Here is a 461,373-nt window from a genome sequence, read left to right as displayed (position 1 = left end):
AAGCATCACTTTTTCATGAGCCATGACAGCAGCACGCTTTTTCGACCAATGTGGCTCGCTGTAACTGCGTTTAATCAGGTGCTTTGCCAGCGGTTCAATCCACTCCGGTTGGATCTTGGCGATAATACGCCCCCACAACTTTGATGTTTCCACTAGCTCGGCAGACACAATCCACTTTGGCTGTTTCTTAAACAACCCAGACGCAGGGAAGATATGGAAGCGCGCATTCCGTGCCCCTTGGTACTCATTCTTCTCCTGATCTTTCATACCAATGTGAGAAAGTAAACCGACCAGTATCGCACTGTGAGTTGCTTGGTAGCTCGCTGGTTCATCATTGAGTTTGAAGTCCATCTCACGCATAGACTGGTGTATCTGGAAATAGACGTCCTGCCACTCTCGGACTCGGAGATAGTTTAGATAGTCCTGCTTGCACTGCTTGCGGAATTGGTTTCCAGACAGCGTTTTTTGCTGCTTCTGAATGTAATCCCACAAATTAACCAACGTCAGGAAATCAGACTCTTCGTGAAAGAAACGTCTGTGCTTATCGTCTGACGATTGCTGTTTATCGCTTGGTCTCTCTCTCGGATCCTGAATCGAAAGTGCAGAAGCGATAACCATGACTTCTTTCAGTGCCCCATACTTTGGCGCTTCCAAAACCATACGGGCCAAACGTGGATCGATTGGCAAACGAGCTAACTGGCGACCAATTGAAGTCAGACGCTTTTTAGGGTCTTTTGCGTTTTCATTGATGGCACCGAGCTCTTCTAATAATCGCACACCGTCTTGAACATTGCGTTTATCAGGCGCTTCAACAAACGGGAAAGCTTGAATGTCACCCAACCCCAGCGCCGTCATCTGAAGGATAACCGATGCTAGGTTAGTACGAAGAATTTCAGGATCGGTAAACTCTGGACGAGACTCAAAATCTTCCTCAGAGTACAAACGGATACAAATGCCCTCCTCAACACGACCACAACGACCTTTACGTTGGTTGGCACTCGCTTGAGATACAGGCTCAATCGGCAGGCGCTGTACTTTAGTACGATAACTGTAGCGGCTGATACGCGCCGTACCCGGATCGATAACATACTTGATCCCTGGTACTGTCAGAGAGGTTTCAGCGACGTTCGTTGCTAAGACGATGCGACGTCCAGCATGTGGCTGAAAAATCTTGTTCTGTTCACCGGCTGAAAGACGCGCGTACAATGGGACAATCTCTGTGCTCTTCAGGTTACGCTTTGCCAATGCATCAGCAGTGTCACGAATTTCTCGTTCACCGTTCATGAAGATAAGAATATCCCCTAACCCTTCATCGCAAAGCTCATCGACCGCATCAAAAATACCTTCTAGCTGGTCACGCTCGACATCATCATCACCACGTAATGGTCGGTAACGCGTTTCGACTGGGTAAGTACGGCCAGACACCTCAATAATGGGTGCATCATTAAAATGCTTAGAAAATCGCTCAGGGTCAATCGTTGCCGAAGTGATGATCACTTTAAGATCAGGACGGCGTGGCAGCAGTTCTTTCAGGTAACCAAGGATAAAATCGATATTAAGACTGCGCTCGTGCGCTTCATCGATAATAATGGTGTCGTACTGGTTCAAGAAACGGTCATGCTGGATTTCAGCCAGCAAAATCCCGTCAGTCATCAGTTTAATTTGGGTATTGTCTGAAATTTGATCGTTGAATCTGACTTTATAACCGACAAACTCACCCAATTTAGTTTCCATCTCTTCCGCGATACGATTCGCTACCGAACGCGCAGCAAGGCGTCTTGGCTGAGTATGGCCAATCAAACCATATTGGCCACGCCCAAGCTCAGCACAAATTTTGGGGAGCTGAGTGGTTTTCCCTGAACCCGTTTCACCGGCGACAATAACCACTTGGTTTTCTTCAATCGCCTTTGCAATATCATCTTTTTTCTGACTTACTGGCAGAATTTCCGGGTATTCGATGGTGGGTTTGTAACTGGCTCTTTGCTCGACATCCATCATGGATTTAGCAATATCTAAGGCTATTTCATCGAAAACGGCATGACGAGACGCTTCTTTCTTTATTTTACTGGCGCCTGAAATGCGCTTACTCAGACGAAACCTATCTTTGAGCATGCACTGATTCAATGCCTTACGCAGAGAAGTAGCCGTGTTGGCCTGCACTTTCTCTTCAGAGGCGGTATTTTTTTCTGGCTGTGACGAAGTCAAAGCGTTACCTATTCTTTTCACTACATAAAACTGCGACAAATTGTACCACAGTCACCGTGACAAATGTCTCAGTCCATACAACAAAAAAGCCGTTAGTGACGTTCTCACTAACGGCTTTTCATCATCGGCTCAATCAAAAGTCGAACTGCACATAGATGGTATTGTAGTTACTGCCACCTTTAATCCGACCATATTGGGACGCTTGTTCAAATATCGCGCTGCGATGATGCAGTGAATAACCCACCCACATGTTGTCTAAGTCACGCTTGTTGAATAAATCGCCAATGTTGACGTCAAACGAAAAATCGAGATAGTTAAGGAAATTACTCGCGTTGTAACCCTTAGAGTCCATCTCCGTTTGTTCGATATACGTGATGCTGTCAATGAATGACATCCCTTCAGCCACACCAAATCGCCACTGAGTCGGCCAATTAAACGTGTAGTAGGCTTTAATCGCAGCAACGTATTCGGTGCTGGCAGATTGCACATCTGAAGACCAGTGATGAACAATGCCCGGTGTAAAGTAAATATCCAGCGGCACACCAAACAATTCGTCCGTTAAAGGATGACCATAGAAAAGCGACGTCATTTGGTTATTGTATGGGTCTTTTTCTGTATTGAGCTTCATGATGTCGCCGATATTGGATGGCGTTGCCCAACCATGCGCAATCCGAACGTAACGTTTATTCTTGAGTTCAGGCTTAGGCGCTTTCGATTTATCATTAAAAAAACCAAAGCCAACAAAAAACTCGCCTTGATACCTATCTTCAACGGTATTGGAATGATAGGCGTTATTATCCAGTCGGGTCACGCTGGTAGAACCCAACAGATACAAGTTGGAATAAACGTGATAACGCGCGTCTATTCCTATGTTGAGATCAAGGCCACCACCAATATTTTCTTTGGTGATATCGGAAAAAGAGTAATACTGACTATTGAAATCCGCATCCTTATAACGAAGACGGGCATGTGGCCTAAGTTCCCAGTCCCCATAATCAAACTCACCACTCACGCTTAGGTTACTATGGAAACGAAACTCGTCATCTGTCATCAATTCAGCATCTAGGTACCAATCATCATCAAGGAAATAGCGTAGTTGACCACCAAAGTCGACCGCATCTCCACCATTAGCATTTTGTTCAGAAGAGGGGATGTCTACAAACCTAAGCCGCATTAATGCACTCAACTGGAAGGCCTCATCCTCTGGCTTAAAAAGATAAGCCCCGCCCTGCAAACCTTCGACAAACACGTGCTCGTTCTCAAAATACATCATCGGTACAAACGTACCAACCGTCTGGTCATTGTTACCCGTGTAAAAAGGGATGGAAGCCATACGATAGACAGCAGCAATACCCCAATCTTGTTCACTGATGCCTTTCTCTTCCTCGGCGACAGCAGAAAAACTGACGGCGTTTACTACTAGCATCGTCAGTGTCGATAGTTTCTTTACGCTAATCATTTTTTATCCAAAACTGACCGAACGACTCAAATTCTCATCAATCGATAAAGTTAATACTTATCTTTAAGCACGATTCGCCGTTAATATAAGAGTACATGTTCGCCTAAATTCTAAAATTGTGAAAGCATCAGATTTAAAGAAAGTTCTCGACTCATTACCTGAAAACCAAGATCCGCACATAGTGACTGGAGAAGAATGGCTTCCTGAAAGGTTGGTTAATACTCACCTCGACAATGACATGCTATTTTTAGAATTTGATAACGCACCCGAAGAAACCCAAGGAGAGGAAGAAGGTCGTGGATTTGTCGAGCACGAAGTTGACATGATTCGTCAGCGATTTACACAAATTCTTGACGAAAGCTCCGATACAAAAACCAAAGCAGATGCTATGCTGGCGCTCTTTCTCATGGGTCACGAAATGTCGAGTTCTGAGATCATCGAAATATTGGAAGACCCTGAAGTACCTAAAGATCCGACAGAGAACCAATGAAACCAACACCTGAATTGCCCTTTCTCTTAGCTGGCCCCAATTTAAGAAAATCTACCGCTGATGAGCTTGTCTTCTGGTTAGCAACCAGCCGTCCCTTAGAGGGAAAGTTCATACTTTCTCAAGCGTCCGATCACAACGTAGTCTTTCAAGACAATCTTTCTGATTGCCAGCAAATTCAGGTGGGCGCACACTGCTTCGTGACCTTAGCGCATTTTAAAAGTGACTTTCCGACTGATGTGGCGCTTAGTTATGAATTCGAGACTCATCTCGGTCCACTAAGCACGCTTTACCCGCATTTACTGCATACTGACAAAGAACAGTTGACGTTTAAAATCTCGACTAAAGCGAATTATGTCCTGCATGGTTCCTGCCGCAATCCGCATTATCCTAGTAAAGATGCGCTCGCCACTATGGATAATAAGGTCGCCACTCAATCTCTGAATGAGAGACCAGACATGCTGATCTTGAGCGGCGATCAAATCTATGCTGATCATGTTGCGGGGCCAATGCTTGATGCGATCTTACAAACCATCGACATACTTGGTTTGCCATCAGAGTCGTTTCCTGATGCTCCCATTGATTGTGCCGAGTCGCTATATGCGCATCCCGACTGCTTTTATGGGCGAGATAAAATTCTACCCCACTACGTTGATGACGGGACATTCCTGAGCAAATTATTTCCCAAGCGCCGTGTCCCTATTTTCAGCTCACGCGAGAACGAAAATCATCTGGTCACTTTTGCTGAGTTCCTAGCCATGTACATTTTGGTCTGGTCTCCCACTCTTTGGCCATGCCTCAATTTGACACGTCTACTCGATAAAGAATTTACCCATGGCGGTCAAACGCTTTCGCCTCGCTGGCAACAGCAATGGCGTGAAGAAAAACAAGTACTCGAAGCATTCATCGGCACTTTACCTCAAGTACAGCGCTTACTTGCTCATATACCGACTTATATGATTTTCGATGATCATGATATTACTGATGACTGGAATCTGACCGTTGGTTGGGAGAAAGCCGCATACGAAAACCCATTCTCTAAGCGTATTATTGGCAATGGCTTGATTGCTTATTGGTTGTGCCAAGGGTGGGGAAATGAACCGGATAACTTCAATGACGAGTTTCTGTCTGAGGCATTGAATTACCTAAACCAACCCACAGCGCAAAACCAAGATGAGTTCATCAGTTACCTTTACAGTTTCGAGCGATGGCATTTTACCATCCACACTTCACCTAAAGTTGTCGTTCTGGACACCCGCACACGAAGGTGGCGTTCAGAATCAAGAATGAACAAACCCTCTGGTTTAATGGATTGGGAAGCACTAATAGAGTTTCAGCAAGAGCTAATGCATCAAGATAAAGTTATTGTCGTATCCGCAGCCCCCATGTTTGGCGTCAAGTTTATCGAAGCTCTGCAAAAAGGCATGACCATGCTTGGTCAACCATTGGTGATTGATGCTGAAAACTGGATGGCACACCCTGGCAGTGCAAATACGCTATTGAGCATTTTTACTCACACGAAAACACCTGCAAACTTTGTTATTTTGTCAGGTGATGTCCATTACTCATTTGCGTACGATATAAAACTCCGTTTTCGACGCTCTAGCCCCAATATTTATCAGATCACCTGTAGCGGCTTTAAAAGTCAGTTCCCTGAGCCTTTATTAGCAGTGTGTGACCATCTGGATAGGCTACTCTATTCCCCACGCTCACCACTCAACTTTCTGACTAAACGTAAACGTCTGAAAATCAAAAAGCGGGATCCCAATACCGAAGGAGCCCGTCGTTTGGTCAATGCCAGCGCCATCGGCGAAGTAAAGCTGGATGACAACGGTAAACCTAAACGGATCTCGATATTAACGGGAGATGGCAAAGAAATTGATTTTCCACCGATAGGAGAAAAGTAATCTTTTTGTAAAGAGACTTGTGCTTGCTTCGCATCATCACTATCTATAGAACTAGGAAACAAATTTGAGGCGCGTCACATGCTGAATTCCATCACAACTCTATTTAAACAACTTATCGACGGTCAAGATCTCGGAAAACACGTAGAGACAGACCCAAATCTTGCCATCGCCTGTTTGCTCTGCGAAGTCTCAGGTGCTGATCACCAAATCATTGGCGCCGAGACTGAGGCCAAATGTCAATTGCTCACTCGTCTTCTAAATATCAGTCAACTTGAAGCGTCTTCTCTCCTCGAACGTGCTGCGATAAAAAGTAAAGAGTCTGCCTCTTTGTATGACTTTACTTCACAGTTAAGAGAACTCAGTCAGAATACTCGCTTTGACCTTATTAAAGCGATGTGGGAAGTTGCGCACGCTGACGGAAACATTGATCCACTTGAAGATGCTGTTATTCGCAAAGCCGCAGAATTGCTCTATGTCGATCACAGCGAGTTTATTCGCGCCAAATTGCAGGTGATTGAGAATAATAACGGCTAACCTAAGCCACCATGACGACAGCCTAAGGCCAACTTTCCGCCACTAAAGCATGGTTAACGCTAATTTAGCGAGATTATAGGCGTCAACGTATCCAGAGTGCTGTCGTCCTTCCCAGTCAATATTTTGTGCTTCCTGAGCGGCCTTGTGGCCAATGCGTTTATCTTTAAGGCGATGCTGGATGCGATACAGAGTAGCTAAGTTAATGAACTCTTTAAACGGCATTTCAATGCCTTTATCCTGACATTCTTGCGCTAAGATCAGATCGTCTCTACCCCATGAGGCGTAAATTTTATTCGCGCCGCCGAAGTTTTTGATCATCGACTTGAGCACTTCTTCGAGCGGGCGACCCTGTTTCTCAATTTTACGCGGCGAAATACCCGTTAGTTGAGAACAAAACAGAGACACTTCATCTTGTTCTGGTTTCACATAGTACTGAGCACGTTTGACGATCTCGCCTTTGACAAGATCAATTTCCGCCAGTCCGACTTCGATGATTTCACCAGTAGTACCGACACCGTTTTCATTCCAACAGCACATTTCCAAATCGAAACAAACTATACGGTTATGGTTCATTGCTCGCCTATGTTTTGTTTTCTGATAAAGCGCCGAATTCTACCTCAGTTGAAGCTAAAACTCGAATCACACCGAGTTGGTTGCGCAGTTCTTCCGCAATCTTGTGTCGAACTCACCACCTAATTTTGGTCAACTTACCTATAGTGTGACTCAAAATGCCTAAAAACAAATCAATCAGGCCTGTTACTGCCTCTTTTCTGAAGGCCTGTAGACTTGAATGTGATAATATTTGCCCCAATTTAACCCAATAATTACGACAATAGCACTCAGGTGTGACTGCTATTTCTTCCATCAATTAAGAGAAATGTCATGACGTTCGATTTACAAATGATCCCTCAAACGTTCGATATGCTGCACGCTGGCCTAACGGCATCAAGCGTCCTTTTACTTCTGATTGCGGTATCACGCAAATCTAAAGTCGTCGAGAAAGTGGTTGAAAAGCCCGTTGAGAAAGTCGTCGAAGTTGAAAAGCCTGTCGAGAAGATCGTTGAAGTAGAAAAAGTGGTCGAAGTTGAGAAAGTCATCGAGAAAGTGGTGGAAGTCGAATCTAAACTGGCAACCGCTTCAACAGATTCAGCGATGCAACTTTTATCTATCATGCAGCAGGAAGCCCGTCTGATTGACTTCCTAAAAGAAGACCTAACCTCATTCTCAGATGAAGAAGTCGGCGCGGCCGCTCGAGTTATCCACACGGGGGGGCAGAAAGTGCTGAACGATTACGTTTCGCTTGAGCATATCCGTAATGAAGATGAAGACACTCGTATTACGATTGAAGACGGCTTTAACTCGCAGGAGATTCGCCTAACCGGTAATGTGACAGGAAGTGCACCTTTTAATGGCACCTTGATTCATAAAGGCTGGAAAGCAAGTGAAATGAATCTACCGAAACTTGCTGAAAACTACGACGCTTCTATTATCGCACCTGCCGAGGTAGAGCTGTAATGGAACACCACAACACAGCGACTGACACGCCTAAATTCAGTGTTGGTATCGACTTAGGCACAACACACTGTGTGATGTCTTTTATCGATACGCACAATGAAGATGCACAAGTTGAAGTGATGCCGATTCCACAGCTCACTGCACCTGGTACAGTAGAGACTCGCAGCCAATTAGGCTCCTTCCTATACCAACCGCACGAACACGAAATGAACCCGCAATCACGCGTTCTTCCGTGGTCGAGCGAGCCAAAAGCGCTGGTTGGTGCTATTGCACGTAACCTAGGTTCTAAAACACCAATTCGTCTTGTTGCCAGTGCCAAATCTTGGCTTTGTCACTCAGGTGTGAACCGTCGTGATGCATTCCTACCAGCAGGTAGCCCAGAAGAAGTGGAAAAAATATCCCCTCTTCGCGCGACAGAACTTTACCTAGAACACCTAAAAGACGCTTGGAATCACGCGAATCCAAATCACAACCTTGCCGATCAAGACGTGACTATTACGGTCCCTGCTTCTTTTGATCCTGCTGCTCGAGACCTAACTGCAGAAGCAGCACGCAACGTTGGTTTTGTGCACCTAACGCTTCTAGAAGAGCCACAAGCTGCGCTTTACAACTGGATCGATAACAGCAACGACAAATGGCGCGACCAAGTTGAAGTTGGCGACATCGTACTTGTGGTCGATATCGGTGGTGGTACCACTGACCTTTCTTTGGTGGAAGTCACTGAAGACGGCGGTAACCTAACTCTGAACCGTATCGCGGTAGGTGAACACATCCTACTTGGCGGTGACAACATGGACCTTGCACTTGCGTACCGCTTGAAGATGAAGCTAGCGCAAGAAGGCAAAGAGCTACAGCCATGGCAAGTTCAGGCAATGACGCACGCATGTCGTGACGCGAAAGAAGCACTATTAAACGACCGCGAGCTTCAGTCAGTGCCAATCGTAGTACCAAGCCGTGGTTCTAAACTGCTTGGCGCAACGTTGAAAACAGAACTGACTCAAGAAGAAGTACAGCAAACACTGGTTGACGGTTTCTTCCCTCAAGTTGCGATTACGGACCACCCTGTTCAACGTAACCGTGGTGCACTAACGCAAATGGGTCTTCCTTACGCACAAGATGCGGGCATTACTCGTCACATTGCCGCGTTCCTGTCTAAACAAGCTAATGCCCTTTCCACTTCAGGAAATGGCACAGAAGTAGCAGCTCAAGATTTCAACCCATTCGCTAACATGCCTGGTATGCCAGGTACGGATACAGCGCAATCAGCTGACTTCATCAAACCAACGGCAATCCTATTCAACGGTGGTGTTCTGAAATCGAAACTTCTAGCAACTCGTCTAGAAGACACGATCAACGAATGGCTAATTGAAGCAGATGCTGAAATAGCAAAACGCCTAACAGGTGTGGATCTAGACCTTGCAGTTGCTAGCGGTGCAGCTTACTACGGCTCTGTGCGTCGTGGACAAGGCGTTCGTATCCGTGGTGGTATTGCTTCGGCTTACTACGTGGGTATCGAAAGTGCGATGCCAGCGATTCCGGGCATGGCGCCTCCAATGGAAGCACTTTGTGTCGCACCATTTGGTATGGAGGAAGGTTCAAGTGTTGACGTACCAAGCCAAGAGTTTGGTTTGATCATCGGTCAGCCAGTTAACTTCCAATTCTTCGGCTCAACCGTTCGTCGTGATGACCTAGCAGGTACTCACCTAGACTACTGGGCACCAGAAGAGCTTGAAGAGCTTCCAGAAATTCAAGTAACGCTACCTGTATCTGAAGGTCGTCGTGAAGGTGAAGTGGTTCCAGTAACTCTAGCTTCTCGCGTCACAGAGCTGGGTACGCTTTACTTAGAAGCCATTGCCGCTGATAACGGTCAAAAGTGGCATGTTGAGTTCGATGTGCGCGAAGACGCGAAAAGCGACTCAAACGAAGAAGAATAAATAGAAATCAAACGGCATCCAATCGGGTGCCGTTTTTAAATACACGAAGGTTTGTATGGCATCTCCTCGTTTTCTTGTTGGTATTGACCTTGGCACCACAAACACTGTGGTGGCGTATTGTAAAATCACCGACAACCTTGAACAATCCGAAGTATCCCTATTCGACATCGACCAATTGATTGGTCCGGGTGAAGTGGTTCGTAAACCATTACTGCCCTCTTTCCGTTACCATCCTGCGGTTGGTCAAATCTCCCCTGCTGACCTAACACTCCCATGGGAAAACGAACCCGTTTCTGGCGACATTAGTAATGTGATCGTGGGTGAATGGGCACGTGAATTAGGAGCGAAGGTAGAAGGGCGTCAGGTCTCCAGTGCAAAAAGCTGGCTATCGCACCAAGCAGTGGATCGTAGTTCAGACATTCTTCCTTGGGCTGGTGCGCAAGACGTGGATAAAGTCTCCCCCGTGATTGCCAGCGCAAGCTACCTCAACCACATTCGCCAAGCATGGAACTACCGTAACCCTAGCAACAAGCTAGAAGACCAAGATGTGGTTGTGACGGTTCCTGCCTCGTTCGATGAAACCGCTCGTAAGCTCACGCTTGAAGCCGCTGAGCTGGCAGGTTTAAACAAAATCGTCTTGCTCGAAGAGCCACAAGCGGTCTGTTACGACTGGTACGCACGCCACCAGCAAACCGCGGCTGACGAATTAAAAGATCTGCCACTAATCCTTGTTTGCGATGTGGGTGGTGGTACCACCGATTTGAGTTTAATCGAAGCAAAGTACCACAATGATGAACTGGCACTGGATCGTATTGGTGTTGGCGAACACCTGATGCTTGGTGGAGATAACCTCGACTTAGCATTAGCGCACCTTGCTGAAAGTCGCTTCAATCAAAACAAAAAACTCACTGCTGCAAGCCTGACTAAGTTGATTCAGCAAACTCGTAAAGCAAAAGAAAACCTGCTTTCAGCGAGTGCGCCAGAAGAAGTAAAAATCACCATGCTGGGCAGCGGGTCTAAACTTCTGGGCGGAACAAAGAGCATTGCACTAAGCAAACAAGAAGTGCACCAAATTGCTTTGGATGGCTTCTTCCCGCGTTCTGATTTCAGTGAAGTGCCAGATAAACGCCGCAGCGCAGTGGTCGAGTTTGGTCTTCCCTACGTTGCTGACCCGGCAGTGAGTAAGCACGTTGCAGAATTTTTAACTCAGCATCAACAGGTCTCTCGCGCCGCGCTTGGCATTGAAGATGACAAACAAAATGCTATTCCCGTTGGAATACTGCTTAATGGTGGTGTATTCAACAGTGAATTGGTCACAGAGCGTGTCACCACGTTGCTTTCTGATTGGCGAGGAGCTCCTGTCACTGTGCTGGATAACCCACACCCAGATTGGTCTGTGGCTCTCGGTGCTGTTGCATTTGGTAAAGCGCGTCGCGGGGCACAACTCAAGATCGGTGGTGGTGCCGCACGTTCTTACTTTTTGCACCTGCAAGAAAAGAACAAGATGGGTAAAGCGCTTTGCTTGCTGGCGAAAGGGACAGAAGAAGGCAACGAAATTCGCCTCAGTGGACGTCGCTTTTCGTTAACGCTTGGTGAGCCAGTACGCTTTAACCTTTTGACATCGACTCACGATACATTAAGCCAAAACACCGCCATTCAAAACGGCGTAATGGTTGATGTTGACCCAGATTTGTTTGCTCCTCTGCCACCTTACATCACCACCCTTGAAGGCGAAGGGGCCGAGCTGCACGCCAACCAAAAAGAGCGTGTTGAAGTGCAACTGGCGTGTCAGTTGACTGAAGTCGGCACACTGAAAATGGAATGTGTCAGTGCAGAAGACGACAACAAGCGCTGGCAGTTAGAGTTTGAAGTTCGCAACAAGCAGGCCGAAGAAGAGGATCAGGTTGAACTTCACCCTCGTCTGAATGAGTGTAAAGAACTGATCGGTCGACTTTACAGTGGCAATAAGAAAAGCGCTGATGGTAAAGAGATAAAAACCCTAGCTAAAGATCTAGAAAAGAAACTTGGCAAGCGCGACGAATGGGACTTCACCACTCTACGCCAACTGTTTGATGCGTTTGCTCAAGGTCGAAAGCGTCGTCGCCGCTCTGAACCACACGAGAAAAACTGGCTGCGTTTAGCTGGCTTCTCTTTAAGACCAGGGTTCGGTGACGTTACGGATTCATGGCGTATCGAGCAGGTATGGGGGCTTTATCAGCAAGGTATCCAGTTTAAAAACCACCAAGGTTGGACGGATTGGTGGGTCTTTTGGCGTCGTGTTGCAGGTGGTCTTAGCCAAGAGCAGCAAGAAACCATCTTGGCGGACATTGCTAAATACCTTCATCCGGGCGCAATGAAAAACCCACAATCAGCCAAAGCGGCACAAGAAATGGGTTACGAGTCCATGGTACGCCTTGCGGCCTCCTTGGAGCAGTTAGAAGTCGAAGACAAAGTGCTACTCGCAAGCTGGTTTATGAGTAAAGCGATTAATCACAATCAGTTCGAGCAAGCACATTGGTGGGCTCTAGGGCGACTCGCTTCACGAACGCCTCTGTATGGTAGCCAACACAGTGTCATCCCGCGCGAGCAAGCTGAACAGTGGTTGCCAAAGCTATTGGAACAAAACTGGCTCAAAGAGCCGATGATTGCGTTTGCCGCGGTGATGATTTGTCGTAAGACAGGCGATCGCCTATTCGATATTTCTGACGACTACCGTGAACAAGTTCTCACTAAGCTGAAGCAAAGCAAAGTGCCTGAGTCTTGGTTATCACTGGTTGAAGAAGTCAAAGAGCTGTCTGAGAGCGAATCGAAGCGAGTCTTTGGTGATGCACTGCCGAGTGGCCTAACACTGGTCAATAGCTAAATGTCAGTGGCCTATCTGCTAGAAACATCGAGAGCAGATAGGCCATTGAAACTGTCGTATTGTATATTGGACAGATAAAGCCACACTATTTACGAAGTAAAGCCACACACTCGTCATATGACGGATTATCACTGACTCCAATGTCCCACAGTTGTTTAGCCGCGTAGTGAGCAAAATTTGGATCAGCTGGGAATAAAGCCTGCCTAGAACGCTTCTTTTTCAGATAGATAATTTTTATTTCTTTTAATTCAGAACCAATAATATGCCTAGAGTTGGCACAGATTTCTGCAAGTCCTTCATAAGCATAAGCGTTAACTTCGGCCATATTAATCGCGGCAAACGCATGAACAGGGGCCAATACAGTCAACAGAATTATCTTGTTATGCTTTCTCATATGTTACGCCCCTGCCACATTACAGGTCGTGAGCGAATGGAACATTCCGAACCTCCAGCGCAAGCCTACATCCACTTGGTGAACTAATCGTCGTTCTGTATGTTTTGTAAAAAAGCGGCTTCCGATTGCATGATTTCACTGTACTCGCCGGTTTCCATCAAATGCTGTAAACCTGCGTTAAATTCTTTGACCAATACTTGACTGCGTTCACTATCAAATCGGCTGAAAATCACAAACATATCATCTTCAAGTAAAGGTTTAGAATCCAATCTAATGTGTTGCCTTAGCTCTTTAGGCACATAGTGTTTTATGAGGTACAAACCGCGTTCAACACCCGTTGGATAAGCATCAAGTCGTCCCTTAGCCATTTTCTGAAAATTAGTTTCTTCAGAGTTATTTATCTCTACTTTAACACCAAGTTTCTGCATCACATGGGTTGCTTGATACCCTTGAGTCGCACCTATTTGATACTTATGAAGATCGGCCACTTCCTGCCAAGAAAATAGCGTATCAGAGTGGTAAAAGAACTGAACCCGTTGACTAAAGAAGGGCTCTGAAAAGATAAACTCTTTGACCCTATCCTCATTTTTCATCCAAGGGAAAGTACCATCAAATTTACCTCTTATCGCATACTGATAAGATCTCACCCATGGGTAGTATTCGAGTTCTACGGTATAGCCTCGAGCTTCAAATGCCCTTCGTACCAATGTTTCCGATATTTTTAGCTCAGGATCAGACAGAGAGCTGGTATATGGCTCCCAATCTCCCACCGCAAACTTAACCACCTTATCGTCAGAAAAAGACGGGAATGAATAGAGTAAAAGAAGTAAAAAACTCACCCAAAAGCACTTCATAACAACACAACTATCAGTAACACCAATTGTAAGTGTAGCTCTAATACTCATATTCGATAAGCAGTATAGATTTTAGAAAATTCGCAGTGTTCTTAGAGCGCTAGGTGCTTTGCCTGACCAGCGTTTAAAACTTCGTCTAAAATTCGCGCTATCGCTATAACCAAGACGAAAAGCGATGTCATCAACCGTCAAGTTAGTGCGCAACAAAAACTCTTTGGACAATTCAAAACGGACTTCATCAAGCAGAGACTGATAGCTGGTTCCTTCTTGGTTTAGCTGCCTTCGTAACGTCCGGGTTGAACAAGCGTGTAGCTGGGCGACGTCATCAAACGAAGGGAATACTCCAGCACTTTGGTAAAGATGTGCTTTAATCTGATTACTCAGCCGCATCGGAGACTGCAATAATGCGATGACAGACTCACAAGAATGGAGGTAACTTCCGAGCAGATCAGCATTATGGGAAGTCAATCGCCAATCCAATACATGAGCGTCAAAGGTCAATGCGAACCGTGACTGCTCAAAGTTAACTTCACATTGAAAGCGCTGCATATACTCTTCTGCGTACACTGGTGGTGCGAACGGGAGCTCAAGCTTTCTGATCTTGAGTTGTTGCCCCGTCAGTTCAGCAAATAACGATAAAAGTGAGCTAAAAAAGTACTCTGTACAAAAAGGCAATAACTCACCAATATTTAAGTCATTTTCGATCTCAATCGAAGCTGTGTTATCGCCCCGTAATACTCTGACCGAGAAGATAGGGCCATTAAGATTCAAATACTTAAATCCAGCTTTTATTGCTTCAGAGACGGTTTGACTGCTCATAATGGCATAACCCAATATACCAAAATGACTGAGTGTGGCTTTTCCACCCAGTAATAAACCTAAGCCGATAGAGGGGTAGCACTGCTGAGCAGAGCGAAATAGCAGAAGCTTGTCCGAGTAACTGATATGGCTCTGGGGCTGCTGCCAATCTAAATCATCAAGGCCCGTTTGTCGTAATAAACTCTGCGAGTCTAAGCCGTATTTCTCTAAAATGGTAAGCAACAAAGAGACATCAAGTACCCCTAACTGATAACGATGTTCAGTGGGTAAATACTCCGCGATCACTTCCATATCAGCTCCCATTTCCAGTTACTGTTTAGAGTAACCAAGTCTAGCTCTCTTAATCGTGATGTTTATTCGTTTTCTGACCGAAAATGACCTGTCAAAATAAACCAAAGCACGTAAAACTAACGGAAATGTTATCAACTTGTGAATACATTATGTTACTGAGTCAAGCGGCTCCAGAGTGCCTAATTCAATCTAATGGGAAGCCTTATTTGGGCCACTTTGATGGCGTACCCAAGCAACTGGGGATCACCCATTTTGATTATCGAAACAATATGGACCGTAAAGTCGGTAAGATGAAAAAGTACTTTCATTACAAGCAGTTTCAATTCGCAAGTATATCAACGTCTCGCTATGTCATCGGTATCGCTATTGCCGATATCCGCTATGTGGGTTCCGCATTTTGCTACGTCTACGATATGGAAGCCGACACACTGATAGAAAAGAGCTGGCTAAGACCGTTATTTATCGATAAACAAATGGCTGCATCTCCGTACCGCGGTAAGACGACCATTGCTGCAAAGCGCCTGATATTTAATATCGAACATCCTAGATGGCACATGAAAGCCGATACTGATTTTCTACACCTTGATGTGTCACTGGAGCCATTACGCCATAGCTTACCGCTCTCGCTCTGCACACCGACAGGCTATAACGGCTGGACTTACACCCAAAAGCACAACGCGCTGACCGTGACAGGAAACATTGAAATTGGTGGTGACACTATCGACCTTTCGGGCGCGTTAGGCGGCTACGATTTTTCCGCTGGTTTCATGAGGCGAGAAACCAGTTGGCGATGGGCAAGTATTAATGGCAAGACTAAGGATGGCACACTAGGCCTCAATTTGGCCGCCGGTGTAAACGAGACCGGTTGCCATGAGAATACCCTATGGCTCAACGGTTCACGACATTTGCTAGGAGCCGTCCACTTTCGTTTTGATCGTCAATCCTCTCAGAGAAAGTGGCATATTTTCTCGGATGATGGTCGAGTTGATCTCAACTTCACACCAATCAACAGAAGAAGCGAAAAGCTTAATCTTTGGCTGCTACAAAGTAATTTTCGTCAGTTTATTGGCCGCTTTTCTGGTTTTATTGAGGATGGAAATGGTATCCGTCACACGCTAGATCAACAACTTGGGTTAACCGAAGATCATTTCGCTCGTTGGTAACTCTCTCGGAGCTTCACTCATGGACTTCAGAACTCTTATCGATCACCCAGAATGGCTGCTGATACTGTTAGCCCCCTTATTTATTGGTTTAATGTTAGCTGAATACTTCATCGGACAAAAACGCGGTAAGCTACCTAGAAGCTCCTCCTATATACTCCCTGAAGTTCTGTGTAACTTTACCCTTGCAGGCATGCACCAACTCGCAGATCTATTAACTGGGCTTTTGATCATTCAACTATATCAGTGGTTATTTGGCTGGCGTCTATTAGAGATTGAAATGGGAGTGACCAGCTTTGTGATACTGCTCGTTCTGCAAGATTTCTTTTACTACTGGTTCCATCGAGCCAGTCATCGTACTCGCTGGATGTGGGCAGCGCATGTCGCTCATCACAGTTCTGAGCGTATGAACTTCAGTACCGCCTTTCGCCAGAGCTTGATGTACCCTTTCGCTGGGATGTGGTTATTTTGGGTGCCTCTGGTGATCATCGGATTCGAGCCTAAATGGGTTATTTTCGCCGTACTACTGAACTTAGGTTTGCAGTTCTTCGTCCATACGCAATGGATACGCTCGCTTGGCCCCTTAGAGTCTATTTTTAACACTCCTTCCCATCACAGAGTTCATCACGGAAGAAACCCTCAGTACATAGATAAAAACTATGCGGGCGTATTGATTATCTGGGACAAATTGTTTGGCACCTTCGAACCCGAAGTAGAGACCGTCCGCTACGGTGTCACAAAGCCAGTAAACAGCTTCAATCCTTTGATCGTGACCTTTCAAGAGTGGGGAAACCTATACCAAGATATCTTCAAGAGTAAGACATCGATAGCCCACAAACTAAAGGCTTTATTTTCCCCACCCAAAGATCAATGAGCCCCCTAAGCCTTACAGGTAGGCTTCCCAAACACTACCGGCAAAATTTATTTCTTGTCTTGCCTAACAACCAAGAAATCCAACGTTTTCTGGAATTGAGGACAAACTCTTCCTCTGGGCCGATACCATCAACAATCCAACCATCAACATCCTTGCTTTGGCCAAGTGCTGAAAATTGCCAGTCTTGACTGCTGACTCGCTCACCCTGAATCAAAGCCTTATTCAACGCTTGGCTTCTCACCACGATTTTTATTCCCTCGGCCGAACCAATTCCTAAGCCTGATTCTCCTTTTTGCCCTACTGCAACTGGTATTTTCATCGTGCAATGATGACCATGTCGATTCACCCAAGTGTAATTGCCTTCTCCCACACGGCCTCGAAGCCAAAGCAATTCACCAGATGTCATATCATCGATCTCAAGAATACCCAGTACCTTTTCAGGATAAATATGAGGGTCAAACCCCGCCATGGATTCAGAAACAAAAACAAGTAGTAGCCATACTATCCACTTCATGAGCATTGTCCTCCATGGCATTCAGGCACAATGCCCTGCTGAACAAGTAGATACGTCAACCAGAATGGGCCTAGGGCGGGGATAAAAAACACTAGCCCCCAATAGCCCGACTTGCCAATATCATGCATCCGCCTTGATACCAAAGCGATGATAGGAATAAAACTGGCGATGCTATACAACACGTCAAACGAAGATAAAGACAAGCTAACGTCCACAGCAATAAATACCAAACTCACCACTACATGAACCAATATAAACACCCAAAACTCTTGCCTTGATGAGTGACCCGAGAAGTCCAATCCTCGTTTCCAAGCTAACCAATAGAAGTGCATCTTTGTTCTCTCTAGATTGTAAAATGAGAGTGTATTTTGCTCATGAAAAGAGAAACGATGCGTCCTAAAACGGGTTTTAGGACGTTCTGATACCCGTTTTAGTCTAGTCTGAGCTTCTAATTCAGTTTCATATCGTTATGCTATGACGAGTTTATCTATCACTTTTTCAATCCAGGACAAACTATGCTCGCGATTCCTGTCCCTTTTGTTGTCTCATTGCTTTTAGGGCTACTGGCTGTCAGCCTCTATTCAAATAATCGTGATCAATCAAAGTTTGCCTGCGGTTTCTTATTTCTCTGTGCCTTGACGACTGCTGTTGTAGGGCTTAGATGGACATATCAGGCACCTCTTCTTTTGTTCGCTCAACCTATTTTAGCGTCTATCATTCCAATCGCAGCATGGTATGCATTCACACGTACTCGTAACACAGCTCTAAGCTCGATATACAAGCATGCTGTGCTCCCATTGATTGTCGTACTATTTCTCCTTACCCAAACGTTTTGGCAGCCTCCGCTCGATGAATTACTGACGGTTATTTACTTGTTTTATGGCATCGCTTTGATGAGAACCTCTTCTGATAAAGAACTGCTAGTGAATGTCTCGCTGGGCAGTTGGGAAAGAGTGAAGCACGCAAGAGTGATAGCGGGTTGGATGCTCATGTTTTCCGCTTCCATCGACGCTTTTATATCGCTCGATTTTGCCTATAACCATGGCAACCTGACACTGTATATATTAACTATCGGACACCTTGTCCTCTTACCCATTTTATCTTTGGCGGTTGTGATTACAGGTATTCACACATCACCCAGCAGAGCAGAACCGGCATTTGAACACAAAGAACCGACAGCTCAACCTGCTATGTCAACATCTAAAGCCAAGGAAATCGCATCACAGCTGGATGAAACCATCAAAGAAAAGTGCTTATACCTAGATCCAGAACTGACGCTTTCTCGTTTATCGCGCAAGCTTGGTATTCCCGCTAAGCAAATATCGATGGCCGTCAATTTGGTTCACGGCAAAAATATATCAAAGCTCGTCAACGAGTATCGAATACGTCATGCACAGAACGCTCTAATTCAAACCGATGAGCCTGTTACGCAAATTATGATGAACTCAGGTTTTCAGACTAAATCTAACTTCAATCGAGAATTTAATCGCATTGCAGGAATGAGCCCCAGCGAGTACAGGAAGCAATCAAAGTGAAGGATGAATAATTTAGGCGTTGTTTTGCTTGATACGGCGACTGAGTTTGCCCGGCGTGATCCGCGCAAAGCTCTTAAACTCTCTGGTCATATGCGCTTGGTCAGAAAAACCTTGATAAGCGGCTAAGTCGGCAAGCGATAACTCGGGGTTATTTCGCAGCGCTTGAATTGAAGTATGCACACGACGCAGGCGTTGAAAGTGCTTAGGGGACATACCAATCCAGTGCTGGAATTTGCGTTCCACCTGTCTTTGACTCTCACCGAAGCACTCTCCTATCTTGCCATCCTGAGCTCGTTGAATCAGTTTCGCTCTCTCATCAGTGGTATTGCTTTGAGCCACAAAGCCCAAACACCAACGCATCAAAAGCACGATACGAACACTGTGGCTTGGCGCCTCTTTGAGTTGGGTAAGCAACTCACTTGATCCCTTAAAGGGAAACGTGTCTTGAAAGCACACTTGATTTGTCTCAACCAAACGATCCAAAAACGAAAAGCTCATCCCAGGGTGAAAACGAATACCACAAAGCTGGCTTTTTGGTGCAAGAGTAATAGTTTTGGTAATTTTGCTGTATGGCTGATACATCGCACTCCCAGTGTAGGTTTTACCTTCAAGGCCTACCATCCCTTGTAAAACAAACATCACACCGGAGCCACCATCACAGTAGAGAGGTTTACAGACCTCACCTTCGTGAGGCACGTTGACCGACCATATTGCTTGAATATGGTCGGCGAGTGGCCCAATTGGGTTAACTATTTGAAAATCCATATTCTGAGAAATAGCTGTACTCACTCTTTTGAAAAGCTGCCCACTTCTGGCTTGAATGCTTTAACAATACGATTCCAGCTGTTTATCGCATTGATTGCCAATGTCAGGACAACAAGCCCTTTTTCACCAAACGTATCGAGTGTCACTTGATAGTCAGCATCCGCTACCTGACCACCCTTCGTTAGACTCTCTGCCCAATGTAGCGCAACTTTTTCTTGTTCGCTATACAAAGGCATATCTCGCCATGCACTCAACCCGATCAAACGATGTTGAGACTCACCTTGCTTCAGAGCATCTTTACTGTGCATATCGATACAAAAGGCACATTGATTGATCTGGGATATGCGAAGTTTAACCAGCTCCCACAGCGTGATCGACAATGTACTTTGCTGCTCAAATTGAGCTTTAAGATACTCTTCTTGCCCCATTAATATTTGGATACCTTCTGGCGCTGCATTAAAGTAATTTAATCTCGGTGTCATAAGTCTATCTCCTTGTTTGATATTGGTAGCCTACCCCCAGCAAAAAACAAAAGATTGAATATTTTCGACATCCCTACCCACCAATCTTGTCTATGCTGTTAAAACACTCTCCACAACAAGGAATTAGCTAATGCGCAACCTGACATTGATGTTTTTTAGCCTGATCTTGCTAACATCGCCAGTACGTGGCGATGTTCTTACTCTTACATCTCTTGAGTGGCCTCCCTATGCAGGGCGAAACTTAGACGCTCAAGGAGCCTCCGTTGCTGTTGTAAAAGCCGCGGTAGAAGCGATGGGGCACGAGCTAAACGTCGAATTCTACCCTTGGGAAAGAGCGGTCCATCTCGCGAAGAATCAAGCAAAATATGCTGGCTACTTCCCAGAATACTACTTCGACGCCTCTGACCTAATATTTTCTAACCCCATAGGAACCGGTCCCTTAGGTTTTGTTGAGAATAAAGCCAATCCCATCTCATGGAGCAGTTTACAAGACTTAAAATCCGTTAAGATCGGGGTGGTGCGTGGGTACGTGAACACCGAGGAACTCGACAGCATGATTGCGAGCGGTGCTCTTCAATCTGAAGCGGTCACCAGTGATAACCAAAACCTGAAAAAAGTCTCAGGGCAGCGTATCCCTCTCGCCGTTATAGATAGCAATGTTCTTAACTACTTACTGACGAGTGACAAGAGCCTCCAAGCAGCACAAGACAAGTTGCAAATGAACTCAAAGTTACTTGAAGAGAAGGAACTGTTCATTGCATTTGGCAATGATGAAACAGGTAAAAAGTGGAAAGCAATCGTTGATGAGGGGCTGAAAAAAATCGACAGCAAGCAAATTATGTCGGACTACTTTAAAAAATAGTCCTTGTGTTACGGATGCAAATGGGAGAAAAACTCCCATTTGCAGTTATATACTGACCAGATTCATAGATAACGATAACTGATCTCACCCCATCGCTTATCGCCTATTTTTTCAGTCACGGCCTTAACAAGTTCTGCAGATAGACTTCCATCAGTTTCAAATGTCAATTGAGTCATCAAGTTATCTAGACTTGAGCCTGCCCCATTCAAAGCTGAATCCAATTCATACCAAAACGCAGAGCCTTTAAAGTAAAACAACGGATAATATTGCCCTGCTCCTTGTTCATTGTAGAGGCGGTTTGCTTTAATCAGCCCTGTTGTCGAAAAAGGAAGTTTTTTAGCAAAACTACCCCAGAAACGAGTCGGTTCTTCAGCAGCATAATCCGTAGCTTGCAGCGATTTTATCGCGTAGTACTCAGCCAAACTTTCCGCTGCCCAAGTTGGTCTGCTAGCTGAGTCTAAAACATGCACTGACTCATGCGCTGCAATCTTGAGTAACATCTTTAGTGAAGCTGGGGTGAGTTTTCCTTTCTCTAGCCAGGCATTAATCAAGATCATATTTTTACCAGCAGCTCCACTTATACTCCCTGACGAGCTGTCCTTTTTGAAAAACGCCATTTGCCAATCATGTCGCTGTGAGTTCGAGAATACGCTATTCAAGTAATTGAGTGACGTTTTTAATACTGGCTTCCATTGTTCCACCTGTTGCATTACTTGAGGAGCGTCGCTGAAAACGGTGACTTGTTTGTCGTTGATGTTTAATTCTGTACTTTCCATTCCCCAAACAACAAACAAGGGTGGCTCAGATAAGTCAGGCATCGACTGACAGCTATGAGCAGGAGTACAAACGCGAATGTCGTTACTCCCTTTGAAACGCGGCAGGGAATTCCACTCACTAACGAAATACCAACCATCATTGATGCTCCTGCTATCAATTTGTTGCGAGGTATCCATACCTTGCTCAGGTGTGTGCTCCATTCGCAACGACCATTGAACCTGTTGGCATTCCTTAGGGTTCAACTGCTCTAAAGCTGTGACCCGCCCCAAACCAGATTGGCATGATACCGACGGCTGAGCCATGGTAGTTAAAGTGCGAGCAGGTATCATCTCTACTTGCTCTAAATTACTCGTGTCTACAGTGACGATGACAATATCAGCGTCATCAGGATCGACAGATAACTGATAAGTCAAAGACGGGTTAGCAAACACCTCAGCTGACACAAACACAGTTATAACGAGCAAAGCATGTTTCAAATTGAACATAAACGTATGGAGTTGAAAAGTTTGCTAGATAGGACATCGACTACATAAATAAAGTTCGACCAAGAAAGTGAAAACTAAATATTCACATAGCAGATTTTCAGTAAATTCGACGCAGAAGAACTTCGGCAAGCTGGTTAACTAACTATGACAAGAGGCCAGAGCTTATTGATAAGCTGCCTTTTCCCAATCAGTGAGCAACTTCATGATCTGGTATGAATCATCAAGGGTAGCACTTGGTCTGCTCAAGCTCTTCTTACCATTTTCAATGGCTTTGCGTATGTTCGCCACTTGGTAGAAGAACCCGTCCCCATCTGCCTCTATTTCGACTTGTCGTTGTGACACTTCATAAACTTCCACAGTAAATTGGTTGCTCTGTTTCGCAAGCCAAGGGTTTGAATCGAGCGAGATCGCCCCTTTGCTCCCCAAAATGGTGAAGCTGTGCTTCAAACCATGATCTTCAGCAGTATGAATTTGAGCGGTTAAGCTGTCACTAAAATGAATCAGCACTGAAGATTCACAAATATTGCCATCTTGCCCAAAACGACCCAAAGCCTGCATCGAGTAACTATCGAAGATCTGATCGCCAAATTGCGATTGAAGGAGTAGGTGCAGCAGAGACATTGGATAGCAGCCTAAGTTATACAGAGCACCTTTACTGCCCGGATTAGTAAACTGTGAGATAGCAGCAATATACGATGCCTGAATTGAACGAATTTCACCTATGGTGCCCTGATTTAGCTCTTCAAGAATCGCGCTCACTAAAGGATGATTGAGATACATCAGACCTTCCGCAAAAAAGACTCCACTCTGCTTCACTACTTCCAGTGCTTGCTGAGTTTTCTCCATATCCACCGATAACGACTTCTCACAAAGTATCGCTTTACTTTTTTGAGCCGCTTTAATGACATACTCATGATGAACATGATTTGGAAGTGCAATATAAACGATATCGACGTTTTCATCACTTAGCACTTCATCGTAGCTTGAATAGGTTTTAACTGGCTTGTAGTTTGAAACAAAATCCTCCAATGGTGCTTGGCTACGCCCTGCTACTGCATATAACTCGCTGCCTTCATCATTATTGATCGCTTCCGCCATCACGCCCGATATAAAACTGGTTCCGAGGATGCCCCATTTCATCGTTCCACCTCTCCACTTCGTGACTCAAACACCTGCACTAAATCCGTCATACCCATCTCGATAAACGCCTTTGTATGGCACATAGTAAAATGCGCTTCAATCGCTGTGCGATCCTGATACCTTTCCCAAAGAATCACTCGGCTCGGATCCTCTAGATCATACGTGGCTTTAGCTTCCAAGCAGCCAAGCTCATTCTCCATATCCCTACAAAACTGTTCGATCGCCATACGAGCTTCATGGCGCTGCACTTCAGGTTTAATTTTTAATTCGGCCGTGACGTAAATCATTTCTTTACTCTCAGAATTCGACTCATATTCAGACTCCATAATGTAATTATCTCCATTCAATTGATAAACTCAGCTTTAGTTAATTATTTACAAACCCTGAGTGTTCAATGGATAAATTCACAAGTATGAGAGTCTTTGCCTACGTCGTAGAACATGGCAGTTTTCGCAGGGCAGCGCATCACTTTGGCCTATCACCGACCATGATCAGCAAACACATTAGTCACCTAGAGAGGAATCTGGCGACGCAATTGATCCATCGAACTACTCGAAAACAAACATTGACCGAGTCAGGTCAACTCTACTACAAGGAATGTCTGCGCATTCTTGAGGACATCGCGAATGCCGAGAATCTAATCCAAACGTTGGAAAACCGTCCGAAAGGAACGGTAAAAATCAATTGCCCGATCACTTATGGTAACAAGGTCATCGCGCCACTCATTGCTGATTTTCTCTCATTGAACCCCAACATTAACGTCGAAATGGAGCTCAGTAACGAGCTCGTTGACCCACACCTTACTGACGCAGACATGATGGTACGGATCGGCAATCTTGAAAGCTCTACTCTGGTCGCACGTTACCTCGGAGATTATCAACTCATCTTCTGTGCTGCACCTAGCTACCTTAGTGCTCACGACCCCATCCATTCAATCTCTCAACTTAACCAGCATCAATGCCTTGGCTTCAGTTACAGTGAAGGCAGCGCTAACCTAACCACGCAACTGGCTAGGAGCGCGTTCTTACGCGGACAGACTCGACTAGCCTCGAACAATGGCGAAGTATTGCGCAGTGCTGCGCTATCCGGTGTAGGTGTGATGCTGCAACCTGCTATATTAGTCGCTGATGATCTAGCGAGTGGCAGACTGGTAGAAATACTCAAGCAGGATGCACCAGAGCCAAAACCCATACACTTGCTTTACAAGAATAAACACCTGTCGCTAAAGAACCGAACATTTGCTGATTTCATCCTCAAAAACTGCCAGCATAGTCAATTGAGATAAAGCCTAACAGGCTGTTATGATGTGGAAAATTTAAAAAGGGCAACGTGTATGACTGTTGAGAAATTTGAACATATCTATCAGAGAGCGGCACAACGAAAAGGTGGTGAAGAGCAACTGGAAGCCCTACTCTCTACTCCGCTGAGTAAAGAAGAGATCGCTGCTATACCCAACGATCGTTGGCTATCAGCATTCAGTATGAAGGTATTCCAAAGCGGGATCTCATGGAGTGTGGTTCGTAAAAAATGGCCTAACTTTGAAGAAGTTTTCTTCGGTTTTAAAATTGAACCGCTACTGATGTTGTCTGAAGAGCAATGGGATAACAAAGCAGCAGATAAACGTATCATACGCCACCATGCCAAAGTGAAATCCATTTATGCTAACGCGCAAATGATTCATGAAGCGTCACTTGAGCATGGTTCTTTCGGGCAAATGGTCGCAGAGTGGCCCACCGAGACCATCACGGAATTATGGCTTTTTTTGAAGAACAAAGGTCATCGACTTGGAGGAAATACTGGTCCATATAGTCTTCGCCAAATGGGCGTCGATACCTTTATTTTGTCCGGTGACGTTGAAGCTTATCTAAGAAACTGCAAAATCATCGAAGGTGGTAAAGACACTAAACGTTCTTTAGAGGCAGCAAATAAAGCCTTCGCTGAATGGCAACAACAAAGTGGACGCAGCCTGACTCAGATTAGCCAGACGATTGCGTTTAGCACCGGAGACAATCGTGTTTAGCCTAAACTAGGTTCTTCAGCACTTTTTCACATAACTGTTTCAACGTAATCAGTTCATCGAGTTCAAGGTCGATTTTACAGCGCATAGCGTTAGGGACTGACTTGGCGGTTTCTTTCAGTGCTTGACCTGATTTGGTTAGGTTAAGCACTCTCACTCTCTCATCGTCCTGACTTCTTCCCCTTATAACAAACCCTTTTGCTTCTAACCTTTTCAGTAATGGTGTCAACGTGCCTGAATCAAGGTACAGCCTTGTACCTAAGTCCTTTACGCTAGCACCGTCTTTCTCCCATAGCAGCATCATCACTAAATACTGTGAGTAGGTGAGATCCAACTTATCAAGCATGGGACGATACGCGCGGATGACGGCATTAGCAGCACTGTAAAGTGGGAAGCAAAGCTGATTATCGAGAAGCAACTTCTCTTCATCTGTTATGTTGTCTACGTTTTGGCATTCTCTCATTCGACGCTCACAGAAACATTTAAGTTGCGCACAATATAGTTGCATTCCAGACAACTTTCGATCTAACATTGCAAGCAATTAAATTGCACACAATACAAATAGAAGGAAAGATAACATGACAACTCTATACAAAACTTCCGCTAAAGCACTGGCAGGTCGTAACGGCCAAGTTAAAACAGACGATGGTTTACTTGATCTAGAACTGACTTATCCTAAAGAAATGGGCGGTAGTGGTGCAGCGACTAACCCAGAACAACTTTTTGCCGCAGGTTATTCTGCCTGTTTCTCTAATGCCATTTTGCATGTTGCTCGTGAAGCGAAAGTGGCCCTTAGCCAAGCACCTGTCACGGCAGAGGTAGGAATTGGTCCAAATGACAATGGTGGATTTGCACTTACTGTAAGCCTAGCTGCAGAAGTGGACTTACCACAAGAACAAGCTTTGGAGCTCACACGCGTTGCCCATCAGGTATGTCCCTACTCAAACGCGGTCCGTGGTAATGTGGATGTTCAGGTCAGTGTAAATGGTGAGTCGATCTAACCTCAAGATCAAAGATGAAATGCCGACATAAAAGCCGGCATCTCATCTTTGGTGTATTAAGCAAATGCCACTCGTAGCTTTTTCGCCGCCGAAACCATGTTAGCCAGTGACGCTTCGGTTTCTGCCCAGTTTCGTGTCTTCAAACCGCAATCTGGATTCACCCACAAACGGTTTGCCGGTATCTTGTCAGCGGCCTTGTACAACAGGCCTTCAATCCACTCTTCAGTTGGGATATTTGGAGAGTGAATGTCGTAAACGCCAGGGCCAATTTCATTAGGATAGTCAAACTCCTCAAACGCTTTTAGTAACTCCATATTTGAGCGAGAAGTTTCTATCGTAATCACATCCGCATCTAATTCAGCCACGGAATCAATAATCTCATTAAACTCTGAATAGCACATATGTGTATGGATTTGTGTCTCGGGCTTGGCACTGGCTGCAGCGATCTTGAATGCCGCTACCGCCCACTCTAAATATTCTGCATGATCACGTTTTTTAAGTGGCAAGCCTTCTCGAATAGCCGGCTCATCAATCTGGATAATATTGATACCTGCCTCTTGCAGATCAGACACTTCATCACGCAATGCTAGCGCCAATTGATTGGTTATTTCTTTGCGACTGATATCCTCACGAGGGAACGTCCAACAAAGAATTGTCACTGGTCCTGTCAACATCCCTTTCATTTGCTTAGAAGTGAGTGACTGGGCATATGTCGACCATTCAACAGTAATGGGTTTTTCGCGCTCGATATCCGCAACGACTATCGCTGGTTTAACGCATCGTGAGCCGTAGCTCTGTACCCAGCCAAATTTGGTGGTTTGAAACCCTGCTAAGTTCTCGGCAAAATATTCCACCATGTCGTTACGTTCGGCCTCACCATGCACCAGTACATCAAGGTCCAGTGCTTCCTGGCGTTTTACCGCATCTTCGATGTGACCTTTCAAGGCTGTCAAATAGTCTGATTCCGATAGCTGGCCACTACGGTAAGCACTACGCTGAACTCGTATTTCATTCGTTTGTGGAAAAGAACCAATCGTCGTTGTGGGGAACAATGGCAGACCTAATACCGCATTTTGATACTGAGCGCGCTCCTCATAAGGTACACTGCGATCAGACCAAGCTTTTGTTATCTGATTAAGACGCTGCTGAACTTGAGGCTTGTTGACGTGAACGGCATTCTTACGAGCCTGAATTGAAGCACTGTATGTATCGCACGCTAAAATAGCCTGGTGATCACCATCCAAGGCTCTGCCTAATAAGGCCACTTCGGCCACTTTTTGCTTTGCAAAAGCAAACCAACTGCGTACTTCTTCGGTCAACTCAGGTTCAAGATCCAGATCCACAGGGCTATGAAGCAATGAACACGAGCTCGCAACCCATAACCTATCGCCCAGACGCTTTTTCACAGGCTGAAGTCGTGCAAGCTGCGCGCTTAGATCCGCCCGCCAAACATTGCGCCCATTAATAACGCCTGCCGAAAACACCCACTCTTTCGGTAATCGAGAAATGACTTCACTTAACTGTTCTGGGGCTTCTGACAGGTCAACATGCAAACCATCGATCTCTAATTCGACAATCTTGTCCAATGTGTCTTCCACTGAATCAAAGTAGGTCGTTAGCAGTATTTTCACCTCGCCACGAATGACCTGATAAGCAAGCTTGAATGCATCAAGCCAAGGTGCCTCCAACTCTAGTGATAGAATAGGTTCGTCGATCTGCACCCACTCAACCCCTTGGCCTGCTAATTTGGCTAGAATGTTTTGATAAGCGGTAAGAAGACGTGGTAACAGCGTCAAGCGATCAAACCCTTGTTCCACTTCTTTACCAAGGTAGAGATAGCTCAACGGACCTAACAGAACGGGTTTCACATTTTGTCCCGCTTTGATAGCCTCATTAACTTCCTCGAACAGTTGAAGCCAGCTAACTTCAAAGCTATCATCCCGACTAAACTCAGGTACGATGTAATGATAATTGGTGTTAAACCATTTGGTCATATCCGACGCCGCAGATCCGCTACAGCTACAATTTGCCTGAGACTGACCACGTCCAACTTTGAACAAGGTATCCAAATCAGACTCCCCTTCTCGGTGACGTTTAGGCACATGTCCTAGTAATAAGGTCGTGGTCAGAACATGGTCATACCATGCAAAATCACCTGCGGTAACAAAGCTCAGTTCGGCCTCAGATTGTACTTGCCAATTTTTCTTTCGAAGCTGGGCCCCCACTGCTTTGAGCTCAGCTTGGTTAATTTCTCCTCGCCAATATTTCTCCAGTGCAAATTTCAATTCACGCTTTTCGCCGATTCTTGGGTAGCCTAGGATATGAGTCGTCGTCGCCATATTTCTAATCCTTCTTGATTATTAAAGCAATTAGGCCTGTACTGCCTAAACAACAGTAAGGCGTCTAAATGGCTAAACTATCTCGATTAAGACATGAATGAACAACCTCCAATTATTCAAGCTGTTTATTAGAAAACTTCATGTCCGAGACAGCGAATTAGCTCAACTAACGAATTCAATCATTAATATCTTTTTAGACGTCTAGATGTTTACATGCCTATAAAACACAGGTAAGTTAGTTATATTCATCATCAGCGAGCAAGATTGAAGGGATTTCATGATTGAGATTAAGCATCTGAAAACATTAGCCACATTGCGGGACACTGGCTCTTTGACTGCCACTGCAACAACGCTACACCTGACTCAGTCAGCCCTGTCTCATCAAATAAAAGATCTAGAAGCTCGTATTGGTGGTCAGCTTTTTCTGCGTAAGACTCGTCCTGTGAGATTTACCTCTGAAGGCGAAATCCTTCTTAGCTTGGCAGATGAAGTGCTACCACGCATTGCCAGAGCGGAAAATGAATTAGCCAGTTTGAAAGAGGACGTTAACGGACGTTTGCATATGGCTATCGAATGCCACTCCTGTTTTCAGTGGCTAATGCCTGCGCTAAGAGAATATCAAGTGGCTTGGCCAAGTGTGACTCTAGATTTCTCATCTGGATTTGGTTTTGAGCCTCTACCGGCGCTGATGAATGGCGAGTTGGACTTGGTGATCACCTCTGATATTCAACCAAGATCAGAAGTCCATTATGAGCCTCTCTTTGATTTTGAAATGCGCTTAGTTACCGCAACCACCCACCCACTGGCATCAAAAACCTCTATTGAACCGGAAGATTTAGCCAATGAGACCATGTTGTCCTACCCAGTTCAAAAGAACCGACTTGACGTGGTGAAACACTTTCTACAGCCCGCAGGCATTGAGCCCGCCAAATGGAAACAAGCAGACAACACACTGATGCTAGTACAAATGGTGTCTGCCGGTTTAGGAGTAGCCGCTTTACCTAACTGGGCAATAAGCGAGTTCTCCCGTCAAGGCTTGATTACCAGTCTCTCTTTTGGCGATGGGTTGTGGCGACGTCTGTTCGCTGCAACACGAAATTCGGACAAAGACAAACGCTACCTTCAAGCCTTTTTTAATACTGCCAGACAACAATCAAAAAGCCATTTAGAAGGGATAAAAACGGTATAAAAAAGGAGGCATCAGCCTCCTGTTTCATTCTATCTATCGTAAGATTTAAACTGATTGGTGAGCGGATCATATTGATAACCCAATATATCCAATTTACCCACCACTGTTTCGACATCCATTTCATACATGGTCACGAGTTCTTCAAAGCTATCGCACTCGAGTCTCAGCTTTTCATTAACAATGCCAAGTAAAATCGCACTGTCTAACCGACCTACATGAGTCATATCCATAACCACGCTCCTGTGTTGACCATCTATATCAAGCGTAGCGTCAAATCTTCAAATTAACAGTGAGAGATTTCTCTTCTAAAGAACAAACAAGCCTTGATTGAACGTCATTGCCGAGATAAGAGTTAATAATGCAATCGCCAACTGAGCCTTATGTACCGTCTTTGACATAATGATATGCCAGCACCAGATAAGAACTGAAGTAATGAGCAGTGCAAACCCAATCAATAGTGGCTGAGTAGCTTGAGCAAGAATGGCTTCATCTAGGCCAAAGGCTTTAAGCAAAATCGCTAAACTCATCAGCATTGCTGAGAGCACACCAGTCACCGGCAGAATACGGTGAAAAGCTTGTAAACGCGTTCTCGCTACGGTGAGGAGCAAGTGAGCAAACAGCGCACCTAAAAGTATGATTTGAATAAACACACTCAGGCTAGCCGCAAGATCGGATTGCTCTCCAATACCAATAGCAACATAGGCAAGTGCCAAACCATTAGCAAGGTACATAACCCACATTGGCCCTTGTACTCGCGTTTTTTTGGTTTGAACTTGAGAGTAGAAGTATGCAATGGCAAACACAATCATCATGGCTTCAATTTTCAATGAAGCAACAGCCAGCCACATAATTGCGAGCACAGGAAGGACCTTATGAATACGGCCTCTCTGACCTGGGCAGATATCACCCTTGACCAAAATGAGCGTCAAAATGAATTGAGCACCTAAAAGCATAGGAGCAAACACTGCTAACAATTGCTGAACCATGATGTCTGATATCGCTGTAATTTCTGATGGGTGCGGATAATAACAGACTTGCTAAGGCCAATTCCACCAGCGATTCATATTTAAAAATTTGCAAAGCTCATCCCTAAATAAACTCGTCTAAGGCTTAGATTTACAACTCAATAAATACTGCATAACTCTTTCATGTTCGACGATACCTTTGAATCGTGATTCATCATCAACCAGCACCCAGGGCAGCGGCACTCTTGCCATTAAGTCTTCCAATTCCATTAATGGTGTATGCCAAGACAGTAGTGATTCCGGTGTAGACATTATACGGTGAGCAGACTTATGCCACATCGTGTGCTCTTTACTGGTCTCATGATCTGTTCCCATATTCGGCGTCAAATGCAAATTCATTGCAGCTCTGCTAATAATGCCCACGCAATGATGTGATTCAATAACAGGCAAAACATTGATCGTTTCCGTTTTAAAATAAGTGTAAATAAGGGACAGAGGTTCGCCCGGGTCAAGATGTGGTAACTGAGGTGTTATCAACTCTAATAACGTACCGGTTTTAGCATTTGACATACTTTGAGTTGACGGTAAAACACAGTAATGACTCACCGATCGTAGATCTTTTATTGGCAATGGCTTCGAGAAGAAGTAACCCTGAATGCAATCAACGCCTAAATTACGTAATGTTGTATACTCACTTTCGGTTTCAACACCTTCAGCCACCACTTTTAGCCTGAGTTTTTGGGCTAACTGAATGATGGTATTCACGACATGATATTGCCGACTGCCAAAGCAAATATCTTGAACAAAGCTTCGATCAATTTTCAGTACATCAAAATAGTTTCGATTAAGATAATCGAAAGACGCGCACCCAGTACCAAAATCGTCAACCGCAATGGAGACGCCTGCTTTTCGAATCGCTGCCAGTAACTGCTCTTGATAACTGCCGCCACCAAAATACGCACTTTCGGTGAACTCAATCGTCAGCATGTTTGGTTTAATTCCGCTTTCATCGATGAGCTGGGCACAGTGACGAAGGATTTCGACAATGTCTTGTTTAGAATTGAATGAACGATTAACAGACAGCCCAATGTCCTCGCCAAACAATTGCTGCAGTTCCGGCAATGCCGACATAGCTTTTCGATTGACAACATCATCCAATCGGACAATTAGATCAAGATCTTCAACGACATTGATCAACTCCTGCGTTGAGGCGCTGGCAGTGTCACTTTCAGGAAAGCGACACAAGGCCTCAAATTTATCAATTCTTCCTTTTTTGATATTAACAATCGGTTGGTAAAAAACATCTATTGTCTCTTCCAATATGGCTTGTTCAACCCAGCTTTCCAGCCGTTTCTTACGCTCCACTTGTTCATGAAGTTCACGGTCATAAAACCTCACTCTTTTATTTTCGCCTGAGTGCAACTCCAGCAAAGCTTGCAATGCGTGCGAGAGTAATCCCTTGGGCGATTTCGCATCAGAATGCAACACAGAGACGCCGGTGAGGCCAAATCTAAGTGCTTGTGCAACAGGCGCTTGAGCATGCTTAAAACTGTGAAAAAAAGCTTTTATTAACTTTCGGATAGAGCGGATACTCTCACTCCCCTGCTTCATACTCGCTTTTAGCGTAACGGCAAACCGGCTATCACCAACATAACTAGCAGACGAGACTAGCGAATTTTCAGCAATATAACTGGCAAATTGACGTTTGACTTCCTGCTCATTCTCCAAAGAAAATTGTGGTTGCAATGCCAACATGATCAACAAATCTTCACATTGGCTGTCAGCGTAGTCTTGCTCGAGCTGCTCTAAAAAGCGTTCACGCGATGGCAGTTGCGTCAGTAAATCTACACCGCCAGTTTCTCTGCCATCAATCCGCTGAAGCTGATTCGATAAGTCTGCACAAAACCCCAGTAAATACGACTCGCCGTTCCCGGGTTCAATCTTGTGAATTGTCAGTTCTTGAGGCAGTACAGAATCATCAGCCTTTCTTGTCAGCATAGGACCACTCCAATGCCCATGTTGTTCTATGCTTTGCCAAAGCTCACGGTAATAATCATCACTGAGTTTCCCTACATTCAAAATATTCGTTTTTAGACCAAGGATATCCTCAAGCCTATGGCCCGTTATACGCTCGAAATGACGATTGCAAGCTAGAATTCGAGTCTCTGAGTCCGTTACGACCACACCATGATGCCTATTCTCAAACACAGAATAGAAAATATCGGCTGCCACCATCCGTGATGAAATGACCAAACAAGGTGCAACAACCCCTTTCAGTAAAAACTCACTTTCAGCTTTGATAATGAACTCTACATAAGTAAAGAGGCTATTGGGCGTCAGTAAACAACAGGGAAAGGAATGGGCTTTGTTGGTGGTTAATGCGGTTTTAAACATGGTGCGAGCCATACGGCGTTGAGCGGTAGGCAATAGCTTAAGTAGTTCCTTAGCCGAAATGGTGAGCTTGTCACAACCGAATAATTGCTTCATCGCTTCTGGCTCACAGCTAAATTCCTGAGTCACAAGGTCCAACTGCCAAGCGTACGTTTTGTACTTTCGCTGGCGAGTAGGCGCGACCAGCTCCTTCACAGCGGTACCAGAATCAACCTCATACATAAGCGCCCACCTCAAGTTTAGTGCTCATCACTACTCTATAATACTAGTCCCATATGGCACCGTAATCTGTTATATAGCCAACACATCTAATAACAACGTGATGCATAACTAACCGAGAGACACTTAAACATGCAAAACCTAGGGATATGTTGAGGTAGATACTCCGCTCGCAAGCCGCTATAATTCGCGCTCCCTGGAACAGAGAACAAAATATGTACAGCAATATCACCCCTATTCATGAGCACAAAAAATACTGGGCAGAATGCTTCGGTAATGCCCCTTTCCTACCGACAAGTCGCAAGGAAATGGATGCCCTAGGATGGGACAGCTGTGACATTATTATCGTAACTGGCGATGCTTACGTTGATCACCCCAGCTTTGGCATGGCGATCATTGGCCGCTTGCTAGAAGCACAGGGATTTCGAGTCGGCATTATTGCGCAGCCTGAATGGCAAAACAAAGATGCCTTTACTCAACTGGGTAGGCCAAACCTGTTCTTTGGTATTACTGCAGGCAACATGGACTCAATGATCAACCGATACACCGCTGATCGTAAACTACGCCATGACGATGCTTATACCCCTAATAATGAAGGGGGAAAACGTCCAGACCGTGCAACGCTGGTTTATTCTCAGCGTTGTAGAGAAGCCTACAAAGGGGTGCCGATTGTTCTCGGAGGAATCGAAGCCAGTTTGCGCCGTTTGGCCCACTACGATTATTGGTCAGACAAAGTTCGCCGCTCTATTCTGTTTGATGCCAAAGCGGATATATTGCTGTTTGGTAATGCTGAACGTGCTTTGGTTGAGGTCGCACATCGACTGGCTGACGGCGAAGATATTGGTAATATGACCAACATTCGCGGCACGGTAGTGAGCCTCCCAGCAGCGCCAGAAGGCTACAAGATCATTGACTCTTCACGCATTGAGAAACCACGTAAAGAGGCCTTCATACCGCCCAATCCATATGCCGTCGAAGAACAATGTGACACTAAAGCAAAAGCAGAAGAACAAACAGCGAAGCCAATCACTATTCGTCCATCACGTCATGATGCAGCAACCACGGCAGTGCGCATTCCACACTTTGAAAAGCTGAATAATGACCGAATTCTCTATGCTCACGCCAGCCGTATTATGCACCTTGAAACCAACCCTTACTCGGGGCGTGCATTGATTCAGCGTCATGGTGATCGTGAACTTTGGGTTAACCAAGCTCCGATTCCTCTTTCAACGGAAGAAATGGATTACGTTTTCGGCCTGCCTTACGCCCGTGTACCGCACCCGAAATATGGTAAAGCAAAGATTCCGGCCTACGACATGATCAAAACCTCCGTGAACATCATGCGTGGCTGTTTTGGTGGCTGTTCTTTCTGTTCTATTACTGAGCACGAAGGTCGTATCATCCAAAACCGTTCTCAAGAGTCGATCATAAACGAGCTTGAAGAGATCCGAGACAAAGTACCAGGCTTCACTGGTACTATTTCCGATCTTGGTGGTCCAACTGCAAACATGTATCGACTCGGCTGTAGCGATCCGAAAGCTGAAGCAAACTGTCGCCGTCCATCGTGTGTTTTCCCTGGGATCTGTAACAAGCTGAATACCGACCACAAGCACACTATCGATCTGTATCGCGCAGCACGTAAAGTGGATGGTGTAAAAAAAGTAATGATAGCTTCTGGCGTTCGTTACGATTTGGCCATCGAGTCACCAGAATACGTTAAAGAGTTAGTTACTCACCATGTTGGCGGTTACTTGAAGATAGCGCCTGAGCACACAGAAAAAGGTCCGCTTGATCTGATGATGAAGCCGGGCATGGGCACTTACGATCGTTTCAAAGAAATGTTCGAAAAGTACAGTGCTGAAGCAGGTAAGAAGCAGTACCTGATCCCTTACTTTATCTCTGCACATCCGGGTACCGAAGATGAAGATATGCTGAACTTGGCTCTGTGGCTGAAGAAAAACGACTTCGAGTGCGATCAAGTACAAAACTTCTACCCATCACCTATGTGTAATGCCACCTCTATGTATTATTCAGAAACGAACCCGCTTAAGCGAGTGAAATACAAACAGCGTGAGGAAGTGCCAGTAGCGAAAGGAGAGCGCCAACGCCGATTACATAAAGCCCTACTTCGCTACCATGATCCCGCTAACTGGCCTTTGATCCGCGAGGCATTGATCAGCATGGGCAAAAAACACCTGATAGGCGACAAACCAAGCTGTCTAGTCCCAGCAGAAGACAATGAAGCCCTGACTCCCGCACAGCGAAGAAAATCTGGTCGTCATGGCTCGAATCGATTCGCAACCAAACACACCAAGAGCCAGCCAGGTTTTGAAAAGATGAACGGCTCTGGTAACAAAAAGCCAAACAATAGCCGCAACTCAGGCAATGGTGGAAAACCAACAGGTGGTCGAAATGGTAAGCCGGGCAGTCAAGTTAACAGTAAGCCACCAGCGGGCGGGAAACCTTCGGCAGGTCGCAAACCTAAACGTCGATAAGCAAACCACTTTAACACATTTTAAAATCGCAGCTTAGGCTGCGATTTTTTATGACACCCAATCAACATCATGCCGATAATTATCACCGAATTTGTCAATTATTTTTGCACCTTAAGTCATAAGCTCCATACTTAGTTCATTGGAATCCAACTCCCGATGGAGAGATATAGATGAATGTTCGTCTGTCCCATGCCCTCTACATGGGCTTTTCAATTATCATCATTACGACCCTAATATTAGCTTTCGTCGTCTGGTCTCTAGTTAATAAATCCGCCACTATTTCAGAAGATATAGAATCAGATGATGTTCCCGGTGTACTTGCGTATTTCAACGTCTTGGATGAGATAGGTGATCTTCAAACCAACGCTCTGGAATATCTTAATGGAGATGCTGGTCAGCGTAACGCATTTGAAGTGAATGCCAGCGAGTTTCAGCAGCACTACTCTCGACTCCGCTCTCTAGAATCAGCGAAAGCGTCTGACGTCAAAAAAATGGACCGTATCATAGGACTGGCTAACCAATACATAGATCAAGTGAAGCAAGGTGTTTTCACCAAATACAACCCCGCCGATGAGCAACAAGCCATTCAAAAAATAAACCAATTAACCAAAAATGTAGGGGCTCCACTGGAGGATTTACTCAATCAATTGGCTGAAAAACGCTTTACCGAAGCCTACAGTAGTACCGATCTTAACCGCTCTCTCAATCAAGATTTGCCGAGTATTCGCTATTACCTTGAGCTCGTTGACGAAGCAGGCGATATGATTGCAACTCTCAATGCTTATATCATGGGTGATCCGACTGCTCGTGAGACATTTAATGATGATGCTGGCTCCTTTGCTGGCTATCTTGATAGGCTTCGCCCTCTGGAACCAGACCAACAAGCTTCAAGCCAAATCGACGATGTCGAACAATATTACTACGACATTATTCGTACCGCTCAGGAAGTATTTGAAGGCTATAATCCATCTGGAAAAATGTCTGCAAATCAATTGGTAAGGGAACTAAAACAATCTATTATCCTACCACTCGAAAAAGTACTTAACACCTCAGCCACTGAAGAAACCAGTGACTCTATACAAGCTCTCGCAGAACTGAATGGCAACATGTCGACAATTATCTTCTGGCTAACCGTCAATGTCATTGTGGTATTAGTCGTCGGCATTGTTGTCGCTTGGGGGCTTTCGAATATCATACGTCAGAGACTGGATGTGATTGCCGCCAAAGCGAAATCTATTGCCGATGGCGATTTGTCAGAGCCACCCATCAACGAAACCAACAAGGATGAACTGGGCGAACTCGCTCGTGCTATTGATGCTATGCAACAATCTCTCAGACGTGTGCTTTCCAACATCACCAATGTCGCCTCCGAAGTGGCCAGCAACACTCAGATGGTAGATGACACAAGCAAACAGGTTGCTTCAGGTATTAAAGAGCAAGCAGACAAAGCGACATTAATCGCCAGTGCCGTTGAAGAAATGACGGTGACAGTTAATCAAGTTGCCGATCAAAGTAGCGATGCGGCTGAAAGTTCTAAGCAAGCGGGAGAAGAAGCCACCAGTGGCGGAAAACTAATGCAAGAAACCGTTCACGGTATGAACCGTATTTCGGAAGTCGTGAATGAAACTGCGGAGACGATCGATAGTCTAGGCAAGCGAGGAGAAGAGATTGGCAATGTGATCCAAGTGATCAACGATATTGCTGAACAAACCAATTTGCTGGCACTAAACGCTGCGATAGAGGCAGCTCGTGCAGGTGAGTTAGGCCGGGGGTTCGCCGTCGTCGCTGATGAGGTCCGAGGGCTCGCGGAAAGAACCTCGAAAGCAACCGAAGAAGTAGGTGGTTTGATTTCTTCCATTCAGAATGAGACCCGCCAGGCAGTCTCTAGAATGAGTGAAGGCACTCAACTGGTCGCTGAGGGAGTTACTTTATCGAACTCTGCGGGTGATGCTCTGACACAAATTGTTTCGAGAGCCCAAGATGTCAATCAAATGATCGATATGATTGCCACAGCAGGTAATGAACAAGCCACCGCTGCGCAAGAAATATCACGTGATATCAACGCCATTAGCCAAATTGCAGGTAATTCCGTTCGGACGACTCAAGATGGTGAGCAGGCCGTTAGTCAGCTGTATAGAAAAGTCGAAGAACTAGAGCAAGTCGTGGCGAGATTCCGACTTTAAGCCATAAAAAAGGCTTAGCCATTGTGGCTAAGCCTTTGTCTATTTATGAGTTAAGCGTTCTCTGCTTCAAACTCTTTCATAAACTCAACCAACGCTTTAACCCCTTCAACGGGCATCGCGTTATAAATCGAAGCACGCATACCTCCCACAGCACGGTGGCCTTTCAACGAAACAAGGCCTTTTTCCGCGGCCAGCTCTAAGAACATGCTGTCTAATTCTGGTTTTGCTAACTGAAAAGGTACATTCATTCGGGAGCGGTTCTGAGCATGGACATCATTTTTATAAAAATCCGAACTATCAATGTAATTGTACAAGATCGCGGCTTTCTCACGGTTAACCTGCTCCATCGCTGCAACACCACCCTGTTCTTTCAGCCATTTGAACACCAAGCCTGACAGATACCATGCGAAAGTTGGGGGCGTATTAAACATTGAATCTTTTTCAGCTAAAATTTTATAACTGATAAAACTCGGTAAAAGATCGTGGGCAAGATCGAGTAAGTCATCGCGAACTATGGCAATACAAATCCCTGCCGGACCAATGTTCTTTTGCGCACCGGCATAAATAACACCATATTGAGAAACATCTATTTCTCGTGACAATATGTTAGATGACATATCCGCAACGATAGGTTTGTCGGTCTTTGGCAAATCTGAGATTTCAATACCATCGATCGTCTCGTTTGGACAAAAGTGCACATAAGCTGATTGAGGGTCAATTTGCCATTCAATAGGGTCTGTAACCGTTAGTTTGCCATCTTTTGTCGTTTTGGCATTAAAAACATCAACTTCGCAGTATTTTTCTGCTTCTTTGATCGCACTTTCCGCCCAGTAACCTGCATTGATATATGTCGCTTTCTTAGCACTCCCTAAAAGGTTCAGAGGAACCGCTGCAAACTGAGCACGAGCCCCACCTTGACAGAATAAGACTTTATAGTTGTCAGGGACATTCAGTAGGTCGCGTAGATCTTGCTCTGCTTCTTCTGCTACCTTAATGAATTCTTTACTTCTATGACTAATTTCCATCACAGAGGTGCCAAGTCCATTCCATTCAACGAATTCAGCTTGTGCTTTTTCCATTACAGCTCTAGGTAGACCAGCAGGCCCAGCACTAAAGTTATAAACATTGTCCATTTCGAGGTTCCTTGCTCATACTTCAATAAGAAATTAACAGGATTAATAGCATGTTTTTCCAAGTATAAAAAGCAAGAAAAGGAGCCTTTCAGGCCTTTGTTTAAGTAGAAGTGCAGAAAATTGAGTATCCCACCATGATGAAAGTCGATGTTATCACTCTTGAGGAGGGTGATCGCAGCCCACTTAGGCTTTGATGTAGTCCAATAATTCATCTTTCAATTCACGCAGTACACCTGGCTTGGGCTGTGTATGAGACAGAGTACGGATCCCATATATACCCATAACTAAAAATTGAGCCAATTGGGTCGCTGACTTATGCAGGCTAGCTTCTCCTGCTTGCTGTGCTAAAGCAATTTTATCTTCAATCGACTGATGCCAATCTTGTAGCATCATACTGATTAAACGCTCTACTTCATCATCTTGCTGTGCCATTTCGCTGAGTGATTTCTGCAGTAAACAGTCTTTGATCTCCTCTGTTTCACACTCTTCAAGCACCCAATTTAAGTACATCTCAAAACCAGCCATAACACTGGTCTGAGATTCAAAAAGAGTTTGAAAGTCTCGTTTTTTATCATCACGGTATTGCTCTAGAGCTGCGATTAGCAAGCCTCGTTTATTTTCAAAAGCACAATAGATCGACCCTGGGTGCAACCCGGTTACGGCTTTTAGATCTTGCATACTGGTTTTAGCGTAACCCTTGGTCACAAATGCATCCATAGCAGAACGTAGGACGTCTTTTCGATCAAATTCAGCGCTGCGCATCGGCTCTCTTATCTCAATCATCAATATGTGATGATTCTACTTTATTTTGAACAATCATTCAAAAAGTAGTTGAACGAAGGTTCAAATTAGAATAACTTGAATGGGCATTCAAGAAATCATACAAGGGAACATCATGAACAACCTATTTGAGCCAATAGCACTGAACGACACTATTACGCTAAACAATCGAATTGTGATGGCTCCACTGACCCGCTGCATGGCAGACAATCACTTAGTACCAACTCAACAAATGGTAGATTATTATGCCCGTCGTGCAGACACTGGACTTATTATCAGCGAAGCAACCATCATTCGCCCAGATGGGCAAGGCTACCCTAACACCCCGGGTATCTACAGTCAGAAACAAATAGCAGGATGGCGAAAAGTGACAGATGCTGTTCATGCCAAAGGAGGAAAAATATTTGTTCAGCTGTGGCACACCGGTCGCGTTGCTCACCCACACTTTTTCAACGGTGAATTCGTTTTAGCGCCCTCTGCCATAGGCGTTGAAGGAAGTGTACCGCGCATGCGTGAGCTGACATACACCATTCCTAAACCAGCCTCTCGCGAAGAAATTGAAGAGTTGGTTGAAGATTACCGCCAAGCGGCCATCAATGCATTAGAGGCGGGCTTTGATGGCGTTGAAATCCATGGTGCAAATGGCTATCTAATCGATCAATTTCTTCATTATTCAAGCAACACTCGTGACGATGAGTTTGGCGGTTCGGCAGAAAATATGGCACGTTTCCCCCTACAAGTCGTAGACGCTGTCGTTGATGCCATTGGTAAAAATAGAACCGCACTGCGGCTCTCTCCTGGCGCTTACTTCAACATGGAAGCCGACAATCGTGATCGATTGGTGTTTGATTACTTACTTCAAGCACTAGAAAGTCGAGACTTGAGCTACCTTCACGTTGGCATTTTTGATGACAGTATGACATTTGATTATTTAGGCGGCACAGTATCTGAGTATATGCGCTCTCATTATAGTAAGACGTTAATGGGGGTTGGTGGCTTTACACCAGAGACAGGTAGTGCTGCCCTTGAAGCTGGGAAATTCGATTTACTGGCAATCGGTCGACCATTGATCGCAAACCCAGATTATATAGAGAAAGTAAAATCGGGCTCTGCTCTAACTGACTACTCTGAAGAAATGTTGGCGCAGCTAGTTTGAGCCCATAACTAGAAATCGGCAGCTTTCGCTGCTGATTTTTATGATGTACCCCATAATCAAAAAAGCCCTGACCTTACGGTCAGGGCTTTCATAACTTGGAGCGACACACGAGGTTCGAACTCGTGACCTCAACCTTGGCAAGGTTGCGCTCTACCAACTGAGCTAGTGTCGCATAAATGCGTTAGATGGTGCCCCGGGCCGGACTTGAACCGGCACAGCGCGAACGCCGAGGGATTTTAAATCCCTTGTGTCTACCAATTCCACCACCAGGGCACACAAATCTAATTTGTGATGGAGACACCATCTTGGATATCGCTACATTCTCAGCGCTATCCTGAAATTTGGAGCGACACACGAGGTTCGAACTCGTGACCTCAACCTTGGCAAGGTTGCGCTCTACCAACTGAGCTAGTGTCGCAAATGGAGGCGCGTCCCGGAGTCGAACCGAGGTCCACGGATTTGCAATCCGCTGCATAGCCACTCTGCCAACGCGCCTTCGTAATTCCAATTGGATGCTTTTCTGCGTTCCTCTTGGGTACGGGATGCATTCTACGGATTCGAACTAATGAGTCAACACTATTTTTAATTTTTTGAATCGTTTGTCTAATTAACAGTCAAAAGCAGCCAATTTGATTAATTTACTGCCAAAATTCTTTTGATTTTGACTAAGTTAGCTTAAACAAAGTAAATTTCAGGCATAAAAAAACGGGCAACCGCCCGCTTCTTTAGTGATGTTCTTCATTAAGTAGATCGTCTTTCGCAGCCATAAGATACTGCGCCATCGACCAATAGGTAAGCACTGTTGCTATATACAAAGCCACATACCCCAGCCAAACCATCCAATCATCATAACGCCAGATAAGTACCCACAAAGCAAACATCTGGCTAAGCGTCTTCACTTTACCGACCCAAGATACAGCCACACTCGCGCGTTTACCGATCTCTGCCATCCATTCTCGTAACGCGGAAATAATGATCTCGCGAGCGATCATAGTTACAGCAGGGATCGTCACCCAAATAGAGTGATAATGTTCAGTGATAAGAATAAGAGCCGTCGCCACGAGAACTTTATCCGCAACAGGGTCGATAAAAGCGCCGAAACGGGAAGTTTGACCCAACTTTCGAGCTAACATTCCGTCTAGCCAGTCTGTAAAGCCTGCCACCCAGAACACCATCGCAGCAGCAAACGGAGCCCAGCCATAAGGTAAATAGAAAACTACGACAAATACAGGGATAAGGAAAAGTCGTAGTAAAGATAAAATGTTAGGGATATTTAAACGCATATTTATTGAGGCTCTTATCGTTTGCGTATTGCTCTGTTTACTGCTGAAAAACAGGGCTCTTATGGTGCGGGATTTTTCCTATTGTTTCAATGCTTGATAAATGTTTTCTGCCAAAGAAACACTAATCCCAGGAACTTTGGCGATTTCTTCAACGCTCGCACGCTGCAGTTCCTGTAAACCTCCCATGTATTTGAGCAAGGCTTGACGACGCTTAGGCCCTATCCCTTCAATACCTTCGAGTGCACTGGTTCGCCGAGTTTTACCGCGCTTAGCCCTGTGCCCAGCAATCGCATGGTTGTGGCTTTCATCACGGATATGTTGCATTAAGTGCAAGGCAGGCGCATCACTGGGTAGATTGAATTCTTCACCATCTGAGCTAATTAAAGTTTCCAGCCCCGGCTTACGGGTCACACCTTTTGCAATGCCAATCAAGCGTGGTCGCTTAGGCCAATCTCCCCAATATTGAGAGATAATTTCAAGCGCTCGGTTAAGCTGCCCTTTACCACCATCAATAAACACAATGTCAGGGATTTTCTCGACATCCAATTGCTTCGAGTAGCGCCGCTCTAAAGCTTGCCCCATCGCAGCATAGTCGTCACCACCTGTGATTCCAGTGATATTGTAGCGGCGGTATTCTTGTTTGACAGGGCCTTCATGATTAAACACTACACATGAAGCGATAGTGCTTTCCCCCATCGTATGCGAAATATCAAAACATTCCATCCGTGAGATGTTGTCCATCCCCAACACTTCTCGTAGCTCTTTAAAGCGTTGCGAGATGGTCATTTTGTGATTGATCTTAGTCGTAATTGCTGTCAGCGCGTTGGTATTCGACAATTTAAGATAGCGACCTCGAGTGCCCGTCGGGTTTACGTGGAAGTGAACTTTTCTCCCTGCAATGTCCCCTAATGCATCTTGCAGTGATTGTAACTCCGTCATCAATCCAGAGTTAAGGATGATTCGTGTAGGAATGGTTCGAGCTTCGTTGTGACTCAGGTAATACTGACTCAAAAAACTATAGAAAACCTCTTCCTGAGTAGTGTCATTAGGAATTTTAGGAAAGTGACTTCGACTGCCTAAGATCTTACCTTGACGGATCATAAGGATATGAATACAGGCGATACCATTTTCTTGAGCAAAACCCAGTACATCCATATCGTCTTGAGAGTCTTCAGATACAAATTGCTGTTCCTGAATGCGACGTATGGCTTGGATTTGATCTCTAAATTTCGCCGCCTCTTCAAACTTAAGGCTACGACTGGCAAGCTCCATTTTCTCAACCAGGGTCGTCAATACTTGCTGATCTTTTCCTTGCAGGAATAAACGCACAAACCCAACTAACTCAGCGTAGTCTTGATCAGAAATAATGCTGCTAACACAAGGGCCTGCACATCGGCCAATCTGGTACATCAAACATGGGCGTGTCCGATTACTGTACACCGTATCTTCACACTGTCTAACAGGAAAGATTTTCTGAATAAGATGTAGCGTTTCTCTTACTGCTCCAGAATCAGGGTAAGGCCCAAAATACTCACCTTTCCGCTTTTTAGCCCCACGGTGCATGGATAATCTAGGGTGCTTATGCCCGCTGACAAAGATGTAAGGATATGATTTATCATCACGCAGTAACACGTTGTACTTGGGCAAGTACTGCTTAATGTAATTATGTTCTAGGATCAGCGCTTCTGTTTCACTGTGCGTGACCGTGACATCAATCTTGTTAATATTACTGACTAATGCACGTGTTTTTTCACTATCTACCTTCTTGCGAAAGTAGCTAGAAAGACGCTTTTTGAGATCTTTGGCTTTACCAACATAGATCACTACAGCCTCAGCGTTATACATTCTGTAAACGCCGGGCTGATTAGTCACTGTTTTAAGAAAGGAAGCCGAGTCAAATGTGGCATTCACTACAATGTCTCGGTATCTAACATTCCATGACGGATAGCAAGGTGGGTCAGCTCGACATCACCGCTTATGTCCAGCTTGTTGAACAGGCGATAACGGTAGCTGTTGACGGTTTTCGGACTCAGGTTTAGCTGCTCTGAAATATCCGTCACTTTCTGCCCTTTGGTGATCATCATCATGATCTGTAACTCACGCTCAGACAGATCGGCAAAAGGGTTTTCCGATGCTGGAGAGAATTGGCTAAGCGCCATCTGTTGAGCAATTTCAGGTGAGATATAACGTTGGCCGCTATTAACGACACGAATGGCGTTGACCATTTCATCTGGTCCCGCCCCTTTAGTCAGGTAGCCAGCGGCACCTGCTTGCATCACTTTAGTTGGAAACGGATTTTCCGTATGAACAGTTAAAACAATGATTTTCACATCAGGATTGAAACGCAGTATTTTTTTGGTTGCCTCTAAGCCACCAATACCCGGCATATTCATATCCATCAAAATGACATCGGCATGGTTGCCTCGACACCATTTTGCTGCATCTTCACCGCTTTCAGCTTCCCCTGCTACGTTCATTCCACGGACGTCTTCAATAATACGTCGTATCCCTGTGCGAACCAGCTCGTGATCATCTACAAGGAAAACACTTATCAAACTTGTATCTCCACACTTCTTGATTGGCTCTGTATCTACTCTGAAGCAGATGACAGCATAGCAACCTATTTTAACTCAAATTTCGTTTTTTGCTTACTCTGAATATGTGCCCAAACGCAAACTTTAGCAAGTACTTATTTTCACATCTGCCGCTTAGTACACTAATGACATTACAATCAATAATTTAAGCCATACACTGCGGTTATGATTCAGAAATCTGCATATAGCCTCACAACACAAGGCTTACCATTGAAAATGAATCTAATTTCACTTATTAATACATAGTGCATACATACAATTGCACAAAATAAATACACTTTAAATGATATCTTATAAGGATATATTATGAAAAAGCTTCTAGCAGTGGCAGCCCTAGCAACAACTCTTCCAATGTCTAACTTTGCACTGGCTGATAACGATGTAGGTTGTGGTTTGGGTACTATGGTATTTGACGGTCAATCAGGTAAGGTTTCTAAAATTCTAGCGGCGACAACGAACGGCACTTCTGGTAACCAAACTTTTGGTATCACTTTCGGTACTTTAGGTTGTGACGGTACTGGCACTATTTCTTCATCTGAAAAACTAGCCATGTTTATTGATGGAAATATGGATAACCTAGCACGTGACATCGCTAAAGGCGAAGGCGAAACTCTTGCAACTCTTTCTGAAGTTTGGGGTATCAATGAAGCGGACAAAGCAACATTCAATACTCTAGCTCAAGAAAACTTTGCCCAAGTTTTCAAATCTGAAAATGTCACTTCTCAAGAAGTATTTGTAAACCTAAACAATGTTGTTGCCGATAACGCACAACTAGCAGGTTACGCTATTTAAGTTATACCCCCTAAAAGGTGCCTTCCTAGGCACCTTTTTAACATCACTCTCAAGCCTTCCTATTATTCGTTGTGTCTTGACGCAGAAAGTAAGAAACTCAACCAAACCGTAAGACTGTGTATTAGATGAAGTCACCTGTGCTGAAAACCTCTTTGTTGTGCGGCTTAAGCTTAAGCCTTTTATTACCTTCGACGTTAATGGCTAGTGAGTTCGATGTCGATCAGCTTTCAAAGCACTCCTATTGGCTCAAACTCGGCCACTATTTGCCGACGTTTCTATCTGGCTACGAAAGTACTGTTGATAAAAGTGAGTTTTTTCTTGCGAAAGAGGGAAAATACTCCCCTAAAGCAGAACTGGAAGCAACTATCAGTCGGCTGTACTCCGAAGACAAACAACTCGCTGTAGAGACTCAATGCCAATACCCTGCGCGTTATCACTGGTTGGAGCAACAACAAGGCCGCCAGGCAAAACTCAATTGTCCAGAGCTAGAAACTTGGAGCCAAGTGATTGACCCTGCAGGCCTTACGCTGGTTTTTCCCACAGCATTTATGAATAACCCTTCTTCTATGTTTGGACACACTCTGCTGCGTGTCGATTCCAAAGACCAAACGAGACACAAAGAATTAGTCGCGTTTGCCATTAATTTTGCTGCGGAGCCAGAAACCGACGACAACCCCGCCTTATTTGCGCTCAAAGGGTTGTTCGGTAGCTACCCCGGTCGTTATACCGTGATGCCATACTATCGAAAAGTTCGAGAATATAATGACATCGAATCTAGAGATATCTGGGAATACAAACTCAACCTCACTGAAGAGGAAGTCAATCGCGTTTTGCTCCACTTATGGGAAATGCAGCGGGCAGAGTTTGATTACTATTTCCTAGATGAAAACTGCTCTTACCAGCTTCTTTCACTATTGGATGTCGCCCGAGACGACTTACGATTAATTGAAGGCTTCCCAATCCAAGCAATCCCATCAGACACTGTGTATGCCTTGGCTGAAAATGGATTGTTAGCAGAACCTCATTACCGAGAAGCGTTTGGAACCCGATTATTACACCAAGCTAATGAAGCCAACGAGGAGACCTTCGAGGCGGCGCAAAGAGCCATACAAGGTGAATACCCAAGTGAAAGCGAGTTCTCAGATCAAGAGCGAGCAGCAATCCTAGAACTCGCTTACGAATGGCTTAACTTCCAACTATACGATTCTGGTTTAGAGCGCGATCCGACAGCCAAAAGGCTAACCAAGCTACTTTATCTGCGTAGTAGAATAAAAGTAGAGTCTCCATTTACTCCTGTTCCGCAACCTGAAGTCCCACCGGAAAAAGGACATGCATCCGCTCGGATCGGATTGAGCTACCAATACTGGGATGAACACAATAATCAAGCCACTATTGAATGGAGAGCAGCGTATCACGATTTGCTTGATTCTCAGGACGGCTTTATACCGGGAGCCCAAATCAACTTCCTAGATACGCAAGTGAGTGTCGACCAGCAAGGCTCTTCTCGACTCGATAGATTTTATTTTATCGACACAATGGCGCTCGCACCCAGCAATAGGGTGTTCGATAGTTGGGCTTGGAACATTCGTACAGGCTTTGATAGGCAGCCTATGTCCGATGAATTGGCTGGAAGATGGTTTGGTCAAGGTGGATTTGGTAAAGCTTGGGGCTCTTCGGATAAACTCCACGTATACTCGCTCTTATCAGGTGCGGTAAGTGGCGGCACTCTGACTCAATATGATGCGATCCCGGGGCTAGGTTTAGAGATGGGCGCCATTTACCAAGCAGGCCGTCACCACAGAATCGGATTACAAACTCAATACATGGCGCTAATCGACTCTCAGGATGACAGTCATGTTGAGATTGATGCCAGCTGGAACTGGAGCTTTAACCGTAATTTTGCCGTGCGGACACAATTGAGTTACCAAAGTTGGCAGTCTGAGAATATTGGTGCCAAGGTGACAGGCTTTATCTATTATTAAGAGCACGCCTGCTTATGCTAAGCTAGTGAAACCAAGCTTCATCCGTTGCTTGGTTTTCTTTTAGAGCAGTTTCATGGCAGTCCAACACGGTTTTCTCCTTACTCGACAAGCCAGAGATATTTCTGGTAAAACGCAAATTGATTTGTGGCTCTCGACTGATAGCGGCCCGACTAGGCTTGTGATCATAGGTGAAAAACCTGTTTTCTTTATTCCTCAAGCGGATATAGCTACAAGTCTCTCCTTGATGAAGCAATTATCCGTTGATGCCGAAGTAAAGCCTCTCTCTCTTGAAAGCTTCGATGGCACCAAGCTGGCTGCTTGTTACTGTTCAACGATTAAAGACTCACAACTACTGAGTCAAAAGCTCAAGCACCAAGAAATCCTCGTCCTAGAGGATGATATACGCCTGGCGGATCGCTATCTCATGGAACGCTTTGTTCAAGGCAGCGTTGAGTTTACTGGTCAGCCACAAAAGAAAAACGGTTATACTCAAGTTTCCAATGTGAAATGCCGCCAAGGTAGTTATACCCCTCAGTTAAAGGTCGTTTCACTTGACATCGAATGCTCAGAAAAGGGGCTTCTCTACTCTATCGGTTTAGATAGTCCAATGGACAGCCGTGTCATCATGATTGGAGAACCACAAGAGGCAGAAACGGAGATCGAGTGGGTCAAAGATGAAAAGCAATTACTCCTCTCATTGATCTCGTGGTTTAGGCAATTTGACCCCGATGTCATCGTAGGTTGGAATGTCATCGATTTTGACTTTCGACTCCTACATAAAAGAGCTGAATGGAACAAAGTTCGATTAACCATTGGGCGAGCCAACCAAGCGAGCTTTTTTCGTACCTCGAATAGCACACAGCAAGCCTTTATTTCTATCCCTGGTCGTGTGGTGATGGACGGCATTGATACTCTGAAAACGGCAACCTACCATTTTCGAAGTTGGTCATTGGAGTCAGTGTCACAGGAGGTGCTCGGCGAAGGGAAGCAAATTCACAACGTCCATGACCGAATGGCAGAAATCAACCATATGTTCAAAAAGGACAAACCGTCACTGGCCAAGTACAACCTGCAGGATTGTGTTTTAGTTAACAAGATTTTTGCCCACACTCACCTACTCGAATTTGCCATTGAACGTTCCAAGCTCACTGGTGTTGAATTAGATCGCGTCGGTGGCTCAGTCGCTGCATTCACCAATCTCTATTTGCCACAAATTCACCGTGCCGGCTACGTAGCCCCTAATCTCCAACCTGAGAACTGGTTGGCAAGCCCTGGGGGATACGTAATGGATTCGATCCCCAATCTTTATGACTCGGTACTTGTGCTGGATTTTAAGAGCCTTTATCCATCGATTATCCGTTCATTTCTCATCGATCCCATGGGCTTAATAGAAGGCCTTAAATTGGAAGTAGGTAAAGGTGAAAATCAGGCTGTAGCAGGATTTCGCGGGGGTCAGTTTCATCGTCACAAACATTTTCTGCCTGAGATGATCGAACACTTATGGGCTGCCCGTGATGTTGCTAAGAAAAACAATGAAAAAGCCTTCTCACAAGCGATTAAAATCATCATGAACTCCTTTTATGGCGTATTGGGCTCTTCCGGTTGCCGCTTCTTTGATACTCGCCTAGCATCCAGCATCACCATGCGTGGGCATGACATCATGAAGCAAACCAAGAAACTGATTGAGGAGAAAGGCTATCAGGTGATCTATGGGGATACTGACTCAACCTTTGTATCACTAAACGGGAAATTCTCGCAAAGCGAAGCCGATGAGGTTGGGCACCAGCTTGTTGAACACATTAATGCTTGGTGGACTGCTCACCTAAAAAACGAATACAACCTCACTTCTATCTTAGAGCTAGAATATGAGACTCATTATAAAAAATTTTTGATGCCAACCATTCGCGGCCAAGAGACTGGATCTAAAAAGCGTTATGCAGGCCTAATAGGCGAAGGTAGAGAAGAGAAAATTGTCTTTAAGGGTCTGGAAAGTGCACGTACCGATTGGACACCGCTCGCTCAACGCTTTCAACAAGACTTGTACAGTCTAGTTTTTCACGGTGAAGACCCTTCCAGTTACATTCGAGGTTTTGTTGAGAAGACCATGGCAGGTCAGTTTGATGAAGAATTGGTTTATCAAAAGCGCTTACGTCGAAAACTATACGAATACCAGAAAAATGTGCCTCCACAAGTACGTGCCGCTCGATTAGCCGACGAAATTAATGCTCAGTTAGGCCGCCCTTTGCAATACCAAAATAAAGGGCGAATAGAATACTTGATCACGATCTCTGGTCCAGAACCCAAAGAGTACCTTAAGAGTACTATCGATTATCAACATTACATTGATAAACAACTCAAACCCGTAGCCGAAGCTATCCTACCTTTTATTGGCATCGACTTTGCGACACTCAGCGAACCGCAGCTAGGTTTATTCTGATCCAGCCGAGCTCTTACCCTATCTTAAATTCTGTTTTTTTGTACTGCTTCGCCAACCACTCACCGAAGCCATCAAGAATACCTATGACAGAGCGCTTTGCGATCACGCGGCCAGTGAGCAAAATCCCCAAGCGCTCTATCTCGACCTTTTTTTCTGGATAATAGCGCAGAAAGTTCTGACCACACTCGACAGGATCGTCAAACCAATTCTTGTCTTTGTACATAACCAATGAATAACTCGCACGTAGCAGCTTCTTAGCAATAATTTTCTGAGCTTTGGACTGCTCTTCTGGCGTTGCAGAGCGCGCAATACGATTGCGATAAACGGCAACCCAATCTTCCACATCCATGTTCCAATGTTTAGCAATTTCCCAGCTCGGCTCATAGTCGCCAAAACATTCAGATAAGTCTTCACCATAAATACAAACAGAACAGTGCCGTAGCTGGAAACCCCAAGAAAAAATACTCTCTAAACTTGCTACTTCTTTCGCGAGTGTATTTTTTAAAGAGACCTCAGTGATGAAAGGGTAAGACTTCTGAAATCGCCACTTTATCGAGTTGAAGAGCGTTGTTCTGATATCACTAAAGCTCTCATGCGTAACGACTAGGACATCAAGATTCGAACGATGTGGCTTCGCTCGTTTGCGAGCCACGCTTCCATAGATATATACGCTGTGTAAATTATCGCCTAATCCTCCTCTTAGAAAAGCAATAAGATCATTGATGGCAGGTTGGTACCTTTCTTGAAAAGGTTGCTTAGGATCGATAACGGAAAGAAGCATTAAATTGATAGCAATAATTGTTAGACTTTCGATATCTTAATGTTCGCCTACACGCTGACACGAATCAAGATATTCCTTACCCTAAACTCTATGTATATAATACGACAATTCCATTCCACACTAAGGAAACACTTTTATGCCAAGGGCAAGTGAGCTTAAAAAAGGTTTTGCGATTGAATCTAATGGTAAAACTCTCCTGATCAAAGATATCGAAGTTACCACACCAGGTGGACGTGGCGGCGCAAAAATCTACAAACTGCGTTGTACTGACCTTTCCACTGGCGCACGAGTTGACGAACGTTTTAAATCGGACGACGTGGTTGAGACCGTGGACATGTTTAAACGTGCTGTGGCTTTCTCGTACGTCGATGGCGACGAATACATCTTCATGGATAACGAAGACTACACGCAGTACACTTTCAAGAAAGAAGAGATCGAAGAAGAGCTCATGTTCGTTACTGAAGAAATTCAGGGGCTACACGTTATTGTGGTCGATGGCAACGCTGTTGGTCTAGAGCTTCCTGCTTCCGTAGAGCTTGTTATTGAGGAAACCGATCCATCAATCAAAGGCGCATCAGCCTCTGCCCGCACAAAACCTGCACGTTTTGCAACAGGCCTTACGGTTCAAGTACCGGAGTACATAGCAACAGGTGATCGCATTGTGATCAACACAACTGAACGCAAATACATGAGCCGAGCCTAATTATGTCTGAACTTATCTCTTATGACGACGCCATTGAGACGGCTTACGACATCTTCCTAGAGATGGCTGCGGATAATCTAGAAGCGGCAGATGTGATCATATTCACCGCTCAGTTTGATGACCGTGGTGCAGCTGAACTGGTTGAAACTGGCGACGATTGGGCGGGCCACGTAGGTTTTGAAGTCAACAAAGAAACCTACGCTGAAGTACGTATAGGCCTAGTCAATGAAGAGAATGATGTGTTAGATGAAGTGTTTGCTCGTTTGTTAGTGAGCCGAGATCCAGAACACAAATTCTGCCACATTCTATGGAAAAGAGATTAAGAACAAAAATACCCAAGCTGTGATAGCTTGGGTATTTTTAGAAATAGCTAGAGGACGAATTATCGATTAATCCGTCTTCTAGAATTCTGTAGGTTTCAACTGACAAGCATCATGCGTGTTAGTCTTCTACCTTGGCATTTTCTACACGGGCTTTTAGTTTTTGCCCCGGGCGGAAGGTGACAACGCGACGAGCACTGATTGGAATGTCTTCACCCGTCTTTGGGTTTCGACCTGGACGTTCATTTTTTTCTCGGAGATCAAAGTTACCAAATCCAGACAGTTTTACCTGTTCGCCACTCTCTAGTGCCTTACGAATTTCTTCGAAAAACGCCTCAACCGTTTCCTTGGCATCCCGTTTACTGTATCCGAGCTTCTCAAACAGGTTTTCTGCCAAATCGGCCTTTGTGAGCGCCATAAAACTTTCCTCAAAGCTGTGTTAAACATTGCTACCGAATGGGTAGCGCCAAAGCATTTTGCCCAGCCAATCAACAACATATCGGCTTTACTTGGGAAAGTGTATGCCAACCTTCTGATTTTCGCCAACTTTTTTGTTAAGAGAACGCAAATTAACCAAAAAAATCAGCAGTATATAGTATTCTTAATCTAGATTTATGTATCACTCAGGATGTAATCTGGCTCTATAAATCCAGAGATTAGCCTCCATATTTCTAGCCTCAAGGAATTTCATTCTGATTATATTTACATAAAACTCAAAAACGAATACTAACCAAGTTAAATCATCATTTTATCGCTACTGCCAATGATGCCTAAACCAGGCTCACAGTAATCGCTAAAACCTAAACACCCCAACAACTAAATACTACTTTCCATCGACTTTTGTAACAGCCCCGATTATAAAACCCAAAATTACATTAACAATCTGTCATATTTTTATAAAATGATGAGATGAAGCTCAGATAGTCATACAAATCAAGTTGCATTGACACTGTCATCATGTAAATAGACAAGTATAAAAATATAAATGCAACTTACAACGTCTATGGTTAATACAAATCAATTACTACCGACAGGTAAACTGGAAGATAAGAGAGCATCGTGGTTCAAGAAATTAAAAGGCTTATTTGAAAACGAAACTCACCTATTTTTTAATCAAGTTCTGAATGCTCGCTTTAAACAAATAGATGAACTTATTCCTGACCTTAAATATCAAAGTTCATCAAAGAAGGTAAACTCAACCTACTACCAGAAAATCATTAGCAAGGAGTGCCCTTATCTACCGCAGGGTTGGCACACGATAGAACGTCAAGCCTATCAGTTATTCGATAACTGGGCGGAAGCTTGGTGCGAATATCTAATATGGCAAATTAAAGAAAAATATTGTGGTACTTCTTCCATGAGTGGAAGCTATCCAAAACAGATCTCAATCAATGAAGATAATTTCACTGATAGTGTTATTGAAGACATATCTAACCATGAACAGCAATATTATACTCTGCATTCTGATACCCCGATGAAATTGTCAGATGCAGTCACATTAATAAACCTTTCGACCTTTGTTAAAGAGCAACAATGGTACGAGATGCTTGGTTCTATTGAACTGTCAAACGCAGGGAGGCACTTTATACTGACGTATAATTCGGAAGAAACAACTGTCCCCACGATAGTCTCAACGGTGAGAATAAACTTATATGAAGACGCTAAGAATTGGCTTTATTTCTCATCTTTCTTTATGTCTCCAAACTGGCAGTTAGTTCCTAAGCGTAATATTCTGGCACAACTTGGAGTAACACATCACCTTCTCTCTAGCCCTCTGTCACTTTCAGCAGCCGACTTTGACACACAAATTTGGCCGGAACTATCCACTAAACATCATTGTTGTGAGATCATTCGCATGACAGTCAGTGGAACTCAGAACCAGAAAATGTTCTTTTTGTACCTATCACAAAAGCGATTAATGAAGCAGCTTCACGAGAAAAGCTTCGAGATCGCTTTTGTTGTGATCGAACAACCGTTCATGATCAAGTATTATGAGAGTCTACCCACTGACGCATACTGTCATATCAGCAGGAATGCTCTCTCCGATAGCGGGTTTTCGACTTACAAGGGGCTGTGGTTGATAAAAAACCTTAACTATGAATTACAAAACTCTGACTTTAGAAAGTACAAAAGACAAACTTTAAGTCAGCTTAAACAACATCACAAGCCGGTGCTAGAAGAACATCATGTCCAGTTATCTATTTAGTCAAATTTTGTATACAAAAGCTGTGTTCTTAGCCCTTACTGCAACTCTAGTTCTAGTATGGACAGGCTATTTCTGCATGGCTTTAGCTAAAAGACACGGTTCTTTGAGCTTGAAGCAATATTCATACTACATCTCATACACTGCGGGTTTGTTCATTTGGATATTGAGTAATAGCTACTTTCATACTGGGCTACTGAAAGAATTTGGAAATGCTATTGCAATTAATATGGCAGTAGTAGCAAATATTTCAGCCTTAGTGGCGTTTACTTCTGCTTATCTCTTTTCTGTAAAATTACAAACCTACTACGCTCATAAGTCCGTTGCTGCATGGCAAAGCCTTTCGGTGACGGTCATTGTCATCTTTGGAGTCATCTGTAACCTAGTTCCTGAACTAACGGTTAAAGGAGTTACAATTACGGGCCCAAGTCAATTTGAGCTAGACTTTGGCCCCTATACACAACCATTTTTCTTAGGGCTCACAGCACTAGTTATACTAACCTTCATCAACCTGCTATCACTTAAAAAATGTAGTAATAGGATCCGTCGTACAAGAATTAATTATATGATTCTTGGTATGACCATATTCATGTGCTCCACAGCAATAATCCAACTTGGTTTCACATTCTTTTTCAATGACTTCTCTTTGACCTGGCTACCACCAGCACTTTCAGTAAGTGAGATGTTGTTTATGGGCTACGCATTGCTTACATCGAGATTTTATAGCCCCAAATACGTTTTCTTTATCATGACCAGCGTAGTAGCTACCGCTTTGATCTATACGGGGCTGTTATCTGTTCTCAATGTATTTGACGATGTTAAGCGGACAGAAGTTATACTGATAGTGCTATTTGTAGGACTGACATGGCGAAAAGCTTATCAAACAACGCAAATGGTCATAAGTCGAGCCCTTTATGGTGACCCACTTTCTCCGGTAGAAAAAATTTCACGTCTAGAAGAGGAATTTCAAAATTCACCGACTTTGGCAATAGATATGCTTGCTAACTACTTAGGTGTACCAAAAGAAAATCTTCGTTTACTTGATGACTACCAAGGTGCAAGCTTTTACAGGCCTTATTTCGAAAGCAGCACTACTCCGCTTGTGATTGATGAGGTTGAAGAGGAGCTATCTAAGACCAGAGACCAAACGTTGAGCAACATCCATCACAACATGAGCGAGACACAGTCAGCAATAGTGCTTCCTATCTATGAAGGAAGAAATAGGCTCTCCCATGTACTAGTTTCTAGTTATAAAAACGATGGCTTGCACTTCTCCAATGAAGAGCTGTCTGCTCTCGAGCGAGTTTTGCAGAAAGTTCAGGTCCACATCAATTACGAGAGAAAAGTGCGACAGTCCCAAGCTCTTGCGAACTCCATCGCCCATGAGATGAGAAACCCACTTACACAAGTTCAGTTTGAATTTGAAAACTTAGAGCAAAAGATTGAAAGTCGACAATCATATAGTGATCTAGCTATACATGTAGACAAGGGGAGGCAAGCTATCAATAGAGGTCGGCAATTGATCGATATTATTCTTCGTGAAGTCAATAGTTCGTCTCTAGATCAAGAACCTGCTGTACCGACATCTATATCTTCAGCAATTCACTCAGCGGTCAATCAATATGGATTTGATGATGAACTGATGAGACAGCGTGTTCAGCTAGATATCCAACAAGACTTTGTTGTTAAGCTCAATGAAACGCTATTTAACTTTGTACTATTTAACTTGCTCCGTAATGCTATCTATTATTTTGATTCATACCCTAATAGCACTATATGCATTCGAACAGAAGCAGGAGAATATGAAAATAGAGTCATCTTTTCCGATACTGGCCCTGGTATACCTCAAGATTACTTAACAAGAATCTTCGATGACTTTTTCAGCCATAACAAAAGTGGAGGAAGTGGTCTTGGTTTGGGATACTGCCAAAGAGTGATGAAAGCATTCGGAGGTTCAATTCGCTGCGAGTCCCAAGAAGGAGAATTCACAGAGTTTCATCTATCATTCCCAACTGTCGCTGGAGTAAAACCAGTTAAAGTAGATAACGATGCGCCTCAAAATGTGAAAACTAGTATGCTAGAGCAAACGACTACCTTTGTCGCTAATTTGACACACTCTATTGAGAGGTCCGATAAGCACCTCATTTTAGTTGTCGATGATAAAGAAGTTCAACGCTCCCTTGTCAAATTATATCTTGAGCAACTAGGCTACGATGTCGTCCTAGCCAACAATGGCAAAGTCGCTATTGAGATTATACACAACAACCCAATTAATCTAGTTTTCATGGATATACAAATGCCCGTCATGAATGGCTTTGAAGCGGCAAGCATCATAAAACGCTCTTACCCGACAATTCCCATTATTGCGTTATCTGGAGAGTCAGGAGAAAGAGAATTAAGTATGATTAGTGAACTCATGGATGGACGCCTTTCGAAACCGACAACCAAACAAGCGCTCGAACAAATGTTAACATCAGCTCTATCGATGAATGCTCATTAACAACTCCTCTATGCGGGAAGCAGAATAACACTCAAAGAAAGGTGGAATAAAAAAGCGGTAAAAGGGAGACTCACTTTCACCGCTTTTTCGTTTATCATCATACTGTTCATCGAGTAAGCCATTCAGCCGGACCAGACTAAATTTAGTCATTATCCACTCTAAAACTTTACATAGAACAAGCTTTTCATATCAAAAAGTGGGACAGCGCTCAGACACAAATAAAAAACCAGTTGCATAATTGCTTTTGTCAGGTAAATAAGTCTATCAACGTTGAATCTACTAACTCACATTAGTCATTGGTTGTCTTACATTTTTCACTCAAAAGTCAGTTAATTGCCTAGATACAAATGAATACCGACAAAGACACCAACCCAACTCGGACCCACGATAGCAATGTCAAAAGCTGGTGAAAACAGAACATCATGTTCAATTATTTATTGAATCAATTAATGTATACCAAGGCGGTTGTTTTAGTTTTAACCGCCCTACTCGTACTATTGTGGGCTGTCTACTTTTGTACAGCGCTTGCAAAACGTCATGGTACGTTCAGTTTGCAGCAATATAGCTACTATATTGGCTACACAATTGGTGTTTTCATATGGATGCTGAGTAATAGCTATTTTCATACAGACCTGATTAAGCAATTTAGTCATGAAGTGGCTATCAATATGGCTATCTTAGCCAACTTAGCCAACTTGATTGCATTTGCTTGTGCTTATTGCTTTATTGCAAAGCTACACAAACATTACACAGGACAATCAGTCCCTTATTGGCAACAGAAATTGGTTTTTGCCATTTTTATCTCTAGTGTTGCTTGTAATCTACTTCCAGGCTGGACAATAAAAGGCATAGAAATTACCGCACCGAGTAACTTTCGACTGGAGTTCGGTCCATACACTAAATACTTCTTTCTTGGCATCGTAACACTGATTTTACTTACATTTACTAACCTGCTTTCACTTAAAAATAGTAATAGCCCAATCCGCAGAACTCGTATCAACTACATGATATTGGGTATAACCATATTCATGTGCTCAACAGCAATTATTCAAGTAGGCCTAACCTATTTTTTCAATGAATTTTCACTCACTTGGTTACCACCAACGCTTTCACTCAGTGAAATGCTTTTCATGGGTTATGGACTACTTACTTCTAGATTCTATAGTCCAAAATACATTTGCTTTGTAGCTCTAAACGTTGGAACAACCGCTCTTATTTATGCAACCTTGATTTCAATTCTTTATCCCTTTATTGAAATGAGATTGACCGATGTACTGCTATCAGTATTGCTCGTTGGCGTGACTTGGCAAACACTCTACAAAGCGATAAGAAGAGGAGCCAGCCTGCTTCTATACGGTGATTCAATATGCCCTGTAGAGCGTATTTCTCGGCTGGAGGAAGAATTTCAGCACTCACCAGCTCAAGCCATAGAAAGCCTTGCCAATTATTTGCAAGTCCCCAAAGATAAGCTTCGTTTACTTGATGACTATCAAGGCGCACATTTATATCGTGCATATTTTAAAGATCACAGTACCGCACTCGTCATTGAAGAGGTTGAAGAGGTATTGTCACAACTTGGGAATCAGACATTAAGTCTCGTTCACCAGAATATGAACAAGACGCAATCGGCACTTGTTCTCCCTATATATAAGAGTAAAAACAATCTTTCACATGTCTTAGTGTCAAGTTCTAAGAATGATGGTGTGTATTTTTCCTATGAAGAGTTATCCGCGTTAGAGAGGGTGTTTAAAAAAGTACAAGTACATATTAACTACGAACGAGAAGTTCGTCAGTCACAAGCCTTAGCAAGTTCTATTGCCCATGAGATGCGTAACCCCTTCGCTCAAGTCCAATTTCAGTTTGAGCACCTAGGCTCAGGAATCGATAGCAACCGACCACTTGAAGAACTTGCTACCCACGTAAACAAAGGAAAACAGGCCATAAAACGTGGTCACCAATTAATTGATATCATAGTGCGCGAAGTGGATAATGCATCGCTCGATCAGGAGCCTGTACTCCCTTCATCTATGTCATCGGTGATACTTGCAGCAGTGAACCAATATGGGTTTGATGACGATTCTATGCGTCAAAGAATCCACTTAGATATTGAGCAAGATTTTGTCGTAAAAATAAACGAAACCCTGTTTAACTTCGTTCTCTTCAATTTGCTACGTAATGCGATATATTACTTTGACTCCTACCCTGATAGCACAATAACAATCCGAACATTAAAAGGTAATGACCAAAACCAAGTTATATTCTCAGATACTGGTCCCGGTATTCCTGAAGCATATTTGTCTAAAATATTTGACGACTTCTTTAGCCACAACAAAAGCGGTGGCAGTGGATTAGGACTAGGATACTGTCAACGTGTAATGAAGGCTTTTGGTGGCACGATTTGCTGTGAGTCAAAAGAAGGAGATTTCACAACATTTTATTTGTCTTTTCCACCGATGCCTAACACCACTAATGTTAAACTTAATAACGGCGCTAACGAATCCTTGGAGCTCATTTCCAGCACGCCAACGATTGCTATTTCAAATCAGATAAAGTCCTCAGCCAAACGAATGGAAAAGCCGTTAATCCTCGTAGTAGACGATAAGCGGGTTCAGCTTTTACTTGCTAAGCTTTATCTTGAGCAACTAGGCTATAACGTCCTGCTAGCCAATAACGGGAAGGTCGCAGTTCAGACGATTCAGAACAACCCTATTGATCTCGTCTTTATGGACATTCAAATGCCGATAATGGATGGGTTTGAAGCGGCTAGCATCATCAAACGCTCACACCCATCTTTGCCCATCATTGCTCTGTCCGGAGAGTCGGGTGATAAAGAGCTAAAAAAAATCAATGAACTGATGGATGGTCATTTATCCAAGCCGACATCAAAGCAAGCATTAGATGAGGTGTTGACCACTGCATTAGCACCTGCTCCTGTCTAATACATCGCTGTTTCAAAACGACTCGCAATTTGCATGTCACCTATCATGCGATAACCCAGGGACTCATTTTCATTATCAACGCCTCATATGTGTTTGGATGTTGACGTGACTTTAACCTACATTAACTGGTTAATATCGTTAATAAAAAATCTATGACATGGCATTTTCAGTAGTTGTGGCACTTATTATGCTTTTAGACAGCTATGAATGAAAAAGTGGCAATATTTTGTCTTTGCCACTTTCTCAGTCTGAGAGAGACATCAGACTGACATAGCTAAGAGAGGCAGCTTATGGAAATTCATCGTCATACATACTATCGCCTTATTCATCATGGCATTAAAAGCTTGTTGGTTGATCGTCTTGGTCACTTTACTGAGCATGAATATCACGACTACCTCAACTATATGACAGGCAAATCGAGCTGTTTCGCAATGTCCAATGAAGAGCTTCAAGTTGCCGTTTCTAACTTGAAAGACGAGGGCTACCTCGAAGATATTAAGCCCCTAATTAGGCGATTAGAAATACACTCATAAGTCATCAGTACTAGGCTGGTCAAATATGGCCAGCCACTTGAACACTTGAAACAGCAAAATAAGGTTTTAAATCCGCTGCTTTTAATACCTTTGTGATTTCATCAGACTTGGTTAGACTGAATCCCCCCAAACTCTATAGAACCGGCAATAATGAAACAACAGATCGATTTTATTCCGCTCATTATCTTTTTCGTTTTATACAAAATGCACGATATCTATGTGGCGACAGGTGCTCTAATCATAGCAACGGCTATCCAATTGGTTATCACCTATGCCTTATATAAGAAAATCGAGAAAATGCAGTTGATCACCTTTGTTATGGTTGCGCTGTTTGGCGGAATGACCATCTTCCTGCACGACGATGATTTCATCAAATGGAAAGTCACTATTGTTTATATCGTTTTCGCTATCGGCCTTGCAGTAAGCCATGTAATAGGCAAATCCGCGATAAAGGGTATGTTAGGTAAAGAAATCAACCTACCAGACCACGTGTGGTCAAAAGTGACTTGGGCATGGGTTGCCTTCTTTTCTTTCTGTGCTGGGGTGAACGTCTATATTGCCTTTAAACTTCCGCTCGATGTTTGGGTTAATTTCAAAGTCTTCGGCTTACTCGCAGCAACATTTGGCTTCACATTAATCACAGGTATCTACATCTATAAACATCTGCCAAAAGATAAATCCGAAGCCAATTCTGGTGACTAACCACACGCTTTTGATATAATTAATACTAATTTTTCCCCTTTGAGATATTGCAGCGGCCACTCCGGCCGCTGTTTAGTTTTACGGATGTCAAAATGAGTAAAGAAATCACTTCCCCTCGTGGACAAATGCTTTTGCGCACCCTTGCAATGCCTGCAGATACTAATGCGAATGGTGATATATTCGGAGGCTGGATCATGTCTCAGCTCGACTTAGCTGGTGGGATTCTGGCTAAAGAAATATCGGGGGGACGTATTGTGACGGTTTCCGTCTCAAGTATTACCTTTAAAAAGCCAGTAAAGGTGGGTGATGTGGTTTGCTGCTACGGTGAGTGTACCAAGATTGGTCGCACATCAATGAGTATTGATCTCGAAGTATGGGTTAAGCCAGTCAAAGAACATGGTGTAGAAGATCGCTTTATGGTGTGTGACGCGACATTCAACTACGTCGCTATTGATACTGAGGGTAAACCTCGTCCAATCAAACAAAACTAATCTCACACTTTGCTGTCAGAAAGCCTTTAAAAAGCTGTTACATTCTGTAGAGTTAGGTAAATCACACAATAACCGGCTGCTTAGTCGCTTATTCATTATAAGGACATCAATACATGTGGTATGTTATTTTCTCTCAAGACGTTGAAAACTCATTGGAAAAACGTCTAAGTGCACGCCCAGCACACTTAGAACGACTTCAAAAACTTCAAGATGAAGGACGTTTACTGACAGCGGGGCCTATGCCTGCCATCGATTCAGATAACCCAGGTGAAGCTGGCTTTACAGGTTCAACCGTTATCGCAGAGTTCGATTCACTTGCACAAGCGCAAAGCTGGGCAGATGCTGATCCGTATATTGAGGCGGGTGTGTACGAGAAAGTCATCGTTAAACCATTCAAGAAAGTATTTTAAGATGAAACTGAAGATTACCTTAGCCGTGCTTTTTGCTGCCATATTGGCAGGCTGTGCCTCACCAGAGGGCGATAAACAGCGCGAGCTCGAATTGCTTGCCGCCAATCGAGCGAATTTGTTGGCTTCGGAGTTACCTATGGAAGCTGGCCCACTTTCTATCATGAGAGCAAACTCCAAAGGCACAATGATCGAGATCATGATGGTGTATAACCAAGATGCTCAGGGCGCTAAGCCATTGAAGCAAGTGCTTCGTCACAGCGTTAATAGTTACTGCACGAACCCTGACACAAAAAATAATTTGGAGGTTGGCTTAAGCTATCGACTTAAGATGCGTAACAGCCGCGGGCAACTGATGGTCGACGAAATCGTCACAAAACAAACCTGCCAAGCCGCGACCCCTTAAAATTCTCTAAAGACTCTGGAATGTAAAAAGACTTCCACAAGCGAAGTCTTTTTCTTTAAGCCTTCCAATAAATAGGTATCATTTCACATCAATCCACACCGCACATCGAGCTAACATAAATTAATGAAATTTTTATGACATTACTTATATAGGCAAAATGAGACAATCTCACCTAAGGTCATATTGTTTAACAAAATAATCCTCCTCCCACTGAATACATAAGAATCAAAGCAAAGACAATTATTCTTTAAAAGTGTGATCTCATATTGACGATAGCTCAATCGACTCCTAACTTTTCATATTAGTGTCATAACCAAGGAGGATCACCTAAATGAAACGCGCAAGCAATTCCTATCGTCTGCAATTAATAAAAGAAGTCGCGACTCGGCAAGAACGGCTAAATTGCGGTGATCCTATGGCAAATTACATTCAGCAACTGCTTGATTCAAAACCTGAATCTGAGCAACACCCTGAACAAAACTATCGCTTTAGCGGCAATCACTTTGACGACCATGTCGGTGGTTGGATAAGTGATAAGTGGGGAATTAAATAGACCCTCCTCGCTTTCAAAAAAGAAGGCGAATCAAGATTGGTATTAAAATAGATCTTGCTGTGGGCTTTGAAGCTCTAAGCCCACTTCTGGCTCGGTCTTAGCACCTTGCATTTTTCGGCGATAGCGTAAGCGGCACAGTTTGATAATGTGGCGCTGTTCGTCTGGGGTAAAATTCAACCAATTAAAACGCTCGTCACGCTTGCGCATACAACCTTTACAGTAGCCTTTTTCATCTACTGTGCAAACGCCTACACATGGGCTTGGGACGGCAAAAAATTCTAGTTGTTCCATATGTGCCTCATCATAGTTTTCTTAGCTACGCTTTAAGCACTTACTCCTACTGTATTAAATTTATAATTAAATGAAATTCAATAACTTTCATTATGTGACTGTAAACAAACTATGACCTTAACCTGACAAAAATAGAGCTTTCTGACCTATACTTTGTGCCATTAAAGTCGACAAAATGTCGAATAACGTTTCTATATTTCGGAGTTCATTACTATGAAGTTTAGTCCAAAAACATTACTTGCTGCTGCCTCACTCCCTTTTGTCATGACAGCTTGTGCAAGCAATGGAGGCGATGTGAAACAAATTACGGCTCAAGATCTTCAACATCACAACTGGGAACTGGTTAGTATTGATGGCGAAGCAGTTAAGGTAGAAAACCATCAGAAAAAACCTCGCCTTGAAGTGGGAGAAAATTTGATGGCTAATGGTAATGCAGGCTGTAACAATTTTTTCGGTCAAGCTGAGCTCAAGGATAACCAGCTCCGCATTGAAAAAATGGGCATGACGATGAAAATGTGTATTGGAGACGTGATGGACTTAGAACGCGCATTTTCTCAATCCTTGGCGGAATGGAGTGACGTAACATTGACCGATGAAGGTATGGTATTAAAGAACGACATTCATACTTTGACTTTCAAGCTTAGCGACTGGAAAGGCTAGTTATTAACCTACATATTACAAAGCAGCCATCAATGGCTGCTTTTTTGTTATTAAGCTAAGAACATGTTCAATTCTCATACAGTCCGCTTACAATTCCTTCAAATACATAAGAAAATTAAATTTTTTCAGTCATAATGAATGAAAACCATAGATAGCACGGTCTATCACCACATCAATGAACTCATTCAAAGGGTAAGGACAACCATGAAAAGGCTGATCACTTTCATCTCTACCTTGTTGCTGTCTTTTGGGGCAACGGCGCAAGATAATTGGCAACAGATTACAGAGAAAGCCAAAGGACAAACCGTATACTTCCATGCTTGGGGTGGCAGTCAAGAAATCAACAACTATCTGCGCTGGGCAGATAAACAGTTGCAATCACAATATGGCGTGACACTAAAACATGTCAAAGTTACTGATATCGCCGAAACCACAACACGCTTGATTGCGGAGAAAGCGGCTGGAAAGAACACTGGCGGCAGCGTTGATATGGTTTGGATTAATGGCGAAAACTTCAAATCTATGAAGAACAATCAATTACTTTTTGGCCCTTTTGTTCAGCACTTACCAAGCTGGCAGAAAGTAGATAAATCCTTACCGGTTGATCGTGATTTTTCAGAGCCAACAGAAGGTTTAGAAGCCCCATGGGGTGTCGGGCAGTTAGTTTTTATTCACGATAAACTAACTCTCAACAACCCTCCTGCCTCCTATACGGAGATGTTAAGTTACGCCAAGGCATTTCCAAACAAGCTGAGCTACCCTCGCCCGCCAGAGTTTCATGGTACCAGCTTTCTTAAAGCCGTATTGATTGAACTGACTGCCAATGATCCTGCTTTGGCTAAGCCGGTTGAACAGGTCAACTTTGATGCTGTCACTGCGCCTTTATGGAAATACTTAGATGAATTCCATAAAGTCGCTTGGCGACAAGGTAAGCAATTTCCGGCAAGCTCTGCAGAAACAGTACAGCTCTTAGATGACGGACAGCTTGATCTTGCCATCACATTTAACCCAAATTCCGTTTACTCTGCTCAGGCAAACGGTAACCTAGTCGAGAGTACAACGGTTTATGCAATGGATGGAGGCGCTCTCTCTAATATTCACTTCCTTGCTATCCCATGGAATGCCAACGCCAAAGAGGGTGCATTAGTGGCAGTTAACTTCCTGTTGAGCCCTGAAGCTCAATCTCGCAAAGGTGACTTGTCTATTTGGGGCGACCCATCCGTGCTTGAGAATCAATACTTAACAGGCAGCGCAAAGAAAACAAGGCTATTCAAATCTGTTGCTGAACCACACCCTAGCTGGCAGGCTGCTCTGGAAACAGAGTGGCAGAAGCGCTACGGTAATTAAGAGCAACCATAACCATTAAGTGACGAAAGCCAGATGTTAAGAGCTGCGTACACAGTATTCATTTTGATTTGCATTACCCCAACAATCCCCGGATTAGTTGGTGTATTGCTCTCATCATTTGGTTATGTTCCTCCTGTCGGCCTGTTCGATTTCTCACTCAGCAGCTATCAGCAGTTTTTCGAATGGCCGGGGATTGAGCACTCAATTGGGCTCACTTTATTCAGCTCCATAGCCAGTACTTATCTTTCTTGTTTAATCTGCTTTGCGATTCTTCAAAGCCTTTGGTTAGACCGCCATTGGCGAAAAGTTGAAGCACTGCTTTCCCCCTTGCTAGCGATGCCTCACGTCGCTTTCGCGATTGGATTTGCTTTTCTTTTCGCTCCTACAGGCATGATTGCACGTTTGTTGGCTCAAACCTTAGGTATTGACGTAGACACACATGAAGCAACTTGGTTAGTGCATGACCCTTATGCGCTGGGGTTAGCCATGGCACTTTCATTTAAAGAAGTGCCATTTTTACTGCTCATGAGCATTCCCGTTTTGCAGCAGATTAAAATCAATAAGCTGTATCAAGTCAGCACCTCTTTGGGGTATTCACCTGCACAAATGTGGTGGAAGGCGGTCTTCCCTCTTTGGTTAGTAAGAATGCGCTTCGCTTTGTTTGCCGTGATGGCTTATGGCGTTTCCGTGGTCGATTTGAGTTTGATCTTGGGCCCAACTAATCCACCTACATTGGCCGTCTTAGTATGGCAGTGGTTTAATGACCCCGACTTATCACTGATACCTCGTGCGGCATCAGGCGCAGTTATGTTATTTGTGTTAGCCAGTTTGCTTTTAGTCTTAATCGTGCTGGTCGAAAAACTTTTCGTTGGCCAGTTTGGTCAATGGCAATACTCTGGCCGAAGAGGATTTAGCCTTCCCGGGAAAACGTTATTTACCTTTTCGGCCATTTTAGCCGGCATTATGTTTCCACTGATGTTGATCTGGAGCTTCGCTCATCGATGGCGCTTTCCGGACCTTCTCCCTACCCGATATAGTGACCGCTTTTGGAGCAATGAGTGGCTCAATATATTACCGACGATTAACCAAAGTTTGATCATTGCTGCCGTTACCGCTTGTTTTGCTTTGATATTGGGCGTAGTGGCTCAGGAAAGTCGTATCCGTTTTCGCTTACACTTGCCAGGTTATGTCATTGCTTTACCTATGCTTATCCCACAGCTTTCTATCTTATTTGGTATCCAGATAACCACTCTCTACTTGTCTGGTGATGCCTATTACATCTGGGTCATCTGGTCACACGTATTCTTTGCTTTCCCATTTGTGTACTTAGCACTCGATGGCCCATGGCGAAGCTATGACAACAACTATACTCGAGCGGCATTAAGCCTTGGCAAAACGCCTCTCTTTGTCTTTTTTCATATTAAGGTTAAGTTGCTGCTGCCTGCCATCTTGTACGCTTGGGCTGTCGGAGCCAGTGTAAGCTTGGCGCAATATCTACCAACTCTGATGCTCGGTGGGGGCAGAATTGCAACCGTGACTACCGAAGCCGTCGCTCTTTCGAGTGGCTTCGATCGACGCGTTACTGCCATCTACGCGATTTGGCAAGCCATCTTGCCATTTGTTTTCTTTGTCTCTGCCATCCTTATTGGCAGATTCGCATTGCGACAACCTGATTATCAAAAACAAACGAACAAGGATGCCCTTACGCATGACGCTGTCTCTAGAAAGCCTCGCCATCCATAAAACCAGCGGCGAAGCCCTATTTTCTGATTTGAATATATCCGTTTCAGCGCAGGAAGTCGTTTGCCTAATGGGCCCCAGTGGATGCGGAAAATCAACCTTATTGAGTTTGATCGCCGGGCATATGAGCAGCGAGTTTGTCCATTCCGGGCGCGTGCTACTGAATGGCATTAACTTAGCTGAACTTGAACCCCATCAGCGACAAGTTGGAATTCTGTTTCAGGATGATTTGCTATTTCCACACCTAAACGTGTGGCAGAACCTCGCTTTTGCCCTTCCTAACTCAATCAAAGGCGATGAAAGACGCCACCAAGCTATGGTTGCATTGAACAAGGTTGAGCTCTCACAACTCGCAGATTCATTTCCTGATCAGATTTCCGGCGGCCAACGTGCTCGTGTCAGCTTGCTAAGAATGCTACTGGCCAAGCCTAAACTAGCGCTGTTAGATGAACCGTTTAGCAAACTGGATAAAGAACTTAGAACACAGTTTCGTGACTGGGTCATCGCTCAACTGGCAGAAGCAAATATTCCTACTCTGATGGTGACACATGACAAGGATGATGTTCCTGAGAACGGACGAGTATTAAGTTGGCCATGGGAGACTCATCATGCTTGATCGGTTCAGTATCAAAGTCATTCGCTCCCCTTTGGCTATTACAGCCGCCGGATTAGATAAACTCGGTGTGACCGCAAGCCAAACCACGCTAAGTGGTTTTCTTCTTGGGTGTCTGGCGTTTCCTGCTCTGTACTTTGAGCAATACGAACTGGCACTTGTGTTCATCGTTATTAACCGAGTATTTGATGGTTTGGATGGCGCGTTAGCTCGGCGTCAGGGCCTCACAGATGCAGGTGGATTTCTCGATATCAGCCTCGACTTCCTGTTTTATTCTCTGATCCCATTTGGCTTTGTGGTTGCTAATCCAGAGCAAAATGCGGTTGCGGGCGCCTTTCTCATTTTCTCATTCATTGGTACTGGCTGCAGCTTTCTTGCTTTTGCCGTCATGGCAGGGAAACGGGGAATTGAGAATCCTGTTTATAAAAACAAATCCCTTTACTATATGAGTGGGCTGACTGAGGGCACTGAAACCATAGCGTGTTTCATTGCGTTTTGTCTTTTCCCGCAGCACTTTGCCATCATTGCATATCTGTTTGGCACAGCCTGCTGGTTCACGACCTTTACTCGCATCTATTCAGGTTTCCACACTCTGAAATAGACATAAAATAGGTCGCTCAATGCAACCTTTGTTAAAAGACAAAATTGATTATCACTGCGACCAACAATCCGGAGAAGAAACTCGGAACATGAAACTGACGTTTCGGCATAGATTGATATTCTAGTACTGGCCCTTCTTGAAATGTTTTCTTTGATAATTCCTTGATGTAATCATTCTGCATATCCGTTCTCCCAACTGAAGTGATTCTGACTTCAGCATAGAAGCTCAAGTTAAGTTGAGGTCAATATGGAATTACAAAGATCTCAATAAATTTAGCGGAACAACATTACTTTAAGCGCCGCTTCACTATCGACATCAGCAAATTCTGGCGGATTATCTAACCGTTGTACAAAGCTCAGCTCCGGTGCTTCTTCCTTCATACTTTCAATTAAGAAATCGCTACTGACCTGAGGAGAGTTCACACACGCAAGCACTTCGCCCTTATCGGTGAGCAATTCAGGCAAACGACGTAGAATTCTCTTGTAGTCTTTGGTTAGCGCAAAGCTGCCTTTTTGAAATGAAGGTGGATCGATGATGACTAGATCATACGGCCCTGATCTTTTGATTTTTCCCCAAGATCTAAAAATGTCATAAGCCAGAAACTTCACTTGATTAAGGTTGTGCTCATTCAATCTATGGTTATCTCGCCCTTTCGACAGAGACGCTCTTGCCATATCGACATTCACAACCTGATCAGCCCCACCATCGATAGCCGCAACTGAAAATCCACAGGTATAAGCAAATAAATTGAGAACATTTTTATGCTTAGCATGCTGCTGAACCCACTCTCGGCCTAGGCGCATATCGAGAAACAAACCAAAGTTCTGGTTGCGACCAATATCGAGTTGGTACTTCAGCCCTGACTCAACCACAACAGGTTTAGTGTTCAGTTCACCGATAAGCACTTCCGATGGTGCACCTTCGCTGTATCTATGTTGGATAACCACACACTTGACACCTTTCTCCTGCCATAGCACAGTCTTAGACAACTGATGCAGTCCCTGTTTGAGCTGTTCAAGAAACTCATCGTCAACACTCTTGAATATATTGATCAGCAACTGGCAATCGACCCAGTCACAAGTGATCTGCTCTAAACCTTGGTATACGCGGCCTCGACCGTGAAATACACGCCTGACTTCGTGGGAAGTACTAGATAACTGCTCCGAAATGTGAGCGAAGAATGTAGGGAGTTGTTCAACCTGCATACTGGTTCCTGTTATTTTTTGATTTTCGGCCATGAGAGCTCCCAAGGTTTTAGCCAAGCATTAATGCCTTGGCTGACATTTTCCTGCCGCCATTTCTCACCAAGCCGAGCATTTTCTCTCGGGTCACAGACAAACTGGAATGCTTTTCCATGAAACTCAAATTCAAGCGCAAATGCATGGAGGTAACCTCGGTCTGATTTACTGGCGGGGGTATAAATCGCATCACCGACGATAGGTGAACCGACCGACTTTAGTGCTACCCTGATTTGATGCGTTTTACCTGTATGGGGCATGCACAAGAACAAACGCTCTCCCGGTTCCGCGCTAGCTGAAAGAAACTGCGTGATCGCAGGATTTGAATGAGAGTTGGTTAATTTCCATGCAGAGCGACGCGAGCGCTCCATATCACCGCTGACAAGCCCTTGTTTCTTTTTCGGCTTCTTACTACCAATCGCCAAATAGAATTTTACCACACGACGTTGAGCAAATTGTGTCGATAACTCACTCGCAGCCGCAGCGTTGCGCGCAAGCAAGAGAAGCCCAGAAGTCATCTTATCCAATCGATGCACAAGATAGAGTTGCTCATCACCAGTAACTAATGCCACTTCATGTAGCAACATGGTTTCGCCATCATCTTTATGAACGGAAACATTGGGATATTTATTAATGACGACAAAGTCTGAATGAGAAAAAACGATATCAAACATAGAGGGCTCCACTTTGGACGCATGAGTATACCTGTTATGCGTTCTAATTCCACAAGTAGATAAGCAAATAAAAACGGGGAGCCATGTAGGCTCCCCGTTTACGTTGTTAACTGGATTCAGCGTTACAGTTTCTTAGAAAGAACACCTGCAAACGCAATGATTCCGATACCCAGTAGCATGATCTCACCTTTGCCACTATCGAAGCCGGACTTAATGCCCATGAAAGCAACGATTGCGATAGCAACAGGGATAACGTATTTCACTAGGTTGTACCAAAGGCCAAACAGTGGGAAAGAAACTTCACCGTCGTTAGTGATTTCTTTCTCAAGGTCAGTACGGCTTAGACGCCAGCCCGCAAAGATACATACCAACATACCGCCAACTGCTAGGAAAATCTTATCAGTCAGTAGGTCGAAGATATCAAATGCACCAGTACCAAACAGAGTTGGACCAACGCCGCCCAGAGATAGAGAAGCAAACACACACAGTGCTGCCATTACTGAGCTTGCTGCGATTACCGCTGTTGGGCGCTTCATACCTTTTTCATCGATTAAGTAAGAAACCACAACTTCAAGCAATGATACCGAAGATGTCAGTGCCGCAACTGTTAGACCAATGAAGAACAGTAATGCGAACAGAAGACCAATAACGCCACCCATTTCAGCGAATAGCTGAGGCACAACAACAAAGACCAGACCAGGACCTGCTGCTGGTTCCATACCAAATGCGAACATAGCTGGGAACATGGCAACACCTGCTAGGATAGCAACACCCGTATCCATCGCCGTTACCATACCGGTAGTCTGAACTAGGTTCTCTTTCTTCTTCAGGTAAGAACCGTACGTCATCATACAACCCATACCAAGACTTAGAGAGAAGAACGCCTGACCCAGCGCTGCAAGCACTACGTTGCTATCTACTTTGGAGAAGTCCGGCATGAACAGGAACTCTAGACCTGCCATCGCCCCTGGAAGCATCAGACCTTTCACTGATACAACGATCAGGATAAGGAATAATAGTGGCATCAGAATCTTACCTGCTTTTTCGATACCGCCAGAAATACCTTTCATTACAATAACGATGTTAAACATCAGGTAAATACCCATCCACATCAGTGGCTGTACTGGGTCAGAGATAAAGCCACCAAAACTATCACCAATAGCTTCTGGCGTGCTAAGCAGACCACCACCTACTTTAAAGATGTATGCCAGTGCCCAACCTCCTACTACCGGGTAGAAGCCCATGATAAGCAAGCCACTGACAACACCGATAACGCCGGTAAATGTCCAACGACGATCAGTAGACTTAAATGCGCCTACTGCAGATAGACCTGTCTTACGGCCAATAGCGAATTCTGTCAGCATAACGCTAAAGCCAATGAAAATTACAAAAATCAGGTAGATAGCAACGAACGCACCGCCACCACTCTCACCTGCCGTGTAAGGAAACTTCCATATGTTACCCAAACCAACAGCAGAACCTGCTGCGGCCATAACGAAGCCTAATTTAGACCCCCATGTATCACGGGGCTGTGCACTTATACTGTTAGCCACGATTACTCCATTAAAAATTTATAAGTTGTGTTTGCTTACGTTAGGCGTCGAAAAGTTGAGTGTATAAAAAAATTTACACTTATTAGAATTCTAGGTGACCCTAACAATGTGGCAAGTAAAACAGTTTGAGATTAAAATTGGAACCCCAAAAAGTGTAAATTCCCACCACCGCACGGTATATCGCGCTTAAACGCTGCTTTTTTGAACTAATACCTCCCCTTTTATCTACATTTTACACTTTTGTAACATAATAATTCTATTTAGGATATTTATCTAACCCACTACGTCACATTACTCATAACAACATTTGAAAACGAAATGTTTGTTGTCGCCGCACCTAACTGGATTTAATATTTAAGTTAATCCTTTATCATACTCAAGCGATTGATTTATTCAGGAAATTGAATGGAAAAGTTCTATCACTTCCTCACATTGGCTGGCATTGTCTTCTACTGGATTCTGGTTGCTGGGGTAACATTACGAGTTGTTCTCAAACGAAGAGCGGTGAGCGTGTCTCTCTCTTGGCTGATGATCATCTACATCATTCCTATCGTCGGCGTGGCTTGTTACTTCCTCTTTGGGGAACTAAACCTCGGCCGAAGAAGAGCAGAAAGAGCAAAAGAAATGTTCGTTCCGTTCGCCAAATGGTTTTCCAGCCTTAATGAATGCCATGCACACGATACTGAGAGCTTCGGTCGTCACATCTATCGCATTGATGAACTGTGTAACAATCGACTTGGATTACCTGCCTTGAGTGGCAACACCTTATCATTACAAAGTTCTCCGAATGACATTCTACATTCGATCATTGAAGATATTGAGAATGCGCAAACCAGTGTACGAATGGTTTTTTATATCTGGCATCCAGGTGGATTGGCTGATGCCGTGGCTTCTGCTCTGATCAGAGCTGCGAAGCGCGGTGTAGAAGTCAAACTGCTTCTTGACTCTGCTGGCAGCCTACGTTTCTTCCGCAGTCAGTGGCTCAAGATGATGCAAACAGCTGGGGTTGAAGTCGTACAAGCTTTAGAGGTCAGCCCTTGGCGTATTTTTCTCCGCCGCCTCGACCTACGTCAGCATCGTAAAATCATCGTTATAGATGACAAGATTGGCTATACAGGTTCAATGAACTTAGTTGATCCTGCCTTCTTCAAACAGGAATCAGGGGTTGGTCAATGGATAGACATCATGGTGCGAGTGACAGGGCCAACCGTTAACGTACTCTCTGCCATCCACTGCTGGGACTGGGAAGTTGAAACTGGGTCGCGCGCTCTTCCCCAATTACCAGAATGCCAATTAGACCCTAACGAGCCTCAGCACCCAGTTCAAGTCGTCCCCTCAGGACCAGGGATGCCAGAGCACCTAATTTCTCAGGTATTGACCCTTGCCATCAATCAGGCAAACCAATCAGTGAGAATCACAACACCATATTTTGTACCCAGCGCGGATCTGCTCGAAACGCTTAAAATGACAGCGCAGCGTGGCATTACTGTTGAGCTGATCATTCCGCAAAAAAATAATTCACTCATGGTGCAATGGGCCTCACGTGCTTTTTACGCAGAACTTATGGAGGCAGGTGTGAAAATTTATGAGTTTTATGGCGGCCTACTGCATACCAAATCCGTGGTCATAGATCAGCAATTCTGTTTAGTTGGTACCGTAAATATCGATATGCGCAGCTTATGGCTCAACTTTGAATTGACGCTAGCCATTGATGACGAAGCTTTCACCAAAGAAATGTACTGGCTGCAACAAAGTTATATAGAAACCTCTCATGAAGTAAAACTAGAGGAGTGGAAAAAGCGCTCTCTATATTCACGTTTCTTAGAGCGAACCTACTACTTATTCAATCCTCTTCTATGATAAGTAATTTCTGACTTCTGACTCTCTTGCTATTAATGCGTTGCCATGTTTTAAATAAGGCAACGCATTTTCAGATAAGGATTTTCAATGTCAGAAGATAAGCAAACCAAGCTGGTCACCGCAGGTCGAGACAAAAAATGGACCAATGGGGTCGTGAATCCACCAGTTCAACGCGCTTCTACTGTCGTATTTGATACCGTTGCAGAAAAACATCACGCAACGGTTAACCGAGCAAATCAAACCCTCTTTTATGGCCGTCGTGGCACCCATACTCACTTTGCTTTCCAAGATGCAATGGTTGAAGTTGAGGGTGGTGCTGGCTGCGCTTTGTATCCTTGTGGTACAGCAGCTATTTCCAACGCGATTCTTTCTTTTATTGAATCAGGCGATCATATTCTGATGGTGGATACCTGCTATGAACCAACTCGAGACTTCTGTGACAAGATCATGAAGAAGATGGGAGTGGAAACAACCTATTACGACCCAGTGATCGGCGAAGGTATCCGTGATTTAATTCAGCCAAACACCAAAGTGCTGTTCCTAGAGTCGCCCGGCTCTATTACCATGGAAGTACAAGACGTTCCAACCTTAGCCAAAATTGCCCATGAACATGACATCATTGTCATGCTCGACAACACTTGGGCCGCTGGTGTGAATTTCTCACCTTTTGAGCATGGTGTTGATATTTCCATTCAAGCCGCGACTAAGTACATTGTTGGCCACTCTGATGTCATGCTGGGTACCGCTGTCGCAAATGAAAAACACTGGGATCAGTTGCGAGAACAAAGCTATTTAATGGGCCAATGTGTGTCACCTGATGATGCCTATCTTGGACTACGTGGCATTCGTACTCTCGACGTACGTCTTCGCCAACATGCAGAGAACAGCCTGAAAATTGCTAAGTGGTTACAAAATCGTCCGGAAGTCGATCATGTTCGCCACCCTGCACTAGAAACTTGCCCTGGCCATGAGTTTTTCCAACGTGATTTCACCGGTGGTAATGGCTTATTCTCATTTGTGTTAAAAACTAGTTATCCTCGCGCCACCACGGCACTGCTTGATGGTATGAAGCATTTCAGTATGGGGTACTCTTGGGGCGGGTTTGAAAGTCTGATTTTAGCCAACGAGCCAAAAAGCTTTAATAGCCTACGAACCGTTGCGAACCCCAACTTCGAAGGCACACTCATTCGGCTACATATAGGGCTGGAAAATATCGACGATCTGATCACTGATCTTGAACGTGGCTTGGAGCGCTATAATTCGCTCATTCTAGAACAACATACCAACGCTTGATCTAACAAACTCCTATAAGCCCCACCTCTGGGGCTTGATTTTAAAATATTGATATTATTGAATATTTTATCAATACCTAATAACACGTTAAACAATTGTGTTGTTTTCCTTTCTCAATTCACAGTTCTATCGCTTAGCTTATATTCATATTTCTTATAGCTCATTTTCTAATCTACTGTTTATTTACTCATCAGAGGTCAAACCAGAAGGAGCTAAACTTTGAAACACAAACTGATACTTGCTGCGCTCTGTATCTTCAGCTTAGGGCTATCAGCAACCACTAGTGCGTCCAGTGCTAGCGGTTACACACAAACTCAACACCCTATTGTTCTTGTCCATGGGTTATTCGGTTTTGATACATTAGCTGGCGTGGACTATTTCTACGGCATTCCTCACGCTTTAACCAAAGACGGAGCAAGTGTTTACGTTGCTCAGGTCTCTGCGACGAATAGCTCAGAAGTTCGAGGCGAGCAGTTGCTAGAACAAGTTGAAACTTTACTTGCGGCAACAGGCGCATCAAAAGTCAACTTAATCGGTCATAGTCATGGCGGTCCAACAGCGCGCTATGTGGCTTCTGTCAGGCCAGATCTTATCGCCTCTGTGACCAGCATCGGTGGTGTCAATAAAGGTTCTAAAGTAGCTGACCTCGTTCGCGGTACGGTGCCTGAAGGATCTGGGTTAGAAGCTTTAGCGGTAAAACTGGCTGAAGGGCTAACGACACTGATTAATCTATTGTCTGGTGGCAATGACCTTGATCAAGATCCTCTTGCCTCTTTGGATGCCTTAACGACCGAAGGCTCACTTGCGTTCAATCAACACTACCCGGAGGGTATTCCCGACACTGAATGTGGCAATGGCGATTTATTAGCTGATAACGGTGTGTACTACTATTCTTGGACGGGTTCATCCACTTTTTCTAACATCTTTGACCCGACTGACGCTGCAATGATGATTCTTGGTCTAGCATTTGATGAACCAAATGATGGTCTTGTTGGGGCGTGTAGCACTCACTTAGGGCAAGTTATTCGCGACGATTACAAGATGAACCATCTGGATGAAATAAATGGATTGCTCGGTATTCACCATTTATTTGAAACCGACCCAGTCACCCTTTATCGTCAACATGCTAATCGCCTGAAACTGCAAGGCTTATAGGAAATAAAAGATGAAAAAGACCGCTCTAATAACGACAATGATGATCGCCTCGATGAGCCTCGGAGCGGTCTATTTCATCAACCGTAGCGAAACAGTAAATACAGCCGCTCAATCCGTATCTCAGCTCGACACTCAGATAGATACTTCATCAAGCCGTGATTTATTTGATTACACCTTGAGTAGTCTGGGTGAACAGGAGATGGATCAGATCAAAACGCGTATACAAAATGTTTCTCAGCGTGAGAAAGAATTGAGCCTTGATGAGACACTTTTCGAAACTTTTTTGCAATATAAATCCGAATTGGGAACTCTGGAGTCAGTCACTTTTCGAACCATTACATTGTCTGATTTAGAACAGCTCCACCTACAAATTCTAGCTCTGCAAAACCAGTACTTTACTGATGCACAAATTGAACTCTTATTTAGCGAAGAAAACCGACTGCGCCAATTGGCTATTGATAAGCTCGCCATCGCAAAACAAGGCTTAGATCCCGAATCACAAGCACAATGGCTAGAAGAGATATTGTCTGGTCAGCCCGACTATATCCTACGAGCAGAGCGTAATAACCAGCTCATTATAGTGCTCAACCACAGTGAGCAGATGGAAGCACAAGATAAACACCTCACCCGTGTCGAGTTGGTTGGGGAAGAGGCTGCGGGCAGGCTAAGTAAACTCGACGAGAAACGTGAGCAGTTTAATTCTCGACTGGATAGCTATTTGGCGCAGCGAAATGACATACTGGCTGACAACACTTTATCGGATGCCGCAAAGCAAACCCAGATAGCTTACCTAAGAGAGCAAAGCTTTGACACCTTACAGTGGCGCAGAGTCGAAGCACTGGAACGCATCCATGATCAAAACTTATCGCCATAGCATGCCCCTACGTCACTAGTATCCGGGTTTCTTGGGGCAATTCACCATATGATCGTCAACCATGCCTACCGCCTGCATAAACGCATAGCAAATGGTCTCACCTACAAACTTAAAGCCTTTCTTTTTCAGGAATTTGCTCATGGCTTTTGACTGCTCTGTCGAGGCTGGCACTTCGCTCATATCCTGCCACTGGTTGACCTTAGGCTTACCATCTACAAACTGCCATAACGCCTTCGATAAGCTGCCATATTCTTCGATAAGGGCTTTAGCCGCTCGTGCGTTGCTGAACACTGATTTGATTTTTCCTCTGTGCTTGACCACATCATAACTCTCTACGATATGTTCTGCATGTTCATCATCGTATGCCGCCAACTTATCTAAGTCATAATCATCAAAAGCCTGTCGGTAACCTTCTCGCTTCTTTAATATGGTTATCCAACTCAGTCCTGCTTGAGCACCCTCTAACGTAATAAACTCGAACAATACCTTATCGTCATAAACCGGAACGCCCCACTCTTTATCGTGGTATTCACGCTCAAGTTCATGATTCATTGCCCATGCGCAGGTGGTATCCATTGCTTTCTCCTTTAAATAAAACACCCCTGACAAAGCCAGGGGTGTTTGCACTCTTATGTCAATCAGTTTGGCACTGTCACTTTGTGGAAGATACGATACAACACTGGCACGACAATAAGTGTCAGTACGGTCGCAAATCCCAAACCAAACATGATGGTAACCGCCATGGGTTTGAAGAAGATATCCGGTAACAGTGGGATCATGCCCAAAATAGTCGTGATTGCTGCCATGCAAACAGGTCGCACACGGCTTAGAGATGCCTCGACAACGGCTAAATATGGGTCTTTACCTGACTTCATTTCAATTTCAATCTGATCGAGCAATACGATGCCATTTTTCAGCAGCATGCCTGACAAGCTAAGAAAACCGAGTAATGCCATGAAACCAAATGGGGTATCCAAAACCAACAGCCCTGTTGTGACACCGATAATTGCCAGTGGCACTGTCAACCAGACGATGAGCGGCTCTTTAACAGTGTTGAACAAGAACACTGTGACTAAGAACATAAATAAATAGCCCATTGGCATGGTAGTGAACAGTGAGGCCTGCGCATCGCCAGAGGATTCATACTCCCCCCCCCACTCCAACGCATAACCAGATGGCAGTTCGATGGCTTCAATCAAAGGCTGTAAACGCTTTTGCAATGTCGAAGCCGTTTCCTCTCCCAACAAGTCAGGATCAGCCATAACCGTCAATATACGCTTACGATTCTTACGTACTATAATCGGGTCTTCCCAGTGCATGTCGTAGCCTAATGTCACTTGCTGCAAAGGGATATATTCACTTAACGCTGGGCTCCAAATTTTCATGCCCTCAATATTGCGAATATCGACACGCTCTTCTTCTGGCAATCGAGCAACAATTGGCATTAACGTTGTACCGTCACGATATACCCCGACTGATTTACCTGAGAAAGACATTGCAAGGAACTCGTCAACATCTGATTTAGTGATGCCGTAACGGCGAGCTTGTCCTTCGTTAAACTGCGGCTCTAACACTTTAGTACGTTCACGCCAATCATGGCGGATGTTCGTCGCTCCAGGGTCCGCATGCATGATATCTTCAATTTGTCTGGCAATCCCTCTAAGGATAGTTGGGTCAGACCCAATGATACGTGCCTCAATTTTAGCTCCGCCGCCAGGGCCGAGTTCAATTTGCTTGAGCTTGTAATTGATCTCTGGGAAATTGGCTTCAACATGCGCTCGAAAATTAGACATCAAATCCGCAAGTTGCTCATAATTCTCGACTCGAGTGGTGATTTCACCATAGGCAGCGTAGCTTTTCTCTGGCGCATAAGTCAGCATGAAACGTTGCAAACCTTTACCTGCTGTCGTAGTAATATGCTCAACTCCGTCTTGATCTGACAGCCAAGATTCCAAAGCTTTAAGTTTGGTGTTGGTTGCACGAATATCGGTCCCTTCTGGTAACCAGATATCGGCTTGGAACATGGGCGTTGTTGACGATGGGAAAAACGACTGCTTAACGAAAGTAAAGCCATAGATACTTGCCGCAAGACCAACAATCATAACCACAACCGTTAGCCAAGCCCGTTTCATACAAAACTCTAGAAACCCCTTGTATAGCACAAAGATCATGCCGTTGTAGGGGTCACTGCCTTCGCTACCCCCTTTGATTTTTTGCCCTTTAAAGAAGATATCAGCAAAAAAAGGCGTCAACGAAATCGCAGTAAACCAACTGAGCATGAGTGAGATTAATAGTACCGTGAACAAAGTGCCACAATACTCACCTGTCGCATCTTCTGACAATCCAATAGGGGCAAAGGCAGTCACGGCGATAACGGTAGCACCAAGCAATGGCCATTTAGTCTGAGTCACGATATCAGTCGCCGCCTGCATTCTTGTTCGGCCTTTCTGGGTCCCGATGAGTATTCCTTCAACCACTACAATCGCATTGTCCACCAGCATGCCGAGCGCAATCACCAATGCTCCCAACGAGATGCGTTGCAGGTCGATTGCAAAGTACTTCATAAAGATAAATGTGCCCAACACGGTAAGGAGCAGAATCAAGCCAATAAGTAAGCCGGAGCGTAGCCCCATAAAGAACAGTAAAACGATAATAACGATCGCTACCGCTTGCCCCAAACTAACGACAAAGCCACTCACTGATTTGTCGACTTCTTTTGGCTGACTGTAGATTTCAGAGATCCCAACTCCCACAGGTTGTTGGTACTTTAGTTCGGCAAGGCGACGGGCAAAGCGCTTACCTACCTCAACCACGTTAACGCCTTGCGCAAAAGAAACACCGAGATTGAGCGCTAACTTGCCATTAAAAGTAATAATATTGTCCGGTACGTCGATGTAACCGCGTTTGATTTCCGCAACGTCACGCAGATAAATTAATCCTTGGGCACCACTTTCAGTAATGATCAAGTCTCCTAGCTGGTCAACATTCTGGAACTCACCCGTTGGTTGGATACGGATGTACTCATCACCGATCCGAATTGCACCGGCATCCGAGACCACATTTTGAGTTGAGAGCAAATTAAACACGGTATTAGGAGCCAAACCTAAACTACTCAAACGCTTCATCGAAATCTCAATGAAGACTTGCTCTTGTTGCTGGCCAGAAACAGAGACTTTACTGACCCCCTCTACCAACTCTAATTCACGCCTCAAATAGTCAACATAATCGAGTAACTCCTTGTAACTGTAACCTTCTCCTGTGACGGCAAGTAAAATACCGTAAACATCACCAAAATCGTCAATGACCTTTGGCTCATTCACTCCGGGAGGAAACTGACCTTTAAGGTCATTGACCTTACGGCGTAATTCATCCCAAATCTGCGGTAAATCATCAGGACCATAGTTATTTTTCATGGTCACGGTAATTTGAGATAAACCTCGGCTGGAGATCGAATTAACTTCATCAACATAAGTCAGTTGCTGAATGGCCTTTTCGATTGGGTAAGTCACTTCTTCCTCGACTTGCTGAGGTGTCGCCCCTGGATAGGATGTCACCACCATGGCATCTTTGATCGTGAAAGCAGGGTCTTCGAGGCGGCCTAAACCAAAGAAAGCGGCCACACCACCAATCAAGAAAATTAATGAAATCATCCAACTGATGACACGGTTGCGAATGAAATATGCAGCGATACCAGTCACATCTTGGTCTTTCTGAGACAGTGGGTTATTTTGATCACTCATTGCCTGCCTCCTGCTTTACGATTTCCACTTTCATCCCTTCTCTTAATCGGGAAATTCCCGCCACGACAACTTTTTGTTTGCTCTCAAGCCCCTCTAGGATTTGCAACGCTTCTTTCGTCATTTTGCCAATCGTCACAGCTTGTTTGGCAACAGTATTATCATCGTTTAGCACCCAAACAAACCTGTTAAGTCGGTCAATCTCATCACCATCTGCATTGAATACCGCTTCTATAGGAACCAAAACACCAGTATTCAAATTCAGACCAATATCATTACTTTTGGACGTAACTTCAACGGCCATACCGTCAAGGATGAACTCTTCTTCAGGCATAGGAAGTGACAAAGTTACGGTAAACGTCCTTGTGGCTGGGTCAGGTTCAGTCGTAAATTCTTTAATTGAGGCCGAGTATTCGTTACCACTTGGTACTTTAACCAGAGCCTCAATACGCGATAGGGTTTCTTGATCCGGCTGGTTGACGTATAGACGATCTGGCAACTGTATGAGCACTTCAACACTATCGAGACTATGAATATTCACGATTTGCTGACCGACTTGAATGTTTTCAAATTGCTCGACATTCACTCGGGAAATGATGCCATCGACAGGCGCCAGCAACTTAGTGAAAGATAGCCTCAACTGCGCTAACTTCAGCTCTGAGTAGGCTATCTGACGATTGGCGGCAATCTCATCAAATTGCGACTTGGCCAGCAGGCCTTTATCGACAAGAGGCTTAGAACGTCTATATTGGCTATCGATAACACTAAACTTTGCCGATGCGTTATCAACATCAAGCTCGTAATCTGTCGGATCCAGCTTCGCAAGCACATCGCCTTTTTTTACCTGATCGCCTTCTTTAACGTTGAGCTCACTGATTTCACCCGCTACCCGAAAACTTAAATGAGAGCGCTCAGCGGCATTGGCGACTGCAGGGAAATATAAGTGCTCCTTTGGGATACCACTGTCTATTTCTATGATTTTGACTTTAGGGGGACCAAAGTCAACGTATTCACTATCACCACCGCAGCCTACAAGAATGGCAGCTGTTGAGAGCACGATGAGGCTAATCCATTGCTTCATATTACAATCCTCGCTCCTTGATCCACTCCCTCACTTTGGTCCCGGGTTCAATGCCACTGACACCAGAAATGATGATCTGATCACCATCATTTAAACCACTTTTAACTTCACGCTTGTTGTTCAACACAATGGAAGCTTTTTCCACTACGCCATTGTGTGCTACACGCCAAACACAAGTTTTTCCATTTTCGTTAAATATTGCTGCATTAGGAATCCGTGTCGCTCCTTCTGAATCAATTTTGACATGCACCTCCCCCGCCATACCCGGCAAAATTCCGGTATCTGTTGGGCGTGCCATGACCATGGTGACCTTGTAAGAGCCCGTTTTAGGATCGGCCTCCGTATCTACTTCCTGAAAAGTCAGCTCATAGCGGCTATCAGGAAAAGCATCAAATCTCATAGTTGCAGTCAGGTTGATGCCGCTTGCAAAGCGATTCAACAGGTGGTCAGGGAGCTGGAATTGTACTTTCATTAACTGATTCGTCTGAATATTCATTACACCTTGCTTAGCAGCAATGTATTCGTAGTTATCAGCCGTAATCAGTGAAATCGTGCCATCATAAGGTGCGACCAACTTGGTATAACGAAGATTGGCACGGGCTTGTTCTAATGTGGCTTTGGCAGAGTTAAGGTTCGCCTTAGCTTGATCAAAATCTTGCTCTGAAACTACCTTATCAACACGCAGTTTTTTATAACGTTCAAACTGAACATCCGCGAGGCGGTACTGCGCTTCTGCCTGCTTAGCCAATAAGGAATATTCATCTGGGTTTAGGGAGGCAAGGACTTCACCTTTGCTCACAGGTTGGCCCGAAAGGACATCGATAGACTGAAGTTGTCCGGGTACTCGGAAAGCTAAAATCGCTTTATCACCAGCTTCGGATGTGGCGGGAAAATGTCTTTCAAACTGTGCGTTGCCAACCGAAACGGTAAAGAGTTTTGCTGGTCTGGATTCGGGTTCAGGAACAGGAGGGAGCTCCTTACCACAGCCACCTAATGTTGCAGCTATGGCGAGAAGCACAAAATTCTTGTGCATAGTCAAACATCCATTTGTCACTTTTAGTTACAAAGATAGATGAATGATTACGCGACTGCCAGACACATACCAGTAAATTATTATTAAAATTAATAATTTGCTAACAAAACATAGTGGCAGTTCTCATTATCGAACTATAAACTTTTAAACTCTCGATCAACTTTAAACGTATCGGAGGTGACATACGCCTCTAGGCCACGAATTTGATTTTCAAGGCCATCAAAATCTTTCTCAAGCGTTTCTAGCAATGCCCCAGGAGCCTGACCTTGTTGCCATGGTTTACTTTTCAACTTGTGTTCCTGCTCCATTTTAAGAGATTCAACATAATTAGCAGGTTGTTTTTCAAGCATGAAAGTCATCGCGATATAGGCCAACAACACCAAGAAGCTGCCACCAAGAAGTGCAGCAGAGATCACTAAGATTCGAATCAACCAAACTTCAGTACCAAAGTAATTAGCTAAGCCTGCACAAACACCTGAAATCTTACCATTAACGGTATCGCGGTACAGCTCTCGCTTATTCATATCGGCGTCTCCAGTTAGGGGTTTCAGCATCAAGAATACGCTCTAACGTGTCCACACGCTTTTGCATCTGTTCTGCTTTTTCTGATAAGGTTTGTAATCTCTGGAAATCATCTTCTGATAGACCACTTGCCGTTTTCTTCTTGCTACGATAATGAAGTATTAACCATAGTGGAGCGACGAAAATCAGAAAGACAATCAGTGGTCCTGCAATAAGAAATGACGACATAAATGACTCCTAATAAATAGACAACAGTTTCACACGAGTACACCTCTACTCTGCCGCAAGCTGTTATAAAATCAATTAAATAAAACTAAGAACTTCGAAAATATTGGAAAAACCATAAATTGGTTTTAATGAGGTCAGGTGCGACCCACCTGACCTGTGCACCTTCAGATCTCGACTTTTATGACTTTTTTTCGTTCATCTGTTTTTTCAAATTTTCAAGCTCTTGTTCAATCTCGTCTTGCGCTTGCAGCTCAGCAAATTCCTGATCTAAGGATTTCGAATTACCGGACTTAGCATATACATCTGCTTCTGCTTCCAGTTCATCTATCTTACGAGTGTATTGCTCGAACTTTGCCATTGCTTCAGATGTACGCGCCGTATGTAAATGCTTTTGCACATCACGTCGGTTCGAAGCCGCTTGAGAACGAATAGCAAGTGCTTGCTGCTTAGCACGTGTTTCGGTGATTTTACTTTCAAGCTTACTGATTTCGCCGGTGAGCTTTTCAATCGTTTCTTCCACTAATGTTTGCTCAGTATGCAAACCTTTCAACATATCTTGCAGTTTTTGCTTTTCAATTAAAGCTGCACGAGCCAAATCCTCACGCTGCTTGGTCAGAGCTAGTGTAGCTTTCTCTTGCCAATCGCTAATTTGGCCTTCAAGAGATTCAACTTTACGTGCCAACTCTTTTTTATCAGCAATCGCCTTGGCCGAATTCGTACGAACTTCGACTAATGTATCTTCCATTTCCTGAATAATAAGACGAATCATTTTTTCAGGATCTTCCGCTTTATCTAATAAGGCACTAATGTTTGAGTTTACGATGTCGGCAAAACGAGAAAAAATACCCATATTTAACTCCTTATCCTGTAATCAATCACATTATCGCGACTTGGTTACATCTGATGTTCATTGTAGGTTTCACTTACTTATTCAATAACCAAGATACGTGCCAACTTATAAATAAATACAAAACAAACACTTACGAAAACTACCATTGTAATTCGAACTTATCTATGATGAATTTAGCTAACAATAGGTAAATTTCACCATTGGAGTGTTTTCATGCAACAAAATCTCATTGGCGAGTCACCAGCTTTCCTGACGATACTAGACAAGGTCTCCAAACTCGCATCCATAGAACGTCCTATTCTGATCATTGGTGAACGAGGGACAGGTAAAGAACTGATTGCTCAACGCCTCCATTACCTATCAAAACGTTGGGATCAGCCACTAATTTCCCTCAATTGCTCTACCTTGAGCGAAGGCCTGATCGACTCAGAGTTATTCGGCCATGAGCAAGGCGCTTTTACTGGTTCAAAAGGACGTCACAAGGGGCGCTTTGAACGAGCTGAAAATGGCACCCTCTTTCTCGATGAGCTCGCCACCGCTCCATTGCTGGTGCAGGAAAAGCTATTACGAGTGATTGAATACGGCCAATATGAACGCGTTGGTGGGCACCAATTGCTTAACGCCAATGTGCGGCTGATCTGCGCGACTAACGCCGATCTGCCGACAATGGCTGAGGACGGTGAGTTTCGAGCAGATCTGCTTGACAGGCTTGCTTTCGATGTCATTCATTTACCTCCACTTCGAGAACGCCAAGAAGACATTCTGCTGTTAGCGGAATATTACGCCATCAAGATGTGTCGAGAGTTGAACTTTGACTACTTCGTTGGTTTCTCTCCTGATGCTCAGCAAGCACTGCTTGACTATCAATGGCCCGGAAACGTCCGTGAACTTAAAAATGTGATAGAAAGGGCGGTTTATCAGCACGGGCAGCAAGATGAGCCAATCAACCAATTGATATTCGACCCGTTTGCAACGCAATGGCAAACAGAACCTGAGCCAGTTTCTCTTCAATCACAACCATTACCAGACCAACCAACCTTTCATTTTCCAATGGACTACAAAGCGTGGCAGGAAAGCCAAGATATTCGCCTGCTGAAAGCGGCCCTTGAAGAGAGCAAATTTAACCAACGGAAGGCAGCCGATATGCTTGGCCTGAGCTATCATCAGCTAAGAGGGATGATCAGAAAGTACGACCTCTCGAATCTTTCCTGAGTGCGTATAGGTTATTTTAAAAACCATAAACTAATAATGGTAAATTACTGAGATATTAAGGCATAATGGGGAGTTCTATTATGCTTTGTCTCTGGCAATTGTTCTTTCTATGAAAGCATTCATTCAACTGACATTAAGTATCTTCAGCATTACCTTGCTTACAGGCTGTGGTGAAGAGCTTGATCACAATAAAATTCGCCAAAGTGGTTTCGTCTACTGTGGCCAAGGCGGTCCAACCAGCTTTAACCCTCAATTGGTTGATAGCGGCATTACGTCTGAAACTCTTAGCCCTCAGCTATTTGATACTTTGCTGACGCTAGACTCGAACAATTTCAAACCTATTGCCAACCTTGCGACCAGCTGGTCCGTTAACAAAGCTGGCACAGAATATACGTTTAACCTGCGCAAAGACGCCCAATTCCAAAATACCGCTTGGTTTACGCCTAGCCGAGCCATGAATGCTGAAGATGTAGTGTTCAGCTTCCGTCGAATCATCGACAATTCCCATCCTTATCATTATGTTGGAAGTGGCCTCTACCCTTGGTTTAGCGGGATCGATTTTCAAAACCTACTCGTTGATGTTCGGGCTATCTCACCATATCAAGTCCGTTTCACCCTAAGCCGACCAGACAATACGTTTCTGTCCAATATCGCCACTAGCCATGCAGTTATCCACTCTGCAGAGTACGCTAGCCAACTTACGCTGAGCGATAACAAAGCCATGCTCGACAGCCACCCTGTTGGAACCGGTCCATTTTATCTTGATGATTATCAGGTCAATGACCTCGTCAGGCTCAAACGTCACAATGGGTACTGGAAAGGCAAACCTAAGATGGCTCAAGTGGTATTTGATATTTCTCACCGAGGTACAGGCACTTTAGCCAAGCTACTTCGTAATGAGTGTGATGTACTCAACTCGCCATTATCGAGTCAGATCCCCATTATTAAACAACAAAGCGATATTAAACTAATGGCTAAACCCGCGATGAATATTTCATTCATTGCCGTCAATACCACTCACCCAGCACTTAATGACCCTAGAGTTCGTAAAGCTCTTAACTACGCCATTAATCGCCAAAACATTCTCGAATCCGTTTACTACGGCACCGGTAGTCAGGCCTACTCGGTGCTCCCTCCCAGCTCTTGGGCATATCTCAAAGACAGTGTGCAAATTCGTTACGACCGTAATTACGCGATTGCGTTAATTAAAGAAGCAGGATTCGATAAAGGGCTGGAGTTAACCATGTCAGTCCCTCTTGAGCCACGTGCTTACAACCCAAGCCCTCGTAAAACGGCTGAGCTCATCCAAGCAAACTTAGCAGATATCGGCATTACACTTAACCTACTGACAGATGATCGCTATGATCGCACTGACGTCGCCAGCAACACCAACATCGATCTGTACCTTACAGGCTGGATTGCCAATACAGGTGACCCAGATAATTTCCTCCGACCATTACTATCGTGTGATTCAAAACGAGTGGGCTTGAATGTCTCCAGCTGGTGTAATGCTGATTTCGATTTCCTACTCGACCTTGCACTGGAAGTCGATAAGCCACGTTACCGTCTTAACTTGTATAAACAGGCACAAAACATTCTCAACGAAGAATTTCCGGTGATTCCACTTAGCCATGGTATGCAGTTCCAAGCTTATGATGCTTCATTACAAGGGTTCAAAGTGAGTCCATTTAACGCACAACCTTTTGATGCGGTAGAGAGGGTCAAATAATGTTTCTCTATACTGTTCGACGTATCAACCTTTTTATCATCACATTACTTATCCTAACCATGGTAGGCTTTAGCCTGCTTAGGCTTGACCCAAATTCTCCTTGGACCGTTCAAGATTTCTGGCCGGGTTGGATGACTTATATTGGCGAGCTGATGCACCTCAACTTTGGGATGACAAAAAGTGGAGTTCCAATCGCAGATGAACTCGCTGTTGTTTTCCCTGCAACGTTGGAATTATGTTTGATTGCTTTTGCCCTTTCTCTCCTGATCGGGATCCCAGTTGGCACGCTCGCCGGTATGAAGCAAGGCAAGTGGATTGACACAGCCATTTCCTTTACCTCAATGTCCGGTTATTCCGCACCGATTTTTTGGGTCGCACTTCTCATGATCATGGCATTCTCACTGCATTTCGAGCTATTCCCAGTCGCTGGCCGTTATGACCTACTCTATGAAATTGATCATGTCACGGGTTTTGCCATCGTGGATGCATTCTTTGCGCGTGGCGAGTATCGCGCTCATGCACTACAAAGTGTTTTAGAGCACTTGATACTACCTTGTTTAGTGTTGGCGCTTGCTCCAACCACTCAAGTTATTGGTTTAATGCGTACTTCGGTTGCCGAAGTCATGGGGCAAAACTATATTCGAGCCGCTCGCATCAAAGGTCTATCGACGCACAAAATCGTCACTCAACACGTGCTGAGAAATGCGATACCGCCGATTATCCCTAAGATAGGCGTTCAGCTATCCAGTATGTTGACTCTAGCTATCATTACAGAATCGATCTTTAACTGGCCGGGTATTGGTCGCTGGTTACTCGACGCACTTTCCAATCAGGATTATGTTTCTATTCAGGCTGGTGTTATTGTTGTCGCCACCTTAGTGTTGACGGCGAATATTCTTTCAGATTTGGTTGGCGCTATGGTCAATCCGTTAGTAAGGAAAGAGTGGTATGCTAACCGATAACATCTATCAGGAAGAACAAATCCCGACGCAATTCGAGCGTTTCTGGCGCAGCTATCGTGCAAACGGCTTAGCCATGTTCGGTTTATGGTGCCTTGTTTTTATTGTTGTCGTCACTTTAGCTTCTCCTTGGCTGACTCCTCATGACCCTCAAGCCCAGACGGGGGAACTGCTTGTCCCTCCCTCTTGGAACCCGGCAGGCACAGTCGAATATTTTCTCGGTACTGATGACCTAGGTCGAGATATCCTATCTCGGATTATTGAGGGATCACAGTTAACGTTCGGCGCTGCTGTTATCATCACACTCATTGCAACAATTGTGGGTTGTTTGATTGGTATTTTAGCTGGCATGACCAAAGGATTGTTATCAAGTACACTCAACCATTTACTTGACACCGTCATGTCGATTCCATCGCTTCTCCTCGCGATTATTTTTGTCGCTTTCTTGGGGTTTGGCGAGTTTAATATTCTACTTGCGATATGCCTCGCTTTGATCCCAAGATTCGTCCGCTCAGTCTATATCGCTGTGCATACTGAAGTTGAAAAAGACTACATTATGGCTGCTCGCCTTGATGGTGCGAACGACTTTTATCTGCTCTGGAACTCCATTCTTCCCAATATTTTGGTTGTGATTGCTTCTGAGGTAACCCTCGCTCTGTCAATCGCGATTTTGGATATTACTGCACTGGGCTTCCTTGGTTTAGGCGCACAAGCCCCAAGCACTGAGTGGGGTGCGATTCTTGGTGACTCTGTTGAATTAATCTATTTAGCACCTTGGACAGTGACGCTTCCTGGCCTTGCCATCATGTTCATCGTGATTGTCATTAATTTGGTGGGTGAAGGCGTTCGTCAGGCACTTAACGCGGGGATCGAATAATGCCGTTACTAGATATTCGCCACCTAACGATTGAGATTGAAACTCCGCAAGGCCTGATGAAGGCAGTGGATCGCATGAGTCTAACCATGAACGAAGGAGAAATTCGTGGATTGGTAGGAGAATCTGGCTCAGGTAAGAGTTTGGTAGCCAAAGCCATCGTTGGAGTCTGTAAGGAAAACTGGAAGATAACAGCAGACCGAATGCGCCTTGGCAATGTGGATTTACTGCAGTTAACCCCTAAAGAGCGTCGCAGAGTCATCGCTCGTGATATTGCGATGATCTTTCAAGAGCCTTCAACGTGTCTGGATCCTTCGGAAGAAGTCGGACGCCAATTGATAGAGTCCATCCCCGCTCATTCTTTTACCGGAAAGTGGTGGGAGCGCTTTAAATGGCGTAAGAAACAAGCGGTTGCTCTACTTCATAAAGTAGGGATCAGAAACCACGAACAAATCATGTCAAGCTATCCGTATGAGCTGACGGATGGCGAATGTCAAAAGATCATGATTGCGATGGCCATCGCCGCTAAGCCTAAGCTTCTGATTGCCGATGAACCGACCAACGATCTCGACCCAATCACTCAATCCCAAATCCTACGACTTCTTAGTCGTATGAATCAGATCAACAACACGTCGATCATGCTCATCGGCCATGACTTGACAACCATTACCCAGTGGGCAACGCGGATTACCGTCATGTACTGTGGCCAGTCTGTAGAGTCAGCGGACACTAAAAAGATTCTTGCCAAGCCAAAGCACCCTTATACCGTTGCTTTACTTAAAGCTATGCCCGATTTCGGTGAATGGATTCCTCATAAAGAGAAACTCCAGTCTCTCCCAGGTAGTATTCCGCCACTGCAGCATCTACCCATTGGTTGTAGACTTGGCCCCCGTTGTCCTTATGCTCAAAGGCAGTGCGTAGAAATGCCAATCACCAGACGAGTCAAAAATCACAAATTTGCCTGCCACTTCCCTCTGAATATGGAGAAGAAGAAAGCATGAGTGCGCTACTAGAAGTTAATGGCCTAAGTAAAGAGTTTGTCACTCGCTCAGGCTTGTTTCGCAAAAAAATCCACCATGCCGTTAAACCTGTCAGCTTTACATTAGAAGCCGGGCAAACCATTGGTTTTATTGGTCAAAACGGTTCAGGAAAGTCGACATTAGCTCGCATGCTTGCGGGAATGATCGAGCCAACCAGTGGTGAAATACGGGTCAATGGCGAACTTTTGGAACACAAAGATTACTCGACTCGTTGCAAATTGATCAGGATGATATTTCAAGACCCGAATACGTCACTCAATCCACGTATTCAGATTGGCCGCATTCTTGAAAGTCCTTTGAAACGAAATACCAGTATGACACCTGAAGCACGTATGAAGCGCGTTAAAGATGTTTTGCTTAGGGTCGGACTGCTTCCAGAGCACGCTTATTTTTACCCTCAGATGCTAGCTGCAGGCCAAAAGCAGCGCATATGCTTGGCTCGTGCGTTGATTCTACAACCTTCGATTATTATCGCTGATGAAGCACTAAATGGTTTAGACATGGCCATGCGTTCTCAGATTATTAATTTATTCTTAGAATTGCAGGAAGAGATGGGCGTATCGTTTATCTATGTTTCCCAACACTTAGGGGTTGTCAAACACATTACTGACAAGGTGATGGTTATGCATGATGGAGAGGTAGTGGAAGCAGGTGAAACACAGCAAGTGTTAACCTGCCCAGACAACATCATTACTCAACGCATGGTGGAAAGTCACTTCAACAAAGCAACCTGTTTCAAATAATAATCCCATCTGCCAAGGCTGCAATGGGATCATACACTGTTTTTGACTTAGCCATACGATAGTGACATCTCTTGGGAAAAGATGCCCTTAGGTTTAGCGTTTCTTTTGGTGCTTTTTCAGTTCAAATTCGAACTCATCAGGGTACAGAACTAGCCCTTCTTCGCTTTGATTAGGAAACACGACAATAGACAACTCATCGTCTTCAAGTCCGTAGGTCCAACGACTAAACCATTTTGCGGTCGATATAGCCTCCGCTTTGCAGTGCTCCCAATCACCTGTAGCCCATTGATTGGCAAATTCTTCATGGGGCCAAACCGGTATACAATCTTCATCTTCTGTATTAAGCATCACGCAGCCATGCTCATCGGTCAGAATCCAGACTTGTCTGTTTTTGGCAATTTCTTTCACCGTGTAACTGAATCGCTCGTCTTCACGCATTTTTAGCACAGAGTCTATCTGTTGTTGTGAAAGTGGTTCTGGCATTTTCTTACTCCTCAAATAAAACGCCCACGGAAGTCCGTGGGCGTCGAATTTTGTTAATGAACCGGCGAAATTAAGCCAATTCAGTCTGAAGCCAAGGCCAACCTTGCTTCTTACGGCTTAGCGTGTTTTCCATCATCAGCATGCCGTCTTGCTCGTGCTGAGTCAGTTTCTCTGCCCACTCACCTTTGTATAGTAGACGAGTTTGAGCTGTAGTGATGTCAGTTAGCATTACTGCAGCAAAGGCTAGGTTTTCTTCAGCGCAGCGGCGTTCTAGATCAGACTCCAGCGCTTCAATCATACCGTCAACTTGCTCTAGAGTAGCCAGTTCAACCTGACCGACAACAACATCGCGACCGTTAAATGGGTAGCCTTTCAGATCTTTTTCTACAAGCTCAGCCGCAGAAAGACCTTCGATGTTTGTTTTTGCGATAAGAAGATCCTTGATGAAAGCGTCAACATCACATACGTCTGCAATTTTCGCTAGCTCTTCAACGGCATCTTTATCTTTCTGTGTGCAAGTTGGAGAAGCAAAGCCGACGGTGTCAGACAGGATAGCCGACATCATTAGCTTAGCAATTTGCGGTGAGATTTCATGACCTTCAATTTTGAACATGTTGAATAGAACAGTGTTGGTACAACCAACAGGCCAGATCCATGCTTCCATAGGGTTTACGGTCATGACATCACCAAGACGGTGATGGTCAACAATACCTAAAATTTCAGCTTCAGCCACGTCATCCGGTGCTTGCGCTAGATCTGAGTAGTCAACCAACCAAATTTTTTCACCCGCAACAGAAGTACGAAGTTCAGGTACTTCTGCGCCCGCGACTTCAAGAATGTGCTGTGTTTCACGGTTAATTTCACCTTGGCGAATTGGCATTGCTTCAAAGCCACGAGCCTTGAGCAGCTCAGTTGCTACCAATGCACTACAGATGCTATCACTATCAGGGTTCTTGTGACCTACAACTAGAATCATCTTTTTTCCTATTACGACTTACATAGGCCCATATTGGGCAATTACTCACAAAGGCCGATACTTTACCTGAATTTTGAAATTTGTCATGAGTTAGCAAAAAGAAAAGTGTAAATCACAACTTTTAGTTGCAAATAATTCTCATTAAAATATATTGATAATTATTCTCATTTGTATTTTGGTATTATGAATTCGATTAGGCTTTTAGCGGCTTTACCCCATTGGCTGTCTTTCTCTCAGTTCCAACCAGCTTACAAACGCCTTTTATTACCCGTCGTTTTGCTGGCTTTAGTGCTTAACGAAGCAACCCGAGAGGTCACAGTTTCAACGTTGTCTGATGCCTTTTGGGCAGTGTCAGCCTACGTTGCTTTTACTTTGATCATCTACCACTATATGTCCCTATGGATGAACAAAGAGAGCAAGCTGGTTAACTTATACCAGAGCTCACGTAGCTATCAGGTTTTCTTTGCTTCTTTACTGGGTGCACTTCCCGGATGCGGTGGTGCCATCATAGTCACGACACAATTCGTTAGTGGACGAGTCGGGTTTGGTGCTATTGTCGCGGTGTTAACCTCTACGATGGGGGATGCTGCGTTTCTTCTGTTAGCCAGTAAACCTGACATAGGTTTGGCCGTTGTTGCACTGGGCATTGTGGTAGGCTCGGTCTCTGGATGGGTTGTCAACGCTATCCATCAAGACGACTTCTTAAGACCAACCGTTACATCAGCATTAGCTGAAAAATTCTGCTGCCGTTCTGATCATAGTCAGCAGTCCCACTTTGAAAAGAAGGCCATCAATCTCCAAGGTGCCTTTTGGCAATGGCTAATCGTACCAGCAACATTTGTTGCCGTACTAGGCTCGTTTCAAGTGGATATCAACGCGCTTCTTTCTCTTCCTACAGCGAGTATTGAATGGCTAGGGACAGGGCTTATCATTCTTAGCATGTTACTTTGGTCCTTAACCAAAGAAATCAAAGATTATGAGTCAACAGTATCGGAAGATAAAAAAACCGTTTCTTCACATCCCCTGCAGAAAGCGGCGCAAGATACTAACTTCGTAACTGCATGGGTTGTTCTCGCTTTTATGACCTTTGAACTCATAGCCTACTTTGGTCACATTAACTTAGCGGAGACTTTTTCCGGTTGGGGTGCGTGGATGCCTTTGCTCGGGGTCGCTGTCGGTATGCTACCAGGATGTGGGCCTCAAATCTTAGTCACCAGTCTCTACATTTCAGGCGCGGTGCCTTTATCTGCACAATTAGCGAATGCGATATCCAATGATGGCGATGCGCTATTTCCTGCTATCGCATTGGCCCCTAAAGCGGCACTAGTTGCGACTGTTTACTCTGCGATTCCAGCCCTAGTTGTGGGTTACAGTTACTACCTAGTATTCGAGTGACAACGTTAAGTCTGCGCACAAATGAGTTTGCATAAAATTGATGGCTTCTATCGTTTAATAACTGGTTCAGGTGGCCTATTTTAACGCATTCGCGATTTTCGCAAGAAGGATATCAGCTTTCGTCGGTTTCACAACATAATCGACAGCACCCAGGCTGATACTGGATTTAATGATGTCTTTATCAGAGTGACTGGTTAGCATGATAATTGGTATGTGCTTAATAGTCTCAACCTTTTTCACTGCGTCTAACGTTGCTAAACCATCCATGATCGGCATATCTATATCGAGAAGTATGAGCTCTGGTTTCATGACTTTTGCTTTCATGAGAGCTTCGACACCATTACTTGCGCTTTCGACTTTATAGCCCTTTGGCTCTAAAATTGAGGATATGATTTTTAGCATCACAGGCTGATCATCAGCAACAACGATCAACGGCCCTTTAGATAAAGTCTGAGGCTTTGAGGCGTCCAGAGAGCTGGAAATCTTATTCAGCATTTCTGCACTGTTATTGCGATATTTTTCTAGATCATCACGAAATTCCTTAATAGAGAATTGGCTGAGTGTCGTTCTTTGTACAGATTCCGGCATTGAGCGCACAATATTAGTAAATGCTTTTTCCCACTCAATGGCTGGCACTCGAGCCAATAGCTCATTAAGCGACTTAGTCACCTGTTCAAACTCACTATCTTGCTGAGTTGATGTCTCCTGTACCTGCGTTTGCAAAGCGTCTATCGACTCAATACTGCTATTAATGCTCTCTTCCATCTTAAGATTATCTTGTTCAACTTGTTGGAGCTCTACTTTGGTCGCCAAGTGCTGCGCTAGTCGACGCAATGTCAGGATAACCTTGTTGGTGTCATAAATTGGCTTGATCGTTTCATAGCTATAGAACAGTTCCTTAACGCATAGGTCATATGCTTCCTGACGATAAGATTTATTGCACATTAATAGATCGTATTTAGGAATGTGTGCTTGATGTTGAAGAGCACCATGCTCATTGAGTAACTTGGAAAGGGTTGCCGCTTCTTTAGGGCTTTCAAAAGCATAGATAGAAATAATGCTTAAGTGTGGCTGCTTAAGCGACTGCACAAACTTGGCTTGTTCTTTCTCAATATTAATGGGTGACACATTATCGAACAATATTGACGCAACAGGCTTTACCATATCTAGTATTTCTTTCGAATTATAGAATATGTAAATACTGGTTTGCGAAACATCCATGTCACCCCCTAACTCTTTCTTTTAACTCGATCGTGCACTTTTTATTGCACTCATTACCGTCGCATCTAGCTTATCTGTATAGTTGTGTTTCTCAGAGCCAATTTGAGCGACAACACTCGCCTCGGTTAATTCCCTTTCCAGTGTATCCAGACAAAGTTGAAACTGCTTATTTGAGCTATTCGCTAACAAAATCGTAAATATGTTATCACTAAGCCGGGCGATAACCCCCTCATCAGTGACTGATGAATTAATGATAGATGTAACAATAGTCAGTAACTGTTGATATTCATCTCCCTTTTCTTTACCAGGCAAGGTCACATCCAGAGCCACAATATACAGAGGAGTCCCCACTGCACGAACATTACTCTCTTCCTTCTCCAAGTATATTGACCACCCTAATCGGTTTAAAAAACCCGTTTGGTTATCTTTTAATGGTTCAGGTAAAAAACTAATTTGCTTACGAGATAAAGCTATATTTTGCAGTTCTAACTGCAACAGGCTTGAGAGTAGTTTAGAGACTAATTCAACGGTTTCTTTACCATCCGCAGGGGCTCTTCCCGATGGTACTGTATCAATCGCACATAAGGTGCCAAACAGATCGCCATTGGCAAAACAGACAGGGATTCCAACATATGACTTAATTTTTTCCGCTCTATAAATAGGCGCTTCAACATAGGATGGAATGTCATCGACATCAGGAGCCCACCTAGGCCCTTCACCTTTTACCATACGACTGCACATAGAGTCATTCCAATTAATGACCGTCAATTCGTCGATTTGATACCCATCTCCTTCAACCTGTAATATAACCCACTCATCTCCATTTTTACGCGTCATCATCCAAGCCCCATACCCATACTTATTTCTAAGATATTTCAGCGTACTACGACTCGCCTCAGAAAATGTCGCAAAAGGTGTTTGATCCATCACGTGTAGGTTTAACAAAGTACCTCCTTGCCATCGGCTAGATGATTTTATCGCGCTCTAACTGCTGCTGTATTTTCTCCATCATATCGACCACTTCTTTTATCGCTTGCTCGACGTGTTCAATATCATGGCTGTTTTTTTCTATAGAACGAAAGATCTCACTCAGTAATAAAGCCCCACTGGAAGCTGCGGCCCCCTTCGCACCATGAGACAAACTCTTAACTTGTGATAAGTCGTTCTCTTGGCAGGCTACTTGCATTTTCTCGATATCCTGCGACACACTTTCCCAAAACATCGATAAAACAGCTCGAGTCATTTCTTCATCTCGGCTACCGATCACTTCACTGAGGTGATTTAAGTCGATCAATGGCTTCGAGTCATTTTCAGGTAAATCAAGAGTTTTGACTGGTTCAGCAAGTTGGTTCTCACTGTCACCTTTCGGCTTGCGTAGTGATTTGCCACGTAAACGAAGTGCTAATACTTTCCTTAGGGTAGAAAGCTCTACAGGCTTGGGAATATAGTCATCCATTCCCGCTTCTAAACAATGTTCCGCTTCACCGACCAAAGCATTGGCAGTAATGGCAATGATCAGAGTCCTTTCACTGACCATTTCCGACTCAATACGGCGAATTTCTGAAGTCAGTTCAAAGCCATCCATTTCCGGCATATGGCAATCTGTTAACACTAGCGCATAGTCATTTGATTGCCATTTTTCAAGCGCCTCACGCCCGTTGTCCACCATATCAAAGCGATAACCTAACTTAGTAAGCTGCTGCGCCAATACCATCTGATTGGTTGGTTGATCCTCTGCGCATAGGATTGTGATATCTTGATTATTCACCCAATCAATTTCGCTGTTATCGGTGCTCTCAGCTGTAATCGCTTCGCTCCAATCAAAATCTGGGCTTTCTTGACCGGTCAAGATGGCTAGACCGATCACTAGCTCACTGGGCTTGAGTGGGTGTGTACCAACACCATACTTATCCGGCGCTATGTATCCCCCTTTTGCTGCCGGATTATCACTGAGTATCAGCGAACGCCCTTGAGCCACATTGGCGATATCATCGTCGGTTAAATAGACCGCTTTATGCTCTTCCCAAGTAAACGATGACTGAACATCAACAATAATATCTCGTGTCTCGAAGCTGCTTAGAATTTCAGCACATATGTGCTTGAGGTTGGCATTTTCAATGTCTAAAACCAACGTTATCGTAGAGAAATCAAAACGACCAAATACTGAGTGGGTACGGCATGGCGCAGCAGGAATCGTAAACGAAAATTTGCTTCCTTCACCAATACGGCTTTCGACATCAATATTACCCCCCATTAGATCAATGAAGGATTTAGTAATGCTAAGACCAAGCCCTGTACCACCAAACTTTCTTGTGGTTGAGCTGTCAGCTTGTGTAAATGGCTTAAACAGCTTCAATTGCTGCTCTTCTGTCATACCCACGCCATTATCTTCTACCGAGATCGAGAGAAGCTGCTGTGCATTATCATAGCTCGTCGCCACTTTGACTAAGCCCGATTTATCTTTGCACTGACTAAACTTGACGGCATTGCCAAGCAGATTAAGGATAATTTGGCGAGTTCTAACTGGATCTATAAGTATAAATTCTGGAATTTGGCTCTCGTATGTCATAAACACATCAACGCCTTTCTGATTAGCGCTTAACCACAGCGCCTCCAGTGTTTTTTCTATCAGATAAAGAGGATTAGTTTCCGTCGGATCTAACTCCATCTGCCCCGATTCGATTTTCGAGAAATCGAGAATGTCGTTAATGATTTCCAGTAAGGAGAAGGACGAATCACGAATGGTGCTCACCATTCTCCCTTGATCGTAGTCGAGAGCAGTTTCTTTTAGAAGGTCTACCATGCCTATAACACCATTCATCGGCGTACGTATTTCATGGCTCATCGTGGCGAGGAAGCGAGATTTGGCTTCATTCGCTTGTTTTGCGGCAATACTCTCTTTCTCGAGAGCGGCCTGAACTTCTCTCTCTTCTGTGATATCGAGGTTAATACCAAAGACATGACGTAAATTAGAGTCTTTATCGACAACTACATCCCCAGCGGCCTTAACCCAATGCATTGTGCCTGTAGCCTGATTAATGATTCGAAACTCTGCGTTATATACATCACCGTCTTCAACCGCACGATTAAAGCTTGTTACTGCACTTTCACGGTCATCAGGGTGTATGCTTTGTTCCCAATCGGGATAGGACACTGGCTTATTGGGTTCAATACCATATAGGCGATACATGCCTTCATCCCAGCGCAGTGCCTGTGACTGAATGTCTAACGACCAGTTACAGATACCGCCAGCGTCAGAGGCTAAACGCATTCCTCGTAATAACTCGTCTCGTACAGCTTTTGCAGAGCGAAGCTCTTTTTCTATCCGTTTTCGGTTAGAGATATCTTCAACAACAGCCACAAAATATTTGGGTACTGTGTCATCCTCGCAAACGATGGACACTGAAATAGTCGCCCAGAACTCTGACCCCGATTTACTTAAGTAGAGCTTATCGATAGTGAACGATCGCTTGTCGTTTCCGATTAGTTGCCCTACCAAATGTTGGCTCTTTTCGCGGTATTCAGGATGAGTCACATCGAGATAGCTCATCTCTAATAGTTCAGGTTCACTGTAACCGAAGATCTCACACATCTTATCGTTGACTTCGATAAAGTTGCCATCAAGATCCACTCGGCAAATACCAACCGCCGCTTGGTTGAATGCTGCGCGGTAGACCAGTTCACGCTCACGTAATTCCGACTGTAGTCTCTTCTCTCGCTGTTTGGTTTCTTCTTGTAATGTAATGTCTTTGACTACGCCAACAAAAACCTGAGCATCTCCCAACCAAGTTTCCCCAACAGAAACCTCGATAGGAAATACACGTCCAGATTTATGTAACCCTTCTACTTGGCGTGGTGTCCCGATGAGTTTTTTATTTCCAGTTAACAAGTACTTAGAAATGAACCCGTCATGGACATCAGCATAGTGTGGAGGCATAAGAATGCTGACATTTTCACCAACCAACTCCTCTCTGATTCGACCAAAAATCATTTCAAGCGAGCGGTTAACATCAACGATAATGCCTTTATTATCAATCACCACCGTACCATCGAGCGCAGTATCAAAAACCGTACGTAGGCGACTTTCAGAATCACGAGCTTGCTGGGTTCTTCGGGCAACTTCATCCTCAAGCTTAATTTTCGCTTGATCCTCAATCCTCTTAATTTCAGTAATATCCGTCTGAACACCAATGTAATGAGTGAGTTCGCCATCATCATTAAATACAGGGTCGATACGTAAATTGTTATAGAACAAGGTACCGTCTTTTTTGTAGTTCTTTAGCACTACCGAACAAGATACTTTATTGGCTATTGCATACCTGAGTTTCTCAATATCTGGTTGCTCGGTATCATTACCTTGCAGGAATCGGCAATTGCGACCGATGACTTCATCTCGTGTATACCCAGTAAGATCTTCAAACGCTTTATTAGTAAATATGATTGGTGAGTCAGGCAACCGTACATCTGCAACCGTAATACCCGTTGCTGTCGAATCGATTGCGCGGCTTTGGATTTCTAATTGAAAACGCTGTTCATCCGTTTCTTTGGTTAGCTTAGCTCGCTCCACAACGATTTCTTTGAGGTTTTTCAACTCAGAAACCATTTTAGCAATTTCATCTTTTCCGGATATTTCCGGTAAAGTCACATCCTTCTCTCCATGTGCTAAGCTGTTGATTGCTTTAGATAATTCATTCAGCGGTCTGGCGATTCTTTTCCCAAGATAAAACGCGACTAAGATGATGAGCGTCAATAATAAACCCGCCAGCGCAAAAGAGCTTTTGTATAGACTTTCCGAATCCGCGAATGCCTCGCTGACTTCAACACGTATTAACGCGGACCAACCTAAACCTGGGTAGTCATAAGCGCCATTGGTGTAGGCGTATCCTGTCACCTGATCGACTTGTTTCCGAAAATGGGTAGACACATTTGAGCCACTCAGCCCTGACACCGCCAGTCTTGCCCCCTCAACACCATTGGTTGCTAAGTTTAACTGGCTCAGAACGTCGAAATCCCTTTCATAGACAGCTTCACTTTGTCCTACCGGATCGTAGTCAACAATTATCCGGCCCTTGTTATCAAGTATCGTTAACTCAGAACTTAAGAAACCACGTTTCGATAACAGGTCGTATGTATCAGAGACAATGGCCTCTACAGCTTTAAAATCAACCACATTTACCCAAAGGCCCGCCGGCTCTCCAGCTCGGTCTAAAATTAGCGTGGCAAAAACCATATCGTAAGAATTAGGGTTGTCATCGATCAAATATCGTTCAGGCCCAAAAACATAACTACTTCTTGGGCTGTCTGGGGCTAATGTGATTCCAGAAATGGCTTCCGAAAACCACTGGGTCTCTCTTACCTCTCGTGCGGTACGTGTGAGATTAGGTAACGTTTTTCCAAATTCATTCTCTGTATTACTAGCAAGAATATTACCTTCGTAATCGAAAATAAGTATCCGCCTATAAACTTTATAATTTTGTACAAAATTATTAAGGTTTTCAGCCATCAAAGAACTGGTTGCCACGTAGTCTAACTGCTCTTTATCTACCACACCTAACGACATAGGAAACGCTTGAGCATCGTGGTAGCGCTCAAATAAGTTACGCTCAATAAGGCGGATAAGCAGCGCCGCTTCCCTTTCAATATTCGTGAACGTCGTCTCTTGTAGAATGTCTTTACCTTTCCAAGATGTCAGAGTCACCGCTCCCAACATCAACACTCCAAAAACAAAAAACAGTAACGGTAGTTTGGTAGAAAACTTCATGAGCGATCCTCATAAATGCTATTTGAGCGCTTCATATAAGCAAGGATGTAGCTCAGTTCGTCCGGCTTAGAATACAAGTAGCCTTGGGCAATATTGCAACCGATAGACACTAAGAATTCTTCAACTTCACGATTTTCGACCCCTTCGGCTACAACACTCATACCCATTGCTTTACCCATCCGAACACTTTGCTCCAAGATTGCTTGAGACTTGGTGTTTGTTAAGCAGTCGAGCACAAAGCGCTTGTCTACTTTAAGTTCATTGAAAGGTATAGAGTGAAGCTGAGCAATAGAAGAATAGCCTGTACCAAAGTCATCGATTGAAAGATTAAACTTAAGTAGCCTTAGCCGAAGCAATTGCGTGTTAATAGCCGCCTGATCATGAGTCAGCGCTGTTTCGGTTAACTCACATAAAATGCTTTCTTGCGGAATTTGATATTCATTTGCAACCTGGTCCAGCCAGCTAGTAAAACCTTGGTCTTCCAAAACTTTTGCCGATATATTGAGGGAAAATGTAATGTCTTGAAGAGATTGGAAATGTTTGGCTATATCAGAAAAGGCTGCTCGAATAATGGTTTTGGTGAGTGATAAAATGAGGTCTAAATTCTTTTCTGCTACGGGAATAAAACTGTCAGGAGGGATAATATTATCATCTTCATCCACAACACGAGCCAAAACTTCTAAGCCACAGACCCGACCCGTTTCCAACTCTATCTGGGGTTGAAAGAATGCCCTCACGCAACCCATATCAATAAAGTGTTGAACCGATGCCGCACTCAAAACCGGGGGAGGACGATTGTTGATTCTTGATATTGTTGACTTTTCGACCTGTGACATCAAATCTTTCACCGTAGTAAAAGAGATGGGTTTCTTCAAACTACCTAAAATGTCGAGCTTGTAAAGACGGGCTAGGTTCGAAGATGAAGATAACACTTCTTCTTCCTCGCCACTGATTAAAATCACACTGCCACTGAAATGGATTTCGCCTAAGTATCGCAACACCTCAAAGCCATCTTCAACTGGCATATTTAAGTCACAAAAGATGATATCAATATCGTGCTCGACTGCGAGTTGTTTGGCTTCTTTTCCATCACATGCTTCTAGCACATCCTGATAATCGAGATTTTGTAAGCAGAGCTTCAGGGTGTGCCTCACTACTTTTTGATCATCTGCAATAAGCGTTATTTTTTTGCCGTGAGCCACCTTCACTCCGACCTCCTCATAACTCAACAACCTCATTTCGTCTTACGCTACAACTTCTTACCAACAAAAGTAGCAACATAAAAGCCCTTTTAAGAAGAGTAGTTTATATACGCGATAACGAAAGAAACGATCGATAAAGATGATATTTACAACAAAAAAACCGTAAGGCGTACTTACGGTTTAGTCAGGGGAGATGTTGAGATGAGTATACTTATAAGATTAGGTTTTGCTCGAAAGCCAAAAAGCTATTTATGACGCTCTTTAAGTTTGTTCACTACGTCATTCATCGATAGGCCTTGGTCTTGCAGCAATACCAGCAAGTGATAAATCAAGTCTGCTGATTCACACACTAACTCCGCCTTGTCACCCGACGTCGCCGCAAGCGCGACTTCAACGCCTTCTTCGCCCACTTTCTGCGAAATACGCTTGGTGCCACGGGCATAAAGACTGGCAGTATAAGAGGAATCAGGGTCGGCACTCTTGCGGGCAGCCAATAACTGCTCAAGTTGATGAAGCCACACCATTTGTGACTCCTCTTGTGGATCGACATCCCAGCAAGTGGGATTACCCAAGTGACACGTAGGACCAATGGGATTCACTTTCACCAGCAGCGTATCGTTGTCGCAATCTAACTGCATGTTTACTAACTGCAATACATTGCCTGAGGTCTCACCTTTGGTCCAAAGACGCTGTTTGGTACGAGAGAAAAACGTCACTTGACCCGTTTCACCCGTTTTTGCCAACGCATCTTGGTTCATGTAACCCATCATCAGCACTTGGCTTGATTGGAAATCTTGTACGATGGCAGGTACCAGACCATCCACCTTTTCCCAGTTGATTCGCTCAGCTAGCGAACTGACTTCGGCGGCTTTCACACTCATAGTCGTACCTCAATGCCTTGTTGTTTCAAATACTGCTTTAGTTCACCAATGTTGATGACTTGCTTGTGGAATACCGATGCGGCAAGCGCACCATCGACATTCGCTTTTTGGTAAGCTTCTGCGAAGTGCTCCATGGCCCCCGCCCCGCCTGATGCAATCAGCGGAACGTTACACACTTCACGTACCATGTTTAGCTGATCGATATCGTAACCGTTACGCACGCCGTCTTGGTTCATCATGTTCAATACGATTTCACCAGCGCCACGCTTTTGCACTTCTTGCACCCAATCACGCGTTTCCCACTGGGTCGCTTTGGTGCGTTCTTCATCGCCAGTAAACTGGTAAACCTGATACTTGCCTGTCTCTTTGTCGTAGTAAGAGTCGATGCCAACCACGATACATTGAACACCAAACTTATCCGCAAGGTCAGTAATCAACTGCGGGTTCGCCAATGCAGGTGAGTTGATAGACACCTTGTCCGCGCCAAACTCAAGAATACGCGCTGCGTCTTCGGCTGATTTAATGCCACCAGCGACACAGAAAGGGATATCAATTACTTCTGCAACGCGAGCCACCCAACTTTTATCGACAACACGACCATCACTGGAAGCGGTAATATCGTAAAACACCAGCTCGTCAGCGCCTTCTTCCGCATAACGCTGTGCGAGAGGGACGATGTCACCAATGATTTCGTGGTTGCGGAACTGAACGCCCTTCACCACTTGTCCATCACGAACATCAAGACATGGAATTATTCGCTTTGCCAGCATGCAAACGCCTCCTCTGCTGTGAACTTACCATCTAACAATGCACGACCAACAATCACGCCAGCAACACCGCTGCCTTTTAGTGCTTCGATATCTGCTAACGAGCCGATGCCACCTGAAGATTGGAACTGCACTTGTGGGTACTGTTTACACAGGTCGACGTAAAGCTCTACGTTTGACCCCGCTAACGTACCGTCGCGAGAAATATCAGTACATAGCACGTGTTGTAGGCCAACGGTTAGGTAGTCTTTGATCAATGCTTCGATAGTCACACCGGAGTCTTCCTGCCAACCAGAAATTGCTACTTTGCGCGTACCGTCTTGATCGATGTTGATGTCTAGCGCGAGAACGATTTTCTCTGCGCCGTATTTTTCCATCCAACCTTTTACAAGCTCTGGTTGTTTTACTGCTGTCGAACCAACCACAACACGCTGAGCACCTGCTTCTAATAGATCAATCACGTCTTGCTCTGTACGCACACCACCACCGATTTGGATATTCGCTGGCGTACTTGCTAATAGCTTTGCAATCAAATCAAGCTGGCGTGCTGTGGTGTCTTTCGCGCCAGTTAAATCCACCAAGTGCAGCCAGTTAGCACCGGCTTGGTGGTACAAGTTGAACTGCTCTGCTGGGTCGACTTTGTACTCGGTTACTTGGTCGTAATCACCTTGATAAAGGCGAACCACCTGTCCTTCAATTAAATCAAGAGCTGGAATAATCACACTAAATCCCTTTTATAATTCTAAGAAGTTTTGAATAAGCTTCGCGCCCGCTTTTGAAGAACGCTCAGGGTGGAATTGCACACCGTAGTAGTTACCGCTTTGTACTGCTGCTGTGAACGGATTTCCATACTCACATTCCGCAATTGTGTAGTCCCCAACTGGCATTGCAAAGCTGTGCACGAAGTAGAAGTACTCACCTTCTTCAATACCTTTGAACAGTGGATTACCTGCTTTTGCAGACACCGTGTTCCAGCCCATATGCGGCAGCGGCAAGTCACCAGTTTGTAATAACTTAACTTCACCATCACAAAGTCCAAGACACTCAACTAGCTCGTCGGCTTTCTGGCCTTTCTCTTGAGACACTTTGCCCAACAATTGCATGCCTAAACAGATACCTAGTAGCGGCTTCTGTACCTGTTTTACCAAGCTGATAAGATCGCGCTCTTCTAGGTTCTTCATCGCTTCACTGGCGGTTCCCACGCCAGGTAGAAATAGCTTGTCAGCCGCCAATACAACTTGTGGATCTTTTGAAATTGTTACGTCATAGCCTAGGCGTTCAATGGCAAACTTCACCGAAGAAACGTTGGCACAGCCAGTATCAATAATGACAACTTTCTGTTCTGTCACTGTTTTTCTCCTTACTAACGTGAGCCTTAAAGCACGCCTTTACTACTTGGTAGCTCAGTGCCTTCTACTTTGATTGCTTGGCGTAAAGTACGACCAAACGCTTTAAATAGACTCTCAATGATGTGGTGATCATTGTCGCCATCAGAAGAAAGGTGCAGCGTACACGCTAGGGTGTCAGTTAGAGAGCGGAAGAAGTGAACCACCATCTCTGTTGAGAGGTCACCGACTTGCTCACGGCTAAACTGCGCGTCGAACTTAAGGTAAGGACGACCAGATAGGTCCAGTGCACATTGTGCCAAGCACTCATCCATTGGCAGGCTGAAGCCAAAGCGACCAATACCACGTTTGTCACCCAGTGCTTCTTTCAACGCCTGACCCAAAGCAAGAGCGGTATCTTCTACCGTGTGGTGATCATCAATGTGCAGGTCACCTTCCACTTTGCACACCATCTGGAATCCGCCGTGCGTCGCGATTTGATCCAGCATGTGGTCGAAGAAACCAAGACCTGTAGAGATGTCATTGCCGCCTTGCTCATCAAGATTTACCACGACTTTAATATCAGTTTCTTTCGTAGTACGAACCACTTCAGCGACCCGAGCTTTGACCGTCAGATCTTTCAGGATCTGTTTCCAGCCCATGGTTTCTGGGTTGTATTGAATGCCACGAATTGCCATGTTCTCTGCAAGTTGAAGATCGGTTTGACGATCGCCAATCACAACAGAGTTTTGGAAGTCCACTTTGCCACCTTGAAGGTACTCTTTCACCATGCCTAATTTAGGCTTACGGCATGAGCAGTTATCTTCTTCAAAGTGAGGGCAGATCAGCACATCATCAAACTTCACACCTTGAGATTCGAAGATTTCCATCATCATATCGTGCGGTGCATCAAAATCTGCTTGTGGGTAGCTGTCTGTACCCAAACCGTCTTGGTTAGTGACCATCACTAGACGGTATCCTGCATCCTGCAACGACAGCAGGCTCGGGATAACAAATGGCTCTAGTTTTAGCTTATCTAAACGGTCTACTTGAAAATCAACCGGCGGCTCAACAATTAAGGTACCATCACGGTCAATAAAAAGGATTTTTTGTTGTTTGCTCACTCGAACTTCCTTATTGCTAATCTTTGGCGCCCCCGCTAGTCAGCGAAAGCAATTAATTTTTATCTCTACTTATGAGTAGTAGTTTCTAATGAATCCGAGTGTTTTTTCGCACTCGTCGCGGTTACCTACACTGATACGTACGCAGTTCTCAATTGGCGAGTTACGCAAGATAATGCCTGTTTCCCAAGCAGCCTTGAAAAGATCATCACCATCTGGGAATTTAACCAATAGGTAGTTACCCCATCCTTCAAAGACTTCCAAGCCCGGAATCATCGACAAGCCCACCTGCAAATAAGCACGGTTCGCGTTCAAATCGAGAACTTGGAATTTTGCTCGAGCTAATCCTGCTTCAGAAAGCGCTTGAGTGGCAATTTCCGCAACAGGAACTGGCACTGGGTATGGTGCGATAACTTTAAGAAGTACATTAATCAGCTCTTCGCTTGCTAGCGTAAATCCACAACGCAAACCCGCAAGGGCAAAAGCTTTCGACAGAGTACGCAGAATTGCAAGATTCGGGTATTGCGCCAGTAAATCTACCATTGACGCTTCTGGGCAAAAATCAATGTACGCTTCATCCATCACCACGATTGCGCGGTCTTTTGTCATTTCAAGCAGAGAGACAATGTCTTCACGCTTAACCAAGTTGCCCGTAGGGTTGTTTGGTGAACAAACGAAAACCAGTTTAACGTTATCCAGACTAGCTTCGATGCCAGCAAGGTCTAGTTGCCAATCTGATGTTAGCGACACGGTTTTTCGTTCTACACCAATAGTTTCAGCGCTAATGGAGTACATACCGTAAGTTGGTGGGCAGTAAAGAATCGCATCTTCGCCTGGTTCACAGAATGCACGAATCAGTAACTCGATGCCTTCATCTGCACCGCGAGAAGTCAGCGTTTGTTCTGGTTTCACCCCTGCATACGCAGCGTATGCAGAAATCAATTCCTTCGGTTGGCATTCGCTGTAACGATTAAGACGAGCAAAATCTGTTTTGTATTCATTGTTGAATGGCGATTCGTTGGCGTTCAGCCATACATCACCCGTACCACCGATACGACGAGCTGATAAATAAGGGGTCAGTTGTTGGACCTGTTTACGCGCTAGCTTTTCCATCTCATTACCCTCTTACTTAGCTGCCAGTTTTTCTACACGAATAGTCACGGCACGTTTGTGTGCATCCAAACCTTCTGCTTCAGCCATGGTGACCACTGTTGGAGCAAGGTTTTTTAGACCATCAGCAGACAGTTCTTGAACCGTCATACGCTTAGAGAAATCCGCTAAACCTAAGCTCGAATACGTACGCGTGTAACCGTAAGTAGGGAGAACGTGGTTAGTGCCCGATGCGTAATCACCCGCCGATTCTGGTGACCAATCCCCTAGGAAGATGGAACCTGCATTATCGAGTAAAGGCAAAAGCTCGCGAGGGTTCTTGGTCTGAACAATCAAGTGCTCAGGGCCGTAGTAATTCGAGATGGAGACCGATTGAGTCAACGACTCTGCGATGATAACCAAACTTGAAGCGAGTGCCTTCTCAGCAATATCCGCGCGAGATAGCTCTTTGAGTTGGCGCTGAACTGCGTCAGTGACTTGGTCCGCAATCACAGGTGAAGGCGTCACTAGTACTACTTGAGAGTCAGGGCCGTGCTCTGCTTGGCTTAGAAGGTCTGCTGCGATGAAATCTGGGTCTGCAGTTTCATCGGCAATCACTAGCACTTCCGAAGGACCCGCTGGCATATCGATCGCTGCACCGCGAAAATCATTGCTCACCTGACGTTTTGCTTCTGTCACGTAAGCGTTACCCGGGCCAAAGATCTTATTAACTTTGGATACCGTCTCGGTGCCATAAGCCATCGCAGCAACGGCTTGGCCACCACCGACGTTGTACACTTCATCAATGCCGCACAGCTGAGCGACATACAAAATTTCGTCTGCGATTGGTGGTGGAGAACACAACACCACTTTGCGACAGCCCGCAATTCTCGCAGGGACGCCAAGCATCAAAACCGTCGATGGTAATGGCGCGCTGCCACCTGGAATGTACAAACCCACTTTTTGGATTGGACGCGTTACCTGCTCACAAAGCACACCAGGTTGAGTTTCTACTTTGATAGGTTGTGGCTTCTGCGCTTTGTGAAACTTAGAGATGTTGGCATAAGCTTGCTCCAGTGCGTTCTTCATTTTTTCAGAAAGACGCGCTGACGCTTCCTCAATCTCTTGAGCCGATACACGAATGGATTCCGGCTTCACGCGATCAAACTTCTCAGTTAATTCAAGCAGGGCTGAATCGCCCTCACTACGAACTTTCGCGATAACGTCAGAAACCGCAGCAGTGATGTTTGCACCCTCTGCAATTGCAGGACGTTCTAGAATCGAGTCTTGCTGAGATTCACTCAGCGATTGCCATACGACGATTCTCATTGCGGTTACTCCATCATTTTGTCAATTGGTAGCACTAGGATTGAGCTTGCACCCAGCTCTTTCAGCTGTTCCATGGTTTCCCAGAACAGGTTTTCAGTACTGACCAAATGAACCGCCACTTTTTGCTTGTCGGCAGACAGAGGTAATACAGTAGGGTCTTCAGCGCCCGGAAGTAGTGCCTTGATTTGGCCTAGCTTCTCAGCTGGTGCATGTAGCATGATGTATTTAGATTCTTTAGCTTGCTGTACGCCTTGCATACGAGTCAGGAGTTTCTCGATTAACGCCACCTTGTCCGCATCGAATTCACCGGTGCGTTGAATCAGTGTCGCTTTTGACTTGAAGATGATTTCTGCTTCTTTGAGGCCGTTCGCTTCCAGTGTTGCCCCCGTAGACACTAAGTCAGCGATCGCATCTGCAAGACCAGCGCGAGGGGCAACTTCTACTGAGCCTGTCAGCATACATGTTGAGAATGGGACACCCGCTTCATCCATGTAAGCTTTTAGCAGCTGTGGGTATGTAGTTGCGATGCGCTTACCAGCAAGGTCTTGAGGGCCGTTGTACTCTTCGTCTTTGTCAATTGCGATAGACAAACGGCAGCCACCGAAATCAAGTCGACGAAGTTGGATAAATTCCGATGGTTCGCCCAATGCTTTACGGTCGAGGCGAACTTCTTCTAATTCATTTTCACCAATAAAGCCTAGGTCAACGACACCATCCATAATCAAACCCGGAATATCGTCGTCACGAACCAAAAGCAAATCAATTGGCATATTTTCAGAGTGAACGACAAGGCGTTCACCCATAACGTTGAATTTAACGCCACACTTTTTAAGTAGAGCTTGGCTCTCTTTACTAAGGCGACCTTTCTTTTGGATTGCGATTCTTAGGCGTTGTGTTTGCATTGCTTTTATCCCTGTGCAAATTAATTCTTAAATCGTTAAAACTAAAAAACCCTCGGAAGAGTAGTCTCCCGAGGGTTCTAAATCTTGTAGTTTGCGATTTCTGCCTCCGGGAGTTTCCTGTCCCCCGGGTATGCGTACATCTCCCGAAAGACTAGACTGGGTGATGATGGTGATGAATGTTCATTACAAAATTACGCATACTTATAAGCTCTTCAGTTCGCTTGCTTGATAACCACACTAACCAAGGAAAAACTATTTTTCAACTAAAAATTAAAGATTTTTAAAATTTGTATTAGACAAATAAAAAAGGAGCTTTCGCTCCCTTTTAAGTTCTTTATTGAGTTCAATTCATTAAGCGTTATGACAGCTTGCTATCTTGGCTCTTGAAAGAATTGACAACAATACACAAACGCCAAAGAAGGCAACGGCTGAAGCGGCAAATGAAATTCCTACGGAAGCCGTCATTCCCAATGTGATAAAACCAATACAAGATACAGCAGCCACTGAAAGCGCATAAGGTAACTGGGTCGCCACATGATCAATATGGTTACAACGAGCCCCTGTTGAAGACAGAATCGTCGTATCAGAAATTGGCGAGCAGTGGTCACCAAATACTGAACCAGCTAATACAGCACTTAGCATAGGCAACATCAAAGCAAGATCCGTTGCGCCAGCCATATCACCGGCAATTGGAAGCATGATGCCAAATGTCCCCCATGACGTACCGGTAGAAAATGCCATAAGGCCAGAGAGTAGGAATAGAATAACTGGCAGCCAATGTGGATTTATATTACCTTGCGCCAATGTCGACAGGTATTTACCCGTATTCATATCACCAATCACTGAGCCAATAGTCCAAGCAAAAACTAAGATCAAAATGGCACCAAACATTGATTTTGCACCAATCCATAGTGTGCGTGTGATCTCGCTTACCGCAATACCTTGCTTAAATACCGTAAACAGTGCGATAGCTAAACCAACAAGGCCACCATAAATTAACGAGGTGCCTACATCGGTGTTTTCAAAGGCACCTAGAATATTAAATGCCTTGCCATCAGCAGCCAAAGCTTGACCGCCGGTGTATAACATAGAAGCAATGGTCGCAACAATCAGGAATACGATCGGCAAAACCAAGTCTGAAACTTTACCGCCTTCGCTCTCTTGAATATCTAACTCTTCATTGATTTCATGAGCTTCCTGTGAATCATTCGCTTGCTCTTTCTCAAAACCATGGCCTTGTGAGGCCGCAATTTCGTGATTACGCATTTTACCAATATCAAGGCCAAACCAAGCAACGGCAAACACCATCAGCAATGCAAATACCGCATAGAAGTTCATTGGAATAAGACGCACATACGCGCCAAGAGCGGAATACTCAGTAATGCCATGTGAAACGAGAATGCCACCAATAATAGTCATGATATACGCGCCCCAACTTGATGCAGGCATAATCACACACATTGGTGCTGCGGTTGAATCTAAGATGTAAGCCAATTTAGCTCGAGAAACATAGAAGCGGTCTGTGACAGGACGAGAAATCGCACCAACGGCTAGGCTGTTAAAATAGTCATCAACAAAAATAAATACGCCTAGAAAAGCCGCAAGTAATTTGGAACCACGTTTACTTTTAACGCGAGATTGCGCCCATTCGGCGAAAGCACGGGTACCACCCGATAACGTCAGTAGCGCCGTCATCATACCAAGTAAAAGTAGGAAACCAACGATACTCATATTCCATGTATTAATACCGCCGTCTTCAATGAAGACACTCGATACCGTTGAGCCTACATAGCTGAGTGTATTACCCAGAGAGTAATCGTTAAGAAGGACAGCGCCCAAAGTGATACCCACACCTAAAGACACCAGTACACGACGAGTAATAATCGCCAAACTCAGTGCGACCAATGGAGGTAGCAAAGAAATCGGAGATGTTGCAAAATCAATTAAATTCATGATCTTCAAAAACCAGTAATAAATGGTTAGAGATCTACTGCAGATAAATTGAAAGAAATGAGTATCAAACAATTTATGTTGAACTAAGCGAAAGGGAAGCGAAAACTCCACCCTGCCCTACAGTAGCGCTCCATAGTTTTACAAAATTATAGACTATGGCAGTGTTACCCCTTTCGAGTGTAACCCCAGCAAGCACCGTTGATATGAATACTCACTTCGGCAAAACAACCTTTCATATCTGTTCATTGGCATCACCCCAACAAATACTACTGATTTATTTCGCACCTCTACCGCGACAGTTGATATTTTAAACTACTGAAAAACAATTTTAACAACAATTTAACCAACACATCGCATTAGGTGGCGCCCATTGTACTGATCGAAAGCCCCATTGCAATACATCTTACCCAATTAAGCATTAATGATTTTTCTTCTTCTGTGCATAAAGTTTCTGCTCATACCATTTAAGCTCAACTAATATCATAATGGGCGAGCGATGACCCTTCCTATTTATTCATCAACTCGGTCTTTTCGATGTACATCTTCGATTACGCTCGTAAAGTGAAGAAAAAAATCAGCATTTAGTGAGAAAAAATATGAATTAAAGAAGATTTGTTACTATCTTGATAATGTCATGACAAAAGGATAATCCAACTTATTTTTATGATATAAAATAAATATCATTAGTGTATGAAACTTATCCTCTATCAGTATTGTCAAAATCACAAAACCAACGATATTCTATGCAACAAGAATTCATCAGTTAATAAGAAAGGTCTCATTACTCTAATCCTTCGGCGATTAATTAATAGTTTTTATAACAATTTAACTGGAAAATATTGTATTGCGAATAATACGGGTTTAATATTTATTTCATCGGCTCCTTAATTAAGTGGGAAATTACATGTCGGAACTAACAAAAACTCTATTAAACATTCGTAGCCTACGAGCATTTGCGCGTGAGCTTACCTTGGAACAACTAGAGGAAGCTCTAGACAAATTATCAACTGTTGTAGCTGAACGAAAAGAAGCGGAAGAAGCAGAGCGTGAAGCCAAAGCAGCACAAGAAGCAAAATTGGCAGATATTGCTGAGCAAATTAAGCAACTAGGTCTAGATAAAGACATGGTTATTTCAGCTCTAGCAGGTGAAGCTACTGGTAAACAGAAATCAAAACGCGCCCCACGCCCAGCAAAATACAAATATGTAGATGCTAACGGCGAAGAAAAAACATGGACAGGTCAAGGTCGTACACCTTCAGCAATCCAAGAACAGCTAGATGCAGGTAAATCACTTGATGACTTCCTGATCTAATTGAAATTTATAGAAGAGTTTTTAATAAACACTTTTGTATTGTAAAAAACCTCGCTATGCGAGGTTTTTTTGTAATTAATTATTACTGAATTAACGTTCCCAATATGCTTCTTCTAAACTATCTTCACGCTCTGGCAAGCCTCGTGATAGGCGTGGTGAATGCTGAACTAAAACCTCATAACTAGCACGATTTGAATATTTGCAAACCTGAGAGAATGACGAATATGTCAAGAACGTATGTGCATGCTTACTTGAATTAGGCACATTTTCTTTATGGTATTTATTCGCAGCCATATCATGCAATAACGCGGACAATGCTGCATCACCTGCCCCATTAGTATTTTTAATTTTTTCTGGCCCCCCCATGTAAGGTGAAATATGCGAATACACCTTAATTGGGTTCTCACAGGCCGCTTTCGCTGCTGGACGACTAAATTCAAAACGATTAAATTCAGCAATACTACCTGGAAGTAATGGTAGAGAAGTCTGACGCTTGGCCGCTTCCTCAGTATAACCTGCCATAAATAGACCCACAGGACCGGCGGTACAGAGAACCAAATCTACCCACTCCAATGTCTTATCTGACGCCGCTAACGGATCGGACTCACCCGTTAACGCCTCAGCTTCATCCTCATTCATTGCTACGACGCTAACGTGGTCACGCAAAAAGTCTTGCCAGAATACAGGATCATCTTGAATCACGAATTTCGTTCCGAGAGTAAGAACGACTGGCACATTGTATTTCTTCGCATATTCAATGGCTTTCATCGTCGCTTCCGGCATTGGATCACCTTCTTTGCAACGCACTAAATAGGCGGTTAATACTAAAGCAGAGGCATTCTCGAAAATCGTTTCAGGAATACTACTTGGATGTAATTGATTCATCTGACCTTCGCTAATAGCAAACGTCCGTTCACCATCATCAGAAATGAGAGCAAAACACCGACCAATTGCACCATCAACACCTTGAAGGTAATTCAAATCCATCCGGCTTGAAGTGTTGCACAAATAGCGAAAGCCGTAACTTCCGATCTTAATATCTTGGCTCATGACACCCAAAAGTGTTGAACGATCATCGGCCAGAACAGAATAGTTATGAAGTGTATTACCGATCGTCCCACCAGCATATTCATTGGTGATGAGGGCATTATCTTTCAACTCATTATAAAGCGCTTCTGCAGTAGCATCATCTATGACTAATGAGTGACCTTTACTCAGCTTGTATTTCTCAATAAGCTCCGAGCTTACTTTCGCTTCAATATCGACCAAAGTTTGGTCAATACCAATAATGTGCGTGCTGGACATTTTCTTGCTTTCTTGAGATTGACTCACTAAAGGGTCACGCGCATGCACAGGAAAATAGTGCTTAGATTTTCGTTGGCCAGGAAACTTCATAACAAATATTCTGAGTAAGGGATGAAAGGATGCCGGATTCTACCTCGCACTACCTAACGCGGCAATAACTGGAATTATAGCAAACGTTTGCCACTAAAATTTAATCTTGATGTAATAAATAAGAGGGATTCATAGAACCCTTCAAGGGTCTGTATGAAAAATATGCCAGCTCTATTTGAGTGGCACATTGGGTACCTAAATGGAGGCTTATTCGCCTTCCATAAACCCTATATCGGGGAGCCTGTCTAAGTGCTCAGAGTAGCGCTTTAAGTTGAATTTACCCTCGTTTTTCATGACATCAAATATTTCAATCGAAACAGCACAAGCCATCATCGCTATGGCTTCGTCTTTTGGTGTTCCCGTCATCATCAATCGCATTAGCGTTTCTTTAACCTTCAGCGGCTCACCATCTTCAAGCTGATTTTCAACAATCTCAATCAGCTCTGCTTCCGACATGAATTGGTTATCATCACTCATGTTTACACCTTGTTTAACTTGAATTTCGTCAACTATGCCATATATAGGCTGTCTATAGTCATAAAATCGTAGATTTCAGTTACGTGCGAGTAAAATTGCAGCAAAATCGAAGTGTGAGTTCGATCTCGGAACTGTCACCTCGAAACGCTTTCTGTTAAGATCTGCCTCCAGTTAAATTGTGTGGTGTTTAGTAATGTCTGAGAACTGTACTGACAACAGTAAAAAGAAAGTTATCGTCGGCATGTCTGGCGGTGTCGACTCATCCGTTTCCGCGTATCTTCTGAAACAACAGGGCTATCAGGTCGAAGGACTGTTCATGAAGAACTGGGAGGAAGACGATAACGAAGAATACTGTACTGCTGCAGAAGATTTGGCTGACGCTCAAGCCGTTTGTGACAAGCTAGGTATTCATCTGCACACCATCAACTTTGCTGCAGAGTACTGGGACAACGTTTTTGAATACTTTTTGGCAGAATACAAAGCAGGCCGCACCCCTAACCCAGATATCCTTTGTAACAAAGAAATCAAGTTCAAAGCTTTTCTTGAATTCGCCGATGAAGTGCTCGATGCCGACTACATCGCAATGGGTCACTACGTACGCCGTACTTTCCCTGAAAACGGCGAAAAACCTCAAATGCTTCGTGGCCTTGATGGTAATAAAGATCAAAGCTATTTCTTGTACACACTCAGCAGTGAGCAAATCGCTCGCAGTCTTTTCCCTGTCGGTGAACTAGAAAAGCCTGAAGTACGTCGTATTGCAGAAGAGCAAGATTTGATTACCGCTAAGAAAAAAGACTCAACCGGAATCTGCTTCATCGGTGAGCGTAAATTCACCGACTTCTTGTCACGCTATTTACCGGCACAACCAGGTAAGATCGAAACACCTGAAGGTAAAGTGATCGGTGAGCACCAAGGTCTGATGTATCACACTTTGGGACAACGTAAAGGCCTGCATATTGGTGGCCAGAAAGGTGGTGGCGGCAATGAAGATCCTTGGTACGTTGCTGATAAAGATTTAAAGCGTAACGTACTTATCGCAGTTCAAGGCGCTGATCATCCATTACTAAAGTCTCAAGGGCTAATTGCCTCTCAACTACACTGGGTAGACCGTGAAGTCATCGAAGCACCTGTTCAGTGCAGCGTGAAAACGCGTTACCGTCAGACAGATATTCCATGTACTCTCATCCCTATTGATGATGAAACGATCAAAGTAATCTTCGACGATCCCCAGGTCGCCGTGACTCCTGGTCAGTCAGCGGTATTTTATAAAGACGATGTCTGCTTAGGTGGCGGCATCATTGAAGAACGAATTTAATTCAACGCATTTAGGAGTATTACTACGTGGCTAACGCACTTTACGATCGCACCATCGCATTTGCAGGAATTTGCCAAGCTGTCGCTCTGGTTCAACAGGTCGCGAAAAATGGTCACTGTGACTCTGATGCGTTTGAAACGTCACTAAAAGCGATCCTCAACATTAACCCAAGCAACACCGTTAGTGTTTATGGTCGTGAGTCGGATTTAAAGCTAGGACTTGAGTGCCTAGTGAAAGGCATTGATAGTACCCCTACTGGTAGTGAAATTACTCGCTACATTATTAGCCTGATGGCGTTAGAACGTAAGCTGAGTGGCCGTAACGATGCAATGTCTCAACTTGGTGATCGTATCCAGATGATCGAAAGACAGCTTGATCACTTTGAGTTGCTTGACGACCAAATGATCAGCAACTTGGCCAGTATCTATCTCGATGTCATTAGCCCAATTGGTCCTAGAATCCAAGTCACGGGTACCCCTTCTGTCCTACAGCAGACAGGTAACCAGAACAAGGTTAGAGCATTGCTGCTATCGGGTATTCGAAGCGCAGTGCTTTGGCGTCAAGTCGGAGGCAAGCGCCGTCACCTTATCTTCGGGCGTAAGAAGATGGTTGAACAAGCTCAAATCCTACTCGCCAGAATGTAAGGCTTAATCATACCGCTCGCGTCACGACGCGAGCGTATTTTTTCTACCAGAACAAACCCAAAGCAAACGTTTGCGCAATGTGCGTGACAATTGCGTAAGTTATTGGTATAAAGCTCACGAAATTTAGACACTCAATTCAGGAGAACATCATGGAACTGTCAGCATTGACTGCTGTTTCGCCAGTAGACGGCCGTTACGGAAGTAAGACCATTGCACTTCGCAGCATTTTTAGCGAGTTCGGCCTTCTAAAGTACCGCTCTATCGTTGAAATTCGTTGGTTGCAAAAGCTAGCAGCCACTGATGCAATCAAAGAAGTACCAGCTTTCAGTGCAGAAGCAAACCAGTTCCTTGATGAGTTAGCAGCAAACTTCTCGGAAGAGGACGCAGCGCGCATCAAAGAAATCGAACGTACCACTAACCACGACGTTAAAGCGGTTGAGTATTTTCTAAAAGAGAAAGTAGCTGGTGTTCCTGAGCTTCACGCGGTAAACGAGTTCATTCACTTTGCTTGTACTTCAGAAGACATTAACAACACGTCTCACGCGCTAATGCTGAAAGAAGCTCGTGACGAAGTGATTCTTCCTGAAATCAAAAACATCATCGACGCTATCAAAGCACTTGCCGTTGAATACCGCGATATCCCACTTCTGTCTCGTACACACGGTCAGCCAGCTTCTCCATCTACTATGGGTAAAGAAATGGCGAACGTTGCGTACCGTATGGAGCGTCAATACAAGCAAATTGCAAACGTTGAAATTCTAGCAAAAATCAACGGCGCAGTGGGCAACTACAACGCTCACCTATCTGCATACCCTGAAGTTGATTGGCACCAATTTAGCGAAGAGTTCATCACTGAATCTCTTGACGTAACTTGGAACCCTTACACAACTCAAATCGAACCACACGATTACATCGCTGAATTGTTCGACGCGGTTGCACGTTTCAACACTATCCTTCTAGACTTCGACCGTGACGTTTGGGGCTACATCGCTCTTGGTCACTTCAAGCAGAAGACAATTGCTGGTGAGATCGGTTCATCAACAATGCCACACAAAGTTAACCCAATTGACTTCGAAAACTCCGAAGGTAACCTTGGTCTAGCAAATGCGGTATTTAGCCACTTAGCTCAGAAGCTGCCTGTTTCTCGCTGGCAACGTGACCTAACTGACTCAACGGTTCTTCGTAACCTGGGTGTTGGTGTTGGCTACGCAATCATTGCATACACTTCGACTCTGAAGGGTATTAGCAAACTAGAAGTAAACCGCGAAGCGCTACTTGCTGAACTAGACCAAAACTGGGAAGTTCTAGCTGAACCAGTACAAACAGTTATGCGCCGTTACGGCATCGAAAAGCCATACGAGAAACTTAAAGAGCTAACTCGTGGCAAGCGTGTAGATGGCGAAGCTATGCGTCACTTTATCGATGGCCTTGAGCTTCCTGAGCACGAGAAAGCACGTCTGAAAGAGATGACGCCAGCTAACTACATCGGTCAAGCGATTGAATTGACAGATAAGCTGTAATAGAACACGGTATAAAAACAACAGGGTTGACGTAACAACGTCAACCCTTTCTTTTTGACTCCAATTACCTGAAAGCTATCGAGTTAATTCGGTGTCCGTTTTTGAAAGAACAAAGTGATTTGACCGACTTCAACACCCAACTTACGAATACTGGTGATATTAAATACATGTCGATCGTCCTGTCTGAATAACCAATCATCAAAAGTGACCTTCACCTTTGAATCATCAAGGGTCAGCTCAAAGTCGTATACCCAGTGGAGCGCATTACCTACTTCTTTACCTTGCGCAATACCCAATATATCCCCCGCTTCCCCCTCATAAGTGCTGTCACTTAATCGCTTAATTTTCCAAATTCTCTGGTCAAGCTCGCCATCATCAAACACAAAGTCTTCAACGAGAGTTATGGTATCTCCATTAATAGTGCCAACGATGTCAACCTTAAAACGACGCTGCTGTTTATTGGTATAATCTTGAACCATTCCCCAAGCGGTCACTTCACCATCGAAGTACTCAAATAGATTAAAAGCTGGCGTACTTCCTTTATATTCAGAAACTTCTGTCGAACAACCGATAAGTATCGTTAAAAGTACACCGATGATGGCCGTTTTCATTTTTCGCATGCTACTTAGCTCCAATTAAGTCTTGTCTAAGCTTTGGGTATTGCGTTTGAGGAGATAGCCAGATCGCAAGAAACGCGTCATTGAGCTTCGGATCCGTAATCGATCCAATCCACTGATTTTTTTCTTGATGAGAAGAAAAGTAGAAACGTCCTTTATCACCATCGGATACGTAGGTCAGTTGCTGTCCATCTTTGATATCTGGGAAGATTTTTTCTAACTGAGTAACCCATGGGCCAGTGTCAGAATAGCCAAGTTTCTCCCACTGCTCTCTGGTGGCATTAACCAACTGCTTTTGGCTAATATCTCTTTGATACTCAATAGATAAAGCGAGAGGATGTGGGGAAAGATCTCCGCTTTGGGTATAATTACCAGTAGGTGTGAGAAGCTGAGAATGGTAGATTTCGAAAAAGAAATAAGTAAGTTGAGCACTCCCAACTTGGCGCCACTCCTGCCAATTTTTATCACTCACAGCATCAGCTTTTATGCTTGTACTGATGGTTAAAGAGCTAGCGATTAACCCTGCCAGCGTAACCGATTTTATTTGACGTATTTCCATAAACCTTTATCACAGCAGCAATTATGAGTAACCACTCGACCATTAATATAAGAATCGTTGTGGTTGTCGGTAAAGGAAAATAGACTGCGCCCAGTTTTTCTCCTGCTAAATAACTGAGTGCTCCTCCAATTCCTCCTAATATAGATACGAGAAAAATTGGAAATCGGCTCACTAGTGGGGCAAGAAAATACGCATACCAAGCAAAAATAAACCAGAGTGCCATCAACCAAATCGGGAATTCACTGAATTGGAAACGAAAGATCCCCAGCGTCATATTGGCGTAATCAACAACGACGCCCATTACCGCCATTAAAAACACTCGTTCAAGCTTTATCGGTGCGACTAACTGGCTGTATACGTAACTAACAACAACAAGGCCAACTGCCACCCACTGAAAGTCCTCCCGGCCTAATACCGCGATAAGCCAGACAACTTGGAACCAGAGAGAGTATACGATCAGCCTTTTGTTTGTCATATCAAGCCTTTTGAAAAGTCATATGTACCGTGCTGATACTTCTTGCACGGAATCCACCCTCGCAATAGCAAAAATAATATTTCCACATACGAATAAACGTCTCATCAAACCCTAGTTGTCTTACGTCTCTCTCCGATGCCACAAACCTTGCATGCCACTCTTTCAAAGTGTTCGCATAATCTAAGCCAATATCGAACAGGTTTCTCAAGACTAGATCGCTATGAGTCGTCGTCGCGTGAGTTAAGGCTGTTATCGAGGGTAAGAAACCGCCAGGAAAAATATACTTCTGGATAAAATCTACATTGTTGCTGTAGTAATCGTACCTTTGATCGGCAATGGTTATCGCTTGAATCGCCATTAACCCTTGTGGTCTTAAAAGGGACTGACATTTGTCGATATATGACCCCAAGTATTCTTTGCCCACCGCTTCGATCATCTCAATAGACACTAACTTATCGTAATGGCCTTTTAACTGTCTGTAATCCTGTTTTAGTAGAGTTATCTTATGCTCAAGTCCCTTTTCGATTATCTTCTGTTGAGCGTACTGGTACTGTTGCTCCGATATCGTGGTAGTCGTTACATGGCAGCCATACTTTTCCGCCATGTATATCGCCATCCCTCCCCAACCGGTACCAATCTCAATCACCCTATCACTGGATGTCAGCTCAAGCTGCTGACATAGCCTTTCCATTTTATTGAGCTGAGCTTGCTCTAAGCTATCTGACGCTGAGTTGAAGAGGGCTGCCGAATACAACATCTCTTTATCAAGAAAGGTTTCATAAAGCTCGTTACTCAAATCATAATGAGCACTAATATTCTTCGCGGCATTTTTCTCTGTATTGCGATTGAACCAATGCCCGAGTTGGTAAGATATGCGGGAAATAAAACTACTCTGTCCTTCGATAGAATCTAAGGTTTTTAAATTTAAGGCCATCAATTCCATCAGCTTGGTTAAATCCGGGCTATCCCACCAACCATCCATATAAGCTTCACCAGCAGCAATACTGCCACCTTTAAGCAACCTTGCGTAAAAACTCGGGTGTTTGATCTCAATGACCGCATGTAACCGTGATGTCTGCGCTGCGCCAAAAGTTGCTCTAACTTCTGACTGTGAGAAAGATTCTATGACAGTGAGTGAACCTGATGTGATTTTTTTTAGGAATGACATTGCCAAACTGCGCGCTGTTTTTTGCCCTGCGCTCAGTGATGATGAGTAACCTAAAGTTTGGGAGTTGATCATGTCCTATGCTCCTTAACCTGATCTCTCGATTTATATTTTCCGGAAGAGGCTTCCGGCTTTATTTTATATTTAGGATGTGAGTAGAACGGTGCACCTTTACACCACAACTTAAACGCATGCCAGTATATGCCTGACAACATTTTTGCTGCCATTAACGGCGTTCTAATCAAATGTTTAAGGAGTATCCTTGATGTAAGTGGTTGCTTACTCATACTGAGCGTGGCATCAAATTCCTTTTGATCCCGATGACACTCAAGATGAATAGAAAGCTTCTTCCCTAAGGGTTTCAACCGCCAAACATATTCTTGTTCTATGGGGTTAAAAGGGGACACATGAAATGCTTTGCTGTGTCGCCACAATGTTTCATCGAAAGCAGGAACTGCATAGTAGTGCCTTTGATTCCAGGGAGTATTACTTACCTCAGCCAACAGATAACGCCAATCTCCACCCTTGTTATAAACATAGTAGAAGTTTACCGGACTGAAATAGATCCCGAGATAGCGAAGGTGAATAACTGCCTCAACGCGACCATCCACTTTCTCTCCAGTCAATTCTTCTATCTTATCGAATACCGCGCGTTTTAGATCTCCTTCCCCAAGGTAATCCGTTCGTTTGAATCTCGCCCAGTGCCACCACTTCTGCCCAAACCCCCATACAGATTTTTCCACTGCTCTGATCTGGTCCAAATCAATACAAGGCATAAAAATGGGGTATTTTAACTGATGCTCTACTGGGCTAAAGCGTCGATGTCTTACGTCACCAACAAGCAGAGAGCAGCCATGCTCAGGCTTCATTATGCGGCACCTCTCTGTCGTTCTTCTTCATCACGAAGGCGAAGCTCTCTCACGACATCCAAAGCACTTTTTACCCCGTCTTCATGGAACCCGTTATACCAATAGGCGCCACAAAACCAAACTTTATCCTGTCCATTTATGTCAGGGCGGCGCTTTTGAGCGCGCATCGATTGTTCACTAAAAACAGGGTGATGATAGGTAAATGTTTTAAGCACTTTGCTCGGCTCTATCAGGTGTGAACTGTTTAAAGAAACACAGAATGTCACGGGAGCTTGTATGTGCTGCAGTATGTTCATGTTGTAGGTCAGCGTTGGCGGACGCTCACTTTCACCTTGCTCTCCATTTAACCAATAATTCCAAGAAGCCCACGCTGATTTTCGCTTGGGAAGTAAACTTTCGTCCGTATGAAGTGTGACCTCATTGGCTTGGTACTCCAACTGACTAAGCACTTCATTCTCTAGGTCATTAGCATCCTGTAGCAAAGCTAGCGCCTGATCGCTGTGACATGCAAAAATCACTTGGTCAAAGCGTTCAGTTCGCTGACCTAGGTCGATTCGTACACCAAGTTGCTCTCTGCGGACAGATTTAACCGGCGTTGACAGCCGTATACGATGTGCGAACTCACGGGTTAGCGGCTCAACATAAGCATTTGAGCCTCCTTTCACAACGTACCACTGAGGTCTGTTCAGTACATCGAGTAACCCATGATTCAGAAAGAAACGAGCAAAAAACTGAAGAGGAAAAGCACGCATATCAGCCAACGTGGAAGACCAGATAGCAGCCCCCATGGGTAAGATATAGTTGTCGCAAAAATAGTCACTAAACTTCTCTTCTGATAAAAATTCGCCAAGCGTTTTTTCAGGTTCATTAGCTTGCTTGACTAACTGTTTTACCTGTTTGTTGAAGCGTAAGATCTCGAATATGAAAGCGTAGAATTTAGGATTGAACCAATTTCTTTTCTGCGCGAAAAGTGTCGATAATGTATGGCCGTTATACTCTAGGCCACAACCGTCATTGCGCACGCTAAAGCTCATCTGCGTTGGAATACCTTCGACACCAACTTGCTTCATCATGGCAATGAAATTGGGATAAGTCCTATCATTGTAAACAATAAAGCCAGTGTCGACTGCATAGTTCTCACCTTGCACCTCAACATTGACCGTAGCAGTGTGGCCACCAATATAGTCGTTGGCTTCAAAAAGAGTGACATCATGTTGCTTGTTGAGATGATAAGCGCATGTCAACCCAGAGATACCTGTCCCGATTATGGCTATTTTCATTGTGAATCCTCTTACTCTGAGATCAATTTGGCGGTAAGCCACTTCTGCCAGCGGTATGGCATCGTGCCGATGAGACGCAATAGCGTTGTAAATCTTCGCGGAAAGTAAATGTAAGGTTTACGTGCCGACAGCCCTTTCCGTATTGCTTCAGAAGCCTGTTGTACCGATACCAGCATTGGCATTGGAAATGTGTTTTTGTCCGTAAGAGGCGTTTTGACAAAGCCTGGATATATGAGTGACACTAAGATGTTTTTCTTATCCAAGTCGAGTTGAAGTGTTCGGCCTAGATAACTCACCGCGGCTTTAGATGCACCGTAGGCTTCTGCTCTTGGTAACGCTACTTCACTGGCGATAGACCCCACCAGAGCAACAATGTGCCCGGGTTGAAAGTGGTGCTGACTGGCTTCAATAGCGTTGGCAAGACCAATCACATTGATTTCGAATACGCGCTTAATCAATTGGGCATCAATGACACCGTCGTCTATATACTCGCAATCACCAGCGTTAAATATCCAAACCTCAGGTATAACCTCTAGAGTTTCTAGCGACCGTTTTGTATTAGATAACTCGGTTAAATCGAACTCAAGTGTAGTAATAAAAGGAGAGCTCGATCTTAGCTCTTCAAGCGCTTGTTGGTTTCTTCCACAAGCCACTACTTCATAACCCGCTTTAGCATAATCTTCAGCAAGTTGCCTGCCGATACCAGATGTGGCACCAGTGATGAGAACACAAGTCATTGTCCTAGCCTCTGCTTGATTGTTTTGATGATTGAGCCAAGCAAAGGTAGATTTTCATACAGCATTTCACCTAGGTCGAAATAATCCCGGTGATAGATCACCCTGCCATCTTTGAACTTGAGATGACTGACTCCATTGACGACAACCGTCTTACCTTTTTGCAGCTTGGGGTGCTCTAGCGACATTGACCAAGTCAAGAATCCACTGTCGCCTAATTGCTGATGTTCTTTTATATCAAAGTCACAGCGTCTGACATTAGTGTAAAGACTATCGAAATAACTTTGTAAGGCCTGCCAACCTTGGAGGCGATGCGCTGAATCTTCAAAGGTCACATCTTGGTGATACACATCGTTCAACAGATACAGATTGCTTTTACTTAGTTGCTGGTAGACTTGACCAACCGACTCGACGTTCATGCCTTCTCCGATAAGCAATTTAGTTATACAAAATATTTTTATGTACAAGATAAACTAAAGATTAGGTCACTTTCTTGAGTTGTACAAATATAAATTTTGTAAAAGTTTAATTTGTACATTTGTACGTCGATTCGATAGGAAGGGATCAAAAAAGGCTTGATATAGAATCAAGCCTTTTCGTTAAATCAAAAACTTATGAGTTACGCAACGCCGCAATGCGCTTGTCCAATGGTGGGTGACTCATCAGTAGCTCTGTCATTGAACGTTTGCCATTAATACCAAATGCCATCATGGAGCCTTCAAGTTGGGATTCATGGCTGACTTTCAAACGCTCTAACGCAGCAATCATTTTGTGCTTACCAACCAGCTGCGCAGCACCTGCATCCGCATGGAACTCACGGTGACGGCTATACCACATAGTAATAAAGCTGGCGAGGAAGCCAAAAACGAGTTCAAGAACAATGGAAACCCCAAAGTAAACCATCATATTGCTACCGCCTTCTTCTTCATCATTAGAAGACACAATATTCGCAATGAAACGTGATAGGAAGATAACAAACGTGTTCACAACACCTTGCATCAGTGTCATCGTGACCATATCACCATTAGCAATGTGGCTCACCTCATGCGCAAGTACAGCTTCGGCTTCATCACGCGTCATATTATGAAGTAGGCCAGTAGAGACCGCGACCAATGAGTCATTGCGCTTAGCTCCTGTCGCAAACGCATTGATATCTGCAGAGTCATAAATAGCAACAGTTGGCATACCAATACCCACTTGCTCAGACTGGCGTCGAACGGTTTCTAGCAGCCAGTGTTCGGTCTCGTTACGTGGACTCTCAATAACCATGCCACCAACCGAGCGCAAAGCCATGCCTTTTGACATCATTAACGAGATGAAAGAGCCACCAAAACCAAATACCGCAGCCATGATCAGCAGCCCCGATAAGCTGCCTGGTTGCATCCCGGTTACCGCATAAACAATATTAAGAACAACGCTCAAAACCAGCACAACGGCTAGGTTGGTCGCCAAAAACAGCATTACTCGCTTCATTACTTTTCTCCGAAACTGGAAGCTTAATGATTTGCCTCACCGATACGAACGTCGCACCAAGGCTTTATGTCTAATTAATAGATATAGTCTATCCCTTTTAAATACAAGGGATAGATGCAAATTGAAACATTTGTTTTCTTAGCTGTAAAAATTGTGAAAACTTCTTATTTCATACGCCACCAAACAATCAAAAAAGCACCAACATAATACAGAGATATTAGACTTTGGTCTTATTGTACCTAGACTAAAGCGTGCTAGATTGTTATCAGATTCAAATACCCATGTGTGAAAAGGACAAAATCATGGTTGAAACTAACAACTATCAAATGGCTATTGACCTACTATGCTGCCACCTTGGTATTTCAGAGGAAGAAGCCAAGCAGCAACTTGGTATTTCTTCAGAGCAACATGCACAAAAGCGTATCTCTGATACCCAACAAGCACTGATGGGCTTAAACCAAGACAAGTAAACATAGAACATAAAGAAGACAAAGGCTGCCAATGGCAGCCTTTTTGTTTAGGTTAAGTGATGACTACTACACTGTGAGCAAAGTTGAGACATCAATATATTTGGCCAAGTCTTTCTGTTTAACACTCGGTACGTAGGGAATCTCTCCAAGTTTAGGGGCTTCTATTTTCTGCTCTAGCATTTCAATGATATCAGCATAATGCTCAGTGCCTGGATTGACTCGGTTAGCCACCCAACCAATTACATTTATGCCATCAGCTTTAATAGCATCAACAGTTAACATGGCATGGCTCAAACAGCCTAGTTTTATACCTACCACCAGTATGACCGGTAAGTTCTCTTGTTGAACCCAGCTTGAAAGGCAATCTGCATCAGACACTGGCACACGCCAGCCACCCGCCCCTTCAACCAACACCACATCGGATTTCGCTTTGTGTTCTGCCAGTTTCTCACTCAGAACAGAATATTGAATATTGACCCCTTCTCGTTTCGCCGCAATATGTGGTGACGCTGGTAGCTCTAATGCATATGGATTGACGTCATCATAATCGACGTCAAGTGTTGCCGCACTTTGAAGGTACAATGCGTCAGAATTACGGTATCCGTGCGATGTTTTTTCACAACCTGCCGCGACAGGTTTATAACCAATAGTTTTTAAGTCCTTTTGCGCTAACGCGTTCAGAATTGCCTTTGAAGCAACTGTTTTACCAACATCGGTGTCCGTACCAGCAATAAAAAATGCATCAATCATAGATGTATAACCCCTAAACAAACCTGATAAGTTGCAGGTAGAAGACCTTGATGGTTTTTGAACTGTCGATACGCCCGTTCAACTTGCAGCAATGTACTGCGACTGGTCAACCCATGTGAACGACCGTTAACATGATTGGCTCCAATCCCCTTTAAATCACGCATTAGTGCAAACGCGGTATCGTACCAAACTGTCATGGTAGGCAAGTCTAGATGATGGTTCTGGTTACCAGATTGCGCTAACGCAATTTTTACCTGATTGCTGCTGATAAAATCGTTGACGTGTTGATATGAATCAATTTCACGCCACGCGCACTTCAACTCTTTTAGAGAGCCGTCTAACAATGTAGAGAAATAGGCTTTACCTTGAGGTTTGATCACTCTGCGCATTTCGCGTAAGGGCAGTGATAAGTCTTCACACCATTGCAGTGCAAGACTAGAAAACACATAATCTACCGAACTATCACGAAATGGTAAGGACTCAGCATCTGCTTGCTGATATTTAACCCTCTCAGAGCCACACCTCTCTTTTGCTTTATTCAACATTTGTTGAGATAAGTCACAACAGATCACTAAAGCCCCACGTTCGCGAAGTTTCTCAGAAAAATACCCAGTCCCGCAGCCCAAATCGAGTACTGTTTTACCAAAAAGATTTTGAGGTAGCCTTTCTAATAAACGCTCTCCCACTTCTCTTTGAAAAGCGGCATGACTGTCATAGGTATTCGCGGCTTTTCCAAACGCTTCTGCGATGGCAGATTTGTCTTGCAGACAAGTCTTCTGTACTAAAGTCGCTTGTTCCATCAATATTCCTTCTCCATCGCAGTCTCAACGATGTTCGCCAACTCTCGAACTTGTTGTACAGAGTGATTAACTGAGAGAGTCACCCTAAGCCTTGCTGAATTTTTCGCCACTGTTGGGGGCCTAATCGCCGTTAGCCAATAACCTGATTGCCTGACAGAATCTGCAACTTTGACCGAAAGTTGGCTCTCTCCCAGTAACAACGGTTTGATCGGGGTTGGTGTATCAACATAGCCTTCAAACGAAGAAAAGCACTGTTTGTACTCTTCTTGTAGCTCTTGAAGCTTCTCTCTCCTCCAAGCTTGATTTCGCACCATATGAACAGCGTGGGTAAGCGCAAACGCTTGAGAGGGAGGTATAGCGGTCGAGTAGACATGGTGTCGAGCGAATTGAGTTAAGTAGTCTCCGGTTTCTTTGTTGCACATGATAGCAGCACCAGAGAGCCCCAGAGCTTTACCAAAGGTAACAATGAGTACCTCTGGCTGAATACCAGCAAAGTGACAACTGCCTCGTCCTTCTTTTCCGAGCACGCCAATACCGTGCGCATCATCCACAACCAACCAAGAGCCTCCTCGCGTGACAGCATGTATCTTTGCAAGAGGAGCCAAATCGCCATCCATACTAAACACTCCCTCTGTCACAACAAGAGCACTTCGCTCCAATAGGGTTTGTAAATGAGCTGGGTCATTGTGGTGAAAGCGTTTCATTTTCGCTGGAGAGAGCATGCCAGCTTCCATTAGTGACGCATGATTCCGTTTGTCTTGGAGGAGAAGATCGTCTTTATGCAATAGGCTAAATAGCAATGCTTGGTTAGCAGAAAAACCTGAACTGAACAAAATAGCGCGTTCATAACCTAGCCAGTCACATAGAGAAACTTCTAAATTGTGGTGCGCTTTTGAATATCCGGTTACCAGCGGGGAGGCTCCACTGCCATTACCATACAGATCTAATCCACGCTGCCATGCAATGGCCAACTCTTTGTCGGCAGCAAGGCCTAAATAATCATTATTGGAAAAGTTGATGTAAGGTTTGCCTTCAAAGAGCAGGTTAGCACTGTTACCAGCCCCAACCATTTGAAGTGAGCGTTCCAATCCCTGATGTTTTCTTGATATCAGGGATTGGCGGATACGGTCGCTAAACACTGGCATCGTAGAAAAGATCGTCTTGCGTAGGGCGAGCAGCTACACGCTCAACAACTTGGTCAAGCAAGTCATTTTCTTCAATTTCATCTGGGCGCTGGGAGACTTCCTGACTATTGATACCCAGCTTATTAAACAATTGCATGTCTTTATCTTCAGACGGGTTTGGTGTGGTCAGCAATTTACATCCATAAAACACCGAGTTCGCACCAGCCATAAAACACAGAGCTTGCATTTGCTCATTCATATTTTCACGGCCAGCAGACAAACGAACCGCCGACTTGGGCATCAAGATACGAGCAATGGCAATCAGACGAATAAAGTCGAAGGGCTCAACATCGTCGACTTCTTCCAGTGGTGTACCTTTGACTTTGACCAGCATATTGATTGGCACACTTTCAGGGTGAGTGGGTAAGTTAGCCAATTCAACCAACAAGCCTGCTCGATCGTTAGCACTTTCCCCCATGCCGATGATGCCACCCGAGCAAATTTTCATGCCAGCATCACGCACGTGAGACAATGTATCAAGACGATCTTGATAAGTGCGTGTCGTAATAATATTGCCGTAAAACTCTGGAGAGGTATCGAGGTTGTGGTTGTAATAATCCAGACCAGCATCAGCCAGCTCTTTTGCTTGGTCTGGAGTCAGCATTCCCAAAGTCATACAAGTCTCAAGCCCCATTCCTTTTACGCCCTTAATCATTTCGGTCAGGTGCGGCATGTCACGAGCTTTTGGGTTCTTCCAAGCAGCCCCCATACAAAAACGCGTCGAACCTGCACTTTTCGCTTTTTGTGCAGCATCGAGCACGCGTTCCACTTCCATCAAACGCTCTCTTTCAATGTCAGTCTGATAACGCGCACTTTGAGGGCAGTATTTACAGTCTTCAGGACAAGCCCCAGTTTTAATAGAAAGTAACGTACTGACCTGTACGTGGTTGTGTTGTTGATAGTGACGATGGACTAACTGCGCTTCAAAAAGAAGATCCATAAACGGTTTTGCCATTAGCTCGCGTACTTCAGCCACGGTCCAGTTATGACGTACTTCCACATGTATTCCTTACTATTATTGTTAGTTTCTTGACTTGGCTAGTCTACTGACGCGCGTTAAACTGTCAATTAAATTTAAAATCAAAAGTTTACATTTGGTTTTTTTTTACTCGAATTGTATTTAGGAAATATTAATGGATCTTGAGTTTGACCGCCGCCATATATGGCATCCCTATACGTCGACACTGACACCTCTGACCTGCTACCCCGTGACATCAGCTAAAGGTGTTTATATTCAACTTGAAGATGGCAGAGAGTTAATTGATGGTATGTCTTCTTGGTGGTCGGCTATTCATGGTTACAACCATCCTCATCTTAATAAAGCAGCTCATGAACAAATAGAAAAAATGTCGCATGTGATGTTTGGTGGCATAACTCACGACCCAGCGATTCATTTATGCAAAAAGCTCCTTTCTCTCACTCCCACTAACCTTAAACATGTCTTTGTCGCAGATTCAGGCTCTGTTGCCGTTGAAGTAAGTTTGAAAATGGCGCTTCAATATTGGCATGCCAAAGGAGAAAAGCGGCCTAAGTTCCTAACGCTCAGAGATGGTTATCACGGTGATACTTTTGCAGCTATGTCAGTCACCGATCCTGACAATTCCATGCACTCTCTATACAAGGGCTTTCTTCCAGAACATATCTTTGCTGAATCCCCAAAAATTGGCTTCCATCAGGAGTGGGATGACTCTGATCTTGAGGACTTCGCCTCGAAGCTAAAAAAGCATCATAACGAAATCGCAGCAGTGATACTTGAGCCTATTGTTCAAGGGGCGGGAGGGATGCGTATTTACCATCCTAACTTTCTAAAAGGGGTACGTAAGCTATGTGATCAGTACGGGGTACTATTGATTCTTGATGAGATAGCAACGGGCTTTGGAAGAACAGGAAAAATGTTTGCCTGTGAACATTCAGAAGTCGAGCCCGATATTCTTTGTGTGGGCAAAGCTCTTACAGGTGGGTATATGACACTGTCAGCCACTCTTGCTTCAAAAGACGTTGCTGACACAGTATGTGGAGGTGAAGCCGGCTGTTTTATGCATGGGCCAACTTTTATGGGTAACCCGTTAGCATGTGCTGTAGCAGCTGCAAGTTTAGAATTGCTCGAGCAAAATCATTGGCTTCACCAGACACAACAAATCCAATCCACGTTTTCAGAACTATTGCCTAAATTAAAAAAACACGACTTAGTGGCTGATGTTAGATGGCTGGGAGCGATTGGAGTGGTTGAAACAACCAACCCAGTCAATATGGAAAAAATACAAGCACTCTTTGTTGAACAGGGGGTATGGATCAGGCCTTTTGGTAAGCTTATTTATATGATGCCGCCGTTTATTAGTCAGCCCAAGCATGTAGAAACTCTCATTGGTGCGATTGAAGCTGTTTTGATTAATAAATCTTGCTTCATTAGGACATAAAAATATCTAATTCTTAAGAATTATAGGGATAGATGTAACCTCCTCTTTTCCTTATTAATTTATAGACAAAGAAAAAGCCAGTCACAAGGACTGGCTTCAATATCTAGACTAACTTGAAGTTAGATTAGAAGTAGTAGTATGCAGCAGCAAATACGTAAGTTTGCTCTTCGTCGTCAAACTTCTCTTCTAGGTCACGTTTGATATCAACGCCCATGTCAAACTTATCACTAACTGTGTACATAGCAGCAACGTTGAAGTAGCTGTAGTCTTCATCTGCTTTAGTGATATCCTGATAATCAGTTGTCTGATCTGCGTAACCTGCTGCTAATGTTAGCTTAGGAGTAATAGGGTAAGCAGTAGATAGGTAGAAGCCTGTTGTGTCTGAACCAGACTTCGCGTCGTTCTCAGAATCGTTGATCCAGAAGTTCGCACCTAGTTTCAGGTCAGAAATAGTTACATTACCTGATAGAGAAGTAACTTCGTATTCTTCACCATTATCTTTGTCGCGAGTTTCGTAACCTGCATAGATGTTGAATGTTTCTTGCTCAACACCAATGTAACCATTGTATGTAGATTCAGCTGCATCACGATCATCATCAGAGTCAGAAGCAGAGATACCGTATGCAAAACCAGAAGTTGAACCTTGGAACTTGAATACATTGTAGTCATCAGACGTATCGCCTGCACTTGCACCGAATTCGTAAGTGAAATCACCAGCACCATCTACTTTATCTAGTGCAGTATCGTTTTCCCAACCAAATGATAGAACACCGTAGTCAGTGTCAAAACCTAACCAAGCTTTATCTACGTCAGTACCAGGGCCTGAAGTAACTGGGTCACCGTAAACTGCGCTAACTCGATCGTTGTCGCTCTCTGAAGAGTTAAAGTTCATCTCTAGATCGACTTCTACGTAGCCTAGTAGACGATTGTTTTGGTAGTTTACCGCAACTGTAAGAGCCGTAACCCAGTCATCGTAAAATGCTTCTGAGTACGTATCGTAGTAGCCACCAACGCCCCAAGAACCAGAAACAGAGAACTGGTCTTTGTGCATTGGGTCAAACTCGAAAGTAGGTTTTGAGTTTTGAGAGCTGTCGTTCGCTGCAAATGCTGAAGCTGAAATGCTAGCGATTGCAAGAGCTACTAGAGTCTTTTTCATAATAATCCACTGCCTTTTCTATAGAATAGGGGAAATCCTTATCCGGTTCCCTTTATGTTTTTTGATGACAACTCTGAACTCTAACTGGTCAGATGTTGTCGCCACTAAAATTCGGGGTCTAGATTGCAAAAGAATCCTCTCACTGTCAAATGATATAAATAAAACAAATCAAAAAACATAAAAACCTTTTATTACAAAAACTTAGACTCAGAACGCATAGTTTTTAGAGCAAGATATAAGCAAACTAAGTAAACTATCATCAAAAAGAAAAACAGATTTTTCCGATATATAAATCCAACATTGGTTAGAATAAAGTTAACAAACAGAGTTTTTCTCTAATCAAAAAACACTTATGGAGAGATATATTTTTAAATCAAAAAATATGCTCTAAGTTTATGAAGGTTCAGTTTTTTTTTGTGAAGGAGATCTAGATTTGGCATGAAATGATCTCATTTCGTGAACTACATATCATTTGAAGAAATGTGCTAACATCGCCTTCCCCAATTGAAGGCTCCTGTATGACAACCAGTAAAATCCAGCAATCTATTCGTACCAGTTATCAAAATTTGCAGTCTCAGCTGGATCATTTTGTGCCTCGCAGAGCTCAAAATTATCTCGTTGCAGAGATTGCTAAAACCCTATGTGGCGAGTACCACAAATCAACACGTATGATTGTCGCAGAAGCTGGGACAGGTATCGGGAAATCGCTCTCCTATTTAATGGCAGCGATTCCAGTAGCTTTATTCAATAATCGCAAAGTTGTAATCTCAACAGCAACGGTCGCGCTACAAGAACAGTTAATCAACAAAGACCTCCCTTTATATAGAAGACTGATCGACAGAGAATTTTCTTTCATACTGGCCAAAGGCAGGCAACGCTATTGTTGCGCAGAAAAACTCGCTGCTGCATGTAGTACCGATGGCAGTCAAATGACGATGTTTGATAGCAAGCCAAAACGAAAAGACATCGAGCAGCTTGAGTTGATGTATAAGAAACTCGCCCAAAACAAATGGGATGGTGACAGAGATTCTTGGCCAAAGCCGATCCCTGATGAAATTTGGCAGTCCATTGTCAGCGACAAACACAGCTGTAATAACAGCATGCCCGTTCACCGTGACTGCCCTTTCCAAAAAGCGCGTTCAGAGTTAGATAAAGCGGATGTCATCATTGCCAACCACAGCCTAGTCATGGCTGATGCAGATCTCGGCGGGGGCGTCATTCTTCCAGAGCCCGAGAACACGATTTACGTTTTTGATGAGGCTCATCATCTACCTCATGTGGCACGAGATCACTCTTCAGCCGCCGCGAGTTTAAAAGGTGCGTCAAGCTGGCTTGAGCGTTTAAATCAATCCGTGACTAAATTTGCCAACTTGGCTGATGAAAAGCGTGTAGGCCGCTTTCGGAATGAGCTTCAGGACTCTGTACAACAGCTCATCCCTTCTCTTAATCAACTGGCTAGTCGTTTTAATGCTGACCAATTTGAGGATGGCTGTTATCGCTTCGAAAATGGTGACCTACCTGCATGGTTAGAGGAGGAATCTAAGCAATTAAAAGTGATGACTCAAAAAGGTGCACAATCTGTCGCCAAGATCGCCGACCTCATCTCTGAGCAGGTCAAAGATGGTGAGCTTGCCAATCGACTTGCCGAGCCTGCTTTAGCAGAGCTTGGCTTTTACATACAGAGAATGGACAATCTTGCCCAAGTTTGGAATTTGATGGCTGAGCCTCAGCGCGAGAAAGGCGCACCTCTAGCAAGATGGTTGGAAGTCGCCCCAGAGCGTGAAGGTGACTTCGTCGTAAATGTGTCACCACTGGAGGTCGGGTGGCAATTAGATCAACAGCTTTGGAGCCGTTGTATTGGCGCCGTTCTTGTGTCTGCAACCATGAGAGCCCTTAATTCATTTAGTTTTTTCTGTCGGCAAGCTGGAATCAGTGAAAAGCCAGAAGATGGCGTCAGGTTTTTAGCTCTAGCATCCCCGTTTGATTACCAAAACCAAGCAGAGCTACGCGTCCCGAAAATGGATTACGAGCCTCAAGCGCCTCAGTTTACCAATTATTTAGTGGATCGTTTACCAGAGCTCATTGCAAAGAACAAAGCCAATCTTGTTTTGTTTTCATCCTACTGGCAGATGAATCAGGTGACAGATGCTTTATCCTCATATTTTATAAAAAAAGGATGGACGTTACAGGTTCAAGGTAAAGAGTCGCGCTCAGAGATCCTAAAAAAACATAAAACCTTAGTTCAATGTCAAAAAACTAGCATACTATTTGGCACTGGCAGTTTTTCAGAAGGGCTTGATCTTCCAGGAGAATTACTGGAAAACCTGATCATCACTAAGATACCTTTTGCAGTACCCACATCCCCCGTAGAGCAAGCTCATGCCGAATACATTGAAAGTAAAGGCGGTAATCCTTTTATGCAGATCACAGTGCCTGAAGCGAGCAAAAAAATGATTCAATCCGTGGGACGACTACTGCGCAAAGAGCGGGATTCTGGTACAGTCATCATCCTTGACCGCCGTATCGTGACTAAGCGATATGGAAAGGCGCTACTCGATTCTCTGCCGCCATTTAAACGTATCATCGAATAACTAGAATTAAGACACTGTATGGAATTTTTTGAACCAACAATGCTGTTGGTGCTAGCGCTGGTCGCCTTCGTTGCAGGCTTTATTGATGCTGTCGCTGGTGGAGGCGGTATGCTGACTGTCCCTGCCCTTCTTTCATTGGGCTTACCCCCTCATATCGCTTTAGGGACCAATAAACTAGCCGCCACGTTCGCTTCCTCGACGGCTGCGTTTACCTACTACAAAAAACGCTTATTCAAGCCTCACTGCTGGGGACGGGCATTTATCGCCACTTTAGTCGGTGCCATACTTGGCACACTGGTTGTCGATCTAATCAGCACCGAGTGGTTGGAAAAAATTCTCCCGCTGATCATCTTGCTGGCGGCGATTTATACCATTTGGCATAAGACACCGCATTCGAACAGTAATGAAATGCCACCGCCATGCCCTAAGTTCAACAAGAAGCAATACCTCCAAGGGTTGAGTATAGGTTTCTATGACGGCATTGCAGGTCCGGGGACAGGCGCATTTTGGACCGTCAGCTCTATGGCTCTCTATCGACTGAATATTTTGCTGGCCTCCGGTTTATCAAAAGCGATGAACTTTACCAGTAACTTCACCTCACTAATCACCTTTGCCATTCTTGGTCACATTGATTGGCTGCTGGGGTTAACCATGGGCGTCTGCTTGATGGCGGGAGCTTTTGTCGGTGCGCATTCGGCAATACGATTCGGCGCTAAGTTTATTCGCCCCGTATTTGTTACAGTAGTGAGTATTCTTGCCGTTAAACTTGCTTACGAGGCTTGGTTCGTAACCTTATGAATCAATTTAGCCGACTGTCATCATTGTTAGAACATCTAGAAAGGGAGGCTGCTCAGTTAGACTCCACCAGAGGTGAGCACTACGGTCCTCTATTTGATCAAAAGTTATTTCGCTGTCAGTCCAAACAATTAGCTCCGTATGTAGACGAAACTCGAGAGACCCTAGACAAAATTCTTATGGAGCAATCATCAAGGTCACTAACACCCGAACAGGCCGAATTTTTGTCTGAACGCCTACTTTGCCAAGTGAGTGCGATTAAGCGAGAGCTTGCCACCCAATCGTTGAGAATAAACGAACCTAGGGATAAGTCTTTCAATCAACAAAGCCTTAACGATCTCTATCAAAATCTAGCTCAGCATCAAGAGTGGGAACTGCGCTTAAAAGATTTGGTTCAAAGTAAGGAAATCGAACATAAGCATGCCGATGCGAGAAGCAAATCACTTGCAGCGCAGACATTGCAGTCGGCTCGTCGCCGCTTACAACGATGCCAGCAAGCTAAAGTCAAAATCGAAAAGCAAATTATCTACAAAGAGCGGAATCAGTAACATGTCATCGAACTCGTCAGGTCTGGATCAAGCGCCAGACGAAATCAAACTCGCCGTTGATCTGATTTATCTTATCGAAAGTAACGACATCGATCCTAAAGTGGCCCTTGCCGCCATCAAGATTGTTAAGTCGGATTTGGAAAGAAAGCTGGAGTCTAACTCGTGAATTATCCCATCAATTTTGATATGGCCGAGTTTCTCACCCAATATTGGCACAAGAAGCCCACCGTAATTAAAAACGGATTTAGTAATTTTGTTGACCCAATTTCTCCAAACGAATTAGCCGGGCTTGCCATGGAGGAAGAGGTTGATTCTCGTTACATTTCCAATTCAAATGGCCAATGGTCTGCACAACACGGCCCTTTTGACGATTCTCTGTTTGAACATCTTCCTGAGTCACACTGGCAGTTAGTTGTTCAAGCCTGTAATCACTGGCACCTTGGGGCAGCCGAGCTCATAGAGCCTTTTAAGCAGCTGCCAAACTGGCTATTTGATGATCTGATGGTCTGCTTTTCCGCACCAGAAGGAGGAGTTGGCCCACACATAGATCAATATGATGTATTTATTATCCAAGGAAGTGGTAAGCGACGCTGGCGTGTCGGTGAACTGGACAAGGGGCAATATCGTGAATCTATCCAAGCTGGTGCGCTGCGACAGATTGAAGGTTTTGATGCCATCATTGATGAAGTTCTCGAACCCGGAGATATTCTCTATATTCCCCCAGGTTTTCCTCACGAAGGAAATACATTAGAGCCAAGCATGAGCTACTCTATGGGTTTCCGCTCCCCCAAAGAACAAGAACTGCTCAGTAATTTCGCTGACTATGTGCTAGCCAATGAAAAAGGCGATGTTCACCTGCATAACCCAGAGATGACGGTTCAGCATCAATACGGCGAGATACTCAACACTGACTTAGAAAAGCTGACAGCCATGCTTCGTTCAGCCCTACAATCAGAATCCGATATCCGAGAGTTTATGGGGGGCATGTTAAGTCAGTCTCGCCATCAGCTCGATATTGTCGAACCTGAAGAGTCGCTCAATACTCTGGAAATCTACCACCATCTAGAATCACTGGGCAGTTTACGCAAGGTCCCTGGGTTACGCGCGCTGTACCATGAGAATGAATCTACACATGTTTACATTAACGGTGATGCTTATCTGGCTGAGTCACAACATCTCGTCGACCTACTGTGTAATCAAGAGTCGATTGAGATCGAACACATCGATGGCAAGTTATCTGACTCACAAATGCAGCTACTTACAACACTAGTTAACCTTGGTTACTGGTACCTAGATTAGGTAGCAAAAGGGCCTCATCAAGAGGCCCTTTACTTTTACACTTTAAACTGGCTCACCAGCTGTTGCTGTCTTTGGGACAAATTTCCAATTTGCCTACTGACAGTTTCGGACTCTTCTGCTTGAGATAAGATTTGTGCGCTCAAGTCTCGAATATTGCTGACGCTCTGATTGACCTCCGTAGAGACCGACTGCTGCTCTTCAGCCGCTTTCACAATCTGCGAGTTCATATCGTTAATCGAAGCGATGGCTTCAAAGATATTGTTCAGTTGCAACACCGCTCTCTCAACTTGCTGAGCAGAATCGTTGGCGAGATCATTACCATCTTGAATGGCATTCACCACATCTTGCGTCCCCTTTTGAACATCTTCAATCACTTGACGAATCTCTCCCACAGAAGACTGAGTTCGGCTAGCGAGGTTGCGTACCTCATCAGCAACAACCGCAAAGCCACGCCCTTGGTCACCGGCCCGTGCAGCTTCGATAGCAGCGTTTAATGCCAGCAAATTTGTCTGTTCAGAAATCCCTTCAATAACCGTCAATATCTCAGTGATGTTGGCATTATTCTTCGCTAACTCTTCAACAACAGGCACCGCTGCCGTCATTCTCTCAACCAAACGAACCATCTCATCCTGAGATTGTTCTATTACTTTTTTACCTGAGTCTGCAGCAACGTTGGCTTTTTCAGCTTCACTGACAGCCACTTCCGCATTTTGAACAACAAGGCCTGCCGTTTGTGTCATTTCTTCAGAGGCGGTGGCCACCAAATCGACTTCTTTAAACTGAGAATCACTGCTAGAGCGAGTTTGCTGAGCCGCGATTCGAGACTGCTCTGTCGTCGTACCTATCTGCAACGTCGTTTCTACGACATCACTAATAATAGACTGAAGCTTATCAAGGAATTTATTGAACCCAGTAGCAAGCTGGCCAATCTCGTCTTGGGATTTCACATCTAGCCGCTGAGTTAAGTCCCCTTCACCAGATGCAATATCATCCAACCTCGCCACCACTTCACGAATGGGTTTGACTAAACGAGAGGCCATCAACGCGATGGTCACTAAACCAAAAATAACCAAAATTAAGCCCGCTAGTACTTCGGTTTTCACACTCGACTCTACTTGGTGACTGATGGTCTGATCAAGCATCTCTGCATCAGCCAACACACTGCTTCTTGGCATATCAAATAATACACCCCAAGTTTGATTAGCAACCATAATAGGGGCAAATACGCTCAACCATTTTCCATCTGCACTCCATTGGGTTTGCACCTCTTGGCCAAACAGAAGGTCCGTCAGTTGGTCATTGGACAACGTCTTACTATTGAAAGCTTGACCTACTGCATGAGAAGGATCATCACTCGCAATTAAGGAACCATCCAAGCTGATAATATTGACATTTCCGCTACCATCAAAAAGGTGGTTATCTGATTCAGCCACAATATTCGCCATCGTATCAAGGCGAAGATCAGTACCAAAGAAACCGATTACAGTGCCGTCAATCATAATAGGTACAGATATCGAGGTAGCCAGAACCTGTCCTTTTCCTTGGCTGATAAATCTAGGCGTGCTAACGCATGAACCACCACTAGATAGCGGGCAAAAGAATCTCTCACTATTTTGAGTATCTTCCAGTGCAGCTTCGCTTAGCACATTCGATACAACATTCTCTCCATTTTGCGCTGTCGCCCAATAAGGCGCAAATTGCCCTCTCTCATTCGAGCCTACGTATTCCGCATCAACGTAGTTACTGTCTTCGCCATCTAACATGTTGGGCCTAAATACCAAGTAAGCTCCCTGAATAGATTCAAAGCCCAATACTGATTTGCGCACCATTTCATCCAGTGCTGTGCGTAATTCTTCACTGTCTCCAAAATTTTCTTCGGTATTGGTTTTCAGAAACAGTGCGTTCGATGCCAACATCTCAGCCCGATACAAAGCCTCATTGAGGTATTCGGCAACCTCTGTCGCATTGAGTAAGGCTCGAGTTTCAAGTAGTTGTTCCGATTTATTGATAACAGACGCAGCACTCTGTGCTTTGATCTGCTGCTGGTTAGTCACCGCGTTGTAGACAGAGAACCCGATCAGGGATAGAGATGTGATGAGCAGGCAGCAACCTGCTAGTAAGGTTATTTTCCATTGAACGGAAAGGGCTCGCATAGTACATCCTTATAAGCAAACTCATTCATACAGATTAAGAACAAAAGCAGATTCTACATTCCGAGACCAATTACAACATATTGCAATCAATTATCAATTGAAATATTACCAATATGTTAATACCAATCAGTCACTGTTAACTTTAGGCGCAGGATAAAGAAAGTGGTAATATCGGAAAAATTTCAATAATAAGGAATAAAAATGAAAGTCATCAGCTTTAATATCAATGGTCTTCGTGCACGCTTGCATCAATTACAGGCAGTTATTGATAAGCATCAGCCAGACGTAGTCGGTCTTCAAGAGATCAAAGTGCATGATGAAGCCTTCCCTATCGAAGACGTTGAAGCGATGGGCTACAAAGTCTACTTCCATGGTCAGAAAGCACACTACGGTGTTGCTATGCTATGTAAGAAAGAACCGCTTTCAGTGCAGAAAGGCTTTCCAACTGACAATGAAGAACATCAAAAGCGTATGATCATCGCGACGTTTGAAGATGATAATGGTGAGAAAGTCACCGTGCTCAACGGCTACTTCCCACAGGGTGACAACATCAGTCACGAAACCAAATACCCTTACAAACGCCAGTTCTACAAAGACCTGATGACTTACCTTAATGATCATCACAACAGCGACGAACAGCTTATCGTGATGGGCGATATCAATATCAGCCCAATTGATGCAGACATCGGCATTGGAGAACCTAACCGTAAACGCTGGCTGAAGACAGGTAAATGTTCTTTCCAACCAGAAGAGCGTGAATGGTTGAAAACATTAATGGACTGGGGGTTTGTGGATACCTTCCGCCAGCTTCACCCTGAGGTAGAGGATCGTTTCTCATGGTTTGATTACCGCTCACGCGGTTTTGATGACAATCGGGGGCTGCGCATTGACGTGGTACTGGCGACACCAAAGCTCGCTGAAAAATGTATTGAGTCAGATATCGACTACGAACTGCGTGGTATCGAAAAACCTTCCGACCACGCCCCGATTTGGTCAACGTTTAAATAGCGAAAAGAGGTCAAGGGGTGACGTGTTTTGTCACCCCTTTATGTATGCCCAAACGCAACATATTGGTCCCAACGTCGATGCGATTTTCAGTGGCCTATTTCTAGTCTTACTCGGATTGATTATCGACTAGATTCCAGAAGTCACTCCACGATGTGTCTTTAATGGCACGGTGTTTAATTTGATTGCTACCCAGCGTATACATGACTCGTCCTGCATTTTGCGCTTCAAGCCTTTTCTTATGCGCTGAAAGTGGCGACTCACTATCATGTCTCTCAAACAATTGCTCAAGGATGCGAGTCAGCCATACCTTAGTTTGTTCAGTGAATTGATTTTGGTTTTTCAGCTTTCGCCGTACCAATAATTCTGCCGCCTCAATATAGGCCCTTTTGGCTTCCTTATCTTCCACCTTGTCCCAGAACTTGGTCTCATCCACCCCAGCACTGACAAAGATCCGATTGAGTAACCTTTTTACTGCCTGATCATCGGATATCCCTATGTCATCGATATAGTAATACTTATTGCAAAACACAACGTAAGGCTCTGACTTATCCAACCTCTTCTTTGGGATGTAAGGCACATCCAACTCCCAAGCATATCGCCCTAAAACGTCATCCCATACCGTTTCAAGAGAAATATGATTGTCTTTGTGCATATCCAATTTGAGCTGAATTGCCGCTAGCACACCGTCAGAAGTGAGAAACTCACAGTTACGCAAACTATAAAAATTGCCAAAAGCGCTATACGCCCCGCCCATGCCCAATTCGTTTTGATACTCAGGGTCCAACTGAGATCGTGCTTCAACCCGACTAATGCCAATTTGCCCAAGGTGGAGATATTCACTTAAGCTGAACACATTAGTTCTCGGGAGGATGTTCGCGTCTTCATTAACGCCAGATTGATGACCAAAATAGAGGGTACTTTTGTAGTTCTCCGCTAACGCAACATGTACACACCTTTGCTGAGTGCGATTCAGGCCATGAGGCGCATCCATCACATCGGTCAGATCAATTAAATTGGTTCCCACCGCGGCGCAATAGTTCTGCCAATCGGTGACCTCGCCTGGCGTTAATTTACTACCCACGAAACAAATATCATGCATGGGTAAATGCTTATCTTCATTGATTTCATTGATGATGTTTACAATGTCTTTAAAGGCTTGCATGTAAGTGCTGTGTCTTTCATTTCTCGGATCCCAAACCTCGCTTTTGGCTCGCCGGTTAATGTTGAATATCGCCAGGCACTTTTCTCTGTTTCTAACCTGTACAATGTTTTTCGAGTTTAGATATTGTATGACACTCAGATCATTGCTGATTTTGTCTTTATAGAATAGCAACGCTTGTCGGCGGATATCGCGATCGTAAGTATTATTGTCATACTCTTGGTAATGATGAACTTTATCTGCGTGCTTTTTGGCTTCATTGACATCCTTGGTGGTCAACCAAACATAGTCCCGCCCCTCCTGGAGTAAGCCAAGATCTCTAATGTGCTGATTGATAGCCGGGATATTTCGATTAAATTCTTCCTGCTCCGACCCTTCTTTGGGAGAATCAAAATATTCAAATACCGTAATCGGTCGCGCCATTTCATCTTTAAAGGCGACGTATTTGTAAGCATTCATATCCCCTCTGGCACTGGGTGGGTAATGCACAAAAGGCCTTTTTGATTTCACAAGCCTTAAGACCAGATCGTTTTTGTACTGCGCTATATCTGGCTGTGAAACGATATCAGTTAAATATTTATTGCTCATTGATTTCTCACTTAGAAAATGAATACCATAAAATCAAAACGCACCACCTAAAGATATCGACTCTATAAAGCAAGATATTTCAAACAATTAGCTAAACACCGATTTTAAATTATTCGCTAAGCCTCAACATTAGACAGTCCTACCAGCGTTATATGCAGGTTTATCTTAGTGGCTTATTACTGTGAGTAATTGGGCTGTTGAGTGAGAAATCAGGGGAAAATTAGGGTTTGATGAATCCGCTATTAGCGAATTTCATCTTCTTAGGGACAGGCATGATTCGTAGCTCGCCGTCTAAGTAGAAACCTACATTGACTACCAATTTATAGAAATTACGGGTATAAAAAATCCGGAGCTTAGGCTCCGGATTTGCTTTCTAATTTTGATGCTCAATTAGATAGTAATAAAGTCTGCTTTGTAGTCAGGGTTAACATCAGCATCATAATCAACACCTTCAACACCAAAGCCAAATAGCTTCAAGAACTCTTCTTTATACTCAACGTAGTCTGTCAGCTCTTTAAGGTTCTCAGAGGTGATTTGTGGCCATAGGTTACGGCAGTGCTGCTGAATGTCATCACGCAGTTCCCAATCATCCAGACGCAGGCGGTTCTTGTCATCAACTTCAGGCGCAGAACCGTCTTCCTTGTATAGACGCTGGCTGAACATACGGAAGATTTGTTCCATACAACCTTCGTGTACGCCTTCTTCACGCATTTTTTTGAATACCATTGCAATATATAGCGGCATTACTGGGATTGCAGAGCTTGCTTGAGTCACGACAGACTTCAAAACTGCAACGTTTGCGGTTCCACCTGTTGCAGAAAGCTTCTCATTTAGAGCAGTCGCAGCACGGTCTAGATCCATTTTCGCTTTACCTAACGCACCATCCCAGTAGATTGGCCAAGTAAGCTCAGTACCTATGTAGCTGTATGCAACGGTTTTACAACCTTCAGCTAGAACGCCAGCATCAGAAAGCGCGTTGATCCAAAGTTCCCAATCTTCACCGCCCATTACTGTGACAGTGTCTTTGATTTCTTCTTCAGTAGCAGGCTCAACGCTTGCTTCGATGATGACATCTTTGTTGGTGTCAACAGCGGTAGATGTGTAAATCTCACCGATTGGCTTTAGCGATGAGCGAATCACTTCGCCCGTTTCTGGCATTTTACGTACTGGAGAAGCCAGTGAGTAAACCACCATATCGATTTGGCCTAGATCTTCTTTGATGAGATCAATTGTTTTTTGCTTCGCTTCATTAGAAAAAGCGTCGCCATTCAGGCTCTTAGCGTAAAGACCTTCTTCACGCGCTAGCTTTTCGAAGGCAACTGAGTTGTAGAAACCTGCTGTGCCTGGCTTTTTCTCTGTGCCTTCTTTTTCAAAGAACACACCGATAGTTGAAGCGCCGCCACCAAATGCCGCAGCGATACGAGAAGATAGACCGTAGCCACTTGAAGCACCAACAACAAGAACACGCTTAGGCGCGTTTTTAATTGGGCCTTGTGCTTTTGTGTAAGCAATTTGTTCTTTTACGTTAGCTTCACAACCCACAGGGTGCGTTGTAGTACAGATAAATCCACGAATTCTAGGTTTGATGATCATATTCAACTTCCTTTAAAAAACTCCGCTAGGATAAAAGGTTCAACACCAGTTCGCATCTAATTTCTGTAAAAATGTCGGCAAAATGCAAGTGGTTGGAGCACTTTCATACGAGTTTTAGATTTCGCCCAAAAAAGAAAGGCACCCGCTAAGGTGCCTTGACTGATTATGGATTAGCGCTTTATGCAACACTATCCAATTTTGGCTTTACCGGCGCTTGACCCGTTCTCACTTCACTAAAGTCGTGGCTAAAGTCATCGACCTGAATCGCTTGATAGCGCAATGCATCTGCAGCAACAATTTGATCGACTTCGTCCTGAGTCAGCACGTTGGCTTCAAGCGCTTGTGCGAGGCGATCTTTAAGTAGGCCTTTGCGGGCAACCTTGCCCTCTTTGGCTGCTCTCATTAGCTTGCGTTCAAGGCTCTTCACTCCGTACATCGCAAGGAAAGCATTTTCCATCAGACCAACGCTGTCATCCTCTTCTTTACCGATATAACAAAGATGGGTTAAGCGATCGCGGTGCGCTCCTGGTGTCATCAAACTTTCAGCCAATTTCACAGTTAAATTGTCACTTGGCTTGGTAAAGTGGTTACCCAATGGGAAGATCAGCACCTTCAACAAACGGCCCACTGCTTTTTGAGGGTAGTTGGTAAACGCTTCTTGAAGCGCTTTCGCAGCGTTATGCAGACAATGTTGAACCGCATAATGCACGTAATCAAGATCCTGCTGCTGACGACCTTCATCTTCGTATTTCTTGAGCGCGGCTGAACCCATGTAAAGGTATGCTAGAACATCACCTAAACGCGCCGAGATCATTTCTTTACGTTTTAGATCTCCACCCAAGGTCGCCATTGCAATATCAGAACTTACGGCCAGAGCACGGCTTAGACGAGTCAGGTCTTTGTAATAACCTTGAGTCGGGCCGCTCATATCGGCCTTGATGAAGCGTGAACCAGTGAGGGCTGCCGCAAACGCACCAAATGTATTCTTAGTTGCATGGGCAATATGCTTGAAGAGTAACTCATCAAATTCTTTTGCCCCTTGCTTCTCATCTGGGTTCGCTGCCGCTTCCATTTCTTTTAGAACAAATGGATGACAACGCGTCGCACCTTGACCAAAGATCATCAGATTTCGAGTCAAAATGTTTGCCCCTTCCACCGTAATGGCAACCGGAATCCCTAAGTAGTGCGTCGCCAAATAATTCATCGGACCGTCCTGAATCGCACGACCCGAGTGAATATCCATCGAATCATTTAAGATGGTGCGCGCCATTTCTGTCATATGGTATTTAGCAATTGCCGTTACAATGCCCGGCTTTTCTTTGAGATCCAAAGACGTCGTCGTTAGAGTACGTGTCGCTTCCAACAAGTAGGTAAGGCCACCAATTCGGCCCATTGCTTCAGCCACACCTTCAAACTTACCAATCGACATACCGAACTGCTTACGAACATAGGCATAAGCACCCGTGGTGCGTGATGTTAGATGACCAATCGCGGTGCCCAGTGCTGGTAATGAGATACCACGCCCTGCAGACAGACATTCCACCAGCATACGCCAGCCTTTACCTGCGTAATCCTGACCGCCGATCAGCCATTCCATTGGAATGAACACATCTTTACCACGCGTTGGGCCGTTCATGAAAGCAAGACCTAGTGGGTCATGACGCTCGCCAATCTCAACCCCTTTGTGATCGGCAGGGATAAGAGCACAGGTGATACCCAACTCTTTCTTATCGCCCATCAAGCCATCTGGGTCGTACATTTTAAAGGCAAGACCAAGTACGGTGGCGACTGGCGCCAGCGTGATATAACGCTTGTTCCAGTTAAGGCGAATACCCAGCACCTCTTTGCCTTCGTGTTCGCCATAGCACACGATACCATCATCAGGAATGCCGCCAGCATCAGAGCCAGCTTCAGGGCCAGTTAATGCAAAACATGGAATATCCGTACCATCGGCAAGACGTGGTAACCAATAGTCTTTTTGTTCTTGAGTCCCGTAGTGTGAAAGAAGTTCGCCTGGGCCTAATGAGTTCGGTACCATGACAGAAACGGCAGTACTAATACTGCGTGTTGCGATTCGAGTGACGATTGTCGAATTTGCTAACGCAGAAAACTCTCGACCACCGTATTCTTTAGAAATGATGAGTGAGAAGAAACGCTCTTTACGTAGATAGTCCCAAACTTCAGGAGGCAAATCACGGTCTTCTTTAACAATCTTATGGTCGTCAAGCATTCCCAACAAAGTTTCCAACTCATTATCAATGAAAGATTGCTCTTCCGCGGTCAAGGTTGGCGTTGGATATTGGTGTAACTTAGAGAAGTCCGGGCGACCAGAGAACAGCTCCCCGTCCCACCAAACACTACCCGCTTCCATCGCTTCCTTCTCTGTGCTGGAAAGCGGTGGCAGTACTTTTTTAAACATTTTGAAAGCTGGGTCACTGACCCATTTTCTACGTAGAGAGCACATAATCAGATCCTTTTGTTCACAGTTGGTGGTCTAATTTATATTTGTTTTATGTTTCGATTTGTCTATTACTCAGCTGCAACACCAGCCGCCAAGTATGGGATAAGCTGATCGACAATTGACTTCGCGTCCATCTGCTTCCCGTAAGCATTCTCAGCAATTTCCATCAGAGCTTGGCTTGATGCCATCGTGAAGACACAAGTCCCCAAGGTGAAATGCAATCTCCAGAACAGCTCTTCCTGAGTCAGTTTAGGATTCGCCTTCATTACTGATTCAGTAAATAAAGACAACGTATCCTGATAACGAGTGGTAATAAACCAGCGTAAATGACCTTGTACATCGGTATAGCCACGGCCGATCAACAACATGAAACGACTCGTACCATTAGGTCTGACATCATTGAGCGCACGCAAAGGCCCTCGCAATGATTCAAATACGTCGGACATTGCGTAATTTTCGTTGAGATTAAGATTGATCAAGGCATCTTGAACCGCTGGCATAAACGCCTCCAAATAGCGATTCAATACGGCACGTACCAATGTCTTCTTATCACCAAAGTGATAGTTCACCGATGCTAGGTTGACACCCGCTTTGCTGGTTATCGTACGCAATGACGTGTCATTGAAACCGTGTTCTGCAAACAGAGCTTCCGCAACATCTAGGATTTTCTCTTTGGTCGTATTTCTCATCGACATTTCAATCACTCGTATTAAACAACTGTTTGAAATATACAACCGAAACAAATAACCAACAAGTTTTTAACATCACACTTTTGAACATTGGTCCGACCAGATATCAAAGTTGCTAGATAAGCCTCTGAAGAAAAAATTAAATTTTTTTTTGCTTTTGATGGAACTGATTTGAATAAAGGGGGTCTGAATAGATGTAGTTAGCAGAGCCTTCTTAAGTTTACAGGCCGTAATACTTGTTTTCTTGACTGACACTACTAATTTACGCTGCTTTTTCTTATTAACTCCTATGTTTTGTATCAGCCCAGAGCCAGATTGCTCTGGGCTTTTTTTATCCTATTATTTTCTACAATACTTCTAGGCCATAACCTTTCCCATATGCCATCAACCTTACGTGCATCGGTTTTTGATCCACCTTCTTACATTTGAACGTTATTCGAGTAAGATAGCCCTCCTTCATGCACAGACAGATAGACAAATGAAACTTAGCGACACGCCAATCACTCAGCATCAATTCGATGGTATTGATTTTTACCTAAAACGTGATGATCAGCTGCATAGCCACTTCAGTGGCAACAAAGCGCGCAAGTTCATGACATTGTTGGAAGGAGATTACCCAAATACAAAAACGCTGATTAGCTATGGCAGTGCACAAGCCAATTCACTCTATTCATTAGCAGCACTGTGTGCAATCAAGGGCTGGTCATTGGAATTTTACGTAGATCATATCCCCCAATGGTTAATTGAAAGACCTATCGGTAATTATCGTGGTGCGCTAGACCTTGGTGCCAGCATCATCCCCGTCAATGCACTCAACCTTCACCCAACTGAATTCATTAAAACTGTCCGTCAGCCAGATTCCACCTGCCTAGTCGTCGAAGAAGGTGGTCGCTCCAACGATGCCCGATTGGGGGTTGAACAACTTGCCCGTGAAATATTGTCTTGGACTCGCTTTGAAACAGGTAAAACGTTTACCGTCGCCTTGCCTTCAGGAACGGGCACCACCGCTTTATACCTACATCAATTTCTTAAAATGCATCATATCGAGGTCATTACTTGCCCATGTGTCGGAGGTAAGGAGTATCTTATCGAGCAATTTAAACAGCTCGGCGAAACCGATTTCCCACATATCCTTGAACTCGAAAACAAACATCATTTCGGCAAACTTTATCGCCAAGATTACGAAATCTGGCGTAAACTTTTGGAGCAAACTGACGTTGAATTTGATTTACTCTACGACCCAATGATGTGGCAATGCTTACGGTCTTGGTTTGCGGAGAACCCTGATAAAACGATCATTTACGTCCATCAAGGTGGCTTACTGGGGAACGAAAGTATGCTACCTCGTTATCAGCGTAAATATGGAGACTAAAGAGAAACAAACACAATCACACATTTTTCTCGGTAACGACTTAATCGCGACTAAGAATCGGTCGCCTACAGATTATGATTTCATCTAAGGAGAGTTTATGCGCATCAATCTATTCACTTTGCTGTTGTTGGCATCAGCATCCGCTTCAGCAAATGTTATTACGACGCCCGGTAAAGCCGTCATAGCCATTGATGGAAGCGAAGCGGCCAAGCGGGTTTGTTACTATCAAGACCAAGGATACTCATTAGGCGCGATACTTCAGGTCGGAGAACACTACATGAAGTGCACCGAAGCCAATGATTTTGAAACTAACGGCGCATTAAAATGGGCTCCTCTCAATCAACAAACGCAAGCGGAACCCAAGCAGACAACCCCAAGCGTAAAAAGCTATTCGATTAACTGATTTATTGTTCAAACGAATGCAGAAACGCTGCTCCGCGAACACCTGACGAGTCACCATGAACGTTTTTCACAATGCGCGTTTTGGCTGATTTATTAAACGTATACTGGTTAAGTTTTTCATTGACAAGCGGATACACGGCATCAACATTTGACATCCCACCTCCAAGTACAATTACTTCAGGGTCGATAAAATTGACAACGGAAGCACATACGCGAGCCAGTTGGTCACAGTAGAGATCAAAATGCTGTCGTGCATCTTGGTTACCTTGCGCATACATAGCCATAATTTTTTTCGAATCCGCAGGATAGTACTTCTCTGAAAATGAACGACTAAATCCAGTACCAGAAACAAATGACTCAGTGCAGTTAAGTGAACCGCAGTAACACTCAACTGGTTGACCGTCTTTTTCCTTATCGTATCCAGGCAATGGGTTATGTCCTAACTCTCCGCCTAGCTTATTTAAACCCGTCACTAAGCCATTATTGATGATGACGCCAGAACCACAGCCCGTGCCAATAATCATAGCGACGCAGGAGTTCTGTGCCTGTTTTGCTGCCCCATCTTTAAACTCGGACAGCGCAAGGCAATCAGCATCATTGGCGAGCGCAACAGGAACATCAATAGACTTGCGCAAATCCCCAATAAAATCTTGACCATTTAACACCGTGACATTCGCCCCTTGCATCAGCCCATCGTTACCCACCGAGCCACAACAACCAATGCCAATCGAATCAACCTCACCATATTTCTCAACTTGTTTGATCACAGTGAGGACTGAATGGAGAAACCCTTGATAGCTTTTGGTATCCGTTGACTCACGATGCTTGACTAGCGTTGCATAGGTCTCTTTATCTAAACCCACGACTTCTATTTTTGTCCCACCTATATCCAGCCCTACCAGCATAGTTTTCCTCGTCATCGTCCTGCTAAAATTTCACTTCATCATGACATAGTCACACTCCTATCTCTTTTATCTTGCTCATGATATTGGCAAGTTTGTAAACTAGACGAGTTTAGGCCTGAGAACTTTTTGGCCATTTGCTAGCGGTATTTTTTGTAAGGTATAAGAATGTCTCACTCTGCTCCATTTTTCCTATTGGAAAACGTTATTCAAAACTACCCTTGGGGTAGCCACGATTCGATCAATACATTGTTTGGTATCGCCAACCCTGACCATCAGCCTCAAGCGGAAATTTGGATGGGCGCCCACCCAAACGGCTGCTCAAAGATCCAGGTTGATAATGAAACCGTACTGCTTTCTGACTACATCGAGCAAAACCCAGACCAAACCATCGGTGCAGAGACAAATCAACGCTTCGGTGAGCTGCCTTTCCTGTTTAAAGTGCTAGCTGCGGCACAAGCGCTGTCCATCCAAGTGCACCCGTCCAAAACACAAGCTGAAGAAGGATTTGCGAGAGAAGACAAAGCCGGTATTAACCGCGGGGCATCTAACCGAAATTACAAAGACCCTAACCATAAACCGGAATTGGTTTACGCTCTGACACCTTATATGGCGATGAATGGTTTTCGTGATTTTAACGATATTATCGCGCTATTTGACGCCCTCAACGCGCAAGTTCTGCAATCCGATATTGACGCATTTCGTTCAGACCTTTCTCCGCAAGGGTTACAGAAATTCTTTAAAGCGATACTAGAGCTCGATGGCGAGAAGAAGTCGAAAGCGCTTGATGCACTACTAAGTTGGGCAGAAAATAGTAAAGATCCACTGGCAACACTGGTTTTAGCACTCAACAAACAATATCCGAACGATGTGGGCTTACTTGCTCCGTTGATGTTGAATGTACTAGAGCTCCAGCCGGGTGAAGCCATGTTTTTAGATGCAGGTACTCCTCATGCCTACATCAAAGGCACAGGTCTAGAAATCATGGCTAACTCTGATAACGTGTTGCGTGCAGGCTTAACCCCTAAATACATGGATGTTGAAGAGCTGGTCAATAGTTGTAAATTCGAAGCACTGGATAACAACAAAATCTTGACTCAACCAATTACAGACGGTTGCGAGCTAAGCTTTCCAGTTCCTGTCGACGACTTTAAATTCTCTGTGCTCCAACAGCCAGAAAATCATACATTGGTGTTGAGCCGAGCAGAGATCATCTTCGCCATCGATAACGATGTAACACTGCAAGCTGGTGACAATACCTTAGTTCTAAGTAAAGGGCAGTCCGCTTTCGTCCCTCTATCAACCCTAACGATCACTGTCAGCTCGCAAGGTGCAGTCGCAAGAGCGCATTAAGCTTTTACGCTTGAAGTGATACAAATTAAACAATGTAAAGGAGCAATCAATTTGCTCCTTTTATTTTACAAACTTTTAGCGCGTGAGAATATTCTATGATTCAGCCTATTGCGACTCGACTCACCAAAGGGCAAGACCTAAAAAAGCAAATTCAGTCTCTGGTAAAACAACATAGTATTCAGGCAGGAACAATTGCATCCTGTGTAGGGTGTTTGCAACAAATCAGCATTCGCCTCGCAGGCGCCGAACAATCCATAACGCTAACCCAACCTTTTGAAATTGTTTCAGTGATGGGGACACTGACCCCAAATCACCAACACATCCACATTTCGGTCGCAAATAGCGCAGGTCAGGTAATTGGCGGGCACCTTCTCGAAAACAGTATCATAGACACCACAGCAGAACTGATCCTTCACAAGTACCCTAACCTGAATTTTTCCAGAGAACAGGATGAAACAACGGGGTATACCGAGTTGGTGATTGGAGGTTGTTGAGATAAGAAGTAATGGATGGTAATGACTCCAGCCTCTTTAAAACACCCACCTATCACCTTAAGTAGTCATAAGCCTGACAGACCAGAGCGCTGTTTAGATCTCGTTTTAACAACATAAAAATCCAAGTGCATGAATACACTTGGATTCTGACATCCTCGTAGGCTCGTTCAACCGTCCATTTCGGGCTTAACTAATCGGCACGGGTAATGCTTGTATCTGAGTAAGCAGTAATTGAAACACGATCTGAGCTTTGTACTCTCTAGCGCGTATAGGTCGCTGTCAATGTCGCTTTACCTAAAGCCACACTATTTAAGGTAAACCCGACTACTGCTGCGGGCGTTTGTGCATTAAGATCTAAGGTGGCAGTAGGAAGCGCCCAAACAGTAAACTGATAGCGATGCATACCATCTCCAACGGGCGGGCACGCACCTCCATACCCGGTCGTGCCAAAGTCGATTCGAGATTCTGTGCCACCTAATTTGTTGATGTCTGCTCCGCGGGGTAATGCATTAACAGAAGCCGGAATGTTAAATGCCAACCAATGCCAGAAGCCACTGCCTGTCGGTGCATCGGGATCATACACTGAGATTGCATAGCTCTTGGTCCCAGCAGGTGCTCCCTTCCATGTCAGCTGAGGAGACAAATTGTCACCATCACAACCCCAGCCCTGATACTCAAAGGTTTTCTGCATCGGATGGCCTTCAATAACGTCTTCGCTCATAAGTTCAAACGCCTGAACAGAGCCCGTCGTTAGGATACCTACTGCCAGTAAAGATTTGGCTATCTTTTTCATTGTTGTCCTTTCCTATTTTGTTTAAAAGTAGCAGCTTGAGCCCAGTGCCTTTAGCCATACGTAGGGTAATCGGTATACCCGCGTTCATCACCACCAAACAGTGTCGCACCATCCAGCTCCTGCAGAGGCTGTTGATGCTTTAGGCGTGCCACCAAATCTGGGTTAGAAACAAACGGACGCCCAAACGCGACTAAATCTGCATACCCTTTTTCGAGTACGATCTCCGCACGTTGTTGGGTGTAGCTGCCCGCGACAATAATGGTATTGGTGAAGTAGTCACGCAGCTCAGCTCTGAAACTTTCGGGAATCACTGGCGCGTCATCCCAGTCAGCTTCCGACAGATGTAAGTAAGCAATATCACGAGCTTGAAGTTGCTTAGACGCTTTTAAAATCGTCGGTACAATCTCCGAGCAGTTCATGTCCTTAAACGTGATGAAAGGCGCCAGTCGCACTCCGACTTTATCAGCACCGATGGCATCACTAACGGCATCGACCACCTCTAATAAAAAGCGGATACGGTTTGCCTGAGTTCCGCCGTATTGATCGGTTCTGTGATTGGAGTTTGTGCGCAGGAACTGATCAATCAAGTAACCGTTACCGCCGTGAATTTCAACGCCATCGAAACCCGCTTCAATCGCACGCTTTGCTGCATAAGCAAAATCGCTCACCACTCGGTCAATATCTGCCTGAGACATGGCTCTTGGCTCGACACAATCCACCATATTGCCGTTGCCATTTTCGTCGGAGATCCACACTTGAGTATCTACTGGTTTCAGAGCTGATGGCGCGATAGGTTGCTCGCCGTTTTGAAAACTTGGGTGCGATACGCGACCGACATGCCATAGCTGACAAAACATGACAGCACCTTGTTGTTTGGCGGCTTGAGTCACGGTTTTCCAACCCGCGACTTGTTCGTCGGTGTATACGCCCGGAGTGAAAGAATAACCTTGCGAATCGTCAGAAATCTGTGTTGCTTCAGAGATAATTAAGCCCGCGGTCGCGCGTTGCTGGTAATAAGTTGCCATCATTGGGTTAGGTATATTACCCGGCTGGCTGGTGCGAGCTCGGGTCATGGGTGCCATCACAACACGGTTTTGCAGATCCAGTTGCTTTAGTTGCGTCGGTTCAAACAGTTTGCTCATCATCGGTTCCTCAGTTAAGACGCGGTCACTGGGATGATTGCTAACGAACTCCAGTCGACCTGATAATCATGGAGCCAGTATATTGATCAGAGCTAGTTTGATAATTAGGGTAAATTTGAATTAACTATTCGGCTCAACCAAACAATGACGAATGAGGGGCTGAATGGGTGAGCCGCCTCAACTAAAGATCAAGAAGCGGAGAGCATGGCATTGTAAGCAATGTGATAGTGGACAATATATCAGGGTACGACAGAACTATGACTAGTGTGTCGCAGGATAAGTTATCGACTATTCGGTTTGGATAAAAAGTGTTTTTAGGTTGGCTGCCCTTCTCTTTGCCGTCACCGATCACGTATTGTGAATCGTACGTTTCCCTTCAGGCACAAGGTAATCATATGCGTATAAAGGCCATCGATCACTTTACCATCAGAACCTCTAACCTAGATATAACCATACAGTTCTTTGAACAGTCTCTTGGACTAGAGAGCGGCCCTCGCCCTCAATTTTCTTTTCCAGGTGCTTGGATGTATGACGATGATGGACACCCTATTTTACATCTAGTGTCTCTCCCTGCTGGGCATACTCCCAAAGCTCTGGTGGATTATTTAGGAGGCAAAGAAGGCCAATCAGGCTCTGGGGCCATAGACCATATCTCATTCAAAGGGCACCACCTCGCATCAACTCAGCAGCACTTGACGCAACTGAAGATTCCTTTTCGTGAACGCGTGATCCCGCAAATCAATGAGCATCAGATCTTTCTTGACGATCCAAACGGTATCACGATTGAAATTATTTTCCCTTTTTCACCCGACAACAAGATAGTAGGCGTCTCATTACCCGTGGTCGAACTCACTTAACAATGTGGGGAGTTTTCTCTGGACTTTACGGGATATCTAGCCGCTGATGAGTTTTATTCCAAACCCATTTTGCTCTTACTTTATCGTTTTATCAGTCGGCTCATGACACGGTCAGAAGGTAAGAGCGAATTCGGCATCTCAACCTGTATTAGCTCATAAGTTATATATACCGCATCACTTATGGTGATGTGTGTCCGTGTTGGTCATATTAGAAAAGCCAATCATGCATTACTGACTTAAGGTATTCATAATTTAATTAGTCACCTATCAGTAAGTCAGAACTCACCACACTAACCACTTAAAATAACAAAGAATAATAAACGCTGTCGTCAACCCGACCCAGCCAATAGCTTTGGTGACAACTTCAGGAGAATGCTGATTGAAATGCGGAAACAATATGGCACCAAAAGATAGCGCTGGTAAAAAACCGTAAAGTTGCCCCATATACTTAGACGTCATAGCGGGAAATGGCTCTATCAGCAGATAGACAATCAGGTAGATCCCATACAATGCCATAGCAATAAGCGCTTCCTTTAAGGATGTCTCACTACCCTCGACAAAGAAGTAAAAAGCCCCTAGAACAACAAACGCCATTGTTTCAATCACATTGATGCTCCTTTTGAGCTAGGCCGATAGATTGCGTTATGACTTGATCTGACTGTCTCATTGAAGGCTTGTCTATTTGGTTCAACACTAACGAACTTCCTTTAGGTCATAAACATGGGTAAGGAAGCATACTAAGTGCATGACTTTAAAGCAAAGTCAGAGAAAAATTGCCTGAAGGAATTTCACTTTAATTGCTAAGTTTGCTCGCGAGATCAGCTTCAAGCTGCGGCTTATTTTATGGAGTTGAGGCACAAAAAAAAGACGTCCTAGGACGTCTTTCTTCAAGAATGTGGCGGTGAGTGAGAGATTCGAACTCTCGATACGTTGCCGTATACACACTTTCCAGGCGTGCTCCTTCAGCCACTCGGACAACTCACCGAATCAAATTGTGGTTGGTTTGCTCACCAACGAGGCGCTAATTTAATGATTCTATTGGGTTAGGTCAAGCCTATTGAGGAAAAAAAACGCCACATCTTGAACGTTTGATTACTTAATGGCTAATTCGACCAGATTTCCTGCAAAATCAAGCTTGCTGGTAGTATCCCGGTACCTTAAACCACTTGCGGCACATATCGAGAAAGTAACCATACAAGACACCCATTCCACATGAGATCACGGCATTCGAGGTTACTGCGGTTAGGATTTGATCACTTGATGCGCCAACCGCCACCAAGATCGCTGCATACACTGGCGATTGAAACAGTACGTAGGCGATCAAATCGGACATATTCTTCATCATACTTGTGGATGAAACTCGCTCACCTTGCCTAAGCATGAAATCTCTGAACATGCCGTATGGCCAAGCAATCGCAATATTTACCGGAATAGAAAGGGTTCGTGAAGCCAACGATTGTTCGAACGTCATCCCAGAAATAAAGATTTCTACGATCATTCCAGAAACAAAGCAGAATACCACCATAGCAAAAGTGTCTGCTGCAGCATTACGAATACAGAACGGCCCACGCGGCTTCATCTAAAACCTCAGTATATAAATCCAAATATGAACAATAAAAGTAGTAATATAAACTGGTAAAAATTCAAAATACCAGCATATAAGACTATTATTCCATGAATTAATTAGTTTTAGATTTCAAATAAAAACAAAAGTAGTAAATAAACCACCAAGCTCAGTAAAAAGGTCAGATTAATTCACTAAAAATCTGGACCTTGCTCACAAAGCAACCAAAATCAAGTAATTTACTTACAAAAATCTTTTAGCAGAACGGTTAAAACGTCCAAATCTGATTGGGAAGGGACCTCCCCTAATGTAAGTTTCATCTGTATCGCTTTCAGGGTTTCTTCCAAGTGTTGATCTTCAATGCCTGTTGTCACCGCTTTCAGGGCTTGAAAATGCTCTTGCGCTTCTTCTAGATCACCATTCTCTAGAGACATATAGAACGTCAGCAATACTGATTCTGTTTCTTCAGTTTCTATGTTTGAGCCACTCAGTAACATGGGCTTGTATTGGTACAAACGCTCAGAATATTGATAAAGTGCATCATCCAGCTCATTCTCGTCAATGGGCTTAGATACTATATAATCTACTCCAACTCCCAACATCCGTTCACGCGTTTCTTTAAAAACATCAGCTGTGCAGCCTAAAATTAGAATTTTAGATTTTGAGCTAGGCAAAGAGCGAATAGCAGAGGTGGCCTCCACGCCATCCATAACTGGCATATGATTGTCCATTAGCACTAAATCATACTCTTTACTGGCAATAGCGTGGATAGATAGTTCACCATTCTCAACTACATCACACTCAAAGCCTTTGTTGGTCATGAAGGTATTGATGATGATGGCATTGGTGCGGTTATCCTCAACGATAAGAGCTTTTAAGCCACTATAGTTGAGCTTACTGTGTTCTTTAATCTCCTGATTGCGAGGCTCACAGTGGTCCATTGCCACCAATACATCAAAACTGGTACCTATACCCAATTCACTCGCTAACGTCACACTGCCATTCATTAGGTTACATAACTGTTTGACGATGGCTAATCCTAAGCCTGTACCTCCAAAACGTCGCGTGGTAGAAGACTCAGCCTGCTCAAAAGGCTTGAATATTTTTTGCTGCGCTTCTTTTGCGATGCCAATTCCAGTATCACGTACTTTAATCTCCAAATAGTTTTGCCCTTGCTTCTCTATCTCTTTGAAATACACCTCTACATATCCACGCGATGTGAACTTCACAGCATTATTAAGGAGGTTGAACAATATTTGCCGTAAACGTGCTTTATCAGACATATACCAGCGGTCATGAGGGACTTCTGAGTAAACTTTGAATTGCAGACCTTTTTCTGAGCAAAGGGTAAAGTAGACACTATTAATACTGCCGATGATGGCTTCAAGTGGGAATGGATTATTTTCAAGCTCCAAATGACCTTGCTCGATTTTCGAGAAATCAAGAATTTCGTTAAGTAGTGTCATCATATGATCACCTGATTCATATAAGGTTTTCATATGCTTTTGCTGCTCTTCCGTGAGATCCGTTTTCAGAAGTATCTGTGCAGTACCAAGGACGCCATTCATCGGTGTCCGAATTTCATGAGATAAGGTGGCAAGAAACGCGCTTTTGGCTTTTGTTGAAGCTTGTGCTTTTTGCTTCTCTGCTTCGAGAAAGACGGTTTTCTGGTTGAATGTATCAATAAGATGTTTGATTTCGTCTTGGCTGTTATAAGTCATGTCGATGATCCCTCCCTCAATTGAATCATCAACTTTCTTAGCGATAATCACGATAGGCGAAATCAGGAAACGATTGATTAAAAAATACCCCATCATCACACAAGCCAACATTATGGGGATGATACCCGCTTCAACTTTTGACACTAAGTCATACACTTGCTCCGTCACTAAACGATTGGCATTGACGACATCGATGTACCATCTAAAATCACCAAAATCAGTGCTACTGATGTAGATGTCTTCAACAACCTGAAAATTATGTTCAGTGATCACATCCCCGTAGGAATCTTTTAGTATGACACCTAGTTCGTACTCTTCTGCATGTTTGCGAACAAAAGAAACCAAGCTCTCGAGCGATATGTCTATGGTGGCTACACCAGAAAAAACATCATCAATATAGTAAGGTGAGGAGGCGGTGATCATTTGAACATGTGTAAAAGGGTCAATATATACCTCTGACCAAGACACCGTCCCCACCGGTTTATTGACTACAGAGGTATACCAGGACTCTTTGTCGTAGCCGCCCGACTCCGGATTATCCCAAGAAAAAACCTGATCGACTTGACCGTCACTGGAACGATTGAAAAACAAACTTTTGTAAGCAGTCCCTCTATCTATTGAATAAGGAATCGGCCATAAACCACCGCTGATAGCCACACCATCGATCACCGAGAAAAGCTTATAAAGCATCTCTGCCTGATGGCCTTGGGGTTCATTAGTATTCCCAATACTAACGACACTTTGCAAAATACCAAGAGAACTGTTCAAAGGCTCTTTGATTTCAGCAGCGATGATTTGGGTTCGTAGGTCGAGGTTCTTTTCCAACTGATCGCGCACAGGTGGTTCAACCACAAGATAACTCACCGTACCTATCACTGCTATGACAAATGCCATGTACATAGCAAGCGCTAAAAAGCTCTTTCTTTTGAGGGAGGAACGAATTTCCATAAGCCTTTGAATTTTGTCCGTTTACATCCAATTATAGCGGAGATAGCGCAGCTGCCACCTTTTTATGTCTCGTTTTGGCTGTTAGTATTAGCTCAATTTCAATTACCCCTCTTTGGTATTCATTTTGACACTACAAGACATTCTTTCTCAGCCAGAGCTGGAAAACCGACTGATCAACGAACCCAAAACACAAGGATTCGTTACCGCTATGGCTGCGGCACCCAATGTATTGCCACCTGAAGAGTGGCTTCCTTTTCTATGGGGAGGTGAAGAGGTAGCACCATTCACTGATGGTGAGCAGTTGGAAACCTACATCGAGTTGATCATCGCAATGTGGAATGAATACCGCCCTGCTTTACTGGGCAACCAATGGGTATGGCCAAGTACATGTTCTCTAGACGAAGCAGACATCGTCAATCAAGCAGCAAGAGACTTCTGTGAAGGTGTTCTACAAGGTTGGCAACTCGCCAGAGACGATTGGGAGACCATCATGCCCGAAGCTAGCGAAGACAGCGCATTGCTGGGCGGAGTGTTGCTATCTTTAAGCATGCTTTATGACCCAGAGACATCAATTGCAACACTTGCAGAGCAGGGAATTGAAGGTCTTGAGCAGTTTGAAGAGATATTTAATGCAATTCCGACCATGTTATGTGGCCTAGCAATGCGCGGCTCCATGTTGGCAGAAGCGGATTAAAGCATAAAGGGCCCAATTGGGCCCTTTATGCTTAACAATGAGTTATTTCAATCGTTCCCATTCAAAAGACTCTATCCGTTCATCTGCGATGTAAAACAACTTAGTTCTTGGTGGGATGACCGTATCTAAATCAGGGTTGAGCTCGATCCCTTTCCCTGTATCAATGGCGATAAGTGTCGCCTGATAGGCACGCTTGATGTAAACAAATATAGACTGCACATCCGTGGCAGCTGCGTCTTCCGGGTAGGTGGTTGAATACTGGGTCATTCCACGCGTCGAAGCCAATAGTTCCTGATGAAGAGCACTAGAGCCAGGGTCCACCGCTGCTTTTGCGAGCATTTCCGCACCAACAGCTGGAATACACTCAGCATTAGGGCAATGTTGATTTAACAATCGGCTTAGTGCTTCGTCTTTAAAGTACGCGAGTAAATGTGCCTTTGGGTTCACATTAGCAGAGTACAAGGCCGCTGACAGCGTAATATCATCTTCTAAGTTGTCCACTACAATACAACTTGCTTGTGTAATCGATGCTTTTTCCATCTCTTGTTCGTCTGTGTAGCTGGTCACTTTAACAAAACCAATCTCTCCAGGGAGCGGGTTTTCAATATCAGAGCGACTACACAGAACTATGGGGCGCTTCCCCTCTTCCTCATGCTGTAGCATGCGAATAAGATGCATTGTTCGTTGACCATTCCATCCCAAAAGCAGAATATGATTTTCCACACCAACTCTCCGTTTTCCTAATATGCCTGCCCGCCAATAATCCACAGAAGCAGAAGCTAACCGTCCAATTAATGCAGCAAACAAGGTTAAGCCGCCCGGTATAACAAATAAAATGACTACCCATTTTCCCGCTTCGGTCACTGGTGAATAATCGCCATAGCCCACCGTCGACGCAGTGACCATGAGGTAATAAACAAACGTCGAAGCATCTTCTGTAAGAGCGGTTTCCCCACTTGCAACCAAGGCCAGCCAAGACAATGCAATGTAGACTAAAAGCAATACCATAAGGTTACGATTGCTTAATTGAAACAAGCGTACTTGAAGCCACTTTTTAAAGACGAACCACGCTGACATACTTTCACTTACTCGACTGATTACTATCAATATTCTTACAAGACTAACTGACTCATGACCGATAAGCCAATCCTGTCACTTACAGCGATATGTACCCAAGTTACTCATTTCACCAAACTCAATAAAAGCGATTGCTATGAAGTATGGGGAAACAAAAAAGCCAGCTTCACGAAGCTGGCTTACATTCAATATCGTTTAGGCGTTACCTTTAACCTGCATGTTAAGCTTCTCTGCGAAGTCGAGCATACGATTAAGTGGAATTAATGACTTAACGCGAAGCGCTTCATCAACAAAAATTTCATGCTGTTCACCACCTTCTCGCAACGCTTGCTCAATCGCTTTGAGACCATTCATCGCCATCCAAGGACAATGGGCACAGCTACGACAAGTGGCTCCGGCACCGGCTGTTGGTGCTTCAATCAGTTCTTTCTCCGGAACCAGTTGCTGCATCTTAAAAAAGATACCTTTATCAGTCGCAACAATCATTTTTTGCTGAGGAAGCTCTTTCGCAGCTTTGATCAACTGGCTGGTTGAACCAACTGCGTCGGCAAGCTCGACAACACTCGCTGGTGATTCAGGGTGTACGAGAATAGCAGCTTCAGGATACAAGCCTTTCATCTTACGTAATGCATCAGCAGAAAATTCATCGTGAACCACACATTCACCTTGCCACAGCAGCATGTCTGCCCCAGTTTGGTTGGCAATGTATGAACCTAAATGACGATCAGGCCCCCAGATAATAGGTTTGTCTTCAGAATCTAAGTGCTCGACGATTTCCAAAGCAATACTTGAGGTAACCACCCAGTCAGCACGGGCTTTTACTGCTGCTGAAGTATTGGCATACACCACAACAGTATGGTCTGGATGAGCATCACAAAACTCTGTGAACTTATCGGCAGGGCAGCCCAAATCTAACGAACATTCAGCTTCAAGCGTTGGCATAAGGATACGCTTTTCCGGCGTCAAGATCTTCGCAGACTCGCCCATAAAGCGCACACCACCAATGATCAATGTACTCGCAGGATGGCGGTTACCAAACTTAGCCATCTCTAGTGAATCACCAACAAATCCACCAGTCTCTTCGGCGAGTGCTTGGATCTCAGGGTCCGTGTAGTAATGGGCAATCAATACCGCGTCTTTCTCTTTAAGCAATGCTTTAATATTTTTAATGTGCGCTTGCTTTTGTTCGTCTGTCAGCGGTGTTGGTTTTGGCGGGAAAGGGTAAACTGTTTCGATTGTATCTAAAATGTGGCTCATTGCTCTTGCTCTACGCAACTTCCAGTAATCCGAGTATTGTAACCTTAACTCAGATCAAGATGCCAGTTTCCGCAAGAATTACTTGTAGTGTTTATAGAGCCAATAAAAAAGGAGTGACCATGCACTCCTTTCTAGGTTACTTAATACGCTCTGCGGCTAATTTCGCAGAAGCACTATCAGGATATTCATCAAGTACTTGTTGATAGTATTTTTTTGCCTGTGCTGCATTGTTATTACGTTGAGCAATATCGCCCAGTTTAACTAACGCATCTGCACGCTTATTCGAATCTTTATAAGATACCACAGCAGCAAAGCTCTTCACCGCATCTTGGTCTTGCTTCTTAGCAAAATAAAGCTGACCTAACCAATAATGCGCATTCGGCGAGAATGTTGAATCAGGAAAGTCTTTCTGAAATTGCTGGAACGCTGAAATCGCTCCTGTGTAATCTCGTTTTTTAAGAATTAAGTCTACGGCGTTCTGGTAAGCCGTTTGTTCATCAGCGTTGGTACTAAATTTACCCGCTGGTTTAGCATTAGCATCGCTTGTAGACGTAGCCGCTACTGGGGCACTATTCACTTGACCGCGAAGTTTATCAAGTTCGATAAACAGCTCACGTTGACGTTGCAGCATCTGCTGCATGTCATAGTTATTCTTTTCTAGCTGACCACGAAGGTCACTAATTTCCAGTGCCATTTCATCTAGCTGTTGCTGCATTTGCAACTGAACACGATTACGGTTTTCTAATAAACGTTCGAGACGTTGAACTTCGGTTTCATTAGCCGGAGCGGCTGAGGAGGATGGCGCAGAGTGACTAGCACTGATATCTGATACTGGAGCTGGTGCAGCGAACACAGAGTTCGCTGCACTTGCCAGTAACGTAAGCGTAACTACGCGCTTAAGGTTACTGAACATAAGGACTTTCCTTGATTAGTATACTAGAACCGCACGACGGTTCTTAGCGTATACATCTTCCGCTTGACCTAGAAGAAGAGGCTTCTCTTCACCGTAGCTCACGATTGAGATTTGATCCGCTTGAACACCTAATGCTTGTAGGTACTTAGCAACTGCCGTCGCACGACGCTCACCAAGAGCGATGTTGTACTCAGGAGTACCGCGCTCATCTGCGTGACCTTCGATAGTCACTTTTAGCGCTGGGTTTTTGCTTAGGTAAGCCGCGTGTGCTGCTAGCATTTCTTCGTAGTCACCAGCGATGGTTGCGTTGTCAAACGCGAAGTAAATTGTTTGAGACTCACGAAGTGCCTGCTCTTTAAGCTCTTGCTCAGAAAGTTGGCCGTTCTCACCGATTGGTGAAACTACTGTTGTATCAACACCGTTAGCAGAACCAGATGTTGATTGGTTCGTTTCAGAACCAGAAGCGTTAGCTGCATCATCGCTTGAACTACACGCTGTAACAGCTAGAACTGGTAGCGCAATCAATAGCCCTTTTAGAACTTTGTTTAGTTGCATTGTTATATTTTCCTTACTTTTTGATACTTATTACTTGCTACAAGAACGGAGACCATGCTGGTGCACGGACACGACCGTTTGTTGCCGGTAATCGAGCTTTAAAGCGTCCATCTATAGAAACCATTGAAAGTACATTGGTTTTATTAAAGATAGAGCTATAAATAACCATACCGCCATTTGGTGCGATGCTCGGCGATTCATCTAGCAAAGTTTTGGTCAGAATTTGAACGGCACCCGTTTCAAGATCCTGCTTCGCCAAATTGAAGCCCGAGTTACTACGATTGACCATTACTAGGAATCGTCCATCAGGTGTAATTTGCCCACCTAGGTTCTGATGCCCCTGCCAGGTAAGACGGTTGGTTGAACCACCAGCCAAATCTACTTGATAAATCTGAGGTTTACCACCCCGATCCGAGGTAAAGATCAAGGATTTGCCGTCAGGATGCCAAAATGGTTCCGTATTATTTGATCTACCACGTGTTATTTGTGTCAACTTACGGGTTTTCAAATCCAATGTATACACTTGCAGGCTGCCAGTTTTCGACAACACTAAAGCTAGTTTATTGCCATCAGGAGAGAATCGTGGCGCACCATTATGACGTGGGTATGACGTTACTTTTTCACGTTTTCCTGTTTGTGTTTCAATTATATATATTTCAGATTGACCGTTCTGGAAAGTCACATAGGCAAGTCTCTTGCCATCGGGAGACCAAGCCGGAGACATCAATGGCTGGGTTGACTTCAAAACACTTTTTTCACCATAACCATCATAGTCAGCGATACGTAATTGGTATGGATGGCTGTCACCGTCTTTTACTACAACATAGGCAATCTTGGTTCTAAATGAGCCTTTTTCCCCAGTCAACGCTTCAAAAACCCTATCAGCTATAAGATGACCCGCTCCTCTAAACTGACTTGGTACAATTGTAAGTTTTTTATTTAGAAGGATATGGTCTTGGGAAAGTACTAGTCGACCGTCATTACTTAAAGATTTAGCTTGCCCATTAGTTAATTGACCTCTGACAAGGTCAATTAACTGATAATTTACGACATACCGACCATCAGCGTCTTGGGTTATCGTGCCAGTTACAAGAGAGTCAACTCCCAAGCTTGTCCAGTCTTCAAAGTTTATTTTAGACGCTTGGTATGGTGTTTCAGGCATTTGGGAAACATCTATAGGCTTAAACTTACCACTGCGAGTCAAATCAGAAGCGACAATAGCAGATAAGTCTTGGGGCAACTTAGCATTGCCTTCCCACCTAAACGGGACAATAGCAATTGGTCGAGCAGAGTCTATGCCATCAGTAATAACTAGTTCTAGTGCAGCATTAGCGATGTTGGTTACACTGGCAAACAGTACCAAAATCCCTAATAAAAGGCGTTTAATCACGTCTTTGATCCTTTTAGTCGAAAGTAACGGTTAAGTTAATGTTTTTCAGTTTTTCGTTGACTGCATTTTCTGTTGATTTCGGAAAAATACCGACTTGTGCTATCGCACTTTTTGTAGCACCACAAACTCGCGAATCTCCATCTAATACAGTCACACCAGCAACCATCATGTCTGTCCCTGTAGGAAGCAGTCTTATGTTTACTTTACATTCCTTTCCCAATAAATAGTCATCCTTAATTAACTTTTGCTGAATTGTCCTAGTATAAATAGATGACATTCGAGAAATCTCATCTTTTATGAATTGGTTATGAGCCGAGCTATTCTGCTCTGCTTCGTTTTCAAGGCCCGAAAAAATATTATCTAACGCCGCTTCTTGCTCTTTACGCTCACGCTCTAAACGTTCTAAACGCTCCTTCTCCTTGCGCGCTTTTTCAGCGGCCTCTTTGGCTGCTTTTTCTTTAGCTATACGTTGTTTTTCAGCTTTTTCGGCTGCTTCACGTTGACGGCGAGCTTTCTCTTCCGCTTCTTTTGCCGCTTTCTCTCGAGCAACTCGCTCTTTTTCTGCCTTAGCAATTGCAGCCTGTTTAGCCAACCGTTCCTGCTCTGCTTTTTTAATGGCTTCTTCTTTCGCTTTACGTTCAGCTTCAAGTTTCGCAGCACGCTCACGCTCTTTACGTACACGAGCTTCTTCTGCTTTCCGCTCTTTCTCTTTCTGTTGTCTCGCTCTCTCAGCCTCGCGCGCGGCTTTTGCCTCTCTCGCTTGCTGCTCTTTTAGCTTACGAATACGCTCTTCTTCAGCTTTGCGATTCTTCTCAAGTTGTTCACTCTCACGGCGTAACTTATCCAAGCGATCTTGCTCTTTCTTCGCTGCGGCTTCTCTCTGGCTGCGTATTTGCTGTGCTTGCTGACGAACTAAATTCGGATCTATTACCACTGCCTGAACCATCTGTCCGGAAGGTTCAGGTTTGGACATGGTAAAGTCCGTCCCCCAAATCAACGCAACAATCAAAAGCAAATGCAGTACCGCTGATATCACTATCGGCTTAGTGTAATCACTCTTTTTTTTCGGTTTCGTGTCTTTCATAACCAGAGAGCGCTTATTCCTTTATGTCCGTCAATAAACCAACTTTAGGGATGCCCGCGCGGCTTAATTCATCCAATACTAAGACGACTTCAGCATACGGCGTTGAAGCATCGCCACCCACTGCGACTGGCGAATCCGGCTTCAGCGAAAGCTCCGCTTTTACCCGTACGATAACATCCTGAAGAGAAAGGCCTCTTATCACGTCTTCATCGTTCACACTCAGGCCTAAATTACCTTCGCGATCGATTTCGACAATGATAAAGCTGGCATCACTATCTCCAGCTAAATCAGAGGCAGGCTTTGCTGTCGTGGTTTTTGGTAGCTCAACATCAACGCCCTGTGTTACAAATGGGGAAGTCACCATGAAAATGATCAACAAAACCAGCATAACGTCGATATAAGGAACAACGTTAATTTCTGCCGTCATCTTACGTTTTTTAGGTTGGTAGCCAGCCATATCCATTAGTCCCTAGTGGAAGAGTCACGCCCAGCCATAGCTTGGCGATGTAGGATACTGTGGAATTCTTCGGAAAAAGTCGCGTAGTTATGTTCCAGCTTACCAACTTTATTGCTCAAGCGGTTATAGGCCATGACTGCAGGGATCGCAGCAAACAGGCCCATAGCTGTCGCGATAAGCGCTTCGGCAATTCCTGGTGCCACCATAGCAAGTGTTGCTTGCTTAACTTCACCCAAAGCAATGAATGCATGCATAATGCCCCAAACGGTACCAAACAGACCAATATATGGACTGATAGAACCTACGGTTGCAAGGAATGGCAGATTAGTCTCTAACTCGTCCACTTCGCGTGCCACAGCAACACGCATTGCACGACCAGTGCCTTCCATTATAAAGTCTGGCGAATCAGAGTTAGATTTTCGAAGGCGAGCAAACTCAGTAAAACCGGAATAGAAAATTTCTTCGGTGCCAGCCAATTCATCTTTACGCTTTTTCGCATTTTGATACAGGACAGAGAGATCTGTACCTGACCAGAATTTATCTTCAAATGTCTCTGCGCTTTTTGACGCTTGAGAAAGCACTTTGCTGCGCTTAATGATCATTGCCCACGACACGATCGACATACCTAACAAGGTCAACATCACCATTTTTACGAGCAGACTTGCTTGCAAAAACAGGTCAAGCATTGAAATATCAGCGGTCACTGTGAGTAAACTCCATAACTATTGATTGAGGAATCGCTTTTGGCCTCATTTTTTTATTATCGATGCATGCTACCTTAACCATTGCTTTACACAATGTTTTAGCATCAGGATTTACGATCTCTTGACAGAAAATAAGGGTGGCTTTCTTGATCTCTGCAACCGATGTCTTAACCGTCAGACGGTCTTCAAGACGGGCACCTTGCAGAAAATCAATGTCCATATGTCGGACTACGAAACCTATGTTTTGTTCCAAAAGGCTGGATTGTGAAACACCAATACTGGTCAGGTATTCCGAACGACCACGCTCAAAATACTTGAGGTAGTTGGCATGATAGACCACACCACCAACATCAGTATCTTCGTAATAAACTGTTACCGGCAGCTCAAATACCGCACGCTCGTCTTGCACATCAATCCCTTTCTACCATTTGAGGTGCTTTACTATAACGCAACTCATTACCGTTTATGCAATGGTTAATAACGGTTTTCAAAGGTTTAGACAAAAAAATAGCGTCAACTATCAATGAGTGACGCTATTGTGACTATTTAGTGGATGATTTTCAGTCAGTTCAACTTATAAAGCACGTATTAATGTTAAATAAATTAGAATCGTTAAGGAAAAATAGGGACTGAATAATACTTGCCAATACCAGTTTTTCGGCTTAAAGCTCAAACCAAAGATCATGCTGGAACAAATCGCCCAAATCATTAGCGGAGAGATTAAAGCATTAAAGCCGCCAATAGAGGCTGAATATTGCTCCGGATCCCACATCACCATAGCCACATGGTAAAAGCCGAGAATCAAAGATAAGGCTCTGAATAGAGCCTTATCCATTGGCGCATGTAGCTTAGCTACTTGCTCCGCCAGATTACTCACTATCTTTATCCATCATTTCAGAATGCTCTAACCAAAGAGCGTTGATGATGCCGAATGCACAAGCAAGTAGTACACCTAGAATCCATGCGAAATACCACATAGTAATAGCTCCTTAGTAAAGTGAGTTTTTGTTGTCTTCAATGAACTTGCTGTCCAGACGACCAAACATCTTGTAGTAAGTCCAAATGGTGTAAGCCAAGATAATAGGCACCATGATGAAGGCAACACCAGTCATTAGGTTGAGCGTCAATTCAGATGACGTTGCATCCCACATTGTCAGGCTGTGGTTAGGCATCAAATCAGAAGGCATGATGAATGGGAACATCGCCAGACCCGCTGTGAAAATAATACCTGCATTACCTAGGCTTGAAGCGAAAAATGCGATACCACCACGCTCAAGACGTGAAGCCAATACAGTCACAAGAGACATTACTACACCCAGCGCCGGAGCAATCCACATCAATGGGTACTGCTCGAAGTTGTTCATCCAAGCCCCCGCTTCACGAATCACTTCTTTAGCAAGTGGGTTAGATGCGCCGTTATGGTCAATTGCACTGGTAATCACATAGCCTTCGATGCTTTGAACCCAGAAACCAGCAGCAACGAAAGTCGCAACCGTTAGTAGGCCCATGATTTGTGCAACACTACGCGAGCGAGCGTGAACTTCGTCTGTAGTCTTCATCTGTAGCCAAGTAGCGCCCTGCATTAAGATCATAAACAAGCTAACTAAGCCACATAATAAGGCGAATGGGTTTAATAGACCAAAGAATGAACCGTGATACGTTGGCATCAAAAATTCAGTCAACTGGAACGGTACACCTTGCAGTAGATTACCAAACGCCACACCAAAGATGATTGGTGGAACGAAGCCACTGATAGAAATACAAATGTCCCACGTTTGACGCCACTTAGTATCTTCAATCTTTGAGCGATAAGAGAGACCCAAAGGTCTTAACCACAACGCAGCCAAGGTCAGAATCATCGCCAGATAGAATCCAGAGAACGACGTTGCGTAAACTAAAGGCCATGCAGCAAACAGAGCACCACCCGCTGTCACCAACCAAACTTGGTTGCCTTCCCAGTGAGGTGCGATCGAGTTGATCATCACACGGCGTTCAGTATCATTTTTTCCGATTACAGGTACTAGCGCGCCAACACCCATATCGAAACCATCAGTCACTGCGAAGCCTACCAGAAGAACACCGATCAGAACCCACCAGATAAGTCGCAAGATTTCGTATTCAAACATATGTTTCTCCTTGCTTTACGCGTCTACTTGACGACTAACTTTGTCTTCAACAGAGTCAGCGTTTTGCTCAAAGTGGTAGCGACCTGTTTTCAGGCTGCTAGGACCTTTGCGAGCAAATTTCAGCATCAAGTACACTTCTGCAATCAGGAAGACGGTGTATAGCGCCAAGATTGCAAACAGTGACGTCCAGATTTCTCCAGCGGTGAGTGCCGATGCCGCCACATGTACAGGTAGAATTTCACCCACAGCCCATGGCTGACGACCAAATTCAGCAACAAACCAACCTGCTTCGATAGCAATCCAAGGCAGTGGGATACTCAGCAACGCGGCTTTTAGTACCCATGGTTTTTGCTCGATCTTCTGACGACAAGTCTGGATGAATGCAGCACCGAATACGAATAGCATGATAAAGCCACACGCAACCATGATTCGGAACGACCAGAATAGTGGCCAAACTGTTGGGATAGAATCATCTGCCGCGGCTTGGATCTGATCTTCAGTCGCATCAACCACGTTTTCTGTATAACGTTTCAGAAGAAGACCGTAACCTAGGTCACCTTTTACTTCATCAAAGGCGGCCATGTTTTCTTCTGACTTGTCACCTGCACGAAGCTTTTCAAGCAGTTCATAGGCGTACATACCTGTGCGGATACGATCAACGTGTTCATCACGAAGATCACGTAGGCCTGTTACTTGCTCATCCAAAGAACGAGTCGCGATGATGCCCATGACGTAAGGAATCTTGATCGCATAATCAGTATGCATGGTTTCCTGATTTGGCAGACCAAACAAAGTGAAAGCGGCTGGTGCTGGCTCGGTGTGCCATTCTGCTTCTACTGCTGCCAGTTTTACTTTCTGTACTTCACCTAATTCATAACCAGATTCGTCACCAAGCACGATTACAGACAGGATTGCCGCCATACCAAAAGAGGCTGCAATGGCGAATGAACGACGAGCGAAAGCGATGTCACGACCTTTTAATAGGTAGTAAGAACTGATGCCAAGAATAAACATCGCGCCTGTCGTATAGCCCGAAGCGACTGTGTGTACGAATTTCACCTGAGCCACAGGGTTAAGAACCACTTCAGCAAAGCTCACCATTTCCATTCGCATGGTTTCAAAGTTAAAGTCTGCCCCAACTGGGTTTTGCATCCAGCCGTTTGCAACCAAAATCCACAATGCCGAGAAGTTAGAACCTAGAGCGACTAACCAAGTGACAACTAGGTGTTGCCGTTTAGTCAATCGGTCCCAGCCGAAAAAGAAAAGGCCAACAAAAGTGGACTCAAGGAAGAAGGCAACCAACGCTTCGATGGCCAAAGGTGCCCCGAAGATGTCTCCGACGTAATGAGAATAGTAAGACCAGTTAGTACCAAACTGGAACTCCATCGTCAGACCGGTGGCAACACCTAGTACAAAGTTAATACCGAACAGCTTACCCCAGAACTTTGTCATGTCCTTATAGATTTGCTTATCCGTCATAACGTACAGAGATTCCATGATGGCGAGAAGGAAAGCCATACCCAGAGTCAATGGTACGAAGAGGAAGTGATACATCGCAGTGAGCGCAAACTGCAACCGCGACAGATCGACTACATCAATCATGTTTACTCCTATGTGTCGGCTGAAGACACTTTTTACATTTCTGCGGCATAAGTAAGCGTTGAACAAACTCAAACAATGTTGCTAAAGAACAGCATGTTGTTGCAAAAATGTACCGTAACGGTTAGTTAATTGTTAAGCATCAGCTAATATAGCTAGTACTAATACTACTGCTAAAAACTGTCTGTTTCAAAAGGTTTGTATTTAGACTTCGCTTTGATTTGTATCAAATTTTGTGCGGCATTTTTGTCTAAAAAACCATCACATTGATCAACATCAACAGTTTAAACGAGCTTTTGTTAATTTGTGGTTATTTGTGAGGGAGAACAAGGTATTTATGCAAAACAAGTGCTTAACAACTCGTCTACTTTAGTTACCTAAATGGCAGGAGCAAGATTCCATTATTGTGACTTTCATCACTAAAAATAAAAACCAGCTCATATTGAGCTGGTCCTGAAAACTTATTTTTCAATTCCGAAATGAAGATAAGCCCTATCGGTAGCTATACGCCCTCTTGGCGTCCGCTGTAGATAGCCTTGCTGTATCAGATATGGCTCCAAGACATCTTCAATGGTATCCTTCTCTTCACCAATGGCGGCTGCCATATTATCCAGCCCAACCGGTCCACCACCGAACTTCTCCATAATGGCTAACAGTAGCTTGCGGTCCATGTAATCAAAGCCCTGAGCATCAACATCCAACATGTTAAGAGCCTTGTCTGCGATGTCTGCACATATATGCCCGTTACCTTTCACTTCTGCGTAATCTCGCACACGGCGCAACAATCGGTTGGCGATACGTGGCGTACCACGAGCACGTCTTGCGACTTCAAGCGCGCCTTCGCTCTCCATCGACAAGCCCAAACAATCAGCGCTACGCTGAACAATATGCTGAAGATCTGGGATTTTGTAGTATTCAAGGCGCTGAGTGATGCCAAAGCGATCTCGAAGTGGGGAAGTTAACGAGCCCGCTCGCGTCGTGGCTCCTATTAGAGTGAATGGAGGTAAGTCAATTTTAATAGAGCGCGCGGCAGGACCTTCACCAATCATAATATCGAGTTGGTAGTCTTCCATCGCGGGATACAACACCTCTTCAACCATCGGACTCAAACGGTGAATCTCATCAATGAACAGCACATCGTTTTCTTCTAGGTTGGTCAGAAGCGCGGCCAAGTCACCCGCTTTTTCCAGAACAGGACCAGATGTAGTGCGAATGTTTACGCCCATTTCGTTGGCAACAATGTTTGCCAACGTGGTCTTACCTAAACCTGGAGGGCCAAAAATCAGCAGATGATCCAACGCCTCTTCCCGGAGGTTGGCTGCTTTGATGAAAATCTCCATTTGATCACGAACATGATCTTGACCTTGATAATCCGCCAGCTTCTTTGGACGAATGGCTCTATCGATGACGTCTTCTTCTTTATAAACCGCATTATCCGGTGCGATTAGACGATCCGCTTCAATCATTAACCGTTCCTAGTTGTCACTTAAACCATGGACTTCAGTGCTTCGCGGATCAGCTCTTCACTGCTCATCTCTGAAGTCTTAACCTGAGACACAACTTTAGAAGCTTGGGTCGGTTTGTAGCCTAGTGCAAGTAAGGCACTAATCGCTTCTTCTTCGGCATTAGATTGATCGGCTTGCGGTACAGAATCCACTGGGGCTGCGTCTGTATGAGGAGTGAACAAATCCCCCGCACCCCAGCCTTTGAGACGGTCTTTCATCTCAACAACCAGACGTTCCGCTGTTTTCTTACCAACACCCGGCAATTTAACCAGTGTTGAAATGTCTTCACGTTCAACACATGAAACAAATTGGCTGGCTGTCATACCTGACAATATACCCAAGCCCAGTTTCGGACCGACGCCATTAGCTTTAATCACTTCGCGGAATAAGGCACGTTCTTTAACAGTATTAAAGCCATAGAGTAGCTGAGCATCTTCGCGAACAACAAAATGCGTGTAGATGATTGCTTCCTCACCAACATTCGGCAATTCATAAAAACAGCTCATCGGCATCTGAACTTCATAGCCAATACCGTTTACTTCAATCAACAATTCAGGGGGTTGCTTTTCAAGCAGAATGCCACGCAAACGTCCAATCACACTCAATACTCTTTAGAAATGAATTTGCGACAGGATAATAAAGAACTGGATAGACATCCAGTTCTTTATACGGTGTATCTAGATTTTTGAGACCACTAGATCAAGTTGGGATGTGAGAGTGCGCACTGTCTCGACCTGCCCGTTTAACTGCGAACCATTTTGTGCAACAAGCTCGGAAATGGTCTTGGTTTCCACCACACCATTGGCCACTTCACTGCTCGCTTCATCCAGTTCTTTGAGTGCCGACATTTGGTTGGTCATGATATTGGCTAAGCCGTTTACATCTTTCGAGATACCCGTCACTTGTTCGATGACTTCTTTCATTCGCGTCGCACTAGCGTGGACCACCTCTTGACCGTAACGCACTTCCTGTTCGCTTCGGTCAAGCAAGTTACGAATCTCCACCGCGGACTCACTACTCTTAGCTGATAACTCACGAACCTGATCCGCCACCACAGCAAACCCTCTGCCCTGTTCACCCGCGCGAGCGGCTTCAATCGCTGCATTCAGTGCCAGTAAATTGGTTTGTTCCGCAACCGAAGTGATCAAATCAGCGACTTTCATGATTTGATCATGGCTGTCGATGATCTGGCTTATTGCACTGATAGAAGCTTCAAGCAGTTCTGAGCTCTTCTCTGCCTGTTTATGGACAGCGTCACTTCGTCCGCGTAACTCAGTGACAAAGTGGCTAGAATCTTCAAGCCCCTCGGTCATCTGATGCACCTGCTGACTCATCTGTTCAGCGGCACTGGCCTGAGATTCACTATTGATGTTGAGCTGACTAACCTGGCTTTCGAGAGCTTCCGACTGAGACTCTAAAACTTGCGAGACTTCTTTCAATTGATGAGAATTCTGATTTGCTTGCTCTAGTACACTCGATAAATGTCGCTCACCTTGCGTAGCTTTGTCGGCTACCGCTTCACTTTTTTGTTTTGCGTACTCTGCTAGCTCAATCGCCTGATCACGCTGTTTCGCCGTAAAGGCTTGAGCAATACAAATCACCACCAGCGGGAGAATGGTTCCTGACCATATTTCAATGCGCAATGCCGATTCAGATAGAATCAATTGAGGAAAGCTAAAATCAGAGAGATGAAGATACGTCATGGCAGCCGATAACGAAATGACAATCGCACTCCAACAAATCGCCATGCTCCTCGTCCCTGAAAGGAAAAAAGCAACAACCAGTAAAGGCACCCAATAGGTTTGAGTTGACTCTACCACTCCGCCACTTTGGTAAATGATGTTGAGCGCATGGACGGTCATACCAACAAAGCCGAGATTGAGGGCAAAACCGGGATGTTTAAGCCACTTCAGACAAGCTGCAGAAATCAACTCTAAGACAATCAGAAACACAGAAGTCAGCACTAAGCTGTCATGGCTGTGTTTACTCCATTTAATAAAACTATAAAGACCAACGAGGAAGGCAATAAAAGTGAATAGAGACAGGATGTCAGCCTGTCGCTGTTGTGATTTTGTCCAATGGTGTTGGCTCGGCATGCACGCACGACGCCAGAGAGTGGCTGGGTTCATTGTCAATCATCCTTGATTGAGAGTTATAAGACCTCCGACCACTATAGATTTACAACATTTTCATAACAAATTGCATTATTAGATCTGTTTAGGACGTCTCAGTTTTGAAATCACTATGCACAATCAACGGTAACGACCTCGTCGTGCACTGGTTGCTTTACCAGCCAAAGCAACTAAGGTTTTATTGGTATTCGCATGACAGATAGCAACGCCTAGGGCATCAGCGGCATCCGCTTGAGGCTTGGCAGGTAACTTGAGCATTGACTGCACCATGTGTTGCACCTGTTCTTTATCTGCGCCACCAGTCCCGACCACCGCTTGTTTGATTAAGCGCGCTGCGTATTCATATACCGGAAGGTCAGCATTCACTGCAGCAACGATCGCACTGCCACGGGCTTGACCAAGCTTTAAGGCGGAGTCCGCATTGCGCGCCATAAACACTTGCTCAATAGCAAACACATCCGGCTGGAATTGGGTGATGATTTCGGTCACTCCGGCGTAGATTTGCTTGAGCCGTCCTGGCAGCTCTTTTTCTGATGTTCGAATACAGCCACTACCTAGATAATGAAGGTGACGCCCGGTTTGGCGGATAACGCCGTATCCAGTGATGCGGGAACCTGGGTCAATGCCCAAGATGATTGACATAGTGCTTATAAAACCTATTCGTTTAGCCAGCGCGTATCTTAGCTTACACCATGAGCATTAGCGAGGTTTCAGGGCGCAGTAACCACCGCTCTACTCGATAAACCCGCATCCAGCGTCACTTCAATAACCGCGGTGCGCTCATGACTAAGCTTCTCCCCACTCCAGTAGTCATACCAATGCACTGGGAAATCAGACGTCAGAGTGACCTCTCGTGCTGGTTGCTGGAAATTAAATAGACAATGTAAGTCGTTTTGCTCCGTCATGGGTAGATACGCGTGGTGCAAACTCAATGACGTGAATCGGGCGGCATTTTGATTATGCTTATGGCGGATAAACAAACGCGACAGTGTTCGCTGAGCAAACGGCGTCATCTCAGGTAATGGGTCACCTGATAACAACAGCCCACCACTCGCCAGCAATACATCACGATGAAATTCATAGTAACGCCGCTCAGTCGCTTGATTAGGTAGCGAGACTAACGTGGCGCAATCCGGATCAACCAGCCATAACTTCCGATGCTGCCAACTACGATAAAAGGTTTCTTTAGCAATCTGTTCGAAGCGCCTCTCATCTCGCTCGACATCGTCTGAGATACGCATTGCATCGACAAGTCCCAGCGATGGCCACATTGGAGCATTACAGCCAAGAATTAAGGCCTCACCCGCTCCTTCGGCAATGGCTTCCATACCCAGCCGATACGCCTCTACACCTGTAATACCACTCTGATGTCTAAAACCTTTCAATGTTCCCCAATAGTTCGCATCGAGCTTGAATAACTCAATGCCCCACTCTTCACGCATAGTTTTCACTACGTTTGTTAGATGTTCCTGAACATCTGGATTAGACGTATCTAATATGTACCAAGGCGTACAGCGCCAGCCCGCGTAAGTCACCTCTTCAGCTTTAAGTAATGAACCGTCGGCATGGGTAACAAACCAATCCCGGTGTTGTTTAAACACTTGAGACTCAGGTTGAGCAATAAAGGGAGCTAACCAAATTGCTGGTTTCTTGCCTTGGAGCTTAATTTCTTTGATCAGTGATTCTATACCAGATGGAAACTTGTTTGACGGTGTCAACCAATCGCCCATAAAAGCCTGGTAACCGTCATCCAACAGAACATATTCGAGTTGTTGTAGATCACCTTGCATACACTTCATGTTATCCAGAATATGCCCTTGTGTAACTTCAGCGTAATAAGCGTACCAAGAGCACCAGCCAATTGGTGCGTCCTTCATAGCGCCCTGACGAGCAGGATGATGTCGCGATATCAGTGTCGCATATTCATCATAAAGGGCGGAAAGAGACGTTCCCTGCAGCACAACAACAGATTCGAGTTGATTAGAAGCCCAATCAAGCGGGTGAGTGTTTTCACCATCAATGCATATCTTCAACCAAGTGTGATTTTCAATATCGACAATTTCGAAATATCCAGCAAAACGGTGACAAGAAGTAAAACCAAATAGGGTGTAACCCGTCGAATCTTCTACCACCAGATAGTTGTAGTAACGTTTTGCCGCAGTGGGAGGATAAATTCGGTAACTGGAAGAGTTGTCAGGACAACGTCCTATATCAATGGGGTGCTCCGCCGTGCCAGTCGTCTGAGCTAACATCTGAAAACCATCACCAAGCAAAGTGGCATTATGCTCAAAGCCAAATTCAGTAATCGCCAAGACATAACGTCCACCAATGGGATCATTATTCAACCCTTGATAAGTAAACGTAATCTCATTGTGATTAAGATCGGCCTGAAGATTGATGTCTCTTACTCGCAGGGTGCGACCATTCTCCAGTTTGACTGAAAACGACATAAATGAACTCCCAGACCCTATATATTTTTGCACTGTTAAACAAATTAGAGCACTAGGCTTTTTTATTGTCCAATCACTAACTTAGGTAATATTGGTCTAGGTCACGAATTGTCCACTTTAAATTCACAAGTTGAGTAAATACGGTTTTAGATGAGGTATAGCATAGAGATGAAACGAAAAAGCCCTCCAACTCCGGGAGGGCGAAAAGGCAGTGGATTATTGCGCTAAGCTTCCTGCTTAAAAAAAGCCCACCTCAGTGGGCTTTAAGGGATATGAACAAACTCAGTCGTTAAATTAGAATGCGTAAGCCAGTTTAACGAATGATTCGATGTCGCCTTCTTCTGCGCCAACACCTAAGCTGTAACCTTCATCAGAGATGTGGTAAGCAACATCTACTAACGCAGTCACATTGTCAGTGAACGCGTAAGAACCGCCAAAGTTCACTGCCTCACGAGTGTCTTCGATCGTTACGTAGCCCACTGCTAGGTAAAGAGCATCGATAGTGTAACCCGCAGAAGTGTTGTACATCTTCACTTTCTTACCATCTGCGAATTCTTCTTCGGCAAATGTCGCGCCGATGCCTACTGAGCCCAGCTTCACAGAGCCGTTCACTAGGTAAAGTTTGTCAGTAGTACCTTTATCTTCATCGTTATCTTCGTAACCAAAGTTAACCATGAAAGTGTCGTTTTCATAACCTAGGTAACCGTTGTAACCTGGTTGGCGCTCTTCTTCAGCAGAATCGTCCGTATAGTTGCGGTCACCATAGTAAGAGATGCCGTACTTAACGCCTTCTTTATCGCCTTCAAACTTAACTACCTGACGTGCGTCAGAAGCGTCATTTGGTGACCATAGGAACTCAATAGTTTGGTCTGCAGCACCATCCACTGCGTCGAGAGCTGTGTCGTTAGCATAACCAGCAGAAACAACACCAGCTCCAGTTTTGTAACCAACCCAAGTATCTGTAATAGTAAACGTTGAGTCTGATGTACCGTAGTCATTTTCTACGTCAAATTCACCACCAAACTTACCGACAATGTTGCCGTTTTCGTAATCAGCGAAGATATCAAAACCCGTGACACCACCGTTGTAAAACTCTTCGTCTTTTTGTTTGTCGAAATTATTTACTTCTTCGTTTTCTTTACGGTCTGTTTGGTAATAACCACCAACGGCGATTTCACCTGATACTGTAAATTGGTCGCCTGAAAGTGCGTCTGCGGCTACCGCTGAACCAGTAATAAGAGATAGGGCTACTGCTAAAACTGTCTTTTTCATTTTCTATGTTCCTATAGATTTTTATTTATGAGCGTCAAATACCACCTGCCCGCTCTGGCTATAGAAACTATTGGCACTAATAATTATTAACAAATGAATCAATAAAAAATGACCGTAGCCACATAATTAAGGTTGTCGAAAACACTTAAGTTTTATTAATCACTAATAACAAGTAACTCAATTAAAAGAAAAAAGTGCCCCATGCTGTCATAGAAGATGAAAAGCAGCCTTGTCACTGAATTACGAACATGATTGAGTAAATACCGCCATACCTATGCCCTGAGCAGAAATATTCTTTGCTTTCTCAACCTCAACTAAACTTATAACTAAGAGGTTTGATGGAACAGACTGGTGTACAGATCCGCGATTGGACAATTCATTTGCCTTATTCTCATTCTTTGGGGTGGAGTCGTATGGTCCTCGCCACTGAGAGTGGCCCAGGATTTATGGCCCCCGTATGTCATGAATTCTGTATTAGGCAGTGGTATCGCGCATGATTTAGTCACCGATGGACTTGTCTCATCGGGCTATGAAGTTGAGTATTCTGTCAAACCATGGTCGCGAGTGCTGAAAGAAACTATTAATGGAAAAAATGACGTCATCATCGCCATCTGGAAAACAGAGCAACGCAATAAGGATTACTTGTTTACTGATGTCTATATGTACAACCAAATGGCTTTCGTGTATCGCTCTGACACCAAGTTCGAATACGTATCGCAAAACAGTTTAAAAGGGAAAAGAGTCGCGTTAATTAACAACTACGGCTACGGTGCTGGGCTACGCGAATTTGATGGGTTGATTCCAATAGACTCTATAGACTTACCTAATAGTATCCGTCTCGTTATGACGGATCGCGCTGATGTATTAGTCACAGACGAGGCTGTCGGCAGATGGACGGTAAAAGAGATGAGAATTAAGAAGGGCGAGCTGTACTTTAGCACGACTTACCTTGATTCAACCCCACTTCACGCAGCCGTCAGGCGAGATCACCCACAAGCTAAAGCAATCGTCTCAGCTCTCAATCGCTACTTCCGAGAGCATGCCGCTCAGAAGCTTGAGCAACTCAGAGTAAAGTACGGGTTAACTGACTAAATATGAACACTTGTTTATTCCGTCTGGCGCATTTCATTGTGGCAATCCACAAAATGATCACGAATGGTTTTATTCCCATAACATGGTGCAATCGCGTCACTACCTAATACAGTCAAGAAGAACTCGGGGGGGCCGACCCAATTCTCTGGCAAATGAGGAAAGAACCATAACAAAGCTCGACGAACAATATCAGGGACAGAAACGATCGAAACAGGCTTGCTCTGTACTTGAAAAGCCAAACGTGCGAGCTCATTAATCGATAATACCTCTGGGCCTCCGATATCATACTCATTTTGATCTGAGTCTAGCTGACTTAAACAAAAACTAGCCAAATCTTCCCCATCAATGGGATTCATTCGCATTGCCCCCTGACCAAATTGATAGATTCGCCCTTTGGCCGCCATACGATAGAACTCCTCAAGGTCTACAAAAAATCCATTTGGCCTGATGACACACGGAGATAAATGTTCTGAATTCAGTAATCGACGCGCAAATCTCTCTTTGGCTCGAAGCAATCGAACTTGTGGGTACTCTTGTGCCTTAAAGGCCGAAACATAGATAAACCGTCTAACGCCAGAGCTTTCCGCTTCAAGTAAGATATTTAGATTCGCTTGGTAATCGACATCCATATAACTGACATCATCCTTCTGGCGAGTAATACCTAAGCAAGAAATAACCACATCGACACCTCGGCATATGCCCTCAAGTTGCTCTGGCTTAGTGACTTGCGCCTCAACGATTTGTGATTCGCTGAGCCCTATTTCAATCAGCTTTTTCTTATTACGAGCAAGGGCAATAAAGTCGCGCTTCTGTTCTAAAAGCTGTTTCACAATATGCGTGCCCAAATAGCCTGTGGCGCCAACAACCAAAACTTTATGTGATGTTGCCATTCCATTCTCCTTATTCACTCATCATGACTTATTGACGATTCGATTTTCGTTGGGCGGTGTAATCCTTCACTAAACGCTCAGAACATTACCAATTGAAGAAGATATACTGGAATCTGTATATGATGGCTTCATTACTGCCCTTCTGGGACACGTCGCGCAGAGACAGAAGAGAACATTTCTACAAAGCGAAAACCGGAATCGAGCCCTACCTGATAATCATGCAACAACGCATCGCGACTGCTCATTAAAGAGTTAGATAGCAAAGGCTTGTCGGGCTTAATTTGCACAATAAAGCAGTCGTCAGGAGGATTATGCAGAAAGTTTTGAGTTAATGCGTAAGTTTGATAGTGCACCATGAGCATGTCAGCCAAACTCGAGTCAAATCTGTCCCCAAGTAAGTAGCCCAATCTATATATGCTGTCCGCTCCAAATAGCCAACGTCCTCCATTCAATGGCTCTATATACTGTTGGCTTATTTTTTCTTCTTTTGCACGTTGCAGTTGTTCATAAAAGAATGTTCGCCAGTCAATTTTCCATTGGGCAAACCTCTCTTGCCATTGTTCCTGTATTAATTGAAATGAGCCTCGATTCCAATTAATGCGTTCACCTTCAGGCAAAGGTAACGGCCCAGGCTCCTCTAGATCCTCACCTTCCGTACGAATGACAACGATACACCTTGCCTCTTTACGCCATGCTTCCTGAACTGGTATAGACGCCGAGACTCCGCCGTCCACATAAACCCCATGTTCAAACTCAACCGCTTCATGATAGAGCCTTGGAATTGCACAGGTAGCAATCAGCACTTTTCTCCAATCATCTTCAAGCATGGGCAGATAATGGTCCAATAGACGTCGGGTATCTGTCACTGCCGCATATGCTTTACGATCAGCCAACACCCGCCGACCCATATCAATATCTAGCTTATAAGGAAATTCACTGATTTTATCCAAAGCCCAGTCAAGGCCTAGATATTGTTTACGGCGGATGTAACGAAATAGATTGAAAAACTCTGGTTCAGTGGTGAGTTCAAGAATGAATGAGCGTCCCAAACCTCTTTGACGACATAGGTAGGCGCAAAGGTTTAATGCACCTGCGGATGTTCCATAAAAAGTATCAAAGGGATCGAAATTCGATAACTGAAAGGCATCAAGCACTCCCGAGGTAAAAATACCACGCTGACCACCCCCTTGAGCAACCAGCGCATTTTTACCACCTGTGTACTTTGCAAAGCGTTGAGTATCCAACTGGATAGCAGCGCTGGTAACCACACCGCTATTGTCCATAAGCTCAACCTAGGCTGAAGTGATTGCGATTAGGCCAAAACCTATCAGAACAGCAAAAACTGTTACAGTGATGACTAACGCATATTTCAGATCGTGTTCCATAGACACCTCCATTATTGTGTAACAAAGTAATAACATCGTTGTGAGATATCTTCAATAATTCCCTTTTTTGTGTGCGTAATTATGACGTTACTATCACAATTAGAAGATATCGCTCTGATAGGACAGTGCTTATGAACAACAAAAATATCCCTCTGCTCGGTTGCATTTTGCTTAGTTTTACTTCGACAACTTTTGCAGATGTATATCTAACACCTTGGGCTGGTTACACCTCAGGTGGCAGTGTAGAGAATCAAGATCAACAAGAGTACGATCTGAAAGGTTCCGAAAGCTTTGCAATAAGCGCTGAAATGGATCTAGACAAAGGCAGAATCGGTTTGTTTTACGCCAATCAAAAAACCGACGTAGAAACCGTCAGCCTCAGCTCAACCATGCACTATCTACATTTTCAAAGTAGCATTTATTATCCCGTTGAAGAGTCACTATACAGTTATCTTGGTGTTGGGCTGGGCGGTTCATACATAGATGCAGATTGGGTGGGCGATGAATTGGGCTTTTCTGCCAGTATCTTCGGTGGTTTTGAATATCGTCTCACTGAGCACTTTGCACTGAATACTCAGCTGCGTTGGCTTGGCACAGTTGTCGATAACGACACCAGTGGCGTATGCAATCTGCCCGCTTCACAGGAAGGAAGTTGCCTCATTAAATTCAAAACAGACTGGATGAACCAATTCTCGGCAAATGTCGGATTAACCCTACGCTTTTAGAGGCAATGCCTTTTATTGCAAATAACTTAGTAAAATACATTAGCTGAGCGTATATTTTTCAGTCATACGCTCTCTTAATTTTAAAAGAGTTATGTTTCATTTCACACAAAAAAATCTCAAGTTTATTCTAGAAAAGCATGCAAAAACCATTTAACTCACTAATAAGTCATCACAAATACATTTTTCTCACCAAGTCCCAACATTGAGCTCACAATTACAATCTATTGCTTTAACCTATGCTTGTAGTTAGTCTTTTCAATATGCACAGCTGATTATTTCAGTTAGAGCAAACACACATTGAAAAATTAAGCATTTATATCTGAGAAACCTTAAAGAAACCCAAATAAACAACCACAAACTTATTTAGATAAAGACAGTTAAGCATCCATATTAATCGTTATATCTGCTTTACTGATTATAAGTTTGCTCAGGCTCCCGTTCAGCCTGAAAGGGTTTGAGGTAGCTTCACTCTCGGAAATCGGATTGACAGGAGTCCTTTATGAAGCGAGAACAATGGGGATCCCGCGCCGGGTTTATTCTGGCGGCAGTGGGATCGGCTATAGGCTTAGGAAACATTTGGCGTTTCCCATATATGGCCTATGAAAACGGCGGTGGCGCTTTCTTTATCCCTTACCTTTTTGCAATGATCACTGCAGGCATACCTTTTATGATCCTAGAGTTCAGCATGGGTCAAAAATATAGAGGCAGCGCGCCAAGAACTTTAGCTAAAATTCACTCCAAATTTGAATGGCTTGGTTGGTTCCAGGTCGGCGTTGCTGCTGTCATTGCCGTTTACTACGTGGCTGTGATTGGCTGGGCGATCTCCTATTTTGGTATGTCGTTTAACCAGAGCTGGGGAACCGACACCAATGCATTCTTCTTTAGTGATTACCTAGCTTTAGGCGATAACTCGCCAACAGACCTTGGCAGTATCCAATGGAAGATTGCCATCGCGATGCTGATTGCTTGGGGGATCACCTACGCTGCTATTGTTGGTGGCGTTAAGGCTGGTATTGAGCGGGCCTCTAAAATCATGATGCCTATTCTCTTCATCATGGTCGTACTTCTTATCGGTCGCATGATATTTCTGCCTGGTGCTTTGGATGGCGTCAACTATATGTTCGAGCCTGACTTCAGCAAAATTTGGGATGTTAAAGTATGGGCAGCAGCGTACGGCCAAATCTTCTTCACACTCAGTATTGGTTTTGCCATCATGCTGGCTTACTCTAGTTACCTACCTGAGAAGTCGGATATAACCAACAATGCGTTTATGACCGTATTGATCAACTGTGGCTTCTCAATTCTGGCTGGTATCATGATTTTCTCTGTATTGGGCTACATGGCACAAGAACAGGGCAAACCACTGACTGAAGTGGTTTCTGCTGGTGTTGGGTTAGCGTTTGTGACTCTACCAGCAGCAATTAACTTGCTCCCAGCACCATATATCCTCGGTCCTCTGTTCTTCTTCGCTCTTGTCGTGGCCGGATTGAGCTCACATATCTCCATTATGGAGGCCGTTACGTCAGCCGTTATCGACAAACTAAAATGGAGTCGCAAAAAAGCGGCAACTGTTGTTATTGGCACGGGCGTGATTGTCTCAATGGCATTTGCAACCAATGGCGGTCTACTACTGCTAGATTTGGTCGATCACTTCGCGAACAATGTCGGCATCATGGTGGGTGGTTTTGTCGAGATTATTCTTATGGCTTGGTTACTGAACAAAGTTGGAGACGTACGTGAATACGTTAATGAAATCTCAGACTTTTCTGTCGGCACTTGGTTTGTTGTGTGCTTACGATTCATCACACCAGTCATGCTCGCTGTCATTCTCGCAACCAAACTACAAACCCTATTCACTGAAGGCTACGGTGGCTATGACCTAACACTAGGTTGGGCAATGATAGCAGCTCTATTCGTTATCGGTGTACTCATTAATGCAGCTAGCCGCAAGGAGGCCTAATTATGACAACAGGTGCAATTATTATGATGGTAGTAGGTTTAGGTATCACATGGGGTGGTGCTGCTATCTGTATCAAAAGAGCAATGAATAAGCAGGACTAACCTTACTGCTTATCTTTATCTCAAATGCCGACATTGAATGCCGACATTGAATGTCGGCATTTGTGTATTGATCAGAGCTAAAATGTGTACTTAACGCCGAGGGCTCCGCCAATCTGAAGTTCCGGGCCACTATACAAATCTAGCTCAGGGTGAACTTGACCATACATGTTCCAACCTTGACTGAAATTCCAGTTCAAACCAAGCGGCACACGGGCACCAAATTCGTTATGGTCCCATTCGCTCCATACCCCCGCTCCAATATACCAAGTGAAAGGTGTACTCTCGCTAAATTCACCACGCTTAATAATGTAATCAAACGCAGCGCCATCATTACCAACAGTAAAGCGATACTGATTATCCAGTTCAAGTACTGCACTTAAGTCTTGATCAACCGCCAAGCCCGCGGAAATACTCGTAGATTCAGAGCCCTCCGCAATCGTAGCAGTACTACCGATTAACGCTGATAGGGCCACCATAGTTTTAACTAGTGCACTTGTCTTCATCACTATTTACTCCCACAAAATAAAACAACATACAATCATCCCAATTTATGAGTTCACAGTGTCAAATAGAGGTAAAAGTAGGGTTAAAGGCAAGGCAGGTATGGAGCTAGCTCGGATCAAAAAAGGAGGCCGAAGCCTCCTTTTTCACACTAATGAAGAGTAGGAATTAACCGTGGTTACGGATCCATTCATCCATCTCAGTTTTTAGGTTGTCAGACTTAGTACCAAAGATAGCCTGAACACCACCTGCCACCACTACTACGCCTGCAGCGCCTAGTTGTTTTAGTTTGTCTTGGTCAACAGCTTCTGTATCCGATACTGCTACACGTAAACGAGTGATACATGCGTCTAGACCCGTGATGTTTGCTTTACCACCGAATGCTGCAACTAGCTCACCAGCCATGTCTGAACCAGATGTCGCGACTGCTTCTTCAGATTCATCTTCACGACCTGGAGTCTTAAGGTCCATCGCTTTGATAACAGTGCGGAATACTGCGTAGTAGATAACCGCATAAACCAAACCAACGCCTACCATCAGACCAATTTTTTGTGCGTTACCAGATAGTACAATGAAATCGATCAGACCGTGTGAGAACGAAGTACCATGTACAAAACCTAGAGTGTTTGCAACAACGTATGCAGAACCCGCTAGTAGAGCATGAATACCGTACAGTACAGGAGCAACAAATAGGAATGAGAATTCGATTGGCTCTGTGATACCTGTTAGGAATGAAGTCAGGGCAGCAGACGCCATGATACCCATTACTTTCGCGCGGTTCTCTGGCTTAGCAGAGTGAGCAATTGCAATAGCTGCTGCTGGTAGACCGAACATCTTGAACATGTAACCACCTGCTAACTGACCGAAGCCATTACCCGCAGCACGAGATGCTTCGTCTGCAATTAGGTAACAAGTTAGAACGCCGTTTTGTGTTTCGCCAGCAGCATTCACACAAGTACCCGCTTCGAAGAAGAATGGTACGTTCCAAACATGGTGTAGACCGAATGGGATTAGAGAACGCTCAACGATGCCGTAGATGCCGAATGCAACTTGTGGGTTCTGATGTGCAGCCCAGTCAGAGAAAGAAGCGATAGCGCCACCAATTGGAGGCCATACCACTGACAGTACAATACCCAGTGCGATAGCAGCGAAACCAGTAATGATAGGTACAGCACGCTTACCAGCGAAGAAGCCTAGGTATTCTGGCAGTTGAATCTTGAAGAAGCGGTTAAATGCCCATGCAGCCACACCACCAACAAGAATACCACCTAACACACCTGTGTCGATTTTCTCAACACCCATGACACCAGCCATCACACCCAGCGTTGCTGTCATGATACCGTAGCCAACGATTGCAGCCAGACCTGCTACACCATCGTTGTTAGTGAAACCAAGCGCTACACCCACCGCAAATAGCAATGCCATCTGACCAAATACAGAGCCACCAGCCTGTTCCATCAAGTTGGAAACAATTTCCGGAATAAAGCTCAGATCGGCAGCACCAACCCCGAGTAGAATACCTGCAACAGGTAAAACCGATACTGGTAGCATCAGCGCTTTACCCACTTTTTGCAGGTTGGCAAAAAGATTCTTAAACATGTTTATGCTCCTGAAAAGTTATAAGAATTATTGGGTTCTAACGGCACACCCCCGTAGCCTTAAATGTTAGCACCCAGAGAAAATGTAACCACGTAAAACAGTATATTTTCCGGCTCTAAATATATATTGATGGTGAACAAACTTTCTAGTTAGTGATGGAAATTAGTTTCAAACTAATAGATGGATCACAATCCATAAGAGACTAAATTAGCTCACTTTTACCATATATCTTATTGATATTTATAAACTTATCATGAAGCGCAATTAATTTTGATGAGTAAATAAAATAAGCCCGATTGTTATTTCATGTAACAAAATTACAATTTGATATTTACCGCCTCTCACCTTCAACAGATTTAGTAAACAAGCGACTTTTTATGAACTAACGTGATATTAGACACAAAAAAAAGGAGCAAGCGCTCCCTTTTTAACCAGAACTCTTTTTCTATCTCAAAAAAAGATTTCTGAAGTTTTCACTAGTTTTACTTCCGACTTCGCTCAACGAAGTATTTTTCAATTGGGCAATATAGGAAGCGACTTCAACCACATAGGCTGGCTGGTTTTGCTTTCCTCGATGCGGTACAGGGGCAAGATAAGGTGAATCGGTTTCAATTAATAACCTTTCAAGCGGTAAAACTTTCACCACTTCTTTCAACTCAATGGCTTGCTTAAACGTCACAATCCCTGAGATAGAAATATAAAAGCCTAGCTCCATCGCAGCTTCGGCAAACGCAAGATCTTCGGTAAAACAATGAATCACACCACCACACTTTTCTGCTTGACCACGACGAAGAATATCCAACGTATCTTGTCTAGCATTACGCGTATGTATAATCAAAGGCTTATTCAGCTTAACACCTAGCTCAACTTGCTGTTGAAATCTCAGCCTTTGTAACTCAGCGGTTTCAGGCTGGTAGTGATAATCCAGCCCGGTTTCTCCTATCGCTACCACTCTTGGGTTCGAGGCATATTCATGCAACCGATCCAACGCAAACTCACTCTCTACATCCAAAGGGTGAACACCACAAGAAGCGTAAACGTTGTCAAAAGGCTCGATCATTTCCAGCATGGCAGGGAAAGAGTCTAACGTCACCCCAACCGAAAGTAGCTCTGATACATTAGCGGCCTTGGCTTTCTCCACGACATCCTTAATACCAGAATGCAGCTCCTGATAATCCAATTTGTCTAAATGACAGTGCGAGTCTACGAACATGATTCCTCATTAAATCTAAATAACCAATCTAAGATTAACAGCTCACTATTTAGGCCAACGTGCTCTCTAAGCTGATCAAGTAACTGACTCAATGTGTCAGTTTGGCGGTACAATATCTGATAGCTGATACATCCTGCTAATAACTTTGCCCCTGGCGTGAAGTAAGGCTGATTCAAGCCAAAATGGACTTTTTGAGCATCTGTCATCAGGTACCACAACCATTGTAGGTACTCTACTGGTGAACTAGCCAGTTCTTTTGCTAACTTGACATTATCTCCCATATTTTGAACAACCTTTAGGAGTTCAGCTTCAAATGACAAATACTTCTCTTTGTAATCTTGTTCAATGAATGCTTGTGTTTTGAGCGGCGCGTTACCATTAATGTGCGCGACATAAGGTGCGATAGTGACAGACACTTGTGTGTTTAACCACTGAGTGACTACCTCAGGTTCTGGGTTCACCACCTGCCATTGCTGACAGCGGCTGGTTATGGTTGGTAATAGTTGGTGCACTTTGTGGCTCAACAAAAGAAACATACAGCTTTCGGATGGTTCTTCTAGTGTTTTCAGTAATGCGTTAGCCGCAGACTCGTTCATCGCTTCCGCTGGTTCAATAATGAACAGCCTAACCCCCGACAACTGAGAAGACTCCTGTGCCAAGCGATTACATTGGCGAATCTGTTCCACTGTAATCGCCTTGCCTTCTTTTTCAGGCTTAACGATATGAAAATCTGGATGGTTGTTCGCTTGCATCAACTGGCAACTATGACAGAAGCCGCAAGCTTCATTGACGTAATTGCTACACATCACAGCATTGCTGAATTTTTCGAGCAGCTGCTCAGCACCAAGACCTTCCTCTATAGCCAATAAGGTGGCGTTAGAGAATCGCTCAGCCTCAAGGCTTAATTGCCACTCCTGCCAGATATCAGTCAGCCAAGGATACAGTGCTTGCATAGCTATTGTTCCAACCAGTTGGTTAAGACGGTTTTGATGTCTAGCGCAACTTTATCAATACTTTGCTCAGCGTTAACGACAACGACGCTCGGGTCGTTGTCTGCCAACTCAAGATAACGCTCTCGTGTACGATCGAAAAAGCTCATATCCATTTTCTCGATTCGGTCTAACTCCCCACGCCCACGAGCTCGTTCAAGGCCGACGCGTGGGTCGAGGTCAAGATATATCGTTAGATCGGGTTTGAAATCACCCAATGTGGTCTGTTTAAGCACACTCATTGTTTGCTTGGAGATTTGACGACCACCACCTTGGTAGGCCTGAGAAGACATATCATGACGATCTCCTACCACCCATGTACCGTCAGCGAGAGCTGGTTTAATCACATTTTCGACCAACTGAACACGAGCAGCATACATAAGAAGTAATTCAGTCATATCTTGCAGCTCCTCACCTTGGTGCTCTTGCTTCACCAAGGTTCTGAGTTTTTCCGCTAATACCGTCCCACCAGGTTCTCGGGTGTTTCGGATTCGTTCTATACCCGTTTGTTTTAGCGTATCAAGCACTGCATTGATAGCCGTGCTTTTCCCCGCGCCTTCTAACCCTTCAATTACGATGAATTTCGCTTGTGTCATTTGTTGCTTCTTAATTGTCTTAAATACGCACGAACGGCTCGATTATGCTCGTTCAGTGTCTTGGAAAATACGTGGCCACCTGTACCGCTGGCCACAAAATAGAGATAGTTGCTATTTTCAGGATTAGTGGCTGCCGCGATAGAGGCTTCGCCAGGCATAGCAATTGGCGTAGGTGGTAAGCCAAATATCACATAAGTGTTATATGGTGTCGGTGTTCGCAAGTCTTTCTTACGTATATTTCCATCATACTTGTCACCCATGCCATAGATAACAGTGGGATCCGTTTGTAAACGCATTCGCTTATTCAGGCGATTAACAAAAACGCTCGCAACACGTTCGCGCTCAGCACCTACCGCCGTTTCTTTTTCGATGATAGAGGCAAGAATTAAAGCATCGTAAGGTGTCTTTAACGGCAAGTTGTCCTGACGTTGCTGCCAATGTTTTTCGAGAATCTGTTCAAGCTTGTCAGCCGCACGTTTGAGAATATCGAGGTCTGAAGTTCCAAACGTATAGTGATAAGTCTCAGCCAGAAGTAACCCCTCCAATTTGGATTGAGTAAGACCAATCTGTTGAGCAATTTCTGCTTCACTTAATTCTGACGTTTTATGTTCAAGGTATGGCGCACTCTCCATTGCTTCACGCCACTCTGCAAAGGTTGAGCCTTCAACAAATGTAATAGCAAACTGATGCTCTTTACCTGTCTTGAATAATTCTAGTGCTTGAGTGAGGTTGAGCTCTGGTTTAAGCAGATAGGTACCTGCTTTTACTTGGGTTAGTTCGGGATGAAAGCGACGAACGAATCGAGCCATATCACTAGACTCGATTAGGCCTTGCTCTGTCAACTCGGAAAGAAGGCGATTGAAACTCACACCGGACTCTAAGGTATAGATTTGTTCTTGTTCGAGCTTAAGGGGCTGAGCCACGTACTCATCCACTTGTTGCTTCACATATAGATATCCAGCGCCAGCGATCAGCATGGCGAGAACCAGAAAAAAGGTGATCTTTTTAATCACGGGTTAACCATCTCCTGAATTTTTTTCGTTATCGTTCCTATTGAATAGGCTTGTGTGCCAACACTTTTAACAGGAGCAACACCAAGAATCGAGTTACAAACAAACACTTCATCTGCACTATAGAGCTGATCAAGCGTATAGTCTCCGCTTTGAGCTTGAACACCGTCATGGAGCAAAGTCTCAATGACCACTCGGCGCATAACACCTGAAACACCTGCATTCGTCAAATCTGGGGTATGTATAATACCTTGCTTAACCCAGAACACATTGGCCATCGTCGTTTCAATGACTCGATCGTTCACATCTAAAGCAATGCCATCCGCCCAACCTGCATGATCCATTTCAGCTTTCAACAATATCTGCTCAAGACGATTATTATGTTTATGACCAGCTAACAAAGGGTTCAAGCCTAACCTTTTTTGACACACGCCTAGACAAATCCCATCCGTTAACCATTTTTCATAATGGACAGGATAGTGAAAGGCGCTAATAGTAACATTTGGTAAGGTCACTTGAGTAGGGCTATATCCACGCCCCCCTACACCGCGACTGATATGTAGCTTTAAACCAGATTTAGGCGCGTTGATCCGCGCGCTCCTGAGCCAAGTTTCTACATCCTGCCAGTCAGGTGGTTGGATATCGAGCACCTCCAAACAAGACTGCATTCGCTCTTTGTGCTTACCCCAATGTTCTATGTCACCATCAACAACCAACATGGTCGTAAAACAGCCATCTCCGTATTGAAACGAGCGATCTGCGAGCGCAATCATTTCAGCGGCCTGTCCATTAACCCAATACATATCAGTGCCCAAATAAAAGAAAACGGCTTAATGCCAAAGCATTAAGCCGTTTTATCACAAATTAGAGAATGACTCTTTAGATCTTTTTGAAAACCAATGAGCCATTTGTACCACCAAAGCCAAATGAGTTACAGATAGCGTACTCTGAATCGATTGGTTTTGCCGTATGAGGGACTAAATCAATGTCTTCAAGGCCTTCTTCACGGTTGTCTAAGTTAATGGTTGGTGGAACCATTTGATCAACCAAAGACATAATCGTCACAATGGCTTCAACAGAACCCGCAGCGCCAAGTAGGTGACCCGTCATTGACTTGGTAGAAGAAACTTTCACTTGCTGAGTACCTTCTTCGCCCAGTGCACGACGGATGCCTTTCACTTCAGCAACATCGCCAGCCGGAGTAGACGTACCGTGAGCATTTACATAGCCGACTTGTGTACCAGTGATGCCAGCGTCACGCATTGCCGCTTCCATTGCCAGCGCACCACCAGAGCCATCTTCACTCGGCGAGGTCATGTGGTAAGCATCACCAGACATACCAAAGCCAACCAGCTCTGCGTAGATCTTAGCACCGCGTGCTTTGGCATGTTCGTACTCTTCCAGAACAATGATACCTGCGCCATCACCCAGTACAAAACCGTCACGGTCTTTATCCCATGGGCGAGAAGCTTTTTGGGGTTCGTCATTACGGGTTGACAGCGCTTTCGCTGCACCAAAGCCAGCCATGCCCAGAGGAGTCGAAGCTTTTTCTGCGCCACCTGCAACCATAGCGTCAGCATCACCGTATGCAATCATACGGGCAGCATGACCGATATTATGTAGACCCGTTGTACACGCCGTAGAAATCGCGATATTAGGACCGCGCAAACCACGCATAATGGATAAGTTACCAGCAACCATATTTACAATGGTTGAAGGGACGAAGAATGGGCTAACTTTGCGAGGGCCTTTTTCGACTAGTGCAGTATGACCAGACTCAATAAGGTCAAGACCACCGATGCCTGAACCAATCGCAACACCTACTCGCGCTGCGTTTTCTTCATTAATTTGTAAACCAGAGTCGTCTAAAGCTTGGATACCAGCAGCGATGCCGTATTGGATAAACAAGTCCATCTTACGAGCATCTTTTTTAGACATGTACTCTGTACAGTCGAAATCTTTTACTAAGCCTGCAAAACGAGTTGAGAAATTTTCAGTATCAAAGTGCTCGATATTCACAATACCACTTTGACCAGCTAGCAAGGCTTTCCAGGATGATTCTACAGTGTTGCCGACCGGTGACAACATACCCATGCCAGTGACAACAACACGACGCTTGGACACGATTTTATTCTCCGGGATTGAAATGATTCTATGAGAGGATAGAAGGAATAAAAAGAACACAGGCGGCCAGAAGGCCGCCTGGGAGAGATATTACTGAGCGCTGTTCACGTAGTCGATAGCAGCTTGAACAGTAGTGATCTTCTCAGCTTCTTCGTCTGGAATCTCAGTGTCAAATTCTTCTTCTAGAGCCATTACTAGTTCAACAGTGTCTAGAGAATCAGCACCTAGATCGTCAACGAAAGAAGCTTCATTTTTAACTTCTGCTTCGTCTACACCTAGCTGTTCAACAATGATTTTCTTTACGCGTTCTTCGATGTTGCTCATTTTTCTTTTCCTTTACAGATTTCGCTCAATGCGATGATTCCGTAGTTTATTCGAACTATTGAAAGTTGCAAGGGGGTCCTTGCTGGTCAAACCACAATTTTCGCGATTTTAACCGAAATTCAATACATTTTTGACTTATATCATGCACAAATGTTGCGCATTTTAATGCCAGTTATCACAAACTATAGGCTACTTTTGTGACAGCAAATAGCCCATTTGGTTCAAGATTAGGCATTAAACCATGTACATGCCACCATTAACATGCAAAGTTTCACCAGTAATGTACGCAGCTTCTGGAGAAGCTAAGAACGCTACTGCTGATGCAATTTCACGTGGGTCACCAAGACGACCAGCTGGGACGTTAGCCAAAGTTGCTGCACGTTGCTCGTCATTTAGCGCCTTAGTCATGTCAGTTTCGATAAATCCTGGTGCAACGGTGTTAACGGTTACACCACGAGAAGCCACTTCACGTGCCATAGATTTAGTGAAACCAATCACACCTGCTTTTGCTGCTGCGTAGTTAGTTTGACCTGCATTACCCATAGTACCAACAACAGAACCAACGTTGATGATACGACCTGCACGCTTCTTCATCATGCCACGAAGTACAGCTTTAGACATGCGGTAGATAGGCGTCAGGTTAGTATTGATGATGTCATTCCATTCATCATCCTTCATACGCATCAATAAATTATCACGCGTAATACCTGCATTGTTCACCAGAATATCGATTGCGCCAAACTCATCGTTAATATTTTTCAGAGTTGCTTCAATTGATTCGATATCTGTCACGTTTAGCGCCAGACCTTTCCCATTTTCACCAAGGTATTCACTGATTGCAGCAGCACCATTCTCAGAGGTCGCAGTACCGATAACCTTAGCACCACGTTCAACAAGTAGTTCAGCGATAGCACGGCCAATACCACGACTTGCGCCTGTGACCAGTGCGATCTTGCCTTCTAGGTTCATCATGATTTATTCCTTAAAAGTTTACTTAGCCGCTTCTAGAGATGCAGCATCGTTAACTGCAGCGCCACTAAGTGTCTTTACGATACGTTTTGTCAGGCCGGTAAGAACTTTACCTGGGCCTAATTCAAGAAGTTTTTCAACACCTTGCTCGCTCATTAGCTGTACACTTTCCGTCCAACGGACTGGGCTGTATAGCTGGCGTACAAGTGCATTCTTAATTTTCGCAGGGTCCGTTTCAGCAACAACATCAACGTTATTGATCACAGGCAGCTGAGGTGCATTGAATTCGATGCTTTCAAGAGCGATAGCAAGCTTATCTGCTGCTGGTTTCATCAAAGCACAATGAGAAGGTACGGAAACAGGTAGCGGTAGAGCACGCTTAGCCCCCGCTTCTTTACACAGTGCTCCAGCACGCTCGACTGCATCCTTACTACCCGCTATAACAACTTGACCTGGAGAGTTGTAGTTTACTGGCGACACCACTTCACCTTGAGCCGCTTCTTCACATGCTTTAGCAATAGATTCATCATCTAGACCGATGATCGCGAACATAGCACCAGTGCCTGCTGGCACTGCTTCCTGCATGAGCTGACCACGTAACTCAACTAATTTGATGGCTTGTTTAAAATCAATGACACCAGCACAAACCAGCGCTGAGTATTCACCTAGGCTGTGCCCTGCTAGGTTTGCTGGTTGCTCTAAACCTAGCTCTTGCCATACTCGCCAGATAGCAACTGAAGACGCTAGCAATGCAGGTTGAGTACGGAATGTCTGATTAAGATCTTCAGCAGGGCCATTTTGAACCAGCGCCCAAAGATCGTAACCGAGAGCCTCAGACGCTTCTGCGAAAGTGTTTTTTACTACTTCATACTGTTCGCCAAGCTCTGCAAGCATACCCACAGCTTGAGAACCTTGACCTGGAAATACGATAGCAAAATTGCTCATTTTCTTTTCCTTAAAACAAAGTAAGAAAGAAAAGATGCCTAAAAAGGCACCTTAAAGTTTAAATTCAATTGAGGTTAGAACTTAACCAGAGCTGAGCCCCAAGTAAAACCGCCACCAAACGCCTCCAACAGAAGCATCTGACCACGTTTAATTCGCCCATCACGCACAGCTTCATCCAGTGCTGTCGGGACAGTGGCCGCTGATGTATTGCCATGCCTATCCAGTGTAATCACTACTTGATCTAATGACATAGACAGTTTCTTAGCCGTTGCGGAGATAATACGGTAATTGGCTTGATGAGGAACTAACCAATCTAGTTCAGACTTATGCATATCGTTGGCAGCCAGCGTGTCCTTAACGAGTTTGGACAGCTGTGTCACCGCCACTTTAAAGACCTCGTTGCCCGCCATATGTAGCCACTTATCAGCATCTTTACCACGCTCAGGAACCTCAAGGCTTAGCAACTCACCGAAACGGCCATCTGAGTAGATATGCGTTGAAAGAATCCCAGGCTCTTCACTTGCACCAACAACAACTGCACCAGCGCCATCACCAAACAAGATAATGGTAGAACGGTCTGTTGGATCACAAGTTTTCGACAGAGTGTCTGAACCGATAACCAGTACATTCTTACACATACCCGTTTTGACATGCTGGTCAGCGACAGAAAGTGCGTAGACAAAACCTGAACATGCCGCAGCAATGTCAAATGCCGGACAACCTTTGATATCCAATTTAGCCTGAACTTGGCACGCAGAAGATGGAAAAGTATGACTACTACTGGTTGTCGCGACAATAATCAGGTCGATATCGTTTTTGTCGATACCCGCCATTTCAATAGCATTCTCTGCCGCGATATACCCCATATCAGCAACAGTTTCACCCTCGGCTGCGATGCGACGCTCTTTAATACCAGTGCGAGCGACAATCCACTCATCACTCGTATCTACCATTTTCTCTAAATCTGCGTTTGAACGCACCTGAGATGGCAGGTAGCTGCCAGTACCTAAAATTTTGCTATACATGAAGACTAATAATGCCTCTCGAGTAAAACCGCTTCCAAACGATCACTAATACGGCTGGGTACTTGTCGTTTGACCTCGTGTAACGCTTCACCAATGGCATTGATGACCGCGTCTACATCAGCACTTCCGTGGCTTTTTATGACAATGCCGCGCAATCCTAGCAAACTTGCACCGTTATACTGGTCGGGGTTCAATGTTTTTAGTTCATTAAATAGCCCAGAAAATAATTTTCTTGCAATCCAACCTTTTATCGATGAAGCCATCATGCTCGTTTTCAGCTTATCGATAAACAGTTGAGCGGTACCTTCACATGCTTTGAGACACACATTGCCGACAAAACCATCACAAACCACCACATCAGCAGAATCGTGCAATAACTGATTACCTTCAATATAGCCGACGAAATTCACGGATTGCGTCTGAGATAACATTTCAGCACAACGTTTTACGAGATCGTTACCTTTAATTTCTTCGGCACCGATATTAAGAATCGCAACACGTGGAGGCCGGCCTAGATACTGTTCAGTTAAAGCACTACCCATAACCGCAAACTGAAACAGAGAATCCGCATCGCACGATACATTGGCACCAAGATCTAACATCCAAGTTCGACCACCTGAAGCGGTCGGTAAGGCTGAGATTAGTGCTGGACGCTCAATTCCTGGTAGTAGTTTCAGTCGAAAACGTGACAAAGCCATAAGTGCACCAGTGTTACCACCACTGACACAGGCATCGGCTTCGCCTTGAGCCACAGCATCAATAGCGGTAGCCATTGAAGTACCATTGCTGTTTCGCAGCGCAAGAGAAGGTTTTTCTGAGTTAGAGATCACCCGGTCACTGTGCTGAATACTCAGACGAGCATCAGGTTGATAACCAATAGATGACAATTGAGTTGTGATCGCAGTCCGATCACCTGTGAGGATCACTTTCAGCTCTGGGAAATGCGACAGTGCCTGCACGGCGGCAGGCACTGTGACGCGAGGACCGAAATCCCCGCCCATTGCATCAAGTGCAACGGTTATATTAGGCAAAGGTCAACCTTACTTGTTGATAACCTTTTTACCACGGTAGTAACCTTCAGCAGTTACGTTGTGGCGCAGGTGAGTTTCACCTGAAGTTGCGTCTACAGATAGTGCAGCTGTAGATAGGGCATCGTGTGAACGACGCATGCCACGCTTTGAACGTGATTTCTTGCTCTTTTGTACGGCCATTGACCCTACTCCTATGTTAATTCTTAAAGAATTACTTCTTTAAGTTTTTTAAAACATCGAATGGATTCGGCTTATCTTCCACAATTTCTTCTGGAATTTCACCAAATACCAAATTGTCTGATTTAACGCTGCAATCCGCTTCATCATGTTTTGCGATTTGAGGCAAGTTTAGAATGAACTCGTCTTCAACAAGCTGTATTAGGTCAATTTCACCGTACTCGTTCAGATCTACCAAATCGTACTCTTCCGGTGCTTCCTCTTCAGTCTTTTCACCTTTGTAAGGTGTATAGGTGAATTGGACATCGCACTCATGTGCGAAAACCTCATTACAGCGTTGACACTCTAAATCAACTTCGATGTTAGCTTTACCAGAGATAACAACGAGCCGCTGTTCATCTAACTCAAATGACAATGACACTTGAGCGTCGCGTTTAACGCCTTCGACTGAGTCAAACAAACGCTTAAAAAGGCTAACTTGAATGATACCATCATAATCAAGTCGCTTCTGAGCAGCGCGTGCCGGATCAACCGTTCGCGGTATTTTTACCTTTTGCATAGGGCGCGAATTCTATCTTCCAATTCGTTTTGAGTCAAAGGAAAAGGACAAAAAGTTAGAGTTTTTTTCCTTAGTATCAGAAGAGCTAGGACGACTAGCGTAATATCGATTAAGCTGTGGCTAACTCCCTGAAAGATTGTAATAGACAATGTCAAAATACCAACTTGTTTTAGCCTCAACCTCTCCATATCGCAAACAACTGCTTGATAAGCTATCACTCCCTTTTGTCACTGCCTCTCCTCGTTTTGATGAGACACCACTTTCTAATGAGCAACCTGAAAACCTAGTCAAGCGCTTAGCAATAGGTAAAGCTGAGTCTTGTCAGACCGAGCAGCCGAGTCTTATCATAGGCAGTGATCAGGTTTGTATTATTAATGGGCAAATAATAGGTAAGCCTAAGAATAGGGAGAAAGCCATTCAGCAGCTCACTCAACAAAGCGGCAAGGCCATTCAATTTTTTACTGGGCTAGCGATCCATAACACTGAAACAGAAAAGACAGAAGTACGGGTAGATACATTTACCGTTCAATTCCGAAAGTTGACGCACCAACAAATCTGCAATTATGTCGATAAAGAACAACCATTCTATTGCGCAGGTAGCTTTAAGAGTGAAGGATTAGGCATCGCCTTATTTGAGCGACTAGAAGGTAAAGACCCGAACACCTTAATTGGCCTTCCTTTGATTGACCTGGTAGATATGCTTGAAACTCAAGGAGTCTCTGTACTTTAATCAGATTGAGTGTATTAACACGCGAGAGTAGAACTCTGTTACTGTTTAACTCTCGCTTATTAAGACCTATCACTTCATTTAAAGATTACGAAGTCCAGCTAATGCCTTTTCAAGCTTTGGCTCCATTGGAGCACTTATCTCCATCCATTCGTCATTAGATGGATGTTGGAACTTGATATTAGCTGCATGAAGGAAAAGGCGATCAAGCCCTACTTTCGCGGTATATGCATCAAATCGACGATCACCATATCGGTCATCCCAAGCAATTGGATGACCTGTATACTGAGTATGAACACGGATTTGGTGGGTACGCCCCGTGATAGGACTCGCCTGAATCAAAGTCGCATCTGCGAACTTTTCTATGATCTTAAAGCGTGTCTCTGAAGGCTTTCCCTGCGGATTCACACGCACAATACTATTCACCTCATTTTTGAGTAGTGGCGCTTTGACAACCTTACAGCTGCTTTTCCACTGACCCATCACCAAGGCAAAGTAGTATTTCTGCACGGTTTTCTCTCGAAACTGAGCTTGAAGATGGCGCAAAGCTGAACGCTTTTTCGCCACGAGCAAAATACCAGAAGTATCACGGTCAATTCGATGCACTAGTTCAAGAAAACGAGCTTGTGGTCTTAGTGCACGTAATGCTTCAATCGCGCCAAACTTTAGCCCACTGCCACCATGAACAGCAGTACCCGAAGGTTTGTTTAGAATTAACATATGTTCATCTTCATGGATGATCATATGTTCAAGTTCAGCCACCTTATTGAGTTTGACACTTGGTGCAACTTCGTCTTGCTTTTCTTCAATCGTCACAGGAGGAATTCTGACTAAATCCCCCGCTTTCAATTTATATTCAGCTTTGATTCGCTTCTTGTTTACGCGTACTTCCCCTTTGCGCAAGATCCGGTAAACCATGCTTTTTGGAATGCTTTTCAGTTGGTTGCGTAAGAAGTTATCGATACGCTGGCCAGCCATGTCTTCGTCGATATCGACAAACTGGACTTTTGTTCTAATTTCGCTCATTTGGCTATTCTATCATTCTAGCTTGCGTAAGTTCACGTTTTCTAGGCAACAACTTAATCATCCCCTCTCTTAGAATGAATTTCTGTTGTTCTACGAATAAAAATCCACCAAGCTAATTGCAATTTTCAAAAAACCTTATACAAAGTTTTTAAATACATGCACTTAAAAAATTTAAAATTAGGTTTTTTAGCGTTTTATAATAAAGCAGATTGCTGAGTTTAATGGGTACTGCTATAGTTCACACCTGCAATGAATGATTAGGTTGCATTTTAAACAAGCCCGATCACTTTTGAGCAAGAGAATGAGTAGCCCGCTAATTTACCAAAATGCAGCATATGGCGTAAGACATTTTCGGGATTAGTACAGCTTGCTGCCCTACTCAAAAATCTTTCATGTTGAGTATCATCCGCCACTATTGCGGCTTACAAGCCAAACGTTTGTAAGACTGACGTGCCCAAAGAGCATCCCTCCAGCCGGGAGGCTGCACACATTAAGCCATGGGATCAGGCACCGTGAAAGAAATTACCAGGCAGCAAGAAGACATATAATGACAACGAGATTTATCAATGAAAAGAATGTTAATCAACGCAACTCAAAAAGAAGAGTTGCGTGTTGCTTTGGTTGATGGTCAGCGCTTATATGATTTAGATATCGAAAGCCCAGGCCACGAATCCAAAAAAGCAAATATCTACAAAGGACGTATCACTCGCATCGAACCAAGTCTGGAAGCAGCCTTCGTTGATTATGGTGCTGAAAGACACGGTTTCCTCCCTCTAAAAGAAATTGCCCGCGAATATTTCCCTGAAGGTTACACCTATCAAGGCCGACCTAGCATTAAAGAAGTGCTGACTGAAGGCCAGGAAGTGATTGTTCAGGTTGAGAAAGAAGAACGAGGCAGCAAAGGCGCTGCACTCACGACTTTTATCTCTCTTGCTGGTAGTTACCTTGTTCTGATGCCAAATAACCCTCGTGCCGGTGGTATCTCTCGCCGAATCGAAGGGGATGAGCGCACTCAACTTAAAGCCGCACTGAGCACTTTAGAACTGCCACAAGGCATGGGCCTTATCGTTCGCACTGCAGGTGTTGGTAAAAGCGCAGAAGAGCTTGAGTGGGACTTAAATGTACTACTCAACCACTGGGGAGCGATCAAACAAGCCTCTGATGCTAACCCCGCCCCTCTTCTAATCCACCAAGAAAGTAATGTTATCGTACGCGCCATTCGCGATTATCTTCGTCGTGATATTGGTGAAATTCTGATAGATAGCAATACCATCTATGAGCGTGCATTAGAGCACATTCGCCTTGTTCGCCCTGACTTCGTGAATCGAGTCAAAAAATACGACGGTGAAGTACCTCTATTTAGCCATTATCAGATTGAAAGCCAGATTGAATCCGCTTTCCAACGAGAAGTGCGCTTGCCATCTGGTGGTTCAATTGTGATTGATCCAACAGAAGCACTAACGTCAATCGATATTAACTCCGCTCGTGCAACGAAAGGCGGTGATATCGAAGAAACTGCACTGAACACCAACCTTGAAGCAGCGGATGAGATTGCACGCCAGCTTCGCCTTCGTGACTTAGGTGGTCTTGTTGTTATCGACTTCATTGATATGACGCCTGTTCGTCATCAACGTGAAGTGGAAAACCGTCTGCGTGATGCTGTTCGTCTTGACCGTGCTCGCGTCCAAATTGGTCGTATCTCACGCTTTGGGCTACTAGAGATGTCTCGCCAGCGTCTGAGCCCATCTCTTGCAGAGGCTAGCCACCATATCTGTCCTCGCTGTAGTGGTACAGGTGTAGTACGTGATAACGAGTCTCTTGCACTTTCCGTTCTTCGTTTAATTGAAGAAGAAGCATTGAAAGACAACACAGCTCAAGTTTTGGCTGTTGTTCCTGTTCCAATTGCATCATACCTTCTGAATGAAAAACGCCGCTCGGTTAACCACATTGAACGCATTCAGGAAGTGAAGATCACGGTAGTTCCTAACTCAGACATGGAAACACCGCATTTCGAAGTGATCCGAGTTCGTGAAGGTGAAGAGTTTGATTTACTGTCTTACTTGCTGCCTAAGAAACTCGAGTCAATGAAAGAAGCGGAAGGCCGCGAGACCACGGAAACCGAAGTTAAACCAAAGAAACTCGAAGAACCAGCACTTAAAGGTTTCGCTGCACCTTCTCAGTCAGCACCTGCGCCGAAACAACCAGTGAAGACACCTGAGAAGAAAACAGAGCCTAGCGAGGAGAAACCTAGCTTAGTAACTCGATTCTTCAAAGCATTAGGTAGCTTCCTGTTCAGTTCAGATGCTGAAAAAGAGCAGCCAGAAGAGACACCGAAGCATACGAAGAAAGAAGGCCAGCGTAACAATCGCAACCGCCGTAATCGTAATGACCAACGTCGCCGCAACTCTCGTGACAACCGTAACGAGAATCGTGAAGACAAGCGTGATAATAAACGTAACAAGCCTCAGCGTGAGCGTGATGAATCTGCGAATGAGAACAAAGCAGTTTCTAATGAGCGTAAGCAGCAAAACCGTAAGCCTAAGCAAGACCGCCGTAACAAGCAGCGTGATGATGCCAAAGCAAGTAAAGTTGCTGAAGAGGGCCTAAAACTTGCTGCCGAAGCACAGAAAGACGACAAACCTAATCGCGCAGAAGAAAAGGCTGCAAAAGTTAAAGAGCGCCGCCAGCGCCGTAAACTGAATAAGCAGGTTCGCGTAAAAGATCAGAAAGCCCAAGCTGAAGCTGTTGAAGAAGTGAAACAGGTTAAAACCGAAGCGGTAGCAGAAGCGGTTGAGCAATCTGTTGAAGCAGCAGCAGCGGAAGAAGGCGAACAACCAAAACAGCGCCGTAACCGTCGTTCACCACGTCATCTTCGGGCAAGTGGACAGCGCCGTCGTCGTGGTCGTGATCGTCGCCCTAATCCTTTCCGTCTACGTAAAGGTGGCGTCGCTTCGCCAGAAATGGCAATGGGTAAAGTCATGCCAAGTTACGGTATTACCAAACCAGAAGCTAAGCAGAAAGCAAAGACTGAGCAAGTCGCTAGCTCTGAAGCTACAGCTGCCCTTGGAGGTTTTGCTTGTCCAGAAATGGCAATGGGCAAAGTAATTGTTCGCCAACAAGAACCTGTGATTGAGCCAGTAGTGGAACAAGCTGAGCCAGTTGAAGCGACCACAGCGGTTGAAGCTGATCCAATAGCAGCTGCAGCGACTGAAGAGACAAAAGCTGACGTTATACCGGTAGTCGAAGAAAACACCGTAAAAGAAACGGTTGTCGCGCCTGAAACTCAGCCAAGCTCAGATATTGTCGTGCCTAAAGCCTTTAAAGGTCACGCTTCTGCACCAATGGCTAAAGCGCCTGGGACTACAGAGATGAAAGAAATCAATGTGGTTGCGGCACCTTTCCGTGAAGAGCGTTATCTGTCTAAAGGGGCAGGCAGCCAAGTTGCTAGCAATAAAGCCAGTGCTGCAATGGCAAAGCCTCAAAGCTTTTAATTAGATTTGATGAAGAGTAAAACAGCCCCATTTTGGGGCTGTTTTTTTTATGTATGCCTAGGGCAGTTCATGACTGCTCTCACTATTTATCACAAATATTAGCCAATATTGGCTTCTTTGTTGAACTTAATCACACTTTTAGGTAGCATTCGCCGACTCGATCTGAATCAATTGTTTGGTTTTCAGTGCTCTTTTACATCGCATTTTGCTCACATGAAAACTAAACCAGAACCTATACTTTAAACTGTCGTTCTCTGATATTCAGAATAACCGTAAACATTTAGCATAACTGAGCAATCATGTTTGAATTCCCTCAATTTTCGAAACACTCTGTAAAAAACGACGTGTTATCCGGCCTAACCGTTGCGTTAGCGTTAGTGCCTGAAGCCGTTGCTTTTGCATTCGTTGCAGGCGTTGACCCTATGGTTGGTCTCTACGCGGCATTCATTGTTGGCCTTATTACCTCTATCTTCGGTGGTCGTCCCGGTATGATCTCTGGTGCAACAGGCGCAATGGCTGTTGTTATGGTATCACTGGTTGCATCCCATGGAGTTCAGTATCTGTTCGCAGCGATCATGCTAGCAGGTATCCTCCAAGTAGCGGCGGGCTTGTTTAAGCTCGGCAAATTCATTCGCATCGTGCCGCATCCAGTTATGATTGGTTTTGTGAATGGCCTGGCGATTGTGATTTTCCTAGCTCAGCTTGGTCAGTTTAAAGCCCCGGACATTAATGGCATGCTAACTTGGCTACCTCAAGACCAAATGATGCTGATGTTGGGTTTAGTGGCGCTAACTATGGCTATTATCCACTTCCTACCAAAGTTCACGACCGCCGTACCATCGTCCTTGGTAGCGATCGTCACAGTGACAGCTTTGGTAGTAGGCTTAGATCTGGAAACCCGTACCGTTGTCGACTTCCTACGCACGATGTCAGGTGATGACGCTGCAACGCTGGCGGGCTCGCTCCCAACCTTCTCCATCCCTATGGTGCCATTCACGCTTGAAACTCTACAAATCATTCTGCCTTACGCCATTATTCTTGCAGCGATTGGTCTGATTGAATCTCTGCTAACACTGACTGTTCTCGACGAAATGACAAACACACGTGGTCAATCAAACCGTGAATGTATTGGTCAGGGTATGGCAAATATGACGTGTTCTGTGTTTGGGGCTATGGGTGGCTGCGCAATGATTGGCCAATCGATGATCAACGTTAACTCCGGTGGCCGCGGACGCTTATCAGGCATCGTGGCGGCATCTGCGCTATTAATATTCATCCTGTTTGCCTCCTCTCTCATTGAGATGATCCCTCTTGCAGCCCTAGTCGGCGTCATGTTTATGGTTGTGATTGGTACTTTTGAATGGGCAACGTTCAAACTGGCTCGTCGTGTACCAAAACAAGACTTCTTCGTTATTGTACTAGTTACAGTGGTTACAGTATTGACTGACCTTGCTATCGCGGTATTTGTTGGGGTTATCGCATCCGCACTTATGTTTGCATGGCAACATGCGAAGCATATTTATGCCGACACTAATATCAATGAGGAAGGCTCTAAAGAGTACAAAATCCACGGCCCGGTCTTCTTCGGTTCCGTTGCTAACTTCCTTGAAATTTTCGATGCTCACGAAGACCCAAGTGACGTGATCGTTGATTTTGCCGATTCTCGCGTCACCGACCACTCGGCTATTGAAGCGATAGAAACACTTGCTGAGCGTTACGCTGCGCAAGGTAAGACACTTCATCTACGCCACCTAAGCCCAGACTGTCGTAAGCTACTAGACAAAGCAGGCAGCTTGGTCGAGATTAACGTCAAAGAAGATCCAAGCTATAAAGTCGCAACCGACGTATTAGCGGGTTAAGCAAATACATCAAGGGCTTCCACATGGAAGCCCTTTTATTATCCGCTATAAATGCTTGCTTAACTTTTCACCCATCAACTCCAGCCGCCAACCCTGCATTACATCTGGTAAGAGTGCCGGATCTCGATCCTTTTTCCATACCCAACTGATCAGCTGATTAAGCTGTTTCTTAGAGGCTAAGAACTCCGTTGCCAGACCAGAAGACTGCGAGACTTTTTTCACTTCATCTTTTAATGTCTTAAATTTCTGCTTGTAGCCCGGCATATCCATTAAGCGTTCAATTTTTTCTGGATACTCCTCCGCAGGCGTCATACGTGCTGACTTAACAATAGAGATGATTCTCGCACTGTGTCGTTGCACCGAGCGAAGATCCATACCTTCTTGTTCCATACGTTGTTTGTTTTGCAAACCGAGCTTAGCAATAGTAAGTAAATCATTCTCTTTGAAAACGAAGTTCAATGCTAAGTCGCGGCGAACCGCCTCTTTATAACGCCAAGTGGCAAGAGGCTTCAATATTGCTAACTCGCGAGGTTTAAGTTGCCATGCGCCTTTAATATCAAGGTAAGCATATTCAGCATTAACAGATTTGATACGTTTAGTCGCCAGTAACTCACTTTCCTGCTGAGCTGCTTCCCACCAACCAGCCTGAACAATGTCATCGTGCAACTTTTCGTACAATGGGAACAAGTAGTAGACATCCGCTGCCGCATAATCGAGCTGTTTATCAGTCAATGGCCTCGCTAACCAGTCTGTCCGAGACTCACTTTTATCCAGTTCAATCGCCAGATAAGATTCAACCAAAGAAGCGAAACCCGTCGACAAACCATGCCCTAAAAATGCAGCCATCAGTTGAGTATCCACCATTGGGAATGGTAGGCACCCAAAGCTGTTATTAAACACTTCCAAGTCTTCACCACATGCATGCAAGACCTTAAGCACTGAGGTATCTTTAAGAAGGTGCACAAAGGCTGTCATATCATCGATGACCGTTGGATCAATCAGAGAAAGTTTTTCACCATCAAACAACTGAATAAGGCCAAGCTGAGGATAATAGGTGCGGGTTCGAACAAACTCAGTATCGAGCATAACAACATCCGTTTCTCGAGCTTGTTGACACACACTTTCTAGCTGTTCTGGACAGGTAATGATCTGATAATTCACAAAGTTCTCACTGTGACTAATGGGGCCTGCAAATAAAAATGCCGACTGGTATTAGTCGGCATTTTAACACTAAACACTTGGTTCTGCTTATTTTTAACTTTAGCTGGCCTTCGCTAGGTTTGCATCATTCTCTTCACGAAGAACACGACGCAATATTTTACCCACGTTGGTTTTCGGCAGCTCATCTTTGAATTCAACCAGCTTAGGTACTTTATAACCCGTTAGATGCTGGCGGCAGTGAGCAATGATCTCATCTTTTGTCAGGCTTGGATCACGCTTAACCACATAGATTTTAACCAGTTCTCCTGATACTTCATGTGGCTGACCAATCGCGGCAACTTCCAGAACTTTACCGTGCAGTGCAACCACATCTTCAATCTCGTTCGGATAGACATTAAAGCCCGAGACTAGAATCATATCCTTTTTGCGATCAACAATATGGATAAGACCTTCATCGTCAAATTTAACAATGTCACCAGTAGACAGCCAGCCTTCACCATTGATCACCTCTTTGCTGGCTTCCGGTCTTTGCCAGTAACCTTGCATCACCTGTGGCCCGCGAACTTGTAGCTCACCTACTTCCGTATTTGGCACTGGGTTACCTTCATCATCAACAATACGAACTTCAGTAGAAGGGACTGGCAAACCAATTGCGCCCGTATACTCCGTCAGATCATAAGGGTTAACTGTCACTAATGGAGAACACTCGGTCAGTCCATAACCTTCTAACAGATGGACACCCGTGGTCTTCTTCCATTGTTCAGCAACAGCTCGCTGAACGGCCATACCGCCGCCTACCGCCAATTTGAGATTACTGAAGTCGAGTTCATGGAAATCTTCATTATTGACCAAAGCATTGAAAAGAGTGTTTACGCCTGTGATCGCAGTGAATGGACACTTTTGAAGCTCTTTGACAAAACCAGGAATATCTCTAGGGTTGGTGATCAACAAATTGCGCCCGCCAAGCTCAAGGAACAATAAGCAATTCACCGTAAGAGCAAAAACATGATAAAGCGGTAGAGCGGTTACAACCACTTCTCGACCTTCTTTGAGAACTGGCCCATACATACCTTTTGCTTGCATGATATTAGCAATCATATTGCTATGAGTCAGAATTGCCCCTTTCGCGACCCCTGTTGTCCCACCGGTGTACTGGAGAAAAGCAATATCATCCCCGGACATAAAAGGCTTAACGTATTGCAAGCGTCGACCTTTATGAAGAGCCTTGCGCATAGAGATTGCACCTGGTAAATCATACTTAGGCACCATACCTTTAACGTACTTTACAACAAAATCGACAATCGTCCCTTTCGCACGTGGAAGCATCTGACCAAGGCTAGTCAGCACTACATGTTTCACAGGGGTGTTTTCGACAACTTGCTCTAAGGTATTAGCAAAGTTAGAGACAATCACGATCGCTTTGGCACCGGAATCGTTGAGCTGATGTTCAAGTTCACGTGGGGTGTAAAGAGGGTTCACGTTAACAGCAATAAGCCCTGCACGCAGAACGCCAAACAGTGCAACTGGATATTGCAGTAAGTTTGGCATCATCAAAGCAACACGGTCACCTTTTTGCAATTTCAGTTCATTTTGCAGATAAGCAGCGAAAGCACGACTACGTTCCTCTAGTTTACGGAACGTCATAACCGAGCCCATATTCATAAAGGCAGGCTGATCAGCAAATTTTTGTACTGACTGCTCAAACATTTCCACCAATGACGGATATTGTTCTGGGTTGATGTGTTCTGGCACATCGCTCGGATAACGTGATAACCAAGGTTTATCCACGGTAATACTCCTCGAAATAAGCTGGCTGTTGTCGACGAAACGCCGTGTTTTTTATTGACGACCATTACAACACAGGCCAAGTGCTTGAGCACGAAAGACTCAAACACTTGTTTAAATTTTGTTAACTAAGCCAAAAATTAGGTTAGATACTCTAGAAGGGACTTGTAGATGGCAGTGATGTCCACCAGGTACCGTGACAACATCGGTATTCATCGAGGCATCATTTGTTGGTTTCTGCAAGTGGGGAAAACCTTGTTCGCCCAGGACAATGAGCTGGGGGCAAACTATCTGTTGGCAAACGGATTGCGCGTGCTCAAAAGACATTCGATACAAAGACTGGCTTTGTAATTTTTCATCATGACGCCATACCCAGCCATCATCAGTCCTTGCCAGTGCTCTTTTGACAACAGGGCTGATAAGTTCAGGAGAGATTTGATTAATCTTGGCCCTGACATCGATAGCGGTGGTATCGGAATCAAATGCTCTGGTCGGTTTATTGCGTATTCTCTGTCGGCTCAAAACACCTTCTCTTAAGCGAGAGACGGTTTTACTTTCTTCTTCCGCCAGAGGCCCACGCCCTTCTATCTGAACTAATCCACTGATTTGTTCAGGAAAGGCGGCACTATAGCAACTTGCAATCAAAGCACCAAGTGAATGACCAACCAACACTAACCTGTTTGGCGATAACTTAGCCAAAAACTGGTAAACATCGTCAATATAATCATGAAATGGGTAAAAATTGCTACCTGACTTATGGCTAGAGTGACCATGACCGGGCAAATCGATAGCACAAAGATGTAAGAAAGGCGCTGACTGGTGCAACGCCTGCATTACAGATTCAAAACTGGCGGCGTTATCCAACCAACCGTGAATAAAGACGATGCTGCAGTCTGATGCCTGACTATCTCCGTATTCTATGGAGGTAATATGCCCATCAGCAATTGAGTAACGGGTATCTCTGCGGGTCATTTGACTTCTTGGATCACTTTGCCCTGTCTGGTTCCTCGGGTGAGGTCACGACAATACAAACTTCGGCAAGGGTACCTTGAGGGTCCAAAATCATCGTGCACAATTACACGCTCTTCAATTCGCCACAGATGATAACTCTTGATATTCATGACAGGAAAATCGTAGCTATACTCACCCACTTTGGCAGCTTCAGTGCCACTGCTATCACCGAGCAAAGTAATCAATCGACCTTGAGAAAGAGTCACAGGATCGGCAAAACCGTCGATATAGCCTACGAATCGACCTTGAGGTTCTTGGTTAATATCAGGCTTGCCATTAGAGCTGATAGGCAGATTCACCACTTCAACTCTCGTCTTATCTTTAAGGTTAGTAACTGAAGCGATGACGCCCCCCAAGCGAAGCTCTTGCTCTTGTGATGCTGAAGACTGCCAGCCAGAATAATTGGTTTGCAAGTCCGGATTATCAGACGCAAGGTTTTCAGGGAGAGTGCTGCACGCGGTCAATACAGTCAGGATACTTGCCACAGGAATAATTTTGAAAAAGCGAGACATCATAAGGACTTACCCAAAAGTTATATATAGATATCGACACCCAACAGCTGTGATAGTTCATCACGCTTAGATTGGTTCATGACATTCATATACTCTTCCATTGCTTTACGCCCCTGACCTTCGGGCAAGTCGTATTGCACTTGAGCTTTATGGATGTCTGCTTCATTGACATGACGAATAGAATGCGCCACCGCGTTGGCGACTTTAGATGGCTGACCAACAGACGGCTTATTCTGAGACTTTCTCGCCTCATCTTTTTTTCCGGTTTTATTGGCCTTATTCGGTCCCGGAACCGAAGGAGGCAATCCATTAATCGAAACCATACTATCCGTCTAATTACACCTTATTCTCTGCCTGGCAATTTCTTCCATGCTACGGTATCACGAAGATACACAGGACTTGCATCCTCTACCGTCACGGTGTTGCCCCGTTCCAATTCAAATTTCGCTAGTGCGACGATATCTTCCGCATCAGGAAAAAGCACTTCTCCCGCCGCGACTTCAAATTTCAGCTCAGCTAGCACTTCCTGATACGCTTCCCAACCGGTTCCTGCAGTCAGCCAGCGTTGCTCGTCACTTTGACTATTTTCAGCCAAAACCGCTGGTGGAATAACACATTCGGCATCAACAGCAATCCAAGTGCCATCTTCTTGACGCGAAAAACGACCCCAATAGACTTCGCTCATTCGCGCGTCAATCGCACACGCTACATGACTTACGCCGTGTTTACGGTAGCTACCTTGAGCCATTGCTTGCAATGTTGAAATCCCAATCATAGGCAGGTCAGCACCAAATGCTAAACCTTGTGCAATACCGATGCCAATGCGTACACCTGTAAAGCTGCCTGGGCCACGACCAAACGCAAGAGCATCGAGCTCTGCCAGAGTGATCCCGGCTTCGTTTAACACTTCATCTACCATAGGGAGGATTTTCTTAGTGTGGTCTCGCGGTGCAACTTCACTGCGAACATAGATCTGATCGTTAACTAGCAATGCAACAGAACAGTTCTCTGTTGATGTGTCTAAGGCAAGAATTTTTGCGCTCATTGAATTCTCTGATTACTCGGTTGTTTCTGAAATTTGCTTAAGGAAATCCTGTACCAGACCTAAATCCCGCGTTCGAGGAATCGGTGGGAGGCTGGCCAAGAAAACGCCACCATAATCACGTGTAACTAATCGATTGTCACAAATGATCAGCGCACCTTTGTCTTTCTTATCTCGGATTAACCGCCCGACTCCTTGTTTAAGGGTAATCACGGCATCCGGAATCTGGACCTGAGAAAAAGGGTCACCACCTTTAAGCTGGCAATCTTCTATCCGCGCCTTAAGCAACGGGTCATCAGGTGCAGTGAAAGGTAATTTGTCGATAATAACACAGCTCAGTGTATCACCTCTAACATCAATCCCTTCCCAAAATGCTCCGGTCGCCACCAGCAAAGCATTACCCAGCTCCATAAACTCTGCCAGAGTTTTTTGTTTACTGGTTTCCCCTTGCATCAGCACCGGAATACTCAAGCATTCGCGGAATCTCTCACCTAGCTCTCGCATCATGCTATGAGAGGTACAAAGGAAAAAACAGCGCCCCTGATTCTGCTCAATCAAAGGACTGAGCATGCGAACGAGCTTATCCGCCATACCCGGGCTATTCGGCTCCGGAAGGTAACGCGGAACACATAGCCTTGCCTGACTTTGGTAGTCGAATGGACTTGGCAATGACATTTCCGTCTGAGGTTTTAACCCTAGACGAGAAGTAAAGTGACCAAAATCCCCTTGTACCCCCAAGGTCGCAGAAGTAAATATCCATGCCCCTTGCTTAAGTTCGATCTGTTCCCGAAACTTATCCGATACCGAAAGCGGTGTAATATGCAAGCTGAAGTGACGTGGGGAAGTATCGTACCAATAGGAATACCCCGTTATGGAGACTTCGCAAATGCGTTCTAGCCTCGCTTGAATCGTACTTGCTCGCTCATAAGCTGTATCCAACAGTTGGCTACGGCCTAGCGCTAATTTAAGTACTTCAAGACAAAAGTCTAAGGACTCGCGTAAACGCTCTAACTCTCTTGAAATTGAGGGAGACTGAATGGCTTCACGCCAATTACCACGGTAACCGGGCTCACCTAGCGCCACTCGCAAATCCATCGCACTTTGCTGTAATTTCTCACTGATCTTTTGCAATTGGCGCATGTCTTTCGCTTCGGTGCGATAGCCAATTTCAATATCTTTGGACAGTTCCTGTATTTGGCGACTGGACAGAGATTGGCCAAAGTACTGGCTAGCAATATCAGGTAGCTGGTGAGCCTCATCAAAGATAAATACTTCGGCTTCAGGTATCAGCTCCCCAAACCCCGTTTCTTTGATCGCTAGATCGGCTAAAAACAGGTGATGGTTGACGACCACAATATCTGCATCCATGGCTTTTTTGCGAGCCTTAAGAACAAAGCAATCTTGATAACTTGGGCACTCTTTACCTAAACAATTGTCGTTGGTTGAAGTAATGGTTGGGATCACTGGGCTGTCTTCAGCGATTTCGTCACAGTCGCCTAAATCCCCACTTTTGGTCTCGCTCGCCCATGAGCGCACTTTAACCAGCTGGCTAAGCAATGTTGGATCGGCATGATGGCCATGGCTTTCTACCATTTGACGGCTAAGGCGATCTAAGCACAAGTAGTTTGCTCGGCCTTTTAGCAGCGCCACCTGGCCATAAAACCCCAATGCGTCGGTCATCAAAGGTAGATCGCGGTGAAACAACTGCTCTTGCAAGTTTTTCGAGCCCGTACTGATGATGGTCTTTTTACCACTCAAAAGAGCAGGAACTAAATAAGCAAAGGTTTTTCCCGTACCAGTACCTGCTTCGATGACGACTTGCTGGTCATGTTTAATCGCTTTAACCACAGACTCAGCCATATCTAACTGAGCTTGTCTAGGTTGAAACCCCGGGATCGCTTTGCCTAGTGCACCATCCGCGGAAAAAGTTTTTGAGATCATCAAGGACTAACTATGTGAGTGAAACAAGTGATGAACGGGAGATTATGGCAGGTTTACAGACTTGGCGCGAATGCAAATCTGCTCCGCGCCGATAAGCCATCGTATTGATGAATGAAGAGTGTTAACGTCGGTTGAGATATCGTGATAGCCATGCTGGACCAGAAAACTCATTCTGACCATCCATCATAGCTCGAGCCGCTTCACTAGGTGACGCTTTGTTTTCCCACATTTCGTTGAGAAGCTCTTCATTCATGTCATGGTCACCCAGTAACGCACTGACTCTTTCAGAATACAACTTACGTGCTAGTAGATCTTTATCCATAATTACCACCTGTTGGGCTCAAATCGGATACTTTCCAAACAAATTCGCCAAGCTAATCGGTTAACTTAGATTAATTGTTGAAACCATCTTGATATTAGTTTAATTGTAGCTGTCATATTGTGGAGTGCTTCACCGTTCAAAGCCCTGCAAAAAATTCAGAATACGAAAAAAATAAATCACGGAAGTTTTAACCCAATGGAAAAGAAAACACTGCTTACTCATTGTACGGATGCGCCTGGACTGATTTCTAAAATCACCAATATCTGTTACAAGCACCAGCTCAACATCATCCACAATAATGAATTCGTCGATAACACCAGCGGTCACTTCTTCATGCGTACTGAGCTGGAAGGTTACTTCAATGACCAAACCTTTCTAGCCGACCTTGATCAAGCCCTCCCACAAGGAGCCAAAAGAAAGCTGATTGGCCCAAATCGCAAACGTATTGTCATTCTCGTGACCAAAGAAGCACACTGTATTGGTGATATTCTGATGAAAAACTATGATGGTAGTTTGGATGTTGATATTGCTGCAGTAGTGGGTAACTACGATACACTACAAAGCCTGACGGAAAAGTTTGATATTCCCTATCATCATGTATCTCACGAAGGCCTAAACCGTGAAGAACATGAACAGAAGATGCTGGCAGTGATCGACCAATATGATGCTGACTATCTCGTACTAGCAAAATACATGCGTGTACTAACCCCTTCATTCGTCGAAAAATACCACCACAAGATTATTAACATCCACCATAGTTTCTTACCGGCTTTCATTGGCGCTAAACCTTATCAACAAGCTTATGAACGCGGCGTTAAGATCATTGGTGCTACAGCACACTTCGTCACGAACGATCTAGATGAGGGGCCAATCATCAAGCAAGACGTGATTCCGGTCGATCATAACTTCAGTGCGAAAGATATGGCACAAGCAGGACGAGATGTTGAGAAGAATGTATTGAGCAAAGCGCTCAATAAGGTGATAAATGACCACGTATTTGTCTATGGTAACAAGACGGTGATTCTTTAAACTTCCAAATGCTAAAAGACCTCCCACTGGAGGTCTTTTTTAATCTCAGCGTTTATTAGAGCTTGCTTAAAGCTTCGCAGCAAGCTCTACACCTTGTCGAATAGCACGAACAGCATCTAGCTCACCCGCATGATCGGCACCGCCTATGATATGAAGCTTGTCGCCAAACTGCTGCCACTGGTCTTCAAAGGGTCTCACCGACTCCTGACCCGCACAGATAATGACTTTATCTACTTCAAGTAACTCGGATTTCCCATCGTGACTGATGTGTAGGCCTTTCTCATCTATCTTGTCATAGCTGACACCGCCAACCAAGTTAACGCCTCGTTTTTCTAACGTACGCTTGTGAATCCAACCCGTTGTTTTACCTGGCCCTTTACCCACTTTTCCTTTACGGCGCTGGAGAACCCAAACCTCTTTTTCACTTAAAGACTCTGGGTACGGATACAGCCCTCCGGGATGAGCAATCTCTTTATCGATCCCCCACTCATGCAGCCAGTCATCTAAACTATGACCCACAGGCTCAGTCAGCATGGTAGCCACATCCACACCAATACCACCCGCACCGACAATAGCGACCTTCTCACCAACGTAAGTTTTCTCTTTAATTAATGTCTGGTAATCAATTACTTTCTCTTGGTTGTCAACACCCTCAATCTTGACTTTACGGGGTTCGACACCAGATGCCATGACCACTTCATCGTACTCAGCTAACAGGTCAAAGTTTGCATCCGTTTCAAGATGCAGCTTCACACCAGTTTCATCAATCTGATTGGCAAAGTAACGAATAGTCTCGCGAAATTCTTCTTTACCGGGTATTTGCATTGCTAAGCGGAACTGCCCGCCAATGCGGTCATTACGCTCAAACAGATCGACATGATGGCCACGCTTGGCCAACGTTGTAGCGCATGAAAGCCCAGCAGGCCCAGCTCCAACTACAGCAATATTCTTAGGCTTGTCAGTCGGTATGATTTTCAGTTCATCTTCACGACACGCTAATGGGTTGACCAAGCAACTAGCACGCTTGCCTTTGAAGACGTTATCCAAACAGGCTTGGTTACAGCCGATACAGGTATTAATTAAATGTGACTGTTTATTTTCAGCCTTGATAACAAAATGTGGGTCAGCAAGGAAAGGTCTCGCCATTGATACCATATCAGCGTGACCACCTGATAGAATGCGCTCCGCCTCTTCTGGCGTATTGATACGGTTACAGGTGACAATCGGTACATTGACGTGTGGCCGCACTTTTTCAGTCACCCATGTGAAGGCACCGCGTGGCACTTGAGTGGCAATCGTTGGGATTCTTGCCTCATGCCAGCCGATGCCCGTGTTGATAATAGTGACCCCGGCTTTTTCTAGCTCCTTTGCCAGCATTATGACTTCATCAAAGGTGCTACCTTCTTCAACCAAATCCAGCATAGAAAGACGGAAGATGATGATAAATTCCTCCCCGACTTCTTTGCGAATCGCGCGCACAATTTCTAGAGGCATACGCATGCGATTCTCATAGCAACCACCCCACTCATCGTAACGCATGTTAGTACGTTTACAGATGAACTGATTTATCAGATAACCTTCCGAGCCCATCACTTCGACCCCATCATAACCCGCAGACTGAGCCAGCTTGGCACTGTTAGCAAAGGCATCAATAGTTTTATGGATCTGACGGGTACTCATCTCACTTGGCGAGAAACGAGCAATAGGAGCTTTGATGGCAGATGAACTTTGAGAAAATGGATGCATGGCATAACGCCCTGCATGGAGCAACTGTAGAGCAATTTTTCCACCATGTTCGTGAACGGCTTCCGTTACTACTTTATGCGCTTTGGCATGTTTAGGTTTACTGAACTCAGCGCTAAATGGGTGTAAACGACCACGTAGATTAGGCGAAAAGCCACCGGTAACAATCAAACCTACACCACCTTTCGCGCGCTCAGCGTAAAAAGCAGCCAACTTTCCGAGACCTTCTTTATGCTCTTCCAGACCAGTATGCATTGAGCCCATTAAGACTCGGTTTCTAATCTGAGTAAATCCTAGATCCAACGGCTTTAACAAGTTTGGGTACATGGCAGACATCACTTTGTTATTTTGTTCTGGTCTGACCAGAATATGAGGAGTTGTAATAAAAATCAAACAGGCGTTTACAATTTTGTAACACCGATCAATCTTGCAGTTGTTTGGGTATACTAGTTTAAGTAGGATATAACTTTCTGTACTTATCAGGTCTTAGACTGCCAAGACCTATACCTGTGCTTAGCACAGCGGAGCCCTAATGAAAAAATTATTCAAGTTTATTGGTATGATTTTTAAAGGTATATGGAAGCTCATCACCTTTATTCGTCTCGCCTTGGTTAATCTTATCTTTCTTGCCACCATTGGTATTATCTACTTCATCTACACCAATGCGGACTCTCCGGTACCCTCAGTACCTCAAAAAGGCGCTCTGGTGCTAAATATTTCAGGGCCTATTGTGGAGCAATCAAGATACGTAAATCCTATGGATTCTTTCACGGGGTCACTATTTGGTCAGGATATGCCAAGGGAAAATGTCTTGTATGACATTGTTGAGTCAATACGCCATGCCAAAGACGACCCGGAGATCACAGGTATTGTACTGGCTCTACGCGACATGCCGGAAACCAACCTGACTAAGCTGCGCTACATTGCGAAAGCTCTGAATGAATTTAAAGCGTCAGGCAAGCCAATTTATTCGGCGGGTGAGTTCTACAATCAGAGTCAGTATTACCTAGCCAGTTACGCTGACAAGATTTATCTAGCACCTGATGGCGCAGTATTGATTAAAGGCTACAGTGCTTACTCCATGTACTATAAGACGCTATTAGAAAAGCTGGATGTCAATACCCACGTTTTCCGCGTAGGCACCTATAAATCAGCCATTGAACCGTTTGTTCGTGACGACATGTCAGACGCGGCGAAAGAATCCGCGTCACGCTGGTTGAGCCAGCTATGGGGAGCCTACGTTGATGACGTTGCTACTAATCGTCAGGTATCAGCAAAAACCTTAAATCCGAGTATGGCTGAATTCTTAAGTTTATTGAAAGAACAAGATGGCGATTTAGCCGCTTTATCACTAGAACTCGGTTTAGTTGATGAACTGGCAACTAGGCAACAAGTTCGTGCTGATTTGACTGAAGTCTTTGGTAGTAATGGTGAAGATAGTTACAACTACGTTGACTACTATGAATATCAAACCACAATCAAACCAACATTCGATTTGTCGCAGGATGACATCGCCGTTGTAGTGGCGAGTGGAGCGATTATGGATGGCTCTCAACCACGAGGCACAACAGGGGGGGATACGGTTGCAGCGCTTCTTCGTCAAGCCCGCAACGATGATAAAGTCAAAGCCGTTGTACTACGAGTGGATAGCCCAGGTGGTAGTGCATTTGCCTCTGAAATCATTCGCAACGAAATCGAAGCGCTAAAAGAAGTAGGTAAACCTGTTGTTGCTTCAATGTCTAGCTTAGCTGCGTCTGGTGGTTATTGGATTTCAATGAGCGCTGATCGTATTGTTGCACAGCCAACTACATTAACTGGCTCTATCGGTATTTTCAGTGTGATTACGACCTTTGAAAAAGGCCTCAATAAGCTGGGGGTGTATACCGATGGTGTTGGGACCTCTCCATTTTCAGGCGTCGGGATAACCACTGGCTTATCGGAGGGGGCTGCCGATGCATTCCAGATGGGTATTGAGCACGGCTACCATCGCTTTGTGGGCCTTGTTAGTGAAAACCGTGAAATTCCGTTGAACGACATGGATAGCATTGCCCAAGGCCGCGTTTGGACAGGTCAAGATGCGGCAAAATTTGGCTTAGTCGATAAAATGGGTGACTTCGATGACGCCGTAAAGCTAGCTGCAGAGCTAGCCAAAGTCGAAGATTACAACCTGTACTGGGTAGAAGAGCCGTTATCACCTGCCGAACAGTTCATCCAAGACTTTATGAACCAGGTCAAAGTTAATCTTGGCTTGGATGTCAGTAGCTTGATTCCTGCGGCTTTACAACCTGTCGCGACACAAGTTATTCAGGATACCAGCCTACTGGATAGCTTCAACGATCCAAAAGGCCAATATGCATTCTGTTTGAACTGCCAAGTTCAGTAATTTTACACTGCTGATTCACCAGTTGAATTCCAATTATGTGGGGTATTCCTGTGCGGGATACCCCTTTTTATTGCTACTGATTGATATATAATCCCACGCTCTGTTCCCCCTACAATTAACTGGTTTCTAAGCAATGGCAAGAAAACACATTTATATCGCCTACACGGGCGGAACCATCGGCATGAAAAAGTCGCATGACCACGGTTATGTACCTGTGGCTGGTTTCATGGAAAAACAACTGGCCAGTATGCCAGAGTTCCAGCGCCCGGAAATGCCAGAATTTACGATTCACGAATACGATCCTCTAATCGACTCATCGGACATGACACCGAAAGACTGGCAACAGATTGCGGATGACATTCGAGAAAACTACGAAAAATACGACGGTTTTGTCATTCTGCACGGCACAGACACGATGGCTTACACAGCATCGGCCTTGTCTTTCATGTTGGAAAATCTCGGTAAGCCTGTGATTGTGACGGGCTCACAAATTCCGCTTGCTGAGCTACGCTCAGATGGTCAGGCAAACCTGCTTAACGCACTGCATATTGCCGCTAACTATCCTATTAACGAAGTTACCTTATTCTTCAATAACAAGTTGATGCGTGGTAACCGCAGCACAAAATCACATGCTGATGGTTTCAACGCCTTTACGTCGCCAAACTTGCCTCCTCTGCTTGAAGCGGGTATCAACATCCAGATCAGCAGCGATATTGAGGTTGGTGAAGAACCTGCAGGTGAATTTAAAGTTCATGATATTACGCCCCAGCCAATAGGTGTGATTACTATGTATCCTGGCATCTCACATGAAGTGATTCGCAACACCTTACTTCAACCAGTTAACGCGATGATCCTACTGACTTTTGGAGTGGGCAATGCACCGCAAAACCCGGAACTATTGGCACACCTTAAAGATGCTTCAGAGCGAGAAGTGATTGTCGTTAACCTAACTCAATGCCTAGCGGGTAAAGTCAACATGGGTGGGTATGCTACCGGATGTGCCCTTGCTGAAGCCGGCGTCATCAGTGGCTATGATATGACGCCAGAGGCGGCTCTTGCCAAGCTGCATTATCTTTTGAGTCAAGACCTGACTCACGAGCAAGTGAAAGTCCAAATGCAGCAAGTGCTGCGTGGTGAAATGTCGATATAATATTACTTTACAAGGTTTTAATAATAAAAAGCCAGCTCACTTGAGCTGGCTTTTTGGTGTTTATTTGAGATTAACCGATGTGCGTTGCGCCGCCCATGTACTTTTGCAGTACAGCAGGGATTGCGATACGGCCATCCGCTTCTTGATTGTTTTCAAGAATCGCAACCATAGTTCGACCAACTGCTAGACCTGAGCCGTTTAGCGTGTGTACTAGCTCTGGCTTCTTCTCGCCCTTACGACGGAAGCGAGCTTGCATACGACGAGCTTGGAAATCCCAAGTGTTTGAACATGAAGAGATCTCACGGTACGTCTCTTGAGCAGGAACCCAAACTTCAAGGTCATAAGTTTTACGAGCACCAAAGCCCATGTCACCTGTACATAGAATCACTTTACGGTAAGGAAGCTCTAGAAGTTGTAGTACCTTCTCAGCATGACCTGTTAGCTCTTCAAGTGCTGCCATTGACTCTTCTGGCTTAGTGATTTGTACTAGCTCAACTTTGTCGAACTGGTGCATACGAATCAGACCACGAGTATCACGACCGTAAGAACCTGCTTCAGAACGGAAGCAAGGAGTGTGTGCTGTCATCTTAATTGGCAGATCCGCTTCATCAACGATAGTGTCACGCACCATGTTGGTTACCGGTACTTCTGCCGTTGGGATAAGAGACAGTTTACGTGGTTCTTCATCATTCACTTTTTCAGTCAATGGCTCAGTATGGAACAGGTCTTCACCAAACTTAGGTAACTGACCAGTACCAAACAAGCTGTCAGAATTCACTAGGTAAGGTACATACATTTCCGTATAGCCATGCTCTTCTGTATGAAGATCCAGCATGAACTGAGCAATTGCACGGTGTAGACGAGCAAATTGGCCTTTCATGATGATAAAACGAGCGCCAGTGATCTTTGTTGCGCTAGCGAAATCTAGGCCATCGCCCATTTCACCTAGATCAACGTGATCTTTTACTTCAAAATCGTAAGACTTAGGCTCACCCCAACGAGAGATCTCAACGTTCTCGTTTTCATCTTTGCCATCTGGCACTTCATCGTCTGGCAGGTTTGGCACAGACAGCGTGATGTCTTCCAGTTTGTTCTGGATTTCCACCAGCTCAGCTTTTTTCGCTTCCAGATCGCTACCTAACGTACCGATCTGCTTTTTAATCTCTTCAGCACCTTCTTTGTCTCCAGCAGCCATTTTCTGACCAATTTGCTTGGAGATGGAGTTACGCGTGGATTGTAAATTTTCAACTTCTACTTGAATGGACTTACGTTGTTCTTCAAGTGTACGGATTGTCTCTACGTCTAGCTTAAAGCCACGACGCGCCAGTTTAGCAGCTGTTTCATCCAGCTCTGTACGAAGTAATTTAGAATCCAGCATTGTTAATCCTATGCTTTTTTGGTTGTGAAAGTGCGTCCAAACTTCATGCTCAAACGCTTTTATAATTAACCGAACAAATGTATCCAAAAAAGACGCTTATTCATAGCGCTTTTGTGGGCTTTTTGCATCTAAACTAGCCAAGTAATCTAACTTTTCGCCAATTTTCGCCTCTAAGCCTCGGTTTGTAGGAGAATAGTAACGAATCTCCCCCATTTCTGGTGGTAGATATTTCTCTCCAGCCGCGTAAGCACCGGGTTCGTCATGAGCGTAACGATATTCCGCTCCATAACCAAGATCTTTCATTAAACTTGTCGGTGCATTGCGAAGATGAGGTGGTACTTCGTACTCAGGTTGATTGTGAGCATCACGCAGGGCTTGTTTCCAAGCGGTATAAACCGCATTACTTTTAGGTGCACAAGCAAGATATACAATAGCCTGGGCAATGGCTCTCTCACCTTCTGCCGGGCCCACTCTGGTAAAGCAATCCCACGCTGACAGCGCGACCTGCATTGCTCGCGGATCGGCATTACCAATGTCCTCAGATGCAATCGCTAACAATCGGCGAGCGATATACAAAGGGTCACAACCTGCGGCAATCATACGTGCTGACCAGTAAAGTGCCGCATCTGGATTCGAACCACGAATCGATTTATGCACTGCTGAGATCAAGTCGTACCAAATGTCTCCTTTGTTATCAAAGCGCGACACTTTTTCGCCAGCCACTTCAGCAAGGAGCTCTAACGTGATTTGCTTAACGCCCTTATCATCCTCTTGCGCCATGTCATACAGCAGCTCAAGATAGTTAAGTGACATGCGTGCATCACCATTCACTAACTCAGATAAGCGATCCAATACGTTATCGACGAAGTGGGCTTCAAACTGACCTAATCCACGCTCAGCATCACTGATTGCTTGCTCTAACGCCAGACGAATATCTTGCTGAGCTAAAGAGGTGAGTTTGTAAACTCGAGCACGCGACAGCAAAGCATTGTTAAGCTCAAAGGAGGGATTCTCCGTTGTCGCGCCAATAAAAGTCACGGTGCCATCTTCAATATGAGGGAGAAACGCATCTTGTTGGGATTTGTTAAAGCGATGAACCTCATCAACAAACAAAATCGTTCTTCGACCAGTTAGTTTATTTTCACGAGCTTTATCAATCGCCGCACGAATGTCTTTGACGCCAGAGGTCACCGCTGAAACTCGCTCGACTTCAGCATTGGCATAATTTGCCGCAACTTCAGCTAGAGTTGTTTTTCCGGTTCCAGGCGGCCCCCAAAGAATCATCGAATGAATATGACCTGCCTCCAGCGCACGGCGCAGGGGCTTACCTAGACCAAGAATATGTTGCTGACCGATGTATTGGTCCAGCGTTTCTGGGCGCATTCTAGCAGCAAGGGGACGAAAATCTTCGTCCCCTGAAAAGTCCAATGAATAGTTGCTCACTATTAATTCCTTTGGTCGTCGACCTCTACCCCTTCAGGAATAGTAAAGGTAAAGCGATCGGCACTTGGTTTAGCCAGTTTGATGTTATTAAACTTGAAGGTACTTTTTTGGCCATCTTGCTCTATAACACTAAAGCCCTTCACCGCACCTTTACCATCAATCTCTAGCTTAAACTGCCCCTGATTAGTGTCCACTGCGGTCGGTACCAATGTAAACACATCGCCTTGCTGTGACACTTTGTAGTTTTCCCAATCGCTGGCTCGGTTACGAGTCAGCAGAACGAAAGGGGTTTGTTCAGTAGCTTGCTCTTGCCAGTAAATGCTAACTTGTTCGATGAAAGGGCTGTAGTACCACAGAGATTCACCATCTGACACCAAGACATTCTCATCTGGTGCAGTAGTAGTCCAACGGAACAAGCTTGGACGCGCAATTTCGACTTTGCCTTCACCTTCCGTCAACATTTCCCCTTCAGGGCTGATCAACTGCTGTGAAAAATCCGCACTAAACCCATCAGTCAGTTGCAGTCGCTGGCTCAATTCATCTTTGGGCGCTGCGATGACGGAGAAGCTAAGGAAAAACAACGCGGCTAATTTCTTCATTCTTTATCATCCTATTTCGTCGCGAATACGACGTTATACCTCGGTTTCGATACTGTTTTGACCGGGTAAAGTTAACTTTGTTCTACTGACCGCAACACTGTTTGAATTTTTTACCACTACCACACGGGCAAATGTCGTTACGCCCAATATCTTTAAATGGGTTTACACTTTGTGCTTTGGCACCAACCATGGCTTCATCCGCCGCTTGTGTGACTTCATTAATCATCAAATCCAGCTGACCAAGAAAGTCATTTAGTGCCGGTGGCGTTTCGATACCTGCCTCTTCCATTTGTGCTTGAGTCTGCTCTTCATCGATTGCCAACATCATTGTGGTTAGCAAAGCTTGTAGCATGCGTAATGTCCCATCACCGATAGACGTTTCCGCCCATTGCTCTTCGATGGTGGGCCAGAGCATCATAAAACCTTCAGCGAAATCAGCGAGCTGCTCGTCACGCTGCTCTTCATTAAGCAAGGACAACAAAGAATATTCATTGCGCTTTAAATAGCTGTATTGCTGATTTATATGACCTTCAACCTCCGCCTTAACAGCCGGTGCTTGCTCAGAGAAAAGGCTAGGCAACCAACTTTCTGGCGCAAGTGGCCTTGTCGCCAAATTTGCCGCCAAGATGACGCCTTCAAGATACAGTGCAGATTCTTCAGTTAGGGATGGTTCAAGTGTCAGTAGTTGATAAGTCATTATCTGATTCAGTGTTGCAAGATTCTAGCGCCATTATAACCCTATAAAAAGCTAGGGGTCACTCCGTCTTCCAGAGCATCGCTTTACGCTATCTTCATATTCTCGCCCTTCCTCTCTTTATTAGAGTCTATAGAGCAAAGCAATGAGAAAAAATGATGTTTCGTTGTTAGACATCTCGCAGCGAAATCTCTAAAATCACGCCTCCTGATTCTAAGGCGATTTTTTATGCGAGTTGTTCTGGGCCCTATGGAGGGCGTGTTAGACCATTTAATGCGAGAGATATTAACTGACATCAACGACTATGATCTGTGTGTCACGGAATTCGTTCGCGTGGTTGATCAGCTGCTTCCTGAGCACGTATTCTACCGCCTCTGCCCAGAGTTAAAACAAGGATCACAAACGAAGTCTGGTGTTCCTGTCCACATCCAACTTCTCGGCCAAGATCCTCATTGGATGGCGGAAAATGCCATTCGCGCCGCTGAACTGGGAGCGAAAGGCGTTGATATCAACTTCGGCTGCCCAGCAAAGCTAGTAAACAAAAGTAAAGGTGGTGCAGCACTACTCCAACATCCTGATCTTATTCATCGCGTGGTCAAAGCATGTCGTGAAGCCGTACCAGAAGGCACTCCGCTCACGGCCAAAATTCGCCTTGGTTGGGATAACCCAGAAGATTGCTTCGAGATCGTAGATGCGATTCAAAGCGCTGGTGCAGACGAGCTCACTGTTCACGCACGCACAAAAACAGGTGGTTATAAGGCCAGCGAGATTAAGTGGGACTATATCAACCAGATTCGTCAACGCTTTACTATCCCCTTAATTGCCAATGGCGAGATTTGGAACTACGAAGACGGTCAAGCCTGTATCGAAACCACAGGGGTCGACTCACTAATGGTATGTCGCGGGGCGTTCAATGTGCCTAACTTGGGTAATGTGGTTAAGCATAATCATACCGTGATGCCATGGGCTGAAGTGGTTAAACTGCTGCTGCTCTACTCTCAATACGAAATGAAAGGGGACAAAGGGCTATATTACCCTAATAGAGTCAAGCAATGGTTCTCATATTTACGTCATGAGTACCCTGAAGCCAATGAGCTATTTCGTGAAATTCGTACCTTTAACAAGGCTGAACCGATTGTAGAGCGTCTCAAAGCCTACCAAGACAAACTTTGTACAGTTTAAAGCCCTCATTAGCTCTTGCCGCTATTTTATCGTCATCGCCAGCATACTGCTTGCGATGACAAAGGCAGTAAAGCAACACGTAGGATATCGCTACATTTTTGAGTTCTAATTAAGAAGCAGACTGTCATCTGTCAACTCTTCTCCTCTGACTTTAGAGAACATCTCCAACAAATCTGGGACTTGCATGTTGGCTCTTTGTTGTCCAGCAACATCGAGTACGACTTCCCCTTGATGCAGCATCACAGTTCGGTCACCACACGCTAGTGCATCTTTCATGGAATGTGTCACCATCATCACCGTTAGATTAAACTCAGTCACTATCTTCTTGGTTAAATCAATGATAAATGACGCCATTCTAGGGTCTAGTGCCGCTGTATGCTCATCAAGTAACAATAGTTTACTATCAGAAAGGGTTGCCATGACAAGGCTCACCGCCTGACGCTGGCCTCCCGATAACAGACCAATATTGTCCCCTAGCCGGTTTTCTAAGCCTAAGCCAAGAATGCTGATACGCTCTTGAAATAGCTTACGTCGCTTATTGGAAAGCGATAGGCTCCAGCCACGCTTTTTGCCCCGCATATAAGCTAAAGCCATGTTCTCTTCTATCGTCAGATCGCCACAAGTACCCGCGAGCGGGTCTTGAAAAACTCTTGCACACTGGCGAGCTCTTTGATCAACCGACAGCTTAGTCACATCGAGCTTGTCGATAATAACTCGGCCGCCAAGCATAGGTGTTTCACCCGTTACAGCCCCAAGTAATGTCGATTTACCTGCACCATTTGAACCAATGACCGTCAAAAACTGATGTTCTGGCACCTCTAAAGAGACACCTTTAAGCGCAGGGTTTTCTAAAATGGTTCCAGGGTTAAACGTCACTTGGATATTTTCCAGCTGAATCATACTGTATCTCCTGACTTTTCAACCTGCACAGACCTCGTTTTTCCTTGCACAGGCGTGTTAGGCTTTTTTGCTTTGATGTTTCCTTTTAACTTCGGTGCAATGAGCGCAATCGCCACCAGAACCGCTGTGACCAAGTTTAGATCAGAAGCCTGTAGACCAAACATTCCTGTACTCAGAGCGAATGCCACTGCGAGCCGATACAGTACAGACCCAACGATAACAGCCAATACAGCCACCCATATCTTTCGTCCCGGAATGAGCGTCTGCCCTAAAATAACAGCAGCTAAACCGACCACAATTGTCCCGACACCAGAGGTGACGTCAGCAAAACTGTTGGTCTGTGCAAACAAAGCCCCAGCAAAACCCACAAAGCCATTAGACAGCGCCAATCCAAAGTATGTGTAAAAGGACGTGCTGCCGCCTTGAGCGGACACCATACGCGCATTCACTCCCGTTGCACGTAGCCCTAACCCAAAGTCACTGTTTAGTAACCGCACGACAAACCAAGCAGAAATCAAGACGAGTACACCGACAAGTAATGGCCTCATCAACATTGGATCACCAATCGTCTCAAAAGGGGTCAGGATTGTCTCTTCCCCTAGTAGGGCCATATTGGGTCGGCCCATTATGCGAATGTTAATAGAGAAAGCCGCAATCATAGTAAGAATAGAGGCTAGTAAGTGAAGAATCCCACAGCGTACAGCCAAAAAGGCCGTTACCCAACCAGTCGCTGAACCAGCCAATATAGCCATAACGGTTGCGACCCACGGATTAATGCCCGCGACAATTGCCGTTGCTGCCACAGCAGCACCCATTGGGAAACTACCGTCAACACTTAAATCAGGAAAATCCAGAACCCGGAAAGTAAGATAAACGCCCAGAGCCACTAAGCCATACAACAAGCCAATCTCAAGCGCGCCAAAAAAAGCAAAAGCAGACATACCCACTCCCTTTTCTGCTTTGAACAAGAGAGCGCATTACGCACTCTCATCTTGGGTTACTTAACCTTGGTCGCTCGGTCAAGAACAGAGGTAGGAATAGTAACACCTAGCTTTTTGGCTGCTGTCGCATTGATGACCAGATCTGACCCCTTGGCAACCTTCACATCCAATGAGCCAGGCTCCGAGCCTTCAAGAATCGCCGCCACGTAGTCTGCCGTTTGAACTCCAACCTGATAGTAATCAAAACCTAAACTAGCAATAGCGCCTTTTTCAACGTAAGAAGTCGCACCGCCCAGAACCGGGGTTTTCGCCTGATTCGCCGCAACAATCATCCCTTCTATTGCACTTGCAACCGTGTTATCAGTTGGCGCGTAAATCACATCCGATTTTTCTGCAATTGCTTGCGTCGCGGACTGAACATCTGCACTTTTTAATGCTGTTGCTTCAACAACTTCAATTCCCTGTGCTTTGGCACTCTCTTTAAGTAGCTTCACCAAGGTCACTGCATTTGCTTCACCCGGGTTAAAGACAACACCAATCGATTTCACATCCGGCATAATCTCTTTAATCAGCTCGACATGTTGACTAACTGGCGATAGATCCGAAAGGCCCGTCACGTTCTTTCCAGGCTTCTCCATGCTTTTAACTAGCTTGGCACCAACAGGGTCTGTGACGGCTGTAAAGACCACAGGTATAGTGCGTGTTGCAGACACAAGCGCTTGTGCGGTTGGAGTAGCGATCCCTACCAGCACATCTGGCTTTTCACCTACATATTGGCGAGCAATTTGTACCGCAATCGCTGGGTTTCCTTGTGCCGTTTTGTAGTCAAACTCAAGATTTTCACCTTGTTCATAGCCTTTCGCTTTAAGGCCATCTATCAGCCCCTGACGAGTGGCATCTAGCGCAGGGTGTTCAACGATCTGAGAAACTGCGACTTTTGCTGTTTTGGCCATGATACTTGTTGATGACAGTAGAGCTGCACCTGCCAGTACAGCAGCTGCAATAACGTTTCCTGCTTTCATCTCAACTCCTTGATTTCAGCATTATTGATGTGATGTTGTGTGCGGATGTTCTTTATATACTTATTGATTGAGTTGCACATTTTCTGTGCACATCACTCATTATTACCAATAACTTAGAAAAATTGAAAGGGAGTTTTAACAATAAATCAACAAATTTAGAGGTGTGTATTCGACTATTTTTTAACCGCTTGAATAAGAATATTTCTCGGCGTGATTTTCTTCTCACAAAACATTTCAACTGAAACCTCGTAACCATGCTCAGCAAGGTATAACGCTTTGTCGAGTACTAACCACATTTCAAGGCTACGACGAAAATGCTGCTGAACGAGACTCAATCGCTCCATCTGCCAATAACGTATCTCACCTTTTAATTGAAACTCACGGAAGGAAACATCAACAGGTAAAGCCAACTGTTTTTTTTCTGCCGCCCGGTGACAGAAAGACTCAAAACCATCGGCTAATAAAGACTTTTTAATACTCGGTATGGGCACATAATCTTGATACCTTCCTGCTTCTCTCAATAGTAAATCAAACCCTAGCCGATAACACATTTCTTGAAAACGATGCCGCTTAACTCTTTCTCCACCCGTGACAGTTTCTTGAAGCGGTATTCTCAACTCAGATTGTGTGAGTACAAGCGATGAAGATTTGGCCAACCGAGATAAAGGTTGGTATTGGTCGTGTTTAATTAGGTGATAACAGCAAGGAGAAATCGTTATTGCAGGTAATCCGGCTAAGACCGCTTTTTCTATTAGTGATACATGTAAATCACCGCATGCATGTAAAGCTACGGCATGTTGATTGGGGTTGAGGGCGCGAACCGCATCCGCAGACAAAGCATCGCCTTGAATGAATGTCATCGGTAAAGAGTGTTTATCCGCTTCTCTCTGCCCTGATTCACACAGTTTCTTCTGAAACTCGAAACTGGTCACAGGTTGCTGACTTTGACTAGCAAGGAGCCTTCCTAAGAAACCTTTACCTGAGCACCACTCTAGCCATTCACTGCCTTGATGAGACTGTAGCGCAGCTTCTCCCATCGAAACTATTTGCTCAAGTTTTCTCCCAGGAACTCCGGCATCTAGACCTCTGTCTAATTGCAGCCCTTGCAAATGAGTCACAGGAAGTTGAGTGAGAACGGAAGCTACCTCTAAATCAGGGATAAAGGCTTGCAAAGCGTCAGTTAGAGCACGTGAGTCAGACTTGAGCGACTCAATCTGGCCATGATCCAGCTGCATGAGCCAGTCACACAATTCAGGGTAATGGTCATGCCATGGCAACTGTTGATCAATACTGGAAAAGAATGGCTCAAAACGCCATAAATTCTGATAAGAATAAAGAAATGAATCGAGTTGTAAAAATGTGTTTTGCATACTTCCCCCTGACAAGGCGATATTCTAGAGGGAAGCATAATCAGAAGAAAGTTTTAGCGCACTGGCAACTCAATATCTTTAAACATTTCTTCTATTTCTGCATTCGATTTAAGAGATAAGGCTTGCTCCACTACAGGGCGAGTTAGGTGTGGTGCAAAGCGCTCCATGAAATCAAACATGTACGAGCGAAGGAATGTTCCGCGGCGGAAACCGATACTGGTTGTGCTCGCCCCAAACAGATGGCTGGCATCAATCGCGACCAAGTCTTCATCTTGATCCTTGTCGATTGCCATACTCGCAATCACACCCACACCAATCCCCATGCGTACATAAGTTTTGATCACGTCGGCGTCTGTTGCAGTAAATACAACGCGAGGCGTCAGACCAACTTTATTAAATGCTGTATCCAACTCCGAACGACCAGTAAAGCCAAAGACGTAAGTGACCAACGGATACGAGGCAAGATCTTCAATGGAAATTGTGCCCTTTTGCGCAAGGGGATGGTCTTTCGGAACAACGATCGAGCGATTCCAATGATAACAAGGTAACATGATAGCATCTTGATATAAGTGCAGCGCTTCAGTCGCTATCGCAAAATTTGCCGTCCCTTTTGCAATCGCTTCAGACATCTGAGATGGCGTCCCTTGATGCATGTGTAGGGAAACCTTAGGATAACGGGCAGTAAACCCTTTGATGACATCAGGTAAAGCGTAACGAGCTTGAGTATGGGTCGTCGAAATGTTTAAGGTACCCATTTCAGGGTGAGTATGTTCTCCAGCCACCGCTTTAATGCTTTCAACACGGGCAAGGATTTCCTGAGAAATACGAATGATGTCTTCACCAGCCGAAGTAACTTGGGTCAAGTGCTTACCACTACGCTCAAAAATTTGAATGCCCAGTTCGTCTTCAAGCAAGCGTACCTGCTTACTGATACCAGGCTGTGAGGTATATAAACTCTCTGCGGTAGCTGATACATTCAGATTGTGGTTAACTACCTCAACAATGTACTTCAGTTGTTGTAATTTCATTCTCGACCCCGTAATCCCTTACTCGACGCCCCATTATGAGCAAATATAGTTTATAATATTTAGTTATAACGCCTCTTGGTTGAAATTGATACCCCATTTCACTATTTGGGTTCTTTATAAAAGAAGAATTTCTGGTTTGGATGAGTTTTTTGTAAGCAATAACTCAAAAATCACTCATAGATCAGAGTTTTCGTTAATAATTAGCCATGGAAACGTAATAATACAAAATAGGTGCAGTGGTTCTTAAGAATCGTGTATCCTTGTTCGCTAGCCAACAAAACATAAGATACGGAATTTATGAATATTGGGTTAATCATAGCTTTAGTTGCCATCTTACTGGTGTTAGTGCTTGGCTATAACATCATGCTCCAGTACAAAGTGAAAGTTGAAACTGCTAGGAAGCAGGAAGGTGCAAGATACCTTGCTATCATTGACGCGACGGAAGAGCTCATTGGTCACGCGCACCACATGCCATACAGCAAAGATTTATTGATTTGCTTAAATAATCGAATCTTGGATGCTGTAGAAAGCATGTATGAACTCGACCCTAAGAATAAACAACTTGAACAACGTGTCGCACACGTTAAACAGCAAATTAAGCAGCTTAAAGACGATAATAAAAGTGGAGAAAGCACCACATTCAAAACACCAAGCAGTGATAAACAAGCGATAGTTATGCTTAAGTTGGTCAAGCGTTTACGTGATACCATCCGCAGTGAACACAATAAAGGTCGTTTTGAAACTCAAGCTTATGTGGCAGAAAATGCTCGGCTAGAAACTATCCAAGTTCGGATTAACATCGAAAACGTCATTAAACGTGCCAATGATTCGATTGTACGTGGCCAACCTGGCACAGCTATCCAGCTACTGCGTAAAGGTCTTGATGCACTTAGCACCAAAAATGATAACTATTCCAACCAAGCCAGAGAAAAGCTTCAGGAAATGTATGATGAACTAGAGCAAAAACGCCAGTCTAAAAACGCTGAAGAACTTCACCAGATTGAAGAAGACCAACGTAAAAATGATATGGATGAGCTCTTTGGTGAAAAGAAAAAGTGGTAATATAATTCCCACTGCCTATTTCAAAAGGTCGCTTCTGGCGACCTTTTCTATTTTATTAAATGTTTATCATGATCGATTTAAAAAACTACGATTCTTTACTGCAGCCTATCAATAACTTTCTTCAATGCTCGACCCCCGAAGCCTGGATAACAGAAGCTCGAAAAGCCGAAAACCTAAAAACAATTCTGATCGATCATCTGTTGTGTGAGTTAAAGGCTGGCCAGTCAGCTATGTACCTTATTCGTAAATATGCCGTTGATAAAAACAGTGCGCATAACCTATTAGACTGGTTTAAACCCTATGAAGACTTTGCATATCGAAAAGTAGGTGACCTAGAAACGTTGAAAGGTAAAAGCAATATATCCAAAGCGATTATGGCTAAATCAAATTCCCCCTATAGCCAAGATTTAATCGATAAGATGGTGCTTTTAATCAAAGAAGAGTTACATCACTTTTATCAAGTTCTGGAAATCATGGATAGCCGAGGCATCGCTTACGAGCCGGTTCAAGCCAGTCGTTACGCCAAAAGCCTTTTAGCCAAAATGGCAACCTATGAACCACAAACACTGATCGACAAATTGATCATCGGAGCCTACATTGAGGCGCGCTCGTGTGAGCGCTTTGCCAAACTTGCACCTTATATGGACGATGATATCGCTAAATTTTATGTTTCACTATTGCGCTCTGAAGCTCGTCATTATCAGGATTACCTATGCTTAGCTGAAGAAATCGCTGGGGAGGATATTTCGGCGCGCGTTACCTATTTCGGAAAGCTAGAGGCAGATCTAATTTCTAGCCCTGATAAAGATTTTAAGTTCCACAGTGGTATACCAATCCAAAGTTAGTTAACCATGCCACTACCACAATGAGAAAGGATTCCGTTTGGCACCCTTTCTCATTAAGCGTATTGTATTACTTCACAGTGAACGGAATTTAGGTTCGCTGACAGTTTTCAAAAAATTTAGATCATCAAAGATTGGTTGATTTCTGATAATACGCTCGCTGGATCAGGTGCTTGAGTAATTGGTCGGCCTATAACCAAATAATCCGAACCCGCTTGAATCGCATCAGCAGGTGTCATGATACGCTTTTGATCCCCAACCGCAGCGCCAACAGGACGAATTCCAGGCGTTACAAGTTTAAAGCTCTTACCTAACTCACCTTTCAGCATAGAAGATTCCTGAGCGGAACATACTACGCCATCAAGACCTGAATTTTGGGTTAACGAAGCTAAGCGAATTACCTGCTCTTTAGGCTCAATGTTGAGCCCAATACCAGCTAAGTCGCTTTGTTCCATACTGGTCAACACCGTCACACCGATCAATAGCGGGCGTTGTTTCCCATAAGGCTCAAGAATCTCACGTGATGCCGCCATCATGCGCTCACCACCACTCGCATGAACATTAACCATCCACACCCCTAGCTCTGCTGCTGCGCGCACAGCTTTTGAGCAGGTGTTTGGAATATCATGAAATTTAAGGTCTAAGAATACTGAAAAGCCGCGCTTATGTAGCTCTTTAACGAAATCAGGACCAAACAGCGTGAACATTTCTTTGCCCACTTTTAATCGACAAGAATTTGGATCAATTCTATCGACAAAAGCCAATGCATCCGCTTGATTGTCGTAATCCAGTGCAACAATAACTTTTTGGTCAATCATTTCATCTCCTACTTAATTCATACATATCTAAAAAAAGCAGCGGGATCACCGCTGCTATTTTTGATTGGAATACCAATCGAATCCTTTATTCACCATCAAGCCCTCGAATTGGTTTAATGGTGCCCCAGCCTTTACATGATGGGCAATGCCAATACATTGAGTGGGTAGAAAAGCCACATTTTCTGCATCGATAATGCGGCTTGACCTTAAGTTGCTCACCAACAAGTTTCTGCAACGTTTGCAAACTGGCCTTAGCGCGGCCTTCCTCCGCATCAGCCAAGTGGTAGTCCATTAAACGGTAGAAACCCTTCATCGTTGGGTTCTTTACTAACTGGCGTGTTAAAAGCTCTTGCGCAGAACCTGGCCCCTCATGTTGAGCGACCAATTGGGCTAACATTAGCTCTGCAGAAACCCCAGCTTTAGCAGCAATGCATTGGCGTAAGAAGTCTAACAGCTCTTCTTCTTGCCCAAGGTGGTGGTAACAATCCGCAAGAGTCGGCAGTACCTCACTAATGAAGTCCGTATCTTGCTCAAGCACCATTTCCATATGCTTGATTGTTTTCGCATAGTCTTCGACTTCCAAGTATATTTTGCCTAACGCGATACTTGCTCTGACACACTTAGGGTCTTCTGATAAGGCACGTTTAAAATGCTGAATAGCACGGTTATTATCACCATCAGCTTTTTCTTGCATGGCAAGCTCACACCAAAAATGAGCAATGCTATTCCTCATTCTCTTACGGCCTAACTTAACCAGCTGAGTCGCGTATTGAATCGCTTTACCCCACTCTCGGGTTTGCTGATAAATCGAAACCAACTGTTGCAATGCGGCTTCTCTATGATCTGGTTCATCAACAAGTTGTTCAAAAATTTTCTCTGCACGATCAAGAAACCCTGATGCCATGTAGTCTTTCGCTAATTGCTGAAGCGCAATATTTTTCTGATCAATAGTCAGACCCGAACGGGAGATTAAATTCTGGTGGATACGAATGGCACGGTCAACTTCACCACGAGATCGGAACAAATTCCCCAGAGCTAAATGAGTATCAATCGTCTCGTTATCGACTTGAAGAAGTTCAATGAAGTGATCTACTGCCTTGTCCGATTGATCAGACAAAAGCAGGTTAAGACCCGTCACATACTGACGGGAAATTTGATTGGAGTGTTTCTGCTTGTCTTGTTGGGCACTTCGATTACCCATATACCAACCGTATGCAGCAGCGATTGGAAGTAACAAGAAGAGTATTTCTAGCATCGAGTAAAAAGCCTGCCTGTACTACTTAGTGGGCTTTAACCTGTTGAGGTTCACTCTCGGAAGGTGAAAGTTTTTTCACTTGTTTTCTTAGCTTGCGCACTTGAAGTTGAGAACGTAAATGCAAAGTACCGAAGATAATCCAAGCCAAAATAAAGCCAGTAACAAATACAACACCGAGTAATGTTGACAGATGAAACTCACCCTGTGCCAATAAGTAGTTAAAGTTAACTAATTCTTGGTTCTGAGAGCCTAAAGCCAGTGCGATTAAAAATAGGGCCAGCACGATAACAATTTTTATAATTTTCATATTCTACACCTAAGTGGATATCTGCCGATATGATTATGCAGTAAAACCCGTGAACAAACCATGCCTATCTCCGAATTTCATCTCATAAAAAAGCGGCATACACTGTGTATGCCGCTTTTCAAGATAATAACTAGAGATCAGCCGAGGTTGACACGCTCGCGTAATTCTTTGCCTGGTTTAAAGTGAGGGACATACTTGCCATCCAACTCTACTTTCTCACCAGTTTTCGGATTGCGGCCCACACGTGGCTCGCGATAATGTAGAGAGAAGCTACCAAATCCACGAATTTCAATTCTATCGCCCGTTTCTAGTGTCGAAGCCATATGCTCTAAAATGTCTTTTACAGCATCTTCAATCTCTTTTGCTGAAAGATGGGTTTGCTCAGCGCAGAGTCTCTCAATCAGTTCAGACTTAGTCATAGTTTCCCTCGTAGAGTAGTTTATCACTTATTATAGTAAGTAATACCAATTCCAACAAACACTTGCTATCAATTCTAGATGCAAAACCAATAAATTGCGCACTTTCAAATCGCGTTTTATCAGAGTCACTTGCTGAGATTGGTATTAGGACTAGTTTAGCTCAATCCATAAAAAAGGAGCCTTTCGGCTCCTTTTTCAATAAAGCGATATATTATTCGCCTTTAGCTGCTTTGAAAGCGTCAGCCATTGCATTACCGAACGAAGCGTCGTCTGCTTTGTTCAGAGAAGCCATTGCTTCTTGCTCTTCTGCTTCATCTTTAGCTTTAACAGATAGGTTGATTACGCGGTTCTTACGGTCTACACCAGTGAACTTCGCTTCAACGCTGTCGCCAACGCTTAGGATTAGAGAAGCATCTTCTACGCGGTCGCGAGAAACTTCAGAAGCGCGGATGTAACCTTCTACGCCTTCTTCAAGCTCGATAGTTGCACCTTTAGCATCAACTGCAGTAACAGTACCGTTAACTAGTGCACCTTTCTTGTTCTCAGCAACGTAAGCATTGAATGGGTCATTTTCCATTTGCTTAACGCCTAGAGAGATACGCTCACGCTCTGCATCTACTGCTAGAACAACTGCAGAGATTTCGTCGCCTTTCTTGTACTCACGTACCGCTTCTTCACCTGCAACATTCCAAGAAATGTCAGATAGGTGAACAAGACCGTCAATACCGCCTTCTAGACCGATGAAGATACCGAAGTCAGTGATAGACTTGATCTTACCAGTAACTTTGTCGCCTTTAGCTTGCGCTTCAGCGAAAGACTGCCAAGGGTTAGCTTTACACTGTTTCAGACCTAGAGAGATACGACGACGTTCTTCGTCGATTTCAAGAACCATAACCTCAACTTCGTCGCCAACATTAACAACTTTAGATGGGTGGATGTTCTTGTTAGTCCAATCCATTTCAGAAACGTGTACTAGACCTTCAACGCCTTCTTCGATTTCAACGAAACAGCCGTAGTCAGTTAGGTTAGTAACGCGACCAGATAGTTTGTGACCTTCTGGGTAACGCTTAGCGATTGCTACCCATGGATCTTCGCCTAGCTGCTTAAGACCTAGTGATACGCGAGTACGCTCACGGTCGAACTTAAGAACTTTAACTTGGATCTCGTCACCAACGTTCACGATCTCAGAAGGGTGCTTAACGCGCTTCCAAGCCATGTCTGTGATGTGTAGAAGACCGTCAACACCACCTAGATCTACGAATGCACCGTAGTCTGTTAGGTTCTTAACGATACCTTTAACTTCTGCGCCTTCTTGTAGAGACTCAAGAAGCTCATCACGCTCAACGCTGTTCTCAGACTCGATTACCGCACGGCGAGAAACAACAACGTTGTTACGCTTCTGGTCAAGTTTGATAACTTTGAACTCTAGCTCTTTGTTTTCTAGGTGAGCAGTGTCGCGGATTGGACGTACGTCTACTAGAGAACCAGGAAGGAAAGCACGGATACCGTTTAGTTCAACAGTGAAACCGCCTTTAACTTTACCGTTGATGATACCAACAACAGTTTCAGCTTCTTCGTAAGCTTTCTCAAGAACGATCCAAGCTTCGTGACGCTTCGCTTTCTCACGAGAAAGTTGAGTCTCACCGAAACCATCTTCAACAGCGTCTAGCGCTACGTCTACTTCAGAACCAACTTCAACTTCAAGTTCGCCAGCAGCGTTCTTGAACTGTTCAGCAGGGATTGCAGACTCAGACTTAAGACCAGCGTCAACAAGAACGAAACCGTTCTCGATAGCTACTACAGTACCTTTAACGATAGTACCTTGTTGGAATTCAGTCTCGTTTAGAAACTCTTCAAAGAGTTGAGCAAAAGATTCAGTCATTTAGTTAATCTTCAATAAATTAAACGTCCACGGGTATCCTACCGCGTGGGGTTATTAAATTCGCCAGTCATCATCCATGCGACCAACGCTCTGACCTAGCCGCCTAAACGACTAGCTTAGATTCGATATATTGTAGTGCCTTTTCTACCACTTCGTCGATACTCATCGAAGTAGAATCCAGCAATAGCGCATCCTCAGCGGGGCGTAATGGCGCCACCGGGCGGTTACGATCTCGATCGTCACGCTCTTGGATCTCGCTCAAAAGGTCGTCAAATTTAACATCTAACCCCTTGCCTTGCAACTGTTTAAGGCGGCGGTTAGCGCGCTCTTCGGCACTTGCATCTAGGAAAATCTTTACTTCCGCTTGAGGGAAAACTACGGTTCCCATATCGCGCCCATCAGCCACTAAGCCACTACCTTCGGCAAAAGCACGCTGGCGGCGCAACAGAGCCTCACGGACTCGTGGCAATGCAGCCACTTTGGATGCCGCCATCCCCGTCTCTTCTTTGCGTAACTCACCGGAAACGTCTTCACCCTCCAAGATAACTTTTACTAAGTCACCCTCAGCAATAAATTGTACGTCTAGATGCGTAGCAATTGGGACAAGTGCGTCTTCAGAGTCCAGATCGACACCATGGTGGATTGCTGCCAACGCCAATACACGATAAATCGCACCGGAATCCAATAAATGAAAGCCTAGCTTCTTTGCTAGAAGCATACAAAGAGTGCCTTTACCTGCACCACTTGGTCCATCAACGGTTACGACTGGCGTATGAGACGACATGTTTTACTCCACATTAGTTAAAAATAATAGTCATTAAGCTGACCAATATTCGGCGTGAATTATAGTGGGATTCGTCTCTCGGCACCAGCAGGTATTGAAAGGAAACAACCAAAAATAGAGCGCTTAGCGCTCTACCTAATTACAACTTTATTCGGCTGCGGTTTTTATCTATTAAAGCGGGGCCGATACCTTTTACCAAAGTCAGATCATCCACCTTCAAGAAAGGACCATTTTCATCCCTATATAGAACAATAGCCTGGGCTTTTTTCTCCCCAATACCACTCAATAATGTCGCCAATTCAGCCGCTTCAGCAGTATTTACATTCACGGTAATCTCTATTCCCGAGTATTCAGCGTGAGTCGGTTGTTCAGCCGATATGGTAATCGGACTATATGCGGCGATTGTCAATAATAAGCAAGTCCATAGTATATGTAACATTTCCCTTTTGTTCCTCTAAATAACATTGTGGAATAGATACCATAGAGGGCGTTTTCATTTATGGGTGGAGAGATGATACATAATAAAACGGGCTGCATCTGCAGCCCGTCATAAGTAGTTTATCAGTTACATCGATTAAGATTACTGAGTCACAGCGTAATATTCGATATCGATAGTTTTACGAAGAATATTGATCAAGCCAGAGAGATCTTGCTGTGCATTCATCTGAGTTAGCTGAGTACCAATCTGTTCATTATACTGAGCGTTTACATCAGACTTCACATTAGTAAGCTCAACCACAACGATGTCACCGTTAAAATCTTTTGCCTGAGCAAATTCAACTTCACCTTCAGTAGGCTTTTTCATTGAAAATACAACGTCAGCTAATGGTGAACTACGATCAATTTTTTCCGCGTCACTGAACTCAAGACCATTTTCAGTCATTAGGTCTTTGTTACCCTTCTTCAGCTCTGCAACCAAATTGTCGGCAAGCTCAATTGCGCTTTGCTCACCTTTAATTTTCGCTAAGGAAGCAGTCACTTGATCACGTACTTCTTCCAAAGGAAGTACCGTTTCATCACGCGTATCTTCAACACGAACTACGATGACGTGCTCGGGCGCAACTTCAAGTACTTCAGAATTTAAGCCATCTTCTTTCACTTCTGGGCTGAGAATAGCCTGCATTACAGCAGGTGTTTTCAGCAGTTCTGGTGCATCAGCCTGAGAAATAAAATCTGTGGTGTGAATATCTGCGTTAATCGCTTCAGCAGCATCATCTAAAGAATCAGGGTATTCAAATGCCACTTTTTCAAGCTCACTCTGCAATTCATAGAATTGATCGATTGCTTGTTGGTCTTTCAACTCCTGCTTGATTTCAGTCGCCACTTCTTCATATGGCTTAGCAACTGAGCCTTTCTGTTCATCGAGCTGAATGATGTGATAGCCGAAGTCCGATTTCACCAGACCGGTTACATCACCAACTGTCTTCAGAGCAAAAGCGGCTTCTTCAAATGCCGGATCCATCACATCACGCTCGATCCAACCAAGAGACCCCCCTTCAGAAGCACTGCCAAAGTCGTCAGATTTCTCTTCCGCCAAGCTGGCAAAGTCAGCACCAGCATTCAATTCATCTAGAACAGATTGTGCTTTTGCTTTGTCGTCACCTTCAATCAGAATATGGCTTACACGGCGCTGCTCTTCTGAAGAATACTTATCAAGGTGCTCTTGATAGTATTGTTTAGCTTGCTCATCAGACACTTGAATCGCATCTTTCAATTGCTGCGCTGAAAGCTCAATGTAAGCCACTTTCACTTGTTCAGGGCGCGTATATTGATCTGCGTTCTGAGTGTAATAGTCGTTAATTTCTTGGTCAGAAAGCTCCGCTTTAGAGGCGAAGTCCGTTAAAGAAAGTGTCACTTTCTTAATTTCTCGCGTCTGAGCCAGAAGCTTACTTTGAGCTTCAACCTCTCCTTCTAGTGAGAAGTCACTTGCTTGGACAGCCGTTAGAAGCTGATTACGTACAAGATCTCTGCGCAGATACTCAGCAAAACTATCCGGAGTGAATCCAGCACGACGAAGAGAGGCTTGATAGACTTCCTGATCAAACTTGCCGTCCACTTGGAACTGAGGCATATCAACAATCATGCTTCTTACCTGAGCATCGCTGACACGTAGGCCCAAAGCTTCAGCATGCTGCTCCAATAAAAGATCGTTAATCATTCGGTCAAGTACTGACTTACGGAAAGATTCAACGTAGCTTGGATCTGCTAACAGATTAGAAAAATAATCACCAAGCTGGGCTTGCATACGATTACGCTCGTTTTGGTAAGCTTGTTCAAACTCACCACGGCTAATCTCCACGTTACCAACCTTGGCTGCAGAATTGTTACTACCACCAACGATGTAGCTACCAACTCCAGCAAAGACAAAAGACAGGATGATTAATCCAAGGATAATTTTAACCGCGATGCTATTAACGCCTTCGCGTAATCGATCCATCATATGTAAAAAACTCTCCGCGTGTGGTCCATATTAGCCTTTACACGTGCTAACACGACATACGTTATAACTAAAATAAGATAGCGCGATAATATCAGAAAAAGAAAAGCGCATCAGTATGATGCGCATAATTTAAAAAGGTTCGATAAAAACTGCCACTGCTGGCAACTTTTAAACTAGTTGCAAGAGTCTTTTAGAGCTTTACCAGCTTTAAACGCAGGTACTTTTGCTTCTGCGATTTGGATTTCTTCACCAGTTTTTGGATTGCGACCAGTACGCGCAGCACGAGTACGAACACTGAATGTACCAAAGCCCACTAGCGCGACTTGGTCACCAGACTGAAGAGTGTCGCCTACAGCTTCAATAAATGCGTCTAGGGCACGGCCCGCTGAAGCTTTTGAAAGGTCAGCGTTTTCTGCAATTTTTTCTACTAATTGTGTTTTATTCACTGTGATTCCCCTTTGCGCCACCTTGTTATTATTTTTTAAAGGCAGCATTCGTTCCATTTCAATTTAAAACTAACTCCAATCCCTTATACAACAAGGCCTGAAGCTATGTGGGTAACGTTAGCCTCCAAAAAAAACGCTGACAAGCCTTTTTATGCTTATCAGCGTAATCTTTTACTTATTTTTGCTGCACATCACTATTTTACAGCAGCAATTTCGACACCTGATGGGTCTTTTTCTAACGCGACTTTAAGAACATCATCAATCCATTGCACCGGAATAACCTTAAGATCAGCGATAACATTGTCAGGAATCTCTTCCAGATCACGCTCATTGTCTTTAGGAATCAGGACAGTTTTGATGCCTCCGCGATGCGCTGCCAGTAGTTTCTCTTTTAAACCACCAATAGGAAGAACTTCACCACGTAGGGTAATTTCACCTGTCATCGCCACTTCCGCTTTCACAGGGTTACCTGTTAGGCTGGATACCAGCGCTGTACACATCGCAATACCTGCACTCGGGCCATCTTTTGGGGTTGCCCCTTCTGGGACATGGACGTGAATATCACGCTTCTCATAAAAATCCGAGTTAATCCCAAGTTTTACTGCTCGAGACCGCACTACTGTCATTGCCGCTTGGATTGACTCCTGCATGACATCACCAAGTGACCCAGTCTGTGTCAGCTTGCCTTTACCCGGCATTGCTTCGGTTTCAATAGTGAGTAAGTCACCACCAACCTCAGTCCATGCAAGACCTGTCACTTGACCAATTCGATTGCTATCATCAGCTTTACCGTAGTCATGACGCTGAACACCTAAGTAATCTTTAAGGTTATCCATTGTCACAGTAACCGTTTTCAGGTTGCTATCAAGCAGGATATTTTTCACTGCTTTGCGACAGATCTTCGAAATTTCTCGTTCCAGATTACGAACCCCCGCTTCACGGGTATAGTAGCGAATAATGCCAATGATTGCAGAGTCTTCAATCTCAATTTCACCCAGTTTCAAACCATTACGTTTGATCTGTTTCTCTACTAAGTGACGTTTCGCAATATTGAGTTTCTCGTCTTCGGTGTAACCCGATAGACGAATCACTTCCATACGGTCTAGTAGAGGGCCTGGAATATTCATTGAGTTAGACGTCGCAACGAACATCACGTCAGACAGGTCATAATCCACCTCTAGGTAGTGATCGTTAAACGCATTGTTTTGTTCTGGGTCGAGTACTTCTAGTAGGGCAGAAGACGGGTCACCACGCATGTCAGAAGACATTTTGTCGATTTCATCCAACAAGAACAGCGGGTTTTTCACGCCTACTTTAGACATTTTTTGAATAAGCTTGCCCGGCATAGAACCAATGTAAGTACGGCGGTGACCACGAATTTCAGCTTCATCACGTACACCACCCAATGCCATGCGCGTATATTTACGCCCGGTTGCTGCTGCGATAGAGCGACCTAGAGAGGTTTTACCTACACCCGGTGGACCAACAAGGCAAAGGATAGGTCCTTTAAGTTTGTTAATTCGATTTTGAACCGCTAGGTATTCAAGAATGCGCTCTTTAACACGCTCAAGGCCGTAATGATCTTCGTTCAGCACTTCTTCCGCTTTCGCTAGATTTTTCTTAACTTTAGATCGCTTGTGCCAAGGCACGCCTAACATCCAGTCGATGTAACCTCGAACCACAGTGGCTTCAGCCGACATTGGCGACATCATTTTCAGCTTTTGTAGTTCTTGCTCAGTCTTTTCACGCGCTTCTTGAGGCATCTTTGAGTCAACGATTTTCTGTTTCAGCGTTTCGAACTCATCAACACCATCTTCCGTTTCACCTAGCTCTTTCTGAATCGCTTTCATCTGCTCATTCAGGTAGTACTCTCGCTGAGATTTTTCCATCTGCTTTTTAACACGAGTACGGATACGCTTTTCAACCTGCAGCAAATCGATCTCTGACTCCATTTGTCCCATTAGGAACTCAAGGCGCTCAGTGATGTCTAGTGTTTCCAAAACGATTTGCTTGTCAGCCAACTTGAGTGGCATATGGGCAGCAATTGTATCGGCAAGGCGAGCCGCTTCATCAATACCGTTGAGGGAAGTTAGTACTTCAGGTGGGATCTTCTTATTTAGCTTGATAAAACCTTCGAACTGATTAATCGCACTACGAACAATCACTTCTTCTTCACGCTCGTCTAGCTGTTCAGTTGTTAAGTATTCAGCATCTGCGGTGAAGAATTCTTCTTCAGTAAACTTATGAATTTTTGCACGCTGCTGGCCTTCAACCAGCACTTTTACGGTCCCATCAGGCAGCTTCAATAATTGAAGAATGGTTGCCACGGTACCAACATCGAACAGGTCGTCTTTCGCTGGCTCATCGGTTTCCGCTTTTTTCTGCGCCACTAGCAGTATTTGTTTGTTGTTATCCATTGCCGCTTCAAGGCAAGCAATTGACTTTTCACGTCCAACAAACAAAGGAATTACCATGTGCGGGTAAACGACTACATCTCTTAGAGGTAGTACGGGGATCTCGATACGTTCGGAACGTTCCAAGTTCATATTCTTCTCTCTTCCGCTTAGTCTTATGAGCAGTATATGGGGGCTAATTAGTTGGATTCAATGAAAGAATAAAAAAAAGGAGGTAAATGATTACCTCCTTAAATTATTTACTAATTTATGTGAATTTGATTAAGATTCCGCACCCGCGGCCTGATTATCAGAGTTACTGTAAATCAGCAGTGGGTCAGACTCACCATTGATTACAGACTCGTCAATCACGACTTTGCTCACATCGCTCATCGATGGCAATTCATACATAGTTTCAAGTAGAACGCCTTCTAGGATTGAGCGTAATCCACGAGCACCTGTTTTACGTTCCATCGCTTTCTTAGCAATTGCACGCAAAGCATCTTCACGGAATTCAAGCTCTGAGTTTTCGAGTTCGAATAGTGCTGCATATTGTTTGGTGAGTGCGTTCTTCGGCTCACAAAGAATTTGGATAAGCGCTTCTTCATCCAGCTCTGTCAACGTTGTCGTCACAGGAAGACGGCCAATGAACTCTGGAATCAAACCATATTTAACTAAATCTTCTGGCTCTACCTGAGTAAACAGTTCACCGACAGTTTTAGTTTCATCTTTAGAACGAACTTCCGCACCAAATCCAATACCTGTGCCCGTGGCTACACGTTGTTCAATCACTTTATCTAGGCCAGCAAATGCACCGCCACAGATAAATAGAATCTTAGATGTATCAACTTGAAGGAATTCTTGTTGAGGATGCTTACGCCCACCTTGAGGTGGAACTGAAGCTACAGTACCTTCAATCAGTTTTAGCAACGCCTGCTGAACACCTTCACCGGACACATCACGTGTGATCGATGGGTTTTCAGCCTTACGTGAAATCTTGTCGATTTCATCGATGTACACGATACCGCGCTCGGCTTTTGCTACGTCATAGTCGCATTTCTGCAGTAGCTTCTGGATGATGTTTTCAACATCTTCACCTACGTAACCCGCTTCAGTTAACGTAGTGGCATCCGCCATTGTAAATGGTACATCTAGGAAACGCGCTAATGTCTCAGCCAGCAGTGTTTTACCACTACCCGTAGGACCAATTAGAAGGATGTTACTCTTACCGAGCTCAACACCTTCACTTGTCGTGTCTCCATTACGTAAACGCTTATAGTGGTTATAAACGGCTACTGCTAGCACTTTCTTAGCGTAATCTTGGCCAATCACGTAATCATCAAGGTGTTCACGAATCTCTCTTGGCACTGGAAGTGCTTCCGATTGTTTCTTCGGCAGAACATCTTTGATTTCTTCACGAATAATGTCGTTACACAAATCGACACATTCGTCACAAATGTAAACGGATGGACCTGCGATTAGCTTGCGAACTTCGTGCTGGCTTTTGCCGCAGAAAGAGCAGTAAAGAAGCTTACTACTACCGCTCTCTTTGCTTTTGTCTGTCATTCGCTAACCTCTTAGCCTTTACTCTTTATAATCTGAGTGTATATCAATTATAGCCAAAATGCTCTGGCAATTATTACTCACCGCGATGAGTGAGCACAGCATCAACCAAACCGTATTCCACCGCTTGCTCTGCCGCCATAAAGTTATCACGATCAGTATCACGCTCAATCACTTCAAGAGGTTGACCTGTATGTTCAGCAAGCAGTTTGTTTAGCTTCTGCTTGATAGTCAAAATTTCTTGAGCGTGAATTTGGATGTCTGATGCCTGACCTTGGAAACCGCCCAAAGGCTGGTGAATCATCACTCGTGAGTTTGGTAACACATAGCGCTTACCTGGCGCACCACCAGCAAGAAGGAAAGCACCCATTGAGCATGCTTGCCCCATACATACCGTACTTACATTCGGTTTGATGAACTGCATAGTGTCATAGATTGACATGCCGGCAGTCACACTGCCACCAGGCGAGTTGATGTAGAGAAAAATATCTTTATCAGGATTTTCAGATTCTAAGAAAAGCAGTTGGGCCACGACAAGATTTGCCATGTGGTCTTCCACTTGACCTGTTAAGAAAATCACGCGCTCTTTGAGTAGACGAGAGTAAATATCGTAAGAACGTTCACCACGGGAAGTTTGTTCAACCACCATTGGTACCAGCGCGTCTAAAATTGGTGACATTGCATTTTTTTCTTGGTAGCTCATATTCTTATGTCCCTAAAATAAATGGCCCGGATGATAAATATCATACGGACCATTGTTAGCAGAATAGTTAACGATCCGTCAACCTTCTACGCAAGATATTGCTTATTAAGCAGGCTGCTGTTGGTTCATTAGCTCGTTGAAGCTAACTTCCTTTTCAGAAATCTGTGCTTTAGCGATAATCGCATCAATAGCTTGCTCTTCTAGAGCAACATTACGCATGTTGTCCATCATTTGAGTGTTTTGCTCGTAGTAAGCAATCACTTCTGATGGGTCTTCGTAAGCTGTCGCCATTTCTTCGATAAGTGATTTCACTTTCTCATCATCAGCTTTTAGCTCTTCAGACTTGATGACTTCACCTAGAAGAAGGCCAACGACTACACGACGCTTAGCTTGCTCTTCGAATAGTTCACGTGGAAGTTGCTCAGCAGCTTCAGGGTTACCACCGAAGCGTTGTGCCGCTTGCTGACGTAGCGTACCGATTTCTTGATCGATAAGTGCAGCTGGTACGTCGATTTCGTTTTCTTTCACTAGACCGTCGATAGCCTGCTCTTTGATGCGGTTTTTAACTGCTTGCTTAAGCTCACGTTCCATGTTCTTACGAACTTCTGCTTTAAGAGCGTCAACACCACCCTCAGCAACGCCGAACTTAGAAACGAACTCATCGTTAAGTTCTGGTAGTTCACGAGCTTCAACTTTGTTTACTTTGATAGCAAACTTCGCCGCTTTACCTTTTAGGTTTTCAGCGTGGTAATCTTCTGGGAAAGTCACATCGATTTCGAACTCCATACCAGCAGTTTTACCTGCGATACCGTCTTCAAAACCAGGGATCATGCGACCTGCACCCATTTCTAGAGGGAAGTTCTCAGCTTTACCACCTTCAAACTCTTCGCCATCGATAGAACCAACGAAGTCGATAGTAACACGCTTACCTTCTTCCGCAGCTTCTTCAACTTCTGCCCAAGTCGCTTGCTGCTTACGTAGCGTTTCGATCATTTCTTCAACGTCTGCGTCTTGAACTTCAGTGGTTGGTTTTTCAACAGCGATGTTCTCTAGACCTTTCAGCTCAACTTCTGGGTAAACTTCGAAAGTTGCGTTGAAAACGAGATCTTCACCTTCTTTACTCTCAACTGGAGCAAAAGTTGGTGCGCCTGCTGGGTTGATTTTCTCTTTAACGATCGCTTCGATGAAGTGACGTTGCATAACTTCACCCATCACGTCTTGACGTACTGCTTTGCCGTACATCTTCGCAACCATTTTCAGAGGCACCTTACCCTTACGGAAACCATCGAAACGACGGTTCTTTGCGATGTTGCGTAGTTCAGCTGTTACAGCATCTTCGATGTTTGCAGCAGGAACAGTAATGTTTAGACGGCGCTCTAGGCCCTCTAGCGTTTCAACAGTAACTTGCATTATTCATTAACCTCAAAACTGGCTCAGCTGAGCTGAGCGTATGTGCCTTCATGCCATTATGACAAAACAAAAGGCCCATCCTTGTTTGCACTCTAAGAGCACTTTTCGTAAATCGAGTATCGATAACTGATCGAGTCAGCTACCGGACTAATTAGCGATATCTTTACAAACTCAGTTCGTGAAAGCTATCTCCGATTAGCCTCAGGATTAAAATTTAGACGCAGCATTCTACCGACCTCGTCAGTCACTGTCGAGCCGATCCCTAACATAGCTTGGGCTTTACCCTAAAAACTCTGCTAACTGCTAAAAAAAACATCAATCAAGCAGCTAATGGTTCCAGAAATGGGGACATTAATCGCTTTTTCAAGAGAAACTAACCTTTTTTCTGAATTAAACGATAAAACTAGATCCAAGTCCGGTTTTGTTCCTCATTTTCGTTACATAACTAAACACACCTGTAACAAAAAACATTACTCTAAGCTATCGGTCACACCACAGCTACAGGGAATGTAATGTCACCTTTTCGTCGGGCAAACGCCTACCTGTTGATTCTTTACCTACTCTGTCTTGTCATCGGTTCACAATGGGTATGGAATTACCATTATCAATCTTTGTTAGACGAACACCAAGCTCAGCTCGACCGATTCGCTAGCCACATTGCCTCAAGACTGGATAAGTACGCTCACCTCCCCCAGTTACTGGCTAAAGATACTGAGTTGATTTCGGCCTTAATGCAGCCTGACAATCCGGCTCAACTAGACATCACCAATCGTTATCTGGAAAACGTCAATAACATCATCCAGGCGTCAGACACTTATCTGATTGATCGAGTCGGTAACACCATCGCGGCGAGTAACTGGAATTTAGATCGTTCTTTTATTGGCAAAAACTTCGCTTGGCGACCCTATTTTTCTGAAGCCGTGAAGGGTCATTCCAGCCAATATTTCGCGCTTGGCTCAACGTCAGGACAAAGAGGCTATTACTACTCTTTCCCCGTAGTTTACGCGGGTGAAATTGCAGGCGTCATCGTCGTTAAGATGGACCTGTCTGCAATCGAAGAAAATTGGAAAAGTAAGCAAAACACCTTTGTCGCTACCGATAGCTACGATGTCATTTTCATGTCGAGTAATCCCCAATGGCTCTTTAAAAGTTTAATTACACTTTCAGAACCAGAGCGACAGCAGATCACCTCCAGCAGGCAGTATTTAGATAAAGACATTCAGTCGCTCGGATTGGTCGGTCAACTCGATAAGCCCCAGTCCGAACTAGAGAATCGTTTTCTTGGTTGGATTCAAGGCGATTATATCGTCTCTAGCCGCCCACTTTCTTTGCTTGATCTGACCATTCGTGTCCTGACTGAAAAGACAACCGTATTTTGGTCTACTTTGAGTTTCGCACTGATACTAACTCTGCTGTTTGTGATTGCGTTTTTGACATTGCAACTGACTTATCAGAGACACCTGAAAAAACGACAGTTTGAGCAATTGCAGTCTGAAGCCAAGCAAAAGCTAGAGTTTTTGGTTTTGGAACGAACATCAGAGTTACAAGCTGAAGTGATGGAACGGTCTCGTACCGAACAGATTTTACGCCAAACACAAGACGAGCTAATCCAAGCAGCGAAGCTGGCTGTTCTTGGTCAGATGTCAGCCAGTATAAGCCATGAACTGAATAATCCACTCGCCGCCATTAGAAGCTTTGCAGATAACGGCCGTCGCTTTCTCGGCAAAAATAAACTCGATCGTGTTGATGACAACCTAAAGCGCATCTCAGCATTGACTGACCGGATGGCAAAAATTAGCAATCAGTTAAAATCCTTTACCCGCAAATCAGACACCAGCGACAAAAGCGTTCTCGATATCGAACCTATCCTGCTATCAGCGAAGGAACTGGTTGCACCTCAGATAAAATCTTATCGGGTAGAATTAGCCACACAATTTAATCACACCACCGCAGCGGCTGAGGTCAATGCGATTCAACTGGAACAGGTTTTGATCAATCTGATCACTAACGCCGCTCAAGCCGTGGAAGAGCAAGATGAGCGTAAAGTGGTGTTGTCTACCGAACAAACAGACACGGAAATACACATCTGCATCGATGACAACGGCCCAGGTATTGAGAAAGAGCAAGCCAAGCACCTTTTTGAGCCCTTTTTTACCACCAAGAAAAATGGATTAGGGCTGGGATTGTCCATTTCACAACAGATTATTAAAGCAATGAATGGCCAGTTAAGGGTAGAAGACTCTCCTTATGGGGGAGCCCGATTTACCATACAATTACCATTTTGTACTTCAGCCCCAAAAGAGACAGCAAAGGAATCTTGATGTACGACGTCTATTTTATTGATGACGAAAGCGACATTCGCTTAGCCATAGAGCAAAGCTTTGAATTAGAGGAGATATCCGCGCAATTTTTTGCCAGTGCTGAAGAAGCACTTCTAGCGATGAAACGCGACGGATTACCCAAAGTCGTCATTTCCGATATCTGCTTACCCGGCCTGTCAGGAGAGAACCTACTCTCAACGATTCTCCATCAAGATAAAGATGTCCCTGTGATTCTCATTACCGGCCATGGTGACATCTCAATGGCGGTCAATGCCCTCAGAAATGGTGCTTATGATTTTATCGAAAAGCCCTTTCCTATTGACCGACTGATCGATACCACTCGCCGAGCATTAGAAAAGCGTGATCTCACCTTGGAGAATCAAGATCTCAAACGCAGCCTCAAAGCGAGCCAGACTCTCGGCCCAAGGATCATAGGTGACACGCCCTCTATACAGATGCTGAGAGAGACCATTTCTCACATTGCCGATACCGACGCCGATATCCTCTTATTCGGTGAAACAGGGACGGGCAAAGAACTGGTTGCTCGTTCGATTCATGAACAAAGTTCAAGACGCGACGCGAACTTTGTCGCCATCAACTGTGGCGCAGTGCCTGAAAACCTCATTGAAAGTGAACTCTATGGCCACGAAAAAGGAGCATTTACCGGTGCTGAAACTAAGCGTATCGGTAAGTTTGAACACGCTCAGGGGGGAACCCTATTCCTTGATGAGATAGAATCCATGCCGATGCAGGCACAAATTCGCTTACTGCGCGTGCTTCAAGAAAGAGTGATCGAACGCGTTGGATCCAATGAATTACTCCCGCTCGATATACGGGTCATTGCGGCCACCAAAGTTGACCTCAAACTGGCAGCAGAAAAAGGAGAATTTCGTCAAGATCTCTACTATCGCCTTAACATCGTCACACTGGATTTACCCGCACTGAGGGAACGTAAGGAAGACATCACAACCTTGTTTCATCATTTTTTACTGGTCGCCGCTTCCCGCTACGGAAAAATGGTGCCTGCGCTGCCTAACAGTACATTAAGCCAGCTCTTGAGCCACGATTGGCCCGGTAATGTACGCGAGTTAAGGAACGCAGCAGAGCGTTTTGTCTTGCTGGGTAAGCTGACTCAATTTGGAGAAAATACAGAGCAAAGCTCTCAGTCACACTCACTGGCGGAACAAGTCGCTGAGTTCGAGCGAAGTGTCATAGAGCAGGCCTTGCTTGAATCGGGAGGAAGCATTAAACAGACCATGGATAAACTGAGTTTGGCGAGAAAAACACTGTATGACAAAATGCAGCGCTACGGATTAGATAAAGCCAACTATAAATCGGATTAACTAGTTACGAAGTCACAGCCAGCACCAAGTGCTGGCTTTTACTTTCTAACCTCTCAGCATGGCATCAAGCTGGTCGACAACTTCCGCCCAGTCAGCATCTTCTTCTATCGCTTCTTTTAAAAACGTAGCCTGAGACGGTGACCAGAAAAACGCTTCATATAACGCCGTGCCAACTACCAACCCACTGTGATTATTCACGAAATCCCGAATACTCTCTTCGGAGCTATCTAACCCAAGTTGTCGAAACAAATCTGGCATAGAGTGTTGGTGCATTTCCATAATGGCCTCACTCGTATCACGGTAAAGAACAGCGCTACTTCGACAGTAACGGCTCCCTATAACTATAGACTGGTTAGTGGAAAGCATAAAAAAGCCTCACCATCTGGTGAGGCTCTCGGTAGCCATTAAATGTCCCGTCCTGAGATAAGTTGACACTTCGGAGACTTATCAATGAACTCTTCAAGCAATACAACACCAAAGCGCTCTCAACGAGATTACACAATGGGCTTTAAATTGGCTGTTGTTGCCCAAGTTGAAAAAGGCGAAATGACATACAANTGTCCCGTCCTGAGATAAGTTGACACTTCGGAGACTTATCAATGAACTCTTCAAGCAATACAACACCAAAGCGCTCTCAACGAGATTACACAATGGGCTTTAAATTGGCTGTTGTTGCCCAAGTTGAAAAAGGCGAAATGACATACAAACAGGCTCAAGCTCACTATGGCATACAAGGACGCAGTACCGTTCTTGTCTGGCTCAGAAAGCATGGTAAGTTGGATTGGTCGAAACCAATAGAGCACTCTCCAATGTCTAAATCCAAAGAAACACCTGCACAAAAGATTAAGCGTCTTGAAAAAGCCCTCGCCAATGCCGAAATGAAAAACATGATTTACGGCGATATGGTTGAGCTTCTTAAAGATGATTACGGAATTGATTTGGAAAAAAAGTACTTAGCCGAACGCTCTGGCTCGCCAAAGAGCAAGGAAAAGTAAAGCTAGCCTCTGCATGCAAGCAGTTCAATTTATCTCGGCAAGCAGTGTACCAATGGAAACAGCGTCTAGAAGCTCGTGTCAACGAGCTTTTGCCAGTGAAAGGAATGGTGATGTACTGGCGACAGTACATGCCACGAATTGGTACCCGCAAGTTATACCTGTTGATTAAGCCTCAGCTTGAGARACTTGGGATAAAGCTAGGACGAGACGGYCTATTTAAGTATTTAAAAAATGAGAATATGTTAGTCAAACCAAGGAAGAACTACATCAAGACAACGAACAGCAGGCATTGGTTAAGAAAACATCCTAACTTGCTAAAAGAAAGAGCGGTTAATCATGTAGAAGAAGTTGTCGTCAGCGACATCACCTATGTAAAAACCGATGAAGGCACGCATTATCTCTCGTTAGTTACGGATGCTTACTCTCGAAAAATATTGGGCTATGAACTGAGTAATGAAATGAAAGCGAGTGATGTTGTAAAGGCGTTAGACATGACAATCATAAATCGACGAACAAATGCTGCGACTATCCATCACTCAGACAGAGGTCTACAGTACTGTTCGTCAGAATATCAAGAAAAGTTAAATGCTAACGGCATGATTCCATCAATGACAGACGGTTATGACTGCTATCAAAACGCCCTTGCAGAGCGAGTTAACGGGATATTAAAGAGTGAGTTCCTGCTCTATNACAGAGGTCTACAGTACTGTTCGTCAGAATATCAAGAAAAGTTAAATGCTAACGGCATGATTCCATCAATGACAGACGGTTATGACTGCTATCAAAACGCCCTTGCAGAGCGAGTTAACGGGATATTAAAGAGTGAGTTCCTGCTCTATCAATGCAATACGATGAAGGAGCTCACAGTGTTAGTAAAAGAGTCGATATCGATATATAACGACTTGAGGCCGCACATGAGCTTGGGGATGAAAACTCCAAGTGAAGTGCATGAAAAAGCCAGCAGGGATTACCTACTGGCTTCATAAAAAAAGCGTCAACCTATTTTAGGACTAGACANGTTAGTAAAAGAGTCGATATCGATATATAACGACTTGAGGCCGCACATGAGCTTGGGGATGAAAACTCCAAGTGAAGTGCATGAAAAAGCCAGCAGGGATTACCTACTGGCTTCATAAAAAAAGCGTCAACCTATTTTAGGACTAGACATATTTAATTTACAGACCTGCGTCGGCAAACACTTGATTCACGATCTCTTGCGCTTCGGATTCAATGTGCTTTAAGTGCTCTGCACCTTTAAAGCTTTCACAGTAAATCTTATAAATATCTTCTGTTCCTGATGGTCGCGCCGCAAACCAACCGTTATCAGTTGTTACTTTAAGGCCACCAATCGCAGCGCCGTTACCAGGAGCGTGAGTCAAACGAGCGGTAATCTTATCCCCCGCTAGCGTCTCTGCTTTGACCATTTCTGCAGACAGCTTTTTCAACACCTCTTTTTGAGGCCCACTTGCTACTGCTTGAATGCGATTATATTGAGACTCACCATGCTTAGCTGACAACTCTTCATAATATTCTTGTGGATTCTTGCCCGTTACCGCTGTGATTTCAGCAGCTAGCAGACACAAGATAATACCGTCTTTGTCTGTTGACCATGGAGTACCATCTTTACGCAAGAACGAAGCTCCTGCACTTTCTTCACCACCAAAGCCGAACTGTCCTTGATATAAACCATCAACGAACCACTTGAAACCAACTGGTACTTCACACAGCTCACGACCTAAATCTGCGACCACACGATCAATCAATGCACTAGAAACTAGCGTTTTACCCACTGCAACTTCACTTCCCCAATCTTGGCGATGGCGATACAGGTAATCAATGCACACAGCTAAGAAGTGGTTCGGGTTCATCAAGCCTTTAGGCGTCACGATACCATGGCGGTCGTAATCGGGATCATTACCAAAAGCTAAATCATACTCGTCTTTTAGCGCCAGTAATCCAGCCATAGCGTAAGGTGACGAACAATCCATGCGAACTACACCGTCTTTATCCAAACACATAAACTGGAAAGAAGGGTCAATCGCTTCACTAACTAGAGTGAGATTCAAGTTATACGCCGCTGCAATTTGTCGCCAGTAGTCGATCCCACTGCCGCCAAGTGGGTCAACGCCGATCTTGAGGTTTGCTTTTTGGATGGCCTCCATATCAATCACATTTACCAGATCGTCAACGTATGGTTTAACTAAGTCTTTCTCTGTGAAAAGTGCTGAGGCTTTTGCCTCAGCTAGCGGCATACGCTTCACACCTTGTAAGCCTTCAGCAATCAGCATATTAGCTCGATCTTGGATCGCCTGAGTGAGCTCACCTTCTGCCGGACCACCGTGCGTTGGGTTGTACTTGATACCACCATCTTGCGGCGGGTTGTGTGATGGCGTGATGACAATGCCATCAGCTTTATCTTGATGTTTAAGGTTATGAGTCAAAATCGCGTGTGACACCCCTGGCGTCGGCGTGTAACCATTGTCTTGCTGAACAACGACTTGAACTCCGTTTGCAATCAATACTTCAACAACACTGGAAAAAGCAGGCTCTGACAAAGCATGCGTATCTTTGCCAACAAATAGAGGCCCTGTCGTTTTTTTCTCAGCACGCACCTCAGCTATCGCTTGAGCGATCGCCAAGATATGATTTTCGTTGAAGGTAGATTTGTCCGCAGTACCACGGTGTCCAGAAGTACCGAATTCAACCTTGTGTTCTGGATTAGCAGAGTCAGGTTGAAGTAGGAAATAGTTCGCGACAAGTGCAGGAATATTATGCAGGTCCTGCTGTTGGGCTTTTTGTCCCGCGCGTGGGTGCATAGCCATTTTGACATCCTTTCTTAAAAATTATCAGAAACAAAAAAACCTCATAATACTCAGAGCTATTTGAACATTATGAGGTTTAAATCAGAATTCTTAAATTGAGTTCGTGACCTTCTCAATTAAATCAGCGGGGAAGTTCATTCTCGCCATCAACTGATCAACCATTTGGCGCTTGCGACTGGTGTTGTTGTTAGTAATCACCCAGAAAGGCGAGCCAGGAATCGCTTTTGGTTTTGTCGTGTTACCGCTCTCTAGCAACGTTTGTTCATTGTTAGCAAAATACACGCGCTTACGACCTTTGACTTGAGTTGCTTCTGAAAATCCCTGCGGGTCAATGCGGTTCAGAGTCGACAATACCAGCATGAATCGATCAATGGCCTTTTTCAGACCAGCAAACTCATCAGAAATCAGCAATGAGCGCATTGCTTTTACGCTATCTACTTTCTCTTCTTTTGCAGCATCACGACTCACCACAATTCCTTTAGGTTGTGCAGCTTGCACGACTGGTGCTGATGCTTGATTCTGCTCATCAACCGCGAGAAGGCGACGTAAAATGTCTGATGCACTTTCACCGATGTGTTGGGTTTGACCTGCGATGTAACGGTATAGATCCTCATCAACCTCAATTGTTTTCATTCGCTTTTCACAATCTCTATGTTTAAACTCTGTGGGATTATATACCCAAGTCCCCTCAATATGCGAGTTCCAGATTTGCTATCTGAAGCAGATCCATGGCCGAATGAGGCGCTACGTTAAACCAGTCACGAATAGAATAAAATGTCACAACTGCTCAATTATAAAATCGAAGGTGAGGGTCACACCATAGTTTTGATCCACGGCTTATTTGGCAACCTAGATAACCTGGGTCTACTCGCTCGTGATTTACGCCAAGATTTTCAGGTGGTCAGCATTGATCTGCGCAATCATGGTTTGTCTTTTCAATCCCCTCAACACAATTATGAGTTGATGGCTGAAGATGTATTAAATACGCTGCAGCACCTTGAGCTTGAACGCTACATACTGATTGGTCACTCGATGGGCGGTAAAGTGGCAATGAAATTAGCAGGGCTTGCTCAAACTCAAGTTGAAAAGCTGTTGGTTTTAGATATGGCGCCGGTTGCTTACAGCCAACGTCGACACGACAATGTTTTTGCGGGCCTAAAAGCTGTACTGGAACAGCAACCAACTTCACGTAAGCAAGCCCTCGATATTCTCGCTCAGCATATCGAGATGGAAGGCGTCAGGCAGTTTCTTGGCAAGTCGCTATACAATAACGGTGAGCATTTAGAATGGCGCTTCAATGTTGCTAGCCTTTGGGACAATTACGCACAGATTTTAGGTTGGAATCCAATAGATAAAATCACCACTCCCACTCTGATGGTGAAAGGTGGAGACTCAGACTACCTCACCACTGAGCATCAAAGTGAAGTGCAAAAGCAATTTGCCAACGTAAAAGCGCATGTTATTGCTAATACTGGTCACTGGTTACACGCAGAAAAACCCCAAGAAGTTTTGCGTGCGATACGCAAATTTATCGCTTAAAAACAGAATGAGAGGTCAGTTGCGCCCAGCCCGTTAACTTTATCTTTTAACAGTGGTATAGTTCGGCGCAAGTAATTTGGCATAAAGGGATCCCATGCTCTACGACTATATGAACATGCTCGAGTCCATTGGTCTCGATCTTCTTTTCGCGTCTATCTTTTTCCTGATTGGTATGGCGATTAAAGACGTGTTAAAGGCTGGGAATGTTCCTCCTTTTGGTCGTCGCATTGTATGGTTAGTCCTATTCCTTGGTTGTGCTGGATTTATCGCCAAAGGCATTATTCAGATTAGCTGGGAAGGTGGCGGTATCGGCTGATATCAACCGGAACCCACAACAGAAATTAGTAAAGGTAACGAATCTATGGCAAGTGTAGGCATCTTCTTTGGTAGCGACACAGGTAACACTGAAGCTGTTGCAAAGATGATTCAAAAGCAACTAGGTAAACAACTGATTCACGTTCAAGATATCGCGAAAAGTAGCAAAGAGGATATCGATAACTTCGATCTTCTGCTACTCGGCATTCCAACTTGGTACTATGGTGAAGCGCAATGTGACTGGGATGATTTTTTCCCAGAGCTAGAGCAAATTGACTTCTCTACCAAGCTTGTTGCTATCTTTGGCTGTGGTGACCAAGAAGATTACGCTGAGTACTTCTGTGATGCTATGGGCACTGTGCGTGACATTGTCGAAGCTAAAGGCGGAACTATCCTAGGCTACACATCGACGGAAGGTTACGAATTCGAAGCCTCTAAAGGACTCGTCGAAGGTGATGACAGCCAGTTTGTTGGTCTATGCATTGACGAAGATCGCCAGCCTGAACTTACTGATGAACGCGTAACTAACTGGTGTAAACAAATTCACGAAGAAATGTGCTTAGCTGAGTTAGAAGGCTAACCAAGTTCTTTGAAAGTTCTCTTTTGATGGATTGAAAATACCCTCAAGCATGTATGTTTGAGGGTATTTTTTATAGGCAAAACGAATTTAAATCAAATCGATGAGATCTTGTTCTGTTTTGATTTCTATCCCTAGTTCTTGAGCCTTCGCCAGTTTAGAACCGGCATTTTCGCCAGCAAATAAGATATCCGTTTTCTTACTGACACTACCGGTCACCTTTGCGCCTAATTCCTGTAAGGCTGCTTTTGCTTCATTGCGAGAAAGTTGAGACAACGACCCCGTCAGTACCACCGTCTTTCCAGCTAAAGGTTGGGGGATATCTTGGCTTTTCTCTTCGATTGCCGGCCACACTATGCCTTGTTCGATGAGATCATCAATCACTTGTTGATTTTTCTCTTGGCCAAAGAAAGCAATCACATGACTAGCAACAATATTTCCTATATCGGACACCTCAATTAGCTGCTCATGAGTGGCCTTTTTAACCGCATCTAGGGTTTTAAAATGTTGAGCTAAATTCGCTGCGGTCGCCTCACCAACCTCTCGAATACCAAGAGAGTACAGAAAGCGCGGTAAGGTTGTTGATTTCGCTTTATTGAGCGCATCCACTATATTTTGTGCTGATTTAGGACCCATACGATCTAGGACCGTTATTACCCCAGCAGACAGTTTAAACAAATCAGCCGGAGTCTCGACCATCTCACGATCGACCAATTGTTCAATAACTTTGTCCCCTAAGCCATCAACATCCAGAGCTTTACGCGAGACAAAATGTTTGAGAGCTTCTTTACGTTGCGCCTGACAAACCAGACCTCCAGAGCATCTAGCCACCGCTTCGCCTTCAACACGTTCAATATCCGAGCTACACACCGGACACTGTTCAGGAAAGACAATATCTTTTGCAGATCCGGGCCTACGTTCTTTGATCACTGAAACGATTTGTGGAATAACGTCCCCCGCACGGCGGACAATCACACTATCTCCCACTTTGACACCCAAACGTTCAATCTCATCGGCATTGTGCAACGTCGCGTTGCTGACAGTAACCCCACCAACAAAAACCGGTTCAAGCTTGGCCACTGGAGTAATCGCCCCTGTTCGGCCTACCTGAAACTCAACGCCATTAAGCAAGGTAATCTCTTCTTGTGCAGGAAACTTGTAGGCAATCGCCCATCGAGGAGCTCTCGCAACAAACCCCAGTTGTTCCTGCAGTACAATATCGTCCACTTTAATCACCACGCCATCAATCTCGTATGAAAGAGCATCTCGACGCGTTAAAATATCGTGGTAATACGCTTTGACTTCATCAAGATTGGAGACTCGACGAGTCTCAGGACACATTGGCATTCCCCAACCTTTTAACTGCAAAAATCGCTCATAATGGCTCTTTGACAATGTGGCACCTTCTACCACACCAACGCTGTACGCATAAAAGCTCAATGGTCGAGTCGCCGTGATACGGGAGTCCAACTGACGCAGACTGCCTGCAGCGGCATTACGTGGATTGACAAACACTTTCTCGCCCTTTTTAAGTGCCTGTTGATTGAGCTTGTCGAAACCTGCCTTTGGCATAAAGACTTCACCGCGAACTTCAATACGTTGCGGCCAACCCTGACCACTAAGTTTAAGTGGAATAGATTTGATGGTACGTACATTTTCGGTAATATTTTCTCCCGTAGCCCCATCACCTCGAGTGGCTGCCCGAACTAAGACTCCATTCTCATACAACAAGCTCACCGCAAGACCATCCAGTTTCGGCTCGCAGCAGAAAGCACTGAAATCAGCTGAGGGAGCACGCACTGTCATGCGTTTATGGAAACTGTCCAGTTCGCTATCATCGAATGCATTATCCAAAGATAACATCGGAATCTCATGCGTTACCGATTCGAAACCACTAAGCGGCTGACCTCCGACACGCTGGCTTGGAGAGTCAAGAGTGATCAGCTCAGGGTGTTCCGCTTCAAGTGCTAACAATTCTCGCATCAAGCGGTCATATTCCGCATCAGGAACCTCAGGGTTGTCTTCAACGTAGTACTTCACACCGTGGTAATGAAGGGTTTCACGTAACTGATTGAGTTTTTCTTGAATCTCTTGTGACATAACTAACTCTGTACTTAAACATTCTAATCACCAATATCATCGAGATATCAGCAAAGGATTGACAGGGGGATGAGTAGGCTTTACTGGCTTATTAACCAAACCATACTCAAAAAATAAAGGCTCCGGATTCGGAGCCTTTATAAGGTTATTGGCGAATTACGCGCTTTTCGCCGCTTTAAAGTCCTGAATTTGAGCTCGATACGCATCCAGACGATTCGGCGTCATCAGGTTACGAGCATCATCCAAAACATTCGCTCCCAAGTCATCCGCGATCTGCTGCGCGGTTTTCAACATCAGTTTGAAATTCTGCTCAGGGTCTCCATAACAAGGTAATGTCATAAAGAACGAAATACCCTGAGTGGTAAATTCTGCCGGATCGGTATGCTCAAGCGTACCTGGTTGCATCATATTCGCCACACTAAACAAAACCTTACCTGTACCAGACAAGTCTGCATGGCGATGGAAAATATCCATTTCACCGTAAAGTAAACCATTCTGCTGCATACTATCGAACAATTTTGTACCCACAAATGGCTCAGGGCCCGCGCAGTGGACATTAAGAACAATAACCTGCATCTCGGGTTCTTCTTCGCTTTCTGAGGCGATCAGCTCTTCGTCATTCGCTTCAACGACCTCAGTGCTAATGTCATCGACGGCTGCCACTGGCTCGATAGAGGGCTCAACCTCATCCGGAACTTGAGTCAAAATAGAAGGCATATCGAGTTCAGGTTCGTTGACAATGTTCTGCTCCGCTACGGTTTGTGGAGGCTCAACCTCGGAATAACCATCAATCAGCGGATCTGCAGTAATATTGCCTTCAGTGAAATCCGGTTCTTTACGTTCTTTGCGAATAATTTCAAAATCATCCTCAGGCGCAAACGCACGCTCAGGCATGAGCTCAGAATCATCTTCTTTATCGACGTCTAACTTGCGAAGTGGCTTACTGCCAAACTTGGCTTTTCCTTCTTTTTTGCTTGTCCATAAACCGTGAAACAGTAGCGCTGCTATTGCTAAAGCTCCGACGATTATGAGTACAAATCGCAATTCCTGCATTTTTCGCTCTCAAATTATTCGATATACCTAGCCCGTAAACCAACTTATCGAATCTGGTTAAACCTTTCTATAACTAACTCTACCAAAACTCTCCCCTGTTTTAGAACAACTTAATGTGAGAAGTTCACGCAATGTTGTGATTTTGAACACGCTTTTTTCTTGTTAAGATAAAATACGTTCGTTTTTACACCATAACTCAGTCAGTGCTTATGAATTCAAAAATACATCAACGTTCCGGTTTTGGTTATTTCTTCTATGGCCTTGAGCTTGCGATCAAACCCGGTATTCGCCAATTTGTGCTACTGCCTTTATTAGCCAATATTCTGCTTGTTGGGGGGGCGCTTTTTTACCTATTTTCTCATTTAGATATCTGGATTGAACAACTCATGGGACAACTACCTGAGTTTCTTTCTTGGTTAAGCTATGTGTTGTGGCCTTTATTGGTCGTGACAATTTTAGCGACGTTTTCTTATTTCTTTAGCACATTGGCAAATTTTGTCGCGGCCCCATTTAATGGGTTACTGGCAGAAAAAGTGGAAGAATACCTAACAGGAAGTAAAGTCAATGAAGATGGCGTATTGGCAGTGGTTAAAGACACTCCAAGAATTCTAGCCAGAGAGTGGAGAAAACTGCTTTATGTTCTACCAAAGGCTATCGGTCTGTTTATTTTATTGCTGATTCCCGCCTTAGGACAAACACTAGGCCCAGTTCTTTGGTTTGGGTTCACAGCGTGGATGCTTGCCATTCAATACTGTGATTATCCGTTTGATAACCATAAGGTCCCGTTTAATGAGATGCGTAACAGTTTGAAACAAAAACAAGGTAAGGCGTACAGCTTCGGTGCTTTAGTCGCCATCTTTACCACAATCCCAATTTTAAACCTGATTGTTATGCCTGTTGCTGTTTGTGGCGCGACAGCGATTTGGGTATCAGAGTTCAAGCGTTAACAGGTAAATAGTGCATGTTAGCTGAATAACATGCACTTCATCCCATTCTAATAAGTTATAACTTTTTAATCCTTCTCTACTATTTTCAGCTAGCCTACTCTTCTATCCACGCACTCTATATCGAGCAAATAAATGACCAGCCTATTGCCCTCATACTATGGTCGATAAGCTTTTAACAGATGAAGGATCACGACATGAGCAAAATCTACGAAGATAACTCTCTTACCATCGGTAATACTCCTCTAGTACGTCTAAATAAAGTCAGTAAAGGTAAAGTACTGGCAAAAGTTGAAGCTCGTAACCCAAGCTTTAGTGTTAAATGTCGTATTGGCGCAAACATGATCTGGGAAGCGGAAAAAGAAGGTACCCTAAAATCGGGAGTAGAGCTTGTAGAGCCAACCAGTGGTAACACAGGTATTGCTCTGGCTTTCGTTGCCGCCGCTCGTGGTTACAAACTTACTCTGACAATGCCAGAATCTATGAGTCTTGAGCGTCGTAAACTTCTTAAAGCATTAGGTGCAAACCTTGAGCTCACAGAAGCAGCAAAAGGAATGAAAGGCGCAATCGCGAAAGCAGAAGAGATTGTGGCAAGCAACCCTGACAAATACCTACTATTACAACAGTTCAACAACCCAGCGAACCCACAAATCCACGAAAAAACCACAGGCCCTGAAATTTGGGAAGCCACTGATGGTGAAATTGATGTCTTCGTTGCTGGTGTTGGTACGGGTGGTACTATCACAGGCACAAGCCGATACATCAAAGGAGAGAAAGGCAAGAACATTGTTTCTGTGGCAGTAGAGCCAGCTGAGTCTCCAGTGATTGCACAAGCGCTAGCAGGGGAAGAAATTCAACCAGCACCACACAAAATCCAAGGTATTGGTGCAGGCTTCATCCCAGGCAACCTAGATTTAGAACTGTTAGACCGCGTTGAGTCCGTCACTTCTGAAGAAGCGATCGAAATGGCTCGTCGCCTAATGGAAGAGGAAGGAATTCTTGCTGGAATCTCTTCAGGTGCAGCCGTTGTAGCCGCGAATAGACTAGCAGAACTACCTGAATTTGAAGGAAAAACTATCGTAACCGTTCTACCAAGCTCCGGTGAACGTTACCTCAGTTCTGCGTTGTTTGCTGGTATCTTTACCGAGAAAGAGAACCAACAATAATACGTAGCGAAATCAATTTTTCATCTAAAAAAGCCCCTTTCAGGGGCTTTTTTGTTGATCCTTGCCTCACCTTTGGTAATAATCAGGTCAGTTTTATTTTTAGCTTCAAAATAAAAGCTAAGTAAGAATTAACGCCAGTTATGATATCCGGCACAGATTGGAATCATAACCGGAAAACTTGCAATCAGTATCGGTTATGACACGAAATGAATAGTGTGTATTTGGCACATTACAGAGTTAAGGGTTAAGCTGATTCTGATTAAGAAACTATCAAAATATAAATCAATTGGGGTATATAACATGTACGAGAAGCAAGTAGAAATCACTGCAGAAAACGGTCTTCACACTCGTCCAGCTGCACAGTTCGTTAAAGAAGCTAAAGGCTTTGATGCGGACATCACTGTGACTTCTAACGGTAAAAGCGCTAGCGCAAAGAGCCTATTCAAACTGCAAACTCTTGGCCTTGTAAAAGGTACGCAAGTTACTATCTCAGCTGAGGGCCCTCAAGCTCAACAAGCTGTTGACCACCTAGTTGCTCTAATGGATCAACTACACTAATCCGGTCTCCTATTTCTAAAGCCATTTTGTGAAAGCAAAATGGCTTTGTTGGAAATAGGCCAAGATATAAGCTACACATTATCGTTAGCACACTCATATTTTCTCCCGTTTTAAAAGTTGACCAACTTAAGGTAAGGCTATGATTTCAGGCATCCTAGCATCTCCAGGTATTGCTATTGGTAAAGCACTACTCCTTCAAGAAGATGAAATTGTCCTAAACACTAACTCGATTACTGACGCTCAAGTCGACGCTGAAGTGGCACGTTTCTTTGACGCGCGTAACAAATCAGCAGCTCAGCTTGAAACCATCAAGCAAAAAGCGCTTGAAACTTTCGGTGAAGAGAAAGAAGCGATCTTCGAAGGTCATATCATGCTTCTTGAAGATGAAGAGCTAGAAGAAGAAATCCTAGCACTGATCAAAAATGACAAGATGCATGCCGATAACGCGATCCACACAGTTATCGAAGAACAGGCAACCGCTCTTGAGTCTCTAGACGACGAATACTTAAAAGAACGTGCAACAGATATCCGTGATATCGGCACGCGCTTTGTGAAAAATGCACTGGGCATTAACATTGTTTCGCTCAGCGACATTGATGAGGAAGTGATCCTAGTCGCTTACGACCTAACACCATCTGAAACAGCACAAATCAACCTTGATTACGTACTTGGTTTTGCTTGTGACATCGGCGGTCGTACTTCTCACACTTCAATCATGGCTCGTTCACTAGAACTTCCTGCTATCGTTGGTACTAACGATATCACTAAGCAAGTTAAGAACGGCGACATGTTGATTCTTGACGCAATGAACAACAAAGTCGTTATCAACCCATCTGAAGCTGAGCTAGCAGAAGCGAAAGCGGTTAAAGCCGCATTCATTGCCGAAAAAGAAGAGCTAGCAAAACTGAAAGACCTCCACGCAGAAACGACTGACGGCCACCGCGTAGAAGTGTGCGGTAACATTGGTACCGTTAAAGACTGTGACGGTATCATTCGCAATGGTGGTGAAGGTGTAGGCCTGTACCGCACTGAATTCCTATTTATGGACCGTGACGCACTACCAACGGAAGAAGAGCAGTACCAAGCATACAAAGATGTTGCGGAAGCTATGAACGGTCAAGCGGTGATAATCCGTACTATGGATATCGGCGGTGACAAAGATCTCCCATATATGGACCTAGGTTGGCGTGCTGTACGTATCAGCTTGGATCGCCGTGAAATTCTACGTGACCAGCTACGTGGTATTCTGCGTGCATCTGCACACGGTAAGCTGCGTATCATGTTCCCAATGATCATCTCTGTTGAAGAAATTCGTGAGCTTAAGACAGCCATCGAAGAGTACAAAGCAGAACTCCGCGCTGAAGGTCATGCCTTCGATGAGAACATCGAAATCGGCGTCATGGTTGAAACACCAGCAGCAGCAGCAATCGCACACCACCTAGCGAAAGAAGTCGCATTCTTCTCTATCGGTACCAACGACCTTACTCAGTACACACTAGCTGTAGACCGTGGTAACGAGATGATTTCTCACTTGTACAACCCTCTATCACCAGCAGTGCTAACAGTCATCAAGCAAGTGATTGACGCTTCTCACGCTGAAGGTAAGTGGACAGGTATGTGTGGCGAGCTAGCAGGAGATGAACGTGCCACGCTCCTACTTCTGGGCATGGGACTTGATGAGTTCTCTATGAGCGGCATCTCTATCCCGAAAGTGAAGAAAGTTATCCGTAACTCTAACTTCGCAGAAGTAAAAGCAATGGCTGAAGAAGCACTTTCTCTACCAACTGCGGCTGAAATTGAAGCGGTTGTAGAAAAATTCATCGCAGAGAAAACTCAATAATTAACTGATACCAATAAGATAGGCGGCTAAAAATAGTCGTCTATCTTGTGAGATTGGTATACTATAATTCGACAGAATTAAATAAAACGTTAGGAGCATGACACAATGGGTCTGTTTGACAAACTTAAGAAGCTAGTATCTGACGACAGCGCTGACGCAGGTGCAATTGAAATCATCGCGCCTCTTTCTGGTGAAATCGTAAACATCGAAGATGTGCCAGATGTCGTTTTTGCTGAGAAAATCGTTGGTGACGGTATTGCTATCAAACCAGCTGGCAGCAAAATGGTAGCTCCTGTAAACGGTACAATCGGTAAGATCTTCGAAACTAACCATGCATTCTCAATTGAGTCTGATGACGGTGTAGAGCTATTTGTTCACTTCGGTATCGACACGGTTGAACTAAAAGGCGAAGGCTTCAAGCGTATTGCTGAAGAAGGTCAGTCTGTTAAAGCTGGTGACACTATCATTGAGTTTGATCTTGCACTTCTTGAAGAAAAAGCAAAATCAACTCTGACTCCTGTTGTTATCTCTAACATGGACGAAATCAAAGAGTTGAACAAACTGTCTGGTTCAGTATCTGTTGGTGAAACACCCGTTCTACGTGTAACTAAGTAATAACCACTTAGCCAAACACAAAAAACGCAGCTCTTCAGCTGCGTTTTTTATTGCCCCGATATAACTTACTTAAGCCCAAGCGCATATTTCAGCACCTGATTTTTCAGTGGTCCCGCATTTTCCGCCAACTTCAAGGCGGCATTACGCGCAAACTTCAATGGCGCTAGATCATTACTAAAGCTCTTATAAAAAAAGTCCATTCCCGATTGCATCAGCAAATTATCTGGACGACGCTTACGTTCATATAACTTTAGCAAGTCATGAGAAAGGTGCTCTTTATCTGCAGTGACTTCAAGCAGGGCTTCTACATCTTTAAAACCTATGTTAACTCCCTGCCCTGCCAGAGGATTAATCGTATGAGCCGCATCCCCTGACAGCACACAACCTAACGAAGAGTAGGATTGTGCGTGTCGTCGAGTTAAAGGGAATGAACCAAACTGGAGTACTTTGATATCACCTAACTCCTCAGGGAAATGAGCTAAAACCTCTTGTCTCAATTGCTCGTTACTCATTGAGCACAACTGCTTGATGCGTTTAGGTGAGTCATACCACACTAGCGAACCTTGATTACCGCACAACGGTAAAAATGAGCGTGGCCCAGAAGGAGTGAATTGCTGCCAAGTAATGTCTTGCTGTGACCGCTCTGTTTCTACATTAATCAACATACAGTGCTGGCGATAGTCCCAAGCGGTCACTCCAATACCAGCAAGCGTTCGAACCTGGGAGTTTGCTCCGTCTGCTCCAACGACCAAGCTGGCATCAAAACACTGACCAGAACTGAGTTTCACCGAACAAGGCTGACCGAATTGAATGTCATCTAAGCGGTCAGGGCAGCAAACTGTAATATTCGAGTACCGTTCAAATTCAGCCCATAAGCCTAACTGGATCAAACGATTTTCGACAATGTAGCCAAGTCGGTCCATATTCAGTGCATCAGCATGAAAACGGGTTCTGCATTCCGGATGCTCCCAAGTCTCCAGCCTACGATAAGGACATACTCGCATCTGTGCTATTGCCTGCCATGCACCCAGTTCTTCTAATATCGATACAGAATGCTCCGAGATTGCAGATACTCTGATATCCATCGGCTGTTCAGGTTCAAATGGCTGGGGAGCACGGCCTTCAACTACAACAACTTGTCGTCCTTGTTTTGCAAAACCGACAGCTATCGCAGCGCCAACCATACCTCCACCGATGATGGCTACATCATATCTGGTCATAACTTGTACTTTATTCTTTGATTATCAGGCTGTTTTTCATTGTACTTTTTCATTATCAAAATGTAACGAAAAACCTCAGCACAGATAAGGTCAAACCCCTTACATAACATAGGATTTAACTGAATGTGTGACAGCACTAGTCAGTGAGTTTTTAAAGCAGTACAATACGCCGCTTACCGCCGAGAGGGCGGCTAAAATATCGTCAGCCACCTTGAAGCTAAAGAGCGGCTGGCATGGTTACACTGGGCGATTTGCTCCCTTAATTTAAACTAACGATCGAGCGAACAACATGAGTAAAAAACTGCTAATTAAAACCTGGGGCTGCCAGATGAACGAATACGATTCATCTAAGATGGCTGATCTACTGAATGCGGCAAACGGCTATGAGCTAACAGAAGAACCAGAAGAAGCAGACGTACTACTACTGAATACCTGTTCTATCCGCGAAAAAGCGCAAGAGAAGGTATTCCACCAGCTAGGTCGTTGGAAAACCCTGAAAGACAAAAAAGAAGGCGTTGTGATCGGTGTGGGTGGCTGTGTCGCCACTCAAGAAGGCGATCACATTCGCGAACGTGCTCCATACGTTGACGTGATCTTTGGCCCTCAGACCTTGCACCGTTTGCCAGAAATGATCAAACAATCGCAAAGCAACGAAGCGCCCGTCATGGACATCTCTTTCCCTGAAATAGAAAAGTTTGACCGCTTACCAGAGCCAAAAGCCGAAGGTGCAACCGCGTTTGTATCTATCATGGAAGGCTGCTCTAAGTACTGTACCTATTGTGTTGTACCCTACACGCGTGGTGAAGAAGTCAGTCGCCCAATGGATGATGTACTCTTCGAAATCGCGCAGCTTGCTGATCAAGGCGTACGTGAAGTAAACCTATTAGGTCAGAACGTAAACGCATACCGTGGCCCAACACATGAAGGCGATATTTGCTCTTTCGCAGAATTACTACGTCTTGTTGCCTCTATTGATGGCATCGATCGTATTCGCTTCACGACTAGCCACCCACTAGAGTTCACTGACGACATCATCGCCGTCTACGAAGATACACCAGAGCTGGTGAGCTTCCTGCACCTACCAGTACAAAGTGGTAGTGACCGCATTCTAACCATGATGAAGCGTCCACACACCGCGATTGAATACAAGTCGATCATTCGCAAGCTTCGTAAAGCGCGCCCAGATATCCAAATCAGTTCGGACTTTATTGTTGGCTTCCCTGGTGAAACCGACATGGATCACCAAGCGACGATGAAGCTCATCAAAGACGTCGATTTCGACATGAGCTTTAGCTTTATCTTCTCTCCTCGCCCGGGTACACCAGCAGCTGATTACCCATGCGATCTTTCAGAGCAAACCAAGAAAGAGCGTCTTTACGAGCTGCAACAAACCGTCAACGCACAAGCAATGCGTTACTCTCGTCTAATGCTAGGTACTGAGCAGCGCGTTCTTGTTGAAGGGCCTTCGAAAAAGAACCTAATGGAGCTGCGAGCACGTACAGAGAATAACCGCGTGGTTAACTTTGAAGGCAACGCAGACCTAATTGGGCAATTTGTCGATGTCAAAATTACCGATGTTTTTGCTAACTCACTGCGTGGTGAAATTGTTCGCACCGAGAAAGAAATGGACCTGCGAACTGTCATTTCTCCAACTCAAATGATGGCGAAAACCAAACGCGAAGATGAGCTAGGTGTAGCAACCTTTACGCCTTAAGTTTGAAATTAGCTTGAATTTACCCGACTCTGATACCATCTTAGAGAAAGGTATATAAAGTCACTAAAAGCCCGGTCTAAATCGGGCTTTTTTAGAGTGACAAACAATGAGAGGCAACTTTGAGCAATAAAATTGTGACTCTAGAGATCGATCTAGAACCTTCAGACAACCGCCGCCTTGCTAGCCTTTGCGGTCCTTTCGATGATAATATCAAGCACTTAGAACGCCGTTTAGGTGTTGAGATCAGCTACCGAGGCAATTTCTTTACCATTGTAGGTAAACCTCATACCGCTGCTGCTGCTCTTGAAATCATCAAGACACTTTACATCAACACCGCACCTGTACGCGGTAATATTCCAGATATTGAGCCAGAAGAAATCCATCTGGCGATCAAAGAAACTGGCGTTCTCGAGCAAGATACCGAATCTAACATCGAGCATGGCAAAGAGGTCTTTATCAAGACCAAAAAAGGCGTGATAAAACCGCGTACACCAAACCAGGCTCAGTATCTGGTCAATATGGTCACGCATGACATCTCTTTCGGTATTGGCCCAGCCGGTACAGGTAAGACATATCTTGCGGTTGCGGCAGCCGTAGATGCTCTAGAGCGTCAAGAGATTCGTCGTATTCTGCTAACACGTCCTGCTGTTGAAGCGGGTGAAAAACTGGGTTTTCTCCCTGGTGACTTAAGCCAAAAAGTCGATCCGTATCTACGCCCACTCTATGACGCGCTGTTCGAAATGCTCGGCTTTGAAAAAGTCGAGAAGTTGATTGAACGCAATGTCATTGAAGTAGCACCACTGGCTTATATGCGCGGTCGTACGTTGAATGATGCTTTCATTATTCTCGATGAAAGTCAGAACACTACTGTTGAACAGATGAAGATGTTCCTGACTCGTATCGGTTTTAATTCACGCGCAGTCATTACGGGTGACGTCACTCAAATCGACTTGCCACGTGGAGCAAAATCAGGCCTTCGCCACGCCATTGAAGTGCTTAACGAGGTGGATGAAATAAGCTTTAATTTCTTCCAATCTGACGATGTCGTTCGACACCCAGTGGTTGCACGTATCGTCAATGCCTATGAGAAGTGGGAAGCGCAAGATCAGAAAGAGCGTAAAGAGTATGAGAAGCGACGTCGTGAAGAGCGTGAAGCAAAACTTCAGGAAGCGCCAACGGCTCAGCCTACCGTCACTCCGGAGACGAAACCTTCATGAGCATCGAACTAGATCTTCAATTAGCAGTCGAAGATGAAAAAGACCTACCAAGCTTTGAAGATGTTCATCTCTGGTTAAGCTCTACTGTGACAAAGTTTCAGCCTCAAGCCGAAGTCACCGTTCGTATTGTCGATGAGCAAGAAAGCCACCAGTTAAACCATGATTATCGTGGTAAAGATAAGCCAACCAATGTGTTGTCTTTTCCATTTGAAGCCCCTCCGGGTATTGAGATGGACTTACTGGGTGACCTTATCATCTGTAAACAAGTGGTGGAGCAAGAAGCTGCTCAGCAATCTAAGCCCTTAATGGCACACTGGGCGCATATGGTTGTACATGGTAGCCTGCATCTGCTAGGTTATGATCATATTGAGGATGACGAAGCCGAAGAGATGGAGTCCCTCGAAACAGAAATCATGCTAGATATGGGGTTTGAAGACCCATACATAGCTGAAAAAGAGTCACCTTAGGGTCACTCGCATGTGAGGGTTTGAGAGTTCATTATTTACCTCTCTCATGCCCTCAACGTGAGCTATCACACTTCTGATAGCGTTACTTAATTGAGAAACAATGAACGAAGACAATTCGCCCTCTTCTCTAGAAGGTAAAAAAGAAAAATCTGAAGGTCCGAGTAGAAAGTCCTTCTTCGGACGCCTAGGTCAACTATTTCAAGGCGAACCTAAAGATCGCCAGGAGCTTGTGGAAGTATTCCGCGACTCAGAAGAAAATGACCTGATAGACCATGACACCCGGGACATGCTTGAAGGCGTTATGGAAATCGCAGAAATGCGCGTGCGAGATATTATGATCCCACGCTCTCAAATGGTTACCGTTGATCGTAGCGACGACTTAGACGCTCTGGTTAACCTGATTACTGACGCGCAACACTCGCGCTACCCTGTCATCAGTGAAGACAAAGACCATGTTGAAGGCATCCTGTTAGCGAAGGACTTACTTAAATATTTAGGCTCAGACAGCGCTCCATTTGATATTGAGCAAGTGATTCGCCCCGCGGTCGTTGTTCCTGAAAGTAAACGAGTAGATCGTCTACTAAAAGAGTTCCGTGAGGAACGTTATCACATGTCAATTGTCGTAGATGAGTTCGGTGGTGTTTCTGGTCTTGTGACTATCGAAGATATTCTCGAAGAAATCGTTGGAGACATCGAAGATGAGTTCGATGACGAAGAAGAGCTCGATATCCGTAAACTCAGCAAACACACCTACGCAGTAAAAGCCCTGACAACCATTGAAGAGTTTAACGAAACCTTTCATACCTCCTTCAGTGATGAAGAAGTGGATACCGTTGGCGGCATGGTAATGACAGCGTTCGGCCATCTCCCTTCACGTGGTGAAGTGGTGGAGATCGAAAACTATAGCTTTAAAGTTACCTCTGCGGATAACCGCCGGGTGTTGCAACTTCAAGTGACAATACCTGACGAAGAGCCTCTTCCGGAACCAGCTGAAGAGTAACGCTAATTTCCCCAAGTTGGGGGTATTCAGAAGTATTACGATGATAAAAACACTTTTTCATCGCCTAAAACGGCCGCTTGCGGCCGTTTTTGTTGGCGCTCTCACCACTTTGGCTTTTGCTCCTTACCAATTGTGGCCATTGGCCTTGCTAAGCCCTGTAATATTATTAGCTTTAATTCATAACCAATCACCTAAGCGTGCTCTTTGGGTCGGTTATGCTTGGGGAATCGGCCAATTTGCCACCGGTATCAGTTGGGTTCATATCAGTATTGATAACTTTGGTGGCATGCCTAAGATAGCCAGCGTTTTCTTAATGGCACTCCTGATTGGCTACCTGTCACTTTATTCTGGGCTGTTTACTTGGAGCCTGAACCGATTTTTCCCCAAATCGAATCGAACACGATTTCTTCTCGCAGCCCCAGCGATTTGGTTAATCTGTGACTGGCTGCGCGGCTGGGTTATGACAGGGTTTCCATGGCTTTGGCTTGGTTACAGTCAAATTGAAAGCCCATTAGCCAACTTTGCTCCTATTGGTGGTGTAGAACTACTAACAATACTCTTAGTCATTAGTGCTGGTAGCATCGTGTATGCTGCTCATCACAAACAATGGCTACATCTACTTATCCCTGCAGTCATTTTTGCGACTGGTTACGGACTAAAGTCGGCAAACTGGGTCACCCTTAATCCAGATAGCACCACTAAGATCGCACTGATACAAGGCAATGTAGATCAAGCGAAAAAATGGCTACCGCAGGAACGCTGGCCAACCATCATGAAATACACGGATCTCACTCGTGAAAACTGGGACGCAGATATCATCATCTGGCCAGAAGCGGCTATTCCGGCTTTTGAGTTCGAAATTTCTTCGTACCTGAGCAACTTAGATTCAGCAGCCAGAATGAATAACAGTGCCGTTATTACAGGCGTGGTGAACCAAGGAGAAGACCGCCAGTTTTACAATAGTATTCTCACGGTTGGTCAAACTCCTTACGGTGACTACAGCTTTGATATGACTGAACGCTACCATAAGCACCACCTGTTGCCTTTTGGTGAGTTTGTACCTTTTGAAGATATCCTCAGACCATTAGCACCGCTGTTTAATTTACCTATGTCTTCTTTCAGTCGTGGAGACTTCATCCAACCAAACATAGATGCTAATGGCAAACAGATGGCTCCCGCCCTCTGTTACGAGATTATTTTCAATGAACAGGTGCGTGAAAATGTCACTGAGGATACTGACTTTATTTTAACCTTATCTAATGATGCATGGTTTGGTAGATCAATCGGTCCTCTGCAGCACATGGAAATTGCTCGAATGAGAGCACTTGAATTGGGTAAACCTGTCATTCGTTCAACAAACAACGGAGTGACCGCAGTGACCGACTACAAAGGTAGAATCACAGCACAAGTCCCCCAATTCAATACTGAGGTACTGCGTACAGAGGTTATCTCGACAAATGGTCAGACACCCTACCGAGTATTTGGTACTTGGCCTTTGTATATCTGGGTAATGCTCAGTTTAATAATCGGTTGGCGATTGAAAGATTAAACAAGAAAACGTTAAGGGCTGGTCATATTGACCAGCCCTTAAGCCATTCGATAAGCCATTCTACTCATATAGCTTTGCTAAGCACTGACTTAGGGTTTTAAAGCTTGGCGACTAAATGCTTTGCTGCCACATTTGGTACACGGAATGATGACCGTCGGATGGTTATATTGAGTTTTATGCCCACAATCGTCACACACTAGAACGCCAAGACCAATCACTTCACCAGCCTGATAAAGTCCTTGATGCTCAAGATCAGCAAATAACTCTACCCACTCAACTTTAGTACGATCAGTGATTTCCAATAACCCTTGCCAAATAGAATCGGCGACCATCAGATAAAAAGGTCCACTCTTAGACTCTTCATAGCTATCCGCAAATTCCTTTAAATCTGATTTCACGTAGGCGGACACCAGTGCCAGCTCATCTTTGGTCAAATCATTGGCCGCTTCTACCACCTTTTCTGAGGTTTCAAAAACGTGCTTGACCTCATCGGGACTGTGTTTGAGTGCTTCCACCACATCATCAAACATTTCCTCATAACCTGCTTTACGTTTTGGCATAGTAACCTCCTTCTAACCGCTCAGAAGAATTGAGCTCTGTAGACTATTGTTGTGCTCCTCTCCTTTAGGTATTCTATGACGATCTATTTATGTCTGTTCGAACTGAACTCACAATTTCCAAGATAACCGGATATCATCGATGCAAGAGCAATATAACCCGCAAGATATTGAACGAAAAGTTCAAAAGCACTGGGATGACAACAAAACCTTTGTTGTAAGTGAAGACCCAAACAAAGAAAAATTCTACTGTCTCTCTATGTTCCCTTACCCAAGTGGTCGACTGCACATGGGTCACGTGCGTAACTATACTATCGGTGATGTAGTCTCTCGTTTCCAGCGCCTACAAGGCAAAAACGTCATGCAACCAATCGGTTGGGATGCATTTGGTCTACCTGCGGAAAACGCTGCTGTTAAGAACAACACAGCTCCCGCACCTTGGACGTACGAAAACATCGAATACATGAAAAACCAGCTTAAGCTTCTTGGCTTTGGTTACGACTGGAACCGTGAATTCGCAACATGTACACCTGAGTACTACCGTTGGGAACAAGAATTCTTCACTAAGCTCTACAATAAAGGCCTAGTTTACAAGAAGACTTCATCAGTTAACTGGTGTCCAAACGACCAAACCGTACTTGCTAACGAGCAGGTTGAAGACGGCTGCTGCTGGCGCTGTGATACTCCAGTCGAGCAAAAAGAAATTCCTCAGTGGTTCATCAAGATCACAGAGTACGCGCAAGAACTACTTGACGACCTAGACAAACTTGAAGGTTGGCCTGAAATGGTTAAGACCATGCAGCGTAACTGGATCGGTCGCTCTGAAGGTGTGGAACTCAAGTTTGAAGTTAAGGGTCAGCAAGACCTAGAAGTTTACACAACGCGTCCAGACACACTAATGGGTGTGACTTACGTAGGTATCGCAGCAGGTCACCCTCTAGCTGCAATCGCAGCTGAGAACAACCCTGAGCTTGCTGCATTTATCGAAGAGTGTAAGAACAACAAAGTAGCGGAAGCTGAGCTTGCGACAATGGAGAAGAAAGGTATGGCAACTGGCCTTACTGCTATTCACCCATTGAACGGTCGTGAAGTACCAATTTACGTGGCTAACTTCGTACTGATGGACTACGGTACAGGTGCTGTAATGGCCGTACCTGCACACGACCAACGTGACTACGAGTTCGCGACTAAATACGGTCTAGATATCGTACCTGTGATCAAGCCTGCTGACGGCAGCGAGCTAGACATCTCTGAAGCAGCATACACAGAGAAAGGTGTACTGTTCGATTCAGGTGAATTCGACGGCCTAGAGTTCCAAGCGGCGTTCGATGCAATCGCAGCCAAGCTAGAAGCAGAAGGCAAAGGCACTAAGACAGTTAACTTCCGTCTACGTGACTGGGGTGTATCTCGCCAACGTTACTGGGGCGCGCCCATCCCAATGGTAACAACTGAAGACGGTGAAGTTCACCCAGTACCAGCTGACCAACTACCAGTAATCCTTCCAGAGGACGTGGTAATGGACGGCGTAACGAGCCCAATCAAAGCCGACAAAGAGTGGGCAAAAACAACATTCAACGGTGAACCAGCTCTACGTGAGACAGATACGTTCGACACGTTCATGGAATCTTCTTGGTACTACGCGCGTTACTGTTCACCACAAGCTGACGACATCCTAGATCCAGAAAAAGCAAACTACTGGCTGCCAGTAGACCAGTACATCGGTGGTATCGAGCACGCTTGTATGCACCTACTGTACTCACGCTTCTTCCACAAGCTTCTACGTGATGCAGGTTACGTAACGTCTGACGAACCGTTTAAGCAACTACTGTGTCAAGGCATGGTTCTAGCGGATGCGTTCTACCACGAGAACGACAAAGGTGGTAAAGAGTGGGTTGCACCAACTGACGTAGCTGTAGAGCGCGACGGTAAAGGTCGTATCACTTCCGCTAAAGACAGCGAAGGTCGTGACGTAACGCACTCAGGCATGATCAAAATGTCTAAGTCGAAAAACAACGGTATCGACCCTCAAGAGATGGTAGATAAGTACGGTGCAGACACAGTGCGTCTATTCATGATGTTTGCATCACCTGCAGACATGACACTTGAATGGCAAGAGTCTGGCGTAGAAGGTGCTAACCGCTTCCTAAAACGTGTTTGGAAGCTTGTTAACGAGCACGCATCGAAAGGCGCTGCAGAAGCTGTTGATGCATCAGCACTGTCTGGCGACCAAAAAGCACTTCGTCGTGACGTTCACAAGACTATCGCTAAAGTGACTGACGATATCGCTCGTCGTCAAACGTTCAACACAGCAATCGCTGCGATCATGGAACTGATGAACAAGCTAGCGAAAGCACCTCAAGAATCAGCTCAAGATCGCGCCATTCTTGATGAAGCACTACAAGCTGTTGTTGTAATGCTTTACCCAATCACTCCGCACATCTCATTCGAAATGTGGGCAGCTCTGGGTCAAGAAGATATCGACAACGCAGCATGGCCAACTTTTGATGAAAAAGCACTGGTTGAAGACGAGAAGCTAATCATCGTTCAGGTTAACGGTAAGCTACGTGCAAAACTAACAGTACCAGCGGACATCTCTAAAGAAGATATCGAAGCGCTTGGTCTAAACGATGAGAACGTGACTAAGTTCACTGAAGGCAAAACCGTACGTAAAGTTATCTACGTACCAGGTAAGCTGCTTAACATTGTTGCAAACTAAGAAAGTGTTGCGAACTAATCGCAAATAAATAAGTCTTATGCAGGGTATTCATTATAGTACCCTGCTTTATTTACCTCAGTGTATTCAATGAGTAGCCTGAGATAAGTATCCCAATAATCGAGAAACATCCACTAATGCGCCTATTTTCAATATCTACTTTAAAGCTAGCCAGTGTTGTTCTTACTGCGAGCCTACTTTCTGCCTGTGGTTTCCACCTTCGTGGTGATTACTCTATCCCAGATGAACTTGAGACCATGTCGCTAACCAGTTATGACCAATACAGCAACTTTACTCGAATGATGAAAGGTCAGTTGCGCATGAGTGAAATTGAAGTCGTTCCACCAGCAGATAATATTCCCAACCTCCATTTAATCGGTGAAGGCGTTGGTGAACGCACCTTATCACTTTACCAAAACACGCGTGCAGCCGAGAAAGAGCTAACATTTCGTGCTTCTTACCGTGTAACCATTCCAGAGTTGGGTGAAAAAACCTTTTCTACCAGCGTCACTCGCAGCTACTTGGATAACCCACTCACCGCTCTGGCAAAGTCAGTGGAACGGGATATGATTGAAGACGAAATGCGCAAACTGGCCGCATCGCAAATTATTCGTCAGATGGCACGATTAAAAGCCGATATAGAAGCCAATGAGCTTGAAATGGAAGAACAGGACATTCAGTTAAAGGCCGATGAAGAGCAATACCGCGTAAGGACCTACTTTTCAGATGAGTTCGCAACGCCTTCTGACAACAACTCTAACCTTCAGTAGAGCACCCAATGCGAATCTTCGCTGATCGACTGGTGGAGCAATTGAATAAGCAGCTCCACCCAGCTTATCTTGTATTTGGTAATGAGCCTCTGCTACTACAAGAATCTCGTCAGTCCATTCAAAAAGCCGCTTACACTCAGGGCTTTGAAGAACGACACCGATTCGCAGTAGACAATAGCTTTGATTGGAACTTAGTGTATGACAGTTGCCAAGCATTAAGCCTATTTTCATCACGTCAATTGATTGAGCTAGAACTTCCTGAATCGGGGGTAAACGCGGCGATTGCCAAAGAGCTAGTAGGCATTTCAGAGATGTTACATAACGACATCATATTAGTCGTAATTGGCACTAAACTCACTAAAGCTCAGGAAAATGCTAAATGGTTTAAAGCCCTGTCCTCTCGCGGCTGTTGGGTAAACTGCCTCACCCCAGACCTCAACCGTCTGCCCCAGTTTGTTCAGTCACGCTGCAGAGCACTGAACCTAAACCCAGATGCTGAAGCAGTTCAGATGTTGGCTCAGTGGCATGAAGGCAATTTATTCGCTTTAACTCAAAGCTTAGAGAAACTGGCTCTACTCTACCCAGATGGTCAGTTAAACCTAATTCGGTTGGAAGAATCTCTAAGCCGACACAATCATTTCACTGCCTTCCACTGGACTGATGCTTTACTCGCAGGTAAAGCAAACCGTGCTCAGCGCGTACTTCGTCAATTAGAAGCAGAGGGTACTGAAGCTGTTATTTTAATCAGAACTATCCAAAAAGAACTCACGCAACTCTTGGCGATGCAACAAGCCCTTCAGTCTCAATCAATCGGGCAAGTTTTTGAGCGCTTTAGAATTTGGCAATCCAAAAAACCACTGTACTCAGCGGCGTTGAATCGGCTAACTCAAGCCAAGCTATCCCAGTTGATTCAGTTAATTGCCAAAGCGGAAATAATTTCTAAAACTCAATATGACGCTTCCAGCTGGCCACTATTACACCAGTTAAGTACTGAGATGTGCTTGCCGCAAGTGAAGCTGTAAAAAGCGTGATATACTACGCCGCTTTGATTTGCGCCTAAAATGAATAATGAGGAGATAACCTTGCAACTTGAAGAACTGAACGATTTTCTAGTAGATAAAGCCGATGATATGAAAGCACAAGATATTAAAACTCTTGATGTTCAAGGCAAGTCCAGTATCACGGACTACATGATAATCTGCACAGGCACTTCAAAACGTCACGTAGCGTCAATTGCTGAACATGTGGCAAAAGAATCTAAGCTTGCTGGGATAGTTCCTCTAGGCATTGACGGCGAAGATGAAGGGGAGTGGGTCGTATTGGACATGGGAACAACAATTCTTCATGTTATGCAGGAAGAGCAACGTGAGCTTTATCAGCTAGAGAAACTCTGGAGCTAAATTAATGAAGCTTCAGTTGATCGCTGTCGGCACTAAAATGCCCAAGTGGGTGGAAGAAGGCTTCCAAGAATACAAGCGCCGATTTCCTCATGACATGCCACTAGAGCTTGTTGAAATTCCAGCCGGGAAACGAGGAAAAAATGCCGACATTGCAAGAATTTTGCAAAAAGAAGGCGAGGCTATGCTGGCTGCAGTGCCAAAAGGTAATCGAATTGTTACCCTAGATATTCCTGGCAAAAAGTGGGATACCCCACAATTGGCTCAGCAGCTAGAGAACTGGAAACTTGATGGTCGTGATGTTTCGATCTTAATCGGTGGTCCGGAAGGACTGGCCCCAGCCTGTAAAGCAGCGGCTGACCAAAGTTGGTCGCTGTCCGCTTTAACGTTACCACATCCTCTGGTTCGCATCGTTATGGCAGAAAGTCTGTATCGAGCTTGGAGCATTACTGCAAACCACCCATACCACCGAGAATAATCAATTCATGTTACGAAAGCGCACCCGAATAAGGGATTACCAAGAAGAGGCACGACTGTTTAAAAGTCGTGCTATTGTCGCTTTCATTGGTATCGTTGCTATGGTTGGCCTATTAGTCGCCAACCTGTACAACATCCAAATCAATCAATATCAGGACTATAAAACTCGTTCAAATGACAACCGGATTAAAGTGGTTCCAATCGCCCCAAACCGCGGATTGATTTACGACAGAAACGGTACTCTGCTTGCCGAGAACCGCCCGGTTTTCAACTTGGAGATCACACCAGAAAAAATCGAAGACATGGAAGGGACTATTGCTCGCCTTCAAAAATACATTGAGATCACCCCCGAACAAATAGAACGTTTTGAGCGAGAGCGACGCCAAACTCGCCGTTTTAAATCAGTCCCACTGTTGACCCAGCTCACACAAGAGCAAGTCGCCAAGTTTTCCGTCAATCAGCACAAGTTTCCTGGCGTAGCAGTGAACGCCAGTTTAAAACGTCACTACCCTTATGGTGAAGTTCTGACTCATGTCATCGGTTACGTCTCGCGCATAAACGATCGTGATATGCAGCGCCTGATAAGAGAAGAAAAAGACGCGAACTACCAAGCCACTCGTGATATCGGTAAGCTCGGCATTGAACGCTATTATGAAGACCTTCTTCATGGTACTGCGGGCTATCAAGAAGTTGAAGTTAACAGCCGCGGGCGGATAATCCGTACCCTAAAATACATTCCGCCAGTCCCGGGAAAAGATATCGTTCTCAACCTGGATATCGATCTACAACTTTACATTCATGAATTACTGGCTGAGCGCCGTGGTAGTGTCGTCGTTCTCGATCCAAAAGACAATGGTGTTTTGGCCATGGTATCGAGCCCAAGCTATGATCCCAACGCCTTCGTCCATGGCATTTCAGGAAAAGCCTATAGCGCTCTGCTCAATGATAAAAACCGCCCTTTAGTTAACCGCGCAACACTGGGTATTTATCCACCCGCCTCGACAATTAAGCCATTTATGGCTGTTGCTGCTCTACAAGAAGGCGTTATAACACCGTACACAACACGCAACGATCCAGGCTATTGGAAAATTCCTAACTCAAAAACTAGGCCTTTCCGAGATTGGCTACGCTGGGGACACGGTCGTGTGAACATCGTTAAATCCATCGAAGAGTCAGTGGATACCTTCTTCTATCAAATAGCCTACGATATGGGCATAGATCGCATCTCCAATTGGATGATGATGTTTGGCTTTGGTGAAAAGACAGGAATCGATATATACGAAGAAAGCAAAGCAAACATGCCTACTCGAGAATGGAAGATGGCTCGACACCGTGAGCCTTGGTATCAGGGTGATACGATTCCGGTTGGTATCGGACAAGGCTATTGGACCGCGACACCAATACAAATAGCGAAGGCAACTTCAGTATTGGTCAATCGAGGCAAAGTTATCGCTCCTCACTTACTGCGTTCAACCATAGAAAATGGCCAGCAGTTTGATAAACAAGTACTCTCGGAGGTTGAAACATACCCTCCTATCACTGGGGTGAAAGAAAAATTCTGGGATCTCTCCATTGAGGGGATGAGACTGGTCAACCACGGTAAGAAAGGAACCGTACGCCGAGCATTCTACAACACCAAATATGTAAGTGGAGGCAAATCTGGGACAGCACAAGTATTCGGTCTTGCTGAGGACGAGGAGTACAACGCAGATGAAATCGCAGAGCACTTACGTGACCATGCGCTATTTACTGGCTTTGCGCCACTCGACGATCCAAAACTAATTGTGACCCTGGTATTAGAAAATGCCGGCGGTGGCTCATCACAAGGCGGCCCAGTCGCAAGACGTATCTTCGACCATGTATTAGTAAAAGATAAAGAGGCAGAACAATAATGGACTTTGATCCAGCTACGGGGCAAAACCGAGCGCTGTTTGAGCGCTTTCATATCGATTTGCCTCTGTTACTCGGTATTCTTGTCTTAATGGGCTTTGGCCTAGTAGTCATGTACAGTGCGAGTGGTCAAAGTCTGGCCATGATGGACCGCCAAGCTATGCGAATGGGCTTATCCCTAGGTGTTATGGTCATTCTTGCGCAAATTCCTCCTCGAACATACGAAACTTTGGCACCGCTTATGTTTATGGTCGGGGTTTTACTGTTGTTCGGCGTACTATTCTTTGGTGAAGCTTCCAAAGGTGCCCAGCGATGGCTCAATCTGGGCTTTGTCCGCTTTCAACCCTCCGAGTTGCTTAAGCTCGCGGTGCCTCTGATGGTGGCCCGATTTATTGGTAAACGCTCACTGCCACCAACCTTCCAGACTCTCGTACTGTCTTTAGTCATGGTCTTTGTTCCCACTATCCTCATTGCTAAACAGCCAGATTTGGGCACTTCGATTCTGATTGCAGCGTCAGGTATATTTGTTATCTTTCTTGCAGGGATCAGCTGGAGAATCATCTTCGCCGCAGCGTGTGGCCTTGGTGCTTTTTTACCGATTCTCTGGTTCTTCCTTATGCGTGAGTATCAGAAAGTCAGAGTAAGAACGCTGTTTAACCCAGAGTCAGATCCTCTTGGCGCTGGTTACCACATTATTCAAAGTAAAATAGCGATTGGCTCAGGTGGCATATCAGGCAAAGGCTGGCTACAAGGTACCCAATCCCAATTAGAGTTTTTACCAGAGCGCCACACTGACTTTATTTTTGCTGTGATCGCTGAAGAGTGGGGATTAATTGGTATCCTAATTTTACTTAGTCTGTATCTGTTTATTATTGGTCGAGGGTTAGTGTTAGCCAGTAAAGCACAAACCGCTTTTGGTAGAATGATGGCTGGCAGTATTGTTCTAAGCTTCTTTGTCTACGTTTTTGTTAATATCGGCATGGTTAGTGGCATTCTGCCTGTTGTTGGTGTTCCACTCCCCCTCATTAGTTATGGTGGAACATCAATGGTTACTCTTATGGCCGGCTTTGGCATACTTATGTCGATTCACACTCACAGAAATGCATTCTCGAAGGCAACCTAAATGACCCTAAATACTCCTTTGCTTGGCATACTATGCGCTGTAATCCTGTTAGCGGGTTGCTCATCAACGCCTTCTCAGCGATACACGATCGATGATGACATCGCCCCAGATTCACCGATTTCTGTTGATCACATAGAAGATGCTAATCCTCAGTACGAACCTTATAGCTTGGGCGGTAATAGTGACTACACACTGCGTGGAGAGAAATACAAAATTATCAGAGAGCCTCAAGGCTTCACCCAAGAAGGGATGGCATCTTGGTACGGCAAAAAATTTCACGGTCACCTAACGTCTAACGGCGAAGTGTACGATATGTATTCTATGTCGGCGGCGCACAAAACCCTACCTATTCCCAGTTATGTTAAAGTCACTAACAAAGACAATGGTAAAACGGCCATTGTGCGCGTCAATGATCGCGGACCTTTTCATGAGGGTCGAATCATAGACCTCAGTTTTGCCGCAGCGACCAAGCTGGATGTGATTCGTACGGGAACCGCAAATGTTGCCATCGAGGTCATCTCAGTAGGTAAACCCACGGAAGCTCACAAACAAAAAGCACTGCCTAAGTTCGTTGTTCAGGTGGCTTCATCACAACACGAAGACAGAGTGCGAACTTTAGCACAAGATTTAAGTCAAACACTTTCAGTCAAAAGTTATGTCAATTCGGATAAAAACATTCATCGAGTGTTTCTAGGTCCATTTGATGACTATATGCTGACACAAAAAGCATTAGAACAAGTCAAGCTGATGGGCTATTCAAGTGCTTTTATAAAATCCCAGTAGTCCTCAATCCAGTGTGGGGCAAGCCTTACACTGGTTTGAGCGATTGTTTCTGTTAAGATATGGACAGTTAATATAAACCTGTAGTCAATATGAAAAAAACAACGCTAATTAAATCCGTTTTTGCGTCTTCTATTGCGCTTTCTGCAACTTTCGCATCCACTTCATTTGCCGCTCCGATTGTTGTACCGGATGCCCCCCAAATCGCCGCAAAAGGCTACGTTTTGATGGATTATCATTCAGGTAAGATCCTGGCTGAAAAAGAGATGAACACCAAATTGTCTCCAGCCAGTCTGACCAAAATGATGACCAGTTATGTCATTGGTCAAGAATTGGAACGCGGTAATATTTCACTTCAGGATGATGTGACGATCAGTAAGAATGCATGGGCAAAGAACTTCCCTGATTCTTCCAAAATGTTTATTGAGGTTGGCACCACAGTCAAAGTGGAAGAGCTCAACCGAGGTATCATTGTTCAGTCCGGTAATGACGCCTGTGTAGCGATGGCTGAGCACATTGCTGGCTCAGAAGACGCTTTCGTAGATCTGATGAATGCTTGGGCTAATACCCTAGGTATGAAAGATACGCACTTTGCTAACGTCCACGGCCTAGATAACTCGAATCTATACTCAACGCCTTATGACATGGCACTGTTAGGTCAAGCTTTGATCCGTGACGTGCCTGATGAGTACCGTATCTACTCCGAGAAGAAATACACTTACAACGGTATCACACAATATAACCGCAATGGCTTACTGTGGGATAAGAGCATGAACGTTGATGGTATAAAAACCGGCCATACAAGTAATGCGGGATATAGCTTAGTTAGCTCTGCAACAGAAGGTAAAATGCGTCTTGTTGCGGTCGTGATGGGAACCAAAAGCGCCAATGCACGTAAATCTGAAAGTAAGAAATTGCTAAGCTACGGTTTCCGATTCTTTGAAACCGTTGCCCCACACAAAGCCGGTGAAACCTTCGTCGAAGAAAAAATCTGGATGGGTGACAAAGACACTGTTGCGCTAGGCCTCGACCAAGACACATATGTTACCCTTCCTCGCGGAGAAGCGAAGAATCTTCAAGCAAGCTTCGTGCTTGAAAAAGAACTTGAAGCCCCCATTAAAAAAGGTGACGTAGTTGGTAAGCTATACTATCAACTAGAAGGCGAAGATGTTGCTGAGTACCCACTTCTTGCTCTTGAAGACGTAGAAGAAGGTAGCCTATTCAGCCGTCTGTGGGATTACATTGTGATGCTGATTAAGAGCTTCCTATAATCCAGAACACATATTCATCAAAAGCCGCTTCACGCGGCTTTTTTTATTCTCGCTAGCTCAAATCGCGAGAATGTTGAGATTTAGATTCAATGGCAGTACTATTCCGCGCTGCTTACATGACATTCAACTTGGAGTTTCAAAATGTTGACTATCAACTCAGATGCAAAACTGAAAGACCTGCTTGAGTTCCCTTGTTCGTTTACCTACAAGGTAATGGGCTACGCCAAGCCTGAACTGCCAGAGAAGGTTCTTGAAGTGATCCAGCGCCACGCTCCAGGTGACTATAGCCCTAGCGTGAAACCAAGTGCCAAAGGCAACTACCATTCGGTATCTATTACCATTACAGCGACGTCAATTGAACAAGTCGAAACGCTGTATAAAGAGCTGGGTGAAATCGACATTGTACGCATGGTTCTATAATTTTATTTGATAAAATAAAATTAATTTGAAAGCAGCGAAAGCTGCTTTCTTTTTAAATATCATATAGATAATAATCCTGCATATTTCCAAGGGTTAAAAATGTGTAACTGGTATATAGTTCAATGACCAGAACCAGTTTATAATCCCAAGACTTTATTTACTGACTATAGGATCAGGAATGCAAAACCAGCTTGTTGTGAAGCGTCTGGGTAGGCAAGATTACGAACCTATCTGGCAAGCCATGCACGACTTCACAGATCACCGTACTGAGGAAACCTGTGATGAAGTATGGCTAGTCGAGCACAACCCTGTCTTTACACAAGGGCAAGCAGGTAAAGAAGAGCATTTGATCAATACCGGTGATATCCCTGTTGTCCAAAGCGATAGAGGGGGTCAGGTGACCTATCACGGTCCCGGTCAATTGGTGGCTTACTTCCTGATAAATTTACGTCGTAAAAAGATCGGGGTCAGAGAGCTTGTAACTCATATAGAGAACCTAGTGATCAACACCCTTAAAAATTACAATATAGAGTCGGCGGCACGACCAGATGCACCAGGCGTCTATGTTGATGGTAAAAAGATCTGCTCTTTGGGGCTGAGAATCCGTAAAGGATGCTCATTTCATGGTTTAGCATTGAACGTAAATATGGATTTATCACCGTTTTTGCGTATCAATCCATGTGGCTATGCCGGAATGGAGATGGTTCAGATGAGCCAGCTTGGTGGACCGGATGATCTTACCCAGGTTGAAGCGACATTAGTCGATGAACTTGTAGCTTTGCTTGGTTACGAGCAAGTTGAATTCAGCACAGAAGCCTCTCCTACGCGATGAGAAGCAAAGAGAAGTAAAGATAGCATGAGTAAACCAATCCAAATGGAAAAAGGCGTTAAATACCGCGACGCCGACAAGATGGCACTGATCCCAGTTAAGAACATGCCAACTGAGCAAAAAGAAATCCTGCGTAAGCCTGATTGGATGAAGATCAAGCTACCTGCTGATAGCCAACGTATCCAAGATATTAAGTCAGCGATGCGTAAGAATAACCTCCACTCGGTGTGTGAGGAAGCGTCTTGCCCTAACTTAGCAGAATGCTTCAACCACGGTACCGCCACTTTTATGATTCTTGGTGCTATCTGTACTCGTCGCTGCCCTTTCTGTGATGTCGCTCATGGACGCCCAGTTGCTCCTGAAGCCGATGAACCGCAAAAACTGGCGCAAACCATTTCAGATATGAAACTGAAATATGTGGTTATTACCTCAGTTGACCGTGATGATCTTCGTGACGGTGGAGCAAAACACTTCGCTGATTGTAACCGTGAGATACGTGCCAAAAATCCAAACATCCGTATCGAGACTCTAGTCCCAGATTTCCGCGGCCGTATGGATGTCGCGCTTGAATTAATGAAAGACAACCCACCAGATGTCTTCAACCATAACTTGGAAACGGCACCTCGTCTGTACCGCAAAGCTCGTCCAGGCGCCAATTACAAATGGTCGCTACAGCTGCTTAAGAAATTCAAAGAACAGCATCCGGATGTACCGACTAAATCAGGCTTGATGATGGGTCTAGGTGAAACTAAAGAAGAAATCGTTGAAGTTCTTAAAGATCTTCGCGAGCACGGTGTGACTATGCTGACTCTAGGTCAGTACTTAGCACCAAGTCGTCACCATCTCCCCGTTGAACGTTATGTGCCGCCTTCAGAATTTGATGAGTTAAAAGAAATTGCTCTGGAACTGGGCTTCACTCACGCGGCATGTGGCCCATTTGTTCGCTCTTCATACCATGCTGACCTACAAGCACAAGGTGTCGAAGTAAGCTAAATATCACTTTAATTAGTCGTAAGGGTTGGCAAAATAAGTCAGCCCTTTTTTGTTTCGTTTCTTGAATGAGACACAACTCTTCTATAGGCTTAGCTCTAACGACATAAAAAAGTACATCTCCAAGGAATTATTATGAAAAGACTAGGTTTTGTTGCTGTTGCTCTCGCCGCGCTAACAGCAGGTTGTGCGTCTAACACACAGCAGGACAATTTCCGCGAAGCTTCTTTTGAGCTGTGTAATACAGAGGTTGAACTTTACTCTGTCAGTGACGATGGCCGCGTACGTATCGTATGTGCTGACGGCTCTAAGTTTGCTCTAACCAGCGAAGCAACGCTTGAGACTATGCGTGACATCAACATCGATTACTGTGATGGTGAAGGTCTTGGCAAGTTCAGCGAAAGCCGCAAGTACTACTCATTCAAGTGTAAGTCAGGTACGCTACTGAGCATTTCAAAATAGGCTCAAGCTAGAATCAAAAAAGGTTGATGATTTGTTTTCATCAACCTTTTTCATTTCAACGGCAAGAGCTCCACTATTTGAACGTTCTTACCGACAATACCTTACCATTGCTTCCCCCCATGCTGGTCACTTCGACTTCTAACGAGTTCATCGAAATAATGCCGTCTGTTGAACAGATAACAAAAACATACGCACAGGAAAACTTATCTTCGAAAGGCATCGGAATCCGGTTCCAATAAAACTCACTCGCTTTCGCATCGGTGCGGAATTTTCGATAATCCGCTGGTGCCGTTGAACCGCTTTGCTTTGCAATATGTGCAGCAAAAACTCGGTTTTGCTCTTTATCTACACCAACAGCCATTTCACAACCACTAAACGGCCCAGACGCTAACCAACCTATGCCACTGCCTGTGTAACGCCCTACCACAGCTTTGGTTTCAGCGTATGGTACCCAAACACCAGCATCAACGGAGGAATCATCTCGCGTCAAAACTACTTTGCCATCACGCTGAATTAAGGTCACACCATACTGCTTTTCCAAATAGCCAGTCTCGCTGTTTTCCGGTTGACACGTGAGACGCATATCCATTTCAATATTTTTGCCGACCAAAGCGGTCAGGTTTTCTTTCGTTGGACGCATTCAACTCTTCCTTATGAATAGCCAATTAAAACTAAGTATATAGATTTAAACTCAATACCAATCAATCACAGATATAAAACATTGTGATTATGTTGCGGTTTTTAATTATCACTCATTGAGTGACCAGCATGATAAGGGAAGTGAAGGAGTAACTGGTTTATCCAGTTGGTTTGCTTAGGGAAAGAATCAGAAAGTAAAAAAAACCTCCCAGCGGGAGGTTTTAAAAGTGACAATGATTCGCGCAGTGAGATTAAGCGTAAACCGGTAGGCGCTTACAGATTTCAAGCACTTTCGCTTTCGTTGCTTGGATAACCTCTTCGCTGCCGATGTTATCAAGAACGTCACACATCCAGTTCGCTAGTTCTTTAGCATCTTCTTCAGTGAAACCACGACGAGTGATGGCTGGAGAACCTACACGGATACCAGAAGTCACGAACGGGCTACGTGGATCGTTTGGCACTGAGTTCTTGTTTACCGTGATGTTTGCTGCACCAAGTGCTGCATCAGCATCTTTACCTGTGATGTCTTTGTCGATGAGGTCAACTAGGAACAGGTGGTTCTCTGTACCGTTAGAAACGATCTTGTAACCACGCTCTTGGAACTGGGCAACCATCGCTTTAGCGTTCTTCACTACGCGCGCTTGGTACGCTTTGAATTCCGGCTCCATTGCTTCTTTGAACGCTACCGCTTTACCTGCGATAACATGCATCAGAGGACCACCCTGACCACCAGGGAATACCGCGGAGTTCAACTTCTTGTACATCTCTTCGCCAGCATTAGACAGGATTAGACCACCACGTGGGCCCGCTAGTGTCTTGTGCGTTGTTGTTGTCACTACGTGAGCGTGAGGGACTGGCGTTGGGTATTCGCCTGCTGCGATTAGACCAGCAACGTGCGCCATGTCTACGAACAGGTACGCGCCTGCTTTGTCTGCAATTTCACGCATGCGAGCCCAGTCAACGATTTGAGAGTAAGCCGAGAAGCCGCCGATGATCATCTTAGGCTTGTGCTCTAGAGCAAGCTGCTCCATCTCGTCGTAGTTGATTTGACCCGCTTCGTCGATACCGTAAGGAATCACGTTGTAGTGTTTACCAGAGAAGTTTACTGGTGAGCCATGAGTCAAGTGACCACCATGCGCTAGGCTCATACCTAGAACAGTATCACCTGGGTTTAGCAATGCCATGTAAACAGCGCTGTTTGCTTGTGAGCCAGAGTGAGGTTGAACGTTCGCGTACTCACAGCCGAATAGCTGACATGCACGATCAATTGCCAAAGCTTCCGCTTTATCAACGTATTCACAACCACCGTAGTAACGCTTGCCAGGGTAGCCTTCAGCGTATTTGTTTGTTAGCTGAGAACCTTGAGCTTCCATTACACGTGGGCTCGTGTAGTTTTCTGAAGCAATTAGTTCAATGTGTTCTTCCTGGCGAAGAGTTTCTTCTTGGATTGCTGCGAACAGTTCCGCATCGTAATCTGCGATGTTCATATCACGCTTTAGCATCTGTATCTCCTGACTCAGATTTAAACTGAAATTTGCAAAAAACCTACTAATGACCCTATTAATCTACGCAAATTGACTCACGCAAACGTTTGCATCACGTTAATAGCGCGCATTCTACATAATTTGATCTTGGCCATAAAGAGAAACTTTTACTTTTTCTCATGCAGATTCTTCATGTGGTTCTACGAGGATTGTCATATTGTCACCTTTCTAAATCGTATAAATATGAAAAGTGTCAATTTTTCCCTTTACACCCCGTAAAACGATAATTACATAGGTTTACCTTAAATTTGCTTCTCAAGCTACCGAAAACCTCATTTTTTAAATAGTATGCGCGCCATTATCTACTGTAAAAGTTTCAAATTGATGGAAAAACACTCACGCAAAGAAGATTGGATGGCTATTTTAACCGGAACATTTCTGGTCGCTCAGGGCGTTTTCTTCCTCCAATCTGCAGATCTGTTAACCGGAGGCACCACTGGTTTAGCGTTGCTTATGAGCCAGTTTGTGTCACTTTCCTTCGGTACGCTTTACTTTTTGGCCAATAGTCCTTTTTATTTACTCGCGTGGAAGCGTTTTGGCTCACGATTTGCCTTTAACAGTGCTATTTCTGGTGCCTTAGTCTCTGTATTTGCAGACCACCTATATCTGGTCGTCAGCCTTGAAACGGTCAACGTTGTGTATTGTGCGGTTGCCGGAGGGTTACTGATGGGTTTGGGTATGCTTATCCTGTTCCGGCATCGCTCAAGTCTCGGAGGTTTCAACGTACTTTGCCTGTTTATTCAGGATAAATTCGGTATCTCAGTGGGTAAATCCCAACTAGCCATCGATTGTTGCATCTTGTTCGCATCATTCTTCTTTGTCTCTCCAGAAGTCATTGGGTTATCTATTTTGGGCGCTATCCTGCTCAATGTTGTGTTAGCCATGAACCACAAGCCAACCCGTTATTCGGTCAATTACGGTTGAGAACCACTAGATGAAGAAAAGCCCGCGATTGCGGGCTTTTCTTCATCTAGTGGTTGCTGCGATTAGTGTGAGGTTCTGGCCTTCACATCGTGACTTAGCTCTTTGTTCAGCTCAGCTTCCACATGACCCGGTGACTGCGTACTTGCTGAAATCAGTCGGTACATCGCAGGGATAACAAACAAAGTCACCAGCGTTGCGAAACCCATACCGAAGAAGATCACCGTACCTACCGCCACTCGGCTTTCATAACCTGCCCCTGTCGATAGGATCAATGGAATGGCACCTGCAAGCGTAGTGAACGCCGTCATCATGATTGGGCGCAGGCGACGTGCCGCAGCATCGACTATTGCTTTCTCAAATTCGAAGCCGCGATCACGTAGTTGGTTCGCAAACTCAACGATCAGGATACCGTTCTTGGTCACCATACCAATCAACATGATCATGCCAATCTGGCTGTAGATATTCAGCCCTTGACTCATAAAGAACAAGCCCAAGAAGCCGCCAAATACTCCCATAGGGACAGTGAACATCACCACCAGTGGGTTAATGAAACTTTCAAACTGCGCTGCCAAAACTAGGTACGCGACCAGCAGTGCCAAGCCAAATACCACCAGAATACTGGATTGGTTCTCTTTATAATCTTTCGATTCACCAGAGTAGCTGACTGAGATATCGCCCGGCAGAATTTCCACCGCTTGTTGATCTAGGAAGTCCAGAGCCTGACCTAAGGTATACCCATCAGACAAGTTAGCCGTTACGGTAATCGATTTCTGTTTGTTGTAATGTGACAAACGAATCGACGAAGCCACTTCTTCAATCTTGGTGACCGCATCCAGTGTCACTAATTCGCCTGAACTGGTTCGCAGATAAATCTGGCTCAGATCCGTCGCGTTATTGAAGCTGTTCTCATCACCGCGCAGATAAACGTCATATTCTTCACCACGCTCGACAAAAGTCGTTTCACTCTTACCGCCAAGCATAATTTCTAAGGTCTCAGAAATCTCTGATACGCTGATGCCCAACTCTGCCGCACGTTGTTTGTCAACCGTCACCACCAGCTCAGGGGTTCGCTCAGAGTAGTTAATGTCCGCCCCCTCCATGATCGGAGACTCTTCTGCTAACTGTTCTAACTTTTCAGCCCACTGTTTCAGCTCTGGGTAATCAGAACCACCTAACACGAACTGGACTGGCTCACTGGAGCCGCCTCGGAAGCCTGGCATAAATGGGAAGACACGAACATCTGGAATCCCCACCAGCGCCTTTCTCACCTCGCCTAACGCCTGTTGAGCCGTTACCTCACGATCATTCCAGTCATCCAGAATCATGATCACGAACCCCGTCTGGTCACCGGCATTACCGCCAAAGGCTGGCGATTGAATGCTGAAGGACTTAAGGAAGCCTTCGCCCAGTAGCGGCAATAAGCGCTCTTCAACGATATCCATGTTCGCAGCCATGCGGTTGTAACTAGTCGCATCCGCACCACGAACAAAGGCAAAGATCACCCCGCGGTCTTCAGATGGTGTGAGCTGAGAAGGAACTTGTTTCATCAAGCCCCAACTTCCGCCGATACAGGTCAAGATGATCAGAGGCGCCGCCCACTTCCATTTCAAGGCTCCACGCAATACTTTACGGTAACCGATTTCCAGACGACCAAACATGCGGTCGATGAAACGGTTAAAGCGGTTTGGTTTCACGTTAGCCTTTAATAGCTGGCTGCCTAGTACTGGCGTCAGAGTCAGTGCAATCAGTGATGAGAAAATCACCGACATCGCCAACAGTACCGAAAACTCGGTAAACAGCAGGCCGACCATGCCATCCATAAACGAGATGGGCAGGAAAACCATGACCAGTACCAGAGTTGTCGCCACTACGGCAAAGCCAACTTCGCGTGTCCCTTTGTATGCAGCCAACAGCGGTTTTTCACCCCGTTCGATATGATGGAAAATGTTCTCCACCACCACGATAGCATCATCGACTACCAAGCCAATCGACAATATCAGCGCCATCAACGTGATAAGGTTGATGGAAAAACCGAAGTAGTAAGCGGCCATGAAGGATGAAATCAAAGAAACAGGCACCGTTACTGCTGGGATCAGCGTGGCTCGTACCTGACCAATGAATATGTACAGCACGAGAATGACCAGACCACCGGTAATAAACAGAGTGCTATACACTTCCGCTATCGAACGCTCAATAAAGACGGTTGAATCATAGTCGATGGCAAGACGAGTTCCCGATGGAAGGAATTGCTGGATTTTTTCCACTTCATCATGCACTAAGTCAGCAACTTCCAGCGGATTGGCGTCCGATTGAGGCACAATCCCCATACTGACATTGACGACACCATCACTTTTAAAGGTCGAGTTTTCGTTCTCCGCACCAATGTAGACATCCGCGACATCTTTAAGATAGATGGGCGAGTTATCACTGGCACGTTTAACGACAAGGTACTCGAAATCTTCGGCGACGTTATAACTGCGAGCGGTACGAACCGACATCACGATCTGATCGTTACGAACTTCTCCGCCCGGGCTTTCAATATTTTCGTTGTTGAGTGCCGCAGTAATGTCAGATGTCGTGACTCCACGCCCCGCCATCTGTGCAGGCTTCAGCTTAACGTACATGACTTTATACAAGCCACCAGACACTTCGACCGAACTTACACCCGAGATCAAACTGAATCTGTCGAGTAGGACTCGGTCAACATAATCCGTCAACTGCGTCCGATCCATTTCTGAAGAACTCAGATTGATGTAGAGAGACGCTTCACCGGAGCCATTGTTCTTATAAACAATCGGATCATCCGCCTCATCAGGCAAGGAACGCTGCGCACGTGCAACCGCATCCCGAACGTCACTGACGCCAGTATTGAGATCATAACCGAGTTCAAAAGTAATCGTGATCCGTGAACTGCCATTACGCGTTTTCGATTCAATTTCATCAATACCACTGATACCAGAAAGCTGGTCTTCCAGTGCAGACGTAATTTGGCTTTCAATAATGGTCGCTGAAGCGCCTTCATAACGGGTACTGATTGAAACGACCGGACTTTCAATATCCGGCATTTCGCGTACCGCCAGTTTACTGAAAGAGACAATACCAAATACACACAGCAGTAAGCTGAGAACGACCGCCGCAACGGGGCGTTTTACAGAAGCATCAGATAACCACATTAGCTGTTACCTTCTTGCTCAATACTCAGTGGTTTGCCATCTTTACCCAGTTCACTCACAGCGACACCATCGCGCATGTTCACAATACCTTGAACGACGATTTTCTGGCCGATATCCAGGCCTTTTTCAATCACAACTTGGTTGCCGATACGAGCACCTAAGAAGACCTCAGTGCGAACCGCTTTGCTGTCACCTCCAACTACGTAGACATAACGTTTGGTACCAGAATATTCGAGTGCTTGAACAGGAATAATCGGCGCTTCCACTGGCGGGAAATCCATATCCGCCGCGACTAACATCCCTGGCTTTAACTTTTTATCCGGGTTTTCAAAATGGATTCGTACTCGTAGATTGAGCGTTTCTTCATTGATGCGTGAGTCGATACCGACCACTTGCCCCTCAAACATCCATCCATCCCATGCAGCCGTCGTTGCGGTGACCTTCATACCTTTCGATATTTGAGACAAATAACGCTCAGGCACTTGTAAATCCAACTGCATGACAGATAAGTCATCCAGTGCAACCAACTCATCCCCCGTACTCACCAACTTACCTAAACTAAAATCGACGAAGCCGACAGTACCAGAAAAAGGCGCAGTAATATTTAAATCACTGAGATTCGCATTGGCCGCGTCAAGACGTGCTTGAGCAATTTCTACGCTGGCTTTCTGCGCATCAATTTCAGTCTGAGTGATCGCATTACGCTTGACCAAGCGTTCAAATTCTTTGAGCTTGCGCTTTTCATCTCTCAGGTAGGCTTTCGCTTCGGCCACGCTGGCTTTTGCCTTGTCATCATTAAGCTGAATCAGCAACTGGCCTTTCTTTACTTCTTGATTGGCTTTAAATGCAATGACATCGACTCGACCTGTCACTTCAGAGGAGAGCACAACCGATTGCTCTGCTTCAATTTTGCCTACCAAAGATAAAGACTGTGAAACTTGATGTGTCTGGACCTGCTCTGTCACCACAGTTACTGTCTGTGGCCCTTGCCTTTTAGCTTGAACACTAGGTGTGGCCGCAATCATAGACAACGAAAAAATACTCAGAATAATTTTATTTTTCATGATTGAAATTCTGTCTCAAAAAACTCGGCATATTGTACTCATTAAACCACTTAGGAAACGTCAAGTAATGTAAAGAGAGAGCAATAAACTGTAAGTTTAGACTTTGATTATCTGAGCTTTTAGGTTATTTACTGGCATCTTTGCCCAAAAAGCCAGCATTCAATTCAAAATCATAAGAAAAGTCTTTACAGGTTTAGCGAGTTTGCTATGATGCGCTCCGCACTTGAGTAATGGGTTGGGAAATCATTTCTTAAGTATAAAAACACCCTGGAGGGGTTCCCGAGTGGCCAAAGGGATCAGACTGTAAATCTGCTGGCACTGCCTTCGATGGTTCGAATCCGTCCCCCTCCACCATATNTGATGCGCTCCGCACTTGAGTAATGGGTTGGGAAATCATTTCTTAAGTATAAAAACACCCTGGAGGGGTTCCCGAGTGGCCAAAGGGATCAGACTGTAAATCTGCTGGCACTGCCTTCGATGGTTCGAATCCGTCCCCCTCCACCATATTGAATGCTTGATTGATGCGTTGGGAAAACGTCAGTTAAGGATAAAAAGCCCTGGAGGGGTTCCCGAGTGGCCAAAGGGATCAGACTGTAAATCTGCTGGCACTGCCTTCGATGGTTCGAATCCGTCCCCCTCCACCATATTAAACGCTTGATTGTTGTGTTGGGAAAACATCAATTAAGGATAAAAAYACCCTGGAGGGGTTCCCGAGTGGCCAAAGGGATCAGACTGTAAATCTGCTGGCACTGCCTTCGATGGTTCGAATCCGTCCCCCTCCACCATATTAAACGCTTGATTGTTGTGTTGGGAAAACATCAATTAAGGATNTGATGCGCTCCGCACTTGAGTAATGGGTTGGGAAATCATTTCTTAAGGATAAAAACACCCTGGAGGGGTTCCCGAGTGGCCAAAGGGATCAGACTGTAAATCTGCTGGCACTGCCTTCGATGGTTCGAATCCGTCCCCCTCCACCATATCAGCGAAAAGCCAGCTCATTGAGCTGGCTTTTTTCGTTTCTGCTTTCCAATTACGCATAAAAAAATGCCCCGCACAAGCGAGGCAATGAAGAAAACACTATAGGGGGTGATTACTCTTCAATCAAAATAATGCGTGTCTCGTAAGGACGTAGAGTTTGAGTTTGAGCAACAGATTCAGGTAAAACGTAGTTGCCTAATACATACTTAGCACGATCTACCTTGAAAGAGTCCGGCAGTGCACATTGCGCTTCCACGCCGTAATAGTTGTTGAGACAAATCAGCGTCTGTTTGGCGCTCTTACGTTGATAGCCAAAGATCTGCTCATGATTCGGATACAGATCTTGATAGTCCCCTGTCGTGATCACTTCAATCTCTTTGCGCAATTGAATTAACTTCTGATAGAAGTAAAAGACCGAATCACTGTCATCAACGGCTTTAGCTGCGTTCACTTGAGGATAATTTTCTGCCACCGCCAACCAAGGCTCTACCTGAGAGAAGCCAGCATACTGCTCGTCATTCCATTGCATTGGCGTCCGTGAGTTGTCACGGGATTTCTGAGCCAGAATATCGATCATCTCTTCGTTGCTGACACCTTGCTGGTTGACCATGATGTCATACATATTGGTGCTTTCCACATCACGGTATTGCTCTATCGAGGTATAGCCGGGGTTGGTCATCCCAATCTCTTCCCCTTGATAAATGTATGGTGTTCCTTGCATCATATGGACAGAGGCTCCCAACATCTTGGCAGACTCCACTCGATAGTTTTTATCATCACCTAAGCGGCTAACGACACGTGGCTGATCATGATTACACCAGAACAATGCTCCCCAACCTTTACCGTTCAATCCTGTTTGCCAGTGGTTAAAGATTTGCTTTAGCTGTAAAAAATCAAAGGGCGCTTTAGTCCACTTCTCACCATTTGGATAATCCACTTTGAGGTGATGGAAATTAAACACCATCGACAATTCTCTGTTATCCAGAGAGGAATACTGCTGGCAGTGTTCCAATGTGGTAGACGACATTTCGCCAACCGTAACGCTGCCATATTTGTGGAACACAGCTTCGCTAATTTCCTGCAAGTATTCATGTACACGAGGGCCATCTGTGTAAAAGCGGCGACCATCACCGATATCATCATTCGGGAAGTTTTGCTGCTTAGAAATCAGGTTGATTACATCAAGGCGGAAACCATCCACTCCTTTCTCTGCCCAGAAGCTGATGACCTTTTTCACTTCCTCGCGAACTGTCGGGTTCTCCCAATTGAGATCCGCCTGCTCTTTGGCAAAGAGGTGCAGAAAATACTGACCTGTTTGCTCATCCATTTCCCATGCACTGCCACCAAACTTGGACTGCCAGTTGTTGGGAACGTCACCTTCTACCGGATCTTTCCAAATGTAGTAATCACGATATGGGCTGCTCTTATCCCCCAGCGCAGATTGAAACCAAGCGTGCTCAGTAGAAGTGTGGTTAACGACAATGTCCATGATGATGCGAATACCGCGCTGGTGCGCTTCACTAAGCAGACATTCAAAATCGTCCATGCTGCCAAATTGAGGGTTAATGGCGTAGTAGTCTGAGATATCGTAACCATTATCAATCATCGGAGACTGATAGACTGGTGTCAGCCAAATAGCATCAATGCCGAGCAGTTTTAAGTAATCAAGCTTAGAAATGATGCCCTTGATATCTCCAGTTCCCTTACTGCCACTATCACAGAAGCTCTTCGGGTAAATCTGATATATCGAAGCCGTTTTCCACCAGTTCGCATCATTTGTGATTGTTGTCATTGCTAAACTCACTTACCAAAGAATAAAAAATCGAAAAAATAGCAGAAGCGATCGCCGAATTGCGATCGCTCTTTTTGTTTGCGCTTAAGCGCTTGCAGGCTCTAGCTCGCCTTTCATTTGTGCACGCTTGTAGAAGAACAGGGTCAACACTGCTGGAAGTGCAATCGCCACCAGCATTGCAATCGCGTAGATGCCCCAGAATTGTGGTTGGATAGACAGAATGCCCGGTAGGCCGCCCACCCCGATACCATTAGCCATCACACCGGCACTACCACAGATCGCTGCTGCAATAGCACTACCGATCATCGCACTCAGCATTGGGAATTTGTATTTAAGGTTAATGCCGTACATCGCTGGCTCGGTGACACCTAGATAAGCAGAGATAGCCGCAGGTACTGAGATATCACGTTCACCGTGTTTCTTACTGATAATGATGATACCGACAACCGCTGATGCCTGAGCAATGTTAGACAGTGCAATCAAAGGCCAGATTGGAGTACCACCTAGGTCTTGCATCAACTGTAGATCAACAGCGTTGGTTGTATGGTGAATACCGGTAATCACCAAAGGTGCATACAGGAAGCCAAACACCATTGAGCCAATCACAGCGAAATCACCCGTCATTGCTGCTTTCGCGGCAAACGCCACACCATCACCCAATACGCGACCAAACGGGCCAATCAGAGAGTGCGCCAATACAACAGAAACGATGATAGAAACGAAAGGAACAACAACCAAATATAGGTAAGAAGGAACAATACGCTTAAGGTTCGTTTCGATGAACGCCAACGCGATACCCGCTAACATGGCTGGAATAACCTGAGCCTGATAGCCCACCTTCTCGATAGCAAATAAGCCAAAATCCCACACTTCTGGCACTTGCTTACCAATCAGGTACGCATTCATTAGCTGAGGAGAGACCAAAGTGACACCAAGCGTAATACCGAGGATCGGTGTACCACCGAGTTTCTTCACTGTTGACCAACACACACCGACAGGCAAGAAGAAGAAAATGGCTTCACCAATTAGCCATAAGAAGCTGTGAACAGTCGCCCAGAATTGGCTGATTTCCGTCAATGATTGACCATCAAACATCTTGATGTCGCCAATCACGTTGCGGAAGCCCAAGATCAAACCACCTGTAATGATTGCTGGTAACAGTGGTACAAAGATTTCAGCAAGATGGGAGATACCACGTTCCAAAATGTTCATATTCTGACGTGCAGCCTGTTTGGATTCATCTTTCGACGCTTCAGACTTACCCGACAGTTCAATCAGAACTTTATACACTTCATCAACTTCAGTACCGACAACAACTTGAAACTGACCCGCATTAGTGAAACAGCCTTTCACGAGCGGCAGTGCTTCCAGTGCTTTGGTATCGGCTTTATTTGTGTCATTTAATACAAAGCGAAGGCGCGTCAGACAGTGGCTTACACTGGCGATGTTATCGCGACCGCCAACCAGTTCTATCAGACGCTCAACCTCTTGTTTCGCAATCTTACTCATATCCTTGTCCACCCTAAATTGGTTTCTCGTTCAGATCAGAACTCTCTGATCAAAAGGTTAGTTATAATTAATTTGGGAACATTCCCATTTGTATTTATTATATTGTCAAATCTATCGAAACAGATAAATGGGAACAATCCCATTAATTGAATGAGATCACAGTATAATTTTAAACCATAGAGAAAAGAGAGGCTTAACTCAGGATTGGTTCCTGAGTGAGGTGCACCAGTTCAGACTCTCCATTAAGCTGAGAAATCAATAGCTTGGCAGCTCTTTCTCCAGCCTGAGCATAACCCGGGTCAATACTGAATACTCTCGGAAATAGAAAAGACAGCAGCTCATTACCACCGACACCAGTCACCATCACGTCTTCCCTATCCAACTCCTGAAGACGCTTAATTACACCAAGTGCCAAAGTATCACTGGCACACACAATTGCCTGGGTGGTTGGATTCAACACTTTATCCACCAGCTGATAAGCACTTTCGTGATGAAGGTGACCTGTTTGGTAGTTAGGGGATAATCGCTGCTCTGAACACCAATCTAAGTATGCATTGAGACGAATCTGCCCAGTAGTTCGGTCTGAAGGATCAACACCAATAAAAGCAATCTCACTCACCGATTGGCGCTGAAGGTGTTCCAGTGCACAGCGAATGACGCCTGTATTGTCGTAGTTTATCGATGAGGTTGCGTCGGTATCCATAGCAATCACCAGTGAACGATGTTGCCAACTAGAGAGACGTTCAATATCGAAATCGCTAAAGCCAAACACAATCACACCATCAACATTACGTCTGCGCAGGACATCGAGATGCTCATTGGTCATCTTGCGATCAAATTGGCTTTCCATGATCACCGCGTCATAGCCGTTACTGTAGAGAACTTGCAGCATGCTGCTGACGGCTTTGTTTTCCGATGGTGAATCAAGACGCGAAATGATAACCCCAACCACTTTCTGACTGCCTCCACGCATCGCTTGCGCCGACTTAGAAGGCACATAGCCAGACTCTTCAATCACACGCTCAACTTTGGCACGCGTTTCCGGTTTGACTTTAGGGTCATTGGTTAACACACGGGAAACCGTAGACTTACCAACGCCAGACAATTTCGCAATATCAAGAATGGTCAGTTTTTTATTCATAATGCAGTGGTTTCAGTCAATTTAAGCTGGATTAATAGAGAGTTAGCGCTATTGGGTTTTACAGTTTTTGTAAACAACTCTGCCTAACTCTAACCGCGCATCATCACCTTTGGTGTGTAAAGTTACCGGATTAAGAATCGGCTTTGTTCCATTATCTAGGATGTATTTTGCACCAGAACCAGATGGGACCTGAGTGAGGCGGTAGTCATGTTTAGGCAAACGTAAAAGCGCCGCTTGCTCTTCAATCAGATAGGCGACCTCAAACTGCTTGTTTGATTCACACTGGTAGGTCACGAATTGATGCGTGTCATCTGCTTCGCGCTCAATCGCTAAATGGCTGCAACCAAATAGTGTCGTTCCAGCCAGGAACGCTAACAAGGCATTCATTTTCATCCATACTCTCCAATAGAAAAAGGCCGCCTCAAGCGACCTCTTTTCTCGGCTTTTTACTTAGTTAAGTAGGCTGGCACATCTTTGATACTATCAAGCACAGCCGTTGCCAGCGCTTCACCTTTTTCAGTTACAGGCTTGCCAGTACGTACTAAAATACGCGTACCCACTTCAGCGGCTTCTGCGGCCATCATATCCTCAGCCTTGTCGCCGACCATAACAGAGTTCGCCATATCGATTTTGAGAAAGTCACGAGCAGAAATGAACATGCCAGGTTTAGGTTTGCGGCAATTGCAATCTTCTTTGTATTTACCCTGACCATGTTCTGCATGGTGTGGACAATAGTAGAAGCCATCAAATTCAACGCCATGATCAACAAAGTTCCAATCCATCCACTGCGTTAGTGAAAGGAAACGATCTTCACTGAATTTACCACGAGCAATCCCTGACTGGTTGGTCACCAATACAAGCATATAGCCCATCTCTTGGAGCTTTTTTGTCGCTTCAAACACGCCATCAATAAATTCAAAGTCGTGCTCGTCATGAACATAGCCGTGATCGACGTTGATTACGCCATCACGATCCAAAAAGACTGCTGGTTTCGCCAAAATTTGCTTCTCTGTCTACTATTTATTACCGGAATTATTACACGCTTTATTTCTTTCATCACTATCTAATTACTAATCTGTTTGATTGAAATAAACGTTTAGACGTCTAGCCGTAAAAATATCTATTGACACAATTAATGCAAAACCATAGCATCCTCTACTAAATGAGAGGTAGTTCAAAATTATCTACTTTTTCCCAAAGCAGTCTGATAGCGGATTTCTCGATGATAGAAATTAATCAAGTAAACAAAGTATTTCTTCAAGGAAGCAAAGAAATACATGCTCTGAAGGACATCAACCTTCATATCCCTCAGGGGACGATATTCGGTGTAATTGGCTCATCCGGAGCAGGGAAAAGTACGCTAATTCGATGTGTCAATATGTTGGAAGCACCGACATCTGGCTCGATCATTGTTGACGGCATTGATCTTACCAAGCAGTCCAAATCTGAACTGAGTGAAACACGCCGTAACATCGGCATGATCTTCCAGCATTTTAACCTGCTATCGTCACGTACTGTATTCGATAATGTTGCTCTACCGCTAGAACTCGCAGGCAAAGATAAGACTCAAATCAATGAGAAAGTCACCGAGCTGCTCAAACTGGTAGGCCTTTCTGATAAACACGAAAGCTACCCTTCTAACCTGAGTGGTGGTCAAAAGCAGCGTGTGGCTATCGCACGTGCTCTGGCTTCTGATCCAAAAGTATTGCTGTGTGACGAGGCAACCAGCGCTTTGGATCCTGCGACAACACAATCGATTCTCGAACTGCTCAAAGAGATTAACCGTAAACTGAATATTACTATGCTGCTCATCACCCACGAAATGGACGTGGTAAAGAGTATCTGTCATGAAGTGGCAATTATTGGTGGCGGGGAGCTGGTTGAGAAAGGCACGGTAGGTGAAATCTTTGCTCACCCGAAAACAGAACTGGCACATGAGTTCATCCGTTCTACGCTTGATCTATCTATCCCTGATGATTATCAGGCACGCCTGCAAGAGACCCGCGTTGAAGGCAGTTACCCATTAGTTCGACTTGAGTTTACTGGTGCAACTGTAGACGCGCCACTCGTCAGTCAGATCGCGCGTAAATTTAATATTGATGTCAGCATTCTAAGCTCTGATCTTGATTACGCCGGTGGAGTTAAATTCGGCATGATGGTCGCAGAGCTATTTGGTAACGAGCAAGATGACAACGCGGCAATCGAATTCCTCCGTGAACACAATGTAAAAGTAGAGGTACTGGGTTATGTCCTTTAACACAATTTCTGAGTGGCTGAGCCTTAACAGTAACCTTTTAATCGGTGCGACTTGGGAAACCATCTACATGGTCGCAGTGGCAGGTATTGTTGGCTTTGCTGTTGGTATTCCACTGGGCGTTATTCTTCATACAACGAAGAAAGGTGGCCTACTTGAGAACACCAAGCTTAATAGCATTCTCGGCGCTGTCGTCAACGTTGGCCGCTCAGTGCCATTCCTAGTATTAATGGTTGCCATCATTCCAGTCACTAAAATTCTGGTCGGCACTTTTATTGGTACTACAGCAGCGATCGTACCCTTGACGATCGGCGCGATCCCGTTTGTTGCTCGCCTTATTGAAGGTGCCTTGTTGGAAGTACCAACGGGCTTGGTGGAAGCGGCTCAATCGATGGGCGCTACTCCGATGCAAATCATCAACAAGGTTCTGCTTCCTGAAGCAATGCCAACCATAGTCAACTCAGTCACCATCACGTTGGTCACTTTAGTCAGCTATTCAGCCATGGCCGGAACCGTTGGTGGTGGCGGCTTAGGTGATGTCGCCATTCGTTACGGCTTCCATCGCTATGATGTAGTTATCATGGCAGTAACCGTGGTAATGCTTATCGTTTTGGTACAAATCATTCAGTCTATCGGCGATGCCATCGTGCGCCGCGTCGATCACAGATAATAAATTTACAGAGTCAGAATAAGGAGAAAGTCATGAAATTTGGATTAAAAGGTCTACTCGCCATCGCAGCAGCTGCATCGGCACTTGTCCTATCAGGTTGTGGTGAAAAGCAAGCAGATACCAGCAAGATTAAAGTTGGTGTTATGGCCGGTGCTGAAGCTCAGGTAGCAGAAGTCGCAGCTAAAGTTGCCAAAGAAAAATATGGTCTGGATGTAGAGCTGGTCACTTTCACAGATTACGTAACGCCAAACGCAGCTCTGGATGATGGCTCTATCGACATCAACGCGTTCCAGCACAAACCATACCTAGCTCAGCAAGTGACAGACCGTGGTTACAAGCTAACGATTGCTGGTAATACGTTTGTGTACCCTATCGCGGGTTACTCTAAGCAAGTGAAGTCAGTTGATGAAATTCAAGATGGTGCACGTATCGCTGTGCCAAACGATCCAACTAACTTAGGTCGTTCTCTACTGCTTCTTGAACAGCAAGGCCTGCTTAAACTACGTGACGGCGTTGGCCTACTGGCAACTGTGCGTGATATCGCAGAGAACCCAAAAAACATCACCATTGTTGAGCTAGATGCTGCCCAGCTTCCGCGCTCTCTTGACGATGTGGCTCTGTCTATTATCAACACCACTTACGCAAGCTCAATTGACCTGACACCACAAAAAGATGGTGTATTTGTTGAAGACAAAGAGTCTCCATACGTAAACCTGATTGTTGCGCGTGAAGATAATGCGCAAGCAGAAAACGTCACAAACTTCGTCAAAGCTTACCAAACTGAAGAAGTGTACAACGCAGCCTCTGACATCTTCAAAGGTGGCGTAGTAAAAGGCTGGTAATCACTTACTTGCTGAATTAAACAAGGGCTGGCGTTATTGCGTCAGCCCTTTTCTTTCCTCTTCTTGATTCTTCGTCCCTCGAAACTGCTCATCCATATAGGGTCCGATAACTCCAACATAGCCAGAGGCCTGAGTATAGGACGCAAACGGTTCTACATTCTGACACCCTAGCACCTGTTAATTCTCGGATACGGCAACATTGAAGACACCTCGCTCAGGAAACTGGCGTATAAAAGCCTGCTCTTCGGCCAGTGAAAACCGAGTATCAATAAGCTTAATGATTGGATTTATACACTACGAACGCCATCAGTGTCCTCGATTTTGACTCCTCTAATTGTCACTTCCATTGGTTATCTCTTAACCGTACTCACTAGATATCGTGAATTTTACAATCTCAGCTCTACTCACAATACCAAAAACAAAAAACCGGAGCACTTGGCTCCGGTTTTGTCATTCGGTAATACGTTATGGTGTGTAGTACGTCGCTGCACCAGGACCTACTGGCAAGCCAAATACGAATACCCATAGGTAGAAAAGCACACTCCAACCGACGATAAAGCAGATTGAGTAAGGCAGCATGGTCGCAATCAGCGTACCGATACCTAGGTTCTTCATGTAGCGTGTTGCTACAGCAAGGATCAGACCGAAGTAGCTCATCATTGGGGTAATGATGTTAGTCGTTGAATCACCGATACGGTAAGCCGCTTGAATCGTCTCAGGTGCGTAGCCCACAAGCATTAACATAGGGACGAAAATTGGCGCTGTAACGGCCCACTGTGCTGAGGCAGAACCGATCATCAAGTTGATAAAACCACACATCAAAATGAAGGCAAAGAACAACATTGGACCAGTTAAGCCAATATCTTGTAAGAAGTTAGCCCCTGCAACTGCAAAGACTTGCCCAAAGTTAGTCCACTTAAAGAAAGCCACAAACTGAGCTGCAAAGAATACCAGCACAATGTACATGCCCATTGAAGACATTGACTTAGACATCGCATCGATCACGTCGCGATCGTTCTTCATTGTGCCAACAACTTTACCGTAAACTAAGCCCGGAATAGCGAAGAAGACAAAGATGAATGCAACGATACTTTTCAGGAATGGAGAACCTGCGACCGTACCAGCATCAGAACGAAGGATGCCATCAGCAGGAACAATTGTCCAAGCAAGCAAAGCTGAAACGGCTACAACGGCAAGGCCAGCCATCTTCAAGCCTTTCTTTTCAACGTCTGTTAGTTTGCCCATCGAATCGTTAGACAAGTCCTCTGACGCTTCTTCCTCGTTGTACTTACCCAGTTTAGGTTCAACGATTTTCTCTGTAACGAAGGCACCCATACCTGCGATAAAGAAAGTAGAAACGAACATGAAGTACCAGTTTACTTCTGGGCCCACAGTATAAGTTGGGTCGATCATTTGCGCTGCTGTTTCAGTAATACCTGAGAGCAGAGGATCAACGGTACCGATGAGTAGGTTTGCTGAATAGCCGCCCGAAACACCAGCAAATGCCGCCGCTAAGCCAGCAAGAGGGTGACGACCTAAAGAGTGGAACAACATCGCAGCCAGTGGGATAAGGACCACATAACCTAGCTCTGACGCTGTATTAGAAATGATACCAGCAAACACAACGGTCACAGTCACCATGCGCTTTGAAGCACCCATCACCAAACCACGCATTGCTGCTGATAGTAGGCCTGAGTACTCTGCAACCGCAACACCTAGTAGCGCAACGAGAACAGTACCCAGTGGAGCAAAGCCAACAAAGTTCTTAACCAGATTGGTAACAATTAATTCCAGGCCGTCCGCGTTTAATAAGCTAACAACCTGAATCATGCCATCCGCGGCACGGCCTGGTGCGCCCTCCGGACGAGGATCTGCCACCGCCACTTCAAAGTAACCAGCAATACCTGATGCGACTAAAATCGCAACACAGAAGATGGCAAAAAGTGTGATCGGGTGGGGTAACAAGTTCCCCAAATATTCGACTGTATCTAAGAAACGCGTAAATATCGGCTTCTTAGGCGAGTTTTGTTTAATCGAAGCAGATGAACTCATCTGTTCCCTCCTTGTAGTTATTCCTGCGCGTCCTGTGACAAGGTGTCACAAAACTCGCGCAGGTTACTCGACAAAGAGGTCAATTAGAAATCGGAAATGTAATAAAGTGTTATCCAGATCATTATATTTAACGCTAAAAAAACAAAAAACCAGCAGTTTCATCCACATATATAACAATCATCAGAATTATAAATTACATTAATCCATTGGTATTTTTTATACCACTATCATTTTTGAACAGCTTTGAATCTGGGATTAGTTTTACATATGACGTACAAGCGCCCTCTTCTTTTTACAATCTGGCAATCAGGGTGACGGCTTTTGGCACTTTTAAGAGACTTTACGACTTTCACTTACTTATCTCCCTTTGAGAATTGCCCAAATCGACGCTTAAAGTTCGCAACGCGACCTTCTTGATGGATCACTCGTTGTTTACCGGTATAAAAAGGATGCGATTTCGACGACACCTCAATAGTGAAATAGGGATAGGTTTTGCCATCTTTCCACTCGATGGTGCGCTCAGTTTGTAGCGTTGAACCAATAAAAAAGTACTCATCGATACTAGTGTCATGAAAAACAACGGTTCTGTATTCAGGGTGAATATTAGGTTGCATAATTACCTCAACATTTAATTGTTATGTTATAACATTATAAATGATAATTATTATCAAGACGTTTTACTACCCTTTTTGTGATATTTTTCCTTCATTACGATCTGTAGAGAAAGCAAATGTATTCCCTAGAGCCCATTGGTTTCATTGAATCCCCTTATAAAGAGAAGTTCGCAGTCCCTCGTCAGCCTAGGTTAGTCACAAATGCTCGGGCCAGAGTGAAATTGGTCGGAGAAGCCAACTGTCCAGAAGCCGTCAGAGGAATTGAACAATTCTCGCACGCTTGGCTACTATTTTTGTTTGATCAAAACTTGGCAGCCGGATGGAAACCAACAGTAAGGCCCCCACGATTGGGTGGCAATGAACGAGTGGGCGTCTTCGCTTCTCGATCGACCTTTAGACCCAATGGCATTGGCATGTCTGCCGTAGAAATCAAAGCAGTGACTAAACAGGGTGAACAGATATATCTCGATCTTGGTAACGTAGACTTGGTTGATGGTACTCCCGTTGTCGATATTAAACCTTACATCCCTTACTCAGATTCAATTCCTGAAGCCACAGGGAGCTACGCAGAACAAGAGCCGGAAAAGTCACTGGTCACCTTTTCGATTTCAGCAATAGAGTTTCTTAATAAGCGTAAAGAGGCTGAGTATGAAAAAGCCATTATTGAGCAGATACTGGCTCAAGATCCTCGCCCCGCTTACAAGAAAAACAGACAAGACAGCAAAGAATATGCGGTAAATTTGTTCGATTTGAATGTTAAGTTCGTTGCCAGTGATCACTTAATAACGGTTACAACGATTGAACACTTTTGACAAAGGCAATTGGCTGATATTATAAGCGGCTAACTATTTTTCCTTTGGGAAACTCTATACTCATGTCCATTCCGGCTTGAGTCACTAACTTTAATAAACGGATAAATTTAATGCGTACCAGTAATTATCTTCTTTCAACTCTGAAGGAGACTCCAAACGACGCAGAAGTAGTGAGCCATCAGCTCATGCTACGTGCAGGTATGATCCGTAAGCTGGCTTCAGGTTTATACACCTGGCTACCTACTGGTCTACGTGTACTGCGTAAAGTCGAAAACATCGTTCGTCAGGAAATCGACAATGCAGGTGCTGTCGAAACTTTGATGCCCGTTGTTCAGCCGTTTGAACTTTGGGAAGAAACAGGCCGCAGCGAGAAGATGGGCCCTGAACTGCTTCGCTTTACTGACCGTCATACTCGTCCGTTTGTTCTCAGCCCTACCGCTGAAGAAGTGATCACTAGCCTAGTGCGTAATGAAGTAAGCTCTTACAAACAGTTACCGCTAAACCTGTACCAAATTCAGACTAAATTCCGTGATGAGCGACGCCCACGTTTCGGCGTAATGCGCGCACGTGAATTCTGCATGATGGATGCATACAGCTTTGATATCGACAAAGAGGGGCTACAGAAGTCTTACGATGCAATGCACGATGCTTACTGTAAAGCCTTCGACCGTATGGGCCTTGAATACCGCCCTGTATTGGCGGACTCTGGCGCAATCGGCGGCAGTGGCTCTCAAGAATTCCACGTCCTAGCTGAAAGCGGCGAAGACCTTATCGCCTTCTCAACTGAGTCTGACTACGCAGCTAACATCGAAAAAGCAGAAGCTGCGGCACCGGCTATTGAACGCGCTCAACCAACTCAAGAGATGACGCTGGTAGATACCCCAAATGCGAAAACGATCGCTGAGCTTGTTGAGCAGTTCGAATTACCAATCGAGAAAACAGTTAAAACACTATTCGTTAAAGCGTCTGATGAAGTTGAAGCGGACCTGATCGCACTGATCATCCGTGGCGACCACGAGCTGAACGAAGTGAAAGCGGAAAACCTTCCTCAAGTCGCAGCTCCTCTAGAGATGGCAACAGAAGAAGAAATTCGCGCACATGTGGGTGCAGGCCCAGGTTCGCTAGGTCCAGTAGGGCTAAAACTGCCATTCATCGTTGATCGCTCTGTAGCTGTCATGAGTGACTTTGGCGCAGGCGCTAACGTTGATGACAAGCACTACTTCGGTATCAACTGGGGTCGTGATGTTGAGCTAGGCCAAGTTGAAGACTTGCGTAATGTGGTTGAAGGCGACCCAAGCCCATGTGGTCAGGGGACACTTATGCTTAAGCGTGGTATTGAAGTCGGTCACATTTTCCAACTGGGTAATGTTTACTCGCAAGCAATGAACTGTGGTGTTCTTGGTCCTGATGGCAAAAACGTTATCTTAGAGATGGGTTGTTACGGTATCGGTGTTTCTCGTGTGGTTGCTTCTGCCATTGAGCAGAACCATGATAAATACGGCATCATCTGGCCTGACGCACTTGCACCTTTCCAAGTGGCTATCGTGCCAATGAACATGCACAAGTCAGAAGAAGTGAAAGAAGCGGCTGAGAAGCTGTATGCTGAACTGACCGCTATGGGCATCGAAGTTCTATTCGATGACCGTAAAGAGCGCCCGGGTGTCATGTTCTCTGACATGGAGCTTATCGGTATTCCTCACACTATCGTGATCGGTGATCGTTCAATGAAAGAAGGCAACTTCGAGTACAAGAACCGCCGTTCTGGTGAGAAAACGGCTATCGCGATGGCAGACATCGTTGAGCATATTAAAGCGCAAATCGCTTAAATCACCTCATTAGAGAGCAAAAGGCTGATGTGAAAACATCAGCCTTTTTATCTATCAAACAGTCAGCAATCAGTCAAATATCACTCTAGAGGTTCGGTTGGCGCCTGACTTTCTACCTTTTTCGGTGCAAAAGGAACATCCACTAGCTCAGCAGCGTTACCATCCGCCAACTCGCCTAAATGAAAAATACCAAACTCTCCCGGCTTCATACGGTGCCAAGTTTCATTACCAGTGAGAGGCTGAGTCGCAATCACCGAAACAATATCGTTTGGTGTGGTCTCTTCTTGGAAGTTAATTTCCACATCTTCATCAAGTAAAGCTGCTTTTCCAAACGGCGCACGGCGCGTAATCCAATACAAATGGTTAGTGCAATAGGTCATGACGTACTCACCGTCAGACAGCAACATGTTAAACACCCCTTTTTCGCGTAACTTATCACAACACTTAGCGACAAAGCGGAATACACCGACCATGTCCTGTGGGGGTTTAGGAAATGTGTCTTCCATTTGCTTTAATAGCCAACAAAAAGAGAGCTCACTATCGGTTTGACCAACTGGGCGGTGCCTTCCTGTCACTAAGCTTTGATAATCTGTTAGCTGACCATTGTGAGCAAAGGTCCAATAACGCCCCCATAATTCTCGGGTAAACGGATGTGTGTTTTCAAGATTCACCGCTCCGCGATTCGCCTGACGAATATGGCTAATTACCGCGCAGCTTTTGATTGGATAATTTTGGACCAGCTCAGCAATCTTAGAATCACAACTTGGTGTAGGATCTTTAAAGTTACGAAACCCTTTACCTTCATAAAAAGTAATGCCCCAACCATCACGATGCGGACCAGTATTGCCCCCTCGCTGCATAAGCCCTGTAAAGCTAAAACAGATATCAGTTGGTACATTAGCGCTCATTCCGAGCAATTCACACATGGTTTAAGAAGCTCCCTTAAAACAACAGCACCAGTTCAAAACACTGGCACTGTTTAAACCACTCAGAAATTATTTTTCCATCTCTTTTTCGATCAACTGAATCACAATATGGATGATCTTAATATGGATTTCTTGGATACGATCTGCATAGCCAAAGTGAGGCACTCGAATTTCAATATCCGCTAAACCAGCCATCTTCCCGCCATCTTTACCTGTTAAAGCAATGGTTTTCATTCCTTTGGCTTGAGCCGCTTCAATCGCTTTTAGAATATTGCCTGAGTTCCCTGACGTGGATAGACCGAATAGCACATCCCCTTTAGCCCCGACGGCTTCAACATAGCGAGAGAACACGTACTCATAGCCAAAGTCATTACTCACACAAGACAGATGACTTGGGTCTGAAATAGCGATACCAGGTAAACCTGGGCGGTTCTCACGATAACGCCCCGTGAGTTCTTCAGCAAAGTGCATCGCATCACAGTGAGAGCCACCGTTACCACAAGACAAAACTTTACCGCCTTGTTTAAATGAGTCAGCGAGCATCTTCGCAGCCGCTTCAATTTGCGCGATGTTGTTTTCATCGCTTAGAAATGTATTAAGTACGTCGGCAGCTTCGGTAAGTTCTTTTTTAATCAGATCCTGGTACATAGGTTTTTCTCTAATTATTTGGTTTTGAAATGGCTGACGCCTAACGTCGCCATGGTTATAGTCAGAGTTTACTCAAACAATTCTCACTGTCGATAGCTGCCCGCAAACATTTGCGTCTTTATTCGGTTTCGACCTCTTCAAAAACCGTCCACCTCTTCATTTTTAGAATTTTCACTCTACTCAGATCACTTTTTGGACAATTTTAGGTTTTACATTTCTTTAATATTTTGATTACACTTTAACTGGTTGGACCTCTTTATAAATAACGGCGTAAAAATGCTCAAAAGCGCCGAACAAGGAACATTACTATGGACATTTTGCTCTCTATACTCGGATTTGCTGCGGTTCTAGCGGTCTGTCTCTACCATCGAACCTCCCTAGCCAAATCGGTAACCGCGTTGACAGTCACTCTGGCCATACTCTCTGCCTTCGGTGCTGCGGGCTCACTGAGCTGGATTCTTTTTATTGCCGCCACAGCAGTGGTTGCTATTCCCTCAGTACGTCAATCTTTGATCAGTAAAAAGGCGCTGACTTTGTTCAAAAAAGTCTTGCCTGCGATGTCACAAACAGAAAAAGAAGCACTCGATGCCGGTACCGTATGGTGGGAAGCTGAATTGTTCAAAGGTAAGCCAGACTGGAAAAAACTGCATGACATCCAATCACCTACATTAACTGCTGAAGAACAGGCTTTCTTAGATGGCCCTGTGAACGAAGTGTGCGCTATGGTGAATGATTATCAAGTCACGCATGAACTGGCTGATCTACCACCAGAAGTCTGGCAATACCTCAAAGACAACAAATTCTTTGCCATGATCATCAAGAAAAAATACGGTGGCCTAGAGTTTTCTGCCTATGCACAGTCTCTTGTTCTTCAGAAGTTGACAGGTGTCTCTGGCGTCCTTTCTTCTACAGTTGGCGTCCCAAACTCACTGGGCCCAGGTGAACTTCTACAGCATTATGGTACGACTGAGCAAAAAGACTACTACCTACCGCGCCTTGCAGAAGGTAAGGAAATTCCATGTTTTGCTCTAACTAGCCCAGAAGCTGGCTCTGACGCGGGTTCTATCCCTGACTTTGGCGTGGTATGTAAAGGTAAGTGGGAAGGCAAAGACGTACTTGGTATGCGCTTGACTTGGAACAAACGCTATATTACCTTGGCTCCAGTGGCGACTGTACTAGGCTTAGCTTTTAAACTGCGTGACCCAGAAGGTCTATTAGGAGAGCAAGAAGATTTAGGTATTACTTGTGCTCTTATTCCAACTCACCTCAAAGGTGTTGAGATTGGTAACCGTCATTTCCCACTCAACGTACCATTCCAGAATGGTCCGACTCGTGGTGAAGATCTATTTGTACCTCTCGACTTTATCATCGGCGGTCCGAAGATGGCTGGTCAAGGCTGGCGTATGCTGGTTGAATGCCTATCCGTTGGGCGTGGTATCACACTGCCTTCTAACTCTACTGGTGGCATTAAAACTGCCGCACTAGCCACAGGGGCTTATGCACGTATTCGTCGCCAGTTCAAACAACCCATCGGCCAGATGGAAGGGGTCGAAGAGCCATTAGCGCGTCTAGGCGGTAACGCTTACGTGATGGACGCAGCCAGTAACCTGACTGTCGCCGGTATTGATTTGGGTGAGAAGCCTTCGGTTATCTCAGCAATCGTAAAGTACCACTGTACTCATCGTGGCCAACAAAGCATCATTGATGCAATGGATATCGTCGGTGGTAAAGGCATCTGCTTGGGGCCTTCTAACTTCCTGGCTCGCGGTTATCAAGGCGCACCAATCGCGGTAACCGTTGAGGGTGCGAACATCCTGACTCGTTCTATGATCATTTACGGTCAAGGTGCTATTCGCTGCCATCCTTATGTTCTAGAAGAGATGAACGCCGCTTACTCGGATTCTTCTGATGCCCTAGAGAAATTTGATTCAGCCCTTGCAGGTCATGTGAGCTTCACCATGAGCAACCTGGTACGCAGCTTCTGGCTTGGACTAACTGACGGTCGATTCTCTTCAGCACCAGTAAAAGACTCTACCACTCGCTACTATCAGCAGCTCAACCGCTACAGTGCAAACATTGCTTTCTTATCAGATATTTCAATGGCTGTTCTTGGTGGTTCATTGAAGCGTAAAGAGCGTTTATCAGCACGTCTGGGTGATATTCTCAGCCAGCTTTACCTTAGCTCAGCAACTTTGAAGCGCTTTGAGAATGATGGTCGTATTGCCGATGATCTTCCATTGGTGCACTGGGGACTTCAAGACAGTTTGAAGCAGACCGAAGAAGCGATTGACGAGTTCTTAGCGAACTTCCCTAATAAATGGTTGGGTAAAGCCTTACGTGTCATGATCCTACCGTTTGGTCGTGTACGCAAAGCGCCAAACGACAAAATTGACAGCCAAGTAGCTCAGATCCTACAGACACCTTCTGCAACCCGAGATCGTTTAGGCCGTAACCAGTATTTCCAAGCTAGTGAATTTAATCCTGCCGGTAAGATCGAAGAAGCGCTGCACATTATTCTTGAAGCAGAGCCTGTGTTCACTAAAGTGTGCAAAGCCATCAACGAACGCCGTCCATTCCTTCGTTTGGATTTAATCGCAGATATCGGTTTGGAAAAGGGAATTATCGACTCAGCCGAAGCACAATTATTGCGTAATGCAGAAGAACATCGCCTGTACGTGATTAATGTGGATGATTTTGACCCAAAGGACTTAGCTGCCAAACCACTAGAGCTAACCCCTCAGATGGATGAAGTGGCTTAATCTACATCAACGCAAAAGGGCTGCAATGCAGCCCTTTTTGTGCTTTCAGTTTCCTAAATGTGCTACTTCTTGGGCATCTCTAACTGCATCTCTGGCATCATTTCTTTCTTAGCTCTGAGCTTACGCATCACAAACCAAACAACTAAGCCAAGAATAATCATCACGATATTACCCACTCCGATGATGATGTAGGTGCGCATGCGTTTCTCTTCTCTCATCTGGATCAAGCGCATTTCTTCCATCAATTTCAACTGCTGCATGCGTTCCTCTTCCTGTAAACGACGAGTTTCGGAAAAGTCGACTTCTTCCAACACACTGTAAGTGTGCTCTTGAACCGGAAAAGCGAGTGGGCGCCCCGACCCCATTTCTGTAGCAAAAACTTGCCCCATCCAAGCATAGTTACCAATTTCGCCATTGTATGGGATCTTTAGTTCAACTTTTTCTGACGCTTCCGCTGCACTTTCAGCTACCGTCACTTCACTATTATCTGGTGATTTGTGCACAATTTGCGCCGCCAAACTCCCCGGTTCAACCATACCTTGCTCACCAGAGACGACAACCTTGTGTTCTACCCCTTCTTCGCGACTTTGAATAAAGGTCGTTTGGATAGGCATTGGGTATACCAAAACCTCTTGTTCTTGCGCACGGAGGAAGACCCCATTGCCCGACGTAATACGAACACGGTATTTACCCGGCTCTGGGGAAATATTCAGTGATACCGTAAATACACCGTCTCCTGCCACTTCATCTAAACCACGGCCATCATCGGCAAACTCACCGATAGTGTAAGGGATCGGTTTTGCCTCTTTAATCAATTCCTCTTCATTTTCAACGTATTTGGTGAAGGTCACCATTAAATTAACGCGCTCTAAGAAGTCTCTCAATACCAAAGGTTTGCCATCAGAGGTGAGCCTTGCTGTAAACTTTATCTGTTCATTCTGGAACAAACGCGCTGGCATCTGTTCGGTGGACAGTTCAAGGTGAGAAATAAGGATTATCTTGTTCTTGGGTGTCACTTTACCGATAGCCTGCCAAGGGCCAGGCATGGGATTATCTATCGATATGATGTCCATTGTTGGTTCTTGGTACCAACGAACGTTATCTGGGCTACGCCAAGCGTAGTACTTTTTTCCATCAGGGCGGACCAATACTACCGGCCTTGAGCGTTCAGCGCGATAGATCACAAAGGTAATTTGTTTGATGGTGGGATCAACTCGAAAACGATTGTCGAGCAATGACATTGAGGATTCTTCCGCAAAACCAAAGGTACTGACTAACAAGCCCAACAAGGCAAACCAAATCCTCAACATTCCTTCTCCTACTGACGCCAGAGACAGCTTCCGCTTTTCTCCACCAAGTCCAATCTATTTTGATGTGCTTCTAATTCATCGGCTGTTGCACGGATAACCTTTAATGATTTTCGTCCACCAGCCACACGTTTTATTGACTCGCCTCCCACATTGCCCTCTGCGTTGCCAGGGTTAAATTGTAATGAGGTCTGGCCACCTGTCATCAATAGATAGACGTCAGCCAAGATCTCCGCATCGAGCAAAGCTCCATGAAGCGTACGGTGAGAGTTATCTATACCATAGCGGTCGCACAACACATCGAGGTTGTTACGTTTACCAGGGAAGATCTTCTTCGCCATGGCAAGGGTATCCGTGACCTTACAGTAGTCTTCCGTTTTGCCAATACTTGGGTCCAACATACTGAACTCATGATCCATAAAGCCAGTATCGAAGGGCGCGTTGTGGGCAACAAGCTCGGCACCTTTAATAAACTCAAGAAACTCGCTATGTACATCCTGATATTCAGGTTTATCGACAAGAAACTCGTCAGTAATACCATGGACTTCCACTGCGTCCGGCTGAATTTCGCGATCAGGCTTGATGTAAACGTGAAAGTGACGCCCCGTTAATTTACGGTTGATAATTTCAACAGCACCGATTTCAATAATACGGTGTCCCTGATAATGAGGACCGCCTTCACGGTTCATACCTGTGGTTTCGGTATCGAGTACCACGATGCGGTTGTGGTTAGAATTGTTGCTGGTATTCATAACAAATTGTGTGTCAGACTATGCCAATAATATGCTTAACCCAATAGTATCAAATCATGACGAAACAGGTGGAAATTTTCACAGATGGTTCTTGTTTAGGTAATCCAGGGCCAGGTGGTTACGGTATCGTTTTACGCTATAAGCAGGTCGAAAAAACACTGGCTAAAGGCTACACCCTAACCACCAACAATCGCATGGAAATGATGGCAACCATAGTCGCACTACAAACACTGAAAGAACCGTGCGAAGTCATACTCACCACTGACAGCCAGTACGTTCGCCAAGGTATTACACAGTGGATTCACAATTGGAAAAAACGTGATTGGAAGACGGCTGATAAAAAGCCGGTTAAAAACGCCGATTTATGGAAAGCGCTTGATGCCGAAACCGCACGCCACACCATTGACTGGCGCTGGGTCAAAGGTCACGCAGGGCATAGAGAAAATGAAATGTGTGATGAATTAGCTAGAGCCGCTGCCGAAAACCCAACAGAAGAAGATACAGGTTACCAACCTAACTAGTGCGACTTTACTTTGCTCGACACCTTGTAATTGACGCCAATCGGCGTCAATTTTCGTTTTAGCTTCCAATGTGGCTTGATCGGTTTAAGTGGGTAAGTGCGTTTGCGAGCAACAATAAAATATAGGCTACCCATAGGAGATGCCCAATCGCCTAAACTGTTTTCCAGCCAAGTCCACATGGTGCGGTATTTCTGCATTGGAAACAGGGCATAGCTGTCACACTCAATCACCTGATAATTCAAAACACTCAGCCAGTCACGAATACGATTGGGAGTAAACATGCGCCCACTCCATGGCAAGTTGTTCTTGCGCCATGGCATCAAGCTCGACAAGCCCGTTAAGCTGATCGGATTAAAGCCAGTAATGATCAAATACCCATCATCGATCATCACACGATCGACTTCTCTCAACATTCGATGAGGGTCATTGCAGTAATCAAGCTGATGCGCCATCACAATCACGTCAAAGCTTTTTTCAAGAAATGGTAAGTTGTAACCATCAGCAATCACGTTATGCAAAGGGTTCTGGATATCAAGGTTAACTTGGTGTTGAATATTACAATTAAAGCTGGTTAACTCGCAGCTCAGCCCTCCCAGCTTAAGCATATGATAGCCAAATAGTTTTGGGCACCATTCATCAACACGAGTTTGTATTGATTCACTGACCCACAGGCCATTCTTAAGCTGAGACCATGAATGAGGCTTTTCGAGCTTCTTATTACTGCGTGCTGGCTTCATAATTAACCTGCTTCACTCTTGGTAACCGGAGAGACAACTATGTTAGATATCAAAAGCATACCTGCATTTAATGATAATTACATCTGGCTGATTCAAAATAGCGATCAGCGTTGTGCTGTTGTCGATCCTGGGGACGCGACTCCCGTACTTGAGTACCTTAAACAGCACGAGTTAAGCTTAGAGGCGATCCTAATTACTCACCACCATAATGATCATATCGGTGGTGTCCCAGAGTTAGTCAGGCAATTTCCCGGTATCGACGTAGTGGGCCCAGCCAATGAACCTGTTCCAACCTTGACGCATGCTGTCGAGGCCGGTGAACAAATTGAGCTATTTGGCGAAATCTTTTTTGTTTTAGGATTAGAAGGCCATACCCGCGGACACATCGGCTATGTCGGTGATGGAAAACTGTTCTGCGGCGATGTTCTTTTCTCAGCAGGCTGTGGTCGGGTATTCGAAGGTACCATGGAGCAAATGCATGCCTCACTCAATAAACTGGTTGCTCTACCCGAAGAGACCGAGGTTTACTGTGCTCATGAGTACACCGCTAGCAACGTCGCCTTTGCTTTAGCCGTTGAGCCAGATAACGAGCTACTTCAGCAATACCGTGATGAAGTGAACCGCCTCAGAGCGCAAAATCAACCGACCTTACCCACCACTATTCGCAAAGAGAAATGGATCAACCCATTCCTAAGAACAGATCAACAAAGCATCATACGCTCGGTGGCCAACAGGACCCAACAAACGGACTCACTCGCCATTTTTACGGCATTACGTGAGTGGAAGAACGAATTTTAACGTTTTGCAACTTGTCACCTCCATATTTAGACAAGTATTATCAGCAGCCAAATAAAAAAAGGGCTGTGCAATGCGAGTAAAACACAGCTGGGTATTAGCACTACTACTAACAGGATGTCAGCTTACCCAGCAGACAGAGAGCGATAAATCCGCCTCTACAAAGACCAATACCCCACCAGCAGTAGCGTCAAGCAAACCTGCTGCTCAACCTTCAGAATCGGCTATCCCCTCTAAGCCCATCGTGACGCCCCAGTCTCAGGAAGACGTCTGGCAGCGTATCGCAATGCAGCTCGAGTTTCCGATCCCTGATGACAAAATGGTCGATTATTACCGCACTTGGTATCTAAAGCACCCCAACCACCTCAAAACCGTTTCTGAGCGTGCCCAGCCGTTCCTCTATCTCATCACCGAAAAAATTGAGCAACGCGATCTGCCTTTAGAGTTAGCGCTTTTGCCTATCGTTGAAAGTTCCTTTGATGCTTTTGCCTACTCCCATGGTAGTGCAGCCGGTTTATGGCAATTTGTTCCGGGGACGGGTAAATACTACGGACTAAAACAAAACTTCTGGTATGACGGCCGCCGCGATGTCGCTGCATCGACTGACGCTGCGCTCGATTATCTAGTGGCACTAAATAAGCGATTCAAAGGAGACTGGACCCATGCCATTGCGGCTTACAACAGTGGAGGAGGACGAGTCTCCAGTGCGATCAGAAAAAATACTAGGCTAGGCAAGCCTACGGATTTTTTCTCTCTTGATCTGCCGAAAGAAACCAGTGGTTATGTGCCCAAATTACTTGCATTGGCAGATATCATCGCGAATCAGGACAAATACGGTATTGATATCCCGCCAATTGCCAACAAACCAGTTGTTGACTTGGTTGACCCCAAAGAACAACTTGATCTGGCCATTGCAGCAAACTACGCAGGCATGACTGTCAAACAACTGCAAAGCCTCAATCCAGCCTACAACCAGTGGGCAACGGCACCAGACGGCCCACACCAGATCTTACTACCAATTGAAAAAATTGCTGCCTTTAAAACTAAAGTTGCTCAAAACCGCGGTAAAGGAATGAAGGTCGTTCGCTATAAAGTGAAATCCGGCGACAGTTTGAGTGTACTTGCCACTCGATACAAAACTACCACTAAGGTCATCCAAAAAGCGAATAACCTTAACGGGCACAATATCCGTGTTGGACAGCACCTGATAATCCCGACCTCTACGAAAGATGAACGTGCCTATACGCTCAGTGCAACCAACCGGCTGGCTAAAACTCAGGCTAAATCACGCGGTCAATACAAGCTCACTCATACTGTGCGATCAGGGGATAGCTTGTGGAGTATTGCGCGCGCGAACAAAGTTTCCCATCAGTCTCTCGCTAAATGGAATGGTATGGGACCAAGAGACACTTTACGCGTTGGGCAAAAGTTGGTTATTTGGAAAAACAGCTCAGACGGCGCGATCATCCGCACCGTTTTTTATAGTGTGAAGTCTGGTGACACCATCAGCGGTATTGCCAACAAATTTAAAGTTAAATCCAATGATATAGTGAAATGGAACGGGCTCAGCAAAAAGAAATACCTGCAGCCGGGACAAAAGCTCAAACTCTATGTCGATGTCACTAAGGTGAGTGTATGACGCCATCCTCGAACCCTTTAATTATGCTGGTGGATATCTTTCGTTCACCTAGCGCGTGTTTTCTTGCACTTTATCAGCGTGGCGCTTGGGGCTGGCAAACATACGTTGTTCTTATGTTAACCCCATTTCTTTTTTGGGGCGCTTACTTCGACATCGTTGATTTCGAATGGCTAAAGCAGGGACTCTCTGCTCAACTGGCTCAAACAAACCCAAAACAACTTGAGTTACTGGATGCCAACACCCTGATGGCCAGTGAGATCATCAGTGACGTTGTAGGGCGAACTCTGACCATTGTGATGTTGGCCTTCTGGTTCAATCTTGCAACCAAACCAAGCCAGCACCAACATGGATTCTGGCGTTGGTTTGCCGCGAGTACCGTCGTGGTTTTTCCCGCTATTATTGGTGATTTGGCAAGTTATGTGAGCTTGCTACTCAAACACGGTCAAGTGATGGTCTATGCCGCAGATTTAAATAGCCTCAATGGTTTGTTAAAACTGCCTCTAACCAATCAATGGTCTCAGTTTGCTAGCTCCTTCCCACTACTTCTACCATGGTACATTGCCTTAGGTTACGCTGCGGTGGGGACTTGGACTGAATTTGAACGCGGTCAGGCACTTGTCATTTCAGCATTGCCTTGGATAGCATACTATTTCATTTGGGCGCTATATATCGCCATCAGTTAACTGAAATGTCACTTCAATCGGATTATGGTCAGAGGCGTCGGATTCCGGCGCCTCTGCTTTTATTAGCGTCAAACCTCGATAAAAGACATGGTCCAGTGGTAAACCAGTCATAAATTGGGTGCGATTGTCTGGCTCATAGCTGGCTTCTTCCATTTCGAGAGCATCCAGCACTTGCTTCATCACTTTCAAGCGCTGCTCACTCCAACTATTAAAATCACCGCCAATCACAATGGGGCCAGTATGCTGGGTTAACTCAGTGACCAATGTTCCTAGCTGATTCTGATATTCTTTTGTACCATAGGTAAAGTTAACTGCATGAATGTTCACTACCGCGAGCAGCTGTCCGTTTGACAAGGGGTAGGTGGCGTAAATCGCCGACTTAGGTAAGCGAAGCCATGGCTCCAACTCTGTATAAGCACATGCTTTTAGCGGCGTGTGAGCGGAGAGATTGAGTACCCCTGCGCTGTACTTAAACGCTTTGAATGCATCAACCTGATTACCATACCACCCTGACTCTTGTATCCAGCCTTTGAGCTCTGGGCTCATACTGGCTTCTTGAAGCAATACCAACTGTTTATCTTGCGTGTATTGAGTGAGTTCTTGGCGCCAATGACTGCGGTTTTGTTTGTATATATTCCACACCAACACCTTTAACTGACGGTCTTTATCAATGTAATCGGTATGTGTGCTATTAAAGCATTGCAATGAAAGAGCGTTACCTTGTGAAGAAATAGTAGAAAGCTGAGGTGTATCCGGCAGGGAAAACACTATTTGAAACCCAAACACGACCATCGCCAACACAATGAGCGGGCTCAGCAATACAAGCTTTTTTTTCATTTACATCACCACAAATAAAAAAGAGCCTCACGGCTCTTTCGATAAAACAAATTAAATCGCGTCTTCGTCTTCTTCACCAGTCCGAATGCGAACAATTCGCTCAATGTCTGTAATGAAGATTTTACCATCACCTATTTTCCCGGTGTGAGCCGTATCAACAATAGTATCAACACATTGCTCGGCAACGTCATCAGTCACCACAATCTCAAGTTTCACTTTTGGCAGGAAATCCACCATATATTCTGCACCACGGTACAACTCCGTGTGACCTTTTTGACGACCAAAACCTTTGACTTCCGATACTGTCATACCCGTGATGCCTACTTCCGCCAGCGCTTCACGTACATCATCTAGCTTAAATGGCTTAATAATGGCTTCGATTTTTTTCATGTTCATCCCTTAAACTTCAGCAATTTTTCTTATTATCCCATGATAAACAAGCAATAAAAAGCCCGAGCGTTTGATGCTCGGGCTATTTATCTGGAATTTACAATTACTTCAAACTTGCATAATAAGCGGCTAAGTTAGCAATATCTGCATCGCTCAGCATGGACGCTTGCGCTTGCATCACTGCAGCCAGTCCACCAGTTCTCTCTTTGTTTTTATACGCATTAATTGAGGACACGATATACTGCTCATTTTGTCCTTTCAGGTTTGGGTAGCCAGGGATCACAGCAATACCATCAGCACCATGGCAAGCTGCGCACACGGCCGCTTTTGCTTGTCCAGCAGCGACATCACCGGCCGCCATCACTTGCCCTGCCAGTAAACTCATTCCAATGGCTATTCCAGTCGCGATTTTTTTCATTGCTCTTCCTTATAATTCCACTTTAGTTGTGCGTTTTTATGTATACAATTTTGACACAACTGGTGTTGACTTGTCCCAGACAAGTTCACAATCTTGACCTGCAAAGCGATGATCAACAAACAAATCTGCGACGGCGACGACACGCTCTCCACTCATAATAATGGGTAAGCGACGCCTCAACCAACTAGGCACACCATACTCCTGAAACAACTTTTTCAACTTTCGACTGTGGTTACGCCCAACAGGACGAGCATTCAAACATTGAGGTTCAAACGTGATCTGCAACGATTCGTCTTGAAGTGCACTCAGAGAAAGTTTACCACGCGTACTAGGACATAAGATTAGCGTTCCCAGATCATCGGGCAAAGAAACAGATGTATTGAGAGAAATGCCTTGCTGCCATCCTGATAGCTCTTGCCATTGCTTCACAACATATAACCTCTGTTCAAAACGACGAATCTGGCCATCGCTCAATACTAGAATTGGATTCGCATCTTGACGGCACAGTGCTACCTCTAACCAGATTTTGTTTAATTGTTCTCGGCTCGGCATACGCACTTGATGTTTAGACAACCACATTCGAACAATTCGACTGCGCATTAGAGGGCTCATTTCAGATAACGCTTGAATGTATAAACTCCCATCCTGATGGGTAATACACTCAACCCGCTCACCAAGTAATTCATCCAGTAGTTGCTCCTGCTCAGAGCAAAGTTCAGCACTGCGTTGCACAGATTGGGGAAAATGAGGCCATCGTTCAGTCATAACTGGAGAGACTTGATGACGGATGAAATTGCGGTCAAATCGAGTATCCTGATTGCTCTCATCCTCAACCCAACTCAGTTTATGCTCAGTAGCAAAAGCCTCGATTTCGGACCGGCGAACAGAGAGGAGCGGACGAAGAAGTTCTCCCTCAGCAAAAGGCATCACTTGTGCCATTGCCGAAAGTCCTCTCGGCCCACTACCACGTTTTAAAGCAAGTAAAAAAGTCTCAAGCTGATCATCTTGATGTTGCCCCGTAAGCAATATATCCCCTTGGCCTATGTACTTGCCTAACGCCTGATATCGAGCTTCTCGCGCACTTTCTTCTATGCTTTTCCCTTGCTTTTCCAGTATTACCTTCTCAATATAAAAAGGCATCTTTTCTTCTAAGCACCATTGCTTACAACGCATCGCCCATTCATCCGCATTGACACTCAAACCATGGTGGACATGTACAACCACACACGTTTTATTATGTTCACGGCGATACCTCGCCATTAGTGCCAATAAGACTCGCGAATCAAGGCCACCACTAAGAGCAAGCACTAACTTACCTTTAGAATGCTGGTATTGGTCAATAAACGTAGAAAAGTGTTGATATAAATTCATAATCAAAGAAAAGCGCTGTGAATAAGGTTAGTCTATCATCCTAAATAAAAAAGGCTGAACCTGAGTTCAGCCTTTCTCTATTGGGTTGCTAAAATTAGCAGTAACCGTAACTCATCAGACGCTGATAACGGCGTTCAAGTAGCGCATCATTATCAAAGTGCTGTAGTTCATCCAACTGCTTAATGAGCGTTGCTTTCATGTTCGCCGCCATTTGGATGTGGTCACGGTGCGCACCACCTAGCGGTTCCTCGATGATTTCATCAATCAACTCAAGTTCTTTTAGTCGCGGAGCAATCAGACCCATTGCTTCTGCCGCTTGTGGCGCTTTGTCTGAATCACGCCAAAGGATGGAAGCACAACCTTCCGGAGAAATAACAGAATAAGTCGAGTATTGCAGCATGTTCACGTAGTCGCCTACGCCAATAGCTAGTGCACCACCAGAACCACCTTCGCCTACCACGTTACAAATAACAGGCACTTTTAGACCAGCCATTACTTTAAGGTTTTTCGCAATCGCTTCCGACTGACCACGTTCTTCAGCGCCAACACCTGGGTATGCACCTGCAGTATCGATAAACGTGATGATTGGCATGTTGAAGCGCTCAGCCGTTTCCATTAAGCGTAGGGCTTTACGGTAACCTTCAGGTTTTGGCATTCCGAAATTACGCTTTACTTTTTCTTTGGTTTCACGGCCTTTTTGGTGGCCAATGATCATCACAGGACGGCCATCAAGACGAGCCATCCCCCCAACAATCGCTTTATCATCAGCATAAGCACGATCGCCCGCGAGTTCTTCAAACTCAGTGAAAACATGCTCTACATAATCCAGTGTATAAGGACGCAGAGGATGACGAGCCATTTGAGCTGTTTCCCATGCGCCTAAGTCACTGAAGGTTTTCTTTTTCAGTTCCAAGCTTTTCTTTTCTAGCTGTTCGATCTCTTTCTCCAGATCAACGCCAGAGTCACCACCGTGACGAGAAACGCCACGAAGTGCTTCGATCTTAGCTTCAAGTTCTGCAATAGGCTTTTCAAATTCTAAAAAGTTCAGGCTCATCTATAGATCCTTTGTGATTCGGCATTCGACTGCCGAACTTAGTTAAATTCGAGTTCTACTTGGCTCTTACCAAGCAACTGTTTCAAATTGTCTATTAATTCATCGCTAGGCGTCACACGCCATTCCGTACCTAACGTTAAGCGCGCTCGTGCATCACTACGCTGGTAGTATATGTGGACAGGAACACTTCCTGCTTTGTAAGGCTCTAGTATCTTACTAAAGCGCTCAAAAAATTGTTCGTCGATTTGAGATTCTTCAATCGATACTGATAAGCCACGTGCGTATTTTTCACGTGCTGTACCGAGATCCATAACCTCGCGCGCGGACATTTTAAGACCACCATTGAAATCATCAAAGCTGACCTGTCCAGAAACGACCAAAATTTTGTCTTGTTCGAGCAGCTCAGCATACCTTTCAAGTGCGTCAGAGAACAACATCACTTCCATACGTCCGCTGCGATCGTCGAGTGTAATGATACCAATACGCGTTCCACGCTTGGTCGTCATCACTCGCGCAGCAATCACCAGACCAGCAATAGTCACACTTTGATCGCGCCTTGTCGGTGTCGCGTCTTTTAATCGACAACTGGTGTACTTACCCAGTTCCTTTATATAGGAATTTATTGGGTGTCCAGTCAAATATAAGCCAAGTGTATCACGTTCTCCTTCCAGCCAAACTTTTTCTGGCCACGCGGGAACCTTGGTGTATTTATGCTCAACTTCTTCTGGCGCTTCCGTCAAGACACCAAACAAATCACTTTGACCAAACGCCTCCGCTTGGTGATATTGACTGGCCGCTTTAACGGCATCGTCAAGAGATGCCATCATCGCTGCACGATGTGGGCCTAATCGATCAAGGGCGCCAGCGTAAATCAATTTTTCGATCACACGTTTGTTGACTTTTTTAAGATCAATTCGCGCACAGAAATCAAACAAGTCTTTGAAGTGACCATCTTTGTTACGGGCTTCTAGAATCGCTTCAATTGGACCTTCTCCAACCCCTTTGATAGCCCCGATACCGTAAACAATTGCGCCATTTTCATCGACATTAAATCGATAAAGGCCCGCATTAATGTCCGGTGGTAACACTTTCAGCTTCATGCGGAAACATTCATCCACCAAACCGACCACTTTTTCGGTGTTGTCCATATCAGCCGTCATAACGGCTGCCATAAACTCCGCTGGATAATGGGTCTTAAGCCATAATGTTTGATATGACACCAAAGCGTAAGCGGCTGAGTGAGATTTGTTAAAGCCGTAACCAGCAAACTTCTCCACCAAATCGAAGATTTTCATCGCCAATTCGCCATCGACGCCGTTGTTCACCGCACCTTCTTTAAATACAGCACGCTGCTTGGCCATTTCTTCAGGTTTTTTCTTACCCATCGCTCGGCGCAGCATGTCCGCACCACCTAGCGTATAGCCAGCGAGGATCTGAGCAATCTGCATCACCTGTTCTTGATACAAGATGATGCCGTAGGTGGGATCTAACGTATCCTTGAGGGATTCATGTTGCCAAGTTTCATCGGGGTAAGAAATCGCCTCGCGGCCGTGCTTACGGTCGATGAAGTTATCAACCATGCCCGACTGAAGTGGCCCCGGTCGGAACAATGCCACCAGTGCGATGATGTCTTCAAAACAGTCTGGTTGTAAGCGCTTGATCAGTTCCTTCATCCCACGAGATTCCAGCTGGAACACCGCAGTGGTCTCTGAGTTTTGCAAAAGGCGGAAAGATGCAGCGTCATCGAGAGGAATAGATTCAATCCGAACAGGCGCTTGGCCTTGTTTCTCAAGACGCGGGTTGATCAAGCCAAGAGCCCAGTCGATGATGGTAAGAGTGCGAAGACCAAGAAAGTCAAACTTAACCAAACCAGCAGTTTCAACGTCGTTTTTATCAAATTGGGTGACAGGAAAGTGCCCTTCCGCATCGGCATAAATCGGCGCAAAGTCGGTGATAGTAGTTGGCGAGATAACCACGCCACCTGCGTGCTTACCCGCATTACGTGTACATCCTTCAAGGATACGACACATATCGATAAGCTCTTTGACTTCTTCATCAGCTTCGTAAAGTTCCGCCAATGCCGGCTCTGCTTTAAACGCCTTTTCCAATGTCATTCCCGGATCAGGTGGAACCAGCTTTGAAATACGGTCAACAAAACCAAACGGGTGGCCGAGAACTCGGCCAACATCACGAATAACCGCTTTCGCCGCCATCGTACCAAAAGTAATGATCTGTGAAACGGCATCACGCCCATACATTTCAGCGACGTGATCGATCACCTGATCGCGTTTATCCATACAAAAGTCGACGTCGAAATCGGGCATGGAAACACGTTCTGGGTTAAGAAAACGTTCGAAAAGAAGGTCATATTCTAGAGGGTCAAGATCGGTGATCTTAAGAGCATAGGCAACCAATGAACCCGCACCCGAACCACGCCCCGGACCAACAGGAATGTCATTATCTTTAGACCACTGAATAAACTCCATTACGATCAGGAAGTAACCTGGGAACCCCATATTATTGATGACTTCCAGCTCAACCTTAAGGCGTTCATCGTACTCAGGTCGACGTTCGGCTCTCACTTGTGGGTCTGGAAATAAAAACTCAAGACGTTCTTCAAGGCCCTCTTGTGACTTTTTGACCAAAAACTCAGTTTCTTCCATTCCCTCTGTCGGAAACGCTGGCAAGAAATACTCACCGAGTCGAACGGTCACATTACAACGCTTAGCAATTTCAACACTGTTCTCGAGTGCTTCAGGAATGTCTGCGAATAATTCACACATTTCTTGTTCACTGCGAAGATATTGCTGAGCACTGTAGTTTTTCGGCCTACGTGGATCTTCTAATGTATAACCATCATGAATCGCCACTCGAATTTCATGCGCATCAAAGGTCGATTCATCAAGAATCACGACATCATTGGTGGCCACGACAGGTAGCTGCGCTTGTTCTGCAAAATCTAAAGCGAAATGTAGATAGGTCTCTTCATCTGCGCGCCCCGTTCGCGTCAGTTCAAGGAAAAAGCGATCAGCAAAATGCTGCTGGTAGAACTTAGCACAGCTATGAGCGATGGTCTGATTACCTTTCAGCAGTGCTTTACCTATCTCACCATTTTTACCCCCAGATAAAACAATTAACCCTGCGGATAGCTCGGCCAGCCATTGCTTATCAATCACAGGTTGATGCTGAACATGACCACGTAAGTAAGCTTTAGAAATCAACAAGGTCAGGTTTTTATACCCTTCATTGTCAGCAGCCAAGACAGTCAGCTTGGTCAGCTCATCGCCAAATTCCGCAGATTGCATTGCGAAGTCAGCACCAATAATCGGCTTTACCCCGCAACTATGAGCAGTACCATAAAACTTCACTAGCCCACATAAGTTGGTGAAATCGGTCAGGGCCATGGCCGGCATTCCCATTTCCGCCACTTTCTTAACCAAAGGAGGCACTTTAGATAGGCCGTCAACCATGGAAAAGTCACTGTGAACTTTTAAGTGAATAAATTTAGGATCTGACATGAATACTTCCGCAATTGTGGATAATTGGAGAGATAATGGGGTATTTTACGTGATATAAAAACTTAGATATACCCCAGACACTAAGGGTTTCTAATCTATACCCAATGCCGTTTTCACTGGCTTAAAGCTTTTACGATGCTGGTCAATCACACCATGTTTCTCAATCGCTTCAAAATGCGCTTTGGTCGGATAACCTTTATGCTTAGCGAAGCCAAATTCTGGATGCAATTTGTCTAGGTCTTCCATTTCCTGATCGCGTACCACCTTGGCAATGATCGAAGCGGCGCTAATTTCAGCTACACGCATATCCCCTTTCACCACCGCAATCGCGTCCATAGGCAAATTAGGCACCCGGTTACCATCGATAAGAGCGAGGTCAGGCGTTACATTCAGCCCTTCAATTGCTCTCTGCATTGCGACCATAGTCGCTTGTAGAATATTGAGCTGATCGATTTCACTTGGAGAGCAACGCCCAACCGCCCAAGCGAGTGCTTTTTCTTTGATTTCGGGTAACAGAGCTAAGCGCTTTTTTTCCGTCAACTTTTTCGAATCATTCAATCCCTCAATCGGATTCAAAGGATCCAAGATAACCGCGGCGGTCACAACATCTCCCACTAGAGGCCCACGACCAACTTCATCTACACCTGCAATGAATCGATACCCAGGAGGGCACTCAAATGGCGGTAACTCTTTCTTTTCTTTTGTCATTAGGACTACTTACCTATTAGTTTCAATACGGCGTTAGCGGCTTGTGCATCGGCACCTTTGCGAATCCAATGATGCATCTCGGTAAATTTTTCGATCATACACTCACCTTGATTACCTAGCAGTTTTTCAACTTCTGATGCTAGGTTTTCCGGCGTACATTCTTCTTGTAGCAGCTCTTTGACTAACAGCTCATCAGCAAGAATATTCGGTAACGACACATATTGAGTTTTGAGCATTCTACGTGCTAAGAAAGCGGTAAATGCATTGACACGGTAACCAACCACCATGGGGCGTTTGATCAACATACACTCAAGCGCAACCGTCCCTGAAGCTAGCATCACTGCGTCAGAGGCCGTTATCACGTTACGAGCGGTATCATTGACCAATCTAAAATCCAGCTCAGGAGCGAAAGTTTGCCATGCTTGTTCAAATTGTTCTCGACGCTTTTCATTGACCAAAGCAACTACAAAGCCCAACTCAGGGTGCTTCAGATGTAGCCGCTTGCAAGCTTCGATGAAAGGCTCAGACAACATATTCAGTTCACTACCACGGCTACCCGGCAACACCGCCAACCACTTTTTATCTTGTTCAAGTCCAAGCAACTCCCGCGCAGGTACTTTGGGAGACTCTAATGGAATCGCGTCAGCCAGAGTGTGACCGATAAATTCACAAGGCACTTGGTATTTATCATAAAACGCTTTTTCAAATGGCAGAAAAGCCAACACCAAATTGGTGGCCGCTTCAATCTTAAAAATGCGTTTCTGACGCCAAGCCCATACTGACGGGCTGACATAATGCACGGTTGTAATGCCTGCATTTTTAAGGTCAAGTTCAAGTCGTAAATTAAAATCTGGTGCATCAATACCGATAAACACATCCGGTGGGTTTTCGGTGAAATAACGAACCAACTCGGCTTTGACTTTCAATAAGCGAGGGAGTCTACCTAAGACTTCCACGAGCCCCATTACCGCCAGCTCTTCCATATCGAACAAAGACTCACAACCTTGCGCGATCATCTTAGGCCCACCAATACCAACAAACTCTGCATCAGGATATTGCTGTTTAACGGCTTTGATAAAGCCTTCGCCTAACGTATCTCCAGAGAGCTCCCCTGCAATGATTCCGACTCGAAGTGGCTTATTATTGTCCATATCCCTAACCTCAAAAACACAAAAAGACCGCAACCAAAGGCTGCGATCTTTTAACTGAATTCAGTGACACTTAGCGAATAACGCCACGCTCTGAACTTTCAACAAAGTCAATAAAGTGCTGGATAGAGGGCCATTGCTGTGCCATTTCCAACAATACTTCTTTCGCTTCAGCTTGAGTTTTACCCGCACGATAAAACTCTTTATAAGCGTTACGCAAAGCACGCAATTCACTTTTTTCGAAGCCATTACGCTGTAAACCAACTAAGTTCAAGCCAAACGGCGTAGCATGGTTACCTTGTGCCAATACGTAAGGCGGAACATCTTTGACTACTGCAGAACAGCCACCAATGTAGCTATAAGCACCGACTTTACAGAATGGATGGATAGCCGAAAGCGCCATGACACCCGCGTGATCTTCCACGGTCACGTGCCCACCCAAGATGGCGTTGTTACCAACATGGGTATGGTTGCCGACTATCACATCATGAGCAATGTGTGCATTCACACACAGAAGATTATCATCGCCAATCACAGTGGTGGCTTTATCTTGCACCGTACCACGATGGATCTGAACCGCTTCACGAATCACATTGCGATCGCCTATCACCACCGTGGTGTCTTCACCGCCATATTTCTTATCTTGGTTTTCTTCACCAATTACGGCGTGTGGAAAGATACGGTTGTCTTTGCCAATCGTAGTATGACCTTTGATCACCACATGCGACATGACCTCTGTGCCTTCACCTATCTCAATCTTTCCAGAAATGTAGGTAAACGGCCCCACAGTCACGTTGGCAGCGATTTGCACATCACCTTCAATGACAGCGGAAGGATGGACTTGAGCTGTTTCATGAATCATATTAAAACTCTCGACGAGCACACTTAAGTTCTGCTGAACATACAACGTCACCGTCTACTTTTGCTACACCATTAAATGCAGCAATGCCACGGCGCTCTTTAATGAATTCTACTTCAATAACGAGTTGATCGCCTGGTGTCACTGGTTTGCGGAATTTTGCGCCATCCACGCTCGCGAAGTAATACAGTTCATTTTCAGAAGGTGCACCAAACGATTTGAACGCCAGTAACCCCGTCGCTTGTGCCATCGCCTCAAGGATCAAGACACCAGGGAATACCGGAAGTTGAGGGAAATGACCTGTAAACTGAGGCTCATTCACTGAAACGTTTTTGATCGCAGTTAGGTATTTTTCTTCTTGGAAATCAATCACACGATCAATCAACAAAAATGGATAGCGATGCGGTAACAGCTCTTGGATTTCAGTGATGTTCATCGTTTTGTTTTCAGTAGTCAAAGTCATATTCCTATATTGAATGCTAAATTAACTGGCAGGCATTATACCCAAGTCCTCTCAATATGCTAAGCACGCTCGCGGGCGTTGTTCTATTGAGTCCACGGAATGAGTCAGAAAAAAAGACCCGCACATAGCGAGTCTTTTTAATAAAAGTTGGGTTATTCGTTGTCTTCCTGCGCTAACTGCTTTTCAATTGCTTTGAGGCGTTTGTTCATTTCATCAATTCGATGAACACGCGCGGCAGTTTTACGCCATTCTTTATTCGGTTGTAGCGGAATACCTGAAGAATACATGCCTTTTTCTTCAATGCTTCGCATCACCATTCCCATTCCGGTAATGGTCACACCATCGGCAATCTCGATATGGCCATTGATGACAGTCGCTCCACCAATAATGCAATATTTCCCAATCTTAGTACTGCCCGCAACTACTGTACCACCAGCCATAGCTGAACCATATCCGATGTGTACGTTGTGAGCGATCTGCATTTGGTTATCAATGATAACATTATCTTCAATGACGGTATCATCCAAGGCTCCGCGATCGATCGTAGTACAAGCGCCAATCTCAACACGATTACCAATTCTAACCGTACCAAGTTGTGGAATCTTGATCCATTCACCTTTTTCGTTGGCATAGCCAAAACCATCAGAGCCAATCACGGTATTCGATTGAATTAAGCAATCACAACCAATAATAACTTCATGATAAATACTCACATTTGACCAAAGCTTAGTATTGGTACCAATTTGGGCATTTTTACCAATGAAACAGCCGGCACCAATCACCACATTATCGGCTAGCTGCACACCAGCTTCAATCACAGCATTAGCACCAACAGAGACATTCGCACCAATTACTGCATCATCAGCAATTACTGCAGAAGGCGATATCCCCTCTGCGGGTGCAGGAGTAACATCTAATGCTTGAGTCACTTTAGCAAAAGCAACATATGGGTCATCGACAACCAAAACGTTACCCGAGCATAACTCACGTTGAGCTTCTTTCACCATTACCACCGTAGCCATACAATCAGCTAGGTGCTTGGCGTATTTAGGATTAGACAAAAAAGTGACATGACCTTTCTGAGCCTTATCCATCGGAGCGACCATAGTGACCTCAGCTTGTGCGTCACCATGCAGTTCACCCCCGGTAATGTTTGCCAAATCGGCTAAAGTGAGTGCTGCCATAGTCAATTACTTAAGTGCGTTAATTACTTTCTCAGAAATATTATATTCAGGTTTGCCATATTGCATGGTTTGAATATCAACAACGATATCGTAGCCTTCTTTTTCAGCCACTTTCTTTACTGCGTCCTGAATCACTTTGAATAGCTTCTGTTTTTCTTCGTTCTCACGGCGTGCTGATGCCTTTTCAAGCGCCTGTGCTTTGATTTTGTATTTACTATCAAGCTGAGCAACTTCAACACGTAGTTTTTCTACTTCATCTTGGCCAAGTAGTTCACCATCACGCTGTAGCTTTTCAATTTTCGTTTTCGCTTCAGCTTGGATAGATTTTAGCTCATCAGCTTTATCTTTGAACTCTTGCTGCATTTTTTGCAGTACTACTTCACGTTGAGGAAGCGCCTGAAACACTTGTGCTGTATTAATGTAGCCAATTTTTTGTGCCGCTTCTGCTGCATTCGCGAAGAAAGAAGATGACATCACTACAAGGCTCAATCCAGCCGCTTTAATCATTTTGTTCACTGTATATTCCTCTGTATATGTTTAGAAGGTTCTGCCGATAGTGAAAGTGAAGAATTCTTCGTCATCACCTTCATAGATTTTAATTGGTTTAGCTATTGAGAAGACCAAAGGCCCCATTGGCGACATCCACTGCAAAGCAGCCCCGTATGACGCGCGATAGTTGGTTGGATCTGAGTAATCATTGTAATAAGGATCATTAACCCCTTCACGATAAACAAACTCGGTATCCCACACGCTTGCAGCATCAACGAACAAACTAGTTCGAATCTGGCTGCGAGCTTCATCTGAGGCAAATGGCGTAGGAACGATAAGCTCCATGCTGGCTAATGCAACCGCATTACCACCAACAGAGTCATCTGTTGCATCGACACAACCATTGTTACCACAAGATCCTGAAGTCTTCGTATAAACCGCTTTTGGGCCCGCCGAATTAGAGCGGAAACCACGCAGTGAGGTGAAGCCCCCTGCATAGTAGTTTTCATAGAATGGGAATAGGTTATCGTTGCCATCCGTTTGACCATAGCCATTACCGTAGCCCAAACGTCCACGCATCAATAACGTAAACTCATGCTTTTTAGTGAGGGGGACATATTGACGAACGTCATACTGAACTTTGAAGTACTGAGCATCAGAGCTTGGAATCGTTGCTTTAGCAAATGCACGTTGATAGTTACCGGCCGTTGGGAAGAAACCACGGTTCAGATTATTGCGTGTCCAAGAAACATTCAAATCAAAATCGTTGGTAATGATATCCCCATTTGGCTGGCCAATACTCTGAGCAAACAATTGGGCCTGATCATAAGTTGGAACATTACCAATCTTATTGTGTGTATAGCCAATACCAAACTCTAGGCTATTCAACTCGTCAACCGGGAAACCCCACGTCAGGCTAGTACCATAACTTTCATTGGTATAGTCAACGATCCCCGCTTCAGAAGCTTCAAACGTGTTATAGAAAATCTTACCGCCTAAGCTGACACCATCAAGGTTCCAGTATGGGTCACGATAATCCAGACTGACGTTCTTTTGGTAATCGTTCATCATCGCGCTAATACCAACGCGGTTGCCAGAGCCTAGGAAGTTATCTTGTTGCAAACCAACTTGGAAACTGACACCAGACTCAGTACCGTATCCGATACCGAAGTTTACACTTCCTGAGTTAGCTTCCTTAACGTTGTAGACAAGATCAACTTGGTCTTCACTGCCTGGAACACGAACAGTCTGAACATCGACGGTTTCAAAGTAACCAAGACGACTTAATCGATTCTTACCCGTTTCAATCGATTTTGAGTTCAGCCAACTGCCTTCCATTTGACGCATTTCACGACGTAACACTTCATCTTTAGTCGAATTGTTACCGACAAAGCGAATATCGCGGACGTAAATACGTTGGCCAGCCTCAACATTAACCACTAAAGAAACCTGCTGAGTTTCATCATCGAATTCTGGGATAGTACGAACTTGAGGATAGGCGTAACCGGCTTCACCAAGCACGCGTTTCACACTCTCTTCTAAGCTCGTCACCTGAGAACCGTTATAAACATCGCCACTTTCAAACGGTACTAAAGCCTCAAATTCAGCCTCTTTACCAATCAATTCACCGCGGAATTTTACATCCTTAACAGTGTATGGAAGGCCTTCATCAACGGCTAAGGTGATATAAACGCCTTTCTTGTCTGGAGAAATCGCAACCTGTGTCGAATCAACTTTGAACTTAAGGTAGCCACGGTCTAAATAATAGGATTTGAGGGCCTCAATATCACCAGCAAGGACTTGCTTCTGGTATTTATCATCAGACAGGAAATTCCACCAAGCCACATCGACATTCAAATTAAAGCGACTCAGTAGCTCTTCATCCGTAAACACATCGTTACCGATAAAGTTAATTTGTTGAATTTTCGCCGAGACACCTTCAGAGAAAACAAACTTTAAGTCTGAACGATTACGAGGAAGAGGAGTGACAACCGCCTTTACCGTTGCGTTGTACTTACCTACGCTGTAATAGAAATCTTCGAGGCCTTTCTCAATATTCGAAAGCGTGGTGCGATCCAGAGCTTCACCCACTCGAACACCTGACGCATCGAGGTTTTGCTGTAACTGCTCTTCTTTAATCGCCTTATTGCCAGAAAACGAGATATTTGCAATCGTTGGTCGCTCTTTGACTTGAACCAACAGCTGATTACCATCACGCAAAACCTTGATGTCTTCAAAGTTACCTGAAGCGTACAAAGCCTTAATAATTTCGGACACATCCTGACTATCGACCGTATCACCGATACGTACTGGCATTTTAAGCAATGCCGCACCCAGTGCAACACGCTGTAGCCCATCAATTTGAATGTCTTCAACAACAAAGTTTTCGGCACCATTTGCACTCACGCTTGTTGCCAGTAGCGTGGCAAATAGAATTTTTTTCATCGCCATGTTTGTTTTAGTTATTCCTTACTACAACCTTTGCCCAGCTACAGACGAGCAAAATCATTAAATATCGCCACTGCCATTAGAGAGAAAATAATTGCCCCGCCTACGCGGTACCCCATCTCCTGAATGCGTTCAGGTACAGGGCGTCTGATCACTGCCTCAATAGCAAAAAACAATAAATGTCCACCATCCAACATAGGTAATGGCACAAGGTTTATGATACCTAAGTTAACACTGATCAACGCAAGGAAACCAAGGAAATACACCAAACCGTAATCCGCTGTAGTTCCTGCGCCTTTTGCAATCGAGATCGGCCCACTTAAGTTGTTTAATCCCACATCCCCTACAATCAGTTTTTTCAACATGCTGATTGTTAGGTCAATAATTTGTCCGGTTTTTTCAATCGCTTTGCCGATTGACTCAAATACACCAAATTGAAGTTCGAAGCGATAGTTTTCAGGCCATTCTGCGACTTCAGGAGCGATTCCTGCAAATCCTATCGTTCGCTTATCTGCAAGCTCACGGCTATCAGGAATAAGGGTCAGGTTTTGTGTCACACCTGCTCGATCAATTTGTAAGTCAACCACTTGATTCGGATGCTCTTGGATAAGATCAACCACTTGCTGCCAACTGGTGATTGGTTTGCCGTTAGCTGCAATCAACTTATCTCCAGCTTGTAAACCTGCCACTTCGCCTGCTCCCCCTTCAGAAACCGTCGCTAATGTGGTTGAGATTTCAGGAGTAAAAGGCTTAAAACCAAGTGCTGACATAGCAGACTCGTTTTCTGGATCAAAGTTCCAAGTAGATAGGTCAAAGGTCCGCACTTCTTCAACCCCGATGCCATCGGCTGGCGTGACTGTCATCGTTAATTGCTCATCACCGATGTGAGCAATTAATCCCATGTTAACCGATTCCCAATCCGGAGTTTTGACGCCAGAGACGGCTTTTAGTTCCATGCCAGACTCTAAACCCGCTTCGGCAGCGATGGAATGAGGCTCAACCTGACCAACCACAGGCTTAACTGCCGGCACACCAATCATGAAAACCAACCAGTAAGCGAACACGGCAAAGAAAAAGTTAAAGGCTGGTCCAGCAGCAACGATAGAAGTTCGCTTCCACAAAGGCTGAGTATCAAACGCCTGTTTTTTTTGTCCTTCTGGCACGTCATCAACCCGCCCATCAAGCATTTTGACGTAACCGCCTAATGGAATAATTGAAATGCTATACTCAGTACCGTCTTTGCCAATCTTGCTCCAAATTGACTTACCGAAACCAATAGAAAATTTTTCTACTTTAACGCCACAGCGACGTGCAACCCAGAAATGGCCGAATTCATGCACGGCAACTAAAATGCCTAATGCAATGATAAACGAGGCGAAGTTCCACAAAATCCCAGTCATAGTGTACGCTCTTTAATGGTTTCAATAGCCAAATCTCGCGCCATTTTATCCAGCTCTAAGATGCTTTCCAAGTTATCACAATCAGATTGGCGATTCTTAGAGCACACGTGATTTGCTACTCGTTCATTCACCACTGCAATATCGGTGAATTTAAGATGGTGTGAAAGGAAAGCTTCTACCGCAATTTCATTTGCAGCATTGAGAGCCGTTGTAGCATGCTGACCTTCATAGCAAGCATCGATCGCAAGTTTAAGGCAAGGATAACGACTAAAGTCGGGCTCAAGAAACGTCAGCTCAGCAATTTTTGTGAAGTCCAAAGGCGCGACACCCGCGGAAACCCTTTCAGGGTAAGACAACGTGAGTGCGATAGGTGTGGCCATATCGGGTTCACCCATCTGAGCTAATAAAGAGCCATCTTTGTATTGCACCATAGAGTGAATCACAGATTGCGGATGAATCAACACTTTGAGCTGTTCACGACGGGCATTAAACAGCCATTTCGCCTCAATATACTCCAATCCTTTATTCATCATGGTTGCAGAATCAACGGAGATCTTTGGCCCCATTGACCAATTAGGGTGAGCGATAGCTTGTTCTGGAGTGACAGATGACAAGGTACTCACATCACTGTAACGAAAAGGACCACCAGAGCCAGTCAAGAGAATATGCTGGATGCCCTGCTTTTCTAAATCACAGCTGCCAAGATTTGTTTGAATCGCCTCGGGGAGGCACTGGAAAATCGCATTATGCTCACTATCTACTGGCATCAGTTCAGCACCATGAGTGTTTACAGCATCGATGAACAACTGCCCAGACATAACCAGAGCTTCTTTGTTAGCGAGTAATACGCGTTTGCCAGCTTTCACTGCCGCCATCGTCGGTAATAGCCCGGCCGCACCGACAATCGCGGCCATAACCGTGTCGACTTCATCAAACGACGAAATGTGCATCATCGCTTCTTGGCCCGCTAACACTTCAGTTGAAAGTTTAAGCTCTTGCAGTTGGCCTTTAAGCTTCATGGCCGCACTATCGCTCGCCATCACAGCGTATTTAGGTTGCCACTTTTGGCAAAGTTGGCGCATCTTCTCGACATTATTCCCTGCTGCAAGCGCAACAATCGAAAACTGTTCGGGGTTCTGTTCAATAACTTTAAAAGTGCTGTCACCAATAGAGCCAGTTGCACCTAAAATTGTCAGCTTACGCATAGCAAGAAACCAGTGAAAGTAAGGAGGCAGATCTCAATCTGCCTAAAATTAGAAAACAAAATAAAGAAGAGCAAAGACCGGGAAAGCCGCGGTCAAACTGTCAATGCGATCCAATACACCACCGTGTCCTGGAATAATATTACTGCTGTCTTTAATACCAGAAACACGCTTGAACATACTTTCCACTAAATCACCCAGCACAGATATCACCACTGTCACTAAGGTGATCATAACCATCGCAATGGGGCTACTAAATTCAATCTCAAACCAGTTAGCCGTCGCCCAGCCAACAATAATAGCCGTCACAACACCGCCAACCAAACCTTCAATGGTCTTGTTCGGGCTGACATGAGGCGCCATTTTACGTTTGCCGAAGCTCTTTCCTGCGAAATAAGCACCGCTGTCTGCTGCCCAGACAATAAAACACACAAATAGAACCAACTTAGCGCCATGGTACGTATCTTGGTGGATGCCTTCGGCACGCAGTAGCAATACACTCCAAAAAAAGGGCAGTAGTGTCAAAATACCAAAAAGATGGCGAAGTAAGTTCGAGTTTTGCCAAAATTTGGCCGAATTGGGGTAAGTAATGGCTAAGCCGCTGGATGCAACCCACCATAAACCGCCTATTAATAACACTGTTAAGTGGCTTTCCGTTACCGCATTTAAGCTTAGAGCATCAAACGGAATCACTATTAAAGTGGCGACACTTACTACGACGCTTGGAATTAACGCCATTATACGTGTTTTATGCTCGACAAATTGAGTCCATTCCCAATAACCAATGGCAGTCACTGCAGCAATCGCGAGCATGAATAGTGGTAGCGATAATTCAAAAATGCCGAGTATCACTAAAGGAGCAAGGATAAGCGCGGTTATAATTCTTTGTTTCAAACTTGATTCCTTTAATCGCTTTCCATCAATGCCTTGATTTGTTCACCGGTGCAACCAAATCGTCTTTCTCGATTAACAAACCAAGTCACTGCTTCAATCAAGCTGTTTTCATCGAACTCAGGCCAGTAAATTGGCGTGAAGTACATTTCAGCATAAGCCATTTGCCACAACATAAAATTACTAATTCGGCATTCACCGCTGGTTCTAATCAACAAGTCAACTTCTGGCAAATCTGACATCGTTAAATGCTGAGTAACCAACTCTTCATTCACCTCATTTGCACTGATCTCACCGTTGGCTACTTTAGCGGCAATCTCTTTCGTTGCCTCTACAATGTCCCACTTGCCACCGTAGTTCGCAGCAATATTGATCACCATGCCACTATTACCGGCAGTGAGTGCTTCTGCTTGAGCTATCTTCTTCTGTAGGCGTTCATTAAAGCGGCTCTTGTCGCCAATCACACGTAAACGTAAATTGTTTTTGTGCAGCTTTTTCACTTCTGTCGATAGAACCGTAATGAACAGCTCCATCAAAACACCAACCTCCTCTTCAGGTCGACGCCAATTTTCACTACTAAAAGCAAAGAGAGTGACAGCCTTGATACCCAATTTAGCAGACGTTGAAATGGTTTTTCTAACCGCAGCAACACCATTTTTATGACCAAAGACACGCGGTTTACCCTGAGCTTTTGCCCATCGGCCGTTGCCGTCCATGATGATTGCAATGTGTTTAGGAAGTGATTCTGGTGAGAGTTGAAAGTTTTGCATACAAGGATTTATGATTACCAGCAGGGGACAAAGAGTAGCATAAAAAAACGCTGTGCTGCGAGCACAGCGTTCTCTGTATCCAGAGTCTGGATGGAATTAAACTTCCATCAACTCTTTTTCTTTTGCCGCTAATACTTCATCGACTTGCTTAACAGCTGCGTCGGTGATTTTCTGAATCTCCTCCTGACCTTTACGATCTTCGTCTTCAGAAATCTCTTTATCTTTTAGTAGTGCTTTAAGTTCACCATTCGCATCACGACGGATATTGCGAATCGCCACACGGCCACCTTCAGCTTCGCCACGAACGATTTTCACGAGATCTTTACGACGCTCTTCCGTTAACGGTGGAAGTGGAACGCGGATGATAGTACCTGCAGACATAGGGTTTAGGCCTAGGTCAGACATCATGATCGCTTTCTCAACTTTTGGCGTTAGCTCTTTATCGAATACTGTGATTGCTAGTGTACGAGCATCTTCTGCTACTACGTTCGCGACCTGGTTTAGAGGTGTCGGCGCACCGTAGTACTCTACCGAGATACCAGAAAGTAAGCTTGGATGAGCACGACCTGTACGTACTTTAGAAAGGTTGTTCTTTAGCGCTTCTACGCTTTTTTCCATGCGCTCTTGAGCGTCTTGTTTGATTTCGTTAATCACAATATCACCTTAATGTGTAATTCTTTTCAGAAGAAAGCCTAATCAGGATTCTTCAAAAGGCAATGCCGCAGCATGAATTAGTCACGCTGCGGTTGAATGAATTATTCAGCAGTGCTAATCAGAGTGCCTTCTGCTTCACCCATTACCACGCGACGTAGTGCGCCTGGTTTGTTCATATTGAATACGCGGATTGGCATTTTATGGTCACGAGCCAGTGTAAATGCTGCTAAATCCATCACTTTTAGTTCTTTATCAAGAACTTCTGCGTAGCTCAGGTTATCATACAGCTCTGCGTCAGGGTTGGCTACTGGGTCAGCCGTAAATACACCATCAACTTTTGTCGCTTTTAGAACTACGTCAGCTTCAATTTCAATTCCGCGTAGACATGCAGCAGAATCTGTTGTGAAGAATGGGTTACCTGTACCTGCTGAGAAGATAACAACACGGCCTTGGCGCAGTTCGCGGATTGCATCGGCCCAGTTGTAATCGTCACACACACCTTTTAGTGGGATTGCAGACATAACACGAGCATTTACGTATGCACGGTGCAAAGCGTCACGCATCGCTAAACCGTTCATTACTGTAGCTAACATACCCATGTGGTCACCAACAACACGGTTCATGCCCGCTTCAGCAAGACCTGCACCACGGAACAAGTTACCACCACCGATAACCACACCGACCTGAACACCCAGTTCAACCAGTTCTTTTACTTCTTGAGCCATACGATCCAAGATCGCAGGATCAATACCAAAACCTTCTTCGCCTTGAAGTGCTTCACCACTCAGTTTTAACAGAATACGTTGATACGCTGGTTTAGGGTTCGTAGTCATGGAGTTTACCTTCCAAAAGAGAGTTGTTGTTGATTAACAGTCATGGATGGACAAGAGATGCATTTTCTATTCTGAAAAGCGCTGAATTCTTGCCCATTCATCACGGTTAATCGTTTAGACGCCAGTCGTAAAAAGACCGCAGCCTTGGCTACGGTCTAAACTTTATGCGCTTCTCTAAGGATTAACCTTTTTGAGCAGCTGCTACTTCGTCAGCGAAGCTCATTTCTTCGCCTTTATCGATACCTTCACCTACTTCTAGGCGAACGAATGTAGCTACTGAAGCACCGCGCTCTTTTAGGATTTCGCCTACAGACTTCTTAGGTTCCATAACGAATGCTTGACCAGTCAGAGAGATTTCGCCTGTGAATTTCTTCATGCGGCCAACAACCATTTTCTCTGCGATTTCAGCTGGTTTGCCTTCGTTCATCGCGATTTCTACTTGAACCGCTTTCTCTTTTTCAACTACGTCAGCTGGTACGTCTTCTGGGTTTACGTACTCTGGACGAGAAGCCGCTACGTGCATTGCAACGTGCTTAAGAGTTTCAGCGTCGCCTTCACCAGCAACAACTACACCGATTTTCTCACCGTGACGGTAAGAAGCGATAGCAGCACCTTCAACGTATTGAACACGACGGATGTTGATGTTTTCACCAATTTTAGCAACTAGAGCAACACGCTCTTCTTCGAATTTAGCAACTAGCTCTTCAACAGAAGCTTTAGAAGCTAGAGCGTCAGCTGCCACTTTCTCTGCAAATGCAGTGAAGTTAGCATCTTTAGCAACGAAGTCAGTTTGGCAGTTAACTTCAAGAAGAGCAGCAACGCCGTTGTCTTCTTTGATGATGATTGCGCCTTCAGCCGCTACGTTACCTGCTTTTTTAGCAGCCTTTGCAGCACCTGATTTACGCATGTTTTCGATTGCTAGTTCGATGTCGCCGTTAGTTTCAACAAGCGCTTTCTTACATTCCATCATGCCTGCGCCAGTACGGTCGCGCAGTTCTTTAACTAGAGCAGCAGTAACAGCCATTCTCTATTCCTCAGTTTAATCTGGATTTGGTAAAAAACAGGGGCCTACATTTTCGGCCCCTGCTGATAACTATAACTTAGTTTATGCGACAACTAGATTTCACATAGACCAAGTGTGACGCGGAGCCGCTATTATTCAGCTTCTACGAAACCGTCTTTTTCAGCAGCTGCAGCAACATCTTTGTTACGACCTTCAGTTACTGCAGAAGCAGCAGCGTTTAGGTATAGCTGTACCGCACGGATTGCGTCATCGTTACCAGGGATAACGAAGTCAACGCCATCTGGGTTAGAGTTAGTATCAACTACAGCGTAAACTGGGATACCTAGGTTGTTTGCTTCTTTAACTGCGATGTGCTCGTGATCAGCGTCGATTACGAATAGAGCGTCTGGTAGGCCGCCCATATCTTTGATACCACCAAGAGATTTCTCTAGCTTCTCCATTTCACGAGTACGCATTAGAGCTTCTTTCTTAGTTAGTTTGTCAAAAGTACCGTCTTGAGACTGTGCTTCTAGGTCTTTTAGACGCTTGATAGACTGACGAACAGTTTTGTAGTTTGTTAGCATACCGCCTAACCAGCGGTTGTTAACGTAGAACTGGTTGCTTGCAACAGCAGCTTCTTTAACAGCTTCAGATGCAGCGCGCTTAGTACCTACAAATAGAACTTTACCTTTCTTTTCGCCAACTTTAGCTAGCTCAGCTAGAGCGTCGTTGAACATTGGTACCGTTTTTTCTAGGTTGATGATATGAACTTTGTTACGAGCACCAAAGATGAATGGCTTCATTTTTGGGTTCCAGTAACGAGTCTGGTGACCGAAGTGAACACCAGCTTTAAGCATATCGCGCATTGATACAGTTGCCATTTTAAAATCCTCTATGGGGTTAGGCCTCCACATCCCCCATAACTCCGACTAGGCTTCTGCCCAGCACCCCGGAATATGTGACGGAATGTGTGTGATTTAAAGATAAAAGTTTATGTGGAACTGACCAGCTTCGCCGATTTCAAAAAGAAGTGAAGAGAACTGACCACATTTCCGGCGCGCTTTATACCATATTTTCACCCTCTGTGACTAGTAAAAAAACGATTATCACTTATGACGACTAACTCTAAACCACCCGATATGCGTACAAAGCTTCATGAAGAATCATTCTCATTAGTTGTGGTTCCTGATAGAATGCGCCCATTCGCACCAAAGAGTGCTACCGAATGAAATAGAGAAAGCCGATGTCAATCAAGATTAAAACCGCTGAAGAAATCGAACGTATGCGTATCGCAGGCGCGTTAGCCGCAGAGATCCTTGAAATGATCGAACCCCATATTAAAGAAGGGGTTACAACGGATGAGCTCAACCAAATTTGTCACGACTACGGGATTGAAAAAGGCGCCTATTCCGCACCACTTGATTATCATGGATTCCCAAAGTCAATTTGCACATCTATCAACCATATTGTGTGTCATGGTATCCCAGCATCGCAAGATGAAATTGGCAGTAATGGCCAGCCCAAACCTGCTGTCCTTAAAAACGGCGATATCATCAACGTCGATATCACTGTAATCATACCTAATGATGATAATGCCGACCTCAGCGTACGCCCACAAGGTTATCACGGCGACACTTCTAAAATGTTCTTCGTTGGTGATGTGTCTCCAGCGGATAAGCGCTTGTGTATGGTGACTCAGGAAGCACTCTATGTCGGTATGCGTAAGGTGAAGCCAGGGGCTACGGTTGGTGATATCGGTACAGCGATAGAGAAATACATTAAAGAAAACAACAAAAAGAACCCACGGAATAAGTTCTCGATCGTCAAAGACTTCTGCGGTCACGGTATTGGCAGTGAGTTCCATGAAGAGCCACAGATAGTTCATTACAAAAACAACGATCGCCGCGTACTAAAAGAAGGGATGTGTTTCACCATCGAACCTATGATCAACGCTGGTAAGTTTGGCGTGACAGTTGATGCGGAGGATGACTGGACTGTGTACACTGGAGACGGCAAAAAATCAGCCCAGTACGAGCACACCATTTTAGTAACTAAAACTGGCTGTGAAGTGATGACGCTGCGCAGTGATGACACAATTCCACGTATGATGAACAACGTTTAAGTTTATCCCGCTGAGTTCGATAAAATATCCCCACATCATTGGGGATATTTTTTTATCTGCCTCATTTTGTTAGATTGGTATCTAATGGATGTTTCGCACGGATTTGCAGTATGCCCTTTCAGTCTCCTTTGACATTTGCTGATGAGCAGATTTCAATTAATGAACTCAAGTCTCAACTTGAGCAGTTTTACCTCTACCAGAAACAAGAGTTTCTCAATCACCATCCAGTAACGGATCTCGTCTTAGGTCGCTCTGACTATATAGACTTACTCCTTAATCGACTCTGGCAACATTTTGGTTTCTCTGAAATGCCCAATATCAGCTTGGTTGCCGTTGGTGGTTATGGAAGAGGAGAGCTTCACCCTCTGTCTGATATCGATATCTTAGTCGTGTCTCGGCACTCCCTGCCTGACATTCTAGCCAGTAAAGTCAGTGAGTTCATTACTCTACTATGGGATTTAAAATTAGAAATCGGCCACGCAGTGCGAACCGTCGAGCAGTGTGCCGCCATTGGACGAGACGATCTCACCGTTGCGACCAACCTTCAGGAGGCAAGGCTGCTGTGCGGCTGTGAAGAGACGTTCCAAAAGCTGAAACTGGAAATGCATTCTGACTCCTTTTGGCCGAGCGAAACATTCTATAAAGCCAAAGTACAGGAGCAGCGAGATCGCCATGCTCGATATCATGACACGACTTATAACCTTGAACCGGATATCAAATCAACACCCGGTGGGCTAAGAGATATTCACACACTAAGCTGGGTAGCACGCCGCCACTTCGGTGCTACCTCTTTGCTAGAAATGAGCAAATATGGTTTTTTAACCGATGCGGAATATCGAGAGCTCGTCGAGTGTCAGGATTATTTATGGCGAGTACGTTTTGCGCTCCATTTACAGCTAAAACGATATGACAACCGGCTGACTTTTGCTCATCAGGCTCAGGTCGCGGAATGCCTTGGCTTTGAAGGCGAAGGAAACCGCGGGGTCGAAATGATGATGAAAGAGTTCTACCGCACACTGAGGCGTGTGGCAGAACTGAATAAAATGCTACTCAAGCTATTTGATCAAGCGATTCTCAACAATGGCATCGAAAGTGAACCCGAAATTCTCAGCGATGACTTTCAACGTCGCGGGCACTTGATCGAAGCCCGCAAACCCGCGTTGTTTCAAGCTCGCCCAGAAACCATTCTTGATATGTTCCTGCACATTGCCAATGATTCAAGCATCGAAGGGGTCGCTCCACCGACTCTTCGCCAATTGCGTACGGCACGGCGACGCCTCAATAAATTCCTCCATACGATTCCAGAAGCACGAGAAACCTTTATTGAACTTTGTCGACATCCAAACGCGCTACATAAAGCGTTTAGCTTGATGCATAAGCTCGGTGTTCTTGCCGCTTATCTCCCGCAATGGAGCCAGATCGTCGGTCAAATGCAGTTTGATTTGTTTCATGTATACACCGTTGATGAACACAGTGTGAGGCTACTAAAACACATCAACACTTTTGCCAACCCGGAAAATTACGATAAGCACCCTATATGCTGTGAAGTCTACCCACGTATTCAGAAGAAAGAACTACTGATCATCGCCGCCATTTTTCATGATATCGGTAAAGGGCGTGGTGGTGACCATTCAGTTATAGGCGAAAGCGAAGCGTACGATTTCTGCATCGAGCACGGCCTGTCCAAACCAGAAGCCAAATTAGTGGCTTGGCTAGTGAGACATCACCTATTGATGTCAGTGACAGCACAGCGCCGTGATATTTATGATCCAGAAGTCATTACTGAGTTTGCCAAAAAGGTGCGTGACGAAGAGTATCTTGAGTACTTGGTTTGCTTAACAGTAGCCGATATTTGCGCTACTAACCCAGAGTTATGGAACAGTTGGAAACGAACGCTTTTAGCTGAGCTGTTTTATTCGACGCAAAGAGCACTTCGCAGAGGCCTAGAGAACCCTGTCGACGTTCGGGAACGAATCCGCCATAACCAGCAACTGGCCTCCGCTTTGCTACGCAAAGAAGGCTTTAACGCACGTGAAATAGAAGTGCTATGGCAACGCTTCAAAGCGGATTACTTCCTTCGTCATACCCACAAGCAAATTGCTTGGCACTGTACTCACCTACTTCGCCATGACGACCACTCCAAACCTCTAATACTGATTTCCAAGAAAGCCACTCGTGGGGGAACAGAAGTGTTTGTCTACAGCCGTGATCAACATGCTCTGTTTGCAACCGTGGTCGCTGAGCTAGATAGGAGAAATTTTAATGTGCACGATGCGCAGGTAATGACCAGTAAAGATGGTTATGTTCTGGACACCTTTATGGTCTTGGACCAACATGGACAAGTAATTGATGAGAACCGACACAAAGCGGTCATTAAGCACTTAATGCACGTACTGCAAGACGGGCGCCCAACCAAGATAAAGACCCGCCGCGTACCAAGGAACTTACAGCACTTTAAGGTAAAAACGTGCGTAGATTTTCTGCCAACAAAAAGCAAAAAACGCACATTAATGGAGTTTGTCGCCTTAGATACCCCCGGATTGCTCGCCACGGTAGGAGCGACCTTTGCTGACCTCTCCCTTCACCTCCACGCCGCCAAAATCACGACTATCGGCGAACGAGCGGAAGACTTATTTATTATTACCAGTGAACAAGGCGGAAAACTGACTGAAGAGCAAGAAGCCCAATTGAGAGAAAGCCTAATCGCGAATGTGGCAGAGCTCGCCCCTTAGCGATCTTGCCCACAAGTTGCACAGGCGCTCTAAAAATCAGCTATCTACAACGTGATTAGGCTGCTACATTATTGATGTTAACAATATTTGTACACCCTGAGCATAAGTCCACAGGGTGATTTTGAATCAACACAAAGAGGTAGCCTATGTTTCCACACCTCACTGGTTTAGGTATTCAAGATCCTAAACAGATTGAGCGCTATTCACTACGCCAAGAAGCGCACAAGGATGTGTTAAAGATCTATTTCCACAAGCAGAAAGGGGAACTGTTCGCTAAGAGCGTGAAGTTCAAATACCCTCGCCAGGTTAAAAACGTTCTTGTTGATGGTGGCAGCCATAAATACAAGGAAGTGACAGAAATCAATCGTAACCTAACCTTGGTGATTGATGAGCTGAATAAACTGACTAAACCAGAGCAGCTGGCTGAAGTGGATGTAAAACAGAAAATTCTTTCTGACCTGCGCCACTTAGAGAAAGTGGTCTCAAGCAAAATCACAGAAATCGAAGCGGATCTAGAAAAGCTAAAGTAGATTAAATGATTCAAAGGGTTGGTATAAATACCAACCCTTTTCAATTTTTATGTTCATAGTCAAAACATGATTGGATGAGAAATAGCTCCTAAACTAGCCAGCCGGCGTACTTACCGACCAAGTAAAGCGCGATCCCCGCCATCACACCAGCCACAATATCATCGAGCATAATGCCGAAACCACCATGTACTCGAGCGTCCAACCAACTGATAGGCCATGGCTTAATCATATCGAAGCAACGAAACAGAACAAACCCTGTTAATAGCCATTTCCAATCGGTGCTTGACTGTTGAAACAACGGTACGACCAACATAGTGATCCAAAAGCCCGCAAACTCATCCCACACAATGGCCCCATGGTCATGAACCCCCATGTCATCCGATGTCACTTGGCATACCTTAATACCTATAAAACAAGCGGCGATTACCGCCACAATATACATAGGCAAGGGAAGCTGAACCAAAAGTAAGTAAAATGGAATTGCAGCCAAAGTCCCCATCGTACCAGGGATTATAGGAGATAACCCACTGCCAAAGCCTGTTGCCAGCAGATGCCAAGGGTTTTTAAGAGAAATAAATGATAGTGGGTTTGTCATGAAATTACTTATTGTGGTTGAAATGGTCATAGCCTTGTAGGGCCCAATCTAATGCCTGTCCCTGATGATGCAGATCAAACGTCCCTTCCGGACGAATCTGACCGATACAGCTGATTTTAGCTCCGCAGTGGGCGAGCGCACTGTCAATTGAGCCTTTGTTTTGCTTTGGTACAGTAAAACACAATTCGTACTCTTCTCCACTAGACAAAGCATATTGTTGAGCTGTGGTTAATGAACCAGAAAATTGAATCAACTCATTAGAGACAGGTAACAAAGCAACGTCAAGGCTTGCTCCAACAGAAGAGCATTTGAGAATATGTTTTAAATCAGAAATAAGGCCATCGGAAATATCAATCGCTGAACTTGCTAAATTAAGCAAAGCCTGGCCAGCCAAAACACGAGGTGTAGACAGGTAATGGCGCTGCTCGAGCTCCTCCGCAAATGGCTTTGTGCGCTGTGTCGCATCAAGAATCACATCCAGCCCAGCTTTACTATCCCCTAAATCTCCCGTTACGTAAATCCAATCTCCGACCTGAGCACCATCACGACGTAAAGCTTTATCAGGATCAACCAAACCTTGCACCGTCAGTGTTAAGCTCAACGGCCCTTTAGTCGTATCACCGCCTATCAGTTGAATCCCATAATAGTTTGCGAGTTCAAAGAACGCCTCACAGAAAGGGGCTAACCATGCTTCATCAGCTTCTGGCATCGTCAATGCAAACGAGACCCAAGCTGGTGTGGCTCCCATTGCGGCTAAATCACTAATATTGGAAGCCAGTGCTTTGTGCGCGACCCAAGTCGGGTTGGCATCGGCGAGAAAATGCGTCCCCGAAACTAAGGTGTCCGTACTGATCGCAACGGACAGCCCTTCCGGCACTTTGACTAAAGCACAATCATCCCCAGCAGCTAATAGGACATCTTTACGCGAAGGCTGACGGCCGACAAAATACTTTTCGATTAAATTAAATTCACCAGACATAGTACTCAATGTAACGTTAGGCATAAAAAAGGTCAGCGTGTGCTGACCTTTGTCTATCAATTCGGCTTATTTTTTGCGAACGTGCGGTGCGGCTTTATCCAGCACACCATTGACAAACTTGTGGCTCTCTTCCGCAGCGAACACTTTCGCTAGCTCGATAGCTTCGTTGATCACCACTTTGTATGGCACATCTTCACGACGTGTCATTTCATACATTGCAAGACGAAGCAAAGCCAGCTCCATCATATCCAAATCTTGCATTGGACGTGCCGTGTAAGGACGAATCTTGCTGTCTAGCTCTGTGTGACTTAGCACAACACCTGTTAGCAGGTCACGGAAGTATGCAACGTCAGTATCTGGTGCAACAAGCGCTGGTTCTGCCGCATGATGTTCTTCTTCATCATACTTACCACCAGATAAAAACTGCTCTTCAATAGTGGCAACATTCTCTTTAGTAATTTGCCATGAGTAGATCGCTTGTAGAGCGAATCGACGTGCATTACGACGTGCGGCTGGTTTCACACTGGCCCCCATTAGGAATCGATTTCTGATAAAACGTTAATCATTTCAAGTGCGCTTAGTGCAGCCTCTGCACCTTTATTACCAGCCTTGGTTCCTGCGCGCTCGATAGCTTGGTCAATTGTATCAACGGTCAATACACCAAACGCCACTGGAAGACTGTATTCCAGAGACACTTGCGCAAGGCCTTTGTTACATTCACTACAAACATAGTCAAAATGAGGTGTGCCGCCACGAATAACAGTGCCCAATGATACAATCGCATCAAACTTGCCTGTTTTTGCTACGCGCTGAGCGACCAATGGAAGTTCAACCGCACCCGGACAACGAACAACAGTGATGTTATCTTCGCTGATTTGTCCATGACGCTTTAAAGTATCGATTGCACCAGACAATAGACTTTCGTTAATAAAACTGTTGAAACGAGAAATAACGATAGCAATTTTTGCGTTTGGCGCTGGGAAGCCACCCTCGATCACTTTCATAAGCCTTCCTTTAACTATGTTCATCAAGTGAGAATCGCCGGATTCTAGCACAAATCTGTGAGCAATATCTAATGGAAATTTAGCATTACTCAATTAGCTGAATGGCTCTAAAAAACACAGAAGGCAATAGGTTCGTCACCTACTGCCTTCCGAAGTTATCTACAAATATTCGCCCTGCTTATTCGCAAACGTATTCGACCACATTGAGGCCAAAACCACCCAGTGCGTGGTATTTCTTATTGGTTGACGAAAGCAGACGCATGTCATGCACACCCAAATCAGCTAGGATCTGAGAACCGACGCCTACACGTCGTGATGTACCCTGCTTCTTAGCCAAAGTCGGCGCATCACCTTTATCCTGAGCTTCAAACATTTTTACGCGATGAATGAGCAATTCAGTGGACTCTTCATTCCCCAGAATCACCAGAACACCACCTTCTTCACCAATGCGTTTCATGGCTTTGTCCAGCGTCCAGCTTCTTTCTGCATTGCGATCACTACGCAGTAGATCCGTAAAGGTGTCTTGCAAATGCACTCGCACCAATGGGACTTGACCGTTAACCTCTCCTTTGCAAAGGGCATAGTGAATCTGATTATCAATCGTGTCACGGAATGTGACCAACTCAAATTCACCATATTCTGTTGGCAGCTTGCACTGTGCAACACGCTCAATAGTGGTTTCAGTGTTGTTGCGGTACTCAATTAAATCAGCAATTGTCCCCAACTTAATGCCATGTTTTTCAGCAAAGATTTCTAAATCTGGGCGTCGAGCCATGGTGCCGTCATCATTGAGGATTTCAACAATCACGCCTGAAGGTTCTAGGCCAGCTAAACGCGCCAAATCACACCCCGCTTCGGTATGGCCTGCGCGAGTCAACACTCCACCTTCCTGCGCGGCAAGCGGGAAAATATGCCCAGGCTGGACTAAGTCAGCAGCCTTAGCGTCTTTGGCCACCGCTGCTTGTACAGTACGAGCACGATCAGCGGCAGAAATGCCCGTGGTAACCCCTTCTGCCGCTTCAATAGACACAGTGAAGTTTGTAGTGTACTGAGCATTGTTATCCTGAACCATAGGAGGTAAGCCAAGTCGCTCACAGCGCTCTTTAGTCATGGTCAAACAAATCAGGCCACGACCATGCGTCGCCATAAAGTTAATCGCTTCCGGCGTGACATGTTCGGCAGCCATGATCAGATCGCCTTCATTTTCACGATCTTCATCATCCATCAGGATGACCATTTTACCTAAGCGGATGTCTTCGATGATTTCTTGAGGCGTACTAATTGGCATTTCTCTGTTCCTGTTATCTGGGCTCTTGGCGACTTTATTCTGTGTCAACGCCCAGCGTTTTAGGCTGGGCGTCGGTTAATTTATGCAAAACCGTTTTGCTGGAGAAACTCCATAGTCAAACGCGATTCTGGCTGCTCTTTTTGGCTGGTCAGTAAACGCTCCATATAACGAGCTAATACGTCCACTTCTAAATTCACTTTTCGTCCAACGTGAAAATCTGCGATGGTCGTTTCTTCACCCGTATGCGGCACTATAGTCAGTTTGAAAGCATTCTTGCGCAGATCATTCACCGTCAAACTGATACCATCAACGGTGACAGAACCTTTCTCTGCCACATACTTTGACAGTTCTTCAGGCATGGAGACCCAGAACTCAATCGCTCGACCTACTTGATTGCGTTCAATAATCTCACCAACGCCATCCACATGACCAGAAACGATGTGTCCGCCAAATCGAGTGGTCGGCAGCATGGCTTTCTCAAGGTTGACCTTACCTCCGACCTGATAATCGGTAAATCCGGTTTTACTCAGCGTTTCAAGCGACAAATCTGCACTATAGCTAGTCGAGGTAAAATCCACGACCGTGAGACACACACCATTGGTCGCGATACTGTCACCCAACTTAACATCGGACATATCCAGCTTCCCCACATCCACAGTAACACTAATGTCTTCACCTTTAGGGGTAATAGCTGTCAGCGTACCAACAGCTTCAATAATTCCTGTAAACATAATTACGATTCTTTCTTTTTAAGGCGGGCGACAATGCGGATATCCTCACCGACTTGCCTGACATCTTGGATGTCTAAATCAATGACTTCCGCCATCGACTCAAACCCTAGTTCACCAAATAAACCTCGGCCATCACTACCCATAATCTTAGGTGCTAGGTAGAGCACAAGTTCATCCACTAAGTCTTCTTTGATTAGGCTGCTAGCTAAAGTCGCCCCCGCTTCAACCCAGAGATGATTAATATTGTGGTGAGCAGCTAACTTTTCAAATGTGGATGTTAAATCGATCTGATTAGCCTCATTGAGTAAAGGTGCCAAGTCACCTTGTTGAGACACAACAATTCTTTTGCCATCAGTCGAGTACAACTTAAGATCCGCAGTTAGTTGGTTTTGACGATCCATGATCACTTTCACGGGTTGACGGACTTCACTCTCGGGCAACTTAACTTGCACAGATTCAGGTAACTCAGACCAACGAACATTCAATGACGCATTATCCTCAATGACGGTTTTGCTGGTCGATAAGATGGCTCCCGCTTGAGAACGGTAGTTCTGCACGTCTTGTCTTGCCTGTGGAGACGTGATCCACTGGCTCTGACCATTACTCAGTGCCGTTTGACCATCTAGGCTCGCCGCCATTTTCAACTGCACATATGGCATCCCAGTTTGCATTCGTTTAATGAAGGCAGGATTGAGTGCGTGCGCATCGCTTTCTAGTAACCCCACCAGCACCTCAATGCCCGCATCTCGCAACATTTTAATGCCACGTCCAGAAACTTGAGGGTTGGGGTCTTCCATTGCACAGATTACTTTCGCCACCTTGGCTTTAATCAACCCTTCCGCACAAGGAGGCGTTCGCCCATAATGAGAACACGGCTCCAACGTGACATACGCTGTCGCGCCAACAGACTGTTCACCCGCCATTCTCAGCGCATGCACTTCAGCATGAGGTTCTCCGGCCCGATAATGAAAGCCTTCACCAACAATCTGGCCATTAAGGGTAATGACACACCCAACATTGGGATTAGGTGCAGTGGTGTAGATACCGCCTTTGGCTATTTCAATAGCACGCGACATCATTTGGTAATCTTGAGGAGTGAATTCCGACATGGTCAAATTAACCGTTAATCTTCCAGTTTGGCGATTTCTTCACCAAACTCACGAATATCTTCGAAACTGCGGTAAACAGATGCAAAACGAATATAGGCTACTTTGTCTAACTCTTTAAGCTGGTCCATGACCAAATTACCAATCATTTCGCTTGGTACTTCACGCTCACCTGTAGCGCGCAACTGAGATTTAATCATACTAATCGCCAGTTCAACAGAATCAGCACTCACTGGACGTTTTTCCAAGGCGCGTTGCAAACCACCAACCATCTTATCTTCATTGAAGGGCTCACGGTTTCCGTTTGATTTAATTACGCGAGGCATTACTAACTCAGCCGTTTCAAATGTAGTAAAACGTTCGCTACAGGCCAGACACTGTCTGCGACGGCGAACCTGATGGCCGTCAGCCACCAGACGAGAATCGATCACTTTAGTGTCATTCTCAGAGCAAAAAGGACAATGCATATCACCTCCATCATATACTCAAGAAACCTCGTTACCTCATCTTATTACTACAGGGGATGAAAACACATAATTCAATACCAAGAAGAATGAGAATCTCTTTCAGGATAAGCTGTTAGCTCGCAGCGAAGTCACTTGAGTATATCGCTGCTAGTTTAGCGGATTTGCTTAAGCGAAGAAAAGCAAAAGGGGCGAAATCGCCCCTTTTCATTTCAAGATTACTGAGTTTTGTTAACTGCGCGGTAGATAGTTTGCTTTCCCTACCCATTTATAGCTGGTGAGCTCTTCTAATCCCATCGGTCCACGGGCATGTAGCTTCTGAGTCGATACTGCCACTTCCGCTCCTAAGCCGAACTGAGCACCATCAGTAAAACGAGTAGAAGCATTAACATAAACCGCTGCCGAACCAGCAGAATTGATAAATAACTCTGAGTTTTCTAAGCTATTGGTCATGATTGCATCGGAGTGACTCGCGTTATGAACCCGCATGTGGTCAATGGCCTGTTTCACATCTTCAACCACTTTGACGCCCAATGTGTAACTTAACCACTCGGTATCGAAATCCCCCTCAGCACTGTCGCGAATGTCTTTTGCTTCTTGCATCAATGCTTTTGCTTTAGGCTCTGCGACAAAAGTGACCTTATCCTGCATTTTCGCGATGAGCATAGGTAAAAACTCTGAGGCAATATTTTGGTGCACTAGCAAGGTGTCTAAGGCATTACAAGCAGAAGGACGCTGCACTTTCGCGTTTTCTATCACTTCAAGGGATTTTTCCAAATCAGCACTTTCATCAACAAACACATGGCTAATACCGAAACCACCAATAATGACAGGGATTGTGCTGTTTTCCTTACACATTTTGTGTAGCCCTGCCCCGCCTCGTGGAATGATCATATCAACGTAGTCATCCAGCTTTAGCAATTGAGACACCAGTTCACGGTCTGGCTTTTCAATGTATTGAACTGCCGCCGCTGGCAATTCGGCTTTGGCAAGCGCCGATTGGATCACCTTGACCAGTTCCATATTGGAGAAGAAGGTTTCTTTACCACCACGAAGAATGCTTGCGTTCCCCGTTTTCAGACACAACGCAGCAATATCAATGGTCACATTTGGACGCGCCTCATAAATGACCCCGACCACACCGAGAGGCACTCGGCGACGAGATAAAGACATACCATTTTCAAGTACTTTGCTGTCTATTTCACTGCCGACAGGATCATTGAGTCCAATGACGTTACGTACATCGTTGGCGATCCCCGCTAAGCGAGTGTCGTTAAGCAAAAGGCGATCGAGTAGTGCCTCTGTCAGCCCTGCTTTGCGGCCTAATTCAATATCTTTAGCATTCGCCGCCAGAATTGTCTCAGCATTGGCTTCAAGCTCATCAGCAATGATAGCCAATGCATGGTTTTTTTGCGCCGTTGACGCGGTCGCTAGTTGAAAAGCCGCCTCTTTCGCCGCTTTCCCCATCGAAATCAGTTCCACAATTTTTCCCTCAATTACTCCTGAATCACAACCATATCGTCACGATGCAGCACTTCGCTGCCATAGTCATAACCCAAAATTCCCAAAATATCTTTACTGTGCTTACCGATGATCTTTGCCATGTCTTGGCTAGAGTAACTGGAAATTCCACGTGCAACTAAGCTGCCTGTTTGGTCTGTCACTCTTACAACTTCACCGCGAGCAAATGTGCCACTCACCTGAGTTACACCTTTCGCTAATAAACTGCTGCCTTTATCAATCACAGCCTTCACCGCACCGTCATCAATTACAATATCGCCAGATGCCGCTGGTCCAGCCAAAATCCATCGCTTACGGCTTTCCAATGCTTCTTCAATTGGCAGGAAACGAGTACCTTGCGGCTCATCACCCAATGAATCAAACACCACATTGGGAGCGCTGCCTGCGGCAATAATGACTTCTATGCCTGCCCTGCGGGCAATATCCGCAGCTTGTAACTTAGTGGCCATACCACCAGTACCTAAAGTCGTGCCACTCCCGCCAGCGATCTTACGCAATGTATCATCAATAGTTTTCACTTCTTTTATCAGCTCAGCACTTGGGTCCTTGCGTGGATCCGCCGTGAAAAGTCCTTTCTGATCGGTCAGTAACAGCAATTTATCAGCGCCACACAAGATACCAACCAGCGCAGATAAGTTGTCATTATCACCGACTTTGATCTCACTGGTCGCGACTGCATCATTTTCATTAACAATAGGGATAATATTGTTATCCACTAAGGCATTAATGGTGTCCCGAGCATTCAAAAACCGTTCACGGTCTTCCATATCTGCCCGCGTCAACAACATCTGGCCAATCTTAATGCCGTAAATACCAAACAAAGCTTCCCAAGTTTGGATCAATTGGCTTTGACCAACAGCCGCCAGCAATTGTTTATTGGCCATAGAGTTGGGCAATGCGGGGTAACCTAGGTGCTCACGCCCAGCAGCAATTGCGCCAGACGATACCATGACCACAGAATGGCCCAGTTTTTTCAGCTCTGCACACTGGCGGGCTAGCTCAACCATATGAGCTCTGTCTAATGCCAAAGTGCCACCAGTTAATACACTGGTACCCAGTTTCACAACCACAGTTTGACGCTGTGTTGCTTGTCCGCATTTTTGATTCATTGTCTTTCTGCTATGAAAATAAAGAGTTCACCAATTACTCATCAGACTGCATAACCGCAAGAATCTGAGACAAATTAGCTATTAGACATGATGTTTTAACAATCAAAACATAAATTCACAAGCAGAAAAGGCGCCGTTAAGCGCCTTTTTATTTGAGAAAATGATAAAGAGGAAAGAATTAGACGAATTCAACCGATTCCTTGTGCAAATCGACATTCATACCGAATTGAGTCTTTAGAGTTTCCTGCAGTTTTTGGTGGAAACCTTCTTGGGTGCGAAACACTTCTTCAATGGCTTTTTTAGGCAATTTCTCGTCTACCCAATCACCCTTTCCATCGTAGAGGCCAGTGCGGTAGCGAGCTGCGAATGTTTGCCCTTGTTGTTCAAGTTCTAACCACCATCCCCAGAACTCTCTTTCTTCCGGCGACTTTTTGTCATTCACACACACAGAAAGACAATCGAACAAGTATCGTCCTTCTTCACATTGAGGCTCTCTCAGATAAGGGCCAATGGCCTTCAGTGTAGACAACAAACGGTAATGAGTTGGACTCTTTGGCTGTTCAGACATAATGAATCTCCATATTCAAAATCTGTTGTGATTATTCGTTGTAGTTATGACGAGCAAATAAACAGGACTGCATAGTTTGGGTATTGCCCTTATATGAGTGTTGCCTAATTTATTAGATTTGTCATCTAATTAGCTCGTCCTCCAACCACTTAATCGCCAAATCGAGGGATTGCTCATATCCTTGTGTAATTGTTTTTGCACTGATTTTCTTCGCTTTCCCATAGTCGCTGAACAAGGCAACAAGCTGATTATCACTGTAAGGAGAAACAGGATCGTTTTCTAGACTCATTGCCAGAATAGGGACCTTAGTTTTACGGTTAGATAAAATGCCTTGAACTTTAAGTGACCAAGCCATCAACTGACCCGCCAAACTGTTGACGTCGACAACATTTTTACCCAATCGAGAGGCCAGTACATCGAGGTACATTTTCGGCATTTTTTTCAGTTTCTTTGGTGACGCTAATACATCGTGAATCGGCGCACCCAAGCTCACACAAGCTTTTAACTTATCCGGTTCCATGAATGAAAGTCTCACCATGGCATTGCCACCAAAACGGAAACCAATCAAACCGACCCTGTGATGATCTACCCATGGAATATTAAACAGCTCATTAAGTACCGCTTGATGCAGACACGAAGTATCTTCTGTGAGCGTCCAGTGACTGTTATGGCCAATCGAGGGCATATCAACAGTCAACATCGCGATGTCTTTCTTGGCTAAGTGATCGCGAAATAACGTCCACAAGTCAGTTTGCAAACTGTCTAACCCTGCACTGACGATTACGACTGGCTGGGGCTTATCCGTTTTCGTTAGATGAAGATGAGCAATAATGCGCTTGTTCTGATAAGGAATTTCAATTTGCTTAACGATATATTTTGTTTTCTTTGCCGCTTCTGTATAAGCATTGCTAGCCAGTACTTGAGCCTGTATAGCTAAGTTATCGTTTTTCAAATGGGGGTAACCGGCAATACTAAAACACAAGGACGCATTGAACAGCTCATCCGCGGCTTCTTCACCCTTGAGTTCATGAGAGCGCTTGTTATGCAGCATCCCCAGCTTGGTCCACTCATAAGTCCAGTTACCGCTGTGATAGCCCATGACGGTATCCAGCCACTCATCGTGAGTCCTTGAATGTTTAGAAGAGGCGATTTTTGCCAGAACAGCTTCGATTTCAATAGGATCTAATCCCTGCCATACCCACTGCATACGACGCAGATTTCGGTACCATTTAAAGCCCTCTTCCTCACGCCGCTTGTCTAGTAATTCTTGGCTACTGGGCATGTATTGAGTTAATGAGGACGTTTCTCGCGCTTGCTTATGGTTGGTGAACAGTGTTTCTGACAGGTTTTTGCTCACTTCTTCAGACATAATGACGCCTAGTTTAAATAATTTCCTATATTGTATACCCGTGTCGCCTCAAAAGGCAGACACTCATCAATGTTCAACCTATTAATTGGCAAAAAGTGACGAATAAGTCATTAAAAAACCAGCATAAGTAAACTAGGTAAAGCGGATCAATAGGCACAAACAAAAAATGACCCATAAGGGTCATATTTAAACTCAACAAACAGAGATTACTTTTGCTTGCGGTTAATAGGTTCAATGTACTGAATAGACATATCCCATGGCTGCTCAATCCAAGTTTCCTGAGCAATGTCCACAACATAATCGTCCAATAGCACAGCACCTGATGGCTTAGCACATACCGCAATCAATTTTGCTTTAGGGTAAAGTTCACGAAGTTTACGTGCAGTATCACCACTATCGACTAAATCCTCTACGATCAGGTAACCTTCACCATCACCTTCTGGCGCTTTTAGCACGCTCATATCACGCTGATGATCGTGATCGTAGCTAGAAATACAAATGGTATCAACGTAACGAATACCTAATTCACGAGCCAGAATTGCACCTGGAACAAGACCACCACGGCTCACTGCCCAGATACCTTTCCACTGCTCAGCAGGCATTTGCTGCTCAGCTAGCTCACGACAATAAGCGTGCATTTGATCCCAAGTAATAACGAATTTCTTACTCATTGTAATAAACCTAATTATAAAAAGTTGAGGGCCTGTGGAGCCAACGCTTGGTTGATTTCACAAGCCCTTATTGAAGTTTTTAAGCAACAATGTACTTGAAGATAAAGATTGCTGACATAACCCATACGCTGAGCGAAACATCACGACCTTTACCACTGAATAATTTAATTGCTGCGTAAGCAATGAAGCCCAACGAGATCCCTTCTGCGATAGAGAAAGTCAGCGGCATCAGCAAACAAGTCACCACCACTGGTGCAGCTTCGGTTAAGTCTCGCCAATCGATGCTAACCAAACCAGATAACATCAGAATAGCCACATAGAATAGCGCCCCCGCAGTCGCATACGCAGGGATCATACCAGCCAATGGCGAGAAGAATAGAGCAAGTAGGAATAAAATACCAACTACAACAGCGGTTAGACCTGTGCGACCACCAGCGGCAACACCGGATACGCTCTCAATGTAAGAAGTCGTGTTTGACGTACCCAACAGAGCACCTACCGAAGTAGCAGTTGAGTCAGCAAGAAGAGCTTTATTCAGACGAGGAATTTTACCATCTTTATCCATCAGACCAGCTTTTTGAGACACACCCACTAGCGTGCCTGCAGTATCAAATAAGTCGACGAAAAGGAAAGCAAAAACCACTGAAATCATACCGATCTCAAATACTGCAGAAAAATCCAACTGCATGAAGGTCGGAGCAATGCTTGGTGGTGTTGACATGATGCCACCCCATTGCACATCACCAAACGCCAAACCTAAGCCAGTAACCGCCAAAATAGCGATCATCACCGCGCCTTTTACGCCACGATGAACCAGTGCAATAGTCAGGAAGAAGCCAATTGAAGCTAGTACTGCAGATAATGAAGTAATCGAGCCAAGAGAAACAAGCGTCGCCGGGTTATCAACCACAATACCTGCATTCTTTAACGCGATAAATGCCAAGAACAAGCCAATACCCGCCGAAATACCCGTGCGCAAAGAAAGTGGGATGGAGTTTATGATCCACTCTCGGATCTTAAACACACTCAATAGAATGAATAGCACACCGGATACAAATACTGCCGCTAGAGCCACTTGCCATGTATACCCCATACCTAACACAACAGCATAGGTGAAAAAGGCGTTGAGCCCCATTCCTGGTGCTTGAGCAATTGGGTAGTTCGCCACGAAGCCCATGATAAAACAGCCGATAGCTGCTGCCAGACAGGTAGCAACAAACACAGCACCACGATCCATGCCTGCATCTGCCAAGATAGCTGGGTTTACAAAAATAATGTAAGCCATGGTCAGAAAAGTCGTGATACCTGCAATGATCTCAGTTTTTACATTCGTTCCGTGTTCACTGAGCTTGAATATTTTTTCGAACATAATCGAATTCCAAAGGAGTAATAGTAAACGGTTGCGTAATCGATTGGCGGGATTATAGAGTCTCCAAATATCAAATTCCAGATAGAATTACGGCTCTAATAAACATTTCTATCTGTAAAATTTAGCTTTAGAAGGATTAATTTTATTAACACCGGTGAAAAATACTTTAAGTTCAATAAGTAATAAGAATGAATGCCAGATATTGTAAACGGTGATTTTTCTACCATGTCGTAAAGTTACATAGAGCTAAGGCTTAAGAATTGGATGCTGGATAGGCAATTATAAGGATGAGTTTTACCCGTCGGGAAAAGTTGAGGAAATGGAAGTATTGGCCATGTGCTTTCTCACGATAAAAAAACGCCACTCAATTTGAGTGGCGGTTGAATCATCTCAGCAAATTAGGCGCTGTAATAAAATTCCAATATAGGGGTGAACAAACTTGTTCGAGAGTCACAAACTCGATTAGTAACCGAAGCTTGTTGGGTATGCAAAATTGCCAGTATAAACAGAACTGTTTAGCCAGAATGTTGCACTTGGTAAACCTTTCATAACTATCACCTTCTAAATCAATTAAAACAGATAACAAATATTGATTTCTCGGTTCCATGGAGGCGACAAATCGGACTCATCCTTTGAGCATTTTCTCTTCACTTTCGAAGCTGGTTACTAATATACCCCAAAGAAAATAAATTACAACAATAAAAGTGATTAAAGTCACATAAAATTCAAAAAATGACTTACATCAAGCCAATCTTGTAATTTAATTACACAAATATCAGCAATATCTTTAATTTTATTACGCTCAATAAGAATAGAGTCTCACAAACATAAATAACAGAATCCACGTTATGTGATGACAACGAAACATTTCGTTTCCGCTTTGACTACTACCTTGTGTCACGTAGTGCTATTCTGTGCCCCTCTACTCAATAGGCCAGATCCAGATTTTTGTGCTACTCATTTAGCAACATTACCTAATAAGATCTGGCGTTATTATCATCAAGGAGTCATCCGTGTCTGAATTCCATTCTGAAATCAGCAACTTATCACCTGCACCTTTATGGCAGTTTTTCGATAAGATCTGCTCTATCCCACACCCTTCTAAACATGAAGAAGCATTAGCTCAGTACATTGTAAATTGGGCAATGGAGCAAGGCCTCGATGTGCGTCGAGACCCAACGGGCAATGTTTTCATTAAAAAGCCAGCAACCCCTGGCATGGAAAATAAGAAAGGCGTGGTTCTTCAAGCTCATATTGATATGGTGCCGCAAAAAAATGAAGACACGGAACATGACTTCACTAAAGATCCTATCCAACCATACATAGACGGTGAATGGGTCACAGCCAAAGGCACCACACTAGGCGCTGATAACGGTATGGGGATGGCATCATGCTTAGCGGTACTGGCCTCCACAGACATCAAACACGGCCCACTTGAAGTACTTCTGACTATTGATGAAGAAGCAGGAATGACAGGAGCCTTTGGTCTTGAAGCTGGCTGGCTTGAAGGTGAAATTCTACTCAATACCGACTCTGAGCAAGAAGGTGAAGTCTACATGGGCTGTGCGGGCGGTATTGATGGAGAAATGACGTTCGACATTAAACGTGAAGCAATCCCAGCAGGTTACGTCACTCGCCAACTGATTTTGAAAGGCCTAAAAGGTGGTCACTCAGGTTGTGATATCCATACGGGCAGAGGTAACGCAAACAAACTCGTTGCTCGCTTCCTAGCCGGTCATGCACAAGAATTGGATCTACGCCTAATTGAATTCCGTGGCGGTAGCCTGCGTAATGCAATTCCGCGTGAAGCCTTCGTGACAGTCGCTATCCCTGCCGAAAACGAAGCTAAACTGGCAGAACTGTTTAACTTCTACACAGACTTGTTGAAGCAAGAGTTAGGCAAAGTAGAAACGGACATCGTTTCATTCAATGAAGCCATTGAAACCAGCGAACAAGCGCTAGCTATTGCTGATCAGCAACGTTTTATTGCGGCACTCAATGCTTGTCCTAACGGCGTGATCCGCATGAGTGATGAGATCGAAGGCGTTGTAGAAACATCCCTGAATGTGGGTGTCGTTACCACAGAGAGCGATAAGATAAACGTTCTGTGCCTCGTTCGCTCATTGATTGACTCAGGTCGCCACCAAGTAGAAAGCACCCTAACATCGATGGCAGAACTGGCGGGGGCGAAGATTGCTTTTTCAGGCGCCTACCCTGGTTGGAAACCGGATGCGGACTCTGAGATCATGGCTATCTTCCGTGACATGTATGAAGGCATTTACGGTCACAAGCCGAACATTATGGTTATCCATGCCGGCCTTGAATGTGGTTTGTTTAAAGAGCCGTACCCGAATATGGACATGGTGTCGTTTGGCCCAACGATCAAATTCCCACACTCGCCTGATGAGAAAGTGAAAATCGATACCGTTGCACTATTCTGGGAACAAATGGTCGCACTACTGGAAGCGATTCCAGAGAAAGCCTAACCTGCTCTTCCCATCGAAAAATACCCCAAAGCCAGCTGACATTGCTGGCTTTTTTGTTTCCTAGTTCGACAATTAATTTTTGTCGTTACGGTGAAATTTATTCGTTAGTCACCAGCGCATCTTCGCTGATACAGTCGCCGCAGTTGAAGCACCTAAGGCAATCCAGCTTGCCCTCTTCAACCTATGTAACCGATACATGCTATTGGTTATATCGCAAGATGCTCAGTTCTCAGAGCCTCTTAATTACTCTCTGAATATAAATGAAATGCCATGAACGAAAAACTGCTAGTGGGCTGGCGAGAAACCTTAAGTCTTCCTGGGTTAGGCATAGAGAAGATCAATGCCAAGATTGATACCGGTGCTCGTACTTCTTGTCTGCATACCTTTAAACTTGAAAGCTTCAATAAAGGAACAGAGTTGTGGGTAAGGTTTTGGATCCATCCACAACAGCGTAATACCACTGAAGAAGTAGTGTGCGAGGCTAAGGTCATCGACCAGCGAATTGTTCGAGATTCCGGAGGTCATGAAGAAACACGCTATGTGATTGAATCGGAAATACGACTCGGTCAGGAGAGCTGGCCAGCAGAGTTAACGTTAACCAATCGCGAAAATATGGCGTTTCGCATGCTGTTAGGTCGAACAGCAATGCACCATCGTTTGATTGTCGACCCTGTTCAATCGTTTTTAGTCCCTTTCGAGGAAAACCAACAATGAAAATCGGTATTCTGTCTCGCAACGCAAATTTGTACTCAACTAAGCGTTTGATTGAAGCGTGTCAGAAACGTGGGCACCAAGTCAAAGTCATCGACGCCCTGCGCTGCTATATGAACATAAATTCCGATAAACCTGAAATTCATTTTAAAGGTGAAGAGTTATCCGGATTTGATGCCATTGTGCCACGTATTGGGGCTTCAGTGACCTTTTATGGCACCGCCGTACTGCGTCAATTTGAAATGATGGGTGTTTATCCAGTCAACGAGTCTGTTGCGATTACTCGCTCACGAGACAAGTTACGCTCTATGCAGTTGTTGTCACGTAAAGGGATAGGTATGCCAATTACGGGCTTTGCCAGCAAACCCGATGATGTTAAAGACCTGCTCGAGATGGTTGGTGGTGCTCCTGTGGTCATTAAACTGCTGGAAGGTACTCAAGGCATTGGGGTGGTACTGGCTGAAACACGTAAAGCCGCCGAAAGTGTTGTCGAAGCTTTCATGGGCTTGAAAGCCAACATCATGGTTCAGGAATACATCAAAGAAGCAGGTGGGGCAGACATTCGCTGCTTTGTCATTGGCGACAAGGTGATCGCAGCAATGAAACGTCAAGGTGCAGAAGGTGAGTTTCGTTCTAACCTGCACCGTGGTGGCAGTGCATCACTGATAAAAATTACGCCAGAAGAGCGTCGTACCGCCATTGCCGCAGCCAAAATTATGGGGCTCAATGTCGCGGGTGTCGATCTACTAAGATCCGAACGCGGACCTTTAGTGATGGAGGTTAACTCGTCACCAGGGCTAGAAGGCATTGAATCTGCGACAGGTAAAGACATTGCAGGCATGATCGTCGAGTTTATCGAAAAGAATGCCCCGACTAAAAGGACCAGAACTCGTGGCAAAGGCTAAAAACAACCGCGTGTTTGAGATTCTCGGCGAGCAAGTCTTGCCGGGACAACGAAAAGTGCTCGATCTCAAGTCAGCCAAACTCTACACCCATTCTCGCTTATCGATCCCAATTGAAGTGATCAACGGGAAGTACGCAGGGCCGACTCTTATGGTTAATGCGGCTATTCATGGCGACGAGCTCAATGGCGTAGAAATTGTTCGGCAACTCATCAACACCATTGACGCACAAAAACTGAAAGGTACAGTCATCGCTGTACCTATCGTCAACGTGTTCGGATTTATTCATAAATCACGCTATTTACCCGATAGACGCGACCTAAACCGCTGTTTTCCGGGCAGTGAAAAAGGCTCACTCGCTTCGCGAATGGCAAGCGCTTTCTTCAATCAGATCGCGAAACGCTGTGACTACATTCTTGATTTACATACGGGGGCGATTCATCGTACTAACTTACCTCAGATTCGGGCAGACCTAAGTAACCCAGAAACGTTGCGTATTGCACAAGCCTTTGCAACGCCAGTCATTGTTGACGCTCCTTTGCGGGATGGTTCGTTACGCAGTGAAGCCGAACGTCTCGGGATCCCAGTGTTGACATACGAGGCTGGTGAGGCATTACGATTTGAACCCATTTGTATTAATGCTGGATTCATTGGCGTTAAACGTGTGATGCAAGCCATTGGCATGTTAAGGCCCAGTCGTAAAAAGCGGCCAGAGCCCGTGATTGCCAAATCCACCAGTTGGATTAGAGCGGAAAGCGATGGCATTTTACGTACCGTTGTGACATTAGGTGAAAAAGTAGTGAGGGGCCAAATTCTCGCCTTCATTAGTGCACCACTAGGGCACAGTGAGATTGAAATCAAGGCCCATAAAGGGGGAATCGTGATTGGTCAGCAAACACTTCCCTTGGTCAATGAAGGCGATGCCGTGTTTCATTTGGCTTATTTTGCCGAAGATGATCAGCAAGTGGAACAGGTCGTAGAAGAGTTCATCGAAGAGATCAGCGACTCGGATTTAGAGCCACTCACAACAGGCCAAATCCACTCTCCTGCATAAATCAAAAAACCGCTTGCCCATTTAAGAGGTCAGCGGTTTTACATCAAATAATGTCTTGTTCAGGCTGTTAACCGAATGAAGCCCAAATCACTGTGGCAACCAATACTGGACAGACAAACTTTATGTATACAGGCCAAAGCTTTCCAAACCATCCTTGAGTAAACTCTGGGTAACCTTGCTCGAGTTCTTTGATTTTAGAGTGACGGCTCCACACCCAACCACCAAACAAACAGAAGAGCAAGGCTGCTGCAGGTTGTAAATACTGAGTCGCGACTGTCGCGACCATGCCAAATAAAGCACCAAAATTAAACACAATCACAACACTAAACAGTGCGATCAAACCGCCTAAAGCCCAGCTTGTGGTACTGCGCTTAGTGTTAAATCGTTCACCAACTAGCGCGACCGGACACTCCAGCATAGAGATGGAAGAAGTCAGTGCCGCAATCGTCAGCAGTAGGAAGAACACAATCGCAAATAGCTGGCCTAATAAACCAAGGCTATCAAACATCAAAGGCAGTACGGTAAAAACCAAGGTATCTGAGCTGAGCAGAGAGCCATCCTCAGCGTAGATCTGCACGCCTTTTTGCATCGCCACAAACATCGCAGGCATAACCACTAAACCAGCAATAAAAGCAACCGCGGTATCAACCAGAGTGACGTTCATCGCCATTTTAGGCAGGTTCTCTTTCTTGCTGAGGTAAGAACCGTAGATCAGCATAGAACAACCACCAATGGTCAGAGAGAAGAAGCCCTGCCCCATTGCAGCGAGAATTAATTTTCGGTCCATCACCTTGTCAAAATCTGGAACAAGATAATGCTTAAGCCCTTCCATCGCACCGGATTGAGTCATGATATAGATGAACAACAAACCAAATAGAACGAACAAAGCAGGCATAAGGCGCGTTGACCATTTTTCGATGCCTTGTTTCACCCCGCCCTGCACGATGAGAATCGTCAGCACGTAGAAAACAACAGTACCAAACAGGTTACGCTCAACACTGAATCCCTTAAACCAGGCACTTGCGGCTTGCATACCTATCACATCAGCCACAGCACCAAGCAAAAAGCAGATCAGCCAACCACCGACAATGCTGTAAAACGCCAACACAGCGCTGGGCACACTTAAACCTATCCATCCTACAAGCCCACCGACTTTTTTCGCCAGAGGATTAGCGGTGAGAGAGCGCATGCTATCCACGGGGTTAGCCTGACCATGACGACCTATCGCCATTTCGACCACCAGCATTGGAAACGCCACCACCAAAATCATCACCAGATAAACCAGCAAAAATGCCCCGCCACCATTACTGGCAGCTTGAGTTGGGAAGCCCCAAATGTTACCTAAACCAACCGCAGCACCAGCTGCCGCCAGAATAAAGCCTAAACGAGAGCCAAAGTGCTCACGTGTTTGAAAATTGTCTGCTTGTGCCATACCGCTTAACTTGCACCCATAAACTAGTTGACTAGTACAATATTACAAAGCTCTTATTCACTCCAGCTATGAGGTCATTAAGTAACCAGAATAAGGCAAATAAATAGGAAATTAAGCTGTAAATTAATTCATACAAAGAATTTTTAACCAACCAGTAAGCAAAAATTGAAGCGTGAAGTGCGCCGAACAACCAATGTAATGAAAGAATCCTACCAATTTTCACCGTGATATCCGACGAATAAAATCTAAATAATCATTAAGTTAGCGAGCAAAGTTCAGCATTTTCGCTATTGGTTATGAGTTGGTTTATTAAATCCATGAAGGAGAGAAAAATGGGTTCAAATCTGCTCAGAGGCGCCATCATCGCGGCGCTAGGGCTAAGCTACCAAGCGCACGCCTATGATTGTGCTGGCTTGGCGGTTTGGGATAGCACTGCGGTCTACACATCCGGAGATCTAGTTCAGACATCCAACCATGCTTATCAAGCTAGTCATTGGACACAAGGCAATGACCCCGTCAGCAACTCCGGTGATTGGGAAGCATGGAAAGACCTTGGACAATGTGACACTGGCGGTGGTAACGCAGACCCAGAGGTATCCATATCTTCTCCTGTTAATAATGCCGAGATCCCCGAAGGCACAGTCACCACGATACAGGCTTCCGCCAGTGATAGCGATGGCAACATCGCTCAAGTGGCCTTCTTGGTTGATGGCCAGAACATCGCGACGGTCACACAAGCGCCCTATCAAACAGATTGGACAGCGGTTGTAGGAGCGACCACCATTTCTGTCATTGCCACTGACAATGAAAACGCAAGCTCAGAAACGCAGGTTTCAATCAGCGTCACCTTAGCTGGCGAACCGATTCCTCCTTCTGTCACTTTAACCAGCCCTTCAGGCAGCGAGCAATTGACGGAAGGCGATCTTCTTACATTAAGTGCTAATGCCTCCGACACAGATGGCAGTGTTGATAAAGTCGAGTTTTTTGTCGATGGACAATTGATTGCCAGCGATACGTCTGCACCTTACGAAACCACGTGGACCTCAGTCAGTGGCACTCATAACTTCAAGGCCAAAGCGACAGACAACGACAACCAGGCGACTTCAACCCAAGAAGTATCACTGGTTGTCGCCAGCAGCGCAACAGGTGGCTGTGCTGGGCTACCAACCTATACCGCAGGCACCAGCTACAGTGCGGGTCAGTTGGTACAGAACTACAATCAAAAATACCGTTGTGACATTGCAGGTTGGTGCTCTTCAAGCTCCGCCTGGGCCTACGAACCAGGACAAGGAGACTATTGGGATGAAGCCTGGACGGGGTTAGGCGCTTGTGCCGCTCCACCGGCGGTAACCATCACTAGTCCTAGTGACAATCAAATATTGCTTGCGGGTAGTACCGTCAGTTTCGCTGCTGACGCTTCGGATTCTGATGGGACAGTAAGCCAAGTCGAATTCTTCGCAGGCAGTAACAGCCTCGGTGTGGTGACACAGCCGCCTTACACGGTGAGTTGGACAGCGACTCAAGTTGGCCTAAATAGCCTCAAAGCCGTCGCGACAGACAATGAAAACAACACGGGCGAAGCGACGGTTTCGGTAACAGTCAGTGACCAAGATTTAGTGGTTGCATTGACATCGCCAGCAGCGGGCCAAACCGTCGGGCTAGGTAAATCAGTCCAGTTTGCCGCCGATGCAACATCGCTGTCTGCCAACGTGACGCAGGTCGATTTTTTAGTGAACGGATCGATTGTCGGTACAGATATCACTGCACCATACAGCTATAACTGGACCGCAGGTGCGGTAGGTAGCTATACCGTTGCGGCTAAAGCCACAGACTCGGCCAATAGCGAGGTCACATCTGACGCAGCAACGATTACTGTCGTAGAGCAAACAGAGAAAACACATAAACTGATAGGTTACTGGCATAACTTCGTCAACGGTGCAGGTTGCCCTATGCGTTTGGCAGATATGTCAGATGCTTGGGACGTAATCGATATCGCCTTCGCTGACAATGATCGTAACAGCGATGGTACTGTGCACTTTAACCTATACTCAGGCGATATCCACAGTAGTTGTGCCGCGCTTAATCCAACTCAGTTCAAGCAAGATATGGCAGCACTGCAAGCCAAAGGTAAAAAGTTCGTTCTCTCTCTTGGGGGAGCTGAGGGCACGATTACACTCAATACTGATCAGGATGAAGCCAACTTTGTCTCTAGCTTGACTGACATCATCAAGGAATGGGGTTTCGATGGTCTTGATGTCGACTTGGAGAGTGGCTCGAATCTCGTTCATGGCTCGCAAATTCAAGCTCGTTTAGGCCGAGCACTACTGCAAATTGAGCAAAATATAGGTGGGGATATGTACCTGACTATGGCGCCAGAGCATCCTTATGTTCAAGGGGGATTCGTCGCTTACAGTGGTATTTGGGGCGCGTACATTCCGGTCATTAATGACACACGCAGTACACTAGACCTGCTCCACGTTCAGCTCTATAACAATGGCGGATTGCCAAATCCTTACACACAAGGCAGTGCCGCTGAAGGCTCCGTTGATATGATGGTGGCTCAATCCAAAATGCTAATTGAAGGCTTTGAGTTAGCTGATGGCACTCAGTTTGCGCCGCTTCGAGATGATCAAGTCGCGATTGGTTTACCTTCAGGGCCAAGTTCAGCAAACTCTGGGCAAGCGCCAACCCCAAATATTCTTGATGCGCTAGATTGCCTAACTAAAGGCACCAGCTGCGACTCAGTCATTCCTGCCTTTAATTATCCGAATTTTGCGGGCGTGATGACTTGGTCTATCAACTGGGATGAACACGATGGTTACATCTTCTCAGGCCCAGTTGGAGATAAGCTCACTCAGATGAATAATAGCCAGTAACGACAAGAGCGCCATTTGGCGCTCTTCTCTTATCTGAGGGTTAGATGGTAAAAACTTGATAATCTTTTAGCTGTGGAATTTTCTTATGCAATTCCTGCTCTTGCTCTGCCATGCTGTCAAGCGAATCACAAAACTCTTGGCTCTGTTTCTCTATATCCACTGAGTGCGCCTCCAGTCTCTTTGCAATGCGCTCTTTCAGCTCGCTCATAGTATCAGCCATCTCAGTCAGGTTCAGGCCACCTTCCGCCTGCATCTTTTCAGACATCGCATTAAATGCACTGGTGATAAACTCTTCATTAAAGAGTTTCTTTGCACTTTCAAAGTCTTCCGTCCAAGTTTCGCGCAGTGAAGCAAAACTGTCTGCTGGCAAAATTAAATCACCATTCTGGTAATAACGAGCTTCAATATCAGCGTAAAACTGCTGCATAGAAGCTTTGACGCTATCAAACGCCTCGGGGGCGTCGAAGCTTTGACCAACATCATCAATAATATCATTAGCCAGCGCTAAACCATCTTGAGCTATTTGTTTTGCTCGTGGTAGATAATCGTTCAAATTACTGCGATAGTCGGCAATAGCTTGCTGCTGAGAAGCATCAAGAGGGATCTCTTCACCATGAATGGTTAGGGTGTTTTCGGCATCGACAATCGCCGTATCACCGCCTTTCTGGTGGATTTCCAATGTTTTGTCATTAAGACGAATATCATTCTTCAAATCGACATTACATTGAGCAGCATACGCCTGACTCGCCACCAGTAACGAGATAGTAAATAGTCCGTATTTCATTTTAATCTCACCGTATTGACTCTGGGTTACCCTAACAAAAACTCACCCTAGTTGCGTCAAATTATTGTTTCTATCTCATAGCAAAAAGTGGTATTTCCCACTTGATACTCGACATCATCGCCCAACGACTTTCCTTTTAGAGCTCGACCGAGGGGAGAGTCAAAAGTCACTAACATGACTTCCTGATGTTGATGCTCTACCTTCAAGCCCCCAGCGCATGGAACAACAAAGAACCAACGACCGTTATCATCTAGATCAACAAGGCAAACTAACGTCCCCAATCCGACATATTCCGGCTGTACTGGTAACTGTAGACCTGACATCACACTCAACTCTCGCTCACACTCCTGAACACGCATTGCCTGTCCATGAGCGAGGTAAGACGCTTCCAATGCCAGCGTATCGTATTTATGTTCGGGCACAGTTTCTTCATTGGTCGCTGACTCTATCGCTCGCTGGGTTGAGCTCAGAGCAACTTCAAGGGATTGTTGCATGGCAAGCCATATGGTTTGCAGTAGCTCCGATTTATTCATACTAAAATCATGTTCCTTCCAGTCTAATGCCTCTAGAATACTACGTCAGACATTCTCGTCATACTGGTAACAGGCAAATGCAGACATCAGGCAACCAAGAAATCATCGACTCGACTCTACGTTCCACATTTGGTTTTGAACAGCTCAGAGATGGGCAATATACCGTGATAGACAAAGTCCTTAGTGGTCGATCCTGCGCGGCTATTTTCCCAACAGGTTCAGGAAAGTCATTATGCTATCAGCTGTCTGCCTTGTGCTTACCTCACCTGACTTTGGTCATTTCTCCACTGTTAGCGCTAATGAAAGATCAACTCGAATTTTTGCATAACAAGGGGATCTCGGCGGCGTCTCTTAACTCAAACCAAAGCCGAGAAGAAACGCAGAGTATCATGACAAAAGTGCGAAATGGGGAGATTAAGATCCTTATGGTGTCAGTCGAGCGACTAAAAAACGAACGATTTCGTCACTTTTTGTCTCAGCTAAGCATTTCACAATTGGTAGTCGATGAGGCGCACTGTATCTCAGAATGGGGTCACAACTTTCGCCCTGACTACTTAAAGTTACCTCAATTTCAAAAAGAGCTAGCCATCCCTCAAGTATTACTTCTGACCGCCACAGCCACGCAGGCTGTCCTCGATGACATGGGTAAAAAATTCAACATCGCACCTGAGGACATTACGGTAACAGGGTTTTATCGCCCTAACTTAGATATTTCTGTTATCCCATGTAGTGAAGAAGAAAAAGACCAAACATTACTATCCATTTTCTGCGAAGCACAATCTTTACCCACCATCGTCTACGTGACTCAACAAAACAGTGCTGAGCGTATTGCTAACCTACTCGCTGAGAAAGGTATTAAGGCTATGGCGTACCATGCAGGGCTAGACAGTAATAGCAGAGAACGTATCCAGCAAGACTTTATGGCCGGCCACACAGAGTGTATTGCCGCCACAATTGCATTTGGAATGGGAGTAGATAAATCTGATATCCGCCGCGTTATTCACTTTGATCTACCCAAATCAATAGAGAACTATGCACAAGAAATCGGGCGAGCAGGACGAGACGGTAAATCCTCACAGTGCATTCTCCTCGCCAATGAAGATGGCGTGTCGACTCTGGAAAACTTTGTTTATGGTGACACACCAGAACACACAGAGATCCACAACGTCATCCAACAAGCCATTTCGTCTGCACCGAACTGGGAAGTGGTGATATCTCGCTTATCTTCAGAGAGCAACATTCGCCAACTACCACTAAAAACCTTGCTGGTGTATATGGAAATGGCAAACATCATCACGGCACAATACAGTTATTTTGCCGACTATCGCTTTAAATTCATTATGACCAAGCAAGACATCATTGCTCGTTTTGAGGGAGAGAGACGCCAGTTTACCAAGGCTTTGTTCAACTGTTCAATTCAAGCGAGAACTTGGTACCAAGTCGACTTTGAGGCATTATGGCAAAGCTACAATGGAGAACGCGCTCGTGCAGTCGCCGCATTGGATTATTTCCACCAAAACGGATGGATTGAGCTTGAAAGTAAATTGATGACGGAAGTTTATCGTGTCAACTCGCTCGAACAGTCGTTAGAACAAATAAGTGAACAGCTTTTCAATTTGTTTAAAGCAAAAGAAACCAGTGACGTTGAGCGTATCCATAACCTGTTAAGTTTATTTAAATCTGAATCCTGTTTAAGTCACGCTTTAGCCAGCTATTTCTCTGATAATCAAGCTCCACATAAGTGTGGGCATTGCAGCGTATGCAGAAAAGAGCACCAAGAATGGCCAGCCAGTATTAGACCTAAGATCAAAAGTCAGGACATCACCAACTGGTTAAAGCCTTTACAACAAAAATCATCGTCCACATTATCTGATAACCTCAAAGCGAAATTTCTATGTGGTATCGCCACACCTTGGTTTACAAAAATCAAAGCTCGCAATATGGAAGGGTTTGGCCAACTTTCCTCTCACCCTTATCAACAGGTCATGGACGCAATCTCTAGCTATAACAAATAACCATCAGAAGAAACTCAACTGTTTGCTCTGTTCCTCGGGCTTAAGCATCACGTTTAAGCCCAGTAAGCGAATCTCGCGACCGTTTTGGCGCTTAAGAATGTCACGTAATAACTCTTTGAAATAGTTCAACTCTAACTCGGGATGAATATGTTCAATCGTGGTCAGCTGAAAGTCAGCAAATTTGAGTTTAATCCCTTGCTTAATAATCGCCTTTTCGGGTGAGGCTTTGGTCAATCGTGTTTCCAGCTCTGGAAACAGTTTATTTTCAATCACTTGCCAACACTCGTCGTAAGTAATGATATTCTCGCTAAAAGTCCGCTCGACACCAACGGATTTACGCTCTCGCTCGACCACCACCTCACGTTGATCAATACCATGGCTCTTTTTCCACAAAGACGCCCCTAAGCGACCAAAACGTAATAAAAGCTCTCGATAATCACCGTTTTTAATGTCTTTACAAGTATAAAAACCCGCTTGATGCAGTTTCTCGACACTTACCTTCCCTACTCCGGGAATTTTTTCCAACGGCAGTTTGTCAACTTCCTGCTGAACTTTATCCGGTGGAATGACATACTGACCATTAGGTTTATTCATATCCGATGCCACCTTGGCCAGAAATTTTACCGGAGCCACTCCTGCTGACGCAGTCAACTGAAGCTCATTAAAGATATCGCGGCGAATGGCTTCTGCAATCAAAGTCGCCGACCCGTGGCATTGCATTGAATCCGTCACATCCAAGAACGCCTCATCCAAAGACAAAGGCTCAATGATCTCGGTATAGCGAGAGAAAATCTCTCGGATATGCTGAGAAGCCTGTTTATATACCTGCATCCTTCCCGGAACAACTAATAAATGCGGGCACAGCTTTAATGCTTGCCCTGTCGGCATGGCACTGCGTACACCAAACTTTCTCGCTTCATAGTTGCAAGTACTCAGAACACCACGTTGTTTCTCATGCCCCCCCACGGCTAAAGGATACCCTTGATAGCTAGGGTTATCACGCATTTCCACTGCGGCATAGAAGCAGTCCATATCAACATGGATGATCTTTCTTACTTTTTCAGCGACCATAGAAAAACGCCAACACTGTACATAAAAACAGTATAAACAATTATTAGATCAATCACCAACCTCTAAAATGAAAGAAGCACTTTTCCTTTTCTATAATAGAAGTATCAATATATACCGTTATGCTTAATTCATACACTGCGATAAAAAGGGAAACAGGTGAGCCATAAAGTGTTAGTTGTCGAAGACAGTCGTGCTTATCGCAACTATTTAACCCAGCAGCTGAGCGCCATAGGTTGTGATGTCATCGGATGTAAATCCTACGCAGAGACTCAGCAAGCACTAGATGAACATCGCAGTTTTCATTTTGCCGTACTCGATTACTGCTTACCAGACGCACAAGATGGCGAAGTAATCGATCTTGTCCTAGACAATCAGCAAAAGGTTATCGTATTAACCGCCACCTTTAACGAGAGTGTTCGTGAGCGTTTTATCGCTAAAGGCGTGATGGATTACCTGCTAAAGGACAGCATGGCGTCGGTTTCCTATCTTCTCCCACTTGCTAACCGTCTAATGAATAACATTCATCATCATGCGTTAGTCGTGGACGACTCCCTCACCGTGCGAAGACATGTAACACAGCTACTTGAGCATCAATACATACGCACAACTCAAGCACAAAATGGATCAGAAGCGCTACATAAGCTCGCAGAAACACCCGATATCACTTTCATCATTACTGACCATGATATGCCCAGTAAAGACGGCATCATAATGACGCGAGAGATCAGGCAAATGTACGACAAAAACAGCTTGGCGATTCTCGGTTTATCTGGGAGTGAAGATAGAACCTTAACCGCAAGGTTTCTTAAAGCTGGAGCTAATGATTTTTTGCATAAGCCATTTAATCAGGAAGAATTCTTCTGCCGAGTAAACCAGTTGCTGGATATGAAGGAAGCGACTGATGAGCTGTATAAGCTTGCGAATCAAGATACTTTAACGGGTCTATGGAATAGACGCTTTTTGTTTAGTCAATCCTGTACTGAAGGGAGTGCTAGATATATAGCCATGATTGACATTGACCATTTCAAAGCGGTTAATGATACCTATGGTCACGATGGTGGTGATGCCGCCTTGAAAAGCATTGCACACACCCTAAAGGCTTATTTTCCACAAGATGTCGTAGTTCGATTTGGTGGGGAAGAGTTCTGCGTTCAGTCGTATTCCACTTTGGATGAGTTTATAACTCGGCTGGAAAAAATGCGCCAAAGCATTGAACAGTCCATTATTCAGCATAATGGACAGGACATTACGTTGACTATCAGTATCGGGCTATGCAGTGTAGAAGGAACGTTAGAACAGCAAATAAAGATCGCTGATGACTGTCTGTATGTCGCCAAAAGACAAGGGCGAAATCAGATCATAGCCACAGAATGATCAAGCCCGGAGCGCACTCCGGGCTTCGCGTCTCTAGGCAATACGGTCTTTTTCCCATGCTGCCAGCTTTTCCTCACGAGCAGCGAGCTTTTCTGCTCTCACGGCTTCACGAGCTTCGCGTTTTTTACGCGCATCACAGGGTTCAGGACAGTTACACACCTTATCGACTCCAACCGCACCTAAACCGCCACAACTGCCTTTCACCACTTTTTTCTGGAAAATATAGCCAACAGACATGGCTGCGATCACGGCAACGAAAATGCCGAAAGTAATCAGAAATGTACTCATAATGACATGCTCACTCGGTATTATTTGTTCATAAATGGCTTATACGCTTCCGATGCCATTTCTTTAAATCCATCTTTGGTTTTCACGATCATAAATACAGGGATATTATTCTCGTTGGCTATCTTCATTCCCTGCTCTTCACCAAGAACCATCAAGCCTGTAGCCAAACCATCAGCAGTCATCGAAGATTCGTCCAGTACAGTCACAGAGACGACTTTATGACGGATAGGTTTGCCCGTTTTAGGGTTGATGATATGCGAATAACGTACACCATCACGCTCAAAATAGATACGGTAATCACCTGACGTGGCAATCGCCATATCGCCTGGTTCAATAATCTCTTGCACCGCTCGCTCATCAGCAGAAGGTTTTTCTATCGCAATGCGCCATTTCACCCCTTCTCGATTTACCCCTTTAAGTCGCATTTCACCACCGACTTCAACCATATAATTTTGAATACCCTGTGATTGAATATAGTCAGCAACGACATCAACCCCCCAACCTTTAGCAATGGTTGATAGGTCAACGTACAAGTCAGGAATATCTTTAGTGAGAGTATTCCCTTCAACCGTTAAATGTTGAATCCCTGTATTAGCTTTACGCGCAGCCAACTCTTCATCAGTAGGTACCACTTCAGGACGAGCTTCGGGGCCAAATCCCCATAAGTTGACTAATGGACCAACAGTGACGTCAAGCGCACCTAAAGTAAGACCGTTTAAACGGATCGCTTCTTTCACCACCGTGGCTGTTTGAGGCGATACTGTAAATGGCTCTGAAGTACGATCTTGATTAAAACGACTCAACTCAGAATCAGGCCGGTAGGTCGACATTTGCTCGTTCACTTCCTCAAGTAAACGGTCGACCTCTGTCTGCAGTGCTTGCGGTGAAGGCACGCCTTCCTCTGAAATGTACTTAATATTGTAAGTCGTGCCCATTGTAGGACCACTGAGATGAACTTGCTCAACGGGCTTTTCACAGCCAGCAAGCACTAAAAGAGAAGCAAATACAACAAGCCACTTTTTCACTTGTTTGACTCCTTATAAGAGAAACGGAAATAGCGCATGACTCTGTTTAAGAGCGCATCGACTATGGCCATTTAAAAAACTTTTAGCAGGAAAAAACAATGGCTGACTCTTGCGAGCCAGCCATATATTTCAATCACTTAGGGGTTAACCACCAAAGTCATCGAGTAGGATGTTTTCATCCTCAACACCAAGATCTTTTAGCATGCCGATAACAGCAGCGTTCATCATCGGTGGACCACACATGTAGTACTCACAATCTTCAGGCGCTTCGTGATCCTTCAGATAGTTTTCGTACAATACGTTGTGAATGAAACCGGTATAGCCATCCCAGTTATCTTCTGGCATAGGATCCGATAGAGCACAATGCCATACGAAGTTATCGTTCTCTTCTTGAAGCATATCGAAATCTTCTACATAGAACATTTCACGCTTAGAACGGGCACCGTACCAGAAAGACATCTTACGAGAAGACTTCAGACGCTTAAGCTGATCGAAGATATGAGAACGCATCGGCGCCATACCTGCACCACCACCAACGAAAACCATTTCGTTGTCAGTGTCTTTCGCGAAGAACTCACCGAATGGACCAGAAATCGTACACTTATCACCTTCTTTCAAAGACCAAATGTACGAAGACATAATACCAGGTGGTACGTCTGGGTTATTTGGCGGCGGCGTAGCGATACGGACGTTCAGCATGATAATGCCTTCTTCTTCCGGGTAGTTCGCCATAGAGTACGCTCGGATCGTCTCTTCATTGACCTTAGACTCATAACGGAACAGGTTGAACTTGTCCCAGTCTTCACGGTATTCCTCAGGGATATCGTAGTCAGCGTATTTCACGTGGTGAACTGGCGCTTCAATCTGGATGTAACCACCAGCACGGAAAGGTACTGATTCACCATCTGGGATTTGTAGCTTAAGTTCTTTGATGAATGTCGCCTTGTTATCATTAGAGATAACCGTACATTCCCACTTTTTAACGCCGAAGATTTCTTCAGGAAGCTCGATGTCCATGTCAGTTTTCATCGCAACCTGACACGCTAGACGCTCACCTTCACGCGCTTCACCTTTAGTAATATGGTCAAGCTCGGTAGGTAGAATGTCACCACCACCTGATTTAACTTTTACGCGACACTGGCCACATGAGCCACCGCCACCACAAGCAGAAGATACGAATACGCCAGCACCAGCTAGAGCACTCAGCAGCTTACCGCCCGGTTGTGTAACGATCGCCAGATTAGGGTCGTCGTTCACAGAAATTGTAATGTCACCTGTTGGTACAAGCTTAGACTTAGCGAAAAGAATCACTAGTACTAGCGCAAGTACGATCAGAGTAAACATCACTACACCAAGAATAATGTCCATTGACTATTCCTTAATTGTTGCGGTTTACCCGACTTACAGTTGAACACCAGAGAAAGACATAAAGCCCAACGCCATAAGACCTACAGTGATGAACGTGATACCAAGACCACGTAGTCCCGGAGGCACGTCTGAGTACTTCATCTTCTCACGGATACCTGCAAGAGCAACGATAGCCAGCATCCAGCCCACGCCAGAGCCAAAGCCGTAAACGACTGATTCAGCAAAGCTGTAGTCACGTTGCACCATGAAAGATACACCACCGAAGATCGCACAGTTTACTGTGATCAGCGGTAGGAAGATGCCTAACGCGTTGTACAGAGGAGGGAAGAAGCGGTCAAGGACCATTTCTAGGATCTGTACAAGTGCCGCAATGACACCGATAAAGGTGATGAAGTTTAGGAAGCTAAGATCAACACCTTCAAGCAAAGCGTTTTCTCTCAGAACCAGGTTGTATACCAAGTTGTTCACAGGTACTGCGATAGTCAGTACCACAACAACAGCAACACCAAGGCCGAAAGACGTCTTAACTTTCTTAGATACCGCAAGGAATGTACACATACCTAAGAAGAAAGACAGAGCCATGTTTTCGATGAAAATCGATTTAACTAATAGACTAATGTAATGTTCCATGACGTCCTTACTCCTTCGCTTCTACTTGCTCTGGTTTCAGAATACGGATTGCCCAGATTAGGAAGCCGATTAGGAAGAATGCAGATGGTGCAAGCAGCATCAAACCGTTAGGCTGATACCAACCACCATTGCTCACTAGAGGTAGAACTTCTAGGCCAAACAGTTTGCCGGAGCCAAACAGTTCGCGGAAGAAACCCACAGTGATAAGAACGAAACCGTAACCAAGACCGTTACCAATACCATCAATAAGAGACGGCATAGGCGCTGATTTCATAGCGAATGCTTCAGCACGACCCATTACGATACAGTTCGTAATGATCAGACCTACGAATACCGATAACTGCTTAGAGATATCGTATAGGTATGCTTTTAGCACTTGGTCTACCACAATTACTAGAGATGCGATGATCGCCATCTGAACGATGATACGCACACTGTTAGGAATGTGGTTACGGATTAGAGAAACAGAGAAGTTAGACAAGGCCGTAACGAATGTTACTGCCAGCGTCATAACAAATGCTGTCTCTAGTTTAGTTGTTACTGCCAATGCAGAACAGACACCAAGAACCTGAAGCGCAATCGGGTTGTTATCCAACACCGGCGCTAAAATGCTCTTTTTAATGTTTTGTGCGCTAGACATTAGTTCAGACCTCCGTCACGAACTTTTGCTAGGAACGGACCAAAGCCCATATCGCCTAACCAGAAGTCGAATGTACCTTGAACACCGTTACCAGTTAGTGTTGCACCTGAAAGGCCATCGATACCATGCTCTGAACCTTCTGGAGCGCCACCTTTAACAATCTTAATTGCTGGCTTATGGTTGTCGTCAAACAGTTTCTTGTCGACCCACTGAGCACGCCATGAAGGGTTCTCAACTTCACCACCCAGTCCTGGCGTCTCACCTTGCTCGTAGTAAGTGATACCTGACACTGTGTTGCCGTCAGTTTCAACCGCAACGAATGCGTACATCATAGACCATAGACCGGTACCGTGTACTGGAAGGATGATCTTAGAAACGGCATCGCCTTCTTTCACTAGGTAAACAACACCAGTGTTAGCTCGACGAATGATCTTTGCTTTGTCTTCTTCAGCCGTTAGCTTGATTGACTCAGCAGGATCTTTCGCAGCTTTACGCTGATCGTAAGTTGCTGCATCACCTTCAACAAAGTCACCAGTGTTGAAGTCGACTAAGCGAGGTTCAATGTACTCTGCAAAGAGCTCAGGTACTTTCTTACCTGCAGCATCAACACCTGCTACTTCAACGATCTTGGTTTGCTTATCTAGTACAGCGTTCGCTTTTTGTTTGTCACGTAGACCTACAGCTGCTGTTGATACGATGATTGAACAAACAAGGCTCAACCCGATAACAACACCCAGCGTCTTTTTAATGCTGTCGTTATTACTTGCCATAGCGTGCTTGTCTCCGCTTGATGTTCTTCTCGATAACTAAGTGGTCGAACAGAGGTGCAAACAGGTTCGCGAATAGAATCGCCAGCATCATACCTTCTGGGTACGCTGGGTTCACTACACGAATAAGTACACACATTACGCCGATTAACGCGCCGTACCACCATTTACCCTTATTAGTAAATGAAGCAGATACTGGGTCTGTCGCCATAAAGAACATACCGAATGCAAAACCACCTAACACTAGGTGCCAATGCCATGGCATGTTGAACATTGGATTGGTATCAGAACCGATAACGTTGAACAGCGTTGCTGTTGCAATCATACCGATCATCACACCAGCAATGATGCGCCACGATGCAATTCGCATATATACGATCATAGCTGCACCGATCATTAGAGCCAGTGTCGATACTTCACCAATTGATCCTGGGATGTTACCGATGAATGCATCCATCCAAGTGATAGGAGCGCCTGTCACTGTATTGACTAGTGCACCGTTACCACCTTGTGCCCATTGGCTAAGCGCCGTTGCACCAGAGAAACCGTCAGCTGCTGTCCAAACCACGTCACCCGAGATTTGCGCTGGGTAAGCGAAGAATAGGAAAGCACGGCCAGCCAGTGCAGGGTTAAGGAAGTTACGACCTGTACCACCGAAGATCTCTTTTGCAACCACAACACCAAAGGTAATACCTAGTGCGGCTTGCCATAGAGGAAGGGTTGGTGGAACAATCAGTGCAAATAGGATAGAAGTAACAAAGAAACCTTCATTAACTTCGTGCTTACGCACCATACAGAACAGTACTTCCCAGAAACCACCAACAATGAACACTGTTGCGTAGATAGGTAGGAAGTAGGTCGCACCTAAGATCATTTTGCTGCCGACACCTGCATCAGGGGCAATAGTGCCGCCTAACATTTCTGTCAGCCAATAATGCCAGTTACCTGCCACTATTGCTGCTAGCTGATCACCAGCATACATATGGTTAAGTGCTGCAATCGCTTGGCCACCCGCGTTGTACATACCCCAGAACATTGCTGGGAATACCGCGAACCAAACCATGATCATGATACGTTTTAAATCAACGCTATCACGAACGTGTGAGCTTTTCTTTGTAATAAGACCTGGAGTGTAGAAAACGGTTGCTACAGCTTCATACAAAGCAAACCATTTCTCATGTTTGCCACCAGGCTCAAAGTGATGCTCGATGTCTTCAAGAAACTTTTTAAGAGCCATGAAAATTACCCTTCCTTCTCGATCTTATCTAGGCACTCACGAAGTAGTTCACCGTACTCGTATTTACCAGGACAAACAAAGGTACACAATGCTACGTCTTCTTCGTCTAGTTCTAGAGCACCAAGAGCTTGAGCACTATCAGTATCACCAGCACATAGGTCACGAAGTAGCAGAGTAGGTTCCATATCTAGAGGCATTACACGTTCGTAGTTGCCGATTGGAACCATTGAACGATCACTACCGTTAGTGGTGGTTGTCATGTTGAACAACTGACCTTTAAAGATATGACCAAGGAATGAGCGAGTAACAGAGAACTTGTTTTTACCAGGCATCGCCCAGCCAAACAGCTCTTTATCACGGCCTTCACGTAATACAGAAACCTGTACGTGGTAACGACCTAGGTAAGCATGAGGTCCAGTTGCATGTGTCCCAGTAAGGACAGAACCAGAAATCACACGAACTTCACCTGGCATTAGCTCGCTGTCAGTTAAATCATCAAGACTTGCACCTTGAGTTGTACGAACCAAACGAGGGTTATTCACCACTGGACCCGCCAGAGAAACAACACGATCAGTATAAAGTTCACCTGTAAGGAACAACTTACCAAACGCAATAACGTCTTGATAGTTGATGCTCCACGCCACGTTTTCTGCATTTACTGGGTATAGGAAATGCATGTGGGTGCCAGCAAGACCTGCTGGGTGAGGGCCATCAAAAACATGCTCTTCAACATTTGACTGAGAAGAACGAGGAAGACTGGTACCAGCTTTACAAACGAAAACTTTACCGTCAGTCAGAGTTGAAAGCACATCCAAACCGGCAACGAAAGCGTCTTGCTGCTCATTGATGATCAGCTCAGGCTGGGCTGCCAACGGATTCGTATCCATTGCAGTCACAAAAATAGCCTGTGTAGAAGACTCGATTGCTGGAACCTTGCTAAACGGGCGAGTACGTAAAGCTGTCCAAAGACCAGAGTCAACCAGTTGAGTTTTAACCGCATTACGGTCAAGACTTGCTAGTTGGCTGGCTTCAAACTTATCGAACGTTACCTGTTCCTCACCTGACACTTCAATCACAACAGATTGAAGGACACGTTTGGCACCACGGTTAACCTCGATCACTTTACCGCTTGCTGGTGAAGTAAATTTGACACCAGGGTTCTTTTTATCTTCAAAAAGAACTTGGGCTTTCTTTACTTCATCGCCTACGCGAACATGCATAGTAGGACGCATGCCGACGTACTCTTCGCCAAGCAAGGCGACTTTCTTGATGGTCTTACCATCATTAATCACCTGGGTAGGAGTTCCTGCGATAGGAAGGTCCAAACCCTTCTTTATTGTAATCATACGCACTTGCACTACTTTTATCGGGAAAAAGATTCTTTGATTGCGTAACTTTTAGACACGACACTAGTGTCCGGTTTTGGCGCAGTTTAAAACACCAAAATCGCAACATCCTATTAAAAACCTCGCTACAAATTTAGTCGAGATTTATCAGGTGCGGTAGTCTATCATCTTTTTAGAAGTCTATGCCATGACCAATGAAGGGAATCAGATAGATATTTCGAAGGATTTAAGTTTAAAAGGCTAAGTATTGGTCATAAGTTTGAACCATCGCACAAACATCAATAACCACATTATCAACAACGCCTTTCAATATTCACATTACAAATCATTTCTAATTAAAACTAATTAAGCTGTGTATTTGTTTCTACATTGTTAACGTTCACCTAAATTGCAGGCGATAAAAAAGGCAGCCTATGCTACCTCTTTTCTTTTCAATTACTTGGAGCCCCCCAAGCACATCGGGCTATCCGGCGCTAATTCGTTTTGCTCTTTCCATTCATCTTGCGTGTAAGTATGAATAGATAACGCATGAATATGGTTCGCCAGCTCATCAGCAAGCACCTGATTCACTTGGCGATGACGGCCAATCAAACGCTGACCGTCAAATTTATCACTGACAATCACCACTTTAAAATGGCTTTCCGAACCCGTAGGAACGTTGTGCATATAGCTTTCATTCAGCACATTAAGATGAACGGGTGCAAAGTAGTCTTGGAGCTTGGTTTCTATCACTTCTTGCAGCATTGCGCATCACCATTGAAATATGAACAGTATTAAAAGAAAGATAATAGTCTTCTTAATAGCAAAGCTAAAGGTTTTAGTTTTCACAACCTTCACCTTCTGCGACAATTTAAACTATGAATTTGACCATGCGTTTCAACTATGAAAACTGAACTTGCGCTTCATGGGCGTACTTTAACCCTTCATCGATTCCCAAAACGACACAATGAAACCCTCCAAGCGTGGGACGCTGGCGATGAGTATCTCATTAATTATATGGAAGAATTAAACATTGGTACTGGCAAGAATATTCTCATTATCAATGATAATTTTGGCGCGCTAAGCTGCTGGTTTTCCGAACAACATCAAGTAACTATGATGAGCGATTCCTATATTGCGCATCAAGCAACACAGCAAAACCTTCAATACAATCATTGTCCGAATATTGTGTTAGAAAACACCATGGAGTTAATTCCATCAGACGTTGACTATGTTTTGATGCAAATTCCGAGAAACAATCGCCATCTAGTCTGGTTACTCAGTCAATTAAGACAATACATCCCTAACTCTGTATCTGTCATTGCGGTCAATAAAGCGAAAGAAATTCATACTTCCACACTGAAGTTATTTGAGAAATATCTCGGCACCACGACCACCTCGTTAGCATGGAAAAAGCATCGCTTGGTCTTCTCCCGAGCCAATACCCTTCACCCAGTTCCTATCGAACCATCAACCTGTTGGAGTGTCGAACAGCATGGATTTGAGTTAGAAAACTTACCGAATGTGTACTCAGGTGAAAAACTCGATCAGGGAGCGCGCTTTATGCTTGAGCATCTCCCAACAAACTTATCCGATAAGAGGGTCATCGACCTCGGTTGTGGCAACGGTGTGTTGTCCGTAAAAATGGGATTATTGAATCCACAGATCCAGATAACCTGTATTGATGAAAGTTTTATGGCGACAGAATCAGCGAGAAGAAACTTATCCAATACCCTAGGAAAAGAGCGCAATTTTCAATGCTTAACAAACAACTGTCTGGACGGTTTCACGTTTGCAAGCGCAGATTTGGTGGTGTGTAACCCTCCTTTCCATCAGCAACAAGCGATTACCGATCATATTGCATGGCAGATGTTCTGTGACACAAAGCATGTTCTCAGCAACGGTGGGCAATTATTAGTTATCGGCAACCGCCACCTCAGCTACGATGTGAAGTTATCTAAGCTATTTGGAAAACAGAACGTAAAACTCGTCGCTTCAAATAAGAAATTTGTTATTTTACAAGCGACTAAATAGTTCACTATCATGTCTCTAATACGTTTAGAGTTACGATTAAAGGAAATTACAATGAGAAAATTGGTTCTAGCCGCGTCAATGGCCTTACTTACTGCGTGTGCCGCCCCGCAACAAGATCAGCTTAACTTCATGCCTCAACCAGTTTTGAGCAATAGCGACATCGTAAAAGACGCAAGTTTCACCCTGACAAGTAAAGACGTACGTTCAGCACAATATGTGGCACTGATTGACAGTGGTCGTTCAAACATTGAACCAATTCACTCTAAGCAAAATGTACGTATTGCGATCGAGAATGCTCTGCTGGAGCAGTTCCAATCTCAAGGTTTCCGTAGCACGGTTAACAGCGAAAACTCAATAAAAGTAGAAGTCCAAGAAGCTCTCGTTTCTGTCAAACATTCTGTGATGGAAAATGAGATGGACGGTAAAGTCGTACTCGAGATCACCGCCGAAACCCCTCAAGGCAAATTAGTGAAAACCTACACAGGTACAGCTAAACGCACTGGTGCGCTGAGTGCTTCTAATGAAGAAATCGAAGTTGTACTTAACGACGTCATCAACCTAGTATTCAAAGAAATCGCAAGCGACCAAGAACTGAAAAACTACATGCAGGAGCGCTTCTAATGTGGAAAGTTGCGATAGCCTCTCTGGCTCTAGTCAGTAATCTGGTTTTTGCAGGCCCTAAAGTTGAATTCGAAACCACACTTGGCGCGTTCACCATTGAACTGAATCAAGAGAAAGCACCACTCACTGTAGAGAACTTTCTCAAATACGTTAAAGATGGCAGCTATGTCGGCACTCAGTTTCACCGCGTGATCCCAGGTTTCATGGCGCAAGGTGGCGGTTTTGATAAAGACATGAAGCAGCTATCAACTTACGCTCCAATAAAAAATGAAGCCTCTAACGGTTTGAAGAATGAAACCGCGACTGTTGCTATGGCAAGGACAAATAACCCGAACTCCGCAACACGTCAGTTTTTCATTAACTATGCCGACAACAGCTTTCTTGATTACGACCAACGCCCACCGGGCTATGCAGTTTTTGGTAAAGTCACGCAAGGCTTTGATGTTGTAAAGCAAATGTCCAAAAAACGGACTAAAACGGTCGGTCGTTACCGTGACGTGCCCGCGACGCCGATTATTGTCACCAAGGTAACCTTGCTTCCATAATCTATAAAGGCTCCAACATATCCGGTTGGAGCCTTTTCAATTCCGCTCATTTTCCATAACTTAGCAATCACTATAAAACAAACAAGGAAAGGTTTATGTCTGCCAGTTCCTCTTCTATGTCTTGGCTAGCAACCATTCGCAGTTATTTTGACAAACGCCTACTCTGGGTGTTTATGTTAGGCTGCTCTAGCGGCTTTCCATGGGTTTTGATCGGCTCTAACATGTCCGGATGGCTTAAAGACGCAGGCTTAACTCGCGCTGCTATTGGCTATTTCGGTAGTGTCTTTGTTGTCTACGCGATTAACTTCTTATGGGCGCCGCTTGTTGACCGAGTCAAGCTGCCTATTTTGCATGCTATCCTAGGCCAGCGCCGCAGTTGGATTTTCTTATGCCAGTCGCTTGTCCTAATCTGTACGCTATTTATCGCAGGTGTTGACCCATCTCAGAACTTGATGTTGACCTCTATGCTTGCGTTAGGCATCGCTATAGCATCGGCCACTCAGGATATTGCCATCGATGCTTTTCGTATCGATACCTTTCCTAAGTCTGAATCTTCTAAACTCCCCCAAGCCTCGGCGATGTCGGTTATTGGTTGGTGGACTGGCTACTCAGTACCAGGTTATTTAGCGTTTATCAACGCCGATTCAATAGGTTGGAATGGTGTCTATTACGGAATGGCGGCCGTAGTCGGTCTACTCATGATTTTCACCTTACTCGTTGGTGAACCGAAAACCCAGCGAGATGAGCTGCAAGCTCAAGCTGAGCAACGGCATAGCAGGGTCGTCAAGAATCGTATCGTTGCATGGTTTACCGTGACCGTGGCAGAGCCATTTCTCGACTTTTTCAGAAGCAATGGCTTTAGAGTTGCGCTAACACTACTGCTGTTTGTTTTTCTCTTTAAAATCGGTGAAGCCTTCTTAGGTCGTATGTCAATTACCTTTTATAAGGAGGTCGGCTTCAGTAATGAGCAAATTGGCCATTATTCGAAACTTGTCGGTTGGGGCTTAACCATTCTTTTCACCTTAATTGGCAGTATGGTTAACGTAAAGTTCGGCATTGTGCGTGGACTGATGATTGGGGGAATCGCAATGGCTTCAAGTAACTTAATGTTTGCTTGGATTGCCAAAGTAGGTCCGAGTGAACAGTTATTCCTCGCAACGTTAGTTGTCGATAACTTTACTTCTGCCTTTTCCACCGTTGCTTTTGTCTCATTCTTGACCGTAGTAACTGGTCAGGCATTTTCGGCAACCCAGTATGCCTTACTGGCTTCATTAGGCAACTTCGGCCGCACAACATTAGCCTCATTTTCTGGAGAGTTGGTTGATTATCTCAACGACTGGTCGATGTTCTTTATCCTGACCGCGTTGATGGTAATTCCGAGCTTGATCATGCTTTATTCATTGCGCCACTATTTCACAGATATGTTAAACAAGGCACAAAAAAGAGATATTCAGCCTTCGAAATCACCAAGTGTTGAGTGAAGATAAAAAAGCAGGCTTGGATGCTCCCAAGCCTGCCTTAATTACGCTTTCACTTCCCTTTACGGATACAAGCCCTTTCCAAACCTATTAAATATCCGCGCGACCCCTTGAGTAAATATCATCGGCTCAGTGAGCACCGTTAGACAAAGACAGTCCTCGCCTTGTTTTGTACATGGACTGTGCTTGATAGAAGCATCTTTGACTAAATAATCTCCAGCTTCGTAATGACCATCTTCATCACTAAACCCGCCGTGCAGAACCAAGGTAGACTCAATACCTTTATGTGTATGCTGAGGTATCTTCACGCCTTCTGAAATATACATCAAATTGACCCGCACGCTGTCACCGATATCAATCGGCGCACTAAAAACCTTGCCACCATAGCTTTTCCACTCACCGACCCTATCTCGGAAGCGTGATAGAGAAAGAGGTAGCTGGAACGTTTTGCCATTCACTTCAATGCTAGAAGGTTTCCTGATCGGCCTCGATAGGTTTGAGTCAGGGTCACTTTCTAGGATGTCGTTTAGCATAGTATCAAAGCCGTTATCGTCAAAACCGCTAAGATCCATTAAAGCTTCACCAAGTTGATTCTCTAGCTGTTGGACTTGTTTCTGACAAATGGGGCAGCTTTCCAAATGAGTAGCGACAGTAAACCCGTCGACTGCATCCAGACTGCCTTCAACATAAGCTTGTAACATAGGCTGATTCGGATGATAGCTCATAATCTTTCTACCTCTATTGAATAACGTAATTTCTCTACAGCGAGCCTTAACCGAGACTTGACGGTACCGACAGGTATGTCGTACATATCAGCAACTTGCTGATGGGGTAATTCTTCAAGATACACAGCTTGCACGACTTTTTTTTGTGCTTCTGGAAGAATATCTAAGAACTTCACAACTTGCTCTTTCAACATCTCGTGCTCTGGGGTGTAATGTTCCACCATGTCTGGCGGGCAATAATCGTTGGGCCAAATGTCTTCTGAATGAATATGAAGATCTCTTCCTCGTTGTTTCCTCAGTGTATCGAAACAAAGGTTCCTCGCTATCGTATAAATCCACGTTGATAACGAGCTTTTAGAGCCATCAAACAGATGACTTTTCTGCCACACGGTTGTCATCGTCTCCTGAACCAGTTCGACAGCCACTTGTTCATTACCCATGTGCTTGTAAGTAAATTGTTTTAACCTAGGCGCAAAGTGCTTGAAGACCAACGCATATGAGGCTTTGTCTTTTTCTTTCACTCTCTCCATACAGAGGAGCCAATCTTTTTTAACGAAAGATTCAGTGTCCTTAACTGCCATGTTCAAGTCCTTATCTGCACTTTTACTGTTTTACGTCAGAAAGAAGTGGGTGGATCACTCAATAAGTTTAGCTTTCAATAGAGCGGGAGAGAAACTCTAACGCTTTGGTGCAATCTTTTTGGCGTAATAGAAAGTCAAATTGCTTCTGAGGTACAGGAAGGAGCTCGAGCCAGCGCTGGCTGACCCAGCTTGCATCGTCAAAGAAACATTGGTCATACAAATCACCGAGTTGAGGGAATTGCTCATACACATTACGAAGTTGTTCACTCAGATATTCGTGCTGTTGAGAAAGTTGAGAAAACTCCCAGCTTGTACGCCACTCGATGCGTGCTTTACGCAAGCCATCAAACTCGATTCTGATCCTTTTGATTTCGAAGCATCTGAGGCCAACCACTGTTACCCCCAATAACCCATCTTCGAGCAGTTCAAAGTCAACAATTTTCGCCAACGACCCAAACGATGAGAGTCGGGATGATGCCGAAAGCTCATCTTGTTCAACTAAGCAAATGCCAAAGGTACCATCAGATTGACTCGCCTCTTTGATTAATCTTTTGTATCTAGGTTCGAAAATACGAAGCTTCATTTTTCCTTCAGGAAGAAGCATTGAGCCTAGAGGGAACAGCATAATTTCTGACAACATTAATCATCCTTAATCACTTTATCAGTACTTACGAAAAAGATGAGACAGGGATCAATCACTAAATATGTTGATTGTTTGATAGGCATTAAAATTAGCGCAAGCGCTTGCGTAAACGATACCCATATCACTTTTTGTGCAAAACAATGACACACCCGTTACATCCTAAAAAAATAATCATTAATGAGATCTCAATCACTAGTTTTATGTATTTTTACACTCCGTATCACTATTAATTGAGATTTTTATCGTTAATATGCGCTCCAGTAAAAGCACAACAAAGATTGTGCAACGATGGCTATATGAATAGATTTTGATATTGAATAAACATAGAGAGTCCCACTATGCGTAAATCACTTTTAGCTCTTGGTGTCGTAGCTGCAATGTCTGCACCGGCAATGGCTGCCGATTATTCTGACGGCGATATCCACAAGAACGACTACAAATGGATGCAGTTCAACCTAATGGGTGCGTTCGATGAGAAAGGCTATGCTGAGTCTTCTCACGATTACCTAGAAATGGAATTTGGTGGTCGCTCAGGTCTATTCGACCTATACGGATACGTTGATGTATTTAACCTAGCTTCAGATCCAGGTAGTGACAAAGCTGGCGGCGAGAAAATTTTCATGAAATTCGCACCACGTATGTCTTTAGACGCACTAACGGGTAAAGACTTATCTTTTGGTCCCGTTCAAGAACTATACGTTGCCACTCTTATGGAGTGGGGAGGAAAATCTGATGTTAACTCTCAAAAGATAGGTGTAGGTTCTGATGTAAATGTTCCGTGGTTAGGCAAAATTGGTCTAAATCTATATGGAACTTACGATGGCAATAATAAAGACTGGAACGGCTTCCAGCTATCAACAAACTGGTTTAAGCCTTTCTACTTCTTCGAAAATGGCTCATTTATCTCTTACCAAGGTTACATTGATTACCAATTTGGTATGGACGATTCCGAAGGCAACAAATTCAACACTACAGCATCTAACGGTGGTGCTATGTTTAATGGTATCTACTGGCACTCAGATCGATTTGCAGTAGGTTACGGTCTAAAACTATATAAAGATGTTTATGGCTTTAAAGATGGTGAAGCACTACCTTGGGGTCACAAACCAGAATCATCAGGTGTTGGGCACTACGTAGCCGTGACTTACAAGTTCTAAGCCACTAATTGAAGTTCACTGCCTTAAAAATGGTACCTTCGGGTACCATTTTTTATTGGCTTTCGCTTAAACGGTGATTATCCTTGTGGGAAATTATCGGTTCGGCAAATCAGTGTGAATATCGTTATTATTGGTCCCGGTGCTATTGGTACGCTGTGGGCGACTAAACTTTCCATTTCAGGCCATCATGTTGCTGTTTGGTCGACTTCAAATAAACCTCACCTGAATCTACAACTTGGTGAACAATCGGCAATTCGATTTGATAATCAAAATATTGATTCTCTCAAACTGGCCGATTTACTATTAGTGACGGTAAAGGCGTGGCAGGTTGAACAAGCACTGACACCATTAAAAAAGCATATTGCTCCTGAAACCATGATCGCTCTCATGCACAATGGCATGGGAACCGATGAATGGCTTCACAGCACTTTTCCTGACAATCCTTTACTCCTTGCTACCACCACACACGGTGCTTATAAGCCAGCCCGACACCACGTCATACACACAGGCGCAGGAATAACTCAGATAGGCGGCATTAATCATTTAGGGAAACAATGTCACTTTCTCCAAGAAGTAATGCAGCATGCACTTCCCGAAGTCACGTGGTGTGACAATATAGAACACGCTTTGTGGCTCAAGCTGGCTATTAACTGTGCGATTAACCCCCTAACAGCCACCTTACATATCAGAAATGGTGATTTGGCTGCTATGCAGTATAAAAACCAACTCACTGCTATCATCCAAGAAGTCTTTCAAGTCATGTCTGCGAGCTCGATTCCCATCGAGCTACCCATACTAGAATCGACGGTTTACCAAGTCATCAATACCACAGCCGAAAACTTTTCTTCCATGCAACAAGACATTTACTATAAACGTAAAAGTGAAATTGATTTTATTACTGGTTACTTGCTGAAACAGGCTAAAATTCACAATATTCAAACCCCTGAAAATCAAGCGCTCTACACGCAAATCAAACATATTGAACAAAGCTGGGAATCTTAATGAGCAAAAAAGTACTGATCCCGATTGCACCGGGCACAGAAGAAATGGAAGCCGTCACGATTATCGACATGATGGTTCGCGCAGGGTATGACGTGACTGTCGCTAGCGCAGATTTCGAAGGTCAGCTCACAATGAAAGCCTCTAGAGGGGTGACACTCACAGCTGATTGTAAACTAGTCGATATCGCTGATGATGAGTTTGATGCTGTTATCTTACCGGGCGGTGTAGAGGGCGCTGAAAACTTCCGTGACAGCACCGTACTGGTTGAGATTGTTCGACAGCAAATGTATGAAGGCAAGTTAGTCGCAGCGATATGTGCAGCCCCAGCTTTAGTGCTCGCTCATCACAAGCTGTATTCAGATGCTCTCATGACTTGCCACCCTCATTTTGAATCTTATATCAATGAAAAGAACTGGCGTGTTAAACGAGTCACTTACGACATCAATCACAACTTATTGACCAGCCAAGGCCCAGGGACTGCCCTTGAGTTTGCCATGGAAATCATCATTAACTTATCGGGGAAAGAGCACGCATGGACAGTTGCAGAGCCGATGGTAACCATTCCCACATTGCAATATCACAAACTAGGTGGTCTTGAATCATGCTAGATGTCCAATCTATCAGGTCACAATTCCCTGCCCTTCAACAAAGCATTAACGGTGAAGATCTGGTCTACCTTGATAGTGCCGCGACCACTCAGAAACCTGAGTGTGTCATCAGCACTATTACTGACTACTACCGTTCGCAAAACGCCAATGTCCATCGTGGTAGTCACAGCCTCACAGCACAAGCCACCAGCCAATTTGAATCAGCTCGTCAGACCGTGGCAGATTTTATCGGCGCAGCGACTAGTAAGGAAATTATCTGGACACGTGGCGCGACCGAAGCATTGAACCTCATTGCTCAAACCTACGCAAGAAGTACACTTAAACCGAATGACGAAATTCTGGTTGGTGAAATGGAACACCACGCCAATATCGTTCCGTGGCAAATTGTCGCTGAGCAAACTGGGGCAAAAGTTGTGAAAGTTCCAATGACTGAAGGTTGCCAATGGGACATGAACGCCTTTATCGACTTGTTATCCAATAAAACCAGACTCGTCGCTCTCGCTCATATGACTAACGTAACAGGTAGCCGCCTGCCAATTGAAGATGTGATTGCTCACGCTCATAAAGTTGGCGCTAAAGTGGTCATTGACGGAGCTCAGGGGATCGTCCACGAAAAAGTCGATGTAAAACGTTTAAACGCCGATTTTTACGTTTTTTCTGGGCACAAGCTTTATGCACCCGCAGGAATAGGCGCTCTGTACGGCAAACTGCCACTACTGGAGGCCATGCCTCCATGGCATGGTGGCGGGAAAATGGTCGAGAAAGTCTCATTTTCTGGCACCACATTCAGCCAGTTGCCCGGTAAATTTGAAGCGGGTACCCCTAACGTAGCCGGAGCTCTTGGGTTAGCTACAGCGATCCACTGGTACCAAGGCTTCACACATAATGTGGTCGAGCAACACATTCATCATTTAGTAAAAGATACATATCGAAGGCTTTCTGCTCTTGAAAATGTCAGAGTCCTTGGTTACCAACCAAATGCATCTGTAGTGTCTTTTGTGATTGAGGGTGTCCACCATCAAGATATTGCAACCTTACTTGACCAACAAGGGATCGCTGTGCGCGCTGGCCACCATTGTGCTCACCCATTAATGGATGCTCTTAACGTAAAAGGCACAGTTCGAGTATCTTTTGCCATTTACAACACCCAACAAGACGTAGATCGATTGATCTGCGCCGTCGAGAAAGCACTGGACATGCTTTAGATACAAAGGATGAAGGGTTGACATAACATGCCAACCCTTCGCTTTCAATTTCGTCGGTAACAGCTCAAGCCTAAGATCTATAGCTCATCAAATGCCTCAATTGCCTCTGACAACTTCTTCACACCATGGATCTGCATACCTGCAATGCCGCCTTTTGGCATATTAGCCGCAGGTACAATGGCCTTCTTAAAGCCATGCTTGAAAGCCTCATTGAGTCTTTCCTGTCCACTCGGTACCGGGCGAATCTCTCCCGCCAGGCCAACTTCACCAAAAATAACCACATCTTTTGGCATAACACGATCACGAAAGCTTGATAGTAATGCCATCACTAAAGCTAAATCCGCGCTGGTTTCAGTTACCTTAACGCCACCAACCACATTAACGAAGACGTCTTGATCCGCCATCTGTAGTCCACCATGCTTGTGCAAAACGGCCAGTAAAAGCGACAATCGGTTCTGCTCCAGTCCGACAGCAACACGTCTTGGGTTTGCCAACTGAGAATAATCAACCAAGGCCTGAATTTCGACTAATAGAGGGCGTGTGCCTTCCCATACCACCATCACTGAGCTACCAGACGTTTCTTCCTCACCACGAGAGAGAAAAATCGCTGACGGGTTACTGACTTCTTTTAACCCCTGACCTGTCATCGCAAACACCCCCAACTCGTTGACAGCGCCAAAACGGTTTTTGTGACTGCGCATCGTTCTGAAACGGTTATCGGTACCGCCGTCCAGTAACACTGAGCAGTCAATAATATGCTCAAGGACTTTCGGCCCAGCCAAGGTGCCATCTTTCGTTACGTGACCAACAATAAATACCGAGACATTGTTCTGTTTTGCATATCGTGTTAATGCCGTTGCAGACTCACGTACTTGCGCCACACTACCGGGTGATGATTGCACATCCGCCACATGCATCACCTGAATTGAGTCGATAACCATGATTTTTGGCTGCTCTTTTTCTGCAATCTGGCAGATCCGGTCAACATTAGTCTCAGAAAGCATCTTGAGGTTATCTTTAGGTAACCCCAATCGTGACGCTCGCATCGCAACCTGCTGCAACGACTCTTCCCCCGTCACGTATAATGTAGGCATCTGCGAAGCGAGATAGCACATCGTCTGCAAAAGCAGCGTAGATTTACCCGCCCCTGGGTTACCACCAATCAGAATCGCTGCCCCCGGAACTACGCCACCACCAAGCACTCGATCAAACTCTTTAAAGCCACTGGTAAAGCGTGGTACTTCTTGCAAATCAATGTCAGATAAGGTTTGAACTTGCGTTTCCCCAGTGTTTCCAGCATAGCCTGCTAAACGCTCATTTCGTGCTGCGGCTGGCGATGCTGCCAATCGGACTTCACTAATCGTATTCCACGAACCACAAGCATTACACTGCCCCTGCCAACGCGGGAAATCCGCACCGCAGTCATTACACACGTATGCTCTTTTTGCCTTCGCCATATCACCTCTGACCTGTATTTGTGACAATGCCGTTATCATTCGTCACCTATTCACCTTGATTCGGTGTAACATATCATTAAAGATCTTTATATCAAGGCCGATATTTAGCGTAAGGGACAAGCTAACAAAAATATATGCAGCAGCCAGAGATTTTATCTTTAGCAGAACGATTGATTCCTGCTTACAATTCCGATGATTTTGAATACCTTCTCGAGCAAATGACTGAAGGAGAGCCCCCATCGGTTAAAATTCTGGTCAAGATGGAACTTAATCGAGTCATGGCCCCTTGCACTAAACCGGTAGACCTTCGTGGTCGGGTAAAAGGGGAATGTCGAGAATATGAACTCGACGGCGTGAAGCATTGGCTCGATGATGTCGCTTTCAATGCCTACCACAAAAATACCCGTAAGTTTGGTGGCTATACCGAAGGTGTTTGGGAAGCGTTATGCAACACTCACAACAACTTTAGAGTGATGCAAAAGCGAGGCAAACCACAAGGTATCGAGTTTTCTGAAAAGAGCACGGCATACGATGTGGAAGCCATCAACTTGGGATATGATCTCAAACGCCGTGAAAATCGCCTCAAGCTTTCCACGCAGATAGAGTTTCAAATCAACAGAGATCAACTGGTTCACGCGACAACCGTCGATATTTCTCCATCCGGAGCCAAGTTTAAAGCTCCCTCTGCATTCAATTATAAACTTGGCGAAGTCATAGCTGTTCGGTTCGTTGAATTGATAAAAGATAGCGAAGTCGAAGGGCTAGATACCCCCATTAGTTATCGGATTGTCGGTATTGATGACTCATATGAAAATGATGCGGTCAAGTACCTACGATTATTGAAGCTTGATGAGTCAAATGTTGTTGAGCAAGTCATAGAAGATAAGCTAAAAAATGATAACCAACGCAGCCGGCATGACAATCAAGACAAAGTCATTCGTGCTCGTTCTCGAGGCTATGAGCATACATTTCTCAAGCATACCTGTAATTTACCCGTGTTCTTTAGTGGCAGCGAACTCAAACTGGCATTGATGACAGAGAACAATCAACCTATTTGGCAATACTGGCAAGACGAGCGAAATCAACAAACGTTAACCAGCTTGTTTAATAAAGAGCGCATTGAACAGTTAACCAAGCCCGGTATGCGTGGCAGTAACAATGTGTTTTACTCCTTCACTCATGAGCATCAAGGTAAGACTTTGTTCTTCTCAATGATGATGCCTGAAGCAACACGAGAAGTACGTCAGTTATTCTGGCATGTCGGTGCAAAAAAAGAGAGCTGGAGAGCATTTCGCTTGCATGTCTTCGAACTGTCTGATGAAGAACGTACCGAACTTTCTAAACATTCTACTGAGCTGGATTTCCAAACTCACTTGCTCACTCATTGCGGTATTCTTCAGGAGCTTTCCACTCAGTCCACCCATCAGGATTACTTGCTGACTTCTAAACCCAGAATCCCTAGTAGTAGCCTCAATCGCTTCTGCCACGCGCGTAACCCAGAAAATAATCCGGTTTGCCTTTATTTTGATGCAAAATCTCGTCGTAAGGAACCTCGCTTTCAGTTTCGCTCACCAATAGAAATGACTTGCGATACAAATGTGGTGCATGCAGGCGTAACATTGGATATTTCGAAGCGCGGTATCAGTGTGGCTTTGACCTCTCCAAGTAAACTTAAAGCTGGGGACACATGTTCTGTTAACTTTAAAGAACTCAGCCTTTATGACAAGAAGCTGCCCCTCGACAGCGTTCCTTACAAAGTTATTCGCATTTCGCCGGGTGGAAAACGTCTCCAGCTCGTCATGCTTGAAGACAGTAACACAATGCGCACCATTGCTTTTTTTGGCCGGCTGATTGAGCATAACCAAGATAAGCTCGTCGCCAAAAAAGAGCTTTTGCCAAGTAACCAGCTACTTGAAGGATTGCATGATATCTTACTCGACAAAGTTGTGAGTACGCCTATCTTCGTAGAAAAACGAGGGCGAAATCTTAAACCTCGTGTCATTGGTGTTAACTACCCGCTTTCACCGCCGTTAGTGGTATTGGCAAAATTAGGGCAGGAAGAAAACTTTTCCGTCGAACCTATCTACAAAGGTCATACGAATACTCTGCTTGCCCAGCCGATGCGACATATTGATGGGGCACAGCCACAATTCCAAGAAATATACTTGTCTATCACACAGTTTGGTACACGAATTCAGTCGTATGAATCCAAACTGGTGAGCGAATTCAGCGCAGTTAAAGAGCGTATTTCTTTTATTAAAAACGCTCAAGCAATCGGTGAATTCTACGCCCTTCGAGTTTGTAGTGCGCCGGTGTTTGATCCCATGAGTGCCCTTCTTCAGGAAGATATCAAAGAACTTGCGCCGATCAGTATGCATCAAGCTAGAAGCTTAGAAAAAGAGATTAATGGTATCGTCGGCTATAGTGAAATAACGGATATTACAGAAGAAGTGCTTATTCGCCTTGAATTGAGCCAATAAACACTGAGCAGACAGAAGCGAGGGTTCCCCCTCGCAACTTGCATTACGGAGCAGGCTTAAAACTGATCTTTTTCTGCTTAGCCAACGCCGCCGATAAAATACACAGCACGCCTCCAAGCCCGACATAACGCACTGCAGTTTGTGCTTGCTGTTCCACTTTTGGCTTAGCATGAAATGCGATACCTAAACCGGCAGCGGCCATCATCACCAGATCATTAGCCCCATCACCCACAGCAATCGTATTGTGCGGCTCTATGTCATATTGTTCCGCTAACTCTTCGAGAATATCCGCTTTAGTTTGGGCTGAAACCACATCACCCAGCACCTTACCAGTCAGCTTTCCATTAATAATTTCCAGCTGGTTAGACTGAGCATGATCTAATTTCAACGTGTCTTTCAGAAAATCTGAAAAATAGGTAAAGCCGCCAGAAGCAATCGCTGTTTTCCAACCAAATCGACGTAAGGTATGTACCAATTCAGGAAGGTCTGGCATCAAAGGGAGTTCGCTTCTGACGCTAGACAAAATACTCTCATCAGCCCCAGTGAGTGCTCCGACACGCTGACGTAAGCTCTGTTCAAAATCCAGCTCACCCTGCATGGCTCGTTCAGTGACCTCCGCCACTTCCTCACCTACTCCAGCCAGTTTAGCTATCTCATCAATGCACTCAATTTGAATAGCCGTGGAGTCCATATCCATTACGATAAGGCCCGGTTTTGACAAATCAGGCAATTCATTCAGCGGTGCATAATCGAGCTCAATCCCTTGCAAAATCTTTTCATGTTCTGGGGTCAACTCACCTTGCATTAAAGCGACTTCATAGCGGCCAACTTTCCACACATCCACGACAGCATTATATTTACCGGTAAAAAAATCGATATCTTCGAAGTGTTGAGGAGACAAATACTCCGCAAAAACAATCCAATTGGCTTTCGCTTTATCAAATTGGCTGGATAAACGCACCTCTGGAATTCGGTTAAACAGTGAAGTATGTTTTTGAATAGAAAGGGTCTTAAACGTTTCCATGTAAATCATTCCTAAAAAACCTCCTCACACGTTAACCTATTGCAATTTAGCTGCGCAAGTATCAATATGCTCTATAGCAAAATTAACCTCAGATTAGGTGAGTATGGAATCCTCTCTGTTCTCATTTCGCATGGCTTTAAGAGCGCTCGCTATCCTCTCCTTGATTGCGATGGTCGGTGTGATTGGTGTTAACAGCGTAAAAATTACCAAAGGCAACGAGCAAATCCAAAAAAACCAATTGGAAACACTCACAAAGGTGTTGGTGTCTCAGGCTTCTTTATCAGCAGGTGAGATGATCGTTAATCAAGATCAGGAGCGCCTACTGAAGTTAACTAACCAACTGGCTAAAGACAATCTCGTATTTGATGCCACCATTTATGACGCTGAAGGCATTCGCTTGGCCTCAAGTGACAAAGGGAAAAGTGTACGTGAGATTCTGGGCTTAGATACACCGTTAGAAACCGCTCGAATTGGCAAACAGCAGCTTGTTGAGCCAATCATGCATGATAGCGCTGTGATTGGCTTTGTGCGTATCACTTTTGAAACCGGTAAAGTAACTGCCTTTTCTGATCACTACTACCGTAAAAGTGATCGTTATATGTACACCATGGTTGGGATGAGCTTTATTGCAGGGTTGCTACTAGCGATTGTGATTCGAAGAAAGCCCAAACGTAAAGGTGAAAACCTACTGCTCAAAGAAATGAGTTAACGAATGGCACTGCTGTCTCGATAATTTACCCCACGAATAGATAAAGTCGTTGGTTTGATAGCAGCTGAGCTAGGAATTATTAAACCCCATTAAATTGGAAGACCGATTATAGCTAGCAGGGCTAGCAATATGGCCAAATCTCAATTCTTAGCAGTAATAAGCATGAATTGTGAACACATACCAGAAATGGATAGACTTAAAGTCACTAGGTCTACTACATCACTGAACTTCAATCCCCCATCATTAATTGGCTGTACTTCTGATACATTTGTACAAACTCACCAGAAAATGATCTCATAAAACCACACCGAGATGATCATCAAACTGACTCGCCGAACCCACTTAATCAAGTATTTCATGTCACACTGAATCCAAATAGCGCTCACTAGGTAAGCAGGTCCATAGATGATGACGAGCCCCGCCTCTATCTGTGTGGTATTCAACATTTTTATCTGTGGGTGTTAGTTTCTTGTGACGTACACCAGCCAATATATACATAGTGCAAATAATTAATCTTTTCTTATTTTTACATCTTGTTTTGATTTACCTATCAAATATCATTAGTGCTCTTAAATTACTTTTAATAATGAAAATTACATTACTTTGACTGGAATACAGTTTTAGTCGCTTTTATTTAACCTCAGTTTCTGTGGAAACAGGATTAGAGTAAAAATCGCCTTGGTAATTATGCTATTGCGCTGTGATTTTCACTTTTCAGATGTAAACAACCTAATATTATGAAATCAATACTCACGAAAGTCTGTTCACTATTGCCTATTGGAGCTGTGGTGACGCTGTTATCAGTGTCATTGACCGTCAGTTCTGGACCAGTTGGCTCACCACCTGTTGCATGGCCAAATACTCAATGTGCTTTACCTAATGCCACCTTAGTAGATGGCGTGTGCCAAAGCTCATTTAAGTTTGAACCTCACTATACCTGCCCAGCCAACGCTAGCCTTAATCACAGTAATGCTCGATGCTACGGCAGTGAAAATAAGCCTATGGTTTTTTCCTGCCCGAGTGGTTATAACTTGATCGATGGTAAAAAAGGAAAAGAATGCGAGAAGATTTTATTTTCGGTCTCGTGTAAAAAGTATAATACACCGAGTCTTATAGTACTTTATAAAGCATGCTTAAATAAAACATTGCATTCGTTTAATTGGTTTGAAGGCATTGTATATAGTGATACTCCAGAACCTCTGGTAAAATGGATAGACACTAAGCGCCCAACCTTAGTCTGCCCACGAAGCTTTAAGCCAAGCGGCGGTTATTGCCGAAAAAATACCACAGCTGCGGCTCAACCAGTATGTGCGAGCAACCAAACGCTAGGCCGCAGTTTGGGCTTTCCTGCTTGTATCGAAAATCGCAAATTGCCCGAGCAGACATCGCTTAAAGGCTACATTGGCGATGGCGAAATCACCCCAAATGCGCAGCTTCAGTCAACCGCAATTTACGGTCAGTCAGAAAATCAACTACTGATGATTGATGCAGGCAACCAGAGTAATGTATCCCATATGCGGTTTGAGCATTTTAACCAAGATGGGAAACGCTTGTCATTGGTCAACAACCCCAAGCTGAATTCAAACCTTGTTGAGCAAGCGCCGCCTCAGTTAATCGTCATTGAGCATACCGGCATTGACCCTATGGTGCTTGGTAAAATCGAAGTGCTTGGTCGCGCGGCGGATTTGCTCTTTATTAGTCAAGCGGGCGTGATTTGTCAGTCCTGTCAATTTAGCAATACCCAGCGTGTCACCATCGCAACCGGCGACGCCGAGTTTGACCGACACGGGGCGCTTACGAGCATCTCAACCAATCAAGGTGAAATTCAAATACGTGGCTCTGATGGTTTAATCACAGATGATGCGCTAATGGTCACCTTGTTGGCAAACCGTATCAATCTCGATGGTCCTATCTCCACTTTAGCCAAGGCGCATAGAAACATCGATGGTGAGATTGTGCTTGATCCTAATGGTGAGTTAATTGCCTCACAAGGTAATGTACAAATTATTGCTGGTCGTGTTACCCATGATTATTCGACAAGCAATAACCAAGTCGATGTAGTTGAGAACAGTGTACCATTGATAGTCAAATACCCGATTGATGCGGGCAGTGTTTGGTTGCAAACCACCAATCAATACAGTGATATTGTGGTGGAAAATCATATCAACACCAAAGCCGATATTACCGTGCTTAGCGACTACCAAACTCACCAAGGTGATGAAAGTCGTTCCCAGCTATTGCTTTCTAATGGCAATATTCATATTCAGAGCTTTGCTACTATCACATTAAAAGACGCAACCTTATCCACTTCTTCCAATGTCAATTTGCAAGGTCAAAATGTTAGAGTTCGCCCGCTAGACAGCTTTAAAGCCGCCAGTATAAAAGCAGGCTTAGTCAATGTAGCGGCCGAATTCGAATTTGAAAGCCAAGGCTTGCTCAGTGCCGATGAGATAAAAGTTGCCGCTAAGTTTGTGAACAATATTGGCGGTGAGCTGATCGCGGTAAACAGCTTATACATTAACGGCGAAGAAAACATCAATAACTACAACCAAGGCCTACTCGCAGCAAGTGATGTAACTCTAGTAAGCAAAAAGTCGATTACCAATGGTTGGCTCGAAGGTTTTCAGTGTGAATATCCTGAAAACAGTTTTGATCAAGCACCTACGCCTTTGAGCAATTCAGAGGGGTCACTAACCAATAAAACAAGCTCTCGACGTAGTAGTGGTGATATTCATATTAATGAAAATCAGATTCAGCTCGGAACAGCTTCTGGTTTAGCAGCCAATGCGCAAAAAAAATGTGCAGAACAAGGTAAAGTGGTTTCAGAAATAGATGTCGATAACCGCCGTTCACTTATCATCGGCTTTAACATTGCGATGCAAGCGCCTAATGTATTGAATGTAAACCCTCAGCTTAAAAAACGTTCAAATGTCAGAGCAGCTAATGATGCACCAATAGTCTTTGATCTAAAAGACACCTTTGAAACCCTAATCTCGGCCGAAAATAACCTCTATATTGAAGCATCAAACTCTTTCAAAAACGTTTCATCAGCACTTGAAGTGTTGACGGGTAATTTAAGTGTCCGTGCACCAAGAGTCAGTAACGAACGCTACTTTATTGAGTCAAGTACCAATGTCGATAAGTCTCGCCCTCATCGAGATACCCATATCAAAGAAACCACACAATACGTGAAATCCTTGTCTCCTCCACCTTACTTATTGGTAGGCGGCAACTTCTATATTGATGGAGGCAAAAAGGCTGAGGGTCAAAGCGACAGTTCTTTTTCATCAGCACTTATAAACGAAGCAGGGAGTGTCGAGGTGTTGGGTACGCTAGCAGGCAACATCGCCAGTTTGCGCTCGCTGGGTTTAGTTACCCAAGCGCGAGTAGACCGCAGAGTTACCCATCACCATGCCGAGCGTTATTGTTCAAGACGTGTGTTTAGAAAATGTATCAGTCACAAAATACGCCGCTGGACCACCACCAGCTTCCATGTCGATAAAAACCAAATTAATGGTCAGCTTATTTCACTGTTTGATATCCAACGTCCTAACACCGAAATTCAAGGGCTATTGGCGACAGGTGATATTTCCTACGGTAAAGACTTCTAAAAATAACGAATAAAAAAGATGATGGATAAAAACGAATTAAGCGAGTTGAGCCATGAATTGCCTCGCTGGAAAAAAATCACCGCGAGTGTGATGCTCCCGGTACTCACAATGACATTTACAGCGCCGACTCTGGCGAATATACGCATCAATCAGACTATTGAGCAACTTGAAGATCACTTGGCGTCTTCGAGTCGCTACTTGCTTGATGCTCAAGTCGATAATTATATTGAGCAATACAATCAAAACCTTGCTCAATTGGACATTCGAGATGGTTTAACTGATTTACTTACCACCATCTTTAATGATTACCCTCAATTTAAGCCAGAAATCGATTGGGCCCCCATAAGTGGTGATGTTACCTTCTTTGTTCCGTTACCAACACCTAAAGCCTATGGTAATGGTGCATTGCAACGTGAAATCGTACGTTTTCAGCTTAAGCAGCTGATAGGCAGCAGCCGTATTTCAGAACTAGGGTTTGGTAGTTATGAGCAAATGCAGACCGAGTACTACCAAAACGCGATTTCGTTTATGCAAGAAACAGGGCATCGATTTGGCGATAACTTGTCTCAGCAAGATATCGATAATCTGCAATACGACATCATTTGGCCAGAAAAACGCCACTTGCCCGGTGTGGGACGTGTATTTATACCTTTTGTTTATCTCACTTCAAGAACCATTGATACCCAATCACGTTGCGTAAAAAGTGGTATTCCAACTCCGCGTTTGTCTGAATACGACAAGGCCTCCCTGCAACATGCCATAGCAAAAGGTATGTCTGACTTGGTACATGAATCGCGTGAGAGTAGCAGCCATTACCATGAACGCTTTTCTTCGCCACTGACACAGCTAACTGACGGGCTCGCGCAGTTCTATAAGCAAAGTAGTGAAGATGCGACTATCCGCTTTGAAAACTACGATTGCCAAACCGGAGAGCCTGAAACGCCAGATTACATCGGTTCTGCCTATATTCAGCGGGATCTTGTACGTCAACAACTGAATGTCTTACTCAATCGCAGCTATCTTGTCGCACCTAAAGCCTACGACACCTATGAAGAGATGGCGCAAGAACTATATCAAAATGGTTTCCAATACTTACGATCCAATGGTCTCATTTTTGGCCAAAAGCTGACCCAAGCTCAAATGAATAGTCTGACTGAGGATATGCTTTGGCCTGAGTTTGAAATTCTTGCTAATGGCTCTAAGGTTTTGGTACCAAGAATCTATCTGACTGCACAAACCGTAAAAGCCAACAAAGTCGATGGCACGACATTTAGTCTTGGTGAAGGTACCATTACGGCAACAGATTTTCTCAATAAAGGCGGTAAAGTGCTTGCCATGCGAGATACGTTAATTCGTACTCGTAATAGCTTTATCAATGATAAGGGGCATTTGAGTGCCAAAGAAGGCATTCAGATTGAAGTAGGCGGTTTATTGTCTAACCTTTCTGGCACGATAGAAGGCCGAGACGTTAAACTCACGGCCTATGCACTGAAAAACCAAACCTTAGTCTACCGTTATGACCACGCCTACGGGTTTAATGAGCAAGCTCAGCAACTGGCGAAAATTGAATCTTTTGGTGATCTTAACATTCAAACTGCCAGCCACTTTGTAAGCATCGGGGGTCAGTTCTCTTCCCAGGGTGACTTGAAGGTCAATGCCGGCGGTGCAGTACAACTGCTTCCAGCTGAAGTGCGCCATAGCGATGCACAAAGCGGCCATGGTTGGAGTCAATCGAGTCAATCATTGACCAATATACAAACCAAAATGTCCGCAATCGATCTGCTGTCTATTGCTACTAAGCAAACGATTCAATCACGAGGTTCGATACTCGAAAGTCAGGGCACACTGGAGCTTCTAGCCAGCCAAGGTATTCATTTACTTGCAGCGCAGGATCATTATAGCTGGCACAAACTTTTTGAAGCAGGTGGCAGTGGCGCTTTCTCTAGCTCAGAAAAACGCGAGGAGAGTGAGCAGCGTTCGCAAGTAGTCTCAACGTTGTTAAAAGCAGGCTACGATCTGATCCTTACTACGGAAGCTGGCCCCGTACAGCTTAAAGCAGCACATTTAACCAGCCAAGGGTTAACACGAGTTACTGCGGACACTATCGATTTAGAGTTAGAAATTGAAAAATATTTTTACAGCAAGGCAGAGTCTTTTGAAGGCGCGCTATCTGTTGGTCAAAAAGGCAATGGTATTTCGCAAGAAACGGCTCATATGTCGCAATTTCGCGCTCAAGGCGGCCTAGTACTTGATGCAAGAAATGGCATCAGTGTTGAGCTGCCGAGAAACCCGGATCAAAAGTATATTGATCACCACGCGTTGATTGACCAATTAGCCACCAACGACGGTTTACGTTGGATTAAAGACATAAGAGATAATCACCCAGATGCAAAATGGGAAGAGATCGACTTAGTTCTTGAACAGTGGGAATACGATCAAACTAGCCTTAGTCCAGCAGCAATGGCAATCTTGGTGGTGGTGGTAGCCATTGCTACTTCAGGGGCCGGTGCAGGCGCAGCAGCTGGTGGTGCAGGCGCAGCAGCTGGTGGTGCAGGCGCAGCTGGTGGTGCAGGCGCAGCTGGTGGTGCGGCGGCAGCTGGTGGTGCGGCGGCAGCTGGTAGTGCGGCGGCAGCTGCAACAACCGTTAGTGCGGGTACATTGGCTGCTTCGGCAGCATTAACCGCTGGGACCAATGCACTTATTATTCAAGCCTCGGCTTCACTGTTAGCAAATGGTGGTGATATAAAAGATACCTTTGCTCAGTTAACGTCATCTGAATCAATCCGCGGCCTTGCAACAAGCATGATTACTGCAGGTGTAATGCAGGGGCTCGATTTAAGCTTTGTTTCAGATGGTCTTAGCGCTGTTGGCCTTGATGGCACCACAATGGGCACTGTAATTGAGCAGTCAGTCAATTCGGTGTTTTCTTCGGTGGTTTCTTTGCAAGTCAACAGTGTGTTGACGGGCAATGGTTTTGCTCGCATCGAAGACTTTGATCAGATGGTGATCAATGCCGTTATCACCTCCAGTATTGCCGAAGTCGGTAAAACTTTAGCCGAAAAAATAGGTGATGCTAGGCGCGGTATTATACGAGATGACAATGGTAAGCAAATCGCTGAGGGCGTCGACCCTATTTCAACCGCTTCAGGCTATATAGCACACGCTGCGCTTGGTTGTGCCCTTGGTGCAGCGACTCAAATGGCAGCTGGCGGTAACTCTAAGTCCAATGTTTCAGGTTGTACTAGTGGTGGTGCCGGTGCTGTAATTGGTGAGTTTGCCGCCGAGCTTTATAGGGACAGTGATTGGGTCAAAGAAAGAACGGAAAAGCTTGAGGAAAAAAGTAAGCAACTAACCGGTAAGCTCCTTACAGAGCTGGAAAATGGCAACACTGACTATCGAAACCCAGCTTTCCAGCAAGAATTACTTCGAGAGTTCCATGAAATCAATCGACTTGGTGGTAATGTCGCACGTTTGGTGGCCGGTATTACTCTCTTCGCAGTAGGTGGGGATGGCGATGATGTTAACAACGCTATGTTTGCTGCAGGCAATGCGGCTGAAAACAACGCCTTCTTTGTTCCTGCACTTATATTTGCATTTAACATGTATACCTTGTATAGCACTATCGAAGGGGTTTACGAAGGCTTATCAACGCTCAAGCGCTTACTTGAAAACCCAGATAGCCTGTCGCAAGAAGAGCTTGATAATGCAATAAAAGAGGTTCTGGTTGATCAATTGATTGATATTGGCGTTAACAAAGTACTAAAGCTTGAGATCGCCAATAAAAGCCGAAAAGCCATTCTTGAAAAGCTTGACGAAATAAGTGTTGATGAACTGCTTGTTAAGATCACAGACTATCTAAAAACTGATTCCAATTTTGGCCCATTAGCCTTTGCATTTGAATCGGTCGCTAACCATATTAGGCAAAGAAATAATCCAAACTTCAAATTGCCATTGCCTTTGGATAATTTTAGCCCTAAATATCGCAAGACAATTGATGACGAATACAACGATTACCGAGTCAAACACCCAAATGGAAGGCTATCTAAAGATCAATACATTAACCAGCGAGAAAATCAGTATATTGATGAACACGGCGTGTGGCGTAATATTGATGGCTCTAGCAGCTTGACGCCAACCGAGCGCCATCGCGCCAGTTTATATCGTCAAGATGACCTAGACTTTGCTTCGAATCAATTGACTCAGCGATCGGGGCTTACGCGCAAGGTGACCGATTTAGACGGTATTGAAATATCCAGCTGTGATTTCGACTGTCTCTCAACCCTGAGGCAACAAGCGAAACAAAAAGCAGAATTCAATAAGTTCGACGGAAACCTTGAAGGCCAGAAAAAATACGCTCAACTTCAGCGTCAATACTCCGAAGAACTGGGGGAAATGGCAGCGGAAGCCTATGCGAAAGCCACTTTTGGTCCGAACGCAAAACGTTTACAATCGGCTTATCCGGGCAGTAACCAAAAGAACCGTCAATTTGACCAAATATGGCAAGACGAGCAGGGCAACATCCATATCCTTGAAGCCAAAGGTGGTTCTTCTTCTTTAGGGGCGGCCAAATTGGGCAGCGAAGTGGTGCAGCAAGGCTCACCAGCTTACACCACTAAGGTGATTGGTGAGATGAAAACTTGGTTTGAAGAAAACCATAGTAGTCTGACCCCAAAGGAGTATAGCGATTACAAGTATACGCTGGGTATGCTTGATGAGCAGCGTGATACACTGCAATACAAAGTGGTTAGGCAACATATTAATGACGGTGGCGTGCCAACTGGCGTGCAAGTGACGGGTTACGATGTAAAACCCAGCAGTCAAAGGCATTAAAGGAGCTGTAATGTTATCAAAAAGAAATCACTACTGGGAGTGCGTTCGCGAGGACGAAGAATTTATCCAGATGGTTAAAGATTCCGAATACGATGCGTATGAGCGAATAATAAAGGGGTTTGAGGCTGATAATACTAAGTATTTACCTGAGAGCTTCTTCTTTAATATGGTAACCGAGAACCTTTTTCGCCAGCATGAAACCAATGCGGTCACTGCGCAGTATTTGTATGAATATTGTCAAGTGCTGAGTAACCGAGTGCTACTGTATTACTATCAAGGGGAAAAGCACTGTCAGTTGTTTCGTCACTACCAAATTCCTTATGGTCCATACCAAATGAATGTGGTGCTGACCATCGATGAGTGGTTAGATGCTTTGATGATGAATGTGCTGCTTGGCGACCCATGTGGTTTTGGCCAAAAGCTACTGCGTATTCCTGAAGAAAACATCTATGCCTTTATCGAAGAAACGGATGAGGTCAAGGACTTTCGCCGCGTGCTATTTCGCTTAGTGCGAGCATTTTTTATTGATAATGACCCAGTGCCAATTAGTGAGCGGATCAATGATCTGGTGCGTTACTCCACTCCTGAATATGTGGGCGAGGAGTTAGTGCAAGATTACACCAATTATTTGCTCTTGCCCTTGGCGGAGCTTTTGGTGTCGATTCATCACCCAGAGAGGGAAACGCGCTACCCTGCTAAGCTGAAGCAAGCGCTGGAGTGCCATATTCAGTATTACACCGATGTCGGCAAAGCGGATTCACCCAGCATTAAAGGTGATAGAAAAGGCTGGTTTGCTATTTGGATCACGGCGTTGGCCGCACACGCATATGAAGCGCGCGGTCTTGAGCCGACCATTGACAGCGAATATATGCCGCTGTGGTTGGTAAAAGGTGAGTTTCCAAGATTTTATGCACTCGACCCAGAGCATAAGCAGTTATTCCCTCATCAAACCTCTGATGCCTAATAGGTCATAAACTTAAAGCCCCTTAGCTCAAATACTAAGGGGCTTTTTATATACGCTCAGTGAAAAACTACCGCTTTAACTTTATCAATAACTCAGTCTAATAGAACTGAATCTAGCGCAATAATCATCATGTCATTGAACGTAGTCTGACGCTCATCTGACGTTGTCTGCTCGCCCGTTTTGATGTGATCAGATACAGTACAGATAGTCAAAGCTTTCGCACCGTACTCAGCACAAACGCCGTAGATGCCTGCCGCTTCCATCTCAACACCGACAATACCGTACTTGTCCATCACATCGAACATCTCAGGATCTGGGGTGTAGAACAGTTCAGCGGAAAACAGGTTACCCACCTTCACTTCGATACCACGAGCTTTCGCTGCCTCTTCCGCTGCGCGAACCATCTTATAATCAGCGATAGCAGCAAAGTCATGGCCTTTAAAGCGAATACGGTTCACTTTAGAGTCGGTACAAGCGCCCATCCCGATAACGACATCACGTACCTTGATATCTTCACTTACTGCACCACAGCTACCGACACGGATGATTTTCTTCACGCCGTAATCTTTGACTAGCTCAGTCGCATAGATTGAACAAGATGGGATACCCATACCGTGGCCCATCACTGATACTTTACGACCTTTGTAAGTGCCAGTGAAACCGAACATATTACGCACATCACAGACCTGAACGACATCTTCGAGGAATGTTTCTGCAATGTACTTCGCGCGTAGCGGGTCACCCGGCATAAGAACAACGTCTGCGAATGCACCCATTTCAGCATTAATATGTGGAGTTGCCATGTCTGTTAATTCCTTAACTCAGTTAAATGTTGTCAGAGAGGTGGTTTACCTCTCTAACTCTCTCATTACAAAAAGTTTTTACCGTAATCCATTGGTGAAGTACCAAAATACGTCGCCAGTGTTTGGCCAATATCAGCAAAAGAATCGCGTAAACCTAACGAACCTGCTGGTACTTTCTGGCCGTAAACAATCACAGGAATGTGCTCACGCGTATGGTCAGTACCTGGCCAAGTTGGGTCACAGCCGTGGTCGGCCGTCAGGATTAGAAGATCGTCCTCTTCCATCATCTCCATCACTTCATGGATACGACCATCGAAGTACTCAAGCGCAGCAGCATAGCCAGCTACGTCACGACGGTGACCATAGGCAGAATCAAAATCAACAAAGTTGGTGAAGACGATAGTATTATCACCCGCTTCTTTGATAGCCTCTTTGGTTGCTTCAAAAAGTGCCGGAATGCCGGTTGCTTTGGTCTTCTTGGTGATACCACAGCCAGCGTAAATGTCAGAAATCTTACCAATCGAGTGAACTTCACCGCCCTTCTCGTCAACAAGTTTCTGTAGAATCGTCGCTGAAGGTGGCTCAACAGACAGATCACGGCGATTACCAGTACGCTCAAACTGGCCTTTACCCGGTCCAACGAATGGGCGAGCGATAACACGGCCGATGTTGTAGTCTTCTAGCTCTTCACGTGCGATCTGACAAAGCTCAAGCAAACGATCTAGGCCGAAGGTTTCTTCATGGCAAGCGATCTGGAATACCGAATCCGCCGACGTATAGAAGATAGGTTGCCCTGTCTTCATATGCTCTTCACCAAGATCATCCAGAACCTGAGTGCCCGATGCATGGCAGTTACCAAGGAAACCGTCTAAACCAGCACGCTCAAGAATGCGATCTGTCAGCTCTTTCGGAAAACTGTTTGTTTTGTCGGTAAAGTAGCCCCAGTCAAACAGAACCGGCACACCAGCAATTTCCCAGTGGCCTGACGGTGTGTCTTTACCTGAAGACAGCTCAGCAGCATGACCGTAAGCACCAATGATCTCCGACTCAGTATCCAAACCTGGCGCAAAGCGACCCGTTGACTCTTTGTGAGCCATGGCTAAACCAAGCTTTGACAGATTAGGCAACGTCAGTGGCCCTTGACGATCAGCGTTGTCTGCTAGACCTTTCTCACACTGCTCAGCGATATGGCCTAACGTATCTGAACCAACATCACCAAATTTTTCAGCGTCAGCTGTCGCACCAATTCCAAATGAATCCAGTACTAAAATAAATGCTCTTTTCATTGCTCTTCCTCAGGCCTCCGTTAATCTTTTTATATGGAGGCCTTAGTGTAATTTTTGATTAAACGTCTTCTGCGCGGATCTGACGATAAACCTCAGGCGTAGGCGTATAGTCACCACCGATAGTAATAGCCTGTTTAAGCGCTTCAGCCGCTTCAAGCCATTGCTCTTCACTACGTGCATGAATCACAGCCAGCGGTTTATTACTCGATGCTTTTTCACCAAGGCGGATAAACCCGTCAAAGCCGACCGCGTAGTCAATTTCGTCTGTAGCAACGCGGCGACCGCCACCCATGGAGACAACCGCCATACCGATTGCACGCGTATCCATTGCCGATACAATACCGTCTTCATCAGCAAAGACTGGTTTGATGATTTCTGCTTTTTCCAGATAGTTTTCGTAGTTTTCAACAAAATCAGCAGGGCCACCTAAGCCCGCAACCATCTTGCCAAAACACTGAGCCGCTTTACCGTTGTTCAGTACTTCCATCAACTTCGCGCGTGCCTCTTCCGTATTATCAGCAAGCTTGCCAAGCACCAACATTTCCGCACACGATGCCATGGTCACTTCGAGTAAACGAGGGTTACGATATTCGCCAGTCAGGAACTGAACCGCTTCACGTACTTCAACAGCATTACCCGCTGAAGACGCCAATACTTGGTTCATGTCTGTCAGGATAGCTGTTGTCTTGGTACCTGCACCGTTTGCGACTGCTACGATAGATTTAGCGAGTTCTTCAGATGCTTCATAGGTTGGCATGAATGCGCCAGAACCCACTTTCACATCCATAACCAATGACTCAAGGCCAGCAGCGAGTTTCTTAGACAGGATTGAAGCCGTGATCAGTGAAATGTTGTCCACCGTTGCGGTAATATCGCGGGTTGCGTAAACACGCTTATCGGCTGGCGCTAAGTCGCCGGTTTGACCAATGATGGCAACACCTGCGTCTTTCGTGACATCACCGAACACTTCATTGGTTGGCGTGATGTTGTAGCCAGGAATCGACTCCAACTTATCTAGCGTACCGCCAGTATGGCCAAGACCTCGTCCAGAGATCATCGGAACAAAACCGCCACATGCCGCGACCATTGGGCCAAGCATCAATGACGTCACGTCACCAACACCACCTGTTGAATGCTTATCTACAATTGGGCCGCCAAATTCTTTATGGCTCCAATCAATAACCATACCGGAATCACGCATCGCGCACGTCAGTGCAATACGCTCTGGCATTGTCATTTCATTGAAAAAGATAGCCATCGCAAACGCGGCGATTTGACCTTCAGAGACGGTGTTTTTAGCCACACCTTGGATGAAAAAATTAATTTCGTCGGCAGTCAGGACTTCGCCATCACGCTTTTTACGAATGATTTCTTGAGGTAAATACATTAGGGCCTCCCACACAAATAAGGTGGTTAGTAGAGTAAAAGGTAATGTGGTGAGCTTTCGCTCACCACATTCAGACTTTTAATTAGTACGCTGCAGGGTCTGCAGTCTCGTCTGTTACTTCTAATGTATTCAGTAGGTTAGTTAGCAGGCTTGACGCACCAAAACGGTAATGACGAGCATCAACCCAGTTGTCGCCCAAAATCTCATCAGCCATTGCTAGATACGCTGCTGCATCTTCAGCAGTGCGCACGCCACCTGCTGGCTTGAAACCAACAGATTCTGCAACACCCATATCACGAATAACTTCTAGCATCATGCGTGCATATTCAGGTGTTGCATTGACTGGCACTTTACCCGTTGAAGTTTTAATGAAGTCAGCGCCTGCTTTGATTGAAATTTCAGAGGCTTTCTTAATTAGTGCTTCTTCTTTCAGCTCACCCGTTTCGATGATGACTTTTAGAAGAATATCGCCACACGCTGCTTTACATTGCTTAACGAGCTCGAAACCCACTTCCTCGTTACCCGCCATAAGAGCACGATATGGGAACACCACATCCACTTCATCTGCACCGTAAGCAACGGCAGCTTTCGTTTCGGCAACAGCGATATCAATATCGTCATTACCGTGTGGGAAGTTCGTGACTGTCGCAATACGAACGTCTGGTGTGCCTTGCTCGCGAAGTGTCTTCTTAGCAATAGGAATAAAGCGAGGGTAAATACAGATCGCAGCGGTATTACCCACCGCTGATTTTGCGTCATGACATAGTGAAATCACTTTAGCATCAGTGTCATCGTCATTTAGCGTTGTAAGATCCATAAGTTTAAGTGCACGTAGTGCTGCTGCTTTTAAATCGCTCATTTCTATCTCCGATCAATATTCATAAAAGTGTCTGCTCAACCTCATGTCGGTTTTGCAGTCATTAATGAACGGACTTGGTTCCCTGAAGACTTAGGGGTAAACAGCGAATTTGCCCCCAATTGCTATCCTTGTCACCGCACAGTACCAGTTTGGTCTATGGCACAACAATCTACGATTGCGGTGTCTAACGGTATCTGTAACCTTTGTCTGATGGCCAGACATAGTTACAACCAGCGCCGATCATACTCCTTGTATTAACAAGCGCTAGCTAAAAAACTTCTCAATAATCCATTGATAAGTCACGCCACCAAGATAAACCCCAACGATTCCCATTACACCAGCTAGTGCAGGCGGTGCAGGAATGGGCAACTTAATGGCAGAAAACAGGACTCCAACGACAAAGCCCGCGAGGGCTGCGAGGAAAACATCATTCATGAGTTTTACCCTACTCTCTATATTTACATACATTATAGATATTCGTCGCAGAACTGTAGTGGCTCATAGAGCGCAAACGGTTTGTATCTCAAAAAATATTCTGTTCAACGTTTGTTCAATCTTCATGACCAACAAACGCTATGAATCCAGTTGTCTGAATACACTCCAGACTTATCTCGAATCAAGCCAAACACTCAATAAAGCTGGTATTCGAGTCTTTCCCTGACAAGAGCCTACTAACAGGCTTAGGAAGCAATAATCAGGGAAAAAAAACAAAAAAGCCCCGTAGCACACAGTGTGTGTCTACGGGGCTTTTTAAAACGGCGTCTATATAATCTTTCGCTTACTTAATTAGAAAGATAGGAAGAAGCCAGCGATTGTCGCCGCCATTAGGTTAGATAGCGTACCAGCACAAACCGCTTTAACACCCATACGAGCGATGTCGTGACGACGGTTTGGTGCTAAACCACCTAGACCACCTAGTAGAATCGCAATAGAAGAAAGGTTTGCGAAACCACATAGAGCGAACGAGATAATAGCTGCTGTCTTAGTAGACATTACTTCACCAGTTGCTGGAACAACTTGTGCTGCTTCACCAACGTACGGTACGAAGTTTAGGTAGGCTACGAATTCGTTAACAACCAGTTTCTGACCGATGAACGAGCCAGCAAGTGTTGCTTCTTCCCATGGCACACCAATAAGGAATGCTAAAGGCGAGAATAGGTAACCTAGTAGAATTTCAAGTGTTAGCTCAGGCATACCGAACCAACCGCCAACGCCACCTAGAATACCGTTGATAAGTGCGATTAGACCGATGAATGCTAGTAGCATTGCACCAACGTTTAGAGCAAGCTGTAGACCTACAGAAGCACCACCAGCCGCTGCGTCGATAACGTTAGCAGGCTTGTCATCACCACCGTCGATATCTTTACCTAGATCTTCGTCAGGTGTTTCAGTTTCAGGCTTGATGATCTTCGCAAATAATAGACCACCTGGCGCTGCCATAAATGATGCAGCAACTAGGTACTCTAGAGGTACACCCATAGAAGCGTAACCCGCTAGTACGCCACCTGCGACCGATGCTAAACCACCACACATTACAGCGAATAGTTCAGATTGTGTCATTTTAGGAACAAACGGACGAACCACTAGAGGTGCTTCAGTTTGACCAACGAAAATGTTCGCTGCTGCAGACATTGATTCTGCACGTGAAGTACCAAGCGCCTTTTGTAGACCACCACCAAGAATCTTGATAACCCATTGCATTACACCAATGTAGTAAAGTACAGAGATAAGTGCAGAGAAGAAGATTAGTGTTGGAAGTACTTGGAACGCGAAAATGAAGCCAATACCGTCAACTGAGAAGTTAACTAGGCTGCCAAATAGAAAACCAGTACCGTCTTTACCGTAGTCAATAACATTCTGAACACCAGCAGAGAAGCCAGCTAGAAGGTCACGACCCCAAGGTACGTAAAGAACGAAACCACCGATGATAAATTGGATAGCAAATGCGCCACCCACAGTTCTTAGATTGATAGCTTTGCGGTTATCAGACAGTAGTAATGCAATTCCTAGCAATACTGCCATACCGACTAGGCTCATAAACAGGCTCATAGTTTATGACTTCCTTATATGTTGTTTGTTGGCGTGTTACAAAATGGAGCTCTAAAGCGGAGGCAATTATACTCATCCGTCCATCTATAAAGTAATGCTGTCTTCACAGTTTCTAATAAGATTCATCATTCATTCACCTAATTACGTGAACAAGATCACCATTAACCCAACTACAAATCATAAAAAGAACATTTTATTTAGAAACTATTCACAAATACCGAACGCCTGATTGCTATTTTTCCAAACGTTTTCAGCAACCGTTTGCTTACTATCATTCCGTAGATCTGCGAGACAAGACAAGGTTTGAGTTAACATTGCTGGATGGTTAGGCTTACCCTGATTCCCTAAAAGCGGCATATCCGGCGCATCCGTTTCGAGAACAAGACAGTCAATCGGGAGCTCAATAACAGCTTTACGCGTTTTTTGTGCTCTTGGGTATGTAATTACCCCTCCCACACCTATGTAAAAACCTAACTCAACAAACTGCATCGCTTGCTGATAACTCCCAGAAAAACCATGCAGAACTCCTCCATACGAAAAACGAGACTGCTTAAGCAATTGTAGGAGGCGATTGTGTGTTTTGCGGGAGTGAAGGATAAGTGGCAGCTTATAAGTTTTCGCCAACTCAATCTGCTGCATCAAAACGCGCTCCTGAATCTGGCTATCAACAGCCACTACTGCATCCAAGCCACACTCACCCACAGCAATGCATTTGTAAGGTTGTTGACTGATCAGCTCCGCCAGTCGATTTTGGACGGTGTGGCTATCAGTATCGAGAAAATAAGGGTGTAAGCCTAGCGCATAATATATCGATGGATATTGGGCTGCGAGTTGCTCAAGTCGATTCCAGTTTGATGGGCCAATAGAGGGAACGACAAAGCGTTCTACGCCTGATAGATTTGCTGACTCAATATGTTCAGCGAAATCGTTCTCAAATACCTTAAAGTCTAAATGACAATGAGTATCAAAAAGGCGCATTATCATTGCGCCTTTTTGTTGGGTTCTGAAGTCTGGTGAACTGGGTCTGTACGATAAGGAACACAACTGCGTTTATTCTCTGGTGTTAGCCCCATCGACTGACACCACGCGTCGTATCGTGCAACCCATTGCTTAAACCAAGACATCATCTTTTGAATCCTTTATTGCTCTTCACGTTTAAAGACCAATTCGGTTGGTGAAGACTCATCCTCAACAAAATAATAGCCTGTCGTGTCAAACTTAGTCAGATCCGCAACGCTCTCAATGCGATTCTCAATAATGTATCGCGCCATCATGCCACGCGCTTTCTTCGCATAGAAACTGATCACCTTGTACTGACCGTTTTTGCAATCTTTGAAAATTGGCGTAATCACCTGAGCATCTAGAGCTTTGGGTTTTACCGCTTTAAAATATTCGTTTGAAGCAAGGTTAATCAGAACATTATCACCTTGTTCTGTAATGGCTTGATTAAGCCTATCAGTAATCACATTACCCCAGAATTGATAGAGGTTACTGCCTTTCTCATTGGCAAGTTTCGTCCCCATTTCCAGACGGTAAGGCTGCATCAGATCGAGTGGCTTTAGTAGACCGTATAAGCCAGATAACATGCGTAAGTGCTTTTGGGCATAATCAAAGTCATCATCTGACAAACTTTGCGCGTCTAAACCAGTGTATACATCGCCTTTAAAAGCCAGAATCGCTTGGCGTGAGTTCTCTGTGGTAAACGTCTCACTCCACTCCTGAAAACGGCCAACGTTCAAGTCAGCGATCTTATCACTAACTTTCATCAAACTCGCGACATCGGCAGGCGTTAGCTTGCGGCACACATCAATCAGTTGTTTTGAATACTCGATCAGTTCTGGCTGAGTAAATTTCTTTGTCGCCAGTGGAGATTCGTAATCTAAGGTTTTCGCTGGTGAAACGACGATTAGCATGACTTTACTCTATCTGTTTAATTGTATGTGGTTAGATATAGGTTACAAAAAAAGCCATGCAATGTCTGCATGGCTTTTTGAATCGTTTTAATAGAGATTGGCTATTAATCTTTTTTGCTCTGATCCCAGATACCATCTTCCAACTGAGATTTCAGTTCAGGAAAATCGTTAGAATCAAATGTCGGCACTTTACCTTCACCTAACTGGCGGTTGTAGTCTTTTGCTAGCTTAATCACGATGCCTGAAAGAAGCAGGATCGCCACTAGGTTGACAATCGCCATCATACCCATTGACACATCTGCCAATGCCCAAACGATAGGTAGAGATGCTACAGCACCAAACATCACCATTGCCAATACAACCAGACGGAACACACCTAGGCCGGCTTTATGGTTATGCTCAAGGAAAATAAGGTTTGTTTCCGCGTATGAGTAGTTAGCAATGATAGACGTGAAAGCGAAGAAGAAAATCGCCACGGCAACAAAGATGCCACCCCACGAGCCCACTTGAGAACTCAACGCAGCCTGAGTCAGTTCAATACCCGTGATCTCGCCATGCGGTACATACTCACCTGACATCAGAATAATCGCCACGGTCGCTGAACAGATCACGATAGTATCCATAAACACACCTAACATCTGAACGTAACCTTGAGAGGCAGGATGCGGAGGATAAGGTGTTGCTGATGCCGCTGCGTTTGGCGCAGAACCCATACCGGCTTCGTTTGAGAACAGACCACGTTTGATGCCATTAATCATTGCTTGTGCAATCGCGTAACCTAAACCACCCGCCGCTGCTTCTTGTAGGCCAAAGGCACTCTTGAAGATCAAGCTCAGTACAGCCGGCAACTTGTCGATGTTCATAAACATAACGAACAGTGCCAATAATAGGTAAAGCAGCGCCATGGCAGGAACGATCATTTCTGCTACGCGAGCGATACGCTTGATACCACCAAAGATAACCACAGCGGATAACAAAACAACGGCAATACCAACATAGGTTTCATCCCAACCAAATGCCGTATTCATAGCTCCAGCAATAGAGTTAGCTTGAACCGCGTTAAATACCAAACCAAAAGCGATGATCAGGAAGATAGAGAACAGTACGCCCATCCAGCGCATACCCAAACCTTTCTCCATGTAGTATGCCGGACCACCGCGGTAGTTACCGTCATCATCTTTGGTTTTGTATAACTGCGCCAAGGTGCTTTCAGCGAACGACGTGGCCATACCCAGCATAGCGATTAGCCACATCCAGAAAATCGCACCTGGACCACCAGCTGTTAGCGCAACAGCAACACCAGCCATATTACCCGTACCAACACGTGCCGCTAAGCTAGTACACAATGCCTGGAATGATGAGATGCCAGCTTTATCCGCTTTACGGCTGTTCTTTAGTACTGAGAACATGTGACCAAAATGGCGGAATTGGATAAACCCCAATCTAACAGTGAAATACACACCAACACCGACTAGGAGATAAACCAGAATAGAACCCCAAAGTAGGTCATTCATCAAATTAATTAAATCTGTCATAAGATCCTCGTAGTGAGTTTTCGCTGATCTCTGCTTCCCTGCCTTCCATCCAGTTGCAAACCAAGTGTCAATTCTGCTCAGTATTGTGGTTTAATTATTGTGCAACCTAGATATGTAAAACGCGCCTCATGCTTCCATTTTACGTATCAGCGTATTTTTTGACGGGCGGATAATGCAGTCAAGGGTATCAAAAATCAATATGCAAACAAGCACTTATTTATGTTATTTTTCACTATAAAATCACCAATAATTAACACAAAAAAGAACACAAAAACCACAAAAACAGAACATTAACATTAAAATTTAACAACAATAAAGAACACACAACTCCATACGAAATACGATAGCCGCAAATAATTGACACTCCTTTATCACCAAGGACTCAGAGAAGAGTTCAGGAAACAATTCGATCTGTAAATTCTATTACTCAACCGCACTAAATACACACAATTGCATACCAAGGGAAAACGCTGTTTTTTTACACACTGCGTTAACATACGTTTTTTGAGAATTTAATCGTTTCTTATCGGTTGTTCGAACAAAAAACCATCAGATATAAGCCGTATTTCTGTGAAGCCAAGTCTAAAATGGCATGAAAACTTCATGGAATCGTAACAAATGAGAAACGAATCAAAGTTACTCTCCAAACAGAATGATATTTAAACAGTACCCCTTCAAAGAGTAATCATTAAAAAGAGGTAGCTTATGGAAGGCTTAAACTTTGAAGAAATCATGGAAATGGATTTTCCAAAAACTCGGGCAACACGCTCCAAACCTGCGAAGCGTAAGTGGCGTGAAATTGAAGCAATTAAGGATAGGCAAAGGCTTCAGCGTGAATTAAAAGATATGGACATCGGTTTTGATGACATTGAAGACCTAGATTACTAACATTTAAAAAGAGGCGCTTGGTAGCGCCTCTTTTTATTACGGTATATCTCTGCTAACTATATACACTCTTGATCACCCTGCCTAACACGACTGGCAAGTTGCTGATATTGCTCTGCAATAGTGTCGCCAAATACTGGGTCATCTTCATTAATACTCCACAGCTTTTCGACGGCTTGCCAATCGTGCAAAGTAAATCTCTGATTAATAAGTGGCAATATTGACTGCTCCTCTAGATCTAAATGTCGCTTCTGATCCAATATAAAACCTTCCAGTTGCTGCACAAACATATCTTGAGGAACTACTGCATCCTGCAGAATCATATCTACCGTATCAAGAAAGGCATGCGTCTTGAGCGACAATGTTTGGTGCTCGATCTCTAGATTCTCAATATCTTGATGGTGGCCATAATGTTCCAAATAATAGTGATAGAGGATATCTTCTTTAGGATGGTGGACACGCTCAGAGTGATGGGCCAAATAATCGACAATTTCTTTAACCAAACTGTAGTTTATGGCCTGCTCTTGTCTCAACAAGGCAATTTTTTGCCTCAATACTGCTAATAGCCGAACCATGTAACCATGTTCGCGCCTTATCCTTTCAATCATCATAGTGCTTCTCCTTAACACCTATTTTTAGTAAGTGTATAAGAGAAGCACAGTTCAAGTATTGATATTGCTCGAAAGTTAAGCAATTAGGCAATGTAATGGCTATACATTCACTTGCATTGGAAGATGCCAATCTATGGTTTGTTTGCCTTGAGATTCAAGAATTTGATTTGCTTGAGAAAAATGACGGCAACCAAAGAAACCTCGATGTGCGGATAATGGCGAAGGATGCGGCGCAGCTAATACATGATGCTTATTGCGATCGATAAAGCGTCCTTTCTTTTGCGCATGGGAGCCCCACAATAGAAACACAACACCAGATTGATGTTGATTGATCGCTTCAATGACCTTATCGGTAAACATTTCCCATCCTGTTTTAGAATGAGAGTGCGCTTTACCCTGCTCTACCGTTAGAACAGTATTGAGTAACAGAACACCTTGCTCAGCCCAACTTTGAAGGTAGCCATGAGATGGGATTTGAAAACCATCAATATCCTGAACCAACTCTTTGTACATATTTACCAATGAAGGTGGTGTCTTGACACCAGGGAGTACCGAAAAACACAAACCATGCGCTTGTTTCGGACCGTGATAAGGGTCCTGGCCTAGAATCACCACTTTCACATCATTGAACTCTGTCGCCCGAAACGCATTAAATACGTCTTTAGCGGGAGGGAAAACGACTTTGCCGGCCGCTCTTTCCGACTCAACAAAATTCAATGTTTGCTGAAAATAATCCTGCTGCTTTTCTGCTCCAATGACATCATGCCATGTCAATGACGGGGTCATGCTCTGTTCCTTCTACTGTTTGCGCTACAATAATTGTCGCAAAAAGTTATGAAGGAACAAAGTGATAAAGTCAGCTAGTTTTTTGTGGGATCCTGTAATGCCCTTGACCCGTGACATGGCGGTTGGGTGTAGGAAGACGTGTTGAGCGAGCGATGGTATAAAAAGAAGTGTAAGGCATAGTGGCATCCTTATTTGTCTGAGTACCTACACTCACTATGAAAATTTGATGCCACTTTTGTTAGGTCAGGCGATTTCTTTGAGCCATGCTAAGTGATGCTGACGAATAAATTCGATTTCTTCAGGCCAACGTTCCGGCTCAATTGTTTCTAAAATCAAAGGAATATGATCAAATCGTGGATCTCTGGCTATGTATTCAAAACATGACCATCCAATTTCTCCTTTACCTAGAGCATGGTGGCGATCGACCCGGCTGGCATGCTCTGCCTTTGAGTCATTAATGTGCATTGCTCTGAGGTAGTGCATGCCAACAACTCGATCAAACTCAGCAAAGGTCGACTCACACGCTTCATAACTCCGAAGATCATAGCCGGCTGCAAACAGGTGGCAAGTATCTATACAAACTCCAACCCTCTGCTTATCTTTCACCTTATCTATAATTTGTGCAATGTGCTCAAATTGCCAACCAAGGTTAGTTCCTTGACCTGCGGTATTCTCAATCACAGCTATAACATCAGGGACGGCTTGATGAGCGAGGTTGATCGAGTCAGCGATTCTTTCTAGGCACTCTTGTTCCGAAATCATCTTTAAATGACTGCCAGGATGGAAGTTAAGCAAAGTTAGCCCTAATTGATGGCATCGCTTCATCTCGTCAATAAACGCCGCTCGAGATTTCTCTAGTTTTTCTTCTTCAGGAGCACCTAAGTTTATCAAGTATGAATCATGAGGAAGGATTTGATCGGGCTTAAACCCTAACTTCAAGCAGTTAGATTTAAAGGCGTGAATCGTTTTTTCTTCAAGTGGCTTAGCCGCCCATTGACGTTGATTTTTTGTAAACAGAGCAAAGGCATTAGCTCCGATTTCTTTAGCTCTTAGTGGAGCCTGATCAACACCACCAGCGGCAGAAACATGGGCCCCGATAAACTTATTACCGTACAAATTGTCTAACATTGTTGTTTTATCACTTTTGACTTTCACTATGCTGCATGAATTACAACAACTTATTGGTATTCGCTCAATACTTAACACCTAAATGTAGTAAATTTACAACAAATATAAGATTGAAAATTATTTTAAACATTAAAATATAATAAAATGTCATTGTTATAAAACAAGTTATTGACTCACATCAAAACAGTAACCTTTTTAAGAGTAATGCTTTTGGTAGTTATTTGACTTAAATCAAAACTAAAATACTCCTTTTGAGCTATATAATACGTAGCTCAATAAAACTCGGAAATTAACACCACAAATGTGGATAGGAGATGGTAATGATTCAAGGTATTCAAATTACTAAAGCGGCAAATGACGCACTATTAAACTCTATCTGGCTACTAGATAGTGAAAAGAATGAAGCACGATGTGTTGCTGCTAACTCAGGCTTTGAAGCTGACCAAGTTGTCGCAATTAAAGAGCTAGGCGAATATGAGAGCCGTGAAGTGGCAATTGAAGCAGCACCACGCATCGAAGGTGGTCAGCACTTAAACGTGAACGTTCTTAAGCGTGAAACTCTAGAAGACGCTGTCGCTAACCCTGAGAAGTACCCTCAGCTAACTATCCGTGTTTCTGGCTACGCAGTTCGTTTCAACTCACTGACAACTGAGCAGCAACGCGATGTCATCGCACGTACATTTACTGAGTCTCTATAATTCTTAGATTTTGAATTTAATTTGTAAAGCGGCGTTCATTGAGCGCCGCTTTTTTATTAGGTACAGTACCTCTCTCAGACTATCTTGGACACAATTCAATGCTGCTGGAAGGTATCGAAACACTGTTAGCACTAAGTAAAGCAAAAACAATGAGCCGAACCGGAAGCCAGCTCTATATAAGCCAATCCGCTGTCAGTAAACGCATTGCTAACCTAGAGAAAAAGCTGGGGAAAAAACTGATTGTACCGGATGGAAGGAATGTTCAGCTTACTCAAGAGGCGATCGACCTTATCGAGAGTATTGGCCCGACGTTCAATGAGCTGAGAGGACGCATCTATGAGCAACAATCGATGGCAGAAAAGAGCCTAGTCACCATTGATTGCTCTGAAACTCTAGTAGCCAGTTACCTTGCGGATATCCTTGGCCAGCACTTTAAATCGGATCCTTACATTCGCATCACCACCAATCACACACCAAGAATCGTGGAACATGTTCAGTCCGGGAAAGCTCACCTCGGTATTTGTGCAGGCTTACTTCCACCTCAACATGGATTAAAAACATTTCACCTTCTCGATGAACCTTTCTTTATTGTTTCTGATCGTCCACTAGAGCAATTACCAAACACCATCATTACTAATGATCTTGCTAATACCGCCAATACGTATCAGTTAAAGATTCTCAAAAGGCTGAATATGACACCTGTGATGGAGATGGATTCCTATGCTGCGGCGGCTCAACTGGCACTTGCTGGTATTGCACCTGCTTTGGTTCCTCTCTCAGTTATCAAAACCCTTAAGATCGACCAATGTCACTGCCATCATTTCGCTCAGTTACAGCCGCTCTATCGACCTCTGCATGTCTGCTTACGAGCTTCTTCCTATAAGAACCAACGAATCAAAAACTTAGTCGATAATGTCGTGACTTCCGTTGCGAAATCGGCGCTAGAGTAATCGGTTTTAAGCCAATAAAGCCAACAACCAATCCGAGTGTTCTTGCCACAACAACTTTGCAGCCATCAGCATCGACATTGTTATCACTAAAGGGCGAATCCATTTCTGTCCTTTCGCTACCACTACTTTTGCCCCTAGTTGAGCACCAATAAACCCTCCCATAGCCATCACAAGACCTAACTCCCAAATAGGCAGTCCAGCAAAAATAAAGAACAATAGTGCGGCAATATTAGACGTGAAGTTAAGAACCTTAGTACGAGCGGTGGCATCTACCAGAGAAAAATGACCTAAAGCAACAAAGCAAACCGTAAAGATGGAGCCTGTTCCCGGCCCAAAAAAACCGTCATAAAAGCCCACTCCACCTCCAACACTGAAAGCAAACATGGCTTCTGAGATGTTCGCTTCACCGGAGTGCTGTTTGGTTTTAGGCATCAGCAGAAAGTAGAGCGAAATAGCGACCAGTAAAATCGGAATCAGACTCGTCAGTACACCCGTATCTATATACTGTACAGCTTCAGCACCAACCGCCGAACCAATAAACGTACAGACAATAGCAAGACGCATCTCTTTAATACTGACGATGCCGTTCCGAACGAAATACCAACTGGCTGAAAAGCTGCCAAATGAGCTTTGCAGCTTATTGGTCGCAAGCGCCTGTGTCGGCGACACACCAGCGGCCAGAAGCGCAGGTAGAGTTAACAAACCACCGCCACCAGCCATAGCATCAATAAAGCCTGCAACCGTAGCTACAAAGAAAAGTATCGTCAGTATTTCGAGTGTGAGTTCCATTGTCTATCAATTGGTTATCTATATCTTTCACTCAAAATATCACTAAGTTAATAATTCTCTTAGAGAAAGATTAGACTTTAACTCATTCCTATTTTTCAACAGTAAACAGACAAAAAAGCCCGCTCAAAAGAGCGGGCAATGAGGTTGTCATATAGGCTCCGTTGCGAGCCTACTGATTGTTATTACGCTTCGTTCTCAGCGACTTTAGCGTGCAGCTCTTGAACTGATGTAACCGACGTTTTTGCATCTGCTGTGTGAGCCATACATACGGCAAACGCTGCGTTAAGTGTGGTTGTGTAGTTCACTTTCTCAGCCAGTGCACCGCGACGAAGAACTTTTGAATCTTCAATCGACTGACGACCTGCAGTCGTATTCACGATATAGGTGTACTCGTTGTTCTTGATGCGGTCTAGGATGTGTGGACGACCTTCGTGTACCTTGTTAACAAGACGAGGGTTGATGCCCGCTTCACCTAGGATTACCGCTGTACCGTGTGTTGCGTCTAGCTGATAACCAAGCTTGGTTAGCTTAGATGCTAGGTCAACGACGCGCTGCTTGTCGCCTTCGCGAACAGACAGTAATGCACGGCCGCCTTCTGGGTAAACATTGCCACAACCTAGTTCAGCTTTAGCGTAAGCTTCTGCGAAGGTCGCACCCACACCCATAACTTCACCAGTAGAACGCATTTCTGGGCCTAACAGTGGGTCAACACCTGGGAACTTGTTGAACGGTAGTACTACCTCTTTCACTGAGTAGTAAGGCGGGATGATCTCTTTAGTAAAGCCCTGAGACTCTAGAGATTGACCAGCCATGACACGTGCAGCGATCTTCGCTAGTGGCGCACCTGTTGCTTTAGAAACAAACGGTACAGTACGTGCAGCACGAGGGTTCACTTCGATTAGGTAAACTTCGTTGTCTTTCACGGCAAACTGGGTGTTCATCAGACCACGTACACCAAGCTCAAATGCCAGCTTCTCTACTTGCTCACGCATCTTATCCTGAATTTCCTGACTTAGCGTGTAAGCAGGTAGTGAACATGCTGAGTCACCAGAGTGAACACCCGCTTGCTCGATATGCTCCATGATACCGCCGATAACCACACGCTCACCGTCACAAATAGCATCGATATCCACTTCAGTTGCGTCATCTAGGAAACGGTCCAGAAGCACTGGCGATTCATTCGACACGCTCACCGCTTCGTTGAAGTAGCGGCGTAGGTCTTGCTCATCGTATACGATTTCCATCGCACGACCGCCAAGTACGTAAGATGGGCGTACAACCAGTGGGAAGCCAATCTCTTTTGACTTATCAACCGCTTGCTCGATAGTCGTTACTGTCGCGTTTTCAGGCTGTAGAAGGCCCAGACGGTCAACCGCTGCTTGGAAACGCTCACGGTCTTCCGCACGGTCAATTGCGTCAGGGCTAGTACCTATGATTGGTACACCTGCAGCTTCTAGTGCACGAGCCAGTTTCAGTGGTGTTTGACCACCGTACTGAACGATAACGCCTTTTGGCTTTTCAACACGTACGATAGAGAGTACATCTTCAAGTGTGACAGGTTCGAAGTAGAGACGGTCTGAAGTGTCGTAGTCGGTAGATACTGTCTCAGGGTTACAGTTAACCATGATAGTCTCAAAACCATCTTCACGTAGAGCAAGTGAAGCGTGTACACAACAGTAATCAAATTCGATACCTTGACCGATACGGTTTGGACCACCACCCAAAACCATGATCTTGTCTTTATCTGTAGGCTGAGCTTCACACTCTTCATCGTAAGATGAGTACATGTAAGCAGTATCAGAAGAGAACTCTGCCGCACAAGTATCCACGCGTTTGTATACAGGGTGGATATCGTACTGGTCACGTAGTCGACGAATCTCACTTTCAGACACGCCAAGAATTGAAGATAGACGTGCATCAGAGAAGCCTTTACGCTTCATTTTACGAAGCACATCTTCAGTCAAGCCAGCAAAGCCGCCGGCTTTAACTTGGTTCTCTAGGTTAACCAGCTCTTCGATTTGAACTAGGAACCAACGATCAATTGCCGTTAGATTGAACACGCCATCTACTGACATACCAGCACGGAATGCATCCGCGATGTACCAAATACGCTCTGCGCCAGCTTCTTTTAGTTCATGACGAATTGTGGTTAGTGCGTCAGGCGCATCGAGATCAACCATCTCGTCAAAGCCATTCACACCAACTTCAAGGCCACGAAGCGCTTTTTGTAGAGATTCTTGTTGGTTACGGCCGATAGCCATAACCTCACCAACGGACTTCATCTGAGTGGTCAGACGGTCGTTAGCACCTGCAAATTTCTCGAAGTTAAAGCGAGGAATCTTAGTTACTACGTAGTCGATTGTTGGTTCGAATGACGCTGGAGTTGCACCACCTGTGATGTCGTTCTGTAGCTCGTCTAGAGTAAAGCCAACGGCCAGTTTCGCTGCGATCTTAGCGATAGGGAAACCTGTTGCTTTAGAAGCAAGAGCAGAAGAACGAGATACACGTGGGTTCATCTCGATGATAACCATACGGCCATCTTTCGGGTTGATACCAAACTGTACGTTTGAACCACCAGTCTCAACACCGATTTCGCGCAGTACTGCTAGAGATGCATTACGCATCAACTGATACTCTTTGTCCGTCAGAGTCTGGGCCGGTGCAACCGTGATTGAGTCACCTGTGTGAATACCCATTGGGTCAAAGTTTTCGATAGAACATACGATGATGCAGTTGTCCGCTTTATCACGAACCACTTCCATCTCATACTCTTTCCAACCGATCAGCGATTCATCGATTAACAGTTCATTAGTTGGCGACAGGTCCAAACCACGACGACAAATCTCTTCGAACTCTTCTTTGTTATAAGCGATACCACCACCAGTACCACCCATAGTGAACGAAGGACGAATAATACATGGGAAGCCAACCATATCGAGAACTTGGTAAGCTTCTTCCATACTCTTCGCGGTATCTGCACGAGGACACTCAAGGCCAATAGACTTCATCGCTTTATCGAAACGAGAACGGTCTTCTGCTTTATCGATAGCGTCAGCTGTCGCACCAATCATTTCTACGCCGAACTCTGCAAGTACGCCGTGTTTCTCAAGGTCTAGTGCACAGTTAAGCGCCGTTTGGCCACCCATTGTTGGTAGTACTGCGTCTGGGCGCTCTTTTTCGATGATCTTGCGAACCACTTCCCACTGGATTGGTTCGATGTAAGTTGCATCCGCCATGTCTGGGTCAGTCATGATGGTTGCAGGGTTAGAGTTTACAAGGATAACTCGGTAACCCTCTTCACGCAGTGCTTTACATGCTTGAGCACCAGAGTAGTCAAACTCACATGCTTGACCGATAACAATCGGGCCTGCACCTAGAATTAGAATACTTTTTAAGTCAGTACGTTTTGGCATTCTCTACTACTCCGAATTAAGCGCTGTGTTGTTTGATTAGTTCGATAAAGTGATCAAATAGTGGTGCTGCGTCGTGTGGACCAGGGCTTGCCTCAGGGTGACCTTGGAAGCTAAATGCTGGCTTGTCTGTACGGTGGATACCTTGTAGAGAGCCATCAAATAGTGACACGTGAGTTGCACGTAGATTCTCAGGTAGTGTTGCTTCATCCGCAGCGAAACCATGGTTCTGAGAAGTAATCATTACAACGTTACGATCTAGGTCTTTAACTGGGTGGTTAGCACCATGGTGACCAAATTTCATCTTCACTGTCTTAGCACCAGATGCCAAAGCTAGTATTTGGTGACCTAAGCAGATACCAAAAATAGGTAGACCTTTTTCTAAGAATACTTTGGTTGCTTCGATAGCGTAAATACATGGCTCTGGGTCACCAGGACCATTCGATAGGAATACGCCATCTGGGTTTAGCGCCAACACTTCTTCTGCACTGGTTTCAGCTGGAACGACTGTTAAGCGGCAGCCTCGGTCAACAAGCATACGCAGGATGTTTCGCTTTGCACCGAAGTCATAGGCAACAACGTGATATGGCAACTCGCTGTCGTCTTGCGCCTCAGGAAGTCCACCCTCGAGCGTCCACGAACCTTGTTTCCATTGATACGCTTCTTTTGTTGTAACTTCTTTCGCAAGGTCCATACCTTTTAGGCCAGGGAATTCTTTCGCTTTAGCTAGCGCTAGAGCCTCATCTAAATTGTTACCCGCAACGATACAACCGTTCTGCGCACCTTTCTCTCGCAAAATGCGCGTAAGCTTACGAGTATCGATATCAGCAATGCCGACGATATTTTGCGATTTAAGGTAATCAGAAAGGGATTGTTCACTGCGGAAGTTAGAAGCGATTAGAGGGAGATCGCGAATCACAAGGCCTTGTGCATGAATGGAAGAGGATTCTTCGTCTTCGGAATTGGTTCCGGTATTGCCTATGTGAGGATAAGTGAGTGTGACGATTTGTTGGGAATAGGAAGGATCAGTGAGGATTTCTTGGTACCCCGTCATCGAGGTATTAAAAACAACTTCACCAACGGACGAACCATCTGCTCCAATGGAAACACCGTGGAACACTGTCCCATCTTCTAGGACTAACAGTGCTGATTTACTCAAGACAACCTCCAGAATAAAAATGCAAAAATAATAAATTAAACTGCAAATCTGCCTTCCTTCACGCTGTAAAAAAGCGTTTTTAGGTTATTTAGACAAATTGGCGGTATTCTAATGAGGCGATATGAATGTGTCAACAGAGACATAAAAATAAATTAAACATTTAGAGCACTTAAAAGAAAAAACCTTTCAAGACGCCCAAAAACATCACTTTAGTTGTTATTTACCTGCTAACAGGTGAAGGTTTTATGAAACACCTTATTTTTCCATCATCATGGATCACAGTTTTTATCTTAAAAACTGCGCAAACGATGAACAAGCAAAAAAGAATGCAACTTTTAAGACCTAAATGCCAATTAGACAACATAAGACACAAAACAAACAACAAACATAACTAAAAAAGAGTACTGTAACTTGTTGATGAACTAAGTTGCGTTCGTTTAATACAAAAAGCGCCGGGCAAGCCCAGCGCATAATTATTTATTTTAAGTGATTTAGCTAATTTTAAATCTAAGAGACAAACAAGTAATTAAACTCACAGTTCATTCAGACCTAGTACATCAGTCATTGTATAAAAGCCCACAGGCTTCTCAGCTAGCCAAACGGCGGCTTTAACAGCACCATTAGCAAAAGTCATACGGTCAGTCGCTTTATGGGAAATCTCCACACGTTCACCAATATCAGCAAACATAGCGGTGTGCTCACCGATGATGTCACCAGCACGAATGGTCGCAAAACCAATTTCATCTTTAGTGCGTTCACCTGTGATACCTTCACGAGCATAGACAGCAACGTCATTGAGCTTGTTGCCCATAGCGTCAGCTATCGCTTCGCCCATGCCGATAGCTGTGCCAGACGGTGCATCAACCTTATGACGGTGATGCGCTTCAACAATTTCGATATCGCAGTAATCACCCATTACCTTGGCGGCTTTTTCCAACAGCTTAAATACTAGGTTAACGCCCACTGAGTAGTTAGGTGCCATTACGATAGGTACATGCTTGGCGAACTCATCTATTTGCTCACGTTCCAACTCCGTAAATCCGGTCGTTCCGATAACAATACTTTTATTATGCTGCTTACATAATTCGAGATTAGCAAGTGTGCTCGAAGGCGCAGTAAAATCAATGATGACATCAAAGTTAGCAATATCTTTTGTCAGATCATCCGTCAATACGACATCAAACTTTCCTTCACCACATAACTCACCAATATCGACACCAACTAAAGATGACTCAGGTCTCTCAGAGCCAGCCCCTACCTGAGACTGTGGATTCAGATAAGTCGCTTTAACTAAGTTTCGGCCCATACGGCCAGCCGCTCCTGCAATTGCAATACGTACCATTGCACCTCTCCATTATTCTCATTACTTTTGCGTAGTGGATTAAAACTACCAACATTAAGAGCAGCTGGCTAGAGTGTGTTGATCTTTCCTGATTAAATTTTAAAAAATGGTCAACCACCTAAAGGCTATCAAGAAAATTCCTTCATGACTCGCTGCAAGATTGGCATGTTTGCTTCAGGAAAAGCGTAACGACTTAATTCCGCAACGGGAACCCAAGCGCCTTGCTGCCCTTCTTTACCGTAAGGGGAATGTTCAAATTCCATCACGCAGATAAAATCGAACTTAAGCGACTTGTCTGGATAATCGAACTCGAGATGTTCGAATAAACTCAGCTCTGTCGCTCGAATTCCTACCTCTTCGTCTAATTCACGAACAATGGCTTGTTCGATCGTCTCCCCAGACTCGACTTTTCCACCTGGGAACTCCCAAAAACCACCTTTATGCTTTTCATCTGGTCGTTTCGTAATAAAAACCTCTGACTTATCTCGGTTAAAGATAATGGCAGCAACAATATGCGTACGTTTCATTGTATTTTTCCTTAAAAAAAGAGCCGCCTAAGCGACTCTTTATATTTACCTTAGAACAGGATCAACTGCTAATTTGACCATGACACTGTTTGTATTTCTTACCGCTACCACATGGGCAAGGTTCATTTCGACCAACTTTACGTTCTTCACGAACCATTGGTTGATGAATGTCTTCGGCTTTTTCACTATCAGCAAGCTGATTTTCAGCTGATGCGTGCTGTGCTTGAGCTCGTCTAGCCGCTTCTTCCGCTTGCGCACGACGCTGTGCTTCCATACGCTCCACTTCTTCTTGCTGCTGGACGCGAACTTTCGACAGAATCGTGATCACATCTGATTTCAGAGAATCTAATAGCCCCTCAAAAAGTTCAAATGACTCACGCTTGTACTCTTGTTTCGGGTTCTTCTGTGCATAGCCGCGTAAGTGAATACCTTGACGAAGGTGATCCATTGCCGCCAAGTGCTCTTTCCAAAGTGTATCCAGTGTTTGTAGCATGACAGATTTTTCAAAGTTACGCAGAACCTGCTCACCAACCACCGCTTCTTTCTCTTTATAGACAGTAACCGCTGTTTCTAGGATCTTCTCACGAAGTGCTTCTTCGTATAACTTATCGTCTTCTTCCAGCCATTGCTTGACGGGTGCATCGAGATCAAAATCGTTTTTCAAACGCTCTTGTAAACCTTCAACATCCCACATATCTTCTAAAGACTGCGGCGGAATGTATTCATCGATCACAGCAGTGAGCACATCAGCACGGTTTTGCTCGATCATCTCGCTGATGTCTTCAACAACCATCAACTCATCACGAAGTTCATAAACAACCTTACGCTGGTCGTTAGCAACGTCATCGTATTCAAGCAGCTGTTTACGGATATCGAAGTTACGCCCTTCCACTTTACGTTGTGCTTTTTCGATGGAACGAGACAACATCTTAGATTCAATCGCTTCACCTTCTTCCATACCGCTTTGAATCAAACTTGCCATACGGTCAGAAGTAAAGATGCGTAGCAGTGAATCTTCCATAGATAGGTAGAAACGTGAAGAACCCGCATCACCTTGTCGACCAGAACGACCACGTAACTGGTTATCAATACGGCGTGATTCATGACGCTCGGTACCGATAATATGAAGGCCGCCCGCTTCCAGGACTTTATCGTGAACTTCTTTCCAATCCGCTTTAATCTTGTCTATTTGCTCTTGAGTCGGATTGTCTAGTTTTTCAACTTGAGCTTGCCAACTACCACCTAGCACAATATCCGTACCACGACCTGCCATGTTGGTTGCGATTGTTACAGCACCCGGTGTCCCTGCTTCTGCAACAATTTCAGCTTCTTTTTCATGGAATTTAGCATTAAGTACGTTGTGCTTAATCTTAGCTTTCTTAAGCGCATTAGATAGAAGCTCTGACTTCTCAATAGAAACCGTACCCACTAGCGAAGGCTGGCCTTTCTCTACTCGCTCTTTAATGTCTTCAATGATGGCAGCAAACTTTTCTGCCTCAGTACGATAAACCACATCTGGCATATCGTTACGAATCATAGGTTTATTCGTTGGAATAACGACCGTTTCTAGGCCATAAATCGATTGGAATTCGAATGCTTCCGTATCCGCAGTACCAGTCATACCTGACAATTTTTCATACAAGCGGAAATAGTTCTGGAATGTAATCGAAGCTAAGGTTTGGTTCTCGTTTTGGATCTTAACGCCTTCCTTCGCTTCAACTGCTTGGTGAAGACCTTCAGACCAACGACGACCTGGCATAGTACGACCGGTATGCTCGTCGACAATAACCACTTCGCCATTTTCGTTGACGATGTAATCAACGTTCTTTTCAAACAACACATGCGCACGCAGTGCTGCATTTACGTGATGTAGCAGACTGATGTTTGCAGGCGAATACAGAGTATCTCCCTCTTCCATCAGACCATTTTTGATCATCAGCTCTTCAACAAATTCCTGACCCGTTTCTGTCAGATGAACCTGCTTCGACTTTTCATCTACCGTGTAATGTCCATCACCACGATACTCTTCCGAATCTTCTTGATCCTGCTTTTGTAAGTGAGGAATCAAAGTATTAATACGAGTGTAAAGCTCGGAGCTGTCTTCTGCTGGGCCAGAAATAATCAGAGGCGTACGCGCTTCATCAATTAGGATGGAGTCCACTTCGTCAACAATCGCAAAGAAGCGCTCACGTTGAACACGATCTTCAGCGCGGAAGGCCATATTGTCACGCAGGTAGTCAAAGCCAAACTCGTTATTTGTGCCATACAAGATGTCAGTTTGATATGCCTCTTTTTTCTCTTGGGGAGGCATGTTCGGTACGTTGACACCAACCGTCATTCCAAGGAACTCGAACAGAGAACGGTTAGTCTCAGCATCGCGTTTTGCTAAGTAGTCATTGACTGTCACAACGTGAACAGCGCCTTTCAATGCATTCAAATAGGCAGGTAGCGTTGCTGTCAGAGTTTTACCTTCACCAGTTCGCATCTCAGCAATCTGACCAGCATTTAACACCATACCACCAATAAGCTGGACGTCGAAGTGACGCATACCATATACACGCTTTGATGCTTCGCGAACTGTCGCAAACGCTTCAGGTAGAAGTTTGTCTAATGTTTCACCCTGTTCAAGACGCTGGCGGAACTCAACTGTTTTCGCTTTCAACTCTTCGTCAGAAAGCGCTTCAAACGTAGGTTCATAGTTATTAATTTCTTTTACAATCTTTCTAAGGCGACGTAACGTGCGGTCGTTGCGACTGCCAATTACCTTTGTCAGTAGCTTAGTTATCATTTGCTATGCATCTCTCTTTACTTAGATCGGGCCCGATCTACATTCTGTGCCTTCAGTCTCTAACAGTTTTGAACTAAGAATACTGAGATAAATCACTTTACCCAGATATTGCGATGAGAACTATATATTTCAAGGCTTAAGTGGCGGTTAGTTTAAGGAATTTTGCCTCTAACAACCAATAACAAGGTTATTTGTTTGAAGCATTCTTTATTTTTTGAGGTTATATGGTGGATGTTTATACGCTGATAAGGCATCTCTTCAATTTTCGCGGCTTACCGTACTCTAAAGTCGGCCACAAGGTTCTTCTTTTAAGCAGGCAGATTTTTGCCGTGCGGCAAACAAAAAAGCCAGACTTTCGTCTGGCTTTTCAAAACTTCATACTTATTATGCAACAACCACATTAGGCTCGGCGAAGGCAACTGGAGAAGTCGCTTCTTCTTCGAACGTTACCCACTCCCACGCTTCTTGATCTGCTAGAACAGAACGCAGCAGTTGGTTGTTTAAGCCATGTCCAGACTTAAACGCACGGAACTCACCAATGATTGGATGACCACACATGTAAAGATCGCCAATCGCATCCAACACTTTATGAGTGACAAACTCATTATCAAAACGAAGGCCTTCTTCGTTTAGAATTCGATATTCATCCAGTACAATGGCACAGTCAAAGCTACCACCTAGACATAGATTCTGAGACTGTAAATGTTCGATATCTCGCATAAAACCAAAAGTTCGAGCACGAGAGATATCTTTTACAAAGCCTTGCGATGAAAAATCAAATAATAAATGCTGCTCATCAGATTCAATCGCGGGATGGTTGAATTCGATTTCAAAGTCCATACGGAAGCCATTGAAAGGGACAAATTCAGCCCACTTATCACCGTCTTCAAAGCGAACAGGCTTTTTAATACGAATAAAGCGTTTGGGTACGTTTTGCTCTTCAATGCCAGCTTGTTGAAGGAGGAATACAAAAGGGCTAGCACTGCCATCCATAATTGGAATTTCCGGAGCATCGACCTCAACCACAATGTTGTCTATACCCATACCAGCAAGAGCTGCATTGAGGTGCTCAACGGTTGAGATACGCACGCCTTCATCGTTCACCAATGCCGTACAAAGCATGGTGTCACGAACTGAAGCTGGGTCTGCAGGAAAATCAACAGGAGGATTTACATCCGTACGGCGGTAAATGATACCTGTATTTGCAGCCGCTGGGCGAAGAGTAAGTGTGACTTTACGACCAGAGTGGAGACCCACACCAGTTGTTTTCACTATTTCTTTCAGAGTACGTTGTCTGATCATCTGCTTGCCTCAGTACTAATTGCTACAAAACACGGTCAATAAGCAATATTGACCGCGAATCGTACCATAATTTTGAACAGTGTCAAATTATGATTTAATTTTAGTCAGCCTGACGACGCAAGAATGCTGGTATATCAAGATAACCAGTGTCCTTATCCGCTTTCGGTGCAGCACTTTGTTGACCAGCACCTGAGCTTGAAGGAGCAGAACTTGTCGGCTGAGGAGTCACCTGAGGTTTCTCTTGCAAACTTGGTGCCGGTTTCTCTTCCACTTTATTGACAGCTGGCTGCTGAGTTGGAGCCGCTGGCTGAGTTTGTGGTTGAGAAACAGAAGCTACTTTCGTCTTCCCGCCCGCAACTAAAGTGATATCAGGCTTTTTCTCTGTACCAATACCAGTAGCAACAACGGTCACTCGGATTTCATCAGCCATATCAGGATCCAATGAAGTACCGATAACAACTGTAGCATTATCTGAAGCAAATGCTTTAACCGTATTACCCACCGTTTCAAACTCATCCAGACGCATATCAAGGCCAGCTGTAATGTTAACCAGAACACCACGAGCACCTGCGAGATCGATATCTTCAAGAAGTGGGCTTGAGATAGCCATCTCAGCCGCTTCTTCAGCACGGTCTTCACCTTTGGCTACGCCGCTACCCATCATTGCATGACCCATCTCCGACATCACGGTACGAACATCCGCAAAGTCGACGTTAATCATGCCAGGACGAGTAATAAGCTCTGCAATACCTTGTACTGCATTCTTAAGTACGTCATTCGCACTAGCAAAAGCTTCAAGTAGAGTGATACCACGACCCAGTACTTTTAGTAGCTTCTCGTTTGGAATCGTAATTAATGAGTCTACCTGTTTAGATAGCTCTTCAATTCCTTGCTCAGCAAACGCTAAACGCTTTTTGCCTTCAAAGCTAAATGGCTTAGTTACTACAGCAACAGTAAGTATGCCCAGCTCTTTTGCGACTTCTGCAATCACTGGAGCAGCACCTGTACCTGTACCACCACCCATGCCAGCTGCGATAAATACCATATCGGCACCATCGAGCTCTTCTTTAATTCTATCTCGATCTTCGAGAGCAGCATCACGCCCAACCTGAGGGTTAGCGCCTGCACCCAGACCTTTGGTAATGTCACCACCAATCTGGATTACGCTATTAACGCTTGTTTTACGAAGCGCTTGCGCATCAGTGTTGATGCTAATGAACTCCACGCCTTCGATGGATTCACGTACCATGTGTTCAACGGCATTACCACCACCGCCACCAACCCCAACGACTTTTATTACTGCGTCGTCAGACATTTCCATCATCGGTTCAAACATGTGTTATCTCCGTTTATCCTGCTGCTCAGGTTAAAATTCTTTTTGTATCCAGTTACGCAAACGCCCAAATAATGTCGTTACAGATTGGCGCTTAGGCTCATTGTACTCTGTATCGTCGTTAATTTGACTATCTCTTGCATAATGAAGTAAACCCACTGCCGTCGAGTGATACGGCTCTTTTACATAGTCTGTTAGCCCACTCACTTCTAGTGGCTTACCAACTCGTACTTGATTGCGGAATACACGTTCCGCACACTCTACCAATCCTTCAATCTGTGCAGCACCACCAGTCAGTACTACACCAGCCGCAAGGTGATGTTTTATCCCTTCTTCGCGCAGCTTCTCCTGAACAGTATCGATAGTTTGATTAACCAGCCCCATTAACTCAGTATAACGAGGTTCAATCACCTCAGACAAAGTTTGTCTTTGTAAACTGCGTGATGGTCGACCTCCTACACTAGGAACGTTAACCGTGTCATCTTTGCTGACTAGCTCACTCAGAGCACAGCCATATTTCACTTTTATTTCTTCGGCATCACTCACTGGAGTACCAAAGGCGAAAGCAATATCACTTGTTACCGCATTACCTGCATAGGAAAAAACTTCCGTATGTCTCAGTGCTCCGCCAGTCCAAATCGATACATCCATAGTGCCAGCACCGATGTCGACAACACAAACACCGAGCTCACGTTCATCTTCAGTGATCACCGCATTACTCGAAGCCAAACCGGAGTAAACTAAGTGCTCAACCTTCAAACCGCATCGCTCAACGGCTTTAATAATGTTTCTTGCCATATCATTGTGACAAGAGATTAAATGCACGCTGACTTCCATTCTTACTCCTGATAAACCTAGCGGATTTTTTATCCCTTCTTGGTAATCAATCGTAAATTCTTGTGGAATTACATGCAGAATGCGTTGTTCGTCACCTATTTTGATAGATTTGGCAGTATGAATCGCACGATCCATATCTTCCTGAGAAACCTCTTCATCAGAAATGGTCCCCATGCCTTTCTCTATTCGGCTAGCTATGTGTCTACCAGAGATAGAAATAAAGACATTACTGATCTGACATTCCGCCATTAGCTCAGCTTGGTCAACAGCTCTCTGAACAGATTTGACAACAGATTCCAGGTCGTTGACACCACCTTTATCCATTCCTCGTGATGGACTACTTCCTGCGCCAATTATGTTTATCTGACCATCAGGCAGTACTTCTCCAACCAGAGCTGATACGGTTGCAGTACCAATATCAAGACCAACAATAATGTTGTCATCAGCGGTCTTAGTCATCTGTGCTCTCTTGTTCTAACTCTTGCTCAGGGAACCAACCGACGGAGGCTCCCGTATCATACCTGAGGTCAATATAGCTAACTCTTTGTGAGTCGCTACCTAAGTTTTTGTATAAAGAGAGGAATCTTTCCACCCTCTCTTCTAAAGATTCTTTACCCAGCTCAAGCCGGATACCGTTATCAAGGATAATCTGCCATGCACGGCGATCATTCAGTAATAACGAGGAAATGTTCAGATTCAGCACTGCAAACTTAGGGTTAATTTGCCGCCATACGTCCAATACTTCTTGGCTCGTACCTGCGGGACCATAAAGCTTGACACGCTCTCCTTCTAGCTTGCCAATGTCGCCATTAAAAACAAGCCCTTGACTATTAAGGAGTTCACTACCATTCCAAATAGCAACCGCTTCATACTCAGTCAGAAAAACTTTGACCGTGTCAGGCCATTGTTTACGAATCGATGCATGAGAAACCCAAGGGATAGCCTCTACAGTCTTCTGGAGTACTTTCACGTCTTGAGACATAAAGGTGCCCACATGTTGCAACGTAGCAAACGCACGCTGCACATCAAGGGAAGAAACGTATTTCAGGTCTCCCTCCAAGACTATTTTCGATAAAGGCAAACGCTTATCATCCCACATCCAAGATATCGTGGAATAAAGGATAGAGCTTATCAATAGCAAAACCACCAGCAAAAATATGCTACCAAAAGCATGTTTTTTCACTAGTGGAGAATCAGTAAAACGACGGCCTTCATCTAAAGTGCTCTCAACCAAGACCGTTGTCCCTGCTATCAATTCGCAACTTTAACCCCTATCTCAATTTCTTAAAAAGGCAAAAGCAATGACTTTAACTTCCGGATTATACTGGCGTCATTGAAAGTATCAAATACTGAAATTGAGAAATCGCACTTTAATTGCATTAATTAGTCGAATTAATCGAAATCTCATGTTTCCAATCACACCATATGCATCTTATCGATATTTAACTCAAAAGCTGCCAATTGTTTCGCTACTTTGCCAATATCTCCTGCACCTTGCGTTAGAACCAGGTCACCATCTTGCAAAACATTCGCTAAAACAGCAGGTAAGGTATTACTATCGGAAACAAAAATCGGATCGATTTTTCCTCGACTACGAATCGTTCGACATAAAGCACGCCCATCAGCCCCCGCAATTGGCTTCTCGCCAGCAGAGTAAACATCCAACATCAAAAGCACATCAACTTGTTCTAAGACATTAGCAAAGTCATCGTATAAATCACGAGTACGACTGTAGCGATGTGGCTGGAAAATCATTACCAAACGCTTCTCTTTCCATCCATTACGAGCCGCATGAATCGTGACATCAACTTCCGTCGGGTGATGGCCATAATCATCGACCAACATTGCACTACCATTACCGGTATCAAACTCCCCAAGGTGATCAAAACGACGCCCTGTGCCTTGCGTTCCAGCCATGGCTCGTAAGATGGCTTCATCGTCAATATCATCTTCAGTTGCCACAGCAATCGCAGCAGAGGCGTTGAGTGCGTTGTGGCGACCAGGAATGTTCAATGTAATATCTAGGTTGGCACGCCCCTGACGCACGACAGTAAACTTACCTTGTTGGCCTTCCTGATGATAATTTTCAATACGTACATCCGCATCTTCAGAAAAACCGTAGGTGATCACTTGGCGGCTGATCCTCGGAATCAATGCTCTCACGACTGGATCATCGATACATACAATCGCTTGCCCGTAGAAAGGAAGGTTGTGGAGAAAATCAATGAACGTCTGCTTCAGGGTTTCAAAGTCTCCACCGTAGGTATCCATGTGATCTGCTTCGATATTCGTGACAATGCTCACCATAGGCTGAAGATGAAGGAAGGACGCATCACTTTCATCAGCTTCAGCAATGAGAATACGGCTAGAGCCAAGACGAGCATTCGTCCCGGCACTCTTAACCAAGCCACCATTCACAAATGTCGGATCTAAACCCGCTTCCGAGTATATCTGGGTTACCAAAGCCGTGGTCGTGGTTTTTCCGTGAGTCCCTGCCACTGCGATACCATGGCGAAAACGCATCAGTTCCGCTAGCATCTCAGCACGGCGTACCACCGGAATTCTTGCCGCACGTGCTGCTTTAATTTCTGGGTTTTCTTCATTAATCGCCGTAGAGACGACAACTACACTGGCTTGTTGAACATTTTCTTCAGCATGGCCAATGAAGATCTTGGCGCCTTTATTGGTCAAACGCTCTGTCACAGGGTTTTCAGCTAAGTCTGACCCCGTGATCTGATAACCTTCATTGAGCAACACTTCAGCAATGCCGCTCATTCCCGCTCCACCAATACCAATGAAGTGGATAGATTTCACACGACGCATTTCTGGCACCATGGCGCGAATTTGCGCTAAATCTTGAGTATGTTGAACTGTCATGAATATTTCTCGTTAATTCGTTAGCGCAATAATGGCATCAGCCACTTTGGTATCTGCATCCAGCTTGGCAGCTTCTCGGGCTCTTTTGGCCATATCAAGCAGTTGTTGGCGATCCAATCGCTGGATCTGTTCGGTTAATTTCTCGACGGTAAGATCAGGTTGCTCAATCATTTTTGCAGCACCACATTCAACCAAATGATCAGCGTTTAGTGCTTGCTGCCTGTCTTTGTGCATAAACGGAATAAACACAGCCCCAACACCAGCAGCCGATACTTCGGAGACAGTTAAAGCGCCAGAGCGACATACTAACAAGTCAGCCCACGCATAAGCTTCAGCAACGTCATCAATAAACTCCGTTGCTTGTACGTCTGTGACGTTAAGCGCCTCATAGGCCGTTGCCACTTCTACCTGATTATTTTTACCCGCTTGGTGGCGAATTTCGTACTCAGCCCCAAGTTTTGACATCACTTCAGGCATAGTGCGATTGAGAATTTGCGCGCCTTGGCTGCCTCCCATAACCAGAATCCGGATTTTACCACCTCGCTCTGACATCCTATGCTCTGGGCTAGGTAATGCCACTACGTCTTGGCGAACGGGGTTACCCACAACTTCGGCATTGGGGAAAGCTCCGGGAAAAGCTTGGAATACTTTAGACGCAATGCGTGATAGCCACTGGTTAGTTAACCCTGCAACAGCGTTCTGCTCATGTAAAACGACCGGAATACCTAACATCTTCGCAGCAACACCACCTGGACCACTGACATACCCCCCCATACCAAGTACAACGTCAGGCTGCCAGCGTTGCATGTGTTTTTTTGCTTGCAGTATGGCATTCCAGATTTGAAAAGGGGCTTTAATCATACGTGACAGTCCCTGACCTCGTAGCCCCTTGACTTTAATAAAGTCAATATCAATTCCGTGCTTAGGTACCAATTCCGCTTCCATACGATCAGAGGTTCCGAGCCAACGAATCTCCCACCCTTGCTGCTGTAGTTTTTTTGCAACCGCTAGGCCTGGAAAAACATGACCGCCAGTGCCTCCAGCCATCACCATCAATCTTTTATTCTTTTTCATTTTCTTCTTTCTGTTTCGGCTCGCTATTCAAAGCAATAAGCCGACATTCATGATCAATGCGAAGTAATATTGCTACCGCAGTCGACATAACTATCAAGCTCGAACCACCATAACTGATCAAAGGCAGTGTCAGCCCTTTCGTTGGCACCATACCTGCTGCTGCCCCAACATTAACTAATGTCTGAAAAGCAAACCAGATCCCAATACCGAACGCGAGATACCCACCAAACAATAAATCACTATCGAAAGCTCTACGACCAATCAGTATCGCTTTGACAACGAGGCTAAAAATCAGCATTAACACCAGAACTACACCAATAAAGCCTAGCTCTTCAGCTAATACTGCAAATACAAAATCCGTATGCGCTTCAGGTAAATATTCTAATTTTTGAATAGAGTTTCCTAAACCTTGGCCAAACCACTCACCTCGGCCAAAGGCCATTAAAGACTGAGTCAGCTGATAGCCACTACCAAACGGATCTTCCCAAGGGTCTAAGAAGGAAGTGACTCGACGCATTCGGTAGGGTTCAATCAGAATTAAGCCCACGACAGAAGCGATCCCCACCACCATCAAAGCTAGAAACTGAGTGAGTTTTGCCCCAGCAATAAACAACATGCCAAACAAGGTGACAAGCATTACGATGACTGTCCCGAGATCAGGCTGAAGCAGCAGCAAACTTGCTAAGGTGCCAAACACCATGATGGGTTTGATAAAGCCACCAAAGAAGCTCGATCTCACTTCTTCATGTTTTCGGACCAAGTAACCCGACATAAAAATGAACAGCGATAGCTTAGCCACTTCTGCAGGTTGAAGGTTAAACAAACCAAGGGGGATCCAGCGAGAAGCACCGTTAACTGATTTGCCTGCGACGAGCACAACCACCAGGAGAAAAAAGGAGAACCCTAGCAACAATGTACTGTATTCCGACCATTTCTTCAGTGGCACCTGTAAAATGACACTAGCGGTTGATAATGCCAGCACCAAAAAAACAGCATGACGAAACATAAAGTGGAAAGGCTGATCCGTTAAACGGGAACTGATCGGAAATGACGCTGATGTCACCATTACTAAGCCAGTTAGCATCAGACCGAGAGAAATCCACACTAGTTGACGATCGAACAAAACTTCCGGTGACGAAGTGGTCAGCCAGCGTTGAGTCTTCAAGAAAAAATGGCGTATCTGCATCCAAGTTGCTTCACTATGCGTATTGTTTGGCTAAAGCTGTAAAAGCATCACCGCGAGCCATAAAGTTCTTAAATTGATCAAAACTCGCACAAGCCGGAGACAGCATAACCATATCTCCCGACTCAACTTGTGAACTCACCCATCGAACAATTTCATCAAGCGTCTCAAAACGTTTTGCCTCTGGGTGTAGAGGGAGAAACTTATCACCATCAGCACCATAACAACAGAGCTGAACATTTAGCTGACTGAGTGCAGGTTGCAATTCAGAAAAGTCCGCACCTTTCCCATCGCCTCCCACTAATAGATACAACTTACCAGTAAGTGATAACCCTGAGAGTGCCGCTAGGGTGCTAGCTACATTGGTCGCTTTGGAGTCGTTTACCCACTTAACGCCTTGATTATCCACAACCACCTGACATCGATGTGTCAGCCCGTTGTAAGATTTCAGCGCCTCAAGCCCAAGAGATACATCAATGCCCACCTGAGTAAGTAGCGCTAGTACAACCAAAACATTAGCGACATTATGTCTTCCGACTAAGCTCAGATCATCAGCAGCCAGTAAACTCCGCTCTCGGTGAGACAGATACTCTCGTCCACCCAATGTCTGGAGGTGGAAATCACAGGCTTTATCCAAGCTAAACTCAATCAGAGGAAAATTGACCTGGTCAGGATAAGTCGCAGGATCATCCGCATTGACAATACACGCCTGTGCATGCTCAAAAATACGAAGCTTAGCCTGACGATAACCACTCATATCATCATAGCGATCCATATGATCTTCAGATAAATTTAAAAATGCAGCCGCTTTAAGGTTAAGGCTCGACGTGGTTTCTAACTGAAAACTCGATAATTCGAGTACATATAGCTCGGCTTCTTGCTCCAATAAATCCAATGCAGGAACCCCTATATTGCCACCAATAACGGTCTTAACACCGGCAGCATTGGCAACAACCCCCATCAAGTCGGTCACTGTGCTCTTACCGTTTGAACCAGTGATTGCGACGACTGGCTTTTCGACCTGCCATGCAAATAATTCGATATCGCCGACAATTGGAATACCGGCCTCTCTTGCTCGCTTTAATTCCGGAGTCGCTAATGCAATCCCAGGGTTAGCAACTATCAAGTCTGCTGCGGATAACCAATCTAAGCGCCAGCCACCAGAATGCAACTCCACTTGCTTAGGCAGCGCTTCTCTACCTGGGGGATTATCTCGAGTGTCGATAACACGAATGGTTAAGTTATATGGCAAGTTCGCTAAGTACTTAACGACTGAGAGCCCGGTAATACCGAGCCCTACCACCACAACACTCTCTATGTTTTGCCAGCGTTCCATAGTCAAGTTGATTTTCCTTAACGTACTTTCAGTGTTGCTAAGCCAACAAGAACCAGAACAATTGAAATGATCCAAAAGCGAACAATCACACGAGGCTCTGGCCATCCTTTCAATTCATAGTGATGATGAATCGGCGCCATACGGAAAATGCGCTGACCACGCAACTTGTATGAACCAACCTGTAAAATCACTGACAGTGTCTCCATTACAAATACACCGCCCATGATCACTAAAACGAACTCTTGTCGTACAAGGACAGCGATAGTCCCTAAAGCGCCCCCCAGAGCCAGTGACCCCACATCACCCATGAAGACTTGTGCTGGATAGGTATTGAACCAAAGAAAGCCTAAACCTGCACCGACAATAGCAGTACATACCACCACAAGCTCTGACGCATGAGGAACATAGGGAATATGCAGATAATTCGCAAAGTTAACGTTACCTGTTGCCCAGGCAATTGCCGCAAAGCCTGCGGCCACTAATACTGTTGGCATAATAGCCAAACCATCCAAACCATCGGTCAGGTTTACGGCATTACTCGTCCCTACAATCACAAAGTAAGTCAGTACGATATACATCAAACCTAACTGGGGCATGATGTCTTTAAAGAAAGGGACAACAAGCTGGGTGGCCGTCGTATCTTTGCCATAAGCATACAATGCAAAAGCAACCACCAAAGCAATTGCTGACTGCCAAAAATACTTCCAACGAGCAATAAGACCATCAGTATTTTTACGTACCACTTTACGATAATCATCAACAAAACCGACGGCACCATAGCCAATTAAAACCGCGAGCACAGCCCATACATATGGGTTAGAGAGATCAGTCCAAAGGAGAACGGTAGTTGTTATCGCAGTCAAGATCATGACTCCCCCCATCGTTGGGGTGCCACGTTTACTAAAGTGTGACTCGGGACCTTCGTTACGAACTACCTGGCCAATTTGCAACATCTGCAAACGGCGGATCATAAGCGGCCCCATCCAGAGCGAGATACCTAATGCTGTCAAGACACTAACAATGGCACGAAACGATAAGTATTCGAATAAACGGAAGAATGAAAAGTATGGCTGTAGAAGCTCTGCAAGCCAAATGATCATGTATACATCTCCTTTAAAGCAGCGGCGATCTTGCCCATTCCTGCACTGTTTGCTCCTTTAACAAGTAATGTTTGAGAGCCTGTATTCAGGTTGAGCTGCTGCTTAATAAACTCAATCATGCTTTCATGAGTATCAAAGTGCTTTCCTTGACAAACGTCACTGATCGCTTTGGCGTCAGCGCCATAAGTAAGCACGTGTTCAAATTTAAATGGGGCCGCATGTTCACCGACTTGACGATGAAGTGCAAGACTTTCCTCACCTAACTCAGCCATATTGCCCACAATCAACCAGCGTATACCATCAAAGCTGTTTAATAAGTCTGCAGCCGCTTTCATAGCAGGAACGCTGGCATTATAACTGTCATCAATCAACCTTATGCTATCGGTTAGTTCGACAGTTTCAACTCGGCCTTTCACTTTTGATAAGTTAGCAAGGCCAGACACGATCATTTCTGGCGTAGCCCCAAGCTCCATTGCTAGAGCTGTTGCGGCAAGCGCATTGGCCACATTGTGTTGTCCAATAATACCGAGCTTAACATTCAATGATGTATTCGGTGTATCAATGGTAAAAGATGCCTTACCATTTTCGCTCATTATTACATTACGCGCTTTATATTCTGCACTGTTATCGGACAGTGAGAATGTCTTCACCGTTTTGTCAGATAACACTTCCTGCCAGTAGTGACCGCCATTGCTGTCTAAATTGACAATCGCGACCGCCCCCGGTTTTAGGCCTTGATAAATTTCACCTTTCGCTTGCTTGACTCCGTCCATTGAACCAAAGCCTTCTAAGTGAGCAGCAGCAACATTGTTGACCAATGCAACATCAGGATTGACAAGTCGTGTGGTATAAGCAATTTCACCGATGTGATTCGCGCCCAGCTCAATCACGGCAAAATCATCTTCCGGCTGAGAACGCAGTAAAGTGAGTGGCACGCCAATATCATTGTTAAAATTGCCTGCGGTATACAGCACTTGGCCTTTTTGCACCATAATGCTCGCAACCATTTCTTTAACCGTCGTTTTACCGCAGCTACCCGTAATCGCAACAGTCGGTGTCTGACAGACTTGATGAACAAATTGACCTAATTTACCCAGCGCAGCTTTAGTATCTTCCACTAATAACTGTGGTATTTGAACATCCACCGCTTTACTGACCAATAAAGCACTGGCACCCGATTCAACCGCTTGCTGGACAAAGTTATGAGCATCAAACTTTTCGCCAACCAGCGCCACAAACAAAGAGTCTGACTCAATGGTCCTAGTATCAGTAGAAACGGAATGAATAGCGGTATCATTACCGATAAGTTGAGCATCAAGCACATCAACAAGCTGAGATAGCATCAAAGTAATCATAGTGTTATAGCTCCAGAAGTTGCTTAGCAGACTCGCGATCGGAGTAGTAAACCGTTTCATTCGCCAGCACCTGATAATCTTCATGGCCTTTGCCAGCAAGCAAAATAATGTCCTCTGCCTCACTATTCTGCAAAGCATGCGCTAATGCTTTATAACGGTCATGTTCAATAATCGCACCATCAGGTGAAACCATACCCGCCAGCATATCTTCTACTATTGCTGAAGGCGATTCGCTACGGGGATTATCATCCGTTAAGATGACCACGTCGGCTAAAGCTTCACCAATAGACGCCATCATCGGGCGCTTACCTGTATCCCGATCCCCCCCACAGCCAAATATGGCCCAGAGTCGCCCTTGGCAATGTACTTTTAAGGCGGACAGCGCTTTTTCTAAAGCGTCAGGCGTATGGGCATAATCCACCACGACTTTGGCTTTCCCTTTGGCATGGAACAGTTCCATACGGCCTAATACCGGCTTAAGCTGACTGGCACAGTCCATTAATGCTTGTTTCTCAATCCCTAAAGACAGTAAAGCCGCAAAAGCCACCAACACATTACTGGCATTAAAAGCTCCGATCAGTGGCACCGTAAAATGGCCTTCGCCGTACTGCCCAGAAAACGACAACGTAATGCCTGCTTCTGAATATTTAACATCAGTGGCAAAGAGTCCGTTGCCGTTTGGTATCGGAGATAAAGAAACCGGAGTACAACCTTCGAGCTGCTCTGCCCAAGCAGCGCCGACAGGATCATCAATATTGATCACAGCGTGAGCGCAATCATGATGAGTAAATAAAGATAGCTTAGCCCGGGCGTATTCTTCCATCGTACCGTGGTAATCAAGGTGATCACGGCTGAGATTAGAGAAGACTCCAACCGCAAAACTCAGTGCTTTGACACGGTCTTGAACCAAGCCATGGGATGAGATTTCCATTGCCGTATACTGCGCACCCTGGCTTTCTAGATCCGCTAGCGTTTGTTGAATGTCAAGCGCATTGCCCGTGGTATTGGCGGCCGGCGTTAGTGAGTCTAAAAAGCCATTGCCCGTTGTTCCAAGCACCGCTGCACGCCGCCCTGTTAACTCTAACCACTGAGCAATCAGCTGAGTAATGGTCGTTTTGCCATTGGTCCCTGTCACCGCAATCAATTGATTGTGTTTAAGCGGCAACAAGCGATTCGCGAGTTCAGACAGATGACGAGTCAAATGCGCGATATATATGACGGGAACATCATCCAAAAACTCAACAGAGCCATGAACTTGCCGCTCATCAGCTTCAGCAATGATCGCATTTGCTCCTTGCTCAATAGCAGAGCCGATAAATTTTCTGCCATCAACAACATGACCTTTAATAGCAACAAATGTAGAGCCAGATATCACTTTACGGCTGTCTAACTCCAACTTTGAAATTACAATCTTGCCACCGTCCTGAGATGACAATTCAACCCAAGGTGCAAGCAGATTGACCAGCGTGAGTTCTTTGGACATTTAACGCCTCACTTATTCTTCTTTAAATCGGTTTTCATCAGGAGCGACATTGAGGATCTGAAGCGTTCCTTTCAATATCTCAGAGAATACAGGACCAGCAACAGAGCCCCCATAATAGTTGTCCCCTTGAGGTTCATTGACAACTACGACTAAAGCGACTCGTGGGTTGCTAACAGGGGCAACTCCTGCCGTATATGCAAAGTACTCGTCACCATAACCACCCGCTATCGCCTTACGTGACGTACCGGTTTTGGCTGCAACACGATAACCAGGGACCGCCGCTTTAGTCGCGGTACCGCCAGGTTGGGTAACCGTCTCTAGCATATTCAGCACCATATGCGCATCATCTTCATCGATTACTTGGCGGGATAAATCTTGCTGGTTATTTTCAATAATATGGATCGGCTGATACTTACCAAAATTACCTAACGTAGCATAGGCATGCGCAAGCTGAAGAGGCGTAATCGTCAAACCATAGCCGAAGGCTAAAGTCGCGATTTCAAACTTGGACCAACGGCGTCGGTTGGGAAAAATACCCGGAGTTTCACCAACAAGGTTAAGCCCTGACATTTCACCAAAGCCCACCGAACTATACATACCAAGAAGTGCTTCCAATGGCATATCAAGTGCCAGCTTGGCCACACCAATATTACTTGATTTTTTCAAGATAGTGGTTAAATCAGCCTTACCGACTTTGGAGGTATCACGGACTCTTTGCCCCCCAATCGGCATCAGGCCATTGCCAGTATCAATGATCGTATCCTTATCCGCTACGCCATTTTCAAGTGCCGCCAATACAACAAATGGTTTCACCGTTGAGCCGGGTTCAAACGCATCGGTAATCGCACGGTTACGCATTTTAGCTGACTGGAGATCAGAGCGGTTATTCGGGTTGTAGGATGGCGCATTGACCATAGCCAATACGGCCCCCGTCTTCACATCCAATATGACTGCCGTCCCGGATGTGGCGCGATAATCCGCCACCGCCTGTTTAATCGATCGATAGGCAATTGCCTGAATACGCTGATCAATGGTCAACTCCAGTGGTTTACCTTCTTCATGCTCTTCCAAAGAAATGTTTTCCACCACCCGACCATATCGATCTTTGCGAATGATCCGCTTGCCCGCTTCACCGGTCAACCATTTATCGTAACTGCGTTCAACCCCTTCTAGACCATGACCATCAATCCCTGTCACACCGACTAAGTGAGCACTGACCTCTCCCGTGGGGTAATAACGACGAGATTCAGCTTTCAGCCCCACACCAGCAAGCTTAAGCTCACGGATATAGTGTGCCATCGCAGGACTTACTTGGCGCTGAAGGTAGATAAAACGACGGGATGCATTGTTACGAATTTTGTCGATCATGTCTTGACGGTCAAGGCCAAGAACATCGGCCAGTGCATACCAGCGATCCATGTTGGCAAAACCATTACGTTTGAAAATCGTTGCGGGATCGGCCCAAACGGCTTCCACAGGCACGCTAACAGCAAGAGGTTCACCGTTACGATCAGAAATAATCCCTCGCGCAGAATGAATAGTCTTCGCGCGAACGGAACGTAAATCGCCTTGCTGAATAAGGTTGTCAGGCTCAACGATTTGGATATAGGCAATTCTTGTCACCAGCGCCGCGAAAGCACCAAAAACAAACAACAGCACTAAATAAAAACGCCAACGGATCAAGCTCGGCTGTTCTGCAACAGCTTTTTTCTTAGCAGCTGAGGAGACTTTAGTTTTACTCATGGGAGGTCGATAATCACTTCTTTATCTGAGTCTGGGCGTTTCATCTGCAACTCATCTTTAGCAATTTCTTGCACTCTGCTGTGCTCCGCTAAGGCAGTTTCTTCAATCAAAAGGTTACGCCATTCATTGTCTAGCCTTTCCCTTTCTTGTAGAGCCTGATCTTTCTCGGTAATCGCTTGACGTGTGTGATGGGTGGTAAATACTACCCCCATCGCTGATGCGAAGATCATGATCAATACCAGCAAAGGCACCCGACCAACGGTAAATAGGTCAAGGGCAATTAGCTTGGCGAGATTAGGCGTAGATTTACTCATCGGGGCTAGAGTTTCTCCGCAATGCGCAGTACTGAACTGCGAGAGCGTGTATTTACATCAATTTCTTGTTTCGAAGGTTTGATCGCTTTGCCAATAGGTTTGAGGTTCGCACTTCCTAGCGCTTTGATCTGAGCTTCTGTCATGGGAATTCCATGAGGTACTTCTGGACCTTTGCTCTCTTTACGAATGAAACGCTTCACCATTCTGTCTTCCAGTGAATGGAAACTGATCACTGATAGGCGGCCTTCATGGGCTAGGATACTCGCCGCTCCCTTTAAAGCAGTCTCAATTTCTTCCAACTCACTGTTGATGTAAATACGAAACGCTTGGAATGAACGCGTGGCGGGGTGCTTTTTCTCTTTAAAACTCTTTGGCGCCGCATCAGAAATAAGTTTAGCGAGCTGACCTGTACGCGTCAGCGGTTCGTTTTCTTCATTCTCACGGTAAGCAACGATCGCTTTAGCAATGCGGCGAGCATGTTTATCTTCACCAAACTCACGAATAACCCAAGTGATGTCATCAAGATCGGCTTCCATCAACCACTGTGAGACAGGAATACCCGATGTCGGGTCCATACGCATATCTAGTGGACCATCTTTCATAAAACTGAAGCCGCGTTCGGCATCATCAAGCTGAGGTGAGGAAACACCTAAATCAAGCAAAACACCATCAACTTGACCAACTAGGCCTCGCTCTTCTGCGTACGTCGCCATACCAGAAAATGGGCCATGAATGATGGTGAACCTAGGGTCATCGATCGTCTTTGCTTCAGCAATGGCTTGCGGGTCGCGATCAATACTAAAAAGGCGACCATTTTCACCCAACTGCGCAAGAATTTGGCGGCTGTGACCACCACGACCAAATGTACCGTCAATGTAGGTGCCATCAGGCTTAATCGCTAAGCCGTCGATAGACTCATGCAGTAATACAGAAATGTGCTTAAATTCTTCGGTCATGGTTTTTATCTCGCTCTCGCACAGGCGCGCTCAAACTTTCCAGTGTACTGATTTAGAAGGTGATCGTCACCCATCGCAGCTCCGAACACGTGATATTGCGCTAAGTTTAGTGCTTGCAGAATTAATTTCGTCAACAAAAAGCAAAAAACCCATCATAACGCGGACGTTACGATGGGTCTCGAATAGGTGGAGCCGACGTGTAAGCCGGGTTCTGTTCCGCTTGCGCGGTGGTAGCCATTCGTCTAGGCCAGCAATCGCTCACTGGCTCAAGCAACCTACCCGCTTCCTTACGCGAGCAACGCAATGTGGAAGCCTATTTGGTCTTGCTCCGGGTGGAGTTTACCTTGCAACGAACTGTTGCCAGTCGTCCGGTGCGCTCTTACCGCACCCTTTCACCCTTACCTGTACTCTTACGAGCCATCGGCGGTCTTCTCTCTGCTGCACTTGTCGTGGGCTTGCGCCCCCCAGGCGTTACCTGGCACCCTGCTCTATGGAGCCCGGACTTTCCTCCCCTTCATCAGTCTCCCCAACACAAGGTTAAAAGGACATCAATGAAGCAGCGACTACCCAGTCAACTCCGAAGCGGATTGTATAGAGATTGCTACTCAGTGTCTAGCGAGATCACAGATTAACCGTCAACCAAAGAGCAAATGCTTAGAAAATGAGCGAAGGTGTGAATCACCTGTAGCCTCAATTGAGATGTTCTAATCCCCATTTATACAGGGCATTTTTCTTCAAGTTATAGATTTCTGCCGCCATAGCAGCCGCTTTCTTCAAAGGCAGCTCTTTCGTTAAGATAGCCAATGTCCGAGTTGCTTCTTCAGGAAGAGTGTCTTCTGCGGCCGCGCGGTAACCATGGATCAACAACGCCATTTCACCTCTTTGTTGATTCTCATCCGCTTTGACCCAATCCACGAGTTCTCCTAACGGTAATCCGTGAATAGTTTCGAATGTCTTAGTCAGCTCACGAGCTAATACAACTTCACGCTCATGCCCTAATATCTCTAACATGTCCTGTAGAGAGTCCACAATACGGTGCGGTGATTCATAAAAGATGCAAGTACGCTCCGCTTTGGCAATCTCAAGAAACTTATCTTTACGTCCTTTACTTTTTGCCGGTAAAAAGCCTTCAAAGCTGAATCTGTCTGACGGTAAGCCTGAAGCACTTAACGCAGTCACCACTGCACAAGCACCAGGAAGTGGCACAACTTTAACGCCCGCTTGACGACATTTTGTAACCAAGTGATACCCTGGGTCACTGATTAAAGGTGTTCCAGCATCAGAAACTAAGGCAATTGAATACCCAGATAACAGTTTCTCAACCAGAACTTGCGCTTTTTGCTGTTCATTATGATCATGCAGTGCAAAAGTTTTTGTCGGAATACCAAAATGAGACAACAATTTGCCAGTATGACGCGTATCTTCGGCAGCAATGAGATCCACACCGGTTAAAACATCGAGCGCACGTTGAGTGATATCACCTAAATTGCCAATTGGAGTCGGGACAATATAGAGAGTTGGGACCTCAGTTGGTAAGGTTTTGTTATCTGTCATTTGTTTACCATCACTTCAACGATTAATATAGACACAATTTTATACGGAATTAGTTAATAACTCATGGCCATGAAAAACCAAAAGCGACTCAGTGTAACACGCTTACTGACTCCTGTAGCCCTTGCTGTCACACTGGCAGCTTGTTCTACCGCACCTTCAACACCAACCAACGTTGATATTACGCTAGATCCGAACCAATCCATGCAAACTTACCTGATGCGGGCAGACAGCAGCGTAGGAAGTATTCAGAGTGACTGGTTAATCATGGCATTAAAAGCAGCCATAGAATCGGATGACTTAACACAGGCTGATTTGCTAGTAAAACGCTTATCTAGACAAAAACTTTCTCATTTACAGCAAGCTGAGTGGCAACTTGCTCATGCAGAGATACTGAATAAACAAGAGCAGTATGAGCAAGCACTTAGTCAGCTGAAGTTTAACCCATCATGGAACTTAGCCGACGAGCAATGGAAGGACTACCACCAGCTACGCGCGCAGCTATTGACTCAACAAGGTCAGTATTTTGAAGCGGCTCGTGAGCTGACTCGGTCTGCTGAGTTCGTTGAAAGAGCAAAACAAACGGCCATTGCCCAAAACATTTGGAGCAACCTCAACCAATACAATCAGGATCAGATAACCGAACTCTCTGCGGAAGCTGATGAAGAGGTGCTTGATGGCTGGTTACAGTTGGCTATTTATACCAAAACACTATCCAGTAACATCCCACAACTAAAAAATACACTGGAAAAGTGGTTGGCAGAAAATCCAAGCCACCCAGCGGCTACCTATACCCCACAAGCAATTGTCGATATCCTGAATCTTGAAGTGGTCAAGCCCGTCAGCACAGCACTACTACTGCCTTTATCTGGTAAGTTTGCCAAGCAGGCCCAGCTCATTCGTGATGGCTTTATTTTGGAAATGATGAATGACACAGAACGCGATGAAAACGCCAACCTGACAGTCATTGATACCAATACCGTAACACCTGAACAACTTGAGCGGACTTTAGTGGAGAAAAATGTCGATTTCGTGGTCGGTCCGCTAATCAAAAGCAATATTGAAAAGCTCCAGCAAGCTCAAGCAAGCTTCTCTCGTCCATTACCGACTCTAGCTTTAAATATTCCTGATAACTTAGAGTCTGGCAACAATACCTGCTATTTGGCGCTCTCTCCTGATCAAGAGGTAGCACAAGCTGCCAAGCACTTATTTACTCAAGGTTATCGCTACCCACTAATCCTCGCCCCACAAGGTCGATTAGGGACACGTGTTGTTGAAGCATTTGAAGAAGAATGGAAGAAATACAGTAAAGACAAAGTAGCCGTTAACCTGTTTGGCGATAAGCGTCAATTACAGCGCGATATCAATAAAGTCTTTGGCCTACAAGAGAGTCAGCAGCATATTGCCCAAATGGAGTCATTGCTGGCGATACCTTTGGAAAGCCAACCACGTAGCCGCCGCGATATTGATGCGGTTTACATTGTTGCAGGCAGCTCCGAGCTAACTCTGATCAAACCATTCATCGAAGTGGCCGTAAACCCCGACACAGTGCCACCAAAGCTGTTTTCTAACTCTCGTAGTAATAGCGGTCGCCAACAGTATGAAGATCTCTCTGGCGTCATGTACAGTGATATTCCACTGCTCATTCAGCCAAATGAGGCACTTGAAGCCCAGATGGAGCAACTGTGGCCAAAAGATTCTAATGCAGAAAAGCGCTTACAAGCTTTAGGTATGGACGCCTACTTACTGATGGAGCAGTTACCACAAATGAAGGTCGTTGATGGGCATACATTACAGGGTAATACTGGAGTGTTAAGCATCAACAAAGATTGTGTGGTGCAACGTGAGATGAGTTGGGCCGAACATGGCGTGGCTAAATAAACGTCAAAGCGGCGAGCATTATGAGGCCTTGGCGGAGCAATATTTGATCCGCCAAGGGCTTTCCCCAATCGGTAAAAACTTCCATTCCAAAGGTGGGGAACTCGATCTTATAATGCTTGACGGTTCGACTATCGTATTCATTGAAGTACGTTATCGTTCAAACCAGCGTTACGGTCACGCAGCAGAAACCGTCACCCCATGCAAGATGAACAAACTTATTCACGCTGCAAACACGTGGCTGATGAAGCAGGGTAAATCCGTACATACTACTGATTTTCGATTTGACTTAGTGGCCATGCACCAGCAAGGTAAGCAGATCGACTGGATAAAAAACGCAATAACTCAAGGATAATCGATGCTAGACAGCATTAAAGACAGCTTTACAGAAAGTATTCAAATTCAGATTGCAGCCGCAGAGGCCCTGCCCGATGCGATTACCCATGCAGCTCAGGCAATGGTCGCCAGCTTACTTAATGGTAATAAAATTCTATGCTGTGGTAATGGAGGCTCCTCTTCTAACGCTCAACAGTTTGTTTCTTGCCTGCTAAACCGCTTTGAGACGGAGCGTCCGAGTCTACCTGCCATGGCCCTCACTGCGGATAATACCACCTTAACTGCGGTCGCCAATGATTACCATTATGAAGAAATCTTCTCAAAGCAGGTTAGAGCTTTTGGACAAGCCGGTGATATTTTGTTGGCTATTTCTACCAGTGGTAACAGCAAAAACATCATTAAGGCCATGGAAGCGGCTGTAACACGCGATATGACCATCATTGCTTTCACAGGAAAAGACGGTGGTGAAATGGCTGGCTTACTAGGTGAGAATGATGTTGAAATTCGAATTCCATCTCACAGAACAGCAAGGATCCATGAGGTGCATATGGTGACGCTTCACTGCTTATGTGATCTTATCGATCAAGTCCTATTTCCAGCTCACGAAGAGTAAGTTATGAAACATCTTAAAACTTTTGTCATCATTTGTATGCTGCTTAGCACCACTGGATGCGCTGGTTTATTTGTAGCGGGAGCGGCAACCACTGTTAATGTGGTGACTGATACCCGAACAACCCAAGAAATGTGGGATGATAATAATATCGAGTTTGAAGTTGCCGGCCTTGCAAATAAACCACCTTTTCAGCGAGAAGTAAGAATTACAGCAAGCTCGTATGACGGGACGGTGGTATTAATGGGCCAAGCCAGTAACCAAGATCTTCTTAATCAGTTTGTAAGCAAAACAAGAGATTTAAAAGGTGTTAAGAAAGTCCACAACCAAGTGCGAATTAAAGCCCCGCTATCAGTTGGTCAAATCAGTCACGATAGTTGGATAACAACCAAAGTCAAATCAGCACTACTGACAAATAGCGAGCTTAATGGAGTAAAAGTGAAAGTCATTACCGAGGATAAAGAAGTATTTTTACTTGGTTATGTATCACCAGAACAAGCGGATGTGGCTGTAGAGGTGGCACGTAATATTTCAGGTGTAAAACAAGTCATCAAAGCATTTCAGACTGGAAATTAAAATTTAATTCATAAAAGACAAAAAAGCAGCGAATACGCTGCTTTTTTCATTTGATGACTCTTAAGCTTGGTCGGCCTTTAGGTCTAGGTGGTTCGTCATCCGGGGTGGGTTCTTCTTCAAAAGCTTCCGTAGCCAAAGACAAACCTGAATCTTCTTCCGAAAATTCTTCAACGCCAGATGTACCTCCATCAAAGTCATCCATATATGCTTCTTCAGGCTCAAACATGGTCCCTGCACCGTTTTCACGAGCATAAATGGCTTGGACCGCATACAGAGGTACAATAACGGAGTGAGGACGACCAGAGAAACGCGCACTAAACGTAATCGCTTCATTACCTAGTTCAAGGTTACCTACTGCTCGTGGAGCAATATTGAGAATAATTTGCCCATCCTGAACAAACTCAACAGGAACACGAACACCAGGCAAGGTTGCCTCAACGACTAAATGAGGTGTTAAATCATTATCTACCAGCCAATCATAAAATGCTCGAAGCATATAAGGTCGGCGAGGTGTCATATTAGTTATGTCCATTTCGCTTCCAATTAGCGACTCAGACGCATTTCACGTTCTGCCTCGGTCAGTGAAGCTAGGAATGAATCACGCTCAAATACGCGGTTCATGTACACTTTCAACTCTTTCGAACCTGGGCCAGTGAGTTCAATACCTAGCTGAGGCAAGCGCCACAATAACGGAGCAAGGTAACAATCGATCAAACTGAACTCTTCACTCATAAAGTATTCAAACTCTGCAAATACAGGGCCGAGAGTCAGCAGATCATTGCGCAATTTGTTGCGCGCAGCTTCCGCTTCTTCAACGTTACCTTTTACCACTTTCTCTGCCAGTGAGTACCAGTTTTTCTCAATACGGTAAATCATCAAACGGCTGTTACCACGTGCAACTGGGTATACAGGCATCAATGGAGGATGGGGAAAACGCTCATCCAGATATTCCATGATGATTTTCGAATCGTAAAGCGCTAGCTCACGATCAACTAAAGTGGGTACTGATTTATACGGGTTTAGCTCAATCAGCTCTGCGGGAAGATTTCCTTCATCAACCAGTTCAACTTCGACACTTACACCTTTTTCAGCCAGTACAATACGTACCTGATGGCTATACATATCAGATGCACTTGAAAATAGAGTCATCACAGAACGTTTATTGGCAGCTACAGCCATGGAGCCCTCCAGCACACTTACAGATATAAAAAATAATGGAGGCTAAGCCTCCATTATCAACAATAAAATTGGGAATTAGCACAGTATGATAGCACAATTAGTGCACATCACGCCAATACTCTTTCTTAAGCAGAACAACCACAATAGTGAAGATAACGAGGAATGCCATTACCCACCAGCCTAATGCGTGACGCTCTAGTTTCACTGGATCACCAGAGTATTCTAGGAAGTTCACCAAATCACGAACAGCATCGTCGTACTCTTCTTGGTTCAGCTCACCAGTCCCGTCGGTTTCAACACCAACGACAACTTTATGCTCCTCGCCTTCTACGATTTTAGTCTCATAAACTGGTTTAGGAATCCCTTGTAGTTCTTCGAGAACGTGCGGCATACCTACGCTTGGGAAAACAACGTTGTTTACACCAAACGGGCGAGATGGGTCTTCGTAGAAAGAACGCAGGTATGTGTATAGCCAGTCAGAGCCACGAACACGAGCAACCAAAGTTAGATCAGGAGGCGTAGCACCAAACCATTTGGCTGCGGATTCATCAGGAATTGCGTTTTCCATCAAATCACCGACTTTCGCATTAGGATCGAAAATCAGGTTCTCTTTCAGTAGTTCGACCGGAATACCGATGTCACGTGCAACCCGCTCATAACGTTGATACTGCGCTGAGTGACAGCCAAAACAGTAGTTCATGAACAGCTTGGCACCGTTTTGTAGTGATGCTTGATCACTTAGGTCATTGTTTGCTTTGTCTAGCGGTACGTTTGCACCCGCTGCCATCGCCAGAGAAGGCAGCATTGCAAATAGAATTACAATCCATTTTTTCATTTGAATGTCACCCTTTCTGGTAGTGGCTTAGTCGCTTCGTTCTTACTGTAGAAGTACAGCAGTACGAAGAACATGAAGTAAGCTAAGCTAAAGATCTGAGCTAGCAGTGTGTACGTTGGTGTAGCAGGAAGCGCACCAAGAATACCCAGAGCAATAAAGCTGATCGTAAACTGGATGATATTAAACAAATGGAATTTACTACGGTAACGGTAAGAGCGAACCTTACAACGATCCAGCCAAGGCAGAACGAATAGAACCGCAATTGACGCTCCCATCGCGATAACACCTAGTAACTTATCAGGTACCGCACGCAAAATCGCGTAGAAAGGTGTGAAGTACCATACTGGAGCAATGTGCTCTGGTGTTTTCAGTGGGTTTGCCGCTTCAAAGTTAGGCGGCTCAAGGAAGTATCCACCCATCTCAGGGTTAAAGAACAACACGTAACAGAACAAGAACAGGAAGCCTGCTACACCAACCATGTCTTTAACCGTACCGTAAGGATGGAACGGAATAGAATCGATGATATCGTATTTCTTCGAGTAGTAATCGTGGAACTTGAACTGCGTCTTGTAATCGTCGCCCATGGTGCCTTTAGGCAGCTTAGTTTCGATACCATCTGGGTTGTTTGAACCCACTTCGTGTAGTGCTAATACGTGTAGAACAATAAGCAGCAGAAGTACGATTGGCAATGCAATAACGTGTAAAGCGAAGAAACGGTTCAGCGTTGCACCAGAAATAACGTAGTCACCACGAATCCATAGTGTCAAATCGTCACCAATAACAGGAATCGCACCAAATAGTGAAATGATTACCTGGGCTCCCCAGTAGGACATCTGACCCCATGGAAGTAGGTAGCCCATGAAGGCTTCAGCCATCAACACTAAGAAGATAAGCATACCGAAGATCCACAGTAGCTCACGAGGCTTCTGGTAAGAGCCATAGATTAAACCGCGGAACATGTGCAGATAGACCACGACAAAGAATGCCGAAGCACCTGTCGAGTGCATGTAACGCAGTAACCAACCGTATTCGACATCACGCATGATATATTCGATTGAAGCAAACGCCCCATCACCAGATGGAACATAGTTCATTGTTAGCCAAATACCTGTCAGAATCTGGTTAACCAATACCAGCATTGCTAGAGAGCCAAAAAGATACCAAAAGTTAAAGTTCTTTGGCATCGGGTACTCAGAAAGGTGTTTCTTATACGCATTCATTGCGGGTAGACGTTTTTCTACCCAGTCAAGTAGAGCTTGCATTATGCCTCCCCTTCTTCGTCAACACCGATGATAATCTTAGTATCACTGAGATACATGTGCTTTGGAACAACCAAGTTTAGTGGGGCTGGTACACCTTGGAATACGCGGCCAGCCATATCAAACTTGGAACCGTGACAAGGGCAGAAGAAACCTGATTTAACACCTTGAACTTGTTCGCTAAAACTGTCCGGTAAATAAGTCGGCGAACACCCTAGGTGAGTACAGATACCTACAGCGACAAAGTACTCAGGCTTAATAGAACGGTAGGCGTTTTGAGCATAAGTTGGCTGTTGCTCTTCGCCTGACGCTGGATCACGAAGTTGACCGTCAATATTTTTCAGCGCATCTACGACAGATTGTGCTCGGCGGACAACCCAGACAGGTTTACCACGCCACTCAACACGAACCATCTGCCCTTCTTCAAGTTTACCTATGTCAACTTCAACAGGGGCACCCGCAGCTTTTGCTTTCTCACTTGGGTTCCAAGATTTAATAAAAGGAACGGCGACAGCAGCTGCTCCGAGACCACCAACAACCGCCGTTGTTGCTGTCAAGAAACGTCTGCGACCGTTATTTAAAGGCGCATTGCTCATCCAAACATTCTCCCATTTGCTCCTTTTGGATTATTGTTATTCCGCTTAAAGAGCATGGCTAACAAAATACGAATTTAGTTGTATTTATTTGATGGCAAATGATAAATAAAACCCTACTTTTTGACAAGATAAAGCTACCTTTTTGTAACAATCGTGAAGTAAATCGCCTATGAGGTCACAAAAGGGGAATAAGTAATATAAAAGTTCTCGAAACTGGTCTGAGAGAAGGGATTTTTTTGTGCAGAAAAACAAAAAGCCTGGCATGAAGCCAGGCTTTTGGGACCACAATCCGGTGAAAACACCGAAGGCCAATCTTTTCGAAAAAAGATTAACGCTTAGAGAACTGTGGACGACGACGTGCTTTACGTAGACCAACTTTCTTACGTTCAACGCAACGAGCGTCACGAGTAACGTAACCAGCTGCACGTAGAGTAGGACGTAGAGACTCATCGTATTCCATTAGCGCGCGAGTGATACCGTGACGGATAGCACCTGCTTGACCTGAAATACCGCCACCTTTAACAGTAACGTATAGGTCTAATTTTTCAGTTAGTTCAACTAGCTCTAGAGGCTGTTTAACAACCATACGAGAAGTTGGACGACCAAAGTACTCATCAAGACTACGCTTGTTGATTACGATGTTGCCGCTGCCTGGTTTAATGAAAACACGTGCAGCTGAGCTTTTGCGACGGCCAGTGCCGTAGTATTGATTCTCTGCCATTTTCGAAATCCCCGATTAGATGTCTAGTACTTGTGGTTGTTGAGCAACATGGTTGTGCTCAGCGCCCGCGTAAACTTTCAGCTTACGGTACATAGCACGGCCTAGAGGACCACGTGGTAGCATACCTTTAACCGCTAGCTCAAGCGCCATCTCTGGCTTACGATCAATTAGCTTCTCGAAGCTGATTGATTTTAGGCCGCCAGGGAATTCAGTGTGACGGTAGTAAATTTTACCTTTAGCTTTGTTACCAGTTACAGTAACTTTCTCCGCGTTTACAACGATGATGTAATCACCAGTGTCAACGTGTGGAGTGTATTCAGCTTTATGTTTGCCACGTAGGCGAGATGCAATTTCACTTGCTAGACGACCAAGAGTTTTACCTTCAGCGTCTACAACGTACCAGTCGCGTTTTACAGTTTCTGGTTTAGCAACGAAAGTTTTCATGCTAATAATAACCCGTTTATTAAAATTTACACTTAAGGAGCATTGCTCCCACTGACTAAGAGCCCATTCATCACCCCTTCGAGTGGTTGGCACTCTCGACCCTAGATCTGTAAGGATCTGGTCTGCAGTAACGGTGGGTCGCAGGATTATAGAGAAGTCAGTTGAAAAAATCACCTCTTTTTAGGCAAAAAAATCATTTTTTTTCTTCCCTTATAGAAACATCAAACCCCTTATGCTAAATGCTCTTTCGCCAGATAATCATGGCTTTGCATTTCAATAAGTCGAGACTGACAGCGTTTAAATTCAAATTCCAATTGTCCTTGGGTATATAGCTCTTCTAATGGAACTGCCGCTGAGATAATTAATTTGACATGACGCTCATAGAATTCATCCACTAAAGCAATAAAACGACGAGCCGCATCATCAATAGACTTTCCCATTTGCTGGACGTCGGCTAATAGTACGGTGTGGTAGATACGTGACAGCTCTATATAATCATTTTGACTCCGGGCTGACTGGCACAACTGCTCAAAGGTAGCATGCAGCACCCCTTCGTACGAATTCAATACCTCTATCTGACGATGATTGATTTCAATGCTTTTCGCACCTTGCTTATGCTCACCAACCAATTGTTCAAAGTAATGACAGAGATTGGTATTGGCCTGAGCATCCAAAGGAAAATGATAAATTTCCGCTTGTTCAAGCGTTCTCAATCTGTAGTCAATGCCACTATCAACATTAAGCACTAAACAGTTTGACTGAATCAAATCAATCGCAGGCAAAAAACGAGCTCTTTGTAAGCCATTGCGATACAAGTCCTGTGGTGGAATATTGGATGTGGCGACTAAAATCACACCACGCTTGAATAAAGCCTGAAACAAAGTCCCCAAAATCATTGCATCGGTAATATCTGATACGAAAAACTCATCAAAACATATGATTTCCGCTTCTGACTTAAAGATATCAGCCACCTGCTCCAATGGATCATTGATATCTCCAAGCGCATTCAACTCGTCATGCACTCGATACATAAATCGGTGGAAGTGGACACGCATTTTTTTGTCGCAGGGAAGAGCTTCAAAAAAAGTATCCATTAAGTAGGTTTTTCCACGCCCTACGCCCCCCCAAAAATACAATCCTTTAGGAGCAATAGGTTGAGGTGTTTTTTTGCCAAACCAGCTTTTCCATCCGGTGACAGGCTCAACAGGGGTATTTATATATTGAACAAATTCATGGTAGAGATTATCCAGAGCTTTCACGGCTTGAAGTTGGGCTTCATCTTGTTGAAAGCCATGCTCTTTTACATCTTTTGTATAGATCTCTAATGGGGTCATCGCTTCACTCACGTGCTATAGAAGGATTGAAACTGCTATGCAGAGCACATGCATTTTTCTTTATCGTCTCGAATTCTCATAGTAACATGTCCGGTGAACATGTGTAACCAACCGGTAAAAAACATGTTAAATAACAATGATAAGGAGCGAATATGCCTTGGATTTATGCCCTTGTAGGTTTGCTTGTAGGCGCTGTTTTAGGAATCATCATCTCGCGTATCACCACTCCGGGATATAACAAACAGAAGACCATTCAAAAAGATTTAGATAACGCTAAATTTGAGCTGGAGCAGCAAAAGCAAGATCTTGCCGATCATTTTGCCCAAACTGCAGAAATGCTGGATTCTTTAGGCAAAGAATACACTAAGCTTTATCAGCACATGACCAAAACATCTTCTGAACTGCTACCAAATATTCCAATTCAGGATAACCCATTCAACAAAAAAGTAGCAGAGCAAACGAAAGTAGAAATGCAAGCTGAAGTTGAACAACCATTAATTCTCAATGAAGCACCTAAAGATTACGCCTCTGGCGCAACAGGCATGCTGACCGAAGAGAAAAAGGAAGTTCTTAACTCAGAACAAGTGGTTACAGCAAAAGCCTCTTAGCTCTATTTGTTCACTTGCTGAACTTTATAAAGGTTTTTTAGTCTTAAACTCCAATAAGCGTCGATTGATTTCTTATTTTTTAACCAAATATTAAATCTCAGGCCTTAACTTAACGAGGAGTTATCAGATGAAAAAACCTTTGCTTGCTTTAACCGTCCTATCTTTAAGCTTAAGTTCAATCATCACCCCCATACCAGCCACTGCTGCCCTGCCGCTTTCAGTAGATGGAGAGCAATTGCCAAGTTTGGCTCCAATGTTGGAAAAGGTTACCCCTGCTGTCGTCAGCATCTCTGTGGAAGGTACCCAAGTCTCGAAGCAGCGCATCCCTGAACAATTCCGTTTCTTTTTCGGCCCAGAGTTTCCAACCGAGCAATTACAGGAACGTCCATTTAGAGGTCTTGGATCGGGTGTCATCATCAACGCCGATAAAGGCTACATCGTGACTAACTATCACGTCATCAATGGTGCTGAAAAAATTCGCGTTAAGCTACACGATGGCAGAGAGTATGACGCTGAATTAGTGGGCGGCGACCAAATGTCAGATGTAGCGCTTCTGCAGTTAGAAAAAGCCAAGAATCTCACGGAAATTCAGATTGCAGATTCGGATGCCTTGCGGGTCGGTGACTTTGCTGTTGCGATCGGTAATCCATTCGGTCTTGGACAAACGGTCACCTCCGGTATTGTTTCTGCTCTAGGACGCAGCGGCCTGAACATTGAAAATTTCGAGAACTTCATTCAAACCGATGCCGCTATCAATAGTGGTAACTCTGGTGGTGCTTTGGTGAACCTAAATGGTGAGTTAATTGGTATCAATACTGCTATTTTGGGGCCAAATGGCGGTAATGTTGGTATTGGGTTTGCCATTCCATCAAATATGATGAACAACCTAACAGCACAAATCCTTGAGTTTGGTGAAGTTAAACGCGGAATGTTAGGTGTTCAAGGTGGAGAAATTACTTCAGAGCTTGCTGATGCACTCGGCTATGAGTCCAGTAAAGGGGCTTTTGTTAGCCAAGTGGTGCCTGACAGTGCAGCAGATAAAGCAGGGCTCAAAGCGGGTGATGTCATTGTATCCGTCAACGGCAAAAGCATTCATTCATTCAGTGAACTGCGCGCAAAAGTTGCAACACTTGGTGCAGGCAAACAAATCTCGCTCGGAGTGGTCCGCGATGGTAAGAAGGAAAACTTTGATGTGACATTAGGTGAGCAGCAAAATGTCAAAGCCTCAGCCGACAAACTCCATGACGGCCTTTCTGGTGCAGAACTCACCAATACAACCTCAAGCGATCCAGTACAAGGCATTAAAGTCGCCGGCGTAGAGAAAGGCTCAAAAGCTGAAGCGTATCAGCTCGCGAAAGGTGACATCATTATTGGTGTAAACCGTAAACGAGTCAAAAACCTTGCTGAGTTTAGAAAAGTCCTTGAGAAGCAACCAAGTGTATTGGCTCTGAACATTCAACGTGGCGAACGGACTATTTATTTAGTCGTACGTTAAAAACGAGAGCTCAATGTCAAAGGACGGTAGGATCTCCTGCCGTCCTTTTATTATTTTCTCATCTAATGCTATCCTTTCGCCACTTGTCTGATATTTAGAGTGGTTAGGAAGATATGCTGCAATTCTTATTGCGTTCAATAGGTTTAGGGCTGGCAACAGCAGCATTATTACTATTGGCGATCCCTTCTCTACGCTCTACTATCCTCCCTCAGACACTGAGCGATGAAATCAGTATTACTTCGGCGCAAGAAATCTCATTTAACAGTGCAGTACATAAGGCTGCGCCTGCTGTTGTGAACATTTACAGCCGAAAGTACAAAGAGGATGATCGTTCGAAGCTATTGACCCAGGGGCTGGGCTCTGGGGTTATTGTTAGCGACAAAGGCTATATCATCACTAACTATCATGTTGTTGCTCAAGCCGATCAGGTGGTAGTAGCACTGCAAGATGGGCGCGTCGCTGCCGCTCAATTGGTCGGTACTGATAAGCGAACCGATATTGCAGTTTTACGTGTAGAAGGTAATAATCTTCCTGTCATACCACTCAATCCAAACTATTCCCCAACCGTCGGTGATGTCGTACTCGCCATCGGTAACCCATACAACCTCGGCCAAACAACCACTTTCGGCATTATCTCCGCAACTGGTCGCTCTTCCATCAGCGCCGGCGGACGACAAGCCTTTATTCAGACTGATGCTGCCATCAATGAAGGCAACTCTGGTGGGGCGCTGGTTAACACACGAGGTGAACTGGTTGGTATCAACACTGCCTCCTTTCAGCAAGCAACAGAACTGGAAACTTACGGCATTTCTTTTGCTATCCCTTATGCTCTTGCCAATAAAATCATGCAAAAAATCATAGCCGATGGTCGCGTGATCCGAGGTTATATCGGTATTGATGGTCAGGACATCAACTCCGTCACTTCCCGCTTACTAGGGAATGAACATTTAGGGGGTATTATCGTGTTAGGCGTCGATCCTAACGGACCTGGCGCCGATGCAGGATTTCAGGCTCAGGATATTATTCTCAAAATTGATGGACAAAAAATCAATGGTCGCCAAAGCGTAATGGATATTGTCACTGAGTTGAGGCCGGGGACAACCGTCGATGTGCTCATCCTACGTAAGGGCAAAGAGCAAACACTTAGCGTGACGATTGCAGAAGATACCCGAGAAATTTAAAAACCTAGATAGAAAAATCCCATGCTAGATAGCATGGGATTTTACTTTATTCGCTGTCTTCTTCTGTGGTAGAAGTTTCAACTTCAATACGGGTTACCCGCTGTAAACCTCTCGGTAGCAAACTACCTCGACGACCACGCTCACCACG

Annotated in this window: 418 protein-coding genes, 10 tRNA genes, 1 other RNA gene, 2 pseudogenes, 1 riboswitch and 1 other annotated feature (2 of these 433 running past the window's edge); of the genes and pseudogenes, 158 read left to right on the top strand and 273 right to left on the bottom strand. The window is 44.8% G+C overall.

From position 1 onward, the window contains the following. Together hrpA and L1D15_RS09360 are read right to left on the bottom strand one after the other, a co-directional pair. Window positions 1-2,205 carry the 5' portion of an ATP-dependent RNA helicase HrpA gene (gene hrpA / locus L1D15_RS09365; RefSeq protein WP_239875404.1) on the bottom strand. 1,725 nt of this gene lie to the left of the window's left edge, so 2,205 of the gene's 3,930 nt are visible here — the first part of the coding sequence; its start codon is at window positions 2,203-2,205; its stop codon lies off the left edge, out of view. 133 nt (window positions 2,206-2,338) lie between these two features. Next, the gene (locus tag L1D15_RS09360) at window positions 2,339-3,631 is read right to left on the bottom strand and encodes a MipA/OmpV family protein (protein ID WP_239875436.1); all 1,293 of its coding nucleotides are present in this window, start codon (window positions 3,629-3,631) and stop codon (window positions 2,339-2,341) included. Between the two features lie 151 nt (window positions 3,632-3,782). Here L1D15_RS09360 and L1D15_RS09355 point away from each other — a divergent pair, with 151 nt between their 5' ends. The 3 genes from L1D15_RS09355 to L1D15_RS09345 all read left to right on the top strand — a co-directional run bounded on the left by L1D15_RS09355 (window position 3,783) and on the right by L1D15_RS09345 (window position 6,592). Next, window positions 3,783-4,154, top strand: a complete 372-nt coding sequence (locus tag L1D15_RS09355) for a hypothetical protein (RefSeq protein WP_239836626.1) — start codon at window positions 3,783-3,785, stop codon at window positions 4,152-4,154. Further along, window positions 4,151-6,058, top strand: coding sequence for an alkaline phosphatase D family protein (locus tag L1D15_RS09350; RefSeq protein ID WP_239875403.1), 1,908 nt, complete (start codon window positions 4,151-4,153; stop codon window positions 6,056-6,058). Before L1D15_RS09355 ends, L1D15_RS09350 begins: the two co-directional genes overlap by 4 nt. A 78-nt stretch (window positions 6,059-6,136) precedes the next feature. Further along, window positions 6,137-6,592, top strand: coding sequence for a TerB family tellurite resistance protein (locus L1D15_RS09345; protein WP_239875402.1), 456 nt, complete (start codon window positions 6,137-6,139; stop codon window positions 6,590-6,592). A gap of 42 nt (window positions 6,593-6,634) precedes the next feature. On the opposite strand, the gene L1D15_RS09340 is transcribed toward L1D15_RS09345, so the two are convergent. After that, window positions 6,635-7,165 (bottom strand): 3'-5' exonuclease, encoded by a 531-nt coding sequence (locus L1D15_RS09340; protein WP_239875401.1) that lies wholly within the window; start codon window positions 7,163-7,165, stop codon window positions 6,635-6,637. A 309-nt stretch (window positions 7,166-7,474) separates the two neighbouring features. Here L1D15_RS09340 and L1D15_RS09335 point away from each other — a divergent pair, with 309 nt between their 5' ends. From L1D15_RS09335 to L1D15_RS09325, 3 genes are read left to right on the top strand one after another with little or no spacing between them, the layout of a single operon-like run. Continuing rightward, entirely contained in the window at window positions 7,475-8,107 is a 633-nt protein-coding gene (locus L1D15_RS09335) for a DUF2760 domain-containing protein (RefSeq protein ID WP_239875400.1), read from the top strand. Further along, on the top strand, window positions 8,107-10,041 hold the full coding sequence (locus tag L1D15_RS09330; protein ID WP_239875399.1) for an Hsp70 family protein: 1,935 nt from the start codon (window positions 8,107-8,109) through the stop codon (window positions 10,039-10,041). The genes L1D15_RS09335 and L1D15_RS09330 overlap by 1 nt, the downstream gene beginning before the upstream one ends. Before the next feature lie 55 nt (window positions 10,042-10,096). Continuing rightward, on the top strand, window positions 10,097-12,904 hold the full coding sequence (locus L1D15_RS09325) for an Hsp70 family protein (protein WP_239875398.1): 2,808 nt from the start codon (window positions 10,097-10,099) through the stop codon (window positions 12,902-12,904). An 85-nt stretch (window positions 12,905-12,989) separates the two neighbouring features. Here L1D15_RS09325 and L1D15_RS09320 read toward each other — a convergent pair whose 3' ends face one another. From L1D15_RS09320 to L1D15_RS09310, 3 genes are all read right to left on the bottom strand, one after another. Beyond that, window positions 12,990-13,298, bottom strand: coding sequence for a hypothetical protein (locus L1D15_RS09320; RefSeq protein WP_239836633.1), 309 nt, complete (start codon window positions 13,296-13,298; stop codon window positions 12,990-12,992). 83 nt (window positions 13,299-13,381) lie between these two features. Next, window positions 13,382-14,137: a transporter substrate-binding domain-containing protein gene (locus L1D15_RS09315; protein WP_239868365.1), complete on the bottom strand. Its 756-nt coding sequence runs from the start codon at window positions 14,135-14,137 to the stop codon at window positions 13,382-13,384. A gap of 87 nt (window positions 14,138-14,224) precedes the next feature. Then, entirely contained in the window at window positions 14,225-15,262 is a 1,038-nt protein-coding gene (locus L1D15_RS09310; RefSeq protein WP_239875397.1) for an AraC family transcriptional regulator, read from the bottom strand. Between the two features lie 149 nt (window positions 15,263-15,411). Between L1D15_RS09310 and L1D15_RS09305 the strand changes: the two genes are divergently transcribed. Together L1D15_RS09305 and L1D15_RS09300 are read left to right on the top strand one after the other, a co-directional pair. Beyond that, a complete protein-coding gene (locus L1D15_RS09305; protein WP_239875396.1) occupies window positions 15,412-16,425 on the top strand; it encodes a DUF2804 domain-containing protein in 1,014 nt (337 codons plus the stop codon). A gap of 19 nt (window positions 16,426-16,444) precedes the next feature. Next, on the top strand, window positions 16,445-17,296 hold the full coding sequence (locus tag L1D15_RS09300; protein WP_239875395.1) for a sterol desaturase family protein: 852 nt from the start codon (window positions 16,445-16,447) through the stop codon (window positions 17,294-17,296). 34 nt (window positions 17,297-17,330) lie between these two features. On the opposite strand, the gene L1D15_RS09295 is transcribed toward L1D15_RS09300, so the two are convergent. Together L1D15_RS09295 and L1D15_RS09290 are read right to left on the bottom strand one after the other, a co-directional pair. After that, window positions 17,331-17,810: a hypothetical protein gene (locus L1D15_RS09295; RefSeq protein ID WP_239875394.1), complete on the bottom strand. Its 480-nt coding sequence runs from the start codon at window positions 17,808-17,810 to the stop codon at window positions 17,331-17,333. Then, complete coding sequence (locus tag L1D15_RS09290; protein WP_239875393.1) at window positions 17,807-18,142, bottom strand: DUF805 domain-containing protein; 336 nt, start codon at window positions 18,140-18,142, stop codon at window positions 17,807-17,809. Before L1D15_RS09290 ends, L1D15_RS09295 begins: the two co-directional genes overlap by 4 nt. A gap of 183 nt (window positions 18,143-18,325) precedes the next feature. On the opposite strand from L1D15_RS09290, the gene L1D15_RS09285 reads away from it, so the two are divergent. Further along, complete coding sequence (locus tag L1D15_RS09285; protein WP_239875392.1) at window positions 18,326-19,345, top strand: helix-turn-helix domain-containing protein; 1,020 nt, start codon at window positions 18,326-18,328, stop codon at window positions 19,343-19,345. A 12-nt stretch (window positions 19,346-19,357) separates the two neighbouring features. On the opposite strand, the gene L1D15_RS09280 is transcribed toward L1D15_RS09285, so the two are convergent. Continuing rightward, window positions 19,358-20,134 carry a helix-turn-helix domain-containing protein gene (locus tag L1D15_RS09280; RefSeq protein ID WP_239875391.1) on the bottom strand — a complete coding sequence of 259 codons (777 nt, stop codon included), beginning with the start codon at window positions 20,132-20,134 and terminating at the stop codon, window positions 19,358-19,360. Next, entirely contained in the window at window positions 20,131-20,592 is a 462-nt protein-coding gene (locus L1D15_RS09275; protein ID WP_239868345.1) for a carboxymuconolactone decarboxylase family protein, read from the bottom strand. The genes L1D15_RS09280 and L1D15_RS09275 overlap by 4 nt, the downstream gene beginning before the upstream one ends. Window positions 20,593-20,722: 130 nt before the next feature. On the opposite strand from L1D15_RS09275, the gene L1D15_RS09270 reads away from it, so the two are divergent. Next, window positions 20,723-21,454 (top strand): ABC transporter substrate-binding protein, encoded by a 732-nt coding sequence (locus L1D15_RS09270; protein WP_239875390.1) that lies wholly within the window; start codon window positions 20,723-20,725, stop codon window positions 21,452-21,454. A gap of 62 nt (window positions 21,455-21,516) precedes the next feature. Here L1D15_RS09270 and L1D15_RS09265 read toward each other — a convergent pair whose 3' ends face one another. The 3 genes from L1D15_RS09265 to L1D15_RS09255 form a co-directional block, all read right to left on the bottom strand. Continuing rightward, window positions 21,517-22,695, bottom strand: coding sequence for a hypothetical protein (locus L1D15_RS09265; RefSeq protein ID WP_239875389.1), 1,179 nt, complete (start codon window positions 22,693-22,695; stop codon window positions 21,517-21,519). A gap of 183 nt (window positions 22,696-22,878) precedes the next feature. Continuing rightward, window positions 22,879-23,856 carry a Gfo/Idh/MocA family oxidoreductase gene (locus L1D15_RS09260; protein WP_239875388.1) on the bottom strand — a complete coding sequence of 326 codons (978 nt, stop codon included), beginning with the start codon at window positions 23,854-23,856 and terminating at the stop codon, window positions 22,879-22,881. Further along, a complete protein-coding gene (locus L1D15_RS09255; protein WP_239868334.1) occupies window positions 23,853-24,182 on the bottom strand; it encodes an antibiotic biosynthesis monooxygenase in 330 nt (109 codons plus the stop codon). Before L1D15_RS09255 ends, L1D15_RS09260 begins: the two co-directional genes overlap by 4 nt. Window positions 24,183-24,250: 68 nt before the next feature. On the opposite strand from L1D15_RS09255, the gene L1D15_RS09250 reads away from it, so the two are divergent. Together L1D15_RS09250 and L1D15_RS09245 are read left to right on the top strand one after the other, a co-directional pair. After that, window positions 24,251-25,141 carry a LysR family transcriptional regulator gene (locus L1D15_RS09250; protein WP_239875387.1) on the top strand — a complete coding sequence of 297 codons (891 nt, stop codon included), beginning with the start codon at window positions 24,251-24,253 and terminating at the stop codon, window positions 25,139-25,141. A gap of 48 nt (window positions 25,142-25,189) precedes the next feature. Beyond that, window positions 25,190-25,876 carry a DNA-3-methyladenine glycosylase I gene (locus L1D15_RS09245; protein ID WP_239875386.1) on the top strand — a complete coding sequence of 229 codons (687 nt, stop codon included), beginning with the start codon at window positions 25,190-25,192 and terminating at the stop codon, window positions 25,874-25,876. A 1-nt stretch (window position 25,877) separates the two neighbouring features. On the opposite strand, the gene L1D15_RS09240 is transcribed toward L1D15_RS09245, so the two are convergent. Continuing rightward, complete coding sequence (locus L1D15_RS09240) at window positions 25,878-26,336, bottom strand: MarR family transcriptional regulator (RefSeq protein ID WP_239868324.1); 459 nt, start codon at window positions 26,334-26,336, stop codon at window positions 25,878-25,880. A gap of 115 nt (window positions 26,337-26,451) precedes the next feature. Between L1D15_RS09240 and L1D15_RS09235 the strand changes: the two genes are divergently transcribed. Further along, complete coding sequence (locus L1D15_RS09235) at window positions 26,452-26,874, top strand: organic hydroperoxide resistance protein (RefSeq protein ID WP_239836648.1); 423 nt, start codon at window positions 26,452-26,454, stop codon at window positions 26,872-26,874. 56 nt (window positions 26,875-26,930) lie between these two features. Here L1D15_RS09235 and metE read toward each other — a convergent pair whose 3' ends face one another. After that, on the bottom strand, window positions 26,931-29,213 hold the full coding sequence (gene metE / locus L1D15_RS09230; RefSeq protein WP_239875385.1) for a 5-methyltetrahydropteroyltriglutamate--homocysteine S-methyltransferase: 2,283 nt from the start codon (window positions 29,211-29,213) through the stop codon (window positions 26,931-26,933). A 277-nt stretch (window positions 29,214-29,490) separates the two neighbouring features. Between metE and metR the strand changes: the two genes are divergently transcribed. Beyond that, window positions 29,491-30,402 carry an HTH-type transcriptional regulator MetR gene (metR, locus tag L1D15_RS09225; protein ID WP_239875384.1) on the top strand — a complete coding sequence of 304 codons (912 nt, stop codon included), beginning with the start codon at window positions 29,491-29,493 and terminating at the stop codon, window positions 30,400-30,402. A gap of 29 nt (window positions 30,403-30,431) precedes the next feature. On the opposite strand, the gene L1D15_RS09220 is transcribed toward metR, so the two are convergent. The 3 genes from L1D15_RS09220 to L1D15_RS09210 form a co-directional block, all read right to left on the bottom strand. Continuing rightward, a complete protein-coding gene (locus L1D15_RS09220) occupies window positions 30,432-30,632 on the bottom strand; it encodes a DUF4250 domain-containing protein (RefSeq protein ID WP_239836651.1) in 201 nt (66 codons plus the stop codon). A gap of 75 nt (window positions 30,633-30,707) precedes the next feature. Further along, entirely contained in the window at window positions 30,708-31,388 is a 681-nt protein-coding gene (locus tag L1D15_RS09215) for a hypothetical protein (protein ID WP_239868314.1), read from the bottom strand. Between the two features lie 117 nt (window positions 31,389-31,505). Next, window positions 31,506-33,980 (bottom strand): EAL domain-containing protein, encoded by a 2,475-nt coding sequence (locus L1D15_RS09210; RefSeq protein ID WP_239875383.1) that lies wholly within the window; start codon window positions 33,978-33,980, stop codon window positions 31,506-31,508. 212 nt (window positions 33,981-34,192) lie between these two features. On the opposite strand from L1D15_RS09210, the gene L1D15_RS09205 reads away from it, so the two are divergent. Both L1D15_RS09205 and L1D15_RS09200 read left to right on the top strand, forming a co-directional pair. Further along, window positions 34,193-36,472: a YgiQ family radical SAM protein gene (locus L1D15_RS09205; RefSeq protein ID WP_239875382.1), complete on the top strand. Its 2,280-nt coding sequence runs from the start codon at window positions 34,193-34,195 to the stop codon at window positions 36,470-36,472. 170 nt (window positions 36,473-36,642) lie between these two features. After that, entirely contained in the window at window positions 36,643-38,655 is a 2,013-nt protein-coding gene (locus tag L1D15_RS09200) for a methyl-accepting chemotaxis protein (protein ID WP_239875381.1), read from the top strand. 50 nt (window positions 38,656-38,705) lie between these two features. Here L1D15_RS09200 and serC read toward each other — a convergent pair whose 3' ends face one another. Next, window positions 38,706-39,788 (bottom strand): 3-phosphoserine/phosphohydroxythreonine transaminase, encoded by a 1,083-nt coding sequence (gene serC / locus L1D15_RS09195; protein ID WP_239875380.1) that lies wholly within the window; start codon window positions 39,786-39,788, stop codon window positions 38,706-38,708. A 183-nt stretch (window positions 39,789-39,971) separates the two neighbouring features. Next, a complete protein-coding gene (locus tag L1D15_RS09190; RefSeq protein ID WP_239868296.1) occupies window positions 39,972-40,550 on the bottom strand; it encodes a TetR/AcrR family transcriptional regulator in 579 nt (192 codons plus the stop codon). A gap of 130 nt (window positions 40,551-40,680) precedes the next feature. On the opposite strand from L1D15_RS09190, the gene L1D15_RS09185 reads away from it, so the two are divergent. Further along, the gene (locus tag L1D15_RS09185; RefSeq protein ID WP_239875435.1) at window positions 40,681-41,724 is read left to right on the top strand and encodes an alkene reductase; all 1,044 of its coding nucleotides are present in this window, start codon (window positions 40,681-40,683) and stop codon (window positions 41,722-41,724) included. 96 nt (window positions 41,725-41,820) lie between these two features. Here the strand turns inward: L1D15_RS09185 and L1D15_RS09180 are convergent. From L1D15_RS09180 to uvrY, 7 genes are all read right to left on the bottom strand, one after another. Then, window positions 41,821-41,896 (bottom strand) — tRNA-Gly (locus tag L1D15_RS09180). Window positions 41,897-41,910: 14 nt separating this feature from the next. Next, window positions 41,911-41,997: transfer RNA gene (locus tag L1D15_RS09175), tRNA-Leu, on the bottom strand. 69 nt (window positions 41,998-42,066) lie between these two features. Beyond that, a tRNA-Gly gene (locus L1D15_RS09170) sits at window positions 42,067-42,142 on the bottom strand. A 3-nt stretch (window positions 42,143-42,145) separates the two neighbouring features. After that, window positions 42,146-42,219 (bottom strand) — tRNA-Cys (locus L1D15_RS09165). A gap of 230 nt (window positions 42,220-42,449) precedes the next feature. Next, window positions 42,450-43,007, bottom strand: coding sequence for a CDP-diacylglycerol--glycerol-3-phosphate 3-phosphatidyltransferase (gene pgsA / locus L1D15_RS09160; RefSeq protein ID WP_239836659.1), 558 nt, complete (start codon window positions 43,005-43,007; stop codon window positions 42,450-42,452). A 78-nt stretch (window positions 43,008-43,085) separates the two neighbouring features. Continuing rightward, entirely contained in the window at window positions 43,086-44,918 is a 1,833-nt protein-coding gene (gene uvrC / locus L1D15_RS09155) for an excinuclease ABC subunit UvrC (protein WP_239836660.1), read from the bottom strand. Continuing rightward, entirely contained in the window at window positions 44,918-45,562 is a 645-nt protein-coding gene (gene uvrY / locus L1D15_RS09150) for a UvrY/SirA/GacA family response regulator transcription factor (RefSeq protein WP_239836661.1), read from the bottom strand. The genes uvrC and uvrY overlap by 1 nt, the downstream gene beginning before the upstream one ends. Window positions 45,563-45,907: 345 nt before the next feature. Here uvrY and L1D15_RS09145 point away from each other — a divergent pair, with 345 nt between their 5' ends. From L1D15_RS09145 to L1D15_RS09135, 3 genes are all read left to right on the top strand, one after another. Next, window positions 45,908-46,393: a DUF3015 domain-containing protein gene (locus tag L1D15_RS09145; RefSeq protein WP_239836662.1), complete on the top strand. Its 486-nt coding sequence runs from the start codon at window positions 45,908-45,910 to the stop codon at window positions 46,391-46,393. Window positions 46,394-46,518: 125 nt separating this feature from the next. After that, window positions 46,519-48,375, top strand: coding sequence for a DUF4105 domain-containing protein (locus L1D15_RS09140; protein WP_239875379.1), 1,857 nt, complete (start codon window positions 46,519-46,521; stop codon window positions 48,373-48,375). 73 nt (window positions 48,376-48,448) lie between these two features. Further along, entirely contained in the window at window positions 48,449-50,812 is a 2,364-nt protein-coding gene (locus tag L1D15_RS09135; RefSeq protein ID WP_239875378.1) for a DNA polymerase II, read from the top strand. A 13-nt stretch (window positions 50,813-50,825) separates the two neighbouring features. Here the strand turns inward: L1D15_RS09135 and L1D15_RS09130 are convergent, their stop codons facing one another. Continuing rightward, window positions 50,826-51,593, bottom strand: coding sequence for a nucleotidyltransferase domain-containing protein (locus L1D15_RS09130; protein ID WP_239868288.1), 768 nt, complete (start codon window positions 51,591-51,593; stop codon window positions 50,826-50,828). A gap of 136 nt (window positions 51,594-51,729) precedes the next feature. On the opposite strand from L1D15_RS09130, the gene yeiP reads away from it, so the two are divergent. Both yeiP and L1D15_RS09120 read left to right on the top strand, forming a co-directional pair. Continuing rightward, the gene (yeiP, locus tag L1D15_RS09125) at window positions 51,730-52,296 is read left to right on the top strand and encodes an elongation factor P-like protein YeiP (protein ID WP_239836666.1); all 567 of its coding nucleotides are present in this window, start codon (window positions 51,730-51,732) and stop codon (window positions 52,294-52,296) included. A gap of 2 nt (window positions 52,297-52,298) precedes the next feature. Next, entirely contained in the window at window positions 52,299-52,619 is a 321-nt protein-coding gene (locus L1D15_RS09120) for an HI1450 family dsDNA-mimic protein (RefSeq protein ID WP_239836667.1), read from the top strand. Between the two features lie 118 nt (window positions 52,620-52,737). Here L1D15_RS09120 and ihfA read toward each other — a convergent pair whose 3' ends face one another. Beyond that, entirely contained in the window at window positions 52,738-53,034 is a 297-nt protein-coding gene (ihfA, locus tag L1D15_RS09115; protein ID WP_045974367.1) for an integration host factor subunit alpha, read from the bottom strand. 567 nt (window positions 53,035-53,601) lie between these two features. On the opposite strand from ihfA, the gene L1D15_RS09110 reads away from it, so the two are divergent. The 9 genes from L1D15_RS09110 (at window position 53,602) to L1D15_RS09070 (ending at window position 63,350) form a co-directional block, all read left to right on the top strand. Continuing rightward, the gene (locus L1D15_RS09110) at window positions 53,602-54,822 is read left to right on the top strand and encodes an acyl-homoserine-lactone synthase (protein WP_239875377.1); all 1,221 of its coding nucleotides are present in this window, start codon (window positions 53,602-53,604) and stop codon (window positions 54,820-54,822) included. Then, window positions 54,803-57,319, top strand: a complete 2,517-nt coding sequence (locus L1D15_RS09105) for a hybrid sensor histidine kinase/response regulator (protein WP_239875376.1) — start codon at window positions 54,803-54,805, stop codon at window positions 57,317-57,319. Before L1D15_RS09110 ends, L1D15_RS09105 begins: the two co-directional genes overlap by 20 nt. A gap of 449 nt (window positions 57,320-57,768) precedes the next feature. Then, window positions 57,769-60,258 (top strand): response regulator, encoded by a 2,490-nt coding sequence (locus L1D15_RS09100; protein WP_345779253.1) that lies wholly within the window; start codon window positions 57,769-57,771, stop codon window positions 60,256-60,258. Window positions 60,259-60,548: 290 nt separating this feature from the next. Continuing rightward, a complete protein-coding gene (locus tag L1D15_RS09095; RefSeq protein ID WP_239875374.1) occupies window positions 60,549-60,791 on the top strand; it encodes a hypothetical protein in 243 nt (80 codons plus the stop codon). A 150-nt stretch (window positions 60,792-60,941) separates the two neighbouring features. Next, complete coding sequence (locus L1D15_RS09090) at window positions 60,942-61,493, top strand: septation protein A (RefSeq protein ID WP_239875373.1); 552 nt, start codon at window positions 60,942-60,944, stop codon at window positions 61,491-61,493. 92 nt (window positions 61,494-61,585) lie between these two features. Continuing rightward, the gene (gene yciA, locus L1D15_RS09085; protein WP_239836673.1) at window positions 61,586-61,984 is read left to right on the top strand and encodes an acyl-CoA thioester hydrolase YciA; all 399 of its coding nucleotides are present in this window, start codon (window positions 61,586-61,588) and stop codon (window positions 61,982-61,984) included. 113 nt (window positions 61,985-62,097) lie between these two features. Beyond that, a complete protein-coding gene (locus L1D15_RS09080) occupies window positions 62,098-62,394 on the top strand; it encodes a YciI family protein (protein WP_239875372.1) in 297 nt (98 codons plus the stop codon). Window position 62,395: 1 nt separating this feature from the next. Next, complete coding sequence (locus L1D15_RS09075) at window positions 62,396-62,797, top strand: GspS/AspS pilotin family protein (RefSeq protein ID WP_239875371.1); 402 nt, start codon at window positions 62,396-62,398, stop codon at window positions 62,795-62,797. A 331-nt stretch (window positions 62,798-63,128) separates the two neighbouring features. Continuing rightward, the gene (locus L1D15_RS09070; RefSeq protein WP_239836676.1) at window positions 63,129-63,350 is read left to right on the top strand and encodes a hypothetical protein; all 222 of its coding nucleotides are present in this window, start codon (window positions 63,129-63,131) and stop codon (window positions 63,348-63,350) included. A 42-nt stretch (window positions 63,351-63,392) separates the two neighbouring features. On the opposite strand, the gene L1D15_RS09065 is transcribed toward L1D15_RS09070, so the two are convergent. Beyond that, window positions 63,393-63,641 (bottom strand): DUF1289 domain-containing protein, encoded by a 249-nt coding sequence (locus L1D15_RS09065; protein ID WP_239836677.1) that lies wholly within the window; start codon window positions 63,639-63,641, stop codon window positions 63,393-63,395. A 213-nt stretch (window positions 63,642-63,854) separates the two neighbouring features. On the opposite strand from L1D15_RS09065, the gene L1D15_RS09060 reads away from it, so the two are divergent. The 5 genes from L1D15_RS09060 (at window position 63,855) to L1D15_RS09040 (ending at window position 68,602) form a co-directional block, all read left to right on the top strand. After that, entirely contained in the window at window positions 63,855-64,301 is a 447-nt protein-coding gene (locus L1D15_RS09060) for an META domain-containing protein (RefSeq protein WP_239836678.1), read from the top strand. 204 nt (window positions 64,302-64,505) lie between these two features. Then, complete coding sequence (locus tag L1D15_RS09055) at window positions 64,506-65,648, top strand: ABC transporter substrate-binding protein (RefSeq protein WP_239875370.1); 1,143 nt, start codon at window positions 64,506-64,508, stop codon at window positions 65,646-65,648. A 33-nt stretch (window positions 65,649-65,681) separates the two neighbouring features. Continuing rightward, complete coding sequence (locus tag L1D15_RS09050) at window positions 65,682-67,391, top strand: thiamine ABC transporter permease (protein WP_239875369.1); 1,710 nt, start codon at window positions 65,682-65,684, stop codon at window positions 67,389-67,391. Then, a complete protein-coding gene (locus L1D15_RS09045) occupies window positions 67,357-68,004 on the top strand; it encodes an ATP-binding cassette domain-containing protein (RefSeq protein ID WP_239868261.1) in 648 nt (215 codons plus the stop codon). The genes L1D15_RS09050 and L1D15_RS09045 overlap by 35 nt, the downstream gene beginning before the upstream one ends. Continuing rightward, a complete protein-coding gene (locus L1D15_RS09040; RefSeq protein ID WP_239875368.1) occupies window positions 67,997-68,602 on the top strand; it encodes a CDP-alcohol phosphatidyltransferase family protein in 606 nt (201 codons plus the stop codon). The genes L1D15_RS09045 and L1D15_RS09040 overlap by 8 nt, the downstream gene beginning before the upstream one ends. 272 nt (window positions 68,603-68,874) lie before the next feature. On the opposite strand, the gene L1D15_RS09035 is transcribed toward L1D15_RS09040, so the two are convergent. From L1D15_RS09035 to L1D15_RS09025, 3 genes are all read right to left on the bottom strand, one after another. Then, on the bottom strand, window positions 68,875-69,807 hold the full coding sequence (locus L1D15_RS09035; RefSeq protein WP_239875434.1) for a class I SAM-dependent methyltransferase: 933 nt from the start codon (window positions 69,805-69,807) through the stop codon (window positions 68,875-68,877). An 11-nt stretch (window positions 69,808-69,818) separates the two neighbouring features. Beyond that, window positions 69,819-70,514 (bottom strand): TIGR01621 family pseudouridine synthase, encoded by a 696-nt coding sequence (locus tag L1D15_RS09030; RefSeq protein ID WP_239875367.1) that lies wholly within the window; start codon window positions 70,512-70,514, stop codon window positions 69,819-69,821. 122 nt (window positions 70,515-70,636) lie between these two features. Then, window positions 70,637-72,067, bottom strand: a complete 1,431-nt coding sequence (locus L1D15_RS09025) for a sodium-dependent transporter (protein ID WP_345779252.1) — start codon at window positions 72,065-72,067, stop codon at window positions 70,637-70,639. A 405-nt stretch (window positions 72,068-72,472) separates the two neighbouring features. On the opposite strand from L1D15_RS09025, the gene cls reads away from it, so the two are divergent. From cls to L1D15_RS09005, 4 genes are all read left to right on the top strand, one after another. Then, complete coding sequence (cls, locus tag L1D15_RS09020) at window positions 72,473-73,927, top strand: cardiolipin synthase (RefSeq protein WP_239868200.1); 1,455 nt, start codon at window positions 72,473-72,475, stop codon at window positions 73,925-73,927. A gap of 87 nt (window positions 73,928-74,014) precedes the next feature. Further along, window positions 74,015-75,220, top strand: a complete 1,206-nt coding sequence (locus L1D15_RS09015) for a cystathionine beta-lyase (protein ID WP_239875366.1) — start codon at window positions 74,015-74,017, stop codon at window positions 75,218-75,220. A 252-nt stretch (window positions 75,221-75,472) separates the two neighbouring features. Continuing rightward, window positions 75,473-76,375 carry a triacylglycerol lipase gene (locus L1D15_RS09010; protein WP_239836907.1) on the top strand — a complete coding sequence of 301 codons (903 nt, stop codon included), beginning with the start codon at window positions 75,473-75,475 and terminating at the stop codon, window positions 76,373-76,375. Window positions 76,376-76,385: 10 nt separating this feature from the next. Then, window positions 76,386-77,249, top strand: a complete 864-nt coding sequence (locus tag L1D15_RS09005) for a lipase secretion chaperone (protein ID WP_239875365.1) — start codon at window positions 76,386-76,388, stop codon at window positions 77,247-77,249. A gap of 15 nt (window positions 77,250-77,264) precedes the next feature. Here L1D15_RS09005 and L1D15_RS09000 read toward each other — a convergent pair whose 3' ends face one another. The 7 genes from L1D15_RS09000 to pspA form a co-directional block, all read right to left on the bottom strand. Continuing rightward, window positions 77,265-77,825 (bottom strand): DNA-3-methyladenine glycosylase I, encoded by a 561-nt coding sequence (locus L1D15_RS09000; protein ID WP_239875364.1) that lies wholly within the window; start codon window positions 77,823-77,825, stop codon window positions 77,265-77,267. A gap of 62 nt (window positions 77,826-77,887) precedes the next feature. After that, a complete protein-coding gene (locus tag L1D15_RS08995) occupies window positions 77,888-80,989 on the bottom strand; it encodes an efflux RND transporter permease subunit (protein ID WP_239875363.1) in 3,102 nt (1,033 codons plus the stop codon). Next, window positions 80,982-82,067 (bottom strand): efflux RND transporter periplasmic adaptor subunit, encoded by a 1,086-nt coding sequence (locus tag L1D15_RS08990; protein ID WP_239875362.1) that lies wholly within the window; start codon window positions 82,065-82,067, stop codon window positions 80,982-80,984. Before L1D15_RS08990 ends, L1D15_RS08995 begins: the two co-directional genes overlap by 8 nt. Before the next feature lies 1 nt (window position 82,068). Beyond that, the gene (locus tag L1D15_RS08985; RefSeq protein WP_239875361.1) at window positions 82,069-83,100 is read right to left on the bottom strand and encodes an efflux RND transporter periplasmic adaptor subunit; all 1,032 of its coding nucleotides are present in this window, start codon (window positions 83,098-83,100) and stop codon (window positions 82,069-82,071) included. Between the two features lie 134 nt (window positions 83,101-83,234). Further along, the gene (pspC, locus tag L1D15_RS08980; protein WP_239836691.1) at window positions 83,235-83,624 is read right to left on the bottom strand and encodes an envelope stress response membrane protein PspC; all 390 of its coding nucleotides are present in this window, start codon (window positions 83,622-83,624) and stop codon (window positions 83,235-83,237) included. Further along, window positions 83,617-83,850 (bottom strand): envelope stress response membrane protein PspB, encoded by a 234-nt coding sequence (gene pspB / locus L1D15_RS08975; RefSeq protein WP_239836692.1) that lies wholly within the window; start codon window positions 83,848-83,850, stop codon window positions 83,617-83,619. The genes pspC and pspB overlap by 8 nt, the downstream gene beginning before the upstream one ends. 178 nt (window positions 83,851-84,028) lie before the next feature. Next, a complete protein-coding gene (pspA, locus tag L1D15_RS08970) occupies window positions 84,029-84,700 on the bottom strand; it encodes a phage shock protein PspA (RefSeq protein ID WP_239836693.1) in 672 nt (223 codons plus the stop codon). 213 nt (window positions 84,701-84,913) lie between these two features. Between pspA and pspF the strand changes: the two genes are divergently transcribed. The 6 genes from pspF (at window position 84,914) to L1D15_RS08940 (ending at window position 91,257) form a co-directional block, all read left to right on the top strand. Beyond that, a complete protein-coding gene (pspF, locus tag L1D15_RS08965) occupies window positions 84,914-85,912 on the top strand; it encodes a phage shock protein operon transcriptional activator (protein WP_239875360.1) in 999 nt (332 codons plus the stop codon). A gap of 109 nt (window positions 85,913-86,021) precedes the next feature. Beyond that, a complete protein-coding gene (locus L1D15_RS08960; protein ID WP_239875359.1) occupies window positions 86,022-87,641 on the top strand; it encodes an ABC transporter substrate-binding protein in 1,620 nt (539 codons plus the stop codon). Further along, window positions 87,641-88,603, top strand: a complete 963-nt coding sequence (locus tag L1D15_RS08955) for an ABC transporter permease subunit (RefSeq protein ID WP_239836696.1) — start codon at window positions 87,641-87,643, stop codon at window positions 88,601-88,603. The genes L1D15_RS08960 and L1D15_RS08955 overlap by 1 nt, the downstream gene beginning before the upstream one ends. Then, window positions 88,590-89,477 (top strand): putrescine export ABC transporter permease SapC, encoded by an 888-nt coding sequence (gene sapC, locus L1D15_RS08950; protein WP_239868172.1) that lies wholly within the window; start codon window positions 88,590-88,592, stop codon window positions 89,475-89,477. The genes L1D15_RS08955 and sapC overlap by 14 nt, the downstream gene beginning before the upstream one ends. Then, window positions 89,477-90,475, top strand: coding sequence for an oligopeptide/dipeptide ABC transporter ATP-binding protein (locus tag L1D15_RS08945; protein WP_239836698.1), 999 nt, complete (start codon window positions 89,477-89,479; stop codon window positions 90,473-90,475). The genes sapC and L1D15_RS08945 overlap by 1 nt, the downstream gene beginning before the upstream one ends. After that, entirely contained in the window at window positions 90,472-91,257 is a 786-nt protein-coding gene (locus tag L1D15_RS08940; RefSeq protein WP_239836699.1) for an ATP-binding cassette domain-containing protein, read from the top strand. Before L1D15_RS08945 ends, L1D15_RS08940 begins: the two co-directional genes overlap by 4 nt. A gap of 93 nt (window positions 91,258-91,350) precedes the next feature. Here L1D15_RS08940 and L1D15_RS08935 read toward each other — a convergent pair whose 3' ends face one another. Continuing rightward, window positions 91,351-91,740, bottom strand: coding sequence for a DUF2750 domain-containing protein (locus L1D15_RS08935; protein WP_239875358.1), 390 nt, complete (start codon window positions 91,738-91,740; stop codon window positions 91,351-91,353). Between the two features lie 70 nt (window positions 91,741-91,810). Beyond that, complete coding sequence (locus L1D15_RS08930; protein ID WP_239875357.1) at window positions 91,811-92,716, bottom strand: manganese-dependent inorganic pyrophosphatase; 906 nt, start codon at window positions 92,714-92,716, stop codon at window positions 91,811-91,813. Window positions 92,717-92,899: 183 nt separating this feature from the next. On the opposite strand from L1D15_RS08930, the gene L1D15_RS08925 reads away from it, so the two are divergent. Beyond that, window positions 92,900-94,111 (top strand): putative manganese transporter, encoded by a 1,212-nt coding sequence (locus tag L1D15_RS08925; RefSeq protein WP_239875356.1) that lies wholly within the window; start codon window positions 92,900-92,902, stop codon window positions 94,109-94,111. Window positions 94,112-94,186: 75 nt separating this feature from the next. Here the strand turns inward: L1D15_RS08925 and L1D15_RS08920 are convergent, their stop codons facing one another. From L1D15_RS08920 to L1D15_RS08860, 13 genes are all read right to left on the bottom strand, one after another. Next, complete coding sequence (locus L1D15_RS08920; protein ID WP_239875355.1) at window positions 94,187-95,275, bottom strand: response regulator; 1,089 nt, start codon at window positions 95,273-95,275, stop codon at window positions 94,187-94,189. Window positions 95,276-95,353: 78 nt separating this feature from the next. Beyond that, window positions 95,354-96,277 (bottom strand): diguanylate cyclase, encoded by a 924-nt coding sequence (locus L1D15_RS08915; protein WP_239875354.1) that lies wholly within the window; start codon window positions 96,275-96,277, stop codon window positions 95,354-95,356. Between the two features lie 19 nt (window positions 96,278-96,296). Continuing rightward, entirely contained in the window at window positions 96,297-101,093 is a 4,797-nt protein-coding gene (locus L1D15_RS08910) for a PAS domain S-box protein (protein WP_239875353.1), read from the bottom strand. After that, window positions 101,090-102,295, bottom strand: coding sequence for an EAL domain-containing response regulator (locus tag L1D15_RS08905; protein WP_239875352.1), 1,206 nt, complete (start codon window positions 102,293-102,295; stop codon window positions 101,090-101,092). The genes L1D15_RS08910 and L1D15_RS08905 overlap by 4 nt, the downstream gene beginning before the upstream one ends. A gap of 245 nt (window positions 102,296-102,540) precedes the next feature. Beyond that, window positions 102,541-103,176 (bottom strand): bifunctional phosphoribosyl-AMP cyclohydrolase/phosphoribosyl-ATP diphosphatase HisIE, encoded by a 636-nt coding sequence (gene hisIE / locus L1D15_RS08900; protein WP_239875351.1) that lies wholly within the window; start codon window positions 103,174-103,176, stop codon window positions 102,541-102,543. Continuing rightward, complete coding sequence (gene hisF / locus L1D15_RS08895) at window positions 103,173-103,946, bottom strand: imidazole glycerol phosphate synthase subunit HisF (RefSeq protein WP_239868127.1); 774 nt, start codon at window positions 103,944-103,946, stop codon at window positions 103,173-103,175. Before hisF ends, hisIE begins: the two co-directional genes overlap by 4 nt. Further along, entirely contained in the window at window positions 103,928-104,665 is a 738-nt protein-coding gene (gene hisA / locus L1D15_RS08890; protein WP_239875350.1) for a 1-(5-phosphoribosyl)-5-[(5-phosphoribosylamino)methylideneamino]imidazole-4-carboxamide isomerase, read from the bottom strand. Before hisA ends, hisF begins: the two co-directional genes overlap by 19 nt. A gap of 12 nt (window positions 104,666-104,677) precedes the next feature. Then, on the bottom strand, window positions 104,678-105,292 hold the full coding sequence (hisH, locus tag L1D15_RS08885; protein ID WP_239875349.1) for an imidazole glycerol phosphate synthase subunit HisH: 615 nt from the start codon (window positions 105,290-105,292) through the stop codon (window positions 104,678-104,680). 26 nt (window positions 105,293-105,318) lie between these two features. Continuing rightward, window positions 105,319-106,392, bottom strand: coding sequence for a bifunctional histidinol-phosphatase/imidazoleglycerol-phosphate dehydratase HisB (gene hisB, locus L1D15_RS08880; protein ID WP_239875348.1), 1,074 nt, complete (start codon window positions 106,390-106,392; stop codon window positions 105,319-105,321). 69 nt (window positions 106,393-106,461) lie between these two features. After that, window positions 106,462-107,502, bottom strand: a complete 1,041-nt coding sequence (gene hisC, locus L1D15_RS08875) for a histidinol-phosphate transaminase (RefSeq protein ID WP_239875347.1) — start codon at window positions 107,500-107,502, stop codon at window positions 106,462-106,464. Between the two features lie 12 nt (window positions 107,503-107,514). After that, window positions 107,515-108,807: a histidinol dehydrogenase gene (hisD, locus tag L1D15_RS08870; protein WP_239875346.1), complete on the bottom strand. Its 1,293-nt coding sequence runs from the start codon at window positions 108,805-108,807 to the stop codon at window positions 107,515-107,517. A gap of 5 nt (window positions 108,808-108,812) precedes the next feature. Next, on the bottom strand, window positions 108,813-109,709 hold the full coding sequence (gene hisG / locus L1D15_RS08865) for an ATP phosphoribosyltransferase (protein WP_239875345.1): 897 nt from the start codon (window positions 109,707-109,709) through the stop codon (window positions 108,813-108,815). A gap of 40 nt (window positions 109,710-109,749) precedes the next feature. Continuing rightward, window positions 109,750-109,885: a sequence feature (His leader region), on the bottom strand. Between the two features lie 175 nt (window positions 109,886-110,060). Further along, the gene (locus L1D15_RS08860; RefSeq protein ID WP_239836715.1) at window positions 110,061-111,662 is read right to left on the bottom strand and encodes a Na+/H+ antiporter NhaC family protein; all 1,602 of its coding nucleotides are present in this window, start codon (window positions 111,660-111,662) and stop codon (window positions 110,061-110,063) included. A 115-nt stretch (window positions 111,663-111,777) separates the two neighbouring features. Continuing rightward, window positions 111,778-111,960, bottom strand: a riboswitch (Lysine riboswitch). 606 nt (window positions 111,961-112,566) lie between these two features. Between L1D15_RS08860 and L1D15_RS08855 the strand changes: the two genes are divergently transcribed. Continuing rightward, window positions 112,567-112,974 (top strand): H-NS family nucleoid-associated regulatory protein, encoded by a 408-nt coding sequence (locus L1D15_RS08855; RefSeq protein ID WP_239836716.1) that lies wholly within the window; start codon window positions 112,567-112,569, stop codon window positions 112,972-112,974. A 90-nt stretch (window positions 112,975-113,064) separates the two neighbouring features. Here L1D15_RS08855 and L1D15_RS08850 read toward each other — a convergent pair whose 3' ends face one another. Both L1D15_RS08850 and L1D15_RS08845 read right to left on the bottom strand, forming a co-directional pair. Continuing rightward, window positions 113,065-114,369 (bottom strand): inosine/guanosine kinase, encoded by a 1,305-nt coding sequence (locus L1D15_RS08850; RefSeq protein ID WP_239868101.1) that lies wholly within the window; start codon window positions 114,367-114,369, stop codon window positions 113,065-113,067. A 207-nt stretch (window positions 114,370-114,576) separates the two neighbouring features. Then, window positions 114,577-114,846, bottom strand: coding sequence for a hypothetical protein (locus L1D15_RS08845; RefSeq protein ID WP_239836718.1), 270 nt, complete (start codon window positions 114,844-114,846; stop codon window positions 114,577-114,579). Window positions 114,847-115,039: 193 nt separating this feature from the next. Here L1D15_RS08845 and mnmA point away from each other — a divergent pair, with 193 nt between their 5' ends. The 3 genes from mnmA to purB all read left to right on the top strand — a co-directional run bounded on the left by mnmA (window position 115,040) and on the right by purB (window position 118,325). Beyond that, window positions 115,040-116,161: a tRNA 2-thiouridine(34) synthase MnmA gene (gene mnmA / locus L1D15_RS08840; protein WP_239875344.1), complete on the top strand. Its 1,122-nt coding sequence runs from the start codon at window positions 115,040-115,042 to the stop codon at window positions 116,159-116,161. Between the two features lie 26 nt (window positions 116,162-116,187). Further along, window positions 116,188-116,805 (top strand): high frequency lysogenization protein HflD, encoded by a 618-nt coding sequence (hflD, locus tag L1D15_RS08835; RefSeq protein WP_239875343.1) that lies wholly within the window; start codon window positions 116,188-116,190, stop codon window positions 116,803-116,805. A 149-nt stretch (window positions 116,806-116,954) separates the two neighbouring features. Then, window positions 116,955-118,325 carry an adenylosuccinate lyase gene (gene purB, locus L1D15_RS08830; RefSeq protein ID WP_239875342.1) on the top strand — a complete coding sequence of 457 codons (1,371 nt, stop codon included), beginning with the start codon at window positions 116,955-116,957 and terminating at the stop codon, window positions 118,323-118,325. A gap of 83 nt (window positions 118,326-118,408) precedes the next feature. On the opposite strand, the gene L1D15_RS08825 is transcribed toward purB, so the two are convergent. The 9 genes from L1D15_RS08825 to htpX all read right to left on the bottom strand — a co-directional run bounded on the left by L1D15_RS08825 (window position 118,409) and on the right by htpX (window position 125,497). After that, complete coding sequence (locus L1D15_RS08825; RefSeq protein ID WP_239875341.1) at window positions 118,409-118,945, bottom strand: DUF3833 domain-containing protein; 537 nt, start codon at window positions 118,943-118,945, stop codon at window positions 118,409-118,411. Between the two features lies 1 nt (window position 118,946). After that, window positions 118,947-119,501 carry a chalcone isomerase family protein gene (locus L1D15_RS08820; protein WP_239875340.1) on the bottom strand — a complete coding sequence of 185 codons (555 nt, stop codon included), beginning with the start codon at window positions 119,499-119,501 and terminating at the stop codon, window positions 118,947-118,949. Beyond that, the gene (locus L1D15_RS08815) at window positions 119,452-119,976 is read right to left on the bottom strand and encodes a DUF2878 domain-containing protein (RefSeq protein WP_239875339.1); all 525 of its coding nucleotides are present in this window, start codon (window positions 119,974-119,976) and stop codon (window positions 119,452-119,454) included. The genes L1D15_RS08820 and L1D15_RS08815 overlap by 50 nt, the downstream gene beginning before the upstream one ends. Window position 119,977: 1 nt before the next feature. Then, the gene (locus L1D15_RS08810; RefSeq protein WP_239868081.1) at window positions 119,978-121,216 is read right to left on the bottom strand and encodes a cyclopropane-fatty-acyl-phospholipid synthase family protein; all 1,239 of its coding nucleotides are present in this window, start codon (window positions 121,214-121,216) and stop codon (window positions 119,978-119,980) included. Further along, window positions 121,213-122,010, bottom strand: a complete 798-nt coding sequence (locus L1D15_RS08805; RefSeq protein ID WP_239875338.1) for a DUF1365 family protein — start codon at window positions 122,008-122,010, stop codon at window positions 121,213-121,215. Before L1D15_RS08805 ends, L1D15_RS08810 begins: the two co-directional genes overlap by 4 nt. After that, a complete protein-coding gene (locus L1D15_RS08800) occupies window positions 122,010-123,290 on the bottom strand; it encodes an NAD(P)/FAD-dependent oxidoreductase (RefSeq protein ID WP_239875337.1) in 1,281 nt (426 codons plus the stop codon). The genes L1D15_RS08805 and L1D15_RS08800 overlap by 1 nt, the downstream gene beginning before the upstream one ends. Before the next feature lie 11 nt (window positions 123,291-123,301). Continuing rightward, complete coding sequence (locus L1D15_RS08795) at window positions 123,302-124,027, bottom strand: SDR family NAD(P)-dependent oxidoreductase (RefSeq protein ID WP_239875336.1); 726 nt, start codon at window positions 124,025-124,027, stop codon at window positions 123,302-123,304. Beyond that, the gene (locus L1D15_RS08790) at window positions 124,024-124,443 is read right to left on the bottom strand and encodes a nuclear transport factor 2 family protein (RefSeq protein WP_239868056.1); all 420 of its coding nucleotides are present in this window, start codon (window positions 124,441-124,443) and stop codon (window positions 124,024-124,026) included. The genes L1D15_RS08795 and L1D15_RS08790 overlap by 4 nt, the downstream gene beginning before the upstream one ends. A gap of 193 nt (window positions 124,444-124,636) precedes the next feature. Further along, complete coding sequence (gene htpX / locus L1D15_RS08785; RefSeq protein ID WP_006962801.1) at window positions 124,637-125,497, bottom strand: protease HtpX; 861 nt, start codon at window positions 125,495-125,497, stop codon at window positions 124,637-124,639. A gap of 302 nt (window positions 125,498-125,799) precedes the next feature. On the opposite strand from htpX, the gene L1D15_RS08780 reads away from it, so the two are divergent. Beyond that, window positions 125,800-125,967 (top strand): hypothetical protein, encoded by a 168-nt coding sequence (locus L1D15_RS08780; protein ID WP_239868054.1) that lies wholly within the window; start codon window positions 125,800-125,802, stop codon window positions 125,965-125,967. Between the two features lie 66 nt (window positions 125,968-126,033). Here the strand turns inward: L1D15_RS08780 and bioD are convergent, their stop codons facing one another. From bioD to bioB, 4 genes are read right to left on the bottom strand one after another with little or no spacing between them, the layout of a single operon-like run. Next, a complete protein-coding gene (gene bioD / locus L1D15_RS08775) occupies window positions 126,034-126,717 on the bottom strand; it encodes a dethiobiotin synthase (RefSeq protein WP_239875335.1) in 684 nt (227 codons plus the stop codon). Continuing rightward, window positions 126,714-127,517 carry a malonyl-ACP O-methyltransferase BioC gene (gene bioC, locus L1D15_RS08770; RefSeq protein WP_239875334.1) on the bottom strand — a complete coding sequence of 268 codons (804 nt, stop codon included), beginning with the start codon at window positions 127,515-127,517 and terminating at the stop codon, window positions 126,714-126,716. Before bioC ends, bioD begins: the two co-directional genes overlap by 4 nt. Beyond that, window positions 127,517-128,662, bottom strand: a complete 1,146-nt coding sequence (locus L1D15_RS08765; RefSeq protein WP_239875333.1) for an 8-amino-7-oxononanoate synthase — start codon at window positions 128,660-128,662, stop codon at window positions 127,517-127,519. The genes bioC and L1D15_RS08765 overlap by 1 nt, the downstream gene beginning before the upstream one ends. Further along, complete coding sequence (bioB, locus tag L1D15_RS08760; protein ID WP_239875332.1) at window positions 128,649-129,701, bottom strand: biotin synthase BioB; 1,053 nt, start codon at window positions 129,699-129,701, stop codon at window positions 128,649-128,651. Before bioB ends, L1D15_RS08765 begins: the two co-directional genes overlap by 14 nt. 133 nt (window positions 129,702-129,834) lie before the next feature. Between bioB and bioA the strand changes: the two genes are divergently transcribed. Further along, window positions 129,835-131,118, top strand: a complete 1,284-nt coding sequence (gene bioA / locus L1D15_RS08755; RefSeq protein WP_239875331.1) for an adenosylmethionine--8-amino-7-oxononanoate transaminase — start codon at window positions 129,835-129,837, stop codon at window positions 131,116-131,118. Between the two features lie 124 nt (window positions 131,119-131,242). Here bioA and L1D15_RS08750 read toward each other — a convergent pair whose 3' ends face one another. Further along, window positions 131,243-132,274 (bottom strand): porin, encoded by a 1,032-nt coding sequence (locus L1D15_RS08750; protein WP_239875330.1) that lies wholly within the window; start codon window positions 132,272-132,274, stop codon window positions 131,243-131,245. 518 nt (window positions 132,275-132,792) lie between these two features. Here L1D15_RS08750 and dinG point away from each other — a divergent pair. The 5 genes from dinG to L1D15_RS08725 are packed head-to-tail and all read left to right on the top strand — an operon-like array spanning window position 132,793 to window position 137,507. Then, window positions 132,793-134,865 (top strand): ATP-dependent DNA helicase DinG, encoded by a 2,073-nt coding sequence (dinG, locus tag L1D15_RS08745; RefSeq protein ID WP_239875329.1) that lies wholly within the window; start codon window positions 132,793-132,795, stop codon window positions 134,863-134,865. A gap of 18 nt (window positions 134,866-134,883) precedes the next feature. Beyond that, the gene (locus tag L1D15_RS08740) at window positions 134,884-135,663 is read left to right on the top strand and encodes a TSUP family transporter (protein ID WP_239875328.1); all 780 of its coding nucleotides are present in this window, start codon (window positions 134,884-134,886) and stop codon (window positions 135,661-135,663) included. Beyond that, complete coding sequence (locus L1D15_RS08735; protein WP_239875327.1) at window positions 135,660-136,208, top strand: primosomal replication protein; 549 nt, start codon at window positions 135,660-135,662, stop codon at window positions 136,206-136,208. The genes L1D15_RS08740 and L1D15_RS08735 overlap by 4 nt, the downstream gene beginning before the upstream one ends. A gap of 1 nt (window position 136,209) precedes the next feature. After that, window positions 136,210-136,374 (top strand): pleiotropic regulatory protein RsmS, encoded by a 165-nt coding sequence (rsmS, locus tag L1D15_RS08730; protein WP_239868024.1) that lies wholly within the window; start codon window positions 136,210-136,212, stop codon window positions 136,372-136,374. 20 nt (window positions 136,375-136,394) lie between these two features. After that, the gene (locus L1D15_RS08725) at window positions 136,395-137,507 is read left to right on the top strand and encodes a cupin domain-containing protein (protein WP_239875433.1); all 1,113 of its coding nucleotides are present in this window, start codon (window positions 136,395-136,397) and stop codon (window positions 137,505-137,507) included. Between the two features lie 35 nt (window positions 137,508-137,542). Here L1D15_RS08725 and L1D15_RS08720 read toward each other — a convergent pair whose 3' ends face one another. Continuing rightward, window positions 137,543-139,660 (bottom strand): methyl-accepting chemotaxis protein, encoded by a 2,118-nt coding sequence (locus L1D15_RS08720; RefSeq protein ID WP_239875326.1) that lies wholly within the window; start codon window positions 139,658-139,660, stop codon window positions 137,543-137,545. A 201-nt stretch (window positions 139,661-139,861) separates the two neighbouring features. Between L1D15_RS08720 and xthA the strand changes: the two genes are divergently transcribed. Then, the gene (gene xthA, locus L1D15_RS08715) at window positions 139,862-140,668 is read left to right on the top strand and encodes an exodeoxyribonuclease III (RefSeq protein ID WP_239875325.1); all 807 of its coding nucleotides are present in this window, start codon (window positions 139,862-139,864) and stop codon (window positions 140,666-140,668) included. Between the two features lie 106 nt (window positions 140,669-140,774). Here the strand turns inward: xthA and L1D15_RS08710 are convergent, their stop codons facing one another. From L1D15_RS08710 to L1D15_RS08695, 4 genes are all read right to left on the bottom strand, one after another. Further along, a complete protein-coding gene (locus L1D15_RS08710; protein ID WP_239875324.1) occupies window positions 140,775-142,415 on the bottom strand; it encodes a hypothetical protein in 1,641 nt (546 codons plus the stop codon). A gap of 390 nt (window positions 142,416-142,805) precedes the next feature. Further along, complete coding sequence (gene fabV, locus L1D15_RS08705) at window positions 142,806-144,008, bottom strand: enoyl-ACP reductase FabV (RefSeq protein WP_239875323.1); 1,203 nt, start codon at window positions 144,006-144,008, stop codon at window positions 142,806-142,808. A gap of 178 nt (window positions 144,009-144,186) precedes the next feature. Further along, window positions 144,187-146,472 carry an acyl-CoA dehydrogenase gene (locus L1D15_RS08700; RefSeq protein WP_239875322.1) on the bottom strand — a complete coding sequence of 762 codons (2,286 nt, stop codon included), beginning with the start codon at window positions 146,470-146,472 and terminating at the stop codon, window positions 144,187-144,189. Window positions 146,473-146,537: 65 nt separating this feature from the next. Then, window positions 146,538-147,164 (bottom strand): TetR/AcrR family transcriptional regulator, encoded by a 627-nt coding sequence (locus tag L1D15_RS08695; protein ID WP_239868006.1) that lies wholly within the window; start codon window positions 147,162-147,164, stop codon window positions 146,538-146,540. A 472-nt stretch (window positions 147,165-147,636) separates the two neighbouring features. Between L1D15_RS08695 and L1D15_RS08690 the strand changes: the two genes are divergently transcribed. Both L1D15_RS08690 and L1D15_RS08685 read left to right on the top strand, forming a co-directional pair. Beyond that, the gene (locus L1D15_RS08690; protein ID WP_239875321.1) at window positions 147,637-148,530 is read left to right on the top strand and encodes a 1-aminocyclopropane-1-carboxylate deaminase/D-cysteine desulfhydrase; all 894 of its coding nucleotides are present in this window, start codon (window positions 147,637-147,639) and stop codon (window positions 148,528-148,530) included. Window positions 148,531-148,627: 97 nt separating this feature from the next. Then, on the top strand, window positions 148,628-148,933 hold the full coding sequence (locus L1D15_RS08685; RefSeq protein ID WP_239875320.1) for a DUF1496 domain-containing protein: 306 nt from the start codon (window positions 148,628-148,630) through the stop codon (window positions 148,931-148,933). Between the two features lies 1 nt (window position 148,934). On the opposite strand, the gene L1D15_RS08680 is transcribed toward L1D15_RS08685, so the two are convergent. Then, window positions 148,935-149,852, bottom strand: a complete 918-nt coding sequence (locus L1D15_RS08680; RefSeq protein WP_239875319.1) for an ROK family protein — start codon at window positions 149,850-149,852, stop codon at window positions 148,935-148,937. A gap of 150 nt (window positions 149,853-150,002) precedes the next feature. Between L1D15_RS08680 and manA the strand changes: the two genes are divergently transcribed. Together manA and L1D15_RS08670 are read left to right on the top strand one after the other, a co-directional pair. Beyond that, complete coding sequence (manA, locus tag L1D15_RS08675) at window positions 150,003-151,187, top strand: mannose-6-phosphate isomerase, class I (RefSeq protein WP_239875318.1); 1,185 nt, start codon at window positions 150,003-150,005, stop codon at window positions 151,185-151,187. Window positions 151,188-151,282: 95 nt separating this feature from the next. Beyond that, window positions 151,283-151,681, top strand: a complete 399-nt coding sequence (locus L1D15_RS08670; RefSeq protein WP_239875317.1) for a DUF296 domain-containing protein — start codon at window positions 151,283-151,285, stop codon at window positions 151,679-151,681. 259 nt (window positions 151,682-151,940) lie between these two features. Here the strand turns inward: L1D15_RS08670 and L1D15_RS08665 are convergent, their stop codons facing one another. Continuing rightward, window positions 151,941-152,474 carry a YbhB/YbcL family Raf kinase inhibitor-like protein gene (locus L1D15_RS08665; RefSeq protein WP_239875316.1) on the bottom strand — a complete coding sequence of 178 codons (534 nt, stop codon included), beginning with the start codon at window positions 152,472-152,474 and terminating at the stop codon, window positions 151,941-151,943. A 50-nt stretch (window positions 152,475-152,524) separates the two neighbouring features. Further along, complete coding sequence (locus tag L1D15_RS08660; RefSeq protein ID WP_239875315.1) at window positions 152,525-153,616, bottom strand: alkene reductase; 1,092 nt, start codon at window positions 153,614-153,616, stop codon at window positions 152,525-152,527. Window positions 153,617-154,011: 395 nt separating this feature from the next. Between L1D15_RS08660 and L1D15_RS08655 the strand changes: the two genes are divergently transcribed. Then, on the top strand, window positions 154,012-154,473 hold the full coding sequence (locus L1D15_RS08655; protein ID WP_239875314.1) for a VOC family protein: 462 nt from the start codon (window positions 154,012-154,014) through the stop codon (window positions 154,471-154,473). Between the two features lie 282 nt (window positions 154,474-154,755). Here L1D15_RS08655 and L1D15_RS08650 read toward each other — a convergent pair whose 3' ends face one another. From L1D15_RS08650 to L1D15_RS08635, 4 genes are all read right to left on the bottom strand, one after another. Further along, the gene (locus L1D15_RS08650) at window positions 154,756-155,079 is read right to left on the bottom strand and encodes a hypothetical protein (RefSeq protein WP_239875313.1); all 324 of its coding nucleotides are present in this window, start codon (window positions 155,077-155,079) and stop codon (window positions 154,756-154,758) included. Between the two features lie 290 nt (window positions 155,080-155,369). After that, window positions 155,370-155,457 (bottom strand) — tRNA-Ser (locus tag L1D15_RS08645). 145 nt (window positions 155,458-155,602) lie between these two features. Beyond that, window positions 155,603-156,052: an L-alanine exporter AlaE gene (locus L1D15_RS08640; protein ID WP_239867916.1), complete on the bottom strand. Its 450-nt coding sequence runs from the start codon at window positions 156,050-156,052 to the stop codon at window positions 155,603-155,605. A gap of 224 nt (window positions 156,053-156,276) precedes the next feature. Next, entirely contained in the window at window positions 156,277-158,706 is a 2,430-nt protein-coding gene (locus L1D15_RS08635) for a hybrid sensor histidine kinase/response regulator (protein ID WP_239875312.1), read from the bottom strand. Between the two features lie 124 nt (window positions 158,707-158,830). Between L1D15_RS08635 and L1D15_RS08630 the strand changes: the two genes are divergently transcribed. Further along, window positions 158,831-159,400 (top strand): UPF0149 family protein, encoded by a 570-nt coding sequence (locus L1D15_RS08630; protein WP_239875311.1) that lies wholly within the window; start codon window positions 158,831-158,833, stop codon window positions 159,398-159,400. 42 nt (window positions 159,401-159,442) lie between these two features. Here L1D15_RS08630 and L1D15_RS08625 read toward each other — a convergent pair whose 3' ends face one another. From L1D15_RS08625 to L1D15_RS08535, 19 genes are all read right to left on the bottom strand, one after another. Continuing rightward, window positions 159,443-160,477, bottom strand: coding sequence for a potassium channel family protein (locus L1D15_RS08625; RefSeq protein WP_239867907.1), 1,035 nt, complete (start codon window positions 160,475-160,477; stop codon window positions 159,443-159,445). A 195-nt stretch (window positions 160,478-160,672) separates the two neighbouring features. After that, window positions 160,673-161,734 (bottom strand): quinolinate synthase NadA, encoded by a 1,062-nt coding sequence (nadA, locus tag L1D15_RS08620; RefSeq protein ID WP_239836760.1) that lies wholly within the window; start codon window positions 161,732-161,734, stop codon window positions 160,673-160,675. 136 nt (window positions 161,735-161,870) lie between these two features. After that, complete coding sequence (gene ybgF, locus L1D15_RS08615) at window positions 161,871-162,647, bottom strand: tol-pal system protein YbgF (RefSeq protein WP_239867904.1); 777 nt, start codon at window positions 162,645-162,647, stop codon at window positions 161,871-161,873. Window positions 162,648-162,662: 15 nt separating this feature from the next. Next, window positions 162,663-163,202, bottom strand: a complete 540-nt coding sequence (gene pal / locus L1D15_RS08610) for a peptidoglycan-associated lipoprotein Pal (protein ID WP_239836762.1) — start codon at window positions 163,200-163,202, stop codon at window positions 162,663-162,665. A 37-nt stretch (window positions 163,203-163,239) separates the two neighbouring features. Continuing rightward, entirely contained in the window at window positions 163,240-164,592 is a 1,353-nt protein-coding gene (gene tolB / locus L1D15_RS08605; RefSeq protein WP_239867900.1) for a Tol-Pal system beta propeller repeat protein TolB, read from the bottom strand. 13 nt (window positions 164,593-164,605) lie between these two features. After that, the gene (tolA, locus tag L1D15_RS08600; RefSeq protein ID WP_239875310.1) at window positions 164,606-165,676 is read right to left on the bottom strand and encodes a cell envelope integrity protein TolA; all 1,071 of its coding nucleotides are present in this window, start codon (window positions 165,674-165,676) and stop codon (window positions 164,606-164,608) included. A 13-nt stretch (window positions 165,677-165,689) separates the two neighbouring features. Further along, on the bottom strand, window positions 165,690-166,133 hold the full coding sequence (locus L1D15_RS08595; RefSeq protein WP_239836765.1) for an ExbD/TolR family protein: 444 nt from the start codon (window positions 166,131-166,133) through the stop codon (window positions 165,690-165,692). A gap of 5 nt (window positions 166,134-166,138) precedes the next feature. Beyond that, window positions 166,139-166,837, bottom strand: a complete 699-nt coding sequence (gene tolQ, locus L1D15_RS08590; RefSeq protein WP_239836766.1) for a protein TolQ — start codon at window positions 166,835-166,837, stop codon at window positions 166,139-166,141. Continuing rightward, entirely contained in the window at window positions 166,827-167,246 is a 420-nt protein-coding gene (gene ybgC, locus L1D15_RS08585) for a tol-pal system-associated acyl-CoA thioesterase (protein ID WP_239867895.1), read from the bottom strand. The genes tolQ and ybgC overlap by 11 nt, the downstream gene beginning before the upstream one ends. A 165-nt stretch (window positions 167,247-167,411) precedes the next feature. After that, window positions 167,412-167,714, bottom strand: a complete 303-nt coding sequence (gene ybgE, locus L1D15_RS08580; protein ID WP_239867892.1) for a cyd operon protein YbgE — start codon at window positions 167,712-167,714, stop codon at window positions 167,412-167,414. Then, complete coding sequence (gene cydX, locus L1D15_RS08575) at window positions 167,707-167,814, bottom strand: cytochrome bd-I oxidase subunit CydX (RefSeq protein ID WP_000270284.1); 108 nt, start codon at window positions 167,812-167,814, stop codon at window positions 167,707-167,709. The genes ybgE and cydX overlap by 8 nt, the downstream gene beginning before the upstream one ends. 12 nt (window positions 167,815-167,826) lie before the next feature. After that, window positions 167,827-168,963, bottom strand: a complete 1,137-nt coding sequence (gene cydB / locus L1D15_RS08570) for a cytochrome d ubiquinol oxidase subunit II (RefSeq protein WP_239867889.1) — start codon at window positions 168,961-168,963, stop codon at window positions 167,827-167,829. Window positions 168,964-168,978: 15 nt separating this feature from the next. Continuing rightward, window positions 168,979-170,565: a cytochrome ubiquinol oxidase subunit I gene (cydA, locus tag L1D15_RS08565; protein WP_239875309.1), complete on the bottom strand. Its 1,587-nt coding sequence runs from the start codon at window positions 170,563-170,565 to the stop codon at window positions 168,979-168,981. Window positions 170,566-171,023: 458 nt separating this feature from the next. After that, on the bottom strand, window positions 171,024-172,028 hold the full coding sequence (gene ruvB, locus L1D15_RS08560) for a Holliday junction branch migration DNA helicase RuvB (RefSeq protein ID WP_239875308.1): 1,005 nt from the start codon (window positions 172,026-172,028) through the stop codon (window positions 171,024-171,026). 20 nt (window positions 172,029-172,048) lie between these two features. After that, window positions 172,049-172,666: a Holliday junction branch migration protein RuvA gene (gene ruvA, locus L1D15_RS08555; protein ID WP_239836911.1), complete on the bottom strand. Its 618-nt coding sequence runs from the start codon at window positions 172,664-172,666 to the stop codon at window positions 172,049-172,051. Between the two features lie 78 nt (window positions 172,667-172,744). Continuing rightward, window positions 172,745-174,196: a methyl-accepting chemotaxis protein gene (locus L1D15_RS08550; protein WP_239875307.1), complete on the bottom strand. Its 1,452-nt coding sequence runs from the start codon at window positions 174,194-174,196 to the stop codon at window positions 172,745-172,747. A 123-nt stretch (window positions 174,197-174,319) separates the two neighbouring features. Further along, window positions 174,320-174,841 carry a crossover junction endodeoxyribonuclease RuvC gene (gene ruvC, locus L1D15_RS08545; RefSeq protein WP_006962853.1) on the bottom strand — a complete coding sequence of 174 codons (522 nt, stop codon included), beginning with the start codon at window positions 174,839-174,841 and terminating at the stop codon, window positions 174,320-174,322. Between the two features lie 68 nt (window positions 174,842-174,909). Next, entirely contained in the window at window positions 174,910-176,649 is a 1,740-nt protein-coding gene (locus tag L1D15_RS08540; protein WP_239875306.1) for an alpha-galactosidase, read from the bottom strand. A gap of 294 nt (window positions 176,650-176,943) precedes the next feature. After that, entirely contained in the window at window positions 176,944-177,921 is a 978-nt protein-coding gene (locus L1D15_RS08535) for a porin (RefSeq protein WP_239867872.1), read from the bottom strand. A gap of 351 nt (window positions 177,922-178,272) precedes the next feature. Here L1D15_RS08535 and L1D15_RS08530 point away from each other — a divergent pair, with 351 nt between their 5' ends. After that, window positions 178,273-179,013 (top strand): transporter substrate-binding domain-containing protein, encoded by a 741-nt coding sequence (locus L1D15_RS08530; protein ID WP_345779108.1) that lies wholly within the window; start codon window positions 178,273-178,275, stop codon window positions 179,011-179,013. Window positions 179,014-179,027: 14 nt separating this feature from the next. Here L1D15_RS08530 and L1D15_RS08525 read toward each other — a convergent pair whose 3' ends face one another. From L1D15_RS08525 to L1D15_RS08515, 3 genes are all read right to left on the bottom strand, one after another. Then, on the bottom strand, window positions 179,028-179,903 hold the full coding sequence (locus L1D15_RS08525; protein WP_239875305.1) for an SDR family oxidoreductase: 876 nt from the start codon (window positions 179,901-179,903) through the stop codon (window positions 179,028-179,030). Window positions 179,904-180,034: 131 nt separating this feature from the next. Further along, complete coding sequence (locus tag L1D15_RS08520; protein WP_239867863.1) at window positions 180,035-181,186, bottom strand: patatin-like phospholipase family protein; 1,152 nt, start codon at window positions 181,184-181,186, stop codon at window positions 180,035-180,037. Window positions 181,187-181,195: 9 nt separating this feature from the next. Continuing rightward, on the bottom strand, window positions 181,196-181,288 hold the full coding sequence (locus L1D15_RS08515; RefSeq protein WP_239836778.1) for a YnhF family membrane protein: 93 nt from the start codon (window positions 181,286-181,288) through the stop codon (window positions 181,196-181,198). Window positions 181,289-181,419: 131 nt separating this feature from the next. Between L1D15_RS08515 and L1D15_RS08510 the strand changes: the two genes are divergently transcribed. The 3 genes from L1D15_RS08510 (at window position 181,420) to L1D15_RS08500 (ending at window position 184,074) form a co-directional block, all read left to right on the top strand. After that, complete coding sequence (locus tag L1D15_RS08510; RefSeq protein ID WP_239875304.1) at window positions 181,420-182,013, top strand: outer membrane beta-barrel protein; 594 nt, start codon at window positions 181,420-181,422, stop codon at window positions 182,011-182,013. Window positions 182,014-182,512: 499 nt separating this feature from the next. After that, the gene (locus tag L1D15_RS08505) at window positions 182,513-183,973 is read left to right on the top strand and encodes a sodium-dependent transporter (RefSeq protein WP_239875303.1); all 1,461 of its coding nucleotides are present in this window, start codon (window positions 182,513-182,515) and stop codon (window positions 183,971-183,973) included. A gap of 2 nt (window positions 183,974-183,975) precedes the next feature. Then, window positions 183,976-184,074, top strand: coding sequence for a MetS family NSS transporter small subunit (locus L1D15_RS08500; RefSeq protein WP_239836781.1), 99 nt, complete (start codon window positions 183,976-183,978; stop codon window positions 184,072-184,074). Window positions 184,075-184,151: 77 nt separating this feature from the next. On the opposite strand, the gene L1D15_RS08495 is transcribed toward L1D15_RS08500, so the two are convergent. From L1D15_RS08495 to yceD, 15 genes are all read right to left on the bottom strand, one after another. Next, window positions 184,152-184,577 carry a hypothetical protein gene (locus L1D15_RS08495; RefSeq protein ID WP_239868547.1) on the bottom strand — a complete coding sequence of 142 codons (426 nt, stop codon included), beginning with the start codon at window positions 184,575-184,577 and terminating at the stop codon, window positions 184,152-184,154. A gap of 166 nt (window positions 184,578-184,743) precedes the next feature. Then, on the bottom strand, window positions 184,744-186,174 hold the full coding sequence (gene ptsG / locus L1D15_RS08490; protein WP_239875302.1) for a PTS glucose transporter subunit IIBC: 1,431 nt from the start codon (window positions 186,172-186,174) through the stop codon (window positions 184,744-184,746). A 445-nt stretch (window positions 186,175-186,619) separates the two neighbouring features. Next, a complete protein-coding gene (locus tag L1D15_RS08485; protein ID WP_239875301.1) occupies window positions 186,620-187,387 on the bottom strand; it encodes a YchF/TatD family DNA exonuclease in 768 nt (255 codons plus the stop codon). Then, the gene (holB, locus tag L1D15_RS08480) at window positions 187,378-188,340 is read right to left on the bottom strand and encodes a DNA polymerase III subunit delta' (RefSeq protein WP_239875300.1); all 963 of its coding nucleotides are present in this window, start codon (window positions 188,338-188,340) and stop codon (window positions 187,378-187,380) included. Before holB ends, L1D15_RS08485 begins: the two co-directional genes overlap by 10 nt. Window positions 188,341-188,342: 2 nt before the next feature. Further along, window positions 188,343-188,972, bottom strand: a complete 630-nt coding sequence (tmk, locus tag L1D15_RS08475) for a dTMP kinase (RefSeq protein ID WP_239875299.1) — start codon at window positions 188,970-188,972, stop codon at window positions 188,343-188,345. After that, window positions 188,969-189,985, bottom strand: coding sequence for an endolytic transglycosylase MltG (mltG, locus tag L1D15_RS08470; RefSeq protein ID WP_239875298.1), 1,017 nt, complete (start codon window positions 189,983-189,985; stop codon window positions 188,969-188,971). The genes tmk and mltG overlap by 4 nt, the downstream gene beginning before the upstream one ends. Beyond that, entirely contained in the window at window positions 189,982-190,785 is an 804-nt protein-coding gene (gene pabC / locus L1D15_RS08465) for an aminodeoxychorismate lyase (RefSeq protein WP_239875297.1), read from the bottom strand. The genes mltG and pabC overlap by 4 nt, the downstream gene beginning before the upstream one ends. A gap of 76 nt (window positions 190,786-190,861) precedes the next feature. Then, entirely contained in the window at window positions 190,862-192,106 is a 1,245-nt protein-coding gene (gene fabF, locus L1D15_RS08460; protein WP_239867839.1) for a beta-ketoacyl-ACP synthase II, read from the bottom strand. Window positions 192,107-192,196: 90 nt separating this feature from the next. After that, entirely contained in the window at window positions 192,197-192,430 is a 234-nt protein-coding gene (gene acpP, locus L1D15_RS08455; protein WP_004406112.1) for an acyl carrier protein, read from the bottom strand. A 234-nt stretch (window positions 192,431-192,664) separates the two neighbouring features. Next, entirely contained in the window at window positions 192,665-193,399 is a 735-nt protein-coding gene (fabG, locus tag L1D15_RS08450) for a 3-oxoacyl-ACP reductase FabG (RefSeq protein ID WP_239836912.1), read from the bottom strand. 21 nt (window positions 193,400-193,420) lie between these two features. Beyond that, window positions 193,421-194,344, bottom strand: a complete 924-nt coding sequence (gene fabD, locus L1D15_RS08445) for an ACP S-malonyltransferase (protein WP_239875296.1) — start codon at window positions 194,342-194,344, stop codon at window positions 193,421-193,423. Window positions 194,345-194,418: 74 nt separating this feature from the next. Then, window positions 194,419-195,369, bottom strand: a complete 951-nt coding sequence (locus tag L1D15_RS08440; protein WP_239836791.1) for a beta-ketoacyl-ACP synthase III — start codon at window positions 195,367-195,369, stop codon at window positions 194,419-194,421. Window positions 195,370-195,374: 5 nt separating this feature from the next. Next, window positions 195,375-196,400: a phosphate acyltransferase PlsX gene (gene plsX / locus L1D15_RS08435; RefSeq protein WP_239867832.1), complete on the bottom strand. Its 1,026-nt coding sequence runs from the start codon at window positions 196,398-196,400 to the stop codon at window positions 195,375-195,377. Between the two features lie 9 nt (window positions 196,401-196,409). After that, complete coding sequence (gene rpmF / locus L1D15_RS08430; protein ID WP_006959289.1) at window positions 196,410-196,580, bottom strand: 50S ribosomal protein L32; 171 nt, start codon at window positions 196,578-196,580, stop codon at window positions 196,410-196,412. A 31-nt stretch (window positions 196,581-196,611) separates the two neighbouring features. Next, entirely contained in the window at window positions 196,612-197,136 is a 525-nt protein-coding gene (gene yceD / locus L1D15_RS08425; protein ID WP_239836793.1) for a 23S rRNA accumulation protein YceD, read from the bottom strand. A gap of 148 nt (window positions 197,137-197,284) precedes the next feature. Here yceD and L1D15_RS08420 point away from each other — a divergent pair, with 148 nt between their 5' ends. Further along, window positions 197,285-197,866, top strand: a complete 582-nt coding sequence (locus tag L1D15_RS08420; RefSeq protein ID WP_239875295.1) for a nucleoside triphosphate pyrophosphatase — start codon at window positions 197,285-197,287, stop codon at window positions 197,864-197,866. Between the two features lie 78 nt (window positions 197,867-197,944). On the opposite strand, the gene rluC is transcribed toward L1D15_RS08420, so the two are convergent. Continuing rightward, window positions 197,945-198,889 carry a 23S rRNA pseudouridine(955/2504/2580) synthase RluC gene (gene rluC, locus L1D15_RS08415; protein WP_239875294.1) on the bottom strand — a complete coding sequence of 315 codons (945 nt, stop codon included), beginning with the start codon at window positions 198,887-198,889 and terminating at the stop codon, window positions 197,945-197,947. 566 nt (window positions 198,890-199,455) lie between these two features. On the opposite strand from rluC, the gene rne reads away from it, so the two are divergent. Together rne and L1D15_RS08405 are read left to right on the top strand one after the other, a co-directional pair. Further along, window positions 199,456-202,380 carry a ribonuclease E gene (gene rne / locus L1D15_RS08410; RefSeq protein WP_239875293.1) on the top strand — a complete coding sequence of 975 codons (2,925 nt, stop codon included), beginning with the start codon at window positions 199,456-199,458 and terminating at the stop codon, window positions 202,378-202,380. 299 nt (window positions 202,381-202,679) lie between these two features. Next, window positions 202,680-204,239, top strand: coding sequence for a SulP family inorganic anion transporter (locus L1D15_RS08405; protein ID WP_239867817.1), 1,560 nt, complete (start codon window positions 202,680-202,682; stop codon window positions 204,237-204,239). Between the two features lie 45 nt (window positions 204,240-204,284). Here L1D15_RS08405 and rnd read toward each other — a convergent pair whose 3' ends face one another. The 8 genes from rnd to L1D15_RS08365 all read right to left on the bottom strand — a co-directional run bounded on the left by rnd (window position 204,285) and on the right by L1D15_RS08365 (window position 212,013). Further along, a complete protein-coding gene (gene rnd, locus L1D15_RS08400; RefSeq protein ID WP_239875292.1) occupies window positions 204,285-205,400 on the bottom strand; it encodes a ribonuclease D in 1,116 nt (371 codons plus the stop codon). A 99-nt stretch (window positions 205,401-205,499) separates the two neighbouring features. Next, the gene (gene fadD / locus L1D15_RS08395) at window positions 205,500-207,188 is read right to left on the bottom strand and encodes a long-chain-fatty-acid--CoA ligase FadD (RefSeq protein WP_239875291.1); all 1,689 of its coding nucleotides are present in this window, start codon (window positions 207,186-207,188) and stop codon (window positions 205,500-205,502) included. Window positions 207,189-207,299: 111 nt separating this feature from the next. Then, window positions 207,300-208,157, bottom strand: coding sequence for an alpha/beta hydrolase (locus tag L1D15_RS08390; protein WP_239875290.1), 858 nt, complete (start codon window positions 208,155-208,157; stop codon window positions 207,300-207,302). Next, entirely contained in the window at window positions 208,154-208,711 is a 558-nt protein-coding gene (locus L1D15_RS08385) for a Slp family lipoprotein (protein ID WP_239875289.1), read from the bottom strand. The genes L1D15_RS08390 and L1D15_RS08385 overlap by 4 nt, the downstream gene beginning before the upstream one ends. A gap of 17 nt (window positions 208,712-208,728) precedes the next feature. After that, window positions 208,729-209,031: a chromosome partitioning protein ParA gene (locus tag L1D15_RS08380; RefSeq protein ID WP_239867803.1), complete on the bottom strand. Its 303-nt coding sequence runs from the start codon at window positions 209,029-209,031 to the stop codon at window positions 208,729-208,731. Between the two features lie 20 nt (window positions 209,032-209,051). Further along, window positions 209,052-209,753, bottom strand: coding sequence for a tRNA (adenosine(37)-N6)-threonylcarbamoyltransferase complex dimerization subunit type 1 TsaB (tsaB, locus tag L1D15_RS08375; protein ID WP_239875288.1), 702 nt, complete (start codon window positions 209,751-209,753; stop codon window positions 209,052-209,054). Between the two features lie 12 nt (window positions 209,754-209,765). Next, the gene (locus L1D15_RS08370; protein WP_239875287.1) at window positions 209,766-211,691 is read right to left on the bottom strand and encodes an ATP-dependent DNA helicase; all 1,926 of its coding nucleotides are present in this window, start codon (window positions 211,689-211,691) and stop codon (window positions 209,766-209,768) included. Window positions 211,692-211,812: 121 nt separating this feature from the next. After that, complete coding sequence (locus L1D15_RS08365) at window positions 211,813-212,013, bottom strand: hypothetical protein (protein ID WP_239836805.1); 201 nt, start codon at window positions 212,011-212,013, stop codon at window positions 211,813-211,815. A 195-nt stretch (window positions 212,014-212,208) separates the two neighbouring features. Here L1D15_RS08365 and purU point away from each other — a divergent pair, with 195 nt between their 5' ends. Beyond that, window positions 212,209-213,042: a formyltetrahydrofolate deformylase gene (purU, locus tag L1D15_RS08360; protein ID WP_239836806.1), complete on the top strand. Its 834-nt coding sequence runs from the start codon at window positions 212,209-212,211 to the stop codon at window positions 213,040-213,042. 66 nt (window positions 213,043-213,108) lie between these two features. On the opposite strand, the gene L1D15_RS08355 is transcribed toward purU, so the two are convergent. After that, on the bottom strand, window positions 213,109-215,112 hold the full coding sequence (locus tag L1D15_RS08355) for an NADPH-dependent 2,4-dienoyl-CoA reductase (protein ID WP_239875286.1): 2,004 nt from the start codon (window positions 215,110-215,112) through the stop codon (window positions 213,109-213,111). A 205-nt stretch (window positions 215,113-215,317) separates the two neighbouring features. Between L1D15_RS08355 and sppA the strand changes: the two genes are divergently transcribed. Together sppA and ansA are read left to right on the top strand one after the other, a co-directional pair. Further along, window positions 215,318-217,168 (top strand): signal peptide peptidase SppA, encoded by a 1,851-nt coding sequence (gene sppA, locus L1D15_RS08350; protein ID WP_239875285.1) that lies wholly within the window; start codon window positions 215,318-215,320, stop codon window positions 217,166-217,168. A gap of 133 nt (window positions 217,169-217,301) precedes the next feature. Then, the gene (gene ansA / locus L1D15_RS08345) at window positions 217,302-218,318 is read left to right on the top strand and encodes an asparaginase (protein WP_239836809.1); all 1,017 of its coding nucleotides are present in this window, start codon (window positions 217,302-217,304) and stop codon (window positions 218,316-218,318) included. A 70-nt stretch (window positions 218,319-218,388) separates the two neighbouring features. Here ansA and serS read toward each other — a convergent pair whose 3' ends face one another. From serS to L1D15_RS08325, 4 genes are all read right to left on the bottom strand, one after another. After that, window positions 218,389-219,696, bottom strand: a complete 1,308-nt coding sequence (gene serS, locus L1D15_RS08340) for a serine--tRNA ligase (protein ID WP_239836810.1) — start codon at window positions 219,694-219,696, stop codon at window positions 218,389-218,391. A 96-nt stretch (window positions 219,697-219,792) separates the two neighbouring features. Then, on the bottom strand, window positions 219,793-221,139 hold the full coding sequence (locus L1D15_RS08335) for a replication-associated recombination protein A (RefSeq protein ID WP_021457163.1): 1,347 nt from the start codon (window positions 221,137-221,139) through the stop codon (window positions 219,793-219,795). Between the two features lie 2 nt (window positions 221,140-221,141). After that, complete coding sequence (gene lolA / locus L1D15_RS08330) at window positions 221,142-221,738, bottom strand: outer membrane lipoprotein chaperone LolA (protein WP_239875284.1); 597 nt, start codon at window positions 221,736-221,738, stop codon at window positions 221,142-221,144. An 82-nt stretch (window positions 221,739-221,820) separates the two neighbouring features. Beyond that, the gene (locus L1D15_RS08325; protein ID WP_239875283.1) at window positions 221,821-222,435 is read right to left on the bottom strand and encodes a YecA family protein; all 615 of its coding nucleotides are present in this window, start codon (window positions 222,433-222,435) and stop codon (window positions 221,821-221,823) included. A gap of 225 nt (window positions 222,436-222,660) precedes the next feature. Here L1D15_RS08325 and dusC point away from each other — a divergent pair, with 225 nt between their 5' ends. Beyond that, window positions 222,661-223,614, top strand: a complete 954-nt coding sequence (gene dusC / locus L1D15_RS08320) for a tRNA dihydrouridine(16) synthase DusC (protein WP_239875282.1) — start codon at window positions 222,661-222,663, stop codon at window positions 223,612-223,614. A 105-nt stretch (window positions 223,615-223,719) separates the two neighbouring features. On the opposite strand, the gene L1D15_RS08315 is transcribed toward dusC, so the two are convergent. From L1D15_RS08315 to cysB, 5 genes are all read right to left on the bottom strand, one after another. Next, window positions 223,720-224,514, bottom strand: coding sequence for an ABC transporter ATP-binding protein (locus tag L1D15_RS08315; RefSeq protein WP_239875281.1), 795 nt, complete (start codon window positions 224,512-224,514; stop codon window positions 223,720-223,722). Then, the gene (locus tag L1D15_RS08310; protein WP_239875280.1) at window positions 224,511-225,455 is read right to left on the bottom strand and encodes an ABC transporter permease; all 945 of its coding nucleotides are present in this window, start codon (window positions 225,453-225,455) and stop codon (window positions 224,511-224,513) included. The genes L1D15_RS08315 and L1D15_RS08310 overlap by 4 nt, the downstream gene beginning before the upstream one ends. A gap of 56 nt (window positions 225,456-225,511) precedes the next feature. Continuing rightward, on the bottom strand, window positions 225,512-226,477 hold the full coding sequence (locus L1D15_RS08305; RefSeq protein WP_239875279.1) for an ABC transporter substrate-binding protein: 966 nt from the start codon (window positions 226,475-226,477) through the stop codon (window positions 225,512-225,514). A gap of 173 nt (window positions 226,478-226,650) precedes the next feature. Further along, window positions 226,651-227,847 carry a methyltransferase gene (locus L1D15_RS08300; RefSeq protein WP_239875278.1) on the bottom strand — a complete coding sequence of 399 codons (1,197 nt, stop codon included), beginning with the start codon at window positions 227,845-227,847 and terminating at the stop codon, window positions 226,651-226,653. Between the two features lie 53 nt (window positions 227,848-227,900). Further along, window positions 227,901-228,875, bottom strand: a complete 975-nt coding sequence (gene cysB / locus L1D15_RS08295; RefSeq protein ID WP_239867763.1) for an HTH-type transcriptional regulator CysB — start codon at window positions 228,873-228,875, stop codon at window positions 227,901-227,903. Window positions 228,876-229,172: 297 nt separating this feature from the next. Here cysB and L1D15_RS08290 point away from each other — a divergent pair, with 297 nt between their 5' ends. After that, entirely contained in the window at window positions 229,173-229,937 is a 765-nt protein-coding gene (locus L1D15_RS08290; RefSeq protein WP_239836820.1) for a DNA repair protein, read from the top strand. Between the two features lie 68 nt (window positions 229,938-230,005). Continuing rightward, on the top strand, window positions 230,006-230,782 hold the full coding sequence (locus L1D15_RS08285) for a tRNA isopentenyl-2-thiomethyl-A-37 hydroxylase MiaE (protein ID WP_239875277.1): 777 nt from the start codon (window positions 230,006-230,008) through the stop codon (window positions 230,780-230,782). Window positions 230,783-230,898: 116 nt separating this feature from the next. On the opposite strand, the gene pyrF is transcribed toward L1D15_RS08285, so the two are convergent. From pyrF to tig, 13 genes are all read right to left on the bottom strand, one after another. Continuing rightward, complete coding sequence (gene pyrF, locus L1D15_RS08280) at window positions 230,899-231,597, bottom strand: orotidine-5'-phosphate decarboxylase (RefSeq protein WP_239836822.1); 699 nt, start codon at window positions 231,595-231,597, stop codon at window positions 230,899-230,901. A gap of 85 nt (window positions 231,598-231,682) precedes the next feature. After that, the gene (gene lapB / locus L1D15_RS08275) at window positions 231,683-232,852 is read right to left on the bottom strand and encodes a lipopolysaccharide assembly protein LapB (RefSeq protein ID WP_239836823.1); all 1,170 of its coding nucleotides are present in this window, start codon (window positions 232,850-232,852) and stop codon (window positions 231,683-231,685) included. 25 nt (window positions 232,853-232,877) lie between these two features. Beyond that, window positions 232,878-233,159: a lipopolysaccharide assembly protein LapA domain-containing protein gene (locus tag L1D15_RS08270; RefSeq protein ID WP_239875276.1), complete on the bottom strand. Its 282-nt coding sequence runs from the start codon at window positions 233,157-233,159 to the stop codon at window positions 232,878-232,880. A gap of 137 nt (window positions 233,160-233,296) precedes the next feature. Continuing rightward, a complete protein-coding gene (gene ihfB / locus L1D15_RS08265; protein ID WP_239836825.1) occupies window positions 233,297-233,578 on the bottom strand; it encodes an integration host factor subunit beta in 282 nt (93 codons plus the stop codon). 211 nt (window positions 233,579-233,789) lie between these two features. Then, a complete protein-coding gene (rpsA, locus tag L1D15_RS08260) occupies window positions 233,790-235,460 on the bottom strand; it encodes a 30S ribosomal protein S1 (protein WP_239836826.1) in 1,671 nt (556 codons plus the stop codon). Window positions 235,461-235,563: 103 nt separating this feature from the next. After that, entirely contained in the window at window positions 235,564-236,244 is a 681-nt protein-coding gene (gene cmk, locus L1D15_RS08255; protein WP_239875275.1) for a (d)CMP kinase, read from the bottom strand. 139 nt (window positions 236,245-236,383) lie between these two features. After that, window positions 236,384-236,683 (bottom strand): ComEA family DNA-binding protein, encoded by a 300-nt coding sequence (locus L1D15_RS08250; RefSeq protein ID WP_239867733.1) that lies wholly within the window; start codon window positions 236,681-236,683, stop codon window positions 236,384-236,386. A gap of 141 nt (window positions 236,684-236,824) precedes the next feature. Beyond that, window positions 236,825-238,684, bottom strand: a complete 1,860-nt coding sequence (gene ppiD, locus L1D15_RS08245) for a peptidylprolyl isomerase (protein ID WP_239875274.1) — start codon at window positions 238,682-238,684, stop codon at window positions 236,825-236,827. Window positions 238,685-238,857: 173 nt separating this feature from the next. Further along, a complete protein-coding gene (locus L1D15_RS08240; protein WP_004414742.1) occupies window positions 238,858-239,130 on the bottom strand; it encodes an HU family DNA-binding protein in 273 nt (90 codons plus the stop codon). Between the two features lie 194 nt (window positions 239,131-239,324). Then, window positions 239,325-241,676, bottom strand: coding sequence for an endopeptidase La (lon, locus tag L1D15_RS08235; RefSeq protein WP_239867727.1), 2,352 nt, complete (start codon window positions 241,674-241,676; stop codon window positions 239,325-239,327). A 129-nt stretch (window positions 241,677-241,805) separates the two neighbouring features. Continuing rightward, window positions 241,806-243,089, bottom strand: a complete 1,284-nt coding sequence (gene clpX, locus L1D15_RS08230) for an ATP-dependent protease ATP-binding subunit ClpX (RefSeq protein WP_239836831.1) — start codon at window positions 243,087-243,089, stop codon at window positions 241,806-241,808. 73 nt (window positions 243,090-243,162) lie between these two features. Then, window positions 243,163-243,789: an ATP-dependent Clp endopeptidase proteolytic subunit ClpP gene (gene clpP, locus L1D15_RS08225; RefSeq protein WP_045975254.1), complete on the bottom strand. Its 627-nt coding sequence runs from the start codon at window positions 243,787-243,789 to the stop codon at window positions 243,163-243,165. A 105-nt stretch (window positions 243,790-243,894) separates the two neighbouring features. Continuing rightward, window positions 243,895-245,199 carry a trigger factor gene (tig, locus tag L1D15_RS08220; RefSeq protein ID WP_239867724.1) on the bottom strand — a complete coding sequence of 435 codons (1,305 nt, stop codon included), beginning with the start codon at window positions 245,197-245,199 and terminating at the stop codon, window positions 243,895-243,897. A gap of 512 nt (window positions 245,200-245,711) precedes the next feature. Between tig and L1D15_RS08215 the strand changes: the two genes are divergently transcribed. Together L1D15_RS08215 and L1D15_RS08210 are read left to right on the top strand one after the other, a co-directional pair. Continuing rightward, window positions 245,712-247,520, top strand: a complete 1,809-nt coding sequence (locus L1D15_RS08215) for an ATP-binding protein (RefSeq protein WP_239875273.1) — start codon at window positions 245,712-245,714, stop codon at window positions 247,518-247,520. Next, the gene (locus L1D15_RS08210) at window positions 247,520-248,863 is read left to right on the top strand and encodes a sigma-54 dependent transcriptional regulator (protein ID WP_239875272.1); all 1,344 of its coding nucleotides are present in this window, start codon (window positions 247,520-247,522) and stop codon (window positions 248,861-248,863) included. The genes L1D15_RS08215 and L1D15_RS08210 overlap by 1 nt, the downstream gene beginning before the upstream one ends. Before the next feature lie 45 nt (window positions 248,864-248,908). On the opposite strand, the gene L1D15_RS08205 is transcribed toward L1D15_RS08210, so the two are convergent. Beyond that, window positions 248,909-249,142, bottom strand: a complete 234-nt coding sequence (locus L1D15_RS08205) for a DUF2789 domain-containing protein (protein WP_239836835.1) — start codon at window positions 249,140-249,142, stop codon at window positions 248,909-248,911. 320 nt (window positions 249,143-249,462) lie between these two features. Here L1D15_RS08205 and L1D15_RS08200 point away from each other — a divergent pair. Further along, window positions 249,463-250,547 (top strand): annotated as a pseudogene (locus L1D15_RS08200) (IS3 family transposase); the annotation flags it as partial. 3 nt (window positions 250,548-250,550) lie between these two features. Next, window positions 250,551-250,844: pseudogene (locus tag L1D15_RS08195) on the top strand (integrase core domain-containing protein); the annotation flags it as partial. 189 nt (window positions 250,845-251,033) lie between these two features. Here the strand turns inward: L1D15_RS08195 and pgm are convergent. Together pgm and seqA are read right to left on the bottom strand one after the other, a co-directional pair. After that, window positions 251,034-252,680 (bottom strand): phosphoglucomutase (alpha-D-glucose-1,6-bisphosphate-dependent), encoded by a 1,647-nt coding sequence (gene pgm, locus L1D15_RS08190; RefSeq protein ID WP_239875271.1) that lies wholly within the window; start codon window positions 252,678-252,680, stop codon window positions 251,034-251,036. Between the two features lie 90 nt (window positions 252,681-252,770). Further along, window positions 252,771-253,313: a replication initiation negative regulator SeqA gene (seqA, locus tag L1D15_RS08185; RefSeq protein WP_239838331.1), complete on the bottom strand. Its 543-nt coding sequence runs from the start codon at window positions 253,311-253,313 to the stop codon at window positions 252,771-252,773. A 141-nt stretch (window positions 253,314-253,454) separates the two neighbouring features. Between seqA and L1D15_RS08180 the strand changes: the two genes are divergently transcribed. The 3 genes from L1D15_RS08180 to fldA all read left to right on the top strand — a co-directional run bounded on the left by L1D15_RS08180 (window position 253,455) and on the right by fldA (window position 255,114). After that, window positions 253,455-254,219: an alpha/beta fold hydrolase gene (locus L1D15_RS08180; RefSeq protein WP_239875270.1), complete on the top strand. Its 765-nt coding sequence runs from the start codon at window positions 253,455-253,457 to the stop codon at window positions 254,217-254,219. A 94-nt stretch (window positions 254,220-254,313) separates the two neighbouring features. After that, on the top strand, window positions 254,314-254,535 hold the full coding sequence (locus L1D15_RS08175) for a DUF2788 domain-containing protein (RefSeq protein ID WP_239838333.1): 222 nt from the start codon (window positions 254,314-254,316) through the stop codon (window positions 254,533-254,535). A gap of 45 nt (window positions 254,536-254,580) precedes the next feature. Next, window positions 254,581-255,114, top strand: a complete 534-nt coding sequence (fldA, locus tag L1D15_RS08170) for a flavodoxin FldA (RefSeq protein ID WP_239838334.1) — start codon at window positions 254,581-254,583, stop codon at window positions 255,112-255,114. A gap of 87 nt (window positions 255,115-255,201) precedes the next feature. On the opposite strand, the gene ligA is transcribed toward fldA, so the two are convergent. Both ligA and zipA read right to left on the bottom strand, forming a co-directional pair. Beyond that, window positions 255,202-257,211, bottom strand: coding sequence for an NAD-dependent DNA ligase LigA (gene ligA, locus L1D15_RS08165; RefSeq protein WP_239875269.1), 2,010 nt, complete (start codon window positions 257,209-257,211; stop codon window positions 255,202-255,204). Window positions 257,212-257,367: 156 nt separating this feature from the next. Continuing rightward, the gene (gene zipA, locus L1D15_RS08160; protein WP_239875268.1) at window positions 257,368-258,264 is read right to left on the bottom strand and encodes a cell division protein ZipA; all 897 of its coding nucleotides are present in this window, start codon (window positions 258,262-258,264) and stop codon (window positions 257,368-257,370) included. A 209-nt stretch (window positions 258,265-258,473) separates the two neighbouring features. Here zipA and cysZ point away from each other — a divergent pair, with 209 nt between their 5' ends. The 5 genes from cysZ to crr all read left to right on the top strand — a co-directional run bounded on the left by cysZ (window position 258,474) and on the right by crr (window position 263,387). Next, on the top strand, window positions 258,474-259,211 hold the full coding sequence (cysZ, locus tag L1D15_RS08155; protein ID WP_239838337.1) for a sulfate transporter CysZ: 738 nt from the start codon (window positions 258,474-258,476) through the stop codon (window positions 259,209-259,211). A 194-nt stretch (window positions 259,212-259,405) separates the two neighbouring features. Beyond that, the gene (cysK, locus tag L1D15_RS08150; protein ID WP_239875267.1) at window positions 259,406-260,374 is read left to right on the top strand and encodes a cysteine synthase A; all 969 of its coding nucleotides are present in this window, start codon (window positions 259,406-259,408) and stop codon (window positions 260,372-260,374) included. Between the two features lie 300 nt (window positions 260,375-260,674). Further along, complete coding sequence (locus L1D15_RS08145; RefSeq protein WP_006957371.1) at window positions 260,675-260,932, top strand: HPr family phosphocarrier protein; 258 nt, start codon at window positions 260,675-260,677, stop codon at window positions 260,930-260,932. 139 nt (window positions 260,933-261,071) lie between these two features. Then, window positions 261,072-262,772 carry a phosphoenolpyruvate-protein phosphotransferase PtsI gene (gene ptsI, locus L1D15_RS08140; RefSeq protein WP_239875266.1) on the top strand — a complete coding sequence of 567 codons (1,701 nt, stop codon included), beginning with the start codon at window positions 261,072-261,074 and terminating at the stop codon, window positions 262,770-262,772. 105 nt (window positions 262,773-262,877) lie between these two features. Further along, window positions 262,878-263,387: a PTS glucose transporter subunit IIA gene (gene crr, locus L1D15_RS08135; protein WP_239838340.1), complete on the top strand. Its 510-nt coding sequence runs from the start codon at window positions 262,878-262,880 to the stop codon at window positions 263,385-263,387. Window positions 263,388-263,452: 65 nt separating this feature from the next. On the opposite strand, the gene L1D15_RS08130 is transcribed toward crr, so the two are convergent. Continuing rightward, on the bottom strand, window positions 263,453-264,607 hold the full coding sequence (locus L1D15_RS08130; RefSeq protein ID WP_239875265.1) for a 2-octaprenyl-3-methyl-6-methoxy-1,4-benzoquinol hydroxylase: 1,155 nt from the start codon (window positions 264,605-264,607) through the stop codon (window positions 263,453-263,455). Between the two features lie 289 nt (window positions 264,608-264,896). On the opposite strand from L1D15_RS08130, the gene miaB reads away from it, so the two are divergent. The 5 genes from miaB to lnt all read left to right on the top strand — a co-directional run bounded on the left by miaB (window position 264,897) and on the right by lnt (window position 270,554). After that, a complete protein-coding gene (gene miaB / locus L1D15_RS08125; protein ID WP_239875264.1) occupies window positions 264,897-266,321 on the top strand; it encodes a tRNA (N6-isopentenyl adenosine(37)-C2)-methylthiotransferase MiaB in 1,425 nt (474 codons plus the stop codon). 119 nt (window positions 266,322-266,440) lie between these two features. Continuing rightward, complete coding sequence (locus L1D15_RS08120) at window positions 266,441-267,538, top strand: PhoH family protein (RefSeq protein WP_239875263.1); 1,098 nt, start codon at window positions 266,441-266,443, stop codon at window positions 267,536-267,538. Next, window positions 267,535-268,005 (top strand): rRNA maturation RNase YbeY, encoded by a 471-nt coding sequence (gene ybeY / locus L1D15_RS08115; protein WP_239875262.1) that lies wholly within the window; start codon window positions 267,535-267,537, stop codon window positions 268,003-268,005. Before L1D15_RS08120 ends, ybeY begins: the two co-directional genes overlap by 4 nt. Before the next feature lie 100 nt (window positions 268,006-268,105). Continuing rightward, on the top strand, window positions 268,106-269,005 hold the full coding sequence (corC, locus tag L1D15_RS08110) for a CNNM family magnesium/cobalt transport protein CorC (protein ID WP_239838345.1): 900 nt from the start codon (window positions 268,106-268,108) through the stop codon (window positions 269,003-269,005). 40 nt (window positions 269,006-269,045) lie between these two features. Next, window positions 269,046-270,554: an apolipoprotein N-acyltransferase gene (gene lnt, locus L1D15_RS08105; RefSeq protein ID WP_239875261.1), complete on the top strand. Its 1,509-nt coding sequence runs from the start codon at window positions 269,046-269,048 to the stop codon at window positions 270,552-270,554. A gap of 89 nt (window positions 270,555-270,643) precedes the next feature. Here the strand turns inward: lnt and L1D15_RS08100 are convergent, their stop codons facing one another. Continuing rightward, window positions 270,644-271,114 carry a zinc ribbon-containing protein gene (locus tag L1D15_RS08100; protein ID WP_239838347.1) on the bottom strand — a complete coding sequence of 157 codons (471 nt, stop codon included), beginning with the start codon at window positions 271,112-271,114 and terminating at the stop codon, window positions 270,644-270,646. Between the two features lie 139 nt (window positions 271,115-271,253). Here L1D15_RS08100 and leuS point away from each other — a divergent pair, with 139 nt between their 5' ends. The 13 genes from leuS to L1D15_RS08035 all read left to right on the top strand — a co-directional run bounded on the left by leuS (window position 271,254) and on the right by L1D15_RS08035 (window position 284,233). Further along, window positions 271,254-273,827 (top strand): leucine--tRNA ligase, encoded by a 2,574-nt coding sequence (gene leuS / locus L1D15_RS08095; RefSeq protein ID WP_239875260.1) that lies wholly within the window; start codon window positions 271,254-271,256, stop codon window positions 273,825-273,827. Between the two features lie 134 nt (window positions 273,828-273,961). Further along, window positions 273,962-274,594, top strand: coding sequence for an LPS assembly lipoprotein LptE (gene lptE, locus L1D15_RS08090; RefSeq protein ID WP_239864947.1), 633 nt, complete (start codon window positions 273,962-273,964; stop codon window positions 274,592-274,594). A gap of 8 nt (window positions 274,595-274,602) precedes the next feature. Next, window positions 274,603-275,616: a DNA polymerase III subunit delta gene (gene holA / locus L1D15_RS08085; RefSeq protein WP_239875259.1), complete on the top strand. Its 1,014-nt coding sequence runs from the start codon at window positions 274,603-274,605 to the stop codon at window positions 275,614-275,616. 60 nt (window positions 275,617-275,676) lie between these two features. Beyond that, window positions 275,677-275,994, top strand: a complete 318-nt coding sequence (gene rsfS, locus L1D15_RS08080; protein ID WP_239838351.1) for a ribosome silencing factor — start codon at window positions 275,677-275,679, stop codon at window positions 275,992-275,994. 4 nt (window positions 275,995-275,998) lie between these two features. After that, window positions 275,999-276,469 (top strand): 23S rRNA (pseudouridine(1915)-N(3))-methyltransferase RlmH, encoded by a 471-nt coding sequence (gene rlmH, locus L1D15_RS08075; RefSeq protein WP_239875258.1) that lies wholly within the window; start codon window positions 275,999-276,001, stop codon window positions 276,467-276,469. A gap of 7 nt (window positions 276,470-276,476) precedes the next feature. Further along, complete coding sequence (gene mrdA, locus L1D15_RS08070; RefSeq protein ID WP_239875257.1) at window positions 276,477-278,360, top strand: penicillin-binding protein 2; 1,884 nt, start codon at window positions 276,477-276,479, stop codon at window positions 278,358-278,360. Further along, complete coding sequence (rodA, locus tag L1D15_RS08065; protein ID WP_239864955.1) at window positions 278,360-279,481, top strand: rod shape-determining protein RodA; 1,122 nt, start codon at window positions 278,360-278,362, stop codon at window positions 279,479-279,481. The genes mrdA and rodA overlap by 1 nt, the downstream gene beginning before the upstream one ends. Further along, the gene (locus L1D15_RS08060; protein ID WP_239838355.1) at window positions 279,482-280,264 is read left to right on the top strand and encodes a septal ring lytic transglycosylase RlpA family protein; all 783 of its coding nucleotides are present in this window, start codon (window positions 279,482-279,484) and stop codon (window positions 280,262-280,264) included. An 89-nt stretch (window positions 280,265-280,353) separates the two neighbouring features. Beyond that, on the top strand, window positions 280,354-281,532 hold the full coding sequence (locus tag L1D15_RS08055; RefSeq protein WP_239838356.1) for a serine hydrolase: 1,179 nt from the start codon (window positions 280,354-280,356) through the stop codon (window positions 281,530-281,532). 141 nt (window positions 281,533-281,673) lie between these two features. Further along, window positions 281,674-281,952 (top strand): DUF493 family protein YbeD, encoded by a 279-nt coding sequence (ybeD, locus tag L1D15_RS08050; RefSeq protein ID WP_114786547.1) that lies wholly within the window; start codon window positions 281,674-281,676, stop codon window positions 281,950-281,952. Between the two features lie 178 nt (window positions 281,953-282,130). Next, entirely contained in the window at window positions 282,131-282,784 is a 654-nt protein-coding gene (gene lipB / locus L1D15_RS08045) for a lipoyl(octanoyl) transferase LipB (protein ID WP_239838357.1), read from the top strand. 24 nt (window positions 282,785-282,808) lie between these two features. Beyond that, the gene (gene lipA, locus L1D15_RS08040; protein ID WP_239875256.1) at window positions 282,809-283,774 is read left to right on the top strand and encodes a lipoyl synthase; all 966 of its coding nucleotides are present in this window, start codon (window positions 282,809-282,811) and stop codon (window positions 283,772-283,774) included. A gap of 132 nt (window positions 283,775-283,906) precedes the next feature. Beyond that, window positions 283,907-284,233, top strand: coding sequence for a hypothetical protein (locus tag L1D15_RS08035; RefSeq protein ID WP_239838359.1), 327 nt, complete (start codon window positions 283,907-283,909; stop codon window positions 284,231-284,233). Between the two features lie 73 nt (window positions 284,234-284,306). On the opposite strand, the gene L1D15_RS08030 is transcribed toward L1D15_RS08035, so the two are convergent. Then, window positions 284,307-284,873 carry a hypothetical protein gene (locus L1D15_RS08030; RefSeq protein ID WP_239864959.1) on the bottom strand — a complete coding sequence of 189 codons (567 nt, stop codon included), beginning with the start codon at window positions 284,871-284,873 and terminating at the stop codon, window positions 284,307-284,309. A 250-nt stretch (window positions 284,874-285,123) separates the two neighbouring features. After that, window positions 285,124-286,374, bottom strand: a complete 1,251-nt coding sequence (gene glyA, locus L1D15_RS08025; RefSeq protein WP_239838361.1) for a serine hydroxymethyltransferase — start codon at window positions 286,372-286,374, stop codon at window positions 285,124-285,126. A 366-nt stretch (window positions 286,375-286,740) separates the two neighbouring features. Between glyA and L1D15_RS08020 the strand changes: the two genes are divergently transcribed. After that, window positions 286,741-287,340, top strand: coding sequence for a YitT family protein (locus tag L1D15_RS08020; RefSeq protein WP_239875255.1), 600 nt, complete (start codon window positions 286,741-286,743; stop codon window positions 287,338-287,340). A 62-nt stretch (window positions 287,341-287,402) separates the two neighbouring features. Here the strand turns inward: L1D15_RS08020 and vexH are convergent, their stop codons facing one another. Together vexH and L1D15_RS08010 are read right to left on the bottom strand one after the other, a co-directional pair. Further along, on the bottom strand, window positions 287,403-290,513 hold the full coding sequence (vexH, locus tag L1D15_RS08015; protein WP_239875254.1) for a vibriobactin export RND transporter permease subunit VexH: 3,111 nt from the start codon (window positions 290,511-290,513) through the stop codon (window positions 287,403-287,405). Further along, entirely contained in the window at window positions 290,513-291,577 is a 1,065-nt protein-coding gene (locus L1D15_RS08010; protein ID WP_239864966.1) for an efflux RND transporter periplasmic adaptor subunit, read from the bottom strand. Before L1D15_RS08010 ends, vexH begins: the two co-directional genes overlap by 1 nt. 269 nt (window positions 291,578-291,846) lie before the next feature. On the opposite strand from L1D15_RS08010, the gene L1D15_RS08005 reads away from it, so the two are divergent. From L1D15_RS08005 to L1D15_RS07985, 5 genes are all read left to right on the top strand, one after another. Then, window positions 291,847-291,931 (top strand) — tRNA-Tyr (locus L1D15_RS08005). 65 nt (window positions 291,932-291,996) lie between these two features. After that, a tRNA-Tyr gene (locus L1D15_RS08000) sits at window positions 291,997-292,081 on the top strand. A gap of 55 nt (window positions 292,082-292,136) precedes the next feature. After that, window positions 292,137-292,221 (top strand) — tRNA-Tyr (locus L1D15_RS07995). 56 nt (window positions 292,222-292,277) lie between these two features. Continuing rightward, window positions 292,278-292,362 (top strand) — tRNA-Tyr (locus L1D15_RS07990). A 107-nt stretch (window positions 292,363-292,469) separates the two neighbouring features. After that, window positions 292,470-292,554: transfer RNA gene (locus L1D15_RS07985), tRNA-Tyr, on the top strand. A 113-nt stretch (window positions 292,555-292,667) separates the two neighbouring features. Here L1D15_RS07985 and treC read toward each other — a convergent pair. The 5 genes from treC to gmhB all read right to left on the bottom strand — a co-directional run bounded on the left by treC (window position 292,668) and on the right by gmhB (window position 297,995). Next, entirely contained in the window at window positions 292,668-294,347 is a 1,680-nt protein-coding gene (gene treC / locus L1D15_RS07980) for an alpha,alpha-phosphotrehalase (RefSeq protein WP_239875253.1), read from the bottom strand. Window positions 294,348-294,431: 84 nt separating this feature from the next. Beyond that, window positions 294,432-295,856: a PTS trehalose transporter subunit IIBC gene (gene treB, locus L1D15_RS07975; protein ID WP_239875252.1), complete on the bottom strand. Its 1,425-nt coding sequence runs from the start codon at window positions 295,854-295,856 to the stop codon at window positions 294,432-294,434. A gap of 193 nt (window positions 295,857-296,049) precedes the next feature. Then, window positions 296,050-296,997 (bottom strand): trehalose operon repressor TreR, encoded by a 948-nt coding sequence (treR, locus tag L1D15_RS07970; RefSeq protein WP_038509984.1) that lies wholly within the window; start codon window positions 296,995-296,997, stop codon window positions 296,050-296,052. A 48-nt stretch (window positions 296,998-297,045) separates the two neighbouring features. Next, window positions 297,046-297,390: an MliC family protein gene (locus L1D15_RS07965; protein ID WP_239838368.1), complete on the bottom strand. Its 345-nt coding sequence runs from the start codon at window positions 297,388-297,390 to the stop codon at window positions 297,046-297,048. A 53-nt stretch (window positions 297,391-297,443) separates the two neighbouring features. Continuing rightward, window positions 297,444-297,995: a D-glycero-beta-D-manno-heptose 1,7-bisphosphate 7-phosphatase gene (gmhB, locus tag L1D15_RS07960; protein WP_239838369.1), complete on the bottom strand. Its 552-nt coding sequence runs from the start codon at window positions 297,993-297,995 to the stop codon at window positions 297,444-297,446. 224 nt (window positions 297,996-298,219) lie between these two features. Here gmhB and metN point away from each other — a divergent pair, with 224 nt between their 5' ends. From metN to metQ, 3 genes are read left to right on the top strand one after another with little or no spacing between them, the layout of a single operon-like run. Next, window positions 298,220-299,254 carry a methionine ABC transporter ATP-binding protein MetN gene (metN, locus tag L1D15_RS07955; RefSeq protein WP_239875251.1) on the top strand — a complete coding sequence of 345 codons (1,035 nt, stop codon included), beginning with the start codon at window positions 298,220-298,222 and terminating at the stop codon, window positions 299,252-299,254. Next, window positions 299,244-299,921, top strand: coding sequence for a methionine ABC transporter permease (locus L1D15_RS07950; protein WP_006957863.1), 678 nt, complete (start codon window positions 299,244-299,246; stop codon window positions 299,919-299,921). Before metN ends, L1D15_RS07950 begins: the two co-directional genes overlap by 11 nt. 32 nt (window positions 299,922-299,953) lie before the next feature. Next, window positions 299,954-300,763 carry a methionine ABC transporter substrate-binding lipoprotein MetQ gene (metQ, locus tag L1D15_RS07945; protein WP_239875250.1) on the top strand — a complete coding sequence of 270 codons (810 nt, stop codon included), beginning with the start codon at window positions 299,954-299,956 and terminating at the stop codon, window positions 300,761-300,763. Window positions 300,764-301,228: 465 nt separating this feature from the next. Here the strand turns inward: metQ and L1D15_RS07940 are convergent, their stop codons facing one another. The 3 genes from L1D15_RS07940 to L1D15_RS07930 all read right to left on the bottom strand — a co-directional run bounded on the left by L1D15_RS07940 (window position 301,229) and on the right by L1D15_RS07930 (window position 303,429). Continuing rightward, entirely contained in the window at window positions 301,229-302,815 is a 1,587-nt protein-coding gene (locus tag L1D15_RS07940; RefSeq protein WP_239864972.1) for an AbgT family transporter, read from the bottom strand. A gap of 227 nt (window positions 302,816-303,042) precedes the next feature. Further along, window positions 303,043-303,168, bottom strand: coding sequence for a type B 50S ribosomal protein L36 (gene ykgO / locus L1D15_RS07935; protein ID WP_005380299.1), 126 nt, complete (start codon window positions 303,166-303,168; stop codon window positions 303,043-303,045). Beyond that, on the bottom strand, window positions 303,169-303,429 hold the full coding sequence (locus tag L1D15_RS07930; RefSeq protein WP_239875249.1) for a type B 50S ribosomal protein L31: 261 nt from the start codon (window positions 303,427-303,429) through the stop codon (window positions 303,169-303,171). A gap of 116 nt (window positions 303,430-303,545) precedes the next feature. Between L1D15_RS07930 and tsaA the strand changes: the two genes are divergently transcribed. Together tsaA and L1D15_RS07920 are read left to right on the top strand one after the other, a co-directional pair. Further along, window positions 303,546-304,241, top strand: coding sequence for a tRNA (N6-threonylcarbamoyladenosine(37)-N6)-methyltransferase TrmO (tsaA, locus tag L1D15_RS07925; RefSeq protein WP_239875248.1), 696 nt, complete (start codon window positions 303,546-303,548; stop codon window positions 304,239-304,241). A 110-nt stretch (window positions 304,242-304,351) separates the two neighbouring features. Beyond that, window positions 304,352-306,067, top strand: coding sequence for a proline--tRNA ligase (locus L1D15_RS07920; protein ID WP_239864975.1), 1,716 nt, complete (start codon window positions 304,352-304,354; stop codon window positions 306,065-306,067). A gap of 80 nt (window positions 306,068-306,147) precedes the next feature. Here the strand turns inward: L1D15_RS07920 and L1D15_RS07915 are convergent, their stop codons facing one another. Both L1D15_RS07915 and lpcA read right to left on the bottom strand, forming a co-directional pair. Continuing rightward, window positions 306,148-306,993: a class II glutamine amidotransferase gene (locus tag L1D15_RS07915; RefSeq protein ID WP_239875247.1), complete on the bottom strand. Its 846-nt coding sequence runs from the start codon at window positions 306,991-306,993 to the stop codon at window positions 306,148-306,150. A gap of 69 nt (window positions 306,994-307,062) precedes the next feature. Further along, a complete protein-coding gene (lpcA, locus tag L1D15_RS07910; RefSeq protein ID WP_239838380.1) occupies window positions 307,063-307,641 on the bottom strand; it encodes a D-sedoheptulose 7-phosphate isomerase in 579 nt (192 codons plus the stop codon). A 308-nt stretch (window positions 307,642-307,949) separates the two neighbouring features. Here lpcA and fadE point away from each other — a divergent pair, with 308 nt between their 5' ends. Continuing rightward, on the top strand, window positions 307,950-310,400 hold the full coding sequence (gene fadE, locus L1D15_RS07905) for an acyl-CoA dehydrogenase FadE (protein ID WP_239864976.1): 2,451 nt from the start codon (window positions 307,950-307,952) through the stop codon (window positions 310,398-310,400). A gap of 62 nt (window positions 310,401-310,462) precedes the next feature. Here the strand turns inward: fadE and L1D15_RS07900 are convergent, their stop codons facing one another. Next, entirely contained in the window at window positions 310,463-311,710 is a 1,248-nt protein-coding gene (locus L1D15_RS07900; protein WP_239864977.1) for a TIGR03503 family protein, read from the bottom strand. 8 nt (window positions 311,711-311,718) lie between these two features. Continuing rightward, a complete protein-coding gene (gene dnaQ / locus L1D15_RS07895; protein ID WP_239838383.1) occupies window positions 311,719-312,459 on the bottom strand; it encodes a DNA polymerase III subunit epsilon in 741 nt (246 codons plus the stop codon). A gap of 56 nt (window positions 312,460-312,515) precedes the next feature. Between dnaQ and rnhA the strand changes: the two genes are divergently transcribed. Continuing rightward, the gene (rnhA, locus tag L1D15_RS07890) at window positions 312,516-312,980 is read left to right on the top strand and encodes a ribonuclease HI (RefSeq protein ID WP_239838384.1); all 465 of its coding nucleotides are present in this window, start codon (window positions 312,516-312,518) and stop codon (window positions 312,978-312,980) included. Here the strand turns inward: rnhA and L1D15_RS07885 are convergent. Beyond that, window positions 312,977-313,717, bottom strand: a complete 741-nt coding sequence (locus L1D15_RS07885; protein WP_239838385.1) for a methyltransferase domain-containing protein — start codon at window positions 313,715-313,717, stop codon at window positions 312,977-312,979. The genes rnhA and L1D15_RS07885 overlap by 4 nt on opposite strands. A gap of 39 nt (window positions 313,718-313,756) precedes the next feature. Between L1D15_RS07885 and gloB the strand changes: the two genes are divergently transcribed. The 3 genes from gloB to L1D15_RS07870 all read left to right on the top strand — a co-directional run bounded on the left by gloB (window position 313,757) and on the right by L1D15_RS07870 (window position 316,834). After that, window positions 313,757-314,515: a hydroxyacylglutathione hydrolase gene (gene gloB, locus L1D15_RS07880; RefSeq protein ID WP_239864980.1), complete on the top strand. Its 759-nt coding sequence runs from the start codon at window positions 313,757-313,759 to the stop codon at window positions 314,513-314,515. A gap of 70 nt (window positions 314,516-314,585) precedes the next feature. Continuing rightward, window positions 314,586-316,151 (top strand): LysM peptidoglycan-binding domain-containing protein, encoded by a 1,566-nt coding sequence (locus tag L1D15_RS07875; protein WP_239875246.1) that lies wholly within the window; start codon window positions 314,586-314,588, stop codon window positions 316,149-316,151. After that, window positions 316,148-316,834, top strand: coding sequence for a YIP1 family protein (locus L1D15_RS07870; RefSeq protein ID WP_239875245.1), 687 nt, complete (start codon window positions 316,148-316,150; stop codon window positions 316,832-316,834). The genes L1D15_RS07875 and L1D15_RS07870 overlap by 4 nt, the downstream gene beginning before the upstream one ends. Here the strand turns inward: L1D15_RS07870 and L1D15_RS07865 are convergent. The 21 genes from L1D15_RS07865 to rpsB all read right to left on the bottom strand — a co-directional run bounded on the left by L1D15_RS07865 (window position 316,814) and on the right by rpsB (window position 339,355). After that, window positions 316,814-317,671, bottom strand: a complete 858-nt coding sequence (locus L1D15_RS07865; RefSeq protein ID WP_239875244.1) for an endonuclease/exonuclease/phosphatase family protein — start codon at window positions 317,669-317,671, stop codon at window positions 316,814-316,816. The two genes, L1D15_RS07870 and L1D15_RS07865, sit on opposite strands and share 21 nt — an antisense overlap. Before the next feature lie 51 nt (window positions 317,672-317,722). Beyond that, a complete protein-coding gene (gene glnB, locus L1D15_RS07860) occupies window positions 317,723-318,061 on the bottom strand; it encodes a nitrogen regulatory protein P-II (protein WP_239838390.1) in 339 nt (112 codons plus the stop codon). Between the two features lie 103 nt (window positions 318,062-318,164). Beyond that, window positions 318,165-318,479: a cytochrome c gene (locus tag L1D15_RS07855; RefSeq protein WP_239864983.1), complete on the bottom strand. Its 315-nt coding sequence runs from the start codon at window positions 318,477-318,479 to the stop codon at window positions 318,165-318,167. A 36-nt stretch (window positions 318,480-318,515) separates the two neighbouring features. Next, window positions 318,516-319,850, bottom strand: coding sequence for a tRNA lysidine(34) synthetase TilS (gene tilS / locus L1D15_RS07850; protein ID WP_239875243.1), 1,335 nt, complete (start codon window positions 319,848-319,850; stop codon window positions 318,516-318,518). A gap of 94 nt (window positions 319,851-319,944) precedes the next feature. Then, window positions 319,945-320,904, bottom strand: coding sequence for an acetyl-CoA carboxylase carboxyl transferase subunit alpha (gene accA, locus L1D15_RS07845; protein ID WP_239864987.1), 960 nt, complete (start codon window positions 320,902-320,904; stop codon window positions 319,945-319,947). 38 nt (window positions 320,905-320,942) lie between these two features. Further along, window positions 320,943-324,422 (bottom strand): DNA polymerase III subunit alpha, encoded by a 3,480-nt coding sequence (gene dnaE, locus L1D15_RS07840; RefSeq protein ID WP_239875242.1) that lies wholly within the window; start codon window positions 324,420-324,422, stop codon window positions 320,943-320,945. A 90-nt stretch (window positions 324,423-324,512) separates the two neighbouring features. After that, a complete protein-coding gene (rnhB, locus tag L1D15_RS07835) occupies window positions 324,513-325,130 on the bottom strand; it encodes a ribonuclease HII (RefSeq protein ID WP_239875241.1) in 618 nt (205 codons plus the stop codon). 5 nt (window positions 325,131-325,135) lie between these two features. Continuing rightward, window positions 325,136-326,281, bottom strand: coding sequence for a lipid-A-disaccharide synthase (gene lpxB / locus L1D15_RS07830; RefSeq protein ID WP_239875240.1), 1,146 nt, complete (start codon window positions 326,279-326,281; stop codon window positions 325,136-325,138). A gap of 70 nt (window positions 326,282-326,351) precedes the next feature. Beyond that, a complete protein-coding gene (lpxA, locus tag L1D15_RS07825; RefSeq protein WP_239864994.1) occupies window positions 326,352-327,140 on the bottom strand; it encodes an acyl-ACP--UDP-N-acetylglucosamine O-acyltransferase in 789 nt (262 codons plus the stop codon). Between the two features lies 1 nt (window position 327,141). Continuing rightward, window positions 327,142-327,594 (bottom strand): 3-hydroxyacyl-ACP dehydratase FabZ, encoded by a 453-nt coding sequence (gene fabZ, locus L1D15_RS07820; protein WP_239838398.1) that lies wholly within the window; start codon window positions 327,592-327,594, stop codon window positions 327,142-327,144. Window positions 327,595-327,752: 158 nt separating this feature from the next. After that, window positions 327,753-328,784 (bottom strand): UDP-3-O-(3-hydroxymyristoyl)glucosamine N-acyltransferase, encoded by a 1,032-nt coding sequence (gene lpxD / locus L1D15_RS07815; RefSeq protein ID WP_239864996.1) that lies wholly within the window; start codon window positions 328,782-328,784, stop codon window positions 327,753-327,755. Between the two features lie 6 nt (window positions 328,785-328,790). Next, a complete protein-coding gene (locus tag L1D15_RS07810; protein ID WP_239838454.1) occupies window positions 328,791-329,291 on the bottom strand; it encodes an OmpH family outer membrane protein in 501 nt (166 codons plus the stop codon). A 30-nt stretch (window positions 329,292-329,321) separates the two neighbouring features. After that, a complete protein-coding gene (gene bamA / locus L1D15_RS07805; RefSeq protein WP_239875239.1) occupies window positions 329,322-331,724 on the bottom strand; it encodes an outer membrane protein assembly factor BamA in 2,403 nt (800 codons plus the stop codon). A gap of 38 nt (window positions 331,725-331,762) precedes the next feature. After that, a complete protein-coding gene (gene rseP, locus L1D15_RS07800; RefSeq protein WP_239864998.1) occupies window positions 331,763-333,121 on the bottom strand; it encodes a sigma E protease regulator RseP in 1,359 nt (452 codons plus the stop codon). Then, a complete protein-coding gene (gene ispC / locus L1D15_RS07795; protein WP_239875238.1) occupies window positions 333,118-334,326 on the bottom strand; it encodes a 1-deoxy-D-xylulose-5-phosphate reductoisomerase in 1,209 nt (402 codons plus the stop codon). The genes rseP and ispC overlap by 4 nt, the downstream gene beginning before the upstream one ends. 48 nt (window positions 334,327-334,374) lie before the next feature. Then, a complete protein-coding gene (locus L1D15_RS07790) occupies window positions 334,375-335,217 on the bottom strand; it encodes a phosphatidate cytidylyltransferase (protein ID WP_239875237.1) in 843 nt (280 codons plus the stop codon). 11 nt (window positions 335,218-335,228) lie between these two features. Continuing rightward, entirely contained in the window at window positions 335,229-335,984 is a 756-nt protein-coding gene (locus L1D15_RS07785; RefSeq protein WP_239875236.1) for an isoprenyl transferase, read from the bottom strand. Window positions 335,985-336,080: 96 nt separating this feature from the next. Further along, window positions 336,081-336,638, bottom strand: a complete 558-nt coding sequence (gene frr / locus L1D15_RS07780) for a ribosome recycling factor (protein WP_239838405.1) — start codon at window positions 336,636-336,638, stop codon at window positions 336,081-336,083. A gap of 101 nt (window positions 336,639-336,739) precedes the next feature. After that, window positions 336,740-337,471: a UMP kinase gene (gene pyrH, locus L1D15_RS07775; RefSeq protein WP_006957910.1), complete on the bottom strand. Its 732-nt coding sequence runs from the start codon at window positions 337,469-337,471 to the stop codon at window positions 336,740-336,742. Window positions 337,472-337,652: 181 nt separating this feature from the next. Continuing rightward, window positions 337,653-338,495, bottom strand: coding sequence for a translation elongation factor Ts (gene tsf / locus L1D15_RS07770; protein WP_239875235.1), 843 nt, complete (start codon window positions 338,493-338,495; stop codon window positions 337,653-337,655). Between the two features lie 131 nt (window positions 338,496-338,626). Further along, window positions 338,627-339,355, bottom strand: a complete 729-nt coding sequence (gene rpsB, locus L1D15_RS07765) for a 30S ribosomal protein S2 (protein WP_006957912.1) — start codon at window positions 339,353-339,355, stop codon at window positions 338,627-338,629. A gap of 362 nt (window positions 339,356-339,717) precedes the next feature. Here rpsB and map point away from each other — a divergent pair, with 362 nt between their 5' ends. The 3 genes from map to L1D15_RS07750 all read left to right on the top strand — a co-directional run bounded on the left by map (window position 339,718) and on the right by L1D15_RS07750 (window position 343,858). After that, complete coding sequence (gene map / locus L1D15_RS07760) at window positions 339,718-340,596, top strand: type I methionyl aminopeptidase (protein WP_239838408.1); 879 nt, start codon at window positions 339,718-339,720, stop codon at window positions 340,594-340,596. A 110-nt stretch (window positions 340,597-340,706) separates the two neighbouring features. Further along, entirely contained in the window at window positions 340,707-343,328 is a 2,622-nt protein-coding gene (glnD, locus tag L1D15_RS07755) for a bifunctional uridylyltransferase/uridylyl-removing protein GlnD (RefSeq protein WP_239875234.1), read from the top strand. Between the two features lie 146 nt (window positions 343,329-343,474). After that, a complete protein-coding gene (locus L1D15_RS07750) occupies window positions 343,475-343,858 on the top strand; it encodes a DUF3461 family protein (RefSeq protein ID WP_239838410.1) in 384 nt (127 codons plus the stop codon). A gap of 88 nt (window positions 343,859-343,946) precedes the next feature. Here the strand turns inward: L1D15_RS07750 and pgpA are convergent, their stop codons facing one another. The 14 genes from pgpA to L1D15_RS07680 all read right to left on the bottom strand — a co-directional run bounded on the left by pgpA (window position 343,947) and on the right by L1D15_RS07680 (window position 356,632). Beyond that, the gene (gene pgpA / locus L1D15_RS07745; protein ID WP_239865012.1) at window positions 343,947-344,453 is read right to left on the bottom strand and encodes a phosphatidylglycerophosphatase A; all 507 of its coding nucleotides are present in this window, start codon (window positions 344,451-344,453) and stop codon (window positions 343,947-343,949) included. Between the two features lie 4 nt (window positions 344,454-344,457). Further along, complete coding sequence (gene thiL, locus L1D15_RS07740) at window positions 344,458-345,432, bottom strand: thiamine-phosphate kinase (RefSeq protein WP_239875233.1); 975 nt, start codon at window positions 345,430-345,432, stop codon at window positions 344,458-344,460. Between the two features lie 66 nt (window positions 345,433-345,498). Next, complete coding sequence (nusB, locus tag L1D15_RS07735; protein WP_006957918.1) at window positions 345,499-345,966, bottom strand: transcription antitermination factor NusB; 468 nt, start codon at window positions 345,964-345,966, stop codon at window positions 345,499-345,501. Beyond that, a complete protein-coding gene (gene ribE / locus L1D15_RS07730; protein WP_006957919.1) occupies window positions 345,966-346,436 on the bottom strand; it encodes a 6,7-dimethyl-8-ribityllumazine synthase in 471 nt (156 codons plus the stop codon). The genes nusB and ribE overlap by 1 nt, the downstream gene beginning before the upstream one ends. A 178-nt stretch (window positions 346,437-346,614) precedes the next feature. Next, window positions 346,615-347,724, bottom strand: coding sequence for a bifunctional 3,4-dihydroxy-2-butanone-4-phosphate synthase/GTP cyclohydrolase II (gene ribBA, locus L1D15_RS07725; RefSeq protein ID WP_239875232.1), 1,110 nt, complete (start codon window positions 347,722-347,724; stop codon window positions 346,615-346,617). Between the two features lie 80 nt (window positions 347,725-347,804). Then, window positions 347,805-348,455 carry a riboflavin synthase gene (locus tag L1D15_RS07720; protein ID WP_239865016.1) on the bottom strand — a complete coding sequence of 217 codons (651 nt, stop codon included), beginning with the start codon at window positions 348,453-348,455 and terminating at the stop codon, window positions 347,805-347,807. 2 nt (window positions 348,456-348,457) lie between these two features. Next, a complete protein-coding gene (ribD, locus tag L1D15_RS07715; protein ID WP_239875231.1) occupies window positions 348,458-349,564 on the bottom strand; it encodes a bifunctional diaminohydroxyphosphoribosylaminopyrimidine deaminase/5-amino-6-(5-phosphoribosylamino)uracil reductase RibD in 1,107 nt (368 codons plus the stop codon). 14 nt (window positions 349,565-349,578) lie between these two features. Next, a complete protein-coding gene (gene nrdR / locus L1D15_RS07710) occupies window positions 349,579-350,028 on the bottom strand; it encodes a transcriptional regulator NrdR (protein WP_239838416.1) in 450 nt (149 codons plus the stop codon). 228 nt (window positions 350,029-350,256) lie between these two features. Further along, window positions 350,257-351,507: a glutamate-5-semialdehyde dehydrogenase gene (locus L1D15_RS07705; RefSeq protein ID WP_239865019.1), complete on the bottom strand. Its 1,251-nt coding sequence runs from the start codon at window positions 351,505-351,507 to the stop codon at window positions 350,257-350,259. Between the two features lie 14 nt (window positions 351,508-351,521). Then, complete coding sequence (gene proB, locus L1D15_RS07700) at window positions 351,522-352,655, bottom strand: glutamate 5-kinase (RefSeq protein ID WP_239875230.1); 1,134 nt, start codon at window positions 352,653-352,655, stop codon at window positions 351,522-351,524. 178 nt (window positions 352,656-352,833) lie between these two features. Further along, the gene (crl, locus tag L1D15_RS07695) at window positions 352,834-353,223 is read right to left on the bottom strand and encodes a sigma factor-binding protein Crl (RefSeq protein WP_239838419.1); all 390 of its coding nucleotides are present in this window, start codon (window positions 353,221-353,223) and stop codon (window positions 352,834-352,836) included. A gap of 121 nt (window positions 353,224-353,344) precedes the next feature. Continuing rightward, window positions 353,345-354,592 (bottom strand): esterase FrsA, encoded by a 1,248-nt coding sequence (gene frsA, locus L1D15_RS07690; RefSeq protein ID WP_239838420.1) that lies wholly within the window; start codon window positions 354,590-354,592, stop codon window positions 353,345-353,347. 206 nt (window positions 354,593-354,798) lie between these two features. Beyond that, window positions 354,799-355,263: an oxytetracycline resistance phosphoribosyltransferase domain-containing protein Tet(34) gene (tet(34), locus tag L1D15_RS07685; RefSeq protein WP_239875229.1), complete on the bottom strand. Its 465-nt coding sequence runs from the start codon at window positions 355,261-355,263 to the stop codon at window positions 354,799-354,801. A gap of 79 nt (window positions 355,264-355,342) precedes the next feature. Then, window positions 355,343-356,632: an NCS2 family permease gene (locus L1D15_RS07680; protein ID WP_239865020.1), complete on the bottom strand. Its 1,290-nt coding sequence runs from the start codon at window positions 356,630-356,632 to the stop codon at window positions 355,343-355,345. Window positions 356,633-357,645: 1,013 nt separating this feature from the next. On the opposite strand from L1D15_RS07680, the gene L1D15_RS07675 reads away from it, so the two are divergent. From L1D15_RS07675 to L1D15_RS07660, 4 genes are all read left to right on the top strand, one after another. Beyond that, entirely contained in the window at window positions 357,646-359,118 is a 1,473-nt protein-coding gene (locus L1D15_RS07675; RefSeq protein WP_239875228.1) for an aminoacyl-histidine dipeptidase, read from the top strand. A gap of 270 nt (window positions 359,119-359,388) precedes the next feature. Further along, the gene (locus L1D15_RS07670) at window positions 359,389-359,832 is read left to right on the top strand and encodes an ATP-dependent zinc protease (RefSeq protein WP_239838424.1); all 444 of its coding nucleotides are present in this window, start codon (window positions 359,389-359,391) and stop codon (window positions 359,830-359,832) included. Then, window positions 359,829-360,734: a 30S ribosomal protein S6--L-glutamate ligase gene (gene rimK / locus L1D15_RS07665; RefSeq protein ID WP_239838425.1), complete on the top strand. Its 906-nt coding sequence runs from the start codon at window positions 359,829-359,831 to the stop codon at window positions 360,732-360,734. Before L1D15_RS07670 ends, rimK begins: the two co-directional genes overlap by 4 nt. Further along, window positions 360,694-361,785: a succinylglutamate desuccinylase/aspartoacylase family protein gene (locus tag L1D15_RS07660; protein ID WP_239865023.1), complete on the top strand. Its 1,092-nt coding sequence runs from the start codon at window positions 360,694-360,696 to the stop codon at window positions 361,783-361,785. Before rimK ends, L1D15_RS07660 begins: the two co-directional genes overlap by 41 nt. A gap of 67 nt (window positions 361,786-361,852) precedes the next feature. On the opposite strand, the gene L1D15_RS07655 is transcribed toward L1D15_RS07660, so the two are convergent. Further along, window positions 361,853-363,217 carry a sodium-dependent transporter gene (locus tag L1D15_RS07655; RefSeq protein ID WP_239875227.1) on the bottom strand — a complete coding sequence of 455 codons (1,365 nt, stop codon included), beginning with the start codon at window positions 363,215-363,217 and terminating at the stop codon, window positions 361,853-361,855. Window positions 363,218-363,549: 332 nt separating this feature from the next. On the opposite strand from L1D15_RS07655, the gene L1D15_RS07650 reads away from it, so the two are divergent. Then, window positions 363,550-366,093, top strand: a complete 2,544-nt coding sequence (locus L1D15_RS07650; RefSeq protein WP_239875226.1) for an Ig-like domain-containing protein — start codon at window positions 363,550-363,552, stop codon at window positions 366,091-366,093. Window positions 366,094-366,133: 40 nt separating this feature from the next. Here the strand turns inward: L1D15_RS07650 and L1D15_RS07645 are convergent, their stop codons facing one another. Beyond that, a complete protein-coding gene (locus L1D15_RS07645) occupies window positions 366,134-366,877 on the bottom strand; it encodes a YggN family protein (RefSeq protein WP_239875225.1) in 744 nt (247 codons plus the stop codon). Window positions 366,878-366,933: 56 nt separating this feature from the next. Continuing rightward, window positions 366,934-367,410 (bottom strand): GreA/GreB family elongation factor, encoded by a 477-nt coding sequence (locus L1D15_RS07640; protein WP_239875224.1) that lies wholly within the window; start codon window positions 367,408-367,410, stop codon window positions 366,934-366,936. Window positions 367,411-367,487: 77 nt separating this feature from the next. Here L1D15_RS07640 and L1D15_RS07635 point away from each other — a divergent pair, with 77 nt between their 5' ends. Further along, on the top strand, window positions 367,488-369,425 hold the full coding sequence (locus L1D15_RS07635) for a RecQ family ATP-dependent DNA helicase (protein WP_239875223.1): 1,938 nt from the start codon (window positions 367,488-367,490) through the stop codon (window positions 369,423-369,425). A gap of 3 nt (window positions 369,426-369,428) precedes the next feature. Here L1D15_RS07635 and dinB read toward each other — a convergent pair whose 3' ends face one another. After that, the gene (dinB, locus tag L1D15_RS07630) at window positions 369,429-370,496 is read right to left on the bottom strand and encodes a DNA polymerase IV (RefSeq protein WP_239875222.1); all 1,068 of its coding nucleotides are present in this window, start codon (window positions 370,494-370,496) and stop codon (window positions 369,429-369,431) included. Window positions 370,497-370,652: 156 nt separating this feature from the next. Between dinB and L1D15_RS07625 the strand changes: the two genes are divergently transcribed. Beyond that, window positions 370,653-371,870: a diguanylate cyclase gene (locus tag L1D15_RS07625; protein ID WP_239865034.1), complete on the top strand. Its 1,218-nt coding sequence runs from the start codon at window positions 370,653-370,655 to the stop codon at window positions 371,868-371,870. Between the two features lie 33 nt (window positions 371,871-371,903). Here L1D15_RS07625 and nqrM read toward each other — a convergent pair whose 3' ends face one another. The 9 genes from nqrM to bolA form a co-directional block, all read right to left on the bottom strand. Further along, window positions 371,904-372,158 carry a (Na+)-NQR maturation NqrM gene (nqrM, locus tag L1D15_RS07620; RefSeq protein WP_239837656.1) on the bottom strand — a complete coding sequence of 85 codons (255 nt, stop codon included), beginning with the start codon at window positions 372,156-372,158 and terminating at the stop codon, window positions 371,904-371,906. Between the two features lie 20 nt (window positions 372,159-372,178). Continuing rightward, window positions 372,179-373,183 (bottom strand): FAD:protein FMN transferase, encoded by a 1,005-nt coding sequence (locus tag L1D15_RS07615; RefSeq protein ID WP_239875221.1) that lies wholly within the window; start codon window positions 373,181-373,183, stop codon window positions 372,179-372,181. Between the two features lie 144 nt (window positions 373,184-373,327). Continuing rightward, a complete protein-coding gene (gene nqrF, locus L1D15_RS07610; RefSeq protein WP_239865044.1) occupies window positions 373,328-374,551 on the bottom strand; it encodes an NADH:ubiquinone reductase (Na(+)-transporting) subunit F in 1,224 nt (407 codons plus the stop codon). 33 nt (window positions 374,552-374,584) lie between these two features. After that, entirely contained in the window at window positions 374,585-375,181 is a 597-nt protein-coding gene (gene nqrE / locus L1D15_RS07605) for an NADH:ubiquinone reductase (Na(+)-transporting) subunit E (protein ID WP_239837659.1), read from the bottom strand. A 7-nt stretch (window positions 375,182-375,188) separates the two neighbouring features. Further along, entirely contained in the window at window positions 375,189-375,821 is a 633-nt protein-coding gene (locus L1D15_RS07600; RefSeq protein ID WP_239837660.1) for an NADH:ubiquinone reductase (Na(+)-transporting) subunit D, read from the bottom strand. Further along, complete coding sequence (locus tag L1D15_RS07595) at window positions 375,821-376,591, bottom strand: Na(+)-translocating NADH-quinone reductase subunit C (RefSeq protein ID WP_239875220.1); 771 nt, start codon at window positions 376,589-376,591, stop codon at window positions 375,821-375,823. The genes L1D15_RS07600 and L1D15_RS07595 overlap by 1 nt, the downstream gene beginning before the upstream one ends. Further along, window positions 376,581-377,825 (bottom strand): NADH:ubiquinone reductase (Na(+)-transporting) subunit B, encoded by a 1,245-nt coding sequence (locus L1D15_RS07590; RefSeq protein WP_239865048.1) that lies wholly within the window; start codon window positions 377,823-377,825, stop codon window positions 376,581-376,583. The genes L1D15_RS07595 and L1D15_RS07590 overlap by 11 nt, the downstream gene beginning before the upstream one ends. Before the next feature lie 5 nt (window positions 377,826-377,830). Next, entirely contained in the window at window positions 377,831-379,171 is a 1,341-nt protein-coding gene (locus tag L1D15_RS07585) for a Na(+)-translocating NADH-quinone reductase subunit A (protein ID WP_239865050.1), read from the bottom strand. A 435-nt stretch (window positions 379,172-379,606) separates the two neighbouring features. Further along, entirely contained in the window at window positions 379,607-379,915 is a 309-nt protein-coding gene (gene bolA, locus L1D15_RS07580; protein ID WP_239837664.1) for a transcriptional regulator BolA, read from the bottom strand. A 138-nt stretch (window positions 379,916-380,053) separates the two neighbouring features. On the opposite strand from bolA, the gene L1D15_RS07575 reads away from it, so the two are divergent. The 4 genes from L1D15_RS07575 to L1D15_RS07560 all read left to right on the top strand — a co-directional run bounded on the left by L1D15_RS07575 (window position 380,054) and on the right by L1D15_RS07560 (window position 383,831). Then, a complete protein-coding gene (locus tag L1D15_RS07575) occupies window positions 380,054-381,184 on the top strand; it encodes a methyltransferase (protein ID WP_239875219.1) in 1,131 nt (376 codons plus the stop codon). Window positions 381,185-381,235: 51 nt separating this feature from the next. Next, window positions 381,236-381,805, top strand: coding sequence for a YajG family lipoprotein (locus tag L1D15_RS07570; protein ID WP_239865054.1), 570 nt, complete (start codon window positions 381,236-381,238; stop codon window positions 381,803-381,805). Then, window positions 381,805-382,350: a peptidylprolyl isomerase gene (locus L1D15_RS07565; RefSeq protein ID WP_239865056.1), complete on the top strand. Its 546-nt coding sequence runs from the start codon at window positions 381,805-381,807 to the stop codon at window positions 382,348-382,350. Before L1D15_RS07570 ends, L1D15_RS07565 begins: the two co-directional genes overlap by 1 nt. A 95-nt stretch (window positions 382,351-382,445) precedes the next feature. After that, window positions 382,446-383,831: an MFS transporter gene (locus tag L1D15_RS07560; RefSeq protein ID WP_239875218.1), complete on the top strand. Its 1,386-nt coding sequence runs from the start codon at window positions 382,446-382,448 to the stop codon at window positions 383,829-383,831. Window positions 383,832-383,890: 59 nt separating this feature from the next. Here the strand turns inward: L1D15_RS07560 and L1D15_RS07555 are convergent, their stop codons facing one another. The 3 genes from L1D15_RS07555 to L1D15_RS07545 form a co-directional block, all read right to left on the bottom strand. Then, on the bottom strand, window positions 383,891-384,553 hold the full coding sequence (locus L1D15_RS07555) for a ChrR family anti-sigma-E factor (protein ID WP_239875217.1): 663 nt from the start codon (window positions 384,551-384,553) through the stop codon (window positions 383,891-383,893). Continuing rightward, a complete protein-coding gene (locus tag L1D15_RS07550; RefSeq protein WP_239837670.1) occupies window positions 384,550-385,134 on the bottom strand; it encodes an RNA polymerase sigma factor in 585 nt (194 codons plus the stop codon). The genes L1D15_RS07555 and L1D15_RS07550 overlap by 4 nt, the downstream gene beginning before the upstream one ends. 67 nt (window positions 385,135-385,201) lie before the next feature. Further along, window positions 385,202-385,771 (bottom strand): LON peptidase substrate-binding domain-containing protein, encoded by a 570-nt coding sequence (locus L1D15_RS07545; protein WP_239875432.1) that lies wholly within the window; start codon window positions 385,769-385,771, stop codon window positions 385,202-385,204. A 344-nt stretch (window positions 385,772-386,115) separates the two neighbouring features. Between L1D15_RS07545 and L1D15_RS07540 the strand changes: the two genes are divergently transcribed. The 4 genes from L1D15_RS07540 to csdA all read left to right on the top strand — a co-directional run bounded on the left by L1D15_RS07540 (window position 386,116) and on the right by csdA (window position 389,749). Then, the gene (locus L1D15_RS07540) at window positions 386,116-386,934 is read left to right on the top strand and encodes an outer membrane protein OmpK (protein WP_239865062.1); all 819 of its coding nucleotides are present in this window, start codon (window positions 386,116-386,118) and stop codon (window positions 386,932-386,934) included. Window positions 386,935-387,048: 114 nt separating this feature from the next. Next, the gene (gene panE, locus L1D15_RS07535) at window positions 387,049-387,936 is read left to right on the top strand and encodes a 2-dehydropantoate 2-reductase (RefSeq protein WP_239875216.1); all 888 of its coding nucleotides are present in this window, start codon (window positions 387,049-387,051) and stop codon (window positions 387,934-387,936) included. Beyond that, a complete protein-coding gene (locus L1D15_RS07530; RefSeq protein ID WP_239875215.1) occupies window positions 387,936-388,544 on the top strand; it encodes a DJ-1 family glyoxalase III in 609 nt (202 codons plus the stop codon). Before panE ends, L1D15_RS07530 begins: the two co-directional genes overlap by 1 nt. Further along, complete coding sequence (gene csdA / locus L1D15_RS07525; protein WP_239875214.1) at window positions 388,538-389,749, top strand: cysteine desulfurase CsdA; 1,212 nt, start codon at window positions 388,538-388,540, stop codon at window positions 389,747-389,749. Before L1D15_RS07530 ends, csdA begins: the two co-directional genes overlap by 7 nt. 77 nt (window positions 389,750-389,826) lie before the next feature. Here csdA and radA read toward each other — a convergent pair whose 3' ends face one another. Continuing rightward, window positions 389,827-391,206 (bottom strand): DNA repair protein RadA, encoded by a 1,380-nt coding sequence (radA, locus tag L1D15_RS07520; RefSeq protein ID WP_239865412.1) that lies wholly within the window; start codon window positions 391,204-391,206, stop codon window positions 389,827-389,829. Window positions 391,207-391,340: 134 nt separating this feature from the next. Between radA and L1D15_RS07515 the strand changes: the two genes are divergently transcribed. Beyond that, window positions 391,341-393,686, top strand: a complete 2,346-nt coding sequence (locus tag L1D15_RS07515) for a PilZ domain-containing protein (RefSeq protein ID WP_239875213.1) — start codon at window positions 391,341-391,343, stop codon at window positions 393,684-393,686. Window positions 393,687-393,729: 43 nt separating this feature from the next. Here L1D15_RS07515 and serB read toward each other — a convergent pair whose 3' ends face one another. After that, window positions 393,730-394,710 (bottom strand): phosphoserine phosphatase, encoded by a 981-nt coding sequence (serB, locus tag L1D15_RS07510; protein ID WP_239875212.1) that lies wholly within the window; start codon window positions 394,708-394,710, stop codon window positions 393,730-393,732. A 103-nt stretch (window positions 394,711-394,813) separates the two neighbouring features. Between serB and L1D15_RS07505 the strand changes: the two genes are divergently transcribed. The 4 genes from L1D15_RS07505 to L1D15_RS07490 all read left to right on the top strand — a co-directional run bounded on the left by L1D15_RS07505 (window position 394,814) and on the right by L1D15_RS07490 (window position 404,824). Continuing rightward, window positions 394,814-395,419: a YtjB family periplasmic protein gene (locus L1D15_RS07505; RefSeq protein ID WP_239865072.1), complete on the top strand. Its 606-nt coding sequence runs from the start codon at window positions 394,814-394,816 to the stop codon at window positions 395,417-395,419. 788 nt (window positions 395,420-396,207) lie between these two features. Next, on the top strand, window positions 396,208-399,030 hold the full coding sequence (locus L1D15_RS07500; RefSeq protein ID WP_239875211.1) for a filamentous hemagglutinin N-terminal domain-containing protein: 2,823 nt from the start codon (window positions 396,208-396,210) through the stop codon (window positions 399,028-399,030). 18 nt (window positions 399,031-399,048) lie between these two features. Further along, complete coding sequence (locus L1D15_RS07495) at window positions 399,049-403,860, top strand: DUF637 domain-containing protein (RefSeq protein WP_239875210.1); 4,812 nt, start codon at window positions 399,049-399,051, stop codon at window positions 403,858-403,860. A 10-nt stretch (window positions 403,861-403,870) separates the two neighbouring features. Further along, a complete protein-coding gene (locus L1D15_RS07490) occupies window positions 403,871-404,824 on the top strand; it encodes an Imm49 family immunity protein (protein ID WP_239875209.1) in 954 nt (317 codons plus the stop codon). A gap of 92 nt (window positions 404,825-404,916) precedes the next feature. Here L1D15_RS07490 and deoD read toward each other — a convergent pair whose 3' ends face one another. The 4 genes from deoD to deoC form a co-directional block, all read right to left on the bottom strand. Further along, window positions 404,917-405,627, bottom strand: a complete 711-nt coding sequence (deoD, locus tag L1D15_RS07485) for a purine-nucleoside phosphorylase (protein WP_239865080.1) — start codon at window positions 405,625-405,627, stop codon at window positions 404,917-404,919. Between the two features lie 65 nt (window positions 405,628-405,692). Further along, window positions 405,693-406,913, bottom strand: coding sequence for a phosphopentomutase (locus L1D15_RS07480; RefSeq protein ID WP_239875208.1), 1,221 nt, complete (start codon window positions 406,911-406,913; stop codon window positions 405,693-405,695). A gap of 58 nt (window positions 406,914-406,971) precedes the next feature. Further along, window positions 406,972-408,300: a thymidine phosphorylase gene (gene deoA, locus L1D15_RS07475; protein ID WP_239875207.1), complete on the bottom strand. Its 1,329-nt coding sequence runs from the start codon at window positions 408,298-408,300 to the stop codon at window positions 406,972-406,974. 82 nt (window positions 408,301-408,382) lie between these two features. Further along, window positions 408,383-409,159 (bottom strand): deoxyribose-phosphate aldolase, encoded by a 777-nt coding sequence (deoC, locus tag L1D15_RS07470; RefSeq protein WP_239875206.1) that lies wholly within the window; start codon window positions 409,157-409,159, stop codon window positions 408,383-408,385. Between the two features lie 27 nt (window positions 409,160-409,186). On the opposite strand from deoC, the gene L1D15_RS07465 reads away from it, so the two are divergent. Next, entirely contained in the window at window positions 409,187-409,417 is a 231-nt protein-coding gene (locus L1D15_RS07465; RefSeq protein WP_239875205.1) for a hypothetical protein, read from the top strand. A 6-nt stretch (window positions 409,418-409,423) separates the two neighbouring features. On the opposite strand, the gene L1D15_RS07460 is transcribed toward L1D15_RS07465, so the two are convergent. The 6 genes from L1D15_RS07460 to L1D15_RS07435 form a co-directional block, all read right to left on the bottom strand. Then, complete coding sequence (locus L1D15_RS07460; RefSeq protein WP_239865089.1) at window positions 409,424-409,594, bottom strand: DUF1427 family protein; 171 nt, start codon at window positions 409,592-409,594, stop codon at window positions 409,424-409,426. A gap of 351 nt (window positions 409,595-409,945) precedes the next feature. Next, entirely contained in the window at window positions 409,946-411,208 is a 1,263-nt protein-coding gene (locus tag L1D15_RS07455) for a NupC/NupG family nucleoside CNT transporter (RefSeq protein WP_239865091.1), read from the bottom strand. A gap of 204 nt (window positions 411,209-411,412) precedes the next feature. After that, window positions 411,413-412,186 carry a TatD family hydrolase gene (locus L1D15_RS07450; RefSeq protein WP_239875204.1) on the bottom strand — a complete coding sequence of 258 codons (774 nt, stop codon included), beginning with the start codon at window positions 412,184-412,186 and terminating at the stop codon, window positions 411,413-411,415. A 2-nt stretch (window positions 412,187-412,188) separates the two neighbouring features. Continuing rightward, window positions 412,189-412,335, bottom strand: a complete 147-nt coding sequence (locus L1D15_RS07445) for a DUF5363 family protein (protein WP_239875203.1) — start codon at window positions 412,333-412,335, stop codon at window positions 412,189-412,191. A 12-nt stretch (window positions 412,336-412,347) separates the two neighbouring features. Next, complete coding sequence (gene yaaA / locus L1D15_RS07440) at window positions 412,348-413,121, bottom strand: peroxide stress protein YaaA (RefSeq protein WP_239875202.1); 774 nt, start codon at window positions 413,119-413,121, stop codon at window positions 412,348-412,350. A 104-nt stretch (window positions 413,122-413,225) separates the two neighbouring features. Further along, window positions 413,226-414,656 (bottom strand): sodium:alanine symporter family protein, encoded by a 1,431-nt coding sequence (locus L1D15_RS07435; protein ID WP_239865096.1) that lies wholly within the window; start codon window positions 414,654-414,656, stop codon window positions 413,226-413,228. Between the two features lie 705 nt (window positions 414,657-415,361). Between L1D15_RS07435 and L1D15_RS07430 the strand changes: the two genes are divergently transcribed. Continuing rightward, window positions 415,362-415,544 (top strand): DUF3545 family protein, encoded by a 183-nt coding sequence (locus tag L1D15_RS07430; protein WP_239837693.1) that lies wholly within the window; start codon window positions 415,362-415,364, stop codon window positions 415,542-415,544. A gap of 56 nt (window positions 415,545-415,600) precedes the next feature. On the opposite strand, the gene L1D15_RS07425 is transcribed toward L1D15_RS07430, so the two are convergent. From L1D15_RS07425 to nfo, 3 genes are all read right to left on the bottom strand, one after another. Next, window positions 415,601-416,152: a hemerythrin domain-containing protein gene (locus L1D15_RS07425; protein ID WP_239837694.1), complete on the bottom strand. Its 552-nt coding sequence runs from the start codon at window positions 416,150-416,152 to the stop codon at window positions 415,601-415,603. A gap of 99 nt (window positions 416,153-416,251) precedes the next feature. Further along, window positions 416,252-416,938, bottom strand: coding sequence for a uracil-DNA glycosylase (gene ung, locus L1D15_RS07420; protein WP_239837695.1), 687 nt, complete (start codon window positions 416,936-416,938; stop codon window positions 416,252-416,254). A 243-nt stretch (window positions 416,939-417,181) separates the two neighbouring features. Further along, window positions 417,182-418,066 (bottom strand): deoxyribonuclease IV, encoded by an 885-nt coding sequence (gene nfo / locus L1D15_RS07415; RefSeq protein WP_239865100.1) that lies wholly within the window; start codon window positions 418,064-418,066, stop codon window positions 417,182-417,184. A gap of 320 nt (window positions 418,067-418,386) precedes the next feature. On the opposite strand from nfo, the gene grcA reads away from it, so the two are divergent. Further along, a complete protein-coding gene (gene grcA / locus L1D15_RS07410; protein WP_239837697.1) occupies window positions 418,387-418,764 on the top strand; it encodes an autonomous glycyl radical cofactor GrcA in 378 nt (125 codons plus the stop codon). Between the two features lie 98 nt (window positions 418,765-418,862). Continuing rightward, complete coding sequence (locus tag L1D15_RS07405; RefSeq protein WP_239837698.1) at window positions 418,863-419,714, top strand: LysR family transcriptional regulator; 852 nt, start codon at window positions 418,863-418,865, stop codon at window positions 419,712-419,714. A gap of 6 nt (window positions 419,715-419,720) precedes the next feature. On the opposite strand, the gene L1D15_RS07400 is transcribed toward L1D15_RS07405, so the two are convergent. The 22 genes from L1D15_RS07400 to rsmI form a co-directional block, all read right to left on the bottom strand. Continuing rightward, window positions 419,721-420,503 (bottom strand): TSUP family transporter, encoded by a 783-nt coding sequence (locus L1D15_RS07400; RefSeq protein ID WP_239875201.1) that lies wholly within the window; start codon window positions 420,501-420,503, stop codon window positions 419,721-419,723. A gap of 182 nt (window positions 420,504-420,685) precedes the next feature. Next, window positions 420,686-423,916, bottom strand: a complete 3,231-nt coding sequence (gene carB / locus L1D15_RS07395; RefSeq protein WP_239875200.1) for a carbamoyl-phosphate synthase large subunit — start codon at window positions 423,914-423,916, stop codon at window positions 420,686-420,688. A gap of 16 nt (window positions 423,917-423,932) precedes the next feature. Continuing rightward, the gene (gene carA / locus L1D15_RS07390) at window positions 423,933-425,072 is read right to left on the bottom strand and encodes a glutamine-hydrolyzing carbamoyl-phosphate synthase small subunit (protein WP_239875199.1); all 1,140 of its coding nucleotides are present in this window, start codon (window positions 425,070-425,072) and stop codon (window positions 423,933-423,935) included. 532 nt (window positions 425,073-425,604) lie between these two features. Beyond that, complete coding sequence (gene dapB, locus L1D15_RS07385) at window positions 425,605-426,414, bottom strand: 4-hydroxy-tetrahydrodipicolinate reductase (protein ID WP_239875198.1); 810 nt, start codon at window positions 426,412-426,414, stop codon at window positions 425,605-425,607. Between the two features lie 128 nt (window positions 426,415-426,542). Continuing rightward, complete coding sequence (gene mutT / locus L1D15_RS07380) at window positions 426,543-426,941, bottom strand: 8-oxo-dGTP diphosphatase MutT (protein WP_239865108.1); 399 nt, start codon at window positions 426,939-426,941, stop codon at window positions 426,543-426,545. Between the two features lie 61 nt (window positions 426,942-427,002). Next, window positions 427,003-429,729 carry a preprotein translocase subunit SecA gene (secA, locus tag L1D15_RS07375; protein WP_239865111.1) on the bottom strand — a complete coding sequence of 909 codons (2,727 nt, stop codon included), beginning with the start codon at window positions 429,727-429,729 and terminating at the stop codon, window positions 427,003-427,005. A gap of 384 nt (window positions 429,730-430,113) precedes the next feature. Next, window positions 430,114-431,031, bottom strand: a complete 918-nt coding sequence (gene lpxC / locus L1D15_RS07370; protein WP_239837705.1) for a UDP-3-O-acyl-N-acetylglucosamine deacetylase — start codon at window positions 431,029-431,031, stop codon at window positions 430,114-430,116. 100 nt (window positions 431,032-431,131) lie between these two features. Then, window positions 431,132-432,367, bottom strand: a complete 1,236-nt coding sequence (ftsZ, locus tag L1D15_RS07365) for a cell division protein FtsZ (RefSeq protein WP_239837706.1) — start codon at window positions 432,365-432,367, stop codon at window positions 431,132-431,134. A gap of 30 nt (window positions 432,368-432,397) precedes the next feature. After that, the gene (ftsA, locus tag L1D15_RS07360) at window positions 432,398-433,660 is read right to left on the bottom strand and encodes a cell division protein FtsA (RefSeq protein WP_239837707.1); all 1,263 of its coding nucleotides are present in this window, start codon (window positions 433,658-433,660) and stop codon (window positions 432,398-432,400) included. Further along, the gene (locus L1D15_RS07355) at window positions 433,653-434,435 is read right to left on the bottom strand and encodes a cell division protein FtsQ/DivIB (protein WP_239875197.1); all 783 of its coding nucleotides are present in this window, start codon (window positions 434,433-434,435) and stop codon (window positions 433,653-433,655) included. The genes ftsA and L1D15_RS07355 overlap by 8 nt, the downstream gene beginning before the upstream one ends. Window positions 434,436-434,617: 182 nt before the next feature. Then, the gene (gene murC, locus L1D15_RS07350; RefSeq protein ID WP_239865117.1) at window positions 434,618-436,078 is read right to left on the bottom strand and encodes a UDP-N-acetylmuramate--L-alanine ligase; all 1,461 of its coding nucleotides are present in this window, start codon (window positions 436,076-436,078) and stop codon (window positions 434,618-434,620) included. A 12-nt stretch (window positions 436,079-436,090) separates the two neighbouring features. After that, complete coding sequence (gene murG / locus L1D15_RS07345; protein ID WP_239875196.1) at window positions 436,091-437,152, bottom strand: undecaprenyldiphospho-muramoylpentapeptide beta-N-acetylglucosaminyltransferase; 1,062 nt, start codon at window positions 437,150-437,152, stop codon at window positions 436,091-436,093. Continuing rightward, window positions 437,139-438,338, bottom strand: coding sequence for a cell division protein FtsW (gene ftsW / locus L1D15_RS07340; protein WP_239875195.1), 1,200 nt, complete (start codon window positions 438,336-438,338; stop codon window positions 437,139-437,141). Before ftsW ends, murG begins: the two co-directional genes overlap by 14 nt. Window positions 438,339-438,351: 13 nt before the next feature. Then, complete coding sequence (murD, locus tag L1D15_RS07335) at window positions 438,352-439,671, bottom strand: UDP-N-acetylmuramoyl-L-alanine--D-glutamate ligase (RefSeq protein ID WP_239875194.1); 1,320 nt, start codon at window positions 439,669-439,671, stop codon at window positions 438,352-438,354. Window positions 439,672-439,688: 17 nt separating this feature from the next. Beyond that, complete coding sequence (mraY, locus tag L1D15_RS07330) at window positions 439,689-440,771, bottom strand: phospho-N-acetylmuramoyl-pentapeptide-transferase (RefSeq protein WP_239837713.1); 1,083 nt, start codon at window positions 440,769-440,771, stop codon at window positions 439,689-439,691. Further along, window positions 440,768-442,126, bottom strand: a complete 1,359-nt coding sequence (gene murF, locus L1D15_RS07325; RefSeq protein WP_239875431.1) for a UDP-N-acetylmuramoyl-tripeptide--D-alanyl-D-alanine ligase — start codon at window positions 442,124-442,126, stop codon at window positions 440,768-440,770. Before murF ends, mraY begins: the two co-directional genes overlap by 4 nt. Window positions 442,127-442,130: 4 nt before the next feature. Continuing rightward, window positions 442,131-443,609 (bottom strand): UDP-N-acetylmuramoyl-L-alanyl-D-glutamate--2,6-diaminopimelate ligase, encoded by a 1,479-nt coding sequence (gene murE, locus L1D15_RS07320; protein ID WP_239875193.1) that lies wholly within the window; start codon window positions 443,607-443,609, stop codon window positions 442,131-442,133. Between the two features lie 12 nt (window positions 443,610-443,621). After that, window positions 443,622-445,352 (bottom strand): penicillin-binding transpeptidase domain-containing protein, encoded by a 1,731-nt coding sequence (locus L1D15_RS07315; RefSeq protein WP_239837715.1) that lies wholly within the window; start codon window positions 445,350-445,352, stop codon window positions 443,622-443,624. Further along, the gene (gene ftsL, locus L1D15_RS07310; RefSeq protein ID WP_239875192.1) at window positions 445,349-445,666 is read right to left on the bottom strand and encodes a cell division protein FtsL; all 318 of its coding nucleotides are present in this window, start codon (window positions 445,664-445,666) and stop codon (window positions 445,349-445,351) included. The genes L1D15_RS07315 and ftsL overlap by 4 nt, the downstream gene beginning before the upstream one ends. A gap of 5 nt (window positions 445,667-445,671) precedes the next feature. Continuing rightward, window positions 445,672-446,622, bottom strand: coding sequence for a 16S rRNA (cytosine(1402)-N(4))-methyltransferase RsmH (gene rsmH, locus L1D15_RS07305; protein ID WP_239875191.1), 951 nt, complete (start codon window positions 446,620-446,622; stop codon window positions 445,672-445,674). A gap of 184 nt (window positions 446,623-446,806) precedes the next feature. Continuing rightward, window positions 446,807-447,201: RNase P RNA component class A (rnpB, locus tag L1D15_RS07300), an RNA gene on the bottom strand. 111 nt (window positions 447,202-447,312) lie between these two features. Next, on the bottom strand, window positions 447,313-448,176 hold the full coding sequence (gene rsmI, locus L1D15_RS07295) for a 16S rRNA (cytidine(1402)-2'-O)-methyltransferase (RefSeq protein ID WP_239875190.1): 864 nt from the start codon (window positions 448,174-448,176) through the stop codon (window positions 447,313-447,315). Between the two features lie 63 nt (window positions 448,177-448,239). Between rsmI and L1D15_RS07290 the strand changes: the two genes are divergently transcribed. Genes L1D15_RS07290 through L1D15_RS07275 form a run of 4 tightly spaced genes read left to right on the top strand, consistent with a single transcriptional unit; the run spans window position 448,240 to window position 451,573 of the window. Next, the gene (locus L1D15_RS07290) at window positions 448,240-450,054 is read left to right on the top strand and encodes a penicillin-binding protein activator (RefSeq protein ID WP_239875189.1); all 1,815 of its coding nucleotides are present in this window, start codon (window positions 448,240-448,242) and stop codon (window positions 450,052-450,054) included. Further along, window positions 450,038-450,406, top strand: a complete 369-nt coding sequence (locus L1D15_RS07285; RefSeq protein ID WP_239837720.1) for a YraN family protein — start codon at window positions 450,038-450,040, stop codon at window positions 450,404-450,406. Before L1D15_RS07290 ends, L1D15_RS07285 begins: the two co-directional genes overlap by 17 nt. Before the next feature lie 3 nt (window positions 450,407-450,409). Next, the gene (locus tag L1D15_RS07280) at window positions 450,410-451,000 is read left to right on the top strand and encodes a phosphoheptose isomerase (protein ID WP_045976171.1); all 591 of its coding nucleotides are present in this window, start codon (window positions 450,410-450,412) and stop codon (window positions 450,998-451,000) included. Between the two features lie 3 nt (window positions 451,001-451,003). Further along, a complete protein-coding gene (locus tag L1D15_RS07275) occupies window positions 451,004-451,573 on the top strand; it encodes a BON domain-containing protein (RefSeq protein WP_239865130.1) in 570 nt (189 codons plus the stop codon). A 46-nt stretch (window positions 451,574-451,619) separates the two neighbouring features. Here the strand turns inward: L1D15_RS07275 and sspB are convergent, their stop codons facing one another. The 8 genes from sspB to zapE form a co-directional block, all read right to left on the bottom strand. Beyond that, complete coding sequence (gene sspB / locus L1D15_RS07270) at window positions 451,620-452,105, bottom strand: ClpXP protease specificity-enhancing factor (protein ID WP_239865132.1); 486 nt, start codon at window positions 452,103-452,105, stop codon at window positions 451,620-451,622. A gap of 11 nt (window positions 452,106-452,116) precedes the next feature. Further along, window positions 452,117-452,752 (bottom strand): stringent starvation protein SspA, encoded by a 636-nt coding sequence (gene sspA / locus L1D15_RS07265; protein ID WP_239837723.1) that lies wholly within the window; start codon window positions 452,750-452,752, stop codon window positions 452,117-452,119. A 97-nt stretch (window positions 452,753-452,849) separates the two neighbouring features. After that, window positions 452,850-453,587, bottom strand: coding sequence for a cytochrome c1 (locus L1D15_RS07260; RefSeq protein WP_239875188.1), 738 nt, complete (start codon window positions 453,585-453,587; stop codon window positions 452,850-452,852). Further along, window positions 453,584-454,849 (bottom strand): cytochrome bc complex cytochrome b subunit, encoded by a 1,266-nt coding sequence (locus L1D15_RS07255; protein ID WP_239865137.1) that lies wholly within the window; start codon window positions 454,847-454,849, stop codon window positions 453,584-453,586. Before L1D15_RS07255 ends, L1D15_RS07260 begins: the two co-directional genes overlap by 4 nt. After that, complete coding sequence (petA, locus tag L1D15_RS07250; RefSeq protein ID WP_239837726.1) at window positions 454,849-455,442, bottom strand: ubiquinol-cytochrome c reductase iron-sulfur subunit; 594 nt, start codon at window positions 455,440-455,442, stop codon at window positions 454,849-454,851. Before petA ends, L1D15_RS07255 begins: the two co-directional genes overlap by 1 nt. 328 nt (window positions 455,443-455,770) lie before the next feature. Beyond that, window positions 455,771-456,163: a 30S ribosomal protein S9 gene (gene rpsI / locus L1D15_RS07245; protein WP_005436094.1), complete on the bottom strand. Its 393-nt coding sequence runs from the start codon at window positions 456,161-456,163 to the stop codon at window positions 455,771-455,773. 15 nt (window positions 456,164-456,178) lie between these two features. Continuing rightward, complete coding sequence (gene rplM / locus L1D15_RS07240; RefSeq protein ID WP_006877363.1) at window positions 456,179-456,607, bottom strand: 50S ribosomal protein L13; 429 nt, start codon at window positions 456,605-456,607, stop codon at window positions 456,179-456,181. A gap of 230 nt (window positions 456,608-456,837) precedes the next feature. Beyond that, on the bottom strand, window positions 456,838-457,941 hold the full coding sequence (gene zapE, locus L1D15_RS07235) for a cell division protein ZapE (RefSeq protein ID WP_239875187.1): 1,104 nt from the start codon (window positions 457,939-457,941) through the stop codon (window positions 456,838-456,840). A gap of 152 nt (window positions 457,942-458,093) precedes the next feature. Between zapE and zapG the strand changes: the two genes are divergently transcribed. The 3 genes from zapG to degS all read left to right on the top strand — a co-directional run bounded on the left by zapG (window position 458,094) and on the right by degS (window position 461,225). Next, window positions 458,094-458,549, top strand: coding sequence for a Z-ring associated protein ZapG (zapG, locus tag L1D15_RS07230; protein ID WP_239837728.1), 456 nt, complete (start codon window positions 458,094-458,096; stop codon window positions 458,547-458,549). 127 nt (window positions 458,550-458,676) lie between these two features. Further along, complete coding sequence (locus L1D15_RS07225) at window positions 458,677-460,044, top strand: DegQ family serine endoprotease (RefSeq protein WP_239875186.1); 1,368 nt, start codon at window positions 458,677-458,679, stop codon at window positions 460,042-460,044. Between the two features lie 113 nt (window positions 460,045-460,157). Then, the gene (gene degS / locus L1D15_RS07220) at window positions 460,158-461,225 is read left to right on the top strand and encodes an outer membrane-stress sensor serine endopeptidase DegS (protein ID WP_239875185.1); all 1,068 of its coding nucleotides are present in this window, start codon (window positions 460,158-460,160) and stop codon (window positions 461,223-461,225) included. A 46-nt stretch (window positions 461,226-461,271) separates the two neighbouring features. On the opposite strand, the gene parC is transcribed toward degS, so the two are convergent. Beyond that, window positions 461,272-461,373, bottom strand: partial view of a DNA topoisomerase IV subunit A gene (gene parC / locus L1D15_RS07215; protein ID WP_239875184.1) — the 3' end only. 2,169 nt of this gene lie beyond the right edge of the window; the window shows 102 of its 2,271 coding nt (coding positions 2,170-2,271); its start codon lies off the right edge, out of view — the gene reads right to left on this strand; it ends in the stop codon at window positions 461,272-461,274.

The organism is Vibrio sp. Isolate25 (genome assembly GCF_022398025.1).
GTDB classification, from domain to species: Bacteria; Pseudomonadota; Gammaproteobacteria; order Enterobacterales; family Vibrionaceae; genus Vibrio; species Vibrio coralliilyticus_A.
Note: the sequence above shows the minus strand (reverse complement) of the source record. Positions and strands in the feature narration are given on the sequence as shown.

Coding starts and splice junctions, on each gene's coding strand:
- L1D15_RS07575 (WP_239875219.1), top strand. CDS start 380,054: ATGAAAACTGAACTTGCGCTTCATGGGCGTACTTTAACCCTTCATCGA.
- ansA (WP_239836809.1), top strand. CDS start 217,302: ATGGCAAGAAAACACATTTATATCGCCTACACGGGCGGAACCATCGGC.
- L1D15_RS08695 (WP_239868006.1), bottom strand. CDS start 147,164: ATGTCGATGAGAAATACGACCAAAGAGAAAATCCTAGATGTTGCGGAA.
- L1D15_RS08655 (WP_239875314.1), top strand. CDS start 154,012: ATGCGTATAAAGGCCATCGATCACTTTACCATCAGAACCTCTAACCTA.
- L1D15_RS08210 (WP_239875272.1), top strand. CDS start 247,520: ATGTACGACGTCTATTTTATTGATGACGAAAGCGACATTCGCTTAGCC.
- L1D15_RS07915 (WP_239875247.1), bottom strand. CDS start 306,993: ATGTGTGAATTGCTCGGAATGAGCGCTAATGTACCAACTGATATCTGT.
- pgm (WP_239875271.1), bottom strand. CDS start 252,680: ATGGCTATGCACCCACGCGCGGGACAAAAAGCCCAACAGCAGGACCTG.
- L1D15_RS08035 (WP_239838359.1), top strand. CDS start 283,907: ATGAAAAGACTAGGTTTTGTTGCTGTTGCTCTCGCCGCGCTAACAGCA.
- serB (WP_239875212.1), bottom strand. CDS start 394,710: ATGGAAACGTTTAAGACCCTTTCTATTCAAAAACATACTTCACTGTTT.
- glnD (WP_239875234.1), top strand. CDS start 340,707: ATGCCCTTTCAGTCTCCTTTGACATTTGCTGATGAGCAGATTTCAATT.
- L1D15_RS08640 (WP_239867916.1), bottom strand. CDS start 156,052: ATGAAGCCGCGTGGGCCGTTCTGTATTCGTAATGCTGCAGCAGACACT.
- L1D15_RS08945 (WP_239836698.1), top strand. CDS start 89,477: ATGCCGTTACTAGATATTCGCCACCTAACGATTGAGATTGAAACTCCG.
- L1D15_RS08930 (WP_239875357.1), bottom strand. CDS start 92,716: ATGATTCTAGTTGTAGGTCACAAGAACCCTGATAGTGATAGCATCTGT.
- pspB (WP_239836692.1), bottom strand. CDS start 83,850: ATGTCGTCATTTCTTATTGCAGGACCACTGATTGTCTTTCTGATTTTC.
- ribD (WP_239875231.1), bottom strand. CDS start 349,564: ATGTCGGAATTCACTCCTCAAGATTACCAAATGATGTCGCGTGCTATT.
- L1D15_RS07720 (WP_239865016.1), bottom strand. CDS start 348,455: ATGTTTACAGGAATTATTGAAGCTGTTGGTACGCTGACAGCTATTACC.
- ung (WP_239837695.1), bottom strand. CDS start 416,938: ATGACCCCGTCATTGACATGGCATGATGTCATTGGAGCAGAAAAGCAG.
- L1D15_RS09270 (WP_239875390.1), top strand. CDS start 20,723: ATGCGCAACCTGACATTGATGTTTTTTAGCCTGATCTTGCTAACATCG.
- clpX (WP_239836831.1), bottom strand. CDS start 243,089: ATGACAGACAAAAGCAAAGAGAGCGGTAGTAGTAAGCTTCTTTACTGC.
- L1D15_RS08285 (WP_239875277.1), top strand. CDS start 230,006: ATGATCGATTTAAAAAACTACGATTCTTTACTGCAGCCTATCAATAAC.
- nrdR (WP_239838416.1), bottom strand. CDS start 350,028: ATGCATTGTCCTTTTTGCTCTGAGAATGACACTAAAGTGATCGATTCT.
- crr (WP_239838340.1), top strand. CDS start 262,878: ATGGGTCTGTTTGACAAACTTAAGAAGCTAGTATCTGACGACAGCGCT.
- lptE (WP_239864947.1), top strand. CDS start 273,962: ATGCGCCTATTTTCAATATCTACTTTAAAGCTAGCCAGTGTTGTTCTT.
- L1D15_RS09190 (WP_239868296.1), bottom strand. CDS start 40,550: ATGCGCAGCGCTGAATTTGATCGAAAAGACGTCCTACGTTCTGCTATG.
- rpsA (WP_239836826.1), bottom strand. CDS start 235,460: ATGACTGAATCTTTTGCTCAACTCTTTGAAGAGTTTCTAAACGAGACT.
- L1D15_RS08805 (WP_239875338.1), bottom strand. CDS start 122,010: ATGAAGCCTGAGCATGGCTGCTCTCTGCTTGTTGGTGACGTAAGACAT.
- nfo (WP_239865100.1), bottom strand. CDS start 418,066: ATGTTAGACAATTTGTACGGTAATAAGTTTATCGGGGCCCATGTTTCT.
- L1D15_RS08690 (WP_239875321.1), top strand. CDS start 147,637: ATGAAACTTAGCGACACGCCAATCACTCAGCATCAATTCGATGGTATT.
- tsaB (WP_239875288.1), bottom strand. CDS start 209,753: ATGAGCGCAAAAATTCTTGCCTTAGACACATCAACAGAGAACTGTTCT.
- L1D15_RS07515 (WP_239875213.1), top strand. CDS start 391,341: ATGCAGCAGCCAGAGATTTTATCTTTAGCAGAACGATTGATTCCTGCT.
- L1D15_RS08635 (WP_239875312.1), bottom strand. CDS start 158,706: ATGGAAATTCGTTCCTCCCTCAAAAGAAAGAGCTTTTTAGCGCTTGCT.
- L1D15_RS08325 (WP_239875283.1), bottom strand. CDS start 222,435: ATGACTTATCAACTACTGACACTTGAACCATCCCTAACTGAAGAATCT.
- ihfB (WP_239836825.1), bottom strand. CDS start 233,578: ATGACTAAGTCTGAACTGATTGAGAGACTCTGCGCTGAGCAAACCCAT.
- L1D15_RS07280 (WP_045976171.1), top strand. CDS start 450,410: ATGCTAGACAGCATTAAAGACAGCTTTACAGAAAGTATTCAAATTCAG.
- cydB (WP_239867889.1), bottom strand. CDS start 168,963: ATGTTTGAATACGAAATCTTGCGACTTATCTGGTGGGTTCTGATCGGT.
- ppiD (WP_239875274.1), bottom strand. CDS start 238,684: ATGATGGATCGATTACGCGAAGGCGTTAATAGCATCGCGGTTAAAATT.
- tmk (WP_239875299.1), bottom strand. CDS start 188,972: ATGACACAAGCGAAATTCATCGTAATTGAAGGGTTAGAAGGCGCGGGG.
- murC (WP_239865117.1), bottom strand. CDS start 436,078: ATGACAGTTCAACATACTCAAGATTTAGCGCAAATTCGCGCCATGGTG.
- rpsI (WP_005436094.1), bottom strand. CDS start 456,163: ATGGCAGAGAATCAATACTACGGCACTGGCCGTCGCAAAAGCTCAGCT.
- L1D15_RS07425 (WP_239837694.1), bottom strand. CDS start 416,152: ATGATGATTGAAAGGATAAGGCGCGAACATGGTTACATGGTTCGGCTA.
- L1D15_RS09255 (WP_239868334.1), bottom strand. CDS start 24,182: ATGGAGTCTGAATATGAGTCGAATTCTGAGAGTAAAGAAATGATTTAC.
- L1D15_RS08390 (WP_239875290.1), bottom strand. CDS start 208,157: ATGACCCGCAGAGATACCCGTTACTCAATTGCTGATGGGCATATTACC.
- L1D15_RS09105 (WP_239875376.1), top strand. CDS start 54,803: ATGTCCAGTTATCTATTTAGTCAAATTTTGTATACAAAAGCTGTGTTC.
- ispC (WP_239875238.1), bottom strand. CDS start 334,326: ATGCGTAAGCTGACAATTTTAGGTGCAACTGGCTCTATTGGTGACAGC.
- L1D15_RS07435 (WP_239865096.1), bottom strand. CDS start 414,656: ATGACAGATTTAATTAATTTGATGAATGACCTACTTTGGGGTTCTATT.
- L1D15_RS07450 (WP_239875204.1), bottom strand. CDS start 412,186: ATGCGCCTTTTTGATACTCATTGTCATTTAGACTTTAAGGTATTTGAG.
- L1D15_RS07650 (WP_239875226.1), top strand. CDS start 363,550: ATGGGTTCAAATCTGCTCAGAGGCGCCATCATCGCGGCGCTAGGGCTA.
- lpxD (WP_239864996.1), bottom strand. CDS start 328,784: ATGGCAGCACTCACTTTAGCCGATTTGGCAAACATTACCGGGGGTGAA.
- L1D15_RS09330 (WP_239875399.1), top strand. CDS start 8,107: ATGGAACACCACAACACAGCGACTGACACGCCTAAATTCAGTGTTGGT.
- bamA (WP_239875239.1), bottom strand. CDS start 331,724: ATGGCGATGAAAAAAATTCTATTTGCCACGCTACTGGCAACAAGCGTG.
- rne (WP_239875293.1), top strand. CDS start 199,456: ATGAAAAGAATGTTAATCAACGCAACTCAAAAAGAAGAGTTGCGTGTT.
- L1D15_RS08180 (WP_239875270.1), top strand. CDS start 253,455: ATGTCACAACTGCTCAATTATAAAATCGAAGGTGAGGGTCACACCATA.
- L1D15_RS07225 (WP_239875186.1), top strand. CDS start 458,677: ATGAAAAAACCTTTGCTTGCTTTAACCGTCCTATCTTTAAGCTTAAGT.
- L1D15_RS07455 (WP_239865091.1), bottom strand. CDS start 411,208: ATGAGCCTGTTTATGAGCCTAGTCGGTATGGCAGTATTGCTAGGAATT.
- L1D15_RS08310 (WP_239875280.1), bottom strand. CDS start 225,455: ATGTCTGCTTTTGCTTTTTTTGGCGCGCTTGAGATTGGCTTGTTGTAT.
- lipB (WP_239838357.1), top strand. CDS start 282,131: ATGCAAAACCAGCTTGTTGTGAAGCGTCTGGGTAGGCAAGATTACGAA.
- L1D15_RS08175 (WP_239838333.1), top strand. CDS start 254,314: ATGCTCTACGACTATATGAACATGCTCGAGTCCATTGGTCTCGATCTT.
- fabV (WP_239875323.1), bottom strand. CDS start 144,008: ATGATCATCAAACCTAGAATTCGTGGATTTATCTGTACTACAACGCAC.
- thiL (WP_239875233.1), bottom strand. CDS start 345,432: ATGTCTGGTGAATTTAATTTAATCGAAAAGTATTTTGTCGGCCGTCAG.
- yciA (WP_239836673.1), top strand. CDS start 61,586: ATGAGTAAAGAAATCACTTCCCCTCGTGGACAAATGCTTTTGCGCACC.
- L1D15_RS07460 (WP_239865089.1), bottom strand. CDS start 409,594: ATGAATGATGTTTTCCTCGCAGCCCTCGCGGGCTTTGTCGTTGGAGTC.
- L1D15_RS08550 (WP_239875307.1), bottom strand. CDS start 174,196: ATGAACCCAGCCACTCTCTGGCGTCGTGCGTGCATGCCGAGCCAACAC.
- L1D15_RS09235 (WP_239836648.1), top strand. CDS start 26,452: ATGACAACTCTATACAAAACTTCCGCTAAAGCACTGGCAGGTCGTAAC.
- L1D15_RS08020 (WP_239875255.1), top strand. CDS start 286,741: ATGGAAAAACACTCACGCAAAGAAGATTGGATGGCTATTTTAACCGGA.
- petA (WP_239837726.1), bottom strand. CDS start 455,442: ATGAGCAATGCGCCTTTAAATAACGGTCGCAGACGTTTCTTGACAGCA.
- L1D15_RS07600 (WP_239837660.1), bottom strand. CDS start 375,821: ATGTCTAGCGCACAAAACATTAAAAAGAGCATTTTAGCGCCGGTGTTG.
- L1D15_RS08500 (WP_239836781.1), top strand. CDS start 183,976: ATGACAACAGGTGCAATTATTATGATGGTAGTAGGTTTAGGTATCACA.
- L1D15_RS08370 (WP_239875287.1), bottom strand. CDS start 211,691: ATGATCTCAAAAACTTTTTCCGCGGATGGTGCACTAGGCAAAGCGATC.
- L1D15_RS07950 (WP_006957863.1), top strand. CDS start 299,244: ATGTCCTTTAACACAATTTCTGAGTGGCTGAGCCTTAACAGTAACCTT.
- L1D15_RS08595 (WP_239836765.1), bottom strand. CDS start 166,133: ATGGCTGGCTACCAACCTAAAAAACGTAAGATGACGGCAGAAATTAAC.
- L1D15_RS09305 (WP_239875396.1), top strand. CDS start 15,412: ATGTTACTGAGTCAAGCGGCTCCAGAGTGCCTAATTCAATCTAATGGG.
- L1D15_RS09325 (WP_239875398.1), top strand. CDS start 10,097: ATGGCATCTCCTCGTTTTCTTGTTGGTATTGACCTTGGCACCACAAAC.
- yaaA (WP_239875202.1), bottom strand. CDS start 413,121: ATGCTAATCGTCGTTTCACCAGCGAAAACCTTAGATTACGAATCTCCA.
- radA (WP_239865412.1), bottom strand. CDS start 391,206: ATGGCGAAGGCAAAAAGAGCATACGTGTGTAATGACTGCGGTGCGGAT.
- map (WP_239838408.1), top strand. CDS start 339,718: ATGTCAATCAAGATTAAAACCGCTGAAGAAATCGAACGTATGCGTATC.
- rsmH (WP_239875191.1), bottom strand. CDS start 446,622: ATGACCGAAGAATTTAAGCACATTTCTGTATTACTGCATGAGTCTATC.
- L1D15_RS08815 (WP_239875339.1), bottom strand. CDS start 119,976: ATGACAAACAAAAGGCTGATCGTATACTCTCTCTGGTTCCAAGTTGTC.
- htpX (WP_006962801.1), bottom strand. CDS start 125,497: ATGAAGCGAGTAATGCTGTTTTTGGCGACCAACCTAGCCGTTGTGCTG.
- fabD (WP_239875296.1), bottom strand. CDS start 194,344: ATGAGCAATTTTGCTATCGTATTTCCAGGTCAAGGTTCTCAAGCTGTG.
- L1D15_RS08130 (WP_239875265.1), bottom strand. CDS start 264,607: ATGACCAGATATGATGTAGCCATCATCGGTGGAGGTATGGTTGGCGCT.
- L1D15_RS08855 (WP_239836716.1), top strand. CDS start 112,567: ATGTCGGAACTAACAAAAACTCTATTAAACATTCGTAGCCTACGAGCA.
- L1D15_RS09000 (WP_239875364.1), bottom strand. CDS start 77,825: ATGGATACCACCTGCGCATGGGCAATGAATCATGAACTTGAGCGTGAA.
- L1D15_RS09035 (WP_239875434.1), bottom strand. CDS start 69,807: ATGCAGGTTGAACAACTCCCTACATTCTTCGCTCACATTTCGGAGCAG.
- L1D15_RS07570 (WP_239865054.1), top strand. CDS start 381,236: ATGAGAAAATTGGTTCTAGCCGCGTCAATGGCCTTACTTACTGCGTGT.
- metE (WP_239875385.1), bottom strand. CDS start 29,213: ATGGCGACGACGACTCATATCCTAGGCTACCCAAGAATCGGCGAAAAG.
- L1D15_RS09130 (WP_239868288.1), bottom strand. CDS start 51,593: ATGCTTCTTTCCGTTATCGATCCTAAGCAACCTTTTCAAGAAAGGTAC.
- tig (WP_239867724.1), bottom strand. CDS start 245,199: ATGCAAGTTACTGTTGAAACGCTAGAGGGCCTAGAGCGCCGTCTAAAC.
- L1D15_RS08315 (WP_239875281.1), bottom strand. CDS start 224,514: ATGATTCAGCTGGAAAATATCCAAGTGACGTTTAACCCTGGAACCATT.
- ftsA (WP_239837707.1), bottom strand. CDS start 433,660: ATGACTAAGACCGCTGATGACAACATTATTGTTGGTCTTGATATTGGT.
- L1D15_RS08510 (WP_239875304.1), top strand. CDS start 181,420: ATGAACAACAAAAATATCCCTCTGCTCGGTTGCATTTTGCTTAGTTTT.
- L1D15_RS09275 (WP_239868345.1), bottom strand. CDS start 20,592: ATGACACCGAGATTAAATTACTTTAATGCAGCGCCAGAAGGTATCCAA.
- L1D15_RS08485 (WP_239875301.1), bottom strand. CDS start 187,387: ATGTTCGTAGACTCGCACTGTCATTTAGACAAATTGGATTATCAGGAG.
- L1D15_RS08720 (WP_239875326.1), bottom strand. CDS start 139,660: ATGCGAGCCCTTTCCGTTCAATGGAAAATAACCTTACTAGCAGGTTGC.
- lpxB (WP_239875240.1), bottom strand. CDS start 326,281: ATGGACAATAATAAGCCACTTCGAGTCGGAATCATTGCAGGGGAGCTC.
- L1D15_RS07505 (WP_239865072.1), top strand. CDS start 394,814: ATGGAATCCTCTCTGTTCTCATTTCGCATGGCTTTAAGAGCGCTCGCT.
- L1D15_RS07865 (WP_239875244.1), bottom strand. CDS start 317,671: ATGAAAAAAAAGCTTGTATTGCTGAGCCCGCTCATTGTGTTGGCGATG.
- ihfA (WP_045974367.1), bottom strand. CDS start 53,034: ATGGCGCTCACAAAGGCCGATTTGGCAGAAAACCTGTTTGAGAAGCTC.
- L1D15_RS08735 (WP_239875327.1), top strand. CDS start 135,660: ATGAATCAATTTAGCCGACTGTCATCATTGTTAGAACATCTAGAAAGG.
- lipA (WP_239875256.1), top strand. CDS start 282,809: ATGAGTAAACCAATCCAAATGGAAAAAGGCGTTAAATACCGCGACGCC.
- manA (WP_239875318.1), top strand. CDS start 150,003: ATGTCTCACTCTGCTCCATTTTTCCTATTGGAAAACGTTATTCAAAAC.
- corC (WP_239838345.1), top strand. CDS start 268,106: ATGAACGAAGACAATTCGCCCTCTTCTCTAGAAGGTAAAAAAGAAAAA.
- lpxC (WP_239837705.1), bottom strand. CDS start 431,031: ATGATCAGACAACGTACTCTGAAAGAAATAGTGAAAACAACTGGTGTG.
- treR (WP_038509984.1), bottom strand. CDS start 296,997: ATGAATAAAAAACTGACCATTCTTGATATTGCGAAATTGTCTGGCGTT.
- mutT (WP_239865108.1), bottom strand. CDS start 426,941: ATGAAACGTACGCATATTGTTGCTGCCATTATCTTTAACCGAGATAAG.
- L1D15_RS09065 (WP_239836677.1), bottom strand. CDS start 63,641: ATGGAACAACTAGAATTTTTTGCCGTCCCAAGCCCATGTGTAGGCGTT.
- dinG (WP_239875329.1), top strand. CDS start 132,793: ATGACAACCAGTAAAATCCAGCAATCTATTCGTACCAGTTATCAAAAT.
- pspC (WP_239836691.1), bottom strand. CDS start 83,624: ATGAATAAGCGAGAGCTGTACCGCGATACCGTTAATGGTAAGATTTCA.
- L1D15_RS09345 (WP_239875402.1), top strand. CDS start 6,137: ATGCTGAATTCCATCACAACTCTATTTAAACAACTTATCGACGGTCAA.
- bioC (WP_239875334.1), bottom strand. CDS start 127,517: ATGGAACAAGCGACTTTAGTACAGAAGACTTGTCTGCAAGACAAATCT.
- yceD (WP_239836793.1), bottom strand. CDS start 197,136: ATGCAAAAGGTAAAAATACCGCGAACGGTTGATCCGGCACGCGCTGCT.
- L1D15_RS08960 (WP_239875359.1), top strand. CDS start 86,022: ATGAAAGCATTCATTCAACTGACATTAAGTATCTTCAGCATTACCTTG.
- pspA (WP_239836693.1), bottom strand. CDS start 84,700: ATGGGTATTTTTTCTCGTTTTGCCGACATCGTAAACTCAAACATTAGT.
- L1D15_RS08305 (WP_239875279.1), bottom strand. CDS start 226,477: ATGAAAGCAGGAAACGTTATTGCAGCTGCTGTACTGGCAGGTGCAGCT.
- rodA (WP_239864955.1), top strand. CDS start 278,360: ATGGACTTTGATCCAGCTACGGGGCAAAACCGAGCGCTGTTTGAGCGC.
- L1D15_RS07550 (WP_239837670.1), bottom strand. CDS start 385,134: ATGGCAGTTAAGGACACTGAATCTTTCGTTAAAAAAGATTGGCTCCTC.
- L1D15_RS09015 (WP_239875366.1), top strand. CDS start 74,015: ATGTCAGAAGATAAGCAAACCAAGCTGGTCACCGCAGGTCGAGACAAA.
- accA (WP_239864987.1), bottom strand. CDS start 320,904: ATGAGCCTGAACTTTTTAGAATTTGAAAAGCCTATTGCAGAACTTGAA.
- L1D15_RS08825 (WP_239875341.1), bottom strand. CDS start 118,945: ATGCGAAAAATGAAAACGGCCATCATCGGTGTACTTTTAACGATACTT.
- lpcA (WP_239838380.1), bottom strand. CDS start 307,641: ATGTACCAGGATCTGATTAAAAAAGAACTTACCGAAGCTGCCGACGTA.
- rpmF (WP_006959289.1), bottom strand. CDS start 196,580: ATGGCCGTACAAAAGAGCAAGAAATCACGTTCAAAGCGTGGCATGCGT.
- L1D15_RS07260 (WP_239875188.1), bottom strand. CDS start 453,587: ATGAAAAAATGGATTGTAATTCTATTTGCAATGCTGCCTTCTCTGGCG.
- L1D15_RS07930 (WP_239875249.1), bottom strand. CDS start 303,429: ATGCAACCTAATATTCACCCTGAATACAGAACCGTTGTTTTTCATGAC.
- lolA (WP_239875284.1), bottom strand. CDS start 221,738: ATGAAGAAATTAGCCGCGTTGTTTTTCCTTAGCTTCTCCGTCATCGCA.
- L1D15_RS07585 (WP_239865050.1), bottom strand. CDS start 379,171: ATGATTACAATAAAGAAGGGTTTGGACCTTCCTATCGCAGGAACTCCT.
- pabC (WP_239875297.1), bottom strand. CDS start 190,785: ATGTATTGGGTTAATGGACAGGCCGCTGAAATGATTGCGCTCGCAGAT.
- serS (WP_239836810.1), bottom strand. CDS start 219,696: ATGCTGGATTCTAAATTACTTCGTACAGAGCTGGATGAAACAGCTGCT.
- pgpA (WP_239865012.1), bottom strand. CDS start 344,453: ATGACAAACCCACTATCATTTATTTCTCTTAAAAACCCTTGGCATCTG.
- L1D15_RS09030 (WP_239875367.1), bottom strand. CDS start 70,514: ATGTTTGATATCGTTTTTTCTCATTCAGACTTTGTCGTCATTAATAAA.
- rpsB (WP_006957912.1), bottom strand. CDS start 339,355: ATGGCAACTGTATCAATGCGCGATATGCTTAAAGCTGGTGTTCACTTC.
- L1D15_RS09295 (WP_239875394.1), bottom strand. CDS start 17,810: ATGAAGTGGATAGTATGGCTACTACTTGTTTTTGTTTCTGAATCCATG.
- L1D15_RS08250 (WP_239867733.1), bottom strand. CDS start 236,683: ATGTTACATATACTATGGACTTGCTTATTATTGACAATCGCCGCATAT.
- hisIE (WP_239875351.1), bottom strand. CDS start 103,176: ATGAGTGTGAAAGCCGCCGAAGTCAGTTCGCTAGCTGAGCGAATCAAC.
- L1D15_RS08955 (WP_239836696.1), top strand. CDS start 87,641: ATGTTTCTCTATACTGTTCGACGTATCAACCTTTTTATCATCACATTA.
- frsA (WP_239838420.1), bottom strand. CDS start 354,592: ATGTCTGAAGAAGTGAGCAAAAACCTGTCAGAAACACTGTTCACCAAC.
- pal (WP_239836762.1), bottom strand. CDS start 163,202: ATGCAACTAAACAAAGTTCTAAAAGGGCTATTGATTGCGCTACCAGTT.
- L1D15_RS09055 (WP_239875370.1), top strand. CDS start 64,506: ATGAAAAGGCTGATCACTTTCATCTCTACCTTGTTGCTGTCTTTTGGG.
- L1D15_RS08820 (WP_239875340.1), bottom strand. CDS start 119,501: ATGGAAATACGTCAAATAAAATCGGTTACGCTGGCAGGGTTAATCGCT.
- L1D15_RS07540 (WP_239865062.1), top strand. CDS start 386,116: ATGCGTAAATCACTTTTAGCTCTTGGTGTCGTAGCTGCAATGTCTGCA.
- ftsL (WP_239875192.1), bottom strand. CDS start 445,666: ATGAGTAAATCTACGCCTAATCTCGCCAAGCTAATTGCCCTTGACCTA.
- L1D15_RS09350 (WP_239875403.1), top strand. CDS start 4,151: ATGAAACCAACACCTGAATTGCCCTTTCTCTTAGCTGGCCCCAATTTA.
- ribE (WP_006957919.1), bottom strand. CDS start 346,436: ATGAAAGTGATCGAGGGTGGCTTCCCAGCGCCAAACGCAAAAATTGCT.
- L1D15_RS09215 (WP_239868314.1), bottom strand. CDS start 31,388: ATGGTTCAGCAATTGTTAGCAGTGTTTGCTCCTATGCTTTTAGGTGCT.
- L1D15_RS07490 (WP_239875209.1), top strand. CDS start 403,871: ATGTTATCAAAAAGAAATCACTACTGGGAGTGCGTTCGCGAGGACGAA.
- L1D15_RS08780 (WP_239868054.1), top strand. CDS start 125,800: ATGGTTGAAACTAACAACTATCAAATGGCTATTGACCTACTATGCTGC.
- acpP (WP_004406112.1), bottom strand. CDS start 192,430: ATGAGCAACATCGAAGAACGCGTAAAGAAAATCATTGTTGAACAGCTA.
- L1D15_RS09310 (WP_239875397.1), bottom strand. CDS start 15,262: ATGGAAGTGATCGCGGAGTATTTACCCACTGAACATCGTTATCAGTTA.
- rsmS (WP_239868024.1), top strand. CDS start 136,210: ATGTCATCGAACTCGTCAGGTCTGGATCAAGCGCCAGACGAAATCAAA.
- L1D15_RS09205 (WP_239875382.1), top strand. CDS start 34,193: ATGTACAGCAATATCACCCCTATTCATGAGCACAAAAAATACTGGGCA.
- L1D15_RS07255 (WP_239865137.1), bottom strand. CDS start 454,849: ATGCAAGCTCTACTTGACTGGGTAGAAAAACGTCTACCCGCAATGAAT.
- cydA (WP_239875309.1), bottom strand. CDS start 170,565: ATGATTGATGTAGTCGATCTGTCGCGGTTGCAGTTTGCGCTCACTGCG.
- L1D15_RS07885 (WP_239838385.1), bottom strand. CDS start 313,717: ATGAAGCCAGCACGCAGTAATAAGAAGCTCGAAAAGCCTCATTCATGG.
- L1D15_RS08385 (WP_239875289.1), bottom strand. CDS start 208,711: ATGATGTCTCGCTTTTTCAAAATTATTCCTGTGGCAAGTATCCTGACT.
- L1D15_RS09320 (WP_239836633.1), bottom strand. CDS start 13,298: ATGAGAAAGCATAACAAGATAATTCTGTTGACTGTATTGGCCCCTGTT.
- L1D15_RS08680 (WP_239875319.1), bottom strand. CDS start 149,852: ATGACGAGGAAAACTATGCTGGTAGGGCTGGATATAGGTGGGACAAAA.
- hisG (WP_239875345.1), bottom strand. CDS start 109,709: ATGCAAACACAACGCCTAAGAATCGCAATCCAAAAGAAAGGTCGCCTT.
- ybgF (WP_239867904.1), bottom strand. CDS start 162,647: ATGTTCAGTAACCTTAAGCGCGTAGTTACGCTTACGTTACTGGCAAGT.
- L1D15_RS09245 (WP_239875386.1), top strand. CDS start 25,190: ATGACTGTTGAGAAATTTGAACATATCTATCAGAGAGCGGCACAACGA.
- L1D15_RS08725 (WP_239875433.1), top strand. CDS start 136,395: ATGGCCGAGTTTCTCACCCAATATTGGCACAAGAAGCCCACCGTAATT.
- L1D15_RS07275 (WP_239865130.1), top strand. CDS start 451,004: ATGAAACATCTTAAAACTTTTGTCATCATTTGTATGCTGCTTAGCACC.
- L1D15_RS08740 (WP_239875328.1), top strand. CDS start 134,884: ATGGAATTTTTTGAACCAACAATGCTGTTGGTGCTAGCGCTGGTCGCC.
- cydX (WP_000270284.1), bottom strand. CDS start 167,814: ATGTGGTATTTCGCATGGATTCTAGGTGTACTACTTGCTTGTGCATTC.
- tolA (WP_239875310.1), bottom strand. CDS start 165,676: ATGAAAGACACGAAACCGAAAAAAAAGAGTGATTACACTAAGCCGATA.
- L1D15_RS08525 (WP_239875305.1), bottom strand. CDS start 179,903: ATGGCAACATCACATAAAGTTTTGGTTGTTGGCGCCACAGGCTATTTG.
- deoD (WP_239865080.1), bottom strand. CDS start 405,627: ATGGCAACTCCACATATTAATGCTGAAATGGGTGCATTCGCAGACGTT.
- proB (WP_239875230.1), bottom strand. CDS start 352,655: ATGAATCAAAAATGCGGACAAGCAACACAGCGTCAAACTGTGGTTGTG.
- pyrF (WP_239836822.1), bottom strand. CDS start 231,597: ATGATTGACCAAAAAGTTATTGTTGCACTGGATTACGACAATCAAGCG.
- murG (WP_239875196.1), bottom strand. CDS start 437,152: ATGAAAAAGAATAAAAGATTGATGGTGATGGCTGGAGGCACTGGCGGT.
- L1D15_RS09050 (WP_239875369.1), top strand. CDS start 65,682: ATGTTAAGAGCTGCGTACACAGTATTCATTTTGATTTGCATTACCCCA.
- L1D15_RS08440 (WP_239836791.1), bottom strand. CDS start 195,369: ATGTATAGCAAAATTTTAGGTACTGGCAGCTACCTGCCATCTCAGGTG.
- metQ (WP_239875250.1), top strand. CDS start 299,954: ATGAAATTTGGATTAAAAGGTCTACTCGCCATCGCAGCAGCTGCATCG.
- L1D15_RS08765 (WP_239875333.1), bottom strand. CDS start 128,662: ATGCCAGTGTTTAGCGACCGTATCCGCCAATCCCTGATATCAAGAAAA.
- cls (WP_239868200.1), top strand. CDS start 72,473: ATGGAAAAGTTCTATCACTTCCTCACATTGGCTGGCATTGTCTTCTAC.
- carB (WP_239875200.1), bottom strand. CDS start 423,916: ATGCCAAAACGTACTGACTTAAAAAGTATTCTAATTCTAGGTGCAGGC.
- L1D15_RS08405 (WP_239867817.1), top strand. CDS start 202,680: ATGTTTGAATTCCCTCAATTTTCGAAACACTCTGTAAAAAACGACGTG.
- dapB (WP_239875198.1), bottom strand. CDS start 426,414: ATGGTACGTATTGCAATTGCAGGAGCGGCTGGCCGTATGGGCCGAAAC.
- pspF (WP_239875360.1), top strand. CDS start 84,914: ATGCAACAAAATCTCATTGGCGAGTCACCAGCTTTCCTGACGATACTA.
- L1D15_RS07285 (WP_239837720.1), top strand. CDS start 450,038: ATGGCGTGGCTAAATAAACGTCAAAGCGGCGAGCATTATGAGGCCTTG.
- secA (WP_239865111.1), bottom strand. CDS start 429,729: ATGATAACTAAGCTACTGACAAAGGTAATTGGCAGTCGCAACGACCGC.
- L1D15_RS08670 (WP_239875317.1), top strand. CDS start 151,283: ATGATTCAGCCTATTGCGACTCGACTCACCAAAGGGCAAGACCTAAAA.
- L1D15_RS08300 (WP_239875278.1), bottom strand. CDS start 227,847: ATGCAAAACACATTTTTACAACTCGATTCATTTCTTTATTCTTATCAG.
- bioA (WP_239875331.1), top strand. CDS start 129,835: ATGGATCTTGAGTTTGACCGCCGCCATATATGGCATCCCTATACGTCG.
- L1D15_RS08985 (WP_239875361.1), bottom strand. CDS start 83,100: ATGCACAAGAATTTTGTGCTTCTCGCCATAGCTGCAACATTAGGTGGC.
- L1D15_RS08940 (WP_239836699.1), top strand. CDS start 90,472: ATGAGTGCGCTACTAGAAGTTAATGGCCTAAGTAAAGAGTTTGTCACT.
- lapB (WP_239836823.1), bottom strand. CDS start 232,852: ATGCTAGAAATACTCTTCTTGTTACTTCCAATCGCTGCTGCATACGGT.
- L1D15_RS07900 (WP_239864977.1), bottom strand. CDS start 311,710: ATGTTGAGGATTTGGTTTGCCTTGTTGGGCTTGTTAGTCAGTACCTTT.
- L1D15_RS08535 (WP_239867872.1), bottom strand. CDS start 177,921: ATGAAAAAGACAGTTTTAGCAGTAGCCCTATCTCTTATTACTGGTTCA.
- L1D15_RS09140 (WP_239875379.1), top strand. CDS start 46,519: ATGAAGTCACCTGTGCTGAAAACCTCTTTGTTGTGCGGCTTAAGCTTA.
- L1D15_RS08205 (WP_239836835.1), bottom strand. CDS start 249,142: ATGGAAATGCACCAACACTCTATGCCAGATTTGTTTCGACAACTTGGG.
- holA (WP_239875259.1), top strand. CDS start 274,603: ATGCGAATCTTCGCTGATCGACTGGTGGAGCAATTGAATAAGCAGCTC.
- L1D15_RS08925 (WP_239875356.1), top strand. CDS start 92,900: ATGAATTCGATTAGGCTTTTAGCGGCTTTACCCCATTGGCTGTCTTTC.
- L1D15_RS09220 (WP_239836651.1), bottom strand. CDS start 30,632: ATGGATATGACTCATGTAGGTCGGTTAGACAGTGCGATTTTACTTGGC.
- nqrM (WP_239837656.1), bottom strand. CDS start 372,158: ATGAGTACATTTCTGATTACTTTCGGCATTTTCGTTGCCGTGATCGCA.
- nqrE (WP_239837659.1), bottom strand. CDS start 375,181: ATGGAACATTACATTAGTCTATTAGTTAAATCGATTTTCATCGAAAAC.
- L1D15_RS07965 (WP_239838368.1), bottom strand. CDS start 297,390: ATGAAAATGAATGCCTTGTTAGCGTTCCTGGCTGGAACGACACTATTT.
- L1D15_RS09210 (WP_239875383.1), bottom strand. CDS start 33,980: ATGTATGAGGTTGATTCTGGTACCGCTGTGAAGGAGCTGGTCGCGCCT.
- sppA (WP_239875285.1), top strand. CDS start 215,318: ATGAAAAAATTATTCAAGTTTATTGGTATGATTTTTAAAGGTATATGG.
- fldA (WP_239838334.1), top strand. CDS start 254,581: ATGGCAAGTGTAGGCATCTTCTTTGGTAGCGACACAGGTAACACTGAA.
- deoA (WP_239875207.1), bottom strand. CDS start 408,300: ATGTATTTACCTCAAGAAATCATTCGTAAAAAGCGTGATGGCGAAGTC.
- L1D15_RS07870 (WP_239875245.1), top strand. CDS start 316,148: ATGACGCCATCCTCGAACCCTTTAATTATGCTGGTGGATATCTTTCGT.
- vexH (WP_239875254.1), bottom strand. CDS start 290,513: ATGTGGTTATCTGATGCTTCTGTAAAACGCCCCGTTGCGGCGGTCGTT.
- L1D15_RS09360 (WP_239875436.1), bottom strand. CDS start 3,631: ATGCTAGTAGTAAACGCCGTCAGTTTTTCTGCTGTCGCCGAGGAAGAG.
- L1D15_RS07940 (WP_239864972.1), bottom strand. CDS start 302,815: ATGAGTTCATCTGCTTCGATTAAACAAAACTCGCCTAAGAAGCCGATA.
- L1D15_RS07855 (WP_239864983.1), bottom strand. CDS start 318,479: ATGAAAAAAATCGCGACTGGAATAGCCATTGGAATGAGTTTACTGGCA.
- hisF (WP_239868127.1), bottom strand. CDS start 103,946: ATGCTGGCAAAGCGAATAATTCCATGTCTTGATGTTCGTGATGGACAA.
- L1D15_RS07555 (WP_239875217.1), bottom strand. CDS start 384,553: ATGAGCTATCATCCGAATCAGCCTATGTTACAAGCTTATGTTGAAGGC.
- L1D15_RS07920 (WP_239864975.1), top strand. CDS start 304,352: ATGCGTACCAGTAATTATCTTCTTTCAACTCTGAAGGAGACTCCAAAC.
- L1D15_RS07640 (WP_239875224.1), bottom strand. CDS start 367,410: ATGAATAAATCGGAGCTACTGCAAACCATATGGCTTGCCATGCAACAA.
- L1D15_RS09135 (WP_239875378.1), top strand. CDS start 48,449: ATGGCAGTCCAACACGGTTTTCTCCTTACTCGACAAGCCAGAGATATT.
- mraY (WP_239837713.1), bottom strand. CDS start 440,771: ATGATCATTTGGCTTGCAGAGCTTCTACAGCCATACTTTTCATTCTTC.
- fadE (WP_239864976.1), top strand. CDS start 307,950: ATGGACATTTTGCTCTCTATACTCGGATTTGCTGCGGTTCTAGCGGTC.
- metR (WP_239875384.1), top strand. CDS start 29,491: ATGATTGAGATTAAGCATCTGAAAACATTAGCCACATTGCGGGACACT.
- L1D15_RS07635 (WP_239875223.1), top strand. CDS start 367,488: ATGCAGACATCAGGCAACCAAGAAATCATCGACTCGACTCTACGTTCC.
- L1D15_RS08995 (WP_239875363.1), bottom strand. CDS start 80,989: ATGAGTGATCAAAATAACCCACTGTCTCAGAAAGACCAAGATGTGACT.
- ruvC (WP_006962853.1), bottom strand. CDS start 174,841: ATGTCAATCATCTTGGGCATTGACCCAGGTTCCCGCATCACTGGATAC.
- bolA (WP_239837664.1), bottom strand. CDS start 379,915: ATGCTGCAAGAAGTGATAGAAACCAAGCTCCAAGACTACTTTGCACCC.
- L1D15_RS08515 (WP_239836778.1), bottom strand. CDS start 181,288: ATGGAACACGATCTGAAATATGCGTTAGTCATCACTGTAACAGTTTTT.
- L1D15_RS07670 (WP_239838424.1), top strand. CDS start 359,389: ATGAACGAAAAACTGCTAGTGGGCTGGCGAGAAACCTTAAGTCTTCCT.
- cysK (WP_239875267.1), top strand. CDS start 259,406: ATGAGCAAAATCTACGAAGATAACTCTCTTACCATCGGTAATACTCCT.
- L1D15_RS08145 (WP_006957371.1), top strand. CDS start 260,675: ATGTACGAGAAGCAAGTAGAAATCACTGCAGAAAACGGTCTTCACACT.
- L1D15_RS07655 (WP_239875227.1), bottom strand. CDS start 363,217: ATGGCACAAGCAGACAATTTTCAAACACGTGAGCACTTTGGCTCTCGT.
- L1D15_RS07645 (WP_239875225.1), bottom strand. CDS start 366,877: ATGAAATACGGACTATTTACTATCTCGTTACTGGTGGCGAGTCAGGCG.
- hisD (WP_239875346.1), bottom strand. CDS start 108,807: ATGAGAATCGTCGTATGGCAATCGCTGAGTGAATCTCAGCAAGACTCG.
- L1D15_RS08935 (WP_239875358.1), bottom strand. CDS start 91,740: ATGCCAGAACCACTTTCACAACAACAGATAGACTCTGTGCTAAAAATG.
- rnhA (WP_239838384.1), top strand. CDS start 312,516: ATGACGAAACAGGTGGAAATTTTCACAGATGGTTCTTGTTTAGGTAAT.
- L1D15_RS08520 (WP_239867863.1), bottom strand. CDS start 181,186: ATGGACAATAGCGGTGTGGTTACCAGCGCTGCTATCCAGTTGGATACT.
- lon (WP_239867727.1), bottom strand. CDS start 241,676: ATGAACTTGGAACGTTCCGAACGTATCGAGATCCCCGTACTACCTCTA.
- L1D15_RS08710 (WP_239875324.1), bottom strand. CDS start 142,415: ATGAGCAATAAATATTTAACTGATATCGTTTCACAGCCAGATATAGCG.
- L1D15_RS08420 (WP_239875295.1), top strand. CDS start 197,285: ATGTCAAAATACCAACTTGTTTTAGCCTCAACCTCTCCATATCGCAAA.
- seqA (WP_239838331.1), bottom strand. CDS start 253,313: ATGAAAACAATTGAGGTTGATGAGGATCTATACCGTTACATCGCAGGT.
- L1D15_RS08845 (WP_239836718.1), bottom strand. CDS start 114,846: ATGAGTGATGATAACCAATTCATGTCGGAAGCAGAGCTGATTGAGATT.
- L1D15_RS09100 (WP_345779253.1), top strand. CDS start 57,769: ATGTATACCAAGGCGGTTGTTTTAGTTTTAACCGCCCTACTCGTACTA.
- rluC (WP_239875294.1), bottom strand. CDS start 198,889: ATGAGCGAAATTAGAACAAAAGTCCAGTTTGTCGATATCGACGAAGAC.
- L1D15_RS08810 (WP_239868081.1), bottom strand. CDS start 121,216: ATGATCAACTCCCAAACTTTAGGTTACTCATCATCACTGAGCGCAGGG.
- glnB (WP_239838390.1), bottom strand. CDS start 318,061: ATGAAAAAAATCGAAGCCATTATTAAGCCATTTAAGCTAGATGATGTA.
- sspA (WP_239837723.1), bottom strand. CDS start 452,752: ATGGCTGTAGCTGCCAATAAACGTTCTGTGATGACTCTATTTTCAAGT.
- rsmI (WP_239875190.1), bottom strand. CDS start 448,176: ATGACAGATAACAAAACCTTACCAACTGAGGTCCCAACTCTCTATATT.
- L1D15_RS09290 (WP_239875393.1), bottom strand. CDS start 18,142: ATGCACTTCTATTGGTTAGCTTGGAAACGAGGATTGGACTTCTCGGGT.
- csdA (WP_239875214.1), top strand. CDS start 388,538: ATGCTAGATGTCCAATCTATCAGGTCACAATTCCCTGCCCTTCAACAA.
- lpxA (WP_239864994.1), bottom strand. CDS start 327,140: ATGATTCATGAAACAGCTCAAGTCCATCCTTCCGCTGTCATTGAAGGT.
- L1D15_RS09285 (WP_239875392.1), top strand. CDS start 18,326: ATGCTCGCGATTCCTGTCCCTTTTGTTGTCTCATTGCTTTTAGGGCTA.
- L1D15_RS09070 (WP_239836676.1), top strand. CDS start 63,129: ATGAAACGCGCAAGCAATTCCTATCGTCTGCAATTAATAAAAGAAGTC.
- L1D15_RS09240 (WP_239868324.1), bottom strand. CDS start 26,336: ATGAGAGAATGCCAAAACGTAGACAACATAACAGATGAAGAGAAGTTG.
- L1D15_RS08290 (WP_239836820.1), top strand. CDS start 229,173: ATGAATATTGGGTTAATCATAGCTTTAGTTGCCATCTTACTGGTGTTA.
- pgsA (WP_239836659.1), bottom strand. CDS start 43,007: ATGCGTTTAAATATCCCTAACATTTTATCTTTACTACGACTTTTCCTT.
- serC (WP_239875380.1), bottom strand. CDS start 39,788: ATGGACAATGTTTATAACTTTAGTGCTGGGCCTGCTGGTCTACCTAGA.
- mrdA (WP_239875257.1), top strand. CDS start 276,477: ATGTTACGAAAGCGCACCCGAATAAGGGATTACCAAGAAGAGGCACGA.
- L1D15_RS08270 (WP_239875276.1), bottom strand. CDS start 233,159: ATGAAAATTATAAAAATTGTTATCGTGCTGGCCCTATTTTTAATCGCA.
- L1D15_RS07810 (WP_239838454.1), bottom strand. CDS start 329,291: ATGATTAAAGCGGCTGGATTGAGCCTTGTAGTGATGTCATCTTCTTTC.
- L1D15_RS09045 (WP_239868261.1), top strand. CDS start 67,357: ATGACGCTGTCTCTAGAAAGCCTCGCCATCCATAAAACCAGCGGCGAA.
- ftsZ (WP_239837706.1), bottom strand. CDS start 432,367: ATGTTTGAACCGATGATGGAAATGTCTGACGACGCAGTAATAAAAGTC.
- L1D15_RS09075 (WP_239875371.1), top strand. CDS start 62,396: ATGAAACTGAAGATTACCTTAGCCGTGCTTTTTGCTGCCATATTGGCA.
- zapE (WP_239875187.1), bottom strand. CDS start 457,941: ATGACCCCATTAGAGATCTATACAAAAGATGTAAAAGAGCATGGCTTT.
- L1D15_RS08355 (WP_239875286.1), bottom strand. CDS start 215,112: ATGTACCCAAACTTGTTAAAGCCGTTGGATCTAGGATTTACTCAGATT.
- L1D15_RS07565 (WP_239865056.1), top strand. CDS start 381,805: ATGTGGAAAGTTGCGATAGCCTCTCTGGCTCTAGTCAGTAATCTGGTT.
- ftsW (WP_239875195.1), bottom strand. CDS start 438,338: ATGCAGATACGCCATTTTTTCTTGAAGACTCAACGCTGGCTGACCACT.
- L1D15_RS07405 (WP_239837698.1), top strand. CDS start 418,863: ATGCTGCTGGAAGGTATCGAAACACTGTTAGCACTAAGTAAAGCAAAA.
- L1D15_RS08365 (WP_239836805.1), bottom strand. CDS start 212,013: ATGGATAAAGATCTACTAGCACGTAAGTTGTATTCTGAAAGAGTCAGT.
- L1D15_RS08495 (WP_239868547.1), bottom strand. CDS start 184,577: ATGAAGACAAGTGCACTAGTTAAAACTATGGTGGCCCTATCAGCGTTA.
- gloB (WP_239864980.1), top strand. CDS start 313,757: ATGTTAGATATCAAAAGCATACCTGCATTTAATGATAATTACATCTGG.
- dusC (WP_239875282.1), top strand. CDS start 222,661: ATGCGAGTTGTTCTGGGCCCTATGGAGGGCGTGTTAGACCATTTAATG.
- cysB (WP_239867763.1), bottom strand. CDS start 228,875: ATGAAATTACAACAACTGAAGTACATTGTTGAGGTAGTTAACCACAAT.
- treB (WP_239875252.1), bottom strand. CDS start 295,856: ATGAGTAAGATTGCGAAACAAGAGGTTGAGCGTCTGATAGAACTGGTT.
- L1D15_RS08665 (WP_239875316.1), bottom strand. CDS start 152,474: ATGAAAAAGATAGCCAAATCTTTACTGGCAGTAGGTATCCTAACGACG.
- L1D15_RS08030 (WP_239864959.1), bottom strand. CDS start 284,873: ATGCGTCCAACGAAAGAAAACCTGACCGCTTTGGTCGGCAAAAATATT.
- degS (WP_239875185.1), top strand. CDS start 460,158: ATGCTGCAATTCTTATTGCGTTCAATAGGTTTAGGGCTGGCAACAGCA.
- L1D15_RS09145 (WP_239836662.1), top strand. CDS start 45,908: ATGAAAAAGCTTCTAGCAGTGGCAGCCCTAGCAACAACTCTTCCAATG.
- L1D15_RS09095 (WP_239875374.1), top strand. CDS start 60,549: ATGGAAATTCATCGTCATACATACTATCGCCTTATTCATCATGGCATT.
- L1D15_RS08850 (WP_239868101.1), bottom strand. CDS start 114,369: ATGAAGTTTCCTGGCCAACGAAAATCTAAGCACTATTTTCCTGTGCAT.
- L1D15_RS09335 (WP_239875400.1), top strand. CDS start 7,475: ATGACGTTCGATTTACAAATGATCCCTCAAACGTTCGATATGCTGCAC.
- L1D15_RS09110 (WP_239875377.1), top strand. CDS start 53,602: ATGCAACTTACAACGTCTATGGTTAATACAAATCAATTACTACCGACA.
- glyA (WP_239838361.1), bottom strand. CDS start 286,374: ATGCTAAAGCGTGATATGAACATCGCAGATTACGATGCGGAACTGTTC.
- L1D15_RS07315 (WP_239837715.1), bottom strand. CDS start 445,352: ATGAGTAAAACTAAAGTCTCCTCAGCTGCTAAGAAAAAAGCTGTTGCA.
- L1D15_RS08700 (WP_239875322.1), bottom strand. CDS start 146,472: ATGTGCTCTCTACGTAGAAAATGGGTCAGTGACCCAGCTTTCAAAATG.
- purU (WP_239836806.1), top strand. CDS start 212,209: ATGGAAAAGAAAACACTGCTTACTCATTGTACGGATGCGCCTGGACTG.
- nqrF (WP_239865044.1), bottom strand. CDS start 374,551: ATGGACATTATTCTTGGTGTAGTGATGTTTACTCTGATCGTACTTGCG.
- L1D15_RS07680 (WP_239865020.1), bottom strand. CDS start 356,632: ATGTTCGAAAAAATATTCAAGCTCAGTGAACACGGAACGAATGTAAAA.
- L1D15_RS09300 (WP_239875395.1), top strand. CDS start 16,445: ATGGACTTCAGAACTCTTATCGATCACCCAGAATGGCTGCTGATACTG.
- L1D15_RS08100 (WP_239838347.1), bottom strand. CDS start 271,114: ATGCCAAAACGTAAAGCAGGTTATGAGGAAATGTTTGATGATGTGGTG.
- L1D15_RS08800 (WP_239875337.1), bottom strand. CDS start 123,290: ATGAAAATAGCCATAATCGGGACAGGTATCTCTGGGTTGACATGCGCT.
- L1D15_RS08215 (WP_239875273.1), top strand. CDS start 245,712: ATGTCACCTTTTCGTCGGGCAAACGCCTACCTGTTGATTCTTTACCTA.
- cmk (WP_239875275.1), bottom strand. CDS start 236,244: ATGTCGTCTCATACGCCAGTCGTAACCGTTGATGGACCAAGTGGTGCA.
- pyrH (WP_006957910.1), bottom strand. CDS start 337,471: ATGACTACGAACCCTAAACCAGCGTATCAACGTATTCTGTTAAAACTG.
- purB (WP_239875342.1), top strand. CDS start 116,955: ATGGAACTGTCAGCATTGACTGCTGTTTCGCCAGTAGACGGCCGTTAC.
- miaB (WP_239875264.1), top strand. CDS start 264,897: ATGAGTAAAAAACTGCTAATTAAAACCTGGGGCTGCCAGATGAACGAA.
- L1D15_RS09040 (WP_239875368.1), top strand. CDS start 67,997: ATGCTTGATCGGTTCAGTATCAAAGTCATTCGCTCCCCTTTGGCTATT.
- L1D15_RS08505 (WP_239875303.1), top strand. CDS start 182,513: ATGAAGCGAGAACAATGGGGATCCCGCGCCGGGTTTATTCTGGCGGCA.
- yeiP (WP_239836666.1), top strand. CDS start 51,730: ATGCCAAGGGCAAGTGAGCTTAAAAAAGGTTTTGCGATTGAATCTAAT.
- bioD (WP_239875335.1), bottom strand. CDS start 126,717: ATGATTGATGCATTTTTTATTGCTGGTACGGACACCGATGTTGGTAAA.
- L1D15_RS09340 (WP_239875401.1), bottom strand. CDS start 7,165: ATGAACCATAACCGTATAGTTTGTTTCGATTTGGAAATGTGCTGTTGG.
- murD (WP_239875194.1), bottom strand. CDS start 439,671: ATGGAACGCTGGCAAAACATAGAGAGTGTTGTGGTGGTAGGGCTCGGT.
- sapC (WP_239868172.1), top strand. CDS start 88,590: ATGCTAACCGATAACATCTATCAGGAAGAACAAATCCCGACGCAATTC.
- L1D15_RS08920 (WP_239875355.1), bottom strand. CDS start 95,275: ATGGTAAAGCCTGTTGCGTCAATATTGTTCGATAATGTGTCACCCATT.
- L1D15_RS07590 (WP_239865048.1), bottom strand. CDS start 377,825: ATGGCTCTTAAAAAGTTTCTTGAAGACATCGAGCATCACTTTGAGCCT.
- metN (WP_239875251.1), top strand. CDS start 298,220: ATGATAGAAATTAATCAAGTAAACAAAGTATTTCTTCAAGGAAGCAAA.
- L1D15_RS08625 (WP_239867907.1), bottom strand. CDS start 160,477: ATGTCAGCGTGGTTCGTCTTTAAAAAGTGGCTTCAAGTACGCTTGTTT.
- L1D15_RS08750 (WP_239875330.1), bottom strand. CDS start 132,274: ATGAAAAAGACTCTAGTAGCTCTTGCAATCGCTAGCATTTCAGCTTCA.
- L1D15_RS08060 (WP_239838355.1), top strand. CDS start 279,482: ATGACCCTAAATACTCCTTTGCTTGGCATACTATGCGCTGTAATCCTG.
- L1D15_RS08790 (WP_239868056.1), bottom strand. CDS start 124,443: ATGAACGTCGAGTCGGTTGGTCAAGTCTACCAGCAACTAAGTAAAAGC.
- hisC (WP_239875347.1), bottom strand. CDS start 107,502: ATGGAAAAGCTAGCGCGTAAACAGGTCCAACAACTGACCCCTTATTTA.
- crl (WP_239838419.1), bottom strand. CDS start 353,223: ATGTCTGAACAGCCAAAGAGTCCAACTCATTACCGTTTGTTGTCTACA.
- dnaE (WP_239875242.1), bottom strand. CDS start 324,422: ATGTCAGATCCTAAATTTATTCACTTAAAAGTTCACAGTGACTTTTCC.
- ligA (WP_239875269.1), bottom strand. CDS start 257,211: ATGTCACAAGAGATTCAAGAAAAACTCAATCAGTTACGTGAAACCCTT.
- cysZ (WP_239838337.1), top strand. CDS start 258,474: ATGAATTCAAAAATACATCAACGTTCCGGTTTTGGTTATTTCTTCTAT.
- dinB (WP_239875222.1), bottom strand. CDS start 370,496: ATGGTCGCTGAAAAAGTAAGAAAGATCATCCATGTTGATATGGACTGC.
- L1D15_RS08910 (WP_239875353.1), bottom strand. CDS start 101,093: ATGAAGTTTTCTACCAAACTACCGTTACTGTTTTTTGTTTTTGGAGTG.
- ybeD (WP_114786547.1), top strand. CDS start 281,674: ATGTTGACTATCAACTCAGATGCAAAACTGAAAGACCTGCTTGAGTTC.
- L1D15_RS07400 (WP_239875201.1), bottom strand. CDS start 420,503: ATGGAACTCACACTCGAAATACTGACGATACTTTTCTTTGTAGCTACG.
- clpP (WP_045975254.1), bottom strand. CDS start 243,789: ATGAGCTACCAAGAAAAAAATGCAATGTCACCAATTTTAGACGCGCTG.
- ptsI (WP_239875266.1), top strand. CDS start 261,072: ATGATTTCAGGCATCCTAGCATCTCCAGGTATTGCTATTGGTAAAGCA.
- L1D15_RS07290 (WP_239875189.1), top strand. CDS start 448,240: ATGGCCATGAAAAACCAAAAGCGACTCAGTGTAACACGCTTACTGACT.
- dnaQ (WP_239838383.1), bottom strand. CDS start 312,459: ATGAATACCAGCAACAATTCTAACCACAACCGCATCGTGGTACTCGAT.
- L1D15_RS08795 (WP_239875336.1), bottom strand. CDS start 124,027: ATGACTTGTGTTCTCATCACTGGTGCCACATCTGGTATCGGCAGGCAA.
- rnhB (WP_239875241.1), bottom strand. CDS start 325,130: ATGACAAAAGAAAAGAAAGAGTTACCGCCATTTGAGTGCCCTCCTGGG.
- ribBA (WP_239875232.1), bottom strand. CDS start 347,724: ATGCCAATTAGTACGCCTCAAGAAATCATCGAAGACATCCGCTTAGGT.
- L1D15_RS09260 (WP_239875388.1), bottom strand. CDS start 23,856: ATGAAATGGGGCATCCTCGGAACCAGTTTTATATCGGGCGTGATGGCG.
- L1D15_RS08055 (WP_239838356.1), top strand. CDS start 280,354: ATGAAAAAAACAACGCTAATTAAATCCGTTTTTGCGTCTTCTATTGCG.
- ruvB (WP_239875308.1), bottom strand. CDS start 172,028: ATGATTGAAGCGGATCGTCTAATCGCACCGGATAATGCGGTTTATAAA.
- L1D15_RS07785 (WP_239875236.1), bottom strand. CDS start 335,984: ATGCAAAACTTTCAACTCTCACCAGAATCACTTCCTAAACACATTGCA.
- tilS (WP_239875243.1), bottom strand. CDS start 319,850: ATGAATTTATATCAACACTTTTCTACGTTTATTGACCAATACCAGCAT.
- lnt (WP_239875261.1), top strand. CDS start 269,046: ATGATAAAAACACTTTTTCATCGCCTAAAACGGCCGCTTGCGGCCGTT.
- L1D15_RS09120 (WP_239836667.1), top strand. CDS start 52,299: ATGTCTGAACTTATCTCTTATGACGACGCCATTGAGACGGCTTACGAC.
- L1D15_RS07445 (WP_239875203.1), bottom strand. CDS start 412,335: ATGATGTCTTGGTTTAAGCAATGGGTTGCACGATACGACGCGTGGTGT.
- nadA (WP_239836760.1), bottom strand. CDS start 161,734: ATGAGCCACATTTTAGATACAATCGAAACAGTTTACCCTTTCCCGCCA.
- grcA (WP_239837697.1), top strand. CDS start 418,387: ATGATTCAAGGTATTCAAATTACTAAAGCGGCAAATGACGCACTATTA.
- L1D15_RS08010 (WP_239864966.1), bottom strand. CDS start 291,577: ATGAAAAATAAAATTATTCTGAGTATTTTTTCGTTGTCTATGATTGCG.
- tsaA (WP_239875248.1), top strand. CDS start 303,546: ATGTATTCCCTAGAGCCCATTGGTTTCATTGAATCCCCTTATAAAGAG.
- L1D15_RS07595 (WP_239875220.1), bottom strand. CDS start 376,591: ATGGCAAGTAATAACGACAGCATTAAAAAGACGCTGGGTGTTGTTATC.
- fabG (WP_239836912.1), bottom strand. CDS start 193,399: ATGAACCTAGAAGGCAAGATCGCACTGGTCACAGGCGCAAGTCGTGGT.
- mnmA (WP_239875344.1), top strand. CDS start 115,040: ATGTCTGAGAACTGTACTGACAACAGTAAAAAGAAAGTTATCGTCGGC.
- L1D15_RS07560 (WP_239875218.1), top strand. CDS start 382,446: ATGTCTGCCAGTTCCTCTTCTATGTCTTGGCTAGCAACCATTCGCAGT.
- leuS (WP_239875260.1), top strand. CDS start 271,254: ATGCAAGAGCAATATAACCCGCAAGATATTGAACGAAAAGTTCAAAAG.
- L1D15_RS07750 (WP_239838410.1), top strand. CDS start 343,475: ATGTTTCCACACCTCACTGGTTTAGGTATTCAAGATCCTAAACAGATT.
- murF (WP_239875431.1), bottom strand. CDS start 442,126: ATGATTACTTTGATGCTATCTCAGCTTGTTGATGTGCTTGATGCTCAA.
- L1D15_RS08540 (WP_239875306.1), bottom strand. CDS start 176,649: ATGTCGTTTTCAGTCAAACTGGAGAATGGTCGCACCCTGCGAGTAAGA.
- zapG (WP_239837728.1), top strand. CDS start 458,094: ATGCCTTGGATTTATGCCCTTGTAGGTTTGCTTGTAGGCGCTGTTTTA.
- L1D15_RS08990 (WP_239875362.1), bottom strand. CDS start 82,067: ATGAAGCAATGGATTAGCCTCATCGTGCTCTCAACAGCTGCCATTCTT.
- murE (WP_239875193.1), bottom strand. CDS start 443,609: ATGTCCAAAGAACTCACGCTGGTCAATCTGCTTGCACCTTGGGTTGAA.
- L1D15_RS08660 (WP_239875315.1), bottom strand. CDS start 153,616: ATGAGCAAACTGTTTGAACCGACGCAACTAAAGCAACTGGATCTGCAA.
- rlmH (WP_239875258.1), top strand. CDS start 275,999: ATGAAGCTTCAGTTGATCGCTGTCGGCACTAAAATGCCCAAGTGGGTG.
- L1D15_RS09250 (WP_239875387.1), top strand. CDS start 24,251: ATGGATAAATTCACAAGTATGAGAGTCTTTGCCTACGTCGTAGAACAT.
- L1D15_RS08860 (WP_239836715.1), bottom strand. CDS start 111,662: ATGAATTTAATTGATTTTGCAACATCTCCGATTTCTTTGCTACCTCCA.
- L1D15_RS07480 (WP_239875208.1), bottom strand. CDS start 406,913: ATGAAAAGAGCATTTATTTTAGTACTGGATTCATTTGGAATTGGTGCG.
- L1D15_RS07495 (WP_239875210.1), top strand. CDS start 399,049: ATGATGGATAAAAACGAATTAAGCGAGTTGAGCCATGAATTGCCTCGC.
- L1D15_RS07875 (WP_239875246.1), top strand. CDS start 314,586: ATGCGAGTAAAACACAGCTGGGTATTAGCACTACTACTAACAGGATGT.
- L1D15_RS09090 (WP_239875373.1), top strand. CDS start 60,942: ATGAAACAACAGATCGATTTTATTCCGCTCATTATCTTTTTCGTTTTA.
- ybeY (WP_239875262.1), top strand. CDS start 267,535: ATGAGCATCGAACTAGATCTTCAATTAGCAGTCGAAGATGAAAAAGAC.
- L1D15_RS09060 (WP_239836678.1), top strand. CDS start 63,855: ATGAAGTTTAGTCCAAAAACATTACTTGCTGCTGCCTCACTCCCTTTT.
- L1D15_RS09080 (WP_239875372.1), top strand. CDS start 62,098: ATGTGGTATGTTATTTTCTCTCAAGACGTTGAAAACTCATTGGAAAAA.
- rimK (WP_239838425.1), top strand. CDS start 359,829: ATGAAAATCGGTATTCTGTCTCGCAACGCAAATTTGTACTCAACTAAG.
- rseP (WP_239864998.1), bottom strand. CDS start 333,121: ATGACTGGGATTTTGTGGAACTTCGCCTCGTTTATCATTGCATTAGGC.
- L1D15_RS09200 (WP_239875381.1), top strand. CDS start 36,643: ATGAATGTTCGTCTGTCCCATGCCCTCTACATGGGCTTTTCAATTATC.
- rplM (WP_006877363.1), bottom strand. CDS start 456,607: ATGAAAACTTTCGTTGCTAAACCAGAAACTGTAAAACGCGACTGGTAC.
- L1D15_RS07660 (WP_239865023.1), top strand. CDS start 360,694: ATGCCCCGACTAAAAGGACCAGAACTCGTGGCAAAGGCTAAAAACAAC.
- L1D15_RS09005 (WP_239875365.1), top strand. CDS start 76,386: ATGAAAAAGACCGCTCTAATAACGACAATGATGATCGCCTCGATGAGC.
- sspB (WP_239865132.1), bottom strand. CDS start 452,105: ATGGACATAACTAATATGACACCTCGCCGACCTTATATGCTTCGAGCA.
- ptsG (WP_239875302.1), bottom strand. CDS start 186,174: ATGTTTAAGAATCTTTTTGCCAACCTGCAAAAAGTGGGTAAAGCGCTG.
- treC (WP_239875253.1), bottom strand. CDS start 294,347: ATGACAACAATCACAAATGATGCGAACTGGTGGAAAACGGCTTCGATA.
- tsf (WP_239875235.1), bottom strand. CDS start 338,495: ATGGCTGTTACTGCTGCTCTAGTTAAAGAACTGCGCGACCGTACTGGC.
- xthA (WP_239875325.1), top strand. CDS start 139,862: ATGAAAGTCATCAGCTTTAATATCAATGGTCTTCGTGCACGCTTGCAT.
- L1D15_RS08685 (WP_239875320.1), top strand. CDS start 148,628: ATGCGCATCAATCTATTCACTTTGCTGTTGTTGGCATCAGCATCCGCT.
- zipA (WP_239875268.1), bottom strand. CDS start 258,264: ATGCAGGAATTGCGATTTGTACTCATAATCGTCGGAGCTTTAGCAATA.
- L1D15_RS07530 (WP_239875215.1), top strand. CDS start 387,936: ATGAGCAAAAAAGTACTGATCCCGATTGCACCGGGCACAGAAGAAATG.
- holB (WP_239875300.1), bottom strand. CDS start 188,340: ATGCAAGCACTGTATCCTTGGCTGACTGATATCTGGCAGGAGTGGCAA.
- L1D15_RS08380 (WP_239867803.1), bottom strand. CDS start 209,031: ATGGTTTCGATTAATGGATTGCCTCCTTCGGTTCCGGGACCGAATAAG.
- nusB (WP_006957918.1), bottom strand. CDS start 345,966: ATGGGGGCCAGTGTGAAACCAGCCGCACGTCGTAATGCACGTCGATTC.
- deoC (WP_239875206.1), bottom strand. CDS start 409,159: ATGAGCGATTTAAAAGCAGCAGCACTACGTGCACTTAAACTTATGGAT.
- L1D15_RS07430 (WP_239837693.1), top strand. CDS start 415,362: ATGGAAGGCTTAAACTTTGAAGAAATCATGGAAATGGATTTTCCAAAA.